This is a genomic window from Streptomyces sp. NPDC086787, assembly GCF_044745865.1.
GTDB lineage: Bacteria > Actinomycetota > Actinomycetes > Streptomycetales > Streptomycetaceae > Streptomyces.
The window spans coordinates 438802-887670 of record NZ_JBIVBC010000001.1 but is presented as its reverse complement, the minus strand read 5'-3'; the positions used below and the strand labels follow the sequence as shown (position 1 = coordinate 887670).

429 protein-coding genes, 4 tRNA genes, 1 other RNA gene, 6 pseudogenes and 2 riboswitches (1 of these 442 only partly in view) are annotated in these 448869 nt (G+C 70.8%); of the genes and pseudogenes, 196 read left to right on the top strand and 244 right to left on the bottom strand.

Annotated elements, in window-relative coordinates:
* The first annotated feature begins 45 nt into the window (after positions 1 to 45).
* The 4 genes from lipB to ACIPK3_RS04115 all read left to right on the top strand — a co-directional run bounded on the left by lipB (position 46) and on the right by ACIPK3_RS04115 (position 3212).
* Positions 46 to 846 (top strand): lipoyl(octanoyl) transferase LipB, encoded by an 801-nt coding sequence (lipB, locus tag ACIPK3_RS04130; RefSeq protein WP_402566449.1) that lies wholly within the window; start codon positions 46 to 48, stop codon positions 844 to 846.
* A gap of 113 nt (positions 847 to 959) precedes the next feature.
* Complete coding sequence (gene lipA, locus ACIPK3_RS04125) at positions 960 to 1949, top strand: lipoyl synthase (RefSeq protein WP_402566448.1); 990 nt, start codon at positions 960 to 962, stop codon at positions 1947 to 1949.
* Positions 1950 to 2236: 287 nt separating this feature from the next.
* Positions 2237 to 2434, top strand: coding sequence for a hypothetical protein (locus ACIPK3_RS04120; protein WP_402566447.1), 198 nt, complete (start codon positions 2237 to 2239; stop codon positions 2432 to 2434).
* Between the two features lie 76 nt (positions 2435 to 2510).
* Complete coding sequence (locus tag ACIPK3_RS04115; protein WP_402566446.1) at positions 2511 to 3212, top strand: DUF4191 domain-containing protein; 702 nt, start codon at positions 2511 to 2513, stop codon at positions 3210 to 3212.
* A gap of 83 nt (positions 3213 to 3295) precedes the next feature.
* Here the strand turns inward: ACIPK3_RS04115 and ACIPK3_RS04110 are convergent, their stop codons facing one another.
* Entirely contained in the window at positions 3296 to 3763 is a 468-nt protein-coding gene (locus ACIPK3_RS04110) for an RDD family protein (protein ID WP_402566445.1), read from the bottom strand.
* A gap of 210 nt (positions 3764 to 3973) precedes the next feature.
* Between ACIPK3_RS04110 and glnA the strand changes: the two genes are divergently transcribed.
* Positions 3974 to 5383, top strand: a complete 1410-nt coding sequence (gene glnA, locus ACIPK3_RS04105) for a type I glutamate--ammonia ligase (RefSeq protein WP_402566444.1) — start codon at positions 3974 to 3976, stop codon at positions 5381 to 5383.
* 92 nt (positions 5384 to 5475) lie between these two features.
* Here glnA and ACIPK3_RS04100 read toward each other — a convergent pair whose 3' ends face one another.
* The 4 genes from ACIPK3_RS04100 to ACIPK3_RS04085 form a co-directional block, all read right to left on the bottom strand.
* Complete coding sequence (locus ACIPK3_RS04100; RefSeq protein ID WP_402566443.1) at positions 5476 to 5841, bottom strand: Imm50 family immunity protein; 366 nt, start codon at positions 5839 to 5841, stop codon at positions 5476 to 5478.
* On the bottom strand, positions 5831 to 6328 hold the full coding sequence (locus ACIPK3_RS04095) for an Imm50 family immunity protein (protein ID WP_402566442.1): 498 nt from the start codon (positions 6326 to 6328) through the stop codon (positions 5831 to 5833). The genes ACIPK3_RS04100 and ACIPK3_RS04095 overlap by 11 nt, the downstream gene beginning before the upstream one ends.
* A 20-nt stretch (positions 6329 to 6348) precedes the next feature.
* A complete protein-coding gene (locus tag ACIPK3_RS04090; protein ID WP_402566441.1) occupies positions 6349 to 7650 on the bottom strand; it encodes a M48 family metalloprotease in 1302 nt (433 codons plus the stop codon).
* A 148-nt stretch (positions 7651 to 7798) separates the two neighbouring features.
* On the bottom strand, positions 7799 to 8080 hold the full coding sequence (locus ACIPK3_RS04085) for a hypothetical protein (protein WP_402566440.1): 282 nt from the start codon (positions 8078 to 8080) through the stop codon (positions 7799 to 7801).
* Positions 8081 to 8400: 320 nt separating this feature from the next.
* Here ACIPK3_RS04085 and ACIPK3_RS04080 point away from each other — a divergent pair, with 320 nt between their 5' ends.
* From ACIPK3_RS04080 to ACIPK3_RS04065, 4 genes are all read left to right on the top strand, one after another.
* Complete coding sequence (locus tag ACIPK3_RS04080; RefSeq protein ID WP_402566439.1) at positions 8401 to 8658, top strand: hypothetical protein; 258 nt, start codon at positions 8401 to 8403, stop codon at positions 8656 to 8658.
* A gap of 40 nt (positions 8659 to 8698) precedes the next feature.
* A complete protein-coding gene (locus ACIPK3_RS04075) occupies positions 8699 to 10021 on the top strand; it encodes a hypothetical protein (protein ID WP_402566438.1) in 1323 nt (440 codons plus the stop codon).
* A 128-nt stretch (positions 10022 to 10149) separates the two neighbouring features.
* The gene (htpX, locus tag ACIPK3_RS04070; RefSeq protein WP_402566437.1) at positions 10150 to 11067 is read left to right on the top strand and encodes a zinc metalloprotease HtpX; all 918 of its coding nucleotides are present in this window, start codon (positions 10150 to 10152) and stop codon (positions 11065 to 11067) included.
* A 4-nt stretch (positions 11068 to 11071) separates the two neighbouring features.
* Complete coding sequence (locus tag ACIPK3_RS04065; protein ID WP_402566436.1) at positions 11072 to 11659, top strand: hypothetical protein; 588 nt, start codon at positions 11072 to 11074, stop codon at positions 11657 to 11659.
* 19 nt (positions 11660 to 11678) lie between these two features.
* Here the strand turns inward: ACIPK3_RS04065 and ACIPK3_RS04060 are convergent, their stop codons facing one another.
* On the bottom strand, positions 11679 to 11957 hold the full coding sequence (locus tag ACIPK3_RS04060; RefSeq protein WP_402566435.1) for a hypothetical protein: 279 nt from the start codon (positions 11955 to 11957) through the stop codon (positions 11679 to 11681).
* A 122-nt stretch (positions 11958 to 12079) separates the two neighbouring features.
* On the opposite strand from ACIPK3_RS04060, the gene ACIPK3_RS04055 reads away from it, so the two are divergent.
* Positions 12080 to 13771 (top strand): alpha/beta fold hydrolase, encoded by a 1692-nt coding sequence (locus ACIPK3_RS04055; RefSeq protein WP_402566434.1) that lies wholly within the window; start codon positions 12080 to 12082, stop codon positions 13769 to 13771.
* A 29-nt stretch (positions 13772 to 13800) separates the two neighbouring features.
* Here ACIPK3_RS04055 and ACIPK3_RS04050 read toward each other — a convergent pair whose 3' ends face one another.
* Positions 13801 to 15141 (bottom strand): DUF2252 domain-containing protein, encoded by a 1341-nt coding sequence (locus ACIPK3_RS04050; protein ID WP_402566433.1) that lies wholly within the window; start codon positions 15139 to 15141, stop codon positions 13801 to 13803.
* Positions 15142 to 15299: 158 nt separating this feature from the next.
* Positions 15300 to 15614: a hypothetical protein gene (locus ACIPK3_RS04045; protein ID WP_402566432.1), complete on the bottom strand. Its 315-nt coding sequence runs from the start codon at positions 15612 to 15614 to the stop codon at positions 15300 to 15302.
* Positions 15615 to 15787: 173 nt separating this feature from the next.
* On the opposite strand from ACIPK3_RS04045, the gene ACIPK3_RS04040 reads away from it, so the two are divergent.
* The 9 genes from ACIPK3_RS04040 to ACIPK3_RS04000 all read left to right on the top strand — a co-directional run bounded on the left by ACIPK3_RS04040 (position 15788) and on the right by ACIPK3_RS04000 (position 25020).
* The gene (locus tag ACIPK3_RS04040; RefSeq protein WP_402566431.1) at positions 15788 to 16159 is read left to right on the top strand and encodes an arsenate reductase family protein; all 372 of its coding nucleotides are present in this window, start codon (positions 15788 to 15790) and stop codon (positions 16157 to 16159) included.
* Positions 16160 to 16277: 118 nt separating this feature from the next.
* Positions 16278 to 17063, top strand: coding sequence for a hypothetical protein (locus ACIPK3_RS04035; RefSeq protein WP_402566430.1), 786 nt, complete (start codon positions 16278 to 16280; stop codon positions 17061 to 17063).
* 270 nt (positions 17064 to 17333) lie between these two features.
* Positions 17334 to 18365 carry a glutamine synthetase gene (gene glnII / locus ACIPK3_RS04030; RefSeq protein ID WP_402566429.1) on the top strand — a complete coding sequence of 344 codons (1032 nt, stop codon included), beginning with the start codon at positions 17334 to 17336 and terminating at the stop codon, positions 18363 to 18365.
* An 89-nt stretch (positions 18366 to 18454) separates the two neighbouring features.
* Complete coding sequence (locus ACIPK3_RS04025) at positions 18455 to 19402, top strand: DUF6891 domain-containing protein (protein ID WP_402566428.1); 948 nt, start codon at positions 18455 to 18457, stop codon at positions 19400 to 19402.
* 262 nt (positions 19403 to 19664) lie between these two features.
* On the top strand, positions 19665 to 20222 hold the full coding sequence (locus ACIPK3_RS04020) for a winged helix-turn-helix domain-containing protein (RefSeq protein WP_402566427.1): 558 nt from the start codon (positions 19665 to 19667) through the stop codon (positions 20220 to 20222).
* A gap of 62 nt (positions 20223 to 20284) precedes the next feature.
* Positions 20285 to 21328, top strand: a complete 1044-nt coding sequence (locus ACIPK3_RS04015; RefSeq protein ID WP_402566426.1) for an SDR family oxidoreductase — start codon at positions 20285 to 20287, stop codon at positions 21326 to 21328.
* Between the two features lie 33 nt (positions 21329 to 21361).
* Positions 21362 to 22633, top strand: coding sequence for a sensor histidine kinase (locus tag ACIPK3_RS04010; RefSeq protein WP_402566424.1), 1272 nt, complete (start codon positions 21362 to 21364; stop codon positions 22631 to 22633).
* Positions 22618 to 23271, top strand: coding sequence for a LuxR C-terminal-related transcriptional regulator (locus tag ACIPK3_RS04005; protein WP_402566422.1), 654 nt, complete (start codon positions 22618 to 22620; stop codon positions 23269 to 23271). The genes ACIPK3_RS04010 and ACIPK3_RS04005 overlap by 16 nt, the downstream gene beginning before the upstream one ends.
* Positions 23272 to 23466: 195 nt before the next feature.
* Positions 23467 to 25020 (top strand): DUF1996 domain-containing protein, encoded by a 1554-nt coding sequence (locus ACIPK3_RS04000; RefSeq protein WP_402566420.1) that lies wholly within the window; start codon positions 23467 to 23469, stop codon positions 25018 to 25020.
* Between the two features lie 87 nt (positions 25021 to 25107).
* On the opposite strand, the gene ACIPK3_RS03995 is transcribed toward ACIPK3_RS04000, so the two are convergent.
* Positions 25108 to 25554 (bottom strand): hypothetical protein, encoded by a 447-nt coding sequence (locus ACIPK3_RS03995; RefSeq protein ID WP_402566418.1) that lies wholly within the window; start codon positions 25552 to 25554, stop codon positions 25108 to 25110.
* Positions 25555 to 25689: 135 nt separating this feature from the next.
* On the opposite strand from ACIPK3_RS03995, the gene ACIPK3_RS03990 reads away from it, so the two are divergent.
* From ACIPK3_RS03990 to ACIPK3_RS03970, 5 genes are all read left to right on the top strand, one after another.
* On the top strand, positions 25690 to 26190 hold the full coding sequence (locus ACIPK3_RS03990; RefSeq protein ID WP_402566416.1) for a tetratricopeptide repeat protein: 501 nt from the start codon (positions 25690 to 25692) through the stop codon (positions 26188 to 26190).
* Between the two features lie 49 nt (positions 26191 to 26239).
* Positions 26240 to 28168: a hypothetical protein gene (locus ACIPK3_RS03985; RefSeq protein ID WP_402566414.1), complete on the top strand. Its 1929-nt coding sequence runs from the start codon at positions 26240 to 26242 to the stop codon at positions 28166 to 28168.
* A 110-nt stretch (positions 28169 to 28278) separates the two neighbouring features.
* Complete coding sequence (locus ACIPK3_RS03980; protein ID WP_402566413.1) at positions 28279 to 29178, top strand: metal-dependent hydrolase; 900 nt, start codon at positions 28279 to 28281, stop codon at positions 29176 to 29178.
* Positions 29178 to 30230: a PDR/VanB family oxidoreductase gene (locus ACIPK3_RS03975; RefSeq protein WP_402566411.1), complete on the top strand. Its 1053-nt coding sequence runs from the start codon at positions 29178 to 29180 to the stop codon at positions 30228 to 30230. The genes ACIPK3_RS03980 and ACIPK3_RS03975 overlap by 1 nt, the downstream gene beginning before the upstream one ends.
* 69 nt (positions 30231 to 30299) lie before the next feature.
* The gene (locus ACIPK3_RS03970) at positions 30300 to 30992 is read left to right on the top strand and encodes a TetR/AcrR family transcriptional regulator (RefSeq protein ID WP_402566409.1); all 693 of its coding nucleotides are present in this window, start codon (positions 30300 to 30302) and stop codon (positions 30990 to 30992) included.
* A 21-nt stretch (positions 30993 to 31013) separates the two neighbouring features.
* On the opposite strand, the gene pulA is transcribed toward ACIPK3_RS03970, so the two are convergent.
* From pulA to ACIPK3_RS03930, 8 genes and pseudogenes are all read right to left on the bottom strand, one after another.
* Positions 31014 to 36407 carry a pullulanase-type alpha-1,6-glucosidase gene (pulA, locus tag ACIPK3_RS03965; RefSeq protein ID WP_402566407.1) on the bottom strand — a complete coding sequence of 1798 codons (5394 nt, stop codon included), beginning with the start codon at positions 36405 to 36407 and terminating at the stop codon, positions 31014 to 31016.
* Positions 36408 to 36547: 140 nt separating this feature from the next.
* A complete protein-coding gene (locus ACIPK3_RS03960) occupies positions 36548 to 37921 on the bottom strand; it encodes an alpha-amylase family protein (protein WP_402566405.1) in 1374 nt (457 codons plus the stop codon).
* Positions 37922 to 38334: 413 nt separating this feature from the next.
* Positions 38335 to 38766 (bottom strand): hypothetical protein, encoded by a 432-nt coding sequence (locus tag ACIPK3_RS03955; protein WP_402566850.1) that lies wholly within the window; start codon positions 38764 to 38766, stop codon positions 38335 to 38337.
* A 9-nt stretch (positions 38767 to 38775) separates the two neighbouring features.
* Positions 38776 to 39128 (bottom strand): annotated as a pseudogene (locus ACIPK3_RS03950) (maleylpyruvate isomerase N-terminal domain-containing protein); the annotation flags it as partial.
* A gap of 162 nt (positions 39129 to 39290) precedes the next feature.
* Positions 39291 to 40961, bottom strand: a complete 1671-nt coding sequence (locus ACIPK3_RS03945) for a glycoside hydrolase family 13 protein (RefSeq protein WP_402566403.1) — start codon at positions 40959 to 40961, stop codon at positions 39291 to 39293.
* 203 nt (positions 40962 to 41164) lie between these two features.
* Complete coding sequence (locus tag ACIPK3_RS03940; RefSeq protein WP_402566401.1) at positions 41165 to 42073, bottom strand: sugar ABC transporter permease; 909 nt, start codon at positions 42071 to 42073, stop codon at positions 41165 to 41167.
* A 13-nt stretch (positions 42074 to 42086) separates the two neighbouring features.
* Positions 42087 to 43091 carry a carbohydrate ABC transporter permease gene (locus ACIPK3_RS03935; RefSeq protein WP_402566399.1) on the bottom strand — a complete coding sequence of 335 codons (1005 nt, stop codon included), beginning with the start codon at positions 43089 to 43091 and terminating at the stop codon, positions 42087 to 42089.
* A gap of 102 nt (positions 43092 to 43193) precedes the next feature.
* The gene (locus tag ACIPK3_RS03930; protein WP_402566397.1) at positions 43194 to 44468 is read right to left on the bottom strand and encodes an extracellular solute-binding protein; all 1275 of its coding nucleotides are present in this window, start codon (positions 44466 to 44468) and stop codon (positions 43194 to 43196) included.
* A 334-nt stretch (positions 44469 to 44802) separates the two neighbouring features.
* Here ACIPK3_RS03930 and ACIPK3_RS03925 point away from each other — a divergent pair, with 334 nt between their 5' ends.
* Both ACIPK3_RS03925 and ACIPK3_RS03920 read left to right on the top strand, forming a co-directional pair.
* Positions 44803 to 45843: a LacI family DNA-binding transcriptional regulator gene (locus ACIPK3_RS03925; RefSeq protein WP_402566395.1), complete on the top strand. Its 1041-nt coding sequence runs from the start codon at positions 44803 to 44805 to the stop codon at positions 45841 to 45843.
* A gap of 37 nt (positions 45844 to 45880) precedes the next feature.
* On the top strand, positions 45881 to 46744 hold the full coding sequence (locus ACIPK3_RS03920; protein ID WP_402566393.1) for a phosphatase PAP2 family protein: 864 nt from the start codon (positions 45881 to 45883) through the stop codon (positions 46742 to 46744).
* A 51-nt stretch (positions 46745 to 46795) separates the two neighbouring features.
* On the opposite strand, the gene ACIPK3_RS03915 is transcribed toward ACIPK3_RS03920, so the two are convergent.
* Complete coding sequence (locus ACIPK3_RS03915; protein ID WP_402566391.1) at positions 46796 to 49801, bottom strand: bifunctional [glutamine synthetase] adenylyltransferase/[glutamine synthetase]-adenylyl-L-tyrosine phosphorylase; 3006 nt, start codon at positions 49799 to 49801, stop codon at positions 46796 to 46798.
* A gap of 283 nt (positions 49802 to 50084) precedes the next feature.
* On the opposite strand from ACIPK3_RS03915, the gene ACIPK3_RS03910 reads away from it, so the two are divergent.
* The 5 genes from ACIPK3_RS03910 (at position 50085) to ACIPK3_RS03890 (ending at position 54543) form a co-directional block, all read left to right on the top strand.
* On the top strand, positions 50085 to 50933 hold the full coding sequence (locus ACIPK3_RS03910; protein ID WP_402566849.1) for an alkaline phosphatase family protein: 849 nt from the start codon (positions 50085 to 50087) through the stop codon (positions 50931 to 50933).
* Between the two features lies 1 nt (position 50934).
* Positions 50935 to 52245: an MFS transporter gene (locus ACIPK3_RS03905; RefSeq protein ID WP_402566389.1), complete on the top strand. Its 1311-nt coding sequence runs from the start codon at positions 50935 to 50937 to the stop codon at positions 52243 to 52245.
* On the top strand, positions 52242 to 53261 hold the full coding sequence (locus ACIPK3_RS03900; RefSeq protein WP_402566387.1) for a TolB family protein: 1020 nt from the start codon (positions 52242 to 52244) through the stop codon (positions 53259 to 53261). Before ACIPK3_RS03905 ends, ACIPK3_RS03900 begins: the two co-directional genes overlap by 4 nt.
* Before the next feature lie 139 nt (positions 53262 to 53400).
* Complete coding sequence (locus ACIPK3_RS03895) at positions 53401 to 54141, top strand: hypothetical protein (RefSeq protein ID WP_402566385.1); 741 nt, start codon at positions 53401 to 53403, stop codon at positions 54139 to 54141.
* Between the two features lie 66 nt (positions 54142 to 54207).
* Positions 54208 to 54543: a beta/gamma crystallin domain-containing protein gene (locus ACIPK3_RS03890; protein ID WP_402566383.1), complete on the top strand. Its 336-nt coding sequence runs from the start codon at positions 54208 to 54210 to the stop codon at positions 54541 to 54543.
* A 70-nt stretch (positions 54544 to 54613) separates the two neighbouring features.
* On the opposite strand, the gene ACIPK3_RS03885 is transcribed toward ACIPK3_RS03890, so the two are convergent.
* On the bottom strand, positions 54614 to 55975 hold the full coding sequence (locus tag ACIPK3_RS03885) for a glutamine synthetase family protein (protein ID WP_402566381.1): 1362 nt from the start codon (positions 55973 to 55975) through the stop codon (positions 54614 to 54616).
* Positions 55976 to 56254: 279 nt separating this feature from the next.
* Here ACIPK3_RS03885 and ACIPK3_RS03880 point away from each other — a divergent pair, with 279 nt between their 5' ends.
* Entirely contained in the window at positions 56255 to 57469 is a 1215-nt protein-coding gene (locus ACIPK3_RS03880; protein ID WP_402566379.1) for a globin domain-containing protein, read from the top strand.
* Here ACIPK3_RS03880 and ACIPK3_RS03875 read toward each other — a convergent pair.
* Positions 57466 to 57900 (bottom strand): RrF2 family transcriptional regulator, encoded by a 435-nt coding sequence (locus ACIPK3_RS03875; RefSeq protein ID WP_402566377.1) that lies wholly within the window; start codon positions 57898 to 57900, stop codon positions 57466 to 57468. The two genes, ACIPK3_RS03880 and ACIPK3_RS03875, sit on opposite strands and share 4 nt — an antisense overlap.
* Before the next feature lie 160 nt (positions 57901 to 58060).
* Here ACIPK3_RS03875 and ACIPK3_RS03870 point away from each other — a divergent pair, with 160 nt between their 5' ends.
* From ACIPK3_RS03870 to ACIPK3_RS03855, 4 genes and pseudogenes are all read left to right on the top strand, one after another.
* Positions 58061 to 58747, top strand: coding sequence for a DUF3105 domain-containing protein (locus tag ACIPK3_RS03870; protein WP_402566375.1), 687 nt, complete (start codon positions 58061 to 58063; stop codon positions 58745 to 58747).
* Positions 58748 to 58764: 17 nt separating this feature from the next.
* Positions 58765 to 59370, top strand: coding sequence for a DUF305 domain-containing protein (locus tag ACIPK3_RS03865; protein ID WP_402566848.1), 606 nt, complete (start codon positions 58765 to 58767; stop codon positions 59368 to 59370).
* A 210-nt stretch (positions 59371 to 59580) separates the two neighbouring features.
* Positions 59581 to 61524, top strand: a complete 1944-nt coding sequence (locus ACIPK3_RS03860; protein WP_402566373.1) for a protease pro-enzyme activation domain-containing protein — start codon at positions 59581 to 59583, stop codon at positions 61522 to 61524.
* 46 nt (positions 61525 to 61570) lie between these two features.
* Positions 61571 to 61924: pseudogene (locus ACIPK3_RS03855) on the top strand (HAD family hydrolase); the annotation flags it as partial.
* A gap of 191 nt (positions 61925 to 62115) precedes the next feature.
* Here ACIPK3_RS03855 and ACIPK3_RS03850 read toward each other — a convergent pair.
* From ACIPK3_RS03850 to panB, 3 genes are all read right to left on the bottom strand, one after another.
* Positions 62116 to 62940 carry an ABC transporter permease gene (locus tag ACIPK3_RS03850; protein ID WP_402566371.1) on the bottom strand — a complete coding sequence of 275 codons (825 nt, stop codon included), beginning with the start codon at positions 62938 to 62940 and terminating at the stop codon, positions 62116 to 62118.
* Complete coding sequence (locus ACIPK3_RS03845; protein WP_402566369.1) at positions 62937 to 63962, bottom strand: ATP-binding cassette domain-containing protein; 1026 nt, start codon at positions 63960 to 63962, stop codon at positions 62937 to 62939. The genes ACIPK3_RS03850 and ACIPK3_RS03845 overlap by 4 nt, the downstream gene beginning before the upstream one ends.
* 143 nt (positions 63963 to 64105) lie before the next feature.
* Positions 64106 to 64972, bottom strand: coding sequence for a 3-methyl-2-oxobutanoate hydroxymethyltransferase (gene panB / locus ACIPK3_RS03840; RefSeq protein WP_402566367.1), 867 nt, complete (start codon positions 64970 to 64972; stop codon positions 64106 to 64108).
* 234 nt (positions 64973 to 65206) lie between these two features.
* Here panB and ACIPK3_RS03835 point away from each other — a divergent pair, with 234 nt between their 5' ends.
* From ACIPK3_RS03835 to ACIPK3_RS03820, 4 genes are all read left to right on the top strand, one after another.
* On the top strand, positions 65207 to 66805 hold the full coding sequence (locus ACIPK3_RS03835) for an MFS transporter (protein ID WP_402566365.1): 1599 nt from the start codon (positions 65207 to 65209) through the stop codon (positions 66803 to 66805).
* A 91-nt stretch (positions 66806 to 66896) separates the two neighbouring features.
* Positions 66897 to 67520, top strand: coding sequence for a TetR/AcrR family transcriptional regulator (locus tag ACIPK3_RS03830; RefSeq protein ID WP_402566363.1), 624 nt, complete (start codon positions 66897 to 66899; stop codon positions 67518 to 67520).
* Between the two features lie 196 nt (positions 67521 to 67716).
* Positions 67717 to 68781 (top strand): endonuclease/exonuclease/phosphatase family protein, encoded by a 1065-nt coding sequence (locus ACIPK3_RS03825; RefSeq protein ID WP_402566360.1) that lies wholly within the window; start codon positions 67717 to 67719, stop codon positions 68779 to 68781.
* 142 nt (positions 68782 to 68923) lie between these two features.
* Positions 68924 to 70147: an MFS transporter gene (locus tag ACIPK3_RS03820; protein ID WP_402566358.1), complete on the top strand. Its 1224-nt coding sequence runs from the start codon at positions 68924 to 68926 to the stop codon at positions 70145 to 70147.
* 34 nt (positions 70148 to 70181) lie between these two features.
* On the opposite strand, the gene ACIPK3_RS03815 is transcribed toward ACIPK3_RS03820, so the two are convergent.
* On the bottom strand, positions 70182 to 73478 hold the full coding sequence (locus tag ACIPK3_RS03815; protein WP_402566356.1) for a BTAD domain-containing putative transcriptional regulator: 3297 nt from the start codon (positions 73476 to 73478) through the stop codon (positions 70182 to 70184).
* A gap of 191 nt (positions 73479 to 73669) precedes the next feature.
* On the opposite strand from ACIPK3_RS03815, the gene ACIPK3_RS03810 reads away from it, so the two are divergent.
* Positions 73670 to 74473, top strand: coding sequence for a site-2 protease family protein (locus tag ACIPK3_RS03810; RefSeq protein ID WP_402566354.1), 804 nt, complete (start codon positions 73670 to 73672; stop codon positions 74471 to 74473).
* Here the strand turns inward: ACIPK3_RS03810 and ACIPK3_RS03805 are convergent.
* The gene (locus ACIPK3_RS03805; RefSeq protein WP_402566352.1) at positions 74463 to 74648 is read right to left on the bottom strand and encodes a hypothetical protein; all 186 of its coding nucleotides are present in this window, start codon (positions 74646 to 74648) and stop codon (positions 74463 to 74465) included. The genes ACIPK3_RS03810 and ACIPK3_RS03805 overlap by 11 nt on opposite strands.
* Before the next feature lie 138 nt (positions 74649 to 74786).
* Positions 74787 to 75500 carry an NADPH-dependent F420 reductase gene (gene npdG / locus ACIPK3_RS03800; protein WP_402566351.1) on the bottom strand — a complete coding sequence of 238 codons (714 nt, stop codon included), beginning with the start codon at positions 75498 to 75500 and terminating at the stop codon, positions 74787 to 74789.
* A 117-nt stretch (positions 75501 to 75617) separates the two neighbouring features.
* Here npdG and ACIPK3_RS03795 point away from each other — a divergent pair, with 117 nt between their 5' ends.
* Complete coding sequence (locus tag ACIPK3_RS03795) at positions 75618 to 76214, top strand: hypothetical protein (protein WP_402566349.1); 597 nt, start codon at positions 75618 to 75620, stop codon at positions 76212 to 76214.
* A 64-nt stretch (positions 76215 to 76278) separates the two neighbouring features.
* Positions 76279 to 77619, top strand: coding sequence for an MFS transporter (locus ACIPK3_RS03790; protein ID WP_402566347.1), 1341 nt, complete (start codon positions 76279 to 76281; stop codon positions 77617 to 77619).
* 31 nt (positions 77620 to 77650) lie between these two features.
* On the opposite strand, the gene ACIPK3_RS03785 is transcribed toward ACIPK3_RS03790, so the two are convergent.
* On the bottom strand, positions 77651 to 77884 hold the full coding sequence (locus ACIPK3_RS03785; RefSeq protein ID WP_402566345.1) for a hypothetical protein: 234 nt from the start codon (positions 77882 to 77884) through the stop codon (positions 77651 to 77653).
* Positions 77885 to 77942: 58 nt separating this feature from the next.
* Between ACIPK3_RS03785 and map the strand changes: the two genes are divergently transcribed.
* Entirely contained in the window at positions 77943 to 78800 is an 858-nt protein-coding gene (map, locus tag ACIPK3_RS03780; RefSeq protein ID WP_402566343.1) for a type I methionyl aminopeptidase, read from the top strand.
* A 150-nt stretch (positions 78801 to 78950) separates the two neighbouring features.
* Positions 78951 to 79598, top strand: a complete 648-nt coding sequence (locus ACIPK3_RS03775) for a heme oxygenase (biliverdin-producing) (RefSeq protein ID WP_402566847.1) — start codon at positions 78951 to 78953, stop codon at positions 79596 to 79598.
* Between the two features lie 6 nt (positions 79599 to 79604).
* Here the strand turns inward: ACIPK3_RS03775 and ACIPK3_RS03770 are convergent, their stop codons facing one another.
* Together ACIPK3_RS03770 and ACIPK3_RS03765 are read right to left on the bottom strand one after the other, a co-directional pair.
* Entirely contained in the window at positions 79605 to 80249 is a 645-nt protein-coding gene (locus tag ACIPK3_RS03770; protein WP_402566341.1) for a PhzF family phenazine biosynthesis protein, read from the bottom strand.
* A gap of 58 nt (positions 80250 to 80307) precedes the next feature.
* The gene (locus ACIPK3_RS03765) at positions 80308 to 81036 is read right to left on the bottom strand and encodes an HtaA domain-containing protein (protein ID WP_402566340.1); all 729 of its coding nucleotides are present in this window, start codon (positions 81034 to 81036) and stop codon (positions 80308 to 80310) included.
* 69 nt (positions 81037 to 81105) lie between these two features.
* Here ACIPK3_RS03765 and ACIPK3_RS03760 point away from each other — a divergent pair.
* The 5 genes and pseudogenes from ACIPK3_RS03760 to ACIPK3_RS03740 form a co-directional block, all read left to right on the top strand.
* Positions 81106 to 81576: pseudogene (locus ACIPK3_RS03760) on the top strand (ATP-binding cassette domain-containing protein); the annotation flags it as partial.
* A gap of 173 nt (positions 81577 to 81749) precedes the next feature.
* Complete coding sequence (efeO, locus tag ACIPK3_RS03755; protein WP_402566338.1) at positions 81750 to 82886, top strand: iron uptake system protein EfeO; 1137 nt, start codon at positions 81750 to 81752, stop codon at positions 82884 to 82886.
* A 50-nt stretch (positions 82887 to 82936) separates the two neighbouring features.
* Positions 82937 to 84199: an iron uptake transporter deferrochelatase/peroxidase subunit gene (gene efeB, locus ACIPK3_RS03750; protein ID WP_402566336.1), complete on the top strand. Its 1263-nt coding sequence runs from the start codon at positions 82937 to 82939 to the stop codon at positions 84197 to 84199.
* Positions 84200 to 84202: 3 nt separating this feature from the next.
* A complete protein-coding gene (gene efeU, locus ACIPK3_RS03745) occupies positions 84203 to 85060 on the top strand; it encodes an iron uptake transporter permease EfeU (RefSeq protein ID WP_402566334.1) in 858 nt (285 codons plus the stop codon).
* Positions 85061 to 85155: 95 nt separating this feature from the next.
* On the top strand, positions 85156 to 86187 hold the full coding sequence (locus ACIPK3_RS03740; RefSeq protein ID WP_402566332.1) for a hypothetical protein: 1032 nt from the start codon (positions 85156 to 85158) through the stop codon (positions 86185 to 86187).
* 56 nt (positions 86188 to 86243) lie between these two features.
* Here ACIPK3_RS03740 and ACIPK3_RS03735 read toward each other — a convergent pair whose 3' ends face one another.
* The 4 genes from ACIPK3_RS03735 to ACIPK3_RS03720 form a co-directional block, all read right to left on the bottom strand.
* Positions 86244 to 86984 carry a bifunctional DNA primase/polymerase gene (locus ACIPK3_RS03735; protein ID WP_402566331.1) on the bottom strand — a complete coding sequence of 247 codons (741 nt, stop codon included), beginning with the start codon at positions 86982 to 86984 and terminating at the stop codon, positions 86244 to 86246.
* A gap of 109 nt (positions 86985 to 87093) precedes the next feature.
* Complete coding sequence (locus tag ACIPK3_RS03730) at positions 87094 to 88098, bottom strand: small ribosomal subunit Rsm22 family protein (RefSeq protein ID WP_402566329.1); 1005 nt, start codon at positions 88096 to 88098, stop codon at positions 87094 to 87096.
* 42 nt (positions 88099 to 88140) lie between these two features.
* Positions 88141 to 89271 carry a serine hydrolase domain-containing protein gene (locus ACIPK3_RS03725; protein ID WP_402566846.1) on the bottom strand — a complete coding sequence of 377 codons (1131 nt, stop codon included), beginning with the start codon at positions 89269 to 89271 and terminating at the stop codon, positions 88141 to 88143.
* Positions 89268 to 90617, bottom strand: coding sequence for a multidrug effflux MFS transporter (locus ACIPK3_RS03720; RefSeq protein WP_402566327.1), 1350 nt, complete (start codon positions 90615 to 90617; stop codon positions 89268 to 89270). Before ACIPK3_RS03720 ends, ACIPK3_RS03725 begins: the two co-directional genes overlap by 4 nt.
* A 101-nt stretch (positions 90618 to 90718) precedes the next feature.
* Between ACIPK3_RS03720 and ACIPK3_RS03715 the strand changes: the two genes are divergently transcribed.
* Positions 90719 to 91477, top strand: a complete 759-nt coding sequence (locus ACIPK3_RS03715) for an SDR family oxidoreductase (RefSeq protein ID WP_402566325.1) — start codon at positions 90719 to 90721, stop codon at positions 91475 to 91477.
* A 297-nt stretch (positions 91478 to 91774) separates the two neighbouring features.
* Here ACIPK3_RS03715 and ACIPK3_RS03710 read toward each other — a convergent pair whose 3' ends face one another.
* Positions 91775 to 92101, bottom strand: a complete 327-nt coding sequence (locus tag ACIPK3_RS03710; protein ID WP_402566324.1) for a nuclear transport factor 2 family protein — start codon at positions 92099 to 92101, stop codon at positions 91775 to 91777.
* Between the two features lie 137 nt (positions 92102 to 92238).
* On the opposite strand from ACIPK3_RS03710, the gene ACIPK3_RS03705 reads away from it, so the two are divergent.
* Positions 92239 to 92796 (top strand): DoxX family membrane protein, encoded by a 558-nt coding sequence (locus tag ACIPK3_RS03705; protein WP_402566322.1) that lies wholly within the window; start codon positions 92239 to 92241, stop codon positions 92794 to 92796.
* Between the two features lie 58 nt (positions 92797 to 92854).
* Here the strand turns inward: ACIPK3_RS03705 and ACIPK3_RS03700 are convergent, their stop codons facing one another.
* On the bottom strand, positions 92855 to 93442 hold the full coding sequence (locus ACIPK3_RS03700; RefSeq protein WP_402566320.1) for a TetR/AcrR family transcriptional regulator: 588 nt from the start codon (positions 93440 to 93442) through the stop codon (positions 92855 to 92857).
* 228 nt (positions 93443 to 93670) lie between these two features.
* Between ACIPK3_RS03700 and ACIPK3_RS03695 the strand changes: the two are divergent.
* Positions 93671 to 93715 (top strand): annotated as a pseudogene (locus ACIPK3_RS03695) (hypothetical protein); the annotation flags it as partial.
* A gap of 60 nt (positions 93716 to 93775) precedes the next feature.
* Here the strand turns inward: ACIPK3_RS03695 and rnpB are convergent.
* From rnpB to ACIPK3_RS03680, 3 genes and pseudogenes are all read right to left on the bottom strand, one after another.
* An RNA gene (gene rnpB / locus ACIPK3_RS03690) (RNase P RNA component class A) lies at positions 93776 to 94180 on the bottom strand.
* Between the two features lie 115 nt (positions 94181 to 94295).
* A pseudogene (locus ACIPK3_RS03685) lies at positions 94296 to 95012 on the bottom strand (DMT family transporter); the annotation flags it as partial.
* A gap of 85 nt (positions 95013 to 95097) precedes the next feature.
* Positions 95098 to 95916, bottom strand: a complete 819-nt coding sequence (locus ACIPK3_RS03680; RefSeq protein WP_402566319.1) for a helix-turn-helix domain-containing protein — start codon at positions 95914 to 95916, stop codon at positions 95098 to 95100.
* 105 nt (positions 95917 to 96021) lie between these two features.
* Between ACIPK3_RS03680 and yaaA the strand changes: the two genes are divergently transcribed.
* On the top strand, positions 96022 to 96804 hold the full coding sequence (gene yaaA, locus ACIPK3_RS03675; RefSeq protein WP_402566318.1) for a peroxide stress protein YaaA: 783 nt from the start codon (positions 96022 to 96024) through the stop codon (positions 96802 to 96804).
* Between the two features lie 12 nt (positions 96805 to 96816).
* Here yaaA and ACIPK3_RS03670 read toward each other — a convergent pair whose 3' ends face one another.
* The 3 genes from ACIPK3_RS03670 to ACIPK3_RS03660 are packed head-to-tail and all read right to left on the bottom strand — an operon-like array spanning position 96817 to position 99794.
* Positions 96817 to 98175, bottom strand: coding sequence for a bifunctional RNase H/acid phosphatase (locus tag ACIPK3_RS03670; RefSeq protein WP_402566316.1), 1359 nt, complete (start codon positions 98173 to 98175; stop codon positions 96817 to 96819).
* 21 nt (positions 98176 to 98196) lie between these two features.
* Positions 98197 to 98940, bottom strand: coding sequence for a zinc ribbon domain-containing protein (locus ACIPK3_RS03665; protein WP_402566845.1), 744 nt, complete (start codon positions 98938 to 98940; stop codon positions 98197 to 98199).
* The gene (locus ACIPK3_RS03660; RefSeq protein WP_402566314.1) at positions 98937 to 99794 is read right to left on the bottom strand and encodes a Nif3-like dinuclear metal center hexameric protein; all 858 of its coding nucleotides are present in this window, start codon (positions 99792 to 99794) and stop codon (positions 98937 to 98939) included. The genes ACIPK3_RS03665 and ACIPK3_RS03660 overlap by 4 nt, the downstream gene beginning before the upstream one ends.
* Before the next feature lie 188 nt (positions 99795 to 99982).
* On the opposite strand from ACIPK3_RS03660, the gene ACIPK3_RS03655 reads away from it, so the two are divergent.
* On the top strand, positions 99983 to 101146 hold the full coding sequence (locus tag ACIPK3_RS03655; RefSeq protein WP_402566312.1) for a hypothetical protein: 1164 nt from the start codon (positions 99983 to 99985) through the stop codon (positions 101144 to 101146).
* A gap of 97 nt (positions 101147 to 101243) precedes the next feature.
* A complete protein-coding gene (locus ACIPK3_RS03650) occupies positions 101244 to 101396 on the top strand; it encodes a hypothetical protein (protein WP_402566310.1) in 153 nt (50 codons plus the stop codon).
* 49 nt (positions 101397 to 101445) lie between these two features.
* Here ACIPK3_RS03650 and ACIPK3_RS03645 read toward each other — a convergent pair whose 3' ends face one another.
* Genes ACIPK3_RS03645 through ACIPK3_RS03635 form a run of 3 tightly spaced genes read right to left on the bottom strand, consistent with a single transcriptional unit; the run spans position 101446 to position 104385 of the window.
* Positions 101446 to 102396, bottom strand: coding sequence for a 3-oxoacyl-ACP reductase (locus tag ACIPK3_RS03645; RefSeq protein WP_402566308.1), 951 nt, complete (start codon positions 102394 to 102396; stop codon positions 101446 to 101448).
* 9 nt (positions 102397 to 102405) lie between these two features.
* Complete coding sequence (locus ACIPK3_RS03640) at positions 102406 to 103482, bottom strand: Zn-dependent alcohol dehydrogenase (protein ID WP_402566306.1); 1077 nt, start codon at positions 103480 to 103482, stop codon at positions 102406 to 102408.
* Positions 103483 to 103527: 45 nt separating this feature from the next.
* Entirely contained in the window at positions 103528 to 104385 is an 858-nt protein-coding gene (locus ACIPK3_RS03635) for a MaoC/PaaZ C-terminal domain-containing protein (protein WP_402566304.1), read from the bottom strand.
* 323 nt (positions 104386 to 104708) lie between these two features.
* On the opposite strand from ACIPK3_RS03635, the gene ACIPK3_RS03630 reads away from it, so the two are divergent.
* From ACIPK3_RS03630 to ACIPK3_RS03600, 7 genes are all read left to right on the top strand, one after another.
* Entirely contained in the window at positions 104709 to 106016 is a 1308-nt protein-coding gene (locus ACIPK3_RS03630; protein ID WP_402566302.1) for a sensor histidine kinase, read from the top strand.
* 70 nt (positions 106017 to 106086) lie between these two features.
* Positions 106087 to 106680: a response regulator gene (locus ACIPK3_RS03625; protein ID WP_402566844.1), complete on the top strand. Its 594-nt coding sequence runs from the start codon at positions 106087 to 106089 to the stop codon at positions 106678 to 106680.
* Between the two features lie 148 nt (positions 106681 to 106828).
* Complete coding sequence (locus tag ACIPK3_RS03620) at positions 106829 to 108574, top strand: MFS transporter (RefSeq protein WP_402566300.1); 1746 nt, start codon at positions 106829 to 106831, stop codon at positions 108572 to 108574.
* A 127-nt stretch (positions 108575 to 108701) separates the two neighbouring features.
* Complete coding sequence (locus ACIPK3_RS03615) at positions 108702 to 109352, top strand: class I SAM-dependent methyltransferase (protein WP_402566299.1); 651 nt, start codon at positions 108702 to 108704, stop codon at positions 109350 to 109352.
* Between the two features lie 84 nt (positions 109353 to 109436).
* Positions 109437 to 110411, top strand: coding sequence for an N-acetylmuramoyl-L-alanine amidase (locus ACIPK3_RS03610; RefSeq protein ID WP_402566297.1), 975 nt, complete (start codon positions 109437 to 109439; stop codon positions 110409 to 110411).
* A 317-nt stretch (positions 110412 to 110728) separates the two neighbouring features.
* Positions 110729 to 111553 carry a hypothetical protein gene (locus ACIPK3_RS03605; RefSeq protein ID WP_402566296.1) on the top strand — a complete coding sequence of 275 codons (825 nt, stop codon included), beginning with the start codon at positions 110729 to 110731 and terminating at the stop codon, positions 111551 to 111553.
* A gap of 103 nt (positions 111554 to 111656) precedes the next feature.
* Complete coding sequence (locus ACIPK3_RS03600) at positions 111657 to 112673, top strand: LLM class F420-dependent oxidoreductase (RefSeq protein ID WP_402566294.1); 1017 nt, start codon at positions 111657 to 111659, stop codon at positions 112671 to 112673.
* 18 nt (positions 112674 to 112691) lie between these two features.
* On the opposite strand, the gene ACIPK3_RS03595 is transcribed toward ACIPK3_RS03600, so the two are convergent.
* Positions 112692 to 113270, bottom strand: coding sequence for a hypothetical protein (locus ACIPK3_RS03595; RefSeq protein ID WP_402566293.1), 579 nt, complete (start codon positions 113268 to 113270; stop codon positions 112692 to 112694).
* A gap of 150 nt (positions 113271 to 113420) precedes the next feature.
* Between ACIPK3_RS03595 and ACIPK3_RS03590 the strand changes: the two genes are divergently transcribed.
* A complete protein-coding gene (locus tag ACIPK3_RS03590) occupies positions 113421 to 113714 on the top strand; it encodes a hypothetical protein (protein WP_402566292.1) in 294 nt (97 codons plus the stop codon).
* A 41-nt stretch (positions 113715 to 113755) separates the two neighbouring features.
* Here the strand turns inward: ACIPK3_RS03590 and ACIPK3_RS03585 are convergent, their stop codons facing one another.
* The 3 genes from ACIPK3_RS03585 to ACIPK3_RS03575 are packed head-to-tail and all read right to left on the bottom strand — an operon-like array spanning position 113756 to position 116993.
* On the bottom strand, positions 113756 to 114826 hold the full coding sequence (locus tag ACIPK3_RS03585) for a prenyltransferase (protein ID WP_402566291.1): 1071 nt from the start codon (positions 114824 to 114826) through the stop codon (positions 113756 to 113758).
* Positions 114823 to 115584 carry a class I SAM-dependent methyltransferase gene (locus ACIPK3_RS03580; protein ID WP_402566289.1) on the bottom strand — a complete coding sequence of 254 codons (762 nt, stop codon included), beginning with the start codon at positions 115582 to 115584 and terminating at the stop codon, positions 114823 to 114825. The genes ACIPK3_RS03585 and ACIPK3_RS03580 overlap by 4 nt, the downstream gene beginning before the upstream one ends.
* Positions 115578 to 116993: a glycosyltransferase family 4 protein gene (locus ACIPK3_RS03575; RefSeq protein WP_402566288.1), complete on the bottom strand. Its 1416-nt coding sequence runs from the start codon at positions 116991 to 116993 to the stop codon at positions 115578 to 115580. The genes ACIPK3_RS03580 and ACIPK3_RS03575 overlap by 7 nt, the downstream gene beginning before the upstream one ends.
* Before the next feature lie 212 nt (positions 116994 to 117205).
* Between ACIPK3_RS03575 and ACIPK3_RS03570 the strand changes: the two genes are divergently transcribed.
* Together ACIPK3_RS03570 and ACIPK3_RS03565 are read left to right on the top strand one after the other, a co-directional pair.
* On the top strand, positions 117206 to 117832 hold the full coding sequence (locus tag ACIPK3_RS03570) for a TetR family transcriptional regulator (protein WP_402566286.1): 627 nt from the start codon (positions 117206 to 117208) through the stop codon (positions 117830 to 117832).
* Positions 117825 to 118160: a DUF6193 family natural product biosynthesis protein gene (locus ACIPK3_RS03565; protein ID WP_402566284.1), complete on the top strand. Its 336-nt coding sequence runs from the start codon at positions 117825 to 117827 to the stop codon at positions 118158 to 118160. Before ACIPK3_RS03570 ends, ACIPK3_RS03565 begins: the two co-directional genes overlap by 8 nt.
* 36 nt (positions 118161 to 118196) lie before the next feature.
* Positions 118197 to 118297, bottom strand: a riboswitch (TPP riboswitch).
* A gap of 138 nt (positions 118298 to 118435) precedes the next feature.
* Here ACIPK3_RS03565 and ACIPK3_RS03560 read toward each other — a convergent pair.
* Positions 118436 to 118669: a ferredoxin gene (locus ACIPK3_RS03560; RefSeq protein ID WP_402566283.1), complete on the bottom strand. Its 234-nt coding sequence runs from the start codon at positions 118667 to 118669 to the stop codon at positions 118436 to 118438.
* Between the two features lie 3 nt (positions 118670 to 118672).
* Positions 118673 to 120130 (bottom strand): aldehyde dehydrogenase, encoded by a 1458-nt coding sequence (locus tag ACIPK3_RS03555; RefSeq protein ID WP_402566281.1) that lies wholly within the window; start codon positions 120128 to 120130, stop codon positions 118673 to 118675.
* 113 nt (positions 120131 to 120243) lie between these two features.
* Between ACIPK3_RS03555 and ACIPK3_RS03550 the strand changes: the two genes are divergently transcribed.
* From ACIPK3_RS03550 to ACIPK3_RS03520, 7 genes are all read left to right on the top strand, one after another.
* Positions 120244 to 121266, top strand: coding sequence for an MBL fold metallo-hydrolase (locus tag ACIPK3_RS03550; protein ID WP_402566279.1), 1023 nt, complete (start codon positions 120244 to 120246; stop codon positions 121264 to 121266).
* A 62-nt stretch (positions 121267 to 121328) separates the two neighbouring features.
* Positions 121329 to 121459: riboswitch (cobalamin riboswitch) on the top strand.
* A gap of 116 nt (positions 121460 to 121575) precedes the next feature.
* Positions 121576 to 122796 (top strand): prenyltransferase/squalene oxidase repeat-containing protein, encoded by a 1221-nt coding sequence (locus ACIPK3_RS03545; protein WP_402566277.1) that lies wholly within the window; start codon positions 121576 to 121578, stop codon positions 122794 to 122796.
* A complete protein-coding gene (locus ACIPK3_RS03540; protein ID WP_402566275.1) occupies positions 122793 to 123428 on the top strand; it encodes an SCO2322 family protein in 636 nt (211 codons plus the stop codon). Before ACIPK3_RS03545 ends, ACIPK3_RS03540 begins: the two co-directional genes overlap by 4 nt.
* Positions 123421 to 124485: a CbiQ family ECF transporter T component gene (locus ACIPK3_RS03535; RefSeq protein WP_402566273.1), complete on the top strand. Its 1065-nt coding sequence runs from the start codon at positions 123421 to 123423 to the stop codon at positions 124483 to 124485. Before ACIPK3_RS03540 ends, ACIPK3_RS03535 begins: the two co-directional genes overlap by 8 nt.
* 13 nt (positions 124486 to 124498) lie before the next feature.
* Complete coding sequence (locus tag ACIPK3_RS03530; RefSeq protein WP_402566271.1) at positions 124499 to 126175, top strand: ABC transporter ATP-binding protein; 1677 nt, start codon at positions 124499 to 124501, stop codon at positions 126173 to 126175.
* Positions 126172 to 127032, top strand: coding sequence for an ECF transporter S component (locus ACIPK3_RS03525; protein ID WP_402566270.1), 861 nt, complete (start codon positions 126172 to 126174; stop codon positions 127030 to 127032). Before ACIPK3_RS03530 ends, ACIPK3_RS03525 begins: the two co-directional genes overlap by 4 nt.
* Before the next feature lie 279 nt (positions 127033 to 127311).
* Entirely contained in the window at positions 127312 to 127737 is a 426-nt protein-coding gene (locus tag ACIPK3_RS03520) for a transglycosylase SLT domain-containing protein (protein ID WP_402566268.1), read from the top strand.
* 84 nt (positions 127738 to 127821) lie between these two features.
* Here ACIPK3_RS03520 and ACIPK3_RS03515 read toward each other — a convergent pair whose 3' ends face one another.
* Complete coding sequence (locus ACIPK3_RS03515; RefSeq protein WP_402566267.1) at positions 127822 to 129156, bottom strand: hypothetical protein; 1335 nt, start codon at positions 129154 to 129156, stop codon at positions 127822 to 127824.
* Positions 129157 to 129356: 200 nt separating this feature from the next.
* Between ACIPK3_RS03515 and ACIPK3_RS03510 the strand changes: the two genes are divergently transcribed.
* Positions 129357 to 130031, top strand: a complete 675-nt coding sequence (locus ACIPK3_RS03510) for a YoaK family protein (RefSeq protein WP_402566265.1) — start codon at positions 129357 to 129359, stop codon at positions 130029 to 130031.
* Between the two features lie 90 nt (positions 130032 to 130121).
* Here ACIPK3_RS03510 and ACIPK3_RS03505 read toward each other — a convergent pair whose 3' ends face one another.
* Positions 130122 to 131390, bottom strand: coding sequence for a cytochrome P450 (locus ACIPK3_RS03505; RefSeq protein WP_402566263.1), 1269 nt, complete (start codon positions 131388 to 131390; stop codon positions 130122 to 130124).
* A 239-nt stretch (positions 131391 to 131629) separates the two neighbouring features.
* Between ACIPK3_RS03505 and ACIPK3_RS03500 the strand changes: the two genes are divergently transcribed.
* The 4 genes from ACIPK3_RS03500 (at position 131630) to proP (ending at position 139535) form a co-directional block, all read left to right on the top strand.
* On the top strand, positions 131630 to 132799 hold the full coding sequence (locus ACIPK3_RS03500; RefSeq protein WP_402566261.1) for a steroid 3-ketoacyl-CoA thiolase: 1170 nt from the start codon (positions 131630 to 131632) through the stop codon (positions 132797 to 132799).
* 92 nt (positions 132800 to 132891) lie between these two features.
* The gene (locus tag ACIPK3_RS03495) at positions 132892 to 133731 is read left to right on the top strand and encodes a hypothetical protein (RefSeq protein ID WP_402566259.1); all 840 of its coding nucleotides are present in this window, start codon (positions 132892 to 132894) and stop codon (positions 133729 to 133731) included.
* Positions 133728 to 137945, top strand: a complete 4218-nt coding sequence (locus ACIPK3_RS03490) for a caspase family protein (RefSeq protein WP_402566258.1) — start codon at positions 133728 to 133730, stop codon at positions 137943 to 137945. Before ACIPK3_RS03495 ends, ACIPK3_RS03490 begins: the two co-directional genes overlap by 4 nt.
* Positions 137946 to 138155: 210 nt before the next feature.
* Positions 138156 to 139535, top strand: a complete 1380-nt coding sequence (gene proP / locus ACIPK3_RS03485; RefSeq protein ID WP_402566256.1) for a glycine betaine/L-proline transporter ProP — start codon at positions 138156 to 138158, stop codon at positions 139533 to 139535.
* Positions 139536 to 139550: 15 nt separating this feature from the next.
* On the opposite strand, the gene ACIPK3_RS03480 is transcribed toward proP, so the two are convergent.
* Positions 139551 to 141329: a hypothetical protein gene (locus tag ACIPK3_RS03480; RefSeq protein WP_402566254.1), complete on the bottom strand. Its 1779-nt coding sequence runs from the start codon at positions 141327 to 141329 to the stop codon at positions 139551 to 139553.
* Positions 141330 to 141785: 456 nt separating this feature from the next.
* Between ACIPK3_RS03480 and ACIPK3_RS03475 the strand changes: the two genes are divergently transcribed.
* Entirely contained in the window at positions 141786 to 142460 is a 675-nt protein-coding gene (locus ACIPK3_RS03475; protein WP_402566252.1) for an O-methyltransferase, read from the top strand.
* A gap of 29 nt (positions 142461 to 142489) precedes the next feature.
* On the opposite strand, the gene ACIPK3_RS03470 is transcribed toward ACIPK3_RS03475, so the two are convergent.
* From ACIPK3_RS03470 to ACIPK3_RS03455, 4 genes are all read right to left on the bottom strand, one after another.
* The gene (locus ACIPK3_RS03470; RefSeq protein ID WP_402566251.1) at positions 142490 to 142882 is read right to left on the bottom strand and encodes a hypothetical protein; all 393 of its coding nucleotides are present in this window, start codon (positions 142880 to 142882) and stop codon (positions 142490 to 142492) included.
* A 191-nt stretch (positions 142883 to 143073) separates the two neighbouring features.
* Entirely contained in the window at positions 143074 to 143580 is a 507-nt protein-coding gene (locus tag ACIPK3_RS03465) for a hypothetical protein (RefSeq protein ID WP_402566249.1), read from the bottom strand.
* A 188-nt stretch (positions 143581 to 143768) separates the two neighbouring features.
* Complete coding sequence (locus ACIPK3_RS03460; RefSeq protein ID WP_402566247.1) at positions 143769 to 144095, bottom strand: hypothetical protein; 327 nt, start codon at positions 144093 to 144095, stop codon at positions 143769 to 143771.
* A 5-nt stretch (positions 144096 to 144100) separates the two neighbouring features.
* Positions 144101 to 144754, bottom strand: coding sequence for a hypothetical protein (locus ACIPK3_RS03455; protein ID WP_402566245.1), 654 nt, complete (start codon positions 144752 to 144754; stop codon positions 144101 to 144103).
* Between the two features lie 145 nt (positions 144755 to 144899).
* Between ACIPK3_RS03455 and ACIPK3_RS03450 the strand changes: the two genes are divergently transcribed.
* Positions 144900 to 145418, top strand: coding sequence for a GNAT family N-acetyltransferase (locus tag ACIPK3_RS03450; RefSeq protein ID WP_402566243.1), 519 nt, complete (start codon positions 144900 to 144902; stop codon positions 145416 to 145418).
* A gap of 5 nt (positions 145419 to 145423) precedes the next feature.
* Here the strand turns inward: ACIPK3_RS03450 and ACIPK3_RS03445 are convergent, their stop codons facing one another.
* Positions 145424 to 147463 carry an MDR family MFS transporter gene (locus tag ACIPK3_RS03445; protein WP_402566241.1) on the bottom strand — a complete coding sequence of 680 codons (2040 nt, stop codon included), beginning with the start codon at positions 147461 to 147463 and terminating at the stop codon, positions 145424 to 145426.
* A gap of 164 nt (positions 147464 to 147627) precedes the next feature.
* Between ACIPK3_RS03445 and ACIPK3_RS03440 the strand changes: the two genes are divergently transcribed.
* Entirely contained in the window at positions 147628 to 148617 is a 990-nt protein-coding gene (locus ACIPK3_RS03440) for a peptidoglycan-binding protein (protein ID WP_402566239.1), read from the top strand.
* Positions 148618 to 148645: 28 nt separating this feature from the next.
* On the opposite strand, the gene ACIPK3_RS03435 is transcribed toward ACIPK3_RS03440, so the two are convergent.
* Positions 148646 to 149323, bottom strand: a complete 678-nt coding sequence (locus ACIPK3_RS03435; RefSeq protein WP_402566237.1) for an HAD-IA family hydrolase — start codon at positions 149321 to 149323, stop codon at positions 148646 to 148648.
* A gap of 164 nt (positions 149324 to 149487) precedes the next feature.
* Positions 149488 to 150069 (bottom strand): TMEM165/GDT1 family protein, encoded by a 582-nt coding sequence (locus tag ACIPK3_RS03430; RefSeq protein WP_402566235.1) that lies wholly within the window; start codon positions 150067 to 150069, stop codon positions 149488 to 149490.
* 387 nt (positions 150070 to 150456) lie between these two features.
* On the opposite strand from ACIPK3_RS03430, the gene ACIPK3_RS03425 reads away from it, so the two are divergent.
* The 3 genes from ACIPK3_RS03425 (at position 150457) to ACIPK3_RS03415 (ending at position 153953) form a co-directional block, all read left to right on the top strand.
* A complete protein-coding gene (locus ACIPK3_RS03425; RefSeq protein WP_402566233.1) occupies positions 150457 to 151101 on the top strand; it encodes an HNH endonuclease family protein in 645 nt (214 codons plus the stop codon).
* 224 nt (positions 151102 to 151325) lie between these two features.
* Positions 151326 to 153242 (top strand): FAD/NAD(P)-binding protein, encoded by a 1917-nt coding sequence (locus ACIPK3_RS03420; protein ID WP_402566231.1) that lies wholly within the window; start codon positions 151326 to 151328, stop codon positions 153240 to 153242.
* Between the two features lie 120 nt (positions 153243 to 153362).
* Complete coding sequence (locus ACIPK3_RS03415; RefSeq protein ID WP_402566843.1) at positions 153363 to 153953, top strand: DedA family protein; 591 nt, start codon at positions 153363 to 153365, stop codon at positions 153951 to 153953.
* 15 nt (positions 153954 to 153968) lie between these two features.
* Here ACIPK3_RS03415 and ACIPK3_RS03410 read toward each other — a convergent pair.
* Positions 153969 to 154067, bottom strand: a pseudogene (locus tag ACIPK3_RS03410) (IS481 family transposase); the annotation flags it as partial.
* 180 nt (positions 154068 to 154247) lie between these two features.
* Positions 154248 to 154499, bottom strand: coding sequence for a DUF2277 domain-containing protein (locus tag ACIPK3_RS03405; protein WP_402566229.1), 252 nt, complete (start codon positions 154497 to 154499; stop codon positions 154248 to 154250).
* Positions 154500 to 154594: 95 nt separating this feature from the next.
* On the opposite strand from ACIPK3_RS03405, the gene ACIPK3_RS03400 reads away from it, so the two are divergent.
* Positions 154595 to 155515, top strand: a complete 921-nt coding sequence (locus tag ACIPK3_RS03400) for a ketopantoate reductase family protein (protein ID WP_402566227.1) — start codon at positions 154595 to 154597, stop codon at positions 155513 to 155515.
* 60 nt (positions 155516 to 155575) lie between these two features.
* On the opposite strand, the gene ACIPK3_RS03395 is transcribed toward ACIPK3_RS03400, so the two are convergent.
* A tRNA-Val gene (locus ACIPK3_RS03395) sits at positions 155576 to 155647 on the bottom strand.
* A gap of 170 nt (positions 155648 to 155817) precedes the next feature.
* On the opposite strand from ACIPK3_RS03395, the gene ACIPK3_RS03390 reads away from it, so the two are divergent.
* Together ACIPK3_RS03390 and ACIPK3_RS03385 are read left to right on the top strand one after the other, a co-directional pair.
* Positions 155818 to 157065 carry a hypothetical protein gene (locus ACIPK3_RS03390; protein ID WP_402566225.1) on the top strand — a complete coding sequence of 416 codons (1248 nt, stop codon included), beginning with the start codon at positions 155818 to 155820 and terminating at the stop codon, positions 157063 to 157065.
* 125 nt (positions 157066 to 157190) lie between these two features.
* Complete coding sequence (locus ACIPK3_RS03385) at positions 157191 to 157745, top strand: DUF4383 domain-containing protein (RefSeq protein WP_402566224.1); 555 nt, start codon at positions 157191 to 157193, stop codon at positions 157743 to 157745.
* On the opposite strand, the gene ACIPK3_RS03380 is transcribed toward ACIPK3_RS03385, so the two are convergent.
* From ACIPK3_RS03380 to ACIPK3_RS03370, 3 genes are all read right to left on the bottom strand, one after another.
* Positions 157733 to 158869, bottom strand: coding sequence for an amidase domain-containing protein (locus ACIPK3_RS03380; RefSeq protein WP_402566842.1), 1137 nt, complete (start codon positions 158867 to 158869; stop codon positions 157733 to 157735). The two genes, ACIPK3_RS03385 and ACIPK3_RS03380, sit on opposite strands and share 13 nt — an antisense overlap.
* Before the next feature lie 167 nt (positions 158870 to 159036).
* Complete coding sequence (locus ACIPK3_RS03375; protein ID WP_402566222.1) at positions 159037 to 160323, bottom strand: hypothetical protein; 1287 nt, start codon at positions 160321 to 160323, stop codon at positions 159037 to 159039.
* Between the two features lie 48 nt (positions 160324 to 160371).
* A complete protein-coding gene (locus ACIPK3_RS03370; RefSeq protein WP_402566841.1) occupies positions 160372 to 162489 on the bottom strand; it encodes a transglycosylase domain-containing protein in 2118 nt (705 codons plus the stop codon).
* A gap of 357 nt (positions 162490 to 162846) precedes the next feature.
* Here ACIPK3_RS03370 and ACIPK3_RS03365 point away from each other — a divergent pair, with 357 nt between their 5' ends.
* On the top strand, positions 162847 to 163065 hold the full coding sequence (locus tag ACIPK3_RS03365) for a zinc ribbon domain-containing protein (RefSeq protein WP_402566220.1): 219 nt from the start codon (positions 162847 to 162849) through the stop codon (positions 163063 to 163065).
* Between the two features lie 10 nt (positions 163066 to 163075).
* Here the strand turns inward: ACIPK3_RS03365 and ACIPK3_RS03360 are convergent, their stop codons facing one another.
* The 3 genes from ACIPK3_RS03360 to ACIPK3_RS03350 are packed head-to-tail and all read right to left on the bottom strand — an operon-like array spanning position 163076 to position 167533.
* Positions 163076 to 163891, bottom strand: a complete 816-nt coding sequence (locus tag ACIPK3_RS03360) for an HAD family hydrolase (protein ID WP_402566218.1) — start codon at positions 163889 to 163891, stop codon at positions 163076 to 163078.
* Positions 163891 to 166335, bottom strand: a complete 2445-nt coding sequence (locus ACIPK3_RS03355; protein WP_402566216.1) for a phosphoribosyltransferase — start codon at positions 166333 to 166335, stop codon at positions 163891 to 163893. The genes ACIPK3_RS03360 and ACIPK3_RS03355 overlap by 1 nt, the downstream gene beginning before the upstream one ends.
* A 28-nt stretch (positions 166336 to 166363) precedes the next feature.
* On the bottom strand, positions 166364 to 167533 hold the full coding sequence (locus ACIPK3_RS03350) for an HpcH/HpaI aldolase/citrate lyase family protein (protein ID WP_402566214.1): 1170 nt from the start codon (positions 167531 to 167533) through the stop codon (positions 166364 to 166366).
* A gap of 184 nt (positions 167534 to 167717) precedes the next feature.
* Between ACIPK3_RS03350 and ACIPK3_RS03345 the strand changes: the two genes are divergently transcribed.
* Complete coding sequence (locus ACIPK3_RS03345; RefSeq protein WP_402566212.1) at positions 167718 to 168590, top strand: TerD family protein; 873 nt, start codon at positions 167718 to 167720, stop codon at positions 168588 to 168590.
* A gap of 22 nt (positions 168591 to 168612) precedes the next feature.
* On the opposite strand, the gene ACIPK3_RS03340 is transcribed toward ACIPK3_RS03345, so the two are convergent.
* From ACIPK3_RS03340 to ACIPK3_RS03315, 6 genes are all read right to left on the bottom strand, one after another.
* A complete protein-coding gene (locus ACIPK3_RS03340; RefSeq protein ID WP_402566210.1) occupies positions 168613 to 169350 on the bottom strand; it encodes a Tellurium resistance in 738 nt (245 codons plus the stop codon).
* A gap of 71 nt (positions 169351 to 169421) precedes the next feature.
* Positions 169422 to 170567, bottom strand: a complete 1146-nt coding sequence (locus ACIPK3_RS03335; RefSeq protein WP_402566209.1) for a DUF475 domain-containing protein — start codon at positions 170565 to 170567, stop codon at positions 169422 to 169424.
* A gap of 139 nt (positions 170568 to 170706) precedes the next feature.
* Positions 170707 to 171282, bottom strand: a complete 576-nt coding sequence (locus ACIPK3_RS03330) for a TerD family protein (RefSeq protein ID WP_402566207.1) — start codon at positions 171280 to 171282, stop codon at positions 170707 to 170709.
* 105 nt (positions 171283 to 171387) lie between these two features.
* Positions 171388 to 171963 (bottom strand): TerD family protein, encoded by a 576-nt coding sequence (locus ACIPK3_RS03325; protein WP_402566205.1) that lies wholly within the window; start codon positions 171961 to 171963, stop codon positions 171388 to 171390.
* 128 nt (positions 171964 to 172091) lie between these two features.
* Entirely contained in the window at positions 172092 to 172550 is a 459-nt protein-coding gene (locus tag ACIPK3_RS03320) for a peroxiredoxin (protein WP_402566203.1), read from the bottom strand.
* Positions 172551 to 172723: 173 nt separating this feature from the next.
* Positions 172724 to 173161 (bottom strand): DUF3052 domain-containing protein, encoded by a 438-nt coding sequence (locus ACIPK3_RS03315; protein WP_402566201.1) that lies wholly within the window; start codon positions 173159 to 173161, stop codon positions 172724 to 172726.
* A 428-nt stretch (positions 173162 to 173589) separates the two neighbouring features.
* Here ACIPK3_RS03315 and aceE point away from each other — a divergent pair, with 428 nt between their 5' ends.
* Entirely contained in the window at positions 173590 to 176337 is a 2748-nt protein-coding gene (gene aceE / locus ACIPK3_RS03310; RefSeq protein ID WP_402566199.1) for a pyruvate dehydrogenase (acetyl-transferring), homodimeric type, read from the top strand.
* A 9-nt stretch (positions 176338 to 176346) separates the two neighbouring features.
* Positions 176347 to 177162 carry a potassium channel family protein gene (locus ACIPK3_RS03305; RefSeq protein WP_402566197.1) on the top strand — a complete coding sequence of 272 codons (816 nt, stop codon included), beginning with the start codon at positions 176347 to 176349 and terminating at the stop codon, positions 177160 to 177162.
* Here the strand turns inward: ACIPK3_RS03305 and ACIPK3_RS03300 are convergent.
* Positions 177159 to 178754, bottom strand: coding sequence for an MFS transporter (locus ACIPK3_RS03300; protein WP_402566195.1), 1596 nt, complete (start codon positions 178752 to 178754; stop codon positions 177159 to 177161). The two genes, ACIPK3_RS03305 and ACIPK3_RS03300, sit on opposite strands and share 4 nt — an antisense overlap.
* Before the next feature lie 65 nt (positions 178755 to 178819).
* Here ACIPK3_RS03300 and ACIPK3_RS03295 point away from each other — a divergent pair, with 65 nt between their 5' ends.
* The 3 genes from ACIPK3_RS03295 (at position 178820) to ACIPK3_RS03285 (ending at position 181702) form a co-directional block, all read left to right on the top strand.
* Positions 178820 to 179446 (top strand): TetR family transcriptional regulator, encoded by a 627-nt coding sequence (locus ACIPK3_RS03295; protein WP_402566193.1) that lies wholly within the window; start codon positions 178820 to 178822, stop codon positions 179444 to 179446.
* 116 nt (positions 179447 to 179562) lie between these two features.
* Positions 179563 to 180777: an alpha/beta hydrolase gene (locus ACIPK3_RS03290; protein WP_402566192.1), complete on the top strand. Its 1215-nt coding sequence runs from the start codon at positions 179563 to 179565 to the stop codon at positions 180775 to 180777.
* A 67-nt stretch (positions 180778 to 180844) separates the two neighbouring features.
* Positions 180845 to 181702 carry a DUF4429 domain-containing protein gene (locus ACIPK3_RS03285; RefSeq protein ID WP_402566191.1) on the top strand — a complete coding sequence of 286 codons (858 nt, stop codon included), beginning with the start codon at positions 180845 to 180847 and terminating at the stop codon, positions 181700 to 181702.
* 18 nt (positions 181703 to 181720) lie between these two features.
* On the opposite strand, the gene ACIPK3_RS03280 is transcribed toward ACIPK3_RS03285, so the two are convergent.
* Positions 181721 to 182113, bottom strand: a complete 393-nt coding sequence (locus ACIPK3_RS03280; RefSeq protein WP_402566189.1) for a MerR family transcriptional regulator — start codon at positions 182111 to 182113, stop codon at positions 181721 to 181723.
* A 95-nt stretch (positions 182114 to 182208) separates the two neighbouring features.
* Between ACIPK3_RS03280 and ACIPK3_RS03275 the strand changes: the two genes are divergently transcribed.
* Both ACIPK3_RS03275 and ACIPK3_RS03270 read left to right on the top strand, forming a co-directional pair.
* Positions 182209 to 182679, top strand: a complete 471-nt coding sequence (locus tag ACIPK3_RS03275) for a GNAT family N-acetyltransferase (RefSeq protein ID WP_402566187.1) — start codon at positions 182209 to 182211, stop codon at positions 182677 to 182679.
* Positions 182680 to 182698: 19 nt separating this feature from the next.
* Positions 182699 to 183529, top strand: coding sequence for a serine hydrolase domain-containing protein (locus ACIPK3_RS03270; RefSeq protein ID WP_402566185.1), 831 nt, complete (start codon positions 182699 to 182701; stop codon positions 183527 to 183529).
* Positions 183530 to 183899: 370 nt separating this feature from the next.
* Here ACIPK3_RS03270 and ACIPK3_RS03265 read toward each other — a convergent pair whose 3' ends face one another.
* A complete protein-coding gene (locus ACIPK3_RS03265; protein WP_402566183.1) occupies positions 183900 to 184565 on the bottom strand; it encodes a pirin family protein in 666 nt (221 codons plus the stop codon).
* A 93-nt stretch (positions 184566 to 184658) separates the two neighbouring features.
* On the opposite strand from ACIPK3_RS03265, the gene ACIPK3_RS03260 reads away from it, so the two are divergent.
* From ACIPK3_RS03260 to fabF, 5 genes are all read left to right on the top strand, one after another.
* Positions 184659 to 185864 (top strand): PucR family transcriptional regulator, encoded by a 1206-nt coding sequence (locus tag ACIPK3_RS03260; RefSeq protein WP_402566181.1) that lies wholly within the window; start codon positions 184659 to 184661, stop codon positions 185862 to 185864.
* A gap of 89 nt (positions 185865 to 185953) precedes the next feature.
* Positions 185954 to 186865: an ACP S-malonyltransferase gene (locus ACIPK3_RS03255; RefSeq protein ID WP_402566180.1), complete on the top strand. Its 912-nt coding sequence runs from the start codon at positions 185954 to 185956 to the stop codon at positions 186863 to 186865.
* Between the two features lie 32 nt (positions 186866 to 186897).
* Complete coding sequence (locus ACIPK3_RS03250) at positions 186898 to 187929, top strand: ketoacyl-ACP synthase III (protein WP_402566178.1); 1032 nt, start codon at positions 186898 to 186900, stop codon at positions 187927 to 187929.
* A 112-nt stretch (positions 187930 to 188041) separates the two neighbouring features.
* On the top strand, positions 188042 to 188290 hold the full coding sequence (locus ACIPK3_RS03245) for an acyl carrier protein (RefSeq protein ID WP_015660680.1): 249 nt from the start codon (positions 188042 to 188044) through the stop codon (positions 188288 to 188290).
* Between the two features lie 84 nt (positions 188291 to 188374).
* Positions 188375 to 189637 (top strand): beta-ketoacyl-ACP synthase II, encoded by a 1263-nt coding sequence (gene fabF / locus ACIPK3_RS03240; RefSeq protein ID WP_402566176.1) that lies wholly within the window; start codon positions 188375 to 188377, stop codon positions 189635 to 189637.
* 63 nt (positions 189638 to 189700) lie between these two features.
* On the opposite strand, the gene ACIPK3_RS03235 is transcribed toward fabF, so the two are convergent.
* Positions 189701 to 190195, bottom strand: a complete 495-nt coding sequence (locus tag ACIPK3_RS03235; RefSeq protein WP_402566174.1) for a DUF3145 domain-containing protein — start codon at positions 190193 to 190195, stop codon at positions 189701 to 189703.
* A gap of 262 nt (positions 190196 to 190457) precedes the next feature.
* On the opposite strand from ACIPK3_RS03235, the gene ACIPK3_RS03230 reads away from it, so the two are divergent.
* Positions 190458 to 191345: an SGNH/GDSL hydrolase family protein gene (locus tag ACIPK3_RS03230; RefSeq protein ID WP_402566172.1), complete on the top strand. Its 888-nt coding sequence runs from the start codon at positions 190458 to 190460 to the stop codon at positions 191343 to 191345.
* A gap of 14 nt (positions 191346 to 191359) precedes the next feature.
* The gene (locus tag ACIPK3_RS03225; protein ID WP_402566170.1) at positions 191360 to 192334 is read left to right on the top strand and encodes an aldose epimerase family protein; all 975 of its coding nucleotides are present in this window, start codon (positions 191360 to 191362) and stop codon (positions 192332 to 192334) included.
* A gap of 21 nt (positions 192335 to 192355) precedes the next feature.
* Here the strand turns inward: ACIPK3_RS03225 and ACIPK3_RS03220 are convergent, their stop codons facing one another.
* Entirely contained in the window at positions 192356 to 193159 is an 804-nt protein-coding gene (locus ACIPK3_RS03220; protein WP_402566168.1) for an EI24 domain-containing protein, read from the bottom strand.
* Positions 193160 to 193189: 30 nt separating this feature from the next.
* Positions 193190 to 193627: a MarR family winged helix-turn-helix transcriptional regulator gene (locus tag ACIPK3_RS03215; protein WP_402566166.1), complete on the bottom strand. Its 438-nt coding sequence runs from the start codon at positions 193625 to 193627 to the stop codon at positions 193190 to 193192.
* A 91-nt stretch (positions 193628 to 193718) separates the two neighbouring features.
* Between ACIPK3_RS03215 and ACIPK3_RS03210 the strand changes: the two genes are divergently transcribed.
* Positions 193719 to 194717 (top strand): NADP-dependent oxidoreductase, encoded by a 999-nt coding sequence (locus tag ACIPK3_RS03210; protein WP_402566164.1) that lies wholly within the window; start codon positions 193719 to 193721, stop codon positions 194715 to 194717.
* 30 nt (positions 194718 to 194747) lie between these two features.
* Here the strand turns inward: ACIPK3_RS03210 and ACIPK3_RS03205 are convergent, their stop codons facing one another.
* Positions 194748 to 195362, bottom strand: a complete 615-nt coding sequence (locus tag ACIPK3_RS03205) for a hypothetical protein (RefSeq protein ID WP_402566162.1) — start codon at positions 195360 to 195362, stop codon at positions 194748 to 194750.
* Positions 195363 to 195647: 285 nt separating this feature from the next.
* Here ACIPK3_RS03205 and ACIPK3_RS03200 point away from each other — a divergent pair, with 285 nt between their 5' ends.
* On the top strand, positions 195648 to 197399 hold the full coding sequence (locus ACIPK3_RS03200) for a pyridoxal phosphate-dependent aminotransferase (RefSeq protein WP_402566160.1): 1752 nt from the start codon (positions 195648 to 195650) through the stop codon (positions 197397 to 197399).
* A 124-nt stretch (positions 197400 to 197523) separates the two neighbouring features.
* Here the strand turns inward: ACIPK3_RS03200 and ACIPK3_RS03195 are convergent, their stop codons facing one another.
* The 4 genes from ACIPK3_RS03195 to ACIPK3_RS03180 form a co-directional block, all read right to left on the bottom strand.
* Positions 197524 to 198177, bottom strand: coding sequence for a DUF4360 domain-containing protein (locus ACIPK3_RS03195; RefSeq protein ID WP_402566158.1), 654 nt, complete (start codon positions 198175 to 198177; stop codon positions 197524 to 197526).
* A gap of 218 nt (positions 198178 to 198395) precedes the next feature.
* On the bottom strand, positions 198396 to 199319 hold the full coding sequence (locus ACIPK3_RS03190; RefSeq protein ID WP_402566840.1) for a zinc-binding dehydrogenase: 924 nt from the start codon (positions 199317 to 199319) through the stop codon (positions 198396 to 198398).
* Between the two features lie 229 nt (positions 199320 to 199548).
* Positions 199549 to 199779, bottom strand: a complete 231-nt coding sequence (locus ACIPK3_RS03185) for an acyl-CoA carboxylase epsilon subunit (protein ID WP_402566156.1) — start codon at positions 199777 to 199779, stop codon at positions 199549 to 199551.
* Positions 199776 to 201320: an acyl-CoA carboxylase subunit beta gene (locus ACIPK3_RS03180; protein WP_402566154.1), complete on the bottom strand. Its 1545-nt coding sequence runs from the start codon at positions 201318 to 201320 to the stop codon at positions 199776 to 199778. Before ACIPK3_RS03180 ends, ACIPK3_RS03185 begins: the two co-directional genes overlap by 4 nt.
* Positions 201321 to 201612: 292 nt before the next feature.
* On the opposite strand from ACIPK3_RS03180, the gene ACIPK3_RS03175 reads away from it, so the two are divergent.
* The 12 genes from ACIPK3_RS03175 to ACIPK3_RS03120 all read left to right on the top strand — a co-directional run bounded on the left by ACIPK3_RS03175 (position 201613) and on the right by ACIPK3_RS03120 (position 214185).
* Positions 201613 to 202266, top strand: coding sequence for a LuxR C-terminal-related transcriptional regulator (locus ACIPK3_RS03175; RefSeq protein ID WP_402566152.1), 654 nt, complete (start codon positions 201613 to 201615; stop codon positions 202264 to 202266).
* Between the two features lie 185 nt (positions 202267 to 202451).
* The gene (dmpI, locus tag ACIPK3_RS03170; protein WP_030941186.1) at positions 202452 to 202634 is read left to right on the top strand and encodes a 4-oxalocrotonate tautomerase DmpI; all 183 of its coding nucleotides are present in this window, start codon (positions 202452 to 202454) and stop codon (positions 202632 to 202634) included.
* 95 nt (positions 202635 to 202729) lie between these two features.
* A complete protein-coding gene (locus tag ACIPK3_RS03165; RefSeq protein WP_402566150.1) occupies positions 202730 to 203782 on the top strand; it encodes a phosphotransferase family protein in 1053 nt (350 codons plus the stop codon).
* A 45-nt stretch (positions 203783 to 203827) separates the two neighbouring features.
* Positions 203828 to 205042 (top strand): acyl-CoA dehydrogenase family protein, encoded by a 1215-nt coding sequence (locus ACIPK3_RS03160; RefSeq protein ID WP_402566148.1) that lies wholly within the window; start codon positions 203828 to 203830, stop codon positions 205040 to 205042.
* Positions 205043 to 205231: 189 nt separating this feature from the next.
* The gene (locus ACIPK3_RS03155) at positions 205232 to 206554 is read left to right on the top strand and encodes a beta-ketoacyl-[acyl-carrier-protein] synthase family protein (RefSeq protein ID WP_402566146.1); all 1323 of its coding nucleotides are present in this window, start codon (positions 205232 to 205234) and stop codon (positions 206552 to 206554) included.
* Positions 206551 to 208443, top strand: a complete 1893-nt coding sequence (locus tag ACIPK3_RS03150) for a CoA-transferase (protein ID WP_402566144.1) — start codon at positions 206551 to 206553, stop codon at positions 208441 to 208443. Before ACIPK3_RS03155 ends, ACIPK3_RS03150 begins: the two co-directional genes overlap by 4 nt.
* Positions 208444 to 208485: 42 nt before the next feature.
* On the top strand, positions 208486 to 209463 hold the full coding sequence (locus ACIPK3_RS03145; protein WP_402566142.1) for a ketoacyl-ACP synthase III: 978 nt from the start codon (positions 208486 to 208488) through the stop codon (positions 209461 to 209463).
* Positions 209464 to 209510: 47 nt separating this feature from the next.
* A complete protein-coding gene (locus ACIPK3_RS03140) occupies positions 209511 to 210182 on the top strand; it encodes an HAD-IA family hydrolase (RefSeq protein ID WP_402566140.1) in 672 nt (223 codons plus the stop codon).
* 41 nt (positions 210183 to 210223) lie between these two features.
* Entirely contained in the window at positions 210224 to 211246 is a 1023-nt protein-coding gene (locus ACIPK3_RS03135) for an AfsA-related hotdog domain-containing protein (protein ID WP_402566139.1), read from the top strand.
* Positions 211236 to 212267 carry a 3-oxoacyl-[acyl-carrier-protein] synthase III C-terminal domain-containing protein gene (locus ACIPK3_RS03130; RefSeq protein WP_402566137.1) on the top strand — a complete coding sequence of 344 codons (1032 nt, stop codon included), beginning with the start codon at positions 211236 to 211238 and terminating at the stop codon, positions 212265 to 212267. Before ACIPK3_RS03135 ends, ACIPK3_RS03130 begins: the two co-directional genes overlap by 11 nt.
* Positions 212264 to 213070, top strand: a complete 807-nt coding sequence (locus ACIPK3_RS03125; RefSeq protein WP_402566135.1) for an SDR family NAD(P)-dependent oxidoreductase — start codon at positions 212264 to 212266, stop codon at positions 213068 to 213070. Before ACIPK3_RS03130 ends, ACIPK3_RS03125 begins: the two co-directional genes overlap by 4 nt.
* 314 nt (positions 213071 to 213384) lie before the next feature.
* The gene (locus ACIPK3_RS03120) at positions 213385 to 214185 is read left to right on the top strand and encodes an SDR family oxidoreductase (RefSeq protein WP_402566133.1); all 801 of its coding nucleotides are present in this window, start codon (positions 213385 to 213387) and stop codon (positions 214183 to 214185) included.
* Between the two features lie 94 nt (positions 214186 to 214279).
* Here ACIPK3_RS03120 and ACIPK3_RS03115 read toward each other — a convergent pair whose 3' ends face one another.
* Both ACIPK3_RS03115 and ACIPK3_RS03110 read right to left on the bottom strand, forming a co-directional pair.
* Positions 214280 to 214741, bottom strand: a complete 462-nt coding sequence (locus ACIPK3_RS03115; protein ID WP_402566131.1) for a nuclear transport factor 2 family protein — start codon at positions 214739 to 214741, stop codon at positions 214280 to 214282.
* A gap of 115 nt (positions 214742 to 214856) precedes the next feature.
* Positions 214857 to 216431, bottom strand: coding sequence for an MFS transporter (locus ACIPK3_RS03110; RefSeq protein ID WP_402566129.1), 1575 nt, complete (start codon positions 216429 to 216431; stop codon positions 214857 to 214859).
* 268 nt (positions 216432 to 216699) lie between these two features.
* Between ACIPK3_RS03110 and ACIPK3_RS03105 the strand changes: the two genes are divergently transcribed.
* On the top strand, positions 216700 to 218271 hold the full coding sequence (locus ACIPK3_RS03105; RefSeq protein ID WP_402566127.1) for an FAD-dependent monooxygenase: 1572 nt from the start codon (positions 216700 to 216702) through the stop codon (positions 218269 to 218271).
* Positions 218272 to 218424: 153 nt separating this feature from the next.
* Here ACIPK3_RS03105 and ACIPK3_RS03100 read toward each other — a convergent pair whose 3' ends face one another.
* From ACIPK3_RS03100 to ACIPK3_RS03080, 5 genes are all read right to left on the bottom strand, one after another.
* The gene (locus tag ACIPK3_RS03100) at positions 218425 to 219099 is read right to left on the bottom strand and encodes a response regulator (RefSeq protein ID WP_402566126.1); all 675 of its coding nucleotides are present in this window, start codon (positions 219097 to 219099) and stop codon (positions 218425 to 218427) included.
* A complete protein-coding gene (locus ACIPK3_RS03095; protein ID WP_402566124.1) occupies positions 219092 to 219748 on the bottom strand; it encodes a sensor histidine kinase in 657 nt (218 codons plus the stop codon). Before ACIPK3_RS03095 ends, ACIPK3_RS03100 begins: the two co-directional genes overlap by 8 nt.
* Positions 219749 to 219890: 142 nt before the next feature.
* Positions 219891 to 220484 carry a TetR family transcriptional regulator gene (locus ACIPK3_RS03090; RefSeq protein WP_402566123.1) on the bottom strand — a complete coding sequence of 198 codons (594 nt, stop codon included), beginning with the start codon at positions 220482 to 220484 and terminating at the stop codon, positions 219891 to 219893.
* 193 nt (positions 220485 to 220677) lie between these two features.
* Positions 220678 to 221631: an NAD-dependent epimerase/dehydratase family protein gene (locus ACIPK3_RS03085; protein ID WP_402566122.1), complete on the bottom strand. Its 954-nt coding sequence runs from the start codon at positions 221629 to 221631 to the stop codon at positions 220678 to 220680.
* The gene (locus ACIPK3_RS03080) at positions 221628 to 222254 is read right to left on the bottom strand and encodes a ScbR family autoregulator-binding transcription factor (RefSeq protein ID WP_402566120.1); all 627 of its coding nucleotides are present in this window, start codon (positions 222252 to 222254) and stop codon (positions 221628 to 221630) included. Before ACIPK3_RS03080 ends, ACIPK3_RS03085 begins: the two co-directional genes overlap by 4 nt.
* A gap of 268 nt (positions 222255 to 222522) precedes the next feature.
* On the opposite strand from ACIPK3_RS03080, the gene ACIPK3_RS03075 reads away from it, so the two are divergent.
* The 10 genes from ACIPK3_RS03075 (at position 222523) to ACIPK3_RS03030 (ending at position 237203) form a co-directional block, all read left to right on the top strand.
* On the top strand, positions 222523 to 223458 hold the full coding sequence (locus ACIPK3_RS03075; RefSeq protein ID WP_402566118.1) for a ScbA/BarX family gamma-butyrolactone biosynthesis protein: 936 nt from the start codon (positions 222523 to 222525) through the stop codon (positions 223456 to 223458).
* A gap of 209 nt (positions 223459 to 223667) precedes the next feature.
* Entirely contained in the window at positions 223668 to 226508 is a 2841-nt protein-coding gene (locus ACIPK3_RS03070; RefSeq protein WP_402566117.1) for an AMP-binding protein, read from the top strand.
* A complete protein-coding gene (locus tag ACIPK3_RS03065) occupies positions 226502 to 227449 on the top strand; it encodes an NAD-dependent epimerase/dehydratase family protein (protein ID WP_402566115.1) in 948 nt (315 codons plus the stop codon). Before ACIPK3_RS03070 ends, ACIPK3_RS03065 begins: the two co-directional genes overlap by 7 nt.
* Positions 227439 to 228479, top strand: coding sequence for a methyltransferase (locus ACIPK3_RS03060; protein ID WP_402566113.1), 1041 nt, complete (start codon positions 227439 to 227441; stop codon positions 228477 to 228479). Before ACIPK3_RS03065 ends, ACIPK3_RS03060 begins: the two co-directional genes overlap by 11 nt.
* Positions 228476 to 229954, top strand: coding sequence for an FAD-dependent oxidoreductase (locus ACIPK3_RS03055; RefSeq protein WP_402566111.1), 1479 nt, complete (start codon positions 228476 to 228478; stop codon positions 229952 to 229954). The genes ACIPK3_RS03060 and ACIPK3_RS03055 overlap by 4 nt, the downstream gene beginning before the upstream one ends.
* Positions 229955 to 230231: 277 nt before the next feature.
* Positions 230232 to 233204 (top strand): beta-galactosidase, encoded by a 2973-nt coding sequence (locus tag ACIPK3_RS03050; protein WP_402566109.1) that lies wholly within the window; start codon positions 230232 to 230234, stop codon positions 233202 to 233204.
* A gap of 141 nt (positions 233205 to 233345) precedes the next feature.
* Entirely contained in the window at positions 233346 to 233936 is a 591-nt protein-coding gene (locus ACIPK3_RS03045) for a toxin-antitoxin system, toxin component family protein (protein WP_402566839.1), read from the top strand.
* A gap of 32 nt (positions 233937 to 233968) precedes the next feature.
* Complete coding sequence (locus ACIPK3_RS03040; RefSeq protein ID WP_402566838.1) at positions 233969 to 235174, top strand: MAB_1171c family putative transporter; 1206 nt, start codon at positions 233969 to 233971, stop codon at positions 235172 to 235174.
* Positions 235171 to 236592 carry an FAD-dependent oxidoreductase gene (locus tag ACIPK3_RS03035; RefSeq protein ID WP_402566107.1) on the top strand — a complete coding sequence of 474 codons (1422 nt, stop codon included), beginning with the start codon at positions 235171 to 235173 and terminating at the stop codon, positions 236590 to 236592. Before ACIPK3_RS03040 ends, ACIPK3_RS03035 begins: the two co-directional genes overlap by 4 nt.
* 11 nt (positions 236593 to 236603) lie before the next feature.
* Positions 236604 to 237203 (top strand): hypothetical protein, encoded by a 600-nt coding sequence (locus ACIPK3_RS03030; protein WP_402566105.1) that lies wholly within the window; start codon positions 236604 to 236606, stop codon positions 237201 to 237203.
* On the opposite strand, the gene ACIPK3_RS03025 is transcribed toward ACIPK3_RS03030, so the two are convergent.
* Positions 237190 to 238065, bottom strand: a complete 876-nt coding sequence (locus tag ACIPK3_RS03025; protein ID WP_402566837.1) for a RimK family alpha-L-glutamate ligase — start codon at positions 238063 to 238065, stop codon at positions 237190 to 237192. The genes ACIPK3_RS03030 and ACIPK3_RS03025 overlap by 14 nt on opposite strands.
* Before the next feature lie 125 nt (positions 238066 to 238190).
* Between ACIPK3_RS03025 and ACIPK3_RS03020 the strand changes: the two genes are divergently transcribed.
* The 3 genes from ACIPK3_RS03020 to ACIPK3_RS03010 all read left to right on the top strand — a co-directional run bounded on the left by ACIPK3_RS03020 (position 238191) and on the right by ACIPK3_RS03010 (position 242149).
* Complete coding sequence (locus tag ACIPK3_RS03020; protein WP_402566103.1) at positions 238191 to 239642, top strand: acyl-CoA synthetase; 1452 nt, start codon at positions 238191 to 238193, stop codon at positions 239640 to 239642.
* Complete coding sequence (locus ACIPK3_RS03015; protein WP_402566101.1) at positions 239635 to 240984, top strand: carboxyl transferase domain-containing protein; 1350 nt, start codon at positions 239635 to 239637, stop codon at positions 240982 to 240984. Before ACIPK3_RS03020 ends, ACIPK3_RS03015 begins: the two co-directional genes overlap by 8 nt.
* Positions 240985 to 241111: 127 nt before the next feature.
* Positions 241112 to 242149, top strand: a complete 1038-nt coding sequence (locus tag ACIPK3_RS03010; protein WP_402566099.1) for a rod shape-determining protein — start codon at positions 241112 to 241114, stop codon at positions 242147 to 242149.
* Between the two features lie 564 nt (positions 242150 to 242713).
* Here ACIPK3_RS03010 and ACIPK3_RS03005 read toward each other — a convergent pair.
* Positions 242714 to 243520, bottom strand: a complete 807-nt coding sequence (locus ACIPK3_RS03005) for a hypothetical protein (protein WP_402566097.1) — start codon at positions 243518 to 243520, stop codon at positions 242714 to 242716.
* Between the two features lie 771 nt (positions 243521 to 244291).
* Between ACIPK3_RS03005 and ACIPK3_RS03000 the strand changes: the two genes are divergently transcribed.
* Entirely contained in the window at positions 244292 to 245722 is a 1431-nt protein-coding gene (locus tag ACIPK3_RS03000) for a hypothetical protein (RefSeq protein WP_402566095.1), read from the top strand.
* Between the two features lie 115 nt (positions 245723 to 245837).
* On the opposite strand, the gene ACIPK3_RS02995 is transcribed toward ACIPK3_RS03000, so the two are convergent.
* Entirely contained in the window at positions 245838 to 246680 is an 843-nt protein-coding gene (locus tag ACIPK3_RS02995; RefSeq protein ID WP_402566093.1) for a DUF1206 domain-containing protein, read from the bottom strand.
* Between the two features lie 137 nt (positions 246681 to 246817).
* Here ACIPK3_RS02995 and ACIPK3_RS02990 point away from each other — a divergent pair, with 137 nt between their 5' ends.
* The 5 genes from ACIPK3_RS02990 (at position 246818) to ACIPK3_RS02970 (ending at position 250073) form a co-directional block, all read left to right on the top strand.
* Complete coding sequence (locus ACIPK3_RS02990) at positions 246818 to 247543, top strand: response regulator transcription factor (protein WP_402566091.1); 726 nt, start codon at positions 246818 to 246820, stop codon at positions 247541 to 247543.
* Positions 247540 to 249027 (top strand): sensor histidine kinase, encoded by a 1488-nt coding sequence (locus ACIPK3_RS02985; protein WP_402566089.1) that lies wholly within the window; start codon positions 247540 to 247542, stop codon positions 249025 to 249027. The genes ACIPK3_RS02990 and ACIPK3_RS02985 overlap by 4 nt, the downstream gene beginning before the upstream one ends.
* A gap of 50 nt (positions 249028 to 249077) precedes the next feature.
* On the top strand, positions 249078 to 249311 hold the full coding sequence (locus ACIPK3_RS02980; RefSeq protein ID WP_402566087.1) for a hypothetical protein: 234 nt from the start codon (positions 249078 to 249080) through the stop codon (positions 249309 to 249311).
* 88 nt (positions 249312 to 249399) lie between these two features.
* Positions 249400 to 249849, top strand: a complete 450-nt coding sequence (locus tag ACIPK3_RS02975) for a hypothetical protein (RefSeq protein WP_402566085.1) — start codon at positions 249400 to 249402, stop codon at positions 249847 to 249849.
* Positions 249846 to 250073, top strand: coding sequence for a hypothetical protein (locus ACIPK3_RS02970; protein ID WP_402566083.1), 228 nt, complete (start codon positions 249846 to 249848; stop codon positions 250071 to 250073). The genes ACIPK3_RS02975 and ACIPK3_RS02970 overlap by 4 nt, the downstream gene beginning before the upstream one ends.
* A 591-nt stretch (positions 250074 to 250664) precedes the next feature.
* Here the strand turns inward: ACIPK3_RS02970 and ACIPK3_RS02965 are convergent.
* The 48 genes from ACIPK3_RS02965 to ACIPK3_RS02730 all read right to left on the bottom strand — a co-directional run bounded on the left by ACIPK3_RS02965 (position 250665) and on the right by ACIPK3_RS02730 (position 291838).
* The gene (locus ACIPK3_RS02965; RefSeq protein WP_402566082.1) at positions 250665 to 251477 is read right to left on the bottom strand and encodes a hypothetical protein; all 813 of its coding nucleotides are present in this window, start codon (positions 251475 to 251477) and stop codon (positions 250665 to 250667) included.
* 71 nt (positions 251478 to 251548) lie between these two features.
* Complete coding sequence (locus ACIPK3_RS02960) at positions 251549 to 251737, bottom strand: DUF4314 domain-containing protein (RefSeq protein WP_402566080.1); 189 nt, start codon at positions 251735 to 251737, stop codon at positions 251549 to 251551.
* An 87-nt stretch (positions 251738 to 251824) separates the two neighbouring features.
* On the bottom strand, positions 251825 to 252880 hold the full coding sequence (locus ACIPK3_RS02955; protein ID WP_402566078.1) for an N-6 DNA methylase: 1056 nt from the start codon (positions 252878 to 252880) through the stop codon (positions 251825 to 251827).
* 80 nt (positions 252881 to 252960) lie between these two features.
* Entirely contained in the window at positions 252961 to 253560 is a 600-nt protein-coding gene (locus ACIPK3_RS02950) for a hypothetical protein (RefSeq protein WP_402566076.1), read from the bottom strand.
* Positions 253561 to 253579: 19 nt separating this feature from the next.
* Entirely contained in the window at positions 253580 to 253849 is a 270-nt protein-coding gene (locus tag ACIPK3_RS02945) for a hypothetical protein (protein WP_402566074.1), read from the bottom strand.
* Between the two features lie 35 nt (positions 253850 to 253884).
* On the bottom strand, positions 253885 to 254232 hold the full coding sequence (locus tag ACIPK3_RS02940; protein WP_402566072.1) for a hypothetical protein: 348 nt from the start codon (positions 254230 to 254232) through the stop codon (positions 253885 to 253887).
* Positions 254233 to 254329: 97 nt separating this feature from the next.
* The gene (locus ACIPK3_RS02935; protein ID WP_402566071.1) at positions 254330 to 254482 is read right to left on the bottom strand and encodes a hypothetical protein; all 153 of its coding nucleotides are present in this window, start codon (positions 254480 to 254482) and stop codon (positions 254330 to 254332) included.
* Positions 254479 to 254727, bottom strand: coding sequence for a hypothetical protein (locus ACIPK3_RS02930; protein WP_402566069.1), 249 nt, complete (start codon positions 254725 to 254727; stop codon positions 254479 to 254481). The genes ACIPK3_RS02935 and ACIPK3_RS02930 overlap by 4 nt, the downstream gene beginning before the upstream one ends.
* A gap of 316 nt (positions 254728 to 255043) precedes the next feature.
* On the bottom strand, positions 255044 to 255730 hold the full coding sequence (locus ACIPK3_RS02925; protein WP_402566067.1) for a hypothetical protein: 687 nt from the start codon (positions 255728 to 255730) through the stop codon (positions 255044 to 255046).
* Positions 255727 to 255951: a hypothetical protein gene (locus tag ACIPK3_RS02920; RefSeq protein ID WP_402566066.1), complete on the bottom strand. Its 225-nt coding sequence runs from the start codon at positions 255949 to 255951 to the stop codon at positions 255727 to 255729. The genes ACIPK3_RS02925 and ACIPK3_RS02920 overlap by 4 nt, the downstream gene beginning before the upstream one ends.
* A gap of 361 nt (positions 255952 to 256312) precedes the next feature.
* Positions 256313 to 257110 (bottom strand): hypothetical protein, encoded by a 798-nt coding sequence (locus tag ACIPK3_RS02915; protein ID WP_402566064.1) that lies wholly within the window; start codon positions 257108 to 257110, stop codon positions 256313 to 256315.
* A 57-nt stretch (positions 257111 to 257167) separates the two neighbouring features.
* Positions 257168 to 257500, bottom strand: a complete 333-nt coding sequence (locus tag ACIPK3_RS02910) for an HU family DNA-binding protein (protein ID WP_402566061.1) — start codon at positions 257498 to 257500, stop codon at positions 257168 to 257170.
* A gap of 39 nt (positions 257501 to 257539) precedes the next feature.
* Complete coding sequence (locus ACIPK3_RS02905) at positions 257540 to 257917, bottom strand: hypothetical protein (protein WP_402566059.1); 378 nt, start codon at positions 257915 to 257917, stop codon at positions 257540 to 257542.
* A gap of 21 nt (positions 257918 to 257938) precedes the next feature.
* Entirely contained in the window at positions 257939 to 258397 is a 459-nt protein-coding gene (locus tag ACIPK3_RS02900) for a hypothetical protein (RefSeq protein ID WP_402566057.1), read from the bottom strand.
* A complete protein-coding gene (locus tag ACIPK3_RS02895) occupies positions 258394 to 259890 on the bottom strand; it encodes a DNA cytosine methyltransferase (RefSeq protein ID WP_402566055.1) in 1497 nt (498 codons plus the stop codon). The genes ACIPK3_RS02900 and ACIPK3_RS02895 overlap by 4 nt, the downstream gene beginning before the upstream one ends.
* Positions 259891 to 259960: 70 nt before the next feature.
* Positions 259961 to 260443: a hypothetical protein gene (locus tag ACIPK3_RS02890; protein WP_402566053.1), complete on the bottom strand. Its 483-nt coding sequence runs from the start codon at positions 260441 to 260443 to the stop codon at positions 259961 to 259963.
* Between the two features lie 60 nt (positions 260444 to 260503).
* On the bottom strand, positions 260504 to 260659 hold the full coding sequence (locus ACIPK3_RS02885; protein WP_402566051.1) for a hypothetical protein: 156 nt from the start codon (positions 260657 to 260659) through the stop codon (positions 260504 to 260506).
* Positions 260660 to 260711: 52 nt separating this feature from the next.
* Positions 260712 to 261365, bottom strand: a complete 654-nt coding sequence (locus tag ACIPK3_RS02880) for a hypothetical protein (RefSeq protein WP_402566049.1) — start codon at positions 261363 to 261365, stop codon at positions 260712 to 260714.
* A gap of 79 nt (positions 261366 to 261444) precedes the next feature.
* Positions 261445 to 261873: a hypothetical protein gene (locus ACIPK3_RS02875; RefSeq protein WP_402566047.1), complete on the bottom strand. Its 429-nt coding sequence runs from the start codon at positions 261871 to 261873 to the stop codon at positions 261445 to 261447.
* 102 nt (positions 261874 to 261975) lie between these two features.
* Positions 261976 to 262956, bottom strand: coding sequence for a helix-turn-helix domain-containing protein (locus ACIPK3_RS02870; protein WP_402566045.1), 981 nt, complete (start codon positions 262954 to 262956; stop codon positions 261976 to 261978).
* Positions 262957 to 263044: 88 nt separating this feature from the next.
* Positions 263045 to 264175, bottom strand: a complete 1131-nt coding sequence (locus ACIPK3_RS02865) for a PD-(D/E)XK nuclease family protein (protein WP_402566044.1) — start codon at positions 264173 to 264175, stop codon at positions 263045 to 263047.
* Between the two features lie 31 nt (positions 264176 to 264206).
* Positions 264207 to 265298 carry an AAA family ATPase gene (locus ACIPK3_RS02860; protein ID WP_402566042.1) on the bottom strand — a complete coding sequence of 364 codons (1092 nt, stop codon included), beginning with the start codon at positions 265296 to 265298 and terminating at the stop codon, positions 264207 to 264209.
* A gap of 23 nt (positions 265299 to 265321) precedes the next feature.
* Positions 265322 to 265666 (bottom strand): hypothetical protein, encoded by a 345-nt coding sequence (locus ACIPK3_RS02855; RefSeq protein ID WP_402566040.1) that lies wholly within the window; start codon positions 265664 to 265666, stop codon positions 265322 to 265324.
* Positions 265667 to 265883: 217 nt separating this feature from the next.
* Entirely contained in the window at positions 265884 to 266471 is a 588-nt protein-coding gene (locus ACIPK3_RS02850) for a hypothetical protein (RefSeq protein WP_402566038.1), read from the bottom strand.
* Between the two features lie 180 nt (positions 266472 to 266651).
* On the bottom strand, positions 266652 to 266906 hold the full coding sequence (locus ACIPK3_RS02845) for a hypothetical protein (protein ID WP_402566036.1): 255 nt from the start codon (positions 266904 to 266906) through the stop codon (positions 266652 to 266654).
* 28 nt (positions 266907 to 266934) lie between these two features.
* Positions 266935 to 267783 carry a peptidoglycan-binding protein gene (locus ACIPK3_RS02840; RefSeq protein ID WP_402566034.1) on the bottom strand — a complete coding sequence of 283 codons (849 nt, stop codon included), beginning with the start codon at positions 267781 to 267783 and terminating at the stop codon, positions 266935 to 266937.
* Positions 267784 to 267840: 57 nt separating this feature from the next.
* A complete protein-coding gene (locus ACIPK3_RS02835; protein ID WP_402566032.1) occupies positions 267841 to 268197 on the bottom strand; it encodes a hypothetical protein in 357 nt (118 codons plus the stop codon).
* Positions 268198 to 268285: 88 nt separating this feature from the next.
* The gene (locus ACIPK3_RS02830) at positions 268286 to 271234 is read right to left on the bottom strand and encodes a hypothetical protein (protein ID WP_402566030.1); all 2949 of its coding nucleotides are present in this window, start codon (positions 271232 to 271234) and stop codon (positions 268286 to 268288) included.
* Between the two features lie 2 nt (positions 271235 to 271236).
* Positions 271237 to 272322: a hypothetical protein gene (locus ACIPK3_RS02825; RefSeq protein WP_402566029.1), complete on the bottom strand. Its 1086-nt coding sequence runs from the start codon at positions 272320 to 272322 to the stop codon at positions 271237 to 271239.
* A gap of 2 nt (positions 272323 to 272324) precedes the next feature.
* Positions 272325 to 273254, bottom strand: coding sequence for a hypothetical protein (locus tag ACIPK3_RS02820; RefSeq protein ID WP_402566027.1), 930 nt, complete (start codon positions 273252 to 273254; stop codon positions 272325 to 272327).
* Between the two features lie 13 nt (positions 273255 to 273267).
* On the bottom strand, positions 273268 to 274164 hold the full coding sequence (locus ACIPK3_RS02815) for a phage distal tail protein (protein ID WP_402566025.1): 897 nt from the start codon (positions 274162 to 274164) through the stop codon (positions 273268 to 273270).
* Entirely contained in the window at positions 274164 to 278435 is a 4272-nt protein-coding gene (locus ACIPK3_RS02810) for a phage tail tape measure protein (RefSeq protein ID WP_402566023.1), read from the bottom strand. Before ACIPK3_RS02810 ends, ACIPK3_RS02815 begins: the two co-directional genes overlap by 1 nt.
* Before the next feature lie 3 nt (positions 278436 to 278438).
* Positions 278439 to 278744, bottom strand: a complete 306-nt coding sequence (locus ACIPK3_RS02805) for a hypothetical protein (protein ID WP_402566022.1) — start codon at positions 278742 to 278744, stop codon at positions 278439 to 278441.
* A 26-nt stretch (positions 278745 to 278770) separates the two neighbouring features.
* Positions 278771 to 279382, bottom strand: coding sequence for a hypothetical protein (locus tag ACIPK3_RS02800; protein ID WP_402566020.1), 612 nt, complete (start codon positions 279380 to 279382; stop codon positions 278771 to 278773).
* A 14-nt stretch (positions 279383 to 279396) separates the two neighbouring features.
* A complete protein-coding gene (locus ACIPK3_RS02795) occupies positions 279397 to 279891 on the bottom strand; it encodes a hypothetical protein (protein ID WP_402566018.1) in 495 nt (164 codons plus the stop codon).
* 132 nt (positions 279892 to 280023) lie between these two features.
* Positions 280024 to 280458: a hypothetical protein gene (locus tag ACIPK3_RS02790; protein ID WP_358649633.1), complete on the bottom strand. Its 435-nt coding sequence runs from the start codon at positions 280456 to 280458 to the stop codon at positions 280024 to 280026.
* Positions 280458 to 280889: an HK97 gp10 family phage protein gene (locus tag ACIPK3_RS02785; protein WP_358649634.1), complete on the bottom strand. Its 432-nt coding sequence runs from the start codon at positions 280887 to 280889 to the stop codon at positions 280458 to 280460. The genes ACIPK3_RS02790 and ACIPK3_RS02785 overlap by 1 nt, the downstream gene beginning before the upstream one ends.
* A complete protein-coding gene (locus ACIPK3_RS02780; RefSeq protein ID WP_402566016.1) occupies positions 280889 to 281293 on the bottom strand; it encodes a hypothetical protein in 405 nt (134 codons plus the stop codon). The genes ACIPK3_RS02785 and ACIPK3_RS02780 overlap by 1 nt, the downstream gene beginning before the upstream one ends.
* 40 nt (positions 281294 to 281333) lie before the next feature.
* The gene (locus ACIPK3_RS02775; protein ID WP_402566014.1) at positions 281334 to 281759 is read right to left on the bottom strand and encodes a DUF6093 family protein; all 426 of its coding nucleotides are present in this window, start codon (positions 281757 to 281759) and stop codon (positions 281334 to 281336) included.
* A complete protein-coding gene (locus tag ACIPK3_RS02770; RefSeq protein ID WP_402566012.1) occupies positions 281756 to 282193 on the bottom strand; it encodes a DUF6093 family protein in 438 nt (145 codons plus the stop codon). Before ACIPK3_RS02770 ends, ACIPK3_RS02775 begins: the two co-directional genes overlap by 4 nt.
* Before the next feature lie 163 nt (positions 282194 to 282356).
* Entirely contained in the window at positions 282357 to 282563 is a 207-nt protein-coding gene (locus tag ACIPK3_RS02765; RefSeq protein ID WP_402566010.1) for a cold-shock protein, read from the bottom strand.
* Positions 282564 to 282767: 204 nt separating this feature from the next.
* A complete protein-coding gene (locus tag ACIPK3_RS02760; RefSeq protein WP_402566008.1) occupies positions 282768 to 283868 on the bottom strand; it encodes a hypothetical protein in 1101 nt (366 codons plus the stop codon).
* A 101-nt stretch (positions 283869 to 283969) separates the two neighbouring features.
* Positions 283970 to 286051 carry a methyltransferase, FxLD system gene (gene fxlM / locus ACIPK3_RS02755; RefSeq protein ID WP_402566007.1) on the bottom strand — a complete coding sequence of 694 codons (2082 nt, stop codon included), beginning with the start codon at positions 286049 to 286051 and terminating at the stop codon, positions 283970 to 283972.
* Between the two features lie 24 nt (positions 286052 to 286075).
* Positions 286076 to 287347 carry a lanthionine synthetase C family protein gene (locus ACIPK3_RS02750; protein ID WP_402566005.1) on the bottom strand — a complete coding sequence of 424 codons (1272 nt, stop codon included), beginning with the start codon at positions 287345 to 287347 and terminating at the stop codon, positions 286076 to 286078.
* A complete protein-coding gene (locus tag ACIPK3_RS02745; protein WP_402566003.1) occupies positions 287344 to 290415 on the bottom strand; it encodes a lantibiotic dehydratase in 3072 nt (1023 codons plus the stop codon). Before ACIPK3_RS02745 ends, ACIPK3_RS02750 begins: the two co-directional genes overlap by 4 nt.
* An 84-nt stretch (positions 290416 to 290499) precedes the next feature.
* Positions 290500 to 290676, bottom strand: coding sequence for an FxLD family lanthipeptide (locus ACIPK3_RS02740; RefSeq protein ID WP_402566001.1), 177 nt, complete (start codon positions 290674 to 290676; stop codon positions 290500 to 290502).
* A gap of 183 nt (positions 290677 to 290859) precedes the next feature.
* Complete coding sequence (locus ACIPK3_RS02735) at positions 290860 to 291018, bottom strand: FxLD family lantipeptide (RefSeq protein WP_402566000.1); 159 nt, start codon at positions 291016 to 291018, stop codon at positions 290860 to 290862.
* 130 nt (positions 291019 to 291148) lie between these two features.
* Positions 291149 to 291838 carry a hypothetical protein gene (locus ACIPK3_RS02730; protein ID WP_402565998.1) on the bottom strand — a complete coding sequence of 230 codons (690 nt, stop codon included), beginning with the start codon at positions 291836 to 291838 and terminating at the stop codon, positions 291149 to 291151.
* 1161 nt (positions 291839 to 292999) lie between these two features.
* On the opposite strand from ACIPK3_RS02730, the gene ACIPK3_RS02725 reads away from it, so the two are divergent.
* Positions 293000 to 293866: a helix-turn-helix domain-containing protein gene (locus ACIPK3_RS02725; RefSeq protein ID WP_402565996.1), complete on the top strand. Its 867-nt coding sequence runs from the start codon at positions 293000 to 293002 to the stop codon at positions 293864 to 293866.
* Entirely contained in the window at positions 293863 to 294099 is a 237-nt protein-coding gene (locus ACIPK3_RS02720; RefSeq protein WP_402565994.1) for a DUF397 domain-containing protein, read from the top strand. The genes ACIPK3_RS02725 and ACIPK3_RS02720 overlap by 4 nt, the downstream gene beginning before the upstream one ends.
* Positions 294100 to 294225: 126 nt before the next feature.
* Here the strand turns inward: ACIPK3_RS02720 and ACIPK3_RS02715 are convergent, their stop codons facing one another.
* From ACIPK3_RS02715 to ACIPK3_RS02670, 10 genes are all read right to left on the bottom strand, one after another.
* Positions 294226 to 295044, bottom strand: coding sequence for a hypothetical protein (locus ACIPK3_RS02715; RefSeq protein WP_402565992.1), 819 nt, complete (start codon positions 295042 to 295044; stop codon positions 294226 to 294228).
* Between the two features lie 7 nt (positions 295045 to 295051).
* Positions 295052 to 295378, bottom strand: coding sequence for a hypothetical protein (locus tag ACIPK3_RS02710; RefSeq protein ID WP_402565990.1), 327 nt, complete (start codon positions 295376 to 295378; stop codon positions 295052 to 295054).
* A gap of 74 nt (positions 295379 to 295452) precedes the next feature.
* Positions 295453 to 295749, bottom strand: coding sequence for a hypothetical protein (locus ACIPK3_RS02705; protein WP_402565988.1), 297 nt, complete (start codon positions 295747 to 295749; stop codon positions 295453 to 295455).
* Positions 295749 to 296804 carry a major capsid protein gene (locus ACIPK3_RS02700; RefSeq protein ID WP_402565986.1) on the bottom strand — a complete coding sequence of 352 codons (1056 nt, stop codon included), beginning with the start codon at positions 296802 to 296804 and terminating at the stop codon, positions 295749 to 295751. The genes ACIPK3_RS02705 and ACIPK3_RS02700 overlap by 1 nt, the downstream gene beginning before the upstream one ends.
* A gap of 13 nt (positions 296805 to 296817) precedes the next feature.
* On the bottom strand, positions 296818 to 297237 hold the full coding sequence (locus ACIPK3_RS02695; RefSeq protein WP_402565984.1) for a head decoration protein: 420 nt from the start codon (positions 297235 to 297237) through the stop codon (positions 296818 to 296820).
* A 148-nt stretch (positions 297238 to 297385) separates the two neighbouring features.
* Entirely contained in the window at positions 297386 to 298072 is a 687-nt protein-coding gene (locus ACIPK3_RS02690) for a hypothetical protein (RefSeq protein ID WP_402565983.1), read from the bottom strand.
* A 76-nt stretch (positions 298073 to 298148) separates the two neighbouring features.
* A complete protein-coding gene (locus ACIPK3_RS02685) occupies positions 298149 to 299990 on the bottom strand; it encodes a hypothetical protein (RefSeq protein ID WP_402565981.1) in 1842 nt (613 codons plus the stop codon).
* A gap of 41 nt (positions 299991 to 300031) precedes the next feature.
* Entirely contained in the window at positions 300032 to 300247 is a 216-nt protein-coding gene (locus tag ACIPK3_RS02680; protein WP_402565979.1) for a hypothetical protein, read from the bottom strand.
* A 722-nt stretch (positions 300248 to 300969) separates the two neighbouring features.
* On the bottom strand, positions 300970 to 302508 hold the full coding sequence (locus tag ACIPK3_RS02675; protein ID WP_402565978.1) for a terminase large subunit domain-containing protein: 1539 nt from the start codon (positions 302506 to 302508) through the stop codon (positions 300970 to 300972).
* Positions 302505 to 303041: a hypothetical protein gene (locus ACIPK3_RS02670; RefSeq protein ID WP_402565976.1), complete on the bottom strand. Its 537-nt coding sequence runs from the start codon at positions 303039 to 303041 to the stop codon at positions 302505 to 302507. The genes ACIPK3_RS02675 and ACIPK3_RS02670 overlap by 4 nt, the downstream gene beginning before the upstream one ends.
* Before the next feature lie 384 nt (positions 303042 to 303425).
* On the opposite strand from ACIPK3_RS02670, the gene ACIPK3_RS02665 reads away from it, so the two are divergent.
* Positions 303426 to 303596 (top strand): hypothetical protein, encoded by a 171-nt coding sequence (locus ACIPK3_RS02665; protein ID WP_402565974.1) that lies wholly within the window; start codon positions 303426 to 303428, stop codon positions 303594 to 303596.
* A 38-nt stretch (positions 303597 to 303634) separates the two neighbouring features.
* On the opposite strand, the gene ACIPK3_RS02660 is transcribed toward ACIPK3_RS02665, so the two are convergent.
* The 12 genes from ACIPK3_RS02660 to ACIPK3_RS02605 form a co-directional block, all read right to left on the bottom strand.
* Positions 303635 to 304147 carry a hypothetical protein gene (locus tag ACIPK3_RS02660; RefSeq protein ID WP_402565972.1) on the bottom strand — a complete coding sequence of 171 codons (513 nt, stop codon included), beginning with the start codon at positions 304145 to 304147 and terminating at the stop codon, positions 303635 to 303637.
* Between the two features lie 20 nt (positions 304148 to 304167).
* Positions 304168 to 305613: a ParB N-terminal domain-containing protein gene (locus tag ACIPK3_RS02655; protein WP_402565970.1), complete on the bottom strand. Its 1446-nt coding sequence runs from the start codon at positions 305611 to 305613 to the stop codon at positions 304168 to 304170.
* The gene (locus tag ACIPK3_RS02650) at positions 305610 to 306269 is read right to left on the bottom strand and encodes a ParB/RepB/Spo0J family partition protein (RefSeq protein ID WP_402565969.1); all 660 of its coding nucleotides are present in this window, start codon (positions 306267 to 306269) and stop codon (positions 305610 to 305612) included. The genes ACIPK3_RS02655 and ACIPK3_RS02650 overlap by 4 nt, the downstream gene beginning before the upstream one ends.
* Positions 306270 to 306324: 55 nt before the next feature.
* Complete coding sequence (locus ACIPK3_RS02645; protein WP_402565967.1) at positions 306325 to 306549, bottom strand: hypothetical protein; 225 nt, start codon at positions 306547 to 306549, stop codon at positions 306325 to 306327.
* Positions 306546 to 307241, bottom strand: coding sequence for a poly-gamma-glutamate hydrolase family protein (locus tag ACIPK3_RS02640; RefSeq protein WP_402565965.1), 696 nt, complete (start codon positions 307239 to 307241; stop codon positions 306546 to 306548). The genes ACIPK3_RS02645 and ACIPK3_RS02640 overlap by 4 nt, the downstream gene beginning before the upstream one ends.
* Positions 307242 to 307302: 61 nt before the next feature.
* Positions 307303 to 307428, bottom strand: a complete 126-nt coding sequence (locus ACIPK3_RS02635) for a hypothetical protein (protein WP_402565964.1) — start codon at positions 307426 to 307428, stop codon at positions 307303 to 307305.
* Positions 307425 to 307637 (bottom strand): hypothetical protein, encoded by a 213-nt coding sequence (locus ACIPK3_RS02630; RefSeq protein ID WP_402565963.1) that lies wholly within the window; start codon positions 307635 to 307637, stop codon positions 307425 to 307427. Before ACIPK3_RS02630 ends, ACIPK3_RS02635 begins: the two co-directional genes overlap by 4 nt.
* Before the next feature lie 247 nt (positions 307638 to 307884).
* Positions 307885 to 308802, bottom strand: coding sequence for a hypothetical protein (locus ACIPK3_RS02625; protein WP_402565962.1), 918 nt, complete (start codon positions 308800 to 308802; stop codon positions 307885 to 307887).
* Between the two features lie 15 nt (positions 308803 to 308817).
* Positions 308818 to 309069, bottom strand: coding sequence for a hypothetical protein (locus ACIPK3_RS02620; protein ID WP_402565960.1), 252 nt, complete (start codon positions 309067 to 309069; stop codon positions 308818 to 308820).
* The gene (locus tag ACIPK3_RS02615) at positions 309066 to 309383 is read right to left on the bottom strand and encodes a hypothetical protein (protein WP_402565958.1); all 318 of its coding nucleotides are present in this window, start codon (positions 309381 to 309383) and stop codon (positions 309066 to 309068) included. The genes ACIPK3_RS02620 and ACIPK3_RS02615 overlap by 4 nt, the downstream gene beginning before the upstream one ends.
* A 53-nt stretch (positions 309384 to 309436) precedes the next feature.
* Positions 309437 to 310573: a ParB/RepB/Spo0J family partition protein gene (locus tag ACIPK3_RS02610; RefSeq protein WP_402565956.1), complete on the bottom strand. Its 1137-nt coding sequence runs from the start codon at positions 310571 to 310573 to the stop codon at positions 309437 to 309439.
* Positions 310574 to 310735: 162 nt separating this feature from the next.
* Complete coding sequence (locus ACIPK3_RS02605; protein ID WP_402565955.1) at positions 310736 to 310909, bottom strand: hypothetical protein; 174 nt, start codon at positions 310907 to 310909, stop codon at positions 310736 to 310738.
* A 292-nt stretch (positions 310910 to 311201) separates the two neighbouring features.
* On the opposite strand from ACIPK3_RS02605, the gene ACIPK3_RS02600 reads away from it, so the two are divergent.
* Positions 311202 to 311729, top strand: a complete 528-nt coding sequence (locus tag ACIPK3_RS02600; RefSeq protein WP_402565953.1) for a hypothetical protein — start codon at positions 311202 to 311204, stop codon at positions 311727 to 311729.
* Positions 311730 to 312506 (top strand): hypothetical protein, encoded by a 777-nt coding sequence (locus tag ACIPK3_RS02595; RefSeq protein WP_402565951.1) that lies wholly within the window; start codon positions 311730 to 311732, stop codon positions 312504 to 312506. It begins immediately after the preceding gene.
* On the opposite strand, the gene ACIPK3_RS02590 is transcribed toward ACIPK3_RS02595, so the two are convergent.
* On the bottom strand, positions 312492 to 313457 hold the full coding sequence (locus tag ACIPK3_RS02590) for a recombinase family protein (RefSeq protein WP_402565950.1): 966 nt from the start codon (positions 313455 to 313457) through the stop codon (positions 312492 to 312494). The two genes, ACIPK3_RS02595 and ACIPK3_RS02590, sit on opposite strands and share 15 nt — an antisense overlap.
* A gap of 106 nt (positions 313458 to 313563) precedes the next feature.
* Positions 313564 to 313815: a DNA-binding protein gene (locus ACIPK3_RS02585; RefSeq protein WP_402565948.1), complete on the bottom strand. Its 252-nt coding sequence runs from the start codon at positions 313813 to 313815 to the stop codon at positions 313564 to 313566.
* 137 nt (positions 313816 to 313952) lie between these two features.
* Between ACIPK3_RS02585 and ACIPK3_RS02580 the strand changes: the two genes are divergently transcribed.
* The gene (locus tag ACIPK3_RS02580; protein WP_402565946.1) at positions 313953 to 315536 is read left to right on the top strand and encodes a tyrosine-type recombinase/integrase; all 1584 of its coding nucleotides are present in this window, start codon (positions 313953 to 313955) and stop codon (positions 315534 to 315536) included.
* Between the two features lie 126 nt (positions 315537 to 315662).
* On the opposite strand, the gene ACIPK3_RS02575 is transcribed toward ACIPK3_RS02580, so the two are convergent.
* The 3 genes from ACIPK3_RS02575 to ACIPK3_RS02565 form a co-directional block, all read right to left on the bottom strand.
* Positions 315663 to 315736, bottom strand: a tRNA-Ile gene (locus ACIPK3_RS02575).
* A gap of 167 nt (positions 315737 to 315903) precedes the next feature.
* Positions 315904 to 315976, bottom strand: a tRNA-Asn gene (locus ACIPK3_RS02570).
* A gap of 5 nt (positions 315977 to 315981) precedes the next feature.
* Positions 315982 to 316054 (bottom strand) — tRNA-Asn (locus ACIPK3_RS02565).
* A 150-nt stretch (positions 316055 to 316204) separates the two neighbouring features.
* Here ACIPK3_RS02565 and ACIPK3_RS02560 point away from each other — a divergent pair.
* The 4 genes from ACIPK3_RS02560 (at position 316205) to ACIPK3_RS02545 (ending at position 321826) form a co-directional block, all read left to right on the top strand.
* A complete protein-coding gene (locus ACIPK3_RS02560; protein ID WP_402565945.1) occupies positions 316205 to 316519 on the top strand; it encodes a YtxH domain-containing protein in 315 nt (104 codons plus the stop codon).
* Positions 316520 to 316580: 61 nt separating this feature from the next.
* Positions 316581 to 318032, top strand: coding sequence for an FGGY family carbohydrate kinase (locus tag ACIPK3_RS02555; protein ID WP_402565943.1), 1452 nt, complete (start codon positions 316581 to 316583; stop codon positions 318030 to 318032).
* 132 nt (positions 318033 to 318164) lie between these two features.
* On the top strand, positions 318165 to 319898 hold the full coding sequence (locus ACIPK3_RS02550; protein WP_402565941.1) for an ABC transporter ATP-binding protein: 1734 nt from the start codon (positions 318165 to 318167) through the stop codon (positions 319896 to 319898).
* Complete coding sequence (locus ACIPK3_RS02545) at positions 319898 to 321826, top strand: ABC transporter ATP-binding protein (RefSeq protein ID WP_402565939.1); 1929 nt, start codon at positions 319898 to 319900, stop codon at positions 321824 to 321826. Before ACIPK3_RS02550 ends, ACIPK3_RS02545 begins: the two co-directional genes overlap by 1 nt.
* 39 nt (positions 321827 to 321865) lie before the next feature.
* Here the strand turns inward: ACIPK3_RS02545 and ACIPK3_RS02540 are convergent, their stop codons facing one another.
* The 4 genes from ACIPK3_RS02540 to ACIPK3_RS02525 form a co-directional block, all read right to left on the bottom strand.
* The gene (locus tag ACIPK3_RS02540; RefSeq protein WP_402565937.1) at positions 321866 to 323083 is read right to left on the bottom strand and encodes an RNA polymerase sigma factor; all 1218 of its coding nucleotides are present in this window, start codon (positions 323081 to 323083) and stop codon (positions 321866 to 321868) included.
* 69 nt (positions 323084 to 323152) lie between these two features.
* On the bottom strand, positions 323153 to 325054 hold the full coding sequence (gene dnaG / locus ACIPK3_RS02535) for a DNA primase (protein ID WP_402565935.1): 1902 nt from the start codon (positions 325052 to 325054) through the stop codon (positions 323153 to 323155).
* Positions 325055 to 325092: 38 nt separating this feature from the next.
* Positions 325093 to 326358 carry an NAD(P)/FAD-dependent oxidoreductase gene (locus tag ACIPK3_RS02530; RefSeq protein WP_402565934.1) on the bottom strand — a complete coding sequence of 422 codons (1266 nt, stop codon included), beginning with the start codon at positions 326356 to 326358 and terminating at the stop codon, positions 325093 to 325095.
* A gap of 145 nt (positions 326359 to 326503) precedes the next feature.
* Entirely contained in the window at positions 326504 to 327778 is a 1275-nt protein-coding gene (locus ACIPK3_RS02525; RefSeq protein ID WP_402565932.1) for a deoxyguanosinetriphosphate triphosphohydrolase, read from the bottom strand.
* 220 nt (positions 327779 to 327998) lie between these two features.
* On the opposite strand from ACIPK3_RS02525, the gene ACIPK3_RS02520 reads away from it, so the two are divergent.
* On the top strand, positions 327999 to 328679 hold the full coding sequence (locus ACIPK3_RS02520) for a vancomycin high temperature exclusion protein (RefSeq protein WP_402566836.1): 681 nt from the start codon (positions 327999 to 328001) through the stop codon (positions 328677 to 328679).
* A gap of 108 nt (positions 328680 to 328787) precedes the next feature.
* Here the strand turns inward: ACIPK3_RS02520 and ACIPK3_RS02515 are convergent, their stop codons facing one another.
* Positions 328788 to 329201 carry a gamma-glutamylcyclotransferase family protein gene (locus ACIPK3_RS02515; RefSeq protein WP_402565930.1) on the bottom strand — a complete coding sequence of 138 codons (414 nt, stop codon included), beginning with the start codon at positions 329199 to 329201 and terminating at the stop codon, positions 328788 to 328790.
* A gap of 170 nt (positions 329202 to 329371) precedes the next feature.
* On the opposite strand from ACIPK3_RS02515, the gene ACIPK3_RS02510 reads away from it, so the two are divergent.
* From ACIPK3_RS02510 to ACIPK3_RS02500, 3 genes are all read left to right on the top strand, one after another.
* A complete protein-coding gene (locus ACIPK3_RS02510; RefSeq protein WP_402565928.1) occupies positions 329372 to 331015 on the top strand; it encodes a M4 family metallopeptidase in 1644 nt (547 codons plus the stop codon).
* Positions 331016 to 331458: 443 nt separating this feature from the next.
* Positions 331459 to 331977, top strand: a complete 519-nt coding sequence (locus ACIPK3_RS02505; protein ID WP_402565926.1) for a hypothetical protein — start codon at positions 331459 to 331461, stop codon at positions 331975 to 331977.
* A gap of 129 nt (positions 331978 to 332106) precedes the next feature.
* Positions 332107 to 332727: a class F sortase gene (locus tag ACIPK3_RS02500; protein ID WP_402565924.1), complete on the top strand. Its 621-nt coding sequence runs from the start codon at positions 332107 to 332109 to the stop codon at positions 332725 to 332727.
* 140 nt (positions 332728 to 332867) lie between these two features.
* Here ACIPK3_RS02500 and ACIPK3_RS02495 read toward each other — a convergent pair whose 3' ends face one another.
* The 3 genes from ACIPK3_RS02495 to ACIPK3_RS02485 form a co-directional block, all read right to left on the bottom strand.
* Positions 332868 to 333104 (bottom strand): hypothetical protein, encoded by a 237-nt coding sequence (locus ACIPK3_RS02495; protein WP_402565922.1) that lies wholly within the window; start codon positions 333102 to 333104, stop codon positions 332868 to 332870.
* The gene (locus ACIPK3_RS02490; protein ID WP_402565920.1) at positions 333104 to 336961 is read right to left on the bottom strand and encodes a hypothetical protein; all 3858 of its coding nucleotides are present in this window, start codon (positions 336959 to 336961) and stop codon (positions 333104 to 333106) included. The genes ACIPK3_RS02495 and ACIPK3_RS02490 overlap by 1 nt, the downstream gene beginning before the upstream one ends.
* Positions 336962 to 337062: 101 nt before the next feature.
* A complete protein-coding gene (locus tag ACIPK3_RS02485) occupies positions 337063 to 337965 on the bottom strand; it encodes an FG-GAP repeat domain-containing protein (protein WP_402565918.1) in 903 nt (300 codons plus the stop codon).
* 408 nt (positions 337966 to 338373) lie between these two features.
* Here ACIPK3_RS02485 and ACIPK3_RS02480 point away from each other — a divergent pair, with 408 nt between their 5' ends.
* Positions 338374 to 338895 (top strand): hypothetical protein, encoded by a 522-nt coding sequence (locus tag ACIPK3_RS02480; protein WP_402565916.1) that lies wholly within the window; start codon positions 338374 to 338376, stop codon positions 338893 to 338895.
* 151 nt (positions 338896 to 339046) lie between these two features.
* On the opposite strand, the gene ppdK is transcribed toward ACIPK3_RS02480, so the two are convergent.
* Both ppdK and ACIPK3_RS02470 read right to left on the bottom strand, forming a co-directional pair.
* Complete coding sequence (ppdK, locus tag ACIPK3_RS02475; RefSeq protein ID WP_402565914.1) at positions 339047 to 341794, bottom strand: pyruvate, phosphate dikinase; 2748 nt, start codon at positions 341792 to 341794, stop codon at positions 339047 to 339049.
* A 419-nt stretch (positions 341795 to 342213) separates the two neighbouring features.
* Positions 342214 to 343464 (bottom strand): ROK family protein, encoded by a 1251-nt coding sequence (locus ACIPK3_RS02470; RefSeq protein ID WP_402565912.1) that lies wholly within the window; start codon positions 343462 to 343464, stop codon positions 342214 to 342216.
* A gap of 120 nt (positions 343465 to 343584) precedes the next feature.
* Here ACIPK3_RS02470 and ACIPK3_RS02465 point away from each other — a divergent pair, with 120 nt between their 5' ends.
* From ACIPK3_RS02465 to ACIPK3_RS02455, 3 genes are all read left to right on the top strand, one after another.
* The gene (locus ACIPK3_RS02465) at positions 343585 to 345087 is read left to right on the top strand and encodes an MGH1-like glycoside hydrolase domain-containing protein (RefSeq protein ID WP_402565910.1); all 1503 of its coding nucleotides are present in this window, start codon (positions 343585 to 343587) and stop codon (positions 345085 to 345087) included.
* Entirely contained in the window at positions 345084 to 347024 is a 1941-nt protein-coding gene (locus tag ACIPK3_RS02460; RefSeq protein WP_402565908.1) for a glycogen debranching N-terminal domain-containing protein, read from the top strand. Before ACIPK3_RS02465 ends, ACIPK3_RS02460 begins: the two co-directional genes overlap by 4 nt.
* Before the next feature lie 217 nt (positions 347025 to 347241).
* A complete protein-coding gene (locus tag ACIPK3_RS02455; RefSeq protein WP_402565906.1) occupies positions 347242 to 349194 on the top strand; it encodes a sulfatase-like hydrolase/transferase in 1953 nt (650 codons plus the stop codon).
* A gap of 15 nt (positions 349195 to 349209) precedes the next feature.
* Here the strand turns inward: ACIPK3_RS02455 and dusB are convergent, their stop codons facing one another.
* Positions 349210 to 350352: a tRNA dihydrouridine synthase DusB gene (dusB, locus tag ACIPK3_RS02450; RefSeq protein WP_402565904.1), complete on the bottom strand. Its 1143-nt coding sequence runs from the start codon at positions 350350 to 350352 to the stop codon at positions 349210 to 349212.
* Positions 350353 to 350448: 96 nt separating this feature from the next.
* Here dusB and ACIPK3_RS02445 point away from each other — a divergent pair, with 96 nt between their 5' ends.
* Complete coding sequence (locus ACIPK3_RS02445; protein ID WP_402565903.1) at positions 350449 to 351894, top strand: MFS transporter; 1446 nt, start codon at positions 350449 to 350451, stop codon at positions 351892 to 351894.
* Here the strand turns inward: ACIPK3_RS02445 and ACIPK3_RS02440 are convergent.
* Complete coding sequence (locus ACIPK3_RS02440) at positions 351843 to 352745, bottom strand: helix-turn-helix transcriptional regulator (protein ID WP_402565901.1); 903 nt, start codon at positions 352743 to 352745, stop codon at positions 351843 to 351845. The genes ACIPK3_RS02445 and ACIPK3_RS02440 overlap by 52 nt on opposite strands.
* Positions 352746 to 352846: 101 nt before the next feature.
* Between ACIPK3_RS02440 and ACIPK3_RS02435 the strand changes: the two genes are divergently transcribed.
* The gene (locus tag ACIPK3_RS02435; RefSeq protein ID WP_402565899.1) at positions 352847 to 354295 is read left to right on the top strand and encodes an MFS transporter; all 1449 of its coding nucleotides are present in this window, start codon (positions 352847 to 352849) and stop codon (positions 354293 to 354295) included.
* 225 nt (positions 354296 to 354520) lie between these two features.
* Here ACIPK3_RS02435 and ACIPK3_RS02430 read toward each other — a convergent pair whose 3' ends face one another.
* Positions 354521 to 355903, bottom strand: a complete 1383-nt coding sequence (locus ACIPK3_RS02430; RefSeq protein ID WP_402565897.1) for a glycine--tRNA ligase — start codon at positions 355901 to 355903, stop codon at positions 354521 to 354523.
* Positions 355904 to 356064: 161 nt separating this feature from the next.
* On the opposite strand from ACIPK3_RS02430, the gene ACIPK3_RS02425 reads away from it, so the two are divergent.
* The 4 genes from ACIPK3_RS02425 (at position 356065) to ACIPK3_RS02410 (ending at position 359209) form a co-directional block, all read left to right on the top strand.
* Positions 356065 to 357027: a metal ABC transporter substrate-binding protein gene (locus tag ACIPK3_RS02425; RefSeq protein WP_402565895.1), complete on the top strand. Its 963-nt coding sequence runs from the start codon at positions 356065 to 356067 to the stop codon at positions 357025 to 357027.
* A gap of 29 nt (positions 357028 to 357056) precedes the next feature.
* The gene (locus ACIPK3_RS02420; RefSeq protein ID WP_402566835.1) at positions 357057 to 357824 is read left to right on the top strand and encodes a metal ABC transporter ATP-binding protein; all 768 of its coding nucleotides are present in this window, start codon (positions 357057 to 357059) and stop codon (positions 357822 to 357824) included.
* Complete coding sequence (locus tag ACIPK3_RS02415; RefSeq protein ID WP_402565893.1) at positions 357824 to 358723, top strand: metal ABC transporter permease; 900 nt, start codon at positions 357824 to 357826, stop codon at positions 358721 to 358723. Before ACIPK3_RS02420 ends, ACIPK3_RS02415 begins: the two co-directional genes overlap by 1 nt.
* A gap of 69 nt (positions 358724 to 358792) precedes the next feature.
* On the top strand, positions 358793 to 359209 hold the full coding sequence (locus ACIPK3_RS02410; protein WP_402565891.1) for a Fur family transcriptional regulator: 417 nt from the start codon (positions 358793 to 358795) through the stop codon (positions 359207 to 359209).
* Between the two features lie 57 nt (positions 359210 to 359266).
* Here ACIPK3_RS02410 and ACIPK3_RS02405 read toward each other — a convergent pair whose 3' ends face one another.
* The 3 genes from ACIPK3_RS02405 to recO form a co-directional block, all read right to left on the bottom strand.
* Entirely contained in the window at positions 359267 to 360598 is a 1332-nt protein-coding gene (locus ACIPK3_RS02405; RefSeq protein ID WP_402565889.1) for a histidine-type phosphatase, read from the bottom strand.
* 76 nt (positions 360599 to 360674) lie between these two features.
* Entirely contained in the window at positions 360675 to 361523 is an 849-nt protein-coding gene (locus ACIPK3_RS02400; RefSeq protein ID WP_402565887.1) for an isoprenyl transferase, read from the bottom strand.
* A 43-nt stretch (positions 361524 to 361566) separates the two neighbouring features.
* Positions 361567 to 362313 (bottom strand): DNA repair protein RecO, encoded by a 747-nt coding sequence (gene recO, locus ACIPK3_RS02395; protein WP_402565886.1) that lies wholly within the window; start codon positions 362311 to 362313, stop codon positions 361567 to 361569.
* Between the two features lie 442 nt (positions 362314 to 362755).
* On the opposite strand from recO, the gene ACIPK3_RS02390 reads away from it, so the two are divergent.
* Genes ACIPK3_RS02390 through ACIPK3_RS02370 form a run of 5 tightly spaced genes read left to right on the top strand, consistent with a single transcriptional unit; the run spans position 362756 to position 369314 of the window.
* A complete protein-coding gene (locus tag ACIPK3_RS02390; RefSeq protein ID WP_402565884.1) occupies positions 362756 to 364375 on the top strand; it encodes an ABC transporter substrate-binding protein in 1620 nt (539 codons plus the stop codon).
* 4 nt (positions 364376 to 364379) lie between these two features.
* Entirely contained in the window at positions 364380 to 365339 is a 960-nt protein-coding gene (locus ACIPK3_RS02385; RefSeq protein WP_402565882.1) for an ABC transporter permease, read from the top strand.
* Complete coding sequence (locus ACIPK3_RS02380) at positions 365339 to 367294, top strand: dipeptide/oligopeptide/nickel ABC transporter permease/ATP-binding protein (protein ID WP_402565880.1); 1956 nt, start codon at positions 365339 to 365341, stop codon at positions 367292 to 367294. The genes ACIPK3_RS02385 and ACIPK3_RS02380 overlap by 1 nt, the downstream gene beginning before the upstream one ends.
* Positions 367291 to 368334: an oligopeptide/dipeptide ABC transporter ATP-binding protein gene (locus ACIPK3_RS02375; protein WP_402565878.1), complete on the top strand. Its 1044-nt coding sequence runs from the start codon at positions 367291 to 367293 to the stop codon at positions 368332 to 368334. The genes ACIPK3_RS02380 and ACIPK3_RS02375 overlap by 4 nt, the downstream gene beginning before the upstream one ends.
* On the top strand, positions 368331 to 369314 hold the full coding sequence (locus tag ACIPK3_RS02370) for a dihydrodipicolinate synthase family protein (RefSeq protein ID WP_402565876.1): 984 nt from the start codon (positions 368331 to 368333) through the stop codon (positions 369312 to 369314). The genes ACIPK3_RS02375 and ACIPK3_RS02370 overlap by 4 nt, the downstream gene beginning before the upstream one ends.
* Here ACIPK3_RS02370 and ACIPK3_RS02365 read toward each other — a convergent pair.
* From ACIPK3_RS02365 to leuA, 7 genes are all read right to left on the bottom strand, one after another.
* Positions 369311 to 370507 carry an exo-alpha-sialidase gene (locus ACIPK3_RS02365; protein ID WP_402565874.1) on the bottom strand — a complete coding sequence of 399 codons (1197 nt, stop codon included), beginning with the start codon at positions 370505 to 370507 and terminating at the stop codon, positions 369311 to 369313. The two genes, ACIPK3_RS02370 and ACIPK3_RS02365, sit on opposite strands and share 4 nt — an antisense overlap.
* A 139-nt stretch (positions 370508 to 370646) precedes the next feature.
* Positions 370647 to 371309 (bottom strand): hypothetical protein, encoded by a 663-nt coding sequence (locus tag ACIPK3_RS02360; protein WP_402565873.1) that lies wholly within the window; start codon positions 371307 to 371309, stop codon positions 370647 to 370649.
* The gene (locus ACIPK3_RS02355; protein ID WP_402565872.1) at positions 371299 to 372681 is read right to left on the bottom strand and encodes a hypothetical protein; all 1383 of its coding nucleotides are present in this window, start codon (positions 372679 to 372681) and stop codon (positions 371299 to 371301) included. The genes ACIPK3_RS02360 and ACIPK3_RS02355 overlap by 11 nt, the downstream gene beginning before the upstream one ends.
* Positions 372682 to 372709: 28 nt before the next feature.
* The gene (locus ACIPK3_RS02350) at positions 372710 to 373075 is read right to left on the bottom strand and encodes a hypothetical protein (protein WP_402565870.1); all 366 of its coding nucleotides are present in this window, start codon (positions 373073 to 373075) and stop codon (positions 372710 to 372712) included.
* Between the two features lie 51 nt (positions 373076 to 373126).
* Positions 373127 to 373675, bottom strand: a complete 549-nt coding sequence (locus ACIPK3_RS02345) for an HD domain-containing protein (RefSeq protein ID WP_402565868.1) — start codon at positions 373673 to 373675, stop codon at positions 373127 to 373129.
* A gap of 426 nt (positions 373676 to 374101) precedes the next feature.
* The gene (locus ACIPK3_RS02340; protein ID WP_402565867.1) at positions 374102 to 374797 is read right to left on the bottom strand and encodes a TerB family tellurite resistance protein; all 696 of its coding nucleotides are present in this window, start codon (positions 374795 to 374797) and stop codon (positions 374102 to 374104) included.
* 300 nt (positions 374798 to 375097) lie between these two features.
* Positions 375098 to 376819 (bottom strand): 2-isopropylmalate synthase, encoded by a 1722-nt coding sequence (gene leuA / locus ACIPK3_RS02335; RefSeq protein WP_402565865.1) that lies wholly within the window; start codon positions 376817 to 376819, stop codon positions 375098 to 375100.
* Positions 376820 to 377181: 362 nt separating this feature from the next.
* Here leuA and ACIPK3_RS02330 point away from each other — a divergent pair, with 362 nt between their 5' ends.
* The 6 genes from ACIPK3_RS02330 to ACIPK3_RS02305 all read left to right on the top strand — a co-directional run bounded on the left by ACIPK3_RS02330 (position 377182) and on the right by ACIPK3_RS02305 (position 384643).
* Positions 377182 to 378252, top strand: coding sequence for a M4 family metallopeptidase (locus ACIPK3_RS02330; RefSeq protein ID WP_402565863.1), 1071 nt, complete (start codon positions 377182 to 377184; stop codon positions 378250 to 378252).
* Between the two features lie 20 nt (positions 378253 to 378272).
* Positions 378273 to 378539: a protealysin inhibitor emfourin gene (locus ACIPK3_RS02325; RefSeq protein WP_402565861.1), complete on the top strand. Its 267-nt coding sequence runs from the start codon at positions 378273 to 378275 to the stop codon at positions 378537 to 378539.
* A gap of 65 nt (positions 378540 to 378604) precedes the next feature.
* Positions 378605 to 379939 carry a GH1 family beta-glucosidase gene (locus tag ACIPK3_RS02320; RefSeq protein ID WP_402565859.1) on the top strand — a complete coding sequence of 445 codons (1335 nt, stop codon included), beginning with the start codon at positions 378605 to 378607 and terminating at the stop codon, positions 379937 to 379939.
* Positions 379936 to 381330: an MFS transporter gene (locus ACIPK3_RS02315; protein ID WP_402565858.1), complete on the top strand. Its 1395-nt coding sequence runs from the start codon at positions 379936 to 379938 to the stop codon at positions 381328 to 381330. Before ACIPK3_RS02320 ends, ACIPK3_RS02315 begins: the two co-directional genes overlap by 4 nt.
* Positions 381327 to 381902 carry a hypothetical protein gene (locus ACIPK3_RS02310; RefSeq protein WP_402565856.1) on the top strand — a complete coding sequence of 192 codons (576 nt, stop codon included), beginning with the start codon at positions 381327 to 381329 and terminating at the stop codon, positions 381900 to 381902. The genes ACIPK3_RS02315 and ACIPK3_RS02310 overlap by 4 nt, the downstream gene beginning before the upstream one ends.
* Before the next feature lie 77 nt (positions 381903 to 381979).
* Complete coding sequence (locus ACIPK3_RS02305; RefSeq protein WP_402565854.1) at positions 381980 to 384643, top strand: ATP-binding protein; 2664 nt, start codon at positions 381980 to 381982, stop codon at positions 384641 to 384643.
* Here ACIPK3_RS02305 and ACIPK3_RS02300 read toward each other — a convergent pair.
* Positions 384640 to 385047: a DUF2255 family protein gene (locus ACIPK3_RS02300; protein WP_402565852.1), complete on the bottom strand. Its 408-nt coding sequence runs from the start codon at positions 385045 to 385047 to the stop codon at positions 384640 to 384642. The genes ACIPK3_RS02305 and ACIPK3_RS02300 overlap by 4 nt on opposite strands.
* 106 nt (positions 385048 to 385153) lie before the next feature.
* Between ACIPK3_RS02300 and ACIPK3_RS02295 the strand changes: the two genes are divergently transcribed.
* Positions 385154 to 385411: a hypothetical protein gene (locus ACIPK3_RS02295; RefSeq protein WP_402565850.1), complete on the top strand. Its 258-nt coding sequence runs from the start codon at positions 385154 to 385156 to the stop codon at positions 385409 to 385411.
* Positions 385412 to 385477: 66 nt separating this feature from the next.
* Here ACIPK3_RS02295 and ACIPK3_RS02290 read toward each other — a convergent pair whose 3' ends face one another.
* The 9 genes from ACIPK3_RS02290 to ACIPK3_RS02250 all read right to left on the bottom strand — a co-directional run bounded on the left by ACIPK3_RS02290 (position 385478) and on the right by ACIPK3_RS02250 (position 393212).
* Entirely contained in the window at positions 385478 to 385891 is a 414-nt protein-coding gene (locus ACIPK3_RS02290; protein WP_402565849.1) for a hypothetical protein, read from the bottom strand.
* A gap of 21 nt (positions 385892 to 385912) precedes the next feature.
* Entirely contained in the window at positions 385913 to 386875 is a 963-nt protein-coding gene (gene era, locus ACIPK3_RS02285) for a GTPase Era (RefSeq protein ID WP_402565847.1), read from the bottom strand.
* Positions 386876 to 386981: 106 nt separating this feature from the next.
* Positions 386982 to 388016, bottom strand: coding sequence for a WxL protein peptidoglycan domain-containing protein (locus ACIPK3_RS02280; RefSeq protein WP_402565845.1), 1035 nt, complete (start codon positions 388014 to 388016; stop codon positions 386982 to 386984).
* Between the two features lie 109 nt (positions 388017 to 388125).
* The gene (locus ACIPK3_RS02275; RefSeq protein ID WP_402565843.1) at positions 388126 to 389454 is read right to left on the bottom strand and encodes a beta-xylosidase; all 1329 of its coding nucleotides are present in this window, start codon (positions 389452 to 389454) and stop codon (positions 388126 to 388128) included.
* Positions 389455 to 389596: 142 nt separating this feature from the next.
* Positions 389597 to 389947, bottom strand: a complete 351-nt coding sequence (locus ACIPK3_RS02270; protein WP_402565842.1) for a cytidine deaminase — start codon at positions 389945 to 389947, stop codon at positions 389597 to 389599.
* A gap of 20 nt (positions 389948 to 389967) precedes the next feature.
* Positions 389968 to 390327 carry an MmcQ/YjbR family DNA-binding protein gene (locus tag ACIPK3_RS02265; RefSeq protein ID WP_402565840.1) on the bottom strand — a complete coding sequence of 120 codons (360 nt, stop codon included), beginning with the start codon at positions 390325 to 390327 and terminating at the stop codon, positions 389968 to 389970.
* Positions 390324 to 391616, bottom strand: a complete 1293-nt coding sequence (locus tag ACIPK3_RS02260; protein ID WP_402565838.1) for a hemolysin family protein — start codon at positions 391614 to 391616, stop codon at positions 390324 to 390326. Before ACIPK3_RS02260 ends, ACIPK3_RS02265 begins: the two co-directional genes overlap by 4 nt.
* Positions 391617 to 391625: 9 nt before the next feature.
* Positions 391626 to 392123 (bottom strand): rRNA maturation RNase YbeY, encoded by a 498-nt coding sequence (ybeY, locus tag ACIPK3_RS02255; RefSeq protein WP_402565836.1) that lies wholly within the window; start codon positions 392121 to 392123, stop codon positions 391626 to 391628.
* A 15-nt stretch (positions 392124 to 392138) separates the two neighbouring features.
* Positions 392139 to 393212 (bottom strand): PhoH family protein, encoded by a 1074-nt coding sequence (locus ACIPK3_RS02250; RefSeq protein ID WP_402565835.1) that lies wholly within the window; start codon positions 393210 to 393212, stop codon positions 392139 to 392141.
* A gap of 208 nt (positions 393213 to 393420) precedes the next feature.
* Here ACIPK3_RS02250 and ACIPK3_RS02245 point away from each other — a divergent pair, with 208 nt between their 5' ends.
* The gene (locus ACIPK3_RS02245; RefSeq protein ID WP_402565833.1) at positions 393421 to 394146 is read left to right on the top strand and encodes an FAD binding domain-containing protein; all 726 of its coding nucleotides are present in this window, start codon (positions 393421 to 393423) and stop codon (positions 394144 to 394146) included.
* Positions 394147 to 394191: 45 nt separating this feature from the next.
* Here the strand turns inward: ACIPK3_RS02245 and ACIPK3_RS02240 are convergent, their stop codons facing one another.
* A complete protein-coding gene (locus ACIPK3_RS02240; protein ID WP_402565831.1) occupies positions 394192 to 395334 on the bottom strand; it encodes a carbohydrate kinase family protein in 1143 nt (380 codons plus the stop codon).
* Positions 395335 to 395587: 253 nt separating this feature from the next.
* Between ACIPK3_RS02240 and ACIPK3_RS02235 the strand changes: the two genes are divergently transcribed.
* The gene (locus tag ACIPK3_RS02235) at positions 395588 to 396814 is read left to right on the top strand and encodes an MFS transporter (RefSeq protein ID WP_402565829.1); all 1227 of its coding nucleotides are present in this window, start codon (positions 395588 to 395590) and stop codon (positions 396812 to 396814) included.
* On the opposite strand, the gene ACIPK3_RS02230 is transcribed toward ACIPK3_RS02235, so the two are convergent.
* From ACIPK3_RS02230 to hrcA, 10 genes are all read right to left on the bottom strand, one after another.
* A complete protein-coding gene (locus tag ACIPK3_RS02230) occupies positions 396766 to 397770 on the bottom strand; it encodes an adenosine deaminase (RefSeq protein ID WP_402565828.1) in 1005 nt (334 codons plus the stop codon). The genes ACIPK3_RS02235 and ACIPK3_RS02230 overlap by 49 nt on opposite strands.
* A gap of 20 nt (positions 397771 to 397790) precedes the next feature.
* Positions 397791 to 398696 (bottom strand): ribonuclease Z, encoded by a 906-nt coding sequence (locus ACIPK3_RS02225; RefSeq protein WP_402565826.1) that lies wholly within the window; start codon positions 398694 to 398696, stop codon positions 397791 to 397793.
* 6 nt (positions 398697 to 398702) lie between these two features.
* Complete coding sequence (locus ACIPK3_RS02220) at positions 398703 to 399056, bottom strand: histidine triad nucleotide-binding protein (protein ID WP_402565825.1); 354 nt, start codon at positions 399054 to 399056, stop codon at positions 398703 to 398705.
* Between the two features lie 27 nt (positions 399057 to 399083).
* Entirely contained in the window at positions 399084 to 402293 is a 3210-nt protein-coding gene (locus ACIPK3_RS02215) for a S41 family peptidase (RefSeq protein ID WP_402565824.1), read from the bottom strand.
* Positions 402290 to 402853 (bottom strand): hypothetical protein, encoded by a 564-nt coding sequence (locus ACIPK3_RS02210; RefSeq protein WP_402565823.1) that lies wholly within the window; start codon positions 402851 to 402853, stop codon positions 402290 to 402292. Before ACIPK3_RS02210 ends, ACIPK3_RS02215 begins: the two co-directional genes overlap by 4 nt.
* Positions 402854 to 402963: 110 nt before the next feature.
* Positions 402964 to 403356, bottom strand: a complete 393-nt coding sequence (locus ACIPK3_RS02205; protein WP_402565821.1) for a VOC family protein — start codon at positions 403354 to 403356, stop codon at positions 402964 to 402966.
* A gap of 40 nt (positions 403357 to 403396) precedes the next feature.
* Complete coding sequence (locus ACIPK3_RS02200; RefSeq protein WP_402565819.1) at positions 403397 to 404146, bottom strand: 16S rRNA (uracil(1498)-N(3))-methyltransferase; 750 nt, start codon at positions 404144 to 404146, stop codon at positions 403397 to 403399.
* Positions 404143 to 405225 (bottom strand): nitronate monooxygenase, encoded by a 1083-nt coding sequence (locus ACIPK3_RS02195; protein WP_402565818.1) that lies wholly within the window; start codon positions 405223 to 405225, stop codon positions 404143 to 404145. Before ACIPK3_RS02195 ends, ACIPK3_RS02200 begins: the two co-directional genes overlap by 4 nt.
* A gap of 202 nt (positions 405226 to 405427) precedes the next feature.
* Positions 405428 to 406564, bottom strand: coding sequence for a molecular chaperone DnaJ (gene dnaJ / locus ACIPK3_RS02190; protein ID WP_402565816.1), 1137 nt, complete (start codon positions 406562 to 406564; stop codon positions 405428 to 405430).
* On the bottom strand, positions 406565 to 407581 hold the full coding sequence (gene hrcA, locus ACIPK3_RS02185) for a heat-inducible transcriptional repressor HrcA (protein WP_402565815.1): 1017 nt from the start codon (positions 407579 to 407581) through the stop codon (positions 406565 to 406567).
* A 165-nt stretch (positions 407582 to 407746) separates the two neighbouring features.
* Here hrcA and ACIPK3_RS02180 point away from each other — a divergent pair, with 165 nt between their 5' ends.
* Both ACIPK3_RS02180 and ACIPK3_RS02175 read left to right on the top strand, forming a co-directional pair.
* Entirely contained in the window at positions 407747 to 408469 is a 723-nt protein-coding gene (locus tag ACIPK3_RS02180; protein WP_402565813.1) for an MBL fold metallo-hydrolase, read from the top strand.
* 34 nt (positions 408470 to 408503) lie between these two features.
* Entirely contained in the window at positions 408504 to 409313 is an 810-nt protein-coding gene (locus ACIPK3_RS02175) for a DUF3097 domain-containing protein (protein ID WP_402565811.1), read from the top strand.
* Between the two features lie 7 nt (positions 409314 to 409320).
* Here the strand turns inward: ACIPK3_RS02175 and hemW are convergent, their stop codons facing one another.
* From hemW to lepA, 4 genes are all read right to left on the bottom strand, one after another.
* Positions 409321 to 410553, bottom strand: coding sequence for a radical SAM family heme chaperone HemW (gene hemW, locus ACIPK3_RS02170; RefSeq protein WP_402565809.1), 1233 nt, complete (start codon positions 410551 to 410553; stop codon positions 409321 to 409323).
* 109 nt (positions 410554 to 410662) lie between these two features.
* The gene (locus ACIPK3_RS02165) at positions 410663 to 412606 is read right to left on the bottom strand and encodes a SpoIIE family protein phosphatase (protein ID WP_402565807.1); all 1944 of its coding nucleotides are present in this window, start codon (positions 412604 to 412606) and stop codon (positions 410663 to 410665) included.
* Between the two features lie 249 nt (positions 412607 to 412855).
* Complete coding sequence (locus ACIPK3_RS02160) at positions 412856 to 414730, bottom strand: AMP-dependent synthetase/ligase (protein ID WP_402565805.1); 1875 nt, start codon at positions 414728 to 414730, stop codon at positions 412856 to 412858.
* Positions 414731 to 415004: 274 nt separating this feature from the next.
* A complete protein-coding gene (lepA, locus tag ACIPK3_RS02155) occupies positions 415005 to 416879 on the bottom strand; it encodes a translation elongation factor 4 (RefSeq protein WP_402565803.1) in 1875 nt (624 codons plus the stop codon).
* 238 nt (positions 416880 to 417117) lie between these two features.
* Between lepA and rpsT the strand changes: the two genes are divergently transcribed.
* Positions 417118 to 417384, top strand: coding sequence for a 30S ribosomal protein S20 (gene rpsT / locus ACIPK3_RS02150; RefSeq protein WP_402565801.1), 267 nt, complete (start codon positions 417118 to 417120; stop codon positions 417382 to 417384).
* A 322-nt stretch (positions 417385 to 417706) separates the two neighbouring features.
* On the opposite strand, the gene holA is transcribed toward rpsT, so the two are convergent.
* Genes holA through ACIPK3_RS02130 form a run of 4 tightly spaced genes read right to left on the bottom strand, consistent with a single transcriptional unit; the run spans position 417707 to position 422359 of the window.
* On the bottom strand, positions 417707 to 418693 hold the full coding sequence (holA, locus tag ACIPK3_RS02145) for a DNA polymerase III subunit delta (protein WP_402565799.1): 987 nt from the start codon (positions 418691 to 418693) through the stop codon (positions 417707 to 417709).
* Positions 418694 to 418732: 39 nt separating this feature from the next.
* Complete coding sequence (locus ACIPK3_RS02140) at positions 418733 to 418978, bottom strand: hypothetical protein (protein WP_402565797.1); 246 nt, start codon at positions 418976 to 418978, stop codon at positions 418733 to 418735.
* A 20-nt stretch (positions 418979 to 418998) separates the two neighbouring features.
* On the bottom strand, positions 418999 to 419826 hold the full coding sequence (locus ACIPK3_RS02135) for an arylamine N-acetyltransferase (protein WP_402565795.1): 828 nt from the start codon (positions 419824 to 419826) through the stop codon (positions 418999 to 419001).
* Positions 419827 to 419830: 4 nt separating this feature from the next.
* Complete coding sequence (locus ACIPK3_RS02130; RefSeq protein ID WP_402565793.1) at positions 419831 to 422359, bottom strand: ComEC/Rec2 family competence protein; 2529 nt, start codon at positions 422357 to 422359, stop codon at positions 419831 to 419833.
* A gap of 149 nt (positions 422360 to 422508) precedes the next feature.
* On the opposite strand from ACIPK3_RS02130, the gene ACIPK3_RS02125 reads away from it, so the two are divergent.
* From ACIPK3_RS02125 to ACIPK3_RS02075, 11 genes are all read left to right on the top strand, one after another.
* Positions 422509 to 422898 carry a hypothetical protein gene (locus ACIPK3_RS02125; RefSeq protein WP_402565791.1) on the top strand — a complete coding sequence of 130 codons (390 nt, stop codon included), beginning with the start codon at positions 422509 to 422511 and terminating at the stop codon, positions 422896 to 422898.
* A gap of 18 nt (positions 422899 to 422916) precedes the next feature.
* Positions 422917 to 423672: a hypothetical protein gene (locus tag ACIPK3_RS02120; protein WP_402565790.1), complete on the top strand. Its 756-nt coding sequence runs from the start codon at positions 422917 to 422919 to the stop codon at positions 423670 to 423672.
* Entirely contained in the window at positions 423669 to 424124 is a 456-nt protein-coding gene (locus ACIPK3_RS02115; protein ID WP_402565788.1) for a hypothetical protein, read from the top strand. The genes ACIPK3_RS02120 and ACIPK3_RS02115 overlap by 4 nt, the downstream gene beginning before the upstream one ends.
* Positions 424121 to 424480: a DUF6907 domain-containing protein gene (locus tag ACIPK3_RS02110; protein WP_402565786.1), complete on the top strand. Its 360-nt coding sequence runs from the start codon at positions 424121 to 424123 to the stop codon at positions 424478 to 424480. The genes ACIPK3_RS02115 and ACIPK3_RS02110 overlap by 4 nt, the downstream gene beginning before the upstream one ends.
* Positions 424477 to 424674, top strand: coding sequence for a hypothetical protein (locus ACIPK3_RS02105; protein WP_402565784.1), 198 nt, complete (start codon positions 424477 to 424479; stop codon positions 424672 to 424674). Before ACIPK3_RS02110 ends, ACIPK3_RS02105 begins: the two co-directional genes overlap by 4 nt.
* Positions 424671 to 425966 (top strand): hypothetical protein, encoded by a 1296-nt coding sequence (locus tag ACIPK3_RS02100; protein ID WP_402565782.1) that lies wholly within the window; start codon positions 424671 to 424673, stop codon positions 425964 to 425966. The genes ACIPK3_RS02105 and ACIPK3_RS02100 overlap by 4 nt, the downstream gene beginning before the upstream one ends.
* Positions 425963 to 426271, top strand: coding sequence for a hypothetical protein (locus tag ACIPK3_RS02095; protein WP_402565781.1), 309 nt, complete (start codon positions 425963 to 425965; stop codon positions 426269 to 426271). The genes ACIPK3_RS02100 and ACIPK3_RS02095 overlap by 4 nt, the downstream gene beginning before the upstream one ends.
* 76 nt (positions 426272 to 426347) lie before the next feature.
* Positions 426348 to 426494, top strand: coding sequence for a hypothetical protein (locus tag ACIPK3_RS02090; RefSeq protein ID WP_402565780.1), 147 nt, complete (start codon positions 426348 to 426350; stop codon positions 426492 to 426494).
* 11 nt (positions 426495 to 426505) lie between these two features.
* Complete coding sequence (locus ACIPK3_RS02085; protein ID WP_402565778.1) at positions 426506 to 426685, top strand: hypothetical protein; 180 nt, start codon at positions 426506 to 426508, stop codon at positions 426683 to 426685.
* A gap of 82 nt (positions 426686 to 426767) precedes the next feature.
* Complete coding sequence (locus ACIPK3_RS02080; protein ID WP_402565776.1) at positions 426768 to 428906, top strand: zonular occludens toxin domain-containing protein; 2139 nt, start codon at positions 426768 to 426770, stop codon at positions 428904 to 428906.
* Positions 428907 to 429841: 935 nt separating this feature from the next.
* Positions 429842 to 430000, top strand: a complete 159-nt coding sequence (locus ACIPK3_RS02075; RefSeq protein ID WP_402565775.1) for a hypothetical protein — start codon at positions 429842 to 429844, stop codon at positions 429998 to 430000.
* An 80-nt stretch (positions 430001 to 430080) separates the two neighbouring features.
* Here the strand turns inward: ACIPK3_RS02075 and ACIPK3_RS02070 are convergent, their stop codons facing one another.
* The 3 genes from ACIPK3_RS02070 to ACIPK3_RS02060 form a co-directional block, all read right to left on the bottom strand.
* Positions 430081 to 430620 (bottom strand): hypothetical protein, encoded by a 540-nt coding sequence (locus tag ACIPK3_RS02070; protein WP_402565773.1) that lies wholly within the window; start codon positions 430618 to 430620, stop codon positions 430081 to 430083.
* Positions 430617 to 431759, bottom strand: coding sequence for a helix-turn-helix domain-containing protein (locus ACIPK3_RS02065; RefSeq protein ID WP_402565771.1), 1143 nt, complete (start codon positions 431757 to 431759; stop codon positions 430617 to 430619). The genes ACIPK3_RS02070 and ACIPK3_RS02065 overlap by 4 nt, the downstream gene beginning before the upstream one ends.
* A gap of 197 nt (positions 431760 to 431956) precedes the next feature.
* Entirely contained in the window at positions 431957 to 432160 is a 204-nt protein-coding gene (locus ACIPK3_RS02060) for a hypothetical protein (RefSeq protein ID WP_402565769.1), read from the bottom strand.
* A 355-nt stretch (positions 432161 to 432515) separates the two neighbouring features.
* Here ACIPK3_RS02060 and ACIPK3_RS02055 point away from each other — a divergent pair, with 355 nt between their 5' ends.
* From ACIPK3_RS02055 to ACIPK3_RS02045, 3 genes are all read left to right on the top strand, one after another.
* The gene (locus ACIPK3_RS02055; protein ID WP_402565767.1) at positions 432516 to 432701 is read left to right on the top strand and encodes a hypothetical protein; all 186 of its coding nucleotides are present in this window, start codon (positions 432516 to 432518) and stop codon (positions 432699 to 432701) included.
* Complete coding sequence (locus ACIPK3_RS02050; RefSeq protein WP_402565765.1) at positions 432698 to 432937, top strand: hypothetical protein; 240 nt, start codon at positions 432698 to 432700, stop codon at positions 432935 to 432937. Before ACIPK3_RS02055 ends, ACIPK3_RS02050 begins: the two co-directional genes overlap by 4 nt.
* A 117-nt stretch (positions 432938 to 433054) precedes the next feature.
* Positions 433055 to 433243: a hypothetical protein gene (locus ACIPK3_RS02045; protein ID WP_402565764.1), complete on the top strand. Its 189-nt coding sequence runs from the start codon at positions 433055 to 433057 to the stop codon at positions 433241 to 433243.
* A gap of 72 nt (positions 433244 to 433315) precedes the next feature.
* Here ACIPK3_RS02045 and ACIPK3_RS02040 read toward each other — a convergent pair whose 3' ends face one another.
* Together ACIPK3_RS02040 and ACIPK3_RS02035 are read right to left on the bottom strand one after the other, a co-directional pair.
* Entirely contained in the window at positions 433316 to 433897 is a 582-nt protein-coding gene (locus tag ACIPK3_RS02040) for an HD family hydrolase (RefSeq protein ID WP_402565762.1), read from the bottom strand.
* Between the two features lie 12 nt (positions 433898 to 433909).
* Entirely contained in the window at positions 433910 to 435028 is a 1119-nt protein-coding gene (locus ACIPK3_RS02035) for a helix-turn-helix domain-containing protein (RefSeq protein WP_402565760.1), read from the bottom strand.
* Positions 435029 to 435153: 125 nt separating this feature from the next.
* Here ACIPK3_RS02035 and ACIPK3_RS02030 point away from each other — a divergent pair, with 125 nt between their 5' ends.
* Genes ACIPK3_RS02030 through ACIPK3_RS02020 form a run of 3 tightly spaced genes read left to right on the top strand, consistent with a single transcriptional unit; the run spans position 435154 to position 437017 of the window.
* Complete coding sequence (locus ACIPK3_RS02030; protein ID WP_402565758.1) at positions 435154 to 435501, top strand: DUF6415 family natural product biosynthesis protein; 348 nt, start codon at positions 435154 to 435156, stop codon at positions 435499 to 435501.
* Between the two features lie 47 nt (positions 435502 to 435548).
* Positions 435549 to 436658, top strand: a complete 1110-nt coding sequence (locus ACIPK3_RS02025; RefSeq protein WP_402565757.1) for a hypothetical protein — start codon at positions 435549 to 435551, stop codon at positions 436656 to 436658.
* The gene (locus ACIPK3_RS02020) at positions 436655 to 437017 is read left to right on the top strand and encodes an ASCH domain-containing protein (RefSeq protein ID WP_402565755.1); all 363 of its coding nucleotides are present in this window, start codon (positions 436655 to 436657) and stop codon (positions 437015 to 437017) included. Before ACIPK3_RS02025 ends, ACIPK3_RS02020 begins: the two co-directional genes overlap by 4 nt.
* 296 nt (positions 437018 to 437313) lie before the next feature.
* On the opposite strand, the gene ACIPK3_RS02015 is transcribed toward ACIPK3_RS02020, so the two are convergent.
* The 12 genes from ACIPK3_RS02015 to ACIPK3_RS01960 form a co-directional block, all read right to left on the bottom strand.
* The gene (locus ACIPK3_RS02015; RefSeq protein WP_402565754.1) at positions 437314 to 437817 is read right to left on the bottom strand and encodes a hypothetical protein; all 504 of its coding nucleotides are present in this window, start codon (positions 437815 to 437817) and stop codon (positions 437314 to 437316) included.
* A 145-nt stretch (positions 437818 to 437962) separates the two neighbouring features.
* Positions 437963 to 438586: a hypothetical protein gene (locus ACIPK3_RS02010; RefSeq protein WP_402565752.1), complete on the bottom strand. Its 624-nt coding sequence runs from the start codon at positions 438584 to 438586 to the stop codon at positions 437963 to 437965.
* Between the two features lie 263 nt (positions 438587 to 438849).
* A complete protein-coding gene (locus ACIPK3_RS02005) occupies positions 438850 to 439554 on the bottom strand; it encodes a hypothetical protein (RefSeq protein ID WP_402565750.1) in 705 nt (234 codons plus the stop codon).
* Between the two features lie 112 nt (positions 439555 to 439666).
* Positions 439667 to 439939 carry a WhiB family transcriptional regulator gene (locus tag ACIPK3_RS02000; RefSeq protein WP_402565749.1) on the bottom strand — a complete coding sequence of 91 codons (273 nt, stop codon included), beginning with the start codon at positions 439937 to 439939 and terminating at the stop codon, positions 439667 to 439669.
* Positions 439936 to 440115, bottom strand: coding sequence for a hypothetical protein (locus ACIPK3_RS01995; protein WP_402565747.1), 180 nt, complete (start codon positions 440113 to 440115; stop codon positions 439936 to 439938). The genes ACIPK3_RS02000 and ACIPK3_RS01995 overlap by 4 nt, the downstream gene beginning before the upstream one ends.
* A complete protein-coding gene (locus ACIPK3_RS01990; RefSeq protein ID WP_402565745.1) occupies positions 440115 to 440312 on the bottom strand; it encodes a hypothetical protein in 198 nt (65 codons plus the stop codon). The genes ACIPK3_RS01995 and ACIPK3_RS01990 overlap by 1 nt, the downstream gene beginning before the upstream one ends.
* 107 nt (positions 440313 to 440419) lie before the next feature.
* The gene (locus ACIPK3_RS01985) at positions 440420 to 440647 is read right to left on the bottom strand and encodes a hypothetical protein (RefSeq protein ID WP_402565743.1); all 228 of its coding nucleotides are present in this window, start codon (positions 440645 to 440647) and stop codon (positions 440420 to 440422) included.
* An 11-nt stretch (positions 440648 to 440658) separates the two neighbouring features.
* Entirely contained in the window at positions 440659 to 441009 is a 351-nt protein-coding gene (locus ACIPK3_RS01980; RefSeq protein ID WP_402565741.1) for a hypothetical protein, read from the bottom strand.
* A 9-nt stretch (positions 441010 to 441018) separates the two neighbouring features.
* Positions 441019 to 443073 (bottom strand): AAA family ATPase, encoded by a 2055-nt coding sequence (locus ACIPK3_RS01975; RefSeq protein ID WP_402565740.1) that lies wholly within the window; start codon positions 443071 to 443073, stop codon positions 441019 to 441021.
* Between the two features lie 211 nt (positions 443074 to 443284).
* The gene (locus tag ACIPK3_RS01970) at positions 443285 to 443473 is read right to left on the bottom strand and encodes a hypothetical protein (protein ID WP_402565739.1); all 189 of its coding nucleotides are present in this window, start codon (positions 443471 to 443473) and stop codon (positions 443285 to 443287) included.
* Between the two features lie 140 nt (positions 443474 to 443613).
* Entirely contained in the window at positions 443614 to 443769 is a 156-nt protein-coding gene (locus tag ACIPK3_RS01965) for a hypothetical protein (RefSeq protein ID WP_402565737.1), read from the bottom strand.
* A complete protein-coding gene (locus tag ACIPK3_RS01960) occupies positions 443769 to 443993 on the bottom strand; it encodes a helix-turn-helix transcriptional regulator (RefSeq protein ID WP_402566834.1) in 225 nt (74 codons plus the stop codon). Before ACIPK3_RS01960 ends, ACIPK3_RS01965 begins: the two co-directional genes overlap by 1 nt.
* 94 nt (positions 443994 to 444087) lie before the next feature.
* On the opposite strand from ACIPK3_RS01960, the gene ACIPK3_RS01955 reads away from it, so the two are divergent.
* Entirely contained in the window at positions 444088 to 444684 is a 597-nt protein-coding gene (locus tag ACIPK3_RS01955) for a helix-turn-helix domain-containing protein (RefSeq protein ID WP_402565735.1), read from the top strand.
* A 56-nt stretch (positions 444685 to 444740) separates the two neighbouring features.
* On the opposite strand, the gene ACIPK3_RS01950 is transcribed toward ACIPK3_RS01955, so the two are convergent.
* The 4 genes from ACIPK3_RS01950 to ACIPK3_RS01935 all read right to left on the bottom strand — a co-directional run.
* Positions 444741 to 446273 carry a recombinase family protein gene (locus ACIPK3_RS01950; RefSeq protein ID WP_402565733.1) on the bottom strand — a complete coding sequence of 511 codons (1533 nt, stop codon included), beginning with the start codon at positions 446271 to 446273 and terminating at the stop codon, positions 444741 to 444743.
* A gap of 9 nt (positions 446274 to 446282) precedes the next feature.
* The gene (locus ACIPK3_RS01945) at positions 446283 to 447242 is read right to left on the bottom strand and encodes a helix-hairpin-helix domain-containing protein (RefSeq protein WP_402565731.1); all 960 of its coding nucleotides are present in this window, start codon (positions 447240 to 447242) and stop codon (positions 446283 to 446285) included.
* A gap of 119 nt (positions 447243 to 447361) precedes the next feature.
* Positions 447362 to 448207, bottom strand: a complete 846-nt coding sequence (locus ACIPK3_RS01940; RefSeq protein ID WP_402565729.1) for a DegV family protein — start codon at positions 448205 to 448207, stop codon at positions 447362 to 447364.
* A 72-nt stretch (positions 448208 to 448279) separates the two neighbouring features.
* Positions 448280 to 448869: the 3' portion of a hypothetical protein gene (locus ACIPK3_RS01935; RefSeq protein WP_402565727.1), read on the bottom strand. Its footprint extends 46 nt past the window's final position; 590 of the gene's 636 nt are visible here — the last part of the coding sequence; its start codon lies beyond the right edge, outside the window; it ends in the stop codon at positions 448280 to 448282.

Genomic DNA, 448869 nt, shown 5'->3' with positions numbered 1-448869 from the left:
CGCACCACACGCCTGACAGACCCGTCGCCGAGGGAGGCGCTTGCCGTGAGTGAGTTGCGGTTCGTCCGCATGGGGTTCGGCGCACAGGCCGTCGAGTACCAGGAGGCCTGGGAGGAACAGCGCCGGGTGCACGCGGCACGGTTCGCCGACGAGCTCCCCGACACCGTGCTGCTGCTCGAACACCCCCCGGTCTACACGGCGGGCCGGCGCACCGCGGACAGCGAACGCCCGCTGGACGGCACGCCCGTCGTCGACGTGGACCGCGGCGGCAAGATCACCTGGCACGGCCCGGGACAGCTGGTCGGCTACCCCATCCAGAAGCTGCCGCGCCCGGTGGACGTGGTCGCGCACGTACGGCGCCTGGAGGAGGCCCTGATCCGCACCTGCGCCGAGCTCGGCCTGGAGACCACCCGGATCGAGGGGCGCAGCGGGGTGTGGGTGCTCGGCGACCCCGTCGAGCGGCGGCCGGCCCTCGGCGGGCTCTCCCTGGACTTCGACCCCAGGCTGACCGACGAGGAGTTCGACGCGCGCCTGAACGGCCCGGAGTACGCCCCCTCCAACGCGGGCCAGCGTCGCGAGGACCGCAAGATCGCCGCGATCGGCATCCGCGTCGCCAAGGGCGTCACGATGCACGGCTTCGCCCTCAACGTGAACCCGGACAACGTCTGGTTCGACCGGATCATCCCGTGCGGCATCCGCGACGCGGGCGTCACCTCGCTCGCCAACGAGCTGGGCCGGGACGTCACGGTCGAGGAGGTGCTGCCGGTGGTCGAGCGGCATCTGCGGGAGATCCTGGAGAACGCGGACCTGAGGCCGAGGGTCGTCGAGAAGACCCCGGTCGCGTAGAAGGGGGGCCGGGGGCGGCAGCCCCCGGTAGTGGCCCAGCACCCACCCCGGGCCACGGAATCAACGGGCGTACCCTGGGGAACGCCGAAGAATCAAACGCTAGGGAGCCGGTCGTGTCCGCAGTCGCACCCGACGGACGCAAGATGCTGCGCCTGGAGGTCCGCAACAGCCAGACCCCCATCGAGCGCAAGCCCGAGTGGATCAAGACCCGGGCGAAAATGGGCCCCGAGTACACGAAGATGCAGAACCTGGTGAAGGGCGAGGGCCTGCACACGGTCTGCCAGGAAGCCGGCTGCCCGAACATCTACGAGTGCTGGGAGGACCGCGAGGCGACCTTCCTCATCGGCGGCGACCAGTGCACCCGGCGTTGCGACTTCTGCCAGATCGACACCGGCAAGCCCGAGGCACTGGACCGCGACGAGCCCCGCCGGGTCGGCGAGTCCGTGGTGACCATGGACCTCAACTACGCCACGATCACCGGCGTCGCCCGCGACGACCTGGAGGACGGCGGCGCCTGGCTGTACGCGGAGACGGTCCGCCAGATCCACCAGCAGACCGCGGGCCGCGAGGCGGGCCGCACCAAGGTCGAGCTGCTCGCCCCCGACTTCAACGCGGTCCCCGAGCTGCTGCGGCAGGTCTTCGAGTCCCGCCCCGAGGTCTTCGCGCACAACGTCGAGACGGTCCCCCGGATCTTCAAGCGGATCCGCCCCGGCTTCCGCTACGAGCGCTCCCTGCAGGTCATCACGGCTGCCCGCGACTACGGCCTGGTCACCAAGTCGAACCTGATCCTCGGCATGGGCGAGACCCGCGAGGAGGTCAGCGAGGCGCTCCAGCAGCTGCACGACGCCGGATGCGAACTGATCACCATCACGCAGTACCTGCGCCCGTCCGTGCGCCACCACCCCGTGGAGCGCTGGGTCAAGCCGCACGAGTTCGTGGAGCTGAAGGAGGAGGCCGAGGAGATCGGCTTCTCCGGCGTGATGTCCGGCCCGCTGGTCCGGTCCTCGTACCGCGCCGGGCGCCTCTACCAGATGGCGATGGAACAGCGTGGGTCGGCCGCCCCGCAGCCGGGCGACGCCCTCGCCGCCCCGCAGGCCGTCTGACACGTCGTCATGACCGGCGCGTCCACTGCGCCGTACGGGTGCGGGACAACCGTGTGAACTCCCGCACAAGCAGTTACTCGCCAGTAATGGCCGAGAAGACGCGGCCCTGACGGTCCTCGCAGATGAGGGCGTTCGTCAGGGCCGCGTCAACACTCCACCCCCGCCCCATCAAGGTTTCATTGGCGTTTGACCGGTCGGTCACACCCTGGTAACACCGAACAGTGACTCTGGTATCACGCCCCGTACATCCGTACCCGTACCCGAAACCACCGAGGGGGACCACCGCCATGCAGGCCGCGCCCGTCCGCGCCACTCCCATCCCGTCCTTCACCGACGCGCTCCGCGCCGTCGAGTCCCTGCTCATGAGCGGTGGCCAGCGCACCGCCCGCCGCAACGCCTGGACGTCCGTCCTGGAGGACCGCCGTCGCGCCAAGGACAGGGTCGAGGCGCAGCGCGTGCTGGAGCAGGCCGCCACCCGCCCCTGACGCACTCCTGTCGACCTCTCCCGCCGTCCGGGCACTGCCGTCGTGGGCACTCCTGGGGCCACGTAGACTTCGTGGCATGGCGAGGAAGGAAACCGCGGCGGAGACTGCGAACCCAGGGCGACTGAAGCAGATCGCTCTCACTTACAAGATGACCCGCAAGGCCGACAAAACGATCGGTCTTGTACTCGCGGCTATCGGCATCGGCACCTTCGGTGTTCTCCTCGCGATCGGCTTCTTGATCGGCCACCCCGTTTATCTCGGCATCCTGGGCCTGCTGCTCGCGTTGCTGGCGACGGCGATCGTCTTCGGCCGCCGGGCCGAGCGGGCGGCCTTCGGGCAGATGGAGGGCCAGCCGGGCGCTGCCGCGGCCGTGCTCGACAACATCGGCCGGGGCTGGACGACCACCCCCGCGGTGGCGATGAACCGTAACCAGGACGTGGTGCACCGCGCGGTCGGCAAGGCCGGCATCGTGCTGGTCGCCGAGGGCAACCCGAACCGGGTGAAGACCCTGCTCGCCGCCGAGAAGAAGAAGATGAACCGGATCGTCGCGGACGTACCGGTGCACGATCTGATCGTGGGCACCGGCGAGGACCAGGTCCCGCTGAAGAAGCTGCGCACGACCATGCTGAAGTTCCCGCGCGTGCTGGCCGGCCCCCAGGTGACCGCCACCAACGACCGGCTGCGTGCCATGGGCGATCTGATGAGCAACATGCCCCTCCCGAAGGGCCCCATGCCGAAGGGCATGCGCATGCCGAGGGGCGGCTCGAACGGCCGCTGACTTCCCCTGACGCGAGAGGAGGGGCGCCCGGATCACTCCGGGCGCCCCTCCTCTCGCGTCAGCGAGTACGGTGGCGCCGTCTGCTAGATCCGCACCTCGACCGTCGCCGCCAGCCGGTCGTGCAGGCCGCGGCCGTCGCGGTCCCAGATGAGCGGCGGGAGGGCGAGGAACAGCAGCACCGTGCGCAGGAGTGCGCGCGGCGGGCTGATCCGGCCGGTCTCCAGGGCCACCACACGCAGGCCGAACAGGCGCTTGCCCGGAGTGGAGCCGACCGTGGCGAGGGTGAGGACCATCAGCGTCAGCAGAATGAGCGGCGCCCAGACCTGGGCCGCCCTGTTGTAGCTGTCGGTGACCAGGCCGTATGCGATCATGAGGCACAGTGCCCAGTCCACGGCGAGAGCGCCCAGCCGCCGCCCGGGCCGGGCGATCGAGCCGGGCCCGCTCTCCGGCAGCCCGAGCTGCTCGCCCCGGTATCCGAGATCGGCACCGGCGTCTTCCATGGCGGCGCGCGGCCCGGAGAGCCACGATCCCATTGCTTGCCTGTTGTCCACCCGACCACGGTACTGCCACCGTGCAGGCGGGGGGCGCGCCGGGGTGGCCCAGCGCTACCGTGGTAGAGAAGCCGGTTAACTTCTGCGAAACAATCGGGTCACGCCCGAGAAATCACCCATCCCTAGGGTCGGGCACAGCGTGTGCCACCGCACTGGCCGCACGATCGAACTACCACCCCGGCGCGGACGGTCGGGAGTAGGAGGAGCTGGATGTTCCAGAACGCAGACGACGCCAAGAAGTTCATCGCTGACGAGGACGTCAAGTTCGTCGATGTCCGGTTCTGCGACCTGCCGGGCGTCATGCAGCACTTCACGGTGCCCGTCGAGGCGTTCGACCCGGACGAGGAGCTCGCCTTCGACGGATCCTCGATCCGTGGCTTCCAGGCGATCCACGAGTCCGACATGGCGCTCCGCGCGGACCTGTCGACCGCTCGGGTCGACCCGTTCCGCCGCGACAAGACGCTGAACATCAACTTCTTCATCCACGACCCGATCACGGGCGAGCAGTACTCCCGTGACCCGCGCAACGTGGCCAAGAAGGCCGAGGCCTACCTCGCCTCCACCGGAATCGCGGACACCGCGTACTTCGGTCCCGAGGCCGAGTTCTACGTCTTCGACAGCGTGCGCTTCGCGACCACGGCGAACGAGTCCTTCTACCACATCGACTCCGAGGCCGGCGCCTGGAACACCGGTGCGGTCGAGGACAACCGCGGTTACAAGGTCCGCTACAAGGGCGGCTACTTCCCGGTCCCGCCGGTCGACCACTTCGCCGACCTGCGCGCCGAGATCAGCCTGGAGCTGGACAGGGCCGGCCTCAAGGTCGAGCGCCAGCACCACGAGGTGGGCACCGCCGGCCAGGCCGAGATCAACTACAAGTTCAACACGCTGCTCGCGGCCGCCGACGACCTCCAGCTCTTCAAGTACATCGTGAAGAACGTGGCCTGGCGCAACGGCAAGACCGCGACCTTCATGCCGAAGCCGATCTTCGGCGACAACGGCTCGGGCATGCACGTGCACCAGTCGCTGTGGACCAACGGCGACCCGCTGTTCTACGACGAGGCCGGTTACGCGGGCCTGTCGGACACCGCCCGCTACTACATCGGCGGCATCCTCAAGCACGCCCCGTCGCTGCTGGCCTTCACCAACCCGACGGTGAACTCCTACCACCGTCTGGTGCCGGGCTTCGAGGCGCCGATCAACCTGGTCTACTCGCAGCGCAACCGCTCCGCCGCGATGCGTATCCCGATCACGGGCTCCAACCCGAAGGCCAAGCGCGTCGAGTTCCGCGCGCCCGACTCCTCCGGCAACCCGTACCTGGCCTTCTCGGCCCTGCTCCTCGCGGGCCTCGACGGCATCAAGAACAAGATCGAGCCGGCCGAGCCGATCGACAAGGACCTCTACGAGCTGGCTCCCGAGGAGCACGCGAACGTCGCCCAGGTCCCGACCTCGCTCCCCGCCGTCCTCGACTCCCTGGAGCGCGACCACGAGTTCCTGCTCGCCGGTGACGTCTTCACGTCCGACCTGATCGAGACGTGGATCGACTTCAAGCGCACGAACGAGATCGCGCCGCTGCAGCTGCGTCCGCACCCGCACGAGTTCGAGCTGTACTTCGACGTGTGACAGACGTCTGAGAACCACACGGTGAGGGCCGCTGTCCCGTTCGGGGCAGTGGCCCGATCCATGTCCGCGATCGTGACCGAGCGAATCGGGATTCAGATGCCGTCCGAGGCCAGATACGCGCGTGTTCTCGCCAACCGAGCCGTCGCGGCGCGGAATGCGATTCCCGATTCGGGCGACCCGAGGAGCATTTCGACGAATTCCTCGCGGACCGTCATCTCGATGTTCCGGGCGGCAACGGCATCCCATCCGGTGACCCGGAGCCCTTCCACTCCTTCGAGGACGAGATAGAACTCGAAGGCGTTGAAACCCCGCTCCTGCCATTCCGCAGGGGCGTCCACCGGGAGGTCTCGCGTGTGGAATCCCAGGGTCACCGATTTCCCGCGTTCATCGATGTGCACGTAGAACGGATCGCAGGGGGACTCCAGGAGACGCGACCAGTCGGCGCTCTCAGCGCTCATAGAACGTGCTCTCCTGGGTACCGGGAAGAGAGCTGTGGCGTCGGGCGTCGATCCTGCTCATGAACAGATGGACCCCTTCGTCGGTTCCGTTCTCCTCGATCCTGAACGCGCTCACGTGGCCGACGCGTACGGACTCACTGCAAGTGAAGCCCAGCGACAGTCCGCGGCCTTGGACGGTCACCCGCATACGCCGCTCACTTCCCTGCGGAACGAACACGACGTCGCCCACGACCGGTGGCGTCCAGTCGGTGAGGGAGATTCCTTCCACCGCGAGGAACTGGAATTGGCACTGCACCGTGTCCAGGCCCGCGTCGATCCATTCCCGCGGAGCCGTACCGGGATACGAATGCAGGTCGACCCGCAGGGTCACCGTGGGGCCGCGCCAGTTCAGATTGACCGATCGGATCCGAGCACCGGTCAGGTCCGGGACGTGGCCGTAGAGCGACCGCAGCACCTCCGGATTCACGAGGAATCCCTCAACGGTCATAGTAATAACGCTGTTTCTCTCTAGTGGGCGACGCCGTCGCGAATGATGCGCGCGGCCACCTTGCCGCGGGCGTCGGCGAGTTCGGTGGCGATGCGGCGCTCTCGCCCGGAGTCCGCCACCACCGCAGCAGGCGCAGGTGGGCCGACGAGCAGACACGCGCGCCTGAGATGTGTCGGCGGGTGGGTCTCGTCGACGCTGTGCCCGCGCAGGGCGCTCAGGCGCCGCCGGCGCTCGTGCTCGTGCTCGGGGATGGCCGCCATGTGTCTGCCGAGCCGCTCCCACAGCCCGTCGGGCCCGGCCTCGATCACGGCGGCGGACCGTGGTCCGTTGCGGGCGGACCGTGGTCCGTTGCGGGCGGCGACGTTGATCTCACGGCGGAGGGCGACGACGATCGAGTCCGCGACCAGGAGCCGGTCCATGAGGCCCACGGCCGCCTCGGTCGACGCGGCGCGCGCGGCCCCGCGGTCGGCCGCGTATTCGGCCCGGCGGGTGGCCCGCAGCGTCAGCTGGTTCAGGAGCGCCAGCATGCCTCGGACGAGCAGACGAGGCACGATGTAAAGCAGGTTGACGACCGCTTCGACGTTGGACGCCTGCGAGACGGGGGCCAGGTAGTAGCACCAAATGGTCAGTGAGCGGTACGCGGTGCCCACGACCAGGCCGTAGCGGGTGTCCCCGTTGCTGAAATGAGCGAGTTCGTGACCCAGCAGCGCGACCCTCTGCTGCGGGGTGAGTGTCTCCCACAAGGGAAGCCCCAGGCTGAGCAGTCGGCGCCCACGCAGACCGTAGGCCACGACGCTCGCGTTGACCTCCGCGTCGATCTTGATCAGGTCGACACCCCGGGTACCAACCACCTGGGCGACCTCGTCGACCAGCGCATGGAGCTCCGGGGCGTCATCGCGGCGCAGGACCGGCCCCTCCTCGGGCGCCCGCGGCAGCCGAGGCCGGAGAAACCACGCGATCACCAGGACGACCACGCCGAAGACCATGCCCGGCGATGCCCACGCACGCACCAGCAACCAGACACCCAAGAAGGTCACGGCCACGGTGACGCCGTGCACGACGAGGGCGATCACGAAGGCCAGGAGGGAAGAGACGTCGCGGCGCACGCGCAGACTCTCCCCGTCCCTCGCATCGGCGAGAAGGTACTCGCCGTGCCGATGGGCAAGGGCGCGCCGCACCCTGCCCAGACGGTCCGGCGTCTCCTGAGGGAGTGCCGGGTCCACGTTCCAGTCACAAGCACTGCACCACGTGACGAACCGGCTGTCCGCCGGCATCTCGGCACCGCACTCCGGGCACGGCTCCGTCGTTTCGATAGCGCGCATGGATGCGCTCTCCCCCCATCCCCGCAGCCTCTCCCCAGAGACTGCCTGCTCACGATACGCGAGGAGATGATCGCGGCGGAGGGTCGCCGCCCGCGCAATCCGCGGACGGCGACCCTCACCATTGCTGCGGAGTCCGGTCGGGCTGGACTCAGGCCACGATCACGATGACCGAGGAGCCGGTGTTGAAGCCACCGCCGTAGCCGTAGGGGAAGAAGTTGTTGAAGCCGTTGTTGAAGCCGTAGCCACCGTAGTAGCCGTAGCCGCAGTTGCCCCACCAGCCGCCGTTGAAGCAGCCGCGGCCGCCGCCGGTGCTGATTTGGCTGGGTGCTGCTGCGGTGGCCGTGCCGGCAGTGGCGATGGTGGCACCACTTGCCAGGAGGACACCGATGGCGGATGCCGCCGCGAAACGCTTAGCACGTTGTGCTTTCATGACTTACCTTCCTTCCACCCCTCGTGCGGTTCTCGACTGCACGAAGTCGGATGGCCGCGACCTCAGAGTGAAAAGTCCGGCGCGGTCGTAGGTCATGCCGTGAGCGGGATACGCCAGGTTGGTACGCACCCCGCGCTTCGGCTCTCATCTAGATCTTAGATTGGGTTGGGCGACCCAGCATCCTGAGCCGAATGGCGGCGGATTCTCAGCCGATCGGGGCGGGCGGTGGCCGGTGGCGCCCTTTCCATCCCGCTTCACAGACCTCCTCCCCTCGGGGGATCATCCCCCTGACTCTGTCCGATGAGAGAGGTTGAACGGGGATGACCGAACAGGACGACTGGGAGAGGGAGTTCGACCACAAGTGGGCGAGTTCCGCCGAGCACAAGGAGCCCTCCGCACGGGCTCGGATGCTCGCCGCCCGCTGGCGGGAGAACCCGCCCGACCCGGCGCCGTTCCGCGCCGCCCCGGGGCCGGTGCCTTCGCGCCGGGCCTCGTGGATATCCACGGCCGTGGTCCTGGGCTGCGTGGCCGGGCTGATCGTCCTGCTCGGATATCTCCAGATGCGAGCCCCCTACTGAGTACGGAGAGCCACACGTGACCAAGTACGGAGAGCCACACGTGGAAGAACGAGGCCTCCGGTCCGGAGCTGCCGCGGCGCTGCGGCTCGCGGAGGGGGCGGCCCTCGACGAGGTGATCGGGCGCGGCGGTCCGGCCGACTGGATCGCGCTGGACGAGGGCGTACGGACGCAGGACTGGTCGCACCCGCCCTACGGCGTGCCGCTGTGGGAGAACACGACGGGTGGGCGCGGGCTCCCCACCGTCCTGCGCGGCGAGCCGACGCTCACCGAGCCGCAGCTGGCGCTCGCGCTGTGCCACCGCGACGGCCGGATCCGACATCGGGCGCTGGGCATGGCGGCCGGTCGCCCGGCGCTGCTGCCACTGGTCGTGCTGCGGTGCGCGGACTGGGCGGAGCCGGTGCGGGAGCGGGCGCGCAAGCGGCTGGCGGAGGCGCTGGACGTGGCGGGCGCCGTCCGGCTCACCCCGCTGATGCTGCGCGTCAGCGGCCGCAGGCGGGGCGATTTCGCCCTCGGCCTGGCGGACGGCCTGCTGTCCGGGGCGTCCCGGGAGGAGTTCGCGCCGCTGCTCACCGACCCGGACCGGGTGGTACGCCGCTTCGCCCACCGCCGCGCGATAGAGGAGGGCCGCCTCTCCCCCGCCGAGCTGGCGCGCACGGCCGCCCGGGACGCCGACACGGTCGTGCTGAGCATGTGCGCGCAGGCCGCCGTGACGGAGGGCGACGACCGGGACGGCATGGTCGAAACCCTGCTGTCCGCCCGCTCCGCCCAGGCCCGGTCGGCCGGGGTGACCGTGCTGCGCCGGCTCGGGCGTCCAAAGCGGGCGGAGGACTTCCTGGCCGACTCCGCGGGGCTGGTGCGGGCCTGCGCACGGTATGTCGTACGGCAGCACGGGACCGACCCGCTGCCCTGGTACCGGGACCGGTGCGCCGATCCCGGCGACCCGGCGTTGCGGCCCGGCGCGGTGATCGGGCTCGCGGAGTGCGGGCAGCGCGCGGACGCCGCCCTGCTGTGGCCGCTCGTTGATCATCCGGCGCCGGGGGTACGGGGGCGGGCGGTGGGCGGGCTGCGCCTCCTGGATGTCACGGACGTGCCGCGGATGCGGGCGCTGCTCGACGATCCCGCACCCGGCGTGGTACGCGAGGCGACTCTCGCGCTGCTGCCCTCGGCCGAGCTCCTGGACGAGGAGTGGCTGACGGAACGCCTCGCCGCGGAGCGGCCCCGCTGGGTACGGGTCTCGGCGTACCGGCTGCTCGTCGCGCACGGCGGGGCCGTACAGCTGCGTGCCGCGACGAGGCTGGCGGACGACCCGGACGACCGGCTGCGCCGGCGGGCCCGGGCGACGGCAGGGCGGTGGCAGCGGTAGGACGAGGGTGCTGCGTGGTGCCCGCGGCGGTAAGTGCGGCGGCGGGGCCGCGGGCCGCGTTCGGACGTGTGACGGCGGGTGCACACTGGGAGCAGCGGGGATGCGTCCTGGTTGCGGGGTGATGCGAGATGCAGAGCCGGTTCCGGAGCGATCGACGGCTGAGCGTACGTATGGGAGTCACGCTGTTCCTGCTCGGGCTGCTGTACGTGGGGTTCGTCGCCGCGCTGATCGTGTTGCTGAAGTCCTGGGTGCTGGTCGTGGTGGTCGCGGCCGGGATGCTTGGCGCGCAGTACTGGTTCTCCGACCGGGTCGCGCTGTACGCCATGCACGGCCGGGTCGTGGAGCGCGAGGAGTATCCCGAGCTGCACGGGGTGGTCGACCGGCTGTGCGCCCAGGCGGACATGCCGAAGCCGGTGGTCGCCGTGTCGGGCATGGATCTGCCGAACGCGTTCGCGACGGGCCGCAACCCGGACCACGCGGTCGTCTGTGTGACGTCCGGCCTGCTGCGGCGGCTGGAGCCGGCCGAGCTGGAGGGTGTGCTGGCGCACGAGCTGTCGCACGTGGCGCACAAGGACGTCGCCGTGATCACGGTCGCGTCCTTCCTCGGGGTGCTGGCCGGACTGGTGGTGCGGTTCTCCCTCTACTCGCAGCTCTTCAGGGGCCGCAGGGACCAGAACGCCGTCGCCGTGCTCGGGGTCGTCATGGGGGTCTCGGTGGCCGTGTACGCGATCAGCTTCCTGCTGATCCGGGCCCTGTCCCGGTACCGCGAGCTGGCGGCGGACCGGGCGGCCGCGTACCTCACCGGGCGGCCCTCGGCGCTGGCCTCCGCGCTCACCAAGGTGTCCGGCGACATCGCCCGCATCCCGACCCGGGACCTGCGCACGGCTCAGGCGTTCAACGCCTTCTTCATCACCCCGGCGCTGGGCACCGACCCGGGACTGGCCCGGCTCTTCTCCACCCACCCGAGTCTGGAGCGGCGGCTGGAGCAGCTGGGGCGGATCTCCGCCGAGCTGGGTGAGGCTGCGCTGCCCGGCAAGGCGGGGTGAGCGCATGGGGCTGATGGACATCCTGCTGGGCCGTACCCGGCCCGTGGCCCCGGATCTCGACCAGCTGTTCGCGCTGCCGTCGGCGGCCCTGACCCTCCAGGCCTCGGCCGGGTTCGTGCCGACCGGAAGCGGCGCGGTGTGCTTCGCCACGGTCGAGGGTGCGGCCTTCGAGCAGACGCGCCGGGATGTCGAGGCACTCCTCGACGCGGACACCGAGCGCGCGGACGGCTCCCCGGTGGAACTGGTGCACGACGACTTCGGCTACTCCTGGCTGGTCTCCCGGCGCGCCCCCGGCAGGCTTTCGCAGCTGGTCAACGATCTGCACGCGGTGAACAGCGCGCTGGAGGACGACGGCTTCGGCCCGCAGCTGCTCTGTTCGCTCGTGGGCTTCCGGGACGACTCCGGCCGCGCCCTGGCGCTCGTGTACCTCTACAAGCGGGGTTCCTTCTACCCCTTCGCGCCGCTGCCCGGTGGTGGGCAGCGGCGCGACAGCTCGCTGGAGTTGCAGGTGAAGACGGTCCTCGCGGACGATCTGCGGATCGAGCCGGAGCTGAGCCGCTGGTTCCCGGTGTGGGGAGCCCCCGGGATGTGACCGGGGGCTCCCACCGGGCTCACCGGCTCTTCTCGCGCTCCTGCCGCCGGGTCTCGAAGGGGCGCTCGCGACGGTAGCGGCGCTCCCACTTGGCCTGACGGTCACGGCGGTCGCGGTAGGCCTGGTAGGTGGCGGGCGGGGTGGGCCGGCTCTCACCGGCGGTCGGCGCTCCGCCGAGCCCGTACCGCCCGTATCGCACGTACAGGTAGAGCACGGCTGTGGCGGCGAGCCACCAGGTGTGGTTTCCGAATCCGAGGATCACCAGGACGGCGGTCCCGGACAGGACGATGGTGCCCATGACGGTCCTCCGTTCATGTGAGGGATGCCTGTCGGCGTGCATCCAGCGTAGGGACCCGGTCACTCGGAGTGCATCCGTATTCTCACGTGCGAACTTCCCGCCCCCGTGAGTGAATGACCGTCATGAGTGTTGTCTCCTCCGCCACTTCGCCCCTCGGCCTCTCGTCCTTCCTCCACGAGTACGGGGGTGAGCGCCTAGACGGACTGGACGGACTGGGCGGCGGCGGTCCCGGTCGGGCCGCCGTCGTACTGCTGCACGGGGCGGGCAACGGCAGCAAGGAGCGACTGCGCCCGCTGCTCGAGGAGTTCACCGCGCGCGGCTGTCGCGGGCTGGCCTTCGACTTCTCCGGGCACGGCGAAAGCACCGGCGCACTCGCCGAGTTGAGTCTGCGGCGGCGGTTCGAGCAGGCGGTGGCAGTGATCGACGCACGGGTGCCCGCGACCGAGCCGCTGGTCCTGGTCGGGTTCAGCATGAGCGGCCAGACGGTGGCGGACCTCGCCGCGCACTACGGGGACCGGGTCGCGGCGCTGGGTATGTGCGCGCCCGCGGTGTACGCGCCGGAGGCCTGGGACGTGGCCTTCGGGGAGGGTGACGGGCGGTTCAGCGAGATCATCCGGACGCCGGACGGCTGGCGGCGTTCCCCCGCGCTCGACGTGCTGCGGGCCTACGCGGGCCGCGCGGTGCTCGCCGTACCGGGCACCGACACGGTCGTCCCGCCGGCGGTGACGGCGGCGGTGCAGGACGCGCTGGCCACACGTGCGCGGTTCACGCGCCTTGAATTCGCCGACGCAGAGCACTGGTTGGGGCTGTGGCTGCGGGATCACCCGGAGGACCGGCGGGAGTTCGTGGACGCGCTGCTGACGGGACTCGACGAGGGCGGCTGGGCGGCCACCCGGGCCTGGGTCGCAGGGCAGCTGCCACCGGGCTGTACCGTGACGGATTCCCGTACGCTGTCCGGTGGTTGGAGCTCGCAGATGCGCGGGCTGACCCTGGACGACGGCACCGGCCTGGTGCTGCGCACGTTCGTGAAGCCCTTCTACCACCGTCACGCTCCCGGCCTGCTGGCCCGCGAGGCGTCGGTGCTCGCGCTGCTCGCGGAGTGGGAGGGCATCCCGGCGGCGGCCGCCGTCGCGGTGGACGCCACGGCCGAACACTGCGACTTTCCCTCGCTGTTGATGTCCCGGCTGCCGGGCACGGTCCGGGTCGGCAACAAGGACGACGTGGACGGCGAGAACGGCGAGGATGTGGCCCGGCGGGTGGACCTGCTGGCGGCCCAGCTGGTCCGGATCCACCGCGTCGTGCCCGGCGAGCGCCCGCGGACGTATCAGGCATGGATCTCGCCGGAGGAGGTGCGCACGCCGGGCGGTGATCTCTGGGACCGGGCCGTGGACGTGATCCGGCGCGATCCGCCGCCGTACGACGGTTGCTTCCTGCACCGGGACTACCACCCCGGGAACGTGCTGTTCACCGGCTCGGGCGCCGAGCTGCGGGTCAGCGGGGTGGTCGACTGGGTGGAGACCTCGTGGGGACCCGCCGACCTCGACGTGGCCCACTGTTCGACGGCGCTCGCGCTGCTGCACGGGCCGGAGCACGGTTTCGCCTTCCGGGACCGGTACGAGGCGCACGGCGGCCGGCGGCTCGCCGACGGACCGGACCATCTGTACTGGCGACTGCTGGACGCGCTGGTCTACGCCCCGGACGCGGAGAAGCTCGCCGTGCCCTGGCGCGAGCTGGGTCGCACCGATCTGACGCCCCAGGTCCTGGGCGAGCGGCTGACGGCGTATGTGACCGGGCTGCTGGAGCGCTACGCCTGATCGGTGCCCGCTCGCGGACGAACGCCCCCTCAGACCCCCGGTGCCGCCGGTACCACTCCCGCCGTGATGGCGGCGCCGAGGGCCGTGTGGTCGGCGGCGGACTGCTCGGCGTAGTTCCGTGCGAAGTCGGCGACGGCGTGGTCGAAGACGTCGGCGGCGCCCAGGTAGGCGGCGATGGCGACGCGGTCGCCGGAGCGGGCGTGGGCGCGGGCCAGGGTGGCGCCGCACAGCCCGGCGTACTCGCGGAGCCCGCTCACGGTGATCCCGGCGATGTCGGCGGAGCCCTTCATGTCGCGCAGCTGGCGCCAGTAGAAGGCCCGGCCCTGCGGTCCGGTCGTCCAGCCCAGGAAGATGTCGCCGGAGGCCTGGAGCAGCCGTTGCCCGGCCACCACGCGCTGTCCGGGGTGGATGTACGGCCCGCCCGGCAGGTGTTCCTCCAGTACGGATCTGGTGGCCTGCTTGATCTGGAGGAACAGGGGGTCCGCGTGGTCCCGTCCGGCGAGCAGCACGATGAAGCAGCGGGTGCCGACGCTGCCGACGCCCACGACCTTGCGGGCGGCGTCGACGAAGCGGTACCGGTCGAGGAGGACGCGGCGTTCCTCGGCGAGGGTGGAGCGGTAGTCGCTGAAGATCTTCCGCAGCGAGGCCGTGTCGGGGGCGCCCGCGGGTTCGAGCAGCGGCGGGTCGTGGATGATGCGTGGCTGCCCGTCGACCGTCTCCGTGAGCTTGCCGAGGGCTTGCAGACTGGTACGGCGGCGGGCGCGGGTGAGGGTGGACGCGACACGTCTGCGGCGGCGGGCGGAGCGGGCTATGGACAGCACGCTCTCGGCGTCGGCGTGCTCGTACCAGACGGCGAGTTCACCCAGCCGGGCGAGCCGGTGCATCGATGTGCGGTAGGCGGCGACGGCGGCGAGGGCCGCCGCGCGGACCCGGTCCTCGGGGAACCCGTTCTCCCGGCCGGCCACCATCACGCTGGCCGCGAGCCGTTTCACGTCCCACTCGAAGGGCCCGGGGAACGTCTCGTCGAAGTCGTTGAGGCCGAACACCAGTGACCGCTCCGGGGAGGCGTACACCCCGAAGTTGAGCAGGTGGGCGTCGCCGCACAGCTGCACGGTGAGCCCGGAGTTCGGCTGCGAGGCGAGGTCGGCGGCCATGACCGCGGCCGCGCCGCGCAGGAAGGCGAAGGGCGAGGCCGCCATCCGCCCGTACCGGACCGGCAGCAGCTCGGTCAGCCGGTCGCGTCCCTGCCGCTGGAGCACGCCGACGGGGTCGGGCCGGTCGACCGACGGCACCCACCGGGCGTGGGCGGAGCGCGGGACCCGTTTGCGGGCCGCCTTTCCGAGGCGGCCGCGGTCGGCGAGGCTGGTCACAGGGGTTCGCCTCCCTCCGGGGCCGGCACCTCATGGATCTGATCGAAGTGAAGGCCGGGGGCGGGGCGCGCGCACGCCCGGTAGGCAGAACGGGTGAATCCGCCGGGCGCCCCGAAGGGATCGGGGCGCCCGGCGGCGAGACTCAGCGGCTCAGCCGCTCAGCGCGAGTAGCGCATGAACGCCCGCACCATGTGGCAGGTCGTGTCCGACGGCGGGTGCACGCCGATCTGCTCCGCCGTCCTGCGGATGGTCTCGTTGCGGGCCTGGTCGGGGACGTGGACACCGGAGTCGAGCAGCGCTATGGCGAGGCGCATGGCCTTGAGGCGGCGGTTGTGCGTGACGTACCACTGGCGCGGCCGTCCGGCCGGCAGCGGGCTCTTGATCTCCGGTGCGTAGGGCGAGTCGAACGGGACGGGGCGCTTGACGGTGGACTGGGTGGGCAACGGTTTCGGCTTCACGGCGGCAGCGGGCACAGGCATCCTCCTGTCGCGGTCGGGTGCCGTCCGGAAGCCCCGGCGACACCCTCGAACACTGCTTCTATTCTACTGCCCACCACTGACAAAAGCCCCTGCTCACAAGGCTGTCGGGGGCACTGTGGCCCGAGGGGAAAACGAGTTTCGGAGCGGTGGCGGCTACCGTGGGAGCCATGGAGATCTGGATCAACCCGGCCTGCTCGAAGTGCCGCAGTGCCGTCGGACTGCTCGACGCCGAGGGCGCCTCGTACACCGTCCGCCGCTATCTGGAGGACGTGCCGAGCGCGGACGAGATCAGGGACGTGCTCGACCGGCTCGGGCTCGAACCGTGGGACATCACCCGCACCCAGGAGGCGGCCGCCAAGGAGCTCGCGCTCAAGGAGTGGCCCCGGGACGAGGGGTCGCGCGAGCGGTGGATCGAGGCGCTGGTGAAGCACCCGAAGCTCATCCAGCGACCGATCATCACGGCGGACGACGGCACGGCGCTGGTCGCGCGTACGGACGAGGCGGTACGGGACGCCCTCTCCCGCGCGGACCGAGGCTGAGCGCCCCCCAACGCGGCTGTGACGCAGGTTACTTCGACGTCTCCGGTAACCGTTGAGTAACCGCGCACGGCAACTCGTACTTAGCGGCGTACGCTCCCCTACCTCTCAGGAGGCGCGCATGTCGCGCAGGAGAACTTTCAGCGCCAAGAAGAAGATCGCCTTGCTGGTCAGCGCGGCGGCGGTGGCGGGAGGCGGGGCCTTCGCCATGGCGGCCACGTCGAACGCCTCGCAGACTCCGCAGAACGCGAAACCGCTGTCCGCGTCGAACTCGACCGCGTGTCAGGGATTCGCCACCGCTCTTGGCAACACCCAGCAGTTCATCGCCGACCAGAGGGCGAACCCGGACTCGCAGTCGGCGGCCCGGATCGCGAACCGCGAGGCGGTCGTCAAACAGATCGAGGTCATGCAGAAGGCCGCCGGATGCGTCGTTGGGGAGTCGGCTCAGGACTCCCAGTCGGCGGGCGGCCAGCAGGCCGGGCAACAGGGCGGCAACCAGGGCTGGCAGCAAGGCGGCCAGCAGGGCGGTCAGCAGGCCGGTCAGGGCGGTCAGCAGGCCGGTCAGGGCGGTCAGCAGGCCGGTCAGGGCGGTCAGCAGGCCGGTCAGGGCGGCGGCAAGCAGACGGCGGCACCCCCGCAGGACGCTCCCGCCGGTTCCGGGCAGCAGGTCTGCAAGGGCTCCACCGTCACGCTGTCCGGCGAGGCCGGCGCTCCGGCGGCCTCCAGCGACCAGTTCCCGGCCGGGACCACGCTCAAGGTCACCAACCTGGACAACAACAAGTCCACCACGGTGAAGGTGACCTCGACGTCCGGCAGCTGCGTCCTGCTGAACAACGCGGCCTTCGAAGAGGTCCGGGAACCCGGCAAGTTCCTGATCCGCCGCGCGGTGATCGAGAAGGTGGGGTGACGCCCGGCCGTCCAGGAAGCCGGTGAGGCGGCGGCCCGCGCCGCCTCACCGCGCACCGCCTCCCCCGCGGGGCGCGGAGCGGGTACGCCGCCTTGAACCCGGCGAAACACCGGATCGGGTCCAGGAGGAACAGGCGGCGCACCCGCGCTGTGAGACGCGGCACAGAGGCGTCAGGTAACACGGGGTTCACATTCGAGCAATGATCGGGAAATCGCCTGTTGGCACTCTGCCGGGCAGTAAGACCTGACCACCCCCGGAGGATGTGTCCCCGTGACCTTCAAGGCTGAGTACATCTGGATCGACGGCACCGAGCCGACGGCCAAGCTGCGTTCCAAGACGAAGATCATCACGGGTGCTCCCGCCGGTCTCGACGAGCTGCCGATCTGGGGCTTCGACGGGTCCTCCACCAACCAGGCCGTGGGGCACGCCTCGGACCGTGTGCTCAAGCCGGTCTTCTCCTGCCCGGACCCGATCCGCGGCGGCGACGACATCCTGGTCCTGTGCGAGGTCCTGGACATCGACTTCACCCCGCACTCCTCCAACACCCGTGCCGCGCTGGCCGAGGTCTCGGAGCGGTTCGCCGCGCAGGAGCCGATCTTCGGCATCGAGCAGGAGTACACCTTCTTCGACGGCGCCCGCCCGCTCGGCTTCCCCGAGAACGGCTTCCCGGCGCCCCAGGGCGGCTACTACTGCGGTGTCGGCGCCGACGAGATCTTCGGCCGCGAGATCGTCGAGGCCCACCTGGACAACTGTCTGAAGGCGGGCCTGGGCATCTCCGGCATCAACGCCGAGGTCATGCCCGGCCAGTGGGAGTTCCAGGTCGGCCCGCTCGCCCCGCTGGAGGTCTCCGACCAGCTGTGGGTGGCCCGCTGGCTGCTCTACCGCACCGCCGAGGACTTCGGCATCTCCGCCACCCTCGACCCCAAGCCGGTCAAGGGCGACTGGAACGGCGCCGGCGCGCACACGAACTTCTCCACCAAGGCGATGCGCGAGGGCTACGAGGCGATCATCACCGCGTGCGAGTCCCTCGGTGAGGGCTCCAAGCCGCTCGACCACGTCAAGAACTACGGCGCCGGCATCGACGACCGGCTGACCGGTCTGCACGAGACCGCCCCGTGGAACGAGTACTCCTACGGCGTCTCCGACCGCGGTGCCTCGGTCCGCATCCCCTGGCAGGTCGAGAAGGACGGCAAGGGCTACATCGAGGACCGCCGCCCGAACGCCAACGTCGACCCGTACGTGGTGACCCGACTGCTCGTCGACACCTGCTGCGCCGCGCTGGAGAAGGCCGGCCAGGTCTGATCCCGCACAGTCGCTCCGCGTGGGGGCGCTCACCGTCACGGCGGTGAGCGCCCCCTCGCGTTGTCAGTGGGGGGTGTCATCGTGGGGGCATGGAGATCGACGAGGTCCTGGCCGTCAAGGTCGAGACGGAGAACGGGCAGACCCACACCCGGATTTCGGTGTCCGGCCTGCGGGAGCTGGTGGCCCGGATCGGCGGCGCCGGGGACCGCTTCCTGGTCGTGCAGCGGATACCCGACATCCCGGATGTGTTCGCGCAGGTCTGGCACGAGGACGGCGGGGACGGAGGGAACGGCCGGGACGGCGGGGACTACCGGCTGGAGCACCGGAGCGGCGAGGACGCGTTCTTCGGCGCGGACCTCACGGACCCCGAGCGGGTCGCGGACCTGCTGACCGGCTGGGCGCACCAGTCGGACGGCTGGGACGCGGGTGTGGACTGGGCGCCGGTGGACCTCGGGCCGCGCGAGGAGGTGCCCGAGCTGCCGGACGAGGTGCGCGAGCGCGTCGAGGAGCGTGTACGACTGCGGCTGCGCTGCGGGTACGACACCCGCAAGGTGCTGGCCGAGATCGCCGAGGACTGCCTGGCCGCCGGGGACGCGCGGCCGGTGTCCCGCGCGCAGGCGTGGCGGCTGGTGGACCGGCTGTGGCTGGAGCGGCTGGCCGAGCAGGAGGCCTGGGACGGTGTCACCGACCCCGAGCGCGTCGCGCTCGCCTTCGGGGCGCTGGAGGAGACCGGCATCACGGCCCGCGAGAACTTCACCTGCTGCCGGGGCTGCGGCATGACGGAGGTGGGCGCCGAGCGGGATGACGCGCGCGGCTTCGTCTTCTTCCATCAGCAGGTCACCGAGATCGCCGCGAACGGGCATGGACTGAGCCTCTACTACGGCGGGTTCGACGGCTCGGCCGAGACCACGACGGCCGTCGGCCGCGAGGTCGTCGCCGCCCTCACCGCCGCCGGGCTGTCCGCGATGTGGGACGGCAATCCGGACAAGGCGATCGAACTCCACCCACTGGACTGGCGCAAACGCCTGACGGGGTGAGACGGACTCCTGCCACGGCCGGGTTTCTGCTTCAATGGGCGTATGGCCAGCCACCAGAAGTACACCGCGACGGGTCGCCATGACCTCGAGCCCTTCTGGCCTTCCCGTCAGCACCATGACTTCGACCGGGTGTGTCGCCGCGCGATGAACGCGCGGGCCCTCTAAAGCCGTCCGGCTCCTTGAAGCCGTAGACCCCGGCCTTCGGCCAGCGCGCACGACGTACGTCTCCGACGACCTCCTCGCGCGAAAGAGCTGACCCCTCATGACGATCACCCACTCCCTCCCCACCGCTCCGGCCCCGTCGAGCACCTCCCGGCACCGGCTTCGCGCCGTCGCCCCGGACGAGGTCGTGCAGGTGGCGGACTTCCTGCCGCCGGGGGCCACCTGGCTGCCCGCGCCGCAGCACACCCTGCCCGCGCTGCCCGGTCGGCCGCCGATGGTGGGCTACCTGGTGCTGGTCCCCGCCGACCAGCAGCAGCCGTTCACCCCGTCCCCGCGCGCCGAGGACAGCACGCGGGACACGGCCGAGCCGCTCGTGCGGATCGACGCCACGCGGCGTACCGCCCATGTGGACGGAAGCGAACTCGACCTGACCTACCTGGAGTTCGAGCTGCTCACGCATCTGGTGGCGCATCCGGGCCGGGTGCACACCCGCGACCAGCTGGTCGCCACCGTGTGGGGGTACGGCCATGTGGGCGACGGCCGCACCGTCGACGTCCATATCGCCCGGCTGCGCCGCAAGCTGGGCGCCGAGCACCGCCGCACGATCCAGACGGTGCGGCGTGTCGGCTACAAGTACACGCCCCCGGCCGGGCGATAGCCTTCTCTGCCCTCGGCAGAGAACGGTTCCGTCCCCCGGCCCGGCCGGGCACGATCAAGGGCATGAGACTTCTTGTGCTGGGCGGTACGGAATTCGTGGGGCGGTCCGTGGTGGCGGCGGCGCTCGGGCGCGGCTGGGAGGTGACCGTCTTCCACCGGGGGCGGCACACTCCCCTTCCTGGGGTGCGGGTGCTGCACGGTGACCGCAATGCCCCGGACGGGCTCGCCGAGCTCGCCGGGGACGAGAAGTGGGACGCGGTGGTCGACACCTGGTCGGCGGCGCCCCGCGCCGTGCGGGAGGCGACGCGGCTGCTGCGGGACCGCGCCGCACGGTATGTGTATGTGTCGACCTGCTCGGTGTACGCCTGGCCCCGGCAGGCAGGCTCCGCCGAGGGCGCGCCGCTGGTCGAGGGCGCGTCGGCCGACGCGGAGCAGACCGACTACGCGCGGGACAAGCGGGGCGGTGAGCTGGCCGCCGTGGAGGCCTTCGGCGCGGACCGTTCGCTGCTGGTGCGGGCCGGGCTGATCCTCGGTCCGCACGAGAACGTCGGCAGGCTGCCCTGGTGGCTGACCCGCATGGCCCGAGGCGGCCCCGTCCTGGCACCCGGGCCCCGGGACCTTCCGTTGCAGTACATCGACGCGCGCGACCTCGCGGAGTGGATCCTCGGCGCGGTGGAACAGGGGCTGAGCGGTCCGTACGACCTGGTGGGACCGCAGGGTCACGCGACGATGGGCGAGTTCCTCGACGCCTGCGCCCGGGTGACGGGCGGAACCGCCGAGCTGCTGTGGACCGAGCCGGAAGCCGTCCTGGACGCCGGCATCGAGCCGTGGACGCAGCTGCCGGTGTGGCTGCCGCCGGACACCGAGCTGTTCGACGGCATGTACGCCGGGGACGTCTCGCGGGCGCTGGGGACGGGACTGACGTGCCGTCCGATGGCGGAGACCGTCGCCGACACCTGGCGGTGGCTCCAGGAGATCGGCGGCAGGGCCCCGCAGCGGTCGGACCGGCCGCGCTTGGGACTCGACCCGCAGGTGGAGGCGAAGGTCCTCGCCACCGTGCATGGTGTACCTGACACCACCGTCCGACCGGGGGGTTCGGGCCAGTGACCGGCGCCGGAGAGGTCGGCGAGACTGGGCGCCATGAACACCGACACCGACAACGGCGGCTTCGGCGCGCGCACCCGGGAAGTGGTGCTGGCCGCCGTACGGGGGCTCGTGCTGGCTCTGGTGATGCCGCCCGTGTCCGCGCTCCTGTTCGCGCTGACCCTGCTCTCCGTCTCGCTGGTGCCGCTCGGCGTGGGGCTTGTCACCACCCCCCGGATCCTGGGCGCCGTACGGGAGTTCGCGGACGTGCGGCGGCGCCTCGCGTGCGAGTGGTGCGGGGTGCGGATCCCGTCGGCCCACCTGCCGCAGCCCGAAGAGGCCGGCCTCTGGGCGCGCACCGCCGGGCTGCTGCGCGACCGGCAGGTGTGGCGGGAGGTGCTGTGGCTGCCGGTGGACAGCACGGTGGGCGCCCTCACCGCGCTGCTCCCGGCGATCCTGCTGTTCTACCCCTTCGAGGGGTTCGCGGTGGCGGCGGGACTGTGGCGGGTGCTCGCGGACGGCAGGACGTACTGGTACGGCTTCGTGCCGGTCAACGGGCAGTTGTCCGCGCTGGGCGCGGCCGCCACCGCCGCGGTGCTGCTGGTCGCCGCCTACCGGCTCGCCCCGCGGCTGATCGTCGCGCACTTCCGGCTCACCCGGGCCGTGCTCGGCGCGGGTGAGAGCGAACTCGCCGAGCGGGTGCGCGTGCTGACCGAGACCCGGCGCGACGCCGTCGACACCTCCGCCGCCGAACTGCGCCGCATCGAACGGGATCTGCACGACGGCGCGCAGGCCCGGCTGGTCGCGATGGGCCTGGACCTCGGGACCATCGAGATGCTCCTGGACAAGGACCCGGGCAAGGCGCGGGAACTCCTCGCGCGAGCCCGCCGCAACTCCATGGACGCGCTGGCCGAGCTGCGCGACCTGGTGCGCGGTATCCATCCGCCGGTGCTGGCCGAGCGCGGGCTCGGTGACGCGGTGCGGGCGCTGGCGCTGCGGCTGCCACTGCCCACCGAAGTGACGGTGGAGCTGGCCGGGCGGGCGGACGCGCCGGTCGAGTCGGCGGCGTACTTCGCGGTCAGCGAGGTGCTGACCAACGCGGTCAAGCACTCCGGCGCCGACCGGATCCGGGTCGACGTCCATCACGGCGCGCGGATGTTGCGCGTCACGGTCACCGACAACGGCAGGGGCGGTGCCGCGGTCGGCGCCGGGTCAGGACTCTCCGGCGTCGAGCGGCGACTGGGTACGTTCGACGGTGTCCTGGCCGTCAGCAGCCCCCTGGGCGGCCCCACCCTGGTGACCATGGAGATCCCGTGCGTGTTGTCCTAGCCGAAGACCTCTTCCTGCTGCGCGACGGGCTGGTCCGGCTGCTGGAGGCCTACGGATTCGAGATCGCGGCGGCCGTCGAGTCCGGGCCCGAGCTGGCCCGCGCGCTGGCCGAGTTGAAGCCGGACGTCGCCGTGGTCGACGTACGCCTGCCGCCCACCCACACCGACGAGGGACTCCAGTGTGCCCTCGGGGCGCGGCGGGACCGGCCCGGGCTGCCGGTGCTGGTCCTGTCGCAGCACGTGGAGCAGTTGTACGCGCGCGAGCTGCTGGCCGACGGCAGCGGCGCGGTGGGCTATCTGCTGAAGGACCGGGTGTTCGACGCGGAGCAGTTCGTGGACGCCGTACGGCGGGTGGCGGCGGGCGGTACGGCGATGGATCCGCAGGTGATCCAGCAGCTGCTGTCCCGGCGGTCGGCCGACGACCGGCCGCTCGGCAACCTCACGCCCCGGGAGCGGGAGGTCCTCGAGCTGATGGCGCAGGGCCGGTCGAACGCGGCGATCGCCGCGCAGCTCGTCGTCACAGAACGGGCGATCGCCAAGCACACCTCCAACATCTTCGGCAAACTGGGACTTGAGGTGTCGGACGACGACAATCGGCGCGTACTCGCGGTACTGGCCTACCTGGACCGGGGTCGCTGATCTTCTTCGATTTCTTCACCGTTCTTCCGCAACTGCTGCTGCTCAGAGGGTGTTTGAGGGACAATTCGCCCAGTAAACCTCTGATGAATTCGTGAGGCGGCTGAACACGCCCGGGACCGGCAGCGTATGGATGGAAGCAGCTTCACTCCTGTCGGGCACCTCGATGCTGCCCCGCAAGGAAGTCAGAGGAGTTCCATGGGACGCAACACACGCAAACGCCGTACGCCACTGGCCACCAAGGCCATTGCCGCATCGGCGGCCCTAGCGCTCGGCGGGGGCGGGCTGATCTGGGCGAACTTTTACGCATCCGCGCATGAGTCGAACAACTCGGCCCAGAACCAGACCAAGGCGGCAGCCGCGCAGGTCGTGACGATCTCCTGCCCGGACATCGGCCAGAAACTGACACGCGTGCCGAACGGCGCCCGTTACGGCGTGGCCACCGAACTGGCCGCGCTCGACAAGCAGATCACCGATGCCTACGCCCGGCTCGCCTCCACGCGTCAGGCGCAGTGGAACGACGCGAGCTATGTGCAGAACGCGATCGTCAGCCCGCTGAAGCAGAAGCGGGTCGCGACGATCACCCGGATCAGAATCAACATCCAGCGGGCCGGCGGCAGCTTCAGCAACCAGTGGACCCAGCTGGCCTCCTGCACCACGCAGACCGCCAACCAGACCACCGCCGGCGGCCAGCAGAACGGCACCGGCGGGCAGCAGGGCAACGGCGGCCAGCAGAACGGCACCGGTGGCCAGCAGGGCACTGGCGGTCAGCAGGGCACTGGCGGTCAGCAGGGCAACGGTGGCCAGAACAACGGCACCGGCGGCCAGGCGGGCAACGGTCCGGCCGCGGCCGACTTCGTGGACATCACGAAGGTCGCCCCGAACGTCCAGGGCCAGCCGCGCAAGAGCCAGAACGCCTCGCGGGGCACGTTCACCACACGTTGCGGTGTGAACGCGAACAAGAACCACAACACGGACAACGTGATCGTGGCGCCCGGTGTGGCCAACGGCGCGCACCACCTGCACGACTACACCGGCAACCAGAAGGTCAACGCGTTCTCCAGCAACGACACGTTCCTCCAGGGCGGGACGAGCTGCCAGAACCGCAACGACCTGTCGTCGTACTACTGGCCCGTGGTCCGCGTCCAGGACGGCACGCAGGACTTCGACCAGAACAAGGACGGCGGCGGCAAGGAGGGCAACGTCGGCAAGATCCTGACGCCCGTCCAGGCGCAGATCAAGTACGTCGGCAACCCGCTCGGCAAGGTCACCGCGATGCCGCAGTTCCTGCGCATCATCACCGGTGACGCCAAGACCACGACCAACGGTCTGGCCAACGCCAACGCGCACTGGAGCTGCACCGGCTTCGAGAACAAGGTCCAGCTGACGACGCAGTACCCGATCTGCCCGCGGGGCAGCAACGTGGTGCGCACGTTCGCCTTCCAGAGCTGCTGGGACGGCCAGAACATCGACAGCGCCAACCACCGTACGCACGTGGCCTTCGCCGACCCGGCAAGCGGCGCCTGCGGCAACGGCTTCAAGGCGATCCCGCAGCTGACCATGCGGCTCGTCTACAAGATCAACCCGCCGACCGTCCAGAACGGCGTGGTGAAGAACGCGTACGCGGTCGACGGCTTCCCCGAGCAGTTGCACAAGCCGGCCACCGACCACGACGACTTCATCAGCGTCACGACCGGCAACCTGGCCAACAAGATCGCGAACTGCGTCAACCGCGGTCAGAACTGCGCCTGAGATCGGGTGGGCCGCCTCCGGGTGGCCCACCGAAGAAGGCCGGTGGCGGATTCCTCCCGCCACCGGCCTTCGCCGTGTGCCCGCCCGTCAGCCGCTGTGCGCGCCGTGGGTGTCGTCGTGACCGCCGCCGCCGTGGCCGCTGTGGTCGGCGCCGATCTCCACGTCGCCGCCGAGCGTGCCGCGCAGTGCCTTGACGACCCCGTTGTCACCGACCGCCACCCACTTGCGGCCGACCAGGTAGTAGCCGCCGTAGTCCTTGGCGTCGTTGAGCCAGTCACGCTGGCCGCGGTCGGTGGCGAAGGTGGCGAGGATGAACTTGCCGTCGGTGTTCTTGCAGAGGGCCTGGCGGATCTCGTCCGCGTCCGTCTGCATGTCCGGCTCGCACTTCACCTCGTGCGCCAGGCTCTCCAGGCTGCCGGTCGCCGTCGCGGGCACGGCGTCCGCGGCGCTCTTGCCGTCACCGGAGCCGCAGCCCGTGAGCAGCAGCGCCGCCGCGGCACCCGTCACCGCGAGCATCGCTCTCGTCGACCTCATCTGTTCCTCCGGTCCTGATGGGCGTAAGCATGCCGCACGGGGCCCCGGGCGGGACCCCGCCCATCGATACGGCCGAAAGGCACGGTGCGCTCAAACCGGTCGCCACCACCGGCACACCCGTGCGAACGTGAGCCGGTGCACCAAGACTGGGAAGACCGCGTGACCGCCGCCTGGGCCACCTTCGACGACTACCCCGAGGAGCGGGCCGCCGACTTCCGCGCGGTGATCGACGCCCTCGTGGCCGAGCTGCCCGAGGGCAGCCCGCTGGGCCCCTTCGAACAGGCCTGCGCCTGGGACTCGACCGGGCACTCGGACCGAGCGGCGCCGCTGTACCGGGAGGCGCTGGCGCACGGGCTGTCCGGATACAAGGGCCGCCGGGCGAAGATCCAGCTGTCCAGCTCGCTCAGGAACATCGGGCAGCCGGAGGAGGGCGTCAAGCTGCTCACACCCGAACTGGACGCGCCGTCCGACGAGTTGGACGACGCGGTGCGCGCCTGTCTCGCGCTGTGCCTGTCGAGCCTCGGCCGCGACCGCGAGGGACTCTCCCTCGTCCTCGGCGCCCTCGCCCCTCATCTGCCCCGCTACCAGCGCTCGATGGCCAACTACGCGCGCGCCATGGTCGAACCGGGGGACTGAGCCGCCCGCGGCCGGGTGACCAACCCATCGCTCACTCGTTTCCCAGGGCGTGCAGTCACAGGATGTAGCCAAGCGTCACGCACCCGCCCGCGCCAGGAGGTCGGGGCCGGCCATCGCCGTGGAGCAGGCCGAGGCCGCGCTCGTCGAGCACTACCCGCGACTGGTCCGGCTGGCCTATCTGGTGCTGCCGCCGGCCCTCGGCCGCGGCCGCCGCGTCCTGACCGCGCACGCCCTCACCCAGCGCGCCCTGCCCAGGGGCCGGGGCCGGGCCGCCGTGATCCCGGCGCAGGGGACGGGCCGGGACACCGACCCCGGCTACGCCTTCGTCCGCCTCCACGTGGTGCGTACGGCGCTGGAGGCGGCCCGGCCGCTCAGGCGGCGGCGTCGGCCCAGGCGCGCGCAGCTGCCGCCGCTGCTCCCCCAGGTCTGGGGCCTGCGGCTGTTCCCGCGCTCGGGCGGCGCCGACGAACTCGCCCTGGACCAGCGGCTGGCGTCCCTGTCCGGCCCGGCCCGTGCCGCGTACGTGCTGCGCGGCCTTGAGCGCCTCGCCGACGGTGACGTACGCCAGGTGCTGGCCGCCGCCGGGGTCACGGACCCGCACTCGGCGCTGCGGTCGGCCGACCAGGTCCCCCCGCAGTACGGGCTGCTCCTCTCCCCCGAGTTCGACGCGTGCTCGCTCCAGGCCCGGCCCACCGACCTTCGGCGGCGCAGGCAGCACACGAAGGCGGCGCTGGCCGCGGCGGCCGCGCTCTCGGTGTGCGGCGCGCTGATCGCAGTACCGGCCGGCGGCTGGGGCCCCGACGGCGCGGCCGCTCCCGCATACGTCGGGAACCCGGCCGCCGAGGCCGCCCTGGACCCCGGCAGGCTCACCCGGATCGCGCCCGCCGCCTGGCGGACCGCGGCGCGCGCCGACTTCTCCGTCTGGCCCGCGCGCGGGCCCCTCACCGGTGACACCGCCCTGCTGCGCCGTGCCCTCGCCGTCTGGGCCCGCCCCGGGGCGACGGTCCATGTCTCGGCGACACCGGGCACCCAGACCGGCGGCCCGGCCGGCCCGCCCCAACTGCTGTACGCGGGCCTGGTCGACAACGCCCGGGTGGTGATCCTCTACGACGGCCTGCGCATCGCCCGCTACGCCGAGCCGAAGGACGGCACCCAGGGCGCGGCGCTCGACTTCGCCCGGGTCGACGGGGCGACCGGCGCGAACGCGAGCGCGCTGGTGCTGGGCCGCTCCGACGGCAACGTCCGCTATCTGGCGGCGCCCTGGATCACGAAGGCGGCCGAGCGCGACCTGACCCGGCCGGACGCGGCGGCCACGGACCTCGGGCTGACCGACGGTGTCACCGGCCCCATGGCGCGCTCGGCGGGACCGGACGGCACCTGCACCTCGTGGAACGTGCTCCAGCTGACCGACGCCTCCGGCACCCGGCTCGGCACGGATCTCGGAGAGCTGGTCCCCGCCGGTCTCACCGAGGGCCGGCCGGGCGCGGAGAAGGAGGTGTCGGGAGCGGCCGCGCGGCGCGCCTGGGCCCCGTTCGCCTGCTCGCTGGCGGCGGCGCGCTCCGCCGGGGTGCGCAGTGTGAACGCGTGGGCGTACGCCGAGCAGCCGCTGCCCGACGGCGGCGCGACGGCCTCGTGGGTGTGCACCCGGGCCGAGACCTGGCGGGGCGACGGGTCGGCGGCACTGGCACAGTTCCACACCCCGGGCGGCCGGTACGGCGCGGTCGCGGCCCGGGGCACGGACGGGCCGGCGTGCGGCCCGCGTGATCCGCATGTGCTGGCCGGGGTGTTGTGGAAGTCCGGCGCCGGTGCCTGGTATCTCCTGGCCGCGGGCAGCCGCGACACCGCGTCGGTCAGCGCGTCCGGCGGGGTCACGGCGAGTGCTCGGGGCAGAGTGCTGGCGGTACGCGCCGAGCAGGGCGCACAGGCGAAGCTGTCGGGCACCCTGAAGGACGGGTCGGCGCTGAAGGGTCTGCGCTAGGGCCGACCGGATCGGCTGACAGGCCCGACCGACAGGCCTAGTTGACAGTTTCGTCAACAAGTGGGCGCAGCAGGGTTTCCCTGGGACTTACCCGCCAGTACATTGACGCCATGTCCAACAAGCAGGTCCGGCCGGTGGAGTCCGAGCGAACAGCGCTCAAGGCCCGCGACGTCTCCTTCTCCTGGCAGGGCACGCCGCTGCACTGGGTGCCCGGCGATCCGGTCGCCACGCACACCATGAACGTGCTGCACCTGCTGCTGCCCGCCGGCGAGCGGTGGTTCGTGCACGTGTACAAGCAGGTGCTGCCGCTCATCAAGGACGACCGACTGCGCGAGGACGTCATCGGGTTCATCGGCCAGGAGGCGATCCACTCCCGGGCCCACGACGAGGTGCTGCCGCATCTCAAGGAACTCGGCCTGGACCCGGCGCCGTACACCGCGCAGGTCGACTGGCTCTTCGAGAAGCTGCTCGGCGACCGCACGCTGCCGCCGGGCCGGGCCCGCCGGTGGTGGCTGCTGGAGCGGGTGGCGCTGATCGCGGCCATCGAGCACTACACGGCGTTCCTCGGCGACTGGATCCTGAACGCCGGTGAACTGGACCGGCGCGGGGCCGATCCGACCATGCTGGACCTGATGCGCTGGCACGGTGCCGAGGAGGTCGAGCACCGGTCCGTCGCCTTCGACCTGTTCATGCACGTCGACGGCAGCTACCGGCGCCGGGTGCGCACCTGGGCGACGGCGTTCTCCGCGCTGGTGTTCCTGTGGCAGCGCGGGGCCCGCTTCTTCCTGGCGAACGATCCCCTGTTGACCGAAGGCAAGGCCTCGTTGCGGGACTTCCATCTGTGCGGACGGCGCGGCACCCTTCCCACGGCCGAGGACATGCTGAGGTCCATCCCGCGCTACCTCAGCCGTGCCTACCACCCCTCGCAGGAGGGCTCCACGGAGCAGGCCGCCGCCTATCTGGCGACCTCTCCCGCCGCCGTGGCGGCCGACGAGCGGGGTGTGTCCTGATGCCGAGGCCCACGACCGTCGCGGTGCTCGCGGGCGCCGCGCTGCTGGCCCGGCGGGCGGTGCGGCGCCGTGTCCGGGTCTCGCCGCTGTGGCCACTGCCCGCCCTCGACCCGCCCGTCTCCGGGCGGCCGCGCTCACGCGTGCTGCGGCTGCGGGTCGCCGCGCGCGAGACGGTCGCCGACGGGGTCGTACGACTGCGCCTCGAGGGTGCGGAGTTGCCCGCCTGGACGCCGGGCGCGCACCTCGACGTGGTGCTGCCGTCCGGTCTGGTGCGGCAGTACTCGCTGTGCGGGGATCCCGGGGACACCTCGTCGTACACGGTCGCCGTCCGGCTGGTCGCGGACGGCCGGGGCGGCTCGCGCGAACTGCACGAGCGGGTGGCCGAGGGCGCCGAGCTGGAGGTGCGCGGGCCGCGCAACCGCTTCCCGCTGGTCGAGGCGCCCGCGTATGTGTTCGTCGCCGGGGGGATCGGGATCACGCCAGTCCTGCCGATGCTGCGGTCGCTGCCGGAGGACGCCCGGTGGCGGATGGTGTACGGCGGCCGAACGCGGGCCTCGATGCCGTTCCTGGAGGAGGTGGCGAAGCTCGCCGGTGACCGGCTGACCGTCGTCGCGGAGGACGAGGACGGGCGGCCGGACCTGGCCGGACCGTTCACGGATCTCGCCGAGGGCACGGTGGTCTACTGCTGCGGACCGGAGGGGCTGACGCGGGCGGTCCGGGAGCGGCTTCCCGAGGGCGCCGCGCTGCACGTGGAGCGGTTCGCGCCGCACCCGTCCTCCCCCGTCGGGAACACCGAGTTCGAGGTGGAGCTGCGGCGGAGCGGACGGACGGTGACGGTACCGGCGGACTCCACCGCGCTGGCCGCCATACGGGCCGAGCTGCCCGACACCGCCTACTCCTGCGGGCAGGGTTTCTGCGGGACCTGCAAGCAGCGGGTGGTGGCGGGCGAGGTGGAGCACCGGGACGAGCTGCTCACCGACGCGGAGCGTGCCGACTCGATGCTGATCTGTGTCTCCCGGGCCGGAAGTGGCCGTCTGGTGCTGGACATGTGACATTTTCGCGCGAACACCACAACCGGACCGACCCGTTCGGGGCCGGATCCGATCGGTAAGGTGGGCGGCATGAGTACCGGGGTTCGCCGCAGAATGGGAGTGGAGGAGCGGCGGCAGCAGTTGATCGGCGTCGCCCTCGAACTGTTCAGCCGCCGCTCGCCCGACGAGGTCTCCATCGACGAGATCGCGTCGGCCGCGGGCATCTCGCGGCCGCTGGTCTATCACTATTTCCCCGGCAAACTCAGCCTGTACGAGGCCGCGTTGCAGCGTGCGGCGGAGGATCTGGCGGGCCGGTTCGTGGAGCCGCACGACGGGCCGCTCGGCGGCCGGCTACTGCGCGTGATGCGCCGCTACTTCGACTTCGTGGACGAGCACGGCCCAGGCTTCTCGGCCCTGATGCGCGGCGGCCCGGCCGTCGGTTCCTCCACCGCCAACGCGCTGGTCGACTCCGTACGGCAGGCGGCGTACAAACAGGTGCTGGCGCACCTGGGCGCCTTCGACCCGCCGCCCGCCCGGCTGGAACTGGTCATACGGTCCTGGATCTCGCTCGCCGAGTCGACGGCCCTGATCTGGCTGGACGGCCGGCGCATCCCGCGCGCCGAGCTGGAGGTCCAGCTGGTGCACGACTTCGCCGCGCTCGCGGCGGTCAGCGCGGCCCAGGACAAGGAGATGAGCCTCCTGCTGCGCGGTCTGCTCAAGGACGAACCGGCCGACGGTCCCTTCACGGATCTCGTCGGCCGGCTCATGGCGCTGGCTTCCTGAGCCCTCCCGGCCCCGCTTCCCCTACTTCTGCTTCGCCGCCCGGGTGAACACCGCCACCGTCCGCGCCGGGACGGTGAACGTGCCCGAGCCGACCGCGTAGGCGGCGGTCCTCACCACCGGGTCCGCGCCGCCGGCCTGCACCGGGTGCAGCCGGTACGGCGTCCCGGCGAGGGTGCCGATCCGCTGTGTCTGCTTCTCGGGCGTCGCGTTGAAGACCACGACCAGGTCACCCAGCCGCATGGTGATCACCCCCGGCGTCTCGTCCCTGCCGGACAGCGGGAAGGAGAGCCGGGACTGCACCTGCGCGGTGGTGGCGAGGGAGAACGCCCGTTCCGTGGTGCGGATTCTGAGCAGGTCCCGGTAGGCGGCCGAGGCTCCCTCGATCTGCGGGCACCCCACGCCGACGGTGCTCAGCAGGGGCTTGGCCCAGGACCACTTGGACGCGTTGTCGGCGGCCATGGGCAGACCCCGGCCGAAGCCGTTGCCGTCCGCGCAGTTCCAGTGGATGGCGTTGAACCAGTCGCCGCTGTCGTAGGAGTTGCGATCCAGGGACTTCGAGCGGAGCAGGTCGCTGCCCGCCTGGGACAGGGACGGCCCCTGGGAGAGGCCCGCCGTGGCCATCGCCAGGACCTGCATACGGGCCCGGTCCGCGGCGGAGGTCCCCTTGGGCAGCTTGAAGGCGAGGGCGTCGAACAGCGACTCGTTGTCGTGCGCGTCCACATAGGCGAGGGCCTCGCCGGGCGCGGCCGCGTAACCGGCGGGTGAGCCGTTGTAGTCGACCTGGGCGCCGGTGACCTCCTTGCCGTCGGCACCGGTGAACCGGAATCCGGCGAGGTTGCCGGTCAGGCCGACCTTGATCAGGTCCTGGTAGTGCAGCAGGCGGGCCCTCTGCTCATCCGCGGTGCCGTTCGCCGTGGAGGAGTTGGGGTCGGTGTAGAGGCCGGAGGCGAAGCCCTGGACGCCGGGGTCGGCGTCGAAGGGGCCGCCGCCGCGCACCGCGTCACGGGCGCGGTCGGAGAAGGTGGCGATGCCCGTGCCGGCCATGTTCCGCTGGGTGGCCTGGGTGAACCGGGCGTCGTTCGCCACCTCGCCGAAGTTCCAGCCCTCGCCGTAGAGGATGATCTTCCTGCCGTCGACGCCGTCCTTCTCCGGCGTCAGCGCGTCGAGGGCCTTGCGGACGGCGAGGATGTTGGCCTTCGGGTGGTGGCCCATGAGGTCGAAGCGGAAGCCGTCCACCTTGTACTGCTTGGCCCAGGTGACGATCGAGTCGACCACCAGTTTGCCCATCATGGCGTTCTCGGGTGCGGTGTTGGCGCAGCAGGTGCTGTTGGCGACGCTTCCGTCCGCGAGGAGCCGCTGGTAGTAGCCGGGCACGATCCTGTCGAGGACGCTGGTGTCGGCCTGCCCCGCGGCGGCGGTGTGGTTGTAGACGACGTCCATGACGACCCGGAGGCCGTCCTCGTTGAGCGCCTTGACCATCCTCCGGAACTGCACGGTGCGCGCCGTACCGTCCGGGTCGGTGGCGTAGGAGCCCTCCGGGACCGTGTAGTGGTACGGGTCGTAGCCCCAGTTGTAGGCGTCCTTGGCGGCGGTCTTCGCCACGCACTCCTGCTGCTGGTCGGAGTCGGCCGGGTGGGCGGCCAGGTCGCAGTCGGGGCTCGCCTGGTCGGACCGGCGCTCGGGAATGGTGGCGATGTCGAAGACGGGCAGGAGATGCACGTAGGAGGTGCCGGACCGCGCCAGCGCCCGCAGGTGCTTCGAGCCGTCGCTGCCCTTGTCGGTGAAGGCCAGGTAGGTGCCCCGGTGCTCCGCCGGGACCGTCCGGTCGGCGACGGAGAAGTCCCGGATGTGCAGTTCCTGGATCTGCGCGTCCCGCAGCGGCACGGCCCTGGGCTTGCGCAGGCCCGCCCAGCCGCCGGGCGCCAGCGCCTTGTCGTTCAGGTCGACGACGAGAGCGCGCTCGGAGTTCGCGGTGAGCGCGACCGCGTAGGGGTCGGTGACCTCGTTGGTGACGATCTTGCGAACGCTCGGGGCCCAGACCTTCACGACATACCGGTAGGGCTTGTCCTTCCAGGACTTCGGGCCGGTGACGGACCAGACGCCGGTGGCGGCGTCGCGGTGCATGGCGACTCGGGAGCCGTCCAGGTCCAGGGCGACGCTCTGCGCGGTGGGCGCCCACACGGACAGGGTCGGCCTGCCGTCCCGGAAGACCGGGCCGAGCTTCGCCCCGGTCGCGTCGTACACGTCGTCGAGCACGCCCGCGGTCTGCACTCCGGTCGCGGCGAGCACCGCTCCGTCGGCACCGCGCTGCGAGGCGACGAGCTGGCCGCGCAGCGCCTCGCGCACGCGGTCCCGGTCACGTGGGTCGACGGACCAGGCGGTGTAGTCCTTGAGGTGCGGGAACTTCGCCTTCTGGGCGTCGGTGAGGGTGGTCCCGGTCAGCCGGAGCCAGCGTTCGTCGTCGCTGGTCAGCGCGCCGTCCTTGACGGTGATCGAGCCGTCGCGGGAGTAGAGCAGCTGGGTGGAGGCGGCGCCGTCGACGCCGTTCCAGGCGACCGTGTTCCGGTCGATCCAGACCGCCTTGGAAGTGGCCAGGTCGAGGGCGGCCGCGCTGCCGGCGGGCTGCGGCAGCAGGTACTTCTCCTGGCCGTTCAACAGCCACACCTCATGACCGTAGGTCTTGAGGTCGAGCGACTGGTCGGTGGGCAGATCCTTCTCGTCGCCCTGGTGGACGATGTAACTGAGGCTGGTGGCACCTTCGGTGAGCGGTACCTCGAAGACCGCGCCATAGGCATCAGTCTTCACCGGCTTGAGGGGGTTCGACCAGTCGGCGGTGGGGCTGGCCGCGCCCGTCCAGACGTGCAGTCCCCAGCCGTCGTAGTCCCCGTCGGCGCGGTGGTAGTGGAGGACCGCCCTGGTCCTGTCCTGAGCGGGGTGGTCGGGCCGCTGGGTCACCACGTCGGGCTTGCCCTGCTCGATCCAGACCTCACCCGTCCTGGTGACGTCGATGCTCCGGTCGGCGGAGACGTCCTTGTTGCCGTCCTTGTCGATGACGAGGAAGCCGACGTTCGAGGCGCCGGGCCTGAGCCTGACGTAGGCGAAGGCGCCGTAGGCGTCACGGCCGGTGAAGGGGTGGCTTGCGGGCCAGTTGGTGGACTCGCCGTCGGCGAGGTCGCCCCAGGCGTACAGGCCCCAGTCGGTGTAGTCGCCGCCGGGGCGCTTGTAGTGGACGATCGCGTAGTCCCGGGAGGAGGCCGTGGGGACCTCGGGGGCGGGCGGGGTGCCGGTGGTGCTCGTGGCGGTGGCGCTCGCGGTGCGTCCGGCGGAGTCGATCACGACGGCCTTGTAGCGGAGGGCGGTGCCGGACGGTACGTCCTTGGTGATGGTCTGGGTGACCTTGTAGGGGGCGTGGTCGGCGGAGCCGAGGATCTGCCACTTCCCGTTGCCGGTCTGGGCGGCGAGGACGACGCGGTCGAGCTGTCCGCCGTCGATGCCGGCGGTCAGCTCCACGGTGCCGGTGGCGCCGGCGTCCGGGGGCGTGAGGGTGATGGTCGGCCTGGTGGCAGGCCCGGCGAGGGGGCCGGATGCCTTCAGTACGACGGCGGAGGCGGCCGGGACCGTGATGGTGAGCCTGTTGCCGGCGTCGCTGCGCGCGGTGGCGTCGGTGCCGTAGATGCCTCGGTACGTCATGTTCGGCGAGCCGGTCGCGAAGGTGGCCGACTCGGTGGCCTCGGCGTTGTTGAAGGCGACGACGTACTCGGTGCCGGTCCGGGCGTCCGTGCGGGTGACGGCGTAGACGCCGGGGCCGTCGGCGGCGTACCGCTCGGTCTGGACGCCGTCGGTGAGGGCCGGGTTGGCCTTGCGGAGCTTGGCGAGAGCGGCGATCTCCCGGTAGAGCGGTGCGCCGGTGTCGTAGGCGTCGCTCGCGTGGGTGCGGTCGGTGCCGATCTCGTCGTCGTCCAGGTAGTCGGCGGTCTTGGAGGCGAACATGGTCTGGCGGGCGTCCTTGTCGCCGCCGGAGCCGGTGAAGCCCTGTTCGTCGCCGTAGTAGACGACCGGGTTGCCCCGGCTGAGGAACATCAGCTGGTTGGCCAGCCGGTCCTTCCTCAGCAGTTCGGCGTCGGTGGCCTTCGGGGCGTCCTGCTTCAGGAAGTACCCGATCCGGCCCATGTCGTGGTTGCCGAGGAAGGTGACCTGTTCATAGGCGTTGGCCTTGTCGGTCGAGTACTTGTAGTCGTCGCCGAAGACACCGGCAAGTTTCCGCGCGCTGCCGCCCTGGGAGGCGTACTGGCGGGCCGCGTCCTGGAACGGGAAGTCGAGCGTGGCGTCGAGGCGGCCCCGGGTGACGTAAGGGGACGTGACGGAGGTGTCGGCGGAGTACACCTCACCGAACATGAAGAAGTTCCTACGGCCGTGCGCGGCGGCGTACTTGTCCAGTGCCGTCGCCCACTGCGTCCAGAACTCCATGTTCACGTGCTTGACGGTGTCGATGCGGAAGCCGTCGATGCCGTAGTCCCGGACCCAGCGCTGGTAGATCCTCTCCATGCCGCTGACGACCTCGGGGCGCTCGGTCCACAGGTCGTCCAGGCCGGAGAAGTCGCCGTACGTGGTGGACTCCCCCGAGTAGGTCGAGTCGCCCCGGTTGTGGTACATCGCCGGGTCGTTGAGCCAGGACGGGACCTTGTTCCCACTGGTCACCCTCGGCGTCCGCGGGAAGGAACCGGCGTCCACGGCCGGGAAGCGCCGCTTGCCGTCGGCATGGCCGGCGTCGTCGAAGGGCCGCCCGTCCTTGGTCAGATAGGGGAACGCGCCCTTGGAGAGGTAGCCGTAGGACTTCTCCTCGTAGTCCACGACGTCGGCGGTGTGGTTGGTGATGACGTCGAAGAAGACCTTCATGCCCTTGGCGTGGGCCTTGGAGATGAGGGCTGTCAGGTCCTTGTTGGTCCCGAAGTGCGGGTCGACCTGGGTGAAGTCGGTGATCCAGTAACCGTGGTAACCGGCACTGGCGTTGGCGCCCGTCCCCTGCACCGGCTGATTCTTGAAGATCGGCGCCATCCAGATGGAGGTGGTGCCGAGCCCCTTGATGTAGTCGAGGCGGCTGGTCAGGCCCTTGAGGTCGCCGCCCTGGTAGAAGCCCTTGTCGGTGGGGTCGTAGCCGGTGCTGAGCCGTGAACCGGTCAGCCCTCCCCTGTCGTTCGCCCTGTCCCCGTTGGCGAAACGATCCGGCATGACGAAGTAGAACTGCTCGCGGGTGTCGTCGTGCCGGGCGGGCTCGGCGGCGAGGCGGGCGTCCGACGGTGGCCGGGGCGGAGTCGGGCTCGGGGGTGCGGCTTGCGCGGCCAACGGCTGCACCAGCGCGGCGGCGAGGGCGGCGACGGCCACCGCCGCGATCCGTCGCGGTTGTCTGGGTATCACGGGCGTGAACTCCTAGGGTGTGTCTGCTCTCTTGGGTCGGGCCCCACACCCCCGGCACGGCTGCGTTGCCGGGCGCCGGCGTGACCGTATCGCCGGCGCAAGGTATACAGCAAGAGTCTTGAAACATCCGGCAAGGATTTTCAACAGGCTGATTTGCCCTGATAGATGGCGAGTGCCGTGTTCGCACCGAGGGTGGCGGTGAACTGGCCGCCCGAACCCACGGTCACCGTCGCGTTGTTCTGGACGTCGCAGTAGGTACCGGCCGGAAGGCTGGACTGGAAGGTACGGGTCAGGGACGAGGTCTCGTGGTTGACGACGACGTACCCCTTGCTCCCCCGCCCGAACGCGATGGCGTTGTTGCCGTTGTCCCACCAGTTCGTGATCCCCTGCCCCCGGGTCGCGTTGCGGAAGGCGACCATGCGGAGGATCTCCGGCCAGGCGTGCTGGCACTTCCAGCCGTCCTGCCAGCAGGCGTTGACGGTGCCACCGTTGGGCGGCCCGGCGTCCGCGTCCGACCACTCGTAGCCGGAGTTGATGTCGGGTGCGCCGTAGGGGTGGGCCAGCATGAAGACGTTGGCCAGGGTGTAGGCGGCGCCGCTCTTGTAGTTGAGGGTGGAGCCGTTGCGCTCGGTGTCGTGGTTGTCGACGAAGACACCGGCGACCGAGCTGCTCAGGTAACCCCAGCCCTCGCCGTAGTTCTTCAGGTAGGCGAGGCGCTCGCTGTTGAACACCCGCTTGAGGTCGTAGGCGTAGCGGAACTCCTGGACGTCTCCGTTGCCGGTGTACTCGGCGGGCTGGACGGCCTCGTTCGCGCCGAAAATGACCTCCTGCTTCCAGTAGGCGCCCGGGTTGTTGAGCCGTGACTTGATGTTCGCCAGGTCCTCGGCGGGGATGTGCTTGGCGGCGTCGATCCGGAAGCCGTCGGCCCCGAGGGAGAGCAGGTCGTTCATGTACCCGGAGATCGCCTTGCGGACGTACTCCTCCCCGGTGTCCAGGTCGGCGAGACCGACCAGTTCGCAGTGCTGCACGTTCCAGCGGTCCTGGTAGTTGCCGACCTGGGCCGTGCAGTCGTCGAAGTCGTGGACGGAGTAGAGGCCCGGGTAGTCGTACTTCGTGTACGACGAGCCGCCGGTACCGGTGCCGCCGCCCGCCGCCATGTGGTTGACGACGGTGTCGACCACGACCTTCACTCCGGCCGCATGGCAGGCGTTGACCATGCCCTGAAACGCGGCCCGGTCACCGAGGCGTCCGGCGATCCTGTACGACACCGGCTGGTACGACGTCCACCACTGCGGGCCCTGCATGTGCTCGGCGGGCGGGGAGACCTGCACGTATCCGTACCCGGCGGGGCCGAGGGTGCTCCCGCACTCGCGGGCGACGGAGTCGTACCGCCACTCGAAGAGGACCGCGGTGACGTCCTTGGTGCCGGGTGGGGAAGCCTGCGCATTCGTCGGGCTCATCACCACCAGAGCTGTCGCAAGGGCGAGCGCGCCGGAGAGGGTTCGGAGTGACATGTGGGGGTTCCTTCGCCGTTGAAGGCTGACACTGAAGGGAGTTGATGAAACCTTGCTGAAACCTTTCGGTGGCGAGATGTTAGGGGTTCGCTCGCCGAAAGGGGAGCGGGCGGGGGAAAGTTGATGCGAGAAGCAGGGTGGCCGGGATCGAGCCATGCCGTGGCCGAAGGGGACGTCGGGTTGTCCCAGGAGGAGACGTGTTCACCTCCGTCGACGGCCTGCGCTTCGTCGTCCCCAGGCGTTCGCCGGGTACGGGCGGATTGCCGAGACCCTCCACCTCCTGGCGGTGGCAGGCCCGTGGACGACACCTGTCGGCGGCAGATGCACGAGCAACCCCGAGGCTGCCACGGCGTGGTTGTGGCCGTTGACGGGAGGCATGCCCCGGGGCGTGCGAGGTGGCGCGGCGTCACGTCCTACTCATCCGGGTCCCAGGCGCTGAGCTGCTCGAAGAGACGTCGGTCGCCGTCGAGCTTCAGGGAATGGACCGGGATGCGGTTGTGCAGGATGAGGACCAGCTCGCTGGCGGTGCCCTGAGCGGAGAAGAAGGCGGCGGCCGCGTCCGGGGCCCGGTCGGCGGCGGCGACCGGCATGGTGCCGGGCCCGGGGAGGCGGGCGGTCCGTGCGCCGTCGGCGGAGAGCGAGAGGCGCCAGGAGCGGCCCTCGGATGCGTGGAAGTCGATGGCAGCGGGCCCGTGCGGACAGGCACTTGTCGTTGCGACGCAGGTGGACAGGAACTCGTCGACACCATCGAGCGCGACCTCGTCCGGCAGCGGCTGCGGGGCACCTGTGGTGATCTGGGCGTCGTATGTGTGCACCACCATCTGCTGGAGCTGGTGCCGAGCCACGGCACTCGCGGTCTGCGGCGACTGCGACGTCTCCCACCACGTCCAGCAACCGCGGTCCGGGCCGGCCTTCCGCGATGCGTCCAGCAGTTGCTCCGTGGACTCCGCCAACCAGGCCGGCAGGGCCTAGCGCTCCCCAGGCGCAACCGGGGCGTCCGCTGCGACTTGGCCGGAGCAGGCCCTGCGGCGACGGTGGCGGCCCAGGCACGGCGCCCCTCGCCGATGTGCTCCGCCAGATCGAACAGCGTCCACTCGGGGCAGGTCGGCACCTGCACGTCGAGGCTGGGCGCGGAGGCGATCGCGGCGCGGAAGGCAGTCGCCCGTTCGTCAACCAGTCGCAGCAGAACGGGGAACCCGAGTGACATTGTCACCCTGAACCCCGTTCACTGCGTTCCGACAATCGGACAGCGATTTTCACAGCCGCCATCGCGGCGCTCCCTCGCTCAGGGAACGAAAAGCCCGGCTCACGCAGACGGGGCAAGCACACTGCGAGGCATTGCTCCACCGACGCGGCCGTCAGTGCAGGGCTACGCCGTCGTCCACCACACCGTGCTGTCCGCGGGTACCTTCGCGCCGTCGTCCGACTCCGTCACCTCGTCGCTGGCCAGCAGTACGCGGCCGTACGACGGGATCGGGACCGACTCGCCCGTCGTGTTCGCCACGCACACGAACTCACCGCGGCGGAAGGCGAGGACGCCCTCGGGGGCGCGCAGCCACTCCACCTCTTCGCCCGCGCCCAGGTCGGGCTGGGTGCGGCGGAGGCGGAGGGCGGCGCGGTACAGCTCCAGCGTCGAGTCCCGGTCGCCCTGCTGGGCTTCCACGCTCAGGCCGGCCCAGGCCGCCGGCTGCGGGAGCCAGCTGCCGGCCGGGCCGAAGCCGTACGACGATCCCGTGCGGGTCCACGGGATCGGGACGCGGCAGCCGTCGCGGAAGCCGTCCTGGCCGGCGCCTCGGGAGAACGCCGGGTCCTGGCGGACCTCGTCGGGCAGGTCCACCACGTCCGGCAGGCCCAGTTCCTCGCCCTGGTAGACGTATGCCGAGCCGGGCAGTGCCAGCATGAGCAGGCTGGCGGCGCGGGCGCGGCGCAGGCCGAGTTCACGGTCGCCCGCGGTGCGGATCTGGGTGCCGAGGCCGGGCGGGTTGGCGAACCGGGTGGCGTGCCGGGTGACATCGTGGTTGGAGAGGACCCAGGTGGCGGGGGCGCCGACCGGGCGCATGGCCGACAGCGTGCGGTCGATGACCGTGCGCAGTTCCTCGGCGTCCCATTCGGTGCCCAGGTACTGGAAGTTGAACGCCTGGTGGAGTTCGTCGGGACGGACGTAGTTGGCGGTGCGCTCGACCGTCGGGGTCCAGGCCTCGGCGACGAAGATGCGCTCGCCCGCGTACTCGTCCAGGACCGTGCGCCACTGGCGGTAGACGGCGTGCACGCCGTCCTGGTCGAAGAACGGCATCACATCGTTGCCCAGCAGTTTCAGCTGGTCGTGCGAGCCGAGGTCGGGCAGGCCGTCCGCCTTGACCAGGCCGTGGGCTACGTCGATACGGAAGCCGTCGACGCCCATGTCCAGCCAGAAGCGCAGGATCGAGCGGAACTCGTCGCCGACGGCCGGGTGTTCCCAGTTGAAGTCGGGCTGCTCGGGGGCGAAGAGGTGCAGGTACCACTCGCCGTCCGGTACGCGCGTCCACGCGGGGCCACCGAAGATGGACTCCCAGTCGTTGGGCGGGAGTTCGCCGTTCTCACCCTTGCCGGGGCGGAAGTGGTAGCGGTCCCGGAGGGGGGAGCCGGAGCCTTCGGCGAGGGCCCGCTTGAACCACTCGTGCTGGTCGGAGGAGTGGTTGGGGACCAGGTCCACGATGATGCGCAGGCCCAGCTCGTGGGCGTCGCGGATCAGGGCGTCGGCGTCGAGCAAGGTGCCGAACATGGGGTCCACGGCGCGGTAGTCGGCGACGTCGTAGCCGGCGTCGGCCTGCGGCGAGGCGTAGAAGGGGCTCAGCCACACGGCGTCCACGCCGAGGTCGCGCAGGTACGGGAGTCGGGAGCGTACGCCTTCCAGGTCGCCCATGCCGTCGCCGTTGCCGTCGGCGAAGCTGCGCGGATAGACCTGGTAGATCACCGCGTCCCGCCACCAGTCGCGGCGCTTGGCGACGGTGACGGTGGCGGAGTTCGGTGCCTGGTCGGAGGTGGGGGGCTGCTGGCTCATGGCGTCCTTGGTGCGTAAAGGTGTGCGGGTCAGGGAGTCGTGGGTACGGCGGCGGGGGCGGGGCACCGATGAGTGCCGGCGGCCGCGGTGCCTGCGGGGTCTGGAGATCCCCCTGCTCGAAGAGCCTGGGGGAGGCACCGCGGCCGCCGCCCGCGCGGTCACGTCGCGCGGGAGCCTTTCCCGAAGGGGCCCGCCTCGCGGGCTCAGCCCTTCGTGCCGCCGGCGGTGAGGCCGGTGACCAGGTTCTTCTGGACCAGGTAGAAGAAGATCGCCACGGGTATCGCGATCAGCACCGCGGCCGCGGCCATGAGGTTGCGCTGCGCGTCGTGCTCGCTGATGAAGGTCTGCAGGCCGACGGCGAAGGTGTACTTGTCGTCGCTCAGCATGAACGTCGACGCGAAGGCGACCTCGCCGAACGCGGTGAGGAAGGCGTAGAACGCGGCCACCGCGAGTCCGGGCTTGGCGAGCGGCAGGATCAGCCGCAGGAACGTGCCGAACGGGCTGAGCCCGTCGACCCGGCCGGCCTCGTCGATCTCGAACGGGATCGTGTCGAAGTAGCCCTTCAGCAGCCATGCGCAGTACGGGATGATCGTCGTGCAGTTGATGATGATCAGGCCGAGGTAGCTGTCGATGAGGCCGAGTTCGGACATGATCTGGTACATCGGCACGATCAGAACGGCGATCGGGAACATCTGCGTGAGCAGCAGCAGCCACATGAACTTCTTGTAGCCGGGGAAGCGCATGCGGGAGACCGCGTAGCCGGTGGTGGCGGAGATCAGCACGCCGACGAGGGTGACACCGCCGACGACGACGAGGGTGCTCTTCAGCCAGTCGAAGAACGCGGTGTGCCGGAGGACGAAGGTGTAGTTGTCGAACGACATCTTGTGCCAGATCGCACCGGGGTGGAGATAGTCGTCCTTGTCCGGGCCGAGCGACAGGTACACCAGCCAGGCGATCGGGAAGAACGCGATCAGACTCGCGGCGATCAGGGCCGAATGGGTGAGGGCCGAGGCGACGGGTCCGCGGTCGCCGCGGCGGCTGACCCGGCTCCGGGCGGTCGCGGGGGCCTGCTCGGTGACGGCGGCAGAGGTCTCGACGGTGCTCGTTGTCATGGGGACTCCTGCCTCAGATCGCGAGCTGCTGCTCATTGCGGTTCAGCCAGCGGCGGTAGAACGAGGTGAAGACGATCAGGATCGCCAACAGCAGGATGCCGTAGGCGGCGGACTGGGCGAAGTCACGCGGCTGCTGTCCGAAGCCGAGGTAGTAGGCCCAGGTGACCAGGATCTGCGCGTCGGGGGCGGTGCTGCCGAACAGCAGGAAGATGACGGCGAACTGGTTGAAGGTCCAGATGACGCCGAGGAGTACGACGGTGGAGCTGACGGACCTGAGCCCCGGCAGGGTGACGTACCTGAAGCGCTGCCAGGCGCTCGCGCCGTCCATCTCGGCGGCCTCGTACAGCGAGGCGTCGATGGCCTGGAGTCCGCCGAGCAGCGAGACCATCATGAACGGCACACCGCACCAGGTGTTGACCATGATCGCGGCGGCGCGTTGCCAGAAGGTGTCCTCCAGCCAGTCCGGGGACGGCAGGTGGAGCGCGTCGAGGAACGTGTTGAGGACTCCGCCGTCGGCGAGCATGAAGCGCCAGCCGAAGACGGTGACGAAGGTGGGCACGGCCCAGGGCAGGACCAGGACCATGCGGTAGAAGGTGCGGCCGCGGAGTTTGCCGTTGAGCAGCAGGGCGAGGCCCAGTCCGATGGTGTAGTGCAGGAGGACGCAGGCGACCGTCCACACGATCGTCCAGACGAAGTGCGACCAGAAACGGTCGTACGACGTCGGGCCGAACAGGATGTCCTTGTAGTTGTCGAGCCCGATGAACTTGTAGGTGGCGTCGATGTGGTTGACGCCGATCGTGCGCGCGGTGTTGAGGCTGTTGGCGTCGGTGAGCGTGAGATACAGGCCGTAGACCAGGGGGTACAGCACGAGCACACCGAGCACGACCGCCACCGGGGCGATCATGGCGTAGGCGTACCAGTGTTTCTGGTAGCCGTTCTTGAGGCGCCGGCCCAGCCCTGGGCGGGGCGCGCGGTCACCGCGGCGCTTGCCGGTCGCGCGGTCGATGGCGACTGTCATGGGTTCGACACCTTCGGGAAGATCGGGGGTGGGCCTGGGCGCGGCCGGTGGCCGCCGGATCCCTCCCCCCACTTCCAGGGAGATCCGACGGCCACTCGGGGCCTACTTGCTGAAGTCCGGAACCAGCTTCTGGATGGCCAGTTCGACGTTGCCCAGACCCTTGTCCAGGGACTCCTTGCCACCGGCGATCTTGGGCAGCTCGGTGTCCAGCGGGCCCCACAGCGAGCTGTACTCGGGCAGTGCGGGGCGCGGCTGGGCGGCGGAGAGGACCGCGCCGTAGCCGGCGATGCCCGGGTCGGCCTTGACCTGGTCGGTGTAGGCGTCGTCGCGGGTGGGCAGCGTGGAGTTCTTCATGGCGACGGCCGACTGGGACTTCGCGGAGGTCATGAAGTTGACGAACTTCAGCGCGGCGTCCTGGTGGGCCTTGTCCGAGCCGGCGTAGACCGAGAGGTTGTGGCCGCCGGTCGGGGCGCCCGCCTTGCCGGAGGAGCCGGCCGGGACGGTGGCGATGCCGAGGTTGGACTTGTCGGCGAAGGCCTTGCCCTTGTAGAAGTTCGTGATCTCCCAGGGGCCCTGGACGATCGCGGCGACCTTGCCGTTGACGAACGCGTCCTGGATGTGCGCGTAGGCGTCGGCGGTGGTGTCGGCCTTGTGCAGGCCCTTGCCGTCGAACAGGCCCTGCCAGGTGCCGTAGGCCTTCTTGGCGGCGGCGGAGTTCACGGTGATCTTCTTGGCGGAAGCGTCGACGGTGTCGGTGCCCTCGCCGTAGAGGAAGGACTGCGCGTAGTAGGCCTGGGTGGAGCCCCAGTAGCCGTCGACGCCGGCCTTGTCCTTGACCTTGGCGGCGTCGGACTTCAGCTCGTCCCAGGTCTTGGGGGCCTCGGTGATGCCGGCCTTCTTGAACAGGGCCTTGTTGTAGACGAGCGCGAGGGTGTCGGTGACGATCGGCACGCCGTACGTCTTGCCCTCGTACTGGGCCTGGGTGATCAGGTTGGACTTGAACTTGTCCTTGTCCGCGAGGGCCTCGGTGCCGTCCAGCGGCAGCAGGAAGCCCTTCTTCGCGAAGGCCGGCGTCCAGCCCACCTCGGCGCGGAGCACGTCCGGGGCGCCCGAGGAACCGGCGGCGGTGTCGAACTTGTTCTGCGCCTGGTCGAAGGGGACGTTGACGTACTTGACCTTGATGTTCTTGTTGGCGGCCTCGAAGTCCTTGATCAGGGCCTGGTACGTCGGCGCCTCGTTCGTGGCGTTGGAGGTGTCCCACCAGGTGATGGTGACCGGACCGTCCGCCTTGCCGCTGCCGCTGTCGCTCCCGTTGCACGCCGTCGCCGTGAGGGCGAGGGACGCCACCAGCGCGGAGGCCGCTATGCCACGCCGCATGAGTTCTCCTTGAGGGGTGAAAGCCCGAGTAGTGGAGGGCGGCGTGGGGGAGGCCGCCGGGCGACGTGAACGTAACAGCGATGTAAGCGGCGCGAAAGGTCTTGCAGAAAAAAAGTGCAAGAGAACACGCAGGTTACCTGGCTGTGACCTGCGGGTGTCCTGCCCGCGACCGGGCTACGCGGCTGATCGTCGGCCGCACGGACGTTTGTGCAAGACTCTGCAAGCTCTTGCCATGCGGTGCGGGCAGGGGAATCATCCCCTTGCGAGGGGACGACGAGGAGACGAGGAAGCGCCGATGACGCGGGCACAACTCCGGCATGTACAGTCCGGTGCCGTGACCACACGGCTCGCTGACATCGCGGCGCAGGCGGGGGTGAGCGAAGCGACCGTCAGCCGCGTCCTCAACGGGAAGCCGGGCGTCGCCGCCACCACCCGTCAGTCCGTGCTCGCCGCGCTGGACGTGCTCGGCTACGAGCGTCCGGTACGGCTGCGGCAGCGCAGCGAGGGTCTGGTGGGGCTGATAACGCCGGAGCTGGAGAACCCGATATTCCCCGCGCTCGCCCAGGTCATCGGGCAGTGGCTGACCCGGCAGGGCTACACCCCGGTGCTGGCCACGCAGACCCCCGGCGGGTCGACGGAGGACGAGCTGACCGAGATGCTCGTGGACCGCGGGGTCGCCGGGATCATCTACGTCTCCGGACTGCACGCAGACACCACCGCCGACATGCAGCGCTACGAGCGGCTGCGGGCGCAGGGCGTGCCGTTCGTCCTGGTCGACGGCTTCTCGCCGAAGGTGCAGGCGCCGTTCATCTCGCCCGACGACCGGGCGGCGATGACGCTGGCGGTCACGCATCTCGCCTCGCTCGGCCACACCCGGATCGGTCTCGCGCTCGGCCCGAAGCGCTACGTGCCGGTGCAGCGCAAGATCGAGGGCTTCGTGCGGGTGATGCAGGAGCAGCTGGGCTTCGCCGCCGAGGTGATCGAGGGCGAGCTGATCCAGCACTCGCTGTACTCGCTGGAGGGCGGCCAGGCGGCCGCGACGGCGCTGATCGAGCGGGGCTGCACCGCGGTGGTGTGCGCCAGCGACATGATGGCGCTCGGCGCGATACGGGCGGCGCGGCAGCAGGGTCTCGAAGTGCCGCGGGACGTGTCGGTGGTGGGGTTCGACGACTCCCCGCTGATCGCGTTCACCGATCCGCCGCTCACCACGGTCCGCAAGCCGGTGCCGGCGATGGGGCAGGCCGCGGTGCGGACGCTGCTTGAGGAGATCGGCGGGACGCCCGCTCCGCACAGCGAGTTCGTGTTCATGCCGGAACTGGTGGTACGGGGGTCGACCGCGTCGGCGCCCGGGGAACGGAACTCTGCCCTGGGGTGACCTCCCGGACGGCCCTTTTCTGGCAGACTTGGTGCCTATGAGTGACACCGCCGTGACAGATCCGGAAGGGCCCGAGCAGGTGGCCGCTCCGCGATCCGTCACGGACGCAGGGGTATGGCGTCTGCTGCGCCGGCTGCGCAGTCCGCGACGGCCCCGGCTCCGGTTCGAGATCCTGCTGATCGCGCTGAGTTACTGGACGTACTCCCTGGTCCGCAACGCGGTTCCCGAACAGCGGGGTGCCGCACTGCGCAACGCGGACTGGCTCTGGCGCACCGAGCACCAGCTGGGCATCGCCGTCGAGGACTCGGTCAACCATGCCGTGAACTCGGTGACTTGGCTGATCGTGAGCATGAACTACTACTACGCGACGCTGCACTTCCTGGTGACGCTGGGTGTGCTGGTGTGGCTCTACCGCAGCCACCCCGGGCGCTACGCGGCGACTCGGCTGGTGCTGTTCGCGACGACGGGTGTGGCGTTGCTCGGCTACTACCTGTATCCGCTCGCGCCACCCCGCCTGATGAACGGCGGCGGCTTCGTCGACACGGTGACCATCCATCACACCTGGGGTTCGATGGCCTCGGGCGATCTGAAGCACATGTCCAACCAGTACGCGGCGATGCCGTCCATGCACATCGGCTGGTCGCTGTGGTGCGGTCTGACGATCTTCGCCCTGGCCCAGGTCCCCTGGGGCCGCGTGATCGGCCTGCTCTACCCGGTGACCACCCTCCTGGTCATCGTCGCCACCGCCAACCACTTCTGGCTCGACGCGGTGGGCGGCGTCCTGTGCCTAGCCTTCGGCTTCACCACGGCCGCCCTCTGGTACGGCACCCTGCCGTACGCCCTGCCCCGCGCGGTCGGGACCAGGGACGGGCTCGGCCCGCTCCTGCCCAACGAGGCGTAGCGGGGCACGGCGAGGTGGGCGCTCACGCCCCGTTGGCTCAAGCCCCGTGGCTCACGCCCCGTAGAAGAGTTCCTCCACCACCGCCCGTGCCCTGCGGGTGGTGCGTCGGTAGGCGTCGAGCATGTCACCCGCGTGGCCGGGGTCGTAGCCCAGGTAGCGGCCGACGGCGGCCAGCTCCCGGGGTTCGGAGGGGAAGGTGTCGCCGGCCCGGCCGCGGACGAGCATGACGGCGTTGCGGACGCGGGTGGCCAGGACCCAGGCCTCGTCCAGGGTTTCGGCGTCCTCGGTGGAGAGGAGGTCGGCCGCGCGGGCGGCGGCCAGGGCCTCCCGGGTGCGGGTGGTGCGCAGTCCGGGTTCGGCCCAGCCGTGCTGGAGCTGGAGGAGCTGGACGGTCCACTCGACGTCGGAGAGGCCGCCGGGGCCGAGCTTGGTGTGGAGTTTGGGGTCGGCGCCGCGAGGCATGCGCTCGGACTCCATGCGGGCCTTCAGACGGCGGATCTCGCGTACCGCCTCGTCGCCCAGGCCCTCCGCCGGGTAGCGCAGGGGGTCGGCCAGTTCGATGAAGCGGGCGCCCAGGTCCGCGTCCCCGGCGACGTGCTCGGCGCGCAGCAGGGCCTGCGACTCCCAGATCAGGGACCAGCGGCGGTAGTAGGCCGCGTAGGAGTTCAGGGTGCGGACGAGCGGGCCGGACTTGCCCTCGGGGCGCAGATCCGCGTCGACGAGCAGGGGCGGGTCGGCGCTGGGGATCTGGAGCAGGCGGCGCATCTCGGCGACCACCTTGTTCGCCGCCTGCGACGCCTCCCGTTCGTCCACGCCCTCCTGTGGTTCGTGGACGAAGACGACGTCGGCGTCGGAGCCGTAGCCCAGTTCGCCGCCGCCGAAGCGGCCCATGCCGATGACCGCGAAGCGGGTGGGCAGGGTGTCGCCCCAACCGTCGCGGACCACGGCGCGCAGGGTGCCCGCGAGGGTGGCCGCGGTGAGGTCGGAGACCGCGCGGCCGACGCGGTCGACGAGGGCGCCCTGGTCGGGTTCGGCGGGGTTGGTCTCGGTGCCGTAGGAGTCGACGATGTCGGCGGCTGCGGTGCGGAAGAGTTCGCGGCGGCGGACGCCACGGGCGGCGGCGACGGCGCCCTCGACGGTGTCGGCGCGGCCGACGGCGGCGAGGATCTCCTGCTCCAGGGGGGCGCGTCCGCGCGGGTCCAGCCCGCCTCCGCGTTCGCCGTCGCCGAGCAGGGCGACCGCCTCGGGGGCGCGCATCAGCAGGTCGGGGGCGAGCCGGCCGGCCGACAGGACGCGGGCCAGGTTCTCGGCGGCGGCGCCCTCGTCGCGCAGCAGCCGCAGGTACCAGGGGGTCTTGCCGAGCGCGTCCGACACCTTGCGGAAGTTCAGCAGGCCCGCGTCCGGTTCCGCGGAGTCGGCGAACCAGCCGAGCAGGACGGGCAGCAGGGTGCGCTGGATGGCGGCCTTGCGGGAGACTCCGGAGGCCAGCGCGATCAGGTGGCGCAGCGCGGCCGCGGGGTCGGCGTAGCCGAGGGCGACCATGCGTTCGCGGGCCGCCTCGGGGCTGAGCCTGGCCTCGCCGGGGGCGAGCTGGGCGACGGCGTCGAGCAGCGGCCGGTAGAAGAGCTTCTCGTGCAGGCGCCGTACGACGCCCGCGTGCCGTTTCCACTCCCGGTTCAGGTCGGTCACCGGGTCGGCGCGCAGTCCCAGGGAGCGGCCGAGGCGGCGCAGGTCGGCCTCGTCCTCGGGGACGAGGTGGGTGCGGCGCAGCCGGTGGAGCTGGATGCGGTGCTCCATGGAGCGCAGGAAGCGGTACGCCTCGTCCAGCCGGCCGGCGTCGGTACGGCCGACGTAGCCGCCCGCGGCCAGTGCCTGGAGGGCGTCCAGGGTGGTGCCGCTGCGCAGGGAGGGGTCGCTGCGGCCGTGGACGAGTTGCAGGAGCTGGACGGCGAACTCGACGTCCCGCAGCCCGCCGGGGCCCAGTTTCAGCTCGCGGTCGATCTCGCCCGCGGGGATGTTCTCGATGACGCGGCGGCGCATCTTCTGCACGTCGGCGACGAAGTTCTCCCGCTCGGCGGCCTTCCAGACCAGGGGTTCGAGTGCGGCGACGTAGTCCTCGCCGAGCGCGAGGTCGCCGGCCACCGGGCGGGCCTTGAGGAGTGCCTGGAACTCCCAGGTCTTGGCCCAGCGCTGGTAGTAGGCGAGATGGCTGCTGAGGGTGCGGACGAGGGGCCCGTTGCGGCCCTCGGGACGCAGGTTGGCGTCCACGGGCCAGATGGAGCCCTCGACGGTGGTCTCGGAGCAGATCCGCATCATGTGCGAGGCCAGCCGGGTGGCGGCGCGCAGCGCCTTGGCCTCGTCGTCGCCGGCGGTGCCCTCGGCGGGTTCGCCGACGAAGATGACGTCCACGTCGGAGACGTAGTTGAGCTCGTGGCCGCCGCACTTGCCCATCGCGATCACCGCGAGCCGGCACAGCGCGGCGTCGTCGGGCGCGGCGGCGCGGGCGATGGTGAGGGCGGCGCGCAGGGTGGCGGTGGCCAGGTCGGCGAGTTCGGCGGCGGTCTCGGCGAGGTCGGTCGTGCCGCAGACGTCGCGGGCGGCGATGGACAGCAGGCAGCGGCGGTAGGCGACGCGCAGGGAGACCGGGTCGGTGGCGTCGGCGAGGCCGCGTTCGAACTCCGCCACGCCGGGGTGCAGGTCGCGCGGCTCGTAGGTGACGAGCGCCTCCCAGTCGCGGGGGTGCCGGGCGAGGTGGTCGGCGAGGGCCTCGGAGGAGCCCAGGACGCCGAGCAGGCGGTCGCGCAGGGGTTTGGCGGCGACCAGGGTGTCGAGGAGTTCGCGGTGGGCGGAGGGGCCGGGCTGGGCCTCCAGGAGCCGTACGAGGCCGTGCAGGGCGAGGTCCGGGTCCGCGGTGGCGCCGAACGCCTCCAGGAGCACCGGGTCGGCGCGGAGGCCGGCGAGACCGTCGCTGTCGAGGAGCCGTTCGGCGCCGGAGGGGTCGGTGAAGCCATGTCGCAGCAGCCGCGTGAAGGTACTGCTCCTGCGCCCCGGCGTCATCCGCGGCCCTCCCGTCGGATCAAGATCAAGTCGTGGTGGTCCTGGCCCGAGAGTAACCGGAGAGTAGCGCGGGAGCCCCGGTGCGGGGTGCGACAGCGGTAGTTCATGTGGTCTTCATCCGCCGGGTTGGACGTCGTGAGGTACGGGCATGTTGGCGTGTGCATGCTCTGTCCGCACCGCCAGCCCCGTCCCACCCCCACCGGAGGTTGCTGTGTTCGGCAGTACTGCCCGTACGACAACGCCCCGCGGTGCGACCACGCGCCGCACCCGTACCCGCACCGCCCTGGCGTCCGTGACGGCCCTCGCCGCGGCCGCGATCGGGATGTGGTCCGGACTCGGCGGCGGGTCCGCGCAGGCCGCGGGCGCCGTACCGAGCCCGGACCACGTGATCGTCGTGGTCTTCGAGAACCACGCCTACAGCCAGGTCATCGGCTCCGCCACCGCGCCGTACATCAACTCGCTCAGGACCGGCGGCGCGAGCCTCACCCGGTCGTACGCCCAGACCCACCCGAGCCAGCCCAACTACTTCGCCCTCTTCTCCGGCTCCACCCAGGGCATCACCGACGACAGCTGCTACACGCCCGGCTTCTCCTCGGCCGCCAACCTGGCGTCCGAGCAGATCGCGGCCGGCCGCAGCTGGGCCAGCTACAACGAGACGCTGCCCAGCCAGGGATCCACCACGTGCAGCAGCGGCAAGTACGCGCGCAAGCACAACCCCTGGTTCGGCTTCAGCAACGTGCCGACCTCCACGGCGAAGACGTTCACCCAGTTCCCGACGGACTACTCGACGCTGCCCCAGCTGTCGTTCGTGGTCCCCAACCTGTGCAGCGACATGCACGACTGCTCGGTGTCGACCGGTGACACCTGGCTGAAGAACAACCTGGGCGCATACGCGACCTGGGCCAGTACCCACAACAGCCTGCTGGTCGTCACCTTCGACGAGGACAACCGGCTCAGCGGCAACCGCATCCCGACGGTCCTGTACGGCCAGCCGGTCAAGGCGGGGTCGACCACCTCGACGACGTACAACCACTACGACCTGCTGCGCACCCTGGAGGACACCCAGGGCCTGACCACGCACGCGGGCAACGCGGCCGGCGCCAAGGACATCACCGGCGTCTGGGCGTCCTGACGTGTACGTAGCGGACAGCCGCGCGAGTTCTCCCGACGCGCCGGTGTCCGCGGACGGCGCCGTCCGGCTCCCCGCCGGGCGGCGCCGCGCCGCGGTCGCCCCCACGGTGCTCGCGCTGGGCACGGTCAGTCTGGTCACCGACATCTCCTCGGAGATGGTCACCGCCGTACTCCCGCTGTACCTGGTGGCGGGCCTCGGCCTGTCGCCGCTGGGCTTCGGCGTGCTCGACGGTGTCTACAACGGCTTCTCGGCGCTGGTCCGGCTGGCCGGGGGCCACCTCGCCGACCGGGGCGGCGGCCGCCACAAGTGGGTGGCCGGCATCGGCTACGGCATCTCCGCGCTCTGCAAGCCCCTGCTGCTCCTGGCCCACACGCTGACCCCGATCGGGCTGGTCCTGGCGGCGGACCGCACCGGCAAGGGCCTGCGCACCGCGCCGCGCGACGCGCTGATCTCCCTGTCCAGCACGCCCGGAACACGCGGCCGGGCCTTCGGCGTGCACCGGGCCATGGACACCGCGGGCGCGCTGCTCGGCCCGCTGGCCGCCTTCCTGATCCTGCGGGCGACCGTCGACGGCTACGACGCGGTGTTCACGGTGAGTTTCTGTGTGGCCGTGCTCGGGGTGCTGGTGCTCGTGCTGTTCGTGCCGGGCGGCCGCCGTCCCCCGGCGGCGGACACCGGGCACCCCGTCGCACGTCCCACCGCACCCCCCGCCGCGCGCGCCACATTGGGTGCCGCCCTCGCCCTGCTCCGCCACCGCGATCTGCGCCGCATCACGGTCTGCGCGCTGCTGCTGGGGCTCGCGACGGTGAGCGACTCCTTCGTCTACCTGCTGCTGCAGCACCGCGTCGGCGTCCCCGACCGCTGGTTCGCTCTGCTGCCGCTCGGCACGGCGGCCGCGTTCCTGCTGCTCGCGGTGCCGCTCGGACGGCTCGCGGACCGGGTGGGCCGCTGGCGGGTGTTCCTCGCGGGTCATGCCGCGCTGCTGCTGGCGTACGGCCTGCTGCTCACCTCCTGGCACGCGGCGGCGCTGCCGTACGCCGTACTCGCCCTGCACGGCGGTTTCTACGCGGCGACCGACGGCGTGCTGATGGCGGCGGCGTCCGAGGGGGTGCCCGAGGAGCTGCGGTCGTCCGGTCTGGCCGTCGTACAGACCGGGCAGGCGCTGGCGCGGTTCGCCTGCTCGCTGCTCTTCGGCGCCGCCTGGACGCTGTGGGGCGACCGTACGGCACTCCTGGCATCGGCGGTCGCGCTCGCGCTCTGCGCGGCGTTCGCCCTGGTGATCCGCCCGAAAGGCACGGCATGCACGCCATGACGGTACGTACCCGGATCCTGGTCCTGCTCTCGGCCCTGCTGGTGCTCGCCGGGGCGGCCACGGCGTCGGTGCTGCACGCGTCCGCGCGCGCCGAGCAGCGGAACCGGCCCCGGCCGGGCGGCCCCCGGATCACCTCGGGCCCGGTCACCCTGACCGGTCCCGGCCGCATGGTGTTCCGCAACATGGCCTGGGGCCCGCACCGCGACGAACTGGTGTCGGTCCCGGCGTCGGACCCGGCGGGCCCGCGCACCGCCTCGCACCTGAAGTGCCTGCGCTTCCACGCCGCCGCCGGCACCGGGGTGTGCCTGCGGGCCGTGCACGGTCCGGTCTCGGACACCTACCGCGCGGTGATCCTCGACGCGTCGCTGCGCGAGCGGGCCCGCTACGACGTCCCGGGCATCCCGTCCCGTGCCCGGGTCTCCCCCAGCGGCCACTACGCCGCGTGGACGGCGTTCGTCGGCGGGGACTCCTACGCCGGGACCAGCTTCTCGACCCGTACCGCGATCCTGGACGTCCGTACGGGCCGGCTCACGCCGTCACTGGAGTCGTACCGCGTCGTCAAGGACGGCCGGACCCACCGCGCGGCCGACGTGAACTTCTGGGGGGTGACCTTCGCGGCGGACGACCGCACCTTCTACGCGACGCTGGCGACCGGGGGGCGCACCCATCTGGTCCGCGGCGACCTGCGCGCGCGTACCGTCACCACCCTGCACGAGAACGTCGAGTGCCCCTCGCTGTCCCCCGACGGCACCCGGGTCGTCCACAAGAAGCGGGTCGACGGCCTGCCCAAGGACGCCCCCTGGCGGCTGTACGTCCTCGACCTGCGCACGATGCGCGAGACCCCGCTGGCCGAGCCGAGAAGCGTGGACGACCAGGCGGTGTGGAAGGACGCCCGCACGGTCGTGTACGCCCTGCCCGGGGACTACGGCGCCGATCTGTACGAAGTGCCTGCGGACGGGTCGGGGCGGCCGCGGCGGATCAGCACGGCGGCGGTGTCGCCCGCGTATCCGCGCTGAAGCCGCCATTGCACCGTTTCTTACCGAACCATGACGCCGGGCCCCTGAACCGCCCATGCGGCCTCCTTCGCGTCTAGCTTGATCATCGCCCCCACCGAGATCCACGAGATCCACTGAACTTCCCTGGAAAGGCGGGACGATGACTGTCGAGACGCTTGAGGTCTGCGCATACCCGGACTGCACCAACCCTCCGGCCGCGCCGACCCCCGACGCACCGGCGCCTCGATACTGCGCGCACCCGGAGCACAACGCGCTGGGCGCCTTCCGCAAGTTCCGTGCCAGGCGTCAGCAGCGCAAGGAGGAGAGGCGCCAGGCGGCCGAGGCGAAGAAGGCAGCCGCGACGCCCGCGCAGACCGAGGCGACCGTACCCGCAGAGGCGGCCATGGGAGCCGCACCGGCCGAGTCGGCCATGGCAGCGGTGGCCACGCCGGACTGCGGGGCCGCGGCGCGTGACGGTCTGGTGGCGCTCATGTCGCAGCTGGCCACGGATCTGCCCGTCTACATCGAGGAACTGGCCGTCATCACGGACTCGGCCGCCGCCGAGGCCCGCATCGAGACCGTGACCAAGGCCGCGGCCCAGCGGACCCTGGCCGCCGAGGGCCGCGCCGCGCTGGCGGAGGAGGCCGCGGAGCTGGCCGTCGCCGAGCTGGACGAGGCCACCCACCGGTTCGAGGAGGAGACGGAGAAGGTCCGCGTGGAGGCCGCACAGCAGGTGGCGGACGCCGAGTTCGTCCGCGCGGAGCTCGATCGCTGCCGCGAGCGCGTCGCCATGCTCGAGGAGCGTCTCGACCAGGTGCGCGAGGAGGCGGACACCGCCCGCCGGGAGCGCGGCGAGCTCACCCTCCAGCTGGAGCGCCACGGAGCCGTGTGCACGGCCTAGCCGAACGAAGAAACCCAGAAACCCAGAAACCCGGAATCCCGGAACCCCGGAAACGGAGAGCCCCCCATGAAGAACCCGCTCAAGAAGGTCGCGATGGTCATCGCCGCCACGGCGGCCCTGTCCGCGATCATCCCGGTGACCTCGGCAGCAGCCGTCAGCCGCACGGACTGCGGCAATCGCACGGACTTCGTCAAGATCACCAACTACAACTGGAGCAAGACACTCTGCTTCGCCAACGCGGGCTCGCAGAACGTCCACATCTACCGGGTGAACGAGGTTAAGGCAGGGAACAACCGGGTCCTGGTCACCCTGGGCGGCAGGAACTACACCATCGAAAAGAACCGGTCCATAAAGGACATCGAAGGCCTCGACCAGGAACTCACCTACATCAAGATCTACTGATCCGTTCCGAGTCGCACCGCCACGGCGTGGGCCCAAGGGCCCACGCCGTTCGTCGTGACAGCCCGCGCGCCTACAGCACCGGCAGGTTCTTCCGCAGTTCGAAGGCCGTGACCTCGCTGCGGTACTCCTCCCACTCCTGGCGCTTGTTGCGCAGGAAGAAGTCGAAGACGTGCTCGCCGAGGGTCTCGGCGACGAGGTCGCTGTTCTCCATGAGGTTCAGGGCCTCGCCGAGGTTCTGCGGGAGGGGCTCGATGCCCATCGCGCGGCGCTCGGCGTTGGAGAGGGCCCAGACGTCGTCCTCGGCGCCGGGCGGCAGCTCGTAACCCTCCTCGATGCCCTTGAGGCCGGCGCCCAGCAGGACCGCGTAGGCGAGGTAGGGGTTGGCGCCGGAGTCCAGCGAGCGGACCTCGACGCGTGCGGAGCCGGTCTTGCCGGGCTTGTACATCGGGACGCGGACCAGGGCGGAGCGGTTGTTGTGGCCCCAGCAGATGTACGAGGGCGCCTCGCCGCCGGCGCCCGCGGTGCGCTCGGATCCGCCCCAGATGCGCTTGTAGGAGTTGACCCACTGGTTGGTGACCGCGGAGATCTCGGCGGCGTGCCTGAGCAGGCCCGCGATGAAGGAGCGGCCGACCTTGGAGAGCTGGTACTCCGAGCCGGACTCGTAGAACGCGTTGCGGTCGCCCTCGAAGAGTGAGAGATGGGTGTGCATGCCGGAGCCGGGGTGCTCGGAGAAGGGCTTCGGCATGAAGGTGGCCTGCACGCCCTGCTCCAGCGCGACCTGCTTCATCACCAGGCGGAACGTCATGATGTTGTCCGCGGTGGACAGCGCGTCGGCGTAGCGCAGGTCGATCTCCTGCTGGCCCGGGGCGCCCTCGTGGTGGGAGAACTCGACGGAGATGCCCATCGACTCCAGCATGGTGATGGCCTGGCGGCGGAAGTCCATGCCGATGTTCTGCGGGGTGTGGTCGAAGTAGCCGGAGTTGTCGGCGGGGGTCGGGCGGGTGCCGTCCAGCGGTCGGTCCTTCAGCAGGAAGAACTCGATCTCGGGGTGGGTGTAGAAGGTGAAGCCCAGGTCGGAGGTGCGGGCCAGGGCGCGCTTGAGGACGTAGCGCGGGTCCGCGAAGGACGGTGAGCCGTCCGGCATGAGGATGTCGCAGAACATGCGGGCGGTGCCGGGGGCCTCGGCGCGCCAGGGCAGGATCTGGAAGGTGGACGGGTCCGGCTTGGCGATCATGTCGGACTCGTACACCCGGGCGAAGCCCTCGATGGCGGAGCCGTCGAAACCGATGCCCTCGTCGAAGGCCTGTTCCAGCTCGGCGGGCGCCACGGCCACGGACTTGAGGAAACCGAGTACGTCGGTGAACCACAGGCGTACGAACCGGATGTCGCGCTCTTCCAAGGTCCGGAGCACGAACTCCTGCTGCTTGTCCATCTTCCGATTCCCCATCCTTGCTGTCAGGCCGCCTGCCCGTGCTCACGGGAGGCGGTCGGGCATCTGAGCATCCCACCACAAGACCGTTTCCGGCATGTTGCGGGCCACCGGCCCGGGACCGGCCGGCGGGTGCACCGCTCTGCCGCCCATCTTGCCCGCTCAGGGCCGCGCGCGTAATGGCCGGAGGCGGCCACCGACCCCCACTTAAACTTGCATCTCAGATGCAAGTTTTAATAGCGTGCAGGCAGAGCCCACGCCCAGGAGCCATCAGGAGCCCAGATGCTGACCGAACAGTCCGCTGCCACCGTCCGTGCGACCCTCCCCGCCGTCGGCGCCGCCATCGGCGAGATCACCGCACGCTTCTACGACGGGCTCTTCGCCGCCCACCCCGAACTGCTGCGCGATCTGTTCAACCGGGGCAACCAGGCGGCCGGCACCCAGCGTCAGGCCCTCGCGGGATCCATCGCCGCCTTCGCCACCCACCTCGTGGAGCACCCCGACCGGCGGCCCGACGCGATGCTGGCCCGCATCGCGCACAAGCACGCGTCGCTCGGCATCCGGCCCGAGCAGTACGAGGTGGTCCACCGGCACCTCTTCACCGCGATCGCCGCCGTCCTCGGTGACGCCGTCACACCCGGGGTGGCCGCCGCCTGGACCGAGGTCTACTGGCTGATGGCGAACGCCCTGACCGCCGTCGAGAAGCGGCTGCGCGAGGAGGCCGCCACCGACGCCGGATGGCGGGAGTGGGAGGTCGTCGAGCGGATCCCGGAGACCTCCGACGTCACGACCTTCCGGCTGCGCCCGGCCGACGGCGGCCCGGTGCGCGACTTCCGCGCGGGGCAGTACGTGTCGGTGCGCACGGTGCTGCCCGACGGCGCCAGGCAGATACGGCAGTACAGCCTCTCGGGGGCGCCCGGCGCGAGCGTGCGGCAGATCAGCGTGAAGCGGGTGCCCGGCGGAGCGGACGGTTCGACGCCGCAGGGCGAGGTCTCGAACCACCTGCATGCCTGCGTCGAGGTCGGCGACGTGCTGGAACTGTCGGCGCCGTGCGGCGACCTGGTGCTGGACGACGCCCATGACCGGCCGCTGCTGCTGGCCTCCGCCGGTATCGGTGTGACCCCGATGGTCGCGATGCTGGCGCAGCTCGCGCTGAACGGGCACCGGGCCCCGGTCACCGTCGTGCACGGCGACCGCTCCCCCGCCCACCACGCGCTGCGCGACGACCACGAGATGTACGCGGCCAAACTGCCGGACGCCGCCGTGCACTTCTTCTACGAGCAGTACGAGCACTCCGAGCACGCCGCCCTCCCCGGCGGCCGCCCGGGACGGGTCGACCTCGCGGCCGTACCGGTCCCGCCCGGCACCCGCGCCTACCTGTGCGGCCCGCTGCCCTTCATGCGCGCGGTACGCGCCCAGCTCATCGGCAAGGGTGTGGCACCCGCCGACATCCACTACGAGGTGTTCGGCCCGGACCTCTGGCTCGCGGCGGTCTAGGTGCGGCCGGCGATGCTCAGCAGCAGTGGTCCCGTCGGCCGGGCGGTGATGTCCTCCACCGTCACCGGGTCCAGGGCCGCGAAGAACGCCTCCTGGGCCGTGCGCAGCGCGCCGCGCAGTCGGCAGGCGGAGTTCAGGGGGCAGGGTGAGGCGCCCTCGCAGTCGACGACGTCGCCCTCCCCCTCGAAGGTGCGCACCACCGCGCCCACGGACGCCGTACGCCCCTTCGCGCTGAGCGTGAGGCCGCCGCCCCGGCCGCGCCGGGCGTCGACCAGCCCGAGGTGCTGGAGCTCGGCCACCACCTTCGCGGCGTGCGTGTACGGCACGTCCATGTCCTCGGCGACCTGACGGGTGGTGGGTGTGGACTCGCCGGCGACGGCGAGGCGCATCAGGACGCGGAGGGCGAGGTCGGTGGAGCGAAGCAACCGCATGACAGGAGCGTAGGTAATACGCATCGGGCGTTCAACTTTTCTTTCCGGCGATCTTCGCGGCCCGCACTGTGGCGGAACGGCCCTCCGCCACTACGATCGGTGAGCTCCACCCACCCCGCCCGCCCCGCCCGCACCGGCTTTCCCCGAGAAGGACACCGTCATGGGTTCCGCCAACACCAGCAACACGTCGCGCACCGCGCGCATCGAGGAGATGCGCCGCGCCGAGAAGGCCCGTGAGCGCCGCAACCGGCTGCTCGTGATCGCCGCGAGCGTGGTGGTCGTCGCCGGTCTCGTCGTCGGCGGTGTCGTGCTCGTGAACTCGCAGAAGGACAAGGACAGCTCCCGGGCGAGCGACTCCAAGCCGTCGGGGCAGCCCTCGGTCCAGCCCGCGGGTCACTTCGAGACGGGCAGGGACGGTGTGAAGACCTGGAAGGGCACGCTGGGCCGCACCCACGTGAAGACGGACGTGCGGTACCCGGTCGAGCCCCCGGTGGGCGGCGACCACAACCCGGTCTGGCAGAACTGCAACGGTGACGTCTACACCAAGCCGCTCGACAACGTGAACGCCGTGCACTCCCTGGAGCACGGCGCGGTATGGGTGACGTACAACAGCAAGGCGGCCAAGAAGGACATCGACGCGCTGGCGGCGAAGGTGCGCGCGACGCCGTATACGTTGATGAGCCCGGACGACAAGCAGCAGGACCCCATCATGCTCACAGCATGGGCGCACCAGCGCACCGTGACGGGTGCGGGCGACCCCGCCGTGGCCGCGTTCCTGGAGCAGTTCGTGCAGGGCAAGCAGACGCCCGAGCCGGGCGCGGTCTGCACCGGTGGGCTGTCGCAGTGAGGCAGCACATCGCACTGATCGCGGGCGCCGCGGCGGCGGTGCTCGTCGCGGCCGGGGCGATCACCTACGCGGTCGCCGAGGACGGCGGCTCCGGCACGGCCACCCCGTCCGCCGACTCGGCGGACGCGGGGTTCGCGCGGGACATGGCGGTGCACCATCAGCAGGCCGTCGAGATGTCGTTCATCGTGCGCGACCGCACGAAGGACGAGGAAGTGCGCCGGCTCGCCTACGACATCGCGCAGACGCAGGCCAACCAGCGGGGCATGCTGCTGGGCTGGCTGGACCTGTGGGAGCTGCCGAAGGTGTCGGCGGAGCCGCCGATGACCTGGATGGGCATGGGCGGCATGGCCTCCGGCAAGGACGGCGCGCTGATGCCGGGCATGGCGACCAACACGGAGCTGAAGAAGCTGGGTTCGCTCAACGGGCGGCAGGCCGAGGTCTTCTACCTCCAGTTGATGACAGACCACCACAAAGGTGGCATTCACATGGCCGAGGGCTGTGTCGCCAAGTGCACGGTGGGCGTGGAGAAACGGCTGGCCCAGGGCATGGTCGAGGCGCAGCAGTCGGAGGTCCGGCTGATGTCCGACATGCTCAGGGAGCGTGGCGCCGAGCCGCGCTCGTAACACCGCCGTAAGAAGGAAAGCCGCAATTCGCCCGAGTTGAGCATTCCTTGAGCTTCTCTTGACTTTCGCGTTCCCCTGGCATGAACGGTTCATCGAGAGAGTGGCCCCCATCGTCTGATCCATTCGCGGGCCCCACCGCCGCGAGCCCGGCGTGCGGATCGACGACGTACCGACCACTACATGCATGCGATTCGCATCGCTGGGGGCTCTATGAGATCCAATCGCGCCAACCTGCGCGCCGGTGTGAGCATGGCGGCGACGCTGCCCATGATCGCCGGTGCGCTGGCGCTCGGCATACCCGCGGCGCACGCCGCCGACACCCCGGGCCGCAACGCCCTGGCGGGCACCAAGCCCGCCTGGGCGACGGCCAAGGCGGACAAGGGTGCCACCTCCGACAACGCCCGGGTCTCCGCCCGGGTCTACCTCGCCGGCCGTGACGCGGCCGGCCTCGCCGCCTACGCCAAGGCGGTGTCCGACCCGAACTCGCCGTCGTACGGCAAGTACCTGAGCGCCAAGCAGTCGCAGGCGCGCTTCGGGGCGACCAAGGCGCAGGTCGCCGCGGTCAAGTCGTGGCTGAAGTCCTCCGGCCTGACGGTCACCGAGGTCACGCAGCACTACGTCTCCGTGACCGGTGACGTGGCCGCCGCCGAGAAGGCGTTCGGCACCCAGCTGCACAACTTCACCAAGGGTTCGAAGACCTACCGCGCGCCGTCGAAGACGGCCTCCGCGCCGGACAGCCTGAAGGGTGCGGTCCTGACCGTCACCGGTCTGGACAGCGCGCCGCACAAGGCGAGCCACCACGACACGCTGCCCGGTCCGGACGCGGTGTTCAAGAACTCGGGTCCGTTCTCGTCGTACTACGGCTCGAACGTGGCGACCTCGCTGCCGGGCGCGTACGGCCAGAAGATCCCGTACGCCGTCAAGGGCTACACCGGCAAGCAGCTGCGTGCCGCCTACGGCGCGGGCAAGTACACCGGCAAGGGTGTGCGCGTCGCCATCACGGACGCGTACGCCTCCCCGACGCTCGCCTACGACCTCGGCACCTACGCGAAGAAGCACGGTGACAAGGCCTGGAAGACGAGCCAGCTGCACCAGGTGCTGCCGAACGCGTACACGAAGACCGAGGAGTGCGGGGCGGCCGGCTGGTACGGCGAGGAGACCCTCGACGTCGAGGCCGTGCACGCGGTCGCGCCGGACGCCAACGTGACCTACGTGGGCGCCGGTTCCTGCTACGACGACGATCTGCTCGACTCGCTCAGCAAGGTCGTCGACAACCACCTGGCCGACATCGTCTCCAACTCGTGGGGCGACGTCGAGGCCAACCAGACGCCGGACCTCGCGGCCGCGTACGACCAGGTCTTCCAGTTCGGCGCGGTGCAGGGCATCGGCTTCTACTTCTCCTCCGGTGACAACGGCGACGAGGTCGCCAACACCGGTACGAAGCAGGTCGACACCCCGGCCAACTCGGCGTGGGTGACCGCCGTCGGCGGCACCTCGCTTGCCGTCGGCAAGGGTGACAAGTACCAGTGGGAGACCGGCTGGGGCACCGAGAAGGCGACCCTGTCGGCCGACGGCAAGAGCTGGGACGGCTTCCCCGGCGCCTACACCTCGGGCGCGGGCGGCGGCACCAGCAAGAACGTCGCGCAGCCGTACTACCAGAAGGGCGTCGTGCCGGACGCGCTGGCCAAGGCCAACAACGCCACCGGCAACCGCGTCGTCCCGGACATCGCGGCGATCGCCGACCCGAACACCGGTTTCCTGGTCGGGCAGACCCAGACCTTCCCGGACGGGTCCGAGCGCTACAGCGAGTACCGCATCGGCGGCACCTCGCTGGCCGCGCCGGTGATCGCGGCCGTTCAGGCCCTGGCCCAGGAGGCGCGCGGCGGCAAGGCGATCGGCTTCGCCAACCCGTCGATCTACTCCCGGTACGGCAAGAAGGGCATCTTCCACGACGTCACGGACAACCCCAAGGGCCACGGCCTGGCGGTCGTCCGCACCGACTTCGTGAACGGCTACGACGCCACCGGTGGTCTCGCCGTCTCGGTCCGCAGCCTCGGCAAGGACAGCTCGCTGTCCGCGGTCAAGGGCTACGACGACGTGACCGGCGTGGGCTCGCCCGCACAGGGCTACGTCCAGTCGTACCGCCGCCACTGACGGCAACGCGCCCGCTCCCCGGCTCGATCGGGGGGCGGGCGCGCTCATGTCCGCACACCGGTTCATCGGCCGCTCCGACGCCTCCGTCCGCGGGCGGATCACCACGCGGCCGGGGCCTGTCGTTGGGATCACGCCGCAGACGCGGGGCCCGGCACGTACGGCTGCCGCGCTGTGGGAGAAGCGGTTCGAGGAACTGCACCGTGCGGCGGTGGACTCGAGGCTCGCCCCGGTGGACGGGCTTCCCGAGGCGCCGGCGGCCATCACCCTGCCGGTGGCCCGCGGCGAGCCCGCCCCCGATCTCTTCCTTCATGCCGCCGAGCGGATGGGCGTGGACGCCGCCGCCTGTGTGGTGGTCGAGGACAGCGTCCCCGGCGTCCGGGCGGCCCGGGCCGCCGGCATGCGTGCCTTCGCCTACGCCGGCGGCCCGACCCCGGCCGCACACCTCGAGGCCCCGGCACGGTCGTCTTCGACGACATGCGCGAGCTGCCCAGGCTCCTCGGCGGGGCCCGACCCGCACGCACAGGACGGCGGCCTCCCTCGTGGAGGCCGCCGTCCCAGGTCGTGCCGTGCCGGACGCCGCCGGTCGCGAAATCAGCTCTTGGTGCGGAACTTGTGGATCGCGATCGGCGCCATCAGCGCGGTGAGGCCCGCGGACCAGGCGAGGGTGACCCACAGGCCGTGGGCGACCGGGCCGCCGATCATCAGGCCGCGCGCGGTGTCCGCGAGCGCGGAGAGCGGGTTGTAGTCGGTGAAGTTCTGGAGCCAGCCCGGCATCGAGGCGGTCGGGGCGAAGATCGACGAGCCGAACTGGAGCGGCATCAGCACCAGGAAGCCCATGGCCTGCACGGACTGCGGGCTCTTCATCACCACGCCGAGGGTGAGGAACACCCACATCAGGGCCGTGCCGAACAGCGCGGACAGGCCCACCGAGGCCAGCAGCCCCACCCAGTGGTGGATGTCGAAGCCCACGAGAACCGCGACGATCAGCAGGACGACGGTCGCGAACAGCATGCGCATCAGCTCGACCGCGATCTTGGCGAACAGCACCGAGCCGCGTCCGATCGGCAGGGACCGGAAGCGGTCCATGACACCGGAGTTGAAGTCCGTGTTGAAGCCGGTGCCCACTCCCTGGGCCATGTTCATGCCCATCATGGCCATCAGGCCGGGCACGACGTACTGCACGTACTGGTCCTGACCGCCGCCCAGGGACTGCCCGATGGAGCCGCCGAAGACGTACACGAACAGCAGGGTGAAGATCACCGGGAACAGGATGGCGTCGAACATCGACTCCGGGTCCTGCCGGATCCACAGCAGGTTGCGGCGGATCAGCGCGCCGGTGTGGCGCAGGTGGGCGCGCAGCGAGATCGGCGCGTCCGCCTTGGATACGGCGGCCTGGGTCAAAGTGGCGGCGCTCATACGGCGACCTCCTCGCGGGTCTCGTCGGGTACGGAGTCCTGCGGGACACTGGCACGGTGGCCGGTGAGGGACAGGAACACCTCGTCCAGGCTGGGCAGTTCGGTGGTGATCGAGGAGATGGTGATGCCGCGGGCGGTGACCGCGCCGACCACCGCGGTCAGCTGCTCGTCGCTGAGGATCGGCACCAGCAGGCTGCCCCGCTCGCTGTCCACGGTCGTGGTGGCGAGGCCGGTGATGCCGAGTTCGTCCAGCAGCCCGGCGAGCGGGCGCAGCTCCAGCGGGTCGGCGGGCCTGACCCGCAGCGTGCGGCCGCCGACCCGGGCCTTCAGCTCCTCGATGCCGCCGTTCGCGATGACCTTCCCCCGGTCGACCACGGTGAGCTCGGAGGCGAGCTGCTCGGCCTCCTCCATGTACTGGGTGGTCAGCAGGACGGTGACGCCGTCCCCGACCATGGCCTTGACCTCGTCCCACACCTCGTTGCGGGTACGGGGGTCGAGTCCCGTCGTCGGCTCGTCCAGGAAGAGCACGGTCGGCCGGCCGATCATGGAAGCGGCCAGGTCGAGCCGCCGTCGCATACCGCCGGAGTAGGTGCTCGCGGGCCGCTTGGCGGCCTCCGTCAGCGAGAACCGCTCCAGCAGTTCGTCGGCGCGGGCGCGGGCCTCCTTGCGCGGCAGGTCCAGCAGCCGCCCGATCATGTAGAGGTTCTCCCAGCCCGGGAGCTTCTCGTCCACCGAGGCGTACTGCCCGGTCAGGCCGATCACCCGGCGCAGCTGGCGGGGCTGGCGTACGACGTCGTATCCGGCCACGGTGGCCTGACCGGCGTTGGGGGCCAGCAGGGTGGAGAGAATGCGTACGAGGGTGGTCTTGCCGGCGCCGTTCGGCCCGAGCACACCCATCACGGTGCCCTCGCGCACATCAAGGTCGACACCGTCCAGTGCCCTGGTCTCGCCGTAGTGCTTGACCAGCCCCCGCACGGTCACAGCGCTGTTCGCGCCACTGGGGTTGTCGTCGATTCGCGTCATGCCCCAGACAATGCCAGTCCCCACCGACAGACCGCCTACAGATTTCCTACAGGATTTCGTACAGCGGCGGACTCGCCGACAGACGGGCGACAGCCCCGCCGGAGGGGGACGGTCGGCGGGGCTGTCGGTGGTGCTGGTGGTGGCTAGTGGACGGAGTGCTCCTCCGTCGGGAAGGTCCCGCCGACCACGTCCTCGGCGAACTCCTTCACCGCGTTGCCCATGACCTGACGCAGGTCGGCGTACTGCTTCACGAACTTCGGCATCCGGCCGCCGGTGAGACCGAGCATGTCGGTCCACACCAGGACCTGCGCGTCCGTCTCCGCTCCGGCGCCGATGCCGACGGTCGGGATGTGCAGCGTGCGGGTCACCTCGGCCGCCAGCTCCGCTGGTACCAGTTCGAGGACCACCGCGAAGGCGCCGGCGTCCTGCACGGACTTGGCGTCCCGCAGCAGCTGCTGGGCCGCCTCCTCGCCGCGGCCCTGCACCCGGTAGCCCATGGAGTGCACGGACTGGGGGGTGAGGCCGATGTGCGCCATGACCGGGATGCCTGACTCCACGAGGAGCCGGATCTGCTCGTGGCTGCGCTCGCCGCCCTCCAGCTTCACCGCGCCGACACCGGCCTCCTTGACCAGTCGGGTGGCCGAGCGCAGCGCCTGCACCGGGCCCTCCTGGTAGGAGCCGAAGGGCAGGTCGCCGACGATGAGGGAGCGCTGGGTGCCGCGTACGACGGCGGCCGACAGCATGGTCATCTGGTCGAGGGTGACGGGTACGGTCGACTCGTACCCGAGGTGGCAGTTGCCCGCCGAGTCGCCGACCAGGAGCACGGGGATCCCGGCCTCGTCGAACACGGACGCGGTCATCGCGTCGTAGGCGGTGAGCATGGGCCACTTCTCGCCCCGCTCCTTGGCGAGCGCGATGTCGCGGACGGTGATGCGGCGTGTGCCCTTGCCCCCGTACAGCGCTTTGCTGCCGTCGGAGGTCTTGTTCTGGGCAGCCGAAAGCTGCGTCATTGCAACGGCTCCTTCATGTCATCTCGAAGCGCCCTCACGGCGTCCCCGGATCCCCTCCATGGTGGCACTTCGTGCCAGGGAGGGCCAGGGCAGGTCGTGTGATCCCGCTCGTGGCGCACTCGACCGTCGCCCGCCCGGTCGCCCGCTTCGACCAAGACCACGGTGAGTAAGGTCTGAGTAAAGGAATTCAGATACGAGACGGTTCCGTATTGAAATGGGCCTAGGGTCGTTCGCATGACAACCCCTGCCGACCGTGCCTCTCACGGTTCCCGGATACCGGAGGCGGTGCACCGCCGCCGCTGGGCGATCCTCGGCGTCCTGATGCTGAGCCTGCTCATCGTGGTGCTCGACAACTCGATCCTGAACGTCGCCGTCAAGACCATCGCCACCCCCGCCCCCACCGGCCTCGGAGCCACCCAGAGCGAGATCGAGTGGGCGATCAACGCCTACACCCTCGTCTTCGCCGGACTGCTGTTCACCGCGGGCCTCATCGGCGACCGGCTCGGCCGCAAGAAGGTCCTGCTCGGCGGACTCGTCGTGTTCGGCATCGGCTCCGCCCTCGCCGCCGAGTCCGGCACCCCGGGCGAACTCATCACCTACCGCGCGCTGATGGCCCTCGGTGCCGCCTTCGTGATGCCCGCCACCCTCGCCGTCCTGATGAACGTCTTCGAGCGCGAGGAGCAGCCCAAGGCGATCGGCATCTGGGCCGGCGGCGTCGGGCTCGCCATCGCCATCGGACCGATCACCGGCGGCGCGCTGCTCGACCACTTCTGGTGGGGCTCGGTCTTCTTCGTCAACGTGCCCATCGTGCTTCTCGCGCTGGTACTGATGATCTGGCTGGTGCCCGACTCGCGCGACCCGAAGCCCGGCCGTCTCGACCCCGTCGGTGTCGTGCTGTCCGTCATCGGCCTGGTCCTGCTGGTCTACGGCATCATCAAGGGCGGCGAACTGGCCGACTTCACGAACCCGAAGGTGCTGCTGACCATCTTCGCCGGTGTCGCCGTCCTCGTGGGCTTCGTCATCTTCGAGAAGCGCAGCGACCACCCGTCACTGGACGTGACGTACTTCAAGAACAAGGTCTTCTCGGCCGCGATGAGCGCCATCGCGCTGGTCTTCTTCGCGCTGATGGGCGTCACGTTCTTCGGTGTCTTCTACACCCAGAGCGTGCGCGGCTACTCGCCGCTGGAGTCCGGAGTGCTGATGCTGCCGCTGGCCGCCGCGCAGATGATCTTCGCGCCGCGGGCCCGGCTGCTCGTCGACCGGTTCGGCAACAAGGCCACCACCACGGCCGGTCTGCTGCTGATCGCAGTGACACTGGCCGTCTTCGCCACCTTCGAGGTGGACACCCCGATCTGGCTCCTCGAAGTCAACTTCTTCCTCATGGGAACCGGCATGGCGCACATCATGACGCCGACCTCCGTCGTCATCATGCAGGCCCTGCCGCGCGAGAAGGCCGGCTCCGCGTCCGCGCTGAGCAACACCTTCCGCCAGGTCGGCGGCGCCCTCGGCATCGCCGTACTCGGCTCGGTCCTGGCCACCTCCTACCGCAACGGCATCGAGGGCAAGCTGGGACTGCTGCCGCCCGGCCTCCGGGACACGGCCGGTGAGTCCATCGAGGCCACCCTCGGCATCGCCGAGAAGCTCGGCCCGCGCGGCCAGGCCCTGATCGACCCCGCCAACGACGCGTTCCTGCACGCCATGCACGTCACCGCGCTCTGCGGCACGGGCATCGCGATCGTCGGCGCGATCGTGACGGCGCTCTTCCTGCCGGGCAAGCCGGCGGCACCGCAGGGCGGCAAGCCGGAGCAGGAGCTGGTCGCCGCGGTGGACTGAGCCACGCGCGCAGGGGAGTCCGGAGAGGCGGTACGGGGGGAGGAACCGGCTGCGGGACAATTCCCGCAGCGCGACGAAAGGACACAGTGACGTGAGTCTTGCCGAGAGCCGGCCGCGGGAGTGCGGTCCCGTACGGGGCCGCCCACGCAGCGAGACCGTGGAACGCGCCATCCTGGAGGGGGTGATGCGGCTCCTGGAGGACGGCGTGCCGCTCGCCGAGATCTCCATCGAGCGCGTCGCCCGCACCGCCGGCGTCGGCAAGGCCACCATCTACCGACGCTGGAGCGGCAAGGAGGAGCTCTTCGTCGACGTCATGCGCGCCGCCGAGCCGCCCGACCCCGTGCTCCCCGGCACCTCGATGCGCGACGACCTGGTCGTCCTGCTCGAATCGCTGCGGATGCGCGGCCTGGTCAGCCGCACATCGGCGATCCTGCACAACGCCTACACGCAGATGAAGTGCAACCCCAAGATCTGGGCCGCGTATGAAGCCGAGGTGATAGCGCCCCGGCGGCGGATGGGCCTCGAGGTGCTGCGCCGGGGACAGCGGGACGGCGAGCTGCGCGATGACATCGACCTCGAACTGGCGAACGACATGTTCGTGGGCCCCATGCTGGCCCGCTCGGTCCTGCGCCCGAGCGCGGACCTGCCGGAGGGCCTGGCCGAGCAGATCGTCGACACGGTCCTCGCGGGCCTGCGGCCCCGGGCCCGAATGTGACACGTCGCGGGCGGGAGTGTGCACGTCTCGTCACAGTCCCGCCCGCCGTCTCCACAACCGGAACCCGCTCCACGAGGTTCCTCGTCATCGTCTTCCGTACGGGCCGCAACGCGGCGGCCGGAACGGGACCGTTCATCCCCTAGGGTCGTACCCCGGGGGAGACGACGGTGCACGGCAGGGTTGTGAGGCAGGCGGTATGGCGCAGCAGGCATACATGACGGAGACGGACAGCGACGGCTCGGAACCCGAGCCGCGGGGATCCCGGACCCGGTACCTGTTCGACCGCTTGCGGACCCACCTGTTCCACGGCTGGCGGGGCGATCCGGGCATCTGGCGCCGGGGCATCGTGCTCGGGGTGATCGCGCTGCTCCTCGCCCTGGTGATGCTCACGCACTCGCGCATCCCCAACCGGGTGGGCAATCTCGGCAGCCTCACGGAGACGTTCCTGCCCTGGGTGGGCCTGCTGCTCCCGGTGCTTCTGGTCCTCGGCCTCGTGCGCAAGTCCGCCACCGCGCTGATCGCGCTGCTGCTTCCCGGGGTCGTGTGGCTGAACCTCTTCGGCGGGCTGCTCACCGACAAGACGGGCTCCGGCGGCAACCTGGTGGTCGCGACGCACAACGTCAACGCCGACAACCCGGACCCGGCCGGTACGGCCCGCGACGTGGCCGGGTCCGGCGCGGACGTGCTGGCCCTCGAAGAGCTGAAGACGTCGGCCGTGCCGGTGTACGTGAAGGCGCTGGCGCCGACCTACCGGTACCACTCGGTGCAGGGCACCGTGGGGGTGTGGAGCAAGTACCCGCTGTCCTCGGTCAAGGCCGTCGACATCGGTATGGGCTGGACCCGTGCCATGCGGGCCACGGTGACCGCCCCGGCCGGTCAGGTCGCGGTGTACGTCGCCCATCTGCCTTCGGTGCGGGTGAAGGCCAACGCCGGCTTCACGGCACGTCAGCGCGACCAGAGCGCCGTCGCGCTGGGTGAGGCGATCGCGCACGAGACGCTCCAGCGGGTCGTACTCCTCGGCGACCTCAACGGCACGATGAACGACCGCTCCCTCACCGGCGTCACCGCCCAGCTGCGGTCCACGCAGGGCGCGGCGGGCAACGGCTTCGGGTTCAGCTGGCCGGCGGCGTTCCCGATGGCCCGGATCGACCAGATCATGGTGAAGGGGGTCGAGCCGGAGAGCTCCTGGACCCTGCCGAAGACGGGCAGTGACCATCTCCCGGTGGCCGCTCGGGTGAAGGTGGACGCCTCGGCCCCTTGACGGGGTGACGAGGTGACGGAGTGACGGGATGCACGGGATGTCCGGCTGCTTTGTTCCGCAACTGAACATATGATGGGCGGAGCCCGCGCGGGCACACTGCTGCCCGCTCCCCGCTCCCCTCTCCCGAAAGGCGAGACCCGTCATGCCCCTGGCCCTGCTGGCACTGGCTGTCGGCGCGTTCGGCATCGGAACCACCGAGTTCGTGATGATGGGCCTGCTGCCCGACGTCGCGGACGACCTGAGCGTCTCGATCCCCACCGCCGGGCACCTGGTCTCGGCGTACGCGCTGGGCGTCGTCATCGGCGCCCCGCTGCTCGCGGCCCTCACCGCCCGCATGCCACGGCGCGCGGTCCTGGTCGGCCTGATGGGCCTGTTCGTCGCGGGCAACGCACTGTCCGCCGTCGCCCCCGGCTACGACTCGCTGCTCGCCGCCCGCTTTCTGAGCGGACTGCCGCACGGCGCCTTCTTCGGCGTCGGCGCGGTGGTCGCGACGAGCGTGGTCGCGCCGGAACGCAGGGCACGCTCGGTGTCCCTGATGTTCGCCGGCCTGACCGTCGCCAACATCGCGGGTGTCCCGGTGGCCACGTCGATGGGGCAGCACCTGGGCTGGCGGACGACCTTCCTCGGCGTCGGTGCGATCGGGGTGGCGGCGATCGTGAGCCTGCTCCTGCTGATCCCGCGCGACGGCGGCGGCCCCGCTCCCGTCACGGGGCTGCGCGGTGAGCTGGCCGCGCTGCGGTCGCTGCCGGTGTGGCTGGCGCTCGGCACGACGGTGGCGGGCTTCGGCGCGCTCTTCGCGGCGTACAGCTACATCACGCCGATGCTCACCGGCGCCGCCGGATACACCCACTCCAGCGTGACGCTGCTGCTGGCGCTGTTCGGAGTGGGCGCGACGGCCGGCAACCTCCTCGGCGGCCGTCTGGCCGACCACGCGATGCGGCGCACGCTGTTCGGCGGGCTGGCCTCACTCGCCGCGGTCCTCACCGTATTCCCGCTCCTCATGCGCACCCCGCTCACGGCGGCCCTCGCCGTCCTCCTGCTCGGCACCGCCGCGTTCGTGACGGGTTCGCCCCTCCAGCTGATGGTCATGGAGAAGGCGTCCGCGGCCCCCGCCCTGGCGTCCTCCGCCAACCAGGCCGCGTTCAACCTGGCCAACGCGGGCGGCGCCTGGATCGGCGGCCTGGCCCTGGCGGCCGGATACGGCGTCACGTCGCCGGCGCTCGCCGGGACGGGCCTGGCGGTGCTGGGCCTCGCGGTGGCGGGAACGGCGTACGCGGTGGACCGGCGCCGCTCGGTGCCCGCCCGGGCTCGCGAACGCCTGGTCACCGGTCACGTCCCGCAGCACCCGGAAACGCTGCGCTCCTGACCCCCGTCACGCCACCCTCACCGCACACCACGGCTCACACCAGAGCGGTGGCCTCCGCGAGGGAGAGGCCGCCGCCCTCCGCGCATCCCACGTCGTAGGCCTCGTCGCCGAGCAGGGCCCGGACCCGTGCGGTGGCCCGGGCGCGCATCTCGCGTTCCACGCTGGTCCAGACATGGCCGGCCGGCATCAGGGCGTCCGCGGCGCCGAGGCAGCGGGCCGCGTCCCGGGCGCGGGCGCCCCCGTCGAGGCCGGTGAGAACCATCGCGGCGACGACCAGGTTCGACGGCCCCATGTGCGGGGCGACGGCCTCGGAGACACGACTGAAGGCGTGTCGCAGCCCCTGCCGGATCCTGGCCACGGCACTCTCGTGGCGGCCGTCGAGGGCGTCCAGCCACGCCTCCTGGGCGAGGATGAAACCATCGAAGACGGCGAAGTCGGACAGGCCGAACTCCTCGCGCAGCAACCGCAGTTGCTCACGGCACTCGGCGAGCCGGTCGGTGGTGCCGAGCCGGCCGGCCAGGAAGAGCCGGGCGGCGGGCATCGCCTCGTTGTGCGTGCCCTCGGTCCGCGCGACCACGTCGCGCAGCAACTGCTCGCCGCGTTCCTCCTGACCCGCCTCGATCAGTGCGTTGCCGAGGCGGGCGTCGAGCACCGCCAGCTGGGCGCGGGCACCGAGGCGCGCGGCGTGCTCGATGGCCGCCTCGTAGTCGGCGGCGGCGGCCAGATACGCGCCCCTGCCCTCGTGGGACTCGCCGCGCGCCGAGTACGCCTCGGCGGTGCCCCAGTCGTCGCCGAGGCTCCGGAAGATCTCCAGCGCCTCGTCGGCGTCCCTGACCGCGTCGCCCGCCCAGTCGGTGCGGTTGGCCAGGACGTTGGCACGCAGTTGCAGGGTGACGGCGAGGTCGTACTCGAATCCGGGTGTCTCCCGGCAGGTGCGCACACAGGCGTCCATGATGGCGCTCAGCCGCCGCAGGTCACCGGTCAGTATCACGGCGAAGAACCAGAGCATGCCCGGCGCACGGCAGGTCTGCGGCAGGCCGGGCGCGTAGACCTCGGTGACGTTGCGCAGTTTCGTCTGTGCCTCGGGGGTCTGCCAGGCGTCCAACTCGGTGTCCATCACGGCGAGATGTACGAGGTGGACACCACGCCGGGCCTCGGCGAGGACCTCGCCTGTGTACGGCGGCGGGTTGTCGGTGCAGCGCTCCCAGACCGGTTGTGCGCGGCGCACCGGCTCGTCGAAGGGGTCGGGGCCGAGGCGCATGACCTCCTGGCACCAGTTACGGGACTCGATGCGCAGATCGAGCATCTGCCAGTAGAAGACCAGGGAGTGCGCCAGGCACAGCGCCTCCTGCTCGTCGCCTTCGGCGACGGCGTGGCGCAGGGCGGTGCGCAGGTTCTCGTACTCGACCTGGAACCGGCTGATCGCCCGGCGCTGTTCGGCACCCCGCAGCAACGGGTCGGTGGTCCGGGCGAGTTCGCGGTAGTACGTCAGATGCGCTCGCTCGGCGTCGGTACGCCGACCGGCCTCGTCGAGCCGTTCGCCCGCGTACTCGGCGACGGTCTCCAGGAGCCGGTAGCGCATCCCGCAGGGTGAAGGGGCGGCCACGACAAGGGACTTGTCGACCAGCGAGCCGAGCGCGTCCAGCGCGGCCGACCCGCACACCGCCTCGGCCGCGGCGAGGTCGCAGCCGCCGGCGAAGACAGACAGGCGGCGCAGCACGTCCCGTTCGTCCTCGTCCAGCAGGTCCCAGGACCAGTCGACGACCGCCCGCAGTGTCTGCTGGCGGGGCAGCACGGTGCGGCTGCCGGAGGTGAGGAGCCGGAAGCGGTCGTCAAGCCGGTCGGCGATCTGGCGCGGGGTGAGCATGCGCAGCCGGGCGGCGGCCAGTTCGATGGCGAGCGGCAGTCCGTCGAGGCGAAGGCAGATCTCCGCGCAGGCCTCGGGGTCGTCGTGCACCTGGAATCCGGCCCGGGCCGCCGCGCCCCGGTCGGCGAGCAACCGCAGTGCGAACGGCTCGGGCAGCGGTTCGACGGGGCGCAGCAGTTCGCCCGGTACGCCGAGCGGCTCCCGGCTGGTGGCCAGCACCGTCAGCCGCGGGCAGCGTTGAAGGAGCCGCTCCACCAGGCGGGCGGCGGCCTCGATGACGTGTTCGCAGTTGTCGAGGACGATCAGCATGCTGCGGCGGCCGCAGTGTTCGACCAGCCGGTCCAGCGGGTCGTCGACGCGGTCGGCGACGGCGGCCCGCATGCCCTCGGCGCCGGCGCTGTGCAGCACGGTCTCGCGGGCGCCGATCGCGGTGAGTACTGCTTCGGGTACGGCGGCCGGATCATCCACGGGGGCCAGTTCGGCCAGCCACACCCCGTCCCGTGCCGTGTCCCGCACGGCCTCCGCGGCCTCCTGCGACAGACGTGTCTTCCCGGCTCCGCCGGGGCCGAGGAGGGTGACCAGCCGGGCGGTCGCGAGGTCCTGCCGTATGACCTCGATGTCGCCCTGCCGTCCGACGAAGGAGGTGAGCCGGGCGGGGAGGTTGCCGGGCGGCTCGGGGAGTTCGGCGAGTGCGGGGAGTTCGGGGCGGGCGGCGACGGGCGCCACGGCCCGCTCGTCCGGGCTGAGCAACTCCGTGTGAAGGGCGCGCAGTTCCGGGCCGGGGTCGGAGCCGAGGCGGTCCGCGAGGAGTTGTCGCACGTCCTCGTAGGCGGCGAGTGCCTCCGCCGTGCGTCCCGTGTCGCGCAGGGCGCGCAGCCGCAGGGCCTGGAGGGGCTCGTCCAGTGGGTGGGTGTCGCACAGCGCGGTCAGCTCGGGCAGAGCCTGGTCGGCCGCGCCGAGGGCGAGCGCGGCAGTGTGCCGGGCGCGCAGGGCGTCGAGGCGGCGGATCTCCCAGCGGGCCGCCTCCGCGGTGCGGTCGGGCAGGTCGGCGAGGGCCGGGTCGTGCCACAGGGCGAGGGCGTCGTCGAGGGTGACGGCCGCCTTCGCGGGATCACCGTCGGCCAGGGCGCGCAGGCCCTCGCCGGTGAGCCGGTCGAAGCAGTGCAGGTCGATGTCGTCGGGCGCGGCGGCGAGCCGGTAGCCGCCCTCGGCCGAGCCGACGGCGTCCGGCCCGAGCGCCCGGCGCAGTCGTCCCACCAGTGCCTGGAGGGCGGCGGTCGCGTCGGCTGGCGGGTCACCGTGCCACACCTCGTCGACCAGCAGCCCCACGGACACCGGTCGGCCGGGCCGCAGGGCCAGCACGGTCAGCAGGGCACGCAGCCGCGCTCCGCCCACGGGTACGGCCGTGCCGTCGGGGCGGAGCGCCTGGGTGGTGCCGAGGATGCGGTAGCGCACGGGGTCCATTGTCTCCGGTGGCGTCGGTGTCGTTCACCGGGTTCGGCCGGTGTGGCGTCGGTGTTGTCGGCCGGTTTGCGTCGGGGTCGTCCGGCGTCACCACCCTCCAGGAACCGATCGCCGGCCGCGAGACGTTTTCCCCTCCCGCCGGGTACGGTCGACCCCGCCGCACCCGACATGCCACCAGGAGCCCTTCCGTCATGACTTTCGCAAGCACCCGCCGGCACAGCGACCGGCGGATCAGTCCCGTCTTCATCGGGATACTGGCCGTCACGGCGGTCACGGGCTGGGCGACCTGGAGCGGGTTCGCCGAGCAGCCCGGTGTCGCCGTGTTCCTGTTCGTGACGGCGGCCTGGATCGTCTCCCTGTGTCTGCACGAGTACGCGCACGCGCGCACCGCGCTGCACAGCGGGGACATCTCGGTCGGGTCGAAGGGCTATCTGACGCTGAACCCGCTGAAGTACACGCACGCGCTGCTGAGCGTCGTACTCCCGGTGCTGTTCGTGATCATGGGCGGGATCGGTCTGCCGGGCGGCGCGGTGTTCATCGAGCGGAGCCGGATCCGGGGGCGCTGGCGGCACAGCCTGATCTCGGCGGCGGGCCCGCTGACGAACGTGCTGTTCGCGGTGGTGTGCACGGCCCCGTTCTGGCTGGGCGCGCTGGACGGCGTGCCACGCGACTTCCGGTACGCGCTGGCGTTCCTCGCGCTGCTCCAGGTCACGGCCGCGATCCTGAACTTCCTGCCGGTGCCCGGTCTGGACGGCTACGGCGTGATCGAGCCCTGGCTGTCGTACAACGTGAAGCGCCAGGTGGAGCCGTTCGCGCCGTTCGGTCTGCTCTTCGTGTTCGCGCTGCTGTGGGTGCCCGCCGTCAACGGCGCGTTCTTCGACGTCGTCGACGCGATCCTGCGCGGCCTGGGGATCAACGACGTCGATCAGTACTGCGGTCAGGAGCTGTACCGGTTCTGGCAGGGCGAGAACGAGTTCTGCTCGGTCAGCCCGTGACGGAGCCGCCGTCGGTGCCCCGGCCGCGCTTGAAGTAGTACCAGGCCATGTTGGACGACAGGCCCACGAGCAGCACCCAGACGATTCCCAGCCAGCTGCCCTGGACGAAGGACACGACCGCGGCGGCCACGGCGAGGAGGCAGACGGCGAGGGAGTAGAGGGCCAGGCGGGGCATGTCGGGGGCTCCTGTCCGGGGACATTCGGGGGGACACGTCCGGGACACATCGGGGACGCGTCGGGGGACACTGCTGATGCCGCCCACCAGTGTCCCCCATGGGCCCGGCGGCCCCCGACCGGACTCACACGTCGTGACTCACACGTCGGTGACGCGGAGCCCCGCGTGCGCCTTGTACCGGCGGTTGACCGAGATCAGGTTCGCGACCAGCGACTCCACCTGGTGGGCGTTGCGCAGCCGGCCCGCGAAGACGCCGCGCATGCCGGGGATGCGCCCGGCCAGAGCCTGCACGATCTCCACGTCGGCCCGCTCCTCGCCGAGGACCATGACGTCGGTGTCGATCTGCTCGATCTCCGGGTCCTCGAGCAGTACCGCCGACAGATGGTGGAAGGCGGCGGTCACCCGGGAGTCCGGGAGCAGCGCGGCGGCCTGCTGGGCGGCGCTGCCCTCCTCCGGCTTGAGCGCGTAGGCACCCTGCTTGTCGAAGCCGAGCGGGTTGACGCAGTCCACGACGAGCTTTCCGGCCAGTTCGGCGCGGAGCGACTCCAGGGTCTTGCCGTGGCCGTCCCAGGGGACGGCGACGATCACGATGTCGCTGCGCCGCGCGGTCTCGGCGTTGTCGGCGCCCTCGACACCGTGCCCGAGTTCGTCGGCGGCGGCCCGGGCGCGTTCGGCGGCCCGGGAACCGATGATCACCTTCTGGCCGGCCCTGGCGAGCCGGTGGGCGAGGCCCTTGCCCTGCGGTCCGGTGCCGCCGAGCACGCCGACGACGAGTCCGGAGACGTCGGGCAGGTCCCAGGGGTCCTTGGCGGGGGCCTTCGCGGGCTGCTGTGCGCTGTCGGTAGAAGTCATGCGGTGACTCTACGTCCGGCGCCTCTCCCCCACCGGACCAGGTCGGTTCTCCCCGGGCGGGCGAATTCGGAGTGAACCGCGCGTCAGGAGTGACCGGTTGCGGCAGGATGCGGTCGCATGGACGCCGTACGGGTCGCGCTGCTGCGCGAGGTGCTTGCCGGGACGGAGTGGCTGGGCGCCACGCGACGGTTCGCCGGGGCGCTGCGCGGCTCCGTGGTGGCGCACGGAGGCGGGCTGCTGCTGGTGGGCACCCCGGAGTACGAGCCGTGGCATCTGGCGGCCCATCTGGTGGACGAGGCCGCCTGGTCGGGTACGCCGGAGCTGGCCCCGACGCTGGTCCGGCACACGGCACGCCCGTCGGATCCCGCGCACCTGGCTGTAGGCCCGGGCCGGATCGGGGCGGCGCGGCGGGGGGAGACGCTGCTGGTGGTGGCCCCCGGGGAGGCCGGGCCGCTGCTGGAGCGGGTGCACGAGGCCCGGCGCTCCGGGGTGACGGTGTTCGCCCTGGGGGCCGGTGACGGCGAGCTGGCGTCGATGGCGCACGAGGTGCTGGCCGTGCCCGAGGGGGCGGAACTGGACCTGGACACGGTGCAGCACCTGGTGAGCGCGGCGGCCGGGGAGAACGGGGCCTCGCCGAGGGTCCGGCGCGGCTTCCGGGACCGGCTGTCGCGGCTGGCGGAGACCCTGACGGCACCGCCGCCCGCTCCCTGGTGACCCACCCGGCCCGCAACGAAAAGCGGTTGTCCCGGGCAGGGCATCCCGCTGACCATGGCTCTTCGTGACCGACGACGCCGAAGACCCAGCAGACGCCGCAGACGCCGAGAATCCCCCCACCGGCCTGCGCGCGCTGCTGCCCGACCTCGCGCCCTGGCGGGCCTCCGCCGACTTCCGCAGGATCTGGATGTCGGGGCTCATCAGCAACTTCGGCAGCTTCCTCACCTTCGTGGCGCTGCCGGTGCAGATGAAGGAGCTCACCGGGTCCGCGGCGGCGGTCGGGGCGATCGGGGCGGTGCAACTGGTGCCGCTGATCGTGTTCGGGCTGTACGGCGGCGCGCTCGCCGACGCGCTGGACAAGCGGAAGCTGATCGTGTGGACGGAGGCCGGGGAGGGCCTGCTCAGCGCCGTGCTGCTGGTCAACGCGCTGCTGCCGCGGCCCGCCGTATGGCCGCTGTATGCCGTCGCCGCCCTGTCCTCCGCGCTCGGCGCGGTGCAGCGGCCGGCGCTGGACGCGCTGTGGCCACGGATCGTGGCCCACGACCAGCTGCCCGCCGCCGCGGCGCTCAACTCCTTCCGCTGGACGGTCGGTGGGGTGGCGGGGCCGGCGGTCGCGGGCGTGGTCGTGGCCTACGCCGGGCTCGGCTCGGCGTACGCGGCCGACGTGCTGACCTTCGTCGTCTCGCTCGTCCTGGTCGTCCGTATCGCCGCCTCCCCCGCCTCGCACGCGGCCGCGAAGCCGTCGCTGAGGGCCGTCGCCGAGGGCGCCCGGTACGCCTGGAACCGCAAGGAGCTGCTGGGCACGTACGTGGTCGACATCGCGGCGATGTTCCTCGCGATGCCGCTCGCGGTGCTGCCGTTCCTCGCCGACGAACTGCACGCCGAGTGGTCGCTGGGCCTGATGTACGCGGCGCTGCCGGCCGGCGCCCTGCTGGTGAGCCTGACCAGCGGCTGGGCGTCGCGGGTCCACCGGCACGGGCTGATGGTGGTGGTGTCGGCCGCGGGCTGGGGGCTGGCCGTGGCCGTCGCCGGGGTCTGCGGGAACGTCTGGCTGGTCCTGCTGTTCCTCACCCTCGGGGGCGCGTTCGACATGGTGAGCGGGGTCTTCCGGGCCACGATGTGGAACCAGACGATCCCGGACGAGCTGCGCGGCCGCCTGGCCGGGATCGAGCTCCTGTCGTACTCGGCGGGCCCGCAGCTCGGCCAGGTCCGGGCGGGCGGCTTCGCCGCCTGGGCGGGTGTGCGGGCCTCCGTGTGGTCGGGCGGCCTGGCCTGCGCGGCGGCGATGGGGTTGCTCGCGCTGTGTCTGCCGGGGCTGATGACGTACGACGCGCGGACGAACGAGCACGCGGTACGGCAGCGGGAGCGGCGTGAGGCCGCCGCACCCGCCCGCACTCCGGCCTGACCGGTCCGGTGCCGGGTCGTCCGGCGCCGGGTCAGTCCTCTCCCCGCTCGCCCCCGGCGGGGGCGTCGTGCCAGCGTGGGTCGTTCTCCCACTCCAGGTTGCGCTCGCGGGCCGTCTCCATCGCGTGTTCGGCCTCCGCCCGGGTGGTGTAGGGGCCGAAGCGGTCCTTGCCCGGGCAGTCCGGGCCCTCCTCGACCTTCTTGTGTTCCAGGCAGTAGAACCACTCGCCCGGCTTGCCGACGGTGCTCTTCTTGAACAGGGCCATGGACAGCTCCTCTCGCCACCGACATGTTCCCCCATGCCCGCTGGTTAGACTCGCTGGCATGTCTGGCCAGTCGCTGCTCGTACCAGGGGAGCTCTCTCCCACCCGCTCGGTACCCGGGAACATCCGTCGCCCCGAGTACGTCGGCAAGCCCGCGCCGACCCCGTACACCGGTCCGGAGGTCCAGACCCCGGAGACGGTCGAGGCGATGCGGACCGCCGGGCGCATCGCCGCGCGGGCGATGGCCGAGGCGGCGAAGATCATCGAGCCGGGTGTGACGACCGACCAGCTGGACAAGGTCGCCCACGACTACATGTGCGACCACGGGGCCTACCCGTCCACGCTCGGCTACCGCGGGTACCCCAAGTCCCTGTGCACCAGTGTCAACGAGGTCATCTGCCACGGCATCCCGGACTCGACGGTGCTGCGGGACGGCGACATCGTCAACCTGGACGTGACCGCATACATCGGCGGGGTCCACGGCGACAACAACGCGACCTATCTCGTCGGTGACGTCGACGAGGAGTCGCGGCTGCTGGTGGAGCGGACCCGGGAGTCGCTCGACCGGGCGATCAAGGCGGTCAAGCCGGGCCGGCAGATCAACATCATCGGCCGGGTCATCGAGTCGTACGCCAAGCGGTTCGGATACGGCGTGGTGCGGGACTTCACCGGCCACGGCATCAACTCGTCGTTCCACTCCGGGCTGATCATCCCGCACTACGACAGCCCGCACGCCACGACCGTCATCCAGCCCGGCATGACCTTCACGATCGAGCCGATGCTGACGCTCGGCACGCACGAGTACGACATGTGGGAAGACGGGTGGACCGTCGTGACCAAGGACCGCAGGCGGACCGCGCAGTTCGAGCACACGCTGGTGGTGACGGACACGGGGGCGGAGATCCTGACGCTGCCGTAGTCCCCGCGCACGCGCCGACGGCGGCCCGTCCCTCTCGGGGGGCGGGCCGCCGTCGTGTGCGCGGGGCCGGACACGGGTAGGCTCACTTGCCGACAGCGTGTCGGCAACTCGTTGACTTAGGTAAGGCTTACCTTAGAGGATATGCCTCTCATGGACTCCTTCTCGACACTCATCCGCTCCGCGTCCCATGAGCAGCACGTGGAGGCCGAGACCTCGACGTTCATGAGCGACCTGCTCGGCGGAAGGCTCGGCGTGGACGCGTACGCGCGGTACACGGAGCAGTTGTGGTTCGTGTACGAGGCCCTGGAGAGCGGAGCCGACCGGCTGGCGTCGGACCCGGTGGCCGGTCCGTTCATCCGGCCCGAGCTGTACCGGCTGGCCGCGCTGGAGCGGGACCTGGCCCATCTGCGCGGCCCCGCCTGGGGCGCGGACCTGACCGCCCTCCCGGCCACCCGGGAGTACGCGGAGCGGATACGGGACTGCGCCGACCGCTGGCCCGCCGGGTACATCGCCCACCACTACACCCGCTACCTCGGCGACCTCTCCGGCGGCCAGATCATCCGCGACCGTGCGGAACGGGCCTGGGGGTTCACCAGGAAGGGCGACGGAGTCCGCTTCTACGTCTTCGACGAGATCCTCAACCCCGCCGCCTTCAAGCGGGGTTACCGCGAACTCCTGGACGACGTGGACGCCGACGACCTGGACAAGCAACGGATCATCACCGAGTGCAAGCGGGCGTTCGCCCTGAACACGGCGGTGTTGCGGGAGTTGGGCGAGGAGTTCACGCTGAGCGCGTAGCTGCGCTCAGCGTTCCAGGAACACCCGTCCCCCCACCTCCACCCAGCCCTCCGGCTGGGGTGCGGTCAGGAGTTGGGAGCCGGCGCCCTGGGTGATGTTGAGGGCGCGGTCCAGCCGGTCGGTGAGGAGGAGGGCCGCCGCGCCGGTGGCCTCGTCCTCCGTGATGCCGTCGTCGCGGCCGGGGAAGGCGCGGGCGCGGATCCGGCCGGCGGCCTCGTCCTCCCAGGCCCAGGCGTAGACCCAGTCGCCGGGCGGGGGCACGGGCAGCGCCTCGACCTCGGCGGCGGTCGGGTACTGACGCAGGGTGCGGGGCGGGGCCCATTCCGGGCGGGCCTCGATCCAGCTGAACTCGCCGTCCAGCCGGGCCCCGACGACACCCGCCGGGGTGACCAGCTCGGGCACGTCGAGCAGCCAGGCCACGCCGACGCAGGGGTGGCCGGCGAAGGGCAGCCGCATGGTGGGGGTGTAGATGTCGATCACCCCGCGCTCGGGGTCGTCCACGAAGACGGTCTCACTGAAGCCCAGCTTCGCCGCGAACGCCTGCCGGTCCTCCCGGGCCGGCAGGCGTGAGCCGTCGCGGACGACGCCGAGTTCGTTGCCGTATCCGCCGTTCGCCGCGCAGAACACACGCAGCACGTCGTAGTCGTTCACCCTGGCATTGAAGCACCGTGGCGACGGCCGGGCGGACGCACCGGGGCGTGTCCGCGGTCTACGCCTCCGTACGCCTCCGGCGTGCCACGAGCACCACGCCCGCACCCGCCGCCGCCGTGAGCGCGGCCGCCGTTCCGAGCGCCGCCGCCGGGAACGTGGAGCCCGTCTCGGCCAGGGTGGGACCGCCGGTGCCGCCGCCGGTGGTGGTGGCGGTGAGGCCGCCGGTGCCGCCCGCGGTGTCGCCCGTGGTGCCGGAGGAGGCGGTGCCGGGGTCGTTCGTGCCGTCGTCCCCGTCGGGGAGTTCGGCGTCGTCCGTCACGGCTATGGAGAGGTCCACGGGGTCGAGTTCGGCGCCCGCGCGGTAGAAGTCGCCGAAGGCCTTCGCGCCGGCCGCGGTGAGCGTGGCCGTCACATGGTCCACGGTGATGACGTCGTCCTTGGCGGTGAGGGCGGGCTTCGGCGCCTTCAGGTCGGCCAGGACCACGTCCTGCGACTTCACGCCGAGGCTCGTGACGTCCGCGGTCAGCTTGCCCGAGCCCTTGACGAGCGTCGCGTGGACGTCGGCGAGGGTGAGGTCGAGGCCGTAACTCCCGTTGCTCTCGTGACCCTTGAAGTTCACCGCGCCCTTGAAGGCGGCGGAGAGGGAGCCTGCCCCGGTGTCGCAGCTGCCGGTCGCGCCGGGGAAGGTGAACGCACCGTTGCCCGCGGCCTGGGTGGCCCCGTCCGACGTCGCGATCCTCCCCTTGGCCGCGCCGCCCACGACGTACGCGCGGAACGAGTCCTTCACACCCCGGCCGAGGGTGCCGTCCGCGATCTCCCCTTGGTTCCGGGCGTGCCGCCGGTGCCCGGGGGCGCGATGGGACGGGCGCCGCACGCCGCCTGCGCCGAGGAGGACGACCTGGCCGTGGCGGAGGCGATGGCCACCACCGAGGTGAGCGGGTTCGCCGCACGGCCCTTCGACGCGCTCAGCGGCGGTGAACGCGCCCGGGTCGCGCTCGCCCGGGTTCTCGCGCAGCAGGCCCCGCTGCTTCTGCTGGACGAGCCGACCGCCGCACTCGACCTGAGACACCAGGAGTTGGTGCTGCGGCTGTGCCGGGACCGGGCCCGCGCCGGTGACGCGGTGGTCGTGGTGCTGCACGACCTGACACTGGCGGCCGCCTACGCGCACCGGGTGTCGGGGCTGCGCGAGGGTCGGGTCGCGGCCGACGGGCCGTCGGCCGAGGTCCTCACCGAGCGGCTGCTCTCGGACGTCTACGGCCAGCCGGTGGAGGTGTTCCCGCATCCACGCACGGGGGCGGTCCTGGTGACCCCGCGCAGAGCCTTTTGACCGGTGTTTGACCGTTCCATGGCATCGGATTTCCGCCGTCGAGATCAAGCCGTGGCCGCGGCCGTTCCCGGGCCCCGCAATGGGAGGTGAATCACAGACCTCATGGGTATGGGTGAGGTAAGCCTCATGTAAGTTAGGGCAGCCTCACCACATCGCCCCGCTTGGAGCCCTGCATGCGTGCCGCCCGACTCACTGTCACCGCCGCCGTCGCCACGGCGGCCCTGACCGCCATCTCGGCATGCACGGCGAAGAGCGATGCCAAGGACGGCGACGCGATCCAGGTCACCGCCGCCGACTCGAAGTGCGAGACCTCCGCCAAGTCCGTTCCGGCCGGCCATGTCACGCTCAAGATAGAGAACAAGGGCTCCAGGGCCACCGAGGTCGAGATCCTGTTCCCGGACGACCGGATCGTCTCCGAGAAGGAGAACATCGGCCCCGGCACCAAGTACACGCTGACCGCCGAGGTCAAGGCGGGCTCCTACGAGATCGCGTGCGTGCCCGGCATGAAGGGCCACGGTGTGCGGCAGAAGCTCACCGTCACCGGCGCCAAGGCCGTCAAGCGCGACCCCAGGCTGGACAAGGCCGTCGCCGACTACCGCGAGTACGCCCAGCAGCAGGCCGACGCCACCGTGCCGCTCACCGAGACCTTCGCCAAGGCGATCAGGGCCGGTGACCTGGAGGCCGCCAAGAAGGCGTACTCCCCCTCGCGCCTCGGCTGGGAGCGCACCGAGCCGATCGCCGAGTCCTTCGGTGACATCGACCCCAAGACCGACACCCGCGCCGACGGCCTGGAGCCGGGCCAGAAGTGGACCGGCTGGCACCGGCTGGAGAAGGCCCTGTGGGCCGACAAGAAGATCGGCGACGAGGAGAAGACCCTCGCCGACCAGCTGGTGACCGACCTGAAGGACTGGCAGAAGCGGGTCGGCAAGGCCGAGATCACCCCGACCTCGATGGCCAACGGCGCCAAGGAGTTGCTGGACGAGGTCGCCACCGGCAAGGTCACCGGCGAGGAGGACCGCTACTCGCACACCGACCTGGTCGACTTCAAGGGCAACGTCGAGGGCGCGCAGAAGGCGTACGAGCTGCTCAAGCCGGTCGCCTCGGCCAAGGACGCGGCGCTGGCCCAGCAGCTGGACAAGCAGTTCGGCGCGCTGAACACGCTGCTCGACAAGTACCGCTCGGACAAGAACTCGTACGACTTCACCTCGTACGACAAGGTCACCAAGGACCAGCGCAAGGAGCTGTCGGACGCGGTCAACGCCCTGGCGGAGCCGCTGTCCAAGCTCGCCGCCGCGGTCGTGAAGAAGTAACGGACACCCGGAAGCAGCGGACACCGAAAGCATCGGACACAGGGGACGGTATGACCGAGGCCCAGGGCAGCACTCCTCCCACCCGCCGCTCGCTCATCGGCTGGGGCGGTGCCGGGCTCGCGCTCGGTGCCGCCGCGGCCGGCGGTGCGGTGGCGATGACCCGGGTCGGCAACGACGTGGACCCGGTGTCCGCCGAGGCGGGCGCCGCCGTGGAGTTCCACGGCGCCCACCAGGCGGGCATCGCCACTCCGGTGCAGGACCGGCTGCACTTCGCCGCGTTCGACGTGCAGACCGAGGACCGCGCGGAGTTCGTCCAGGTCCTCAAGGACTGGACGGCGGCCGCGCGCCGGATGACCGCGGGCAAGGCGGTCGGCGAGGGCGCGTACGGCGGCCTCGCCGAGGCGCCGCCGGACGACACGGGTGAGGCGCTGGGTCTCAAGCCGTCGCGGCTGACGCTGACGATCGGCTTCGGGCCTTCCCTGTTCGACAAGTTCGGGCTCGCCGGGCGGCGGCCCGAGGCGCTGGTGGACCTGCCGCAGTTCCCCGGCGACAACCTCGACCGCGTACGCACCGGCGGCGATCTGTGCATCCAGGCCTGCGCCGACGACCCCCAGGTCGCCGTGCACGCGATCCGCAACCTGGCCCGCATCGGCTTCGGCAAGGTCGTCATCCGCTGGTCGCAGCTCGGCTTCGGCAAGACCTCGTCCACCACCCCGGACGCCCAGACCCCGCGCAACCTGATGGGGTTCAAGGACGGCACCCGGAACATCGCCGGGACCGAGACGGACCGGCTGAAGAAGTTCGTGTGGGTCGGCGAGGGCGACGGCGGCAAGAACTCGGCCTGGATGAACGGCGGTTCGTATCTGGTCGCCCGGCGCATCCGGATGCACGTGGAGACCTGGGACCGCACCTCCCTGCAGGAGCAGGAGGACATCTTCGGCCGCGACAAGGGCGAGGGCGCTCCGGTCGGCAAGGCCAAGGAGCGCGACGAGCCGTTCCTGAAGGCGATGAAGCCGGACGCACACGTGCGCCTCGCGCACCCCGACTCCAACCACGGCGTCACCATCCTGCGCCGGGGCTACTCCTTCACCGACGGCACCGACGGGCTCGGCCGGCTCGACGCGGGCCTGTTCTTCCTCGCGTACCAGCGTGACGTGCGCAAGGGGTTCATCCCGATCCAGCGCAGCCTGTCGGCGTCGGACGCGCTCAACGAGTACATCCAGCACGTGGGTTCGGCGGTCTTCGCGGTCCCGCCCGGTGTCCGGGACAAGGACGACTGGTGGGGCCGGACGCTGTTCTCCGGGGAGGCGTGACCCGTGTTCTCCAACTACCTGATCGGTCTGCGGGAGGGCCTGGAAGCCAGCCTCGTCGTCTGCATCCTGATCGCCTACCTGGTCAAGACCGGCCGCAGGGACGCCATCAAGCCGATCTGGGCCGGCATCGCCATCGCGATCACCATCGCGCTGGGCTTCGGGTTCGCCCTCGAATACGGCTCGCAGGAGATGACGTTCGAGGCGCAGGAGGCGCTCGGCGGCTCGCTGTCCGTCGTCGCCGTCGGCCTGGTCACCTGGATGGTGTTCTGGATGCGGCGCACCGCTCGGCATCTGAAGGCCGAACTGCACGGCAAGCTGGACGCGGCCCTCGCCGTGGGCACGTTCGCACTGGTCGCCACCGCGTTCCTGGCCGTCGGCCGGGAGGGCCTGGAGACCGCGCTGTTCGTGTGGGCGTCGGTGCACGCGGCCGGTGACGGCACCCCGCGCCCGCTGATCGGGGTGGCCCTCGGCCTCGCCACGGCCGTGTTCCTGGGCTGGCTGTTCTACCGCGGCGCCCTGAGGATCAACCTCGCCAAGTTCTTCACCTGGACCGGCGGGATGCTGGTCGTCGTCGCCGCGGGCGTCCTCGCCTACGGTGTCCACGACCTTCAGGAGGCCAACTGGATCCCGGGGCTCAGGAACCTCTCCTTCGACATCAGCGACACCATCGCGCCGGACAGCTGGTACGGCACGCTCCTCAAGGGCGTCTTCAACTTCCAGCCCGACCCGACAAAGCTCCAGGTCACGGTGTGGCTGCTGTACCTGGTCCCGACGCTCGCGCTGTTCCTCGCCCCGGCGGGGTTCGTGTCCCGGCTAGGCCGACGGCGGCAGACGCCCGCGGTCGTCGAGGACAAGGTCTGACGGCAACCGCCGTACGCGGGCCGGGGAACCCGGCACCGCGCCGCCGCCCCGCCCCGGTAGGGTCACCTCCGGGAAGGGGAAGGTGAAGGCACCTCATGACCAGGGATCACGGCTCTCGAAGGCTTCGCCGGCGGGACCGGAACGCGCTCGTCGCCGCCGCGCTGACCGTTCTGTCGCTGACGGCGAGCGGATGCGTGGTGGTGCACGGCGAGCGTGAGGTACTGCCCGCCGGCACCCGGGCCGAGGCCGCCAAGGCGCTGGAACGGTTCACCAACGCCTACAACGCGGCGGACAAGGCCTACGACAGCTCGCTGGACGCCGACTTCGTCACCGGCGCCCTCGGCGACATGGACGCGGCCCGGCTGAGGGCGGGGCGGGTGAACCACCCCGGCGGCAACTCCGCGCACGTGCCGCTGAAGCTGTCCGACGTGAAGCTCACCATCCCCAAGAAGGCGGGCTGGCCACGCTGGTTCGTCGCCGACACGGCCACCAACAAGGGCGGCAGCGCCCGCTGGCTGTTCGTGTTCACCCGCGACAGCCTGGCCGAGCCGTTCCAGGTGGCGTACCTCACGCTCGTGGCCCCGGGCGACGTGCCCGGCTTCAAGCTCGACAAGGACGGCTGGGCCGAGGCCGTACCGGCGGACTCGGCCGGGCTGACGATCCGCCCGCGGGATCTGAGCGAGCAGTACGTCACCTACCTGGAGAGCGGCACCGGCGCCTTCGCGAACGGCCCGCACACCAGCGGCTGGCGCGTCACCCGCGCCAAGGGGGCCAGCAGACCGGGTCTGGTAACCCAGTACATCGACCAGCCGCGCACGGGCGGCGCCTACGCGCCGCTGGCGCTGCGCACCGAGGACGGCGGGGCGATGGTGTTCTTCACCACCCACCACTACGCCAGGCAGACCGCCGCCGTGGGCACCGCCGTCCCCACCCAGAACAGGAACGTGCGGGCTTTGACCAAGGGCGAGGTCAAGCAGTCGCTGACGCTGGAGTCCGTGTCGAACGAGGTCGTCCTCGACCCGGCAACGGGGACGGCGGGATCGGCGTCGGGTGACGGGAAGTCGGGCGGCGGCAAGGTGAGGATGCTGGGCCGTGTCCAGGGGCTCACGGCGGCCAAGGGCGAGTAGCGGCCGTGGCCAGTGGCCAGTGGCCAGTGGCCACCGGTCGCCGGTCGCCGGTGGATTCAGTGGCGCATGGGCCAGGCGGCCGTCGAGTGGCCCGACTCCTCCGTGCCCACATGGCGGGCGCAGGCGTCGGTGAGGGTTTCCAGCAGGGTGAGCGGGTCGGGCAGGGCGTGCTCCGGGCCGCGTACCCAGCGCACCCGCCGGTCGTCGTCACCGGGCAGCCGGGCGGGCGGTACGAGCACGTAGGAGCCCCGGCAGTGCCAGCGCAGCCCGGGGTGCTCGTCCATGGTCTCGGGGCGGCAGTCCAGTTCGCAGGGCCACCACTCGTCCTCGTCCTCGGGCGTGCCCCGGGTGAGGGTGAAGAACAGCATGCGGTCGTCGTCGCTCTCGGCGACCGGACCGGTCTCGACACCGGAGGCGAGCAGCCGCTCCAGCGCCTCCCGCCCGGCCGCCAGCGGCACGTCGAGGACGTCGTGGACCATGCCGGTCGCGGTGATGAAGTTGGCCTCGGGCTGGTGACTGGCCCAGCGCTCGATCTGGGCGCGGTCGGTGGTCGACTGCGTCTGCCAGGCGAACGACACCGGGTGCCGGGCGGGGGTGGGACAGCCGACGCGGTCGCAGGAACAGCGGTAGCCGGGCGCGGGGTGCGCGGCGGGCGCGAGGGGCAGACCGGCGGCCGCGGCGGCGAACAGCTGGGCCTCACGATCGCCCTCGCCGGGAGTCTCCTGCGGGCGGCGTCCGCGCAGCCACTGGGAGAGTTTGCCCTGCCGACCGCTCCGACCGCCGAACGTCGCGCTCATCTGTCCCCTCTCGCCGTGGTCCGGACAGCATGCCCTATGGTCCCGCATCGCCGTACTCCGGGGTGCCTTGTCGGGACATGCCGGGCTTCCGGCCCTCGGTCACGCGCGCTCAGGCGTCCGGAGGCCAGGCGTCGCCCCAGTCCGCGTCCCGGGCCGCCCGGTAGAGCTCGCCGTGACGTTTGGTGACCGTGGTGCGGCGCAGTTCTCCGTCGGCCTCGCACAGGTCGAGGAGCACCTGGCCCTTGCGGATCTGTGGGCGCCGGACCACACGGGCGGCGGCCGGAGCCGCCGTGACGGTGTCGGCGGCGTCGGGGCGGATGGCGGCGACGTAGCTGAACTTCTCGTCCTCGTAGGCCAGTGAGCCGCCCTTGACCTGGCGGTGCAGGGAGGAGCGGCTGACCCGGGCGGAGAAGTGGCACCAGTCCTCGCCGGGGACGATCGGGCAGCGGTCGCCGTGCGGGCAGGGGGCGGCGATCCGGAAGCCGGCCTCGGTCAGCCGGTCGCGGGCCTCGATGACACGGGCGTATCCGGCGGGAGTGCCGGCCTCCACGATGACCACGGCCCGTGCGGCAGCGGCGGCGGTGTCGACGAGGCGGGTGCGGTCGGCCGCGGTGAGTTCGTTGAGGACGTAGGAGACCGTGACGAGGTCGGTGCTCCCGATGTCGAGCGCCGCTCCGATCCGGGCGCGCTGCCAGCGGGCGTCCCGCAGTGCCGGGCTGGCGGCGGCGATCTCCCGGCCGAGGGCCAGCGCGGGTTCCGCCCAGTCCAGGACGGTCACCGGCCGGGCTCCCTCCCAGGTGGCGCTGACCGCCCAGGTCGCCGCGCCGGTTCCGCCGCCGACGTCGACATGGCTGCCGGGCGTCCAGCCGGGTACGGCCCGCGCGAACGCCGTCAGCGCCGCCCGTACCGCCTCGAACGTCGCGGGCATCCGGTAGGCGGCGTAGGCGGCCACGTCCGCGCGGTCGCGGAGGATCGGCGCGTCCGTCGGGGTCTGCCCCCGGTAGTTCGCGATCAGCCGTTCCACGGCGCCGGCGGCCTGTTTGGGCGGCAGCCCGTCGAGCAGTCCGGCGAGTACGGCACGGAGGTTTTCGGCAGGGGGGACGGCGTCGTTCACCGTGCGATTCTCTCAGGTGTGCCGGACGGCCCGGGCGGTCGCTCAGACGTCCCGGACCGCGCGGGCGATCCGGGTCGCGGCCCGCGCCCGGGGCCCGCTGTCCCCGGGCCGCCTGCGGGGGTGCACCACGTTGGCCAGCAGGACGAGGAAGGTGTCCGTGGCCGGGTCCAGCACCAGCGAGGTCCCTGTGAAGCCCGTGTGCCCGGCCGCTCCGTGCCCCGACAGCTCCCCCATGAAGTACGGCTGGTCGACGACGAAGCCCAGTCCCGGCGCGGTCAGCAGCAGCTCCGTGAAGTCGGGGCCGAGGATGCGCGCGGGGCCGTACGCGCCGCCCGCCAGCAGCGCCCGGCAGAAGACCGCCAGATCTCGTCCCGTCGAGAACAGCCCCGCGTGGCCCGCGACGCCGCCCAGCGCCCACGCGTTCTCGTCGTGGACCACCCCGCGCAGCATCCCTCGGTCCGCCTTGGCCCACGGCCGCCGCTGGTCCTCGGTGGCCGCCGCGTCCGGGCACGGCCCGAAGCGGGTCGCCGTCATGCCGAGCGGGCGGGTGATCCCCTCGTGGACGAGGACGTCGAGGGGGCGTCCGGTGATCCGCTCCAGCACGGCCTGGAGCAGCAGCATGTTCAGGTCCGAGTAGCGGAACGTGCCCGGTTCACCGGTGGGTGCCTCGGCGCGCAGCAGCGCGAGCCGCGCCGGGCCGTCCGGGCAGTCGTACAGCGGGAGTTCGGGCCGCAGTCCGGAGGTGTGGGTGAGCAGCTGGCGGACGGTGACGCCGTGCGTGGCGGCGGCGCGGAACTCGGGGAGGTAGGCGCCGACCCGGGCGTCGATGCCGAGGGTGCCCCGCTCGATCTGCTGCACCGCGGCGACGGAGGTGAACAGTTTGGTGAGGGAGGCCAGATCGAAGGGGGTGGTCACGGTCATCGGCACCCGGTCGGCGGGCGGGAGTTCGACGCCCCGCCCGGCTTCCGGGTCGTAGGACGCGTACCGGACCGCCCAGCCGGCCGCCTCCTCGACGGCGACGACCGGGCCACGCCCGGCCACCACGACGGCTCCGGCGGTCCAGGGCCGGGCGCCGGTGGTCAGGGCGCGCACCTCGCGGGCCAGGTGGTGGAGTTCCTCGGGGTCGAGCCCGGCCCGTTCGGGTGTGTCGACGCGGATCTTCGGCGTGCTCAGCTTCTGCTCCCCGTGTTGTCGGTCCCGGCGGCCGGGGTGCCAGCGGCCGAGCTGCCGGTGGCCGAGGTCTCGTCGCCGGCCGTGTTCCAGGGCCGGCACAGGACCGCGAAGCAGGCGAGGGCCAGGAGTGCCGCGGACAGCTGGACCACGGCCATCGGAACGGCGGTGTGCTCGCCCGCGATGCCGACCAGCGGGGAGGCGACCGCTCCGACGAGGAAGGAGGTGGTGCCGAGCAGCGCGGAGGCGGAGCCCGCGGCGTGCCGGGTGCGCATCAGGGCGAGGGACTGGGTGTTGGGCAGGGTGAGGCCCATCGCGGACATCAGCACGAAGAGCGCGGCGGCGACCGGGGCGAGACCGACCGGCCCGAAGGCTCCGGTGGACATCAGCAGCAGGGCGGTGGCGGCGAGGACGATCACGGTCAGCCCGGTGGCCAGCACCTTGTCCAGGCGTACCCGGCCGACCAGGAGCTTGCCGTTGATCTGTCCCGCGGTGACCAGACCGACCGAGTTGAGGCCGAACAGCAGGCTGAAGGTCTGCGGGGAGGCGCCGTAGATCTCCTGGATCACGAAAGGTGAGGCGCTGATGTAGGCGAAGAGCGCGGCGAAGGCGAAGCCGCCGGCCAGCATGAAGCCGGTGAAGGGGAGGTCGGTGAGCAGGCCGCGCATCGTGCGCAGGGCCTGGCCGACCCCGCCGTCGTGCCGGTCGGCGGGCGGGAGGGTCTCGGGGAGCCGGAACCAGACGAGCGCGGCGAGCGCGACGCCGATGACGGTGAGGACCACGAAGACGCCGCGCCAGTCCGTGACCCGCAGGATCTGCCCGCCTATCAGCGGCGCCACGATCGGGGCGGCGCCGGATATCAGCATCAGAGTGGAGAAGAAGCGGGCCATCTCCACACCGTCGTAGAGGTCGCGTACGACGGCCCGCGCGATGACGATCCCGGCCGCGCCCGCGAGTCCCTGGGCCAGCCGGAAGGCGACCAGGGTCTCGACGTTGGGGGCCACCGCGCACAGGACGGTGGCGAGGAGGTAGACGGCGAGGCCGGTCAGCAGGGGCCGGCGGCGGCCCCAGCGGTCGCTCATCGGGCCGACCACGAGCTGTCCGAGGGCCATTCCGGCGAGGCAGGCGGTGAGCGTGAGCTGGATGGTCGCGGCGGGGGCGTGCAGCGAGCGGGTGACCTCCGGCAGGGACGGGAGGTACATGTCCATGGCGAGCGGGGGTGTGGCGGTGAGGCCGCCGAGGACGAGGGTGACGAGGAGGCCGGTACGGCGGCCGGAACGGACGGGGCTGCCGGACGCGGGCTGCCGTTCGGTGTCCCTTGTCGGCGATGCGCCCGTGTGCTCGGCCATGTGCCGTCCCTCCCCTGCTGTCGGCGAACCAGCCCCATGGTCTCAGTTCGGGCGCGGTGCCGGGAGCCGCGGCCCCGGTTCCGGCCCCCTACGCTGCGGTCATGACTGACACGGAATCGAGGATCGCCGTGGTGACCGGCGCCGGATCGGGTATCGGCCGCGCGGTCGCCGTGGAGCTGATGCGGGCCGGCTGGTCGGTGGCGCTGGCCGGACGGCGCCAGGGGCCGCTGGAGGCCACGGCGGCGCTGGTCCCGGAGGCCGGCTCGCTCGCCGCAACCGCCGATGTCGCCCGGCCCGACGACGTCACGGCGCTCTTCGCCGCCGTCCGCGACCGGTTCGGGCGGGTCGACCTGCTCTTCAACAACGCGGGCACCTTCGGCCCCGGCGGGGTGCCGGTGGAGGACCTGTCGTACGAGGCGTGGCGGCACGTGGTGGACACCAACCTCAACGGGGCGTTCCTGTGCGCGCAGGCGGCGTACCGGCAGATGAAGGAGCAGGACCCGCGGGGCGGCCGGATCATCAACAACGGTTCCGTCTCCGCCCATACGCCCCGCCCGCACTCGGCCCCCTACACGGCGACGAAGCACGCGCTGACCGGGCTGACCAAGTCGCTGTCCCTGGACGGGCGGCCGTACGGCATCGCCGTCGGGCAGATCGACATCGGCAACGCGGCCACCGCCATGACGGCGCGGATGGAGAAGGGTGCGCTCCAGGCGAACGGGGAGACGGCGGCGGAGCCGGTGATGGACGTGGCCGATGTGGCGCGCACCGTGCGGCACATGGCGGAGCTGCCGCTGGAGGCGAATGTGCAGTTCGCGACGGTCCTGGCGACGGCGATGCCGTACGTGGGCCGGGGCTGAGCGCCGCACCGGCCGCCAACTCCCCAACCTGCACAAGCGGAATTCCAACGTCCGAGGTATTGCGGCCGATAGCGGCCTTATGCTCAACTTCCTCCACAAGAGCTTCACACAAGTGCTTCACACTTGGAGCAGGTGGATTCCGCAGACCATATTGCGCAGACCATTTTGAGGGGGGAGACGGCAGCCGTTCCACCGGGCCGGAGTTGGGGGTGGACCTCGCGCGGGACCGCGGGGTACGCACCGGTGGGTGGAACGGCTGCCGCACAAACCGCCGCTCGACCGCGCCTCGGCCGCCCCTCAGGCCTCCCCGGTCTCGAAGCGGGAGATGCGCCCGTCGTCCCCGACCGTGAAGTCCCACCTGGTGCGCATCTCGCCCCAGGTGTCGTTCCGGTAGCGGGCGACGAGGGTGCGGCCGCCGCGGGACTCCTTGTCGACCTCCAGATGGCCGTGGGTGGTGAAGATCTCGCGGTCGATCCAGTCGGCGAGTTCCCGGTCGGAGCCGTCGTCGGCCATCGTCGCGCCGGGGGCGAGGAGTTGCATGAAGGCCTCGCGGTCGTGGGCGTTGACGGCGTTGACGAAGGCCCGGACGGCCGGATCGCTGAGCTTGGCTGTCTGAATCGTCATGCCAGTCAGACTCACATCGCGCCCTGGGCCCCGCCACCCGAACGGCGCCCGGGGCGGGCCGTGCGAGTGGCGGGGATGCGACGGTGGACTTCGATGCTGTCGCAGTCGACGTCGACACTGCCGCCGGGGAGCCAACCGTGACCTGTTACGACCGACATGACGTGGGCCTGCTGCTGCTCCGGCTGGGGACCGGCGGGGCACTCGCCGCGCACGGCGCGCAGAAGCTCCTCGGCTGGTTCGGCGGGGGCGGGATCGAGGGCACGGGACAGTTCATGGAGTCCGTCGGCTATACCCCCGGCAAGGCGAGCGCGGTCGCGGCGGGGCTCGCCGAGGCGGGCGGCGGCACCCTGCTGATGCTGGGCCTCGCCACGCCCGCCGCCGGTGCCGCGGCGGCCGGCGCCATGACCGGCGCGAGCGCGGTGCTGGCGCCGGGCGGCTTCTTCGCCCAGCAGGGCGGCCTGGAACACCCCGTGAGCCTCGGCGTCGCCGCGACCGCGCTCGCCGTGGCGGGCCCCGGCCGCCTCTCCCTCGACCACGTCCTCGGTGACGCCCTGAACCGCGCCTGGATGGTCCCGGCGGCCCTCTGTGTGACGGGGGCGGTCACGGCGGCGGTGGTGGGGATGCGCGAGGCACGGGTACGGAGGCGGGCGGCGGAGGAGCAGGGGGGACGGCAGGACCCGCTGTTCGAGGAGTAGCGGGATCAGAAGTCAGCAGCCGGCAGCAGCCGGGAAGGCACCGAGCACCGAGGCGCCGTCAGGCCGCGGCCCAGCCGTGCTCCAGCAACCGGAACGCCTCCCGCAGTACGGCGTCGGGATCGTCCTCACCGCCCCGCAACAGGCTCCGCGCCTCCAGCGCGAAGAGCGCCAGCGCCGCGCACCGCACGTCGTCGGCCGGAGCGCCGGTCTCCTCGGCGATGGCACGGGCGAGCGCGCCCTGGTGCCGCATCCACATCCGGTGCCCGTAGTCGCGCAACACGGGTGTGGACTCGACGAGTTCACGAAAGGCCGCGACACGCGGCCCGTCGGGGCCGCCGCCGAACCCCGTCCGCAGGATGCCCTCGCACAGCGCCGCCGGAATCGACTGCCCCGCCGCCCGCTCCCGCACCGCCGCGACCAGCGTCGCCTCGTGCTCGGCCTCCTCGTCGAAGACCAGCGCCTCCTTGCTCGGGAAGTGCTTGAAGAGGGTCGTCGTCGAGACGTCGGCGGCGTCCGCGATCTCCTTGACCCCGACCTTGTCGTACCCCCGCTCGAGAAACATCTCCAACGCCGCGTCGGCCAACGCCTTACGGGTGGCGGCCTTCTTGCGTTCGCGGCGGCCGGGTGGCGGGGGTGGGGTGGTCATGGGGGGATGGTAGCAGCTTGGGTGAGTGAGTCAGAGTATTGAGTGATTTCACCTTTGGGCTCTGTGGGACGACATCGAAAGCTCCCTTGTCGCCTGGCAGACGCCGGAGCGCCGGACATCGAGGCCATTCGACTCCGCGTGACGGCCAACTCCCACCTGTACCGGATCGACCAGAGCCCCTCGCTGGGTTGGGAACACCGGCTCGCCCGAGCCACTACCCTCCCGGGAATGGACGACGAGTCACTGTCCCAGTGGGCCGAGCGCCGTGATGCGAGGATCGGACAGCTTCGCGCCGTACCTCTCGTCCCCTGGCTGGTCCGAAGACCTGAGTGGCAGACGAGCCAAGCTGTACGCCGGGTTCTGTTCCCCGGGCTCCTCGCGGGGCCCGGGGTGACGGCCATCCATCTAGGGTCGGCGTTGCCGCCGGCCTCGTGCGGTCTACCCGCGGACTCGGGCGGGCAGCCCTCGAACGTCCGCGCAGAGCGCCTTCTACGGCGCTCCTTTTGACCTTGCTCCGGGTGGGGTTTACCTAGCTGCCCAGGTCACCCTGGGCACTGGTGGTCTCTTACACCACCGTTTCACCCTTACCGCGGGCCGAAGCCCGCGGCGGTTTGTTTTCTGTGGCACTGTCCCGTGGGTCGCCCCAGGTGGCCGTTAGCCACCACCCTGCCCTGTGGAGCCCGGACGTTCCTCGGGAAGCCCCCTAGGGGGACTCCACGCGGCCGTCCGCTTGGCTCGTCTGCCGTGTCGACCATGTTAGCGGTCGTGCGGGGCGCTTCGGTGCGGCGGCCGTCGCGAGGACCGAGCCCGCCAGGATCAGGGTGAAGGCCACCGCGATGCCGGGGGTCAGGGACTCGTCCAGGAACAGGGCACCGGCGGCCACCGCGATGGCCGGGTTGACGTAGGTGATGACCGTGGCCCGGGTCGGGCCCGCCTCCCTGATCAGTTCCAGGAAGGCGACGAAGGCGAGCGCCGTGCAGATGACGCCGAGGCCGGCGAGCGCGGCCAGGACGTGGGCGGACGGAAGGGCGGACGGCCAGGTGGCGGCCGCCGCGGGGGCGTACACCAGGGCGGCCAGGGCCAGGCAGGGAGCCGTCAGCTGGAGGGTCGGTACGTCCTTGAGGCGGCGTGCGGCTATCAGCGGGGCCGTGGCGTAGCCCAGCACCGTGAGGAACACCTCGCCCAGCGAGCGGGCGTCGCCCCCGGTGAGGTGCGGGATCGTGAGCACCGCCACGCCCGCCAGGCCGAGAGCCAGTCCGGTCGTGCGGCGTGCTCCGAGCCGTTCCGTCTCGCCGAAGAAGCGGGCCATGGCCACGCCGACGATCGGGACGCCCGCGATCAGCAGGCCCGCCGTGGAGCTGGACAGGTGCCGTTCGGCGTCGGTGAGGGTGAACCAGGGGCCGATGATCTCGATGCACGCGAAGGCCAGCATGGGACGCCAGTGAGTACGGAGAGTCGTGCCCAGGCCGCCCTGGCGCAGGGCGAACGGGAGCAGGAGGGCCGCGCCCAGGGCGCAGCGGGTGAACACCACGGTGGCCGGGGACACCGCGTCCACCGCCACCTTGATCATCAGATAGGGAATGCCCCAGACCACTCCCATCAGGGAGAACAGGAACCAGCCGCGTGCAGTCATACGGCGAGTCTCGGCCGTGCCGCTACCGGGTGTCTTGAACGCTGTTGCGGTAGGCCGCCGGGGTCACCCCGAGCACCCGGCGGAACCAGCGGGTGAGGTGTGCCTGGTCCGCGAAGCCGACCAGGGACGCCACCTCGGCGGGGCGCAGGCCGGATTCCAGCAGGGTGCGGGCCCGGGTCACCCGGTACTGCGCCAGCCAGGCATACGGCGGTATCCCCATCGTCGTACGAAAGGCCCTCAGGAGCTGGTAGCGGGACATGCCGAGGTCCGCGGCAAGGGCGGCCAGGGACGGGGGCTCCAGCAACTCGTCGGCCAGACGGTCGCGGACGATCCGGGCTGTCACACCGGCGCCGGGGAGGCTCTCCGGCCGGACGGTCGCCGTGGAGTGGCGGTGCACCAGTGCCGTGAGCAGCCAGGGGAGGCGGGACTCGGCCTCCAACGGGTCGGGGCAGCAGGCCAGTTCGGCGTGCGTGAGCCGGATGGCGGCGGCGAGTTCCGGGTCGTCGAGCAGTCCCTCGCGAAAGTGCGGCGTTCCGCCCCGGGCGCCCTCGGCGAGCAGCGCGGGGTCGGCGTACAGGGCGCGGTAGGCGTAGCCGTCGGTGGTGGCGGGGCCGCCGGTGTGCATCTCGCCGGGGGCCAGTACGACGACGGTGCTCGGCCCGGTGCGGAGGTGGCCGCCGCGGTAGCCGATCAGTTCGGAGCCGCCGATGGAGACACCGATGGTGTACTCGTCATGGGCGTGCGGGGCGTAGACATGGCTGTCGAAGCGGGCCGTCAGCAGGTCGAGCCGCGGTCCGCAGCGGCCCAGCCGCAGTTTCGTCCAGCTTGCCTGTTCCGGCATGTGCGCCCCCCTTGTTGCTCTCGGAGTGTGCAACATCCCCGGTGCCCGTTCCATGCCGCACCGCGTCGTAGGCTGACGCGCAGTCCCGTCGAAGGAGAGTTGCCCGTGCTTGTCCTGCTGCCGCCCTCCGAGGGCAAGGCCGCCTCCGGCCGTGGCGCCCCGCTGAAGCCTGAGTCGCTGTCCCTGCCGGGGCTGCGCGAGGCGCGTGAGGCGGTGCTCGGTGAGCTGGTCGAGCTGTGCTCGGGCGACGAGGACAAGGCGCGCGAGGTGCTCGGGCTGAGCGAGGGGCTGCGCGGGGAGGTCGCGAAGAACGCCGGGCTGCGGACGGCCGGGGCGCGCCCCGCCGGGGAGATCTACACGGGTGTCCTGTACGACGCCCTCGGCCTGGCCACGCTCGATCCGGCCGCCAAGCGGCGTGCCACGCGCTCGCTGCTGGTCTTCTCCGGTCTGTGGGGTGCCGTGCGGGTGACCGACCGGATCCCGTCGTACCGCTGCTCGATGGGGGTGCGGCTGCCGGGACTGGGCGCCCTGGGCACGCACTGGCGGACGCCGATGGCGTCGGTGCTGCCGGAGGCGGCCGGTGACGGGCTCGTCCTCGATCTGCGCTCCGCCGCCTACGCGGCCGCGTGGAAGCCGACGGGCGAGGTGGCCGGGCGGACGGCGACCGTGCGGGTGCTGCACGCGCCGACCCGGAAGGTGGTCAGCCACTTCAACAAGGCGACCAAGGGGCGGATCGTACGGAGCCTGCTGTCGTCCGGTACCGCGCCGAAGGACCCGGCCCGGCTGGTCGAGGCGCTGCGGGATCTCGGGTACGTCGTGGAGGCGGCCGCGCCGTCGCGTGCCGGGCAGGCCTGGGCGCTGGACGTGCTGGTGACCGAGGTCCACTGACCCGGGCGGCGGTCAGCGCAGGTGGGCGGTCTCGTTGAGCAACCGTACGCTCGCATTGCCGTCCGCGTAGTAGGCCACCGCCGACAGCGAGGCCGCCGACAGTTCCATGCGGAACAGGGACTCGGGCGGGGCGCCGAGCGCGAGCCGTACGAGCGTCTTGATCGGGGTGACGTGCGTGACCAGCAGGACGGTGCGGCCCGCGTGGGCGGGCACCAGCCTGTCCCTGGTGGCGGCGATGCGTACGGCGGTCGCGGCGAAGCTCTCGCCGCCGCCGGTGGGCCGGGCGTCCGGGTCGGCGAGCCAGGCGCTCAGGTCGTCCGGGTAGCGGTCACGCACCTCGCCGAAGGTGAGGCCCTCCCAGGCGCCGAAGTCCGTCTCCCGCAGCCCGTCGTCCACCGTCACGTCCAGTCCGAGGCGGGCGGCGACGACGGCGGCGGTCTCCCGGGTCCGGGCCATCGGGGACGCGATGATCCCCTGGATCGTGCCGCGCCGTGCCAGCGCCGCCCCGACCCGCTCGGCCTGCCTCCGGCCGACGTCCGACAGGGCCGGATCGCTGCCCCCGCTGCCCGAGAACCGCTTCTGCGGCGTCAACGGGGTCTCCCCGTGCCGCAGGAGCACGAAGGTGGCGGGCGCGCCGAGGTCCGGAGCCGCGCTCCAGCCGGGGGCGGAGGTGGTGGAGGGCTCTGGGGTGGTGGCGGCGGGCGTGGGAGTGGCGGCGGCTGGTGGCGTGGCAGCAGCAGCAGCCGAGGGTGTGGCAGCAGCGGCAGATGGTGCGGCATCGGCGGCTGGTGGCATGGCGGCAGCAGTAGCCGGTGCTTGAGCCGTCTGCTTGAGCGCCGCGCGGGCACTCGCCGCTCCCGCCTTCGCGTCACCCGGCGGGCCGGCGGGTTCGGGGCCGGTGGGCGCGGGGGTGGCGGGCCGGTCCAGGGCGGCGCGGGAGGCGGACGGCGACCACTGCTCGCCCCGCCGCCCGGCGTCCATCGCCTCGTTGGCCAGGCGGTCGGCGTGCTTGTTCCGCTCGCGCGGGATCCACTCGTACGTCACACGGTCCGCCGGGAACACCCGGGCCGCCTCCGACGCCAGCGGCTTCATGTCGGGGTGCTTGATCCTCCAGCGGCCCGACATCTGCTCGACGACCAGCTTGGAGTCCATGCGCACACGCACCGAGCAGGTGGGGTCGAGTTCCCGCGCCGCCCGCAGACCGGCGAGCAGACCGCGGTACTCGGCCACGTTGTTGGTGGCGACCCCGATGAACTCGGCCGTCTCGGCGAGGGCCTCGCCGGTGACCGGGTCGAGCACCACGGCACCGTAGCCCGCGGGCCCCGGGTTGCCCCGTGACCCGCCGTCGGCCTCGACGATGAACTCCCGCACGCCCTGGGCCCCTTACCGAGCCTAGAGACCCGACTCGGACGTGCGCACGAGGATGCGGCGGCAGTTCTCGCAGCGGACGACGGTGTCCGGCGCGGCCGAGCGGATCTCGCTCAGCTCGGTGATCGCCAGCTCCTGGCGGCAGCCCTGGCAGGTGCGGGCGTACAGCTTGGCCGCGCCGATGCCGCCCTGCTGCTCGCGCAGCTTGTCGTAGAGCTTCAGCAGGTCGGCGGGGATGGACCCGGCGACGACCGCGCGCTCCTTGGTGACCGTGGCCGCCTCGCCGTCGATCTCCTCGAAGGCGGCGTCCCGGCGGGCGGTCGCGTCGTCGATCTTCGCCTGGACGGAGGCCACCCGCTCGGTGAGCTCGCCGACCCGCTCCTGCGCGGACTCGCGGCGCTCCATGACCTCCAGGACGACGTCCTCCAGATCGCCCTGCCGCTTGGCGAGGGAGACGATCTCCCGCTGGAGGTTCTCCAGGTCCTTCGGGGAGGTCACCGCACCCGAGTCGAGGCGCTGCTGGTCGCGGGCGGCGCGCTGGCGCACCTGGTCCACGTCCTGCTCGGCCTTGATCTGCTCGCGGGCGCAGTCGCTCTCCTCGGTCTGCGCGGCCACCAGCAGGTCGCGCAGCTGGGCGAGGTCCTTGGTCAGCGACTCGATCTCGGCGTGCTCGGGCAGCGACCTGCGCCGGTGCGCGAGCTGCTGGAGGCGGACGTCGAGGGCCTGGACGTCGAGGAGTCGGATCTGGTCGGCGGGCGCGGCGTTCAGTTGGGGGCTCCTGTTGAGCTAGTGGTGGGGTTGGACGCCGCGTGGGCGGTCCAGGGGTCGGTGACCGTCCTGGAGACGTGCACGCGCAGGTCCCAGCCGTGACGGTCGGAGATCTCGTCGAGCTGGGCTGCGGCCAGCTCGCACCAGGGCCATTCGGTGGCCCAGTGCGCCGCGTCGAGCAGCGCGAGAGGCGTGTGGGCGACGGCCTCGCCGGCCGGGTGGTGGCGCAGGTCCGCGGTGAGGTACGCGTCGACTCCGGCCGCGCGTACGTCGTCGAAGAGGCTGTCGCCGGAGCCGCCGCAGACGGCGACCGTGCGGACCTCGGCGTCGAGGTCGCCGGCCACCCGGATGCCCTGTGCGGTGGCGGGCAGCCGCTCGGCGGCGCGGGCGGCGAACTCCCGCAGGCTCACCGGGTGGTCCAGCTCGCACACCCGGCCGATGCCGCGGCGTCCGGACGGGTCGGCGGGGTCCGGCACGAGCGGTCGTACGACGCGCAGGTCCAGTGCTCCGGCGAGGGCGTCGGAGACACCCGGGTCGGCCTTGTCGGCGTTGGTGTGGGCGACGTGCAGCGCGATGTCGTTCTTGATCAGCGCGTGCACGACGCGGCCCTTGAAGGTGGAGGCCGCGACGGTCGTCGTACCGCGCAGATAGAGCGGGTGGTGGGCGACGATCAGGTCGGCGCCGAGCTTCACCGCCTCGTCGACGACGTCCTGCACGGGGTCGACGGCGAACAGGACCCGGGCGACGGGCCGGCCGGGGTCGCCCACGACCGTGCCGACCGCGTCCCAGGACTCGGCCCGCTCGGCGGGCCACAGGTTCTCCAGTGCGGCGATGACTTCAGACAGACGGGGCACGGGGAAAGGCTACCTGCCTGTTCGGCGCGGTCGCACCGTCTCCGGCCCCCCGCACCCCGGGCAGCACATCCGCTCGCGTTTCCTCAGGCGAACCGTTTCTCGGCCACCCTTATGTGTGAGTGGCCGCCTGCTCGTCCTCCGCCCGCGCGTACGGATAAGTAGCTTCGTCGTCCGGAGGTGACCGAACGATGACGGCCTGTGCGATCGAACCCTTGGCTGCCGAGACGGCTGCCCGTCAGGACAGCGGTGTGCCGCGGGCGGGCTGTGCCATCACCGCGGACGGCGCCTATGCCGCCCGGCTCGCGCTGAGCGGCGACTGCTGGTTCCCGGAGCGCTGGACGCTGGACGGCCCCGAGCCGTACGCCGTGCCGCTGCCCGGCAATCAGCCGGAGGAGCCCGGTACCGAGGTGCAGCCGATGGGTGACGGGCGGGTCCTCATCCACCGGCTGGTGGGGCGGCGGCATGTGTTCTCGCTGCTGTACCCGACCGGTCCGGCCACCGGGGAGCTGCCGCTGGGCGCGGTGGAGTGCCCGGAGCCGGGCACGACGCTGCGGCTGCTGCCGCCGGCACCGTGCGGCACCCGGGCGTACGCCCTGGAGGTCGGCCCGCGCGGTTCCGCGGTGTGGCTGGTGGCGGGCGGCGCCTTCGGGCCGGAGCACCTCGCGGAGGTCCCGGGGCGCTGCTCGGGCGGGGTCTGGCTGGACCGCGCGGGCCGGATACTGGCCCTGGACCGGGAGACCGGCGGCCGCACCAAGGCGGTCGTGGTGGACCTGGAGCGGGGCGGTGAGGTGACGCCGCTGTTGCAGATCGCGGCCGACAGCGACGACCGGCTGCTGCTCGCCGATCCGGACAGCGGGCTGATCCTGGTCGGCTCGGACGCGCCGTCCCCCGGGCGGGAGCAACTGGGCTGGGGGGTGCTGGGCGGTTCGTCGCCGGTGCGTTTCCCGAGCTGTCTGCGGATGCCGGACTGTGTGGTGACGCCGTTCGCGATCCAGCCGGGGCAGGCGCTGTCGCCGGAGCAGTGCGCGGTGGCGCTGCGCGTGGACGGGCCGTTCGGCGCCCGGGTGGGGGTGTGGCGGCCCGCCGAGCGGCGGGTGCACCGTCTCGCGGCGCCCGAGGGGTGGCTGGCGGGGGCCGGGCTGTGGACCGAGAGCGGGGTGCTGCGGCTGCCGTATGCCACGCGGGAGATCCCGTGCGGGGTGGCCGAGTCACCGGCACCGGCCAGGACGGCGGGCGCGCCCGGGGAGCCGGCGCCATCGGCGCCATCGCCTGCTCAGGCGCCTTCCGCGCCTGCCGTGGCACGTCCTGTGCCTCTCCAGCAAGCACCCCTCGGACGTCTTGTAACGAAGTAGTGGCGGTCCGCGTGGCCGCCTGGATTCGCCCCACCGCGTGCCGGTTACACTCTCCCGGCTGTACGAAAGATGATGTTGACGGGGTGAATTTCTTCCGATGAACGACGCGAGCACGTCCGAGCAGTTGTCCGCCGAACTTCAGGAGTCCGACGGTCACGGCAAGCACCGTGGCCCGGTCTCGGTCCAGGACAGCGAGACGATCCCGCACGGCCGCCACCGCAAGCCGGAACCGGCCGAGACCGCGGCCTGACAGCGGTCTGTCGAGGGGGCCCGCCGTCCGGTGGGCCCCCTTTCGCGTGTCAGCCGCGTTTGAGGCCGAGCACCTCCGCCGCCGCGAACGTCTCCCCCGGCGGCCGGCCCGCGTAGTGCGGGGTGAGCAGCGCGTCCAGTTCGTCGTAGCTGAAGGTGTCCTGCTTGCTGTCGAACTTCGCCTGCACACGGGGCCGTTCGATGACGGCGACCATTCCGCCGTGCACCACGAGCAGCTGTCCGTTGACGCGTGCGGCGGCGGGTGAGGCCAGGTAGCCGACGAGCGGGGCGACATGCTCGGGGGCGAGCGGGTCGAGTCCCTCGCCGGGCCGGGGCAGTCCCGCGAACACGTCCTCGGTCATCCGGGTGCGGGCGCGCGGGCAGATGGCGTTGGCCGTCACTCCGTACTTGCCGAGCGCGAGGGCCGTGGAGGTGGTCAGGCCGACGATCCCGCCCTTCGCGGCGGCGTAGTTGGGCTGGCCCGCGGAGCCGGCCAGGAACGCTTCCGACGAGGTGTTGACGATCCGCCCGTACACCGGTTCCCCGGTCCGCTTGGAGCGCTCGCGCCAGTGTGCGGCAGCGAAGTGGGTGGTGTTGAAGTGGCCTTTGAGATGGACCCGGATCACCGAGTCCCACTCGTCCTCGGTCATGGAGAAGACCATGCGGTCGCGCAGGATGCCCGCGTTGTTGACGAGGATGTCCAGCTTTCCGAACTCGCCGATGGCCGTCTCGACCAGTTCCCGGGCCTGCTCGGAGTCGGCCACGTCCCCGAGGTGCGCGACCGCCCGCCCGCCGGCCGCGCGGATCTCCGCGGCGACCTCCTCGGCGGGTCCGGCGGAGGCCTCGCCCGAGCCGTCCCGGCCGGGCCGCCCGTAGTCGTTGACGACGACGGCCGCGCCGAGCCCGGCCAGTTCCAGTGCCTCGGCCCGGCCCAGTCCCCGGCCGGCGCCGGTGACAATGGCGGACAGCCCGTCGAGCGGTAGTGACGCTGGCAGTGACATGGGGATCCCTCAGATCTCGACGCACGTACGCAGGGCCGTCCCGGTACGCATCTGGTCCAGTGCCTCGTTGATCCCGGCCAGCGGCAGCCGGTGGGTGATCAGGCCCTCCAGGTCGATGCGGCCCGCCCGCCACAGGGCGACGATCCGTTCGTAGGAGCGCAGTACGTCGCCGCCGCCGTACATCGAGGGCAGGATGCGCTTCTCGTCGAAGAACAGCTCGAACATGTTGAGCTGGAGGAAGTCGTCCATGGCGCCCGCGCCGACGACCACAAGGGTGCCACCGCGCCGAGTGTTCTCGTACGCGGTGCGGGCGGTGGCCGACCGGCCGACGACCTCGAAGACGTAGTCGAAGCCCTCCCCGGCGGTGACCTGCTGCTTGGCGTCGGCCAGCGCGTCCGGGGCGACGGCCCGGGTGGCGCCGAACCGCAGGGCGGACTCGCGGCGCGAGGCGACCGGGTCGACGGCGACGATCTCGGCGGCGCCCTTGAGCCGCGCTCCCTGGATCGCGGAGATCCCCACGCCACCGCAGCCGATCACGGCGACCGACGAACCGGCCTCGACGTCGGCGGTGTTGAGGGCGGCGCCGAGTCCGGTGGTCACCCCGCAGCCGATGAGCGCGGCGATGTCGAAGGGCACGTCGTCGGGGATCGGCACGGCGCAGCCCGCGTCCACCACGACCTCCTCGGCGAAGACGCCGGTCCCCGCGAAGCCGAAGACGTCGCCGTCGGGGCGCTTGAAGTTGGGGGTGCCCGCGTTCATGAATCCGGCCAGGCACAGCTCGCTCTGGCCGCGCTTGCAGGCGGAGCAGGCGCCGCAGGCGGGCAGCCAGCACAGAACGACGCGGTCACCGGCCTTGAGGTGGGTGACGTTCTCCCCGACTTCGAGGATCTCGCCCGCGCCCTCGTGTCCGGGGACGAACGGCGCCGGCTGCGGGAGCACCCCGCTCATCGCGGACAGGTCGGAGTGGCACAGCCCCGCCGCGCGCACCCGCACCCGCACCTTGCCGGGGCCGAAGCCCACCGCCTCGACGTCGTCGAGGACCTCCAGCTTGTCCTGGCCGATCTCCCGCAGTACGGCTGCGCGCATGGTGCGGCTCCCCTCACTGTTCTTGATTCGGGTGGTTCAGGTGCTTCAGGAGTGTGCGACGACGGTGTCGGCGAGGACGGGCGCGTCGTCCCGCTCCACCGCGCTCACCGCGACCCGCACCGCCCCTTCCTCCCGCCACATGCGGATCCGCAGGGTCTCCCCCGGGTACACCACCCCGGCGAACCGTGTGGTGCAGGAGCGGACCCGGGTGACGTCGCCGGCCAGCAGCGTGTCGACGACCGACTTGAGCGTCATGCCGTAGGTGCACAGCCCGTGCAGGATGGGCCGGTCGAACCCGGCGAGCTTGGCGAACTCGGGGTCGGCGTGCAGGGGGTTCCAGTCGCCGGAGAGCCGGTAGAGCAGGGCCTGGTCCTCACGGACGGTTCGCTCCACGGTCCGCTCGGGCTCGCCCCGCGGCGGTTCGAGGCGGGGCGAGGGGCCGCGGTCGCCGCCCCAGCCGCCCTCCCCGCGTACGTAGATCTGGGCGTCGTTGGTCCACAGCGGGCCGTCGGCGTCGGCGACGTCGGTGCGCATGACGAGGACGGCCGCCTTGCCCTTGTCGTACACGGCGGCGATCCGGCCGGTGGCCGTGGCGCTGCCCTCGGCGGGGATGGGGCGGTGGAGGGTGAGGGTCTGGCCGCCGTGCAGAACGCGGGCGAGGTCGACCTCGACGCCGGGCATGGACAGGCTGCTGATCACGCCGGGTGACCCGTTGCCCGCGACGGTGGCGAAGCTGGGCAGGACGTGCAGCCTGGACTCCAGGGTGTAGCGGAGTTCGTCGGGGTCGGTGGCGGGGACTCCCGCGCCGAGGCCCAGGTGGTACAGCTGGACGTCCTTGCGGTTCCAGCTGATCTCACCGGAGCGGGGTTCGGCGGCGAGGGCCTTCGCTGCGTCGATGGGCATACGGCTCCTGACACTGGCGGGGGCTGGCCGGGGCTCCAAGACCCCGGCACGGCCGTCCGCACCGTCGGCCGCACCGAGGTCGCCCCGGGGCCGATCTAGAACGCGTTCCAGTCCGGCGCCCCTTGTATAGCCCAGCCCCCCGCACTTGTGAAGGCTCCTGACGTTGTGTCAGATACGGGGGCCGGGACATTTGTACTGCCCGGCCGCGTACATACGCCTCTGCCGGTCCCGGGCGCCTTCCGCGATGCTCGTAGCGGCGTCCTGTTCGTACGCTGTGTGCGCGCACCGTCATGGTGCGGTGATCATCCGATCGGGGGAACCGAGTGACGACATGGTGGCGAGGTGCGCTCTGCCAGTGGCGGGCCTGGCAGGAGGAGCGCGCCCTGTGGCGGGAGGACATGCGGCGGTTCAAGGCGGAGCGGAAGGCGGCCCCGAAGGGCAGCCCGGCGCCCGACCACCCGGGCCCGCCGCCCACCGGGTTCGCCCTGCTGCCCTGGCTGCTGATGGGGATGGGCTCCTTCTCCAACCTGCTCCAGGGCAGGACCCCCAACCCGTGGGTCGGCGGCCTCGGCCTGTTCGCCTTCAACTCGCTGTACATCTACGTGACCTTCCGCGCGTTCCGCAGGGAGGCCCGCGAGGCGGTCTCCACGCGGGTGGCGCTGCTGCTGATGGGTCTGCTCACCACGGGTCTGGCCGTCGGATACGGCGGCAGCTGGCTGATGTTCTTCCCGCTGCTGGGCCTGGCCACCGGCGCCACCCTGCGCGGGCCGTGGCTGGGCCGTACCGGCATCCTGCTGGCCGTCTTCGCCGGTACCGTCGCCGCCTTCCGCGACGGCTCGGACGCGGTGAACATCGCCTACGGCACCTTCCTGTCGAGCATGGTGACCGCCGCCATCCTGGGCCTGAGCGAGGCGGTGCGGGAACTGCGCGCCGCCCGTGAGGAACTGGCCCGCCGCGCGGTGGAGAAGGAGCGCCTGCGCTTCTCCCGCGATCTGCACGACCTGCTCGGCCACACCCTGTCGGTGATCGTGGTGAAGTCGGAGGCGGCCCGGCGGCTGGCTCCGCGCGACATGGACGCCGCTCTGTCCCAGATCGGCGACGTGGAGTCCGTCGGCAGACAGGCGCTGACCGAGATCCGCGAGGCGGTGACCGGCTACCGCGAGGGCAGCCTCGCCACGGAGCTGGCCCGCGCCCGCTCGGCCCTGTCCGCGACGAGCGTCGAGCCGGTGGTCCGCCAGTCCGGCACTCCGCTCGCCCCGCAGACGGAGGCCCTGCTGGGCTGGGTGGTGCGCGAGGCGGTCACCAACGTCGTACGGCACAGCGACGCGAGCCGGTGCGAGATCACCGTCGACAGCGCTCCCGAGCGGGTACGGCTGACAGTGACCGACAACGGCACCGGCGCCGCCGTCACCGAACCCCGGAACGGCATCGGCGGCACCGGCCTCAAGGGCCTGACCGAACGCCTCGCGACAGCGGGCGGCTCCCTGCGGGCGGGCCCCGCACCCCGCGGAGGCTTCACGGTCACCGCCGAACTGCCGAGGGAGCCGGCACCGGCACCGGCACCGGCACCGGCACCGGCACCGGCGGATCCGCCCTCCGCCGCAGCCGCAGCGGCACCCCGCTCGGGATGAACGCCGGGTCCACGGGCGGACCTTCCGGCCCGGGGCGCCCTAGACTCGGGACGTGAAGCACATCCGGGTCATGCTCGCCGAGGACCAGGGCATGATGCGGGGCGCCCTGGCCCTGCTGCTGGGCATGGAGGACGACATCGAGGTGGTCGCCCAGGTCGCCGCGGGGGACGCGATCGTGGACGCGGCGCTGCTGCACCGGCCGGACGTGGCCCTGCTCGACATCGAGCTGCCGGGCATGAGCGGCCTGGACGCGGCGGCCCTGCTGCGGGAGCAGGCACCGGACTGCCGGGTGCTGATTCTGACCACCTTCGGCAGACCCGGCTATCTGCGCCGGGCCATGGAGGCCGGGGCCACCGGATTCCTGGTCAAGGACGGGCCGGTGGCGGAACTGGCCGAGGCGATCCGGCGCGTGCTCACCGGGGAGACCGTGGTGGACCCGGCGCTGGCCGCGGCCGCGCTCAGCGCCGGACCCAGTCCGCTCACCGCCCGCGAGTGCGACGTGCTGAAGGCGTCGGTGGACGGTGCGACCGTGGCCGACATCGCGGGCAGACTCCATCTGTCCGAGTCGACGGTCCGCAACTACCTGTCCTCCGCCATCGGCAAGACGGGCACCCGCAACCGGGCGGAGGCGGTCCGGGAGGCCCGGCAGCAGGGGTGGCTGTGACCCTGCGCAGCGCCCACCTCGTCACCTCCTGAGCATGCATCAGATTCCCATGAATCGGTCAAGGATTTATTAGAGGCCCGAAGCAACGGAATAGTTGCCCGTGCATACGAGGTTTACCCTGCACTTATCGCACCTGGAGGCCTCACGCATGACGCACACGACGACCGACCGGCCCGTCCGCACAGCGAGCGGGGCACTGGTCCCGGTGCTCGCCTTCGCGGGCATCGTGGTCGCGGTGATGCAGACCCTGCTCGTCCCCGTGATCAAGGACCTGCCGCAGTTGCTGGACACCGCGCCCAGCAACGCCACCTGGGTCCTGACCTCGACGCTTCTCTCCGGCGCCGTGGCCACTCCGATCATGGGCCGCCTCGGTGACCTGTTCGGCAAGCGGCGCATGCTGATATTCAGCCTCGCCGTGATGGTGGCGGGCGCCCTGGTCAGCGCCCTCACCAGCGATCTGCTCACGATGATCGTGGGCCGCGCGCTCCAGGGCTTCGCGATGGGTGCGATCCCGCTCGGCATCGGCCTGATGCGCGACATGCTGCCGCCCGAGAAGCTCGGCTCGGCGATGGCCCTGATGAGCTCCTCGATCGGCGTCGGCGGCGGTCTCGCCCTGCCCCTGGCCGCCCTGGTGGCCCAGCACGCCGACTGGCACGCCCTCTTCTACGGCGCCGCCGGCCTCGGCGCGCTCGCCATCGTCCTCACCCTCCTCGTCGTACCGGAGACCCCGATGCGCGCGCAGGGCTCCTTCGACGTGCTGGGCGCCCTCGGCCTGTCCACCGGTCTGGTCCTGCTGCTCCTGCCGATCACCAAGGGCAGCGACTGGGGCTGGTCCTCCGGTACCACTCTCGGGCTGTTCGCCGCGTCGGTCGTCGTCCTCGTCCTGTGGGGCGTCTTCGAGCTGCGCACCAAGGCACCGCTGGTCGACCTGCGCACCACCGCCCGCCGCGAGGTGCTGCTGACCAACCTCGCCTCGATCATGGTCGGTGTCAGCTTCTACGTCGTCTCGCTCGTCCTGCCCCAGCTGCTCCAGCTGCCGAAGGCCACCGGCTACGGCCTCGGCCAGTCGATGGTCGTCGCCGGTCTGCTGGTGGCGCCGCTCGGCCTGACGATGATGTTCACGGCCCCCGTCTACGCCCGCCTCTCGGCCAGGTACGGCCCCAAGGTCACCCTGATCCTCGGCCTGCTGATCATCGCGATCGGCTACGGCACCGGCCTCGGCCTGATGAGCGCCGCCTGGCAGAGCCTGATCATCTCGGTGGTCCTCGGCGCGGGCATCGGTCTCGCCTACTCCTCGCTGCCCGCGCTGATCGTCGGCGCGGTCCCGGCCTCGGAGACGGGCGCGGCCAACGGTCTCAACACCCTGATGCGGTCGATCGGCACCTCCGTCTCCAGTGCCGTCATCGGCATGGTCCTGGCGAACACCGCGAACAACGTGGGCGGGATCGCGGTCCCGACCATGCACGGCTTCCGGGTCTCCTTCCTGATCGCCACGGCCGCGGTCGCGGTGGGCCTGCTGCTCGCCGTGTTCCTGCCGAAGCAGAGCCGCCCCGCCGAGCAGCACACCCAGCTGCGCGCCAGCAGCGAGGAGGAGGCGGGCATCGCGCACGCGGAGGAGGTCCTGCGGGGCTTCCGCGGCCGGGTCCTGGACGCCGGGGGTGCCCCGGTCGCCCGTGCCAAGGTCACTCTGATCGACCGCCGGGGACGCCAGGCGGGCGCCACGCTCTCCGCGGAGGACGGCAGCTACACCCTCGCCGTGCCGACCGAGGGCGCCTACGTCCTGGCCGCGAAGGCCACGGGTCACGGCCCGCACGCCTCCTCGGCGACCCACGCGGGCGACGTGACCGCGATCGAGCTGGACCTCGCCCTGCCGGGCGAGACGGTCACGGCCTGACACGGTCATGGCCTGAGTCGCGGCCGGACCGCACGGCAGCACCGGTACCCCCTGTCGCCCCGGCGGCGGGGGGTACGTCAGCATGGGCGGCGTACGGCATCGAGCGGACCGACCCGAGAGGAACCCCATGCCCGCGGCACCCAAGCCCGAGATCCTGGCCGCCTTCGAGGCGGCGAAGGGATTCATGCCCGTCGACGAGGGGCTGGCGCTGTACGCCGCCGCCGTGGAGGCGGGCCGGCTGGGGCTGCCGCTGCTGGAGGTCGGGACCTACTGCGGGCGCTCCACGATCCTGTTCGCGGACGCGGCACGGCAGACCGGGGTCACCGCGCTCACCCTCGACCACCACCGGGGCAGCGAGGAGCAGCAGCCGGGCTGGGACTACCACGACCCGGAGACGGTCGACCCCGAGATCGGCCTGATGGACACGCTGCCCACCTTCCGGCGCACCCTGCACCGGGCCGGTCTGGAGGAGCACGTGGTGGCGCTGGTCGGCCGCTCGCCGCAGATCGCCGCCTTCTGGAACTCCCCGCTCGGCCTGGTCTTCATCGACGGCGGCCACACCGACGAGCACGCCACCGCCGACTACGAGGGCTGGGCCCCGCAGATCACCGAGGGCGGGCTGCTCGTCATCCACGACGTGTTCCCGGAACCGGCGGACGAGTTCACCGGCCAGGCCCCGTACCGGGTCTACCTCCGCGCGCTGGAGTCCGGCGCGTTCACCGAGGTGTCGGCGCACGGGTCGCTGCGCGTGCTGCGGCGGACCGGGGCGGGCGTCTGACCGGAGGGACGTCCGACCGGGGGCACCACCCGCCCGGAGTACTCGGCGAGGTGGCCCTCCCGGGCTCGGGCTAGGGTGACAGACGTGTCGTACACAGGCCCGGACTTCGATGCCCCGCAGCCCCGCCGCCCCCGGCGTGCGCCGCTGACCGTCGCCCTCGCCGCGCTCGTGCCGGGCGCGCTGCTCGGCTGGGTCGTGTACGAGTCGGTGGGCGGTTCCGGCGACTCGGGCGGCTCGGACCGTGCGGGCGGCGCCGCCGCCTCCCGGTCCGCCGCGTCCGCCGCACCCGTCGCGCCCTCGACCCTGGCGTCGTCGGCCTCCACCGCGGACGACGCCAAGAAGCCCGGCGACAGGCCCAGGGCTTCCGCACCGGCCGCCACCGGTGCGCTGGCGGGCAAGGTGATCCTGGTCGACCCGGGTCACAACCCGGGCAACTTCCAGCACACGTCCGAGATCAACCAGCAGGTCGACATCGGTACGAACCGCAAGGAATGCGACACCACCGGGACGTCCACCAACGACGGGTACACGGAAGCCCAGTTCACGCTGGACGTGTCCCACCGGCTGCGCGAGATCCTGGAGGCGCAGGGCGCCAAGGTGGTGTTCACGCACGACGACGACGGTCCCTCCTGGGGGCCGTGCGTGGACGAGCGGGCCCGGATCGGGAACGAGGCGCACGCGGACGCGGCCATCTCCATCCACGCGGACGGGGTAGCGCAGGGCGAACGCGGCTTCCACGTCATCCTGCCCGCGTCCGTGCACGCGGGCGCCGCCGACACCCGGCCGATCGTCGACGCCTCGCGCGACCTCGGCGAGCACGTCGCGGGCACCTTCGTGCGCGCCACCGGCAGCGCGCCCGCCAACTACGTCGGTGACGGCACCGGTCTCGTCACGCGTGAGGACCTGGGCGGTCTCAACCTGTCGACGGTTCCCAAGGTGTTCATCGAGTGCGGGAACATGCGCGACAGCAAGGACGCGGCGCTGGTGACCAGCGGCACCTGGCGGCAGAAGGCGGCACAGGGCATCGCCGACGGTCTCGCCGGCTTCCTCAACAAGTAGCGGTTCGTCGAGGCGGCTTGGTCCGGCCTGGGCGGTCTCAATCTGTCAACGGTTTCCCGTGATGTCCAGCGCGTGCGGGGGCACGCGCGATAACAAGGACGCGACAGAGGGCGACGCAGGGATCTGTGGGGGGAATCGTGAGTTTCCTGCGCGGGTGGTCATCGGCCCGCGGAACCGGGCGGACACCTTGATCGTACGGACGATAGTCTCATCCGTACGACGAGGGGCCACCCCCGCGCTTCACACCAGGCCCTGAGGGCGACAGAGTGACAGCGACGCCTCTACCGACCGACGAGACTACCTACGAAGGACCTGAAGTGAATATCCGCTCCCTCACTAGAGGCGACGGCGTGGTGATCGGAGCAGCGGTGTTGCTGTTCATCGCGTCGTTCCTCGACAACTACTCGTACGACGGGGCGCCGGACGGCCTCGACCTCCCGAGCCTCTGGTCAAGCGGACCCGTCCTGCTCAGTGTGGTCCTGGCCGGGATCATCGGCGCCGCGCTCGTCGTCGTCGCCCGGACCCTGCCGCAGCCTCGCAAGGTCGCCGGTCTGGAGATCGGCCAGTTCGGCGTCGCCTTCACGGTCTTCGCCGCGTGGAGCGCGCTCGGCAACGTCATCGACCCGGCCGGTGGCGCGAACAACTTCGGTAATTCGAGCAGCGGTCCGAGCGCCGGTACCGGCCTCATCCTCGCCCTCGTCGCCACCCTCGTCCTGGCCGCCGCCGCCATCGCCGGCCCGCTGGTGCCCGCGCTCAGCGCGCCCCTGATGCCGGCGGCCCAGCCCGCCGCGCCGCAGCCCTACGGCGCCCAGCCGCAGGGTGGTTACGGCTACCCCGGCGCCCCGGCGCCGCAGCCGCAGCCGTCCTTCGGCGGTCAGCCGCAGCCGGGCCAGCCGTTCGGGCAGCAGCCTCCGGCTCCGGCCGCGCAGCCGTCGCCCGCCTCGGACTTCGCGCCCTTCTGGTTCGCCGTTCCGGTGACGCGGCCGCTGTTCGGGGAGGACGGTTCGCCCGCGCCGATCGCCGAACTGGCGCCGGGCACCTGGTACCTGGCGGTCGAGCAGCGCGGTGCGCAGCTGATCGCGCAGACCCAGGACGGCCGCCGTGGCGTCCTCCAGGACACCTCGGGGATCCAGCGCGGCTGAGCGTCCCGCGCCGCAGCTTCCGGCCTCTCGCCCTTCCGGGCGGGGGGCCGTTGCCGTACAGTCGCCGCAGTCACGAGATCTGACGCAGCGTCAGGAGGCGGTCATGCGGCTCGGGCTGGCACTCGGCTACTGGGGGCGCGGACCCGCCACGGACCAGGTGGCGCTGGCGCAGGAGGCGGAGCGGCTCGGCTACCACTCCGTGTGGACGGCGGAGTCATGGGGCTCGGACGCGTTCACCCCGCTCACCTGGATCGCCGCCCAGACGTCAACGATCAAGCTGGGTACGGCGGTTGCCCAGATGGCTGCCCGCTCACCGGTCACCACCGCCATGCACGCGCTGACCCTGGACCATCTCTCCGGCGGGCGGGTGATGGTCGGGCTGGGGCTCTCCGGCCCGCAGGTGGTGGAGGGCTGGTACGGCCGTCCGTTCCCCGCCTCTCCGCTCACCGCGACCCGGGAGTACGTCGACGTCGTACGGCAGGTGCTGCGCCGCGAGGGGCCGGTGGAGTCTGCCGGGCGGTTCCACGCCCACCCCTACCGGGGCCCGGACGCGACCGGCCTCGGCAGACCACTGAAGCCGATCACCCACCCGCTGCGCGCCGATCTGCCGGTGCTGCTCGGCGCGGAGGGGCCGAAGAACGTCGCGCAGACGATCCGGATCGCGGACGGCTGGTTGCCGCTGTACTGGTCGCCGTCCCGGCCGGAGGCGTACGGCACGGCGGTCGCCGAGCTGCCCGGGGACGGGAACTTCCTGGTCGCGCCCATGGCCCGGGTGAAGGTCTGCGACGACGTGGCGGAAGGCCTGCTGCCGGTGAAGGCCATGCTCGGCTTCTACATCGGCGGCATGGGCCACGCGACCCGGAACTTCCACGCGGACCTGATGGCACGCATGGGATACGAGGAGGAGGCGCGGCGGATCCAGGAGCTGTTCCTGTCGGGGCGGCGGGAGGAAGCCGTACTGGCCGTGCCGGACGCCTTCGCCGACGAGATCTCCCTGGTGGGCCCGCGCGAACGCATCGCGGAACGGCTGGAGTTGTGGCGCGAGGGTCCGGTGACGGACCTGTTGGCCCTGTCCCCGGACCCCGCGACTTTACGGGTTCTGGCGGAACTGAACGTCTAATGGTCAGGCACTGGTCGTCTAACCCCCGGACAGCTGACCGGCGGACGGCACCTTGTTCTTGACCTCGGCGCCCGCGCTCTTACCGGCGTCCTTGACCTTGTTGATGATGTCGTTGAAGGAGTCGGCCGCCTTGGGGTCGCCCTTGCGCAGCTTGGCGGGCAGGTCCTTGAGGCCCGCGATGGCCGCGTTGAGCGGTGCGAGGGCCTTGGTCAGCACGGGGTCGCCCTTCGCGTTGCGGACCGCGGCCTTCAGCCGGTTGTAGGTGAAGGCGCCGGCCAGCCCTGCCTTGATCAGGGTCCATCTGCGGCCTTTGACGCCCTTCTTGAACTTGCCCGCCTTGTAGGGCTTCACGATCCACTGGTAGGTCGCCCCCGCGGCGAGAGCGGCGTTGGCGACGAAGCGGGCCTTGGCGAACTTCTGCTTCTCCGCGGACGTACTGGGACTGGGAGTGGGCTTCGCGGCGAGGGCGAGGGCCGCCGCCGATGTCTCCCGGCTCGTGTTCTCACTGCTCCCGTAGGCGGTGGCGGCTGTGCCACCGGCGAGCAGGGCGCAGCACATGGTGAGCGCCACGAAGAGGCGCCGTATGTGTACGGGCACTGGGTCCTCCGGGATGTCCTCCCCGAGCAGATGTCTCTTCCGGCAGACTCACCCAGTTGGCCCAGTTACGCCACTTGGGGGAAGCTGGGGAAAGCGGTACGGGATTCACCTTCGCGGTTTCAGCGGGCGACGAGCGGCAACCCGGTGTACATGTCCCCTCGATATCGCAACGGTACGAACCAGGCAGGCACGGTTGTCGCAATCGTCGCCGACGTCATGGCCTTCATTCTGGGCCTGTGGATTCTCATGTACCTGCTGGACGCGAATCGCGCAAACGATCTCGTCCAGTTCGTGCACAGCTCGGCCACCTGGCTTGCGGGATGGTCGCACGACCTGTTCACCTTCGACGAGGCGTGGGCCCGGGTCGTGGCGGGCTACGGCCTGGCCGCCGTGGTCTACCTCTTCGTCGGCCACGCCATCGCCAACCGGATCCAGCGTCACTGATCCGGGCTGCCGTCACTGACCCGGGCTGCCGCCCCGCGCCGCTACGCGCAGCAGTCCGGGTCGAGCCCCGTCGGCAGGCGTTCGCCGCCGAAGACCGCGCAGGTGGCCTCGTCGCCGCCGAGAGCGGCCACCGCCAGGAGCAGGGAACCGGCCGTCCAGCTGGTGAGCTCCAGGGGCCACAGCGCGTCGTCGTCGAAGACGTAGCCGGTCCAGTAGAGGCCGGTGGCGGGGTCCCGCAGATGCTGGATGGACTGGAGGATCTCCAGGGCCCGGTCGGACTCCCCCATCGCCCACAGGGCGAGGGCGAGTTCGCAGGACTCGCCGCCGGTCACCCACGGGTTGGGAACCACGCAGCGCACGCCGAGACCGGGCACCACGAAGCGGTCCCAGTCCGCCTCGATGCGGTCCTTGGCCTCGGCGCCGGTCAGGGCGCCGCCGAGGACCGGGTAGTACCAGTCCATCGAGTAGCGGTCCTTGTCCAGGAACCGCTCGGGGTGCCGGCGTATCGCGTGGCGGAGCGAGCCGAGCGCGAGCTCCCAGTCCGGCTGGGGCTCCTCGCGCTGCTCGGCGATGGCGAGCGCGCAGCGCAGCGCGTGGTGGATGGAGGAGCTGCCGGTCAGCAGCGCGTCGGTGGCCGCGGTGCCGTCGTCGTCGCGCCGCCAGCCGATCTGGCCGCCGGGCCGCTGGAGCGCGAGGACCCATTCGACGGCCGCGTAGACGCACGGCCACATGCGGTCGAGGAAGGTGTCGTCGCCGGTGGCGAGGTAGTGGTGCCAGACGCCGACGGCCACGTAGGCGACGAAGTTGGACTCGCGGGAGCTGTCCGTGACGTCGTCGTGGGCGCCGTCCGCGTAGGCCGCGTACCAGGAGCCGTCCTCGTTCTGGTGCTCGGCCAGCCAGGTGTAGGCCCGTTCGGCGGCCTCGTGCTCGCCGGCGGCGTCCAGCGCCATGGCGGCCTCGGTGTGGTCCCACGGGTCCAGGTGGTGGCCGCGGAACCAGGGGATCGCGCCGTCCTCCCGCTGCACGGCGAGGATGCCGCGCACGGTCTGGGCGGCCTGTTCCACGGTGAGGACCCCGGGCAGGACCAGGTGTTCCGTCCGGGGGGTCGTCACTGGGCGGCCGCCTCGGCCCCGGCGGGCGCCGCGGCGGTGGACGGAAGGTGCGGCTTGGTCGCGTAGGCCACGAAGCTCTTGCCGATGAGCGGGTTCAGCGCCTGCTCGGCGATCCGGGTGGCCAGGGGCTTCTTCATGATGTCCCAGACCAGCAGCTTGTGGTAGGCGCGCACCGGCAGCGCCTTGTCGTTGTCGACGCCGAACGCGCACTTCAGCCACCAGTACGGCGAGTGCAGCGCGTGCGCGTGGTGGGTGCCGTAGGGCTTCAGGCCCGCCTCGCGGATCTTCCCGAGCAGTTCGTCGGCCCGGTAGATGCGGATGTGGCCGCCCTCGACCTCGTGGTAGGCGTCGGACAGCGTCCAGCAGACCTTCTCGGGGCCGTACCGGGGCACGGTGACGGCGATGCGGCCGCCGGGCCTGAGCACGCGGACCATCTCGGCGAGCACGCCCTTGTCGTCGGGGATGTGCTCCATCACCTCGGAGATGATGACGACGTCGAAGGACTCGTCGGGGAAGGGCAGTGCCAGGGCGTCGCCCTCCATGGCGGTCGCGGTGGCACCGGCGGGAGCCTCGCCCGCCTCCTTCATCGCCGCGAACCACTTGGCGACCTCGCGGATCTCCTCGGCGTTCTGGTCGAGGGCCACGACCTGGGCGCCGCGCCGGTAGCACTCGAAGGCGTGCCGGCCCGCCCCGCAGCCGAGGTCCAGGACACGGTCGCCCGGGGCGAGCGGGAACCGGGAGAAGTCGACGGTCAGCACGTGGCCCTGCTTTCGCGGTCGGCGGTGAGTGGTTCTTCGAGTACGGCTGTCTGCGGGGCGGGCGGCCGCGCAGACACGCGTCCCGCGTGCTTGAGGCTCTCCGACCGGTCGATCGCCTCGCGGTAGCGGGACACCGTGCCCTCGGCGGCGCGGGCCCAGGTGAACTTCTCCAGTACGCGGGCGCGGCCCGCCGTGCCGAGCCGGGCCCGCAGTTCCGCGTCGCCCAGGAGTCTGCTCAGCCCGGCGGCCAGTGCGCCCGGGTCGCCGGGCGGTACCGCGAGGCAGGTCTCCCCGTCGCGGCCGGCGACCTCGGGGATGGCGCCGCCGGTGGTGGCGAGCAGCGGCGTGCCGGTGGCCATGGCCTCGGCGGCCGGCAGCGAGAAGCCCTCGTAGAGCGAGGGCACACAGGCGACCTCGGCCGAGCGGACCAGGTCGACCAGTTCGGCGTCCGAGATGCCCTTCACGAACTCGACGGCGCCCTCCAGGCCGTACCGCTCGATGGCCTGGGCGACCGGGCCGTCCTCGGCGCGCCTGCCCACGACGACGAGGTGGGCGTCGGGGTGCTCGGTGCGCACCTTCGCCAGCGCCTCGACGAGGAAGACCAGCCCCTTGAGCGGCACGTCGGCGCTGGAGGTGGTGACGATCCGGCCCGGGACGACGGGGGCCGCCGGATTCGGCGAGAAGAGGTCGGTGTCGGCGCCGATGTGGACCACGTGGATCCGGTCGTCGCGCACTCCGAGGTGGTCCACGATCTCCTGGCGTGAGGTGCCGGAGACGGTGAGGACCGACGGCAGGCGGCGGGCGACGCGCTTCTGCATACGGGTGAAGCCGTACCAACGGCGCACGGAGAAGCGGCGCTTCCATCCCTCGGCGGCGTCCAGCTCCAGTTGCCGGTCGACGGTGATGGGGTGGTGGATGGTGGTGACCAGGGGAGCGCCGACGTCGCCCAGCAGGCCGTAGCCGAGGGTCTGGTTGTCGTGCACGACGTCGAACTCGCCGCTCCGCGCGCGCAGATGGCGGCGGGCGCGCAGCGAGAAGGTGAGCGGCTCGGGGAACCCGCCGGTCCACATGGTCGCGACTTCCAGCGCGTCGATCCAGTCCCGGTACTCGTCCCGCGCGGGGTTGCGGAACGGGTCGGGTGAGCGGTAGAGGTCCAGGCTGGGCAGCTCGGTGAGGCTCAGACGGTGGCCGTACGCCGCGTCGTCGTCGAGCACCGGGTACGGCTGGGAGCCGATGACCTCGACGCGGTGGCCGAGCCGGGCCAGTTCGCGGGAGAGGTGCCGTACGTAGACGCCCTGACCGCCGCAGAACGGGTTCCCTTTGTAGGTCAGGAGCGCGATGTCGAGGGGTCGCTCGCCGTCGGCGGCGAGGTCCGTCCGGGGACCCGCCTCCCTGGCCTCAGCGGACACTCTGGGCCCCCTTCTCCCTGCATTTTCCCGCGAGATTACGCCGGGACGCTAATCTAGAACAAGTTTCAGACTTGATCGTTCAGGAGGCTCTGAATCTACCGGCAGGTAGGGGCGCTGTGAGCGGTGGATCAGGTGATTCACGCCACGACCGGGGACCATCCTGCCGAGCCGTGTGATCACCTGCCCTCACCTACTGTCACGGAGCGGGAGCCATGCCTGCGGAAGTCAGTACCGTTCGACCGGCCGCGCCACCTCTGACCGAGCGGCAGGAGGCCCGTCGCCGCCGGATCCTGCACGCCAGCGCGCAGCTGGCCAGCCGGGGCGGGTTCGACGCGGTGCAGATGCGGGAGGTCGCGGAGTCCTCGCAGGTGGCGCTCGGCACGCTCTACCGCTACTTCCCGTCCAAGGTGCATCTGCTGGTCGCCACCATGCAGGCCCAGTTGGACCACATGCACGGCACCCTGCGCAAGAAGCCCCCGGCGGGTGACACGGCGGCCGAGCGGGTCGCGGAGACCCTGATGCGGGCCTTCCGCGCGCTCCAGCGGGAGCCGCACCTCGCCGACGCGATGGTCCGCGCGCTGACCTTCGCGGACCGCAGCGTCTCGCCGGAGGTGGACCAGGTGTCCCGGCAGACCACGGCGATCATCCTGGACGCGGTGGGTCTGGCGGACCCGACCCCGGAGCAGCTGTCGGCGGTCCGCGTCATCGAGCACACCTGGCACTCGGCACTGATCACCTGGCTCTCCGGCCGCGCCTCGATCGCGCAGGTCAAGATAGACATCGAAACGGTGTGCCGGCTGATCGACCTGACAGGCCAGGAGGGGACCAACCATGGCTGAGGCACCGGACGCCGCGACCGCATGGCAGTGGCTGCTGGAGCGCAGACCGGGCACCCGGGGCTGCTACGGCGACGAGGTGGAGCTGGCGCTCGCCGTGGCCGCCCACGCCCAGCCGCGGCTGCGGGTCCTGTATCCGTTTCCCTCGCACGGGGCGATCGGCTTCCTGCGGGGCATGCCGGGCGACGAACAGAGTCGGGAGATGCCGTACCTGGGCTGCTGGGGCCCACCGTTCGAGGTGCGCGACATGCGGCACGGCACGCTGGGTACGGCCGCCACCCCGGAGGAGGCGGCCGCGCTCGTGGTGGCCCATCTGCCCGCGAACGCGTAGAGGCGTTGGCGCGGACGGGCGCGCAGGGGCACGGAAGAACCTACGAGACGGGTTCCCTTCGCCGGCATTACCCGGATCAGGTCCTGGGGGTCGCCGTCCGGCTCTACTGCCGCCGTCCGGCCTCTCAGCCCGACCGTCGACGTCGGCACCGGCGGATGCTCGCGCGTCACGCCCGCGTCGGCTACTCCGGTCGAACTCCCTCACTCGCCTCGTAGGCCACTTCCAGGATAGACCCGTCACCGGATTTCAGAACCCCCAAAAGGGACTTTTTTTTCTCAGTCCTCCGGCGGGAACACCGGCTCCCCGCTGCCCGCCAGGGTGATGGTGATGGCCTCCACCGGACAGCTCTCCGCCGCCGCCAGCACCCGTTCGTTGGCGTCCGCGTCCGCCTCGGCCGGCCGCGACTGGCGGCCGGTGTCGAGGCGGAAGCCGCCGGGGGCGTGGTGGACGCACTGGGCGGAGCCGATACAGACGGAGCGGTCGACCTCGACGTGCCAGCGGTCTCCCATCGTCTAGCCCTCCCAGCCCGCCGGGAGGTGGATCATCTTGTGCTCCAGGTACTCGCCGTACCCCTCGGGCCCGAACTCCCGCCCCAGCCCCGAGTTCTTGTAGCCGCCGAACGGGCCGAGCATGTCGAGGCTGAAGGTGTTGACCGAGTAGGTACCGGTACGGACCGCGCGCGCGATGTCGACACCGTGCGCCACGTCCGCGGTCCACACGCTGCCGGACAGCCCGTAGTCGGAGTCGTTGGCGATCTTCACGGCCTCGGCCTCGTCGCCGTACGGGAGCAGGCAGATCACCGGGCCGAAGATCTCCTCGCGGGCGATCCGCATGGTGTTGTCGACGTCCCCGAACAGGGTCGGCTCGACGTACCAGCCGCGTTCCAGGCCGGGCGGTCGGCCGCCACCGGTGAGGATCTTGGCGCCCTCCTCCTGGCCGATGCGGATGTAGTCAAGGCTGCGCTGCTGCTGGCGCCGGGCGACCAGCGGACCGACCTGGGTCGCCGGGTCCAGCGGGTCACCGACCTTGAGGGCGCTCGCCGCCTGCGCGAAGGCGTCCGCGAACTCGTCGTAGCGGGAGCGGGGCACCAGGATGCGGGTCTGGGCGACACACGCCTGACCGTTGTTCATCCAGGCCGCCGGGACGATCCCGGACACCGCCGTCGCGAGGTCCGCGTCGGGCAGCACAACCGCCGCCGACTTGCCGCCCAGTTCCAGCGTCACCCGGGTGAGGTTGCGGGAGGCCACCTCCATCACGCGCTTGCCGGCCGCGACCGAGCCGGTGAAGGACACCTTGTCGACGCCGGGGTGCCCGACCAGGTACTCGCTCACCTCACGGTCGGCGGGCAGGATCGACAGCACGCCGTCCGGCAGCCCGGCCTCCTTCGCGATCTCACCGAGCAGGTAGGCGTCCAGCGGCGACTCGGGCGACGGCTTGAGCACCACCGTGCAGCCGGTGAGCAGGGCGGGCGCGAGTTTGGCGGCCGCGACGAACTGCGGGACGTTCCACGGGATGACGGCCGCGACCACGCCGACCGGTTCGCGGCGCACGAGGATCCTCCCGAGGACGCCGTCGCGGGTCTCCTCGTGGGTGAAGTCGCGGGCGACCCTGATCGCCGCGTCCCACACCATCATCGCGCCGAGCGCCTGGGCGAGGACGCTCCAGGAGTACGGCGACCCGTTCTCGGCGGAGATCACCCGGGCGATCTCCTCGTGCCGGGCGGCGATCGCGTCCTTGATGCGGGTGACCACCTCGATCCGCTCGTCGAGGCTCGTCCGCGGCCAGGGCCCCTCGTCGAACGCGCGCCGCGCCACCGCCACGGCCCGGTCCACGTCCTCGCGCGAGGCGTGCGGGACCCTGCCGATGACCTCCTCGGTATGGGGGGAGACGACCTCGATGACGTCCCCGCCGACCGGGTCGGTCAACTCCCCTCCGATGAACAGCTGTCCGTGTTCCACGAGCTCGGTCATGACCGACTGCCTCCTGCGGCACGCGTTTTTCTGACGCTGTTTCATTTCTGACGCTGTATCAGAACTGATATCAGTTCTAGTTTGGGTGGGCAATGGTCCCGGGCGGAGGTCAGATGACGAAGACGTTCGATCACGGCGGCGGGGTGCGTTCCCTGGCCGTGCCCATCCCGGACAACCCGCTCGGCCACACACTGGTGTACGTCGTGGACACCGACCGGGGGCCGGTGCTGGTGGACACCGGCTGGGACGACCCGGCCTCCTGGGACGCCCTCGTGGCCGGGCTGACCTCGTGCGGCACCTCGGTCGCGGAGATCCGGGGCGTGGTCGTCACCCACCACCACCCGGACCACCACGGGCTGTCGGGGCAGGTGCGGGAGGCCTCCGGAGCCTGGGTCGCGATGCACGCGGCCGACATCGCGATCGTGCGGCGCGCACGGCAGAACCGGCCGGAGCGCTGGTTCGCGTACATGGCCGCCAAACTCGACGCGGCCGGCGCACCCGAGGAGCACGTGGCACCGCTGCGCACCGCCCGCCGCACCCTGCCCGGCCTCTCCCCCGCACTGCCGGACCGGGAGATCGTCCCCGGCGAACTCCTCGACCTGCCGGGCCGCCGGCTGCGCGCCATCTGGACCCCGGGGCACACGCCGGGCCACGTCTGTCTGCACCTGGAGGAGGAGCACCCGGCCCAACTGCCCGGCCATGGGCGGCTGTTCTCGGGCGATCACCTGCTCCCGGGGATCACCCCGCACATCGGCCTCTACGAGGACCCGGACGACATGACCGTCACCGACCCGCTCGGCGACTACCTCGACTCCCTGGAGCGCGTCGGCCGTCTCGCTCCCGCCGAGGTGCTCCCCGCCCACCAGCACGCGTTCACCGACGCGGCCGCGCGCGTGCGGGAGCTGCTCGTCCACCACGAGGACCGCCTCGCCGGCCTGCTGGCCCTGCTCGCCGAGCCTCTCACCCCCTGGCAGCTGGCCGAACGCATGGAGTGGAACCGCCCCTGGGAGCAGATCCGCCACGGCTCCCGCAACATCGCGGTCTCGGAGGCCGAGTCCCATCTGCGCCGTCTGGTGAAACAGGGCCGGGCGGAAGCGGTGCCGGGGACCTCGCCGGTGGCCTACGTGGCGGTGTGACGAGCGCCCCGGGCCCGCCCCGCCCGGCGGTGTGCCGAGCACCACTCGGGCCCCGCGCCGACCGGCCGGTACAGTAGCCGGGTCGTCGTCACACCCGTACGGGGGAAAGCCGGTGCGAACCCGGCGCTGACCCGCAACCGTGAACCGTCCCGAGGGACGGCAAGCCGGACCTCCCCGGACGGACAGTTGACCCGGCTCAGGTGTGTCGGGGCTCGCCCGCGCACGACACCGTCGAGGTTTACGGAGTCGAGCCGCCCGGGGTGTCCCCTGTGCTGCGCGGCTCCCCGCAAGGAGAGGCATCCGCCGATCATGAACATCCACCGCAGCGCAGCGGTCCTGGCCGCCGTCGCCGTGATCGGCACGGCCGCGCCCGCCATGGCCGCCCCGTCCGCGTCCCCGTCCCCGTCGGCCGCACTGCCGTCCGGGCTGTACGGCAACGCCGATCCGAAGTTCGACGGCGTCTGGCGCCAGTCCCTCACCCTGCTCGCCCAGCACGCGGTCGGCCTGACGCCGGCCGACAAGGCCGTGGACTGGCTGACCGGGCAGCAGTGCGCCGACGGCTCCTTCGCCGCGTTCCGCGCCGACGCCACCAAGCCCTGTGCCGCCGGTACGGCCACGGCCGACATGACCGCCGTCGCCGTGCAGGCCCTGAAGGCGATCGGCGGTCACGACGCCGAGGCCGGCAAGGCGGTGACCTGGCTCAAGGCTCAGCAGAGCGCGGACGGCGGCTGGGGCTACCCGGGTTCGGGCAGCGACGCGAACACCACCGGGGGCGTCATCGCCGCGCTCACCGCGGTGGGCGAGAACCCCGCCGGGGTCAGCAAGGGCGGCAAGAACCCGTACGACGCGCTGGCCGCGCTGGCCGTGCCCTGCGGCAAGGACGGCGGCGGCGCGCTCGGCCTCCCGCCGATGAAGGGCGCCAAGCTCTCCGCCAACGCGTACGCGACGGCGGCCGGTGTGCTCGGCGCGCTGAACAAGGGGCTCGCGACGACCGCCGGGAAGGCGCGGTCGGGCGACGCCAAGTGCTCCGGCACCGACCTCAAGCCCGAGGACATCGCCCGCAACGGCACCGCCTACCTGACCGCCGAACTGCACCGCACCGGCGGCCACCTGGAGTCCGCGCTCGCCGGCGCCGAGCCCCAGCCCGACCACGGCAGCACCGCCTACACGGTCGTCGCGCTCGCCGCGCAGGGCTACACCGAGCAGGCACGGAAGCCGTACGCCTGGCTGGAGAAGAACTCCGTCAAGTGGGCGCAGCAGAGCGGCCCGGCGGCCTACGCCGAGCTGATCCTCGCCGCGCACGTCGTGGGCGGGAACCCGCGCGACTTCGGCGGCACGGACCTCGTGAAGGCGCTCAACGCGACCGGGCCCGCCCCGCAGGAGATGAAGAAGCCCACCGGGGCCGATACCGAGAAGGCGGACAAGTCCGACTCGGGCTACGGCGTGTGGTGGATCGTCGGCGTCGGCCTGGTCGCGGGCATCGGCGCCGGTTTCCTGCTCAGCGGCCGTAAGAAGCGGCAGCAGCCGTGACCGCTGTCCGCCGTGCCCTGCCGCTGCTCCTGGCCACGCTGATACTCGGCGCGGCCGTGGGCCGGGCCGACGCGGCCGGGTACCGCTACTGGTCCTTCTGGGAGCGCGACGGCCAGGGCTGGACGTACGCCACCCAGGGGCCGTCGACGGCCCGTCCCGCCGACGGGGACGTCCAGGGCTTCCGCTTCGCGGTGAGCGAGGACTCCGCGGACGCGACCCGGCCGCGCGGCACGGCGGACTTCCGTTCCATCTGCGCGGGCACGCCCGCCGCTCCGGGAAGGAAGCGGGTGGCGCTGGTCATCGACTTCGGTACGGCCGCCGACGCGTCCTCCGGGGAGCACCCGCCCGCGCCCCGGACGGCGTGCGCCCGGGTGGCCGGGGACGCGACGACGGCCGAGGCCCTGGCCTCGGTGGCGAAGCCCCTGCGCTATGACACCAACGCCCTGCTGTGCGCCATCTCGGGCTACCCGCAGCGGGGTTGCGGTGAGCAGGTGGCGGCCGGGAAGCCGGCGCCGAAGGCCCCCGGCGGGGGCGACGGCGGCCCGTCGGTGGGCCTGTACGCGGGCGCGGGAGCGGTCGTACTGCTCGGCGGCGCGGCCCTGTGGCAGGCGCGGCGGCGCAGGGATGCGTAGCCGGAGCGGCCTGCACCCCGGCGCCTGGTGGCTGTGGGCCCTGGGGCTCGGCACGGCCGCCACCCGCACCACCAACCCGCTCCTGCTCGGCCTGCTCGTCGCCGCGACCGGCTATGTGGTCGCCACCCACCGCACCGCGGCCCCCTGGTCCCGCTCCTACGCGGCCTTCGTCCGGCTGGCGCTCGCCGTGCTGGCCGTCCGGCTCGTCTTCGCGGTGCTCCTCGGCTCCCCCATCCCCGGCACGCATGTGCTCGTGACGCTCCCCGAGGTGCCGCTCCCGCAATGGGCGCAGGGCATCCGGCTGGGCGGCCCGGTCACCGCGGAGGCCTGTGTCTTCGCGCTGTACGACGGTCTCAAGCTGGCCACGCTGCTCATCTGCGTGGGCGCGGCGAACGCCCTCGCCAACCCGGCCCGCCTCCTCAAGTCGCTGCCCGGCGCCCTGTACGAGATGGGTGTGGCCGTGGTCGTCGCCCTCACCTTCGCCCCGAACCTGGTCGCCGACGTACGGCGGCTGCGGGCCGCCCGCCGGCTGCGCGGCCGTCCGGACCGGGGGGTGCGCGGGCTGCTGCACGTGGGCCTGCCGGTCCTGGAGGGCGCGCTGGAGCGGTCGGTCGCGCTGGCCGCCGCGATGGACGCGCGCGGATACGGCCGCAGCGCCGACGTCCCAGCACCGGTGCGCCGCACCACCGCCGCGCTGACCCTCGGCGGCCTGCTCGGCGTGTGCGCGGGAACGTACGGGCTGCTCACCGCCGAGGGCGGCACCTACGGCCTGCCGGTGCTGCTCGCCGGGGTCGCCGCCGCCCTCGCGGGCCTGCGCCTCGGTGGCCGCCGTACCCTGCGCACCCGCTACCGCCCCGACCCCTGGGATCTGCGCGCCTGGCTGGTCGCGGGGTCCGGCGCCGGGGCCGCCGCGCTGCTCACGCTGGCCTCCGTGTCCGATCCCGACGCGCTGCACCCCGGGGTGGTCCCGCTGGTCGCGCCCGCCCTGCCCGTATTCCCGGCGGCCTCGGTACTCCTCGCGCTGCTGCCCGCCTTCGTCGTCCGCCGGGAGACCTGATGGAGGAGCCGTCGTGATCAGATTCGAGAACGTCTCCGTGACCTACGAGGGTGCGGCCGAACCCGCCGTCCGGAACGTGGACTTCGAGGTACCGGAGGGTGAACTGGCGCTGCTCGTCGGCCCGTCCGGGGTCGGCAAGTCCACCGTGCTCGGCGCGGTCAGCGGACTCGTGCCGCACTTCACCGGCGGCACCCTGCGCGGCCGGGTCACGGTCGCCGGCCGGGACACCCGCACGCACAAGCCGCGCGAACTCGCCGATGTCGTGGGCACGGTGGGCCAGGATCCGCTCGCGCACTTCGTGACGGACACGGTGGAGGACGAACTCGCCTACGGGATGGAGTCGCTGGGGCTCGCCCCGGAGGTCATGCGGCGCCGCGTCGAGGAGACCCTGGATCTGTTGGGTCTCGCCGGTCTGCGGGACCGGCCCATCGCCACGCTCTCCGGCGGGCAGCGGCAGCGTGTCGCGATCGGCTCCGTGCTCACCCCGCACCCGAGTGTGCTGGTGCTGGACGAACCGACGTCGGCGCTGGACCCGGCGGCCGCCGAGGAGGTCCTCGCCGTGCTCCAGCGGCTCGTCCACGACCTGGGTACGACGGTCCTGATGGCCGAGCACCGCCTGGAGCGGGTGATCCAGTACGCCGACCGGGTCGTCCTGCTGCCCGCGCCGGGCGCCGCCCCGCTGCTGGGCGACCCGGCCGAGGTGATGGCCGTGTCACCGGTGTACCCGCCGGTGGTGGACCTCGGCCGGTTGGCGGGCTGGTCCCCGCTGCCACTGACCGTGCGGGACGCGCGCCGCCGCGCCGGGGAGCTGCGGAGGCGGCTCGCCGGGAAGGCGGCCCCGCGGCCCGTGCCGGCTCCGGCGGTCACCGCCCCGCCCGCGCCCCGGATTCCGGCGCAGCGACGGCTGCTGCGCGGGCGCGCCCCGGAAGCGGCCTTGCCCCGGTGCGCCGAGGTGCGCGCGCTGGCCGTCCGGCGCGGCCGGGTCGACGCCCTGCGCGGGGTGGACCTCGCCTTCGCGCCCGGCGAGACGGTGGCGTTGATGGGCCGCAACGGCGCCGGGAAGTCCACGCTGCTCGGCAGTCTGGTCGGGCTCGTCGAGCCGTCCGCCGGGACGGTGCTGGTCGGCGGCGCGGTCCCGCACCGCACCGCGCCCCGGGAGCTGGTGCGGCACGTCGGTCTGGTGCCGCAGGAGCCGCGCGACCTGCTGTACGCGGAGACGGTCGGCGCCGAGTGCGCGGCCGCCGACCGGGACGCGCGGGCCGAGCCCGGCACCTGCCGTGCGCTGGTCTCCGGCCTGCTGCCCGGCATCGGCGACGACGTCCACCCCCGGGACCTCTCCGAGGGGCAGCGGCTCGCGCTGGCCCTGGCCGTCGTACTGACCGCCCGGCCGCCGCTGCTCCTGCTGGACGAGCCGACCCGCGGCCTGGACTACGCGGCCAAGGCCCGGCTGGTGGGCGTGCTGCGCGCACTGGCCGCCGAGGGGCACGCCATCGTACTGGCCACGCACGACGTGGAACTGGCCGCCGAGATCGCACATCGGGTCGTCCTGCTGGCGGAGGGCGAGGTCATCGCGGACGGTCCGACGGCCGACATCGTCGTCTCGTCCCCGTCCTACGCCCCGCAGGTCACCAAGATCCTGGCCCCGCAGCGCTGGCTCACGCCCGCCCAGGTGCGAAAGGCCCTGGCATGAGCCCCCGTACGAATCCTGGTACGACCGCCCCCGCGCGCCCGCAGCCTCAGGCCCGGGCGATCCGGCTGGGGCCCCGGTCCGCGGCCGCCCTGGTGCTGGTCGGCGCGGTCGGGGTGGTCGCCTTCGGGTGGCCGTTCCTGGCTCCGCCCGGCTCGGGCCTGAGCGCCCACGCCCAGGACGCGCCCTGGCTCTTCGCGGGACTGCTGGTGCTGCTGATGGCCGTCGTCGCCGCGACGATCTCCGAGTCGGGGCTCGGGCCCAAGGCGGTGGCCATGCTGGGGGTGCTGGCCGCGACCGGGGCGGCGCTGCGGCCGATCGGCGCGGGCACCGCCGGCATCGAGCCCATGTTCTTCCTGATGGTGCTCAGCGGCCGGGTGCTCGGCCCGGGCTTCGGGTTCACCCTCGGCTCGCTCACCATGTTCGCGTCCGCGCTGCTCACCGGCGGGGTGGGCCCCTGGCTGCCGTTCCAGATGCTCGCCATGGGCTGGTTCACCATGGGCGCCGGGTTGCTCCCGGGCCCCGACCGGCTGCGCGGCCGGGGCGAGCTGCTGCTGCTCGCCCTGTACGGCTTCCTCGCCGCCTTCGCCTACGGCACGCTCATGAACCTCGCGGGCTGGCCCTTCATGGGCGCGCTCGCCTCCGGCATCGCCTTCGACCCGCACGCGGCGGTCCCCGCGAACCTGGCCCGGTTCGTCACGTACTGCCTGGCCACCTCGCTGGGCTGGGACCTGGGCCGGGCGGTCTGCACCGTCGTACTGACCGTGGCGCTCGGCCCGGCCCTGCTGCGCGCGCTGCGCCGGGCCACCCGCCGGGCCGTGTTCGAGACCGCCGTCACATTCGACCCGCCGACGCGGTGAGGCACCCCACATGACGCAGCTCACCTACGATTCCGCATCGTAGGACGAATTATCCGAAATGTCCGACAGCGCACCCCCACTGACCTGCACTTCGAGAGCCACGCCACACGGACGGCATTCCCCCTTCATTCGGCCACAACTAGTAAAAGGGGGCATTGCGGACGGGTTCACGGCCTGCTTCTCTGGTCCGCGTCGCAAGGCACCACAAACCCCCGGGTCACGGCGCCGACGTGGGCCCCGGCCCATGGCGACCCCCTGTCCCCGACGAAGAGGTTCTCCGTGTCCGTCGCCCCCATCTCGTTCCTCAGCCGCATCGCCACCCCGCGGAAGGCCCTCACCGCCGCCGCCCTGGCCGCCGCCACGACCGGCATGGTCCTGACCTCGGCTCCGGCCCAGGCCGCGGACACCACCTCGGCCTCCTCCGCCCAGGCGATCGCGCACAAGATGATCCCGGACGCCGCGCAGTACAACGCGTTCAGCAAGATCGTCGAGCACGAGAGCGGCTGGAACGCCAACGCCACCAACGCCTCCTCCGGCGCCTACGGCCTGGTCCAGGCGCTGCCCGGCACCAAGATGGCGTCCGCCGGCTCCGACTGGAAGACCAACCCGGCCACCCAGATCAAGTGGGGCCTGGACTACATGAAGTCCCGCTACGGCAGCCCCGTCGGCGCCTGGAACTTCTGGCAGTCGCACGGCTGGTACTGAGCCGTTCCGCGCTGCGACCGCTTCACCACGAACCCCCTCGCCGGGCCACCGGCGAGGGGGTTCGCGCTTTATGCGCCGTCCGGGTCAGCCGGAGCAGCCGGTCACCGGCTGGGGGCTGAGGAGGCAGTTGGTGGGGGTGTTCCCGGTGATGGTGGATGCGGTCACCGAGGTGATCGGGGTGTCCGTCCAGATGCCGCCGGGGGCGGGGACGGGGGGTGCGGTGTTGTTGTCGACGTGGGAGCCCGACAGGGACACACTGCCGCCGGTGTTGTAGAGGCCGGCGGCGAAGGCGCCGGTGCCGGAGACCTTGTTGCCGTTGATACGGGTGTTGTTCTGGATGGTCAGGCTCGAGCCCTCCGTGTAGACGCCGCCGCCCTTGGCGTTGGCGCCGGAGGCGAGATTGCCGCTGATGGTGGATCCGTCCAGGATCAGCGATCCGGAGGAGTGATAGACCCCGGCGCCGAACGCACCGGCCCCGATCACCCGGTTGCCGTTGATCTCCGTACCCAGGACCACGACGGCGACCCCGTTCGCCTGGAGACCTCCCGCACCGCTGACCGTACCGGTGGTGTCGATGTTCCCGCTGACCACCGAGTCCTGGAGGGTCAGGAACCCGCCGGCGTAGATTCCGCCCGGGCCGCTGGTGGCGCCGGAGGAGTTGCCGGTCACGCTCGTGCGGGTGATGAACGCGTTGCCGTCCAGGTCCACCCCGCCGGTGGCGCCCGCCGCGCGGTTGTTCCTGATGAACGCGTCGCTGATCGTGAGCAGTCCGGCGCCCACGTCGTTGTTGACCCCGCCTGCCTGGCCGTTGGCGCGGTTGCCTGCAACTGTCGTGCCCGCGAGGTTCACGGTGCCCTCGGCGTCGATGCCCCCGCCGTCGACGGTGGCCCGGTTGTCGGTGACGTTGCCGCCGTTGAGGGTGGACGTGCCCGTGCTGCCGGAGGCGATGAGGACGCCACCGCCGTTCCCGTCGGAGGCGTTGCCCTGGAAGTTCACGCCGGTGGCGGTCAGCGGGCCGCCCCCCGCGTCGACCAGCAGGCCGCCGCCGCCCGAGGCGTCGGCGTGGCCGTTCATGACGGTCAGGGTGTCAGCGGTGAGCGACCCACCGCTGCCGACACGCATGACGCGGAAACTGCTGATCGCCGCCGGGTCGCGGCGGATGGTCGCGTGGTTGCCCTGGATCACCAGCGGCTTGGTGATCGTCGGCAGCTGTCCGAAGCCGTCCGTCAGCGTGTACACGCAATACGGCAGCAGGACCAGCGTGTCACCGCCCGGGAGCAGGTTCGACGCGGTGATCGCGTTCCGCAGCGCCGTCTCCGAGCACGCCACGTTCGTCAACGCGTGCGCCGGAGCCGACGCCACCGCCACCAGCAGCGCCCCTGCCGCCGCCGCTCCAGCCCGCGCCATCCGCCAGCTCATCGCACTCCTCCGCACGACCCGGTCACGACAGCCACCCGGTCCGCGGGCGGCGCAACATACGTAACTCCGACCCCGCACCGGCAAACCAGCCGCGTCGCGAACCGCCCGCCCATCACTCCATCGGTGTACGCGGGCCGTCCGGCCGGGCTCCCGCGTGGTGGACTGGGGAACCCCTGCCCGCCCGGCCGCCCGGAGGAGCCATGCCGCCCGAGCCGGACCCGGATCCGGAGGCGCGCGGAGTGCGCCTCACGGTGGTGCTGCTGGCGCTGACCGTGGTGAGCGGGCTGATCGACGCGGTGAGCTTCCTCTCCCTGCGGCACGTCTTCACGGCCAACATGACCGGCAACGTGGTGGTGCTGGGCTTCGCGGCGGCCGGCGCGGCGGGCTTCTCCGTCCCGCACACGGTGACCTCGCTGTTCTGCTTCCTGGTGGGCGCGACGGCGGGCGGCCGGGTGGCGGCCCGCTTCGGGGGCGGCGGCTCCCGGCGGAACTGGACCCGGCTGACGCTGGCGGTCGAGGCGGCGCTGGTCGGCGCGGCGGCCGTGGTGGCGTTCGTCGCGCCGGGGCACAGCCGCACGACGTACGCGCTCATCGCGCTGACCGCCGTGGCGATGGGTCTGCGCAACGCGACCGTACGCAAGCTGGCGGTGCCCGATCTGACCACCACGGTCCTGACCATGACGCTGACCGGTCTGGTCTCCGAGTCCCCGCGGGGCGGCACCCGCGCCGGACGCCGGACCGCCGCGGTTCTCGCCATGCTGGCGGGCGCCACCGGAGGCGCCTGGCTGGTCCTCCATGGCCACCAGGCCGTCCCCCTGCTGATCGCGGCGCTGGCGTCGGGGGTGCTGGCGGTGGTGGCCTCGGGTCGGGAGTGATCGTGGGGGAGGCAGGAACGGGGCGTTGGGGTCGGGATGCTCCTGCCTCCTCCTGGACGGGCCGACGGCGCCGGGAGCCGCCGGCCCGGGTCAGTCGACGGTCACCCGGAGTTCCTTCACACCGTTGATCCAGGCGGACCGCAGCCTGCGTGGGTCCGCGGTCAGGCGGAGGTCCGGCATGGCCTCGGCGATCGCGTTGAAGATCAGGTCGATCTCCAGGACGGCCAGGGACTTGCCCAGGCAGTAGTGCGGGCCTCCCCCACCGAAGCCGAGGTGCGGGTTGGGGTCACGGGTGATGTCGAAGGTGTCGGGGTCGTCGAACACCTCGGGGTCGTGGTTGGCGGAGGCGTAGAACAGCCCCACCCGGTCGCCCTTGCGGATCAGCCGGCCGCCCAGTTCCGTGTCCTGGGTGGCCGTGCGCTGGAAGGAGTTGACCGGGGTCCCCCAGCGGACGATCTCCTCGGCGGTGGTCGACGGACGCTCCCGCTTGTAGAGCTCCCACTGCTCGGGGTGGGTCAGGAAGGCGTGCATGCCGTGGGTGGTGGCGTTGCGGGTGGTCTCGTTGCCCGCCACCGCCAGCATCAGCACGAAGAACCCGAACTCGTCGGAGCTGAGGTTCCCCTCGCCCTCGGCCGCCACCAGCGTCGAGACGATGTCGTGCGCCGGGCAGCTCTTGCGCTCGGTGGCCATGTTCATCGCGTAGGCGATGATCTCGGCGGCCGACTGGGCGCCGACCTCCTCCGTGATCGCGTACTCGGGATCGTCGTACGAGATCATCCTGTTGGACCAGTCGAAGATCTTGGCCCGGTCGTCCTGCGGGACACCGATCAGCTCGGCGATGGCCTGGAGCGGCAGTTCGCAGGCCACCTCGGTGACGAAGTCGAACGGCCCGGACCGGGCCGCGGCACCGCGGACGATGGCCTCGGCGCGGGCGCGCAGCCGGTCCTCCAGGGCGCGGATGGCGCGCGGGGTGAAACCGCGCTGCACTATCTGGCGCACCCGGGTGTGCTCGGGCGGGTCCATGTTCAGCAGGATCAGACGCTGGGCGTCGATCACATCACGCTGCATGTCCTCCTTGAAGCGGATGATCGCCGTGTTGAGGTAGGAGGAGTACAACTCCGGGTGCGTGGACACATACTTGACGTCCGCGTGCCGGGTCACCGCCCAGTAGCCGTCGTCCGCGAACCCGGCCAGACCGTGCGGCTGGGGAATCCAGCGGACCGGTTCGGCCAGGCGCAGCTCGGCGAACTCCGGGAGGGGTACGCGGTGGTGGAGCAGGTCGGGGTCGGTGAAGTCGAACCCGTCGGGCAGCTCGGGGCAGGACGGCATCGGCGTCTCCCGGTCGTTCTGACGGTCCATCAGAAAGTACGGATGCCGCGAAGGTAGTAACGGGTTCTACAAGTCGCAAGACATCCGGCACGGCCAATTGCGGGCGGAGTTCGTGCAGATCGCGACTCCGGGAGCTGCACGACCCTTGCGGCCGTGGACGCTCAGTCCGCACACTTCGGACAGAACTAGAACGCGTACTAGTTCTGCGTGGCGGGACGGGCCGGGACGCCCCCCGCGCCGCGCGGGTTGACCGAGGAAGGACCTCCCCCATGGCCGCGGAACCCGTGATCGTCGAAGCCGTACGCACCCCCATCGGCAAGCGCGGCGGCGCGCTCGCCAACCTCCATCCCGCCTATCTCCTGGGCGAGACCTACCGTGAACTCCTCGGCCGCACCGGCATTCCCGCCGACTGCGTCGAGCAGATCGTCGGCGGCACGGTGACCCATGCCGGCGAGCAGTCCATGAACCCCGCGCGTACGGCCTGGCTGACCATGGGGCTGCCGTACGAGACCGCCGCGACAACCGTGGACTGCCAGTGCGGCTCCTCCCAACAGGCCTCGCACATGACCGCCAACATGATCGCCGCCGGGGTCATCGACGTCGGCATCAGCTGCGGCGTGGAGGCGATGTCCCGCGTACCGCTCGGGTCGGGCTCCAAGCACGGGCCGGGCAAGCCGTTCCCGGACGAGTGGAACGTCGACCTGCCCAACCAGTTCGAGGCGGCCGAGCGGATCGCCCGGCGCCGGGGGCTGACCCGGGAGAACGTCGACTCGCTCGGGCTCGTCTCGCAGGAGCGGGCGGTCACCGCCTGGTCGGAGGAGCGCTTCAAACGGGAGACGTTCTCGGTCCAGGTGCCCACCACCGAGGAGGAGCAACACGCCGGGCAGGGCATGTGGCGGCTGGTCGACCGCGACGAGGGGCTGCGGGACACCTCCCCGGAGGCGCTGGCGGGGCTGAAGCCGGTCATGCCGACGGCGGTGCACACGGCCGGCAACTCCTCGCAGATCTCGGACGGCGCCGCCGCCATCATGTGGGCGTCGAAGCGGATGGCCCGCGCGCTGAAGCTGCGGCCGAGGGCCCGGATCGTGGCCCAGGCCCTGGTGGGCGCCGACCCGCACTTCCACCTGGACGGCCCGGTCGACGCGACCAAGGCCGTACTGGGTAAGGCGGGCATGTCCCTGAAGGACATCGATCTCGTGGAGATCAACGAGGCCTTCGCATCAGTGGTGTTGAGCTGGACCCAGGTCTTCGGCCAGGACCTGACGAAGGTCAACGTCAACGGCGGCGCGATCGCGCTCGGGCACCCGGTCGGCGCGACCGGAGCCCGGCTCATCACGACGGCCCTGCACGAACTGGAGCGCACGGACAAGGAGTTCGCGCTGATCACCATGTGCGCGGGCGGCGCGCTGGCCACCGGGACGATCATCCAGCGGCTGTAGCCGGTTCCGACGCCGGGCCGGACGTCTCCCGTTAAAGTGAGGGGTCCTGCGAGGACAGTGAGCGTCCTGCGCGGCTCGGGGGGACGGGGCGGATGGGGCGGATTCTCGGTGTGCACGGGGTGGGCAAGCAACGGCTGGGCGCCAACTCGCTGTTGAGGGAGTGGGAGCCTGCCCTCGCCGACGGCCTGGAGCGCGCGGAGGGCCCGAAGCTCACCCCGGGCGACCTGCGGATCGCCTTCTACGGCGACCTGTTCCGTCCCCCGGGCCGGACCCTGGCAGTCGGCGACCCCCTGTACACCGCGGACGACGTGGACGACCTGGAAGCCGCACTGCTGATGGAGTGGTGGGCGGCCTGCGCGTCGGCCGACCCGGCGGTGCCGCCGCCGGGCGCGGACACCCTCGCCCGGTCCCCCGGGTCGGTCCAGACGGCGCTCCGGCTGCTCCAGCGCTCCCGTTTCTTCGCGGGCGTATCCCTGCGCGCCCTGGTCTTCGATCTGAAGCAGGTGCGCCGCTACCTGCTGGACGAGGAGCTGCGGGCGGGGGCCCGCGCCCGGGTGGAGGAGGCGATCGAACCGGACACCCGGGTCGTGGTGGCGCACTCGCTCGGATCGGTGGTGGCTTACGAGGCACTGTGCGCGCGCCCCGGCCACCGGGTACGGGCGCTGGTGACCATCGGGTCCCCGCTGGGCATGCGGATGATCTACGAGCGGCTGCGGCCCGAACCGGGCGGCTGGCCGGGCGCCCCGGACACGCCGCGCTGGACGAACATCGTGGACAAGGGCGACGTGGTGGCCGCCGTAAGGGACCTGTCGCCGCTGTTCGGCACCGGAGTGCGCGGCAGAGCCGTCCACAACGGTTCGCACGCCCATGACGCCACGCTGTATCTCACCGCGCTGGAGACCGGCGAGGCGGTGGCGGAGGGCCTGGCATGAGAGAGACGGAACCGCGCGGACCACGGCGCTTCCTGATCGCCGGCGCCGTCGCCCACTATCCGAAGGCGCCGCCCGAGCTGGAGTGGGACCGCCCGGGGCTGGTCGAGGCCCGCCGCCGGATGGTGGACCTGTTCACCCGCGAGCTCTGCTACGACCATGTCTCCGAACTCGGCCTCAACCCGAACCAGGACCAACTCCTCAAGGAGCTGCGGGACTTCTGCCGTGCCCCGGATCGCCGCCCGGACGACATCGTCGCCGTGTACCTCGCGGCGCACGGCGAGATCCTGGACAACGGCGACTTCGTGCTGCTCACCTCGGACACCGACCCGGACGACCTGTACGACGCGCTCCGGCCCAGCACCCTCGCCCACAAGATCCTCGCGGGTACGAAGGTACGGCGGCTGCTGCTGATGCTGGACACCTGCTTCTCCGGGCAGGGCGCCAACGAACTCCTGCCCGTCATGGCCAGGCTGAAGAACGACTGGCAGGAGGAGGACGCGGGCCTGGCCGTGATCACGTCGGCACAGCCGCGGGAACTGGCGCGCACCGGAGCCTTTCCCGAACTGTTCGCGGAGGCGGTGACCAGCCTGGCGACCGCCGGTTACGCCCCCGGTGCGCTGGCCCTGGACGCGGTGGTCAGCTCCACCCGCACCAACCCCAAACGCCCCGACCACCAGCACATCGGCCTGGAGATCATCGGCCTCACCGGGGAGATCCCGCCCTTCCTGCCCAACGCCAAGCACAGCCCCCGGCTCTCCCACACCGACCTCGCGTTGCAGCAGGCGGCCGAGTGGCGCCGGCAGGACAGCCGCCGGGACGAGGAGTTCCGCACCCGGCTGCTGCGGCGGGCGATGGGACACCGGGACGAGGACCAGGTGGGGTGGTGGTTCTCCGGGCGGCACCGGGCGCTGGAGGACATCACCGCATGGCTCGGCGAACTCCCCGACCAGCGGCCCGTGTCGGTCGTCACGGGTGACCCCGGCTCCGGCAAGACGGCGGTCCTCGGTCTGCTGGCGGCGGTGAGCGATCCCGAGTACCGGCGTACGGTACCGCTGGCGTCACTGGGCCTGACCAGCGGCCAACTGCCCCGCGAGCGGGCGATCCGCACCCCTGTCTACGCCCAGAATCTCACCGACCAGCAGGTGGTACGGGCGGTGGCGGCGGCCCTGCGGCTGCCTCCGGCACAGGCGGTGGCCGACCTGCTGAACCACCTCGGCTCGGCCCCGGACCCGGCCCGTCCGCAGGTGATCCTGATCGACGGACTCGACGAGGCAGTGACCCCGGAGACCCTGTGCGGCCAGGTGCTGCGCCCGCTCATGGAGCTGGCGGGCCGTCATGTCCGCCTGCTGCTGGGCACCCGGCCCCACCTCTTCCCCGCGCTGGGGCTGCGCCGGGAGGACCACATCGACCTGGACGCCCCGATGTACGCCGACCCGTACGCGGTACTGGCGTACACGGTCCGCAACCTGATGGACGCGCACCCCGACTCGCCGTACACGGAGTGCGACAACGACCTGCTCCGCGCGGTCGCCCAGGCCGTCGCCCGGGCGGCGGGCCACTCCTTTCTGGTCGCCCGCATCACGGCAGGCACGCTGGCCGCCTCACCGGTGCTCCCGGACCCCTGGGACACGGCCTGGCGCACCTCCCTCCCCAGCGCGGCGGCGGACGCCATGCACCGGGACCTCCACCAGCGTTTCGGTCCGGAGCACGCCGCACGGATCCTGGACCTGCTGCGCCCGCTGGCCTACGCCGAGGGCCAGGGCCTGCCCTGGGAGGACCTCTGGGCCCGGATCGCCTCCCGGCTCTCCGGCGGCCGCTACACCAACGACGACCTCCACCGGCTGCGGCGCGACGCGGGCGCCTACGTGGTCGAGGCCGTGGAGGACGGACGGTCGGTGTACCGGCTGTACCACGAGGCGATGGCGGAGTACCTGCGCCAGGGCCAGGACGCGAAGGCCGCCCACCGCGCCCTCGCCACGGCCCTGCGGGAGGCGGTGCCGTACCGCGTGGACGGCACCCGCGACTGGGCGCGCGCCCATCCCTACGCCCAGCGTCACCTGGCCACCCACGCGGCTCTCGGCGACCGGTTGGACAGCCTGCTGACCGACCCGGACTACCTCGCCCACGCGGACTGCGACCGGCTGGCCCCGCATCTGCTGACGGCGGGGAGCGAGACGGCTCGGCTGTACGCGGCGATCTACCTCGCGTCCCTCGGCGTCCACCGCAGGCTTCCCGTGCCGGGCCGACGGCAGATCCTCGCGGTGGACGCGGCACGGTTCAACGATCCGGCCGCGTTGCGGGCGTTCAGCGCGGGACTTGGCGAGCGGGACTGGCGACCGATGGCCGCGACCGGGTCCCAGGTGTCGGGGAAGACACGGCACGTCCTCGCCGGCCACACCGGTGCCGTGAACGCCGTGGCGTGCGCCGCTCCGAACGGCCGCCCGGTCGCGGTGACCGGCTCGGAGGACGCGACGGTACGACTTTGGGACCTGGCCACCGGGCAGCAGGTGGGAGAACCACTGACCGGGCACACAGGGCCGGTTCGAACCGCGGCCTGCACCGAGCTCGACGGGCGCCCGATCACCGTGACCGGCTCGGACGACATGACACTGCGGATCTGGGACCTGACCACCGGCCACTCCGTGAGGGAGCCTCTGACCGGTCACCAGGGGCCGGTGAACCGCGTGGTCTGCGCGGAACTGCACGGTCGCGCCGTGGCCGTGTCCGGCTCGGACGACGGCACCATACGGATCTGGGACCTGGCCAAGGGCTGGCAGGTGGGCGCGCCCATGGAGACCGGGTTCCCGGTGTACGACTTGGCGAGCGGGGTCCTCGACGGCCGCCCGGTCGTGGTCGCTTCCACGGGATGGGGGAGGGCCCACATGTGGGACCTTCCGTCCCAGAAGGAACTGGGTCCGATGGAGCCCGGGGAGACGGCCGCGCAGATCGCGCTGTCCTGCGCGAATCTGAACGGCCGCCCGGTCGTCGTGGGGTACAGCCAAGCGGGCTGGCTGCAGATCTGGAGCATGAAGTCACGTCGGATCGCGGCTCTCTGGCAGTGTGTGCCCCTCGCTTGGACACCGACCGTCGGGTGCGCCGAGCTGGGCGGCCGGCCGACCGCGATCGCAGCGTCCGACGACGGCGCGGTGCGGATCTGGGATCTGGCCACCCACCATCAGCTGGGAACCCCGCTGAGCGGTCACGCCTCGGGCGTGACTTCCCTGGCGCACACGGTGCTGTCCGGGCAGCATGTCGCCGTCTCGGGATCGTCCGACGGCACGGCACGGGTCTGGGACCTGTCCCGGACCCGGGATGTCGGCAGACCGCTGAACGGTCACACCGCCGCGGTCCGCACGATGAACGTCGCCGTGGTGAACCGTCGCCCGGTCCTGCTCACCGGCTCGCTCGACGGAACGGTACGGGCGTGGGACCCGGCCACCTGCCTGCCCGTCGGTGAACACCTCAGGGATCAGCAGGCGCACTGCGTGACGGACGAGGGACGTCGCACGGTGACCGCCGGCGCCCGGCGCCCGACCGTTCGCATGTGGGACAGCGCGACCGCCGACGAGGTGGGCTCTCCGGTCCAGCTGCCCCAGGGTCCCGTACTGCGTCTCGCATGCGCCCACTTGGAGGGCCACCCGGTCGCGGCCGCTCTGACAGCCTTCGATGTGTGGCGGTGTGATCTCACCACGGGCGGCGTGGCCGTCAGGCTGCACTCGTTCGACATCGAGTTCGACAACGAGTTTCCCCCCTTCGACTGCGCCGTCGTCGGCGGCCGTCAGGTGGCGGTCCACGGCACACGTACCACCGTGCAGATCGTGGATCTCGCCTCCGGAGGAGTCACGGACCACCGGGTGCACGGATACCGGAGGGGCGCCCTCGCCTGCACCGTGCTGGCCGGGACGCCCGTGGCGGTGATCGCCTGCGACGACGGTGCGGTGCGGGTGCTGGATCTGCGCACCGGCCTGGTGGTCGGACTGGCGATGACCGGCCACCCGCACCACGTGTCCACGCTCGCGTGTGCCGAGTTGGACGGCCGCCCCGTCGTCCTCGCCGGATTCCCTGACGGCACGGTGAACATCTGGGACCTGCGGACCCGCACCATCACGCAGGTACTCCACGTGCCGGGCCCCTGCAACGCCCTGGCCCTGCACGACTCCGCCTTCCTCGCCTGCGGGTCCGGCAACGACATCGTCGTATTCACCCGTCGCTGAACCACCACGACGCGACAAGGATCACACCGCCGTGCCCGAAAACCGGCGGACGAGCGGGCATACGCACCTGCATACACAGCATTTAGCTGCACCATGCATCGACTCGCGTACGCCACGTGACCGGTCAGAAGGCTCCTATGGTCGGGGTCGGCCCGTCCGGTGTCGTGCGGCCCGTGTCCCTGTCCCCGTCGAAAGGTAGGCGAGACCGGTTTGGCCACCGTCGCAGCTGTCACCCCGTCCGTGAAGGCCTCCGGGGCCCGCAAGGCCCCAGAAGAAGTCACCGTCACCGACCCCGCGCTCGTCAGACGCGCCGTACAGGCTGCCGCGCTGGGCAACGCGATGGAGTGGTTCGACTTCGGTGTCTACAGCTACATCGCGGTGACGCTGGGCAAGGTCTTCTTCCCGTCCGGCAACCCGACCGCCCAGCTGCTCTCGACGTTCGGCGCCTTCGCGGCGGCCTTCCTGATCCGCCCCGTGGGCGGCATGGTCTTCGGCCCGCTCGGCGACCGCGTCGGCCGGCAGAAGGTCCTCGCGCTCACCATGATCATGATGGCGGCGGGCACCTTCGCGATCGGTCTGATCCCGTCGTACGCCACGATCGGCGTCGGCGCTCCGCTGCTGCTGCTCGCCGCGCGCCTGGTGCAGGGCTTCTCGACGGGCGGTGAGTACGCGGGCGCGTGCACGTTCATCGCGGAGTACGCGCCGGACAAGAAGCGCGGGTTCCTGGGCAGCTGGCTGGAGTTCGGCACGCTGGCCGGTTACATCGGCGGCGCCGGGCTGGTCACCGCCATGACCGCCCTGCTCTCCACCGACGATCTGCTGTCCTGGGGCTGGCGGATCCCGTTCCTGGTCGCCGGTCCGATGGGGATCATCGGCCTGTATCTGCGGCTGCGTCTGGAGGAGACCCCGGCGTTCGCCGCGGAGGCGAGGAAGGCGGAGTCGAACCGTCCGAAGGTGCCGCTGCGCGAGATGGTGACCGGCCAGTGGAAGCCGCTGCTGCTGTGCATGGGCCTGGTCCTGGTCTACAACGTCACCGACTACATGCTGCTGTCGTACATGCCGAGCTATCTGACCAGTGAGCTGAAGTACGACGAGACGCACGGCCTGCTGGTGGTGCTCGGTGTGATGGCGGCGATGATGATCGTGCAGCCCTTCGCCGGCGCGCTGACCGACCGGATCGGCCGCCGTCCGGTGATCGCGGCCGGCTGCGCGGGCTTCCTGGTCCTGTCCGTCCCGGCGCTGCTGCTGATCCGTCAGGGCAGCCTGCTCGGGGTCGTGCTCGGCATGGGCGCTCTCGGCATGCTGCTGGTCTGCTTCACCTCGTCGATGCCCGCGGCGCTGCCCGCCCTGTTCCCGACCCGGGTGCGCTACGGCTCCCTCTCGATCGGCTTCAACGTCTCGGTCTCGCTGTTCGGCGGTACGACCCCGCTGGTGGTCACCGCCCTCATCGGTGCGACGGGCAACCTGATGATGCCCGCGTACTACATGATGGCGGCGGCCGTGATCGGCGGGGTCGCGGTGTGGCGGATGACCGAGTGTGCGGGCCGCCCGCTGCCGGGGGCGGCCCCGGCGGTCAGCGGCTCCTCCTGATGCGGACCGGCCTGGTCAGCTCTTCTTGATCAGGCCGAGCAGCAGGGCCAGTACGTGCGCCTTGTTGCCGCCCGGTTCGAGCTTGCTCGCCTCGTCGCCGAAGAGGTGGCTCAGGAGCTGCCCCCGGAGTGTGCGGAACTGGGCGTAGTCCGGCTTGGCGAACAGGCCCTGGTTCTCCAGGTCGTGCGGTACGTGGTAGGGGCGGGCGATCACGGGGTGCGAGGACGTCGTCGTGGACGTCGTCGTCGTGGACGAGGAACCCGCCTCCGTGACCGTGCCGCCACCCGTGCCGCCGCCCTGGACGCTCAGTCCCGGGTGACCGACGCCGAACTCGATGGTGTACACGGTCTTCTTGGTGCCGCCCTGCTCGACCCAGGCCTTGTCGGCGCTGAACTCGATGGTGGTGGAGTTCTCCAGCTCGAAGGAGAACTTCTCCCGTTGGGCGGTGATCACGAGCGCGGCGGAGAGACCCGAGTAGTCCGTCACGGAGGACACCGCGTCGTGCAGGGCGCGGCCGAAGGCGTTGTCGGTCGAGTGGTCCTCCAGGAACGGGGCGAGGCCGGCCGGCTTCTCCATCAGCGTCTCCAGCACCTGGACCTGGGCGGCCAGCCGGATCCGCTCGCTCGTGTCGCGTTCGTTGCGCACGGTGCGGCCCTTGAGCGCGAGGAGGCAGGTGCCGGCCGGGTCGCCCTTCACATAGCGGCGGCGCAGCACGATCTGTTGGGACAGGAGCGGGTAGGACGGGGCGATGTCGAAGTACGTGTCCGTGGAGACCTTCGTACCGCCGGCCTTCATCACCCGGATGCCGAATTTCTGCTGAAGCCCCCTGTCCTTCATGAGCTTGCCCAGCAGATCGATGGTTTTGGCCAGCTGTGCCTCACTGACCATGAACTCCGATTCGGCTTCCAGAGTGGTCGCCATTTCTTTTCCGGGTTGCAGGATCTCCTTGAATGAGGCCCAGACCGGACGCCCGTCGCGCAGAATCTCGCTGAGGTTCCAGTCATCCTGGAAACTCTCCTCGGTCCGCTTCCGCTCTTCGTCGGTGAGCGTTTTCAGGAGCAGTGCGCCGGTGTTGTCCTTCTGTTTGACGCCGCCGCTCCAGTGGTTCGGGGAATTGTTGTCGCCCACTTTCTCGTACCAGACGGCCTGGATTCCGATCTGCGGGAACCCGGCGACGAACGCGGACCGGCTCGCCGTACCCTTCAGCTTGGCCGCCTTCGCCAGCTGGGCCCAGGTGTAGCGGACCTCGACGTCCACGCTCGCGGAGTTCACGTCCGGGGTGAGGACGGCGATCGTGTCGATCGGCATGTCGTCGGTCTTCGTGCCGTTGCGGAACGGGCGGGTCAGCTGGAGCTCGATCAGGTCGTGCGGTTCGGCCACGTGGCCGCGGTTGATGTGCACGAGCAGCACGGCCCGCAGTCCGTCGTCGTCCGCCGCCCAGTCGAGGACCTTGAGCTTTCCGTTGCCGGACTCGATGCTGGTGGTGTTCTCCTTGACGGTCACCGTCGGGGTGTCCGTGCCGTAGACGGCCGTCCAGGTCTTCTGCTGCGCCGCACGTAAGCCGCCGGGCGTCTTTCGCTGCGCCCATTCCTCCTTGCGCACCGCCTCGTCGGCGAGGATGACGTGGCTGACCTCTGCGGGCACGATCCGCTGACCCTCGGTCACGACGTCGCGGGACGGCGGTGGTGTCACGTTCGTCACCGGGTTGTCGACGACGACCTGCTTCGCGGATTCCCAGTCGGTTTTCTTGCCGTTCTCGTATTCGACGCGGTACTGGAGGTAGGAGCCTTTCATGCGGGATTCGAGGATTTTGCCTTTCCCCCGGCCCGAGATGTAGACCGGTGTTCCCACCGGAAGGGCGTCGAGACCGACGCTCCCCGATCCCTGATTCGGCGCTGTGGTCATACCGCGCTCCGTCCTTGAAGTAACAGGGAGGTTTCGAGCCCCGCCATCATCGTCCCCCTCCCGATATCAGGTCAACGCGGAACCCATAATTTCTTGAGCCCCACTGGATCCCACCAGTCCCCATCAGTTCCCATCAGTCACCAATGGACCCCACGAGACTCCTCCAGACCCTTCCGGGCCCATCGGGACGCCTCCGGACCCACCATCCCCACGGACCCCCGCCTGGGCCGATCGGCTGACAGCACAGCGGAGTTGCGGAGATTCGCTGACAGGGAACCAGCTCGGGGCTACCTTCGTTAGTATGGCTAGTTAGAAAGACTAAGTACGTACGGAAGGCATTGGTGCATGACCGGGTCGCAGCTCTGGGACGACGTCGACTTCTACTTCTCCAGCCACCTCTCTCCGGACGACGAGGTGCTCCAGGCGGCGTTGCGGGACAGTGAGGCCGCCGGGCTCCCGCACGTCAACGTGACGGCGCCCCAGGGCAAGTTCCTCCAACTGCTCGCCGAGATCCAGGACGCCCGGCACATCCTGGAGATCGGCACGCTCGGCGGCTACAGCACCATCTGGCTGGGCCGCGCCCTCCCGTCCGACGGCCGGCTGATCTCCCTGGAGTACGACCCCAAGCACGCCGAGGTCGCGGTGCGCAACATCGCCCGCGCGGGCCTGGAGAAGGTCGTGGAGGTGCGGGTGGGCGCGGCTCTGGAGTCACTGCCGCAGCTGGCCGACGAGAACCCGGCCCCCTTCGACCTGGTCTTCATCGACGCCGACAAGGTGAACAACCCCGACTACGTGGAGTGGGCGCTCAAGCTCACGCGCACGGGCAGCCTGATCGTGCTCGACAACGTCGTGCGCGGCGGCCAGGTGGTCAACAGCGAGAGCTACGACGACCCGAGCGTGCGGGGCACCCGCGCCGCCATCGAGATGATCGCCGCCCACCCCCGCCTCACGGGTACGGCGCTCCAGACCGTGGGCAGCAAGGGGTACGACGGCTTCGCCCTGGCGCGGGTACTGGCCTAGGTGCGGGGTACTGGTCGTACCCCGGTCGGCTACGCCTCGTGGTAGAAGCCCACGTTCACGCTGCGCGGCCCGGTGCGGTCCTGGATGACGACCTCGCCGGAGCCGCCCCGGGGCAGCGGGACGGTTCCGCCGTAGGCCACGGTCTGGGCGTACTGCCCGACCGCCAGCCGTACTTCGGCGGACGGATCGGGCTGCGAACCGCGCAGCCAGGACACCTGCCAGCCGCCGTCCGGCCCGCACAGGAACTCCAGATGGACGCGGGAGACGAACAGCCAGTCCTGAGGGGTGGCGAGACGGCACACGGCCCCGTCCCTGCCCACCCGCAGCACCTCGCCCGGTTCGCTCGGCGCGTCGGCCATGAGCATGCCGGCCGTGGCGCCCGTGTCCGCCTCGGAGACGGAGGCCATGGTGAGTTCGAGCACGTGTGTTCCCCCTGGAGTTGCGTCTCGGTCCTGCGGTTTCGGAGCGCAGTGGCCGTGGCGGCATGATAATTCCCGCGGCCCCGCCGCGTCCGGCGCAATCGGTTCACGACCGGGCGTGCGACGAGGGCCACGCGCCGACGGACCGCTGACGGACCGCTGTGGCCGTCTCCCGTTCCGGACGGATCCGGCTGTCAGCGGGCCAGGTACACGGTGTAGACGCGACCGCCCGAAACGTTCGGATCGCGTTCCACGTGGATCACCCCGCGGGCTCTGTCGTACGCGCCGGTCCCCCCGGTGACGGCGTCGTAGAAGTCGTCCGGCGAACCGGTCGAGGTCTCCGCGTCCGACCATGTGATCTTCCCCTGGGGAAGGGTGAGGACTCCGTTGCAGACCTGCGTCTCCAAGTCGCCCTGGGCCCCGACGACCGTGCAGATCTTCGACTGGGTGCCGTACGCGACGTGGTCCTTGTAGACGGTGGCCGTGGACACCTGCTGGTTCCCGATGGGCGCGGGGACCGGCGGGGTCTGGGTGGCCGGGGTGAGGGTGTACCTCACCTCGGTCGGCGAGGTGAGGCGGATGACCTCGTGGTCGCGCCCGCCGGTACCGGCGTTCCCGCCCGCGGCCGCCGGGGACACGGTGCACAACGTGAGCAGGCAGACGGCCGTGCCGACGACCCGCATTCCCGGCGACTTCCTCATAACCGTCCCTCGGCCGACTACGCGATGGCGCATCCATCAGTACCGGGGGGCGGGGGATCGGTAACGTCTCCCGCGCGTGGATCACCCTTGTGCCGGTGCGAACGTCGCCCCTCGGACCAGTGGTTGTGCGGCAACGACACCAGGACCCCCGCCCCGAGGCCGGGGCGGGGGTCCGGATGCAACCGGGTTCAGCGGTGCAGCAGCTGGTCCGCCAGTTCGCGGTAGTCCCGCAGGGCGAGCCTCAGTTGCTCGGTGTCGGAACCGTGGGCCTCCTCACCGTCGCCCTGCCAGGTCATGCGCAGCGTGCGCCGGCGTCGGCCCAGTTCGTCGGTGAAGCGGGCGACGATTTCCTCCAGGACGCGGTCCGCCTCCTCGACGGCGGCCCGGGGGCGGTCGACGAACCCGACGACCGCGTTCTGGAGGTGCTGTTCGAGCTTGTCGCACTCGTCGCCCGGGAGGAGCGGGGCTCCTGCCGCGCCTGTGACCGTGCCTTCGACGGGCGTCACGTCGGTCATGTCGCTCAGCTCTCCTTCGGTCGAGCCCGGTGCGAGGTCAGCGGCAGAGGGGATCCGCCGCGGTTGCGCGGTGCGCCGTCCGAGCGCCGGTGCCGGTGGCCGGACTCCGCGCCCGCGGTGACCAGGTCGTCGAAGAACGCGCGCGCCTCGACCATGGCCATCCGCAGGTCCTCGGTGTCGGTGCCGCCGGCGGTGTCGGCGGTGGCGGTGCCGCTGTGCACCCGGCGGTAGCCGTCGAGGTGGGCCGCGTGGTGCACGGAGAGCGCGTCGACCTGTTCCTCGTAACGCCCGCCGTCCGGGAAGCCCCGGGCGCCCGCAAGTTCCATCAGGAGCAGGTCGGCCTCGCTCACGGCCTGCCGCGGTTCCTCCACGAAGTGTTCCTGGGCCGCCGTCCAGCGCGCCTCGAAGCGTTCGCGCTCCGCGGGCTCCAGCGGCCGCTCGCGCAGTCCGCCGTACCGTTCGACCCGCTCGGCGAGTTCTCGTTCGGCGGCCTTGGTGTCCCCGTCGTGCCGGGCCACCGCCCGGTCGTACTCGGGTCCGAAGCGCTGCTTCAGGTTCCGCCCGCCGTGCCCGCCCCGGGCGCGTAGCGTCAGCATGACCGCTGCCGCCACCACGACCGCCGCGATCACGATCAGAGCAATGATCAAGCCTGTGGACATGGTTACCTTCCGCATCCGGCCGGCCCACACTGGCCGGTTCCTCATCCGGGTTGCCCGTAAGCGGGTCGGCAAACGGCCGCGCACGACACGGGCCCACGGATATTCGGTTGCCCGGGGTACGGACCCTCGGCCGACAATGCCGCCCATGCGCTCCACGCCCACCGTGCCCGCCACCCCGCCGGCCATCGCCGCGGAACCCTTCGACTCCCCCGTCGCCGCCGCACTGTGGCGGGCCTACTACACGGAGGTCAGCGACCGCTGGTACCTCCGGTACGAGGGACGCCGGACCGACCCCGACGAGCTGGAGCGGGAGATCGCCGCCCAGAACAGCGCCGAACTCGCGCCGCCGAGCGGGCAGTTGCTGGTAGCGCGACAGGACGGCGAACCCGTCGGGATGGCGGGCGTGCGGCTGCTGGATCCGGCCACCGCAGAGCTGACCCGGGTCTTCGTGCCCGCGGACCGGCGCGGCGCGGGCACCGCGGCCCTGCTCGTGAGCGCCGCCGAGGACGCCGCCCGTGCGCTCGGGGCCACCCGGATCGTCCTCGACACCCGCACCGACCTGGTCGAGGCTCGCGCCCTGTACGCCCGGCTCGGCTATCAGGAGACCGAACCGCACAACGACGCCCTCTACGCGGAGCACTGGTTCAGCAAGCCGTTGCACTGAGGCCGTCAGTTCCGCCGTACCGCCCCGCCCTGCGGCTGCTCGCGCCGCGACCCACACATCTCGTCGGTCAGCAGCTTCACCAGGCGGTCCAGGTCGGTGGGCCGGTCGGGGCCCCACCAGTCGCCGAGCAGTTCGGCCAGCGACTCCTCACGGGCCCGCGCCAGCCGCTCCGCGACCTCCCGCCCCTCGGTCGTCAGGCCGAGGTCGAGACCGGTGCGGACGGCCAGCCGCCGCCCCTCGATCTGACGCTCGGCGTCGAGGATCACGTTCAGTGGGACGGCGTTGCTCTCCGCGAGCACGCCCGGCTCCACCGAGCCGTACTTCCTCATCCGCAACAGCAGCCAGCTCGCCGCGGGCAGCAGGTCGCCGTACCCCGCCCGCACGGCGATGTTCCGGTAGGCCGCGCGCTGTCCCTCGCGGGTGCCGAGCAGGGACAGCGCGCGGCACACCTCGTCGTACGACGAGCGCTCGACCGGGTTGGAGGCAAGCGTCTGGGTGCCGTCGGGCGCGGTGACGGAGCCGCGCAACGGGTCCTCCTTGAGGAAGCACGCGAGTACGACGCCGAGAAGGGCGACCGGAGCGGCGTACAGGAAGACGTCGGTGATCGAGACCGCGAACGCGTGCAGGGCCGGCACCCGCAGCGCGGACGGCAGTTGCCCGATGCCACGCGGGTCCGCCTCCAGCGCGTGGACCGACAGCCCGGCCGGGAGCCGTACGCCCCTGAAGGCGTCGGTGAGTTCCTGGCCGAGGCGGCTGGTGAAGACGGTGCCGAAGAGGGCGACGCCGAACGAGGCGCCGATCGAGCGGAAGAAGGTCGCGCCCGAGGTGGCGACGCCGAGATCCTCGTAGGAGACGGCGTTCTGCACGATGAGGACGAGGACCTGCATGACCAGGCCGAGGCCGAGACCGAAGACGAAGAAGTACGCGCCCATCTCGACGGTAGGGCTGAACTCGTCGAGCCGGTGCAGGAGCAGCAGGCCGATCGTGACCACGGCGGTGCCGAGGACGGGGAACACCTTCCAGCGGCCGGTACGGCTGACGATCTGCCCGGAGGCCGTTGAGGACAGCAGCAGTCCCACCACCATCGGCAGCATGTACACGCCGGACATGGTCGGGGAGATGCGGTGCACGATCTGGAGGAAGGTCGGCAGGTAGGTCATCGCGCCGAACATGGCGAAGCCCACGATGAAGCTGATCACCGCCGAGAGGGTGAAGGTGCGGATCCGGAACAGCTTCAGCGGCAGTACGGGTTCGGGCGCCCGGCGCTCCACGGCCAGGAAGACGAAGGCCAGTACGACGCCGAGCACGGTGAGCCCGATGACCTGTGCCGATCCCCACGCCCAGGTGGTACCGCCGAGCGAGGCGACCAGTACCAGGCACGTGGCGACCGCGGCGATCAGGAAGGTGCCGAGGTAGTCGATGACGTGCCGGGCGGCCTTGCGCGGGATGTCCAGCGCGGTGGCGATCACGACGAGGGCGACGATGCCCACCGGCAGGTTGACGTAGAAGACCCAGCGCCAGCTCAGCTGCTCGGTGAACAGGCCGCCGAGCAGCGGGCCGAGCACGCTGGTCGTTCCGAAGACGGCGCCGAACAGGCCCTGGTAGCGGCCGCGCTCGCGGGGCGGCACGATGTCGCCGACGATCGCCATCGACAGCACGATCAGCCCTCCGCCGCCGAGCCCCTGGAGCGCCCGGAAGCCGATCAGCTGTCCCATGTTCTGGGCCATGCCGCACAGCGCGGAGCCGACCAGGAAGATCACGATCGCGGTCTGGAACAGCTTCTTGCGGCCGTACTGGTCCCCGAGCTTGCCCCACAGCGGGGTCGCGGCCGTCGCCGCCAGCAGATACGCGGTGACCACCCATGACAGGTGCTCCAGACCGCCCAGATCACTGACGATGGTGGGCAGCGCGGTCGACACGATGGTCTGGTCGAGAGCGGCGAGCAGCAGCCCGAGCAGCAGAGCGCCGATCGAGACGAGCACGTTGCCACGGATCTGTTCCGTGCCCTTCGGATCCCGCGCTGTCGGGCGCGTGTCGAGGGTCATACGACCTCCCGGGGCTCTGCCTGGGGCTCGCTCCGTCGTGAGCCGGTCGTGCGTCGGTCGTGAGTCGGTCGTGGGTCTTCCTGAGCCCGTCGTGACTCCATCGTGGTCGGTGTAGCTCGTTATGGCCTGTTGGGCCTTAGAGTGCCGCGGGGAGGGATGGACGCGTGAGGAAACCGGAGAGCCACCAGTGCCCGGAGTGCGGGGCACGGCGAGGGCCGGACGGCACGCCGATGTGCGGGTGCACTCGGCGGGCGTCCGACACGCTGCGCGAGACCCGCGCGGCGGAGGCGGCGGCGGTGGAGGACTTCGATCCGCTGCGAATACGCCCGTATGTGGACGTGGACAGGGCGGGGACCGCGGACCGGGGCGAGGCCGCCGAGGACACGGCGGTGACCATGCCGTTGCGCCGGGTGAGCGGCCCGAGCACCACGGACCTGCGGCTGTTCGACGCCGGGCGGGACGGGGCGGAGGGCGCGGCGGGCGCGGACCGGGCGGGCAGGGCCGCCGGAGCCGGTGGCGCGCCCTGGGGCGAAGAGCCTCGGGTGAGGCGACGGCCGCGCCGCACGCTCCTGCTCGCCGCCTGCGTCGCCGGAGCGGCGGCCACGGTCGTCGCGGCGGCGGGTCTGGCGAGCGGGCTGTTCTCGTACGAAACACCCGCACGGGACACGGCGGCACCCCCGGACACACGCCAGAGCGTGCCGGAGGCGACGGAGGGCGGGGCCTCGCAGCCGGCGCCGTCCGCTCCCGCGAGGTCGCCGAAGCCGTCGTCGACGTCGCCGAAGCCGTCGCACTCGCCCTCGAAGTCGGCTTCCCCCTCCACCAGCCCGTCAGTCGCACCGAGCTCGGCACCACCGTCCCCGACGGCCTCCCCCACCCAGTCCCGCTCGGCGACACCGACCGCCGCCCCGGACTCCCCGAGGCCGGGCTTCGCCCCCGTGCTGCGCCCCGGCGACACCGGCCCGGACGTCACCGAACTCCAGCTCCGGCTCCGCCAGCTGAATCTCTACCGCGGCCCGGCGAACGGTTACTACAGCGGACAGGTGGCCAACGCCGTGAGCACCTACCAGTGGTACCGCGGCATCGACTCCGACAACCCCGGCGAGTACGGCCCGGCCACCCGGGCCGGCCTGGAGTCGGAGACCTGGGAGCCGTGAGCCGCCCGGCCGCCCGGGGCGCCGTCCCTCACCCCAGGTACAGGTGAACCGCGCCGTCCGCGCCGCGCTCGACCCGTACCCGGGTCAGGTCGCTCACGCACGCGTCCGGCCCGTGGGCCGCCGCCCGCGGGCCGATGCCGATGACGCGCATTCCGGCCGCGCGGCCCGCCTCGATGCCCGCGCCGGAGTCCTCGAGGACCACGCAGTCGGCGGAGTCGACGCCGAGCTCGGCGGCGGCCTTCAGAAAGCCCTCGGGGTCGGGCTTGCTGGCGCCGACCGACTCGGCGGTGACCCGCAGATCCGGGAGGGGAAGTCCCGCGGCGGCCATGCGGGCCGTGGAGAGGGCGACGTCGGCGGAGGTCACCAGGGCGTGCGGGACGCCGCGCAGGGCGGCCAGGAACTCCGGCGCACCGGGAACGGGGACCACGCCGTCCATGTCGGCGGTCTCCTGCGCGAGCAGGCGCGTGTTGTCGGCGAGGTTCTGCTCGACCGGCCGGTCCGGCAGGAGCAGTGCCATCGTGGCGTGGCCCTGCCGGCCGTGGACCACCTTCATCGCCTCGTCCCCGTCCAGCCCGTGCTCCGCGGCCCAACGCCGCCAGACGCGCTCGACCACGGCGTCGGAGTTGACGAGGGTGCCGTCCATGTCGAGCAGGAGGGCACGGGTCGTCAGCACGGCGGGTACGGCGGACGGGGCGGTGGCCGTCATCGGCAGCTCCTGGGGTGTCGAGTGTCGGGACGAGTGGTGAAGACAAGGCGGCCCCGCCCGCCCGGTCAGGGTGAAGCGGGCGGGAGCCACTTTGTTCCTCTACGATACAAAACCGGGGAGGGGTTGCGCCACCGGCGGCGAAAACCCTTCACGGAACCTCCGGCTCAGGCCGCCGCGGCTTCCCACAGGCTCCACACCCCGAGCCCCAGCATCAACAGCGCCGCGATCCGCGTGATCAGCTTCAGCGGCACCTTCTTCATCAGCGCCCTGCCGCCGACGATGCCGAGACCGGCCACCGCCCACAGACCGAGCACCGCACCGAGGCCGACGGAGAGCGGGTCGTCGTAGCGGGCGGCGAGGTTGGCGGTCATGATCTGGGTGAGGTCCCCGAACTCGGCGATCAGGATGAGCGTGAAACCCGCCCCCGCGACCTTCCAGAAGGACTGGTCGGCGGGCCTGCGGATCTCCTCCTCACCGTCGTCCTTCTTGAACATCAGCACCGCCGCGCCGCCGAGGAAGAGGACACCCGTCACGGCGTGCACGACCCCCTGGGGCAGCAGGGTCAGCGCGCTGCCCGCCGCCACGGCGAGCACCACGTGCAGCAGGAAGGCGGCGGCCACGCCCGCGAAGACGTACGAGGCCCGGTAGCGGGTGCCGAGGACGAGCCCGGCAAGGGCGGTCTTGTCCGGCAGTTCCGCAAGGAAGACGACGCCGAAGACGAGTGCCGTCACGGTGATGCTGATCAAGGTTCCTCAATCGGTCGGGTGCCGCCCCACCGAGAGTGCTGTACGTCGCTCCATGTCACGAAGACACCTCGGCACGGCAGCACACACGGACCCCGCGCCATGAGGCACGGGTGTGCACTGCTTGCCGAAGGTCTCGCTGGCCGGCCTCGTCACGAGGTACGGCTCCGGGCGCCGGCCCAGGCTGGCTGAGCAGTATGTCGACGATCCGGCGAGGAGCTACTCCCCTTCTGCGTCCCCCATGGTACGCGACGAGAAGTTCGACCGTAAACCTTGTCGTGTCATGCGCACGTCACTAACCTCTAACCGCGCGCACACCTGCCGGCAACCGGGCAACGCGAGTATTCCCACGCTCGCACCCAACACCCCTACCCCCACAAGGGAGTTCACATGCCGAAGTTCTACGCGCGTCGACGACTGAGCATACTCGGGGCCCTCACCGGCCTCCTCTCCTCCGCCGCGCTCCTCAACTCCCCGAGCGCCTCCGCCGCCCTGCCCACCCCGGTCAGCGCCGCCACCGCCCGCGGCTACCTCTCCCACCTCACCGTGGCGACCGAGAACCGCACCGGCTACAAGCGGGACCTGTTCCCGACCTGGATCACCATCAGCGGCAGCTGCAACACCCGCGAGTACATCCTCAAGCGGGACGGCACGAACGTCGTCACCAACTCCTCCTGCACCGCGACCAGCGGCAGTTGGTACTCCCCGTACGACGACGCCACCTGGACCGCCGCCTCCGACGTCGACATCGACCACCTGGTGCCGCTCGCCGAGGCCTGGGACTCCGGCGCGAGCAAGTGGACCACCGCCCAGCGCCAGGGATTCGCCAACGACGTCACCCGGCCCCAGCTGATCGCCGTCACGGACAACGTCAACCAGGCCAAGGGCGACCAGGACCCGGCCACCTGGATGCCGTCGCGCACGGCGTACCGCTGCACGTACGTCCGCGCCTGGGTCCAGGTGAAGTACTACTACAACCTCTCGGTCGACTCCGCCGAGAAGACCGCGCTCACGAACTACCTCGCGAGCTGCTGAGCACCGGGCCCGGGACGGCCGCCCACGTCGTCCCGGGCCCCACGGAACCCCACGGCCAGAGGGACGCCCGGAACAACGGCCGCCCGTGTCAACCGTGTTCGTTTCGTGGGCGTGATGAAGGCCAGAGTGCTCTTGGGGCTTGAGGGGGGCATGATGAGGCCGACCGTCCGCCCGCAGCGGACGGTCTGCTGCCATGCGTCCCTCAACGCCCGGGAGTCACCTCCTTGTCCGCACCGGAATCAGCCACGCTGTCCGTCGCCCTGGTCGGCGCCGGCCCACGCGGCACCAGCGTCCTGGAGCGGCTCGCCGCCTCCGTGCCGGAACTCCTCCCGGCGGGCTTCCGCCTGACGGTGCATGTCATCGACCCGGAGCCGCCCGGGCCGGGCCGGGTCTGGCGCACCGCGCAGTCACCGGAACTCCTGATGAACACGGTGGCCAGCCAGGTGACCCTGTTCACGGACGAGAGCGTGGACTGCTCGGGTCCGATCCGCCCGGGACCGAGCCTGTACGAGTGGGCCCGGGGCGAACTCGGCCCGGACGAGTACCCGACGCGCGCGCGGTACGGCCACTACCTGGAGTGGGTGTTCGCGAAAGCGGTGAGGGAGGCTCCGGACGCCCTGCGTGTACAGGCCCACCGGGCCCGAGCCGTACGGCTCGGCGACGACACCGGCGGACGTCAGACACTCACCCTGGACGACGGCCGGGTGCTGCGCGGGCTGTCCGCCGTGGTGCTCTCGCAGGGCCACCTGCCCGTGGCGGCCGACGGGGCCCGGCTGCGGCTCGCGGCCCACGCCGAGCGCCACGGGCTGTGCCACCTGCCCCCGGCCAACCCGGCCGACCTGGACCTCTCCCCTCTGACGCCCGGCCGGCCGGTGCTGCTGCGCGGCCTGGGCCTCACCTTCTTCGACCACCTGGCCCTGCTGACCACGGGCCGCGGGGGCCGCTTCACCCGCGCCGCGGACGGCACCCTGCGCTACACACCGTCCGGCAACGAGCCGCGCCTGTACGCGGGGTCGCGGCGCGGAGTGCCGTACCAGGCGCGCGGCGACAACGCGAAGGGGCCGTACGGCCGGCACACCCCGGTCGTCCTCACCCCGGAGGTGATCGCGGGCTTCCGCAAGCGCGCGGACAGCGGGGACGCGCCGGACTTCCTGACCGAGATATGGCCGCTGGTGGCGAAGGAGGTGGAGACGGTCTACTACGACACCCTGATCACGGCCGCGCGATCGACGACGGGAGCGACGGCGGGACCGCCTCCCGAGTTCCGGGAGCGCTTCGCCGCCACCGCGCACGGCAGCCCCGAGGAAGCCCGGCTGCTGCGGGAGCACGGCATCGGGGACGGCGACCGCTGGTCCTGGGAGCGGGTGTCCCGGCCGTACGACGGAGAGGTCTTCGCCGGTCCGGACGCCTGGCGGGACTGGCTGCTCGGGCAGCTGCGCGAGGACGTGGCACAGGCCGCCCTGGGCAATGTGGCCGGTCCGCTGAAGGCGGCCCTGGACGTACTGCGCGACCTGCGCAACGAGATACGGCTGGTCGTCGACCACGGCGGGCTGACCGGCGCCTCCCGCCGCGACCACCTGGACGGCTGGTACACCCCGCTCAACGCCTTCCTCTCCATCGGACCGCCCCGCAGACGCGTCGAGGAGCTGACGGCGCTGGTGGCGGCGGGCGTGGTCGAGGTGCTCGGGCCGCGGCTCGAGGTGCGGCCCGCGGCCGGGGCCTGGGTGGCCCGCTCCCCCGACGTTCCGGGCTCCGCCGTGTCCGTCACCGCCCTCGTCGAGGCACGCCTTCCGGAGCCGTCGCTGCGGCGGACCGCCGACCCGCTGCTGGCCGGGCTGCTGGAGACCGGCGGCTGCCGGCCGCACTCGGTGGAGGGCTACGACACCGACGGGCTGGACGTGACGGCGCGGCCGTACCGGCTGATCGACGGCCAAGGGCGCGCGCACGCGCGACGGTTCGCCTTCGGCGTGCCCACCGAGGGCGTGCACTGGGTGACGGCGGCGGGGGCCAGGCCGGGCGTGGACTCGGTCACCCTGTCCGACGCGGACGCGGTGGCGAGAGCGGTGCTGCGGACGGCGCGCGGCGACGTAATTCCCTTCGCTTTCCCCAGGCCGGGACGGCAGACTGTGCCGACCGTATGAGTCCCCGGTGAACGTGTTGTCACACCCCGGGCGTAGGCTGTACGGCTGTAATCAGGGGGATGGGGAGTAATCGTGCTTGACGGCCTGGTGCCGCTGTTCGCGGGACCATGGATCTACGCCATGGTGGCTGTTTCCGTGCTGCTGGACGTGTTCCTGCCGGTGCTGCCCAGCGGGGTGCTGGTGATCGCGGCGGCCACGGCGGCGGCCGCCGGGACGGGCGCGGCGGGGCAGGTGCCGGGGAGCGTGCCGGAGAACGTGCCGGACATCCTGGCTCTGATCGTCTGCGCGACCACCGCCTCGGTCCTCGGCGACCTGGTGGCGTACCGCCTGGCCTGGCGCGGCGGGGAGCGTCTGGACCGTGCCATAGCCCGCTCGCGGCGGCTGACCACCGCCCAGCAGCGGCTCGGCACGGCCCTGGCCCGGGGCGGCGGCGCCCTGGTCGTGCTCGCCCGCTTCGCCCCGGCCGGCCGCTCCGTCGTCTCCTTCTGCGCCGGCGCCGCACACCGCCGCCCGCGCGACTTCGTCCCATGGTCCGCCCTCGCGGGCCTGTCCTGGGCCGCCTACAGCGTCGCCCTCGGCTACTACGGCGCCCAGTGGCTGGGCGCCACCTGGCTGGCGACGGCGGTGTCCTTCGCGGCACTGGCCGGAGCGGGAGCGGCCGCGGCGTATCTGATGCGGCGCCAGCCGGAAGGCGCGGAAGCCGGGTCCTGAGCCGGCCGAGCCGCCCTAGGTGTATTGACCTTCAGCGTTGTTGACGCGGCTGATGGGTGGGTGTCCGTCGAGTGCGGTGTGGCAGCGGTGGTGGTTGTAGGTGCGGAGGAAGTCTCGACGGGGCGGCCGGACAGGACACGTTCGACCAGGATCCGTCTGCCGTGAACGGTCAGGCGGGCATTACGGTGGGACACGAGGACCTCCGTGCGGTGAAGCCTAGACACCTCCACCACACCGGAGGTCTTCGCCATGATCAAGCCCCGTTCGTGTCAACAACGCTCGTGATCAATACACCTAGGGCGTGTCCGCGGTCCGGGCTTCCGTCGTCCTGGCCGTCTGTCCGCGGATCTCCAGTGTGGCGAGGAGTTCGGCGGTGGCCCGGGCGACGGCGTCCACGGCGTGGTCGAACGCCTCGCGGTTGTGGGCGGCGGGGGCCCGGAAGCCGGACACCTTTCTCACGTACTGCAGGGCGGCGGCCCGGATTTCCTCCTCCGTCGCCTGGTCGGGCAGGGCGGGCGGGCGAAGGGTCTTGATGCTCCGGCACATGCCCCCAGTCTCACGCACCCGGGGCCGCTCTGCGAAGATCCGTTTCCAGAGGCGGCCACCGACACGGGGCCGACCCGATGGAGAGGAACAACTTCATGACGACCCACGACATGACGGGGAACGACCGGCTCACCCTGGCCGTGCTGGGCCCCGGTGGCATCGGCGGTCTCCTGGCGGGGCTGCTCACCCGTGCCGGGCACCGCGTGATCTGCCTGGCCGGGGACGACACCGCGCAGGCACTGCGCACCGGTGGAATCCGCGTCCGCAGTGCCGTGTTCGGCGACTTCACGGCCGCCGTGGAGGCGGACACCGCGCTGCGCGAGCCCGTGGACGCCTGCCTGGTCGCGGTCAAGCACACCGCGCTCGACGCGGCCCTCACCCGCGTTCCGTCCGCCGCGCTCGGTGACGGGCTCCTCGTACCGTTCCTGAACGGGGTGGAACACCCCGCGCTGCTGCGCGCCCGCTACCGCGCCGACCTGGTGGCCCCGGCCGTGATCCGGGTGGAGTCGACCCGGCTGGCTCCCGGTCTGATCGAGCACGGCAGCCCTTTCGCGGAGATCGACCTGGCGGGCGATCCGGTGTCCCGGCCGCGTCTTGACGCGCTCGCGGCGGCCCTGAACGCCGCCGGTCCGGTCACCCGGGTCCACGAGGACGAGACGGCCGCCCTGTGGGCGAAGATGTCGTTCCTCGCGCCGTTCGCGCTGCTGACCACCCGCTACGGCCTCCCCGTGGGCGAGATCCGCGCCCGCCACCGCGAGGAACTGGTCGCCCTCGTGACGGAGACCACGGCCGTGGCCACGGCGTGCGGCGCCCCGTCGGACCCGGCTCGGGCCCTCGCCCGCTACGACGCCTTCCCGGCGGCCACGAAGTCGTCCATGCAGCGCGACGCGGAGGCGGGCCGCCCCCTCGAACTGGACGCCATCGGCGAGGCCCTGCTCCGTGCGGCGCACCGCCATGACGTGCCCGTCCCGGTGGCCGCCCGCCTGGTGCGGGAGCTGCGGGCCACCGCCCGCTGAAGCCCCGGTCACGGAGAAGGCCCCGGCCGCTGAGACGCGGCCGGGGCCTTCTTCCCGGAGTGGGCGCGGACGGTTTCGAACCGCCGACATCCTGCTTGTAAGGCAGGCGCTCTACCCCTGAGCTACGCACCCGGGACGAGTGGACAGCCTACATGGCCAGAGACCCTGTCCCGCAAACCCGTATTCCGCAGCGGACGCCGCACCTCGCCGCGGACACCGCGAACCGACCGGCCCGTGTGTTCGTCCACTACGAGTGGGAGAATGTCATCACCCAGGGTGGCCCACTGCACGGGAGAGGGATTTTGGCGGGGACAAGCACTCGGCGCTGGTTCGGCGGGCGCGCGGAGGGCCAGCGGGCCGAGGCGCAGGCCGCCAAGGACGCGGCCGCGGCCGCCTTCTACGAGCTGGACACCGCCCAGCGCGACCTGCGGATCTCCATAGAGACCATCACGGCCGTGGACGACTCCCCCGCCGCCCGCCGCGCGGTCTCGGACTTCGAGGCCCTCGGCCGCCGTATCGACGAGGTCAGCGACCGCTACATCACCACGATCGACGCGTACGACCTCGACCGCGACGACCTGGAGGCGGCGACGGCCACCCGGGCCCGCACCGAGCTGGCCGCGGCCAAGGACGAACTGGTGCGCGTCAAAGGGGAGCTGGACCGTTTCGAAGACGGGCTCGGGCCGCTGCTGGGCAAGGCCGAGACCCAGCTGGCCCGGCTCGCGCCCGCCGTCGAGCGGGCCAGGCAGGCGCTGCTGGCCGCGTCCGGCGCCCTGGACACCGCGCGCGGCTCCGGGCTGCGGGCGGACGACCTCGCCGCCCGGCTGGCGGCCCTGGCCCCGGAGCTGACCAGGCTGAACCAGGGCGCCGGGCAGCACGGCGTGCCGCAGACGCTGGAGCGGGCCGAGCGGGTGCAGCGGGAGGCCGAGGCGGTCCGCGTGGAGGCCGTGCGGCTGCCGGAGAGGGCCGCCGAGACCGACCACCGGCTGGTGTCCCTGCGCACCCGTGCGCAGGCCCTGACCACCCGCACCGGTCAGGTCGACCCGGTGCTGAGCGAGCTGCGCCGCAGGTTCGCTGCCGCCTGCTGGCAGGATCTCCAGCACGTGCCCGAGCAGGCCGCGGAGAACGTGCGGCAGGCGGAGCTGAAGTTGCGGGACGCGCGGACCGCCCGGGACGAGCAGCGGTGGGCGGACGCCACCTCGCTGCTGTCGACCGTGCGGGCGCTGCTGAACACCACCGACGAGGCGGTGTCGGCCGCAGGTGACCGGCTGACCCGGCTGAACGCCGTGCAGAAGGACCCGCAGCAGGAGATCGACCGGACCCGGTTCGCGATCCGGGACGCGCAGCGGCTGGCCATGACCGGCCGTACGACGCCCGAGCCGCGGCATGCCCGGCCGCTGGACGACGCGGTGGGCCGGCTGGACCGGGCCGTCACCGCGCTGGAGGGCCGCCACCCCGACTACTGGCACTTCCTGACCGAGACGGAGGAGGTGCGGCGGTCGGTGGCGCGGGTGGTGTCGCAGATCCGCGAGGAGCGCGGCACGCACTGACCGGCCCGCCGTCCGCCACCGACGCCCGCGCCGCCGTCCGCCGCCGACATTTTGCCGCCGACGCGTGGCGGGCGGATATTGGGACGTACGTGTGAGACCTCCGCTCGCGAGCGAAGGAGGCGGACATGGCCACGCACTCGACTCACGAGACGCATCAGACCCGGCGGCGGACCCGGATCGACGACCATCTTCCCGTGGACCATCGGCTGAACACGGTCTACCGGGTCGGGGCGGGCCTGATGGGCGCGTTCCTGGTCGTCTTCGGCGTCTTCGGCGTGATCCGCCACATCGGCTTCTTCGACACCGGCGGGGCCAGCGTCGTCGGGCTGAACACCAACGGCACGCTCAGTGTGCTGTCCATCTGCATCGGACTGCTGCTGTTCGTGGGGATGGTGGTCGGCGGGAACTTCGCGTCCACGCTCAACATGACGCTGGGCATCCTGTTCCTGCTGAACGGGTTCCTCAACCTGTCCCTACTGGACAGCGACTACAACTTCCTGGCCTTCAAGATCCAGAACGTGCTGTTCAGCTTTGTGGTCGGGCTGCTCCTGATGGTGTTCGGGATGTACGGCAGGGTCGGTTCGACCCTGCCGCGCGACAACCCGTACTGGCGGTCCCGCCACCCCGACTCCGGTGACCCGGAGCCGGCGCGGCGGGACCGGCAGGATCAGGTGCGGTAGGCGTAGAACGCCGCGGTCGGGAACGACGCGACGAGGCTCGCCACCGAGCGGTTGAACGTGTTGGTGGAGTGGTACGACACGTACGGCACGCCCTGCGGGCTGCGGTAGGTGACGATCATGGAGTGGTCCTTGGACCCGTCCTTGTTGAAGTCCATCTGGAGCACGTCACCCAGGTCCATCTGGTAGACGTTCGCCAGGCTGGTGACCCGCTTCGAGGACAGCGCGAACCAGGAGAACTCGTTGACGCCGATGAAGGAGTCCGACTGGATGTCGGCGTTGCCGAACCACTTGTGGAAGTCGTTCGTGTAGCCCGGGACGTGCTTCCAGCCACCGGCCTTCAGGGACTGGCTGACGAAGTTGGTGCAGTCACCGCCCGCGCCCTGCCCGTTGAAGTCCGGGTAGGCCGTGTTGTAGTTCTTCCAGTACTTCGTCGCGTAGGCGACCATGGCGTTGTAGTCGTACGCGCCGCCCGTGAGCTTCTTCGTCTTGGCGGGCGCGGGCCAGGTGGTCGCCGACTTCGCCGCGGACGGCGGGTTGTCGTCGTCGGCGGTGGCGACCTTGACTGCGGCGACCGCGGCCGGCGCGGCCACCTGGTTGACGGCGAGGTAGCCGTCGTCGGTGTCGCGGACCTTGGTCAGCTGCCAGACGCCGTGCCGGTCGGCCTTGAACGTCAGCTCGTGGTGGGCCTGGAAGCCGGTCGTCTTGGGCTCCTTGCCCTTGACGTCGGCGTAGTTCAGCGTGGTGATCTCGGTGACGTCCGCCTTGGCGGTACGGCCGGTCACCCGGGTCGCGTCCAGCGTGACCTTGGTGCTGCCGGCGCTGTACTTCTCACCCAGCGACGCGAGGCGGGACTGGCGGCCGCGCAGCTCGTTCAGCGCGGACTTCTCCGCGCGCGACTGGGTGTCGGACAGCTTGACGTCACCGCGGAAGCCGGCCGTGAGCGAGCCGGCTCGCTTCTGTCCGCCGGACACCAGGGCGTCGGTGCGGTCGGTGAAGACCGCGTCGGCCAGCTTCTGGAACGTCGCCTTGGTGGCGGCGTTCACCGTCGGGTCGTCCACGACAGCCGCGCCGGCGCTCCAGGTGGGCACCAGGGCAACTCCGGCGACGACCGCCGCTGCCGACACCGCGACTATGCCGGTGCGGCGACCCTTACGGCTCAATCTTCTCGATTTCAATGATGTTCCCCTCTACACCGGCACAGCTACCGGAGGAACGCATTTTCGCATGGCTGCCGAGGCGGTTGTGAAGGGGGTTACACAAGTGGTACCGACGAATCCAGTATCCCCGGCGGTCACTTGACGACGGCGGACCAGTCCGGCGACTGCGCCGGGTCCAGGGTGCGCAGGTTCGTCAGGGTCTGCGGCGTCTGCACGTCCATCCAGTCGGCCAGCTCCTTGAAGGACACGCACTTGACGCCCTTCTTGGTGCACACCTGCTTCATGACCTGGTCGACGGCCTTCATGTATATGCCGCCGTTCCACTCCTCGAAGTGGTTGCCTATGAACATCGGTGCGCGGCTGCCGTAGTAGACGCGGTTGAAGCCGTCCATGTAGGTGTTCACGGTCTGCCGCTGCCAGCCGGGGAACTTCGCGGTCTCCTCGGTGTCCTCACCGTGGGACTGGTTGGCCAGGAAGTTGAAGTCCATCGACAGGGACTGGACCCCGCCGTTCGGGAGCGCTTGCAGCGGGAAGTCCCATACGCCCTCTTTCTTCTTCGGCCATATCTGGTAGTCGCCCTGGGAGCTGGCGTCGTAGCGCCAGTTGTAGCCCTTGATGGCCTTCAGCAGGTTCGCCTGGCCCTGCAGGCAGGGCGCGCGGCCGCCGACGACCTCCTTCCTGAAGTCGAAGGGCAGGGCGGGGATGTCCTTGTAGCCGGTGGTGGTCTTCCACTTCCCGACGATCTCGTAGAACTGCTCGAGCTCCTGCTTCCAGTCGTCGACGCTCCAGTACTTGCCGCTGTCCGCGGTGTTGCAGAAGTGGCCGTTGAAGTGGGTGCCGATGTCGTTGCCCTCGTTGTAGGCGAGGCGGAGCTGCTCCAGGGTGTCGCGGATGTGCTCGTCGGTGGGGTAGTCGATGTCGGAGGCGCCGGGCTTGTGCTCCGGGGGGTGGTACACCTCCTTCTTGTCCTTGGGCAGCAGGTAGATGCCGGTGAGGAAGAAGGTCATGTGCGCGTCGTACTGCTTGGCGAGCTCCCGGTAGTGGGAGAAGAGCTTGTCGTCGCCCTGGAGCGCGCCGTCCCAGGAGAAGACCACGAACTGGGGTGGCTTCTCACCGGGTTTGAGCGGTACGGGCTTCAGGGTGCCCTTCTGCGGGCCGGTGTAGGAGGTGGAACCGTCCCCGATGATCCGGGTCTTGCCGTCCCACGGCGGTTCCTCGCGCTTCGCGGAAGCGGAGTCACCCCCCTTGGCCGACCCGGCGGGGGTGGTGCTGTCCTGCCGGTTCAGCACCAGGAACCCGGTCACCAGTGACGCCACGACGAGGAAGGCTGTCAGGGTCATGACTTCCGGGCGGGTGGCGCGGCGCGGCACCCGGCGTGGGCTGTCCAGGCGTCGTCGGCCGGTCGGCTGCTTCCTGATCATGCGCGGCTCATTCTGCGAGGAAGGTGGGAGGTGACGCTGCCACCGGGGTCAACCTAGTCCCATGGCATTCGCCCATATGACGTACGGAGCACCGCCCCTGGTTGTATCAACGAGGCCTTTGAGAGGGAGCGGTTCAAGACTTTTTGTCAGATCCATGCGGTAGAGGACGACCGCGGTGGACACCGACTGGGCGGTTCCCGTGTACCAGGAGGCGGTGTCCTCGACGGTCGTACCGGCCTTGCCGCCCGCCGTTGCGACAGAGCCGGTACGCCCCTCGGTGGTCCCGGGAGCGGTGACGCCGGGGTGGGAGAGGAGAAGGGAGTCGGTGAGCGCCTGGGAGACCTGCTCGGCCACCTTGTGGCTGATCGCGCGGTTGGTGGCGGGGGCGGTCAGCTCGACCGTCGAGCCGTTGCGGGTGAGGCGGCCCACCGAGTACGGCTCGGTGTGCGTGCCCCCGGCGGCGAACGTGGCGTATCCACTGGCCATCCGGATGGCGCTGGGGGTGGAGTTGCCGACGGACAGCGCGGGCACCCGCGGCCCCAGGGTGGAGGGCAGCAGCCCGGCCGCCACGGCGGTGCTGCGCACCTTGTCCAGTCCGGTGTCCATTCCGAGCTGCATGAACGGGGTGTTCACGGACCGGGCGAGCGCCTTGCCCAGGGAGATCCGCCCGTAGGACCTGCCGCCGTCGTTCTGGGCGGCGACCTTCTTGCCGCCGCGGTCCCAGTACGGCCCCTCGGGCGTGACGACCGGGACGCCGTTGTCCCCGTCGTAGAGGGACTCCGGGGTCACCGGCAGCACGGGCCCGGTGCGGGTCTTGCGGACGCCGTGTTCGAGGCCGGCGGCGTAGACGAACGGCAGGAACGCCGAGCCGGCCTTGACGGTGGACGCGTTGGAGTCGTTGTAGCCCTGTTTGCGATGGTCGGGGCCGCCGTAGATGGCGAGTATTCGACCGTCGGTGGCCACCGAGGCGGCGCCGAAGTGGGCGGTCTTCGCACCCTCGGGGTCGACTTTGCGGGCTCGTCCGCGAGCCTTGTCCACGGCGGTGGTGAGCAGGTTCTCCCGCTTGCGGTCGAAGGTCGTGTAGATCTGGTAGCCGCCGAGGTCGAAGTCCTTGTCGGAGATGTGCCCGGCCTTCTTGGCGTACTGCCCGGCCAGCTCCACCAGGTAGTCGCTCTGCTTGCCGGTGTAGTAGGCCGGGGCCGACTTGAGCGGTTCGGGGAAGTTCTTGTACTTGGCCCGCTCAGACGCGGACAGCCTGCCGATGTCGACCATCCGGTCGAGGGTCCAGGACCAGCGCTCCACCGCCCGCGCGTGGTTGGCCTTGCTGAGCGTGGGGTCGTACAGCCCCGCACCCTTGAGCAGGGCGGCGAGCATGGCGCCCTCGCTCGCGTTGAGCTTGCTGACGTCCTTGCCGTAGTAGGCCTGGGCCGCGCGCTGGATGCCGTATGTGCCGCGGCCGAACCAGCTGGTGTTGAGGTAGCCCTCCAGGATGTCGTCCTTGCTCATCCTGTCGTCGAGCTTGAGGGCGATCATCGCTTCGGTGAACTTGCGGCTCAGCGTCCGGTTCTGGTTGAGATAGGCGTTTTTGACGTACTGCTGGGTTATTGTGGAGCCACCCTCGGTGTCTCCCTCGCCGACGGTCCGCCACAACGCCCGGGTGATGCCCTTGACGGAGACGCCGGGGTCCGAGTAGAAGCTCTCGTTCTCGGCCGCGAGCACCGCCCAGCGCACGTCCTCGGGTATGTCCTTGAGCGGCATGTTCTGCCGCTGCACCCAGCCGGTGCGGGCCATCGGCGTGCCGTCCGACCAGTAGTAGACGTTGTCCTGCTGGACGGCGTACGTGTTCAGGTTCTCCGGTATGTCCGTGGCGGCGTAGGCGACGACCAGGAACAGACCGGTCAGCCCTATCGAGGCCGCCCAGGCGCCGAGGACCTGGCGCCAGGAGGGTATCCAGCGGCGCCAGCCGGAGCGGCCCGGGCGCGGGTAGACCGGTTTGAGACGGCGGGCGTAGGGGGCGAGCGGGGCGAGCCGGGAGCCGACGGTGGCACGGACGCGGGCCAGGGCACTCAGCACGCGGGTGCGTACGGAGGGGCGGGCGCTGCGGCGGCGGTCGGCGCGACTGCCGGTGGCGGCGGGTTCCGGCGGCGGGGGCACGCGCAGCTGCATGGTCTGGTCCGCGCGGAGGGCCGCGACGTTGAGATGCAGGGTTTCGTCCGCTGCCGGTGGCTGGGCAGCATCGGACGGCCCGTCGTCCTCCGGGTCCTCGTCCCGCTGCCATCCATCGGTCACGACTGCGTCTCCCTCGCACTCGGTCTTGCTCGCGCGGGTTGAGACACAGCGGGTGGCACTGCGGCGGTCGGCGCGGCCCTGTGAGCCCTCTCGTCCCCCGGTCTAACGGCTCCTCGCGGCCCGCCTAAATTATCAGTGATCTTTTCAGAATCTCCGCACAAGTATCCGACAGGAACGAACACTCATGCAGTTCTCAGGTGCCGTGATAACCGTCACGCCCGCTAGCCTGAGTTCATGCCTCGCTATGAGTACCGCTGCCGGACCTGCGGCGACACCTTCGAACTGAACCGTCCCATGGCACAGTCCGCCGACCCCGCCACGTGTCCCACGGGCCACGACGACACGGTGAAACTGCTCTCGACAGTAGCTGTCGCCGGTACGGCGACCGCACCTGCCCCCTCCCCCGGGTCAGGGGGAGGCGGCGGGTGCTGCGGCGGCGGCTGCTGCGGCTGACCCGGGGGCCTCAGGAGGGCGGCCGGCGGGCCGCCCTCAGGAACTCCCGCAGGATCCGCTCCCCGGCCAGCACGCCGCGCTCCGGCAGTGCGACGACCTCCGGGCCGGTCCAGTCGGCGTCGGCCAGCTCGCCGTGGGCCGGCCGCCAGGCCCGGTCGGCGGCGAGCAGCAGGTCGGCGTCGAGCAGGGAGTCACCGGCGGCCAGCGTGAGATCGGCGCCGGTGCGGCGGGCGACCTCGCGCAGGGCCGCGCTCTTGGTGAGCGGCTTCGGCACGGCGTAGATCTTGCGGCCCTGGAGGGACACCGTCCAGCCCCGGCCCTCCGCCCAGACCGCGAGTTCCTTGACCCACTCCTCGGGCAGCAGCTCGCGCTCGACCACCAGATAGGCGAAGAGGTCCTCGGCCACCCGGTGCTTGCGCAGCCACACCGGGTCGGCGGTCTCGGCCAGCCGGGCGCGCACCTCGTCCAGCGGGGCGCACTCGTCGGCCAGCCGGTCCAGCACCCGGGCGTGCCAGCCGGGGTCCGAGACGCCGTCCACCAGGATGTGGCCGCCGTTGGCGCAGATCGCGTACTGCGGCACCGGGCCGGGCAGGTTGATCCGCTGGTACTGCTTGCGGGTGCGGGTGGTCGTCGGCACGAAGACGGCCTCGTCACCGAGCTCGGCCAGCAGCGCCGCCGCCGTCTCGGTCAGATACGACAGCGGTCTGCTCTCGTGCACCTCCACGCACAGCAGCCGGGGCGCCCGCGCGTCCGGCATGGTCAGTGCCAGGGCCGCGGCGGAGTAGATGAGCGTGCGGTCGAGGTCGCTCGCCACCAGCACCGGCATCAGAGGGTCACCGCCTTGCCGTCGGCGCCGGTCGCGCCACGCGTGTACTTGGGATGGATCAGGCCGACGCAGGTGTACGGCAGTTCCGCCACCTCCTCGACCGGTACGCCCCGCTGCTCGGCCAGCAGGCGCACGTGGGCCAGGTCGGCGCCGGCCCCGGCACGGGCCAGGATCTTCCACGGCACACGGCGCAGCAGGACCCGGGTGGTCTCGCCGACGCCGGGCTTGACCAGGTTCACGTCGTGGATGCCGTACTCCTCGCTGATCCGCTCGACCGCGGCCCAGCCCTCCCAGGTCGGGGTGCGGTCGGCGGCGAGCAGTTCCTTCACGGCCGCGTCGACCGCGTCGGCGGCGGCCGGGAAGTGCGCGCACACCGCGTCCAGGAAGGCCGTCGACACGTCCGCGGGGGCGAGTTCGCGGTAGAACTTGGCGCCGTGGAAGTCGTTCGGGCCGACGAGGTCCGCGCGCAGGACCGTGCGCGATATCAGGCCCGAGACGGTGGAGTTGAGGCAGGCGGACGGGATCAGGAAGTCGTCACGGGTGCCGTAGGTGCGCACGCAGGAGCCGGGGTCGGCGAGTACGGCGATCTCCGGGTCGAACCCGGTGATGCCCTCGGTCGCCTCGAACTCCTCGATCGCCTGGGCGAGTTCGCGGCTGATCGCGCCCTTGCCGGTCCAGCCGTCCACGAAGACGACGTCGCGCGGGTCGTGGTGCGCCGCGAGCCACCGCAGCGCGTTGGCGTCGATGCCGCGGCCGCGCACGATGGAGACGGCGTAGTGCGGCAGGTCCAGGCCGTGGCGGTGGGCGGCCCAGCGGCGCATCAGCACGCCGACCGGGGTGCCCGCGCGGGCCAGGGAGACCAGCACCGGGCGCGGGGACCGCTCGGCGATCACCGTTTCCGTGACCACGCCGACGGCCCTGGCGAGGCGTTCGGCCGACTCGTCGAGGGCCGCGTGGAACAGCGCCTGGTACTGCTCGGTCGGCTGGTACTCCACCGGCAGCGACTCGGCGTAGTGCGCGCCGCCGCTCTGGATCGCCTCCTCGCGCTCCTCGGTCGGCGCCTCCAGCGTCACGTCCGAGAGGTCCTGGAGCAGCCAGCCGACCTCGTCCGGCGGGTAGGAGGAGAAGGCGGGACCGCGCAGCGGCTCGGGCAGCATGGGGGATCTTTCGTCGGAGGGGACGTACGACGGTACGACGGCGAGCAGGACGTGCGGCGCATGCGCGGCGAGCCGGGCCAGCAGGCCGTCGGGGGCGTGCAGCGCGGCCGTGTCGGCGACGGAGTCGACCACCGCCACGACGGCGTCGAAGTCACCGCCAGCGACGTTGTAGGCGTAACGCTCACCGGGCCCGTCGGCGGGGTCGTCGTGGGCGGGGAAGGCGAGGCGGCTGCGTATCGCGTATCCGGGGTCGTCGACGGCGAGGACGGGTGACCGGGTGGTGGTGGAGTAGCGCACCTCGGCGTCGAGCCCGCGCTCCAGCTCGCCGGCCAGCCGCAGCGGCGCGTACATCAGCTCCTCGAATCCGAGGACCAGCACCCGTCGCGCGTCGGTCGGTATCGCCTCGGCGACCCGGGCTGCCATGCCGGGCAGGGCCCGCTCCAGCCGGTCCCGGTGCGCGGGCGTGAAGCCGTGCCGGCCGCCGTCGGGGAGACCGGCGGGCCAGTGCAGCTCCACCCGGGTGATCCGGCCCGCGGCACCCGGCGGAGTGTCCGTGTCCGGAGCGGTCGTCTCATGGCGCGCCACCAGTTCCTGCCCGCGCTCCAGCACCCCCTCCGGGAGGATCGCGGTTCCCGAGGCGGTGGCCACCACGTCCACCCGGGCGCCCGTCTCGGCGGCGAAGGCGTTCAGGCGGCGGGCGTCCCCGGGGGATCGCATGTCCACCAGGGCGACCACGACGTAACGTTTCCGCGGATGGCGTCCGTGCAGGTCGCGGATGGTGTTGAGGATCGTGTTGCCGGTGGAGAACTCGTCGTCCACCAGGACCAGCGGGCCGGTGCCGGCCAGCAGGGCCGGGTCCTCCGGCAGCAGCAGGTGCGAGGTGGCGTGGGAGTGGGACTCCTCGAAGCCGCCCGCCGCCGCGACCCCGGGCACCGGGCGGCGGGTGGAGTGCAGACAGGGTGCCGCGCCCAGGCCGTCGGCCACCGAGTGGCCGAGGCCCGTCGCGGTCTCCGCGTAGCCCAGTACGACCGCCTCCGCGGACTCCTGCTCGCCGAGCAGCTCACGCACCCTGCGGCCCAACGCCACCCCCTGCCCGTGGACCACGGCGGGCGACTGCGGCACGTGCTTGCCCAGCACGTTGGAGACCAGCAGATGGGCCCGCTTCGGGTTGCGGCGCAGCGCGAGCCCGACGAGGTCCGTCAGCGCGTCGTCGCCCGTCAGCCGGACCCCGAGCCGCTCGGCGACCCAGCTGCCGGACCAGACCCCGTCGTTCACTGCGTTGTTCATGCGTTCCTTGGGTTGGGGGAGGCTGAAGTCAGCCGGGGATGCCCGCGGCGAGGAGTTCCACGAAACCGACGTCCTCGTTGGCCACACCGAACACCTCGGCGCGCAGCATGGTCCGCTCGGCCCAGGCGCGGTGCGGCTTCACCTCGTTCATCTTGTTGGTGTACGCGGACCGCAGTACACCCCCGCCGCCGCGTTCCGGCCGCAGGATGTCCTGCGCGTCGCTGAACTCCTCGTGACTGACCACCGACAGCGCGTGCACGGGCAGCACGTGCGAGGGGTGGATGCAGGTCTTGCCGAGCAGCCCGTTGGCCTGGTCCAGGGAGATCTCCCTCAGCAGCCCGTCCATCGCGTGCTCGATCAGTCTCTCGCGCAGCTCCACGGCCTGCCCCTCCAGGAAGGGGCTGGACCGCAGCAGCGGCTTGAACATGCGCTCCGGGACCCTGAAGTACTCCCAGACCGGCCCGGTCACGGTGAACCCGGTGCCGTCCGCCCGCCCCAGCATGTTCACCACGTCGGCGATCACGGAGGCGATGATCTGGACGTCGTACGCCGTCATGTCGGGGGCCCGGCGCAGCCCGTAGGAGGAGCAGAAGTCCGTGACGCCGAGCCGCAGCGCCAGCACCCGGTCGCGGTACTTGTCGACCACGCGGGCGATGCCCTCCAGGGCCTCCACGCGCGTCTCCCGGTACATCAGCTCGGGTGTCTCCAGGACCGGCATCCCGAACAGCCGGCGTCCGCTCGCGGCCTCGGCACCGGCCAGCGCCTCCAGGAAGGGCGTGCCGCGTTCCTCGGTGAACTTCGGGAACACGAACCCGGACAGCAGCCGGACGGCAGGGCCGAGGCGCCGCACCAGGTCGGGGATCTGTTCCGCGGTGCGGACCCGGATGAAGAGCAGGGGCGGCTCCACCGTGCCGGCCTGGGCGTGCAGGCCGGTCAGCTGCTGCACGAGGTTCTCCTCGCCCGCGGCCACGTCCTCGTCCCCGATGGAGTCCTCCAGGCACAGCACCATCGAGACCACGCCCTGTCCGGCCTGCTTGACGACGTCGTCGGCAAGCCGGGGCCGGGTGGCGGGGCTGTACAGGGTGGCGCCCAGGCCGGCGGACAGCAGCCGGGCCGGGGAGTCGGGCGTGATCTCGCACGGCTCCTGGTGGAACAGGCGTTGCCGCACATCGGCGGCGATGTGCCCGAAATGACGCATGAAACTCCCCCGCGGTGCGCGCTGGGCCGGTGGATTCGAAGACGAGTGGCCGGTAATAGTACGTAGGGACTCATGTCCGAGGTTCCCGCCAGGCATGAATTTCAGGTAACGCCGACACGCACACCCGGTCGGCCGGGGTCACCCCGCGTTGTCGTGACCAGGACCAAGAAGGCAGGATGACGGCATGACGCACGCGATGCTGAAGGGGGCGAACGTCCCGCTCGACGCCACGACGGTGCGTGCCGTACTGCGCTGGACCCCCGGGCAGGGGGTCCCGGACGTGGACGCCTCGGCGCTGCTCCTCGGCCCCGGCGGACGGGTGCGCTCCGACGAGGACTTCGTCTTCTACAACCAGCCCCGGCACCCCTCCGGGTCGGTGTGGCGGCTCGGCAAGAAGCGGTCCGCCGAGGGCCTGACCGACACGATCCAGTCGGAGCTCACCGGTGTCGAGGCCGATGTGAGCCGGATTCTGCTGGTCGCTTCGGCGGACGGCGTCACCTTCGAGCATGTGAAGGCGCTGCGGATCCTGCTGTACGACGCGACGGCCGCGGTCGGCGGCGAGCCGCTGGCGTACTTCGACGTCACACCCCAGACGGGCGCGGAGACCGCCCTGATCTGCGGCGAGCTGTACCGGCGCGGTGAGGGCTGGAAGTTCCGGGCCCTGGGCGAGGGCTATTCGAACGGGCTGAAGGGCCTGGCCACCGACTTCGGCATCTCGGTCGACGAGTCCGAGGGCGCCGAGGAGCCCGCCCCGTCGCTGCCGTCGCTGCCGCTGCCCCCGGAGCGGCCGGGGCTGCCCGCGCAGCCGACGTACGGCTATCCGCAGCCGCAGACCATGGGGGCGCCGCCGACCACGGCGGCGGGCCCGCCGCAGCAGGCCTACGGTTATCCGCAGCCCGCGGCCGCGCCCGCGTACGGCTACCCGCAGGCGCCGCCCACGGCCGCCCCGTCCGGCTACGGCTATCCGCCGCCGGTGGCGCCGCCGGTGCCTCCGACGGCCGGGGTGCCGGACCCGGACTTCAGGCTGCCTCCGCAGGGCCCCCAGTTCATCCGCTGACGCGGCGGCCGGTCGGGCCGGCTCACGACTCGGCCTTGGTCTTGTAGCCGCGTCCCCACTGGAGTCCCCACCCGTAGAGCCGGTCGAGTTCGCCCTGGAAGCCGTACACGAAGTTGACCTCGCGGCGGACGACCAGTTCCCCCTTGACGTTCTCGATCAGCACGACGGCGCAGGAGCGGGCCTGGGGGTGGCGTTCGTCCAGGCCGATCTCGATGCGGGGCCCGTTGCTCGGGTAGAGCGTGACGATGGCGTGGGTGCGGTCGAAGGCCGGGGTCTGGTCGTAGATGTAGACGAAGACCAGGAGCCGTTTGATGTTTTCGCGGTGGTCCAGGTTGACGTACATCGTCTCGCCCGACCCGGAGCCGAACCGGTCGTCTCCGCTGAGTTTCACGTACGGCGGCGCGTTGACGTCCCCGAGGTAGCCGCCGAGCGGCTGGACGACGCCCTTGGTGCCGTCCGCCAGCTCGTACAGACAGCCCAGGTCGAGGTCGACGTTGACCATGCTCTGCCCGTGTCCGAGGACCTCCGGCGGTTTGAGCGCCCTGAAGGGGTGCCGGAAGAGGCTGCCGCGCTGGGGGCCGCCGATGTCGGAGGTGCGCATCCGCCAGGTCAGGTTGACCCGCAGATGCCCGGTGGCCGCGTCCTGCTTGGTCAGGGACACCGTCTGGTGCCGCTTGGTGAGCTGGATGGAGTTGGTCGCCGCGCTGCCCGAGTCGAAGTCGGCAGCGCGTCCGCCCAGCAGCCCGTCGAAGAAACCCATCGCCGCCCCCTGTCACACGAAAAGTCGCGGGGCGGCCGCCGTCGGCCGCCCCGCAAGGGGTACTACCCCGATCACACCCCGGACGAGACCTCAGTCCTGTCGTCCGAGCCCGCTTTTCCCTCGGCGTCCGCGAGCGCGCGGTTGCGGCGGACGGAGGACCAGAAGGACCAGGCGATCAGGACGACGCCGACGAGGCCGGTGATGACCTCGTTGATCTGGTACTGGATGGTGACCATGAGGATCACGGCCAGCGCACCGATCGCGTAGTGGGCGCCGTGCTCCAGGAAGACGTAGTCGTCGAGGGTGCCCTGACGGACCAGGTAGACGGTGAGCGAACGGACGTACATCGCGCCGATACCGAGGCCGAGCGCCATCAGGACGATGTCGTTGGTGATGGCGAAGGCGCCGATCACGCCGTCGAAGGAGAAGGAGGCGTCCAGGACCTCCAGGTAGAGGAACATGAAGAACGCGGCCTGACCGGCCAGGACGACGGCCGGGCGCTTCTTGCCGGTGCGCGCGGCCTCTTCCTCCTCCTCGTGCTCCCGTTCCTCCTCTTCCTCCAGCTTGTCCTCGAAGTAGCCGGAGAGACCGCCGACGATCATGTACGTGATCAGACCGGCGATGCCCGCGATCAGCACCGTCTGCGCCTTGTCGACGTGCGCGCCACCGTGCTGGTGGGCGTGGGCGGCGAAGGTGAAGGAGGTGATGAGCAGGACGATCAGGGACAGGCAGACCGACAGCATGTCAACCTTGCCGAGCTTGGCCAGCGGCCGCTCGATCCAGCGCAGCCACTGGATGTCCCGGTCCTCGAAGATGAAGTCGAGGAAGATCATCAGCAGGAACATGCCACCGAAGGCGGCGATCGCCGGGTGGGCGTCGGTCACCAGCTGCTGGTACTGGTCCTTGTTGTTGAGGGCGAGGTCGACGGCCTCGATGGGACCCATCTTGGCGGTGACGGCGACGATCACGACGGGGAAGACCAGCCGCATGCCGAACACCGCGATGAGCACACCGACCGTGAGGAAGATCTTCTGCCAGAAGGCATTCATCTTCTTCAGGATTCCGGCGTTGACCACCGCGTTGTCGAACGACAGCGAGATCTCGAGGATGGAGAGGATCGCCACGATGCCGAGGGCCTCCCACCCCCCGTAGAAGACCGCAGCGACCAGACCGATCGCGGTAACCGCGAACGACCAGCCGAAGGTTTTCAGAAGCACTGGCTACCCAATCGTGTGTGGAGGCGACCTCCCGGACGAAGTCCTAGGGAAGACTTCCCCGCGCCGCATTCGGCTTTACTCGTTGTTGACCCCGAAGTGTAGGGCCTACCTCTAAAGCCGGACCAGGAGGGGCGACCCGCTACGAAACGTTGACGCCGAAGTCGAGGGCGATGCCGCGCAGCCCCGACGCGTAACCCTGGCCCACCGCGCGGAACTTCCACTCGCCGCCGTAGCGGTAGAGCTCGCCGAAGATCATGGCGGTCTCCGTGGAGGCGTCCTCACTGAGGTCGTAGCGCGCGAGTTCCTGGCCGTCGGCCTGGTTGACGACCCGGATGAACGCGTTGGAGACCTGCCCGAAGGTCTGGCCGCGCTCGTCCGCCATGTGGATCGACACCGGGAAGACGATCTTGTCGCAGTTGCCCGGGACCTTCTGCAGGTCGACCAGGACCGACTCGTCGTCGCCCTCGCCCTCACCGGTGAGGTTGTCACCGGTGTGCTCGACGGAGCCCTCCGGGCTCTTGAGCTGGTTGTAGAAGACGAACCACTCGTCGCCGAGGACACGGCCGCCCTGGCAGAGCAGCGCGCTGGCGTCCAGGTCGAAGGGTGCTCCGGTGGTGGAGCGAGCGTCCCAGCCGAGACCGATCAACACGTTCGTGAGGTTCGGCGCGGCCTTGGACAGGGAGACGTTTCCTCCCTTGGCGAGTGTGACGCCCATGTTCCTGGTCCTCCCCTTGGTGGTGCGGTGGTGCCTCTTCGGTTGTCCTGCGCGTCCGGCGCCGCCCGTAAACGGTGCGGCGCCGGACAAGGAGCGGTTCGGGTGTCAGACGTTGACGCCGAAGTCCTGGGCGATGCCGCGCAGGCCCGAGGCGTACCCCTGGCCGATGGCGCGGAACTTCCACTCGGCACCGTGCCGGTACAGCTCGCCGAAGACCATGGCGGTCTCGGTCGAGGCGTCCTCGCTCAGGTCGTACCGAGCGATCTCGGCGCCGCCGGCCTGGTTGACGACGCGGATGAACGCGTTGCGCACCTGGCCGAAGGACTGCTGGCGGTTGTCGGCGTCGTAGATCGAGACCGGGAAGACGATCTTCTCGACGTCCGCCGGGACGCCCGCCAGGTTGACCTTGATCGCCTCGTCGTCGCCCTCGCCCTCACCGGTTGTGTTGTCACCGGTGTGCTCGACGGAGCCGTCCGGGCTCTTGAGGTTGTTGAAGAAGATGAAGTGCTGGTCGCTGGCGACCTTGCCCGTCGAGTTGAGCAGTAGGGCGCTGGCGTCCAGGTCGAAGTCGGTACCGGTCGTGGTACGGACGTCCCAGCCGAGACCGATGAGGACCGCGGTCAGACCCGGGGCCTCCTTGGTCAGGGATACGTTGCCGCCCTTGCTGAGGCTGACTCCCACGAGTCCCTCCATGTCGTGTCCAGGGGCGGGGAGCCCCGTAGTGCTTCGGAGTGGTGCTTCGGATACCGGATCAACGAGTCGATCCTAGTGACGGGTTCCCGCCCCACGCAGGCCCTGACTCCGAAGAGTCAGAGGGTGTCGAGCGCCTTCACGTACTCGTTCAGGTCCCGCGCGTCGGGCAGACCGTTCAGCACGGTCCACCGCACGACGCCGGCCTTGTCGATGATGAAGGTGCCGCGGACGGCACAGCCCTTGTCCTCGTCGAAGACGCCGTAGGCGCGGGAAGTGTTGCCGTGCGGCCAGAAGTCGCTCAGCAGCGGGTACTCCAGCCCCTCCTGCTCGGCGAAGACGCGCAGGGTGTGGATGGAGTCGTTGGAGACGGCGAGCAGCTGGGTGTCGCGGTCGGTGAACTGCGGCAGGTTGTCGCGCAGCTCGCACAACTCGCCGGTGCACACGCCGGTGAAGGCGAAGGGATAGAACAGCAGCACCACGTTGCGCTCACCGCGGAAGTCGGAGAGCCGCACGGTGCGGCCGTGGTTGTCCTTGAGTTCGAAGTCGGGCGCCTCGTCGCCGACCTGGATCGCCATCTCCTGCATCCCTTCGCTGGGCTGTTCGGGTGGCACCACCCTACGCAGCGGACGCCGCCAGGGACGCGGCGGCCGGGCTGGGCTTTCGGGCCCAGCCCGGCGGAACCGGTCGGTCACGGGGGCCGACGGTCACTGCTCGGTTCAGTCCGGCCGGTCGGGTGCGGCCGGTTCGGTCAGCGCTTGGACTTGGCTGCCTTCGGCGTCACCAGACGCGAGCCGCTCCAGTCCTTTCCGACACTGACGCTCTTGGAGGCCGACAGGCCCGCCGTCACGGCGGCTTCCGAGATGTCGCTCGGCTCCACATACCCGTCACGGCCGGTCTTCGGCGTGAGGAGGAGGATCGAGCCGCCCTCCTCGATGTACGTGGTGGCGTCCACCAGCACATCGGTCAGGTCGCCGTCCTCGTCGCGGAACCACAGCACGACGGCGTCGGCCACGTCGTCGTAGTCCTCGTCAACGAGTTCGCTGCCGATGACTTCCTCGATGGACTCGCGGAGCTCCTGGTCGACGTCGTCGTCGTAGCCGATCTCCTGGACCACCTGCTCGGGCTGGAAACCCAGCCTGACGGCAGGGCTAGTCCGCTCCTCCGCGTGGTCCGCGGTCGCGCTCACGGGTTGCCTCCTGATCATGTTTTGGTGATTGTCTCAGCCACGCGCGTGCGCGAAGCATTGGCCGTAGTCCACACGGGCGGGACGGATCGCGCAAGTACCCGGCCGTGCAGACCGCCGAAACGGTGACGATCCCGGCCTTGTCTACACCCAGGGTGACCTACACCAGGGCCTTCTGCCCGATTTAACCGCTTGGGAACCCTCTGGGGATCACCCGTGGGTGCGGAAGTCGAACGTCTTTGCCAATCATGCCCTGGGTCGAGCGTATCGTTGCGTTTTGAGCGCAGCCGCCCGAGTGCGGCTAGAGGGAGACCGTACGGACATCTCGGTTACCCCTCAGTAGAGATGACGTACGCCTTCCCTAGGTACACGATGGGCAACAGACAGCAGACACCATCAGAACAGCGGCCCTCAGACAGGTAAGGAACAGCGTGGCTTCCGGATCCGATCGCAATCCGATCATCATTGGCGGCCTTCCGAGTCAGGTTCCTGACTTCGATCCCGAAGAGACCCAGGAGTGGCTCGACTCCCTCGACGCCGCCGTGGACGAGCGGGGCCGGGAACGTGCCCGTTATCTGATGCTCCGCCTGATCGAGCGTGCCCGCGAGAAGCGCGTGGCCGTGCCCGAGATGCGCAGCACGGACTACGTCAACACGATCCCGACGCGGTACGAGCCGTTCTTCCCCGGCAACGAGGAGATCGAGCGCAAGATCCTGAACGCGACCCGCTGGAACGCGGCCGTGATGGTCTCCCGCGCGCAACGCCCCGGCATCGGCGTCGGCGGCCACATCGCCACCTTCGCCTCCTCCGCCTCCCTCTACGACGTGGGCTTCAACCACTTCTTCCGGGGCAAGGACGAGGGCGACGGCGGCGACCAGGTCTTCTTCCAGGGCCACGCCTCCCCCGGCATCTACGCGCGCGCGTTCATGCTCGACCGGCTGAGCGAGCAGCAGCTCGACGGCTTCCGCCAGGAGAAGTCGGCGTACCCGAACGGCCTCTCCAGCTACCCGCACCCGCGGTCCATGCCGGACTTCTGGGAGTTCCCGACGGTGTCCATGGGCCTCGGCCCGCTGGGCGCGATCTACCAGGCCCGGATGAACCGCTACATGGAGGCGCGTGACATCGCGGACACCTCCAGGTCGCACGTGTGGGCGTTCCTCGGCGACGGCGAGATGGACGAGCCGGAGTCGCTCGGCCAGCTGTCCATCGCCGCGCGCGAGGGCCTGGACAACCTGACCTTCGTGGTCAACTGCAACCTCCAGCGGCTCGACGGGCCGGTGCGCGGCAACGGCAAGATCATCCAGGAGCTGGAGTCGATCTTCCGGGGCGCCGGCTGGAACGTGATCAAGCTGGTGTGGGACCGCAGCTGGGACCCGCTGCTCGCGATGGACCGCGACGGCGTGCTGGTGAACAAGATGAACACCACGCCGGACGGCCAGTTCCAGACGTATGCCACCGAGTCGGGCGCGTACATCCGCGACCACTTCTTCGGCGACGACCACCGGCTGCGCTCGATGGTCCAGAACATGACCGACGACCAGATCCTGCACCTGGGCCGCGGCGGTCACGACCACCGGAAGATCTACGCGGCGTTCTCGGCGGCCAAGGCGCACAAGGGCCAGCCGACGGTGATCCTGGCCAAGACGATCAAGGGCTGGACGCTGGGCCCGAACTTCGAGGGCCGCAACGCCACGCACCAGATGAAGAAGCTGACGGTCGCCGACCTCAAGGGCTTCCGTGACCGTCTGCACCTGCCGATCTCGGACAAGGAGCTGGAGTCCGGCGCGCCGCCGTACTACCACCCGGGCCGGGACTCGGAGGAGATCCAGTACATGCACGACCGGCGCAAGGGGCTCGGCGGGTACGTCCCGACGCGCGTCGTGCGTTCCAAGCCGCTCGCCCTGCCGGACGACAAGGCGTACGCGACCGTGAAGAAGGGAACCGGCCAGCAGTCCATCGCGACCACGATGGCCTTTGTCCGCCTCCTCAAGGACCTCATGCGGGACAAGGAGATCGGCAAGCGTTTCGTGCTGATCGCGCCGGACGAGTACCGCACGTTCGGCATGGACTCCTTCTTCCCGAGCGCGAAGATCTACAACCCGCTCGGCCAGCAGTACGAGGCGGTGGACCGGGATCTGCTGCTCGCCTACAAGGAGTCGCCGACCGGCCAGATGCTGCACGACGGCATCTCGGAGGCCGGCTGCACGGCGTCACTGATCGCGGCCGGCTCGGCCTACGCCACGCACGGCGAGCCGCTGATCCCGGTGTACGTCTTCTACTCGATGTTCGGTTTCCAGCGCACGGGTGACCAGTTCTGGCAGATGGCCGACCAGCTGTCGCGCGGTTTCGTCCTCGGCGCGACCGCGGGCCGTACGACCCTGACCGGCGAGGGCCTCCAGCACGCGGACGGCCACTCCCAGCTGCTCGCCTCGACGAACCCCGGCTGTGTCGCCTACGACCCGGCCTACGCGTACGAGATCGCGCACATCGTGCGGGACGGCCTGCGCCGGATGTACGGCGGCGACGCCGAGCACCCGCACGGCGAGGACGTCTTCTACTACCTCACCGTCTACAACGAGCCCATCCAGCACCCGGCCGAACCGGCCGACGTGGACGTCGAGGGCATCCTCAAGGGCATCCACCGGATCGCCGCGGGCACGGCGGGCTCCGTACCCGCCCAGATCATGGCCTCGGGTGTCTCGGTGCCGTGGGCCGTCGAGGCCCAGCGGATCCTCGCCGAGGACTGGGACGTCCGGGCGGATGTCTGGTCGGCGACCTCCTGGAACGAGCTGCGGCGCGAGGCGGTGCAGTGCGAGGAGCACAACCTGCTCCACCCGGAGGAGGAGCAGCGCACCCCGTACGTCACGCGCAAGCTGGCCGGCTCCGAGGGGCCGTTCGTGGCCGTGTCCGACTGGATGCGGTCGGTCCCGGACCAGATCGCGCGCTGGGTGCCGGGGACGTACCAGTCGCTCGGCGCGGACGGCTTCGGCTTCGCCGACACCCGCGGCGCGGCGCGCCGGTTCTTCCACATCGACGCGCAGTCGATCGTGGTGGCGGTGCTCACCGAGCTGGCCCGCGAGGGCAGGGTCGACCGCTCGGTGCTGAAGCAGGCGATCGACCGGTACCAGCTGCTGGACGTCACGGCGGCCGACCCGGGACCGGCGGGCGGCGACGCGTAGCATGACCGTGTGATCGAACCATCAGCACAGGGCCGTTGGGAGCGCCTCACCCAACGGCCCTTGCTGGCACTGGCGGTGGCCTTCGCCGTCGCCTACGCCGTGCCGATCGTGGACGGTTCCGCGGGGCGATCCCTGACCACCGCCTGCACGGTGGTCGAGTGGACGGTGTGGGCGGCCTTCGCCACCGACTACCTGATGCGCCTGGCGCTCGCCCGGCAGCGCCGTGAATTCGTACGGACGCACTGGCTGGACCTGTGCGCGGTGGTGCTGCCTATGCTCCAGCCGCTCAGACTGCTGCGGCTCGTCTCCACCCTGCTGCTGGTGGGACGCCGGGCGCGGATGGCCTCGCAGATCCGGCTCACGACGTATGTCGCGGGCGCGGTGGTCGGGCTGCTGATGTTCGGTTCGCTCGCCGTGCTCTCGGTGGAGCGGGAGTCGCCGCACGGGAACATCCGCACGCTGGGTGACGCCGTGTGGTGGTCGTTCACCACGATGACGACGGTCGGCTACGGCGACCACGCCCCGACCACCGGCCTCGGCCGGGTGATCGCGGTCGGCCTGATGCTGTCCGGCATCGCCCTGCTGGGTGTGGTGACCGCGAACATCGCCGCGTGGTTCATCGCCCGCTTCGCCGAGGACGACGTGGAGGAACGCCGCCAGACGGAGGCGATCGAGTCCCTGACGGAGGAGGTACGGGCGCTGCGGGCGCAGGTGGCCGCACTGACGCTGCTGGCCGAGGAGACAGCGGGGGAAGCAGCCGGGGAGACAAAGGGGCCCTGGGGGCAGCGCCCCCAGGGCCACGCGCTCAAGATGAGCGACGGCTAGATGTGCCCGACGCCCGCGCCGGACTCCGCGTTGGCGCCGCGGCTGGTGAGCAGGGCGACCAGGACCGCTACCGCCGCCACACCGGCCGCGACCAGCGAGGCGAGGCTCATCCCGGAGATGAACGTGTCGTGCGCGACCGCCGTGATCTTCGCGGCGATCGGCTCCGGCGTGCCCTTGGCCACCGGGGCGACACCCACCTGCACGGCCTCGGAGGCCTGGTCGAGCTGACCGGGCGTGAGCCTGGGGAGCCCGGCGTGGGTCCAGTTGCCGGGCAGGTCGCTGTCGACCTTGGAGGCCATCACGGCACCGAGCACCGCCGTACCGAGGCTGCCGCCGATCTGCATCGCGGCCTGCTGGAGACCGCCGGCCACACCGGAGAGCTCCATGGGAGCGTTGCCGACGATGACCTCGGTGGCGCCGACCATCACGGGCGCGAGGCCGAGGCCGAGCAGGGCGAACCAGAGCGACATGACACCGCTGCCGGTGTCCGTCTCCAGCGTCGACATGCCGTACATGGCCACCGCGGTGGCCACCATGCCGCCGGCGAGCGGGATGCGCGGGCCGAGCTTGGTGATCAGCGCGCCCGCGAGCGGGGAGCCGACGATCATCATGCCGGTCAGCGGGAGCAGATGGAGGCCCGCGTCGATCGGGCTCATGCCGTGCACGTTCTGGAGGTAGAACGTGACGAAGAACAGACCGCCCATGAAGGCGATGGCCATGAGCACCATGAGCACCACGCCCGCGGACAGCGGGACGGAGCGGAACAGGCCCAGCGGGATCAGCGGCTCCTTGACCTTCGTCTCCCAGAACGAGAAGACCGCGAAGAGCAGCGCCGACCCGGCGATGAACGCCCAGGTCCGGCCGTCGCCCCAGCCCCAGGTGGGGGCCTTGATGAGCGCCCAGATCAGGCAGAACATCGCACCGGAGAGCAGGACGATGCCGAGCAGGTCGAAGGAGCGCGGGGCGTTCTGCGCGCGGTGGTCCCGGAGGATCAGCAGGCCGAGGGCCAGGGCGATCAGGCCGACCGGCACGTTGATGAAGAACACCGACTGCCAGTTGACGTGCTCGACCAGGACACCGCCGAGGATCGGACCGCCCGCGGTGGACGCGCCGATGACCATGCCCCAGATGCCGATCGCCATGTTGAGCTTCTCGGCCGGGAAGGTGGCCCGCAGCAGACCGAGCGCGGCGGGCATCAGCAGCGCGCCGAACAGACCCTGGAAGACCCGGAAGGTCACGACCGCGGCGATGCTGTCGGACAGGCCGATGGCCCCGGAGGCCGCGGCGAAGCCGGTCACGCCGATCAGGAAGGTCTGCCGGTGACCGAAACGGTCGCCGAGCTTGCCCGCGGTGATCAGCGAGACGGCGAGGGCCAGGAAGTAGCCGTTGGTGATCCACTGGACCTGCGCGAAGGTGGCGCCGAGGTCCTTCTGGATGGCCGGGTTGGCGATGGCCACGATGGTGCCGTCCAGGGCCACCATCATGACGCCGACGGCGACGGTGATGAGGGTGAACCAAGGATGGCCGCGCAGGCCCGCGGCCGCCGGGGTCGCTTCCGTCCCCGTCGTGTCGATGGTGGTCTGACTAGTCATATGAGGAGGCTAGTGACAGCCACTGACAATTGACAAACGAAATCACAAGTCGGTAACTGACACATATGGAAACACTGCGCGAACGCAAAAAGCAGCGCACCCGGGACGCGCTGCTGCGCGCCGCGCTCGACCTGTTCACCACCCGGGGATACGAGACGACGACGGTCGACGAGATCGCCGCGGCCGCGGACGTGTCACAACGCACCTTCTTCCGCTACTTCGCAGGCAAGGAGGACGCGGTCTTCTTCGTGCCACGGCTCGCCGAGTCGCACTACCTGCGGGCCGTGCGCGAACGGCCGCCCCACGAGGCCCCGCTGGAGGCGCTGCGCCGGGCCGTGCTGGACAGCTGGGACACCATCGGACAGGCCGTCGAGCAGGTGGTTCCGATCGAGCTGCACATGCGCGCCTACCGGATGATCGAGGAGACGCCCGCCCTGTTCGCCGCGCATCTGCGGCGCTCGGCGGAGGTCGAGGAGGAGATCTCGCGGATCATCGCCGAGCGCGAGGGCCTAGATCCGGACACGGACCCGCGGCCCCGGCTGGTGGTGGCCGTCTTCGGCGCGGTGATAAGGGTGACGGAACGCGCCTGGTCCCTGGGAGACGACTTCAGCGTGGCGGCCATCCGTGAGCTCACCGCCGCTCACCTCGACCGGATCGGTCCCGCCCTCGTCGGGAGCTGGCGGACGGACTGACGACGGCCGGCGTCTGACGGCCGACGGGGACTGAGTCCATCGTCACGCCCGCCGAAACGTGATCCCCGCCACTTGGTTACCCCGAGACCGGTCCGTTCTCCTAGTGTGTCCTCCCAGTGACTTCCTTCGACACCTCCCCGCAACTCAACGCCTGGCGCGCGCTGCTCGCTCTGGCCGTGGTGTTCATCATGCTCGCGACCACCGGCTGGACCGCGCTGCGCAGCCACCGGGAGACGCCCGCCCTCCAGGCCTCGCTCGCCAAGTGGGAGCAGGGCCGCGTTCACGGCCACCACCTGCCGGACCCGGAGGCGTCCCCCGCTCGGCTCGCCCGCTTCTACGCCTCGCTGACCCCCGCGGAGAGAGACCGGCTCGCGCACCGCTACTCGCTCGCGGTCGGCAACATGAACGGCGCCCCCGCCGAGCTGCGCTACCGCGCCAACCGCATCGCCCTGAAGCAGGCGAGCAAGGTCGAGAAGAAGCGCATGCACGACAGCCGGCTGAGCCCGGCGGGGCAGCAGCAGGCGGGCCGCCGTATGCACCGCTACACCGCGCTGATGGCCGAGAACCGGCACATCCTCGCCTTCGACCCCGAGGGCTCGGGCCGGGTCGCCGAGGTGTTCGGGGACCTCGACCGGGCCGAGCGGATCTCCGTCGTCGTCCCCGGCGTCGACACCGACCTCCTCACCTTCCAGAAGACGTACCGGAAGTACTCGGCGACGGCCGGCATGGCCGAGGCGCTGTACTCCGCCGAGCACGACGCGAGCCCCTCGACCCGTACGGCGGTGATCGCCTGGGCCGACTACACCGCGCCCAGCGGGCTCGGCGTGGACGCGGCGACGGCGATGCGCGCCGAGGACGGCGCGGTACGGCTGAACGCCCTGCTGCGCGGTCTGCCCGGTGTCGCGCCCGTCTCCATGTTCTGCCACAGCTACGGCTCGGTGGTCTGCGGGGTCGCCGCGCACGAGATGCCCGACCGGGTGGCCGACATAGCCGTGGCGGCCAGCCCCGGCATGCGGGTGTCCCGCGCCGCCAACCTGGACACGAGGGCCCGGGTGTGGGCGATGCGGAACAAGACCGACTGGGTGCAGGACGTGCCGTACCTGGAGCTCGGCGGGATCGGGCACGGCGCGGATCCGGTGTCCGGCAGGTTCGGCGCCCGGGTGCTGTCGGCGCGCGACGCCCGCGGACACAGCGGCTATTTCGAGCCGGGTACCGACAGCCTGCGGAACTTCGCCGACATCGGCGTGGGTGCCTATCGCGAGGTGACCTGTGCGGACGATGACGGCTGCGCCGCCGGTCTGACCGACGTCCCGGCGGAGGAACGCGCGTAGAGGAGCGAGAAAGCGCGGTCTGTTCAGAGAGGGGACGGAAAGGCGCGTGCCGCATACGATGAGCCGCATGGGTGACGTACTGGCCGGATTTCATGCCGCCTGGGAGTTCGAGTCCGACTCTGTGCTCATCCGTTACGAACGAGGGATTCGAACACCAAAACTGTTCCAGGCGCTCGGTGAGCGGCATGTCCCGCTCGCAGCGCTCTCCGGGGTGACCCTGACCCCCGGCAGACGGGGCACCGTGGTGCTGCGCGCCGAGCCGCGCCCCGGCGCCGACCCGCTGATGGAGGCCGCGGCCGGGCAGCTGCCGGAGGGCTCCGACCCCTACCGGCTGGTCCTGCCCGCCGAGCGCGAGGTCCTCGCCGAGTACTACGCCGACGAACTGCGCGCCCGCCTCACCGGGCCCGGGGCCGAGCCGCCGGACGGCTATCTGGTCGCCGCGCCAAAGGCGCCCCGGCACTTCAAGGCGTACGACGCGAAGGTGTCCTTCGACGGGTCCTCGGTGCACTTCCGGTGGTCCTGGACCGGCGCCTCCTCGGCGAAGTGGAAGGCCGGCGACCAGCGGTTCCCGATCGCCGATCTGAGTGGGGTCGAGTGGCGCCGCCCCGAGGCCCTGGAGGGCCATCTGCGGCTGCTGCCCCGGGACGCCTCCGCCGAGCGGCCCGTCCAGCCGGACCAGGACCCGGCGACGGTCGTCTTCGGTCTCGGCTACGGCGCCGTCCACGAGTCGCTGCCCTTCGCGGCGGCCGTCCTCGCGGCGGTACGCGCGAAGGGCACCACGGCGGCCCCCGCCACCGCGCGGCACCACCACGGCCCGGCCGACGTCGCCGAGCGGATCCGGCACCTCGGGGAACTGCACCGGGCCGGCCTGGTGACGGACGAGGAGTTCGCGGCGAAGAAGGCCGACCTCCTCGCGGAGCTGTGACGCTCGCGGAGCTTTGGACTAGGCGCCGTCACCGCTGTACATGCCGATCTTCCAGTCCAGTACGGCGAGTGTGTCCCGGAGTTCGTCGATCCGGGTCAGCACGTCCCGGCGGGTCGACTCCAGCAGCTCGCGCCGCTCGGGGTAGGTGCTGTCGCCCTGGCGCACCAGTTCCGCGTAGCGGACCATGTCGGCCACGGGCATGCCGGTCAGCCGGAGCTTGTTCACGAACTCCAGCCAGTCCAGGTCCTTCCTGCCGTAGCGGCGCTGGCCGGTGTGCGAGCGGTCGATGTGCGGCATCAGGCCGATCCGCTCGTACCAGCGCAGGGTGTGGGCGGTCAGCCCGGTGACGGCGACGACCTCGCTGATGCTGTAGGTGTCATGGCCGTCACGGGAGGTCTGCATCACCGTCATGGTGCCCACGCTATGACCTTCGAGTGTGCTCCAGGCAAGTGGGACCTGTGAAAACCGGCGTGCCGCGGCGGGGCGCCCTGGCTAGCGTGCGGGACATGGATTCCGTACGACGCGCTGTGCCCGAGGACGCCGTGGAAGTGCTGCGGCTGCGCCAGGTGATGATCGACTCCCTTGCCACCGCCGCCCCGTCCACACAGTGGCAGGAGGAGTCCCTGCCCATCCTGCGCGACCGGCTCGCGGATCCGGACGGCGACTTCGCCGCGTTCGTCGTGGACGATCCGGCGCGGCCGGGGTCGCTGGCCGCGCTGGTGGTCGGCACGATCGACTACCGGATCGGGAAGGCCGGGAATCCGCGGGGCGCGGCCGGATACGTCTTCAGCGTCGCCACCGACCCCGGCGCCCGCCGCCGCGGCCACGCGCGCGCGTGCATGGACGCGCTGCTGGACTGGTTCCGGGCGCGCGGCGTCGGCCAGGTGCAGCTCACCGCGTCCGCCGAGGCCCTGCCGCTGTACGAGTCCCTCGGCTTCCGGCCCAAGCCGGACCCCTTGATGGAGCTGAGACTGTGAGCCGCATAGGCTCGACGGCATGTCGCTCCACAGCCTCACGAGCCTCGCGCTGATCGAGAACTGGCCCGTTCCCACCGCCGCGGCGGGCGTCGTACGGGCCGACGGCACCGTCCTCGGGACCCACGGTCCGGCCGGACGGCGCTTCCCGCTGGCCTCGGTGACCAAGCCGCTCGCGGCGTACGCGGCGCTGGTCGCCTGCGAGGAGGGGGCGATCGAGCTGGACGAGCCGGCCGGGCCGCCCGGGTCGACGGTCCGTCATCTGCTCGCCCACACCTCCGGGCTGGCCTTCGACGAGCACCGGACGATGTCCGCGCCCGGTGAGCGGCGGCTGTACTCCAACGCCGGGTTCGAGCAGCTCGGCGACCACATCGCCAAGGCGACGGGCATCCCGTTCGCGGAGTATCTGCGGCAGGCGGTGCTGGAGCCGCTCGGTATGACCTCGACCTCGCTGGACGGCTCGCCCGCTCGGGACGGCGTCTCCACCGTGGACGACCTGCTGCGCTTCGCCGCCGAGGTGCAGGCACCCCGGCTGCTGGACCCGCGGACCGTCGCGGACGCGATGACCGTGCAGTTCCCGGGCACCAAGGGCGTTCTGCCGGGCTACGGGCACCAGAACCCGAACGACTGGGGACTGGGCTTCGAGATCCGGGACGGCAAGGCGCCGCACTGGACGGGCTCCGCCTCCTCGCCCCGGACCTTCGGGCATTTCGGGCAGTCCGGTACGTTCCTCTGGATCGACCCGGACGCCGGGCTGGCCTGCGCCGCGCTGACCGACCGCGCCTTCGGACCGTGGGCGGTCGAGGTGTGGCCGGTCCTCACCGACGCGGTGCTGGCCGAGCCGCGGCGCTGACCGGGGCCTGTCGGGGCGCTGGGGGAGAAGCGCGCAGAAGCTCCGCCGGGGGGCCGCGGCGGCGGTCGAGGTGTTGTCGACGGTCAACGTGCCGGCGTTGTTCAGGCCGGCGCGCCGTGCGTAGTTCCCGGAGCCGGTTCCCAGCCAGGACGGCATTCCGAGGTGCCGCATCGGTTCCTTCTTCTCCGCCGTGGGCTTCCCCCAGCACGGATCAGTAACCGATCCGGCACCACGACTGTCACGCGCCATGGCGCGGCGGGAGCCGAATTCATGCCAGTGGGCTGGGGCCTGTCGTTTGGATCAGGCCGCGGACGCGGGGACCGGCGACAAGCACCGTCGACATCCTGCGACCCGGTCCAAACGACAGACCCTAGGGCCGCCCAGGCGCCATCTCCCACATCAGCAGTTCCGCCGCCGTCTCCCCCACCGCTTCCAGTCCCTCCGCCGCCGTGATCCGCGCCGAGTCCCCCGGTCCCAGTTCCTCACCGGCCAGCCGTACCTCGCCCCGCACCACGTGCGCGTACACGTACGCCGCGTCGGGCACCGCCGTACGCTCCCCCGCCGCCAGCCGCCGCACATGGAGCATCGCGCCCGCGGCGGGTACGGCGTACGGGGTGGCGTCGGCGATGCCGCGGACGATCTCGTAGGCGGGCTCGCCACCGGGGTCCAGCGGGGCCAGCCACATCTGGACGAAGGAGAGCGGGGCGTCCCCGTCGTTGCGCTCGACATGGCGGATGCCGTCGGCCGCGCTGAGCCGCTGCACGTCCCCGGGCCGGACCCGGGTCTCGTGGCCCTTCGAGTCGCGGTGGGTCAGCTCGCCCTCGACCACCCATGTGACGATCTCGGTGTGGCGGTGCGGATGCTCGTCGAAACCGGCGCCGGGTGCGAGCCGCTCCTCGTTGCAGGCGATGACCGCGCCGAAGCGCAGGTTCTCCGGGTCGTAGTGCGGGCCGAAGGAGAAGGCGTGCCGGGATTCGATCCCGGCCGCCGGGTCGCCTCCGGGATGGCGCTCAGCAGCGTGCCGTACGTCGATCACGGCAACACCGTAGACCCAGGCCGGGTCCGCGGGCCGTGTCCGCCCCGTGACCCGGCGACGCACGCCCGCGTCCCGATGAGGCAGTCTTGTCCCGTGCCCGAACCCGAATCCCACGAGCCCGAGTTTCCGCCGCACCCCGTTCACGCGCACGCCGCGACCCTGAAGCGGCTGGAGCAGTCCGCAGGCAGTCTCGCCGCGCAGGCCATCGCGCGCATGGACGAGACCCTGTCGTGGTACCGGGCCATGCCACCGGAGAACCGTTCGTGGATCGGGCTCGTCGCCCAGGCCGGTATCGCCGCCTTCACCGAGTGGTTCCGGCACCCGGACGCCCCGCAGGCCATCTCCACGGACGTGTTCGGGACCGCGCCGCGCGAGCTGACCCGGGCCATCACGCTCCGCCAGACCGTGGAGATGGTGCGGACCACCATCGAGGTCATGGAGAGCGCGATCGAGGAGGTGGCCGCCCCGGGTGACGAGCGTCTGCTGCGCGAGGCGCTGCTCGTCTACGCGCGGGAGATCGCCTTCGCGACCGCGCAGGTGTATGCCCAGGCCGCCGAGGCACGGGGTGCCTGGGACGCGCGCCTGGAGTCGCTGGTGGTCAACGCCGTACTCAGCGGCGAGGCCGACGAGGGCGCCGTGAGCCGGGCCGCCGCGCTCGGCTGGAACTCTCCCGAACATGTGTGCGTGGTGCTGGGCACCGCACCGGAGGGCGACTCCGAGCTGACCGTGGAGGCGATCCGGCGGGCCGCCCGGCACGCCAAGGTCCAGGTGCTCACCGGGGTGCTCGGGGACCGGCTCGTCGTCATCGCGGGCGGCAACGACAATCCGCTCGCCGTCGCCAAGTCGCTGATCGGGCCGTACGCGGCCGGGCCGGTGGTCGCCGGGCCCGTGGTGCCCGACCTGCTGGCCGCCACCCGGTCCGCGCAGGCCGCCGCCGCGGGCCTGAAGGCGTGCACGGCCTGGCAGGACGCGCCCCGGCCGGTGCTGGCGGACGATCTGCTGCCGGAGCGGGCCATGGCGGGCGATCCGGGCGCCCGGGAGCAGTTGGTGGAGGAGATCTACAGACCGCTGGAGGAAGCGGGGTCGGCTCTCCTGGAAACCCTGAGCGTGTATCTGGAGCAGGCGAGCAGCCTGGAGGGTGCGGCGCGGATGCTGTTCGTTCACCCGAATACCGTGCGCTACCGGCTCCGACGTGTGACTGACGTCACCGGCTGGTCGCCATCCGATGTACGATCCGCGTTCACGCTGCGGATCGCGCTGATCCTGGGACGTCTGGCCGATGGAGATCCCCAAACCTAGGATTTTGTCGGGGGCCCACAAAACCCCCTCGTGTTCTTCGTCCTTGTCCCCACGGGCGGTGTAGCCCGTCCCCAAGAGAGAGTGTGAGAGTGCTCGTACTCGTCGCTCCCGGCCAGGGCGCCCAGACGCCCGGCTTCCTGACTCCCTGGCTCGATCTCCCCGGTTCCGCCGACCGCGTCGGCGCCTGGTCGGACGCCATTGGACTCGATCTGGTCCACTACGGCACCCAGGCCGACGCCGACGCCATCCGTGACACCGCCGTCGCCCAGCCGCTGCTGGTCGCCGCGGGGATCCTGTCCGCCGCGGCACTGGGTGACACGGTGCCGGGCGCGGTCGCGGGACACAGCGTCGGCGAGTTCACCGCGGCCGCCTTCGCGGGTGTCCTGGACGACACCGCGGCGCTGAGCCTGGTACGCAGGCGGGGTCTGGCCATGGCAGAGGCCGCGGCGATCACCGAGACCGGCATGTCGGCGCTCCTGGGCGGAGACCCGGAGGTGTCCGTCAAGCACCTGGAGAAGCTGGGCATCACCCCGGCGAACATCAACGGCGCGGGCCAGATCGTCGCCGCGGGCACGCTGGCGCAGCTCGCCGTGCTGAACGAGGACAAGCCCGAGGGTGTCCGCAAGGTCATCCCGCTGAAGGTGGCCGGAGCCTTCCACACCCATCACATGGCCCCCGCGGTCGACACGCTGGCCAAGGCCGCAGCCGAGCTGGCACCGGCCGACCCGAAGGTCACGTACGTCTCCAACAAGGACGGCGAGCCCGTCGCGAGCGGCGCCGAGGTCGTCCAGCGCCTCGTCGGCCAGGTCGCCAACCCGGTCCGCTGGGACCTGTGCATGGAGACGTTCCAGCGGCTCGGCGTGACCGCGCTGATCGAGGTGTGCCCCGGCGGCACGCTGACCGGTCTGGCCAAGCGCGCCCTGCCCGGCGTCAAGACGCTCGCGCTGAAGACCCCCGACGACCTCGACGCGGCCCGCGAGCTCATCGCCGAGCACGCCTGACGCCTGACGCCTCATAAGGAGCCGTACCGATCATGTCGAAGATCAAGCCGAGCAAGGGCGCCCCGTACGCGCGCATCATCGGCGTCGGCGGCTACCGGCCGACCCGGGTGGTGCCCAACGAGGTGATCCTGGAGACGATCGACTCGTCCGACGAGTGGATCCGCTCGCGCTCGGGCATCGAGACCCGGCACTGGGCCGGGCCCGACGAGACGGTCGCCGCGATGGCGATCGAGGCCTCCGGCAAGGCGATCGCCGACGCGGGGATCACCGCCGAGCAGATCGGCGCGGTGGTCGTCTCGACCGTCTCGCACTTCAGCCAGACCCCGGCCGTCGCGACCGAGATCGCGGACAAGCTGGGCACGGACAGGGCGGCCGCGTTCGACATCTCGGCGGGCTGCGCGGGCTTCGGCTACGGACTGACCCTGGCCAAGGGCATCGTCGTCGAGGGGTCGGCGGAGTACGTCCTGGTCATCGGCGTGGAGCGGCTGTCGGACCTGACCGACCTGGAGGACCGTGCGACGGCCTTCCTGTTCGGTGACGGCGCCGGAGCGGTCGTGGTCGGCCCCTCGCAGGAGCCGGCGATCGGCCCGACCGTGTGGGGCTCCGAGGGCGACAAGTCCGAGACCATCAAGCAGACGGTCCCCTGGGACCGTTTCCGGATCGGCGACCTCGCCGAACTGCCGCTGGACCGCGAGGGCAACGTCAAGTTCCCGGCGATCACGCAGGAAGGCCAGGCGGTGTTCCGCTGGGCCGTGTTCGAGATGGCGAAGGTGGCTCAGCAGGCGCTGGACGCCGCCGGGATCTCCTCGGACGATCTGGACGTCTTCATCCCGCACCAGGCCAACGTGCGGATCATCGACTCGATGGTGAAGACCCTCAAGCTGCCGGAGCACGTCACGGTCGCCCGTGACATCCGCACCACCGGCAACACCTCGGCCGCCTCGATCCCGCTCGCGATGGAGCGGCTCCTGGCGACCGGCGAGGCGAAGAGCGGCGACACCGCGCTCGTCATCGGATTCGGGGCGGGGCTCGTCTACGCCGCCACGGTCGTTACCCTCCCCTAGGCACTCCGTGCCGGATCATGCCTCCGGGATGTGTCCGGCACGGGCCGCCACGCCACGATCACACGATCAACCGCCTGCAATATCAAGGCAATATCAAAGAAGGAGCGCCGACATGGCCGCCACTCAGGAAGAGATCGTCGCCGGTCTCGCCGACATCGTGAACGAGATCGCCGGCATCCCGGTTGAGGACGTCCAGCTGGACAAGTCCTTCACCGACGACCTGGACGTCGACTCCCTGTCCATGGTCGAGGTCGTCGTCGCCGCCGAAGAGCGCTTCGACGTCAAGATCCCGGACGAGGACGTCAAGAACCTCAAGACGGTCGGCGACGCGACCGACTACATCCTCAAGCACCAGGCCTGAGCCACCCCTTAGGCAAGGCTGCGAGGCCCCGCCACCCGGCGGTGGCGCCGTATGAATCCCGCATCCGTTGGAGAAAGAATTCCCGTGAGCCCGACCAATCGCACCGTGGTCGTCACCGGTATCGGCGCAACCACACCGCTGGGTGGCGACGCAGCATCGTTCTGGGAGGCGCTGCTCGCCGGCAAGTCCGGCGTGCGTCCCCTGGAGCAGGAATGGGCGGCGGAACTGCCGGTCCGTATCGCCGCGCAGATCGCCGTCGAACCCGGTGAGATCATTCCCCGTCCGCAGGCCCGCAAGCTGGACCGGTCGGCGCAGTTCGCGCTGATCGCCGCTCAGGAGGCCTGGAAGGACGCCGGTTTCACCGCCAAGGCCGGTGAGGACACCTCCGTCAACCCCGACCGGCTGGGCGCGGTCATCGCCTCCGGCATCGGCGGTGTGACGACCCTCCTCGACCAGTACGACGTGCTCAAGGAGAAGGGCGTACGCCGTGTCTCCCCGCACACCGTGCCGATGCTGATGCCCAACTCCCCGGCGGCCAACGTCGGTATCGAGCTGGGTGCACGGGCCGGTGTGCACACCCCGGTCTCGGCCTGCGCCTCCGGCGCCGAGGCCATCGGCTACGCGATCGAGATGATCCGCACCGGCCGCGCCGACATCGTCGTGGCGGGCGGCACCGAGGCGGCCATCCACCCGCTGCCCATCGCCGCGTTCGGCAACATGATGGCGATGTCCAAGAACAACGACGACCCCGAGGGCGCGTCCCGGCCCTACGACTCCGGCCGTGACGGCTTCGTGCTCGGCGAGGGCGCGGGCGTGGTCGTCCTGGAGTCCGAGGAGCACGCGCGGGCCCGTGGCGCGCGGATCTACGTCGAGGCGATCGGCCAGGGCGTGTCGGCCGACAGCCACCACATCACGCAGCCCGAGCCGTCCGGCAACGGCATCGCGCACGCGCTGCAGAACCTGCTCGACAACACCGACCTCAAGCCCGCCGAGATCGTGCACGTCAACGCGCACGCCACCTCGACCCCGCAGGGTGATGTCGCCGAGATCAAGGCGCTGCGCAAGGTGTTCGGCGACGACGTCGACCACATGGCGATCTCCGCGACCAAGTCGATGACCGGTCACCTGCTCGGCGGCGCCGGTGGCATCGAGACCGTCGCGTCCGTCCTCGCGCTGGCCAACCGTGTCGCTCCGCCCACCATCAACCTCGACACCCCCGACCCGGAGGTCAACGCGGACGTGGTCCGCGGGAAGCCGCGGGCCCTGCCCGAGGGCCGGGTCGCCGCGCTGAACAACTCGTTCGGCTTCGGCGGTCACAACGTGGTGCTGGCGTTCCGGACCATCTGACGGACGTTCCTACGAGAGGAGGCCCCCACCTGACGGTGGGGGCCTCCTCTCGTAAGCCCTGCCTCAGACCACCTGGTGCAGCCAGCGCACCGGCGCGCCCTCCCCCGCGTAGCGGAAGGGTTCCAGTTCGTCGTCCCAGGGCTTGCCGAGCAGCTTGGACAGTTCGGCCGCCAGGTCGGTCTCGCCCTGCTGGGAGCGGGCCAGCGCGGCGCGCAGGCGGTCCTCCGGGATGAGGATGTCGCCGTGCATGCCGGTGACGGCGTGGAAGATGCCCAGGTCGGGGGTGCAGCTGTAGCGCTCGCCCTCGGCGGTGGCGCAGGGTTCGGCGGTGACCTCGAATCTGAGCAGGTGCCAGCCGCGCAGCGCGGAGGCGAGTTTGGAGGCCGTACCGGCCTCACCCTGCCAGGAGAACTCCGAGCGCCAGGTGCCGGGCGCGGCAGGCTGACGGATCCAGTCGAGGTTGACGCGGGTGCCCAGCACCCCGGCGACGGCCCATTCGACGTGCGGGCACAGCGCGCGCGGCGCGGAGTGCATGTACAGAACTCCACGTGTCGTCACCGGGACCTCCGGGCAGAGCTGGACATCATTGCGGGCGGCCGGCGGCGGTGGCGCTGACGGCCGCATTGTTGGCGAGGCTACCGTGCGGCGGCGCAAGGAGTGTGACGTACCGTCGCTCCCGGGGCCAGGAAACCCCCACCATTCACCCAGGGGGACGCTTGTACGGGTGTGAGGCGTTCCATGCCGTAGGCCGGGAACCCTCCCGCGCTGTCATGGGTTCTTGGATTACGACTGCATGGGTAACGAGGAGGTGGGCCAGGGGATGCGAGACCGACGCCGGCGCTCATGGGCCGCCCTCGCCGTCGTGTTGACGTCCGTCGTGGGCGTCACGGGCTGCGACGTCATGGGCGGCGACTCGCCCGCACCGGCCGCGAGCCGGGCGCGGGCCACGCACGCCGCGCCGGTGTGGGACCGCAGCCCGTCCTCGGTCGCCGCCGTCGGCGACTCCATCACACGCGGTTTCGACGCGTGCACGGTCCTGTCGGACTGCCCCGAGGTGTCCTGGGCGACCGGCACGAGCACCCGCTTCGACAGCCTCGCGGTACGGCTGCTCGGCCGGACGAGGGCGGCGGAGTACAGCTGGAACTACGCGGAGACCGGCGCCCGGATGGCCGACCTGCCCGCCCAGATGGCCCAGGCGGCGCGCCGCGGCCCCCAGTTGGTGACGGTGCTGGCGGGGGCGAACGACGCCTGCCGGACGAGCGCCCCGGCGATGACGTCGGTGGACGACTTCCGGGAGCAGTTCGAGGAGGCGATGCACACGCTGCGCAAGGCCTCGCCGAAGACACAGGTGTACGTGGCGAGTGTGCCGAACCTCAAGCGGCTGTGGTCGCAGGGCCGGACGAACCAGCTGGGCAAGCAGGTGTGGCGGCTGGCGGGGCTGTGCCCGTCGATGCTGGGCGACGCGGACGACCTGGCGATGTCGGCCACCCTGCGCCGGGACCGGGTGCAGCAGCGGGTGGAGGCCTACAACAAGGTGCTGGCGGAGGTGTGCGCGAAGGACCGCCGGTGCCGCTTCGACGGCGGCGCGGTGTTCGACTTCGAGTTCGGCACGGACCAGCTGAGCCACTGGGACTGGTTCCACCCGAGCACGGACGGTCAGGCGCGGCTCGCCGCGATCGCCTACCGAAAAGTCACCGCCCCCCGATAGCTAGGGTTTCCCGCATGAGCGAACTTTTCGGCACGCTTCCCGACGGCACCCGGGTCGATCGCTGGACCCTGGAGCGCGCCGGGGTGCGGGTGCGGGTGCTGACGTACGGCGGAATCGTGCAGTCCGCCGAGGTCCCGGACCGGGACGGCCGGGCGGCGAACGTGGTGCTGGGGTTCGCCGATCTGGACGGCTATCTGGCGCACCCGGAGCCGTACTTCGGTGCCCTGGTCGGCCGGTACGCGAACCGGATCGCGGGCGCCCGCTTCCCGCTGGACGGTCTGACCCACGCCCTCGTCCCGAACGACGGGCCGCACTCCCTGCACGGCGGGGAGCACGGCTTCGACAAGCGGGTGTGGGAGGCGGAGCGGGTCGAGCACGGGGTGCGGCTCACCCGGGTCAGCCCGCACGGCGAGGAGGGTTTCCCGGGCCGCCTCGACGTCTCGGCGACGTACACGCTGGACGAGTCGGGCGCGCTGCGGATCGCCTACGAGGCGGTGACGGACGCGCCGACCCTGGTGAACCTGACCAGCCACAGCTACTTCAACCTGGCCGGTTCGGGCAACGCGGGCGGCCACGAACTCCGGGTCGGCGCCTCCCGGTACACCCCGGTGGACGAGGAGCTGATCCCGACCGGCGAGCTGGCCGATGTCACGGGCACCCGCTTCGACTTCCGTGAGCCGCGCAAGGTCGGCGGCGGCTACGACCACAACTTCGTGTTCGACAAGGGCGAGACCGAGGCGCCCGGCGATGTCGCCGAGCTGTACGACCCGACGTCCGGGCGACTGCTGACGGTGGCCACCACCGAGCCCGGCCTCCAGCTGTACACGGCGGAGCACCTGGGCGCCCCCTTCGCGCCGGGCGACGGCATCGCCCTGGAGACCCAGCACTACCCGGACTCCCCGAACCACCCCCACTTCCCGAGCAGCCAGCTGCGCCCGGGCCGGGTGTACCGCTCGGAGACGGTCTACGGCTTCGGCGTACGGGACTGACGGAGGCGGCCGGTCACCCGCTCACGCAGTGACGTCCGCGCCGTCGCCCGCCTCGGAGTCCTCGGGCTCCTCGGCGCTGTTCTCCTCCCCCAGCAGGTCCCGGGCCAGCAGTGTGGCGCCCGCGACCGCTCCCGGCATGAGGAAGACCGCCACGAACGGGACCAGGAAGGCCAGGCCGAGCGGGGTGCCGAAGCCCCAGACGAGGGTCTTGCGGGAGCGCAGGAGGGCGAGGCGGGCGCGGAGGTCGACGTCGCGGCGCTGGAGGGCCACCGCGGTGAGCTCCTCGGTGAGGAAGAAGCCGGTGACGACGAAGCCGATCACCGGTACGGCGGTCTGGCCGACGACGGGCAGGAAGCCGGCGGCGAAGAGGAGGACGCCCCAGACGGCGGCGCGGGCCAGGACGCGGAGGCTGTCGCGGGCCGATATCCACAGTTCGCGCCACAGCGGCAGGCCCGACTCGGGTGCGGTGCCGTCGGGGGACACGTCGCGGTCGACCTTCTCGGAGAGGCTCTCGTAGAAGGGCTGGCCGACCAGGAGGGTCACGGCGGTGAAGGTGAGGACGGCCAGAAGGAGGCCGAGGGCGAACAGCACCGCCGTGAGGAAGCCGCGGAACAGGCCCTGCCAGGGGCTCGACCAGTCGTCGGCGAAGGGGGTGGCCCAGGAGACCGCGTCCTCGCCCCAGAGGGCCAGGGCGACGAACGCCGCCGCGTAGAGGACGAGGGTGATCAGGCCGGGCAGCAGGCCGAAGCCGTACTGCTTGCCGTGCCGGGCCACCCACCGCTGGCCTTTGAGGAGATAACCGAACCCCACCCCGAGATCACGCATGGCCAAAACTTTACCGGGGTACCCCGGAGGTCATGCAGCCAGCATCCGGCGCAGCAGGTCCCGCAGGGACAGTCGCTCCTCGTCGGAGAGCCCGGCCAGGGGCGCGTGGGCGAACCGCAGGCCTTCGCGCAGGTCACGGGCGACCCGCAGGCCCTCCTCGGTGGCGGCGGCGAGCTTCACCCGGCGGTCGGCCCGGTCGGGGCGGCGCTCCACCAGGCCGCGGGCCTCCAGACGGTCCACGATCCCGGTCACGTTGGACGGCTCGCACTTGAGCCGGTGCGCGATCTTCCGCATCGGCAGCGGCTCCAACGACAGCAGATTGAGCAGGCGGGCCTGGGCCCCGGTGAGCCGGTACTCGCCGGCCGCCTCCTCGTAGTCCGCGTAGAACCGGGCCACGACGTCGCCGATCAGGTCGACGACCTCCATGGACAGCTCGTCGGACCGGCATGCCTTCTCTGGTGTGGACATGGCTCCGAGGATACCGCGTTACTTGACATCATGAAATATTTAGGTCCATGGTTGTTTCACCTGCTGAAACAAATCTCGGAAAGGCACTGTCATGATCAACCGCGAGTGGCACCTCCTCAGCCGTCCCGTCGGCTGGCCGAAGTCCGAGGACTTCGGCCTGGTCGAGGCGGAGGTCCCGGAGCCGGGCGAGGGACAGGTGCTCGTACGGAACAAGTACCTCTCCGTCGACCCGTACATGCGCGGCCGGATGAGTGCCGCCAAGTCGTACGCCGCCCCCTTCGAGCTGGGCAAGGTCATGCAGGGCGGCGCCGTCGGCGAGGTCGTCGCCTCCAACGCCGAGGGCGTCTCCGTCGGCGACCACCTGCTGCACTTCTTCGGCTGGCGCGAGTACGCCGCCCTGGACCCGCAGCACGCCGTGAAGGTCAGCGCCGACGCCGCACCCCTGTCGACGTACCTCGGCGTCCTCGGCATGCCCGGCCTGACCGCCTACGCCGGTCTGCTGCGCGTCGCCGACTTCAAGGAGGGCGACACGGTCTTCGTCTCCGGCGCCGCCGGTGCCGTCGGCAGCCAGGTCGGCCAGATCGCCAAGCTCAAGGGCGCCGCGCGGGTCATCGGCTCGGCCGGGTCCGACGAGAAGGTGAAGCTGCTCACCGACGAGTACGGCTTCGACGCCGCCTTCAACTACAAGTCCGGCCCGGTCGCCGAGCAGCTGCACGCGGCCGCGCCCGACGGCATCGACGTCTACTTCGACAACGTCGGCGGCGACCACCTGGAGGCGGCCATCGGCTCCCTGAACCAGGGCGGCCGCATCGCGATCTGCGGAATGATCTCCGTCTACAACAACACGGAGCCCGCCCCCGGCCCGCGCAACCTGGCCCGTCTGATCCAGACCCGCGGCCGCATGGAGGGCTTCCTGGTCAGCGACCACAACGACCTCCAGCAGCAGTTCGTGGCCGAGGCCGCCCCGTGGATCGCCTCGGGCCGGCTGAAGTACCAGGAGACCGTGGTGGAGGGCATCGAGAACAACCTGGAGGCGTTCCTCGGGGTCCTGCGCGGCGACAACACCGGGAAGATGATCGTCAAGCTCTAGGAGCAGTACGGCCCCGGACGGCCCGGCCCCTCAGGTGCACCACCACAGGAACCGCTTGCACGTCTGCGACGGCGACGGGTGCGGGGGCGGGCTGGACGGGGCCGGGTGCGTGGCCGGGGCGTGCCCCGTGGGGGCGGCGGCCGTCGTGGCGGCCTGGGCCGGTGTGGCCGCGCCGTGGCCGGTGACGGCCGAGTGCTGCCCCGCCTGCTTCGTCGGCTTCTCGTCGGGGGACGCGGACGGCCCGGCCGTCCCGGAATCCGAGGCCGACGGGGAGGCCGGGGTGTGCGCGGCCGGTGCGCTGGAGGCGTCCACCAGCGGCTCGGCCGTCTCGGTGAGCCTGGCGCCGCCGTCCACCGAATCGTCGCCGGGCGCGGCCGAATTCCGACCGCCCTGGCCGGAGAACGGGGCGTCCACGCCGAGTTCGGCGAGGCTCAGACCACCGGCGGCCAGCACGAAGCTCGACGCGAGCAGTATCGTGCGGCGCCGCCTGCGGCGGTGGGCCGCGGCCTTGCGGTCGCGGCGGCTCCGGCCGTCCTCCCGGCGCCGGTCCGCCCGCCCCCTGGGCGGTTCCTCGGCCCGCTCGCTCCCGGGGTCCGGCGCGCGGCCGCCGTAGGGCGACTCGCTCGCACGCGTGTACGTGCGCACGCGCGGCTGTTCGACCGGTGTGCCGCACCCCGGGCAGGCGAGGGCGCCATTGAGGTGCCGACGGCACGGGTGGCAGTAGTCCATGACGCCGGAAGACTAAGTTCCGCATGGGTCGCGTTCCTAGCCAGGCCTGTGGAGATTCTGTGCGGGGATCGAAAGAGCATCTAGGTTGAACGGCCACTCGCCCGTCTCCGTATAGAGGGGCGGCCCGTGCTCCCCCTCGCGGGCCACCCCTATTCGACGGGCCCGGACGTCCCCGCCGGGCCCGCCCCATACGGAGGTTCCATGGCCGACAACGTCACCTCGCTGTTCCGCAGTACCGCGGCGCACAGCCCGTCGATGGCGGCGCTGACGCGAGAGGGCGTCGACGGGACCGGCCCGGTGGATTTCTGCATACCCTGCAATCCGTACTTCCCCACCCCGGCGATGTTCGACGACATGTCGGCGCGGCTGCGGGACATCATCACGTACTACCCGAGCGGCGCCGACACCATAACGGCCGAGCTGTGCGACCTGCTCCAGCTGCCGCCGCAGTGCGTGGCGATGGGCAACGGCTCCACCGAACTCATCACCTGGATCGACCACTTGCTGGTCCGCGAGTCCCTCGCCGTCCCCGTCCCCACCTTCGGCCGCTGGACCGACCAGCCGATGGAGACCGGCAAGCGGGTCGACATGTTCCCGCTCCAGGAGTCCAGCGGGTTCGCTCTCAACCTCGCGCAGTACTCCGAGTTCATCCGCTCCCGGGGCAGCCGGGTCGCCGTCATCTGCAACCCGAACAACCCCGACGGCGGCTTCCTGCCCAAGCACTCGGTCGTCCAGTTCATGGACGCGATGGCCGACCTCGACCTGGTCGTGATCGACGAGTCGTTCCTGGAGTTCGCCGACGCCGAGGCCGAACCCAGCGTCGTGCAGGAGGCCATGATGCGGCCCAACGTGGTCGTGCTGCGCAGCCTCGGCAAGAACTTCGGCCTGCACGGCATCCGGTTCGGCTATCTGGTCGCCAACCCGGCACTCGCGGGCCGGATCCGCTCCATGCTGCCGAAGTGGAACCTCAACTCGTTCGCCGAGCACGTGGTGTTCATGCTGAAGGAGCACAGCGCCGAGTACGCGCAGAGCCTGACGCAGGTGCGGCGGGACCGGCTGGACATGGCCGGCCAGCTGTCCACGCTGCCCGGTCTGACGGTCTACCCCTCACAGGGGAACTTCCTCTTCGTGCGCCTTCCCGTCGGCGCCGAGGGCACCGTGGTCCGTGACCGGATGCTCGCCGAGCACCGGGTCCTGGTCCGCGAGTGCGGCAACAAGGTCGGTTCGTCCAGCCGCTTCCTGCGGCTCGTGGTGCGCCCTCAGGTCGACGTCCGTCGCCTGGTGTCGGGCCTGGAGCAGGTGCTCTACGGGACCAGGAGGGGAGTCGCCGTACCCGAGCTGGGCGCTGGACCCGGCTACAGCTCGGGTACGGCGGCTGTCGACCGGCTGATGAGTGAGACCAACGGGGCCGGTATGCAGGGGCTTGCCGCGCAGGCCATCGGCGCCGGGCCCGTCCCGGGGCTCCCCCCCGCCCCGGCCGCCGGCACCGGCATGCCGCTCCCCGCCGCCGCCCAGCCGGGCAGCGCCGGGATGCCGATGCCGGCGGCGGCCCAGGCCGTGCCGCAGCAGCCCGTACAGCCCGTACCGCAGCAGCCCGTGCCGCAGCAGTTCGTACCGCAGCAGCCCGTGCCGCAGCCACCGCAGCCGATGGCCGTCCCGGTGCCGGCGGCTGTTCCGCCTCCGGCACCGGCCGCCCCACCGGCACCCGTACCGATGCAGTTCCCCACACCGGTTCCCGCACCGGCACCGGTCCCCACACCGGTGCCCGCGCCGGCCGTCGTCGTCACCGGTCCGACCCCGCCGGGAGTCCCGGCGCGCGGCGGGCTGACCGCGGCCCAGGTGCGCGGCATGACCGCGCCCGTCTCTCCCCAGGGACTCACCCCCGCCCCGGCCACCGGCTGGCCCAACGCCCAGAGCTGGCCGAACGCGGCCGGGATGGGCCAGGCGGGCTAGCGGGTTCCGGAAAATACGCCCCACGGGTCTGTCGTCCGCGCGCGCCCGCACCCCGTGACGGCGGGGTGCGGGCGTGGTGCGGTGCCCGGGGTGCGGCCGGGCCCACGGCGTCAGGGGCCTGGCGTCAGGAGGTCGGGCACACCTTCCACGCGAAGTGGTAGACCGTGCTGATCTCCCCGTCCGTCGAGTCCATCGTCATGAAGCTGACCTTGCTGGGCGAGCTGCTTCCGGCGTTGACCCGGAGTTCGGTGTTGATGTTGAAGTTGCGCAGCACACCGCACGGCGCCCAGACCAGCTGGTCCCAGTCCGTGCTGTCCGTGGCCTGCCAGTCGTCGTTGTAGGGACCGTTGACCGGGTGGTTCCGGAACGCGGTGCTGGGCGAGCCCTGGAAGTAGTACGACGCCCGCTGCATCGCGCTCGCACCGCGCTGGAGGGAGGCGAAGCCGCGGTAGTCGACGCTGGCGACGGCGTAGGTGTAGCCCTGCGGGACGTGCACGATCAGGTTGAGCTGGCAGTTCTTGCGGAAGGCCGTGGGGTCGGAGTTGCCGCCGACCTGGGCCAGGTAGTCGCTGTAGGTCACCGTGAAGGCGGTGTTGTCGGGCGAGACGGCCACGGCGGCCGTCCCCTGCGGACAGCCCGAGCCGTTCACCGTGGCGACGTCGATGACGATCCGGTCCGGGGGCGGGTTGTCGAAGATGGGGGACGAGTCGTGGGTGGCGGGCAGTGCGGTGGTGAGCAGAGCGGCGACCGCACTGCTCAGGAGGAGCCCAGCAGGCATGGTTTCTCCAGACGTGGAGTGGGGGGTGGAACGCCACCGGCCTATGGAGAAACTGTGTGGTGCCTGTGAAGGCCGGGGCGGCGATCGCATCGTAGGAAGCCGCGCGGGAGCCCGGCAGGGCCAACTCCGGCCATTCACAAAGGGGATTTCACACCGCCGCCCGCGGGGCTCCGGCCGGAGCCGCCCGACCGGTACGTCCACCCGTCCCTGACGCGCCGTTATGGCGTCACGGTGAGCACGGCGTTCGCCGTGATCCGCCGGTCGCGCAGGTCCCCGAGAGCGGTCGCGGTGTGCCGCCAGTCCTCCAGGCGGCCGATCTGCGGGTGCAGCCGACCGCTGTCGACGAGCCGGACCAGAGCGGCCAGGTCGGCGCCGAACGGCTCCTCGAAGTGCTCGTAGTGGAAGTGGCGCACGGTGGCCGAGCGGGGTCCCTTGAAGAACGCGAAGAAGCTCAGCTCGGCGGGCTGCCGGGAGGCCTGCCCGAACCAGATCAGCTGGCCGCGCTCACGCAGCAGGGCGAGAGCGCGGGGGGTGGAGGTGTCGCCGACGGACTCCAGTACGACATCGAAGGGTCCGACGGCGTCGTCGAGGTCCTGCACGACGGTGGCGCCGAACTCGGCGAGCAGCTTGCCGCGTTCGGGGGTGGCCGTGACCGCGGTGACCTCGGCGCCCTCGCCGAGGGCGAGTTCGGTGACGTAGTGGCCGACGCCGCCGGACGCCCCGGTGAGCAGGACGCGCCGGCCGGCGACGGAGCCCGCCACCCGCAGCAGCCGCAGCGCGGTGAGCCCGGCCAGCGGCAGCGCGGCCGCGGTCTCGAAGGAGACGTCGTCGGGGAGTTCGGCCAGGGAGTGGGTGGGCACGGCGACGTACTCGGCCCAGCCGTTCGCCGGCGGGTGGCCGACCACGCGGGTGCCGACGGCGGGCCCGGAGCCGTCCGCGGCCGCCCGTACGACCAGACCGGCGACGTCCTTGCCCGGCCGGCCGCCCAGGCGCAGCGGCCCGTGGAGCTGGAAGACCTCGCCGCGGTTGATGGAGAACGCCCGTACCTCGACGAGCGCCTCGTTCGCCGCCTGCCGCGGCACCTCGGCCTCGCCGAGCTCGACCATCTCCTCGGGTCGTCCGGTGGGCAGCAGGGCCTTCATCGGGTGGCCTTCCGCGGGAGCGGCTGCGGGCATGACTGACTCCTGTGTCCTGGTTCGGGGGAATGCTTCGTGACGGGTCGCCGGCTCCTGGTCTCAGCACGCCGGGGCCGGTGCTCAGCACGCTAGGGGCCCTCTTCGGCGTCGCTCAACGCAAATGCTCCGCAAGTGCGTCCACGGTGTTCCGAAAGAGTCACGCCCGCCGGCCGGCGGCCGGGTATGCCCTCCCGGTTCAGGGCAGCGGCGCCGGCGGTCCGGTCCGCCAGGTGCCGGCTGCCGGATGCCGGGTGGGTCTGTTCCACGCCGCTCTGGCCGGGGCCGCGGACGGGCGGCCACGGGCGGCGCGGCGTGCGGCCACGGCGTGCAGCACCGCGAGAACCGCGGCGAGTTCGTCGGCGTCGGCGCTGCCGCGTACCAGCCGCACGGTGGGCGCCGGGGCGGGGGTGGGGTGTTCGGTGCTCATACCGGCTGGTTCCCGTGCTTCCGCTCGGGCAGCTGGGCGTGTTTGGCGCGCAGCATCCGCAGCGACCTGATCAGCACCTCCCGGGTGTGCCGGGGATCGATGACGTCGTCCACGAGGCCGCGCTCGGCCGCGTAGTACGGATGCATGAGTTCCTCCTTGTACTCGGCCACACGCCGCGCCCGGGCGGCTTCCTGGTCGTCGGCCGCGGCGATCTCGCGGCGGAAGACGACGTTCGCCGCGCCCTGCGCGCCCATCACGGCGATCTCGTTGGTGGGCCAGGCGAACGACAGGTCGCAGCCGATGGAGCGGGAGTCCATGACGATGTAGGCGCCGCCGTACGCCTTGCGCAGGATGACCTGGACCCGCGGCACGGTGGCGTTGCAGTAGGCGTAGAGCAGTTTGGCGCCGCGCCGGATGATGCCGTCGTGCTCCTGGTCGGTGCCGGGCAGGAAGCCGGGCACGTCGACCAGGGTCACCAGGGGGATGTTGAAGGAGTCGCAGAACTGTACGAACCTGGCGCCCTTCTCGGAGGCCGCGATGTCCAGGGCGCCGGCGCCCGCCATCGGCTGGTTGGCGACGACGCCGACCACCTGGCCGCCGAGCCGGGCCAGGGCGACGACCAGGTTGGGCGCCCACAGCTCGTGCAGCTCGAACCAGTCGCCGTCGTCGACGACTTCCTCGATGACCCGGCGCATGTCGTACACCTGCTGCGGGTCGGTCGGCACCAGGTCGAGCAGGGCGTCGCAGACGCGGTCCGCCGGATCGTCGGTCGCCGCGTGGGGCGGCAGCTCGCGGTTGTTGGCCGGCAGCATCGACAGCAGATGGCGTACGTCCTGGAGGCACGACTCCTCGTCGTCGTGCAGGAAGGTGGAGACGCCGGAGCGTGCCGCGTGGACGTCGGCGCCACCGAGTTCGTCGTGGCCGACCCGCTCGCCGGTGACGGCGTGCACCACGTCGGGTCCGGTGATGTACATCTGCGCGGTGCCGCGCACCATGAACACGAAGTCGGTGAGGGCCGGCGAGTACGCCGCGCCGCCGGCGCACGGCCCGAGGATCACGCTGATCTGCGGGATCACCCCGGAGCAGCGCACGTTGCGGGTGAAGATGCCGCCGTAGCCGGCGAGTGCGGTCACCCCCTCCTGGATACGGGCGCCCGCCCCGTCGCTGAGCGCGACCAGGGGTGCCCCGGCGGCCTCGGCCAGGTCCATGATCTTGTGGATCTTCTGGGCGTGGGCTTCGCCCAGCGCCCCGCCGAAGATCCTGAAGTCGTGTCCGTAGACGAACACCTGCCTGCCGTCGACGGTTCCCCAGCCGGTGACGACGCCGTCGCCGTGCGGTCTTCTCGCCTCCAGACCGAAGCCGGTGGCGCGGTGTCGGCGCAACCCCTCGACCTCGGTGAACGAGCCCTTGTCCAGGAGGAGCGCGAGGCGTTCGCGGACGGTGAGCTTGCCCCGGGCGTGCTGGCGCTCGGTGGCCGCCGGATCGGGTCCCGTCTGCATCTGGGTTTGAAGGGCGGCAAGTTCGCCCAGGCGTTCGCGCATGGTGAACTCCTTTTCTGCGCACCGGAATCAGCTGTCCGCCCACGCTAGACAGGCACGCCCCCCGCCGGACGGAAACCGTCCCGAAAGGACGGTCCGCGGATTCCTTGGTGACAACCCCGACGCCCCTTAAGGGACTTCCCCCGCGAGAACTCTCGGAGCGTTCCCGGACACTCTGGTGGCATTGCCGGTTCAACTCCCTCCGCGGGAGTTAGGTTCGGTCTCCCGGACCTGTTGCCCACACCTGCCGGAAGGAATCGCACATTCACCGTCCCTCCCTACCTGGAGACAGAACATGAGCGAGGAGAAAACACTCTCGGCCCGTCATATCGCCGTGATCGCCGACCCGTTCCCGATATCCCGGGCCGCGGTCACCTCACTGCTGCGCCACTCCGGCGCGGTCGACGAGGCACAGGAGGCGAGGACCCGGCAGGGCGCCCTCGATCTGGTGGGCCGGCTCGGGGCCGACATCCTGGTCACCGAGGTCGATCTGGCGGGCCGGGGCGAAGGGGTGCAGCTGTGCCGGCAGGTCAAGGGGCTCGCCCGGCCACCGACCGTCCTGATGTTCACCGGCGCCGACGACCCCGCGGTGGTCGCGGCGTGCCTGGCCGCCGGGGCCGACGGGTTCGTCCACCGCACGGCTTCGCCCGAGCGGCTCGTGCGGGCCGTGGAGACCCTCGCGGCGGGGCGGTCCGTCTGGCATCTGCGTCAGCACGCCAGTGCCGCCCCCGAGCCGGGAACGCAGCCGCGCGTGCCCGGAATGACCGCACGCGAGCAGCAGATACTGGGACTGCTCCTGGGCCGGTACTCGAACGACGAGATAGCGGCCGAACTCCATCTGGCCCGGCAGACCGTCAAGAACCATGTCAGCAACGTGCTCGCCAAGCTCGGTGTGGCGAACCGACGCGAATTGCTGGCACGCCGGAGCCCTCTCGCGGCCGCGTTGTGACAAGGACCGTACACAGAGGTGGCGGACGTCCCCGAGGGCCGATGTCTCCTACGAAACACAGCAGTTCGTCCTAGGACTCATTTCCCTTGATGGCGTTCCCGGGACCCGTCTAGCGTTCTGGTCATGCAAAGGCCGTCGACGAAAACGCGGCGAGCCGAAATGAGAATTCCCCTCAGGAGGTTGAAATGCCCATCGTGACCGTTCAGCAGGGTCCGCGTGACGTCGAGCTCAAGCGTGACCTGGTCGCCCGTATCACGGACGCATTCGTCGACGCGTACAAGATTCCGGCGGAGACCGTCCAGGTGTGGATCCAGGAGGTCCCGGCGGACAGCTGGGGCGCCGCGGGCAAGCTCATCGCCGACAGCTGACACCTGCCCTTTCCTTCATCCCCTCCCCCGGCACGGTCCCGGCCGCCCTCGTCGGCGGCCGGGACCGTGCCGTATCGCCGGAAACGGAGAGCACCGTGACGACACCGACCAACGCGACGGAGCCCGGTGCCCTCGACGGCATCGACACCGGACGCCTCGCGCGGTGGCTGGAGAGCCGGCTGCCGGGCGGCGGTCCGCTGGACGGGGTGACCCCCCTGGCCGGCGGGCGGTCGAACCTGACGTACCGGCTCTCCTGGGGCGGCCGCGGCCTGGTGCTGCGCCGGCCGCCGCTGGGGCACGTCCTGGCCACCGCCCACGACATGGCGCGCGAGTACCGGGTGCTGCGCGCGCTCGGTCCGGCCGGTGTGCCCGTGCCGCGGACGTACGCGCTGTGCCAGGACCTGGACGTGCTCGGCGCCCCGTTCTACGTGATGGAGTTCGCCGAGGGCATCACCTATCGCAGCGACGCGGAACTCGCGCCGCTGGGGCCGCACTCGGCGCGGCGCACCACCCAGGCGCTGGTCGACACCCTGGCCCTGCTGCACTCGGTGGCCCCGGAGCGGGCGGGGCTCGCCGACTTCGGCCGCCCCGAGGGCTTCATGGCCCGGCAGGTGCGGCGCTGGCGCCGTCAGTGGGACGCCTCGCGCACCCGGGAGGTCGACGGCGCCGACCGGCTCAACGACCGCCTGGCGGCGACCTGCCCGCGGTCGGGGGCGGTGGCCGTCGTGCACGGCGACTACAAACTGGACAACGTGCTGCTCGACCGGGCGGACCCGGGCCGGGTCACCGCGGTGCTCGACTGGGAGATGTCCACCCTCGGCGACCCGCTGGCCGACCTCGGCATGCTCTGCATGTACTGGGACGGCTTCGCCGGTGTCGACCGCCCGCCGGTCGCCTCCCCCGGCACGCTGCCCGGCTGGCCCGGCCGCGAGGCGCTGGTGGAGCGGTACGCCGCGCACAGCACCCTCGACCTCGAACGGCTCGGCTGGTACACCGCGTTCGCCTTCTACAAACTCGCCGCGATCCTCGAGGGCATCCACTGCCGCACCGTGCAGGGCCTCACCGTCGGCGAGGAGTCCGCGAACCTCGCCGACGCCGTGCCGCTGCTCGTGGCCCGCGGCCACGATGCCCTGCGCACCGCGGGCTGACCCCCGCCGCCCGGAACCCGACCTGTCTGCAACGGAGTTGCCCCGATGGACTTTTCCTACGACGCCCGGACCGAAGAACTCCGGGCGAGGATGCTCGCCTTCCTGGACGAGCATGTGCTGCCCGCCGAGCCCGTCTTCCGGGCCCAGCACGCCGCGGGCCACCCGTGGGGGCGGCCCGCGGTGCTGGAGGACCTCAAGAACGAGGCGCGCCGCCAGGGCCTGTGGAACCTGTTCCTGCCGGACGACCGGTTCGGCGCGGGGCTGACCAACCTGCAGTACGCCCCGCTCGCGGAGATCACCGGGCGCAGCCCCTTCATCGCGCCGGAGGCCGTCAACTGCGCGGCCCCCGACACCGGCAACATGGAGGTCCTCGCCCTGTTCGGCACCCCCGGGCAGCAGGAGCGCTGGCTCAAGCCGCTGCTCGACGGGGCGATCCGCTCGGCCTTCTGCATGACCGAGCCGGACGTCGCCTCCTCGGACGCCGCGAACATCACCACCCGCATCGAACGGGACGGCGACAGCTATGTCGTCAACGGCCGCAAGTGGTGGTCGTCGGGGGCGCTGGCGCCGGAGTGCGAGCTGCTGATCGTGATGGGCAAGACCGACCCGGGCGGGCCCCGCCACCGGCAGCAGTCGATGATCCTGGTGCCGCGCGACACCCCGGGCGTGCGCGTCACGCGCGGCGTGCACGTCTTCGGCTACACCGACGGCCCGCACGGCGGGCACGGCGAGGTCGTCTTCGACGACGTCCGGGTGCCGGCCGAGAACATCGTCGCGGGCGAGGGCGAGGGCTTCGCCATCGCCCAGGCCCGCCTGGGCCCCGGTCGCATCCATCACTGCATGCGACTGATCGGCATGGCCGAACGCGCCTTCGACCTGATGTGCGAGCGGGCCGGCGACCGGGTCGCGTTCGGCCGGCCGCTCGCCGAGCAGGGCGTGATCCGCGAGTGGATCGCCGAGGCGCGCGTCCGCATCGAACAGGCCCGCCTCCTGGTGCTGAAGACCGCCTATCTGATGGACACGATCGGCAACAAGGGCGCCCACACCGAGATCCAGGCCATCAAGATCGCGGTACCGGCGATGGCCGAGTGGGTCATCGACAAGGCCATCCAGACACACGGCGGAGGCGGAGTCTCCCAGGACTTCCCGCTGGCCGAACTGTGGGCCCACGCCCGCACCCTGCGACTGGCCGACGGCCCCGACGAGGTGCACCGTGCCTCACTGGCCCGCCGCGAACTGCGCCGCTACCGGAACGCCTGACGACCGGTCGTCGCCGAGCCGCCCTGCCGCCCTTCCATTCCGGAGGGGCGGCTTTTGTTTTTCCACGGAAATTCCCCTGCGCGGACTTCTCCACGGGAATCCGGACCGGTACCGCGAGTACCGACTTCCGCATGAAAAGGTACCCGGCGGCCCATGGCCGCAGATCCGTTCCCACCTACCGTTTTCTGTATGACGAACAGTGAATTCGAGATACCGGGGCCGGCGAGTTCGGCGTCATTCCTCCTGGCGCCGAACAACGAACGTGTCGTCGTCACGGGAATCGGCGTCGTCCTCCCCGGCACCCTCTCCGTCGACCGGTTCTGGGCGAACATCTCGGGCGGCAGGTCCCAGGTGGGCCGGCTCACCCGGTTCGACGCGAAACAGGCAGGCCTTCCGGTGTACGCGGCGGCCGAGATCGACGGCTTCGACCATCGCCCCTTCCTTCCGGAGCTGACGGACGCGCACGCGGCCAAGTACTCCCGGGAGATCCTCATCACCATGTCGGCCCTGGCCGAGGCCCGCCGGGACGCCGGGCTCGGCCAGGGCGCCCTGGACCCGCGCCGACTGGGGATCGTGATGTCCTCCTCCCGTGGGCCGCTCGGCTGGTGGCGCGACGTACTCACCGGCGCGGACCCGGACGCCTTCGGCGACAAGGGCACGATGTTCCGCGGCCTGCCCGGCTGCCCGGCCTCCCTGTCCGCCGTCTACACCGGCGCCCAGGGCCTGGTCACCACCGTCAGCAACGCCTGCGTCGGCGGCCACCAGGCCATCCAGCTCGCGCTGCGTGAGCTGCGCTCCGGTGCCGCGGACGCCATGCTGGTCGGCGGCCACGAGTTCCCGATCGTGCCCGAGGTCGCCGCCTGCTACCGGGCGATGGGCCAAGGGGTGCTCTCCACCGAGCGCGACGAGCCGAGCCGCGCGGTGCGGCCCTACAGCAACGACCGCGAGGGCTTCGCGCTCGGCGAGGGCTCCGTCGTGCTGTGCCTGGAGCGGGAGTCCGTCGCCCGGCAGCGCGGCGCCCGGATCTACTCCGAGATCCTCTCGGCCGCCTCCCTGAACGAGGCCGCCCATCCCACCACCATGGACCTGACCGGCAAGGTCACCGCCTCGGTCGTCGAGGACGCGCTGGCCGACGCGGGCCGCAGCGCGGACGACGTCGACTACTTCTGCGCGCACGGCACCGCCACCCGCTACAACGACATCGCCGAGTCGCGCGCGCTGCGCGCCCTGTACCCGGAGCGCACCGCCGCCGCGCTGCCGCCGCTGAGCTCCAACAAGCCCATCTACGGCCACACGTTCGGCCTGGCGGGCATCATCAACGTCGCCGCGACCAGCCTGATGATCCACCACCGGACGATCGCGCCCACCATCAACTTCACCACGCCGGACCCCGAGTGCGACCACGACCACGTCTTCGAGGGACCGCGTCCCGCCGAGATCGGCCTCGCGGTGTCCATGTCTTTCGCCTTCGGCAGCCAGACCGCGGTCGTCGCGCTGGGAGCCCCGTCATGAGCCGGCCGCTGATCGCCGCCGACGTCGACGAACTGGTCCGCGCGCTGGTGCGGCCCGGTGACCACGTCCACCTGGCCGGCACGCCGTCCCGCCCCAACGCGCTGACCTACGCGCTGTGCCGGGTCTTCGGCGCCGACGGCCATCTGACGGTGTCCACCACCGCCGTGCACTCCTCGGCCCACGCGCTCGCGCTGTCCGGCGTCGCCGACAGGGTCATCGCCGGCTTCGCCGGGGACACCTATCCCTCGCCCCGCCCCAACCCCCTCTACGCGGACCTCGAGAAGGGTGAGCCGTTCTCCTTCGAGGCCTGGTCGCTGCTGAGTTACGTACAGAGGCTCATCGCGGGCGCCCAGGGAGCGCCGTACGCGGTCACCGGGTCGCTGGCCGGCACGGATCTCGCCGAGGGCAAACCGGACACGCTGCACCGTGTGCCCGACCCCGCCCGCCCGGGCGAGGAGATCACCCTGCTCGCCCCGCTGCGCCCCGACGTGACACTCGTCCACGGTGTGGCCGCCGACGAGGACGGCAACATCGCCCTGGTGCCACCGCTCGGCGAGGGCGCCTGGGCCGCGTACGCCGCCGAGCGCGGTGTCATCGCCTCCGTGGAGAAGATCGTCAGCCGCGAGGAGCTGCGCCGCGTCAACGACCGTGTGGTGATCCCCGGCCAGCGGGTCCTGGGTCTGACCGAGGCTCGGCTGGGAGCCCATCCTCAGGCTCTGCGCACGAACCGGCTGGCCGGCGTCGAGGGTTATCTGGACGACTACGCCTTCCTGGAGGAGATAGTCGCCTCCTGTCACGGAGCGGAGCGCGGCCGGGACTGGTACCGCGCCTGGGTCACCGGCCCGGGTTCCCACGAGGAGTACATACGCCGCCTCGGAGGCCGGCGCCGCGCCGAGCTGCGCGTCCCGGGCCCCGCCTCGGCGGACGACGACTTCGACGCCGAGACCGAGACCTGGGCGCAGATCTTCCGCTGCGAGAGGGAGGCCGTCGCCAGGGCGGGCGCCGTGCCGGCGGTCGCGACACCCACCGCCGCACCCGCCGAGGCCATCGCGTCCGCCGCGTCCGCCGAGTGCGTCGCCTTCACGCCCCCCACCCGCCAGGAACGCCTCATCGTGCTCGGTGCCCGCGCCGTCGCCGAGCAGGTCCGCGCGCACGGTTACGACACCCTGCTCGCCGGGATCGGCGTCTCGCACATGGCGGCCTGGCTCGCGGCCGAACTGCTGCGGGCCGGCGGACAGGACGTCAAGGTCGTCGCCGAGCTGGGCATGTACGGCTTCCGGCCCGAGGGCGGGGACACCTTCCTGTTCAGCCTGCTGCACGCGGGCAGCAGCGAGATGCTGGCCGGCATCCCGGAGATCCTCGGCGGACTGGTCGCGGCCAACCCACGGGCACTGGGCGTCCTGGCCGCCGCCGAGATCGACGAGAGCGGCACGATCAACACCAGCCGCGGCACGGACGGCCGCTGGCTGACCGGCTCGGGCGGCGCCAACGACATCGCGTCCAGCACCGACTGCGTGGTGATCGCCCCGTCGTCCCGTCGCCGCTATGTCACCGAGGTCGGCTACCGCACCAGCCCCGGCCACCGTGTCCGCGAGGTGGTCAGCGACTTCGGCCGCTTCGTCCGCGAGGGCACCGAAGGCGGCTTCCGGCTCGCCACCTGGCTCCCCGCCGACGACGCCGACGGCACCGGGGAAGCCGGGACAGCCACGACAGCCGGGGACACGGCCGCCGCCGACGGTCCGTACGAGCTGGCCCGGCAGGCCGCCCGGGCAGTCGCGACCCGCACCTCCTGGACCTGCGACACCTCCCGAGTCACCGCCGAAAAGCCGGTGACCGCCGAGGAGTTGACCGTCCTGCGCACCCTCGACCCGCAGGGCCGCTTCCGCTGACCCGCTCCCACCCACCCACGCACACACCCAAGGAGACCGATCATGCACGCTCGCACCGAAGGCCGCACCTGGACCGGATCAGGTCTGAAGTTCGCCGGACTGGGCCACTACTTCCCCCGCCACCACCGCAGCCACGAGGGCGAGGTCACCATCGACGGCCGCACCTATCCGCCCGAGGCCTCGGCCGAGCTGGGCGTGCGTGGCCTCCATGTCGCCGACGAGGACGAGACGCTGGAGTTCATGGCGGTCCAGGCCGCGAACTCGGCCCTGGCGAACGCCGGTCGCGAGGCCGGCGACCTCGACCTGGTGGTCCTGGCCAACTGGACCGACCGACAGTGGATACCGGAGATAGCACCGGGGGTGGCCGCCTCGCTCGGCGCCCACGGGGCCCTCGCCTTCGACGTCTGCGGCGCCTGCACCGGTTTCGTGCACGGTGTGCAGACCGCCGCCTCGATGCTCACCGCCCACCCCGGCTGGAAGCGGGCCGTGGTGGTGGCCGCCGACCGGTTCACCCGCCGCGCCCGCCCCGGCACCCGCGGCCAGCTGGTCTTCGGGGACGCGGCCGGCGCGGTCGTCCTGGAGAAGGGCGACCCGAACGACCCGAGCGGCCTCCTCGACTCGGTCCTGGACTGCGACGCCTCGGAGGCCGACACCGTCGCGGCCCGCGCCCCCGAGGGCTTCCTGCGTCCGAAGCCGGAGCTCATCGACCTGGCCGTCCGCTCCAGCCTCAAGGTCGCCGACAACGTCCTCACCCGCAACGGCCTGAAGACCTCGGACATCGACTGGCTGGTGCCGCACCCCGGCAACAACGCCATCCACGCCGGCGTGCGCGACGGCCTCGACCTGGAGCCGGCCAGGTTCCTCACCAACTTCGCCGAGCGCGGCAACACCGGCTGCGCCTCGATCCCGATCGCGCTGTCCGAGTTCGCCGAGAAGGGCGTCGTCGGCAGCGGCGACCTGGTGCTGTCCACCGCGGTCGGCTCGGGCTGGTACTACGGCGGGCTCCTCTACCGCCTGTGACCCGAACCCGTCTTCCGACCACCCGACTACTCGCCCCAAGGACTGTCATGACTCTCACCAACCCCACCCCCGCCCCGTCCCTGGCCGTGTGGACCGACTTCGGCGGTGTGCTCACCCCGCCGGTCGACGTCACCTTCAACGAGTTCGCGGACCGCGTCGGCGTCCCGGTGTGGGCGCTCAAGGAGTCGATGCGCCTGGTCGGGGAGAAGTACGGCACCGACCCGATGGGCGCCATAGACATCCCGCTGATCGACGAGGCCACCTGGTCCGGCGAGCTGGAGGACGTCCTGGGCGGCACCTTCGGGGTCGTCGCCGACCTGCAGCACTTCGGCGACCGCTGGTTCGCCGGGCGCCCCGCCAACCAGGCCTGGGCCGCGCACCTCACGGCCCTCCGGAGCCGGGGCGCGTTCGTCGGACTGCTCTCGAACCTGCCGCCGTCGTGGGACCGTCACCGCCGTTTCATGATCGACGACTCGAACTTCGACGACATCGTCCTCTCCCACGCCGTGGGCAGCCGCAAGCCCGACCCCCAGATCTTCGAACTCGCCGCGAAGCGGGCCGGACTCGAGCCGCACCAGTGCGTGCTCGTGGACGACCTGGAGAAGAACGTGACCGGTGCGATCGCCGCCGGCTGGCAGGCCGTGCACTTCCACGACGCCGACCAGGCCGCCCGCCAGGTCTCCCGCCTCCTCGACGCGGCCGCCCCGGTCGCCCTCTGAGCCCCGCCACCCGCCCCCGACGTACCGCGAAGGAGCCCGACATGTCCACACAGAGCCTGGTCAAGGCCGCCCAGACCGCCGAGGCGGCCGAGGTCCTCTCCACCCAGCGCACGCTGTCCCGCCGGCTCGTGCACCGCTCGGCGATCTCCGAGGTGTTCCTCACCGACTTCCAGTCCGTCGACGAGAACACCTTCCGGGCGGCGGCCCAACTGCCGCCGCGCCACTTCTACTACGGCGACCACACCGCCCATCCGGCGATGCACGACCCGCTCGCGGTGTTCGAGAGCGTGCGGCAGATGCTGCTGTGCGCGATGCACCTGCAGCACGACGCGAGCCACGACACCAAGTCCATCACCGCCACCGCGTCCCTGGAGATCACCGACCCCGAACCGCTCAGAGTCCGCGGCGCGCTGGACCTGCTCCTGCTCGGCACCGTGGAGCTCGCCAAGAAGTACCAGGACACCATCTCCCGCGTGGTGCACCGGGTGAGGGTCGTGGTCGGCGGCCGACAGGTGGGCGTCGTCACCGTCGACACCGCGCAGCGCCCCGACGCCGTGTACGAGAAGCTGCGCATGAGCCACCGCGCCACACCGCCGCCCATGTCCGACACCCTGCCCGCCCGCACCGACGGCGTCGCCCCGCCGCCCCGGCTGGTGGGCCGGGAGCAGGCGGAGAACGTGGTCCTGGAGAACGCCGACGTGGCGGACGGCGCCGTACGCGCGCGACTGCGCGTGCCGACCACGCATCCCAGCATGTTCGAGCACGCCCAGGACCATCTGCCGGGACCGGTGATGATGGAGGCCGCCCGGCAGGCCGCGCTGCTGCTCGCGGCCGACGGCCGGGACCCGTCCCCGGCCGTGTGCCACCCGCAGTACCTGGCCGCCGAGTATCTGCGCTTCGCCGAGCTGGACAGCGACATCACCGTCGTCACGCGGCGCCTGTGCGACCCGGTGGACGGCGGCCGGTGGACCGAGACCGACTTCGTCCAGCAGGACGAGACCGTCGCCCGGATGCGGGTCCGTCTGGCCGAGGCCCATGCCACCGGAGCCGGCGATGCGCTTTGACGTACCGGTCCACCTCAACGCCCCTGTCCACGCGCTGGGCGAGCACGCCCAGCCCGTGTCGGACGCGGTCGCCGGTCTGCTGATCGACGAGAAGAACGCCGAGCGGTACGGCTACACGGCACTGCGCACCAGCACCCTCGCACCGGTCCAGCTGGCCGCGCTCGCCGCTGCCGAATCCCTCGCTGCATCCGGCACCCCACCTCGGCGGATAAGCCAGCTGCTGCACGCGTGGACGTACCACCAGGGCCACGAGTTCTGGTCCCCGGCGCACTATGTCGCCCAGCGCATCGGCGCGGTGGCCGCGGAGCCGGTCGGCATCCAGCAGATGTGCAACGGCGGGCTGGCCGCCGTCGTCCAGGCCGCCTGCCGGCTGCTCGCCGCACCCGCGGCCGGCCCGACCCTGGTGACCACGGCGGACTGCTTCCCGCAGCCCGGCTTCGACCGCTGGGGCGGCGACTACGGCGTCTGCTACGGCGACGGCGCCACCTCGGTCCTGGTCGACCGCGCCCCGCACGGCCGTTCCGTCCGTCTGTTGTCGGCGGCGGCCGTGGCGGCCCCGGTGCTGGAGGGCATGCACCGCGGCGACGCGCCGTTCAGCCCGGCGCCCACCAGCGGTGTCAAGACGCTGCTGCCGAAGCTCGCCAAGAAGGAGTTCCTCACGGCCAACCCGGCCCTGCCGTTCGGCCCGATCGCGCGCGACGCCGTCACCTCCGTGGTGGCACAGGCCCTGCGCGACGCCGGGGTCGACGCCGACGACGGGCGGCTGCGCGCGGCGGCGCTGCCCCGGCTCGCCCGGCACATCATGGCCGAGGCCTACGAGCCGGCGTTTCGCGAGGTGTGCGCCGCGCCCGTCGTCCAACTGGGCACGGACACCGGCCACCTGGGCGCCGGCGACGCCGTCGCCAACCTGTCCGACCTGCTCGACCGGGTCGAGGTACGGCCCGGCGACCTGCTCGTCCTGCTCAGTGCCGGCGCCGGGTTCACCTGGTCCGCCGCGATCGTGGAGGTGACCCACCCGTGACGAATCCGACCCCGCCCGCCGGGGGCCCGACCGCCCCCGTCGAGGACCCGACCGCGGTGTTCCGGGTGGACGGCCGGGTGGCCGTGGTCACCGGCGCCTCCAGCGGCATCGGCGCGCATGTGGCCAGGCTGCTCAGCGCGGCGGGCGCCAAAGTGGCCCTGGTCGCGCGCCGCGAGGGCCCGCTGAGGGAACTCGCCGCACAGCTGCCCGGCTCGCTCGCCGTGCCGGGCGACGTGACCTCGGCCGAGGACCGCGAGCGCCTGGTGCGCACCGTCACCGGGGAACTCGGCCCGATCGACATCCTGGTCAACAACGCGGGGCTGACGGAGACCGTTCCCGCGGAGACGCAGACCGTGGAGAGCTTCAGCTCCATCGTGGCGCTGAACCTCACGGCGGTGTTCGCGCTGAGTCAGGCGGTCGGCAGGGGCATGCTGGAGCACGGCCGGGGCTCGATCGTCAACATCGCCTCCATCTACGGGATGGTGGCCAGTGGCAGCCTTCCGCAGGCCGCGTACACCGCCTCCAAGGGCGGAGTGGTGAACCTGACCCGGGAGCTGGCCGCCGAGTGGAGCGCGCGGGGCGTCCGCGTCAACGCGTTGTGCCCGGGGTGGTTCTGGTCGGAGATGACCGAGTCGATGCTCGGCAGCGACAAGGGGCGGGCCTGGGTGGAGCGCCGCACCCCGATGCGCCGGGCCGGCCGGCTCGGCGAACTCGACGGGGCGCTGCTGCTGCTCGCCTCGGACGCCGGCTCGTACATCACCGGAGCGGCCGTACCCGTGGACGGCGGCTATCTGGCTCTGTGACCGGAGTGCCCCGACGGGTCCCGCCCCATGCCGCTTCGGAGGCATGGGGCACTCCTCCAAGAGGGAATGTCCTGGTCAACGCGTATGTCCGTAGCATCGGCAGGGCGCGGGGAGGGGATTCGTCGAGATCCGGCCCGCCGGTTCCGCCCGGGAACGCAACGCCGCCCGTCCGCCCCCCGTCCGGGAGGCCGCGGACCCCCGGCCTCCCCTCCCCGCGCCCTCAGAACCCCTCAGAACCTCTTGGACGACCGCCGGCCGGTGCCGCGCGGTCGTCATCGGTCTGTCCGCACTCAGGTCACACCCATGTCACACCCATGTCGCACCCCCTGGAGGGCACCATCGTGAGCACATCCGTCTCCCCCGCTCGTTTCCGAGGCCGGGTCGCTCTGGTCACCGGGGCCAGCCGGGGCATCGGTTACGCCGTCGCCGAACGCCTGGTCGCCGAGGGCGCCCGGGTCTGCCTCACGGCCCGCTCGGCCGAGCCACTGGCCGAGGCCGTACAGCGCCTGGGCGGGCCGGGGCACGCCATTGCCGTTGCCGGCAAGGCGGACGACGACGCCCACCGGGCCGAGGCCGTCGAGCGGACGCTGGCGGCCTTCGGGCGGCTGGACGTCCTGGTCAACAACACGGGGATCAACCCGGTGTTCGGCCCGGTCCTCGACCTGGAGGAGTCCGCCTGGCGCAAGGTGTTCGACGTCAATGTGCTGGCGGCACTCGGCTGGCTGCGCCGCACCCGCGAGGCGTGGATGGGCGAGCACGGCGGCAGCGTGGTGAACATGACGGCCGTGGCGGGGCTGAAGCCCGCGACCGGGATCGGCGTCTACGGCGCCAGCAAGGCCGCGCTGATCCACCTCACCGAGCAACTGGGCCAGGAGCTCGGCCCGCACATCCGCGTCAACTCGGTGGCCCCCGCCGTGGTCAAGACCCGCTTCGCGTCGAAGCTCTACGAGGACCGCGAGCAGCGGCTCACCGCGGACTACGCGCTGCGGCGTCTGGGCACCCCGGAGGACATCGCCGCGGCCGTCGCCTACCTGGCCTCGGACGACGCCTCCTGGGTGACCGGTCAGACCCTGGTCGTCGACGGCGGTCTGACCACGGTGGGCGGTGGCATCTGAACCGGTCCGCCGGGCATACGACTTCGGGCCTTCCCCAGCTGGGGAAGGCCCGAAGTCGTATGCGCGGGTCCGGATGCGCTCCGGAGGTACGGGGTCAGACCCCGCGCCGGGAGCCGTCCGGGTTCAGCGGGGACCACCACAGGGCCGAGGTCGAGCAGCCGTCGCCGAGGATGACGCCGCGGCCCTCCACGATGCGGCCGTCCCGCCAGTGCAGGAGGTGCAGCGCCGTCACGTCGAGCAGGTCGTACGGCGAGGTGCTGTCCTCGGGCGCTCCCGCCCGCAGCGCCCGGTTGGTGTTGACGTCGACCGAGTACCCGTCCTCGGCGTTGACCATGATGGTCACGTTCTCGGCGGTGTAGGTCCCTCCGGACAGCTCGCCCACCGTCTTGAGGAACGCGAGGAAGCCGTCCAGCCCCTCGTGCCGGCCGGCGTGTGCGTGGTTGCCGGGTATCTCGAACGTGACGTCCTCGTCCCAGTACTCGAGCATGGTCCGGCGGTCCCCGGACGCCAGGGCCGCGAAGGCCTCACGGACTCGTTCGACGGTCAGCTGGCTCATGATGATCTCCCTCGTTCGTTTCGGTGGTCTTCGACTCGATGCGGCGGGGACAGGCAGTCCGCCGTCCCCGCCCCGGCACCCTGCCGGTGAGTCACTCCGGCGCTCCGCCGGTGAGTCAGGCCGCGACCTTCTCCGGCTCGGCCTGCGGCGCGGACTCGGCCGCGGAGGCCGTCGGACGGGACTTGGCGCCGACGACCGCCACCAGCACCGTCGCGGCGGCGCAGAAGCCGGCCATGATCCACAGCGCGGTGTGCAGACCGCCGGTGTAGGCGGAGGTGGCGACCTGGTGGAAGGCCTCGCGCGCACTCGCCGGCACGGAGGACTCCGGTCCGGACAGCTGGCCCTGGTTCAGTGCGTTCGCCAGCTCGGCCGGCTTGCCGCCGTACCGGCCGTCGAAGGCGTCGAGCTTGCTGCCGAGTTCCACCCGGGTGAAGTTGACGAGCAGTGAGCCGACCACCGCGATACCGATGGCCTCGCCCGCCAGGCGCATGGTGTTGAACATGCCCGCGGCCATTCCGGCCCGCTCCGGCTCCACGCTGGAGACGGCCGCGCCGTCCATCACGCCGAAGGAGACGCCGATCCCGATGCCGATGACGGCGTACGGGCCCAGCGCGGCCCAGTTGCTGATGCCGGGGTGCAGAACCGTCAGCCATGCCGTGCCGATCGCGGTCAGACCGACCGAGGCTGTGACCATGTGGCGGACCGGGATCCAGCGCAGCAGGTATCCGGTGATCAGCGGGAAGAAGACGGTCGGCACGGTGAGCATCAGCATGTCGACGCCGGCCTGCATCGTGGTCTGGTCGTTGACGGCGGTGAGATAGCTGGGCAGGTAGACCAGCAGCGGGGTGAAGGCCAGGACCAGGGCGACCACGCCGACGCACAGCGAGACGAACTGCGGCTGCCGGAACAGGCCCAGGTCGAACATCGGCCGTTCCTGCCGCTTCTCCGCCGCGATGAACAGGGTCAGCAGCACGGCACAGACGACGTACATGGCCACGTTGAAGGCGGAGGTCCAGCCGAGCGCGGAGCCCTCGATCAGGGCGGCGATCAGGGCGGTCAGCGCGCCGCTGAAGGTGATGGTGCCGGCCCAGTCGACACGGCCCGCCTGCGGGTCGCGGGTCTCCGGCAGCCGGGTGGCGAGGACGAGCACCAGCGCTCCCACGATCGCGGGGACCAGGAAGACGGACCGCCAGCCGAAGTGGGTGGACAGGGTGCCGGCGACGAACGGGCCGAAGGCCATGCCCACGCCCACGGTGGTGCCGAAGACAGCGAACGCCTTGGCCCGCGCGGGTCCGTCGAAGACCTGGGCGAGCGTGGCGCTGCCGGACGTCAGCATGGCGGCGGCGCCGACACCGGCGACGATCCGCGAGGCGTCCAGCAGCGCGATGTTGCCGGACAGCGCGGAGACCAGCGAGCACAGCGTGAAGACGACGGTGCCCAGGACGAAGACCTTGCGGCGTCCGAACCGGTCGGCGAAGGCACCGGAGGCGAGCATGAAGCCGGCGAAGGTCAGGTCGTAGCCGTTCACGATCCACTGGTCGGCGGCCAGGCTGCTGTGGAAGTCGGCGGCGACACCGGGTATGGCCACGGACGCGCCGGTCAGCGAGATCGGCAGCAGCAGCGCCGCGAGCACGACGGTGACAAGACTTACGACGGGATTGTGGGACGTATTCGGGGACGGATCCCTCATGGTTCTCTTCCTCCTGAAAAACTGCCGGTGTCCATGGCAATTCAAAGTTAGGGACCGGGAACCGGGTCCGTACATTCCTCTTCCGGTCCGGCGAGTGTTTCCTTGGAGGCACTCTCCATCATTTACCCAGGCAGGGGTGTTACTTTCGTTTCCGGGCGGCGGCACGTTCGGGCAATACGCGCGCCTTGTCCGGCACCGAAGAACTAGCGTCCGGAATTGCCCGTGCCCATCGGCCGGTGCGAGTATCCGAAATGCTGGGAGAGCGCACATGTCCAAGGTCAACCCCGTGCTGGTGGTCGGCGCCGGGCCGATCGGCCTGGTGATCGCCTGTGAACTACTCGGTCAGGGCGTCCCCGTCCGGATAGTCGACGCCGAACGCGACCACTCCGCCCATTCCCGGGCCACCACCATCTGGCCACGCCCGCTCGAACTCCTGCGCAGGATCGGCGTCGCCGACCGCCTGGTCGACAGCGGGCACCGCATCCAGGGCGTCGCGTACTACTCGGACCGCCGTCATCTCGCGACGGCCTGGCTGAACCGCCTGGACAACACCCCCTATCCGTTCGCCGTCGGCCTGCCCCAGGACCGCACCGAGGAACTCCTGGAGCACCGTTTGTCGGAACTCGGCGGCAAGGTGGAGCGCGGGGTGAGGCTGCGGACGCTGGACGCCACCGGGCCGCGCGCCAGGGCGTGCCTCGCTCTGCCCGACGGCATGACCGAGGAGGTCGAGGCGGACTGGGTCGTCGGCGCGGACGGCGCGCACAGCACGGTGCGCAAGGAGCTGGGCCTCACGTTCGAGGGCTCCAAACTGCCCATCAACTTCGCCATCACCGACGCCGAACTGGCCGGGGAGATACCGGCGGACCTGGTGAGCTACTGCTACACGGCCCAGGGCGGCCTCGGGCTCGCCCCGGTCTCCGCCGGCGTCCACCGCATCGCCGTCGCGGTGCCGCCCGAAATGGCCGGCACCACGCCCAGCCGCGCGTTCTTCCAGCAGGTGGTGGCCGACCGCGCCCCCGGCGGCGTCGAGGTGGGTGAGCTGCGCTTCAGTACGGTCTTCCAGGTCCATGTCCGCAGCGCGCCGAGCTTCCGCCGCGGCCGGGCCTTTCTCGCGGGCGACGCCGCCCACCTCATGAGCCCGGCGGGCGGGCAGGGCATGAACACCGGCCTGCTGGACGCCGCGAACCTGGGCTGGAAGCTGGCGGGCGTCCTGCGCGGCACCCTCGACGAGGCGATTCTCGACAGCTACGACGCCGAGCGCCGCCCGGCGGTGCACACGGTGACCCGGTCCACCTCCCTGCAGACCCGCTGGGGAGCCCTGACCAAACCCGCCCAACTCGCGCTCCGCGACACCGCCGTACGGACCGCGGGCCGCACCGGCGTACTGCAGCGGACCCTGGCGCCGGCCATCGGCCAGCTCACCTCGGGCTACCGGGGCCCGACCACGCGGAAGGCCTCCCTCGGGGGCCCGAAGGCGGCCCCCGGAGACCGGCTTCCGCTCCTGCTCGGCGAGGAACCCGTCCTGTCCGGCGCCCCCTGGACCCGGATCACCGGCCGCTCGTACGCCGTACTGCTGCACGCCGGCCGCGCCGTGCCCGCCGGCTGGCGCGCGACCTGCACGGCGATCCACGAGGCCGTCGGCGACAGTGCCGAGGTGGCCGAGGCGCCCAGCCGCCCGGAGGGGCCGCTTGCCGCGGCGCTCGGCCGCCACCCGGTCGCGGCGGTCGTCCGCCCCGACGGCCATCTCTACGCGGCCCTGACCGACTTCCGTGCCGCCACGGTCCTCGCCGCCCTCGACCGGGCCCGCCGGCAGCCGCTGCCCACCGCCGAACTCGGCTGACCCGACCGCGGGCCGACCGCCCCGAGGGACCGCCGGCCCGACAGCCGGCGGTCCCTTCATGCCGTACCACTCATGCCGTACCACCGAACGGCGATTCGCCAACGGCCCTTGCCGGGCAACCGGCAAGGGCCGAGCGGACGGTGCGTCAGAATCTCATCCGGCCATCGGCAGGGAGTGCTTGCCGGGCGGGCGGATGAGCTGGAGCGCGACCGCCTTGTTCACCGCGTCGAGCCGGGAGACCGCGTCGAGCTTGTCGAAGATCTTCCGCAGATGACGCTTGACGGTGCCCTCGGTGATGCCGAGCCGGGCACCTATCTGCCGGTTGCTCAGGGCCTGGGCAACCAGGGCGAGCACCTCCGTCTCGCGCTCGGAGATCAGGCCGGCCCGCTGGGCGGCCCCCTGCGCGGGAGCGGCGAACGGCGGCATCGACACCGTGACCACGGTGCGCCCGCTGCCGGGCCGCTCCCGGATTGCCGCGAGCAGGGACTGACGGCTGGCGCTCTTGTGCAGATACCCCCGCACTCCGAGGTCGAGCAGCTCGCGCACGAGCGCCGGGTGGTCGTCCGCGCTCAGGACGATGATGCGCAGCCCCGGCCGACGCTCCAGGAGCCGGCGCACGGTGGCTCCCGGGTCCTCGTTGTACGGCATCTGTACGTCGAGCAGCGCGACGTCGGGTCGCAGCTCCGCCGTGGCCCGCACGGCCGCACGGGCGTCGCCGACATCAGCGACCACCTCGATGTCGGGCTCGCCCTGCAGGAGTTCGACCATCGCCTCGCGCAGGAGGGTGTGGTCGTCGGCGATCAGCGTGCGGGTCGGAGTGTCAGGCATGGCGGGTGTTCCTCTCCTTGACCGGGACCCAGAGTGTGATCCGGGTGCCTCGCCGGGGCGCGCTGGTGATCGTGGTGACACCACCGGCCGCCTGAATCCGCTCCCGCATGCCGAGCAGTCCGTTGGTCGAACGGCGTTGGCCGACGGTGGCGGGGTCGAAGCCGTCCCCGTCGTCGGCGACCGAGGCATGCAGTTCTTCGGCGTCCCACGTGATGTGGACGGCGACCTGCCGGGCGCGCGCGTGGGCCACGGCGTTGCGCATCGCCTCGCGGACCGCGAGGAACACGGCTTCCGCCACGGCGGCGGGCAGCAGGCCGTCCATGCCCTCGACCCGCAGGTCCAGCCGCGGCTCGCTGATCTCCATCGCCCGTACGAAGCCGCGCAGCGCGTCCTCGATCGAGAAGGAGGCGACCGTCGGCGGCGAGTCCCGTAGCGCCGAGGTCACCTGCCGGGTCGCGCACAGCGCGTCCACGACGGCGGCCCGTACCTGCTGCAGACGGGCGGCCGCGTCCGGGTCGGCCCCCGCCGCCGTGGTCTCCAGCATGTCCAGACGGCGCAAGGCCAGCGCCAGTCCGCTGCCGATCCGGTCGTGCACCTCGCGCGCGAGTGCCCTGCGGACATCCCGCTGTGCCGTCTCTGTATCTCTCACCCGGTCCTCACTCTCCCCCGTACGGTTCCTGGCCGAGTAGGCCCTACGACAAGAAGAATACAGAAAGCTCTCTTTTTTTCTACTCAGTTGAAGTCCGATCGAGTACACAGATGGCAAAGAAAGAGGGAGCGGTCTCCCCGCTTCAGGCGTGCGCCGCGGCGATGCCGTCGCACACGAAGGGCCACAGGCGCGCCATGGCGCCCGCCGCACCCCAGAAACGCTCCTGCCCCGGGGCGGTGCGCGGGTGCACCTCGGCCGCGGTGAGCAGGTACATCACCAGTGCCGCCACCGCGGGAGGCCGGACGTCGCGCCGCAACTCCCCGGCCGCCTCGGCCTCGTCGAGCAGCCGGCACAGCGTCGACATCCAGGAGGAGTGCCACGCCGGGACGATGTCCGGCCGCTCCCGGGCCAGCAGCGAGGCGGCCCGCACCACGACGTCCTCGTCCAGCAGCCGAGCGAGCGCCTGCAGCAGCCCCCCGACGGCCCGCAGCGGGGACGCCTGCCCGGCGACGGCGCCCGCGACCCACTCGCCGGCCAGGGCCGCGGCGTACTCGACCACGGCCTCCGCCAGTTCGCTCTTGCTGGCGAAGTGGAAGGTCAGCGCCCCCATGGAGACCCGGGCGGACTTGCTGATCGCGACCAGGGTGGCCCCGTTGTAGCCCTTGTCGTCCACGACGTCGGCCGCGGCCCTGATGAGAGCTTCGCGCGTACGCGCCGCCCTGGCCTGCATTGCCATGCATCCTCCAAAGATCCGAGGCCGACCGACCGCCCCGCGGTCGACGCCGGCCGAGCCGCGGACGCAAATGAAAGAGATCGCTCTATATTATTCCGACAGAGAGGTCCGCTACGCAAGCAGGCGGATCGCGCCACGTGACGTCAGGTGGACCCTGGGGTCCGCCGATCGGATCAGGCCACAGACCCAGGGCGTGTCAGACGCCGCAAAAGTCCCGGTACCAGGAGGCCGCCGCGGCCAGGCGCGCCAGTGGGCCCGGGCCGGGGTCCACGGCGAGCAGTTCCCAGACCAGGTCGCCGCGGTAGTAGTGGTCCCTGCCGAGCAGCTCCAACTGCCGTTGTCCCCAGCGGCCTTGCGTACTCGCGAGCAGCGCGACGCACCGCGCCCAGTCGGCGTCGCCGCGCGCGGGCTCGGCGAGACCGTGTCCGGCCAGGGCCCTCCTGAGCCGGCCGCTGGTCACCGGGACGGGATGCACCGCGTGATGCACACCCCGCACCGCGGTACCGGCGGTGACGGCGGCCACGGCGAGCCGCGCCAGGTCGTCCACGTCCACGAGGGAGAGCAACGCCTCGCCGCCGTCCCACTCGGGCGGGACACGCCGGGTGAGTTCGGCGAAGGCCGGACCGACCCAGCGGTCCCCCTCGCCGAGCACCAGGTTGGGCCGCAGCACGAGCGCGCCGGCCGCCAGGGCCGGCCCTTCGGCGGCGAGGCGGCTGCGGCTGGCCTCGGACACCGGATCCGCGTCGACCTCGTCGACGTCGATGCCACGGTGCGGGCCGGCGCCGTAGACGGCGGCCGTGGAGAAGTGGACGATCCGGTCGACCCCGGCCTCCCGGGCGGCCGCCATGACGGCGGCGGTGCCCTCCAGGTTCACCGACCAGCACTGCCGGGCATCGCCTCCGACGTACGAGACGGCGTGCACGACGGCGTCGACCCCCTCGAGGGCACGCTCGAGCGATGCCGCGTCGGTGATGTCCGCCCGGACCCGCTCCACCACGCCGTCGTCCGGCCCTCCGGCACTCTCGCCGCGGACCAGCGCACGCACCCGCGGCGGCCCTCCGCCGGGAGCCGTGCCCTCGGCCAGCCGTCGCAGCACCGCGGAGCCGATGAAGCCCGTGGAGCCGGTGACCGCGACGGTCCACGGCCTCACTTCGCCGTCCCCGGTCCCCGCGTCTCGAACTCGAGCGTGGCGATCACCTCGGGTGTGGCGATCGCGGGCAGGAAGTACCGCCACAGTTCCGCGATCCGCTCCAGCAGGTCCTCGTGGCCGGTGCTGATCCGGGACAGCAACTGGGTTCCGCTGTAGGCACCCACCAGCACGCGGGCGAACCCGGCGGGGTCCACGCCCTCGCGCAGTTCGCCGAGCGCGTCGGCGACGATGAGCTCCTCCTTGAACCGGGTGATCCACAGTTGGTAGGCGGTGTCGTCCTGGATGCCGAACGCGCCCTGCTCGACGGCCAGCCGCACACCGGCGCGCAGCAGGACGTTGCCGCGCAGCTCCCGGGCCAGTTCGAGGGTGAGGTCGACCAGGTGCTGGAGTCCGCTCCGGCCGACCAGCTCCGGCAGGTCGGCGGCCTGTTCGGCCATGACCGCCTTGGCCACGCCCTCCTTGGAGCCGAAGTGGAAGTACAGGGCTCCCATCGTGGACCCGGCCCGCTTGATGATCTTCGTGGTACTCGTGCCGGCGAACCCGGCGAGGTCGAACTCCTCCGCGGCCGCCTTGATGAGAGCCGCCCTTGTCCGCACGGCACGCTCCTGTTGATGCTGCGCCACTGGACCTCCATACCAAATAAACAGAGCACTCTCTTGGTTAATATTTCCAAGGTTACGCACGAGCCCACCGGGTGTCCAGCGCGCCGATCAGCCACCACACCCCCATGGGAGACCGTCACATATGCGGAAGGTACCCCCTCACATCACTTGATCGACCCATGGGCGACCCTTTACCTGTCCTTGAGTCCAAAAAAACAGAGCCCTCTTTATGTTTAGGGAGCTGTGGTCGCCAGCTGCAGCGCTCACATACGACTCAGGGGGAATCCGTATGACCAGCACCATCCAGCATGTCCAATCCACCGTCCCGACCTGGGCGCCGGTGACCCAGGAACAGGTGCACAAGCTCACCACCTCGGAAGTACTGCTGACGGAGTGGTGCCAGAACGGGACCGACGTCTTCACCGTCCACGCCGACTGGCCGCAGGAACACGGCTTCTACGGGCCGCGGCACGGCCTGCACGACCCCATGCTGCTGGCCGAGTCGATCCGCCAGTGCATACCGCTGCTCAGCCACGCCGCCTACGACGCCCCGATGGGGCACCGCCAGTCATGGAGTCACTTCAGCTTCGCGCTGACCCCCGCCGCACTGGCCACCACCGCCGGTGCGACCTCGGTCGAACTCCGCGTCACCTGCCAGGACGTCGTCCGGCGCATGGGCCGTCTGGCCTCCATGCTGATGAAGGTCGACGTGGTACGCGACGGGGTCCAGGTCGGCACCGCCCAGACCCGGTTCACCAACCACGCCCCCGCGGTCTACCGGCGGCTGCGGGGCGCCTACGCCGACCTCGACGACGCGATCGCCCGGGCGCTGCCGCTCCCCCCACCGGCCGCGCCCGCCCAGGTCGCCCGTGGAGACTTCGCCGACGTCGTCCTCTCACCGACCGACTCGCCCCGGCGTCACCAGATGCGCGTCGACCTCAACCACCCCGTGCTCTTCGACCACCCGGTCGACCACGCCCCCGGCATGCTGCTCCTCGAGGCGGCGCGCCAGGCCAGCCACACGGCGGTGCAGCAGCCGGCCGCGACACTCGCCATGGACGTGGTCTTCGCCCGTTACGCGGAACTCGACGCACCCTGCTGGATCCACACCGACCCTTTCCCGACGGACCAGCCCGGTCAGCACCGGGTCCTGATCACCGCCGTACAGAACGACGTCTCCGTCTTCTCCAGCATCATCACGCTCCTGGGCCTCCCCCGTAACTGAGCCTTCCCGGCCTCAGCGGGACCGGGCCTGTCCCACCCCGCCGCACGCCCCGAGGACCACACCGGTCCCCCGGGCGTGCGGCGTCCCGTCTCCCCGCCCCGAGGTCTCCCAGGTTTCCCAGGCCTCCCAGGTCTCCTAGGTCTCCGCCCCATGTCTCCTCGGAGGCAACGGCCCACGGTGCGCGCCGACCGCTGGCTACGTTCGGCGGCATGACGACAAGCCAGGTAATACCTGCCGGTCACGACGTCGTGTGCACGGACGAGACCGCGGCGGGCGCGGAGGGCTTCGGGCTGGGCGGGTTGCTGCTGCGGGCGGCGGACCGGTTCCCGGCGCACGGTCTGCGCTACTGCTCGGAAGAGCGGCCCCCCGACCACACCCTGAGCACCTACCCTCAGCTCCTCGAGAAGTCGCTCCGGCTGCTCGGCTCCCTGCGGGAAGCGGGCGTCCGCCCGGGCCGGGTCGTGGCGCTGCTGCTGGAGCGGCCCGAGGACTTCCTGCCGGCCTTCTGGGCCTGCCTCCTCGGCGGCCTCACCGTCTGCCCGCTGGTCCCGACCCGCAACGACCCACAGCGCTGGGCGGCGCAGCTGAGCCACGTCGACGCCCTGCTCGACGGTCCGCTCGTCGTCACCGACAGCCGTACCCGCGAGGAACTCCCCACCGTCCAGGGCCTGTCGGTGACCACGGTCGAGGACCTGGCCCCGGCCGCGGCCGGCACGGACGCCCGCACCGTCGCGGTGACCGCCGTCGCCCCGGACGACGTGGCCCTGCTGGTGCTCACCTCCGGCTCGACCGGCGCGGCCAAGGCGGTCCGGCTCACCCACGGAAACCTGCTGGCCTCCATGGCGGCGAAGGCCGGGACCCAGTCGCTCACCGCACGGGACGTGACCCTCAACTGGATCTCGTACGACCATGTCGCCGCCCTGCTGGAGACCCACCTGCTGCCGCTGTCCGTGGGGGCCGTGCAGCTGCACACCTCCCCGGAGTCGGTGCTGGCCGACCCCCTGCGCTTCCTGGAGCTGGTCGACGCCCACCGGGTGACGATGACGTTCACCCCCAACTTCCTGCTGGGCCTGATCAACAAGGCGGTCGACGAACTGCCCTCGCCGCCGTCCTGGGACCTGTCCTGCCTGCGGCACATCGTCTCCGGCGGCGAGGCGAACCCGGTCGCCACGGGTGTCGGCTTCCTCGACCGGCTGGTCCCGTACGGACTGCGCCGAGGAGCCCTGTGGCCCGCGTTCGGCATGACCGAGACCTGCGCCGGCAGCATCTACAACCGGGAGTTCCCGGACGCCGACCGCGGCGCCGAGTTCGCCTCGGTCGGGCGGCCGGTGAGCGGGCTGCGGATCCGGATCGCGCGGGAGGGCGGCGACCTGCCCCTCGCCGCGGGCGAGGTCGGCGAGGTACAGCTCACCGGGCCGATGGTCACAGGCGGGTACTGGAACAACGAGGAGGCCACCCGGGCCGCCTTCTCGGCGGACGGCTGGTTCCGCACCGGCGACCTCGGCCGGCTCGACGCAGGACGGCTCACCCTCGTGGGCCGGAGCAAGGACAGCATCATCGTCAACGGCGTCAATTACTACAGCCACGACCTCGAGTCGGTGCTCCAGGACCTCGACGGCATCGAGGAGTCCTTCGTCGCCGCGTTCCCGACCCGCCCCCGGAGCAGCGACACCGAGCAGCTCGCCGTCGCCTTCGCGGTCACCCCCGACGTGGCCGGCGACGACGCGGCGCTGCACCGCCTGATCATCGCCGTCAGGAACAGCGTCGTCCTGCACTGGGGATTCCGTCCGTCGCTGCTGCTGCCGCTCCCCAAGGACGCCTTCCCGAAGACGAGCCTGGGCAAGGTCCCGCGTCCGCTCATGCGACGCCGTCTGGAGTCGGGCGAGTACGCGCGATTCCAGGAGGAGATCGAGGAGTTGGTGACCCGCCAACTCGGCGGCCACACCGCTCCCACCGGGCCGGTCGAGGAGACCCTCGCCGAGCTGTACGGCGAGCTCTTCTCGGTGGACCCGGCCGCGATCAGCGCCACCGCCGGTTTCTTCGACCTCGGCGGCACGTCGCTGGACATCCTGCGCCTCAGGAGCCTCGTCGCCCAGCGCTACCCCGGCACGGATCTGCCGGTGCTCGCGATCCTCACCTCACCCAGCGTCCGCGAGCTGGCCGCGCGCGTCGAGGCGGGCCCCGGCGGTGCGCCCGCCCCGTACGACCCGATCGTCCCCCTGCAGACCAGCGGGGACAAGACACCGCTGTTCTGCGTCCACCCCGGGGTCGGCGAGGTGCTCGTGTTCGTGAACCTGGCCAAGTACTTCGTCCACGAGCGGCCCTTCTACGCCCTCAGGGCGCGCGGGTTCGGCCCGGGCGAGAAGCCGTTCGAGAGCTTCGCGGAGATGGCACGCACCTACACGGACGCGATCCGCGCCAGACAGCCGCACGGCCCCTACGCGATCGCCGGCTACTCCTTCGGCGCGGCGGTGGCCTTCGAGGTGGCCAAGCTGTTGGAGGCGGAGGGCGAGCGCGTGGACTTCCTCGGCAGCTTCAACCTGCCCCCGCACATCAAATACCGCATGGACGAACTGGACTTCGTCGAGACCGCGGTCAACCTGGCGATGTTCCTGGACCTGATCCCCAAGTCGCGGGCGAAGACCCTGCCCGCCGAACTGAGGCCGCTGAGCAGGCAGGAGCAGCTCGGGCGTCTGATCGATCTCGCTCCCCCGCAGCGGCTCGCCGAACTCGACCTGGATCTGGATCGGTTCACCGCATGGGCGGATCTCGCCGACGGCCTGACCGGCCTCGGCCGGACCTACCGGCCGTCCGGCGAGGTCGCCGGGATGAGCGTCTTCTACGCCGTCCCGCTGCGCGGCAGCAAGCAGGACTGGCTGGAGAACGAGCTGAAGCGCTGGGCGGACTTCACCCGCGAGGCGCCCCGGTACCTCGACGTGCCCGGTGAGCACTACACCCTCATGGGGCCCAAGCACGTGGCCGTCTTCCAGTCGGTGCTGCGGGCCGAGCTCGACCGGGCGCTCGGGGAAGGCGGGGCATCCTCGTGCTAGCCGGTAAGAAGATCCTGATCACCGGGGCGACCGGGCTGGTGGCGCGCACCGTGGCCGAGCGGCTCGCGGAGCACAACGAGGTGTGGTGCCTGGGCCGGTTCGCGGATCCGGAACCCGAACGCCGTTTCCGGGGCCGGGGGATACGCACCTGGCGCTGGGACATGACCCGGGACGGACTCGACGGGGTCCCCGACGACTTCACCCATGTCCTGCACGCGGCGGTCGAGCGCGGCACCGGGGACTTCGAGGCGGTGGTGGCGGTGAACTCGGTCGCCACCGGCCGCCTGATGACCCACTGTCGTGGCGCCGAGGCCTTCCTCTACGTCTCCACCAGCGCGGTCTACGCGCCCCAGGCACCCGGCCACCGGTACACCGAGTCCGATCCGCTGGGGACCGAGTCGGCGTTCCTGCCGACGTACCCGGTCGGCAAGCTGGCCACCGAGGGCGCCGTGCGGGCGCTCGCCGTCACGCTGGGTCTGCCCACCACCATCGCGCGGCTCAACGTCGCATACGGGCCGCACGGGCACGGCGGCCTCCCGGTCATCCTCCACCGGCAGATGCTCGCCGGTGAACCGATCGCCGTACCCCGCGCGGGCGGGCACCACTGCTCCCCGATCCACACCGACGACATCGCACGGCACGTGCCACGGCTGTGGGCCGCGGCCCGGACCCCGGCGACCGTCGTGAACTGGGGAGGGGACGAGGTCGTCGGCGTGCGCGAACTCATGACCTACGTCTCTCGAATCACCGGTGTTCCCGTCGAGTTCAGGCAGAGCGACGTCACCCGCGCCGTCGTCGCGTTCGACGCCGGCCGCCGCAGGAACATCGCCGGGGCGTGCGAGACGTCCTGGCGTGACGGGGTCCGGCAGGTCCTGGACGCCCACTTCCCGGGCACGGCCGCGGCCTGCCCCGACAGAGAGGTTCTGCACCGTGACCACTGAGACGTCCACCGAACGGCAGGTCCTGGGACTGCTGGAGCGCGCGCTGAGCGCGAGCTGTGCGGCGTCGCTGCGCGCCGCCGTGAAGCTCGGCCTCGCCGACGCCCTCGGCGGCGCCCCGGCGACGGCGGACCACCTCGCCACGGTGGTCGGCGCCGATCCGGACGCGCTGCGGCGCCTGCTGCGCTCGCTCACCTGCCACGAGGTCTTCACCGAGGACTCCGAGGGCCGGTTCGGCCACACGGAGGTCTCGCGACTGCTGCGCGCGGACGCCCCGGACCCGCTCGACCAGCTGGTGCTGTGGATGACCGAACCGTGGACCTGGGAGTTGTGGGGCCGTCTCGACGAGTCGGTGCGCACCGGGAAGGACGTGTTCGTCGATCTGCACGGCCGGGAGTTCTTCGACCACGTGCACGCCGCCTGGCCGGAGTCGGCGGCGGTGTTCGACCGCGCCATGACCCAGGCGAGCAGGCAGTCCGCCGCGGCCGTGGCGCGCGCCCTGCCGCTGTCCGGTGCCCGGACCGTCGCCGACATCGGCGGCGGACAGGGCTTCCTGCTGGCCTCCCTGTTGGAGCACCGTCCGGGCCTGCGGGGGATCCTGTTCGACCGGCCCGACGTGGTCGCGGGCGCCGACGCCCGGCTGCGCGACGGCGGGGAACTCGCCGACCGGGTGCGGCTGCTGGCCGGCGACTGCCGTGTGGAGGTCCCGGCCGGCGTCGACGCGTACGTCTTCAAGAACATCCTGGGGATGAACGACGAGAACGCGGCCGTCGTGCTGGGCAACGTCGTGCGGACGGCCCGCCCCGGAGCCAGGGTGATCATCGTGGAGAACCTCGTCGACGACGGGCCGGGGCAGCGGTTCAGTACCGCCATGGATCTGCGGATGCTCCTCACCGTCGGCGGGCGCAAGCACACCCGGAGCGGACTGCTCGGGCTCGTGGAGCGGTCGGGCCTCGTCGTGCGGGACGTACGGCCGGTCGACTCCTACCAGCACATGATCGAGGCCACGACGCCGGCGGGTGGGTCCGCATGACGGAGGACGCCGACGTACTGGTGGTGGGAGCCGGGCCCACCGGCCTGCTGCTGGCCGGGGACCTGGCCGCCGCGGGGGTGCGGGTCACCCTGCTGGAGCGGCGCGAGCACGCCGACGCGGGCACGACCCGCGCCTTCGCGGTGCACGCCCGCACCCTGGAGGTGCTGGACGCGCGCGGACTCGCCGACGAACTGGTCGCGCTGGGCAGAACGGCGCCCGTGGTGGGGGTTTTCGGCAGGCTCGAACTGCGTCTGCACCGGCTGCGCACCCGTTTCCCGTTCGTGCTGATCACCCCGCAGTACCACGTCGAGAGGCTGCTGGAGCGGCGCGCGCTCGCCGCCGGAGCGCGGATCGTGCGGGGTACCGAGGTCGTGGCACTGCGGCAACACGCCGACGGCGTCGAGGTGGAGACCACCGGCGGAGGCACCTTCGGCGCCCGGTACGTGGTCGGGTGCGACGGGGTGCGCAGCGCGGTACGGCGGCTGTGCGGGATCGATTTCCCCGGCCGGTCGGTGGTGCGTTCGGTGATGCTGGCCGACGTCCGGCTGAAGGACGTGCCGCCCGACGCGGTGACCACCAACTCCAACGCGCACGGCTTCGCCTCCCTGGTGCCCTTCGGTGACGGCTGGTACCGGGCGATCGGCCGGATCGCCGGGGACGACCGGCCCGACGACGCGCCGGTGTCGGCCGAGGAGCTGGCCGGGCTGCTGCACCGGGTGCTCGGTTCCGACCACGGTATGCACGACCCACGCTGGATCTCGCGCTTCCACAGCGACGAGCGGCAGGCCGTGCGCTACCGCGAGGGCCGGGTACTGCTGGCGGGCGACGCGGCGCACGTCCACTCGCCCGCCGGCGGCATGGGGATGAACACGGGGCTTCAGGACGCCGTCAACCTGGGGTGGAAGCTGGCCGCGGTGGTCCGGGGCCGGGCCGGGCCGTCGTTGCTCGACTCCTACGAGCGGGAGCGGCACCCCGTGGGGAAGCAGGCGCTGCGGGTCTCCGGGGCGATCACCCGGGGTGTGCTGAACGCCCCGCGCAACGGCCCCGCGGGCAGGCTGCGGGACCTCGTCCTGCCGTTGGCCTCCCGGGCGAACTCGCTCACCGCTGTGGGGGAGCGTCTGCTCTCCGGTATCGGCATCTCCTACCCGGCGCCGTGGGGCAGCCACCGGCTCACCGGCCGCCGCGCGCCCGACCTGCGGCTCGCGGACGGGCAGCGGCTGTACGAGGTGCTGCGCGGCGGCGATTTCGTGCTGGTCACCCGGGGCCGCCCGGTGCCGGAGACACCGTGGCTCCGACTCGCCGCGCCCGCGGGACCGTTGCGCACCACCCTGCTGATCCGCCCGGACGCCCATATCGCCTGGGCCGCCGACGCCCCGGACACCGCCCGGCTGCGCGCGGCACTGCGGCGCTGGCCGGTGGGAACACCGGCCGCCGCTCCCGTCCCCGGTGCCCGGACGCCTCACGGGTCCGCTTGACGGGTCCCCGGGCCCTGGCCGTGGTCGGCCGGGGTCCGGGACCGATCATCACACTCCTCGTCGAGTCGCACGGCCCGCTCCCGCGGATCGGCGCACGTACCTAACCAGCGAATACCGCCACCAAACCCGGCATTGCGCTCAATAGCGGAGGCCACACGTGCGGGATGCGCCGTACCGCCTAATCCGCCCGCGCCGGGATCCGCATACGCTCCCCGTCGGCCGTACCTCCATGACAATGGCCGGATCCGCGCCCCGTAAGATCGCCCGGGAGGATCCCTTGGCGCTCAGCAGACGTTCTTTCAGTGCCCTCGCCGGCTCGGCCGCGCTCGGCCTCGCCCTCGGTGGCAGCGGCGGACCGGGAGCGCCCTCGGCGTTCGCGGCACGCGGTGTGCCGACCGGGCCCGCGCCCGGCCCGCCCCGTGCCGACGGGCAGCCGCACACCATCGGGTACGACCGGCACTCCCTCCTGGTGGACGGCAGACGGCTGGTCCTGTGGTCCGGCGAGATGCACCCCTTCCGGCTGCCCAGCCCCTCCCTGTGGCGGGACGTGCTCCAGAAGATGCGGGGGCACGGCTACAACGCGGTCAGCGTCTACGTGTCGTGGAACTACCACTCCCCGGCCCCCGGGCAGTACGACTTCACGGGCGTCCGCGACCTGGACCTGTTCCTGCGCACGGCCGCCGAGACCGGGCTGTACGTGATCCTCCGCCCCGGGCCCTACATCAACGCCGAGGTGGACGCGGGCGGCTTCCCCGGCTGGCTCACCGCCACCCATGGCACCGCGCGGACCGCCGACTCCACCTATCTGTCGTACACCGACGAGTGGCTCACCGCGGTGAACCAGATCGTGCGGCGGCACCAGTTCACCGACGGCGGCGGCACGGTGCTGCTCTACCAGATCGAGAACGAGTACGACGCCCGGACCGACGGCGCGGACGGGCGCGCGTACATGTCCCACCTGTACCGGAAGGTGCGCGAGGACGGGATCGCCGTACCCCTCTTCCACAACGACAAGGGCAGGAACGGCTACTGGATCCCGGGTTCCTTCGACACCGGTGAGAAGTCGGCGAGTTGGCTGTACGGCTTCGACGGGTATCCGTCGCCCGCCAAGACGCCGCCCGACTGGGGGCACTTCGGGGTCGGCGGGCTCAAGGGCGGCGCCACGGCCAGCCCGAACACGCCCGGTTTCGTACCCGAGTTCGGGGGCGGCTGGTTCGATCCGTGGGGCGGGGCCGAGTTCGACGGCAAGGGGTACGCCGAGTCACGGCGGACCCGGGACGCGGCCTACGAGCGGCGGTTCTATCTGACCAACCTCGCCAACGGCATCACCCTGCACAACGTCTACATGACCTTCGGCGGCACCTCCTGGGGCTGGCTGCCCGCACCGCAGGTCTACACGTCGTACGACTACGGCGCGGCCGTCGACGAGGCCCGCCAGGTCACCGGGAAGATCACCCCGATGCACCAGATCGGGCACCTGCTCCAGCGCGTGCCCGACTTCGCCAGGCTGGACCGGGCGACGGACGTCAGCGCCGACGGGCTCAAGGTGTACCACCTGACCAACCCGGACACCGGCGCGCACGTGTACGTCGCCCGCAACGACGGCTCCGAGGGGGTCACCGCCGCCCTGCCGACCGAGGCGGGCAAGGTCGACGTGACCGTGCCGGCCAGGGACGCCAAGCTGGTCGCCACCAATCTCTCCCTCGGGAAGCGGAAACTCAGGTACACCACCGTGCAGCCCATGATGGTGCTGAGCGTCGGCAGGCAGGACATCGCCGTGTTCACCGGGCCGCACGGCGAGATGGCGCATGTCGTCGTGGAATGCCCGAGCGAGCCCCGCACCACTCGGCTGGACGACGAGGCCGCCTGGTCGTACGACGACCGCGGCGCGCTGCACGTGACCACGCCGCTCGGCGAGAACGGCCTGGCCCGGGTGCTGGTCGAGGGCGGCGGGATCGACACCCCGCTGCTGCTGGTGTTCGCCGACGACGCGGCGTCGGCGCGGCTGTGGCCGTACGACACCCCGTCCGGGACCGTGCTCGTGAACGGCCCGGCGCTGCTGCGGCACGCCGAGGTGGGCGGGTCCACGGTGCGGCTCACCGGCGACACCGTCAAGAAGACCGGGCTGGAGGTGTGGGGGCCGCGCGGGATCGAGCGGGTGGAGTGGAACGGCGCCCCGGTGCCCACCCGGCTCACCGGGTCCCACAGCCTGGTGGCCAAGGACCCCCTGCCGGGCGTGCCCGAGGTGCGGCTGCCCGAGCTGGGCGGCTGGCGTCGGCGTGCGGAGAACCCGGAGGCCGATCCGGGCTTCGACGACTCCGGGTGGCGGGCCGCCGACCGGACCACGTCGTACAGCACCACGGCGGTGCCGGACGGGCAGCCGGTGCTGTTCGCCGACGACTACGGCTTCCATTACGGAGACGTCTGGTACCGGGGCACGTTCACGGACTCCTCCGGTGTCGAGGCCGTCTCGCTCGCGTACAGCACGGGCACGCAGGGCATGCTGATGGCGTGGCTGGACGGCGAACCGCTCGGCACGCACCGGATGCCGGTGCCGGACAAGAGCACGGTGCGCAAGGGAAGTTGGACGGCGACGGCCGGGTTCGCGGTGCGGGAGGCACTGCGCGGGCCCGGCCGGCATGTGCTGTCCGTGCTGGTGCGGCGCATGCAGCACGACATGGACGGCAAGGCGCTGGACACGCACAAGGCGGCACGCGGGCTGACGGAGGTCGGCTTCGAGGGCGCGGCGCCGAAGGTGAGCTGGCGGCTCCAGGGCGAGGCGGCCGCCGATCCCGTGCGCGGGCCGCTCAACAACGGCGGGCTGTACGGGGAGCGGGAGGGCTGGCACCTGCCCGGGTTCACGCAGGACGGCTCCTGGAAGCAGGCCGCGTTCCCGCGCGCGGACCGGGGGCAGGGGGTGACCTGGTACCGGACCGAGTTCAAGCTGTCCGTGCCGGACGGCATCGACGCCTCCGTGGGGCTGGTCCTGGAGGACGACCCGGCACGCGACTACCGCGTCCAACTGTTCCTGAACGGCTGGAACATGGGCCAGTACATCAACGACGTGGGCCCCCAGCACACCTTCGTCCTGCCGGGCGGCATCCTGCGCACCCGGGACACCAACACCCTGGCCCTGGCCGTCCTGTCCGACGGCACCACGGAGTCGGGGCCGGGGCAGGTGCGGCTCAAGCTGCTGGGCAGCGCGGCGGGGGGTGTGCCGGTGGAGGTGGTGGCCTCCCCCGGCCGCTGACCGCCGGGTCCGTCTCGCGTCAGGCGATCCGATGGCAAGGACCCCTAAGTGGTCATTTCCGGTCACCGGATCGCATGACGCGGGCACTTCCGGACGCGTAACCTCGGACGGGCCGCCGGGCGGCGGTGAGAAGAGGTGACGATGGACATCGCGGGCGCGCGGCGGCGGGCCGCCCGGGCGGGTGCGGGGTGGCGGCGCGGCCGGCCGGGGACGGGTCGGCGCGGACTCGCCGCCGAGCTCGCCCGCGCGGTGCGCACCCGACCCCAACCCCCTTCCGACGTGGGCGAGTTGTGCCGGGCACTGTGTGACGTGATGGGTGAGCGGCGGGCCGGGCGGCCGGTCGAGCTGCGGTTCGAGCGGTTTCCGGACGAGATCGAAGTGACCGGCCTGTGGGTGGAGTTCCAGGACTTCGACCTGGTCATCGTCGAGGAACGTGCCGAATCGTTGCAGCAACTGGTGATTCTGGGACACGAGTTGTGGCACATCCACGCGGGGCACCGGCATCACCACGGCGTCGGCGCCGCCCATGTCCACGCGCTCGCCGGGCGGGACGACATCGCCCTGACCGTCGCCGCCCGCAACGGCTCCCGCGAGGCCGACGAGGCCGCCGCCGACGACTTCGGGCACCGGCTCGCCGCCGCCTTCCGGCCGCTGCTGTCCGGGCAGGGGCCCGCCGCCCGGCTCGGCCCGGTGCAGCGGTCGATGGGATACCGGGGAGGTGCGGGGCGGTGACGACGACGTTCGCCGGCCATGACCTGTCCCGTATGTTCAGCGGCCTGTCCATATCATTCTGGCTGCCGACGGTGGTGCTCACCGTCGCCCTGGCCATCAAACTGCCCGGCATCATCAAGACCTGGCGCGATCCGCTGCTGCGGGCCGTCGGCGGGCTGCTGCTGTTCGCCTGCGCGGTGTTCGTGTTCGCGGCACCGAACACCATCGCCTGGGTCAACCGGACCACCGGCGTGCCGAACATCTCGGCACCCTGGGTGTACTCCCTGCTCACCGCGCTGTGCGCGTCCTGGCTGCTGCTGATCATCGCCTGGCGCAACGGCATCTCCGACCGCTCGAGCGTGACCCGCCGGGCGATCCGCTGGGTGGTCTCCGTCTACGCCGCCGTGGTGATCGCCCTGTGGGCGCTGTTCGCGGCCGCCGACGTACCGGTGGAACGGCTGCGGGACCTGGACACCTACTACGCCAACACCCCGTTCATGCGCGAGGAGATCGTCCTCTACCTGCTCGCGCACGCGGTGGCCTGTTCCATCACCGCCCGGCTGATCTGGAACTGGATCCGCACCGACGGCCTGGACGCCTGGCTGCGCTGGGGGCTGCGGTTCCTGGGCATGGGCTACGCGACGAACCTGCTGTTCGACGCGTCCAAGTTCACCGCCGTGATCGCCCGCTGGACCGGGCACGACATGGACTGGCTGAGCACCTACCTCGCCGCGTCGGCCGCCTGTGTCTCCGCCACGCTGGTCGCGGTGGGCTTCATCATCCCGCACGCGGGCCAGTACCTGTCCGAACGCTGGTACGTCCGGGTCAGTCACTGGCGGCTGCGGCCGCTGTACCTGCTGATGCGGACCGTCACCGGCAACCGTGAGCCGTTCGCGCTGCGCTCCACCGGGGAACTGCGGCTGATCCGCCGTGAGACGTTCATCCGGGACGCGCTCCTCCAGCTCTCCCGGCACCTCGACCAGGGCCTGCGCGCGCGGTCGTACGACGCCGCCCTCGCGCTGGGCTTCCGGCCCGGCCGGGCGGAGGCCCTGGCGGCGGCGGTGACCATCCTGGACGCCGTGGAGACCCGTAAGCAGGCCGAGTCGCCCGACATCGACCCGGCCGCCGACTCGTCCGGCCCGGACACCACCCATCTGCTCCAGCGGATCCAGGAGGTGTCCCGGGTGCTGCGCCATCCCGACGACATCGAGGCGGTACGTGCACGAGCGGCCGTCCCGGCAGAGAGTGCCCGCGCATGAATGAAAGCTCGACCCCCGCAGCCAGAACCGCCGTCGTGCTGGGGGGCTCCCATACCGGGATGCTCGCGGCGCGGGCCCTGACGGGTTTCGCCGACCGTGTCGTGGTCGTGGACCGCGACATCCTGCCCGACGGCGCCGAGCCCCGGCGCGGGCTGCCCCAGGCCCGGCACGCCCACCTGCTGTGGTCGGGCGGCGTCCGGGCGATGGAGGAGCTGCTGCCGGGCGTCACCGAGACGTTGCGCGCCGCGGGCGCCCACCGGCTGCCGGTCACCACGGACATGGTCGCGCTGTCCTCGCAGGGCTGGTTCCGCCGCTGGCCGGAGTCCCACCACGTGGTCCTGGCCGGGCGTGACCTGCTCGACGCGACGATCCGCCGGCAGGTTCTCGCCGACGAGCGGATCGAACTGCTCACCGGGACCGAGGCGGTGGGGCTCACGGGGACGGCCTCGGCGATCACCGGAGTACGCGTGCGGTCGGTCGAAGACCGCACGTCACAGGGGCAGGAACGTATCCTCAGTGCGGCCCTGGTGGTGGACGCCACCGGGCGCGGCTCCGGAGCCTCCCGCTGGCTCGCCGCGCTCGGGCTGCCCGCGCCGGAAGTGCGTGAGGTGGACTCCGGGCTGGTCTACGCCAGCCGGCTCTACCTGCGCCCGGAGGAGGCCCGGGACGACTTCCCGATCGTCAACGTGCAGGCCGACCCGCACGCCGGGAGCCCCGGCCGGGCGGGCCTGATCCTGCCCGTGGAGAACGGCCGCTGGATCGCCACCCTGTCCGGCACCCGCGGCGGCGAACCGAGCGCGGACGCCGACGACTTCCTCCGCTTCGCCCGCGAGGGTCTCCCGCACCCGGTGATCGGCGACCTGCTCGCCAACGCCGAGCCCCTCTCCGCCGTCTCACTCACCCGGTCCACCTGCAACCGGCGTCACTACTACGAGCGGATGCCGGTGTGGCCGGAGAACTTCACGGTCGTCGGGGACGCGCTCGCCGCCTTCAACCCGATCTACGGGCAGGGTCTGGCGGCCGCCGCGCAAAGCGTGCGGCTGCTGCGGAACGTGATTCGCCGTCAGGGCTGGGGCACGCCGGGGCTGTCCCGCCGTATCCAGAAGGCGGTCGCCCGCCCGGTGCGCGGCGCCTGGGACATGGCCATCGGCCAGGACGTGTTCTACCCGGGCGCCACCGAGAACGGCCCCACCCTCAGGGACCGGCTGGTCGCCGCCTACGTCGACCGCCTCATGCGCACGGCCACCGGCAACGGCCGGGTCGCCCGCCGGGTCACGGACGTCACCTCCCTGGAGCGCGGCTCGGCGGTGCTGCTCGCCCCGGACGTACTGCTGGCGGCGGCGGTGGGCCCGCTGCGGCCGCCGCTCGACGGGCCGCCGCTGACGGCGCAGGAGCGGAAGGCGGGCGGGCTGTCCTGACCCGGGTCACCATGGATGCCATGCCTCCTCCCTCCCGGCCGCTCCCCTTCCGTCCGCTCGACTTCCAGCTGGTGCTGCTGCGCCGCATGGCCGACCACAATCCGGATCTGGTCGAGGACGCCCGCCGTCGGCTGGACGTCCCGGTGGCGGACATGCGGGAGGCCAACAAGCGCTGGCAGGCGATGCTCCACTCCCGGCACGCCCGCTCGGCGGCGACCCGCTACCGCTCGGTCCTCGGTCCGCCGGAGTCCGAGACCAAACGGGTGATCGGCGACCTGGAGTGCGTGGCGTGGCAGTGGCCGCTGCCGCTCTGGCCGGAGCTGCGCTTCGAGGCGCTGGTCTCCCCCGACGGCGCCGTCTGGAACGAGTGGCTGGTCCGCGCCCCCGGCGCCCCCGCACCACGGCTGCGCACGGTCGAGGACCTCACCCCCTGGTCGTGCACGGTGGACGAGGCGGCCCGCGCCTTCGCCCCCGCCCGGCCCCTGGAGGGCACCGCCCCGACCCGCTGGGGCCTGGCCTTCCAGGCACCCGACGCGTCCGGCGTACGACGTGACGTGGCAGCCGAGTTCACCTGGGGGCTGTTGCAGCGTACGGCGGTCAGCGAGCCGTAGCGGCGGCGAGGATCGCGTCGGCCACCGCGTCCACCGACCGGGGGTGCAGGAAGAGGAACAGGTTGGGCTCGATCAGCTCCAGCTCCATCAGCCGGGGCAGACCGTCGTCTCCATCGGCCAGGTCCACGCGCGCGTACAGCAGCTCGGGCGCGTCCGGTACGGCGGCCAGGGCGCGCTCCGCGACGGAGAGTTCGGCCGGGGTCGGGGTCCACGGCTCCAGGCCGGGGTGCGCCACCTTGTCCGCGTCGTAGGCGGTGCCGGGCGTGAGGACGGCCCGCTTGCGGCTGGCGTGCAGCAGCCGCCCGGCGAGGAACTGGAGGGCGCGCTCCCCGTTGACGTCGATGCCGCCGAGGTACGGCTGCACCATCGCGGTGAGGCCCAACTCGTGCAGCCGCGCGAGGTGCCGCAGCGCCGTGTCCCGCTCGGCGGGCGTGTAGCGCGCGGCGAGGCGGGCGCCCGCGCCGGACGCGGGCTTGACGACGAAGTCGCGGTCGTCGGGCAGGGCGGGGGTGTCCCCCGGGGCCGCGTACAGGGTGGGTACGACGGGCACACCGGCCGCCGCGAGATCGCCGAGGTAGCGTTTGTCGGCGTTCCAGCGCACCACGGCGGCCGGATTGGCGATCCGGGTCAGCTTCCCGACCCGTTCCGTCCACGCCGTGAACTCGGCCGCGCGCTCGCTGTAGTCCCAGGTCGAGCGGATGACGACCAGGTCGAACCCGGCCCAGTCGATGCCCGGGCCGTCCCAGCGCACGGCCTCGGCCGCGGCCCCGGCCGCCGTCAGCGCGGCCACGAGGACCGGCAGGTCACGGTCGTGGTGCGGCTCGTCGCCGGGGTCGTAGGTGGCGAGGGCGATGCGGGGTATGCGCGAGAGGTGTGGCATGCGTCGCAGGCTAACGGACACGGTTGCCGGGGAGCCCTGGTGTAGGAAGGTTCTGTCGTGCCCTGCCGTCCCCCGCAGCCGTCGTCTACAGCCAAGGAGTGCTCCGCGTGTCCTCCCTATTTCCGGCCCTGGCGGATGGTCCGGGCGAGCGTGTCGCCCTGCGGTTCGGCGAGCGGTCGCTGACGTACGCGCGGCTGGGCGCCGCCGCCGGGGCGGTGGCCGCCCGGGTGCGGGACGCCGGCCGGGTCGCCGTATGGGCCACCCCGGAACTGGAGACGGCCGTCGCCGTGACAGGCGCCCTGCTCGCCGGGACGGCCGCCGTGCCGCTCAACCCGAAGTCGGGCGAGAGCGAACTCACGCACATCCTCACCGACAGCGCACCCACCCTGGTGCTGGCCGCCCCGGGCGCCGAACTCCCGCCCCCGCTGGGCGGATTGACGCGCGTCGACGTCGACGCGTCCGGCGCCGGGGCCGCCGTACCGGAGGACCTCGCGTCCGGGGAGGACCCCGCGCTGGTCGTCTACACCTCCGGCACCACCGGGCCGCCCAAGGGCGCGGTCATCCCCCGCCGGGCGCTCGCCGCCACCCTGGACGCGCTGGCCGACGCCTGGCAGTGGACCGGCGACGACGTCCTGGTGCACGGGCTGCCGCTGTTCCATGTGCACGGACTGGTGCTGGGCGTGCTCGGCCCGCTGCGGCGCGGCGGATCCGTGCGCCACCTCGGGCGTTTCACCACCGAGGGCGTGACCCGGGAGCTGACCGGCGGCGCGACCATGATGTTCGGGGTGCCGACGATGTACCACCGCGTCGCCGAGGCACTGCCCGGCGACCCGGAGCTCGCCAAGGCGCTCGGGCTGGCCCGGCTGCTGGTCTCCGGGTCGGCCGCGCTGCCCGTGCACGACCACGAGCGAATCACGGCGGCGACCGGTCAGCGGGTGATCGAGCGGTACGGCATGACGGAGACGCTGATGAACACCAGCGTGCGCGCCGACGGCGAGCGGCGCGCCGGGACGGTCGGCGTGCCGCTGCCGGGCGTGGAACTGCGGCTGGTCGAGGAGGACGGGACGGTTCTCCCGGCACCCGACGGGGAGAGCGTCGGCGAGATCCAGGTGCGTGGCGCGAACCTGTTCACCGAGTACCTCAACCGGCCCGACGCCACCGCCGCCGCCTTCACCGACGACGGCTGGTTCCGCACCGGGGACATGGCGGTGCGGGAGCCGGACGGGTACGTGCGCATCGTGGGACGCAAGGCCACCGACCTGATCAAGAGCGGGGGTTACAAGATCGGGGCCGGGGAGATCGAGAACGCGCTCCTGGAGCATCCGGGGGTGCGGGAGGCGGCCGTCACCGGCGAGCCGGACCCGGACCTGGGCGAGCGGGTCGTGGCGTGGATCGTGCCGACGAACCCTCAGTCACCGCCGACGCACGAGGAGTTGGCCGACCATGTGGCCCGGCGGCTGGCTCCGCACAAGCGCCCGCGCGTCGTCCGCCATCTGAACGTCCTTCCCCGCAACGACATGGGGAAGATCATGAAGCGGGCGCTGGTGGCCGATGCCTGAGCGGCTGAGCGCACGCCAGATCCTCGCCCGGGTCTGCGACACCGGCACCTTCAGCGAACTCCCCTACCCGGCAGGCGAGTCGGCGCCGGACGGCCCGATCTCCTGGGAGGGCTACGGCGCTTCACGCGCCCGCGCCGCCAGACGCACCGGAGAGCGGGAGTCGGTCATCTGCGGCACCGCGGCCGTCGAGGGTACCCGGGCCGTGCTGATCGCCTTCGAGTTCGGCTTCCTCGGCGGCTCCCTGGGCCGGCTGACCGGCGACCGGCTGGAGGCGGCGTACACCCATGCCCGCGCGCACCGGCTGCCGGTGGTCCCGCTGATCGCCACCGGCGGCAGCCGGATGCAGGAGGGCATGCTCGCGCTGATCCAGCTCCAGCGGGTGGCACGGCAGTCCGCGCTGACCCGCGAGGCGGGCCTGCCGCAGATCGCGGTCCTGCGCGACCCGACGACCGGCGGCGGCTGGGCCACCCTCGGCGCTGGAGCCGACGTCACCCTGGCGCTGCCCGGCGCTCAGGTCGGCTTCGCCGGTTCCCGGGTCCGCCCGGCGGACTCCGACCCGGCCGCCTACACGGCGGAGGCGCAGGTGGCCTCCGGCGCGGCGGACGCCGTGGTCAGGCCGGAAGAGCTGAGCGGGACGCTGGGTCACTGGCTGCGGCTGCTGACCAGCCCGGCGGCCGAGGCACCGCCGCCGGGCGCCCTCGGCGCCGCCGCGCTGCCCGCCACCGGCTGGGAGGCCGTCCGCCGTGCCCGCTCCCCGCACCGCCCGCGGGCCGAGACCTACCTGGACGCCTACTTCACCGGCCGACGCGCCCTGACGGGCGACCGCTGCGGGGGCGCGGACCCGGACGGCATGCTGTGCGGCTTCGGCGAGCGTGACGGCCGTACCATCGCGTACGCCGCCCAGACCGGCATCCCGACCCGGCCCGCCGGCTACCGCACCGCCGCCCGGCTGATCCGGCTCGCGGACCGGCTCGACATCCCGGTGCTGACCCTGGTGGACACGCCCGGCGCGGCCAACGACGCCGAGGCGGAGCGGCAGGGTGCGGGCTCGGCGATCGCCGACCTGTTCGGCACCCTGGCCGACGCCCGGATCCCGGTCACCACCCTCGTCATCGGCGAGGGCGGCTCGGGCGGGGCGCTGGCGCTCGCCGCTCCCGGCAACACCTGGGCCACCCCGGACAGCTACTTCTCGGTGATAGCCCCGGAGCTGGCCGCCGCGATCCTGAAGCGGCCGCCCGAGGAGACCGAGGCCACGGCGGACTGGCTCCGCATCCGCCCGCAGGACCTGGTGGAGCTGGGGGTGATCCAGGGCATCGTGGAGGGCACGACGCCGACCGGCTGAGGCCGCCGCCTCCCCCGCCCGGCCCCCTCCAGAAGGCGCGCCGCTCCCTCTCCCCCGCAGGATTACCAGGGAGAGGCCCGCCACACCCGGCGGCACCCGCACGGCCCGCGCACCGGGAGGATCCGCCGTGACCGTCAACCTGGAGCAGTTGCGCCGCTGCCACTTCGCCGTTGACCTGGGGGCCGCCCGTACCAGGGTGTATGTGAAGGGTGCCGGGCTCGTGGTGGACCAGCCGTCCGTCGCCGCCGTGAACACCCGCACCGGTGCGCTCATCGCGGTCGGCGAGTTCGCCGAGCGGATGACGGGGCGTACGCCCAACTACATCCGGGTGGTGCGGCCGGTGTCCGGCGGCACGGTCGTGGACATCGACATGGCCCAGCGCATGCTGCGTCATCTGCTCGGCGACAAGATGCGCCGCAATCTGCGCCGCAAGGCCCGGCTGCGGGCGGCCGCGTGCACCCCGCACGACGCCGATCCGCTGGCCCAGCGGGCGACCACGGAGACCCTGGTCGGTCTGGGCGCCCGGCGGGTCGAGCTGGTGGACACCCTGATCGCCGCGGCCGTGGGCTGCGGGCTGCCGGTGGAACGCCCCGAGGGCACGATGATCATAGTGTGCGGTGCCGCGGCCACCCAGGTCGCCGTCCTCTCGCTCGGCTCGGTCGTCTCGGCGGAGCGGATCCCGGTGGGCGGTGAGGCGGTGGACCGCGCGATCGTGCAGCACCTGCGGCACGAGCACGAACTGATGCTGCCCAGCCAGTCGGTACGACCCCTGCAACTCGCCCTGCACGGCAACGGCCTCAACGCGCAGGGTCCGACGGTCACCGAGATCCACGGCCGGGACGTGGCCACGGGACTCGCCCGGTCGGTGCGGGTCGACACGGCGGCCGTGCGGGACGCCATCCAGACCCCGCTCACGGCCGTCCTGGACGGCATCGGCAAGGTGCTGCGGGCCTGCCCGCCGGACCTGGTGGCCGACCTCGCCGACGTCGGGATGGTGATGGTGGGCGGTTCGGCCCTGCTCCCCGGCTTCGACCAGATGCTCAGGCAGGCCACCGGCATGCCGGTGCAGATCGCCGAGCGCCCCGACGTGTGCGCCGTGCAGGGCATCGGCGCCATGCTGGAGGGCCGGATCGAGCCGCTGACGCTGGACCCGCTGGCCGCCTGACGCGGCTTCGGCACGTCCCGGTACCTCTCAGTACGGCAGGATGCGTCCCGAGGGTGTCCTGCGGTCGATCTCCTGCCCGCGGGGCGCGGCGGGCCGGCGGCTGACACGAACACGGATCCGACGGTCCATGGCTCCTCCTCGGCGGACTTGGGAGATCTTGTACGGTCCGATGCCCCGTACGCGACAGGTCCAAGCCTCTCCCGGGGAGTTGAGGGCATATCAGTTTGGACGGCCGTCGCCCGAGGCCGGGAACCGACGCCCCACCAGGCCCTGAATGTCGCAGATGCGGCATCATGGCCTGCCCGAAGGCGACACAGGGAGAGAGCGCACCCGGACCCATGATCGAACCAGGATTCGATATCAAGGACATGGCGCATGTCCAGCACGGCATATCCCCGGTGATGCACGCCGTCGCGGGCGTCTCGTCGCCGGAACACCACTGCGTCGGCGCCTCCCTCCGCCGTGACCGCTGGTGGCGCCAGGCCCGGCGACATGTGCCGCACCGCTGCTCGTCACCGGGTCGATAGCGCAGCAGCGACATCGCGCGGTTCGTCAGGGAGCTGATCAGGATCTGGGAGTCGTCGTCGACCGACACCGCGAGCCGCTCCTCCTCCACGTGGTAGGTGCCGAGGCTCTGCGGGCACTCCCATGCCACCCTGCCGAACTCCTGGAGCCCGTACTGGTCGTAGTGGGGGCTTCCGAAGACCTGGGTGATCGTCTCTCGGGTACCCGGGTCGAAGCTGTCGCCGTGGGTGAAGACCGCCGACAGCTTGGGAAGGCGCAGCGTCCCCTCCTGCTGCCGCAACGCGGCCAGCAGCACCTCGAGCGGCTGCCCCACGGGATGTCGGGCTTGAAGTCCGCGCACAGGCGCTCCAGATGGCGGGTGTCCCGCGAGGAGATCGCCGACACGTTGATGCGGAGCAGCAGGGCGCTGCCCAGGTAGTGCACCGTCGCGAAGGCCACCGGCGCGTGGGCGGGGTCGGCGGTGGCACGGATGATGCGAAGGCCCGGACTCAGTCCGTAGGCAGCGAGAAAGCGCAGGTTGGTGGCCGCCGACTCGGTGAGCCAGGAGTCGTCGTGGGTGATCCACACCGGGTCGCCGGTGGTGCCCGAGGTGTGTACCCGCAACTCGTCCCAGGCGTCGACCAGCCCGGTCGTGACCGACTCGGGCGCGTGGCGCAGCGTCTCCTTCTCCAGGACCGGCAGCCCGGCCAGGACGGACTCGGCCCGCTCCGGGAGGATCTGCATGGCCGTCAGGTGCGGGGCGAAGCAGGGGGTGCGGGCGGCGCGGTGCAGAGCATCGGCAAGCCGTTCGCGCCGGATCCCGTCCAGCGCCTCCCGGGCAGGTACACCGTCTGGAAGAGCCGCCACCCTTCACCTACCGCCGCCGCGGTGCGCAAGCTGGCGTTGTGCCACCAGTGGTGACCAGTCATCGTCTCTCCGTCATTCTCGACACCGGCCACGGAGGGAGGAGGTTCGTCGAACAGCACTGCTCTGAAAGGCAGTCGGGCGGGCCAGGTGCGGGCCTCCAAGCGAAGGCCCACACCTGCCGCGTCAAGGGCCGACTCAGGCGGCCTCCTTCAGGGTGATGGTCATCGAATTCACCTCCTCCGGCTCATCGGGGGCGCTTGCCCCCCCGACACGCAGAAGCTTCGCCCAGGCCGATCCGCGATCGATCTACGCGCGTTCCGCAGGCGATACATGCCTGGGGCCGAGGATCACGGGGTCCGTCGGCGACGAGCGGGAGGCCGATCCCGCCCAAAGATCGCGGAGCAGCGGAGTGCAGGTGGCCGGTCGACCGACCTTCCCGGTCCGGCGTCGGCATGCATGGTCTGCGGCGACCGGCCCGAGGCTCCGCCCCCGTCTTCGCACGGGCGACAGTCGGCGCAACTGGCGGGCTGCACGGGGCCCGGTCGTCGTCCACTCCGTCGCGGCTCCCGCAGAGCAGCCGGGCGATCAGTCCCGTTCGGCGTCAGCAGCCGGCTTCCGGCGCGTGTGATCTCTTCAGGTGAAACCGGGCGGCCGGGGCGTGGGATGTGGGCGATGAGGTTACGTCTGCTGAGGTGTGCGGCCCATGAGGTCCAGGACCGGCCCCGGACGGAGCCGTCGGCGGGTCGTCGCCCAGACGCGAGGAGCAACCCCATGCCGTTTCGGAGAAAGCCGAAGTCCACGTTGAGAGTGCTGGCGGCGGTATCCGCGGGCGCGGCGTTGTCCATGGCCATCGCCGTACCCGCCCATGCCGTCCCCATCATCATCAACGTCCCCTGTACCGGGGCGGGCGGGGGAACGGCCGGCCTCAACACCGCCGTCACCACCCTCAACGGCAACGCCGGAGGGGGCACCATCATCCTGGCCAGCTACTGCGTCTACCAGTACGCGGCCGACAGCGGCGACGGGCAGAACGCCGTACCCCCGATCACCAACACCATCACCATCACCGGCAACCACGCCACGCTCCAACGCACCGGCGCCGCCTCCTACCGGCTGCTGGCCGTGACGTCCGGCGGTGCCCTCATCGCCGACACGTTCACCGTGATGAACGGCTCGACCGCCTCGGACGGAGGCGGCATCCTCGTCGACACCGGCGGCACCCTCACCGGCACCGGCCTGGCAATGCAGGGCAACACCGCCATCAACGGCGGCGGGCTCGCCGTCGCCGCGGGCGGCACCGCCGACCTCACCGGCGGCCTCATCAACGACAACCGCGCCACCGCGCGCGGCGGGGGCATCCAGACCCGGGGCACCACCACCCTCCACGCCGCCGTCGTGTCCGGCAACCGGTCCGCCAGTTCCGGGGGCGGCATCGACATCACCGCGCCCGGCAGCCTCACCACCGACCTCACCGGAAGCCGCACAGTCATCCGGAACAACACCTCCCCCCAGGGTGGCGGGGTGAAGACCACCAGCGGTACCGGAGCGTGGTCGCTGACCCTGCAGAACGCCAACGTCTTCGACAACACCGCCAACAACGGAGAGGGCGGAGGCATTGCCATGCGCGGGCCGGCCGGAATCGCTCTCATCAAGGACTCCACCATCGCCGGCAACAAGGCCTCGGATCCCACGGGGCAGGCCTTCGGCGGCGGCGTGTCGGTGGACTTCGACAGCACCAGTACCTCGAACACGGCGACCCTGGACAACACGCTGGTCACGAGCAACATGACGCTGGGGGTGGGGAGCCTTGGCGGTGGTATCGGCCACTTCGACGGGGTCCTGAGGCTCCAGAACGGCACCGTCGTCAGCAAGAACCTCGTTTCCGGCCAGTACGGTGTGGGCGGCGGCATCGCCACGAGCACCGGCTCCGCCGGCGAGTCGCTGACGGTCGACGGCTCCTCGATCACCGACAACAAGGTCACCGGCACCGGCTCCGCGGCCGCCGGACTGTACGCCTCGGGATCACCGACGGTGGCCCTCAACAACGCCACCATCACCGGCAACACCGCTCCGCCCGCCCCCGCCCCGGGCGGTGTCTACAGCGACACCAACATCACCCCCACCGGCACCACCACCATCACCGGCAACACCCCCACCAACTGCCTGTACAGCCCCGCCACCATCACCGGCTGCCTGAACTGAACCCGGCCCGGCGGCAGAAGCAGCCGCAAGAGCCGGGCCTGTGGTGAGCCCTCGGCGCCGACGCGCACCATCCGCGTCGGCGCCGAGGCGTGCCGCAAGCCTTCCACGTCCTCCGTCAGACCCTGCGCCAGCGCGCGTTCGCCCAGGAGAAGACGCCGAAGGCCGCGAGGCCGACCGCCACGAGAACCAGCAGCCAGGGGCCGACGGGGGTGTCGGCGAACGAGCGCAGCGTGTCGTCCATGCCCTTGGCCTTGCCGGGTTCGTGCCGCACGGCCGCGGTGACGGCGAACGCACCGGCCGCGGCGAAGACCGCTCCTCGCGCGGTTCCGCCGAGGATGCCGACGAAGTCGACGACCTTGCGCGTCTTCGCGGACATCTCCGACATTTTCATGTGCTTGTGGAACTTGCGCATGATCGCCCTCACCGCGATCCACACGCCGGCACCGGCCACCACAAGACCGGCGACGGCGACGATCCACTGCCCGCCGGGCCACTCCAGCGCCTTCGCGGTGACGTCTCGGGACTTCTTGTCCGAACTTCCGCTCCCGCTGCCGCTGTCACCGGCGGCGAAGGACAGCACGGAGTAGGAGACGAATCCGTAGAAGACGCACCGGCCGGCGGCCATCGCCCTCTTGCTCGCCTTCTGCCCGTCCGCCCCGGCCTGCCCGAACACGGCCTCGGACAGCCGCCACAGCGCCATTCCGGCCAGTGCCACACCGAGAATCCAGAGCAGCACCACGCCGAAGGGCTTGGCAGCGACTTCCCCCAGGGCGCCGCCCCGGTCCGCCTGCTGTCCGCCACCGTCGGCGAACGCGATGCGCAGGGAAATCACGCCGATCAACAGATAGATGACGCCGCGGGCGACGAAACCCGCGCGCGCCGCCGACGTGACGGCCGGGCTCCGCGCCGCGCGTCGAGCCTGACCGATACCTTGTGTCGTTGCCGAGCCGGTAGCCATTGCTCCCGCTTACCCCCGCATCGCCGTCCAACTCACCGTCCGACCTCCGGAAGCACGCTCCGCTCGCCTCTCCAGCAGGGTGTTTGAGGCAATGGCGCATCATGGCGGTGGTCGATGAGCGGCACGTGGAGGCGGGAATGGGTGCTGAGCCCAGTAGTGGCCGGGTTCTGCTGGTGGACGACGATGCCGCGATCCGGCGTTCGCTGGCGCGCGGGCTGCGCTTGAAGGGTTTCGCCGTCGAGGTGGCGGAGGGCGGCCGCAGCGCCCTGGCGAAGACGGCGGCGCAGACGCCCGACGTGATGGTGCTCGACATCTCGATGCCGGATCTCGACGGCATAGCCGTGTGCCGCAGGCTCCGGACGGACGGCAACGACATACCCGTGCTCATGCTGTCCGCCCTGGACGAGGTCCCGGACCGGGTGGCGGGCCTTCAGGCCGGCGCGGACGACTATCTCGTCAAACCCTTCGCCCTTGATGAGCTGGTGTTGCGTCTGCAGGCGCTGCTGCGTCGACGGCCGCCCGCCGGCACCGACGCGGACGTCGTCCGGGTCGGCGGCTTGGTGCTGGATGTCGCCGCGCGCACCGTCAGCCTCCATGGCGGGCCGGTGGAGCTGACCCGCCGGGAGTTCGAGCTGCTGGAAGTGCTCGCCCGCAACACCGGCCTCGTCCTCACCCGCGACCAGCTGCTGGAGCGGGTGTGGGGACACGACTTCGAGGTCCGCACCGACGCGGTGGACACGTTCGTGAGCTATCTGCGCCGCAAGCTGGAGGCGGGCGGGCAGCCCAGGGTCATCCACACGGTGCGCGGTGTCGGCTTCGTCCTGCGCGACGGGGACGGCGGCAGGCGGGAGGGCCGGCTGTGAGGCTGTCCACCAGGGTGGCGATCACGGTGGGGGCGGTGGTGCCGCTGCTGGTGGCGGTGTCGGGCTGGGTACTGGTGGATCTGGTGGCCCGGGATCTGCATGCGCAGGCCGACCAGCGGCTGAAGGAGCGCGCCCACAGTGTCGCCGTGGCGGCCCGGGGTCTGCTCCGCGCCAGTTCCCGGGACCGGCCCCGGGCCGAACAGGCGCATCAGCGCCAGCTGTTCACGTCCGCGCTGGACGTCGGCATCCGCCTGCAAGGTCCCGAAACCAGCGTCCAGGACGGCCCGCAGCCCGATGCCTCGGTTCGTCTGCCGTCGGCGACCGGGAAACCGGTGAGCGTCACTTCGCGCGGGCAGACCTGGCGAGTTCTCGCGCAGCACGTCACCGGCGCCAGACCCAGCGTGCAGGGGACGCTGTGGCTGTTCTCCCCGGATTCCGCCAGCCAGGCCCAGATACAGCTCGTGCGGAGACGGGTGGTCACCGTGGCTCTGCTGGCCGCGCCGGTCTCCGCAGGCCTGGCGTGGGCGCTGGCTGCCCGGGCGGCCCGGCCGCTGCGGCGGTTGCAGCAGCGCACCAGTGGCCTCGACCCCCACACCAGTACCGCACGCCTGGAGCACACCCCGACGCGGATCACCGAGGTCGACGACCTCGCACGCAGCGTGCAGACCTTCCTGACCCGCTACGACGAGCAGGCCACCCGAGCCGCCGAAGCACTCGCGACGGCACGCTCGTTCTCCGCCGCCGCCTCCCACGAGCTGCGGACCCCGTTGACGAGCATGCAGACCAATCTCGACATCCTCGACGCCTTCCAGGACATCGACCCCCGGGACCGTGCGGAGACGGTGGAGGACCTGCGGCGCGGCCATGCCCGGCTGCTGGGGCTGCTGGTGATGCTGAGGACACTGGCGCAGGGAGACCTGGTCGAGGCGGACGCCTTCACCTCCGTCGACCTGGCCGATCTCGCGGAGGCGTCCGTGTCGGAGCTGCGACGCACCCACCCCGACGCCGAGGTGGGACTGGTGAGCGCCGCGGCGCTCACGGTGCACGGATGGCAGCCCGGACTGGGTTCCCTGCTCGACAACCTCCTCTCCAACGCGCTGGCGCACGGCAGGTCCGCCGACGGCCGCACCGTCATCACGGTGACCCTGCGGGCAGCCGGCGACATCGGCGCCCCGACGGCGGTGCTCACCGTGGACGACCAGGGCCCCGGTGTGCCGCCACAGCAACGGGATTCGGTCTTCGAACGTTTCCACCGGCGCTCGGAGAGTCCCGGCTCCGGTCTGGGGCTCACCCTGGTCGCCCAGCAGGCGGACCTGCACCACGCGCACGTGCGCGTGCTGGACGGCCCCGGCGGCCGGGGGGCCCGCTTCGAGATCACCTTCCCCCTCGCCCGCCCGAACCACGGCAACAGGACGGTCCAGCACCGCAACTGGCTGTCGGACACGTCCCGGCGCCGACAGGATTCCCACAAGGAACGTCCCTAATTTCCTCCTTGCGCGGACGGGCGGCGCGCCCACGCCAGGAGGAGGACGCCATGCTCGACACCGGCACCGCAGACCCGCACGACACCGGAGAGCGCACGCACGGCCTCTCCCCCGGGCTACGCCGTGTTCGCACCCGGAGGGCCGACGCACTGATCACCGCCCTCGCCGCGGCCGGCCTCGCGGTGTCGGCTCTCCTGGGCGGCGCCCTGGCCACGGCGGACGGCACAGGTGTGCGCGTCGACGAATGCGTGACGAGTGCCGCGGACGCGCCGGGCGGCTGCTGATCGAGCCACAAAGAAACCACAAAAACGGCTCCTACCTTCGCCCTCGTATCTGTGCAGCACCCGGAGCAGCACTCGGATTGGAGAGATCATGCAGTGTCGTAAGGCGCCCATGACCGCGGCCTTCGCAAGCCTCGTCCTGGCCGGAGTGGTGGCGGCGACCGCCCCCTCGTACGCCGCGGACACCACGGCGGCGGCCTCCGCGGCCTCCACGACCGCGCACGCAAAGGGCACGAAGGGACCCAAGGGCGACGGCGCGGGAGCACTGTGCAAGAAGGTGCCGAAGCTGGAGGAGCGGATCGACAAGCGGATCAAGCGGATGGAGGGCCCCGTCGGCAAGCGCGGCTCCATCAAGTTCCTGGAGCAGCGCATCGCCAACGCCAGGTCGGAGAACCACACGGCCATCGCCGAGTTCCTCGGCGACCGCCTCACCACCCGCAAGACGCTCCTGCCACTGCTGAAGCAGAAGCAGACCGACCTCAAGGATGTCGCCACCTGGTGCGGCGCGAACAACAACGGCAAGCCGGCCGGAACGTCATGACGCGCCGCCGCCTCGCACTCCTGCTGACCGCGGCCGTCACAGCGCCCCTGCTCGCGACAACGGCCTGCTCCCACTCGCCGGGCTCGGACGACACGGCACCGGCCGCCGGCAGCTCGGCCACTCCGGGGGACCAACTCCCCCGGATGGCAAAGAAGGTCGAGGACGCCCAGAAGGCCATGGCCTCGGCGGACGCCAACGGGGACGCCGACAACTCCGGAAACTGACCGGTGCGATACGGCACCTGTGTCCACTGAACGGATGAACGGGGGCCGCCACCCTGGAGTGGCGACCCCCGTTCTCACGTATCCACAGGTAAAAACGATCCTGCGGGACCGCTCTGTGGTGGGGCAGGTGGGACTCGAACCCACGGCCGGCGGATTATGAGTCCTTTGGGAATCTTGTCAGCCCTTGCTGATCAACGCTCAATCTAGCCGTTTCGGCTGGTCAGAGGGGGTGCCACTTGTCGGCACCCCCTCACCTTTGCCCATCTGTTCCTGTCTTTGTGTCCCGACTGCGTCCTGCCACCGTCCTGTCCGGACCGTGCCCCGTGGGTCAGTGAGCCTGTCGTGCCAGCTCAAGGAGGGGACTCGAACCCTCCACCGACGGATTCCCCTTCCAGCGCGCAGAGGCTCTGCCCCTGAATCCGGGGCAGAGCCTCTGTGGCCGTTCTCGCAGGCCAGACGTCTACAGGCAGCCTATCCGGCCTCGCTCCGCCATTCCAGGGTCAGCGGAGGGATCGAAGTGGGCGCGGGGCGGCCCCGCGTCGGTGCGCGTGGGGGCGCGGCGTAGCCGCGCCCCTGGTTGGGGTGTTCGGGTCAGGTGGTGCTGGCCTTGGGGCGGCGTTTGGTGGGGCGTTTGCGGGGGCGGCGCGTTGCGGCCGGTTCGCTGATCTCGCCGGCGCCTTCTTCGGCGGGGGTGGCTTCGGGGGCCGTATCGGGTTGTTGGTGGTCGGACTCGGATGAGGGCTTCCCGGTGGGGGCGGTGCTGTCCGGGCCGTCGTCGCTCGCGGCGCTCTGAGTCTGGGGTTCCGGCTCGGCTGGCGGGTTGGCTTCGGCCTCTGGGTCGAGGTCGGGCTGCATATCGGGCTCGTCTTGGTTCTCTGGTTCGAGGTCTTCGTCGTGGGGGCGGGTGTGGGCCTCGGGGCCGCAGTCGCGTAGGGACGTGCCTGGGGTGGCGGTTGGGTCGTCGTTCAGTGCGTCCATTGCCTTTTCGAAGAGTTCGACCCAGGGGCGGTGGCCGACGTAGTGGGGCTTGTATTCGAAGGCGGGGAGGAGGTGATCCCGGAGGGTGCGCAGGATGATGACGGCGGGGTCTTCGTCTTCTGCGGTGATGAGGCTGGCCGCCTTGTTGTATCGGTGGCCTTCGGGAAGGCGTGCGGCCATGCGGGTGTCGTGTGCCGTGTGCTCGGCGGGGGTGGCGCCGTCAGGGAGGGAGGGGGCTGCATTGCCGGTGATCCACAGTTGGACACTCTTTCCGCCGAAGGTGGGGCGGAAGCTGATGGCTCGTCCGTCGCAGATCAGGTGGGCCGAGTCGTCGGCAGGGGCTTCGGGGTCGATGGTCCAGTCTCCTCCGAGGCTCTGGGCGAGGGTGGCCGCCGTTTCTCGGACTGCGGCGTCGGTGATGAGCATGGGCGTGCGTCTCCAAGAGGTCTGCTGGTGAGAGGTCGGGCCTGCCCCGGCGTGGAGCAGGCCCGACGGGGTCATGCGGGGCGCACTTCGTCGCCGTCGTCCAGGAGTAGCGAGAGCGTGGAGCCGCTGCCCCAGTCGACGGCGAGCTGGGCGAGGTTGGCGTCGTATCGCCGAACGGTCCCCTCGTCCCCTTCGGTGAGGTCGGTGTGCGGGTCGGTGGTGTGGATGAGGGCGACGCGGTCGCCGCGTTTGTAGGTCATCGGAGCCCCTTTCGTTGCTTCTATTCTATATGCATTCAGGGCAGGGTCAAGATCGCATACAGGAGATCGGAGGAGCGTTCGCCCTGGTCAGGCGGCTACCTTCCGGACCAGGGCCTCGACTTTTTGGATTGCCGCGAGGATGGCGGCCTGCGCATGCAGGTCGTCGCGATGTTCGATGACGGCACGCGCCTGCTCGGCGGCCGTCGCGTAAGCGTTGCCGTCGTGCAGGGTGTCGGCGCAGGCGATCAGAACGTGCGGGCCGAGGTCCCAGATGATCGCGTTGACGGCTGCTCCGGCCGCCGCGAGTTCATCAATGTCGGTCAGTGCCCATCCGAACTCGTGGGGATCGATGTCTTTCTCCCGCATGATCTGGACGGCCGCGCGGTACATCTGACCGGTTCCCCCGGTCGGCTCATCGAACTTCATCCCCGGCTTGAGGTGCGTGTCATCGATCACCATCCGGGCCATCAGTTCGGCGACTTCCGGCGGCGTGTGAACCTCCGCGAGAGCGTCGTGGGCGCCCTCCGAACGCATGACGGCCAGCACCGCCCCCATCACGTCGGAGGTCGAACGGTAGTAGGCGTCGTCGCTGCTGGTCAGGTGGAGCAGTCCGCGGGTGAGAGCGGCCTCGACCACTGCCCTGACAGCGCGGGCCCGCGTCGGTTTGGGCTTCTCGTCCTCCATCCACTTGTGCAGCGGCGTGGCGCGGTCGATCAGGTCCGGCCGCATGATCCACCAGCGGGCCCAGCACTCGCGGAACGCCGTGAGGAGCTGAGTGTCGTCGAGGCTGAGCCACCAGTCGGCGGCGAGGTAGGCGTCCGGGCCGCGCAGAGGCCACAGGGCGAGTGTGGCCACCACCCCCATCGGAATCTCGATGGCCGTCCCGCCCTGGGCGTTGTGCCAGGCACGGCTGACGGCTTCGGCTATGTCGAAGGCCGTCCGGTGCGGATTGCTCAGCGAGGGGCGGTAATGCCCCAGCTTGGGCTTGACCGTAGCCAGCTTGGGGCGGGCCGACGCCGAGACGGTGACAGGCGCAGGTGCCGGCGGGAGGTCGGCAAGGTAACTGCGGGTCACGGCGGGGATGGGCGAGGGCGGCGGCTCGTCGGGTACGTCGGCGTCACCGAACAGGTCGAGCTGACTCATGCTGTTCTCCTGGGTCAAGGGGTGTCGGGCGCTCGTCGGCGCGGCGGCCCGCGTGCTGCGCGGGCCGCCGGAAAGCAGGGTCAGCGCGCTCCGCGCTGCATGCGGCGGGCCGCGGCGGCGGCTTCCCTGGCGCGGCTCGCTGCGGAGACGGCGGCGTGCCGGAGGAATTCGGTCAGATCCTCGGTGGTGACCTGGGCGAGGATGTCGGCCAGGCTCAGGTGACGCTGCTCTGGCGCACGGTACGGGTAGCCCTGCGCGAGGGTGAGCACGATGCCGGGGATGAACTGATCGGTCTGCTCGTCACTGAGGCCGAGCCGCTGTCCGACGTGATGGACAGCGTCGAGGTCACCGAGAAGGGCCGTAGGCGGTACGGCCTGGTGGGCGCATTCGGCGGCGGCAATCTCCCGCTGGACGTATGCCTCCCAGCTCAGCCGGGAGTCGACCTCCCGGCCGTCGGCCATGAGGGCGCTGGCGGTGAGGGTGGCTTTGAAGCGAGGCGTTCGCGCGGCGGTCAGCAGGTATTCGTCGGGGGTGAATCCTGCGCGGGCGACGGCGGGGTTATGGGCCTGCGCGCGGAAGTGTTCGAGCGTTGCGAGCAGGGCGCTCTCGGCGGCGTCGGGGCTCACGCCCAGGCGGGCCACCAGACTGGCGCACAGGATGTCCGCGTAGAAGGTGTGCATCTCATTCTCTCCAAAGGGGCTATCGGGCGCGGGCTTTGCGGGTGAGGTAGGCGTTTGCGGCGGCCAGGCGCGCGGGGGTGGCGACCAGTTCCTCGGCCCAGACCCTTCCGGCGATGTCGCCCGCGGTCTCCACGTTGGGCGCGGTGACGATGTAGGCGCGCTGTCCGGATCTGGTGAGTCTCTTGCGCCGCGCGTCGGGGTTGGCGGGGACGGGCTCGACGGCGACGATGTCCATCTGGGCCGGGTTGGGTTCGTGGAAGATGACCCACCAGGTGGGCGCTGTGCTCATCTCGTAGTCCTCTTTCGGTAGTTGCGCGGAAGTGGTTAGTCCTGGGCCTGCGGCGGCCCGTAGTGGATGAGCAGTTCGGCGATCTCACGGCCGATGTGGTCCATGAGGGTGCGGATCTGCGTCCGGTCGCCTCCGAGGTACAGGGCCAGGTCGAGGACTTGTGGGGCGGCGGTGTAGTCGAGGAGCTGGCGGTACTGCTGCTGCGTGAGCGGCGCGAGTTCATCCGGCCGTAGCGCCCAGGCTGCGGTCGCGGCGCTGTCGATGAGGTTGGCGGCGGCGCACAGCGCCGCGTCGTCGGGCTCGCGGGTGGTGATCACCAGGAACATGGCACCGAAGTGGTGTTCCGGTGTGTTGATGACGGGCGGGGTAGGGCGGGCGGGCATGGAGTCTCCAGTTCGAGGGCACACCACCCCGATGCTTCTTTTCTATAGGCATTCGGGGCATGGTGCGCCGGTGGGCACGACGGGAAGTAGGTCGGTTCTAGAGGATGGCGGCTTGGCAACCGAGGGCGTGGGACTGGGCACCGTCGACGTGGAAGCCGATACAGCGCAGTTCGGACCGACGCGAGTCGATGATGATCTCGTCTACGTGGCCGTCCGGCTGGACGAGCAGGGCGCGGGTCGTGGCGATCACTGGAGGGGTCCAATCGTGCGCGGGGCGAGTCCCCGGGGGTTGGAGGGCAGGGGAATGGCGATGTCGCGGGGGTCCGGGAGCGGGTGGACATAGAAGTAGCCGGGCGGATGGGTGCGGAGGTTGGCCAGCCGGGCGAGGAGGGAGACGTCGCCGGTGAGGGCCCTCCATGCGTCCCCCGGCTCCTTGAGCAGGTCGAACTGGAGGAGCAGTCGGCCGTCGTCGCCGTGCAGGCGCCACAGGGGCATGCTCGGTGGGGCCGTCTGCTGTGGCGACGATCGTCTTGATGCGCGGCTCGATCCCGGCTGCGGTGACGGACAGGCGTCGCAGCACCGCGCGCGCGAGGTCGCGGGTAGCCAGGCAGACCTGGCGGTCCGCGACGCGACAGGGGTCGACCGGTGTCACGCGTGTCCTCCTTGGCGTAGGTCCGCCCGGTGGCCGGGTTGCATGTCACCGGCCGCCGGGCGGAGTTGGGTGGGGTTCCCCCCTTTATCTTGGTTCTATTCTATATGCATTGGGAGGGTTTGCAAGATTTCTGGCGGATTTTCTTGCCCTGGAGTCGAGCTATTTCCGCAGGTCAGCAACCATTGCGGGGGCGTCCAGTTCCCTGATGTGCAGGACGAGGCGGGACCCGCTGACCACGTGCCCGATCCTCATGTCCGGCCCCGCGACGCGCGTGTGGTCGTCGTCGTCCAAGACGCCCTGGTCCACGAGTCCGTCCACACACGCCTTGAAGCTCGGGTACCAGTTGGCCGGGTCGCGCCGTCGCCGGTCCTCGGGATGCAGCACGCCCACGACGTGTGCCCTCGCCAGGTGGGGGACTTCTCGCGAGGCAGCCCAGGCCGCGCGGCGCAGAACCCTGGTGATCTCCGCACGGCGATGATGGTGGAGCCGCTGGTTGGCGTTGAGAAGCAGCAGCCGCGGGGGCAGCGCCACGCGGAAGCGGCGTCCCGGCATGCCGTCGAACCAGTCCGTCGTCTCGACGGCGGCCTCACGGTGCTGGGTCGGTGCCAGCGGCCGGGGCGCTGCGGCCGTGTCGTCGGGCGCGTACCCGCTCTTGCGCTTGGTCCCGGTTCCGGTGACCGGGCTGGCGTGCAGGCTTGATACGAGGATGAGGCGCTGGCGAAGCCCGGTGGCAGCGTCGGCGACCAGGGCACGCATGTCGCCCTGCTCGTACTGGACGACGCGGATGCGAGCGGTGTCCTGTGGGTGGCAGGCCGCGAAGACGCGGCCCGTTCGTATGTGGGTCACGGGCGGTTCCGGTTCATCAGGGAGTGGGCAACCCTGGCTATGACGGCCGCGGGCCAGAAGGCGATGACGACCGCGAGGTACAGCGCCAAGGCGACCGGCATCGCGCGCGCGGCGAGTCGGAGCAGGGGTTCTTCGGCGAGCATCACGATGGCGACGACGGTGCAGACGATGATCCCGACGAGCCATCCGAGCAGGATGAGCCCGCAAAGCAGTCCGATCATGACCCGCTGCCAAGGTCGGGGTTCACGGGAACGATCATCAGTACGCCAGCTCGGGCGAGACGAAGCGCCAGGGAGGCCGCCCGTCCTCTCGGGTGAGCTGCGAACCCTGCGCAGATCGCGGGGGTTTCCGTGCCGAGTGTCTGGTGGCAGACGATGTGCCCGTTGTCGGCGACAGCCTGCTTGACCATGCCCGCGACCCGTCCAGCCTCCAGGTTCATGAGGTTGCCCGGCCGGAAGATGCACGTCGAGCAGCGGTGGCCGCACGCCCGGACGCTCCAAGTCGCGGGGTCGGCGACGTCATCGCGTAGCCCGTCCGCTGAGTACGTGGCAGCACCGTTCACTGGTCGATCCTCGCCGTGCATCAGCGCACCTCCGCGTTCGTGTCGTCGCGGTCGGCGGCGGATGGGTCCTGTCCGTCGGGCAGCATGGGCGCCGCTTCGTGGGTGCGCCGTAGCTCGATCAGCGGAAGGGGGCGGGCGACGCCCTTGCGCCGCTGCCGGAGGATGGTGACGGGGCCCAACAGCCGGCGCAGGTCCTCCTCCTGCGCCTCGGCGTACGCGTAGCGGTCGGGCATGACCTCCAGGAGGTGTTTCCACTGGCGCATCCCAGCCCTGACGCACGTCCCACCGCAGTTGTTGTGGGAGAAGCCCAGTTCGTACAGGCGCGGTGGGATGACACCCAACGCGCGTGCCTCCCGCAGCATCTCTGCCTTGGTCAGCGGTCGCTCCCACTTCGAGCACAGGGGGAAGCGGGTCCGCCAGGGCTTCCACGCGCGCGCGATGGCGGGTATGCGGGCGCGGTCGCGCGCCGCGGGCTCGATGCCGATGTAGACCAGCGTGTGGGCGGGGTCCGCGTGCTCTTCCATCCATGTGCGGCATGGGATTTGCTTCAACACTCTTGTGCAGGGCGCGAGTCGGTCATTGCCGAGGAACCGCTTGTCGCGGAAGACCTGCCAAGGTGTGCGGCCGTCAGCCACCTTGGTCAACGGCACTCCCAACAGTCGGCTGGTGTCGGCCGCGAACCTCCAAAGGTCGTGGTCTTCAATGCCCGTGTCGGCGATGAGGAGGGTGAGGTCGGTGGTTCCGTGCTTCTCCGCGACGCGGACGGCTGCTGCGAAGCTGCCGATGCCGCCGCTGAACTGCACGACGTGAGCGGTCACTGTTCGCTCCGGTGTCGGGCCGCCCCGGGTTGTGCCGGGGCGGCAACGGCGGGCAGATCAGGTGCGGGAAGTCTTGGGGGCCTTCTTGATGGCGCTGCCCGTCTCGGGGAGCTTCTTGGTGCCGTCGACCAGGCCCTTGAACGAGGCACCGGGGCGGAAGCGAACGGCGCGGGTCGCCTTCACCTGCATGCGCAGTCCGGTCTGTGGGTTGCGTGCGAGTCGTGCCGGACGCTCGACGGGTTCGATCGAGCCGAAGCCGGTCACGTTGACTCTCTTTCCCTCGGTGACCGCGCGGACGATGGAGTCGAAGACTGCCTCGACTGCCTCTGCGGCATCGGCGCGGGAGCCGATCTTGGCGGCGACGTCCTCGATGAGGAGCTGCTTGTTCATGTCTGTCCTTGGGTGAGTTGGGATGGAACGTGGCCGAGGTCAGGCGACGGGTTCACTGAGCGCGAGCGCCCAGTGGTTGACGGCTCGGGGTGCGGCCTGGGGCACGTAGGCGATCGCCTCGACGGGGATGTCCGCGTAGCTGCCGAAGGTGCGGCGGCACAGGCTGCCCTGGGCGGTGGTGGACGGATTGGTGTGCGAGTCTGGGTCGTCGCTGCCGATCAGGTGTGCCCACCGCTCGTACGCGCCCGCGGGCGGCTGGTGCATGTGCAGCCGGACGCCCATGCCGTACTCCACGCCGTCGTGGAAGATGGCGGCGAATTCGATGCCGGGCGCGGGCAGGTCGGGGTTGAGCTGTGCGATGAGCGCCACGGCCGCGACGGGGCCCAGCAGTTCGCGCATCGATCGGTTGTGGGGCATGAGCCCTGCTCCTTCGGGGGATCAGGCGACGTCCGGGAGTTCGAGCTGCTGAGCGTCGAACTCGGACTCGTCGTCGAGTGGGTTGGGGCCGGGGCGGTAGAAGGGTTCGCACTTGGGGCACTGCTGCTCGACGGCGCGACGGTGGGCGCGAGATCCGGCGGGAGTCCCGCAGGACTTGCGGATGACCGCCTTCGGCAGCTCCGACGGGTCGGCGTCGGGCAGGGCGGCGACGATCACGCCGTTGAGCCAGATCCGGCCGCCGCAGACGCCGTCGAAGTCGTTCTTGGCGGGCAGAACCTGCCGGATGCAGGCGGCCCGGTAGGGGCAGCCGCCGCAGACGTAGAGGACGGGTTCGCAGATGGCGACCAGGTCCTTGCCCGTCTTCCACCGGTTGTCGGCTACCGCGAAGTCGGGGTCGCCCCAGCAGGGCGCGTGATCGGTGACCTGGGTGCCGGGCAGGACACTGCGTGATCCGGTCACAGGACGGGCTCCAATCGCTGGCCTATCCACCGCGCGACGTTGACCGAGACCGCGTTGCCCGCCTGCATGGTCTGCTCGGCCTGGTTGCCGTAGACGACGTACTTCGAGGGGAACCGCTGCCCTTCGAGCTGTTCGCGGGGCTTGAGCATCCGGAAAAAGCAGTCGTTGATGTCCGGGGCGGAGCGGACCAGGGCAGCCGAGTCGCGGGTGGAGAGGGTGTGGACGGGTTCGGCGGCCGTCTTCACCGCGGCCTTGCGGTACGGCACGACGAGGGTGTTCCTGGCGCGCTCGGGGACGCGGCCGGCGTGGGTGACCAGGCCGTGGTGGTTGCCCTGCGCGGTGACTCCGCTCAACGGATTGGACGCGGGGCTGGCGGTTGAGTGGTTGCGGAATTCGACGATGAAGGGGTCCACCGTCAGCAGTGCCTCGCTCTCGCGGGTGGTGCGGGTGCGAAGGGGGACGTCGACGGGGACGGCGTCGGTGTTCCACGAGCCGCCGGTCGGCACGAGGAGGGCGTCCCCCTGCTTGGCGGTTCGGGTCGGCAGCGGCCGGTCCTCGACGGCGTACGCCCGGTCGCCGCCCTCCTTGCCGTGGGTGAGCGTGATGGAGCTGGGCCGATAGGGGAACTTGAGGAGGCCCGCGCGGATGCGGTCCATCGTGGTGTCCACGAGGGGCTTCTTGCGGTCGCCGATGCGCGTGCCGAGGTCGTCCCAGTTGATGATGTCGCTGGCTGGGCGGACGTAGGGCTCGACCATCGCGTGACGGCAACGGGAGTTGGGGCAGCGGTAGATGTAGTCGCGCCGGTACTTCCCGATCCGTACGCCCGCGACGTTCCACGACTGGATGGCGTGCACGTCCTCGCCGCAGTCCACGCAGGGTGCGAGGGGCCTCGGCTCCAGGTCCGGCTTTCGCATGGTGTTGAGGGTGAAAACCACGTACATGCGGTCGCGCCACTGCGGGGCGCGCAGGTTGACGTCGTCGCCGACGTGCGCGCTGCTCACGCACACGATCTGGTACTGGTAGCCGAGCAGTTCCATGGCTTCGAGCCACTTCGGGAACAAGATCCAGTCGAGACCGAATTCCACGACGTTCTCCACGACGATGGCCTTGAACCGTTTGGCCTCGGCCGCTCGGACGACGCACCAGCCGGTGACCCGGGTCCGCTCGAAGGCGTCCTTGGTCAGGGCCTCCCAGTCCTCCCCCTCCTCAATGAGGTCGAGCAGGTCCATCTGGTGGGTCTCGCGCCGCCGCCCGCCTGCGGGGCTGATCTCGGTGCAGATGACCGACGCCCACAGGACATCGGCGTTGGGCAGGTAGCGCATGGGGAAGCCTGAGATGTCGATGCAGGCGTGGTCCGCGTTGCGGTGGTTGGCGGCGTGTGTGTCGATGGCAAGCTGCCAGTGGTTGATCCCGAGGATCAGTTCGTACCCGGCTTCCACGAGTCCGGTGCTGCTTCCTCCTGCGCCGCACAGCAGGTCGATGACTTTGGCCATGGTGGTGTTCGTTCTCCAAGAGGTCAGCGTCGCCCGACCCCGCAGGCGCGGGGCCGGGCGACGGTCGGGATCAGTAGGTGCGCAGGCCGCCGCGCTTCTGGGCGCGGCGCAGGAATGTTGTCCACGAGCGCCATGTCGGATCGCCCATGGGCATTTCGGCTACGTCCGCGTGGGGGTGGGCCGCGTAGGCAGCCAGCGCGGCGCTGATCTCGGCGACGGTGACGAGGAATCCGCCGTTGACCTGGAGCTTGTAGGACGGGATGCCGGTCGGCTTCGACTCGCCGTAGTCCAGGGCAGCCTGGTATGCGGCGCGGAACTCGGCGATGCGGTTGGCGGTCGCCTGGTCGGGCGGAGTACCGGGCTGGAAGTCGTCGGTGGCCAATCCGTACGCCGACAGGGGCGGGACGGAGGGAACGGGCAGCTCGGTGAGCATCCCGAAGTTGGCCATCGCGTCGAGCGTCCGGGGCATGGCCGTCCACGCGAAACGGAAGTAGTTCTCGTCCCCTTCGGCCAGCTTGCCGTCAGTGGCCTGGATGTAGATGTCGTATCCCAAGGTGGTGGTTCTCCAAGAGGTCTTCGGCTGTCCGGCCCGGTGCGGCGGGCCGGACAGCGTTCAGCGGTGGGCGGCGTGCTTGTGGTGCTGCTCGCCGCAGGTGGTGCACTTCGGGAGCCGGTTGCGTGCCTCCCAGCGCAGCTCGCCCACGACGAGCACGGTGAGGCCGGCGGCGACGCCGAGGGCGAGCGCGAGCAGCGCCAAGATGACGGTCATCGCCTCGCCTGTCCGTCGCGGGCCGGGCAGGGCTGCATCGCGGTGCCGGGCATCAGGCGCTCACCAAGCCGACGTGGGCGAGGTAGAGGGTGACGATCTCGCCGTTCAGCTCCCAGATGGTCAACGGCCAGTCAGTTCCGCCCTGTTCGTGGATGCACCGCCAGCCGCGTTCCGCCAGGAGGTGGGTGGCGTAGCCGTACTCCTTGACGGCCGCGTGCCGGTCATCGAAGGGGCCCTCTACGAGCTTGCTGATGCGCCTGTGGTCCTTCGTGACGCCGTCGAGCTGGACGGACATCAGGTCGATCAGTTTGGGCGCGAGGCGCCGTTCAGCGACGAAGGAACTGATCGCCTGGATCAGGGGGACGACGTTGTTGCCGTGCTGCGAGTGCTCGCCGTCGACGGTGGAGTTGTAGACCATCTCATCGACGGTCGGGTTGTCCTCGTGGGCTCGCCTGACGTGCCAGCCCTCGACCTGCGAGGGGTCGATGGGCAGTTCCTCGACCGAGGAGATCCACAGGTGCGATCCGTCGGTGAGCTGCACGGTGATACCGAACATGCCGCCGCAGATCTCGATGTCGGCGACGAGCGGGATGCTCCGCAGAGCGGTGATGACCGGCTCGTAGGCGTTCCACAGCTTGCGCCACAGCGGGTCGTCGGTGTTGCCGTGCACGGGCATCGGGGCCATCTGCGCGAGGTGGTTGCTCACGGATTTCTCTCCAAGAGGTCTTATGCCGCCCAACAGTACAGAGTTGGGATCTATTTCGAAACCGATTGAAATGCCTTGATCAGCACACGGGGGGCCTGCGGCGCTCCTCGCGCGCGCCGCGAGCGACAGCGGTCAGGACCGTCAGCTCGTCGGCACGCCGCTGGGCCGCGTCGGCGATGCGCCGCGCCTCGAAGGCGAGGCTGCGCGCCTGCATGAGGGCGTGGTGGTTGTCGCGAGGGTCGAGGTGGATTTCCGCTCCGCCGGTCTCGTCGAGCAGTTCGGTGACGATGTCGTCCCGCACGTGCTCCGCGTGACCGAGACCGTCGAGATCCCGTTCCAGTTCGGCCTGGTCCTTGAGGTCGGCGATCTGGATCAGCATGTCACCGACCCCCTCGGGGTCTTCGCGGTAGAGGTCCGCGAGGGTGCGGATCTGCTCATGGGCGGCGGCGCTGCCGTCGAGCACGATCGCGCCCTTGTGTGCGCGGCGGAGGGTGGGCAGGTAGCTCATGTCATCCTTCCGGTTCGGAGGGGCTTCCCCCCTCTTTCTGGTTCTATTCTATATGCAATTCTCGGCATGTCCATATTCCTGGGGGAATATTCTTTTGGCCGCCTAAGTTCTTTGCTGCCTGCGGACCTTGGAGTCCCGCACGGCTTCGCGCGCTGCGCGCCGAGCCGTCTCCATCGACTCCGGCCGTTCTGCGACCTGCTGTCGGCGGCTGGCCGCGTCCTCGTGCCACTCATCCCAGAAGCGCCCGTGCTCACGGTGCTCATCTGCCTTGGCCTGCGCCCGCTCCCGTTCACGCCCTGCACGCGGATTGGTCCCGCACCCGCGACAAGACGCAGCAGGGCGGCCACTGTGGCGTGCACAGCCGCCTTGCGGGCTTGCGCGGTCCGGTGCCTGGTCGTCTTCCTCGGCGGCCACGGACTCCCCTACGGCGTCAGCCGTGGGGGTAGGGGGGAAAGGAAGGACAGAGGAAGAACCAGGAAAGGAAGGGGTTTCACCACTGGAACCCACTGGGTTCCCCGCGTGAAACTCATCGGGTTCCACCGGTGGAACCCGGCTCTCTGCCTCCTCCGGGTTCCCCTCGTGGAACCCTGCTCCCTCCCCTGGGTTCCCCTCGTGGAACCCTGCCTCCACCTGCGGCTTTCCAGTCTTCTGCTGCCGCTCGGCCTCACGGGCTTCGACGTCTTGGTAGGTCATCGCGGGCTTGGCCGGAGCCGAACGCACCACACCGGAGCGGGCCTTGCGCGGGTTCTTGGGAGCAGCCTTGCGGGCTTCGGCAGCCGCCTTGAGGTCCGGTGTGGTCGGCGTGGGGGGCACGCCGAGCGGGAAGACGCGGTAGACGGCAGATCGGCCCGCTTTGCCGGTCTCAACGCGCTCCACGAGCCCCTTGGCTATCAGCTCCGTGACGATGGTGATGGCGCGCTTGTCGGTCACGCCGACCCAGGCCGCGAGGCGCGTGAGGCCGGGTCTCGCGAGGCGCGTCTCGTCGTCCGCGCTGTCGGCGATCTTCATGAGGGCGAGCTTCTGGCTCTGGCTGAGCACGTCGGGCGGCAGATACGCCGCAGCGATCATCAGTTGGATGGACACGGTTCCCCTTGGGTGGTGCAGGCATGGCGGCAGGACGGTGCGCCCCGCCCGACGTTCACGGGCGGGGCTGAGAAAGTCGGGGGCGGGGTCAGGCCGGCCCGACGTTGATGACCGGCGCTGTCTTCTTCCCGGTCTTCCGCCGTGGGACGGGTAGACCGGCGGCCTTGAGGTTCTTGACCATGCGGTCCGCGTCCGGCTTCATCGGGACCGGGATGCCAGCGATCTCGTGGAGGTCGACCATCGCTTCCACGTCGTCCTTCTCCTCGTCGTTCCCACCGCGCCAGGAGAGCTTGTTCGGGCCGTAGGTCCCGGCTGGGGACTGGTCCAGCTTCTTGCGGGCGAACGTCTTGATGCGGTTGCCCTCGCTGGCGAGTTCGTGTCCCTTCACGTAGTCGACGAGCGCCTGCTCCCGGTCGGCGTCGTTGTGGATGAGCGCCGTCTGCTCCGGGACACCCGGCGCCGTCCCCGGCCAGCACAGGGAGCGGAAGGGGCAGTAGTCGCAGATGGCGTCCAGGCCGGGCCCGTTGAAGTCGCGCGGCATCGCTTCGGGGTCGGCGGTCTCGCGCACGCGCTCCACCCACCACTGGGCCTCTGCGGCCCGCTGGGGATCGAAGTCGATCTCCTGGATGTGCTCCGCGCCGCTGTCGCGGTTGATGAAGCGGAAGCGGATGCGCCCGATGTTGAGCGGGCCCAGGCGGGACAGGTACCGCTGGCCCGGCACGTCTTCGAAGCCGACCTCGTGCAGCGCGCCCGCGTAGAGGTGGACCTGCCGAAGCTCGGCGGCCGTCGCGCCGTAGCGAAGGACACGGTCCCACATATAGGTCGACTTCGTCTTCACGTCCTCCACGGTGAGCACGTCTGCGGGTATCACAGGTCGGTGCCGCGCAGGCAGACGGGCGGCCGTCGCCGAGTCGAGCTGGACGACATCGACGTGGCCCCTGATCAGGTCGTCCTGCACACTGCGCTCCACCAGCCAGCGGTACTCGGTGCGCGCCGACTCCAGCAGGCCGTAGTGGATGAACGTGCCGAGGATCGCCGCGCGCTTGTCGGCGTGATCGGTCGGCGTGACGCCGTGCAGGATGTAGGCGGCGCGACGGCCGCACACGGTATCGGACGCCCCGAGCTGGGTCTGAAGGGATCGCGGGCGGCGGGCGTCGACATCATGGGCTGCGTCCCAGATGGACGGCGCGACGCCGTCGAGGATGGTTGCTACGGACATGGGAGTTCTCCAAGAGGTGCGTGCAGGCCGGTCACTGCTCGGCGTCCGCGTCCTGCTCGGCGGCCTTCCGCTTGGCGGCGGCTCGGAGCTTGTCGGCGTCGGTCAGTGGGCCCTCGCCCATCTCCGAGCGCGGGTTGTCCAGCTCGGCCGCCCTCTGCTCGGCGGCGGCCCGCACGGTGGCGATCTCGTCCCGGCTGAGGCGGTTGGTCGGGTCGGGGACGGAGCGCCACAGCGCACCGAGAGCTTCCTTGTCCTTCAGCTCGGCGATGCGGGTCAGCCACGGCTGCACCAGGTCACCGGCGAGCGCGGGCATCACGCGCGGCTGGGATTCGATGGAGCAGCCGAGCCCGTTGAAGACCAGGTCCTCGATGCTGAAGTCCCGCAGCGTCAGGGGCTTCCTCTGCTCCACGCGCATGCGCAGGGACCGCACCTTGACGATCTGGGGGTCGGCGTCACGCTTCATCCGCACCCAGCAGGTCGAGTCGAAGCCAAGGTCCTTCTGGGCCGAGACCTTCCACTCTGTCTGGTTCTGGATGGGCTGGCCGTTGTCGTCCGTGGCACTGACCTGCTTGCCGCGGGCCAGGACGATGGCAATACCAGGGAGGGTGCGCAGCAGGTAGACGATCCTGTTCCACCGCTCCAGCGCGTCGTTCCACAGGTTCCGGCCGATGTCGTAGGCGGCATCGGGATCCGCCTGGAGCAGCTTGCGGTTCTTCTGCGTCCTGCGGCCCCGCTCGTACGTCCAGTTGGTCAGCATCCGCCACAGGGCCGAGCCCGAGTCGATGGTCAGGACGACCGGCGGCTCCCCGGCCGCTGCGGCACGCCGAGCTTCGGCATGCACGGCCTCAACCTGCTCAAGGATGTCCCTGTAGGTGCCGTCGTGCTCGATGATCAGGTAGTTCGCGCCCTCGATCGCCGCGTACTCATCGGCCGATCCCTCATCGAGGTCGATCCAGTACATCTGGCCGATGCGCTCAGAGGCGGAGAACTGGGCGGCCGAGTAGGTCTTGCCGGCGCCCTCCTCCCCCTCGATGAGGATCAGCGGCCATGGCACGATCCCGGTCGGCTTGCGGGTCTTGAGCTTGATGGCGGGCGGCTTGGCGGCGCCCGCTGGTGCGTTCACGATCTGGCTCCAAGAGGTCGTGGTCAGTCCGCGCGCAGGGCTCGGACTTCGAATAGCGGGGACCACTCCGGGTGTTCGGCCAGCAGGAGGCGGACGTACCGGGAGCGGTAGTCGTTGTTCAGCGCGAACTCGTCGCCTCGGGTGGCCGCGCCGTACTGGTAGCGCAGGAGCTCGAAGAGCATCCCGATGCCAATGCGGCCGAACCCCTTCTCCGCGCAGTCGGCGGTCATCCGGGCCAGCGACCTGAGAACCCAGGGGTTGAGTGCGTGGAACGCCTCGAACCGCTGCTGGATGGTCAGGCCCCCGACGTCGGCAGGGTGGCGAACGGGCTGGATGGTGCCGAACAACGATGGCTGCTCGATCAGCAAGGCTCTCCCCCTCGGAGATGGTACAAACACTATGGAGTGTTGGAATCTATCTCTGGGCAGAACGAATGTCGATCGACAACCCTCACAACCGCCCTTCGGCGGGCCCCTGGAGAACGGCACGACACCCCCAATGAAATAGAAGCGCACCCGACTGGGTACGCTTCTATTCTATATGCAATATGGGGTGAGATCAAGAACAACTGGCTTTAGTGGCAGGCTAGTTGGCGGGCTTCTGTGCGGCCTTGCCTCGCGGCACGATCCTCGCGCCTGGGCCGTCGTACGTGCCGCCGCGCAGCGCGGTCAGAACCGCATCATCGACCGCCCACTCCACACCGCGGGCCCCCGCCTGGAGCGCGGGCACGTCTTCCATTACGGACTCCAGGAGCCAGATCGGCGACCCGGAGAGGGTGTAGTCGGCGGGACGGAAGCGGCCGGTACCGACCGCCTTCCGCAGCAGAGCACCAGAAGGAAGGTTGAACAGGTTCACCACTTCGGCCTGGCCCACCAGCGGCGGGAGCTGGCCGACCTCACGGACCCAGTGGCCCGGGTCCTGTTCCTTGACCAGCCGATCGAGCACGGCCTCGTTGAGGTGCTTCGCACGGGGGGTGGTCTGGCCGAAGCCCTTCACGAAGTGGAGTAGCCAGTAGGGCGAGCCGCTGATGATCTTGGCGTATCGGTAGTCGAGCGTGTGGTCCCGACTGATCCACTGACTGACCTGGAGCCGCTTCACGTCGTACAGCGCGGCGAACTCGGCTCCGCCGGCCAGGTACGGCTTCCGTACCGCTGGCCTCTGATCCCCTGCCACTCCATCGCCTTCCGCTCGCAGTGCGTATGCATATAGATTGTAACCAGTGTGCGAGCGGAGTCCGCACCCTCCGGGAACCCAGGTAGTGTGGGGGCTTCCAAGAGGTCGAAGGCCCCCGTCGCGAGACGGGGGCCTTCTTCCTTGCTTACTCGAGCGCCTTACGGCGTCCCGCCGATCTACTCAGGTCCTCGGCAGCGGGAGCTGCGGACCCTCATACTTCGGAGGCCGCGCGTAGCCGAGCAGCCAGCCGAAGCGTGGCGAGACGTGTTCCTCGGCGACACGGAAGGCCCCGTAGTAAGCGAAGATCACGGCGGGGGTGAGGACGCCGGACACGGCGGTCGCGTCCAGGTCAAGGCCGTGACGGAGGGCCACCGAGACGAGCCAGCCGACCGCGGCTGGCACTCCGGTGCGCAGAAGGGATGCGTACAGATTCATGCGTTCTACTCCTTGATGGGATCGAGGGTCAGCCGAAGAGGCGGGACCAGGTCTGGGGGCCGGGGAGGCCGTCGGCGTCAGCCCCGCTCCACTTCTGCGCGAGCTGGAAGTCACGGACGTTCAGGCGGTCGGCCTCACCCCAGTCACGGGACGGACCCACGCGGTAGTGCTTGCCGAAGCCGCGTCGAACGAGCTGCTGGCCCAGGAGCAAGATCGAGGCGTTCGACTTGCCGGGGCCGAAGGCGCTACGGCCGGGGAACGGGGGCGGCCCCGGCTTGGGCGCCGGGCTCGTGCCAGTGGGCCACCTCGGCATCGGGCCTGGGTCGGTGTGCTGGTTCTCGGGCACCTGACCGTGGCCGTAATGCCCGCCCTCCGTCTCCCAGATGTGCTCGTTGCGCTTCGCGCTCCAGGTAGGCGTGCCCATCGGCCAGACGTCAGGCACTCCCCAACTCCGGGCCCAGGCAAGGATCTTGTCCAGGCCCTTGGCCGGGGTGTCACGGACGGTCGCGTAGGACTTGCCGTTCACCCGGCAGTAGGGGAAGAACAACGTCTCCACCTGGATACACACACGGCCCGTACGGTTGGTGCGGGTCCCGCCGGCCGCGTCGACGACCGACTTCGACCGGCTGTTCGCCGGGTAGAACTGGGCGACCCTTCCCGTGAACGGATCCCACAGGAGGTGCGGTGCCGCGCTGCTGCCGCTGCCGGTGAAGTACCGGACGAGCTGATCGAAGGGGACGAGGTCGGCAGGCTTGGCCGCCGTGCCGTTCTTGTCCCAGGTGATGTGCCAGATCACGCGCGGGTCGTACTGGGTGTCGGTCGGTGCCGTGTCGCTGAGCGGGTGCCGCTCGGCTCCGGGCAGCCAGAGATCGGGCATGAGGCGCGTCCTGCTTCTCCCCCGCGCCATGAGCGATCTTGAGTGACGTTGTCGTTTCTATGGGCTGCCGCGCGCAGCGAGCAGCAGTTGCAGCACGGTCAGGAGCACCGGCGCGATGAACGCAGAGACGATCAGACGGCGGTTGGTGTTCGCCTGCTCGCGGTCCTGGTCCCGCTCGGTCTTGACGGTCTCCAACTCGCGTTCGAGCGAGTCGACACGCAGAGCGAAGCTGCGCTGGTCGGCGCGGTACACGTCCACGGTGACCACCTCGCTGAGGCGGTTCGCCAGAGCAGCGATGTCGCTGCGCAGATCGTCTCGAAGCTGTGCGAGATCGTCACGCTGGTCCTCGCGCAACTGGACAACAGCGCGGTGCAGTTCCCACAGCGTGGGTTCCGCGCCCGGCGGGATGCTCACCGCGTACTCCTTCGGCGATCGGTGGCCCCGCGCCACGCCTTGATCATACGGCCGCGCGGGGTGCCGCCAAATCCGATAGCCGCACTCTCTACTTCGTGTAGGTCACGCGTAGCTGAGGCGGGTAGCTTTGCCCGACGCCCTGAGCGCGCCCGTAGTAGTTCAGGTCGGAGTTGTTCGGGTCCAGCGCGATGCCGCGCCAGCTCGTGCTGTCAAATACAGCGGTAATATCGACCCACTTGCCGACGTTCTTCCCCCAACTGATCGTCTGTGACTCGCTGTCGGAACTGAACGTCGACGGGCGCGATGTGAACTTGTGAGCCTTGATTACTGCCTTACCTCCGCCGTTGTAGTACCAATGATCAAAGTAGAGGTAAACCTCGGCCTTTTGAATAGCGGCACCTGACAGATCAGTTCCGAGCGAGGCGGGGAATCCAATGAGGCTCGCCTGCATTCCATTGGTGGAGCTGAAGTAGCCCTGGAGACACTGGGATCCGTAAAACGAGTTGTAGCTGCCACGATTGGCGTAGCTGCCGGACCAAGAGGCCGCGTACGTCTTGGTGTAGGTCTTCTTGGGCGGGGTGGTTGTGCCGCCGCCGACGTTGTATACGCCGGTTTCCGGTACGTATGGACCCACGTCCTCGACGTACATCAGGCCCGGGTAGTTGGTGCCTCCCAACAGTCGCACGGTCTGACCCGCCGGGCCACTCTGACAGCGGAAAGTAGTCAGCAGCCGGTGCAGCCCCCCGCCCAACACGGAGCCGGGCCGGATGATCTCCATTCGAATGCGCTGGTATCCGGCCGAAGGCATGGGGTAGATCGCGGACTGGATCTGCAAGGAAGAGATCGACGGGGTCTTTGCACCGCCGTCCCGAAGGGCGACGACAAGTTCACCCCCAGCCACAGAGGGGTCCGCGTAGCAGTCCAAGACGACGCGGTACATGCGGCTGGTGTCGGCATCGAAGGACAGCTCTACGAATCCGTAGTCGGTACTCCCAGCCGAGACGGCGCTTGCCTGATAGTCGACAGCTATCAGCCCACGGGCGAATCGCGCCAAGTAGTTCTCGAATGGATCGCCACCGATGGTGAGCTTGCCTGCCACGGCCAGGTCAGCAACGCCTGTGTTGCCGTCTTGGTCGATAGTGGCAACTGCGATGCCGTCATTCGTCAGCGACACGTAGTTCGGCGTGCCGGTGGTCAGCGATACCGCCTCGCCCCCGGACTCGTCATACAGGCGCAGTCCCTCTGGGGAGAGTTCGGCGCGGGCACCGGTTCCCGGCGTGGAAAGCACCGCCCGGCATTCAAGGTTGTCGAAGTACGCGCTGCCGGTGGCGGTCGTGACGTCGGTGCCGTCGACCCCGATCCGCATGTTGGCCTGGGTGGAGTTGGCTGGGACTGTAATGACCTTGGAGATGCGCTGCCACGTGCCGTCGGTAACTGGAGCAGAGACGATGATTCCATCCGAGCCGACGCGCGTACCGGCCTCGTCGTAGAAGCCAAGGAACAACTTCACGCTGGCCCCAGTGAAGTCCGCGGTCGTCTTGTAGTCGGCGGCAATCCAGTAGCGATCTCCCGTCAGCACTGGCGACGCGGCGTGCTGCACCCACCGGTACGCCCCGGCAGCAGAGGCGATGCGCAACCGCTTGGCGGAGTTGTTGCCCCCGTCTTCCACAGCGAAGGCACTAGGGTCCTGGCCCACCAGACCGGCCGCGACAACGCCAGTTTCATAGGAGGGATCTCCGACCAGGTTGCCGTTGGTGCCGATGGCCAGCCGCGACGCCGAGAGCGAGCCCGCGGCGATGTTTCGGGCGGTCAGCGTGTTGGTGGCGATCTCGTCGCCAGTCAGAGACAGCGCCTTGACCTCGCGGGCAGTGAGGGACTTCGCGACGACCTTCTCGCCAGTAACGGACTGGGCGGCCAGCTCCAGGGTGCCAATGGACTCGGCCAAGACCATGCCTGCGCCGATGACGCTCCGAATCTCGGCGTTGTCGAAGTCGGCTGTGCCCGCAGTGGCCTGGAAGCCCTGTAGCCAGACTGTGGCGGTCACGGTGCCGGAGGGTGCCTGCACCTGCGCAGTCACGCGGGTCCAAGCCGTGCCGGGAGTGGGCTTCGCAATGGCGGTGCCGTAGCCGAGAACCCCGCCGTCAGCGTTCTGCCAGCGCAGGTAGAGACGGACCGAGTCCCCCGCCCAGTCGGCGGAGGCACGGGAGTCGAAGGCGAGGAAGAAGCGGTTGCCCGGAGAGACGGGCAGCTCGGTGATGAGGAGACTGGGAGAAGTCGGCGTGGAGCTGGTGCCGTTGACCCGCAGAGCCTTCGAAGAGCCATTGCCGTCGACAAGCGCCCACTGGGTGTTTGCGGCGACGAGCTGGGCGGTGAAAGCTCCGTCGAACGAGGGGTCGGGCAGCAGGTTGCCAGTACCGATGCCGAGCTCATTGTGGCCGACCGCACCAACTTGAAGCTTGGCACGGGACACAGCCCCTTCGGCAAGCGCAGTCTCCCCGACGATGCCGTCCAGGACCTCCTGAGCGACAACAGGCCCCGGAGTAACCGGTCCGCTCTGGACTGACGGGAGTGACGCGACACCCGAAGAGCTGCGCGTGAGCAGGCGGACGTACAGCGGCTGCTCGGCTGGGATGGTCAGCGTGCCGCCTCGCGGGGATTCGAGTGTGCCGCGCAGGGTGGCAGTTCCAGGAGTGAAGTTGTCCAGGCCGGCTGCGTGGACCTCGACGCGGGCAAAGTCCAGCGGGCATGCGGCGGCGTCGGTGAAGTTCCCCTCCCAGGCGGCGGCCACGGCACCCGGGATCGCGGTGACGGTGGGTTGGCTCGGGGTCGGAGGCGTAGGGCCGTTGACGACGTTGACTCCGGTAGTGCCATCGGGCTGCTGGCCTATGACCGCGCGCAGGGATCCGTCGTCGTCGAAGACGCTGATCGCGCCGTCCTCGATGGAGGAGTACGCGAGCTGGGCCGTGCGGCTGGTGCTGTCGAGGCGTCGCTCGACGGCAGCCAAGCGAGCGGCGAGACTGGCGATCTGATTTGTCATGCTCAGGCTCCGTAGGTGTAGCGGTCCGCTCGCGCCAGTTGGACGGTGACCTGCTCCGGTTCGTCGTCGGTCGGCGGCTTAAGGGTCCAGCCGGTGATGCGAGACCAGCCGTCGTACTGCGTCCACTCGTCGTTCAGGCGTACGCGAACGTCGTCGCCGATCTGGAAGGCTCCGATACGGGCCGCCGGATGGTCGCGGAGCACCACCTCGGTGACCTCGCCGATGACCGACCGGTTCACGCGCTCGGTGCGGGTGCGGGCGGCGAGCCGGTCGTTGGCTTTCTCGTTGGGAACTTCGAGGACCTGCTCAAGGCGCAGGCGGCCGTTCCGGGCTGCGTCCACGACACGGCGCCGGGAACGGCCTTCACCCGCTCCGAGACCGATGACGACCTGGGCGTAGCTGTCGGCGTCGTACTCCACGGGAACAGTGGAGGTGACGTTGATGCCCGAGGTGAAGCTGATGTCCTGCCGCCGCGTGCCCAGGCGGGGCCACCCGATCCGGATGCGCTGCATCGGGGCATCACCAGACCAGGCGACGGTCTCGGTCCACTCAGGCCCGCCGGCCACGGCCACCATGTCGTCCACGACCTTGCTGAGCGTGGGTGCTTCCCACCAAGGGGTGGAGTAGGGCTCTGCGGGTGTGCCGACCTTGGCAGCGGAAGTCGTGCTGTCGACCGCGACGCGTATGTTTCCGTCCGGCTGGGACTGGCAGTACGCCCAGGCATCGCGGATCACGCGGCACGGGTCGGCGTTCACCCACGGCCCGCGTCCGTCCAGGTTGCCGTGGAGATCGGTGCGCTTGGTGAGGTACGAGCTGAATCCGCTGGCCTCGATCCGCAGCTTCTGGCCCTCTGGCTCCGCGCGCCAGATGATGCCGCCCCACAGCAGGGTGCGGTCGCGTTCGGCGAAGATCAGGGTCGTGCCCGGGTCGACCTGTGCAGGGGCGAGGTTGGCCAGCCTCGGCTCGATGACGCCGGTGAAGTTGCCCGGCCCGCACAGCTCCGGGCCGAACTCGACGCCGGTCAGTGGAAGGTCCCAGGCCAGGGTGTCGCCGGTGAGGGCATGCGTGGTCAGGTAGCGGTACGACATCGTCAGATGACGCCCTCATTGAACTCCACGTCACAGACGATGGAGGTGGAGCCGTCCACGCCAAGGTTGCCGGTCTCGCTCTTGGACATGTAGGTCTGCACGTACAGCGTCTGGTTGGTACCGCGCATGGCCGCCGTGACGCCGATGTTGTCGGCCAGGACGATGGTGGACCGACGGATGTTCTTGCCCTGGTCGTCGTCGATCACTGTGTTCTGGCCCTGCACGGTGCCGATGACGTGCTGCATCGACGCGAAGACGTCGGCGCTGTCCATGCGGAGCCCGGCGAAAGTCGTGACGACCTTGAGGCTCACTGCCCAGTCGGGCACCGGGACGGTCCAACGTGCGGCTGCTGGCCACACGTGCCACTTGTTGTCCTGGTAGGTGAGGGTGGACAAGCTGCCAGGGAAGGACGTGTACAAGCGCCGTTCCCGTCGCGGGTTGGCGATGCTCCGCAGGTCCTTGATCATCGCGTCTGTGATGGTGGCTGTGTTCGCCGGGATGTCGAGACGAGCCAGCGGGATGGCCGTCATTCCTGCCGGTACCGCCGTAGCGGTCGCCGACACGTTGGGGATCACCTGGAAGTAGCCGATGTCGTCCTTGGCCGGATCACGGTTGCCTTCGTACTCAGGGTCCTCGATGCGCTGTACGAGGAGGTCGGATCGGCCAGAGGCTCCAGTGGGAGCGACGGGCACGATGGTGTCGCCGATGTTGTATTGCGTATACGCGCCCTGGCCCCACGAGGCGCCGCGTATGACGGAGGAACCGTCCCCGACGCGTACGCCGGCCCCCGGTGTTGAGAGCTGGCGCACCTTGAGGTCGTTGGCCTCGGTCACGCCCTGGGAGCCGCGGGCGAGGTCTCTGACCATCATCCTGAACGCGCGGGCGGGATGGGTGCCGCCGTGGGTGAGCATGGGCGGCTGGACGAGCGTCACAGCAGGGTTCTCCTTACAGAGCTGTCCACGCCGACCGCCACGAGACGGTCAGACGGGTGGTGTTGGTGTAGTCGGTGGCCGTCCAGCGGATCTCGCTGCGACCGGGCGGGATCTGGAAGAGGTCCAGACGCGAGGCTCCAGAGAGGGCGTTGGCGGCGTTGCCGCTGCCGTTGCGCAGCACCCAGCGAGTGCCGGGGCGGGTCTCGATGTCGATTCGCTCGCCCACGCCGAGGGTGATGTCGAGATCGAGGGTGCGTCCGGACTCGACGTGCAGGATTCGAGGATTCGAGACAGGGCCGGTGATACGGACCGAAGGCCATGCGCTGGCCTTACCGTCGTTGGCCACCCAACCCGGCCTGGTCTCCGGCTTCGCGATGCCTGTGGTAATCGGTGCCTGGACCGGTGCCGTGAAGCCCTCGTTGTTCTGAGAGACGTCCAAGGGCAGGGTGACGCTGGAGATCTCGTCGTCGTGGAAGCGCGGATCGAGCGCGCTGAACTCCAGGTCCAGCGGTATCCACCCGTGGATAGCGTCAGCAGTGGAGACCGCCTCGGCTCGCCGGATACGCCCGAACAGGACCCTCGTGGGCCGACCAGGCCACCGGATTCGCAGCATCGCGAGCGCGCCCGCGGTACGGCGGATCTTCGCGTCCGATGCCACGGCCTCGATCTCGGCCAGCTTGTCCAGCGCCGCGCCGGGGTCTCCTGGCGTACGAATGCCTGCCTCAATGCGGATGACCCGGGGGGCGTACAGGTCGACGCCCGGGAAAGCGCCGTCGTCGGCAGGGTTCAGGACGTCCTGAGTTCGCAGCTCGGCTGGCCCGAGACCTTCTACGTTGGAGATCGGAACGCTGGTCTTGTGGCCGATCAGCACGCCTCCGAAGTCGATCTGCCATTCGCTGAGGGTGAGCATCAGATCCGCCCTCCGCGCTGGGCGTTCCGCAGGCGGCGCATGATCTCCCCGGACAGCTCCTGCGGCGAGCTGTCGCGGCCGTGCACGGTGATCGGCATGTTCTCCACGAGGGCCTTCGGCTGCTGCTGGACGACGGTGACCTTGATGGCGGTCGGCGGCCGGGCGTCGACCAGGGGCATGGCGGGCGGGGCGGCACCGCTGGACAGGCGCATCCCGAAGCGGGTGGCGACGTCGTTCAGGACGGCCAAGGCGCTGCTGCGCTTCGCAGCGCCGAGCGGGATGAACGCTTCGCCCCCCGTGCTCGGCTCGGCGAACTTGATCAGTCCGCCCGAAGTCGCGTACAGCCCAGGCGTCAGCACGCCGCCGTTGGCGTACGACAGGCCCTTGTTCGCGCGGCTCAGGTCGGAGAAGAACTTGGCGCCTTTCGATCCCAGGGCGCTCTTGAGACGGGAGAAGCCCAGGTTCGCGATCTCGATGATGTGGTCCTCATCGAGCCCGGTGGCGTCGGCTACCGCGTGCAGGCCGGTCGTCTTGCTCTTGACCGCACTAATGATCGCGACCAGGTCCGGCAGGTCGTCGCTGGGGACGGTCTTGTCGGCGCTGCGGGCGGCATCGTTGGCCGCCTTCGCCTTCTTCTTGTCCTTCACCGCCTGCGCGGCGAGGTCGGCGGCGTCCTGGTCCCCCTGCTCGGCCAGGCGCTTGGCCAGATCGCCGAAGCCGCCGGCCGCGAGCTTCGCCAAGTTCTGCTCGAAGCCGGTCTGGTCCTTCACCGCCTGGCGGAGCTGCCCGGTGTACTCGCTGAGGCTCGCCTTGGACACGGCGGCCAGGTCTCGCAGGTCCTTCGCCATCGACCGCACATAGCGCGAGCTGCCGGTCGCCATCTTGCGGGTGAGCGACACCCCTTCCTCGCCCATCTCCGCCAGGGCGTCAGCCACGTCCTGGCCGGCACGGCGAGCCACGGTGTCGAGGTCTCGACGCCACCGCTTGGCGGTGGCCACGGACGAGTGCAGCTTCTTGGCGAACAGGGCCAGGCTGAAGTTCCCCTTCTTGTCCTGCGAGTCGCTGGCGATACCGGACAGCGAGTAGAGCGTCTGCGGCCGGTAGGTGAACCCCGACAGGCCGCCGTCGGCGTGATAGCTGACCTCCCCACCGAAGCGACGGGCCACCTCGTCCAAGATCCGCTTGGACCGGGCGCGCTTGGCTCCGGCGAGCGGGATGTACGCCTCACCCTGGGTCTCCGGCTCGGCCCACACTCGCCACGCACCGGCCGGTGCGATCTGCGCCGTGTGCTCCTCACGGCGGGAGCGCACACCGCCGTCGGCGTAGAAGTCGAGCAGTCCGCCGTTCGCCTGCTTCTTCGGTGCCTGAATCGCATCGGGAACGCCGTTGCCGTCCGTGTCCCACGAGGTGGGTGTCACCTTGGCGATGAACGGGATGGTCACCGCGGCGGGCTTGTTCACCGTCACGGTGATCGTCTTCGTTCCGGGGATACGCCCCACGGACGCGCCGATGGCGTCGAGCTGGGTCTGCACCGCCGCCATGTCACCGGATAGGAGAGCGGTGGTCAGGGCCGATGCCGCTGCCGTGCCCTTCTGCTGGGCCACGGCGACGATGAGGCTGAGCATTCCGGACCACTCGGAGTTCGACTGGACCCCAGCAGCCTTGAATGCGCCGACGACTCCGGTCAGGTCGGGCGCCTTGATCGGGAGGTCGGCTCCGTACAGGGCGTTGAGCTGTGAGCGGATTTCCCCGATGTCCCCCTTGAGGAAGGACTGCGCGAGTGAAGTCGACGCCTCCTTGCCGAACTTGGCCGATACATCCGCCAGGAGTCCCATGCCCTGTTCGAGCTGCGCGGCTGCGGCCTTGGGCAGCTTCTTCGCGGCCGTCTCCATGTCGGCGACGGTCATGTCCCGCATGACCCGGGCGAGCTTGCTGGGGTCGTTGGTGGCTGCTGCGTCCGCCCAGGCTTCGGCGACCTTCTTGCCGTACTTGGCAGAGATCGCGGGCAACTGCTCCAGACCGGCGCGGAATGCGGGGGTCGAGCGGGCGGACGACTCCTGGATGATCGATTCCAGTTCGTCGGCGACCTTGCCCTTGCCCCTCTTGAGCTGCTTGACCAGCTCGTCGAGGATCGGTGCGGAGTCAGGGCCGAGGTCAGAGAAGTGGTCCGCCAGGTCGAGGCGACCTGCGGCGGCCAGCTCGCCCAGGTTCTTCTGGAACTCGCGCTGCGCCTTGAGCTGCTTGCGCAGCTCCGCGACGTAGTCCGAAAGGGATGCCTTCGATGCGTCGGCCGACCGGCCTGCTTTCCGGTTGGCCTCGGCCACCTTGTCCTGCGCGGCCTTCCACGCCTTCGCCGGGTCAACGATCGAGCCGAGAGACTTGGCCATCGCCTCCATCTGATCGGTGAACTGCGGCGACCCGTTCTTGTCCGTCGGCAGGGACTGTGTGAGATCCCACGCGCCGAGCATCTCGCGCCGGTTGTTCTTGATCTTGTTGTTGACGATCGCCATGTTCGCGGCAAGCTGGCTCTCCTGCTTGACCGCGTTGCTCCAGATCTTGTGCTGCTTGTCCAGGACCTTCTTGGCGGCGTCCCACTCCGGCTCTGGCGCGTACGAGCCGATCTTCCAGGTCGACGCCTTCTGCAAGTTCAGCTCGTCCTTGAGCTTCTTGAGCTTCGCGCCGCCTGACGTGATCGCGTCGATGGCGGTCGCCACGTCGATCCCGGCGTCCTTCAGTTTCTTGACGTCGTCGCTGTTGGTGAGCTGTTCCGTCAGGGTCCGCAGCCCAGCGCCTTGCTCGCCCTCTTCCCTCTCATTGCGCAGGGCCTGGACCAGTTCCTCGGTCGCGGCCTTCGCCTGCTGCTTGCTGGCCGAGTAGGCGGCGTATACCCCGATGCCGATCGTCATCAGTGCCGTCAGCCCGGCCACCGCGATGCCCGCACCGCTGAGCACTGCGGGAAGGGCGGAGCCCCCTGCTCGTGCCGCCGCGAGTTCAGTCCGGAACACAGTGAGCTGAGCGCCGAACCTCAAGAAGGCAGCCTTAGCCAGCAGCGCGGCAGCCGAGAGCGCCAGCACAACGCCCATGACCGACTTCACTGGGCCCGGTAGGTCGTTGATGGCCCCGGCCAGGATGTTCAGAGACTCCCCGACCCCTTGGAGGGCGGGCAGCAGAACGCGCGCCATGTCGATGCCGAGGGCCTGGGCTTGGTTCTGAAACAGACTCCACTGGCCCGCAGTGGTGTCCATCTGGATCGCGTACGCCTTCTGCGTCGCGCCCGCGCGCTCGATCTCCTGGCTGATGCCCTGGTAGGTCGCGGCGTAGTTCTCACCGTCGGCGGCCGAGAGCGCCAGAGCGGCACGGACCGCTCGGATGTCGCGCAGCAGGGGAACCAACTGGTCCGCGCTGCCGCCGGTGGCGTTGCGGACTTTCTGCATGACGACGTACAGGCCGTCCTGCTGGAGGGCAGCGGCAGCTGATTCGTACCCGAAGCCCTTGATCATGTTCGACAGCTCTTGGGTGGGCTTCATCATGCGCGTCAGCAGCATGTTGAGCGCCGTGACGCCCTCGGCGGCGGGGATACCCGAGAGGGTGACCGCGGCGAGCGCGGAGCTGATGTCCTCGAATTTCACGCCAGCCGCGGCGGCCATCGGAACGACGTCGCCGAGCTGCTGTGCCAGCTCGTCGAACGACACGACGCCGTAGTTGACGGTCTGGAACATGACGTCCATGACGTCGCTGGCCTGCGAGGCGTCCATCCCGTACGCCTTGAGGACGCCGAGCAGGGCGCGGGCAGACGTCTCGGTCGTCGTGAGGCCGGCGGCGGCACCACGGGCAGCCACCCGCAGGATCGTCATCGCGTCGGCACCATCGAAGCCGGTCGAGACGACCTGGTACAGACCCTCGGCGAGCTGGTCGGCGGACTGCGGGAGCTGAGTGCTCAGCTCCACGATCTGGTCTGTGAAGTGGCTGATGTTGGTGCTGTTGATCTCCTTCGAGATCGTCATGACGTTCGCCATGTGCTTCTCAAGCTCGATGGCGCTGCGCACGCCCATGACGAACGCGCCGCCGAGGGCGACGCCCATCACGGTGAACCCGGTGGCCATGGCTCGGCGGGTCCGGTCCGATCGCGCCGCGAGCGCGTTGAGGTCACCGTCGAGGCGGCGCACCTGTCCACCGAACGCGGTGACTTGGCCCGCCGCAGTGCGCAGACCTCCCACCAGACCGGTGACGCCAGCCTGGACCTGGACGTAGAGGGTGTAGGCCCCAGCCACTGGCTAAGCCTTCTTCCTGGGCCGAAGCCCGACCTTCACCCCACGCCCCTCCGGACCCTCCGGGACCTGTTCCTGCTCCATGGCGACCAGCTCGCAGCCGACGCACCGGTGTGTCTCCGTGACGTACGCGAAGCGGTCGCCACCCGCCTGCTCGTCCCACTCCTCTGGCCTGGTCCCACACGACTCGCACACCGTCCGCGAGAAGCCGAGGTAGGCGATGGCCTTCGCACGGTCGAGCGCCGACCACCGGCCGTCCCCCGCGCCGGTGAACTGGCTGTGCGGGATGCCGTATGTGGCGCAGACCTCCATCTCCGCACGGAAGCCTGGGTCGGAGGTCAGCCTTTTCCCAGGTCCGCCCTCAGCGTCTGGTTGACCAGCAACGCACAGGTGAACAGAGCCTTGGCCTCGGAGTCCGGCCACGCGTCGAGGAGTTCTTGCGCCTCCTGCTCGCTCATCCCGGGAACCTCGGCCCCGGCCTCGTCCCGCTCGATGTGGCACGCGGCGATGAGAGCGGCCGGATAGGTCTCGACGTTGTACTCCATGCCCTGATCGGCCTGTGCCTCCGTCGGCGGATGATCGCGCAGGAGCTGTTCCCAGGCAGGGCGCGGAAGTGCCCGGAAGGTCAGGACGACCGTCGCGTCGTCCAGGGCTTCTTCGGCGGCGTCGAGTCGCAGTTGAGCGGCGACGACTTCCGGTTGGCCGACCGTCCAGCCCTCGCGGTCTGCCTCAGAGACGCCCTGCTCGATGGACTGCGCGCGGGCGGTCGTACGTGCTTTGGCCAGTTCCAGGGCAGCATCGGTGGCGTTCTTCTTCGCCTCGTCGTCGTCGCACAGGCGCAGGCTGCGTTCGGGGAGCTTGCGTGCCTTGAGCCTCGCCATCTTCGCGGACCAATGGGCGTCGCGGGCGACTGCTGCGGCCGGGGGTTCGGATATCACGGTGGTGGTCATGCGGCAGCCCCGGCTCAGACGGTCTTCGCCGGCACGGCGGCGTCGAGGGTGGGCTCGTCGGTGATGCCGAAGGTCACCTTGAACTTCGCCGGTTCCGAGGCGGTGCTGTACGACGGGCTGCGGCTGCCGACGCGGATCGGGAAGGTATCGAGCGACTTGGACAGGGGTACGTCGCCCTTCCGCAGGATGGCGATGAAACCGATGACTCCCTTGGAGAGCAGGGTCTCGATCTCGTCGCTGATCTTGTCCTCGTAGAAGGTCAGCGAACTGTTGTCCGCCTTGTCCTCGCCGGGGATCGTGGTGGCGAACGTCGACCCCATGTCCGGGGTGTCGATCGGGGTGTTCTCCAGCGACCAGCCCTCGACGTCGGAGATGGAATCCGACAGGTTGGTGGCGTTGGTGGGGCCGAGTTCGGCGCGGGTGGGAATGTTGTCGTCGGAGGCGATCTTCTGCAGGAAGTAGAAGAGGGTGGTGCCTCGGCGCATGAAACGCTGCTGCGTGGTTGCCACGCGACTCTCACTCTCCGGGGACGCTGACGGCCCCGGAATACGGCAGGCCCGTCCCCAACAGATCAAGCTGGGAGTCGGCCCGTACCGAGTGGCCGGGCGTCCGCGATGGGCCTCCGCGGTGAGGTGCGGCGGTCAGCCGACGAGGGTGGTGACCTCGATCGCGAACCGCTGAACGTAACTGTATACGCCGCTGGCCACAGTCACGCCTTCTTCTTTGTCCAGCTCACGGGCCATGACCACGTAGCCAGCGGCAGTGATCGGGTAGGTGTAGCCAAGTGCGGTCCGGGCGAGCATGCCCGCGCGGACCTTGTCGGCCATCCACTCGGCCTGTTCCGCTGTCGTGGCAACTGACGTCACCTGGTAGACGATTCGCGCGTCCGCGCTGGCATCTCCGAAGGGTGGTCCGTCACTGGTTGAACCAACCGGGTACAGCACGCTGTAGGGGGTCGCCGCGCCGGTGGGCAGGCTGCTGGACGTGGGTGCCGTCCCGTAACCGCAGGACCGTCCTGTGGAGCTGGCGAGCATCGCTTGGACGGCGAGGCTGAGCACTCGCCCGGAGACGGCCATCAGTCGCCCACCGCCGCTCCGACCGCGGCCAGGAAGGCGGGGCGCACTTGCTCGACGGCCGGTCCCACGTGCGGGAACGGCGGCTGGTTGTAGATCCGCCCGAGGCTGTCGGCCCCGACGAAGCCGTACTCCAAGCGCCTGCCCTGAGGCTTGTTGGTGCCGACGATCGCCTCGACGTTCAAGCCGTTGGTGCTGACCTCGTGGGTCCAGGAGCGGCGGTAGTCACCCGTCGGCGCGTTCGGCCCCGGTCGGCCGCTGGCGTTGGCTTTGATGGCGGTCTCCAGCAGCATGGCGTAGTGCTGTACGACCCCGGCCACCGCGGGGAGGGCGGCTGCCGCGCGGGCATTCAGCAGTGCGGCGATCTGGGGCGCGTTGCTGTATGCCCCGGCTGACGGATGCGCGTTGGGATGGGGGTTCCGCGGGGAGGCCATCAGCCCGTCTCCTGGTCCTGGTCGAAGTCCCCACGCGCCCACTGCTGGAGCTGCGCCAGTATGGCCTTGGTGAAAGCGTGCGGTCCGCTGTCCATGTCCGGCCGCGCGAGCGCCGCCTTCTCCAGCAACCCGGCATCGATGGCCGAGAGGAAGGTGGCGGCTGCCGGTCCCGGCTCGTGCGGAACACCGATGGCAACCCGAGCGTGACCGTCGAAGTCCGGGCTCGAACGGCCCTGCGCGAACTGGAGCACCAAGTCAGCTGCGTGTCCTGCCTGTTGGTGAATCGTGTAGCCCGAGATGACGCGCGAGTAGTCGGTTCCGTCTATCCGTATCGAAGCCCTGCTGCCGTCCGCCGTGACCTTGACCTGCTGGATCTCGGCGGGCGGCGTGTCCGTGATCTCCATGCATCGAGCGTAGGACGATTCGCGGACACCCCGATTCGCCTCAGGACGGCGGCGTGATCTCGTCCAGCCGCGTCACCCGCACCAGCTCTACGGTCGACGCCTCGGCCGGGTCGAGGACCTGCCAGACACGGCCGCCGGTCGCCGCGCTCCCGGAGTGCGCGACGGCCACCTCCACCCGGTCGTACCGCGCTGGTACCGGCGCGTTGAGCGGTGTCAGCAGCCGGTACCAGGAAACGGTGTCGTCAAGCCACTGCTTGCCGACGATCCCTTCGGCGGTCACCTGCCCATGGCCGGACAGCATGGCGCCGGGTCCTTCGTAGACCAGGTCGGCCGGTACCTCTCCGAGGAGGCCGGTGGCGGGGTCGAGCGCCGGCGTCCCTGTGGGCCGTGTGACTCGAACGGTGTCGAGCAGGAGCTTGGCCTCCAGCTCCCGCCGCACCTCCTCTGGGTTGATGGCGGTGGTCACGTCACGGCCCCCGTCTTCTGCGTGTTCTGGTCCACCCATGTGGTGCGGACGATGCTGAGGGTGGAGGTCTCCCCGATGTCGATCACCCGCCACGTCCGGCCGATGGCCGACTCGTCGTCCGCCTGCACGACGGTCACGGTGTCTTCGCGGGAGGCGACCGGCGCTGACAGAGGGGTCAGCAGTCGGTACCGGGAAGGGGTGTCGTCCACGTACGCCTGTCCGGCGAGGTGAAGCACGACGGACGGGCCACCAGTGGGAAAGATCGCCCCCGGCCCCTCGTAGATCGTGATGGGAGGGCCGGGCTCGTACTGTCCCGTGTCCGGGTTGAAGACCGGCTCGCCAGGCCGGTAGATGCGGATCTTGTTGGTAAGGATCTTCTTCTCGACGATCGCGCTGACGGCCCCCAGAGTCAGCCCTTCGGTAGGCGCGCTCATGCGTTCGAGCGTAGCCGTGCTCGCGGACAGCCCGGATCCCGTGACGCCGATTGTCCTCTGACAGGTGAACTTGACCAATTACCAGGTCAATCTGATCGGTCAGACCAGGCAAGCATGCGCGCCCGCCACTCGCCCGTGGCCAGGAGCCGGGCGCGCGGCCCAGCTAACCGATCGTGACGACCCGGTTCGCCTCCGGCCCCCTGGGCCCCTCGATGACGCCGTACTCGACCCTGGCCCCCTCAGCCAGCTCCTTGAAACCGGCGGTCTGGATCGAGGTGTAGTGCACGAACAGGTCCGGGCCCCCGTCGTCCTGCGTGATGAAGCCGTAGCCCTTGTCCGCGTTGAACCGCTTCACAGTGCCTGTCGCCATGCCGTCGCCCCTCGAAGGTTGCCGTACGGGGTGTCCCGTCCTCGCCGCAGCCAACCAGATACCCCAGCGCAACGACGGCATTTCCTCCTAGTCCAAGATCAAGTGGCGAAAACCCACCCACCATCAAGATCGCTTGTCAATCGGTCAAGATCATCTGCCGGAGGACACCGATGCCCCGGATCGGGTGCCGTCAGCTTGTCGAACTCACGCCGCAGCCGCTGACGATCGGGTGATCACTGCTTCGCTGCGGTCCAGAGCCGTCGACAGTTCGCTCGACAGGTCATCGGGAAGGAGTTCCGCTCCCAGTCCACAGACCCGGATCAGGTCGCGGCACGCACGGGCTTCGTTTTCGGTGGCGAGTGCGGCGAACAGCGCGTGCGAGATCAGGTCGCGGGCGGCGTAACCGTTGCGTGATGCCGTGGTGCGCCCCATCAAGTCCTTGACGAGCGAACGGGCTCCGGGATGCTGCGGCCCCACCGCGTCAAGGACCGCGAGGCCAAGCCGGGTGTCGAAGACGGTCAGTCCCGGCTCCGCCTCGCGGTCAAGGAAGGTGTTCACCAGCTCGGCCGCTCCGCTGTCGTCTCCCTGCGGGAGGTCGCGGCGGGCCAGAACAGCCAAGCACGCGGTGACAGCCTGCTCCCACGGATCGCCGGGGGCTGTGTCGGCGAGCAGCGCCGTCGCGCGGTCCCTGTCTCCCCCGGTGAGCGCCGCCACTACGGCGACTTGTCGCCCGTCGAGCATTCGGGTGCCCACGCCCCGGTGCTGCTCGATATGAGCCAGAGCTTCGCGCCAGCGGCCCGTGGTCGTGAGGGTGCGGGTGCCGTCGGCGAGCACCACGCGCCAGAGCCACGCGTGGACTTCTCGACGGTCCTCGGCGGTCGCGGTCAGCGCGGCTGGCACCGTGATGCCCTCGAAGACGGCGGTACTCCCGGTACCGACGGCTTCGTACAGGTCCAGAAGCCGGTGGCGCCCGTCATCGGGCTGGCCGGCGCGGATCTGCAAACGGGCCAGGTTGACCAGCGGTTCCAGCCCGCGAATGGCGCTCATCGCGGTGAGCGGGCAGGCGCGAAGGTACGCGTCGGCGTGCCGGTGGCACATCGACCGGGCCAGCTCGGGAAGGCCCAGGTCGGAAGCGAGCAGCGCGGCCTGGTTGAAGACAGTGGAGGCCAGCCCCTGTCCATCCTCCTCAACCGCCCTGTCGGCGAGTTCCGTCAGCGCCCGCACGCGCGCGGGCAGCGGCGGGCAAGCAGGCCGGAACCGGGCCACGAGCGGGAATCGCGTTGCTATCGGGCCGAGCGGGTCCATGTGTCCCCCTGTGGCGACGGGTACGAGATGCAGCGGGCGAGGGGGTGGCGGTGCCCGCCGATCGCGCGCCGGGCACCGCCACCATCAGGTTCCAGCGGTCATCACCGCCAGTCGACGACGATGCGGTTCAGTGGGGTGTCGAGTGTGAAGACACCGGAGCTCTGCTCGATCGCCGGAGCGTTCAGGTCCTGGATCTCGAACCTGGCCTCGCGGTCCCGGAACTCGCGGTCCCAGGTGCGGATCGCGTCGGCGACCTGCGCGGTCAGCTCCTCGCTGCCGGGGCCATGGCCGATGACGCCGAACTCCCAGAGCTTGCCGCCCTCCGGGGCCTTGCGGTCCGACAGACGCCGGGCGAGGTAGGTCAGGGCGCCCTTGTCCACGGCCGCGGTGGATGACGGGTACGGATCGTCCGTGAGGACCGTTCCCTTGGCGTCCTTCGGGAACAGCATCCGGATCAGCCCGCCGGGGACGGAGCAGGAGACGAACAGCTCCATCCACTCCGGGGACTCCATGGCCCGGACCATCATCCCGGTCCACTCCTCGGTGCGCGGCTGTTCCAGCACGCCAGCCAGGGCCTCGGCCTCGATGGGCTGCCCTGCGGGAGCCTGGAGGCGTACGGTGCCGTCGCTGCTGAGCGGAATGACGCGACGGTCGTCATCGGCGATGCCACGTCGCAGCGGCATGAAGGTGTTCATCTTGCTGCTGACGCTGCTCCAGCGGCCGTCGCGCTTCTCGTAGGCGATGGAGCGGGACACGCTGCCCTTGAGGCGCTGCGGAACGACGATCCGCCCGCCAGGGGCGAGTTGCTGCATCCAGGCGTGCGGGACGCCGTGCGCGCCGACGGTGGCGATGATCCGGTCGTACGGTGCTCCCTCGGCATGCCCGACCGCCCCGTCACGGGTCAGCGCCTTGACGTTGGTGAAGCCAGCTGCGGCCAGGTGCGCGCGGGCTCCATCGACCAGGTCGTCATCGACGTCGATGGTCGTGACGTGGCCGGTCTCGCCGACAATGTGGGCGAGCAGGGCGGCGTTGTAGCCGGTGCCAGCGCCGAGTTCGAGGATGCGTTCGCCGGGCTGGGCCTCCAGTTGGTCCAGCATCAGGGCCACGACCTCGGGCTGTGAGGCGCAGGAGATCGACATGCCGTCAGCGTCGTACTTGATGTTCACCGGGCTGTTGGCGTAGGCGTCTTCGAGTGTGGCATCGGGCACGAACACGTGGCGAGGCACGGTGCGCAGTGCGGTCTCGATCTCGGGTGTGCGGGCGTATCCGGATTCGCGGATCTTGTCGACCAGGGCGTTGCGGAGCCGTGCTGCGTCGGCCTCGGAGGTGGTGATCGTGTCGCTATTCACTGCCCTGACGCTAGTGGTTTCGGGCGTGCCTTCACTGGACGACGCGTGGTTGTCACTCGATCCCATGACTGCCTCTCGTGCGATGTTGAACAGGTTGCTCTGGTCATCCGGTAGGAGACCAGCGCGGTTGGCGTGGAAGATCACGTGGTGAGCGATGACAGCGCGCAGGCCGCGTGAGAGCCCGCCCCCCGTAGCGAGGTAGGCCAGCGTCGTACCGGCTCGCTCGAAGGCGGACACCCACTCGGCGTGCCCGTCCAGCGGGCCGCTCTGGCGGCACAGACTGTGGGCGTCAACTGTCATGAGCGTGTGCATCGCCGGTATCAAGGCTGCGGCTCGCTCCGGGGTGATGGATTCGGTGCCCTGCCTCAGCGCGGCGGCCTTCGCCCAGGCGTCGCCCTGCTCGAACCAGTCCAGGTTGGCGGCACGCATCATGGCGCTGATCAACAGGGCAGCGGTCTCTTTACGACCCAGGCGCCCCGGGCCGGGTTGGTAGGCCAGCAGGTGCCGGCTGTCTTGGTGGAATAGGTCGTGGGCGGCATCCATCGACAGGGTGCCGCCGAAGGCCGTGGACTCCGGCTCGTAGATACCGGGCAGCCAGGACACCGCCGTTGATTCGTCGACGAGTTCGCTCAGGACTGACTCGATCAGAGGGGACGATTGAGGGGCGCGGTACCGCAGCGGCCAGGGCTGTTTGTTCATGAACCACCAGCCGTGGAGCTGTCCGGCTTGCTCGGCCGCGAGCAGGGCGGGGCCGAGGCGTTCGGTGATGGCGCGCTTGCCGCTCTCGCGGTCGGTGAAGGTCACGTTGTGCTGGTGCCAGCGGTCCATGTCCATGGGACGGTCCTTCGATCAGTGGGGTCAGGCGAGCAGCAGGCAGGAGTCCCAGGTGGATATGGGCGGGGTGGCGGTGGTTGGGGCGAGAAGCGCCAGGGCGATACCGGCGGCACCGTCGAGGAAACCGGGCCCTACCTCGTCGTCATGTACCAGTGCCGTGGCCACGGTGACGGGGTCGGCGTCCGGCGGGCATACCGCGGTCAGGAGTGCCGGGATGGCCGCTCGGAGCTGCGCGGCTGTCGAAGGGTGGGCATCGGCTGCCGTGCGGCCGCCGATATGGGCGAGGCCGGCGAACCCGTGGCACAGGCCGCTGTCCGTGGTCGCCTTGAGCTGCGCGGAGTCCGTGAGGGCGGCCACGAGCGCGTTCTCAGCTTCAACTTGGCGGCGGGTGTCGCCGATTGCGAGTGCCGCGAGCTGCTGCGCGCGTGCGAGTCCGGACGTGCCGTAGCACCAAGAGGGGCGGCGTGGTGCCGACGGGGTGAGACGCCCAGCGCGGAGTTCGGCGCGCGTGATCCAGTACGGCCAAGCCGCACGCGGGTCAGGCTCTTCCTGCCAGCGGTCCAGCCACGCCAGGATCGTTTGGATGGCTTCGTGGTGGCCGCCGACGGTGGTCCCGCGCCGGGCGGCGAGGGCCAGGAGGGCGAGGACGCCGCTGATGCCGTGGGCCATGCCGTGATTGGCGTGACCGCCCGGGAAGCGGTCGTCCGGTCGGCCGGATGGTCCGCTGGGGGTCCACCATCCCGGCAGGATGTCGCCGCAGTGGGTCACCGGTTCGGTGAGGCGTACGCAGTAGTCGAGGATGGCGATCAAGTCGGACCCGGTGGGGTCGTGGTGCAGGAAGTAGGCTCCGTAGCCCGTCAGCCCCCGGATCGTGTCGAACTCGGCGTGCTCCGGCAGGTGCCCCGAGTCGATGCGGCGGTGCGCGGCCTCCAATCGACGCTTGTTGTCGGCGCGCAGCTGCTGATCCAGGGTGGCCCGCGCCCGCTGGTAGGCGTCAGGCAGGTGATCGGCGACGCAGGTCACGGCGTGCGCGAGGGCGGGTGCGCCGTAGAACGGGTGGCTGTCGGGGCCGCTGGTGAACGGCTGCCGAGCGGCGGCGGCGAGCCAGTCGTGGGCGCGCTGCCACGGCCCCAGGCCAGCGGCTGCCCGCTCGATGTGAAGCAGGGCAACGCCAGTCGGCCCGTACGCGAGGTGCTGACGGTGCAGAGACGCATTCGGTCCCATCGGCGCGGTGGCGGGGTCGGCCAGGATGTCAGCGATGGCGTCCACCGTTTTGAGCACGAGGGGGTGTCTCACCGTGCCCTCCGTGACATCCAGGCCAGAGCAGCGGCGCGAGTGAGATAGAGGCAGGTCGCTTCCTCGGGGAAGTCGACCGCGACGTGCCGCACGAAGTGCACGTGCAGGAGTGACAAGAGGACATCGTCCAGGCGGATGCCCTGGGTGTCCGGACCGGGAAGGTGCGGCCGGTAGGCGGCGAGCGCCGCGTTCCGGTCGGACCACGCCTCCACGATGGCGTGGCCGCCCGGCGCACCGCGCAGGGCTGCCCAGTCGCCGGACGGGTCAGCCAGCCGAACCGTCTCGGTAAACTGCGGACGCGGCACCGGGGCGGGAGCGGTAGCCGGAATGTGTTCGGTCAGCCAGCGCATCGCGTCGTCGGTACTGCCGAGGAATGCAGCAGCGATGGCGATGGTGTGTGCGGCTACCAGTGCACGCTGCTGTGGCCGTTGGGACTGGGTGAGCTGGGCGACAACGGCGCGTGAGTCGGCGCGGAACACCTCCTCGGCCGCCGTCCAGGCATCTCCCGAGCCCCAACGGCCCATCTCACGGTAGGAGGTGGGGAAACGCATGTCCGACAAGATTCCGGCGGTGCGCAGTTCATCTGCCCAGGCACCGATGGTGCGCGCCGTCTCGGCGAAAGCACCGGGATCGGGCAGGGCGATGCGCACCCTCAGGTGCTGATCCGGGTCACGGAAGCGGATGAACCACCACGGAGGGCCGCCCAGCCGGTCCAGCAGGAGCGGGAGGTGTTGAGCAAGTAAGGCGTCCTGGCGACGCAGGTCGCCGTACAGGGTGACCAGCAGCAGGGACGAGACTCCCGGGGTTTGAATCTGGTCCGGGGAGAAGGTCCGGGCCGGAACGGGGGTCGGCAGGAGGGGCCACGCCGGCGGTCGCGTCGCCTTGAGAGGCATGACGATCTCATGCGCTCGGCCTTCGGACCAGCCATACGCGTCGGCGGTGGGGGCTTCGACGAGGACGGCCAGACGGACGCGGTTCAAATGCTGGCGCAGCAGGGTGCGGTGTCCGGCGTGGTCAAGGTCGAGGTGCAGACGCCGGTCCTGCTCGGCCAGCGCGACCCGATGTGGCATTCGCCGCCGGGTCTGCCATTCCTCAAGGGCAGTGTCCCACTGGCCCTGGGGATGGTCGCGGCCAGGTAACTCGGCTGCCTCCAGCCGCCATTGTGCGGGGGCGAGCACCGTCCGGCCGTATCGGAGCCGAGGCAGGAAGGGCATCGCGGTGGCGGCACCCCAGTTGAACAGGGTGACCTGCGCGCACTGGGCGCGGGACAGCTCGGTGAGCAACCGGACAAGCGGCGGGGTGTGTGTGACGAGGTTCAGCGCGTGCATCCCCACGGCCTCGACGCGGTGCCCCCGCTCGGGTGCCGCCAGATACATACGGCGACCGTCGCACGCCACCGCCAGATCATCGGGCGTGAGCACATCGCCGCTTGTGGCGCGGTGCTCCTGGACGCTGATCACTGTGGGCAGCACCTTCGGAGCACGCGCTACGTGGGCGCTCGTGGACAGCAGAGGCGGGAACGACACCTGCGCGGCGATGGTGCTGGTGTCCGCGGTCGGCAGGTCCGCCAGTTCCGCTGACAGCCCGTCGCGTTCCTCGGGTGCCAGCACGTCAAGGAAGCGGCCGATGGTGACCCCGACGCCACGGGACACGCTCGCAATCTCCAGCTGGAAACGTCCGCAGTGCAAGTCCTCCACACTGGCCGCGTACACCCGGACGCCTACCTCCAGGTGCGGCGGGACCCTTGGCTGGTCCGGCCCCAGATCCATCGCGGCGATCAGATCGTCGGTGAGCACCACCTCCTCGCGTCCGTCCAGGGCAGCAGCCTGGGCCAGCCGCACCAAGACGTCGTCCCGCACGGAGAGACGGGAGCGGTCCTCAGTGCTCTGAGTGCCCGGATACCCGTCGGGAAAGCCGGTGCCACTGTCAGCGACGACGTCGCCCAGCGGCACCATCGTGCCGATCCCGTAACGCTCGTAGAACCGCTGCTGGTACCGCTTCCACGCCGCAGTCCCGTACGGGTGGGCGCTCACCTGGGTCAAGACGCTGGCGGCACGTTCAATCTCTTGCGCAACCGCGTCGGGCAACTCGGCCTGGACATCCAGACGAAGATCCAGAGCGAGGGGGTGCCGCTTCAGCCCTGGGACCAGAGCCCGCATCCGCGCGGCGGCACGGGCCCGGCCGCTGCGGGATCCACAACTGCCGAGGTCAACGTGCACATTACGCAGATCGCGGACCGTATCGGCGACCGGTGTCACACTGTCGGCGCTCACCGCGTCGAGCTGACCCAACAGATAGAGAAGAACGTCCGTCTCCGTACTCGGTGCACGCAGGGTCGTGATCAGTACCTCGTGCTGAACCAGCTCTCGGATGAGCCGTTGAACCCTCCCGGAGCCTGCTCCGGGGAACTCGGCAGCAAGCTTGTCCGCGAGAACATTCACGAGGATCGGCTGCCGAGCTGCGTCCAGAACCGTCTGCACCGGCCCGGTCAGAGCCACGGATGCCTCGACCGCATTCCGACGGTCGCCCTCAGGAGCGGACTTGTAGGGCACGATGAGCCGACCACCGCGTATCACCGAGGTGTTGTTGACGACTACCCGGAGGCGTTCCAGTAACTCGGGGCATGACTCGAGCCGTTCGACCACGGCAGTCAGCCACTCCGCGCTCGCCCGGCCGACAACCGTGTGGTCCGAGCCCCATGTCGTGCTCGGCCTGGGCCCGATGGTCGCCACGGCCACGCCGGCGAAGAGACCGAACGGAGTCGCCCGGCGCTCGGCCCGTAGCACGTAGCGTGCGACGGAGGCCACGGCACGCCGCACATCACGTGCGGCCGGAGTGTTGGACGAGCACAGGGTGCGCACCTGCGAGGCGAGAGCAGGGCTGGCGTGCTCCAGAGCCTCGGCAACGTCCGCCTCGGACCACACCGCGCGCAGCCACGCAAGCTGGGCAACCGCGCCACGACGGGACGAGTCATCAAGGTCAGGACAAGGGGATACGGGCAGTTCCGGCCGGGCGACAGCACGGAGGAGAGCGAGTTTCCCGGCGCGGTACACGGTGCTCGAAGTCATCGCAACATCCTTGGTCCAGAGGCGACCGGTGCCGTCGCGCGGTGAGTCGCGACGGCACCGGCCCGGGATGACGTCCGCCTCAGGTCAGGCGACGTTGGTGGTGCAGGCGCCGCAGGTCGAGCCACAGCCGTCGTCCGTGAGACTGATCAGACCGGCGGTGTCGCCGACCTCGACCAGGGCGACGTCCAGGTCGAAGCCGTCCGATGTCGTGCCCGAGCCCTGAGGCTTTGCCTGCGTGGTGTGTGTGATCTGCGGACTCATACGAACTCCCGTGTCTCGGAGGGAAATGCTGGTGGTGGTACTGCCGGACACCATGTGCGGAGCGCAATGGTCAACGCGCGGCAGAGGTGCTTCCCGGCGGCCGACCTGAGGTGCCATGCCCTTCACGCAGAACGTGTAGGGCCTCCTGCCTCAGGTCGGAGTCTGATGCCGCCCGGGGTGAAGTCAGGCGACGTTGGTGGTGCAGGAACCGGTTCCGCAGGTGGCTCCGCATCCGCCGTTGGAGCTGTCCAGGATGGTGACCAGCTCCCCGGCCTCAATCAGAACCAGGTCGAGGTCGAACGGGTCCACCACGGCGGGCGGGGGCGATTGCTTGTACGTCACAGCGAGTCCTCCTGATCGGTGTAGCCGGTCGATTCGGGGTATTGCTGTGCTGCCGTCTCCGTGCGGCGGACGGTAGCCCGTGGGACCGTCTGCCGGTCAGGTTTCGGCCACCTCATTCCGCTGCCTGATCTCATCTGCCCGCGACTGCGCATTCCTCTTTCAAGGAGACGACGGTGCAGTCAACGAGACACATGATGAACTGGGCGGCGAGCAGCCAGGGCAGCAGCGGACTGTCGAGCGACAGGTTCTCTGCCGGTTTCGACAGGATCGGAATGCGAGGCGCAGGGTCGGTGAGATCCCTGGTGTAGAGCCGCCCTCGGTATCCATACGGCTGGGGGTCGCGTACCCGAACCGCGGTGACTCCCTTCTCCTCCAACTCCGGGCACTCCGCGATGGCTCGGATGGCGCAGGGCGCGCAGACCGGGGGGTGGACCGTCAACTCCTCCTCTGGCCACCCTTCAGGACACTTCTCTGGCACGTTGTCCAGCAGCCAAAAGACGCCCACGTCGCTGCGATCTGCGGTGCCACCGCAGACGTGGCAGAGGAGCTTTGCCATCGCCCTGCGCTGGCGCCCAAAGTGCACCTCGCCGTACAAAGCTCTGCCACGCCTGTCCGGCGCCGCCCATCCTCGCCCGCGATGGAGTAGGACGCCGTGCCGCCCGCGATCAACCGACAGCTCGTCCAGGTAAGCGATGCCACTGCGGTCGGGCTGAAGGACCAGGGGCGTCTTCAAGAACTGCTCGCCCGTCCACGCGGCCATCCACGGAGCGGCGGGCTTGCGACGGGGCACCACGGTAGTGGTGTCGGTCTTGGCATGCACGGAGGGCGTCCTCTCATTGCTGGAGGGGCAACGACGGGTGGAGTGGCCGGCCGCCGCCCTCCACGGCTTTGGAGCGGCGGCCGGTGGCCCTGCACCTCACGCCACGGGGGGACGCGGCGTGGCCCCAGGCGGCAGGGCCGCTCCCTCCGCCGGATGGCCCAGAGCCAGACCGTGGATGGAGACACAGCGAGGCCCGGGACGCGGAGGGAGCCGATTGGATGGCCCTCCCTGCGTAGGGCGTGGTGTGCTGCGCAGGGAGGGCCGGTCTAGGGGTGATACGTCGCGGCGTACTGGTCAGCGAGCCAGACGAGGACCACGAGGCAGAAGGTGACCAGGGCCGCGAACTGCCCAAGGCCGAAGCCGGTGCGATCAATTGCTTTGCGCTGGTTTCGGCGGAGCGTCCTGAACGGATGCCTGACCGCGAAGCGCAGACGCGGCAGGCGGCATCTCCTGTGCTCGCCTCTCATCACCGACACCCCCGCCGCGAGCCCAGGGACACGCGGAGGCCGGACGAGATGAGGCTGCGTAATCCGATGACCGTCATCGCGCGCCATCCTGTGTGAGGCCGCGGTAGAGGCAAAGCAAGGTGTGCGGCTCGTGCGGCACGTGGAAGAGGTCCGGCGGGCGGTCGGTCAGTTCATGCGCCGCGTCCAGTCTCGTACGCGCCTGCTGCGGCGATCGGACCGGGAGCGGGGCCAGGGTCGCGGTGGCCTCACCCGAGATGATCCGCGGCGGTAAGTCGCGGTGGCCTTCAAACATGGCGTCCTCCAGCGTTGGGAAAGCGTCTCGGTCAGGGCCCCACCTGGAGTCGCTGCACGCGAGGCGTCCCTCCGCCTGGAGAAGGAACGCGCCCTGTGGGGGCCTTGTTAAGCGGGCCGTGGTGCCTGCGGCCATCGACATGCTGAGTCCTCGCAGACCTAGAGCACATGGAGCACGCTTCGTGTCCGGCCGCGAACCATCTGGCCACACACGCAGTGCGGCCCTACAGCCGTGGTGACACGGTGCAACGAACGATCATGACCTGATGTTCAGTCACATCACCGCCGGGCTCTTAGCTTGCTCCTTTTGGCGGTCATGGCGCAACACTGTGGCGAGGATTCGCAAAAAGATGGAACACCTGTTCCATCGTCAAGCAAGTCCTAGACCTGCGAGACTGCGTCCATGACGCAGAAGCGAGCGACGCCGACGGTGATGAGACGCAGGGTTGGCGCGCAACTGCGTCGGTATCGTGAGCCGTTGATGAAGTCGGGCGACGCCGCGAAGCTGATGGGCTGGGACACCACACGGCTCAGCAGGATCGAGCGAGGGCTGTACCGGATTTCCGCCGAAGAGGTGCGCACGCTGTGCGACCACTACGGAGTGGATGACCGCGAGGCCATCACAGAGATCTCCAAGGCTGCCGAGGAACCGCCAGGCGGAGGCTGGTGGGCGCCGTACGCGGGCCGCGTCAGCGACGCCTACTTGGACTTCATCGAGCTGGAGGCCGGTGCGGATGCCATCCGCATCCACCATCCGATCGTGATCCCTGGCCCCCTCCAATCGCCAGGCTACGCACGTGAAATCCTCACACGAGCGGCTACCAACCTGTCGAAGGAACGCGCAGAGATGCTGGTCCGGATTCGCCTCGCACGGCAGGACATCCTGAGCCGAGACGACGGTCCTGTGCAGCTGCATGCATTGGTGCCCGAACCTGCACTTCACGCCCGCTTCGACTCCGGACCGAGGGTGATGCGCGACCAAGTGCGTGCGCTCATCGACGCGTCAGAGATGTCCAACGTCCGACTTCAGGTGGTCCCCCTGACGACGCATCCAGCGTACGCAACCAAGGGACCAATGACGTTGCTGTCGTTCCGACACCCTTGGGTGCCGGTGGGCAGTGTGGACAACTCCATGGGCGGAACGCACACCGAAGACCCGGAACAACTGAACTGGCTGGACGCCGAGTTCGAACTTCTCTCCTCTTGCGCCCTGCCCGAGGACAAGTCGCAGGATCTGCTCAATGAGTATCTGGAAGGACTGTACAAGTGAAGGAAATTCGTAGCCTGACGGCGCCGCAGCTCAACGGGGCCGACTGGCGCAAGTCTTCCTACAGCGGAAGCGGCGAAGGGCAGTGCGTAGAGGTTGCAGCCAACCTCATCGCGTCGCACGGCGGAATTGCAGTCCGCGACTCGAAGAACCCCGGTGGTGCGGTGCTGTTGCTGGAACAGAACGCCTTCGTGAACTTCATCGATGAGGTTCGCGAGGGACGGTTCAACGCCTGACGGTTGCACCCACAGGCGGCCCGGTTCCCCCCACGGCATATGCGGGGGGAACCGGGCCGTCTTTTGTAGCTGTACCCATTGGGTAGATGCAGCGTACTCGGCCCCAATGACTCGCTGACTACCGGCCTATCCAGGCTCTTGCATGTCCGGGCGCGGGCCGAAGGCACGGCGGCACCTCGGGTGGCTGATCGGCCAGCTCGCTGCATCCTCAACCGATCGAAGCGTGCGGACTGCCTTATCCGGGTCCTGGTGAGAGGTCCAACCGCAATCCGTCCCGTCGAATACCTCAACCACGGCGACGCCGGCCTGGCGAGTCCGGTTGAGCGTGCCAGCGTTGAATGCAACCGCGCTCTTGGCGAGAGTTGCGGCTTCGGCCCACGCCCGCACGGGTACCCGGGCTCCGTCGCGGTAGATGACATAGCTCAGCTCGTGATCGGCGGCCAGCCGGTCAGCGAGGTTCTTCGCGGCCTGCTTAGCCGTCATATTGCCCGCAGCCAGCAAGGGGACTTCTCGGCGTGCTGCCTCTCGTGCGGCGCGGTAGAACTGGCCAGCCATGCGCTCGGCTTCCTCAGAACGGCGCAGGAAGTCGGCGTAGGAATCTGCCGCAAGCGACTGAAGAGCGTCCCGGTGGAAAGTGGTCCACGTGAACGTCACGCCCAGGTCTTCGGCTGCCGTGCGCCCGCCTTCTTCGTACAGATGAGGAAGCTGCCGCTGTACGAACTGCCGGGCCTCCTGGTCCACACGCTGACCAAAACCCGCGATGGCCTGTTTGAACTCCTCCAACGTCGCCAAGATATACGGCGCTCGCGGGTTGTCCGCGAACCTAGCGATCACCTCGCGCTGCTTTCCTGCCAGTCGCTCCCAGGCTTCCTCGAGTATGGCCGCGACCCTGCGCGCGATCTCGTCGGGGTCTCCCGGTACCAGCGGCGGCCACTCGTACGGCACGGCGGCTCTACCTCGTGCGCCGAGTCGACAGAAGGGGCGCAGAGACGAGGTCGGCGCTCGCCTCCCCGTCCGCCGGGTCATCCGGTGCGACGAGTTCAGCGAGGCCCGCGATCTGGCGCTCCAGGCCGGCGAGGTTGTTGCTCTGGTCGATGGTGACCACGCCGTCGACTGTCATCCGCAGCGGCTCGGTGAGCAGCTTGGCTCGCCGCTCGGCGAGGACTTCGGCGGCGACAGCGCGCGCCCTGCGGAGCCGCGCGTAGCGGTCCGCCAGGTCTTGTTCGTCCGTCGCGGTGCCGAGCTGCGCGCGCAGCCAGGCGAGGAGAAACGGGTCCATCAGTGCTCCTGGATAGCCGCGCGCCCGTCCCCGGCCCCGGTGAGGGGCGGGGGACGGGCGGGGTGGTCGGGTGCTTACGCATCCGGGTCGGCGGTCTTCCTTCGCCGCCGCGGCGTCGGCTGAGCGGGCTCGGCCTCCGGTGCGGCTTCGGCCTCTGGCTGGGGCGGCGGCCCGGTGAAGCCGAACGGCTGGGCCCCGTCGTCCGGCTCGGTCTCCTCCGGGTCGGGCGACGGCTCGTCGTACTCCCACGCGTCCGGATTGGTGATCTCGGCGGCCAGGTCGTCGTCAGGCTCGTCGCCCGGCGCAAGCACGATCCACTCGCGTGATGTGGGGTGCTGGACGTGCACGGCGGCTGCAAGGCGGCGGCCCATCAGATCACCTTCGCCACGATGTGAGCGTCCGGCGTGTGCAGCACCGGCATGCCGACCGCAGCGCCCTTGCTCCAGATCTGCACGGGGTCGTCCTGTGCACCACGGGTGATGATGATGCCCGGACGGTCCTCCTTGGTGATCTCCGGGTTCGAGCCGCGCGACAGAGCCAGGCCCTCGGCGGTCACGCCGAATATGGTCTGCCCCCACTTCGAGCGGTCCGGCGGCAGCATGATCCACCGGTCCTCCGGGATCACCTTCGTCTGGACGCCGTCGACACGAACCTGCCCCTTGTAGAAAGTGATCGGGGGAAGGCCGTAGTTATCGCGCACGACGTTGATCTGCTGCGGGGTGAGCGTGGCGGTCGGCGTGTTCGAGGGATTGACGGACCCGTAGTAGGCCGCCCTGTAGGCGTTGTTGGCCGCCAGGAACGAGAACGCCTTGCGGCTGGTGACCACCAGCTCCGGGAAGGGAGCACCCCGGTCATCGAGGTACTGAATCCAGCCTAGCTCGTCCTTGATCGGGTCGGAGGTGGGGTCCGACCAGAGCTTCGGGACGGTCGGCAGATTGCCCGCCGGAACGCCCCAGTCGACCTCGGTGGTCAGCCCGTTCTCCGCAACGAGCGAGAACTTGCCGTCGAGCAGGACGTCACCCCAGGCCAGCTCGACTCGGGAGCGGATCGCCTCGACGTGCCGCTCGGTGTCGTCGTACAGAAGCTCGATCAGCCTGTCCTCGTCCGCGCCTCGGGACGCCTCCAGCAGGATCTGCTCCTGCTCACCCACGAGGAGCTTCTGACCCAGCGGCGGCAGCATGCCCTCGCGGGTCGTCTGCCACGCCTCGCGGGAGGCGAACGGCACGCTGGCGTCGAAGGCACGGTACTTCGCGACGTTGACGTACCGGCCGTTGTCCTTGACCCGCCACTTCACCTCGTCCTGCTCAAAGGTCGGGATGATCCCACCGTCCTTGGTGAACAGGTGGTCAGCGGGCGAGGGGATCGCTCGCGCGAAGGTGGTGAGGTCGCGGGCGGCGACGTTCTTGATCAGGTCCTGAATGGTCATCGTCGGCCGCCTCTCACACGTACCGGATCTGCGGGCCAGTCACCGACGGGGTGACCTTGGTGGGGTCGATGCCGCCGGGGACCTTCGCGGCGGCGACGACGCCGTGCCACAGCAGGGCGGCAGGCACCTTCGTGGCGGTCGGCGCGAACAGCGCCTCGGCGAAGACGTGGCCAGCGAGGTTCTGGCGGCCATCGGTCGCCGTCGGGTCGAACGCCCCGTACAGGCCGCTCGCGGTGATCTTGCCGACGGGTACGCCGGACAGGACCCGGCTGTAGGGCTGGGCGGTGTCGGTCGACGCTGCCGTGTGCGTGCCGCCGGTCAGCTTCGACAGGTCGAGCGTGATGGTCTCGGTGGAGTCGGTGCCGTGCAGCGACGCGAGCCAGGCCCGGTCGGCGGTGTACGACGTCGACGTGGTGATGGGCTGGAGTGTCACAGCCGTCCTCCCGTGGACGTGAAGCGAAGTGGATTCGCGCGCTCGCCGGTGGCGGCGCCGTCCACGGGAGGTGTGAAGGGCGTGGTCCCCATATCCGGCTGTCCCGCCGGTGGGGTCATGGTGTGCGCCATGACGTCGCTGGGCCTGTTCAGCCGGTGACGAATCCTCGGCGGCGGGCCATCTCCAGTCCGGCCGCGCCGGGCTTGGGCGGCACACCGCCGCGCGAGGGTGGTCCGCCGGCGGGGGAACCTCCGGGGGCGGGCGGTGTGGCGGCGCTGGTCTGGCCGAACAGCTCGGGCCGTCGTTCCTTCAGCTGCTCGGCAGCGGCGGCGACGGCTTCCTCGTCGGCGTCAGGCTGGTCATCGAGGGCCCGGTCGATGAGGAGGATGGCGTCACTGAGGTCATCTCCAGTTGCGCCGATTCCGGCGAGGGCGGCGCGTCGGATGGCGGCGCGCTCCCTGGCAGTGGCCTGCGCCTCGCGTGCCTCGGCGGCCTTCAGCTTCTCCTCGGCGGCCTGCTCCCTGCGTTCGACCTCCGTCAGCGCGGCCTGCTCGGCGTCGCGCTTGGTGGTGATGAACTCGGTCAGCGCCTCGGAGTTGTCGAAGCCGAGATCGCCGAGCAGCTTTTTGACGGCCGCGCGACCGCCCTGTGTCTTCTCGCGGGCCAGCAGCCGGGACAGGTCTTCCTGCGTGACCGAGCCGCTGGCACCGCCGCCGTCGCCTTCGGGCTTGTTGGAGTCGTCCTCGGGCGAGGCGCCGAGGATCGGGTAGATCGGCCGCCCGTCACGGCGGTGCCCGACTGGTTCGAGCGGGTTGGGGAGCGAGGGGCGCGTCATGCGTGAACCATCCACAGGTCTCCAGCGCCCCCGCGCCGTTGATCAGTGTAGTTCGGTTCCCCACAGTGGCAGTTCGTCACGGTCGCTGCCCACCGTCCTGATCCTCCGGGATCAGCGGGACTTGGACGTCATCCGGTGTGGCTTCAGGCAGACCGAGGTATTTGCGCACTGCGGCGTTGTCGCCGGTGGCGTCCGCGAGACGGGCAGCAGCCTCGAAGGCTCTGGCCTGGATGCGCTCGATCTCGGCCTGCGCGTCATCAATCGGGTATCCGGCCTCGATCAGCATCCGGACACCGGTCTCCACCGACAGCACTCCGGCACCGACGGCCTTGACCACCTCATCGAGAACGGCCGCACGGTCGGTCGGCGTGTGCGGCCCCCACTTCAGGCGTGCGGGCAGCGACTCCCCCGCGGGCCACCCCTCGGCCTGACCGGCTTGGTGGAGACGTTGCACCATGCGCAGCAGGACGGCGTACTTATGGGTCCGCGCCAGGCGCATCGCGGCGACGAGCGAGTCCAGCGGCCCGAGTGCGAGTTGCAGCGCGTAGCCGGACGGCAGGGCGGTCGGGTCGAGGGTGCCCAGTCCGGCGGCGGTGAGGCGGCTGTTGGCGGCGATCCGGTCGAGGATGTGGTCGACGCGGGCGCGCAGCTCGGCGAGTTGTGCTGAGGTGTCGAGGACGTCCATGCGCCCGTTGTCGTTGAGCTGCCACACCGTCCCGGCACGGACCTTGACCGGGAGGGGCTGGCCGGTGGCACGGTCGATGGGCAGCCGCGCTCCGGCAAGACCGATGATCGGTGAGCCGGTGGTGGCGGAGGCTCCGGAGCTGTCGGTGTCGGTGGCGGACAGCTCGTCCAGGGCCTGTAGGACTGTGGCCACCGTCGGCTTGCCCCAGTGTTCGCCGCTGGCCGGGATGGAGTTGGTGACGTGGACGAGGGGGATGAAGTCCACCATCAGGTCGAGCCGGTCAAGGACTTCACCGTCCGACCGTGTCCGGTAGGTGGCCTTGTGCATGGGCAGGTCATAGAGGAAGTCGGCGTACTTGAGGTCGTCCAGCTCCCATTCGGCGTCGGTGAGGTAGCACGTCCACGGGGTCCGTCGACCTGGAGCCCACGGGTAGGTGCGGGTGATCACGCCGGTCTCCGGGTTTAGCGAGTCGCCCGTGTTCAGAACTGGTTCGCCGTCGTCGGCGTAGACGTACTCGCGTACGGCGTCGCCGTTCTTCGCCGCACCGCGCCGGGTGGCAGGGACGATCGGCCCCAGTTCGTACGTGATCCGGCGAAGCCGCGCTTTCAGGCCGCGCCGCTTGTCCTCGGGCAGCTCCCAGGCCAGATGCACGCGCATAGGGAACTCGGCGCCGTCCTGCTCGCCGTCCTCCGGCCACTCGGGGAAGTACAGTCCCGGATCCCAGGTGCGCATCAGGACGCGACCTTTCGCCGGCTCCCAGGCCAGGCTGTAGACCGCGTCGCCCAGCAAGATCGCGGTCCGCTCCGCCTGCTGGATGCGCAGGGGCAGCAGCTCCTTCTCAGCCCACGCCCTCAGCTTGTCCTGAACGGCCAGCGCCATGGCTGCTTCGTCCGTCGGCTCGGCGTCGGCGTGCTCCGCGCCTGCGACCGTGATGGTCTGCTCGGAGCCGAGGAGGTAGCCCAGTGCGGTGTCGATCAACTTCGAGGCGTCGCCCAGTTCCCGCCGCTCGGTTCCGCCTTCGTCGTCCCCGGTGATCGCGGCAACCTGGCCAGCCTGGTTGGAGTCATACGCCGCGAGCAGACGATAGGCGGCCAGACGGCGCAGGTCCTCGTCAGGAACCCAGGACGAGGTCAGCTCCGCCCAAGTGTTCCGGCCCGGCCGACGCGGGTCCGCCATGATCGGCTTGTAGTCCAGCCAGCTCCAGACGTCGGTGATCAGCTCGCGCAGGCCCACAGTGCCCCTCCAGGCAGTCGGCCCCGCGCCGCAAGATCAGGTTACGGCGTCGCCGTGCTCCCGCTGGCCTCTGCCACTGCCTCGTCGTATCCGGGCAGTCCCGGTGCCGGGAACGAGGAGCACGCGGAGAGAAAGCCGCCTCGGTCGCCCGCGCTCTGCTGGCGCTCGCCGAGCTGGTCCCACCGGTCCGCACACTCCTTCTCACTGGGACTGGAGTAGGCGGGTGGGGTGCCCTCAGCGATCTTCTGCCGTTGCATGGCCAGACCTTCACTGCGCCCGAGCCGGTACGTCTCGCGTACTCGGTCGAGGTGGGCGGCGCGCTGGTCCGCTTGGGTCGGCTTCTCAGTTCCGGACGAACAGCCTGTGAGGCACGCGGCAACCATCAGAGCCCCGCACACGCCGATCCTGGCACTCCCCCGGGTCCTCATGATCGGGAGGCTACCAAGGCAGGGTCATCCACAGAAGTCTGCTCAGTAGTAACAGAGTTGGGGAAACACGCCTCGCGGTAGGGAACCAGTGCATAGGGTCGCAATGCCACGGCTGTCGGTTGCCCATCCCGCTCGCCCGCTCACACGTCCGGTGCGATCGGGCACCTCACGGTGAAGGGAGAGTGAGATGGGAGATCACGCTAAGCCGAGGCGACAGCGGCTCACTGGCCGCCGAGTCTGGTTACTCGTCCAGGTCTTGATTTGGTTGAGCAGCCACTTCGGCGACCAGTAGCCCGATGGGTACCGGCCGTTCAGGACGGCAATCTTTGGCGGCCGGTACCCGCACCTTCGATCACAGTGCACACCGAAATGAGAGTGCGCAACGCTCCCGAGCATAGCCACGTGGGAGCCCCGCAGGAGCACGAATGACGCTTAAACCTTGACGCGAGTCTCGCCATGCGGCAAGTCATCTGCGTCGCTACGGCGAGACAGCTCGTTGATCGGGGCAGTTTCCTCATGGGGCCGTTTCCGGCACCTTCGCTCGATGCGGCTCAGCGGCGACCGTCGAAGCGGTCGTCGTCGATGTCCGTTGGCAGTGTGGCGAGTTGATCCGGATCCGCTAGTTCTGTCAGTCCATGCACGGCTGCGTCCATACGGTCCGGGGAGTCCATTCCTTCGACCCAGGTGACCATCTGATCTTCCAGTTCGGTGTACTCGCCGACGTGGTGGACGAGCTGCTGTTCGTAGAGCTGGGCCACCGGTGCCGCGCGCAGGCGCTTGCCGACCTTGGCGGTGACTTCCAGGATCATGGGCATGAGCAGGCCCTTGGTGACGCCCTCGCGGCGTAGTTGCTCCCATGCCTGGGTGACGATCTGCCGCGCCATGTCCCCGCCGTAGTTCTTCTCCACCACGATGGCGTCTGCCTTGAGTTCGAGTGCGAGTCGGCAGGCGGCAAGACCCCAGTCGTTGGCGCCCATGGAGCCGGAGCGGTCGGCGAGGACGTAGAGCTGCCGGTCGAAGTCACGGCCGACGCCGATGACGCCGGTCTCGTCGCCGACGGTGGACTCTCCGCCGGCGGGGTCGACCGCTACGACGATCCGCGCCATGTCGATTCCGGAGAACTGGACGGCGTTGATCCTGGCGGTGTCGATCCACTCGCGCTTCCAGACGCCTCCCTCCGGCGGACGCGGCTTCTGCATGTAGAGGGCGCCCCAGACGCGTTCGCCGACGCGCCTACGGGTTTTGGCGTGGTGAGCAGCGTCGAATCGCTGGGGCCACAGCGGCTCACCGGCTTCCCGGCCGAGCGGGTCATCGGGGCTGTCGGCGAGGGCCGGGAGGTCGATGACGCGCCATGCGTCGCGCTCGGTGGCGAGGATGCGTCCAGCGAGATCATCTTCGTGCCAGCGGGTCTGGATGAGGCAGATGGCTCCGGTGGGTTCAAGTCGGGTCTGGATTACGGAGGTCCACCAGTCCCAGGCTCGCTTGCGCATGGTCGGCGAGTCCGCGTCCGCCATGTCCTTGACCGGGTCGTCCACGATGGCGATGTGGGCGCCGCGTCCAGTGAGGCCGCCTCCGATGCCCGCAGCGAGGAGCCCGCCTTCGCCGCCGACGATGTCGAAGCGGTTGGCGGCCTTGCTGCCGGGCGCGAGCTGTATGCCGAGGTCGTCGCCCCAGGTGTATATGGCGTCCCTGATCCACCGGCCGTGGTCGTCGGCCAGGTCAGCGGAGTAGCTGGCGATCATCATGCGGTGGCCGGGGTTGCGCCGCAGGTACCAGAGCGGTGCCCAGCGCGAGGCGCGTCGACTCTTGCCGTGCCGCGGGGGCATGGTGAGCATGACCCGGTCACACCGGCCCTCGGCCATGTCGATGAACGCGCGGTCGATCAGGTCCAGGTGCGGTGCCTGCATCTCACGCCCGCCGGTGAGCACGGCGGCGAGGGCCCCGGGCGAGCGGTCCATGGCCAACTGCCGTTCGGCGCACGCCAGCTCGGCCCGCAACGATGGGGAGGCGGACCGGGCGATGGCACGGCGTTGGGCGGGCGGGAGTGTCTTGTAGTGGGCGATGACGCTCTCGTTGCCCCGGGGCCTCATTCGACGTCCGGGTCGGTCAGGGCGATCAGCGCGTCGAGTTCGTCGGCGGTGACGTTCTCGATCTGCACCGGCTCACCGTCGGGGCCGGACAGCTCCGTTCGGACGGGCATGTCGAGGCCGAGCAGTCGGGCGCGCCGTTCCATGATCCGCAGGGTTCGGTCGATGGCCGCGAGGTCCTGGTCTCGGACCGCCTTCTTGTACGCCACGAAGAACAGCCGGTCGAGCCGGTCGGCCTCCAGGGCCCGCAGCTCGTCAACGTCGTCGTTCAGCTCGGCACGGCGGTCGGCGAGTGCAGTGCGGACGTCACGGCAAGCGGCGTGGATCAGGGCCTCGTCGGTGGGCGGGTCCTGATCCTTGCGGTACCGCTCGATGCCGTAGCCCTGGGGGTAGGCGATGCCGTCGGAGTTGGCAGTCGGGTCGGCCGCGAGTTTGCGGGCGATCGTGAGCCAGTCCACGCCGGCGAGTCGTAGGTCGATGGCGTCCGAGCGGCGGCGCGCGATGGCCGCACGCGCGGCTTTGTCGGGGCGTCCCACGGCGGGGGTCCTCCACAGCTCGGGTGCGCCCCCGCGCCCGGCTTCATGATCGCACTTTCAGTGGTTCTCGAGGTTCGTCACGAATCGACGTCGTGACGGGCGGAGTTGGCTATGCTGTGCGGCACCTGGGGACAGAGTCCCCAACCATTGCCCTCCGGAGATCTGGTCCCGGCGTACCAGATGAGCTAGGGGTGTCCCCTGCCGTTCTCCTATCGAGTGGATGCTGAAAAGGGAGCGCCCGTCTCGACTCGCGTTAGCAGCGCACCGACTGAGTTCTGAACGTCGGCAGGACCTCAGCCGACCTCACGTATTCGCGTGGTGGTCGAGCTGGGGTCTGCCTGTTGGCCGCCTCGGACGACCGCCCTTCGCAGAAGGACTGAACCGGTGGATTCCGCCAACCTCTGGATTCTCGCCGCCGCGGGCACGGTGACGACCATCCTGTTCGTGCTCAAGGGCCTCCTTGACCAGCTCCCTGATCTCGCGAAGTCGTGGAAGCAGGCCAAGCGCGCCTTCCGCGGTGACGAGCCGTCGGGGAACGACTCCGACGAGGCGTAACGCGGTACGGGCCGCCGGTGTACCGGCGGCCCGTTGCATCACATCAGAGCCATCTGTTCGCCCTCGTCCGGCCGCTTCGGCGGGACGTATTCGGGAGGAGCGTCCGGTGCGTTCCGCTGAGTGCGCAGCCACCAGGCGAACTGATAGTTGCGGCAGGTGCGGTAACGGACTGAATTGCGGCGTGGTTCGTCGGCGGGGATGTTGTGCTCGCCCCACCCGGTGATCGGGCGAGCGTTATCAAGGTGTACGTACAGCCCCGCCACGCTGGCTGGGCCGTCCCACTGTTCTCCCGGGGCGCCCTCGAATGCCAGGTGGGCGTTCTGGCTCCAGTTCCAAGGGTTGGGCAGAGCGCACAGGTACCAGGCAAGCGGCGGGTTCTCCTGCGGGAGTTCGAGGGTTTGGTGCCGTTGGCGGACGTCGACTCGGGGACGATCGGGCTGGCCGAAACTGCGCAGGCAGTGCTGGTCGAGGGCGACGTGCCGCACGCCAGCCAGCCACATGATGTGGTATCGACTTCTTGATTCGATCCGGATCTTTATTCGCTGCGACATGCGCTCCCCAATTGCTTTTCCTAATTGGCGAGAGATTCATTTCTCTCTATTACCAATTTTATCAAATTTCCCACCAATTCGAGATGCCTGTCATGACGGAAGCCGTTCGGATACGGCATGTTGAATTCCTCTTCGAAAGCCTTCTCGTATTCCTCTTTAGGGAGTGCGATAGGGCGGCGGCACGTCGCCTTGAGGTTGGACCCGCTGAGGTCGGTGACTTTCACGTCCTCGAAGTAGCGTCGGAGCATGGGCTCCAGCGTCTCCGGCGTGTGAAAACGGAGCTTCTGCCACTTCCCCTTGACGAAGTTCATCTCCACGTTGTCGTCGTCGAGGAAGCTCATCTTGGTGGTCGCGGTCTGCGAGGTGACTCGCTTGGCCTGCTCGTCACGCAGTTCGCGGGCGAGGCTCCGCGTCCCGAGGCACACGACTCCGTCGGCCGCGCACAGGGCGTTGACGGTGGTCATCACCCAGTGCTGGTAGTCGAGGGAGGTGGTGGCGTTGATGACGGAGTCCAGGACTACGACGTCGTACAGGCCGTTGGTCTGAATGTCCTTGGCGATGTCGCGGATCATGCCGACGACGGCCCGGATGTCGACGGCGTACGAGCCGTCCCGGCACCGGTATGGCTCGTAGTCGTGGATGTTGAAGCCCTTGGCGCGCAGGTGCTTGGCGTAGTCGCCATACCCGGCACCGAAATCAACGACGCGTTGGCCGGGCTTGAGCCAGGGTGTGACGAGCTGGTCCCAGGTCTCGGAACCGTACGCCAACTTCCCGGCCTTGGCCTTGGAGGAGAACTTGCGCAGCCGCTTGGGCTGGACGATGTGCTGGTTCCAGACCGGGGCCTTGTCCTCGATGGCGCTCCAGTCGTAGACGCCGTACTCCCCGGTGAGGTCGGCGTGGAGCTGAGCGGCGTCGGCCGAGGACACGGTCCAGGCGAGGATGTCGAAGCGCGAGAACGAGGCGACGACTGCGTACTCGGCGTTGAGGACGATGCGCCCCTGGTCATCGATGACGACGCTGCCCCACGGGCCGTGGCCGGCGGTCATGTGGCCGATGGCGTTGATGAAGGAGAGGTTCTTGCGCTCGGCCACGCGGATGGACTGCCACGGAATCCAGGACCACGAGCCGATCTCCCCGGGCTCGGCATAGACGACACTGGCCTCGGTCTCCACTCGGTTGTGCAGCAAGTTGAACTGGATCTCGTCCTGGAGACGGACCTTCGTTCCGAGCATGACCGCGGGGGTGTGGGTCAGTCCGATGGCCTTGAGACCCTTGGTCCTCTGGTGGCCTGCGACCAGCGTGCCGTCCGCGTTGAGGATCACCGGCTTGACGACGCCGTGGCGGCGCAGCGAAGCCTGGAGCCGGACGAAGGCCGTCTCGCTGAGGCGGCGCGGGTTGTAGTCGGCGGGGCGCAGTTGATCGAGCGGGTACGACTCGTGGAAGGTCGTGGTGGGTGCCTTGCTCATGCCGCGTCGCCCTCCTGGTGGGCTTCCTGGAGGACGTGCCAGCCGAAGCCGAGATCGCTGTTGGTGTCGTCGACGAACTTCGTGTAGATGGCGTTGAGGGCTTCGACCTCTTCGGAGGTGATCCGCACGCGCTTGGACTCCCACTGGAGGTAGCCCCACTGGAGGTAGTCGACGGTGGCGGCGGCGCCGGTGCCCGCTCCGTCGGAGGTCAGCTCCAGCGTCTCGGGGAGCGAGGTGTCGTCCAGGAGCCGGTCGACGCTCTCGCGGTCGTATCCGGTTCCGGCGAGATCCGGGATCTCGGAGAGGACTTCGGCCAGCAGAGCGGTGTCGTACCCGGCGAGGTCGTTGGTCCGGTTGTCCACGATGACGATGCGAGCTGCTGCGTCGTCATCGACGTCGATCCAGGTGGCCGCGATGTGTTCCCAGCCGAGCTGCTGGGCGGCTGCGACGGTGTGGTTGCCCGCCAAGATCTCGTTGGGCCGCCCGGTGTGGGTGCCCTTGTTGACCACGACGGGCCGGTACTGGCCGTTGACCGTCAGCGATTCGGCGATGGCCGGGAGGTCGCCGGTACGGGGGTTGCGGTGGTACGGGGCCAGGTCGCCGATCGGCACGGCGAGCGGCTGGAGCTGTTCGGGGATGTTGGCGAGCGCGGTCACGGGCGTCCCTTGTGTAGGCCGTTCCCCGCGCCCTACGCACGCCAACACTAGACGATCAGCAGGCGGGTCGGCTCGGTCCAACCAGCTGGCTGGCATCCTCGGGAGCCTGGTCCGTCGTCGGCGGAATGCCGCTGACGGTTGGATGGTTGGCCCTCTCGTCCCTGCTCCGGTAATAGGCGAGTTCGGCGCGGATGGCGTCGAGCTGGTTGTCGGTGATGGTGCTGGCGGTGAGCAGTCCGACGTCGATCCGCTCACCGGTGTACTGGCGCGACGTGGTCATACGCCCGACGCTACCGAGTCGACCGATCCGCGCTCCGGTCGGGGAACGACGAGGGACTGCCCCTTGCCTTCGGCGACCAGGGTCTTCGTGATGGCGCTGGTCACGGCCGTGACGTAAGAGGTGAAGACTCCCGTTACGTTCTGGCGGTTGGAGCGCGAGAGGTCGTTGTTAAGGAAGAACGCCTGCCGCTGGGCGGTGCTGATCTCCAGTTGCACGCCCATGCCGCGTACGCCGCGGTTGCAGATGTTCGTGGCGTCGTTGCCGTTGATCTCCTCGTTGGCGACCTGCACGGCGAACCCTGCCTGCGCCAGGGACTGACCGATGCGGTCGCGCAGGGTGTAGTCGAGGCCGCCGAGGTTCGTCATGGGGGTCGCGCCGGCGGCTCCGTGCCAGGAGATGACGTGGGTGGCGCCCTGGGCCAGCGCCAGCGCCTGGGGGTCATCGAAGCTGGTCGACGTGATGTGCAGGTCGCCGTTGTTGGCCTGCTTGATTCCGTCGAGGGTGTAGAAGTCGTGCACGTCGCCTGCGGCTGCGCTGGCGAGTTCGCTCGTGCCCTGCTCAATCCCGCCACCGTGGATGGCCAGGTGGAGGAGCGTGGAGATCGGGGAGGAGCGCCAGGAGCGTTGGTAGTCGATGCCTTCCATCTGGGCGCTGGCGAGTGCGGCGAAGGAGTTGTACAGGCCGGTGGTCATGGTGGGGTCCTTGAGGTCGGCGTGAGTGTCGGGGCGCTGGCTACGGCCATCGCCCCGACGTCTATCGGTTGTTGCAGCGGCAGATGCCCGGCGGCAGGCACCAGGCGTCGCACGCGTTGCACCACTCCGCGCCCGGCACGGGCGGCTCGCCGTGCCCGGCCTTGTTGGGTGTGTGGTCCTCGGTCATGCCGCTGTTCTCCTGGGTCGTCGTCTGGTTGCGATGGCTTCTTCGAGTTCCGCGCTGCGCCGCGCCCCGTTTCGATCGAGGGCTGTGCGAATCTTTCGCCCCGGATCCCGTTCGTCGGCGGCTTTCTCCGGTGGGCCGTCCCGCTCGGCGAGGAGACGCAGGTACAGCTCGCGGTCTTCCGGGTTGCCTTTGAAGTCGTCTGCGCTCATGTCGCTCCGGAGTGCACAGGACCCGCCCCCGGCGTGGGCGGGGGCGGGTCCGGTCGTGTTCGTGGCTGTGGCCCCGGCGGCCTCGCTTCGGTGCGGAGCCGGTGCCTGGCGGGTAGGGCGCGGGGGATTGGCCACCCGCCAGGCACCGAAGGGGATGCCGCATGCCACGGCATGTTGGAGGGCCGGTTCCTCGGCTGTGGCCGTTCCCTCCAACGAAATAGACCGTATCACTCTTGAGTGTTGGGATCTATCTACTGGCCGAGTGGTCCCTGCCGTCGTGCGGCGTTCCGTACTCGAACCCGTCAAGGGGCCCCGTCTCGTGGGCAGTCGGCCCGTCGGTGAAGAACAGGTCCTGCTGAACGGCGCGGGGCCGAGCCGTGAAGTCCTCCGGCCTGAGCGAGATCTGCCGCATGCCGCGAGGCGGGGCCACGTCGCGGACCGGTATGACCGTGATCACCGTGGCTACCCCTACCGCCGGAAACGCATCGGGGGGCAGCTCCCACATGGTTCCGCGCGCCTCCCAGATCCGCGCGAGGAAGTCCTTGGTCCTGTGGTCGCTCCGATAGGTGAGGCTGCCGTACATGATCGCGACGAGGAGGCCGCCGGGCTGGACGAAGCGCAGCGCCCGTTCTACGTGCCGGATGTCCTGGCGTCCGGCGAACGGCGGGTTCATGACGACCCGCTGGTATCGGCGCTCCACGGGCACGGCGAAGAAGTCGGCGGTCGTGACCTGGCGGGCGTAACCGCCGGTGCGGATGTGCTCGGCGCGAGCTGCGTCGAGTTCCACACAGTCCACGATGGCCCCGCGGGCGGCGACCGCTTCGGCGATCGCGCCGCGCCCTGCGGACGGCTCCAGCACCTCGCACCCCGGTTCGAGTTCGGCGAGGTCCAGTAGGCGTTCGACGGTGGGCTTGGGCGTCGGGAAGTACCCGCGGTCCACGTCGGTGATTACCTCGCCGGTGGAGAGCAGCCCGGCGATGGCGTCGGCGGCGTCGATGGTGAAGATGTGGGCCTTCTTGTAGCGGTGCCAGACGCCGCCGACCGCGTGCAGCGCGAGGTTCACCCGCTCGTACAGCTTGCGGTCGAGCTGACCGTTCAAGCGGAGCGCCGGTCCGTCGACGGTGGCTGCGCGTATGACGTCAAGAACGTCGGGATCTATCTTCATGGTGGAACTCCCGGATCAGGCGTATTCGGTGCAGTTGACGGCGAGCGGGTGACCCTTGTGGTCGGAGCAGACGGCGTCGCCGGTGGCGGGGTCGGTGCCGCCGTCGCACAGCTCGCAGACCCAGTAGCCACAGACGACGCAGATCGCGGAGGCGACCTGGTTGTTGGCGGCGTCCAGGTCGGCGTCGCAGAGGCGGCACAACGCGGGTGGCAGCGTGCCGTCGTCGGGCCACGCCTTGAGCCCGTTGATACGTTCGGGCCGCTTCACGCGTCCGGCCCCTTGACGGCCAGGAGGGCCGCTTCGAGTTCGACAAGCCGGGCTGCGACCATGATGGGGAAGCGGACGTAGACCGAACTGCCGCCCTGACTGGCGAGTATGCCCGCCGCGCGGAACGTCGCGTTGCTGGCCTCGACCAGGGCCTCGGGGTCGTTGTCGCGACGGGCCGTGACGAGATGCTGGGCGGCCTCGCGGACACTCTGCGCCGCGTCGGAGTCGTACTCGTCCAGGGCGTTGGCCGTGGCCGGCACTCCCTCGAAGAGGTTGCGGTTGATGTTCCGCATGGCGTGGATGTCGTTCATCATTGGGGGCTCCCCGGAAGGGGGGCGGCCCGCTGGGGGCCGCCCCGATGGATGATTCAGGCCGCGATGGCGACGGGCTCGACCTCGGGCTCCTCGGAGCTCGGCGCCGCCTGGTGCTCCGCCTCGTCCGTGGCCTCGACCTGCGGAGCTGCGACCGGCTCGGCGTTCGTCCCCCCGTCCGCCTCCGAGCTGTCGTCGGTGACGGACTCCAGCTGGGCCAGCGCCGCGTCGGCCTCCGCGACCAGGTCGGGGGCGGTCGCGGAGGGGTTGACCATGATCTCGCTGGCGTCGGCGTGGGCCTTGGCCTGGCGGAGGTTGAAGCGCGCCCTCTGGACGAAGCCAGCGACCCGGTCCATCTGCTCCAGCCGCTTGCCCACCTGTCCCTCCAGTGCGCGGGCGAGCTCCATCGGGTCGGCCTTGCCGATGCTGTCCAGCAGCTCGCACATGCGCTCGATCTCGTCCAGGTCGCTCTTGGCCTTGGCCTGCGCGCGAGTGCGCTGCGCCTTCTCCTCGGGCGTCATCTCCTCGACGTCGACCATGGAGTCCTGCTGGGCCGCCTTCTCCTGCTTACGCATGGCGTAGGCGATGTGGACGAGCTGGTTGTCGCTCTTGTCGCCCTTCTTCCAGTCCTCGAAGACGGCCTTCTGGTTCCCCGGCGAGAGCGCGGCGATCTGCACGGCGGCCTGGGTGCCGATGTGTCCGAGGTCGACGGCGGTCTGGATCTCCGGACGCAGATTGAGCAGAGCGAGCCGCTGGTTCACGTACTGGGTGCTCTTGGTGAACCTCTTCGCGACCCTCGTTACGGCTTCGGGCGTGACCTCTCCCTCCATCGCGTCGAGGACCTTCTTGAAGCCGCGCGCCTCCTCCAGCGGCAGCATGTCCGCCCGGGTCAGGTTTTCGACCATGGCCTTCTCGAAGGACTCCATGTCGCTGATTTCTTCGCCGTCGGCCAGAAGGATCTTCGTCTCGATGGTGACGTTGCCCGCCATGGCGTTCGCGCGGAAGCGGCGCTCTCCCATGACGAGCTCGTAGCCGCCCTCAGCAACCTTGCGGACGACGACGGGCTGGAGGAGGCCGTGCTCCTTGATCGAGTCGCGCAGCTCCTTGAGTTCTTCCTCGTTGAAGGTCTCGCGCGGCTGGTTCGGGTTGCGGCGGATCTGGCGCATCTTCAGGGTCTGGTACTTGTGCGGCATTTCGGTCTCCAAGAGGTCGATGGGGGCTTCTCCCTTCCCCCTTCCTTCTGGTTCTATTCTATATGCATTCAGCGGAGGGGTCCATGATTTTCGGAGAAGATTTCGCAGGTGGAACGCGTGAGCGCGGACCCCCGTCCAGGGATCCGTGCTCACGCGATCTCGCTATTCGGCCTGCCGCGATCCTTGCTGCCACTCGTCTTCGAAACCGGCCCTCTTCGGTTCGACAAGCGCCAGGGCGCCCAGTACATCCAGCGCCGCCGCCTCATCCAACGCGGCGCACTCCCTACCACCCGACTCTGCCAATCGGGCCAGCACCCGCGCCATCTCGATCCCCACCCGTCCCGTTCCTCCCGTCGTACAGCAGCCCGCACCCGCAACAGGTGACGAACCACTTAGATCCCCCCACAGCAAGTGTTGCGGCACATATCGAAGGGGAAAGGTACGCAGGCTTCGACCACCCCGTGAGCCTCATATGCCTTGTACCGGTATGTACTTGCTGCCCGAACTGATCTTCTTCGCACCCTGTCCTAATGTCAACCAACATAGACATTAGGCTGTCCCGGGTGTCTCCATGACGGTCCTGGTCGCACTCCCGCACCCCCTTGCACCCGAGAGGAGCACCCAACGGATGCCATCCGGCCCCGCCATTCCCCTCGCCATCAAGCTGGCCCTGCTACTGCGCCGCAAGACCGCGACGGAAGGGCAAGTCTCCAGCGTTCGCGTGCTGGCCGACGGGACGGCTCAGGAGCCCGACGGAAAGCCCGCAATGACCTACCAGGTCATGAACGACCTGCTCAACGGGGTCAAGAGCAACCCGCGTGTCTCGCAGTTGCAGGGACTTGCACGCACATTTCAGTGCCCGGCGGCGTTTCTGCTGCCCGGCTACACCGGTTTGACCTCTCTGTCGGTCTACGAGGAGCACCAGGACGCCCGCGAGGCGCTTCGGCTGATCCACGACTTGGGCGCGACCGGAGCCGCTGAACTCCTTGAAGCCGCTCGCGCGATTCGGCTGCGACATGGGCGTTCCGATCTCACCGTTCCAGAGATTCCCGAGCCCATGCCGGAGGTGTCGGCGTCTCCCCGGCCAGGCCGGCGACGGCGGCTGAGTTTAAGCGAGGCGGCAGAACGGGCGGTGTCGGATCTGGAAGGGACGTAAATGAACGGCCTCATCTTCGGCCTGTGCGCGCTGTTCGGCGTGGCAGGCACTGCGCACGCGCTCAGGGAGGTCTGGCGTCAGCGCCGCCGGACGGAGTACCGCATCGCCCGCATCGCCCGCATCGTGGCCGCGAGTGCGAGCACGGTCGGGGCGTCCTTCGCCATACCCGCGGTCGCAGGCATGATCGAGTCCGCGATCGGTATGGACAACGTCGCCAAGCTCGCAGCTCACGTCTGCTTCGTGGTCGCGTGCGGAAGCATTCAACTGATGCTGGTCGACTGGTCATACACTTCCGAGGCGTTGACGGCGAGCCTGTACGCCCGTATCGCGCTTGGCCTTTGTGTCCTCGCTGCAATGATCACCCTGTTCGTCGCGAGCACGGATGAGAGCATCGAATTCACGATGCAATACGCCGCCGTGCCAGACGTCGCCGCCTACTACCTGGCCTACCTGGCCTACGTGGCGATCACCTGCTGCGAGATCACGTACCTCTGCTCCGGCATGGCTGTATCCGCGCAGAGGAGCGGACACGTGTTGTCGGCGCGCGGTCTCGGCATGTCAGCCGCATCAGCCATCCTCGGCATAGCGTTCACAGCCAGCAAGGGCTCCTACTTGGTGACCCGCTACCTTGGTCGCCCCTGGTCACTGCGGGCCGAGGAGATCGTCTCGCCAATGCTGGGAGGTCTCGCCCTCATCACCTTCACAACGGGCCTAATCCTGGCGATGGCTGGTAGGCGCGTGCCGCCCGAGAAGGTCTCTGCCTCAGCCCTTGCCTGACAGACCAGGCAGCTTGCGCCAGTGCAAGACGACCCTGCCGGGCTCGATGGTGCGCACTCCTCGGGCTCGCGCCGGGAACACCTCGACCTTTTCCAAGAGCAGACGCACGATGGCCTTGCGCGACGTAGACGGGGCCGAGTTCCACCACTTCACCAGATTCTTGGCGTCTCCCAGCTCGAAGGCCGCCATCTGCTCGGCGTACCGGAGGCGCGAGCCGATCTCCTTCAGGTTGGCCGTGATCTCACGATCGGCGACCACCCACGCATCGCTGCTGATCTGCCGTTGCCCGTACAAGGTGGCCGCTTCGCCCTTGCGGCTCTCCAGCTCCGAGATCTCCGCTCTCATCTTCTCGGCCTTGGCAGCGACGGCAGCCTGAGCCTTCAGGATCTGGGCCCGAATACCGGGCTTGAGGAGTTCGGCCACGACATACTCGCCGACGTAGTTCTCCAGCAGTTCGGCATCGATGCGGACCTCACCACAACCACCGCGTCCGTCCTTGTCCTTCGGACGGCAACGAAGACCGGGCGTGCCAGCGTTTGTGCGTGCTCCCTGAAGCGGCCAGGTGCACTTGCCGCACGTGCTGGCACCGTCCACCAAGAGGTAGTCGTAGGGCGGGGACGCGTCGGACGTCTTGCGGCTACTCTCTCGTGCCTGGAGCGCGCTGAACTCTTCGGGAGTGATGGCGCCCGGATGGCCAGCTTCGACGAGTTTGCCTTCATCGTCGTACCGCAGTCCGGCAATCGCGGGGTTCCTGAAGAGGCGTCCGACTGACGCGTCCTTCCACTCCCCTCCGAGAGTTCCCCGGTAGCCCTCGCCGTTGGCCCACACGGCGATGTCCGCATTCGACTGATTACCCACGATCGCCCGGCTGACCATCTGGCGAAGCGGGCCCACTTCGTCATCACATAGCCGACGACGCGACGCGTCGTCGAAACCGTAGAGCCGTGGCATGCGGTCGTCCGTCCTTCGCTGGTACGCCTCCTCGCCGCCCGATCCTAGGTCACAGCCCTATGACCAGTGCTGTGACCTAGGCAAATCGATACACAAAGCGACGTGATCACTGCATGGGCGGTGTCACTTCGAGCACCCGCCACAGCGCAGCAGTAGGGACCTTCACCGTGCTGCCCATCGAGAGCGTCTGCACGGGAAAAGATCCCTCCTTGATCAACTTGTAAGCCTTGTGCACTCCGATTCCCAGTGCTCGCGCGGCCGTCGTGACGTTCACCGTCGGCGGCAACGCAAGCAGTTCGTCCAGGGTCATGGTGCCGGCCCCGGCGTCCGTAGCTGCAGAAGCGTTCTTCGTGATCATTCCCGTTGTCGCGTTCTCCCCCGCGCCAACGTCTCATAAGGATACGCCAACACTGGAGTGTTGGGGCAAGATGAAGCATCGGTTCGACAAGGACCGGCACAGACACTCCACAACCGAAGGCCACGAAGGGGACATTCGTGTTCAACCCCAGCTACTACCGGCAGTGCGCCTGCCGGGAGCCCGTGATCGGAGACGACGGCACTCCGGTCCTCAACGACGACGGCACCCAGAAGCGACGGAAGATCGGCGCCGCCTGCCCCAAACTCGCGAAGACCGGCCACGGCACCTGGTACTTCTACTTCGAACTCGAAGCAGGCGAAGGCAACACGCGACGGCGCTGCCGCCAGGGGGGCTTTCGGACCAAGGACGACGCCAAGGACAAGGCATCCGAGGTCTACCGCGAGGTGATGAAGGGCACCGACGTGCTCAGCAACGCCACCGTCGGAGAGGACCTGGAAGCCTGGCTGAAGAGGAAGAAGAGCCTGGCGCGAACTACTGCTCATGGGTACGAGGAGCACATCAGGAACTACCTACTTCCCCACCTCGGGCACATCAAAAGACGCGACCTCAAGCTGCGGCACGTCGAGGCGATGTACGACGCGCTCGAACGTGAGAACGCCGAACGCCTGCTCCACCATGCTCGGATAGTCGAGCTGGAGGAAGCCCGCGACGCCGCCCGCACAGTTTGGATTCGCGCAGCCGGGATGGGGGAGGAGCGCCGTAAGACACGTCGCGCCTACTTGGACGCCAACGCAGCACTCCGTGAGGGCCGCAAGGGTAAGCGAAAGATCACCAGCGCCGCCACGATGCATCGCATCAACGCCACCCTCCGCTCCTTCCTGGGAAGCGGGATCAAGCGCGGCGACTACACCACCAACTGGGCCGCCATGGTCGAACTGCCGCCCATCAAGCGAGCCAAGGCCCTCGTCTGGACGCCGGAACGAGTCGAAGTCTGGAAGCTCACTGGCGAGAAGCCCAGCCCAGTCATGGTCTGGACTCCGGAGCAGACCGGGTCATTTTTGGACTTCATCGCCGACGACCGGCTGTGCGCTATGTGGCACGGGTTCATCTTTCGGGGCCCGCGTCGCGGCGAGATGTGCGCACTGCCCTGGTCCGAGGTCAACTTCGCCGGCTCATGGTTTCGCATCTCCGCGCAGACCGTGGAGATCGCCTACCGGACGTACAACGAGGCCCCGAAGCAGGACAGCGTCCGCACCGTCACGCTCGACGTCCAGACGCTCCAACTGTGGGCCGCATGGCGTGAGAGGCAGAAGCAGGAGCGTGAACAGTGGTCCGGTGAGAAGGCATGGGTGGAGAGCAACCGGGTCTGGACTCACGAGAACGGCGAGGAGCTTCACCCCGACTGGATCAGCCGACGGTTCAACCGGCTGGTCGAGCTGTCCGGGCTCCCTCCGATCCGCCTGCACGACACCCGGCACCTGTCGGCAACGCTGGCGCTGCTCGGCAAGGCGGACATCAAGGTCGTCCAGGAGCGCCTGGGACACAGCTCCCGCCAGATCACCTCGGACACGTACACGAGCGTCCTGCCGCAACTTCTGACCGCCGAGGCGGAGTCCACGAGTTCGGTGGTACCCAGGTCGAAGAAGCCCCGTCCGCAGAAGGAGAAGCCACGGAAGGCGCAGGTAGGGGATGACGCTACCGAGACCGGCGTGAATGACGGGGGCAATGAGCCGGACGAGGGACTTCGGCACGCCGCGTGAGCCGCGTCCCGACTTTGTCCCGACACCTGTGGTGTCATGATCGGGATGGGCCGCCAAGAGCCTTTGGCCAACGCCCCGACCAGACATAGTGCCTGGTCGGGACGTTTCTGCGCTGCCACTGTGCGGTGGGGCGGGTGGGACTCGAACCCACGACCGACGGATTATGAGTCCGCTGCTCTAACCGGCTGAGCTACTGCCCCATAGCGGCGTGTCGCGTACATGTGTGCGCGCCGTCTGCCGCAGCATAGCCGCTCATACGATCTCCTGCCTCGGCTGGGCGGCCCCACATGACCTTGAGGACTCCGCCTCGGGCGCTTCGGTTCCCTCGGACATGAAAAAGGACCCCTGAGGGGTCCTCGTTCAAGCGCTCCCCCGACTGGACTCGAACCAGTAACCTGCCGGTTAACAGCCGGCTGCTCTGCCAATTGAGCTACGGAGGACCGAGCTCCCCCGACTGGACTCGAACCAGTAACCTGCCGGTTAACAGCCGGCTGCTCTGCCAATTGAGCTACGGAGGAATGCCTCGTTGCATCGAACGCACCTACCTGGGTATCCGCCAGGGGGCGCGCGCTCGCTGCGACACATACATTAGCGCAAGCAGGGGGGTGCTCCGCCAATCGGTACTTCCCCACGCCGACGCCGCACCAGCAGACCTACACGAGGGATGGGTGACCGCCATGCGCTACCGGCTCACGTTCGTCATCGGACTGGCCCTGGGATACGTGCTCGGCACGCGGGCCGGGCGCGAGCGCTACGAGCAGCTGAAGAAGTCCGCCCGGCAGGTCGCGCAGAACCCGGCGGTGCGCAACACCGCCGAGACCGCGGCCCAGCAGAGCCGGGTCCTCGCGGGCAAGGCCGCCCACGTGGTCGGCGAGAAGATCGGCGAGCACATGCCGGACTCGCTGACCCAGCGGGTCCACGCCCTGCGGGACCGTCACCCGAACGGCGAGGTGAGCGACGACTGGGGCGTCAGCAACACGTGAGAGCACCCGGGCCCCCGGTTCACGGCTGTAGCAGGCGTCGGGATACGGCAGAATTTTCCTCATGGGGATAGTCGCCGGGTTGGACAGCTCGCCCGATTTCACTCGCATCGTCGTCTGTGACACGGAGAGCGGAGCCGTGCTCCGGCAGGGCTACGCACCACACCCGGTGGAGGGCTCCGACTCCGGCCGGCCCGCCGACGTCGATCCACAGGCCTGGCTGCTGTCCCTCGGTGAGGCCGCCGGCGGCGGCCTCCTCGAAGGTGTGCAGGCGATCGGCGTGTCCGCGCAGCAGAACGCGATCGTGCCGCTGGACGCGCAGGGCAACACCGTGCGGCCCGCCATGGTCGGCGGGGACAAGCGGGCGCAGGTCGCGGCCGCCGACCTGATCGACGCGCTCGGCGGGCGCGAGGCCTGGGCACAGGCGGTGGGCAGTGTGCCGCAGACGGCGCAGCCGGTGGCCAAGCTGCGCTGGCTCGCCAAGAACGAGCCCGAGAACGCCCAGCGGACGGCCATTCTGCTCCAGGCGCACGACTGGCTCGTCTGGCAACTGCTCGGACGGCCGGTGCGGCGGACCACCGACCGCGGCGGGGCCTCCGGGACCGGGTACTGGTCGGCCGCCACCGGCGCCTACCGGCCCGATCTGCTCGAGCTGGCACTCGGTCACCAGGCGATGCTGCCGGAGGTGATCGGGCCCGCCGAGGCAGCGGGTACGACGCCGGAGGGGCTGTTGATCTCCGCGGGTACCGGAGAGACCATGGCGGCCGCGTTCGGGCTGGGTCTCGCGCTCGGCGATGTGGTGGTCTCGCTCGGCGCCTCCGGGTCCGTTATGGCCGTGCACCCCGAGGCGCTCGCCGACCAGACCGGGATGATCACCTCCTTGGCCGATGCCACGGGTCTGCATCTGCCGGTCGTCACCACCCTGAACGCCGTACGGACCCTGCGCGGTACCGCCGAACTCCTCGGCCTGCCGGACCTGGAGGGCCTGTCCGACCTGGCGATGAAGTCCACGCCGGGGTCCCACGGGCTGGTCATGCTGCCGTATCTGGAGGGCGAGCGGACGCCGAACCTGCCGCACACGGCCGGCACCCTGGCCGGGCTCCGGCGCGAGTCCATGCGGCCCGAGCACCTCGCGCGGGCCGCTTTCGAGGGCATGCTCTGCGGGCTCGCGGACGCGCTGGACGTGCTGCGCGGGCGCGGGGTCGAGGTGCGGCGGGTCTTCCTGCTGGGCCCGGCCGCCGAGCTGCCTGCCGTGCAGGCGGCGGCGCCCATGCTCTTCGGCGCCCAGGTCGTCGTACCGCAGCCCGCCGACTACGCCGCGATAGGCGCCGCCCGTCAGGCGGCCTGGGCTCTCGGGGTGTCGCAGGGCACGCTGGACCCGCGCACTCCGCCGGCCTGGCGGGGCGCCGTGGCGCAGATCCTGGACCCGGGTGACGAGCTGGCGGTGGGGCAGGCGGTGCGCCAGCAGTTCGTGGCGGTGCGCGAGCAGACTCACCCCGGAGCATTCCGGCCATAAGGGGACACAGGGTGCCGTAAGGGGTGTTCGCGGGAGTCGTTTAATCGGTTGAGGTAACACCAGGGGGGTGCCCGACGATAGGGGCCAGGGGCAACCACCGTGCCCCCCACCGCCGACTCCGAGAGACGTAGCGTGCTCATACGACTTCTGCGGACCTATCTCAGGCCCTACAGGAAACCCATCACACTGCTGGTACTGCTCCAGTTCCTCCAGACCTGCGCCACCCTCTACCTGCCCACACTGAACGCGGACATCATCGACAACGGCGTCGTGAAGGGTGACACCGGTTACATCCTGTCCTTCGGCGCCCTGATGATCGGCATCTCGCTGGTACAGGTCGTGTGCAACATCGGCGCCGTGTACTACGGCGCGAAGACCGCGTCGGCGCTCGGCCGGGACGTGCGCGCCGCCGTCTTCGGACGGGTGCAGTCCTTCTCCGCGCGCGAGGTCACCCACTTCGGCGCACCCTCGCTCATCACCCGTACGACCAACGACGTGCAGCAGGTCCAGATGCTGGCCCTGATGACGTTCACGCTGATGGTGTCGGCGCCCATCATGTGCGTGGGCGGAATCGTGCTGGCCCTCGGTCTGGACGTGCCGCTGTCCGGGGTGCTGGTCGCGGTCGTCCCGGTACTGGGCATCTCCGTGACGCTGATCGTGCGCCGGCTGCGCCCGCTGTTCCGCTCCATGCAGACCCGTCTGGACACGGTGAACCGGGTGCTGCGCGAGCAGATCACCGGCAACCGGGTGATCCGGGCCTTCGTCCGGGACGAGTACGAGCAGCAGCGGTTCGGCAGGGCGAACGGTGACCTCACCGACATGCAGCTGGCCACCGGCCGGATGCTGGCGCTGATGTTCCCGATCGTGATGACGGTGGTGAACCTGTCCTCGATCGCGGTCGTGTGGTTCGGTGCCCACCGCATCGACAGCGGCCAGATGGCGATCGGCGATCTGACGGCGTTCCTCGCCTATCTGATGCAGATCGTGATGTCCGTGATGATGGCCACCTTCATGTTCATGATGGTGCCGCGCGCCGAGGTGTGCGCCGAGCGCATCCAGGAGGTGCTCACCACCGACTCCAGCGTGGTGCCGCCGCTCGCGCCGGTCACCGAGCTGCGCCGGCACGGCCATCTGGAGATCCGCGAGGCGGGCTTCCGCTATCCGGGAGCCGAGGAGCCGGTGCTGCAGTCCGTCGGCCTGGTGGCGCGGCCGGGTGAGACGACCGCCGTGATCGGCTCGACCGGCAGCGGCAAGTCCACCCTGCTCGGCCTCGTCGCCCGGCTGTTCGACGCCACCGAGGGCGAGGTGCTGGTCGACGGCGTGGACGTCGCCGGGCTCGACCCGGTGCTGCTCGCGAAGACCGTCGGGCTCGTCCCGCAGAAGCCGTACCTGTTCGCGGGCACCGTGGCCACCAACCTGCGCTACGGCCGCCCCGACGCCACCGACGAGGAGCTGTGGCACGCGCTGGAGGTCGCGCAGGCCAAGGAGTTCGTGCAGCAGCTGGAGGGCGGTCTGAACGCACCGATCGCCCAGGGCGGCACCAACGTGTCCGGCGGACAGCGTCAGCGGCTGGCCATCGCCCGCACGCTGGTGCAGGGCCCGGAGATCTATCTGTTCGACGACTCGTTCTCCGCGCTCGACTACGCCACCGACGCCGCCCTGCGCGCCGCGCTCGGCCAGGAGACGGCGGAGGCGACCGTGGTGATCGTCGCCCAGCGGGTGGCGACCATCCGGGACGCCGACCGGATCGTGGTCCTGGACGAGGGGCGGGTGGTCGGCACCGGCCGGCACCACGAACTCATGGCAGGCAACGAGACGTATCGGGAGATCGTGCTCTCCCAGCTGACGGAAGCGGAGGCCGCCTGATGGCAGGGCCCATGGGACGCATGATGGCCGGGGGCGGCCCCGACCAGCGCTCGATGGACTTCAAGGGGTCGGGCAAACGGCTCGTCGCCCAGTTCAAGCCCGAGCGGCTGACCATCTACGGCTTGCTGCTGTGCGTGGTCGTGAGCGTGGGGCTGAGCGTGATCGGGCCGAAGATCCTCGGCCAGGCCACCGACCTGGTCTTCGCCGGGATCGTCGGCAGACAGATGCCGGAGGGCGCCACCAAGGAGCAGGTGCTCGACTCCATGCGCGCGCGGGGCGAGGGCACCGTCGCGGACATGCTGAAGAGCACCGACTTCACCCCCGGCGAGGGCATCGACTTCAACGCCGTCGGGCATGTCCTGCTGTTCGCGCTGGGCACCTTCCTGGTCGCCGGTCTGCTGATGGCGGTGGCGACACGCCTGGTGAACCGGGCCGTGAACCGCACGATGTACCGGATGCGCGAGGACGTGCAGACGAAGCTGTCCCGGCTGCCGCTGTCGTACTTCGACAAGAGCCGGCGCGGCGAGGTGCTCTCGCGGGCCACCAACGACATCGACAACATCGGGCAGACGCTCCAGCAGTCGATGGGGCAGCTCATCAACTCGCTGCTCACCATCATCGGTGTGCTGGTGATGATGTTCTGGGTGTCGTGGCTGCTGGCGCTGGTCGCCCTGGTCACCGTGCCGCTGTCGTTCGTCGTCGCGACCCGCGTCGGCAAGCGGTCGCAGCCACACTTCGTGCAGCAGTGGCGTACGACGGGCAAGCTGAACGCGCACGTCGAGGAGATGTACACCGGGCACACCCTGGTGAAGGTGTTCGGCCGCCAGGACGAGTCGGCGAAGCAGTTCGCCGAGCAGAACGAGGCGCTGTACGAGGCCGGGTTCCGGGCGCAGTTCAACAGCGGTGTGATGCAGCCGCTGATGATGTTCGTGTCCAACCTGAACTACGTGCTGGTGGCGGTGGTCGGCGGGCTGCGTGTCGCCTCCGGCGCGCTGTCGATCGGCGACGTGCAGGCCTTCATCCAGTACTCGCGGCAGTTCTCGATGCCGCTGACCCAGGTCGCCTCGATGGCGAACCTGGTGCAGTCCGGTGTCGCCTCGGCCGAGCGGGTCTTCGAACTCCTCGACGCGGAGGAGCAGTCGGCGGACCCGATGCCAGGCGAGCGGCCCGCGGAACTGCGCGGGCGGGTGGCGCTCGAGCACGTGTCGTTCCGGTACGACCCCGAGAAGCCACTGATCGAGGACCTCTCGCTGAAGGTCGAACCGGGCCACACGGTCGCGATCGTCGGCCCGACGGGCGCGGGCAAGACCACGCTGGTCAACCTGCTGATGCGGTTCTACGACGTCTCGGGCGGACGGATCACCCTGGACGGCGTGGACGTCGCGAGGATGTCCCGGGACGAACTGCGGTCCGGGATCGGCATGGTGCTCCAGGACACCTGGCTGTTCGGCGGCACCATCGCGGAGAACATCGCGTACGGCGCCTCGCGCGAGGTGACCCGGGGCGAGATCGAGGAGGCGGCTCGGGCGGCTCACGCCGACCGGTTCGTCCGTACCCTGCCCGACGGTTACGACACCGTGATCGACGACGAGGGCACGGGGGTCAGCGCCGGTGAGAAGCAGCTCATCACCATCGCGCGGGCGTTCCTGTCCGACCCGGTGATCCTGGTGCTGGACGAGGCCACGAGTTCGGTCGACACCCGCACCGAGGTGCTGATCCAGAAGGCGATGGCCAAACTCGCCCACGGGCGGACCTCGTTCGTGATCGCGCACCGGCTGTCCACGATCCGGGACGCCGACACCATCCTGGTGATGGAGAACGGGTCGATCGTGGAACAGGGCGCGCACAGCGAGCTGCTGGCGGCGGACGGCGCGTACGCGCGGTTGTACAAGGCGCAGTTCGCGCAGGCGGTGGCCGAGGTCGACTGAGGTCCCGGGGGCCGCTGACCGGACGGTCGGCGGCCCCTTTCAGTCGAGGTAGCCGCGCAGCTGGTCCGCGAAGGCGTGGTCGCGGAGTTTGTTGAGGGTCTTGGACTCGATCTGCCGGATGCGCTCACGGGTGACGCCGAAGATCCGGCCGATCTCCTCCAGGGTGCGGGGGCGGCCGTCGTCCAGGCCGTAGCGCAGTTGTACGACCTTGCGCTCCCGCTCGCCGAGCGTGGAGAGCACCGCCTCCAGGTGCTCGCGCAGCAGCAGGAAGGCGGCCGACTCGACGGGGCTGGCCGCGTCTCCGTCCTCGATGAGATCGCCGAGGGCGACGTCGTCCTCCTCGCCCACGGGCGCGTGCAGCGACACCGGTTCCTGGGCGAGCCGCAGCACCTCGCTGACCCGCTCGGGCGTCAGGTCGAGGTGGGTGGCGACCTCGTCCGGGGTCGGCTCGTACCCGCGTTCCTGGAGCATGCGGCGCTGGACGCGTACGACGCGGTTGATCAGCTCGACCACGTGCACCGGTACCCGGATCGTGCGGGCCTGGTCGGCGAGGGCGCGGGACATGGCCTGCCGGATCCACCAGGTGGCGTACGTGGAGAACTTGTAGCCGCGGGCGTAGTCGAACTTCTCGACGGCCCGGATCAGCCCGAGGTTGCCCTCCTGGACCAGGTCCAGCATGGTCAGTCCGCGGCCGACGTACCGCTTGGCGACGGAGACCACGAGGCGGAGGTTGGCCTCGATCAGCCGCCGCTTGGCCATGCGGCCCATGACGACCAGCTTGTCGAGGTCCATGGCGAGCTGGCTGTCCGGGTCGGAGGTGCTGCCGAGCTTCTCCTCGGCGAACAGCCCGGCCTCGACCCGGCGGGCGAGTTCGACCTCCTCGGCCGCGGTGAGCAGCGGGATACGGCCTATCTCGCGCAGGTACTGCCGGAACAGGTCCGAGGAGGGGCCGCCGGTCTCGGCGCGGGCCGCGGGCGCCACGACGGGCTCGGGCTCCGTCTCGTCGGGCTCGGCCGGCACATCCGCGGAAGGGCCCCCGGGGTCCTCCGGCTCCGCCTCGGGATGCCGTGCGGCGCGGCTCTGCGGGGGCACGGCCGTGATGACGTCCGGCTCGTCGTCCGCGCCGGCGGCAGACTCGTCCGTCGTACTGGTGTCGGTATGGGTGAGCGTCCGGGTCTGCACGGGGGCGACCTCCAGGATGATCGCTGCGAAGGCGTGCGGCAGCGGTACCGCAACCCAGTGTGGGGGAAGACACACGGCCGCCACGAGGGTCGTGCGGTGACTTTTTGCGTCCGTTCCGTGACCGGGCGGTTACTCAGGCCGCTCTCAGAGCGCCGCCGCGCCCCGCACGCGCAGCGCCTGGCCGTACTGCTGCAGCGTCCACAACTCGTTCTGCACCGACGCCAGATGGGCGGGGTCGCCGCCGGTGGCGAGGCGGGTGAGGGTGCTCTGGACGTCGTGGATGCGGCGGTCCACGGCCCGGCGGCGGACCTGGACGAGCTGTTCGCCCGCGTAGCTCTCGTCGACCGTCCTGCGCATGATCGCCTCGACCGCCAGTTCCGTGACCATCGCGCGGACGGTGTCGTCGGGCGCCGCGTCGCGCACACGGATCAGGTACTCCGGCGGGTCCTGGACGCCGTGTTCGGCGCCGCCCGCTTCCATGATCGCCTGGCGCACCGCCGCATAGGGCGGGGCGGTGAACTCGTCGATGCCGTACGCGTCGAAGGCCGGGGAGACCAGCTCGGGTCTCTGCAGGGCGAGTTTGAGCAGTTCGCGTTCCGTCGCGTACACCGGGTTGCGGAGGGTCAGGGACGGGCCGGCGGCGGTGGACCGGGGAGCCGGGTCGAACTGCGGCGTACGGGACCGGGAGCGCGGCGCGCGCGAGTCCCCCTGTCCCCCGCCCCGGCGGACCAGGTATCCCACCCGGTCGACGACGAACTCCTGGTCCACGATGCCGACGAGTCCCGCGAGCTGGACCGCGACTTCACGCCGGACGCTGCGGTCCTTGATCTTCGCCACGACCGGCGCGGCCTCGTCCAGGGCGGCCGCCCGGCCGGCCGGGGCGTCGAGGTCGTACCGACCGACGATCTGGCGCAGGGCGAACTCGAAGAGCGGGGTGTGGGGTTCGGCCAGCTCGGTGACGGCCTCGTCGCCCTTGGCCAGGCGGAGTTCGCAGGGATCCATGCCGTCGGGGGCGATCGCGATGTAGGTCTCGGCGGCGAACTTCTGGTCGTCCTCGAAGGCGCGCAGCGCCGCCTTCTGGCCGGCCGCGTCACCGTCGAAGGTGAAGATCACCCGGGCGCTGCCGTTGTCCATCAGGAGGCGGCGGAGGATCTTGATGTGCTCGCTGCCGAAGGCCGTGCCGCAGGTCGCGATGGCCGTGGTGACTCCGGCGAGGTGGCAGGCCATGACGTCGGTGTAGCCCTCCACGACGACCGCGCGGCTGGCCTTCGCGATGTCCTTCTTGGCCAGGTCGATGCCGTAGAGGACCTGGGACTTCCGGTAGATCGCGGTATCGGGCGTGTTGAGGTACTTGGGGCCGTTGTCCGCCTCGTACAGCTTGCGGGCGCCGAAGCCGACGACCTCTCCGCCGATGTCGCGGATCGGCCACATCAGGCGGCCGCGGAAGCGGTCGATGGGGCCGCGGCGGCCCTCCTGGGAGAGGCCGGAGAGGATCAGTTCCTTGTCGGTGAAGCCCTTGCCGCGCAGATGGCGGGTGAGGTGGTCCCAGCCCTGGGGGCTGTAGCCGACGCCGAAGTGGACGGCGGCGGCCTGGTCGAATCCGCGCTCGGCGAGGAAGACGCGCCCGGTCTCCGCCTCGGGGCCGGTGGCGAGCTGCTCGGCATACCACTGCGCGGCGGCCTTGTGGGCCTCGACCAGGCGGATGCGCTCGCCGCGCTGGTGGGCGGGGTTGTATCCGCCCTCCTCGTAGCGCAGCGTGATGCCCGCCTGGGCGGCGAGGCGCTCGACCGCCTCGGAGAAGGTGAGGTGGTCGACCTTCATGACGAAGGTGAGGGTGTCGCCGCCCTCCTGGCAGCCGAAGCAGTGGAAGAGTCCCTTGCTGGGGCTGACCTGGAAGGACGGCGACTTCTCGTCATGGAACGGGCACAGGCCCTTGAGGTTGCCGCCGCCCGCGTTGCGCAGCTGGAGGTACTCGGACACCACGGCGTCGATCGGGACCGCGTCCCGTACCGCCTTCACGTCCTCGTCGTTGATCCGTCCAGCCACGGATGAATTCTACGGGGGCGGACCGACACTCCAGGCTCTCAGGAGGCGAGGCTCTCCAGAGGGACCCGCGCATCGGCCAGCGCCTCCGTGTCGACGCGGGCTCGGGAGCGGATCAGCTGCTGGATCGGCTCTGTGACGTCCCACACGTTCACGTTCATACCGGCCAGGACCCTGCCCTCCTTCACCCAGAACGCGATGAACTCGCGCTTGCCCGCGTCGCCCCGGACGACCACCTGGTCGTAGGAGCCCGGGGGTGCCCAGCCGCTGTACTCCATGCCGAGGTCGTACTGGTCGGTGAAGAAGTAGGGCACCCGGTCGTAGACGGCGTCCTTGCCGAGCATGGCGCGGGCGGCGGCCGGGCCGCCGTTCAAAGCGTTGGCCCAGTGCTCGACCCTGAGGCGGGTCCCGAACAGGGTGTGCGGGAAGGAGGCCACATCGCCGGCGGCGTGGATGTGCGGGTCGGAGGTGCGCAGCCGCTCGTCGACGGCGATGCCGCCGCCGTGCGCCCGGTCGGCGATCTCCAGGCCCGCCGCCTCCGCGAGGCCGGTGCGGGGTGCCGCGCCGATGGCCGCGAGGACCGCGTGCGCCGGGTGCTCCTCGCCGTCGTCGGTGCGGACCGCGAGGACCATGCCGTCCTGGCCGACGATCTCGGTGAGCTTGACGCCGAAGCGGAAACGGACGCCGTGCTCGCGGTGCAGCTCGCCGAAGACGCCGCCCAGTTCGGGGCCGAGGACGCCGTGCAGCGGGGTGGGCAGCGGCTCGATGACGGTGACCTCCGCGCCGTATCCGCGCGCGGCCGCCGCGACCTCCAGGCCGATCCAGCCGGCGCCCGCGACCACCAGATGGCCGTTGTCCCGGCCGAGGGCGGTCAGGACGCCTTTGAGCCGCTCGGCGTGGGCGAGGCGGCGCAGGTGGTGGACGCCGACCAGATCGGTGCCCGGGACGTCGAGACGGCGGGGTTCGGCGCCGGTGGCGAGGAGCAGTTTGTCGTAGCGGACGACGGTGCCGTCGTCGCCGAAGCGTACGGTCCGCGCGGTGCGGTCGATCGCGTCGACCGTCTGGCCGAGGTGCAGCTCGACGTCGTTCTGCGCATACCAGGAGGGCTTGTGGACGAAGACGCTGTCGCGGTCCTCCTTGCCGAGCAGGAGGCCCTTGGACAGCGGCGGTCGTTCGTACGGGTGTTCGCGTTCGTCGCAGATCAGTATCACCCGGCCGGTGAAGCCCTCCGCGCGCAGCGTCTCGGCCGCCTTGGCGCCGGCCAGACCCCCTCCGACGATGATGAACGTCTGATCTGCGTCGACCACTTGATGCCTCCTCGTAAGGGTGCCGCCACATGCGAGCCTCCCGCACGTGGCCTGTCGCGGGAAGAGGGAGTGCCGTTCCGGCCATTGATCCGGCCACGGAGGGTCACCTCCCCGTCACGCGTACCGCGCCAGTCTCACGTGTACGTCACACGCGCCCCGTGAGGCGCGCGTGGAGTGAGCGGGCGGACGCGTCGGTCAGCGATGCGATCTGGTCGACGATCACGCGTTTGCGGCCGTGATCGTCGGGTGCCGCGTCGAACAGGGCGCGGAACTGCGGATCCAGCCCGTCGGGCGCGCGGGCGGTCAGCGCCTCGGCGAGTTCCGCGACGACCACCCGCTGGTCGGCGCGGATCCGTTCCTGCTCGGCGCGCTGCATCACATATCGGTCGGCGACCGCCTTGAGGACCGCGCACTCCATACGGGTGGCGCGCGGTACGACGAGTTCGGCGCCGTAGCGGGTGAGGCGGCCGCCGCCGTACGCGGCGCGGGTGGCGGCCTCGGCGGCCAGGCAGAAGTGGCCGATGAGCTGGCTGGTGGCGTCCTTGAGACGGGCCTGGGCGGCGGCCGTGCCGTCGTATCCGTGCGGCCACCACTCCTGGTCCTGGAGCCGGTCGAGGGCCTCGGCGAGCTCGGCCGGGTCGGTGTCCGCCGGGACATACCGGCCGACGGCGACCGCGAAGACCTCCTGCCGCTCGGGCTCCGCGTGCAGGCAGTTGGGGTCGATGTGACCGGCGTGCAGGCCGTCCTCCACGTCGTGCACCGAGTACGCCACGTCGTCGGACCAGTCCATGACCTGGGCCTCGAAGCAGGTGCGGGTGCCCGGGGCCTCCTTGCGGACCCAGTCGAAGACGGGCCGGTCGTCCTCGTACACGCCGAACTTGTGGGACGCCGGGTCCGTGGGGTGGGCCGCGCGCGGCCAGGGGTACTTGGTGGCGGCGTCCAGGGCGGCGCGGGTGAGATTGAGGCCGACCGAACCCTCGGCGGTGAAGCGCTTGGGTTCGATACGAGTGAGGAGCCTCAGCGACTGGGCGTTGCCCTCGAAGCCGCCGCAGTCCTCGGCGAACTCGTTGAGCGCCTGTTCGCCGTTGTGCCCGAAGGGCGGATGGCCGAGGTCGTGGGAGAGACAGGCGGCCTCCACCAGATCGGGGTCGCAGCCGAGCGCGGCGCCCAGCTCCCGGCCCACCTGGGCGCACTCCAGGGAGTGGGTGAGGCGGGTGCGGGGGCTGGCGTCCCAGACCTGACTCCGCGTGCCCGGCGTCACCACCTGGGTCTTGCCCGCCAGTCTGCGGAGCGCGGAGCTGTGCAGGATCCGGGCGCGGTCGCGCTGGAAGGCGGTACGGCCAGGGCGTTTGTCCGGTTCGGGAGCCCAGCGCTCCGCTGCGGTGAGGTCGTAGCCGGCGGGGGATGTGGTGCCTTCCATGCCTCGACAGTAAGCGTCGGCAGTGACAAACGGGGGTCGTTGTGCGTTTCGGGCCACCTGACCGGCCATCCGCCTGGGCCATCTGCCCGGGTGGGGCGCACGGCGAACCGGATCATCGTGGACCGCGTCCTCCTCCGGGGGAGGCAGCGGGGAGCCGAGGGGTTCAGGGGATCAAGGTGGGGACCAGGGGGACCGAAGTGACCAGGGGGACCGAGTGAAGATCCGTCGACCGCGCCTGCCGCGCCTGCCCCGCACGCGTGCCGGGCGCCGGCGGCTGGTGCAGGCCGTGATGGCCGGATGCGTGCTGGCGCTGCTCCCGGCCACCTGGCTGTACGTGTCCACCGCCGACCGGCTGCACACCACGGCGGACGTGCCGCGCACCGAGGTCGCCGTCGTCTTCGGGGCCGGTCTGTGGGACGGCGAGCCGTCGCCGTACCTCGCCCACCGGCTCGACGCGGCGGCGAAGCTGTACCGCGCGGGGCGGATCAAGGTCGTACTGGTCACCGGCGACAACAGCCGCGAGGACTACGACGAGCCGGACGCGATGCGCGCCTACCTCACCAGGCACGGCGTCCCGGACGCCCGCATCGTCAGCGACTACGCGGGCTTCGACACCTGGGACTCCTGCGTCCGCGCGAAGCGGATCTTCGGCGTCGACCGGGCGGTCCTCATCAGCCAGGGGTTCCACATCCGGCGGGCGGTCGCGCTGTGCGAGGCGGCGGGCATCGACTCGTACGGCGTCGGCGTCGAGGCCAAGCACGACATCACCTGGTACTACGGCGGCACCCGCGAGGTCCTCGCGGCGGGAAAGGCAGCGCTGGACGCGGTGTTCCGACCGGACCCACGTTTCCTGGGCCCCAGGGAGCCGGGGATCGAGCGGGCGTTGGGTGGGAGCCGGTAGCGGGCGGGCGGCGGACCGGCCGTTGCCCTGCGGACGGTGGCGGCCGGCCGGTGACGGGCGGGTCGGGACGCGGGAGGCGGGCCGCGGCGGCCGTGGTCGCGCGCCTGTTCAGCGAGGTCGGTTCAGCCAGTCGCCGCTGGTGATCCGGGTGCCCCGGGTGCGGAGCCGTGTGCTCACGCGGGGGGCGGCCAGGTAGACCCAGGCGCGGACGGTGGAGCCGTCGGTGGTCAGCACGTCCCGGTGCACGCGTTCGTACAGGCTGTGCGGGTCGCCGGGCGCGTACTCCTCGAGTCGGTCCAGTTCGGCCAGGAGCCGGGGGTGGGCCCCGGGGAGTGCGGCGACCAGGTCGCCGTGGACGACTCCCCCGGGTTCCTCGACGGCGTACGGATAGCCGGGGCCGTCGTACAGCACGGCGTTCCGGAGGCTGCCGGGGGTCTCGGAACCGGTGCGGCCGCGCAGGAACAGGGCGTGGTTGGGCTCGCCGGGGCGAAGGGTGCCGTAGACGAAGAACGGGAGGGTCACAGAAACGATTCTGCACCCCCGCTCCACCGTCACACACCTCCCGAGGAAAGCCCGATGTCTCCACGGAGGCGCTATGGACATGACATGTCATGGCCCTTTAAATCTGACTGGACATCAGCGCCACCCACCCCACCCCCCACGCCCCCAAAGGCGCCTCCCCAAGGAGACCGATGAGTCGGACACGGCACATCCGAGGATCCCGTCTCGCCACGGCCGGCATCGCCGCCACCACCGCGACCCTGCTCGCCGCGGCGCTCTCCCCCGCCGCCCACGCCGACGCAAGACCGTCCCGCGCCACCGCGATCGAGAACGCGGCCTCGGTGCTCGCGGAGCACGCCGCGAGCCTCGGGCTCACGTCCGCGGAGCACACCACCGTGCGGGACGTACTCGTCGACAAGGACGGCACCCAGCACGTCCGCTACGACCGCACCTACCACCAACTCCCCGTTCTCGGTGGTGACTTCGTGGTCCACCTGACACCCAGCGGCGCGTACCGCAGCGCCGACCGGGCCACCAGGAGCCTGATATCCCTCGCCTCGGTCACCCCGAAGGTGACGGCTCCCAAGGCCGCGGACCTCGCGGTGAACGCGCTGCGCGCCGCGAATCTCGGCGACCGTCTCAAGAGCCTGCACGCCAAGCCGGAACTGGTCGTCGACGCCCTGCACGGCACCCCGAGGCTGGCCTGGCGCACCAACGCGATCGGCCAGGACTCCCTCGGCAACCCGGTGGCCCGTACGGTCCTCACCGACGCCCGCACCGGCGCCCAGATCGACGCCTGGGACAGCATCGAGACCGCGACGGGCGACGGCAAGTCGCTGTACGGCGGCACCGTCGCGCTGGAGACCACCCAGTCCGGGTCGTCGTACCAGCTCAAGGACCCGACCCGCGGCAACACCTACACCGGTGACGCTGCCAACAAGGTCGACATCTGCATCTTCGGCTGGTGCCTCCAGCGCGCCCCCTCGACGGTGTTCACGGACACCGACAACCACTGGGGCACGGGCACGACCGCCGACCGCGCCTCGGCGGCGGTGGACGCGCAGTACGGCACCAACGAGACCTGGGACTACTACAAGAACGTCCACGGCCGCAACGGCATCGCGGGCGACGGCAAGGGCTCGTACAACCGCGTCCACTACGGCAACAACTACAACAACGCCTTCTGGGACGACAGCTGCTTCTGCATGACCTACGGCGACGGTGACGGCAACGTCTTCGGGCCGCTGGTCGCGCTGGACGTCGCCGGGCACGAGATGTCCCACGGCGTCACGTCGAAGACGGCCAAACTGACCTACTCGGGCGAGTCCGGCGGGCTCAACGAGGCCACCTCCGACATCCTCGGCACGATGGTCGAGTGGTACGCCGCCAACCCCTCCGACGCCGGTGACTACCTCATCGGTGAGGAGATCGTCCGTCCCGGCTTCGGCAAGGCCGCCCTGCGCTTCATGGACAAGCCGTCCAGGGACGGCAGTTCGGCGGACTACTGGAGCTCCTCCGTCGGCAACCTCGACGTGCACTACTCCTCCGGTGTCGCCAACCACTTCGCGTACCTCCTCGCGGAGGGCAGCGGCCCGAAGACCATCAACGGCGTCAGCTACGACTCGCCGACGTCCAACGGGTCGACGATCACCGGCATCGGCCGGGACAAGGTCGGCAAGATCTGGTACCGGGCGCTCACGGTCTACATGACGTCCTCGACCAAGTACGCCGGTGCGCGCACGGCCACGCTGAACGCGGCCAAGGACCTGTACGGCGCGGGCAGCACGGAGTACAACGCGGTGGCCGCGGCCTGGAGCGCGGTCAACGTGAACTGACCCTCCGCCGGAAGCCCGGAAACCGGGTGACCGGGGACTGAAGGCCGAAGACCGGAGACCGAGAACCGGAGGCCGGTGCCCGCGGGGGCACCGGCCTCCGTCGCGCGCGATCAGTGGCCGCCCGCTCCCGTCGCCGTACGGGCGGCAGCCGCCTCGCCGGGGCAGCCACGGCGCCGGGGCCGGTCACCCGTTCACACGTGCCGCCGACGCCGTTCGTGTGCCGTTTCGCGCACTACTCGGCCGTGTGCCCATGACCTGCCGGAACACCCGGCCGGCAACCCGTACGGACGCCGTCGGCGCCACCCGTTCAGCCCGCTTCCTGACGCTCTCTCAGGAAGCGGGCGGCGCCGAGTGCCACTTACCTCGGAAGGGCAGGGACGCGACCGACTCGGCGGCACATGGGGGTGCCGCGGGCCGTGACCCCGTGGACGTGAGGGAGCACGATGCGACGCACCGCCCGCATGCTGACCGGTACCGCGCTCGCCGCCGTGGCGGCGGGGCTGGCCGCCGCACCCGCCTCGGCGGCCGGCAGCAGTCTGGAGGTGTACCCGTCCGCCGCGCTGCCGGGCGGTCAGGTCACGGTGAACACGAAGGAATGCGGTGACCGGGGGTCGGCGGCGGGTGACGCCAGCGCGGTGGGCGCCGGCCCGTTCACGCTGGCGCCCAGCACGCACGAGGGCGACGCGATCGGTCAGTTCCGAGTGCCGCCGAGCGCGCAGCCGGGGACGTACGAGATCGTCGCGAAGTGCGCCACGGGCGGCCGACAGGTGACGGGCGACCTCGTGGTGACGCTGAGCACGGCGCACGAGCAGGTGCAGCCGCGCGGCAGTGTGAAGACGGGGGTCGGCGGCGCTCTGGGCCCCGACCCCGTACAGACCGCGGCGGGTGTGGCGGCTCTTGCCGTCGCCGCCGCGGGCGGTACCTGGCTCCTGCATCGCCGGGCGAGAGGCGACGGGATCTGACGGACACCCTCCGCTGTCCGTCAGCCGGTACCGCAAGCCCCGCCTCCTCCGGGTCCGACGCCCCTCGCGACCCGGAGGGGGCAGGGGGCCATGTTCCGGGAGCGTCCGGGAGCCGGGAGAGGGGTTGGCATGCGAAGCATCGGCGACACCGCGATAGCCGCCGTCACCGTCGTAGCCCTGGGCTCCGGGGTGTTCCTGCTGGGCGGCGGGACGGGAACGCACGCGCCGCCCCAGCCCGCGGCCGCGGAGGGCCGCGCGGACCCGGCCGGGGATCGGCTCGCGGCGGCCGCGCTGCCGCCCTCACCGCCGACCCGTATCCACATCCCCTCCATCCGGGTGGACGCCCCGCTGACGGGCCTCGGCCTGACGAAGTCCGGCAGCCTGGACGTGCCGCCCGCCGCCGAGAAGAACCTCGCCGGCTGGTACGAGGCCGGCACCACCCCCGGGGAGACCGGCACCGCGATCGTGGCCGGTCATGTCGACAACACCCAGGGACCCGCGGTCTTCTACGACCTCGGCGCCCTCAAGCGCGGCGCCACCGTCGAGGTGGACCGGCGCGACGGCGGCGTGGCGGTGTTCACGGTCGACGCCATCGAGGTCTACCAGGCCCGCAACTTCCCCGACGAGAAGGTCTACGCCCCCGCGAAGCGCCCCGAGCTACGGGTGATCACCTGCGGCGGCGGCTATTCCAAGTCCACGGGTTACCAGGGGAACGTGGTCGTGTTCGCCCATCTGACGGGAAGCCGCTGAGCATCGGTTCCGATGCCCGGCTCGCTCCGGGGACAGCGTCACCGAAGCGCTGGAAGAGTGAATCAACGCCACCACGCGAAGGGCCGGTGCGCACCCCCGTACGAGGGGTGCGCACCGGCCCATCGGGCGCGTCCCGGGCGTCAGACGACGTCGATCTCCCGGCCGCTCGAATCCCAGACACGTGCCGTGGCGATGACCTCCTGGTGGAGGACGATCCTTCCCGGCCCGTACTCCACGCCCATCGTCAGTTCGCCGTCGGCCGCGAGCGGGAAGTCCACGTCGATGTGGTCACCCGGTGCGAGCTCGTGTTCCTCGCCCCAGGGCTCGAACACCACGGTCGTGGCCGCGTCGGGCCCGGCCTGCACACGGAACTTCATCAGCCGCCCCAGTTCTCGAGTATGTACTGCATGAGCTTCCAGCGCTGGTTGGCGCTGGGATTGGCGGGCTTGACCTCGTCGACCCTCTTGTACGCCGCGTAGATCTTCTGGATCTCCGCCCGGGTGATGCCAAGTCTCTTCAACTTGGCGATGTGGTCCGCCGTCCTCAGCGCGAGGCTGCCGTCCTGCATACCCCACACGATCTTGCCGAAAGCGTTCAGTGTGTACCCGTGCGCCTCGGCGATCGTCCGGACCGCGGCCATCTGCTCGGCGACGATCTGCGAGACCTTGACGCCGCCCGCGACGCCCTCGGCGGCCTTGTCGGCGATGCCCTCGGCCTTGAGCGCCGCGGTGAGCGCGTCCAGCGACTCGTTGGCCGCGACCGCCGCTCTCATGGCCTGCACGGTCTTGCCGATGGTCCCGAGGACCAGCGGAGCCGTCTCCACCACCGCCCACGCGCAGTCGCTGAGATTCGGCGACTGTATGCAGCCTGTGATGTGGCTGAGCATTCCGCTGATGACGCCCTTGAGGATGTCCTCGGTCAGCTTCACGCCGTCCACGTGCACCTTTTCGGTGTGCGTGATGTCGATCGGCGCCTGCGTCAGGTATTCGACGTCGAGGTCACCGACGCAGTCGCCCACCGCGGTGTCCGGCACCAGGCAGATGGCCACGAAGTAGAGCGCCGTGCCGGTGACGTGATGGTTGATGGTGTACTCGCAACCGATCTCGCTGCCGGTGTGCGTTCCCTGGCAGATGCCGTCCGAGCTGATCTCGTCCTTCAGGTTGTACGGCACCCGGAGCACCGACTGCGCTCCCGCGGACCCGTCGGCACTCAGCCGCGCCGACTGCTCCTGGTCGTCCTTGTCCAACTCGACCCGTGTGGCGGCGTCCTGGGCGTCCTTGGCCGCCTGCTGTGCGTTGGCGGCCGCGGCCTCCGCGGCGGTGGCGTCGGCTTCGGCGTGGTCGGCGACGCCGCGTGCGGTGGCCGCGTCCCGTTCCGCGGCCGTGGCGGCCCCGCGTGCACTGGCCGCGTCCTGTTCCGCGGCGTCGGCCGAGTGGCGGGCTTCGGTGGCGTAGCCCGACGCGGTGCTGGAGGCGTCGGCCGCCGCCGCGGCGTCGTCGATGGCCTGCTGGTTGTAGGCGACGGTGTGGTTCTCGGCCGTGACCGCGGCCTTCGCCGCCGCCGAGGCTTCGGCGGCCGAGGCCCGGGCCTTGTTCAGTGAGACCGTGGCCTTGGCGGCGGATGCCGCGGCGTCGGCCGCGGCGGTCGCCGCCGCCTTGGCGTCGGCCTTGGCTGCGGCCGCCAGGGCAGCCGCCTCGGCGGAGGCCTTGGCGGCCTGGTCGGCCTTGGCCTGGCCCACGGCCGCCTGCTGCTCAGAAGCGGTCTTGGCGGCCTGTCCGGTCAGGACGGCCAGGCCCGCGGAGGCGTCCGTCTCGGCATAGGGGGAACCGAGCTCGATGGCGTCGTTGGCCGGTCTGACGACCTGCGCCGCCGCGTCGCGGGCCGCGAGGGCGGCCTGTGCGGTGGCGTACGCGAAGCCGGCGGTCTGAACGGCCGAGGCCGCGGCGGCGTTGGCCTCGACCCGGGAGACGGCGGCGTTGGCCTTGGCCTCGGTGGCCTTGGCGTGGGCGGTGTCGGAAAGTGCCTTGGCGGCGCGGGCGTTCTGGTCGGCCGCCTCCGAGGAGGCGATGGCATCGGCCGCCGCGGCGTGCGCCTTCTTCACGGCCGCGCCGGTGATCGCCACATCCGCCTGGGCCTTGTCGGACGCCGCCTTGGATCGTGCGGCGGCCGCTTCGGCCCTGGTCGCGGCTTCGTCGGCGGCCTCTGCGGCCGCGGTGGCGTCGTTCGCCGCGGCCCGGGCGTTGGCAGCGGCCGTCGTCGCGTCGTCGGCGTCCGCGCGCGCCTGGGTCGCCGCGGCCCGCGACTGGGCAGCGGCAGCGGTTCCGTCGTCCGCGGCCGCCTGCGCCTCCAGGGCAGCGGCCCGGACGTTCAGCGCGTCACGGTCGCGTTCGGCGCCGAGGGCCTTGGCGCGTGCGGTGGTGGCCCTGTGCTCGGCGGCGACCGCGTCGTCCTTCTTGCTCGCGGCGGTGGCGCCCGCGGTCTGCGCGGCGCTGAGTGCTGTGGCGGCGGCCTGCCGCTGGGTCTGGGCGGTCGCCTCGGCGGTGGCCGCCTTGGCGCGCTCGGTGGCGGCGATGTCGCGCTGCGTCTTGGCCTTGTCCCGCTCGGACTCCGCCGTGGCACGCTGTGCCTTGGCGTCGGCCGCCGCTGCCTTGGCGGTCTGCTCGGCGGCTTCGGCCTTGGCCTGGGCGGCCTTGGCCTTGGCCGCGTTCTCCGCCGCCTTGGTGGCCTGTACGGCGGCGCCGTCGGCGGCGGCCTTGGCCTGGTCCGCGGCTTCCTGGGCGGCGGCCCGGCGGAACTCGGCCTGTGAGGCGTGAGCCTGGGTCTGGGCCAGCGCCATCAGCGTCTTGCTGTCCGAGGCGGAGGCGCGGGTCGCGTTGGACGCGGTCTCGGTGGCCTTGCTGACCGCCTGGGTGGCGGCGGCGGACGCCTTGGTGACCTGCGCGGCCTGCTGGCCGTAGAGCAGGCCCCGTCCGCGCGGCTGCCCGGCAGCGTCGGCGATGGCGTAGGCGGCCTGCTGGGCGGCGTCGGCCTTGGTGGCCTGAGCCTTGGCGTCCTGCGCCGCACGTGTCGCGACGAACAGCCGACCCAGCGCCATGGCCTGGGCCTTGACGATGTCCGACTTGACCTTCGCGAAATCCGCGGCACTCGGGTAGCTCAGGCCCGCGCTCTGCGGGGTCTGCTTGAGCCAGTACGCCTGCCAGTCCGCCAGCCGGGACGCGATGGTCGACTGGCCCAAGGACTCACCGAGCGCCTGTGCGGCGACCTGGAGATCGCCCGCAGCGGCGGCCTCGGCACCCAGGATGGTGTCGCGCTGTGTCTTCTGCCCGTCGACCTCGGCCTGCCACTCGATGGAGGCCGTCACCACTTCGGCACCGAGCACCTGGTGCGGGTCCGCGGGGTTCCGTGTACTGCACGAGGCGAAGCGGGACTTCAGCCCTTCGACGTCGATCCGGAACTCCATGCCGGAGGGGTCCGGCGCGGTGGTCGGGAAACCGCCGTTCTGCAGGAAGATGCGCGCGTCGTCGGCGTACATCGGGTGCATGGACGTCAGGCCCTCGAAGGCGCGCAGATCCTCGTAGTCCTCGTGCCTGTCCGCGGAGTACCGGGCCGCCGCGATGGCGTTGACCTTGTCCACCGACTCCTTGCTGGCCAGCGGCGTCTGGTCCTGGTTGAACAGGTCGTACTCGGACTGCCAGTACTGGTCGGAGATCCACCCTGAGAGACCGGTGGTGCTGAAGGGGTTGTCCTTCTGCTCCACCCACTGGAATCCGGTCTGCGTGTATCCGGACGGTGGGTTGACGTCGAGGGACTTCTCCCATTCATGGTGCCGGTTGTACAGCTCGTCCATCTTGGCCGAGGCGTAGTCGCGGTCGGTCTCGAAGGCGACGGCCAGCGGCGGCCTGGGGTCCTTGAAGTACTCGCGGTCCGCCGCGGTGAGCAGTTGCGCGTCCGTACCGCTCAGGCCGGTCCTGGCGACGGACTTGAGCGCCTGGCCGCCCTTGCGCTGCATCGTGGTCATCAGGCACTGCGCGGCGCGCAGTTTGGCGGCGGCGTCCAGGTCGAAGCCGCCGGGGGCGTCGTCGGTGGCCGACACCGGCGCGGTGCGCGGGAGCGCCGGGGCACCGGAGCCCGCCATCAGCACGGCGGTCGCGGTCGCGACGGCGGTCGCCGCGGCCAGTCGCGTCCATCTGGTGCGGCGTCGGGAAGGCGGGCGAGGTGGGGCGTTGGTGTTCATGGGAAGGCTTCAGCCGATCTGCGGAGGTCGGATGGGATTCGGGCGCGCGTCGTCCGCGCGGGGCCCGGCGGTTCCCGGGGCGCGGCGTGCGGCCGGCGGTGTCAGAACAGGGCGTTGAATCCGGCCCAGCCCGAGGTGCCGATCTGCACCCGGGCGGCGAAGGGCGCCGACGTGGAGCCGGTGCCCTTGAACAGCCACAGCGCGCCCGCGGCGTCCGTGGCGATCAGATCGGCTTTGCCGTCACCGCTGTTGTCTCCGGTCGACACCAGCGACTTGTACGCGTTCCAGCCGGTGCCGACGGTGATGCGCGTGCCGAGGCTCGCGTCCGCCGCCGTGCTGCCCGTGCCGGGGTAGATGTACAGCGTTCCGGTGGGAGTGCGGGCCAGCAGGTCGGCCTTGCCGTCACCGGTGTAGTCGCCGTAGCCGGCCAGCGCGTCCATGCCGTTCCAGCCTCCGCTGCCGGCCCGTACCCGGGGCGCGAACGTGCCGTCCGCCTTGCTCTGGTACAGCCACAGCGCGCCCGTCGTGTCCCGGCCGAGCAGGTCCGGCTGCGTCGTCCCGCCCAGATCGCCGGGCGTCATCAGCAGGTTGTAGGTGTCCCAGCCGGTTCCGAGCAGTTTCGTCTCGGTGCCGCGCTCCGCGGTGTAGTACAGCGCGTTGTTCATCCGGATGTAGAGGTCCTGCGCCCCGCCGCTGCCCGATATGGGTATCCGGACCAGGGCCGTCGCCGCGGAGTATCCGGTGCCCAGGTCCACCGCGGACTCAAGGCCGCCGGTGCCCTTCGGCTCGTACGCGCGCAGATGCCCGTCCGTGGTGCGGGCGAACAGCGGCAGCATCGGGGTGTTCGCCGCAGCGGTCTGCACACCCGGGCTCCCCGGTGCCGCGCCCCGCGCCGAGGACGACGTGACCGACCGGCCGGAGCCGGAGTCCCCGGACGGCACGAACCCGACCGCGAGCACGAGGAGAGCGGCAGCCGCCGACCAGCCGGCCGTCCGCAGCACCACCCTGCGCGTTGATCGCCTGACAAGGAATTTCATACGGAGTAAAACCCCCACCCGTCGCATGAGAAGCGCGCATGCGAGGGCATGCCGAAGCGTCGAGCGATCCCCCGCGGATGCACACGCCCGTACCAGAGGCCGGGCCCGGCGACTATAGGTCGGGGGTGGTGATGCCGTGAAGTACTTTTGTGGCCCCTGGGAAGCATGTGGCTTGGATGTGGCTTGGACTCTCCGGCGGCGTCAGCCCTCACCGGCACTCGCCTGTGGCGTTGACCTGCGCCAACAGTCAGCGAGCCCCACCAACAGCCCACGTAGTATGCACAGTTGCCGCCAAATCAAACGGGAGAGGACAACACGGGAAGACGTATACGCGCCGCTGCCATCACAGCCGCAGCGATGGTGGCGTTGATTCCGGTGAGCACCGGCCCAGCGTCCGCGGCACCGGCCGGCACGCACGCCTCCGCCGCTCGCCAGATCGGGACGATGAAGGAGTGGGCCGGCGGCATCCCCAAGTCCGTGCACCGAGGCGGCACCATCCACCTCACCATGTCCTACACGCAGAACTCCCGGGACACGCTGCTTCCGCTCAGCTTCGGGCTGTCCCTTTGGAACTTCTCCGCCCCCGGCGAGAAGCAACTGCGGGGTGTCTCGGCCACGTGGTGGAACCCCGGACACCGCCGCTGGGAGAAAGCCAGTCACCAGGAGTCGAACGGCTTCTTCGGCTTCGACATCCCCGATGACTCCACGGTGAGGCTCGCCCCCGGCAAGGTCGGCCACGTCTACGTGCGAGTCACCTTCGGCAAAACCGCCTACACCGGCAAGTGGCACTTCGAGCCGATGGTCAGCGCCTACCAACTGGTCACCCCTAAGGGGAAGTCCGACAACAACTTCCTGAGCGACAGCAGGCGCCAATACGCCACCACGCTGCGCCGGTAGAGCATCTGCTGTCGGCGCCTCGCAGTGCAAAGGCACGCCTTGAACAGGACGAAGGGGCGGCACCCCCGCACAGGGTGCCGCCCCTTCTTCGTGGTCCGGAGCCGCTGCCGGTCGGTTCTGAGGGTCGGGGACCGGCGGCGGCTCCGGGGTCTCAGCGGTGGTCGCTGCCCGCCGACTGGGTGGCCGCGCGGCCGGCTTCGAGGCGGGCGACCGGGATGCGGAACGGGGAGCAGGAGACGTAGTCCAGGCCCACCTCGTGGAAGAAGTGGACCGACTCCGGGTCGCCGCCGTGCTCGCCGCAGACGCCGAGCTTGAGGTCGGGGCGGGTCTCGCGGCCGGCCTTGGCCGCCAGCTTCACCAGGGAGCCGACGCCGTCCCTGTCGATCGTCTCGAAGGGGCTGACGCCGAAGATGCCCTTCTCCAGGTAGGCCGTGAAGAACGAGGCCTCCACGTCGTCCCGGCTGAAGCCCCAGACCGTCTGCGTCAGGTCGTTCGTGCCGAAGGAGAAGAACTCCGCGGCCTCGGCGATCTGACCGGCGGTCAGCGCGGCGCGCGGCAGTTCGATCATCGTGCCGATCGCCAGCTTCAGGCGGACGCCCGTGGCTGCCTCGACCTCCGCGATGACCTGGTCGGCCTCCTCGCGGACGATCTCCAGCTCCTGGACGGTGCCGACGAGCGGGATCATGATCTCGGCGCGCGGGTCGCCCTTGGCGTTCTTGCGCTCGGCGGCGGCCTCGGCGATGGCTCGTACCTGCATGGTGAACAGGCCGGGGATCACCAGACCGAGGCGTACGCCGCGCAGGCCCAGCATCGGGTTCTGCTCGTGCAGGCGGTGTACCGCCTGGAGCAGCCGCAGCTCGTTCTCGTGCGGCTCCTGGCGGGACTCCGCGAGGGCCACGCGGACCGAGAGTTCGGTGATGTCGGGGAGGAACTCGTGCAGCGGCGGGTCGAGGAGGCGGATGGTGACGGGCAGGCCGTCCATCGCCTCGAACAGCTCCACGAAGTCCTTCTTCTGGAGCGGCAGCAGCTCGGTCAGGGCGGACTCGCGCTCCTGCTCGGTGTCCGCCAGGATCAGCTTCTCGACCATCTCGCGGCGCTCACCGAGGAACATGTGCTCGGTGCGGCACAGGCCGATGCCCTGCGCGCCGAAGCGGCGGGCGCGCAGTGCGTCCTCGGCGTTGTCCGCGTTGGCGCGCACGCGCAGCCGGCGCTTGCGGTCGGCGAAGGCCATCATGCGGTGGACCGCCTCGACCAGTTCGTCGGCGTCGTCGGCGCCGGGGTGCATCCGGCCCTCGAAGTACTCGACCACCGGGGACGGGACGACCGGGACCTCGCCGAGGTACACCTTGCCGGACGAGCCGTCGATGGAGATGACGTCGCCCTCTTCCACGACGTGACCGCCCGGCACCGTCATCCGGCGGCGCTTGGTGTCGACTTCGAGCTCCTCCGCGCCGCAGACACAGGTCTTGCCCATGCCGCGGGCGACGACGGCCGCGTGGGAGGTCTTGCCGCCGCGTGAGGTCAGGATGCCCTCGGCGGCGATCATGCCGTCCAGGTCGTCGGGGTTGGTCTCCCGGCGGACCAGGATGACCTTCTCGCCGGAGCGGGACCACTTGACGGCGGTGTACGAGTCGAAGACCGCCTTGCCGACCGCGGCGCCCGGCGAGGCCGCGATGCCCCGGCCGACCTGCTCGGTCCTGGCGCTCTCGTCGAAGCGGGGGAACATCAGCTGCGCGAGCTGGGCGCCGGTGACGCGCTGGAGCGCCTCGGTCTCGTCGATCAGGCCCTGGTCCACGAGCTGGGTGGCGATACGGAAGGCGGCACCGGCGGTGCGCTTGCCGACGCGGGTCTGGAGCATCCAGAGGTGGCCGCGCTCGATGGTGAACTCGATGTCGCAGAGATCCTTGTAGTGGTTCTCCAGCGTCGCCATGATCTGCATGAGCTGGTCGTACGACTTCTTGTCGATCGACTCCAGATCCGCGAGCGGGACCGTGTTGCGGATGCCGGCGACGACGTCCTCGCCCTGCGCGTTCTGGAGGTAGTCGCCGTAGACGCCCTGGTGGCCGGAGGCGGGGTCGCGGGTGAAGGCGACGCCGGTGCCGGAGTCGGGGCCCAGGTTGCCGAAGACCATCGAGCAGACGTTGACGGCCGTGCCGAGGTCGTGCGGGATGCGCTCCTGACGGCGGTACAGCTTGGCGCGGTCGCCGTTCCAGGAGTCGAAGACCGCCTTGATGGCGAGGTCCATCTGCTCGCGCGGGTCCTGCGGGAAGTCCCGGCCGGCCTCGGTCTTGACGATCTTCTTGAACTTGGTGACGAGCTTCTTGAGGTCGGCCGCCTCCAGGTCCGTGTCGACGGTGACCTTCTTGGCCGCCTTGGCCGCCTCGAGGGCCTCCTCGAAGAGCTCGCCGTCGACACCGAGGACGGTCTTGCCGAACATCTGGATGAGGCGGCGGTACGAGTCCCAGGCGAAGCGGTCGTCGCCGGCCTGCTTGGCCAGGCCCTGCACCGACTTGTCGGAGAGGCCGATGTTCAGGACGGTGTCCATCATGCCGGGCATGGAGAACTTCGCGCCCGAGCGGACCGAGACGAGCAGGGGGTCGTCGGTCTGGCCGAGCTTCTTGCCCATGCGCTGCTCCAGCGCGTCGAGGTGCGCACTCACCTCGTCACGCAGTGCCGCGGGCTCCGTGCCGCTGTCGAGGTAGACCTTGCAGGCCTCGGTGGTGATCGTGAACCCGGGGGGGACGGGAAGGCCCAGGTTGGTCATCTCGGCGAGGTTGGCGCCCTTGCCGCCAAGGAGGTCCTTGAGGTCCTTGTTGCCCTCGGTGAAGTCGTAGACCAACTTCACGCCCTCAACGCTGCCGGTCTGCTCGGCTACCTGGGGTTCTTTGTTTTCCGACACGGGACTCGACTCCTTGAGGCCGCGGTGGCTGCCCTGACGGCCAGGAACATACCCAGATCGAAGGCTCATGGGTACGTCCACTTGTGGGTCATGCGCCCGTAACCAGCCGTCCGCCACCGGATCGAAAGTCAAAGCTTGGCAAGCACTGCGCGGACTTTGCGTTCACTTCTTGAAGGCGAACATTCCCGTAGGCACCTTATTCCGCTCACATGAGCGCACCTACGCCACATTTGAGTTCGATCGATGAACGATCAAACGGTGGCACTGAGTGCCACTCCTTGATGTCGTGCAGTCGCTCATGAATCGCTCATCTGAGCGCAGCCCTTATCAAGGGTGGCGAGAATCACGCTGCCACAGCCGGGCGAATTTCACCATGCGGACCCGCGCGGGAGCTGCGTGAGACACGCGCGGCCCCCTCGTCACACCCCCAGCGCCCGCAGCCGTTCCTCCACCCGCCCGGGTGCGTAGAGGTGCTCCACGACCAGCGCGCCCGCGCCGACCAGCCCGGCCCGCTCGCCGAGCCGTGAGGTGACGACGTTCAGATGAGCGGTGGAGCGCGGCAGCGCCCGCTGGTAGAGCAGCTCCCGCACTCCGGTGAGGAAGGGGGTTCCGGCCAGATCCCCGGCGATCATCAGGACGCCCGGGTTGAGCAGGGTCACGACCGTCGCGAGGACGTCCCCGACCCGGCGCCCCGCCTCGCGGGCCAGCGCGGCTGCCTCCGGGTGCCCGGACGCCAGCAGGTTCCGCACATCCGCGCCCGAGGCCGCCGGGACCCCGGACTCCGCCAGCCGCCGGGCCACGGCACCACCGCTGGCCACGGCGGCGAGACAGCCGTGGGAGCCGCACCGGCACAGCGCCTCCGTGCCGACGCGGATGTGCCCGATGTCCCCGGCGCCGCCGTCGATGCCCCGGTACACCGAGCCGTCGACCACGACCCCGGCGCCGATGCCGGTCGACACCTTGACCAGCACGAAGGAAGGGCAGTCGGGGTGGGCGGTGCGCTGTTCGCCGTACGCCATGAGGTTGGCGTCGTTGTCGACCAGGACCGGCACCGGGGCGGCCCCGGTGTGTTCGGTGAGGGCGTGGGAGAGGCGGCCGCGTATGTCGTAGCCGTCCCAGCCGGGCATGATCGGCGGCTGTACGACCCGGCCGGTCTCGCTGTCGACGGGTCCCGGCACCGCGAGCCCGATCCCGCACGCCTCGTCGGCCCGGCGTCCCGCCTTGTCCAGCAGCTCGGCGAACCAGACCCCGAGCTCGCCCAGTACGGCCTCGGGGCCGTCCTCGATGACGAGTGGGCCGGAGTGCTCGGCGAGGATCTCGCCGGTGAGCGACAGTACGGCGGCGCGGGCGTGCCGGGTGTCGAGGTCGGCGGCGAGGACGGCCGCGTGTGTGTCGTCGAACTCCAGGGTGAGGGAGGGGCGTCCGCCGAGTGGTGAGCCGACCGGACCGCCGGGCCCCTCGCGCAGCCAGCCCGCCCGGAACAGCCGGTCGAGCCGCTGGCCGACGGTGGCCCGGGACAGCCCGGTCGCCTCCTGGAGCGCGCCGCGCGTCACCGCACGCCCAGTGCGCACCAGTTCGAGCAGCTCACCGGCCCCGGCCGGTCCACCGCCCGCCCTGCCTGCCCTTACGGTCGTACCCGTCCTGCCGGTCGTCGCGGAACGTCCCGTCATGCGCGCCCCCTTGTGCTCCACAAGCCTGCATTACATAGTGGGTTTTGCGTGTTAAATAGACGTAACCCTACGGCACTTGGAGCCCAACCAGGCCGGCCGGACGTCTTCGGGGAGCCCCGAGTGAACCGCACTGTCCAGCTCACCGCCCACCCCTCCGCCCACCCCACCGAGTACGCCACCGCGCCCTCCGTCGGGCACTCCACCGAGCGTGCCGTCGAGAGCGAGACGCGCGTCCGGGCCGCGCGGGTGCTGGCGGACAACTGGACCGGCACCTCCACGGTGCCCTCGCGCGGTCTGTATCCGCACCAGTGGTCCTGGGACTCCGCGTTCATCGCGATCGGCCTGCGGCACCTGTCGCCGCTGCGGGCCCAGACGGAGCTGGAGACGCTGCTGGCCGCCCAGTGGGCCGACGGGCGCGTGCCGCACATCGTCTTCAACCCCTCCGTACCGCTCGACGCCTACTTCCCGAGCCCCGACTTCTGGCGCTCCTCGACCGCCGGGCGGGCCGCGGGCGCCCCGCGCACCGTACAGACCTCCGGCATCGTGCAGCCACCGGTGCACGCGCTGGCCGCCTGGCTGGTGCACCGTGCCGATCCGGGGCTCTCCCGGGCCCGCGGATTCCTGGACCGCGCCCATCCACGGCTGGCCGCCTGGCACCGCTATCTGCTGCACCTCCGGGACCTCGGCGGCGGCGGACTGGTGTCCGTCGTGCACCCCTGGGAACAGGGCATGGACAACAGTCCCTGCTGGGACGCCCCGCTGTCCCGCGTCACGCCCGCGCCGGCCCGCTCCTTCCGTCGCGCCGACCTCGGTCACGGGTCCCCCGCGGACCGGCCGACCGACCTGGACTACGGGCGCTACGTGCGGCTGGCCGCGGACTACCGGGACGGCGGGTACGCCGACGGGGGAGGCCGGTTCGCCGTGGAGGATCCCTCCTTCAACGCCCTGCTCATCGCCTCCGAGTACGCGCTCGCCCGGATCGCGCGCGAACTCGGCGCCTCCGGCACGGCACGCCGGACGCGCGCGGACCGGCTGACGGAGGCGCTGGTGGAACGGCTGTGGGACCCGGCGGAGGAGATGTTCTTCTGCCGGGACGTGCACGATGTGCAGGATGTGCGCGGCGGTTCGGGGCGGCTGATCCCCGAGCGTGGCGTCTCCGGTCTGGTCCCGCTGTTGCTGCCGGGCCTGCCGCCGGAGATCGCCGCCGCGCTCGTCCGCACCGCGTACGGCCCGCACTTCGGGCTCGGCGCCGGCACCCGTCTGGCCCCCAGTTACGACCTCCTCGGCGCGGCTTTCGACCCGCACCGCTACTGGCGGGGCCCGGCCTGGTTCAACACGAACTGGCTGCTGGAGCGCGGGCTGCGGACGCACGGCGAGCGTGAGCGGGCGGACGCGCTGCGGGCGGCGATCGTGGCGACGGCCGGGGCGAGCGGGTTCGCGGAGTACGTCGACCCGTACACCGGCGAGGCGTGCGGTGCGACCGGCTTCGGCTGGACGGCCGCCCTCGCGCTCGACCTGCTCAGGGACGCGTCTCCAGCCGGGTCCGCGGTCGGGCCCGCGACCGTGTCCCCGGCGGGCACCAAGGCGTTCGACAGGACGAACCAGGGAGGGGGCCGGCAATGACGGACCGGCATCATCTGCTCGTGCACGGCACGACGTTCGCCGCCGTGGGGGACCGCGGCGACATCACGGGGGTACGGGGCAGCAGTTCCCCGGACGGGCTGTTCGTGCGCGACGCCCGGCACCTCAGCCGTTGGCAGCTCACGGTCGACGGCGCGGTACCCGACGCGCTCACGCCGGTGGCGGACGGGGACGCGGCGCGCTGTGTGCTCGTGCCGCGCGTCAGCCGCCAGGAACCACCCGCGCACACGCTCTTCCGTGAACAGGCCGTCGGCGACGGGACGTTCGTCGAGTCGCTGCGGGTCACCAGCAACAGCCCGGTGCCGACCACGGTCAGTCTCGCGATCACCGCCGACGCCGACTTCACCGACCAGTTCGAGCTGCGCTCGGACCACCGCACCTATGCCAAGACCGGGGCCGTGCGCTCCCGCCAGGTCCTGGACGACGGGCTGGAGTTCAGTTACCGGCGTGGTGAGTGGCGCTCCCGTACCACCATCACGTCCGAGCCCGCCCCGGGCTACATCGAGGAGACCGGCACCGGCGCCCGCCGTCTCGTGTGGACCCTGGACCTCGAACCGCACGGCACCGCCGAGCTGTTGCTCCGGGTCATGGCGCGGCCGCACGGCGAGCGGCGCGTCCTGCCCGTGCCCCACTCCCCCGCCGGTCTGCACGAGCAACTCATGGTGCTGGAAGGCGAGTTCATGGAGGGGGTGGCCTTCCCGACCGGCTGGCCCGAGCTGGCGGCGGCCTGCGCCCGGGGCCTCGCGGACCTCGCCGCCCTCCAGGTACCGGCGACCGGACCCGACGGCGAGGAACTGCGCGTACCGGCCGCCGGCGCCCCCTGGTTCCTGACGCTGCTGGGCCGGGACGCCCTCCTCACCTCGCTGTTCGCCCTCCCGTACCGCCCCCGGCCGGCCGCCGCCACGCTCCTGGCGCTCGCCGCCACCCAGGCGACGGTCGACGGCGGCCCGGACCCGGTGGCCCAGCCGGGCAAGATCGTGCACGAGGTACGGCACGGGGAACTGGCGCACTTCGGGCAGGTGCCGTACGGCCGCTACTACGGCTCGGTCGACGCGACCCCGCTGTTCCTGGTGCTGCTCGGCACGTACACCGAACAGACCGGGGACACCGCGCTCGCCCGTCGGCTCGAACCGCACGCCCGGGCGGCGGTCGGCTGGATGCTTGACCACGGCGGGCTGACCTCGCGCGGTTATCTGGTCTACCGCGCCGACGAGGGCGGCCTCGCCAACCAGAACTGGAAGGACTCCCCCGGCGCCATCTGCTCGGCCGACGGCACCCGCGCGAGCGGCCCGGTGACGGCGGCGGGGGCCCAGGGGTACGCGTACGACGCGCTGCGCCGCACGGCGTGGCTCGCGCGCGGTGTGTGGGCGGACGGCACATACGCCGACCTGCTCGAACAGGCGGCCGCCGATCTGCGCGACCGCTTCCAGCGGGACTTCTGGATGCGGGAGCGCTCCTTCCCGGCGCTCGCGCTGGACGGCGCGGGGCGCCAGGTGGACGCGCTGGCCTCCGACGCGGGACACCTGCTGTGGTCCGGACTGCTGGACAAGGAGTACGGCGCGATGGTCGGCCGGCGTCTGCTGGAACCGGACTTCTTCTCCGGCTGGGGTGTGCGTACGCTCGCGTCCGGCCAGGGTGCGTACCATCCGCTGTCGTACCACCGGGGTTCGGTGTGGCCGCACGACAACGCGCTGATCGCCCTGGGCCTGGCCCGCTACGGCCTGCACGACGAGGCCCGGACGGTCGCCCACGCCCTGGTCGACGCGGCCACCGCGACCGGGCACCGGCTCCCCGAGGTCCTCGCGGGCTACGACCGCGGCACCCACGCGGAGCCGGTACCGTACCCGCACGCCTGCGCACGGGAGTCCCGCTCGGCTGCGGCACCTCTGGCACTGCTCACGGCGGTCGGCGGCGTTTGACGAGCCGTTTGCCGGGTGTTTGCCCGAGGCGCTGAACAGGCACCATGACCGAGCCGTACGGAAGGGCGGCGGGACCGCACCTCCCCAGTGCGCCCGCCCCCCCTACGTTCAGGTCGCGCACGGAAGGACCGCCGGTTTGCCTCAGCACACGAGCACGCGCCAGTCAGGTAGTACGGGCGTGGAACCGAGCGATTCGACCGGGGACAGCGAGAGGTCCGTGAGCGCGGCCCCGGCCTCCGGCACCGAAACCCCGGACACCGCAGACGCCACGGGCCGGGCCGAAGAGCCCGCCGCCGGGACCACGGCCCCCGGCACGGACCCGGACGACTCGGAGTCCGCCGACCGGACCGAAGAGGCCGCCGCAGCGAGCACCGCCGATGTCGTCGACGACGCCGCCGACGCCGAACCGGACGCGGCCCCCAACGACACCCCCGCCGACGCCGACGCCGCTCCCACCCCCGAGCCCGCCCCGGAAAAGCGCTCCCGCCGCACCCCCCGGCGGATCTGGCGTGCGTGGCGGAGTCGGTACCCCCTGGCCGCTCAGGTGGTCTCCGTCGTCGTGACCGTGCTGGCCGCGGTTCTCGTGCAGGTATGTCTTCTGATGCCGAACACGCTCGACAACCTGCGGCTCGTGGAGTTCATGCGGCTGCCGGCCGAGGCGGTGATGGGGGCGGTGGTGCTGCTGGCGCTGCCGCGCAGGCCCCGGCTGGTGGTGTCGGCGGTGGCCGGTGCGGTGCTGGGCGCGGTCGCCGTGCTGAACATGCTCGACATGGGTTTCAACGAATACCTGGGCCGGGACTTCAACGTCGTCCTGGACTGGTCGCTGTTCGCCGACGCCCGCGGCTATCTGCGGGACACCTTGGGCGGCACGGCCGAACTGGGGCTCACGGTGGGCGTCGTGGTCCTCGTCCTCCTCCTGATCGCGGCCGTGGCCCTGTCGACCGTACGGATCGGCAACCTGCTGGCGAGGCACCGCGCGAGCGCGTCGCGGGGGACGCTGGTGGTGGGCACCGTGTGGATCACCTGCACCGCGCTCGGGCTGACCGTCGGCGGATTCCCGGCGGCCTCGAAGCACACCGCGGACGTGCTGAAGAACCAGGCGAGGTCGGTGCGGGACACGCTCCGCGACGAGGCGGAGTTCCAGAAGATCGCCAAGGTGGACCGGTTCGGGAACACCCCGCCCGGCCAGCTCGTCCCCGACCTGCGCGGCAAGGACATGGTCTTCACGTTCATCGAGAGTTACGGGCGCAGCGCGATCGAGGACCCGATCGAGGCGCCCGGCGTGGACAAGACGCTCGACGAGCGGACGGCGGCGCTGGCGAAGGCCGGGTTCCACGCGAAGAGCGGCTGGCTGACCTCGGCGACCTACGGCGGCAGCAGCTGGCTCGGCCACTCCACCACCCTGACGGGGCTGTGGATCAGCAACCAGCAGCGCTACCGGACCGTGATGGCCAGCGACCACCTCAGTCTCACGAAGGTCTTCAAGAAGACCGGCGCCTACGACACGGTCGGTGTCATGCCCGGTATCCAGAAGGGCTGGCCCGAGCAGAAGTACTACGGGCTCGACAAGGTCTACAACGCCTTCCAGCTGGGCTACCAGGGCCCGAAGTTCAGCTGGTCCACCATGCCCGACCAGTACGCCCTCGAACAGTTCCAGCAGCGGGTGCACGGCAAGCGGCGCGCCGACGGCAAGCAGTTGATGTCGGAGATCATCCTGACCTCCAGCCACCAGCCGTGGGCGCCGATCCCGCGGATGGTCGACTGGGACCGGCTGGGCGACGGCTCGGTCTTCAAGGACATCCAGGCGGCGGGCAACAAGGCGTCCGACGTCATCGCGGACACCACGAAGTCCCGCCAGGAGTACGGCAAGTCGATCCAGTACTCGGTGACGGCGCTCACCCAGTGGCTGGAGCGCTACGGCGATGACAACACGGTGCTGGTGTTCCTCGGCGACCACCAGCCCATCGCCCGGGTCAGCGGCACCCACGCCAGCCGCGACGTGCCGATCTCGATCGTCGCCAAGGACCCGAAGGTGCTCGACAAGATCGCCGGGTGGAACTGGACGGACGGGCTGCGGCCGGCGCACAACGCGCCCGTGTGGAAGATGAGCTCGTTCCGCGACCGCTTCCTGACCGCGTACGGCTCCACCCCGCACCCGAAGAAGGGCTGACGCCCCGGGGGCGGTTCAGCCCCCGGAGGTGTCCAGTTCCGCGTCCTCGCTGATCCCCGCGCAGTCGTACGGGTCCTTCAGCCAGCCGTCCGGCAGCACCACCCGGTTGTTGCCGGACGTACGGCCGCGGGGCCCGTCGGCGCCGGACGGCCAGGGCTGGTCCAGGTCCAGTTCGTCCAGACCGGCCCGCAGTTCCTCCAGCGAGGACGTGATCGCGAGCCGCTTGCGCATCTCGGAGCCCACCGAGAAGCCCTTGAGGTACCAGGCGACGTGCTTGCGGAAGTCGATGACCCCGCGCGACTCGTCGCCGATCCACTCCCCGAGCAGGGTGGCGTGCCGGACCATGACGTCGGCCACCTCGCGCAGGGAGGGACGCGCGATGTCCTGCTCGCGGCCCTCGAAGGCGGCGACCAGGTCCGCGAACAGCCACGGGCGCCCGAGGCAGCCGCGCCCGACCACGACTCCGTCGCAGCCGGTCTCCCGCACCATCCGCAGCGCGTCCTCGGCCGACCAGATGTCGCCGTTGCCGAGGACCGGGATCTCCGGCACGCGCTCCTTGAGCCGGGCGATGGCGTCCCAGTCGGCGGTGCCGCCGTAGTGCTGGGCGGCGGTGCGGCCGTGCAGGGCGATGGACGTGACGCCCTCCTCGACCGCGATGCGCCCGGCGTCGAGGTAGGTGATGTGGTCGTCGTCGATGCCCTTGCGCATCTTCATCGTCACCGGGAGGTCCCCGGCGCCACTGACGGCCTCGCGCAGGATGGCCCGCAGCAGGTTGCGCTTGTACGGCAGCGCGGAGCCGCCGCCCTTGCGGGTCACCTTGGGGACCGGGCAGCCGAAGTTCAGGTCGATGTGGTCGGCGAGGTCCTCCTCCGCGATCATGCGGACGGCCTTGCCGACGGTGGCCGGGTCGACGCCGTACAGCTGGATCGAGCGCGGCTTCTCGGTCGCGTCGAAGTGGATCAGCTGCATGGTCTTCTCGTTGCGCTCGACCAGCGCCCGGGTCGTGATCATCTCGCTCACGAACAGGCCCTTGCCGCCACTGAACTCCCTGCACAGGGTGCGGAAGGGCGCGTTGGTGATACCAGCCATGGGGGCCAGCACGACGGGCGGCTGGACGGTGTGCGGGCCGATCTGGAGCGGGGACGCGGGCTTGGGCATTCCCCCATTGTCACGCACGGGACTGGGTGCGTCAGCCATTGGTTAGGCATGCCATTAGTTAGACACACTATTGAAATCGAGCGTAGTCTGGATCGCATGCCAGAGCTGAGCCCCCGACGACGCCGACTGGTCCTCGCGATCTGCTGCATGAGCCTGCTGATCGTGAGCCTCGACGTCACCGCCCTCAACGTCGCCCTGCCGTCGATGCAACGCGAACTCGACGCGAGCACGTCCGGCCTCCAGTGGACGATCGACGCCTACACCCTGGTACTGGCCTCGCTGCTGATGCTCGCAGGCTCGACCGCCGACCGGATCGGCCGCAAGCGGGTGTTCCTGGCGGGCCTGGTGGTCTTCGCCGCCGGGTCGCTGCTCTGCTCCCTCGCGCCGAACCTCGACGCGCTGATCGCCTTCCGCATGATCCAGGCGGTCGGCGGTTCGATGCTCAACCCCGTCGCCATGTCGATCATCACCAACACCTTCACCGACCCGCGCGAGCGCGCCCGCGCCATCGGCGTGTGGGGCGCGGTCGTCGGCATATCCATGGCGGCCGGCCCGCTGGTCGGCGGCCTCCTGGTGGATTCGGTCGGCTGGCGCGCGATCTTCTGGGTCAACCTGCCGGTGGGGCTGACCGCCCTGCTGCTGACCCTGCGCTTCGTCCCCGAGTCCCGCGCGCCCCGGGCCCGCCGCCCCGACCCGGTCGGCCAGCTGCTGGTGATCGCGCTGTTCGCGTCGCTCACCTACGCCATCATCGAGGCGCCGGACGCGGGCCCCGGGACGGTCGCCCCGTTCGCGGCGCTGGCCCTGTTCGCCCTCGTCGGACTGCTGGTCTACGAACCCCGGCGCGCCGAACCCCTCATCGACCTGCGCTTCTTCCGCTCGGCTCCGTTCAGCGGGGCCACGGTGATCGCCATCAGCGCGTTCGCCGCGCTGGGCGGCTTCCTGTTCCTGTCCACGCTGTACCTCCAGAACGTGCGCGGACTCGACGCACTGCACGCCGGGCTGTGGATGCTGCCCATGGCGGTGCCGATGTTCCTGTGCGCGCCACTGTCCGGGCGGCTGGTCGGCAGCCGGGGTCCGCGGCTGCCGCTGGCGATCGCCGGATGCGCGATGACCGTCAGCGCGGTGCTGTTCGCCGCCTTCGGGGCGGAGCGGTCGGACCCCACGCTCTTCGCCGGGTACGTCCTGTTCGGCATCGGCTTCGGCTTCGTGAACGCGCCGATCACCAACACCGCGGTCTCCGGGATGCCCCGGGCGCAGGCCGGGGTGGCCGCGGCGGTCGCCTCCACCAGCAGGCAGCTGGGCCAGACCCTGGGCGTCGCGGTGATCGGCGCCGTACTGGCCGCCGGGGTGGGCTCGTCGCCGTACCGGCACGCGTTCGTGACCGCGTCCCGCCCCGGCTGGTGGATCCTCGCGGCATGCGGCGTCGCGGTGCTGGCCCTCGGGCTGTTCACCAACGGCCGGTGGGCGCGCCGCACCGCCGAGCGCACCGCTCAGCGGCTGGAGTCCCCGGAGGTCAGGGAGGCGGCGGGGGCCGCCGTCTGAGCGTCCTCGGCGAGGATGAGCGCGTGCAGCCGCTCCAGGCGGCGCCGCGTCTCGTCGTCCGTCGGCACGTACGACACCATGCGCGCTCCGGACTCGGGGTTCAGCCACAGGTCCGTGTGGTCCACGGTGAGCAGGCCGACGGCGCGGTTGCGGAACTGCTTGGTCTTGCCGCGGGTGCGGAGGACCTCGTACCGCTCCCAGTTCTCGCGGAACTCCGCCGACTCCGTCATCAGCCGTTTGACCAGCATCTTCCAGGCGGGTTCGGTGAGGTGGCCGGCCATGGAGGCGCGCAGCTTGGCCGCCATGATCCGCATGGTGTCGTCCAGGTGCACGATGGACGACCGCCAGTCGGGGTTGGTGTAGACGAGGAGCATGCAGTTGCGGTCCTCGGCCGGCACGGCGTCGAGGTCGTTGAACAGACGGCCGTAGGTGCGGTTGTAGGCAAGGATGTCGTACCGGCTGTTCTGGACGCAGGCCGGTACCGGTTCGAGCGCGTGCAGCAGCTGGCGCACGGCCGGGCTGACGACGCCGGAGCAGCTCGCGGCGGGCGTCGGGTCGGTGGAGCCGGCCAGCTCGAACAGGTGGGCGCGTTCGCTGGCGTCGAGCTGGAGGCTGCGGGCCAGCGCGTCAAGGACCTGCACGGAGACCGTGATGTCCCGGGCCTGTTCCAGCCAGGTGTACCAGGTGACACCGACCGCGGCGAGCTGCGCGACCTCCTCCCGGCGCAGTCCGGGAGTACGGCGGCGCGCGCCACGCGGCAGCCCCACCTGTTCCGGCGCGATCCGCTCACGGCGGCTGCGCAGGAAGGCCGCCAGCTGGTGCCGTCGGGTGTCGTGCGCCATGGTTGTCATTCCTCCAGCATGCCGTCACGCGGATCCTGTTGCCAGGTAGTGCCACTACCAGGATAAGAAGACTCTGGTACCCGTCTGAGTGGCGGCGCAGGCTCTGTTCCATGACCGATACCGTCACCACCACGACCACGAGTCCGACCGTGCGGTCCCCGTCCGCCGCGCTCGCCGGACCCGCACTGAGCGGACCGGGACTGTTCACCGTCCTGCTGGCCGCGGCCCTCCCCCTCGTCGACTTCTTCATCGTCAACGTCGCCCTGCCCACCATCGGCCGGGACCTCTCCGCGAGCGAGGCCGTCCTCGAACTGGTCGTCGCCGGATACGGCGTCGCGTACGCCGTGCTGCTCGTCCTCGGCGGACGGCTCGGCGACCTGTTCGGGCGGCGTCGGCTCTTCATCGGCGGCATGATCGCCTTCGGCCTGACGTCGCTGGCCTGCGGACTGGCACCGGACGCCTGGACCCTGGTGGCGGCGCGGGTCGCGCAGGGCGCGGCGTCCGCCGCGATGCTGCCGCAGGTGCTCGCCACCATCCAGGCGACCACCACGGGCGCGCGCCGCGCGAAGGCGATGAGCCTCTACGGCGCGACCGCCGGCCTGTCCATGGTGGCGGGCCAGATCCTCGGCGGCGTCCTGGTCGCCGCGGACATCGGCGGCACCGGCTGGCGCTCGGTGTTCCTCGTCAACGTGCCGGTCGTCGTCCTCGGCCTGGTCCTCGCCGCCCGGTTCGTCCCGGAGACCCGCTCCCAGCGCCCCGAGCCGGTCGACGGCCCCGGCACGGTGCTGCTCGCCCTGTCCCTCCTCGCGCTGCTCGTCCCGCTCACCGAGGGCCGGACGGCGGGCTGGCCGCTGTGGACCTGGCTGTCGCTGGCCGCGTTCCCGGGCCTGGCGGCCGCGTTCTACGCCGTGGAGCGCCGGGCGGACCGCGCCGGCCGCACCCCGCTGGTCCCGCCGAGCCTGCTCGCCCTCACGTCACTGCGCCGGGGCCTGGTGCTCATGGTGCCGTTCTCGATGGGCTTCAGCGGCTTCATGTTCGTGATCGCGGTGGCCCTCCAGCAGGGGGCACGGCTCGGCCCGGTGGCCGCGGGCCTGGCGCTGGCCCCGATGGCGACGGCCTTCTTCCTCGTCTCCCTCGCCGGCCCGCGGCTGGTCGCCCGCTTCGGCTCACGCGTGGTCACCGCCGGTTCGCTGCTCCAGGGGGTGGGCGTGGCGCTGATCGTGCTGACCGTCTGGCGCGACTGGTCCGGCCTGGACGTCGTCTCCCTGCTCCCCGGGACGGCGGTCGCCGGTGCCGGTCAGGCACTCCAGCTTCCCGTGGTCCTGCGGCTCGTCATGTCCGAGGTCCCGGCGGCCCGGGCCGGGGTGGGCAGCGGCGTGATGGTCACCACCCAGCAGTCGGCGCTGGCCCTGGGAGTGGCGACGCTGGGCACCCTGTTCCTGTCACTGATCCCGCACTACGGCATCCAGCGCGCACTGCTGGTGGCACTCTTCTGCCAACTGGCCACGGTGGCCGCCACCAGCCTCCTGAGCCTGCGCCTGCCGCGCAGGGTCGGCTGACGCCGGGATTCGTGACGGCCTGTCGGCTGCGCCCCGGGGCCATCCTTACGACGGCTCCGAAGCCCGGGGCAGCCCAACCCTACGATTTTGCAAGGAAGTTGGGTAAAAGGACCTAAGGGCATGGATTCCGGATTCCAGAGCCCCGGCAGACAAAAGGCCGGTCCCGGCGGGGCAACCCGTCGGGACCGGCCTTCCGCGCTCGGTGCGCCTACGCCGTCAACGTGACTACGCGCCGACCAGACGCGAGGCCAGGTAGCCCTCGATCTGGTCCAGCGACACGCGCTCCTGCTTCATCGAGTCGCGCTCGCGGACGGTCACCGCGTTGTCGTCCAGGGTGTCGAAGTCGACCGTGACGCAGTACGGCGTGCCGATCTCGTCCTGGCGGCGGTAGCGGCGGCCGATGGCGCCCGCGTCGTCGAACTCGATGTTCCAGTTCTGGCGCAGCGCCTGGGCGAGGCCCTTGGCCTTCGGGGAGAGCTCGGGGTTGCGGGAGAGCGGGAGCACCGCGACCTTCACCGGGGCCAGGCGGTGGTCCAGGCGCAGCACCGTGCGCTTCTCCAGCTTGCCCTTGGCGTTGGGGGCCTCGTCCTCGATGTAGGCGTCGAGGAGGAAGGCGAGCATGGCGCGGCCGACACCGGCGGCGGGCTCGATGACGTAGGGGGTCCAGCGCTCGCCGGCCTCCTGGTCGAGGTAGGACAGGTTCTGGCCGGAGGCCTTCGCGTGGGCCGACAGGTCGTAGTCGGTGCGGTTGGCGACACCCTCCAGCTCGCCCCACTCGTTGCCGCCGAAGTTGAAGCGGTACTCGATGTCGGCGGTGCGCTTGGAGTAGTGGGAGAGCTTCTCCTTCGGGTGCTCGAACCAGCGCATGTTCTCCTCACGCAGGCCCAGGCCGGTGTACCAGTTCCAGCGCTGCTCCATCCAGTACTCCTGCCACTGCTCGTCCTCGCCCGGCTTGACGAAGAACTCCATCTCCATCTGCTCGAACTCGCGGGTGCGGAAGATGAAGTTGCCGGGCGTGATCTCGTTGCGGAAGGACTTGCCCATCTGCGCGATGCCGAACGGCGGCTTGCGTCGCGAGGTGGTCTGCACCTGGGCGAAGTTGGTGAAGATGCCCTGGGCGGTCTCCGGACGCAGGTAGGCGACGGAGCCGGAGTCCTGGGTCGGACCGAGGTGGGTGGAGAGGAGGCCGGAGAACTGCTTGGGCTCGGTGAACTGGCCCTTGTTGCCGCAGTTGGGGCAGTTCACGTCGGCGAGGCCGTGCTCGGGCAGGCGGTTGTGCTTGGCCTCGTACGCCTCCTCCAGGTGGTCGGCGCGGTACCGCTTGTGGCAGGAGGTGCACTCGGTCAGCGGGTCCGTGAACGTGGCGACATGGCCGGAGGCGACCCAGACCTCGGAGGCCAGGATCACGGACGAGTCGATACCGACCACGTCCTCGCGCGACGTCACCATGTAACGCCACCACTGGCGCTTGAGGTTCTCCTTGAGCTCGACACCCAGCGGTCCGTAGTCCCAGGCGGCCTTCTGACCGCCGTAGATCTCACTGCACGGGAATACGAAGCCACGGCGCTTGCTCAGGCTGACGATGGTGTCGATCTTGTCGGCGGCCACGGTGCTCTCTTCATTACGACGACGGGCGAGGAAGCGAGATGCTTCAGAGCTAATGCTTCAGGTTACCGGCGGGGCATCCCCGACCTCCAAATCGGTATCGCCCCAGGAGCTCTCAGCAGGCTTGTTGACAACCGTTTCCATCTTTGTTGAAAATGACTGTCATGAACGTACGGCGACGCCTCATACCCGCGGCCGCGGTGACCGCGGTCACCACCCTCGGGCTCGGCACCCTCACCGCCTGCGCGACGGACCGCGCCGAGGCACAGACGAGCAAGTTCGACGTCGTCACGTCCTTCTATCCCATGGCCTTCCTCGCCGAGCGGATCGGCGGCAGCCACGTCCACGTCACCAGCCTGACCTCCCCCGGGCAGGAACCGCACGACCTGGAGCTCAGCACCAAGCAGATGGTCCAGCTCCAGCAGTCCGACGCCGTCCTCTATCTCAAGCACCTCCAGCCCGCCGTCGACGACGCGGTGGCCCAGTCCGATCTGAAGACGAAGATCGACGCGGCCTCCCTGACCACGCTGAAGGAGCACGGCGCCGAGGTCGGCGGCCACGCGGCCGCGCACGAGGGCGACGGGCACGAGCACTCCGAGGAGTCCGGCAAGGACCCGCACTTCTGGCTCGACCCCGTGAAGTACGCCGAGGTCGCCAAGGGCGTGGGCGCCGCCTTCGCGAAGGCGGACCCGGAGCACGCCGCCGACTACCGGAAGAACACCACCGCCCTGGTGCGGCGGCTCGGCGGTCTCGACACCCGGTTCCGGCAGGGCCTCGCGGACACCCGCGGCAAGGTCTTCATCACCACGCACGCCGCCTTCGGCTACCTCGCCGAGCGCTACGGCCTCACCGAGGAGGCCGTCAGCGGACTCGACCCCGAGTCCGAGCCCACCGCCGGACGGGTCCGGGACCTGGAGAAAATGGCCCGCGCCGACGGCGTCACCACCGTCTTCTACGAGACCCTCGTCAGCGACCGCACCGCGAAGACCATCGCCGAGGACGCCGACCTGAGGACGGACGTCCTCGACCCGATCGAGGGCATCACGGACAGGTCCCGCGGCAAGGACTACTTCGCCGTCCAGGAGGCCAACCTGAAAGCCCTGCGCACAGCCCTGGGAGCGAAGTGACCAACCGCACGGAGGAACACGAGAACGCCATGGGTGAGCCCGTCATAGCGATGCGCGGTGTGACCGCCGAACTCGGGTCGCGCCCCGTCCTGCGCGGCATCGACCTGACCGTGCGCCGCGGCGAGGTCGTCGCCCTGCTCGGCGCCAACGGCTCGGGCAAGTCGACGGCCATCCGCGGCATCATCGGACAGGTACCGGTCAGCAGCGGCACCATCGAGCTGTTCGGCACCCCCCGCCGTACCTTCCGCGACTGGGCGCGCGTGGGCTACGTACCGCAGCGCACCACGGCCGCGGGCGGCGTCCCCGCCACGGTCACCGAGATCGTCTCCTCGGGGCGCCTGTCCCGCACCCGCTTCGGGCTCTTCCGCAGGACCGACCACGAGGCGGTACGGCGGGCCCTGGAGTCGGTCGGCATGGCCGACCGGGCCGGTGACTCGGTGAACGCGCTCTCCGGCGGCCAGCACCAGCGGGTGCTCATCGCCCGCGCCCTGGTCGCCGAGCCCGAGCTGCTGATCATGGACGAGCCGATGGCCGGCGTCGACCTGGCAAGCCAGGAGATCCTCGCGCACACCCTCGCCGACCAGGTCGCGAAGGGCACGACCGTCCTGCTGGTGCTGCACGAACTGGGCCCGCTGGAGCCGCTGATCGACCGGGCCGTCGTACTGCGCGACGGCTGCGTCCAGCACGACGGCCCGCCGCCGCGCGCCGTCGGCCAGCACGCCCTGCCGGGCCACGACCACGTACACCCGCACGCGCCCGAGGGCGCCGAGCCGATCCGCACGGGACTGCTGAGCTGATGGACTTCCTGAACTACGCCTTCATGCAGCGGGCCCTGCTCGCCGCCGTACTGGTCGGCATCACCGCCCCCGCCGTCGGTATCTACCTGGTCCAGCGCCGCCAGGCCCTGATGGGCGACGGCATCGGCCATGTGGCGATGACCGGCGTCGGCCTCGGCTTCCTGCTGTCCACCTCCCCCGTCTGGATGGCGACGGCGGTCTCCGTGCTCGGCGCGGTGCTGATGGAACTGATCCGCTGGTACGGCCGCACCCGCGGCGACATCGCCCTCGCCATGCTCTTCTACGGCGGCATGGCCGGCGGCGTGATGCTCATCAACGTCGCGGGCGGCTCCAACGCGAACCTCACCTCGTACCTCTTCGGCTCGCTCGCCACGGTGTCCCAGTCCGACGTCACCGCGATCTGCGTGCTCGCCGCCTTCGTCCTGCTCGTCACCATCGGTCTGCGCCGACAGCTGTTCGCGGTCAGCCAGGACGAGGAGTTCGCCCGGGTCACCGGCCTGCCGGTGCGCGCCCTCAACCTGCTGACGGCGGTCACCGCGGCGGTCACGGTGACCGTCGCGATGCGCGTGGTCGGGCTGCTGCTGGTGTCCGCGCTGATGGTCGTGCCGGTGGCGGCCGCACAGCAACTCACCCGCAGCTTCACGGCGACGTTCGCGATCGCCGTCGCCATCGGGGTGACCGTCACCATCGGCGGCACGGTCACGTCGTACTACCAGTACGTGCCGCCCGGCGCGACCATCGTGCTGCTGACCATCGGCGCGTTCCTCGTGATGACCGCGCTGGCCGCTCCGCTGGGCCGCCGCCGCGCCCGTGCGGCCGCGGCCTCGCGGCCCGCCGGGGACCCCGTGGAGTGCTCGATTCCGGCCACCCGGGAGGCGGCCGACGAGGTCGGCGTCTGACCGCGCGCGTCCCGGGCTGGCACAATGGCCCGGCAGACGCAGACGCGAGCCGGAAACAGGAGGCAACCGGTGACGACCGCTGGACCGCCCGTGAAGGGCCGTGCGACCCGCCAGCGGGCTGCCGTGGCGGCGGCCCTGGGCGAGGTCGACGAGTTCCGCAGCGCGCAGGAGCTCCACGACATGCTCAAGCACAAGGGCGACTCGGTCGGGTTGACGACGGTCTACCGGACCCTTCAGTCACTCGCCGACGCGGGTGAGGTCGACGTCCTGCGCACCTCCGACGGCGAGTCCGTCTACCGTCGCTGCTCCAGCGGCGAACACCACCACCACCTCGTCTGCCGTGGCTGCGGCAAGGCCGTCGAGGTGGAGGGGCCCGCGGTGGAACAGTGGGCGGAGACCATCGCGGCCGAGCACGGTTACGTCAACGTGGCGCACACGGTGGAGATCTTCGGCACCTGCGCGGAGTGCGCCGCCGGTTGCGCGTGAGTCGTGCGGGTTGCCTGACGCGGCCGGGACCGGGGGCTGCCGCCCCCGGTCAGGCGTTCAGCCGCGGCCGAAGCAGCGTTCCAGTTCGTTCACGTCGTAGAACCTGCTGCCCTTGGTGATCGGGTGGCAGTCCTGCTTGAAGGCCGTCTCCCGCTCGTTGTAGAGCATGCGCACCAGGTAGCGGTTGCCCTTGCTGAAGACGTCCCACTGGATGTTCGCGCCCAGGGGGGCCACCGACGCACCCCGCCAGGGGTTGGAGACGTAGGTGTAGGGGCGGCCGGGGGCGGCCGGCTCGGTGCTGCCCGGCAGGCCCATCAGGGCCGCCAGCGGGATGATCTCCTCGGCGTGCGTGAAGCGCAGTTCGGCGCCCAGGTCGCTGGTACCGGCCCGCTTGGCCTCGATCTGCTTGAAGAAGTCGTCCAGCAGGACACCGGCCATCTTGTACGTGATGTCGCTGTCCGCGAAGCCCGGGCCCTTCTCGTAGAAGTCCTCGGTGTCGCCGAGGTAGCCGAACCAGGCAGCGTCCCGCCGCGAGATGAAACGGTCCATGGCCCAGCCCCTGCCACCGGGGCTCTCCTCGCTCATCGCCGGGGCGATCGCGTACAGGTTGTAGACGGCCTGGGCCGCGGCGACCCGGTCCTCCTCGGAGATCCCGGCCACGAAGTCGCTCTTGAAGATCTCCCGCAGGACGCTTCGGGCCGCCCGGTGGGTCCGCGGCTGGTCCGTGATCGACTTGAGGGTCGTCGCCAGCCGCTGGTCGTTCTCCACGTAGTCACGGTAGGCCGCGCCACCCGCCGACTTGTGGAAGTACAGCAGGTCCTTGTCGGTGCGGGCCGGGCCGATGAGCGGCTTCAGCGCCGGGTCGGCCTCGGCGAGGGCGCCGGTGAACTCGTTGCCGCTGTCGACGGCACGACCCTGTCCCGAGCTGACCACGTCGATCTTCTCGCCCCGGTCGGCGATCCGCGCGAAGAGTCCGGGCAGCCGCCGCTGCGCGCGAACGGCGGTGTCCCGCATCTCCCGCTCGCCGCGACCGCTGAGGTTGCCGTACCCGACCTTGGCCATGGCGTCCATCAGCGCACGGACGGTCGGACCGAACTCCTTGCCCCGGCGGGTGAGTCCGCCCTCGGTCTCGGCCTTGCCCCACAGGGCGAGGATCAGGTCGCCGTCCTCGCTGTCGGTGGCGGAGCGGGAGCCGTGCCGGGAGACGTTCTCCGTGAAGACGGGGGCGAATCCGGCCGGGGGCCGCTGGTAGGTGCGCGGGTTCTGCTCAGGCGTGTACGTCGCCTTGGTGCCGTAGGCGTCGCGGTGCGCGGGCTGGTGCGCGGCCTCGGCGGGCGAGGCCGCGACCAGCAGGGAGCACAGGGCGAGGGCGGGGGTGAGGCGTCTCATGAGCCGATCGTCGATCACTCGCGTGAACCTCCGGTGGCTGTGAGGTGGCTGGCTGCCCCTCGGCCCGCTCCCCCGTCTACTCGCCCGTCTCCTCCGCGGTGCGTCCCTCCATGGCGGCGAGTTCCTCGTTGGGGATCGCGCCGCCGAACCTCCTGTCGCGGGAGGCGAATTCGAGGCAGGCCCGCCACAGGTCGCGCCGGTCGAAGTCGGGCCACAGGACGTCCTGGAAGACCATCTCGGCGTACGCGCTCTGCCACAGCAGGTAGTTGGAGGTGCGCTGCTCGCCGCTGGGCCGCAGGAACAGGTCCACGTCCGGCATGTCCGGGTAGTACAGGTACTTCTGGATGGTCTTCTCGGAGACCTTCGACGGGTCGAGCCGGCCCGCCTTCACGTCCTCCGCCATCGCCTTGGCCGCGTCGGCGAGTTCGGCGCGACCGCCGTAGTTCATGCAGAAGTAGAGGGTCAGCAGGTCGTTGCCCTTGGTCTGCTCCTGGGCGACCTGGAGCTCCTTGGCGACCGACTTCCACAGCCGGGGCATCCGGCCCACCCAGCGCACCCGGATGCCGAGCTCGTCGAGCTGGTCGCGGGTCTTGCGGATGAAGTCCCGGTTGAAGTTCATCAGGAAGCGCACCTCGTCGGGCGAGCGCTTCCAGTTCTCGGTGGAGAAGGCGTACAGGGAGATGTTCCGGACGCCGATCTCGATCGAGCCCTGGAGCACGTCGAGCACGCGCTCCGCGCCGACCTTGTGGCCCTCGGTGCGGGGCAGCCCGCGCTCCTTGGCCCAGCGGCCGTTGCCGTCCATGACGATCGCCACATGCTCCGGGACGAGCTCACCGGGGAGCTTCGGCGGGCGGGCGCCGGACGGGTGCGGCTCCGGCGTCCTGTGCTCGCGGCGCTGGCGCCCCAGAATCCCGCGTACCACCATGTGCCTCTCGTCTCCCTTGTCCCTCTGCTTGCTTTTCCACTGGTTACTTTTCCACGTACCTGAGCGAGCGCAGTCCGCGCTCCAGGTGCCAGTGCAGGTAGGCGGACACCAGCCCGCTCCCCTCCCGGACATACCGCGGCTCGCACGCGTCCGCCGTCTCCCAGTCTCCCGTAAGCAGCGCGCCGAGCAGGAGGAGGGTCTCCGGCGAGGGTACGACGCTGCCGGGCACCCGGCAGTCGACGCAGACGCTGCCGCCGGAGGCGACCGAGAAGAACCGGTTCGGTCCGGGCATTCCGCACTTCGCGCAGTCGCCGAAGCTGGGGGCGTAGCCGTTGACCGCGAGGGAGCGCAGCAGGAAGGCGTCGAGCACCAGGTGCGGGGCGTGCTCGCCGCGGGCCAGGGTGCGCAGCGCGCCGACCAGCAGCAGATACTGCTGCACGGCGGGCTCGCCCTCGTGGTCGGTGAACCGCTCGGCGGTCTCCAGCATGGCGGTACCGGCCGTGTACCGCGCGTAGTCGGTGACGATGCCGCCGCCGTACGGCGCGATGGTCTCGCTCTGGGTGCACAGCGGCAGCCCGCGGCCGATCAGCTCGCCACCCCGGGCGAAGAACTGCACGTCGACATGGGAGAAGGGTTCGAGCCGGGCACCGAACTTGGACTTCGTGCGCCGCACCCCGCGCGCCACGGCCCGTACCCGGCCGTGACCGCGTGTGAGCAGCGTGATGATGCGGTCCGCCTCTCCCAGCTTCTGGGTGCGCAGCACGATGCCGTCGTCCCGGAAGAGGCTCACCGCGGACCCCCGCACCCGGTGGAGCGCGGGCAGCCGTGGTCGCGGAACGAAGTCATGCCCCCATTCTGCCCTCGCGCGGCCGGTGCCGGACAGCCGCGTCGCCCGCCCGCACCAACTCCCGCCATTTCCCTCTCCCTTGACCACTCCCCCCGGCGCCCAGGGTCTGTCGTTCGGATCAGGCCGCAGACGCGGGGTCCGGCACGCACGGCCGCCGCGTTGTCGTCGGTCGCCGACGCGCCGCGTCGACTCCCTCCTCCGCCTTGCAGCCGCACGCACCGGACCCCGCTCACCCCCGCCGACAACGCACCCTCGGAATCCTGCGACCCGATCCGAACGACAGACCCTGCGCCATTCGTGTGGGCCGCCTTGACCGCTCGCCCCCGCGGGCGCTCCCATGGTCACGCCGACCGAACGGACATAGACCTTCATATCTGGAGGAACCGTGCACGACGACGTGCCCCGCGAGGTGCCGGAGCCGTATCGCCGGTCGCTCCTGAAGCGCACGGCGGCGGCCCTCCTCCCGCTGTCGCCGTTCTCGACGGCCGCCTGTTCCGCCGGGCCGGAGTCCACGAACGCCGTCGGCGGGAAGGACCGCACGCTGACCGCGGTGATCGGGTACGGCAACGACGGCAGCTGGGATCCGACGCAGACGGCGTCCGCGTTCGCCATGGCCGGGAACAACCATGTCTACGAAGGACTGCTCGACACCGACCCGGTCACCCGCGAGCCGTACGCGGCCCTCGCCACCCGGCTGCCCGCCGACCCCCGCGCGACCACCTGGCGGTTCACACTGCGGCCGGGCGCGGTGTTCCACGACGGCAGGCCGGTGACCGCCGACGACGTGGTCTTCGCCTTCGACCGGATCCTCGACCCGGGCACGCAGACCCTGGCCAAGGGGTTCTTCGCGGACTGGCTGACGGAGGTCCGTAAGGTCGACGCGCGCAGCGTCGAGCTGGTGCTCGGGTTCCCGTTCCCGGACGGCCTCCCCCGGCTCACCCTGGCCAAGATCATGCCAAGGCACGTGTTCTCCCGGCCGGGGGCCTGGGACGACGCGGTCAGGGGCAGGGCCGTCGGCTCGGGGCCGTACCGGCAGGTCGCGCACCACCCGAAGTCCAACACCGTCTTCGAGGCGTTCGACGGCTACAACGGGGCGCGCCGGCCCGCCTTCCGGCGGATGAACTGGCTGACCATCGTGGACGCCGCACCCCGCGTGGCGCGGATCTCCGGGGCCCGTGCGGGCGCGCAGCTCGCCGACAACGTCCCGTACGCCAACATCGCGCGGCTGCGCGAGGGCGGGATGTCGGTGGTGGGCGCGGCGGGCATGAACAACCTGTTCCTGATGTTCAACACCGGGCACAGGCCGTTCGACGACGTACGGGTGCGGCAGGCGCTGCACCACGCCATCGACACCCGGACGATGGTCGAGGTCGCGCTCAAGGGGCACGGCAGACCCGCCACGTCCTTCCTCGACGAGGGCAACCCCTCCTACCGGCGGGCGAGGACCGTGTACGGCCACGATCCCGGCAGGGCGCGGGCGCTGCTGAAGGCGGCCGGGGTGAGGGACCTGAAGGTCGACCTCCTCGCGGTGAACGTCAGCTGGGTCACGGACTGCCTGCCCACCATCAAGTCGTCCTGGGACGCGATCGGGGTCGAGACCACCCTGTCCCCGCAGGAGACCACGGCCGTGTTCACCAAGCTGGACCAGAAACGGGATTACCAGGTCGTCGCCGCTGCCTCCAACCCCAACCAGTTCGGCGTCGACGCCGACCTGATCCTGCGCTACAACTACGGCCCCCGGAACCTCTGGACGGGCTACGCCCGCTGGACCGGGCACCCGGTCGCGAAGCGGCTCTTCACGGACATGGACCGGGCCACCCGGGAGCCCGACCCCGAGCGGAAGAGGGCGCTGGTCCAGGACTGCCTGGACGTCGTCGCCGAACAGGCCGTGCTCTACCCGGTCGTGCACAACGAGCTGATGACCGCCTGGAACCCGCGGAGGCTCACCGGGATGCGGGCGCAGCCCTATCCGGGCGTCAACCTGCTCCAGGCGAAGTGGGTCTGACGGCATGACGGTTTTCGTACGGATCCTGCTCCGCCGGATCGCCCTGCTGGTGCCGCTGATGCTGGGCATCGTGCTGTTCGTGTTCCTGGTGATGCGGTTCTCCGACGTCGATCCGGCGTCCGCGTTCTTCCAGGGCGCCAACCCGACCCCCCGGCAGCTGCACGACTTCCGGGAGCGCGGCGGCCTGCTCGACCCGCTCCCGGTGCGCTACGTGCACTTCGTCGGCGACCTGCTCCACGGGAACCTGGGGACCAGCACCCTGACCCGGGCACCGGTCGCCGACCAGATCGTCACCGCCCTGCCGCTCACCCTCCAGCTCACCTTCCTGGGGCTCGGCATCGCGGTGCTGCTGGCGCTGCTCGGCGGGGTGACGGCGGCGGTCCACCGGGACCGGCTGCCCGACCGCATCGTCCGGGTCGTGTCGCTGACCGGGGTGGCCGCGCCGGGATTCTGGCTGGCGCTGCTGATGATCCAGTACCTGGCGGTGGAGCGGGGCTGGTTCCCGGCCGGCGGCTATGTCAACCCGGGCGACTCGGTCACCGGCTGGCTGCGCACGATGGCCCTGCCCGCGCTCGCACTGTCCCTGCCGGTGGCCGCGCAGCTCACCCGGATCGTGCGCACGTCCGTGGTGGAGGAGCTGGACAAGGATTATGTGCGCACCGCGATCGGCGGCGGGCTGCCGCCCCGGGTGGTGGTGGGGCGCAACGTGCTGCGCAACGCCCTCGTCAACCCGCTGACCGTGCTCGGCCTGCGCGTCGGCCATCTGCTGGGCGGTGCCGTCGTCATCGAGACCGTCTTCTCGCTGCCGGGCATGGGGAAACTGATGATCGACGCCGTGCAGAACGGTGACCCGGCGGTCGTCCAGGGTGTCGTACTGACCACGGCGGCCGGTTTCGTCGTCGTCAACCTGGTCGTCGACCTGCTCTGTCTCCTGGTCAACCCGCGGCTGAGGGAGGCGACCTGATGTCCAGGCTGCCCCTGTCGTCCAAGGCCGCCGTGGGCGTGCTGGCCGTCGTCGTGCTGTTCGCCCTGCTCGCGCCGGTGCTCGCCCCCGACGACCCGCTCGACCAGCAGCCGCCCGCGGACGGCACCGGGCATCCGTCCGCCGCCCACTGGCTGGGGCAGGACAGTCTCGGCCGGGACATCCTCAGCAGGCTGATGTACGGCGCCCGCTGGTCCCTCGCCATCGGCCTGGGCGCGACGGCGCTGGCGCTGCTGGCCGGCGCGGTCCTCGGGGCGGTGGCGGCCACCTCCCGCAAGGGCCTGGACGAGACGCTGATGCGCTGTCTGGACGTGGTGATGGCGTTCCCCGGCATCGCGCTGGCCGCCGTGCTCGTCGCCGTCTTCGGCGGCGGCATCACCGTACTGATCTGCGCGATCGCGTTCCTGTTCACCCCGCCGATGGCACGGGTCGTACGGGCGAACGTCCTCGACCAGTACGGCGAGGACTACGTCACCGCGGAACGGGTGATCGGCGCGCGCACACCGCACATCGTGTTCCGGCACGTCGCCGTCAACTGCGCGGCGCCGGTGCTGGTGTTCTGCACCGTGCAGGTCGCCGAGGCGATCGTCTTCGAGGCGTCGCTGTCCTTCATCGGCGCGGGAGTGCGGCCGCCGGACCCGTCCTGGGGCAGTGTCATCGCCGACGGCAAGAACATGGTGCTCACCGGCGGCTGGTGGGCGACCGCGTTCCCCGGGCTGCTGATGCTCGTCACCGTCCTGTCGCTGAACGTCCTGTCCGAGGGTGCCTCGGACGCGTGGGCGGCGCCCGCAGGCCGGGAGACGGCCCTACGTTCCGGCGAGGACGGCCGGGAGCCGCTCCACGAGCCGCAGACACACGGGCCGCAGGCGCACGGCGGCGAAGTGCCGCCGCTGCCGCCCGGTCTGGCCGAAGCGGCCGCCCGGCTGCGCGCGCGGGTCCGGCCGCCGGACGGCACGGGCGGCACGGGCGGTCCGCCGGTGCTCGCGGTGGAGGAGCTCGCGGTCGGCTTCGGCCGTCGGAACGGCGGCGTGGACATCGTCGCCGGGGTCGGCTTCGAGGTGCGGGCCGGGGAGGTCCTTGGCCTGGTCGGCGAGTCCGGCTGCGGCAAGTCGCTGACCGCGCTCGCCGTCATGGGACTCCAGCCCCGGGACGCCCGGGTCGGCGGGCGGATCCGGTTCGGCGGCCGGGACCTGCTCGCCGTACCGGAGCGGACCCGGCGCGCGCTCCTCGGCCACGAGATGGCGATGGTCCACCAGGACGCGCTGTCCGCCCTGAACCCGGCGATGACCGTCCGCGCCCAGCTGGGGCAGCTCGTCCGGCGCGGCGGCCGCCGCACCCCGGCGGAGCTGCTCACCCTGGTCGGCCTCGACCCCGGCCGCACCCTGCGCAGTTGTCCGCACGAGCTGTCCGGCGGGCAGCGGCAGCGCGTGCTCATCGCCATGGCCCTGTCCCGCGACCCCCGACTGATCATCGCCGACGAGCCGACGACCGCACTGGACGTGACCGTGCAGGCGCAGGTCATGCGGCTGCTGCTGAGGCTGCGGGAGGAGCTGGGCTTCGCACTGGTCCTGGTCTCGCACGACCTGGCGCTGGTCGCCGACGTCACCGACCGGGTGGCGGTGATGTACGGCGGGCGGATCGTGGAGACGGGGGTGACCGCCGACCTGCTGGCGGCCCCGGCCCACCCCTACACACGCGGGCTGCTCGGCAGCGTCCTCTCCCTCGAAACGGCGGCCGAACGGCTGACCCGGATCCCGGGCACCGTCCCGGCCCCGTCCGGCTTCCCACCGGGCTGCCGCTTCGCGAACCGCTGCGGCTCGGCGACCGAGGCATGCCGCGCGACCGTCCCGGCCCTGACCGGAACGCCCACCCACACGGTCGCCTGCCATCACCCGGCGGTGGATCCGACGACACCGCGGAGCGAGGCCGTCACGTGAACGCACCCACGGCCGCGGCCACAGCCGCGCTCGCACCCGCACTCGCTGAACTGGCGAACGTCCATGTCGTCCACAAGGCGCGCGGCGGCGGCCTGTTCGGCCGGGAGCGGGTGTACGCGCTCACCGGCGCCGGTCTCGTCGTGCGGGCCGGGGAGACGGTGGGGGTGGTGGGCGAGTCCGGGTGCGGGAAGTCGACGCTGGCGAAGGTGCTGGTGGGGGTGGAGCGGCCGACGGCCGGAACGGTCTCGTTCCGGGGGCGTGACCTGTGGGCCATGTCTGCCGGGGAACGCCGGGCCGCCGTCGGGACGGGGGTCGGGATGGTCTTCCAGGATCCGTCGACGGCGCTGAACCGGCGGCTGCCCGTTCATCGCATCCTGCGCGATCCGCTGGACGTCCACGGGCGCGGGACACGGCCCTGGCGGGACGAACGGGTCGGGGAGCTGCTGTCGCTCGTCGGACTGCCCCGCGCGCTGGGCGACGCCCTGCCCGGACAGCTCTCGGGCGGGCAGCGGCAGCGGGTCGCGATCGCCCGCGCGCTGGCCCTGGAGCCGCAGCTGGTGGTGGCCGACGAGCCGACGAGCGCGCTCGACGTGTCGGTGCGGGCGCAGATCCTGAACCTCCTCCACGATCTGCGGGAACGCCTGGGACTCGCCCTGGTCCTCGTCTCGCACGACATCCGGACCGTACGGCGGATGAGCGACCGGGTGATCACCATGTACCTGGGCCGGATCGTCGAGGAGACCCCGGCCGACCGGGTCACCGACCGGGCGCGGCACCCGTACACCCGCGCCCTGTTCTCGGCCGTGCCCGGCCTGCTCGACCGGGTCGACCCGATCCCGCTGACCGGCCCGGTGCCGTCGGCGACCCGGCCGCCGAGCGGTTGTCCGTTCCGCACCCGCTGCTGGCGGGCCGACGAGGTGTGCGCGGCGGTGATGCCCGGCTTCTCGGCCGCGTCGCACCCGGCACATCGCTACCGCTGTCACCATCCTGTGGAGGAGGACCAGTCGACCCGCGACCTCGTTCCCAGGGAGCCCCGATGACCTTCCCCGCGCCGTTGACCGGTGTCGTACCGCCCGTCTGCACTCCCCTGACGCCGGACCGCGAGGTGGACGTCCCCTCGCTGCTCAGGCTCGTGGACCATCTGGTCGAGGGCGGAGTGCACGGCCTGTTCCTGCTCGGCTCGACCTCGGAGGCCGCGTTTCTGACGGACGCGCAGCGCGCGCTGGTGGTGGAGGCGGTGGTGGCCCATGTGGGCGGCCAGCTGCCGGTGCTGGCCGGGGCGATCGACATGACCACGTCCCGGGTACTGGACCACGTCCGGGCGGTCACCGCGGCGGGCGCGCGGGCGGTCGTCGTCACCGCCCCCTTCTACACCCGCACCCACCGGGCGGAGATCGCCCGCCACTACCGCCGGATCGCGGACGCCGCGCCCGTCCCGGTCATCGCCTACGACATCCCTGGCGCCGTCCACACCAAGCTGCCCGCCGACCTGGTCCTGGAGCTCGCCGACGACGGCGTGCTCGCGGGCCTGAAGGACTCCAGCGGTGACCTCGCGGGCTTCCGTGAGGTCGTCGCCGGCGCCCGGAGCCTCGCGCGCACCACCGGGTTCGCCGTGCTCACCGGCTCGGAACTGGTCGCCGACGCGGCCCTGGCGCTCGGTGCCGACGGAGTGGTGCCCGGTCTGGCCAACGTGGACCCGCACGGCTATGTACGGCTCTACCGGCTGGCCCGCTCGAACGACCCGGTCGGCGCGCGCGCCGAACAGGACCGGCTGTGCGCCCTGTTCGGCATGGTGAACGCCGGTGACCCGGCCCGGATGGGCGGCAGCTCGTCTGCGCTCGGCGCGTTCAAGGCGGCCCTGTATCTGCGGGGCGTCATCGACTGCCCGGCAACGGCCGAGCCGCAGATCCCGCTGTCCGCGGAGGAGACCGAACGGGTGGGGAAGCATCTGGCGGGCGCGGGGCTGCTCCAGGGCGTGTCTGACACGCCCTGGGGCTGGTCGTCGCCCGGTGGGCACTAGAAGTCGGCGGCCCGCATTCGTCGGAACTCGATCGTGTCGTAGGTGCCGGCCGTTCCCGTCTCGTACAGCAGGCCCACCGTGCCGCCGTCCACCTGAACGAGGTCGGAGTAGGCGGCCTTGTGCTCGGACAGGGTCAGCGCCCTGGTGAAGGTACGTCCGGCGTCGGTGCTGTGCCAGACGGTCATCGAGCGGCGGGCGGTGGGCACGGACGGGCCGGAGAAGAGCAGCGGGGCGCGGCGGCCGGGGAGCTGGAGCAGGGACCCGTGGACCACGGGGACCTGGTCCAGGGTGTGCTGGACGGCGCAGGGTCGGTCGAGGGTCCGGGCGCCGTCGCTGGAGTAGGTGTCGAGGCGGTTGCCGGGGGCGGTGCCGTTCTCGTCGCGGGAGGAGAAGTACAGCCTGCCGTCCGGGAGCTGGGCGGCCGTGCTCTCGTTGGCGTTGGTGACGCCGTCGTAGGAGGCGTCCACCAGGCCGAGCCGCCAGGTGCGGCCGCCGTCGTCGCTGTAGACGGCGTGGGCGCCGTAGTAGCGGGCCTCCCGGCCGGTGTCGGAGGAGCCCGCGGGCGGAACGGCCGAGTGGTTGGCGGGGACGACCAGGCGGCCCCGGTGCGGGCCGCGGGTGAGCGCGACGGCGTGCCCGGGGCCGGTCGCGTACCAGCGCCAGCCCTTCGGTTTGACCTGGGCGGTGACGTCCCGCGGTGGTGTGAAGCCACGGCCGTCGTCGGTGCTGCGCTGGACGAACACGCGACGGCTCTGCGCCGGAGTGACCTCGCCGCGCATGATCCGCGCCTCGGTCACGGCACCGCTGTTGTAGGAGGTGACCAGCACGACCGCGCCGGTGCGCGGGTCGATCACCGGCGCCGGGTTGCCCCGGGTGTTCCCGTGCCCGGCGGCGACCACGCGCGGCGGACCCCAGGTGCAGCCGCCGTCGGTGGAGCGTCTGAGGACGACATCGATGTCACCGGTGTCACCGGCGCCGTGGTGCCTGCCCTCGGCGAAGGCCAGCACGGTGCCCCGTGGGGTGACCACCGTGGCGGGGATGCGGTAGGTGTCGTAGCCGCCCGTGCCGGACACGTACGGCACCGAGGAGACGCAGCCCGGCGCCACCTGGGCCGCTTGAGTCGGCTGGGTGAGGGGCAGCGGGGTCAGCAGGGCGGTGGCGGCGGCGAGGAGGGTGCGGCGGAGGAATGTCATCCCTCTCCCTTGGGGTCCCTTGGGGCGGTGTCCCGTACGACGGGACGGTGGCCGGTGTCGGTCACATGCTCCCCGGCACCCGGGCCGCGACCCCCGAACCGGCGCGGAGTGTCCGTGTGGGGTGTGGCGCGGGTGGTGTTCAGGCGACGTCCGCGTTCTCCCGCTCCAGGACCCGTACCGCGGCCTGCACGCACAGTCCCCTGATGCACACCTCCAGCGGGCTGGCGTCGGGGAACAGCCGCTGGCCGTCCCGGGTGCGCCAGGCCGTGACGAACTCCTCCGGATCGGCCCAGGACAGTGCCGAGTAGCTGGCGGTGCTGACCGGGAACACATCGGGGCCGGAGTGGATCCGGGCGACCAGCGCCACCATGAAGGTGGGCTCGACGCTGCCGTCCCGCCCGGTCGGGTCCTCCACGTCACCGCGCAGCACACAGTGCACGAAGCACTCACCCGAGACCAGGCCGGACTCCAGGGCGTCCCCCATGCGCAGCTTCTTGGCCAGCACGGTCTCGACCAGCAGCCCTTCGACCGTGGTGGTCGCCCTCGGCAGCCCGAAGGCCCGGCGGTGGCCCCGGCCGCGGCCGTCGGCGCCGAGCAGGCCGGGAAGTCCCGAGAGGCCGGGCAGACCGGCGGAGGCCAGGCACGCCAGTTGCAGGGCGAGTTCGTGCGGGATCCGGATCGTGGGGACACTGACCACCCCCGGATGCCGGTCGTTGAACTCGGGCCTTCTTATGCCCACGAGTACCTGCGGCCGCGGCTCGGCGCGCAGGAAGACGAAGGCGGCCACTGCTTCATGGTCCATCGGGCACCACCGGGACAGGCTCGTTGAAGACATGGCTCTGCAACCACTCGCGGCCGCGCACGAGCAACCTGTTCAGCTCGCCGTCGTACGTGCCCGAGTAGAGGACGGACTCGCCCACCCGTGTCAGGACGCGGGGGTCGCCCCACTGGTTCGCGAGGCCGAGTTCGTCGGGGTCGCGTCGGTAGAGCACCACTTCGAAGACGCAGAAGAAAAGCTGTTCGTCGGTGTTCTCGCGTTCCATCACCTGGAAGCCGCACAGCCGGAACCGGTTCTCGGGGATGTCGAGGCCGGTGGAGTAGAAGAGTTCGCGCTGTCCGGCGTGGATGAACGCCTCTCTCGACAGGGTCAGTCCCGGGCTGCGGAAGTTGGTCTCCAGCCACATGGCGTCGATCGCGGCGGCGGAGTCGCGGTCCAGGAAGGGCACCACGCCCAGTGCCACCGCCACGTCCTCCTCCAGCACCCGCGCGCTCAGCAGCGACAGCTTGCCGAAGTCGTCGTTGGCCGTCATATGGCTGCGCCGTTTCAGCAGGACGACCGGATGCCCGCCGGCCAGTGAGCGCACCACGCAGATAGTCACCGGCAGACAGGTGCGGCGCCGGGCCGTCGCTCCGTAGGGTTCGAGGGCCCGGATCGGCAGCTGCCACAGCCGCTCGTCGGTGGCCGCGGCGCCCGAGGCCAGCAGGTCGTTGCCCACGGTGGCGGCCGCCGGGTCGACCGGGTTGCAGTCGACCTGCCGGGTCAGGAAGTCGCTGGCACCCGCGGCCCACTCCGTGATGCTCGCGGCGATCTGCTGGAACTCCGGGACGCCCTCCTCGTAGGACACGTACTGCTCGACCCCCGTGCCGGTGGGCGGCCCGATGGCGGCCCACACCCGCTGCCGGCCGGTCTCCCGCTGTTTCACCAGGACCGACATCTGGAGGTAGAGCAGGTCCATGGAGAGCAGGTGGAATCCCTTGTCCGCGGTCTCCGGTTCGGGGCGGGTCCACTGCTGCACCGAGTTGCGCAGCGCTGTGACCGCCGACTGCCACTGCTGCACCACCGGTCCGAGGCGGACGTTCCAGCGGTTGGCGAGGATGAGCGTGGGCGCCGGTGTCACATAGCGGAAGAGGTCCCACGGCAGTTCGGTGGGGGTGCCCTGGACGCTGGACGCCACCGCCTGGATCGCGGTGATGAACTCGCGTGAGGCCACTCCGCACACCGTGACCTCGGAGGCCTCGCGCAGCGCCTGGCCGAGTTCGCTCTGGAGTGACGCGGCGGTCATGCTCACCGCCCCCGCGTTCTGCGCGACGCCCGTGCCGGGGCCCGGTGCGGAACCGTGCCGGATCAGCCCTCGGGCCGCCAGTGCCTGGTCGGCTTGTCTCCCTGATGGCATGTGCCACCACCCCCCGGTGAGTCAGATATCAGGTTGTCGAGCGGTACACCCGGGCCACTTCGTGAATCATCACGCTCCATCGGCTCAGGAGTTCGGCCTCCTGCCAATTCGCGCCGACCGCGTATTCCACGAGATCATTGCAGGCCTGTCTGGCCCGGCCGTCCTGAATACGGGCCGCCCGTAGCAGGAGGCTCCGTCTGACTATGCTGCTCGGCTCGGTCAAAGAGCGTACGACATCGACCCCCTGGAAAAGGGTCAGTATTTCGTCGCACTGCACACGCTGGTGCTCGCCGCGGCGTTTCCGTCCGTCGAGCAGACTGCTGATCATGGGCGCGAGCAGTCCCGCCACCAGTCCGAGAATCGCCGTCCCCGTGGGAAGCAGCGCACTCAGCATGTTCCCCCCTTGTCCCCCGGACTTCCCCCGGATGTTCCCTCCGGCCGACCGTCAGGCCGACTTGAGCAGGCCTCTCTCGATTCCCTTGTCGATGGCGTCGTACGCGACTTTGGCCAGTGCCGGAATGGCACCCTCGACGCCCTCCACCCGGTGCCGTACGGCCGCCGCGGCCACCCCGTGGCGGCGCCAGGAGGACTTCTCCCCGGCCAGCAGGTTCATGAAGATCGGCAGCAGGACGTCCAGGGCCATGACGTACTTGCCCTCGGGGGTCTCGGTGAACTCGTACTCGCGCCAGCCCCGCTCCAGCGCCTCGCGCTCCTGTCCGGGCAGCGGGCTCAGCAGGACGCCGATGGCACGCTCCTCGCGCCGGCGGCGGCCCGAGGCGGCGGGGCCGTAGACGAACGTGTCACCGGCGACCACCTCCACCATGTCGTGCACGACGGCGAGACCCACGCAGCGCATCGGGTCGATCGGCTCGGCGGAATAACGGGTGAAGAGCAGGCAGGCCAGGGCGACGTGCCAGGAATGCTCGGCGGTGTTCTCACGGCGCGAGCCATTGGAAACCGGATTCTGCCGCTGGACGTGTTTCAGCTCGTCCATACGGCCGAGGAAATCAAGAAGTTGTGTGAGGTCCGTATCCGGGTCGCCTCTGCCCAGTTCTGCCAGCTCTTCGACGCGTGAGAAACCGGGAAGGGTTCGCACCGCTTCGGCCCATGTCATGATCTACCTCCCCTTGCGTGATCGAGACACCGAGGCTAGCAGGGCGGCATGGCCGAGTTACGCCCTTTTGAAAGCCATGACGCGCCAGGATCAGCGGATTTGATCGATCACGGCGGGACGGCCTCGGAATTCGATCATGTCAGGTTGAACGCGGACGCAATCATTCCCCTTCCCCCCGCGTCTGCCACGTCGGCAGCTCCCCTCGCCCTATACCCGAAACGACCGGCGACAAAGCGGGGACGAATACCGAAAGTGAGTTCCAGGCGAATATGACTGATTCCCACCGCGGGACGTCGTGGACGCCCCTCAGGACGGCGTACGGGCCGCGGCCAGCAGACGGCCGACGTCCTCCGCCCGGATGGTGAGGGCGGTGCCGATGGTGGTCAGGACGTCGCGTTCGGCGGGGGTGTAGGCGCCGTCGGCCAGGGCGATGCGGGCGGCCTGGAGCAGGAGGGACTCGCGGCCCGCCGGGGCGAGGTGGGGGGCCAGCGGGTCGAGGGACTCGTGGAGTTCTATGGCGAGGCTCGGACCGCACGGCTCGTCGAAGAGGCGGCCGGTGTCGGCGGCCAGGGCCTCGACGAGCGCGCGGAGCTGATCCTCCGCGCAGTCCTCGAAGCCCGCGGCGCGTACCGCGCCCGCGGCCGCCTCCAGGGCGGCCCGGGCACAGGTGCCGTCGGCGGCGAGCACGGCCAGGGCGGTGGTGTGCACGGCGTCGCGGAGCATCGCGGAGAAGCGCGAGGTGGTCGGATGGTCGAGAGCGTCGGTGCCGAAGTGGCGGCGGCAGGCCGCGCACTCCACGACCGGGCCGGCCGTCCCGCGCGGCAGCACGGGCACGCCCAGGAGGGTGAAGCGGCGGCGGCCGGTGAGCCGCTGGTAGTTGCGGTCGCCTCCGCAGCCGGAGCAGAAGAACTCGCCGTCCCCGATGGGCGTCCAGGCGACACGGGTACCGGCGATGCGCACAGGCCTGGTGACACGGCCGTCTCGTCCCCGTACTGGCAGCACGTCGCACCTCCTCGCGCCGCGGCAGCGTCGCCGCGTGGCCGTGATGTTAGCCACATTGCGGAGGCGAAGTCAGTACCCCGGACGAGACCTCTCCGTGACCTCGGGGGCGGTGTGGCCGAGAATCACACACCCTTTCGTCCGCCGGAGCGGCCGCGAGCAGGCCTGACGCCGCCCGGGCCCGGCCGCCGCACGCCGGACTCACGTCCGGGAATAACCGTCACCCCGGAACGCACGGAACCCCGGCCGCCGTACAAGTCGTACAAGCGGCCGGGGTCCTGAACACTCGTTCCGGTGAGGAGGTCAGCGGCTCGCACGGTTGACGGCGGACACGACCGCCTTCAGCGACGCGCGCGTGGTGTTCGCGTCGATGCCGATGCCCCACAGCACCTTGTCGCCGATCGCGCACTCGATGTACGAGGCGGCCTGCGCGGAGGCGCCCTCGCTCATCGTGTGCTCCTGGTAGTCGAGCAGGCGTACGTCCACGCCGACGGACTCCAGCGCGTCGAAGAAGGCCGAGATCGGACCGTTGCCGGTACCGGTCAGCACGGTGTCCTCGCCGTCCACCGTGGCCTCCACCGTGAGGGTGTCCACGCCGTCGGTGTCGGTGTTCGACTGGCCGGTGCGGACCTGGATGCGGCCCCACGGGTTGTCCGGGTTCGGCAGGTACTCGTCCTGGAAGACCGCCCAGATGTCCCTCGGGGTGACCTCGCCGCCCTCGGCATCGGTCTTCGCCTGGATGATCTTCGAGAACTCGATCTGCATCCGGCGGGGCAGTTCCAGCTTGTGGTCGTTCTTCAGGACGTACGCGACACCGCCCTTGCCGGACTGCGAGTTGACGCGGATGACCGCCTCGTAGGAGCGGCCGACGTCCTTCGGGTCGATCGGCAGGTACGGGACCGCCCACTCGATGTCGTCGACGGTGACACCCTTGGCCCGCGCCTCGGCCTCCATGGCGTCGAAGCCCTTCTTGATGGCGTCCTGGTGGGAGCCGGAGAAGGACGTGTAGACCAGGTCGCCCACGTACGGGTGGCGCGGGTGGACCTCCATCTGGTTGCAGTACTCCCACGTACGACGGATCTCGTCGATGTCGGAGAAGTCGATCTGCGGGTCGACGCCCTGGGAGAACAGGTTCATGCCCAGGGTGACCAGGTCGACGTTGCCGGTGCGCTCGCCCTGCCCGAACAGGCAGCCCTCGATGCGGTCGGCGCCGGCCATCAGGGCCAGCTCGGCGGCGGCGACGGCCGTACCGCGGTCGTTGTGCGGGTGCACGGACAGGACGACGTGCTCGCGGCGGGACAGGTTGCGGTGCATCCACTCGAAGCGGTCCGCGTGCGTGGAGGGGGTGGAGCGCTCGACCGTGGCGGGCAGGTTCAGGATGATCTCGCGGCCCGGGCCGGGCTGGTAGACGTCCATCACCGCCTCACAGACCTCCAGCGCGAAGTCCAGCTCGGTGTCGGTGAAGATCTCGGGGCTGTACTGGTAGCCGAACTCGGTCTCCGGGCCCAGCAGCTTCTCGGCGTACTCCACGACCAGCCGGGTGCCGTCCACGGCGATCTGCTTGATCTCGTCCTTGGAGCCGCGGAAGACGACCCGGCGGAAGACCGGGGCGGTGGCGTTGTACAGGTGGACGGTCGCCCGCCTGGCGCCCTTCAGCGACTCCACCGTCCGCTCGATCAGGTCCTCGCGGGCCTGGGTCAGCACGGAGATGGTGACGTCGTCCGGGATCGCGCCCTCTTCCTCGATGATCGAGCGCACGAAGTCGAAGTCGGTCTGGCCGGAGGCGGGGAAGCCGACCTCGATCTCCTTGTAGCCCAGCCTGACCAGCTGGTCGAACATCCGGCGCTTGCGCTCGGGCGACATGGGGTCGATCAGTGACTGGTTGCCGTCACGCAGGTCGGTGGAGAGCCAGCGCGGGGCGGCGGTGATCCGCCGGCCCGGCCAGGTGCGGTCCGGGATGTCGACCTGCTCGTAGCGGCCGTACTTGTGGATCGGCATGGAACTGGGCTGCTGGCGGTTCGCCATGATCGCGTGGGCTCCTCTGGAGGTCCGGAAGTCCGGATGTGCTGCACATCCTGAAGGACTGGGACGGCCGACGACGCAACGTCAAGCTCCGCGGGGAGGGGGTCGGCCTTCTGACTACAGGCCCTCGCCGCGGCAGCTAAGAAGAAGCAGCCCGAAACGCATGATGCTCCGCAGCCTAGCCGAGCCGCGCCGGGTGCGCGGGCCTGTATCAGTATGCGGAACCCAGAGAACGAAGTAACCAAAACGGGACAAAGTGTGTGCCATACCACTCCGTCACGAACCAGGGGTCCCTTGTCCCCGTATTTCACCAATCATGGTTGCGGCTAGTGACAGTTTCATGACTCAGTGCAATGGTGCCGGACATGACCACCAACGGGGGCTTCAAGCCCGTTTTCTGCACGATCGTGCCACCACACGTCCTCGACAAGCTCGCCCGGAACGAGGACCCCGCGCTCGCCCGGTACGCCCGCCGCACCCTGGAGCGCGACGCCCTGGAGCGCACCCGCCGCCGGCTGACCACGGTCGTCGGCGCCCCGGCCGTCGCCCCGCCCGCCACCGCCGAGGCCGGAAAGCCGCACCGCACCATCTACGACGCCCGCCACAACACCGACCTGCCCGGCGACAACGTCCGCGAGGAAGGCGCCGACACGAGCGGGGACGCCACCGTCAACCGCGCCTACGACGGACTCGGCGCCACCTTCGACCTCTATCTGAAGGCCTACGGCCGCGACTCCATCGACGGCGCCGGCCTGCCGCTCGACGCCACGGTCCACTACGACCGGGACTACAACAACGCCTTCTGGAACGGCGAGCAGATGGTGTTCGGCGACGGAGACGGGGAGATCTTCCTCGACTTCACCCTCCCGATCGACGTCATCGGCCACGAGCTGACCCACGGCGTCACCCAGTACACCGCCAACCTGGCCTACTTCGGGCAGTCCGGCGCGCTCAACGAGTCGCTCTCCGACGTCTTCGGCTCGCTGATCAAGCAGTACTCACTGGGCCAGACCGCCGACGAGGCCGACTGGCTGATCGGCGCGGGCCTGCTCGCGCCGTCCGTCACCGGCACCGCGCTGCGCTCCATGAAGGCCCCGGGCACGGCGTACGACGACGACGTCCTCGGCAAGGACCCGCAGCCCGCGACGATGGACGACTACGTGCGCACCGGCCGCGACAACGGCGGCGTGCACATCAACTCCGGCATCCCCAACCACGCGTTCTACCTGGCCGCCACGGCCCTCGGCGGCAACGCCTGGGAGCGGGCGGGGCAGGTCTGGTACGACGTGCTGACCGGCGGCAACCTGAAGGAGGACGCGCTGTTCGAGGACTTCGCCACCCTCACCCACAAGGCCGCACGGGCGCGCTACGGCGACGGCGACGAGCTGGAAGCCGTCACCAAGGCCTGGGAGCAGGTCGGGGTGCGCACGCTCTAGTTCCGTACTAGACATGTCCCATGCGCATTCAGGTGAGTCGCACGGGCGGATTCGCGGGCATCGAGCGGCAGGCCGAGGTGGACACCTCGGGCCGGCCCGACGCACCCGAGTGGGAGACCCTGGCCGAGCGGGTACTGGCCGCCGGCCCGGGCTCCCCGCCCAGCGTCGTCCCGGACGGTTTCAGCTACCGGATCACGGTGGACGGGACGACCGTGTACGCGGCGGATCCCCGGCTGACGGACGAGCAGCGCAGTCTGATCACCCGGGTACTGAAGGAAGGGGCATGAGCCAGCAGGAACCCTTCAACTGCCTTTCTGGTCAAGGTCGTTGACTTGAGCCATGGGCACTGCGGATGATCCGCCCCATGGCGACGAACCCGATACCCCAGTTCCCGGCCGGCTTCCTGTGGGGTGTGTCGACCTCCGCCCACCAGATCGAGGGGGCGGCGGACGAGCGCGAACCGTCGGTGTGGGACGCGTTCACCGCGCGGCCGGGACGGGTGAAGGACGGCTCGACGGCCGCGGTGGCCTGCGACCACTACCACCGCTACCGCGAGGACGTGGCGCTCCTGGCGGACCTGGGTGTGGACGCGTACCGCTTCTCGATCTCCTGGCCCCGGGTGAACTCCCCGGGCGGACTCGACTTCTACGACCGCCTGGTGGACGAGCTGTGCGCGGCGGGTGTACGCCCCGCGCCCACGCTCTTCCACTGGGACCTCCCGGTCGCGCTGGACTGGCTGGACCGGGACACGGCGGCCCGGTTCGCCGACCATGTCGCGGTGGTCGCCGCCCGGCTCGGTGACCGCGTCGGCAAGTGGATCACCCTCAACGAGCCCGCCGAACACACCCTGCTGGGGCACGCCCTCGGCCACCACGCCCCGGGCAGGGAACTCCTCTTCGACGCGCTACCGGTGGCCCACCACCAGCTCCTCGCGCACGGACTGGCGGTACGGGCGCTGCGCGCCGCCGGTGCCGGGGACATCGGGATCGCCAACTCCCACGGCCCGACCTGGCCCGCATCGGGCGAACCGGCCGACGTGGAGGCCGCGGACTTCTACGACCTCCTGCTCAACCGCCTCTTCGCCGACCCGGTCATCCTCGGCGAGTACCCGGACGGCATGGCCGAGTTGATGCCGGGGGACGTCCAGTCGGACCTGAAGGTCATCGCCGAACCGGTCGACTGGTACGGCGTCAACTACTACGCCCCCAACAAGGTGGGCGCCCCCCAGGACACCGGTACCGAGTTCGGCGGCGTCCCCATCCCCGCCGAACTCCCCTTCTCGCTCCGCGAGATCGAGGGCCGTCCGGTGACCGACTTCGGCTGGCCGGTGGTACCCGAGGCCCTGACCGAACTGCTCACCGCCTTCCACGACCGCTACGGCGACCGGCTCCCGCCGGTCGTCATCACCGAGAACGGCTGCTCCTACGAGGGCCTCGACGACCAGGACCGCATCACCTACCTGGACACCCACATCCGCGCCCTGCACCGGGCGTCGGAGGCGGGCGTGGACGTGCGCGGCTACTTCGTCTGGTCGCTGCTCGACAACTTCGAGTGGGCGGAGGGATACGCGCGCCGGTTCGGCCTCGTCCACGTGGACTACGAGACACAGACACGCACCCCGAAGTCCTCCTACCACTGGTTCCGGGAACTGCTGCGCGCGCAGGGGCAGCGGGCGTCGGGACGATGACGGGCGCCCGTCCGGCTCCGGCGGCGCTCGCGGAACCCCTCCAGCCCGTCGGCCGGGGCTGGACGGCAGCGCTCTCGCTCGCCAACGGGGCCATCTGGGTTGGGTGGTTCGGGCCGTTGCAGATCCTGCTCGCCGGTCAGGCGGAGCGGTTCGCGCCCGGGGTCGGCATGTCGAAGGAGGCGGTGCTGGCCTGGGTCACGGGGGCGGGGGCGGCCGTGTCGCTGGTCGCCAATCCGGTCTTCGGGGCGTTGTCCGACCGCACGACCTCGCGCCGTGGGCGCCGTACTCCGTGGATCGTGGCCGGGGCGGCGGGCGGCGCGTTGTCGCTGGTGCTGCTCGCGGGCGCGGGCGGGCTGTGGACGATGGTGGTGGGCTGGTGCCTGGTGCAGCTGACGCTGAACGCGGCGTTCGCCGCGGTCACGGCGGCGGTACCGGACCGTGTGCCGCGACTTCAGCGGGGCGCGGTGGGCGGCTGGCTCGGGGCGGCGCAGATCCTCGGCGTGGTCGGCGGAACGGGCCTCGCCACGGCGGCGGGCGGGACCGGGGCAGGGTATGCCGCGTGCGCGGTGTCCACGGTGCTGGGCGTGCTGCCGTACGTCGTGTGCCACAAGGACCTGCGGCTCGCGGCGGAGGACCGGCCGACCCGGGACCTGCGGGCCTTCCTCGCGGGCTTCTGGCTGAGCCCGCGCCGCTACCCCGACCTCGGCTGGGCATGGCTGACCCGCTTCCTGATCAACCTGAGCAACTCCCTGGTCCTGCTCTACCTCTTCTACTACCTGCGGGACGGCATCGGATACCCCGACCCCGACAAGGGCGTCCTGATCCTCACGGCGGTGAACGCTCTGGCGCTGCTGTGCACGGTCGTGGCCGGCGGCCGCTGGTCGGACCGGTCGGGCCGGCGCAAACCGTTCGTGATCTGGTCCGGGGCGCTGATGGCGATCGCGACGGCACTGCTGTCGGGCTGGCAGACCTGGCCGGGCGCGGTCGTCGCGTCGGCGGTCCTGGGCATCGGCTTCGGGGTGTTCACCTCGGTCGACTTCGCGCTGATGACGGACGTCCTGCCGACCGCCCTGAACCGGGGCAAGGACCTCGGCGTCATCAACGTGGCCAACGCCCTGCCCCAGGTGGCGGCTCCCGCCCTCGCCGCACCGCTCGTGACGTACCTCGGCGGCTACCGGGTGCTGTACCTGACCGCGGCGGCGATCGGGCTGGCGGGGGCGGGACTGGTGGGGCGGATACGGGGGGTCGACCAGGCCCGGCCCGGGGCTGACCCGGGGGCCGCCCGGATGCGGGCCATCCGGGCGAGGCGCCGGGCACGCACGGCATGGTGCCCGGGGCCGCGACGCCCCGGCGGCGGATGCTGGTACCTCCCCCACAGGAGAACCCCGTGAGCGAGCCCAGCCCCCGAGTCCCCCCGAGGCCGGCATCCGTCGCGGCGGGCGAGGCCGCTCCCGCCCCCGGTGTCATCGGCATCGGGCTCGCCGCGGTGCTGACGTTCGCGCTCGCCCAGGGCTCGTGGCAGTGGTTCGCCACGTTCATCGGGGTGACGCTCCTCGCGGTGATGGTCGCCTTCCAGCGGCGGGCGGAGTGGACGCCGGACATCCGCTCGGCGTACCTGCGCGGACTGATCGCGTACGCCCTGGTCGTCGGCCTGTGCGTGGCGATCGCACTCGCACCCCTGCTGCAACGCCAGGCTTGGCTGTTCCCGATGCCGGGCACCCGCCGCCAGTGCGGGCTGATGGGCAGGTACGAGGCGCTCCAGGTGAGGGCCGCTCTCGGGAACCTGGCCGGAGGTGACGGTGCCGCCCTCGCCTTCGCGCAGCGGGGCGAGTCCCGCAAGGCCGTCGCCGAGTGCCTGGCGGCCACGACGACCCTGTGGCTGCCCCTGTACGGACTGGGGGCGGCGGTGCTGGTGGGGGCGGCCGCGTGGTTCCGCGACCGGGCCCGGGCCCTCGGCTCCTGAGGGCCCGCACGCGCGTGGTCGTGGCCTGCCGGTGCACCTGATTTCCCTGCGGCGCGCGACCACATAGATTGTCGGGCATGCCCGAGACCTACACGGATGCGCTGATCGGCCGTCAGGACGAGATACGGCGGCTCGACTCCCTGCTCCGGGCCGCACGCGAGGGACGGGGCGGCGCCCTGGTCCTGCGCGGTGAACCGGGCATCGGCAAGAGCGCGCTGCTGCGGCATCTGGACGCGGCCGCGACCGGATTCCTCGTCATACGGGCGTCCGGCGCGGAGTTCGAGATGGAGCTGCCGTTCGCCGCGCTGCACCAGTTGCTCGCACCCGTCACCGGCCGGCTGACGGCGTTGCCCGCGCCGCACCGCAAGGCGCTGGAGATCGCCTTCGGCCTCGCCACCGGCACCCCCGATCCGTTCCTGGTCGGCGTCGCGTCGCTGGGCCTCCTGGTGGAGAACCTGGGGGAACGCCCGCTCCTGTGCGTCGTCGACGACGCACAGTGGCTGGACCAGGCGTCGGCCAAGGCGCTCGCCTTCCTGGCCCGCCGCATCTCGGCCGAGTCGATCGCCCTCGTGTTCGCGGCGCGCGAGCCGAGCCGCCTGCCCGAGCTGGAGGAACTGCCCAGCCATTCGCTTCAGGGCCTTGGCGAGGCGGATGCCCGGGCTCTGCTGGCCGCGGCGCTCCGCGCCCCGTTGGACGAACGGGTGCGCGACCGCATCCTGGCCGAGGCGCGTGGCAACCCCCTCGCCCTCGTGGAGCTGCCCAGGACCGCCGGACTCGCCGGGATGGCGGGCGGATTCGCGCAGCCCGAGTCGGTACCCGGCGTGATCGAGCAGAGCTTCCGGTCCCGGCTGGAACTCCTGCCACCGGCGGCCCGGATGCTGGTGACCGTCGCCGCCGCCGACCCGATCGGCGACCCCGGCCTGCTGTGGCGGGCGGCCGAACTCCTGGGCATCGACGCGGCCGCCGCCGCGGAGTCCGTCCCGCTGGTCGAGTTCGGCGCCCGGATCCGGTTCAGTCACCCCCTCGCCCGCTCGGCCGCCTACCGCGCCGCGACACCGGAGGAACGGCGCGGGGCGCACGAGGCGCTGGCCGCCGTGACCGACCCGGTCGCCGACCCCGACCGGCGGGCCTGGCACCGCGCCCAGGCCAGTGCCGGGCCCGACGAGCAGGTCGCCGCCGAGCTCGAGGCCTCCGCCACCCGCGCCCAGGAACGTGGCGGTGTCGCGGCGGCGGCGGCCTTCCTCGAACGCTCGGCCGCGCTCACGGTCAGCCCGGTCCAGCGCGCCGAGCGGGTGCTCGCCGCGGTCCAGGCCAAGCTCTCGGTGGGCGCCTTCGAGGCGGCGGCCGACCTGCTCACCACCGTCCGCACCGACGATCCCGGCCAGGCCGCCAGGGCCGACCTGCTCCGCGGCAGGCTGTCGTTCGTCCGCCGCCGGGGGGACGAGGCGCCCACCGCGTACCTCCTGCGGGCCGCCGCCCGGCTGGCGGCCACCGATCCCGCCTGGGCACGGGAGTGCTATCTGGACGCCATCGAGATGGGCCTGCTGCTCGGCGGCCTCGACCACGTGGTGGAGGCGGTCAGGAGCACCCCGCCCGCAGGTGGTCCGGCAACCGGTTCGGCGGCGGTACTGACCGGCCTGATCAGCCTGGTCGGCGACAAGTATCCGGCGGTGGGCGAGATCCTCGGGCCGGTCGTCGGCGACCCCGACGACGAGGTGTGGGCCAGGCGGCCGTCACTGGGCTTCATGGTGGCCACCGAGCTGTGGAACTACGACGCCATGTACGGCATCGCCACCCGTGCCGTGGCGGCCGGCCGCGAGTCGGGCTCCTTCCACGCGCTGCCCATCGGGCTGGCCATGCAGGCCACCGCGACCGTGCACACGGGCGACTTCGGTGCCGCGATGGAGCTGATCTCCGAGGAGGAGGCGATCGCCGACGCCACCGGCGCGGCACCGCTGGTCTACCCACGTCTCCACCTGGCCGCGCTGCGCGGGCGGCGCAAGGACGCCGTCGAGCTGTTCGCGTCGGTGGATCACCGGATGAGCCTCAGCGTGCAGTGGGCGACGGCCGTGCTCAGCAACGGCCTGGCCGACTATCCGGCGGCGCTCAAGGCGGCGAAGCAGGCGGTCGAGTACGGCGCCGTCGGCACGGCGGGCCTGGCCCTGCCCGAGCTGGTCGAGGCGGCCATGCGGTGCGGCGAGACCGAAGTCGCCGCCGCGGCCCTCGCGTCCTTCCAGGAGCGCACCCGGGCGGGCGGCCAGGCGTGGGGCCTGGGCGTCGAGGCCTGTGCGCGGGCGCTGGTGACCGAGGACGAGTCCGCCTACCAGGAGGCGATCAGCCTTCTCGACGACAGCCCACTGGTCGTCCACCGCGCCCGGGCCCATCTGCTGTACGGGGAGTGGCTGCGCCGCCAGGGCCGACGGCGGGACGCCCGCTCGGCGCTCCGCCTGGCGCACGAGCCGCTGTCCGACCTCGGTGTGGAGGCGTTCGCCGAGCGTGCCGCGGGCGAGTTGCGTGCCACGGGCGAGCAGGCCCGCAGTCGCACGTCGAAGGCGTCCGACCAGCTGACGATGCAGGAGGTGCACATCGCCCGCCTGGTCGCCGAAGGCGCCACCTCCAAGGAGGTGGCGGCGAAACTGTTCCTCAGCCCACGAACGGTCGACGCACACCTGCGCAACATCTTCCGCAAACTGGGCCTCACCTCACGCAGACAACTCCGGGACCTCCCCGACATCCGTTAGGGCCTGTCGTTTGGATCAGGCCGCAGCCGCAGGGTGGTCGCCGCGGCCTCGGGCCCGGTCATCGACTCCGCGGGGCCGGGCCAGTGCAGACCGTACTTGGCCCGGTAGGCGGTGGAGACGCGTCGGACGAGTTCGGGGGCGTTCACCGACAGGAGGGTGACGGGCAGCCGAACTCCGGCCGCTTCCACTTCCACCTCCGTGTCCGCGTGCCGCAGGACCCGGCGGTACCAGGCGCTTCGCTGTCCGAAGGCCGAGCGGACATAGGCCTCGCCGTCGAGCACCACCACCCAGACCGTCCTGGCCGACCACCGGCCGTCCGCGCGCCGTACCCGCAGAACGATCTCCGCGCAATCCATGACCGTGTTCGTGACTGTCTTCGTGACCGTGTCCATGGCTGTCTTCACGGACCAACCTTCGCCGCGCGGGCACTACGTACGCGTCGGTGGTCATCGCCTATATAGGCGGGCTTCACCGACGCGAGGGCGGTGCTCCCGCGACGAAGCTGAGGCCATGACGAACACCGGGACGCACACCGAAACCGCCACCTTCACCGCCCTCCTCGAGAAGGCGCCGCACGACAAGGAGCCGAAGAAGAACAAGGCCGACGCGAAGAAGGGCAAGGGCACGAAGAAGGGCAAGGCCCGCCGGCGTACCGCCAAGGCACTGGCGTACTTCGCCCTGGTCTTCACCGGGCTCACGGTCCTGGCCGAGCCGTGGCTGCTGCTCCCGGTCGCCGCCCTGATCCTCGCGATCTCCCTCTGGGACTGACCTGAACGCCGGTGTGTGCTGGTCGCGGTTCTCGGACAACCACGGGAGACCGCGGCCGGCACGCGGTCAGAGCCTGAACATGGCTCCGCGCCACGTCCATCCCGCGCCGAGCACCGCGTCCCGCAGCGGGCCCTTCATGTCCGCGGACCGGAAACTCCGCTGTCCGTGGCGCCACATCTCGTTCACCTGGCCCCGGTTGTACTCGCGCCGACCTCCCCGCCTGCTCCACATCTCGTCGAGCGAACGCACCTCGCGCCTGGCCGAGTCGAGACGCATCTGCGTCTTGAGGGTCAGTCCCAGCTCGGGTATCTCCCACACCGCCACCAGATCCCCGCCTTCCTTGGCGGTGGCGTTGCGCACGTTCCACGGCACGTCCGGACCGCCGAGCGTGAGGAGCGCGGCCCGGACCTCCGTGGCGGGCAGCGAAGTCGCGCCGTCGGCGGGGTACTTGGTGCCGGTGATTCTGTCGAGAAAGCCCATGCGGGCAGCCTAGAGCGTGTCCTAGAACCCCAGCCGCCGCAGCTGCTTCGGGTCCCGCTGCCAGTCCTTGGCCACCTTCACGTGCAGGTCCAGGAAGACCGGCGTGCCGAGGAGGGCCTCGATGTGCTTGCGGGACTTCATGCCGACCTCCTTCAGGCGCTGGCCCTTGGGGCCGATGATGATCCCCTTCTGGCTGGAGCGCTCGATGTAGAGGTTGGCGTGGATGTCGAGCAGGGGGCGGTCCGCGGGACGGTCCTCGCGCGGGATCATCTCCTCCACCACCACGGCGATGGAGTGCGGCAGCTCGTCGCGGACGCCCTCGAGGGCGGCTTCGCGGATCAGCTCGGCCACCATGACCTGCTCGGGCTCGTCCGTCAGGTCACCCTCGGGGTAGAGAGGGGGGCTCTCCGGCAGGAGCGGGATCAGCAGGTCGGCCAGCAGGCTCACCTGCTTGTCGCCGACCGCCGACACCGGGACGATCTCCGTCCACTCGAAGCCCAGCTCCTTGCCCAGCTGGTCGATGGCGATCAGCTGCTCGGCGAGGGCCTTGGAGTCCACGAGGTCCGTCTTCGTGACGATCGCGACCTTGGGGGTCTTTCGGATGCCCGCGAGTTCCTTCGCGATGAACCGGTCGCCCGGGCCGATCTTCTGGTCGGCGGGCAGGCAGAAGCCGATCACGTCGACCTCGGCCCACGTGGTGCGGACCACGTCGTTGAGCCGCTCGCCGAGGAGCGTGCGCGGCTTGTGCAGTCCGGGGGTGTCCACCAGGATCAGCTGGGCGTCGGGGCGGTGCACGATGCCACGGACGGTGTGCCGGGTCGTCTGTGGCCGGTTCGAGGTGATCGCCACCTTCTGCCCGACCAGAGCGTTCGTGAGGGTGGACTTGCCCGCGTTGGGCCGGCCCACGAAGCAGGCGAAGCCGGCACGGTGGACGGCCTCGGCCGGCTGCTCGGATGACTGGGTGCGAACGCTCATGCCGCCCATTGTCCCTGATCCCCGGGCATGGATCGCCCGTCCGTGGCCGGGCGGGCGATCGTCGGCACCACGCGGACCGGGCGGACCGGGATCGGGAGGCCGGGGACGCCCGCCGTCACCGTCGCGCGGACGGCAGGAAGCGCGGGCGGGAGGGTGTGGCCGCCGGTCGCCTGGAGCGTCGTACGCGTGCGGTGCGGCGGGGGCGGCGCCCCCGGCGGGCCCGGACCAGCAGCGCGGCCGCGACGGCGCCTGCGGCGAGGACCACGGCCAGGACCAGCCACGGCAGCGCGAGGAACGACGTACTGGCCGTTTCATGGGTGCCGGTGGCGGTCGCCGTCAGGGTGATGTCGCCCCGGTCGAACTGCGGGGCACCCCGCCAGGGCTCGGTGAGGCGGACCCGCTGGCCGGGCAGCAGCTCGGAGGGGATCCGGGTCAGGTCGCGGTCGAGGAGCGTACGGCCGAACAGTCCGTGGGCGCGGAGTTCCACCTTCGGGTCGAGGGTGACGTTGCCGCTGTTGTGCAGGGTGTAGGAGATCGTCGCGGTGCTGTCGCCGAGGCCGGGGACGAGCGGCCGGTGATGGGTGACGTGCATGTTCTCGACGGCGATCGCCGGCAGGGTGGGGCCGCTCACCCGCAGGTAGACACGGGCGGCCACGGCCTGCCGCACTCCGAGGGCGAGGGATCCGGAGCCCTGGGCCACGCGCTCGTCGAGGGCCACGATCGCGCCGGGGTGGTCGCCCGGTTCGGCGCCGTCCGGGACGCTCAGGGTGAAGGGCACGGTGACCGTCCTGTGGCCGGGCACGGTGATCCGGGACTGCGCGAGTCTGGCCCAGGTGCCGACGCCCCGCATCCGTTCGCCGAGGGTGCGTACGGCGAAGCCGCCGTCGCGGGCGGTGTTGTAGGCGTCGGCCGCGTACAGGCGGAAGGTGAGCGGCGCGCCGGTCTTGTTGGCGAGGGCGACCTTGTCGGTGATCGTCTGGCCGGGGTCGGCGGAGAGGTAGAAGTAGGGCCGGGCGGCGATCTCGGAGGCGACGGGGTAGACGGACCAGCTGCCGTTGTCGGCGGCGTACGCGGGCACGGGCGCCAGGCCGCAGAGCAGCCCGCCGAACAGGGTGAGGAGGCTCAGGAGGAGGACGTGCGGCTTGCGCATGGGTGCGGACTCCCCACGGCTGGGACGGTTCGGCGGTCGGGCGGGTGCGGCCCGGATGCGGTCGGGCGCCCGGCCACCGAGGGAGGGCGGATCAGGCGGAGCGTGCGGATCAGCTCAGCGTGAGCGTCAGGATGCCCGAGTACGAGCCCGGCGGGGTGAACGCCGGCACGTCCAGGGACAGCCCGGCGTCGACGGTGAACTCACCGCCGGTGGCGGCGGCGTCCGGGGTCGACGCGAGGGTCGCTCCGGTGAGGCCGACCGCGCCGGCCGAACCGGCCTTGCAGGTGCTCGGGCTGCCCGCCTTGGTGGCGCAGGCGGGGCTCCAGCTCAGCTTCCCGGCATCGACCTTGGCGCCGGGTCCGGTGAAGTCGGTGACCTTGCCGGTCAGGGACCAGCCCGCGGGGCCGCCGCGGTAGTCCTTGACGGTCACCGTCTGGAGGGCGCCGGTGGAGGCCCCGCCCTTGCCGAAGTCGACCGCCGAGAGTGCGACGGCGTCCCCGGCCTGGGACATGGAGAGGGTTCCGGCCTTGACGGTGGTGGTCAGCTTCTGGCTGCCGTCGGGAATCGGCGTGTTGTCGTTCACGACGTAGGCGGCAGGGCCCGCCCCGGTGTCGGCGTTCCACGAACCTCCCTCGTACGCCACGATCCCGCTCGTCGTCTTGTCGCTGACGGTGAGCGCGGCGCTGAAGGAACCCTGGGCGTTCGCGGTGGCGGTGGCCTTGTCGGCGGTCTGGGTGGCCCCGGACCGTCCGGCGAGGGTGACGGTCGCCCCCGGCGTGAAGTTGCTGCCGGTGACGGTGACGCTGTCACCGGGGTTGCCGGATGCCGAACTCAGCGAGATGGCACGGGTGTTGGCGGGTGTGCCGGTGGTCGCGGTGACCGTCTCCGAGGTCGGGGCGGGCCCGTTGGTGACCGTGCACGGGGTGTCCAGCTCGAGGATGTAGCTGGTGTGGATGTTGTAGTCGCCGGGCGAGAGGGTGATCGCGCCGGGCTGGGTGACGGTGAACGATCCGGTCATGGAGAAGGACGGGAAGGGCGCCTTGCCCGCGACCGGGTCGTTCTTCTTGGGGCCGGTGACCGTGACGGCACCGGACTGCGCGCCACCGAGGGCGACCTTGCCGGTCGGCGTCATGATGTCGGCCGGCAGGGCGATGTCGGTGGGGTTGCTGGCGGCGGGCGTGACCACCGTGTAGGTCACGTTGACCGTGTCGCCGACCTTGGGACTGGTGTTGTCCACCGCGATCTTCGCGGTGGTGGTGCCGTCGATCGGGGGGAGCCCCGATATGGCCGGCGGAATGCAGTGCGTGGCGAAGTCCACGTTGATGCCCGCGGCAGTGGCCGGACCGGCCAGCGTGCCGCCCGCGGTGACCGCGAGCGCGGTCGCGCCGAGCAGCGATGCCCAGCGCCACCTTGGGGATCTTCGGGGCGTAGAACTCATGGCCCCCTCCTGAGGGTTGCGGGCGCAGCGGCTCGATCTGCGCCGACAGGGGGCCATTGATGTGCAGGCAAGTTGAGAAGTCAATGGAGATGCCGCAGAAAGCTGACGACCCATCAGTTTCGGTGCATCCGGAACAGATCGCTCAGTTCGCCGGGACCGTCAGCCGCACGGTCCCGTCCGGCCCCGCCACCAGCACCGGCGTCCCCGCACCGCCGAGGTCCCGCACCGCCGCGAGATCCTCCGCGGACGCGCCCTCGCCCTCGGTGACCAGCGCCGCCGCCTCCAGGGACGCCGCCCCGGACGCCACCGCCATCGCCACTGCCGTACGCAGCGCGCTGAGCTTCAGGGAGTCCAGGTCCACGGTCGCGGCGACATACGTACGGCCCGTCTCGTCGCGTACCGCCGCCCCCTCGGGCACGCCGTTGCGGGCCCGCGCGGAACGGGCGAGCGTGACGATCTTGCGGTCCTCGGCGCCAAGCGCGTTGTCGGTCATGTCTCGAGCATACGGCCCGGTCAGGGGCGGTCCAGGCGCAGTCGCTCGGCCCGTGGCAGGCCCGCGACGACCAGGTCGTACGAGTCCTCGACGAGCTCCCGGACCATACGGTCGGGGAGTCCGCCGTCGGCGGTGACGGTGTTCCAGTGGCGCTTGTTCATGTGGTAGCCGGGGATGATCAGGCCCTCGTGCTCGGTGCGCAGCCGGACCGCGTCCTCCGGGTCGCACTTGAGGTTGACCGTCAGCGGGTCGGCGTCGAGCCGGCTCAGCGCGAACAGCTTGCCGCACACCTTGAAGACCGAGGTCTCGGGGCCGAACGGGAACTCCTCGACCACCGCGTTGAAGGACAGACAGAAGGCGCGCAGTTGCCCGGGCGTCACTCGGACACCGCCGCGCCCTGCTCCGCGGGTTCCACCAGCACCGTGACGATCTTGTTCCGGCGTCCGGCGGCCGCCTCCGCCGTCAGCCGCAGCCTGCGCTCGTCGGGCAGCTCGACCTCGGCCGAGGCGCCCGCGATGGGCACCCGGCCGAGCGCCTTCGCGAGCAGTCCGCCGACGGTCTCCACGTCCTCGTCGTCGTACTCCTCCAGGCCGTACAGCTCGCCGAGGTCGGTGATGTCGAGGCGGGCGGTGACCCGGTAGCGGTCGTCGCCGAGCTCCTCCACCGGCGGGAGTTCACGGTCGTACTCGTCGGTGATCTCGCCGACGATCTCCTCGAGGATGTCCTCGATGGTGACGATGCCCGCGGTGCCGCCGTACTCGTCGATGACGACGGCGACGTGGTTGCGTTCCTTCTGCATCTCGCGCAGCAGGTCGCCGGCGTTCTTGGTGTCGGGCACGAAGAACGCGGGCCGCATCGCCGTGGACACCAGGTCGTTCTCGGCGTCGCGGCTGATGTGCGTCTTGCGGACCAGGTCCTTCAGGTACACGATCCCGACGATGTCGTCCTCGCTCTCGCCGGTGACCGGGATGCGCGAGAAGCCCGAGCGGAGCGCCAGGGTGAGGGCCTGCCGGATGGTCTTGTAGCGCTCGATGACGACCAGGTCGGTCCGGGGCACCATGACCTCGCGGACCAGGGTGTCGCCGAGCTCGAAGACCGAGTGCACCATGCGGCGCTCCTCGTCCTCGATCAGCGACTCCTTCTCGGCGAGGTCGACCAGCGCGCGCAGCTCGGCCTCGGAGGCGAACGGCCCCCGGCGGAAGCCCTTGCCGGGGGTCAGGGCGTTGCCGATGAGGATGAGCAGCGAGGGGATCGGGCCCATGATCCTGGCCAGCGGCAGCAGCACGTACGCGGCGGCCGTCGCCGTGTTCAGCGGATGCTGGCGGCCGATGGTGCGCGGTGAGACGCCGACGGCGACATACGACACCAGGACCATCACACCGATGGCGACCAGCAGGGCCTGCCAGGTGGCGTCGAACTCCTGGAGGCAGGCGTAGGTCACCAGGGTCGCGGCGGCCATCTCGCAGACGACGCGGACCAGCAGCGCCACGTTGAGGTAGCGCGTCGGGTCGGCGGCGATCTGGGCGAGCTTGGCGCTGCCGCGCCGCCCGGTGCGTACGGCCTCCTCCGCGCGGAAGCTGGAGACGCGGGCGATGCCGGCCTCCGCGCAGGCGGCGAGCCAGGCGACGACGACCAGGGCGATCGCGCCGACGACGAGCTGTGGACTCATCTCGGCCGCTTACGAGACGGTCGGCGCCGGAGACGGGCCGGTCAGGCCACGCTCCGCCCGCCAGCCGTCCACGATGGCAGCCTGGAGCCCGAACATCTCGGCCTTCTCGTCGGGCTCCTCGTGGTCGTAGCCCAGCAGGTGCAGCACGCCGTGGACGGTGAGCAGCTGGAGCTCCTCGTCCATGGAGTGCTCCGTGGGCGCCTCGGTACCCTGCCTGGCGGCGACCTCGGGGCACAGCACGATGTCACCGAGGAGGCCCTGCGGGGTCTCCTCCTCGTCCTTGGCGGGCGGCCGCAGCTCGTCCATCGGGAAGGACATGACATCCGTGGGGCCGGGCAGGTCCATCCACTGGATGTGCAGCTGCTCCATGGCGTCGGCGTCCACGACGATCACCGAGAGCTCGGAGAGCGGGTGGATGCGCATCCGTGCGAGCGCGTAGCGGGCGATGTCGAGGATCGCCTGCTCGTCGACCTCGGTTCCGGACTCGTTGTTGACGTCGATCGACATGGTGGTGCCGTGTCTCTACTTCCCCTTGTGCCCGGACTGCCTGCCCCGGCCGCCCTTGTGGGTGCCGTTCTCGGTGCCGTGCTCGCTGTCGTACTGCTCGTACGCGTCGACGATACGGCCCACCAGCTTGTGCCGTACGACATCCTGCGACGACAGCCGGGAGAAGTGGACGTCGTCCAGGCCCTCCAGGATGTCCTGGACCTGGCGCAGACCGCTCTTCGTGCCGTTCGGCAGGTCGACCTGGGTGACGTCACCGGTGATGACGATCTTCGAGTCGAAGCCGAGGCGGGTGAGGAACATCTTCATCTGCTCGGGGCTGGTGTTCTGGGCCTCGTCCAGAATGATGAAGGCGTCGTTGAGGGTGCGGCCTCGCATGTAGGCCAGCGGCGCGACCTCGATGGTCCCCGCCGCCATGAGCCGCGGGATCGAGTCCGGGTCGAGCATGTCGTGCAGCGCGTCGTACAGCGGGCGCAGGTACGGGTCGATCTTCTCGTAGAGGGTGCCGGGCAGGAAGCCGAGGCGTTCGCCGGCCTCCACCGCGGGGCGGGTCAGGATGATGCGGTTGACCTGCTTGGACTGGAGGGCCTGCACCGCCTTGGCCATGGCCAGGTAGGTCTTGCCGGTGCCGGCGGGGCCGATGCCGAAGACGATCGTGTGCTTGTCGATCGCGTCGACGTACCGCTTCTGGTTGAGCGTCTTGGGGCGGATGGTGCGGCCGCGCGAGGACAGGATGTTCTGCGTCAGCACCTCGGCCGGGGTCTCCGGGCCGTCACTCGTCCCGTTGTCGCTCGCCTTGAGCATGGCGATCGAGCGTTCCACCGCGTCCTCCGTCATCGGCTGCCCGGTGCGGAGCACCAGCATCATCTCGTCGAACAGTCGCTGGACAAGGGCGACTTCACCGGCGTCGCCGACCGCGCTGATCTCGTTGCCCCGGACGTGGATGTCGGCCGCCGGGAAGGCCCTTTCGATCACGCGCAGGAGGGAGTCGCCGGATCCCAGCACGGTGACCATCGGATGCTGGGCAGGGACCGTGAACTGTGCTCTCGCCTGTCCCTGCGCGGGGGTCTGAGCTGTGGGTGTCTGAGTCATGGGCCGGCGCTTAAGGCCTGCGGATCCTCCTCGTGACGGCCGCCTAGCTGAGGGCGGCCTCGCATTTCCAAGGGTACGACGGGGTGCTGACAACGCCGTAGGGCTTTTCGGCGCCCGGTCGTGCCGCGGTGAGCCCTGCATGCGCTCCGGCGCGGGTGGGCAGAATGCGCCGTGCCACCGCCGCCCCCGAGAAAGCAGGTCGGCCGCCATGCTTCTGCGTCTGCCCACGTCCGTGTCCGAAGCGAGCCGGTGCCTGTCCGAGGGGGCGATACCCGTCGGCGGCGCCACCCTCGTGTGGGCCGCCTGGCAGCGGGACGGCTTCCCCGAACAGGCGGTGTCACTGCGTGACGTGCCCGAGGCCCGGGTGATCGGGGCCGAGGAGGTGGGCGCGGCCGTGGTGCTGAACCAGATCGACGAACGCGTGCCCGAGGTGCTGCGCCGCGCGGCGGCCGGGGTCGGCACCGGTGCCGTGCGCCGCGCCGCCACGGTGGGCGGCAACCTGGTCGGCAGCACCCTGCGCTGCCTGCTGCCCGCGGCGCTGGTGCTGGACGCCCGCGCCGTGGTGCTGGACGCGGACGGCACGTACGAGACCGACCTCGCCGAGGTGGTGGCGAAGCGCCCGCTGCTGCTGAGCCTGCGCTGGAGCGCCCCGCTGGCCTGCGCCTACCGCAAGCTGCCCGCCAAGGCGGGTGGCGAGCCCCCGTCGGTCGCGGCGGCCGCCGTGCACGCGGGCGGAGCGGGGGGCGTCAAGCTGCTGCGCGTCGCCGTGCGTGAGGGCTACGAGGTCCTCACCGAGACCGTGCCCTGCGGCGCGGACGCCGCCGGGGTCCTGGACGCCCTGGCCCGCACCCAGCTCGGCACCCTCTCCGCCGAGGTCCGGGAACTGCTCCGGGAACAGGTGGCCGCGGCGCTGGCGTCGGCCGGGGAACGCTGAGCGGTGTCGGACACGCCCCAGGGCGAGCGGCCCGGCTCGCGGGTCTCACGCGGAGCCGCGGAAGCCGATGGTCGGGACCGCTCTGCGGCGGGGCCAGGGCCTGAGCTGTGCCTCCGGGACGAGGTTGTCCAGGAAGGCGTAGCGGCGCAGCGCGGTCGGGTCCTGGCCGGGTACCGACTGGACCTTCCGCCACCACGCGCCGATCTCCGCCCAGCCGGGGGCGGAGAGGGAGCCGCCGAATTCCTGGACGGACAGGGCCGCGGTCAGACCGGCGAAGGCGAGGCGGTCGGCAAGCGGCCAGCCGGCCAGACCGGCGGTGACGAAGCCCGCGACGAAGACGTCTCCGGCGCCGGTCGGGTCGAGGGCCTCGACCGCGATCGCGGGCACCTCGGCACTCTCCCCGGTGCGCCGGTCCACGGCGTAGGCGCCCTCCGCGCCGAGGGTGACGACCGCCAGCGGCACGTGCTCGGTGAGCGCGTGGGCCGCCGCGCGCGGGCAGGTGGCGCGGGTGTAGCGCATGGCCTCCTCGGCGTTCGGCAGGAAGGCCTCGCAGCGGGCCAGGTCGGGCAGGGCGGCGAGGTCCCACGCACCGGTCTCGTCCCAGCCGACGTCCGCGAAGATCAGGGTGCCCTCACCGGCCGCGCGGGCGATCCAGGGGGCGCTCTGCCCCGGGGTGAGGGAGGCGACCGCGGCACGCGCGCGCGGGAGGCGGTCCGGGGCGCCCTGCCGGTCGAAGACGCCCTCGGGCGGAGGTTCGTGACCGTGCGAGACCATCGTGCGCTCGCCCTCGTACGCCATGGAGACCGTGACCGGTGAGTGCCAGCCGGGCACCGTGCGGGACGCGGACAGGTCGATGCCCTCGCCGTGCGCGAGCTCGTCCCAGCAGTACTCGCCGTAGTGGTCGTCGCCGAAGGCGGCCGCGAGGGACGTGCGCAGGCCGAGGCGGGCCAGGGCGGTCGCCATGTTGGCCACGCCGCCGGGGCTCGACCCCATTCCGCGTGCCCAGGACTCGGTGCCGCGCACGGGGGCCGTGTCGAGGCCGGTGAAGACGATGTCCAGGAAGACGGTGCCCGTGAGGTAGACGTCCCAGGGCGGGTCGCCGGGGGCGCGCAGGGCGGCCAGCGGGTCGACCTGCGCGGGCCAGCTGTGCGGGTCTCCGAGGTGTTCCGGTTCCTCTCCGGTGGTCACGGTGGCTCCCTGCCTGGTACGGGTGTGGCCAGTGTGCACCACTTCGCGTTCGGCACGGCGGTGCGGGCGCGCACTTTTACCCGCCCCAACCAAGATCAAACAGAACGTGTTCCAGATCACACCCGGCGCGCTTTCTCCGCACCCGCCCGCTTGATACAACTTCCCTCGCGCGTTCCTGTCCGTCGACGGTCGTCGCTCCCTCCCCCTGAGAGCTCCTCAGAACCGTCCGCTTTCGCATGCCTTGGGAACGCCCGTGTCCGCCCCCCGTACCACTCCCTGGCCCCTCGTCGCCCTTTTCGCGGCCGGCTATCTCGCGCCCTACCTGCTCCCCACGACCGTCGGCCGGCTCGACTCGGGGCTGCCCCTCTCCACCACCGCGGCGGGCGCCATCGGCAGCGCGCTGCTTTTGAGTTCGGCGGCGGCGGGCCTGCTGCTGGTGTCGCGGGCCGACCGGATCGGGGCGCGCGCCCTGGCCCGCGCCGGCCTCGTGCTCTGCGCCGTCGGCTATGGCGGCGCCGCCCTCACCACGGCCGTACCGGCCGTCGTCGTGGGTGCACTCGTCGGCGGATTCGGCTCGGGCACGGTGACCGCGGTCGCCGCCCGCGGCATGGCCGCCCGGCCCGACGCGCACCGCCTCTCGACCCTCGGTCTGCTCACCGTCTCCGCGCTCGCCGGTGCCGTCTATCTGACGGTCCCGCACCTCGGCGCGGGCCACGGGCAGCCGCTGGCCGCGCTCGCGCTCACCGCGTTGGCCGTCTGGCCGTTCACCGGCCGTCTCCCGCTGGGTACGGCGGCCGCCCGCTCCCGGCGCGACCGCGCGCCGCTGCCCAGCCCGCGCTCCGGTCTTCTCCTGTCCGCCGCCGTACTGGGCTGGTCCCTGGTGCAGAACGCCCTGTGGGGGGTCAGCGGCCGTATCGGCCTGGACCAGGCGCACCTCAGCGAGGCCACCGTAGGGGTGGTCTTCGCGGTCGCGCTCGGTGCCGGACTGGCCGGCACCCTGGGCGCCGGGGCGCTCGGCGGACGGCTGGGGACGGCGGCGCCGATCGGCGGCGGCACGGTGCTGATCGCGGTGTGTGTCGCGCTCAGCGCGGCGGCGGGCGACCTGCGGACCTTCGCGGCGGGCGAGATCGCCTGGAACGTGCTGTACCCGATCGTGCTGTCGTACGTCCTCGGCCTCGGCGCCGCCCTGGACCCGCGCGGCCGCTGGGCGGTGTACGTCGGTTCGGCGTCCGCGCTGGGCACGGCGGCGGGCCCGCTGACCGGCAGCGTCCTGTCGGCCTGGGCCGGCTTCCCCACCATGGGCACCGTCCTGGCCGGCGGTCTGCTGCTGATCGCGGCCCCGCTCACGGCCGTCGCCCTGCGCGCCGGCCGGCGGACGCAGCCGGTCGTGGAGATCCTTGTCGAGACCGTGGCCACGCCCGCCCAGAGCGCCTACGGCACCGCCGCGGAGAACTCGTACGCGTCCACCTCCGCCAGGTAGCGGGCCCGGCGTTCCTCGTCGTCCGCCAGGAAGGAGGCGAGGAACGAGTTGCGGGCCAGCTCGCGCATCTGCTCCTTGGTCAGGCCGAGGGCCGCGCGTACGGCGTGGTAGTTGTCCGCGACGTAGCCGCCGAAGTAGGCGGGGTCGTCGGAGTTGACCGTGCACAGCAGGCCCGCCTCCATCATCCTGCGCAGCGGATGCTCCGTCAGGGCGTCCACCGCACGCAGGCGGACGTTGGACAGCGGGCACAGGGTCAGCGGGATGCGGTCCCGTACCAGGCGTTCCACCAGGGCGGGGTCCTCCAGGCAGCGCAGGCCGTGGTCCACGCGCTCGACGCCGAGGACGTCGAGGGCCTCGGTGATGTAGGCGGGCGGACCCTCCTCGCCCGCGTGGGCCACGCGCCGCAGACCGAGCGCGGCGGCCGCCTCGTACACCTCGCGGAACTTGGCCGGCGGGTGGCCGACCTCGGCCGAGTCGAGGCCGACACCGGTGATGCGGTCGAGGTGGGGGCGGGCGGCCTCCAGGGTCTCCAGGGCCGAGTCGGCGGACTCGTCGCGCAGGAAGCACATGATCAGCCGGGTGGAGACGCCGTGGGCGGCCTCGCTGTTGCCGAGCGCCCGCCACAGGCCCTCCACCACCGTGCTCATCGGCACGCCCCTCGCGATGTGCGCCTGCGGGTCGAAGAAGATCTCCGCGTGCCGCACGCCCTGCGCGGCGGCGCGGGTGAGGTAGGCGTCGGCGAGGTCGGCGAAGTCCTGCTCGGTGCGGAGCACGGCCATGAGTTCGTAGTACAGGTTCAGGAAGGACTGGAGGTCCGCGAACTCGTACGCCTTGCGCAGTTCTTCCGTGTCCGCGTACGGGAGCCGGACACCGTTGCGCTCCGCGAGCCGGAAGGCGAGTTCCGGTTCCAGGGTGCCTTCGACGTGGAGGTGCAGTTCTGCTTTGGGGAGGGGCATCAAAGCATCGTAAACGGCACTTAACGGCGCTTCGGGAGCGGCACTCGCAGAAGGTCGTGCGCCACGGTCAGCTCACCCTCGAAACCGGCCGCCCGCGCCTGCCGTTCGAACTCGTCCGGTTCGGTGTAGCGCTGGCTGAAGTGGGTGAGCACGAGGTGCCGCACCCCCGCCTCGCGGGCGACGCGGGCCGCCTGCCCGGCCGTCAGGTGCCCGTGCTCGACCGCTAGTCCCTCGTCCTCGTCCAGGAAGGTGGACTCGATGACCAGCATGTCGCAGCCCTCGGCGAGCGCGTGCACCCCGTCGCACAGCCGGGTGTCCATGACGAACGCGAACCGCTGTCCGCGCCGCACCTCGCTGACGTCCTCGATACGCACACCGCCGAGAACGCCCTCGCGCTGGATCCGTCCGACGTCCGGCCCCTTGATGCCGTGCGAGGCGAGCCGATCGGGCAGCATGCGCAGCCCGTCGGGCTCGACGAGCCGGTAGCCGTAGGACTCGACCGGGTGGGACAGTCTGCGGGCCTCGAGGGTGTACGACGGGGTCACCGCCAGGATCCCGTCGGCGTCCACCGGCGCCTCGGTGACCCCGACCGTCTCCCGGTAGGCGGTCGCGTACCGCAGCCGGTCGAAGAAGTGCTGCCCGGAGCGCGGGTAGTGGGCGGTGACCGGGTGCGGCACCTGGTCGAGGTTGATCCGCTGGATGACCCCGGCGAGGCCCAGCGAGTGGTCCCCGTGGAAGTGGGTGACGCAGATCCGGTTCAGGTCGTGCGCGGCGACCCCGGCCCGCACCATCTGCCGCTGGGTGCCCTCACCGGGATCGAACAGGATGCCCTCGCCGTCCCAGCGCAGCACATAGCCGTTGTGGTTGCGGTGCCGGGTCGGGACCTGGCTGGCGGTGCCGAGGACGACCAGTTCACGTACGGACACGGCGGCCTATCCGGGGGGCCACTGCATGCCGCGGCCGCCCAGGACGTGCGCGTGGGCGTGCCACACGGTCTGGCCCGCGCCGCTACCGGTGTTGAAGACGACGCGGTAGCTCTCCAGCTTCTCCTCGTCGGCAACCGTCTTGGCCTCGCACAGCACGTCCGCGGCGACGGCCGGTTCGGCGGCGGCGAGTTCGGCGGCGTTGCGGTAGTGCACCTTGGGGATCACCAGGACGTGCGTGGGCGCCTGGGGGTTGATGTCCCGGAAGGCTACGGTCGTCTCCGTCTCCCGCACGACGGTCGCCGGGATGTGCCCCGCGACGATCTTGCAGAACAGACAGTCGTCCTGCGGCTCCCCTGCCATGGCTGCTCCTCCACGCCGGTGATCTCCTCACGGCATGGTATCCGGCGGATCCGGCGGAGTGCTGGCCGGCCGCTGCTCCAGCGACTCCAGCGCCAGCGTGATCGCCTCGTCCAGCTGACGGTCCCGGCCGGCCGCCCAGTCCTGGGGCCGCTGGACGACCTCCACGTCCGGGTCCACCCCGTGGTTCTCCACGTCCCAGCCGTAACCCTCCAGCCAGAACGCGTACTTGGGCTGGGTGACGGACGTGCCGTCGACCAGCCGGTAGCGGTGGTCGATACCGATCACACCGCCCCAGGTGCGGGTGCCGACCACCGGCCCGATACCGAGGGCGCGGATCGCCGCGTTGACGATGTCGCCGTCGGATCCGGAGAACTCGTCGGCGACGGCGACCACGGGCCCCCGGGGCGCGTCCCGCGGATAGCTGTACGGCAGCATGCCGCGCGGCAGGACCCAGCCGACGATCCGCCGGGCCAGCTTCTCCACCACGAGCTGCGAGGTGTGGCCGCCCCGGTTCTCCCGGACATCCACGACGAGCCCCTCTCGGGCCACCTCCACCCGCAGGTCGCGGTGGATCTGGGCCCAGCCGGGGGCCTGCATGTCGGGGACGTGGAGATAGCCGAGGCGGCCGCCGGACCGCTGGTGGACATGGGCGCGCCGGCCGGCCACCCAGTCGTGGTAGCGCAGCGGCTCCTCGTCGGCGAGCGGGACCACCACCGCGTGCCGCGGGTCGCCGCCGCCGGACGGCCAGACGGTCAGCTCGACGGGCTGGCCCGCCGTGCCGACCAGCAGCGGGCCCGGCCCGGTCACCGGGTCGACCGGATGGCCGCCGACGGCGACGATCGCGTCCCCGGCGCGCACGGCGACACCGGGCGCGGCGAGCGGGGAGCGGGCGTCCGGGTCGGAGGTCTCGGCGGGCAGGATCCGGTCGATGCGCCAGTTGCCGTCGCGGTGCCGGGAGATGTCGGCGCCGAGCAGGCCCTGGCGGGGGCCGCCGTATCCGCCGCGCGGGGTCACATAGGCGTGCGAGGTGCCGAGTTCGCCCTGCACCTCCCACAGCAGGTCGACCAGGTCGTCATGGGTGGCGATACGGCCGAGCAGCGGGCGGTAGCGGTCGAGGACACCGTCCCAGTCGACCCCGCCGAGGTCGGGCCGCCAGAACTGGTCGCGCATGATGCGCCCGGCCTCGTCGTACATCTGCCGCCACTCGGCAGCCGGGTCGACGGTCTGCCGCACCCGGGCGAGGTCGACGGTGACGCTGGTGTCGCCGTCGTCGTCGTGGGCGGCGCGCCGGTCGCTGGGTACGACCCGGAGGCGGCCGTCGGTCCACAGCAGGACGCGTTTGCCGTCGCCGCTGACCGCGAAGTGGTCGGCGTCGGCGGCGAGGTGCTCGACGCGCCGCTGGGCGAGGTCGTAGCGCTCCAGCTCGGTCCTGGGGTCGGGGTCGTCGGGCGTGGCCCGGGAGGCGCCGAGGACGCCGCGCACCGGGTGGCGCAGCCACAGCACGCCGTCCTTGGCGGCGCGCAGGTTCGAGTAGCGGGCGGCCTCGACCGGGAAGGGGACCACGCGCTCGGCGAGCCCTTCGAGGTCGACGCGGGTGGCCGGGGTGCCCTCGCTGTCGGGGGTCTCGTCCTTGTCGGGGGTCTCGAAGGGGCGGCCGTGCCGCTGCGGGCCGAACGGGGACGGCGTGGTCGCGGCGAGGGTGATCAGGTGCGGGCGGTCGCCGGTCACGAAGGCCAGGTCGAGGACGTGTTCGTCGTAGACCGGGTCGAAGGAGCGGTTGGACAGGAAGACGAGGTACTTGCCGTCGAGGGTGAACGCGGGCGCGTAGTCCCTGAAGCGCAGCGGGGTCGCCTCGGTCACCGACAGGTCGGTGGTGTGGGCGAGCTTGAGCCGGCGCAGCGGACGCGGGCCGGGGTGGGACCAGGCGAGCCAGGCCGAGTCGGGCGAGAAGGCGAGTCCGGTCACGTCGCCGTGTTCACTGCGGTCGGCCTCGCGGACCTCGCCGGTCTCGCGTTCGACGAGCAGCAGCCGTCCGTCGTGCGCGGCGACGGCGGCCCGGCTGCCGTCGGGCGCCATGGCGAGTGCCATGACCCGGCCGAGCTGTCCCGCGGCGAGGCGCCTGGGGACCGCGCCGGGCACCAGCCCGGTGGCCGGGGCGAACTCCAGGGCGTCGGGACCCTCGGCGTCCGTCACCCACACCACCCACTCCTCGCCGTCGGCGCGGAAGGTGCGGGGCAGCCGGGCCCGTACGCCGGGCCGGGCGGCCAGCGCGCGGGCGGGTCCGGCGCGGTGGGCGACCCAGTGGACGGCGCCCCGCACCAGGACGGCGCTGCCGCGGCCGCCGTGGTCGGGCGAGGCGGCCCCGAACCAGCGTGCCGCGTCCAGCTGGAACGGCTGGAGGTCCACGCGCGGCCCGCCGAGCCGGATGTCGAGCGGTCTGGGTTCGGCGCCCTCCAGGTCGTCCAGGAGCCAGAGTTCACCGGCGCACATGTAGACGATCCGGGTGCCGTCGCCCGAGGCGTGCCGGGCGTAGAAGCCGTCGAGGGGTGTGTGCCCGCGCAGTCCGGAGCCGTCGGGGAGGGACGAGTACAGGGCGCCGGTGCCCTCGTGGTCGGACAGGAAGGCGATGCGGTCCCCCGCCCACACCGGGTGCTCGATGTTCCCGGCCAGTTCCTCGTGCAGCCGTACGAACCCGCCCGTGCCCTCGCGGTCGATCCAGAGTTTGCCCGCCGTGCCGCCCCGGTACCGCTTCCACCAGGCGGCCTCGCGGCCCATCGGCGCGGACAGCAGCACGGTGTGCGGGCCGTGGGCGACTTCGCCGACGGGCCCGTACGGCAGCGGGGTCGGGGGTCCGCCGTCGAGCGGGACGGCGTGCGCCCAGGTGCGGCGCATGGAGGGCTGGCCGTGGGTGGTGAGCGCGAGGACGCGTCCGTCGGGGGTCCAGCCGCGTACCCGGGTGCGCCAACTGCCCCAGTGGGTGAGCCGCTTCGCGGGCCCTCCGGCGACCGGGGCGACATGGACCTCCGGGGCGCCGTCGCGGGTGGAGGTCCAGGCGACGGCCGTACCGTCGGGTGAGATGCGCGGCATGGACACCGGCACGTTGTCGGCGCTGACCCGCCAGGCACGGCCGCCGTCGAGGGGCGCGAGCCAGACGTCGTCCTCGGCCGTGAACGCGACCAGTTCGCCGTGCAGATGGGGGAACCGGAGGTAGGACTCCGTGGGTTGCCGCCCGCTCACTTGCCCTCGACCGGCCAGCAGGTGGGGTCGCCCTGGCACCAGACGGTGCGGGTGACGGTCACGGTGGGACCGGGCCGCTGCCCGCCCGGCGGGCGGTAGGTGACGGGAGGTTTGTACGTCGGACCGGGTTTCGCGTCGCAGTTGCCGAGACCCTGCACGTGGAACACCTCCCTGCCGGCGACCTTGGCGACCAGGTCGCCGCGCACGCACGCGCCGCTGACGGCCCTGGTGACCTTGCCGGTGACGGTGATCTTCCGTCCGTCGTCGGTCTGTCCCTGGCAGTCCACGGAGACGATCGTGGTCTCGCTCGGCGAGGGTGTCCTGCCGTAGGTACGGCCCTTGCTGCCGTAGTTGCCCGTGCAGCTCAGCCAGCGCACCTTCACATGCTGCCGCTCCAGCTGGGCCGTGGCCGTGGTGTCCGTCGTGTACGCCACCGTCGCGGAGCTCATGTCACCGGGCTGGCAGGCCACGACCGCGCCCACGGCCATCACCGCGAGCCCGCCCACGGCCACCACCCGCGTCCCGCGCGGCCGACGCCAAATCCGCCTCAATGCCCCCATGGGGGGCAGCCTGCCACCGACGGGGGCGCGACGGAAGGGCGCGTACGGCCAGTCAAATGTTCGCGCTGGTCACCGGGGAGGGGTATGCGGCGGCCGTCCACTCCGGACGGTCACGTGCGCAGCAGCAGCCACTCCTGGAGTTCCACCAGGTTGCCCTCCGGGTCCTTGAGGTGGGCGACACGCATGCGGTCGGTCATGGAGGCCGGGCCGTGGAGCAGGGTGGCGCCGCGCGCGGTGATCTGCGCGCAGTAGCCGTCCAGGTCGTCGACGCGCAGCACGACCAGGGAACGGTGGCCGGTCGCCGTGTCACCCAGTTCGCCCAGCACCTCGGCCATCATCGCCCGGTCCTGGAGGGCGATCCCGGCGGAACCGGAGTGCGGGCTGAACTTCTCGTACGGGCCGTCGGCCGCGCCCGACTGCGGCTTGAGGCCGAGGACTTCGGCGTAGAAGCGGTAGCAGGCGGCGAAGTCGGTGACGAGCAACCGGACCTGGGCGAGTTCCACGGCGTTCCCCCTGTGTGTGTTCCCGGCGTGTGTCCCGGTGTCAGGACCAGCGGCCGGTGAGGCCCAGCAGGAGGGCCGCCGCCGCGGTCCCCGCGGTCGATGTACGCAGCACGGTACGCCCCAGCACATACGCCTTCGCGCCCGCCTCCGCGAAGGCCGCCAACTCCTCTCGGGAGACGCCTCCCTCGGGGCCGACGACGAGCACGATCTGGCCCTCCGCGGGGAGTTCGGCGGTGGCGAGCGGCTCGCTGCCGTGTTCGAAGTCCGAGTGCAGTACGGCGGCGAAGTCGGCCTTGGCGAGAAGCGCGGCGACCTGTTTGGTCGTCGCCGGGTCCGCGACCTCGGGGAAGCGGACCCGGCGGGACTGCTTGCCGGCCTCGCGGGCGGTGGCCCGCCACTTGCCGAGGGCCTTCAGCCCGCGGTCGCCCTTCCACTGGGTGATGCAGCGGGACGCCTGCCACGGCACGATCGCGTCGACGCCGACCTCGGTCATGGTCTCGACGGCGAGTTCGCCCCGGTCCCCCTTGGGGAGGGCCTGGACGACGGTGATGCGGGGCTGTTCCTCGGGCTCCTCGGTGACGCCGGTCATGTGGACGACCAGCCGGTCCTTGCCCTCGGTGCCGATCACGTCGCACGTCGCGTACCGCCCGGCGCCGTCGGTGAGAACGACCTCCTCGCCGGGTTCGAGCCGCTTCACGGAGACGGCGTGCCGTCCCTCGGGACCGTCGAGGACGTACCGTCCGCCGTCGTCCGCGCGGAAGTGCTCGACGACGAAGACCGGGGCGGTCATCGGGTCTCACCGCCGGGAGCCGCGGGCAGCGCGGTCCTCGCCTCGGCGAGTTCCGCCGCCAGCACCTCCACCAGCTGCCCGGCGGGCAGGGCCCTGGCCATGCGGTGCCCCTGGCCCGCCCACATGGCCATGCCCTGGGTGTCACCGGCCTTGGTCGCCGCCTTGCGCAGCGGCGAGGTCAGATGGTGCACCTCGGGGTAGGCGGCGGGTGCGTACCGGCCGTGCTCGCGCAGGAAACGGTTGACCAGGCCGCGGGCCGGACGGCCGGTGAAGGCGCGGGTCAGCTGGGTGCGGGCGAACAGCGGGTTGGTCAGCGCCTGCTTGTGCAGGGCGTGCGCGCCGGACTCGGGGGTGGGGACGAACGCGGTGCCGAGCTGCGCCGCGCTCGCGCCCGCCGCGAGGACTGCGGCGATCTGTCCGCCGCGCATGATGCCGCCGGCCGCGACGACCGGGATGTCCACGGTCTCGCGGATCTGCGCGACGAGGGTGAGCACTCCGAGGCCGGAGCCGTCGTTCTCCGGGAGGTCCCGGTGGGTGCCCTGGTGGCCGCCCGCCTCGACGCCCTGCGCGATCACCGCGTCGGCGCCCGCGCGCCGTACGGCGAGGGCCTCCTCGGGTGTGGTCGCGGTGGCCAGGGTGAGGGTTCCGGCGCGGCGGAGGGACTCCAGCACCTCGCGGGTGGGGACACCGAAGTGGAAGGAGACCACCGGCACCGGGTTGTCCAGCAGTACGGCGAGCTTGGTCTCGTACCCGTCGTCGCGGCCGCTGTCCGGGTCGCCGAGCTCGGTCCCGTACCAGGCGGCCTCGCCGGCCAGCTGGCTCGCGTAGAGGTCCACGGTGCCGGACTCGGCGTACTCCGGCTGCGGCATGAACAGGTTCACGCCGAAGGGGCGGGAGGTGAGGCTCCGCAGCTGTTTGATCTCCTGGTACATGCCGTCGGCGGTCTTGTACCCGGCGGCGAGAAACCCGAGCCCGCCCGCCTCACAGACGGCGGCGGCGAGCTGCGGCACGGAGACGCCGCCCGCCATGGGGGCCTGCACGATCGGCTGGGGAAAGAGATCGGTCAGCGCGGAGGACATGACCGCATGGTGTCACGTCCTCCGAACAAGTCCGAAACCGGCCGTCCCTTGGCACAGGCCAGGGGCAAGCGGGCTGCGCCCGCCGGACTCACCGACCGTTGAAGGCGTCCTTGAGCCGCGAGAACAGCCCTTGCCGGCCCGGCTGACTGTGTCTGCCCGGGGGGCGACCCCCGGACCCCCGCCCACTAGTCAGCCACCCGCGTCACCGACCGTTGAACGCGTCCTTGAGCCGCGAGAACAGCCCTTGCTGGCCCGGCTGGAACTGTCCCTGTGGGCGTTCCTCGCCGCGGAGCTTGGCGAGTTCGCGCAGGACGCGTTCCTGTTCGGGGTCGAGCTTGCTGGGGGTCTGGACCTCGACGTGGACGATGAGGTCGCCCCGGCCGCCGCCGCGCAGGTGCGTGACGCCACGGCCGTGCAGCGGGATGGACTGGCCGGACTGGGTGCCGGGCCGGATGTCGACCTCTTCGAGGCCGTCGAGGGTCTCCAGCGGCACCTTGGTGCCGAGGGCCGCCGCCGTCATCGGGAGCGTGACCGTGCAGTGCAGGTCGTCACCGCGCCGCTGGAACATGGCGTGCGGCAGTTCGTGGATCTCGACGTACAGGTCACCGGCGGGACCACCGCCCGGGCCGACCTCGCCCTCGCCGGCCAGCTGGATGCGCGTGCCGTTGTCGACACCGGCCGGGATCTTCACCGTCAGGGTGCGGCGGGAGCGGACGCGTCCGTCGCCGGCGCACTCCGGGCACGGTGTCGGGACGACCGTGCCGAAGCCCTGGCACTGCGGGCAGGGCCGCGAGGTCATGACCTGGCCGAGGAACGACCGGGTCACCTGGGACACCTCGCCGCGGCCGCGGCACATGTCACAGGTCTGCGCGGAGGTGCCGGGCGCGGCGCCCTCGCCGCTGCAGGTGTTGCAGACGACGGCCGTGTCGACCTGGATGTCCTTGGTCGTACCGAAGGCCGCCTCGTCCAGCTCGACCTCGATCCGGATCATCGCGTCCTGGCCCCGGCGGGTGCGCGAGCGCGGCCCGCGCTGCGACGCCGTGCCGAAGAACGCGTCCATGATGTCGGAGAAGTTGCCGAAGCCACCGGCCCCGAACCCGCCCGCACCGGCGCCGCCGGACTGCGAGAGCGGATCGCCGCCGAGGTCGTAGACCTGCTTCTTCTGCGGGTCCGACAGCACCTCGTAAGCGGCGTTGATCTCCTTGAACCGCTCCTGGGTCTTCGGGTCCGGGTTGACGTCCGGGTGCAGCTCGCGAGCGAGCCGCCGGAAGGCCTTCTTGATCTCTTCCTGCGACGCGTCGCGACGCACGCCGAGAACGGCGTAGTAGTCCGTGGCCACTTACGACTCCGCCAGGATCTGTCCGACGTAACGTGCCACCGCTCGTACCGCTCCCATCGTTCCCGGGTAATCCATGCGGGTCGGTCCGACCACGCCGAGTTTGGCCACTGCCTCGCCGCCGGAACCGTAACCGACCGACACGACGGATGTGGAGTTGAGTCCCTCATGGGCGTTCTCGTGACCGATCCGCACGGTCACACCCGGATCCTTGGCCTCGCCCAGCAGCTTGAGGAGCACGACCTGCTCCTCCAGTGCCTCCAGGACGGGCCGGATCATGAGAGGAAAGTCATGCCCGAAGCGGGTGAGATTGGCGGTGCCGCCAATGATCAGCCGCTCCTCGTTCTCCTCGACCAGCGTCTCCAGCAAGGTGGAGAGCACCGTCGCGACCGTACCCCGGTCCTCGGCCTCGAAGGCCTCCGGGAGGTCCTCCACCAGCTGGGGCACGTCCGTGAACCGGCGGCCGGCCACCCGGCTGTTCAGCCGGGCCCGCAGATCCGCGAGGGACGACTCCCCGAAGGGCGCCGGGCAGTCGACCATACGCTGCTCGACCCGGCCGGTGTCCGTGATCAGCACGAGCATCAGACGCGCGGGCGCGAGGGACAGCAGTTCCACGTGCCGCACGGTCGAGCGGGTGAGGGAGGGGTACTGCACGACGGCGACCTGCCGGGTGAGCTGGGCGAGCAGCCGCACGGTCCGTGCCACCACGTCGTCCAGGTCGACCGCGCCGTCCAGGAAGTGGTGGATGGCCCGCCGTTCGGGCGCGCTCATCGGCTTGACGCCGGCGAGCTTGTCCACGAACAGCCGGTAGCCCTTGTCGGTGGGGATGCGCCCCGCGCTGGTGTGCGGCTGGGCGATGTAGCCCTCGTCCTCCAGGGCGGACATGTCGTTGCGGACGGTCGCCGGGGACACGCCGAGGTTGTGCCGTTCGGTGAGCGCCTTGGAGCCCACCGGCTCCTCGGTGCCGACGTAGTCCTGGACGATGGCGCGCAGTACCTGGAGCCTTCGTTCACTCAACATGCGCGCACACCTCCAGAAATGTCATGCCCGTGATGCCCTCCCTGGCACTCTGCGTATACGAGTGCCAGCGCTCCCCGGCCAGTGTACGGCGGTGGGGTGCGCACCGGGCAAGGCCGGTCCCCTGCCGTCGGTGACCGTGACCACGGTCACCGATAGCGTCGCCGTATGACGGTGACTTGGGAAGAGCTGGGGTGGGAACGGTTGGCCGCCGGGGTCGGGCGGTACCGGCTGCCGGGCTGGGACTGCACCGCGGGGCTGGTTCTCGGGGAGGGCGCGGCACTGGTGGTGGACGCCGGGTCGGGCCTCGCCGAGGGCGCACGGTTGCGCGCGTGGGCGCGGGAGCTCGCCGGGGGCGGTGTGACCCATCTCGCGCTCACCCATCCGCACTTCGACCATGTCTTCGGCGCGGCGGCCTTCGCGGACGCGGAGGTGTACGGCGCGGTGGGCGTCGACGCCGTCTTCACGTACGAGCGGGCGGAACTGCGTCGGGACGCCGTGCGCCACGGGCTCCCCGCACCGGATGCGGACGAGGCGGCCGACGCCCTGGCCGTCCCCCGCCATCTGGTGTCCGGGGAGTGGACGCTGGACCTCGGCGGCGGCCGCCAGGCGCTGCTGGCCAACGTCGGCCCCGGGCACACCGCCCACGACCTGGCGGTGCTGGTACCGGGCGAGCAGGAGGTGGTGTTCTGCGGCGACCTGGTCGAGGAGTCGGGCGATCCCCAGGCCGGCCCCGACGCCGTACCGTCGCGTTGGCCCGCGGCGCTCGACCGGCTGCTCGCCCTGGGCGGCGAGGACGCCCTGTACGTGCCCGGCCACGGAGCGGTGGTCGATGCGGCGTTCGTACGGCGCCAGCGCGACGAACTGGCGGCGCGCTTCGGCGTGTCGTGAGTGCGGACGGGCGGGTTCTCCTATCGTCATCCGAATGCGCCAGTACTCCGCCGACCTGACCCCGCCCTGGAAGAAGCCGAAGCCGGTGCCCGAGGTACCGGCCGACCCGGGGCTCGTGGTGGAGGAGCCCGGCACCGGTTTCTGCGGCGCGGTGATCCGCTGCGAGGCGGGCACGGTGACCCTGGAGGACCGCTTCGGCAAGCACCGGGTCTTCCCGCTGGAGCCGCGGGGCTTTCTGCTGGAGGGTCAGGTGGTGACGCTGGTCAGACCCGCGTCCGGTCCGGCGCACCCCACCCGCACCGCCTCCGGCTCCGTCGCCGTCCCCGGCGCCCGCGCGCGGGTCGCCCGTGCCGGACGCATCTACGTCGAGGGCCGGCACGACGCCGAACTGGTCGAGCGGGTGTGGGGCGACGACCTGCGCATCGAGGGCGTGGTGGTCGAGTACCTGGAGGGCGTGGACGACCTGCCCGCGGTCGTGGCGGAGTTCGCGCCGGGCCCGGACGCACGGCTGGGGGTGCTCGTCGACCACCTCGTCCCGGGGACGAAGGAGTGGCGGATCGCACAGTCGGTCGGCAGCGAGCACGCCCTGGTGGTCGGTCACCCGTACATCGACATCTGGGAGGCGGTGAAACCGGCCTCCCTGGGCATCCCGGGCTGGCCGAGGGTGCCGCACGGCCAGGACTGGAAGACGGGGGTGTGCCGGGCTCTGGGGTGGCCGGAGAACACCGGGGCGGCCTGGCAGGGGATTCTCGGGCGGGTGCGGTCCTACAAGGATCTCGAACCGGAGTTGCTCGGGAGGGTGGAGGAGCTGATCGACTTCGTCACGGGCAGCGGTGGGGCCTGACCCGTGATCAGTCGACCAGGTCCCTGACCACCGCGTCCGCCAGCAGCCGTCCTCGCAGGGTGAGCACCGCCTGTCCCCGCGCGTAGGCGCCCTCGTCCAGCAGGCCCTCGGCCAGCGCCCGGCGGGAAGCCGCGCGGCCCTGGTCGCGGAGGAGTGACAGGGGTACTCCCTCGCGCAGGCGCAGTTCCAGCAGGATCCGTTCCACCCGGCGGTCCTCGTCCGTCAGGACCTCGCGGCCCGCGCCCGGGGTACGGCCCGACGCCAGGGCGGCCGCGTACGCGCCGGGGTGCTTCACGTTCCACCAGCGGACGCCGCCGACGTGGGAGTGCGCCCCGGGGCCCGCACCCCACCAGTCGGCGCCGCGCCAGTACAGCTCGTTGTGCAGACAGCGGCCGGCGTCCGAGGTGGCCCAGTTGGAGACCTCGTACCAGTCGTAGCCCGCCGCCGCCAGGGTCTCCTCGGCGATCAGGTAGCGGTCCGCGTGGACGTCGTCGTCGGTCATCGGGACCTCGCCCCGGCGGATCCGGCGGGCGAGCTGGGTGCCCTCCTCGACGATCAGGGCGTACGCCGAGACATGGTCGGGCCGGGCGCCGAGCGCCGCGTCGAGCGAGGCCCGCCAGTCGTCGTCCGACTCCCCCGGGGTGCCGTAGATCAGATCCAGGTTGACGTGCTCGAAGCCGGCGGCGCGGGCCTCGGCGACGCAGGCCTCGGGGCGGCCGGGGGTGTGCGTGCGGTCGAGGATCTTCAGCACGTGCGGGCGGGCGCTCTGCATGCCGAAGGAGATCCGGTTGAAGCCGCCCTCCCGGAGGGTGGCCAGATACCGCTCGTCCACCGACTCCGGGTTCGCCTCCGTCGTCACCTCCGCGTCGGCCGCGAGGCCGAACTCGTCGCGGATCGCGCCCAGCATCCGTACGAGGTCCTCGGCGGCCAGCAGGGTCGGGGTGCCGCCGCCCACGAACACCGTACGGACCTCGCGCGGGTCGTCCCCCAGCACCTTGCGGGCGAGGCGGACCTCGTCGGTGAGCGTGTCGGCGTAGTTGTCGCGGGAGGCGAGGACACCGCCGCTGCCGCGCAGCTCGGTGGCGGTGTAGGTGTTGAAGTCGCAGTAGCCGCAGCGGGTCGCGCAGTACGGAACGTGCAGGTAGAAGCCGAGGGGGCGGTCGGCGCCCCCGGCGAGCGCGGACGCGGGCAGTGCGCCGTCGGCGGGGACGGGCTCGCCGTCGGGGAGGGCGGAAGGCATGTCCTCCATTGTCCTGTACCGCCGCCGTTGCTCCGCCACCGCGCCGGAGCAGCTCCGCCCGGAGCGGCTCCGGCCGGAGCTGCTCGGCCCGGATCTACTCGGCCTGGATCTACTCGGCCTGGAGCACCAGCAGCGCCAGGTCGTCCTCGGGCGCCCCGCCGCCGAACTCGTGCACCAGCCGTCTGATCCGTTCCGCGATCAGCTCGGCGCTCAGTCCCGCGCAGCCGGACAGGGCCCGCGCGAGCCCGTCGCCGTCGTCGAACTGGCGGGAGCCGGAACGCCGCTCGGTGACCCCGTCGGTGACGCACAGCAGGCTGTCGCCGGACCGCAGCTCGACGGTCTCGCTGGTGTACGTGGCGTCCTCGATCACACCGAGCAGGGTCTGCGGATGCGCGGCCGTGCTGACGTGGCCGTCCGGTCCGAGGATCAGCGGCAGCGGGTGCCCGGCGGAGGCGAGGGTGCAGCGGACGCCGCCGTCGAAGAGGGACAGCTCGCCGTAGAGGAGGGAGAGGAAGCGGGTCTGCGGTCCGTCCCCGGAGGTCACCGAGCGGCCGCCGGCGGCCACCAGCGCGCGGGCCGCCGCGTCCGCGGCCTCGGTGGCGTCGTCCAGAAGGAGCTGGTTGAGGCGGTCGAGGACGTCGGCGACCCGGTAGCCCTCGCGGGCCAGCAGCCGCAGCCAGGGCCGGGCGAGGCCGATCACGACGGCGGCTTCCGGTCCCTTTCCCTGGACGTCCCCGACGGCGAAGCACCAGCGGCCGTCGCCCGCCGGGAACAGGTCGTAGAAGTCGCCGCTCGGGCCGCCCTTCTCGCACGGCTCGTAGACGAGGGCGCTGCGCAGTCCGGGGATCTCGGCGACCGCGCCGGGCAGCAGTCCGCGTTGCAGTACGGCGCTGATGGTGGCCTGGTGGGCGTAGCGGCGGGCCGCGCCGATGGCGAGTGCCACGCGGCGGCTGAAGTCCTCCACGAGTCCGGTGATCGCGTCCGGGATGCCGAGCAGGCCGCAGCGCCCGATCACCAGGGTGCCGAGCGGGCGGCCGCCGACGATCAGCCGGTAGGCGAGGGCCGTACCGTCGGTGCCCTGCGGGCCGAGGGCACCGCGCGGCCAGGGGTACGGCTCGGGACCGGAGCACAGTCCGGCCCGGGGGCGCGGGGGTTCCTTCTCCAGGGCCCGGCGCAGGTCCTCGACGCGGTTCTCGCTGGTGTGCCAGACCCTGGCGAGGCGTGGCCAGGTCGCGCCGCCGACGTCGTGCCAGGCGCCGGTGGCCTCGGCCGCGCCGGAGCGCGGCGATCCCCAGCGCCCGGCCGACTCGTCCTCCAGCCACACCGCGCACCAGTCGGCGAGCCGGGGCACGATCAGCTGGCCGGTGAGCGCGGCGACCAGGCTCTCGTCCAGCTGACCGGCGAGCAGGTCGGAGGCCTCGGCGAGGAAGGAGAGGGCGCCGCGGTCGAGCCAGTCCCGGTCCTGCTCGGCACGCTGCGGTTCCGGTGCCATGGCCTCGGCGACCCGCAGCCCGCCGTCGTCCAGGGCACGCTGTCCGTCGTACGCCTCGGGGCCGGTGGCGGCGGGGCCGCCCCCGGCGGGCAGGCGGGCCCACACGGTCTTGGCACCGGCCCGGTAGGTGACGCCCCAGGATTCGGCGAGGGTGGCCACGAGGCGCAGTCCGCGGCCGTACTCGGGTGTCTCGCTCGGCGGGTCGGCGCCGTTCTCGCGGGGGCCTCGGGAGGGGTGGTGGTCGGTGACCTCGATGACGAGCGCGCCGGTGTCCTCCAAGTGGCAGCTCAGCTCCACCTCGGTGCCGGCGTGCACGACGGCGTTGGTGACGAGTTCGCTGACCGCGGCCACGGCGTCGTCGGCGAGCCGGCCGGGGTCCACGAGTCCGAGGTCCGACCACCTGGTGAGCGCGGCGCGCAGCAGCGCGCGGGCGGAGCCCGGCCCGAGGGGGCTGCCGGGCAGGACGGCGCGCACCTCCTCCGTGCGTTCCCCCGCGCTCCGGTGCGCGGGGACACCGCGGAGACGGGCAACGGTCTCCCGTTGCGTCGGTATGACCCCCATCGGCCAGCTCCCCGGGCAGTCAGGGCGAATACGCCTCGGTCCTGCCGACAGGGTGACAGACTGGCTGTGCTCATAAGCGGCGAGTTACCGAACTCGGCCGCGTGTGTCCGAAGACGGACAGAAACCGGCACAAGACGACGCCGGGGGTGTCCTGGCGGACTCGCCCCGGCGTCGTGTGGCCCAGCGGTGCGGCCCCGTCGTGAGGTCCGTCCCGGGGCCTCTTCTTGGGGCCTCTTCTTACGGCCCGGGTCAGGCCTCGCGGGTTCCTGCGTACATCTCCTCGATCAGGTGCTTGTACTCGCGTTCCACCACCGGGCGCTTGAGCTTGAGGCTCGGGGTGATCTCACCGTGCTCGACGTCCAGGTCCCGGGGCAGGAGCCGGAACTTCTTGATGGTCTGCCAGCGCTGGAGGCCCTGGTTGAGCTCGCGGACGTAGCCGTCGACCATCTCGACCGTGGCGGGAGCGGCGACGACGTCGGCGTACGACTTGCCCGCCAGGCCGTGCTCCTTCGCCCAGTCGAGGATGGCGATCTCGTCCAGGGCGATGAGCGCGGTGCAGAAGTTCCGGTCGGCGCCGTGCACGAGGATGTTGGAGACGTAGGGGCACACCGCCTTGAACTGACCCTCGACCTCGGCGGGCGCGATGTACTTGCCGCCGGAGGTCTTGATCAGGTCCTTCTTGCGGTCGGTGATGCGCAGATAGCCGTCGGGGGACAGTTCGCCGATGTCGCCGGTGTGGAACCAGCCGTCCGGCTCCAGGACCTCGGCGGTCTTCTCGGGCAGCCCGTGGTAGCCCTGCATGATGCCGGGGCCGCGCAACAGGATCTCGCCGTCGTCGGCGATGCGCACCTCGCAGCCGGGCAGCGGCTTGCCGACGGTGCCGGTGCGGTAGGCGTCACCGGGGTTCACGAAGGAGGCGGCGGAGGACTCGGTGAGCCCGTAGCCCTCCAGGATGTGCACTCCGGCACCGGCGAAGAAGTAGCCGATCTCGGGCGAGAGTGCCGCGGAGCCGGAGACGCAGGCGCGCAGCTTGCCGCCGAAGGCCTCGCGCAGCTTCGAGTAGACGAGGGCGTCGGCGACCTTGTGCTTGGCGGCCAGGCCGAAGGGCGCGGACGCGGTGCCGGTGCGGCGGAAGTTGTCCTGGGTGACCTTGGCGTACTCGCGGGCGACTTCCGAGGCCCACTGGAAGATCTTGAACTTGGCGGCGCCGCCCGCGCGCGCCTTGGCGGCGACGCCGTTGTAGACCTTCTCGAAGATGCGCGGCACGGCCGCCATGTACGTCGGCTGGACCACCGGGAGATTGTCGATGATCTTGTCGACCCGGCCGTCGACGGCGGTGACGTGTCCGACCTCGATCTGGCCGGAGGTGAGCACCTTGCCGAAGACGTGGGCGAGCGGCAGCCACAGGTACTGCACGTCCTCGGTGCCGACCAGCCCGGTCGACGCGATCGCCTTCGCCATGTACGACCAGTTGTCCTGCGGCAGCCGCACGCCCTTGGGGCGGCCGGTGGTGCCGGAGGTGTAGATCAGAGTGGCCAGCTGGTCCTTGGTGATCGCCGCGACCCGCTCCTCGATCAGCTTGGGGTGCTTCTCCAGGTAGGCGGCGCCGCGCTGTTCCAGGTCGGCGAGGGTGAGCACCCAGTCGGCGGTCTCGACGCCGGCCGGGTCGATGACGATCACATGGTTCAGCTCGGGCAGTTCCGCGCGCTTCTCCACGGCCTTGGCGAGCTGGGAGGCGTCCTCCGCGATCAGCACACGGCTGTCGGAGTCGGCGAGGATGAACGCCGACTCCTCGGTGTTGGTCTGCGGGTAGATCGTCGTGGTGGCCGCGCCGGCGCACAGGATGCCGAGGTCGGCGAGGATCCACTCGACGCGGGTGGAGGAGGCGAGCGCGACGCGCTGTTCGGGCAGCACGCCGAGTTCGATGAGGCCCGCCGCGATCGCGTAGACCCGCTCGGCCGCCTGCGCCCAGCTCAGGGACTTCCATTCGTCCTGGCCCTGACCGGCGGGCGAGGGGACGGGGTAGCGATAGGCCTCGGCGTCCGGTGTGGCCGCCACGCGGTCCAGGAAGAGGGCCGCCACGGAGGGCGGACGGTTCTCGATCAGGGTCTGTGTGTCGCTCACGACATCCTCCGGGGCCCGCGGCGATGCGGCTGGCTCAAAGTGCGGCTGGGTTAACTCACGGTGCGGTTCGGGACTCTTGTTTAACTCGCGAGTAACTATCGAGCAGGGTTCAGGGTAGAGCCCGACCGGCCTGTTCGTAAGAGGCAGCGGCTTGTGACTTCCTCCGGTCGGTGACCGAATGTATGCGAGAGGGGCCCGCCGTGCTTTCGCACGACGGACCCCCCTTGCGCCCGGTTTGCCCGGGCACTGCGCGACTGCCGCGAGCGGCGGCCGACTACTTCTTGCCCTTGCCCGATCCCGCGCTGTCATCACTGGAGAGAACGGCGATGAAGGCCTCCTGGGGAACCTCCACGGAACCCACCATCTTCATCCGCTTCTTGCCTTCCTTCTGCTTCTCCAGCAGCTTCCGCTTACGGGAGATGTCGCCGCCGTAGCACTTGGCGAGGACGTCCTTGCGGATGGCGCGGATGGTCTCGCGGGCGATGACCCGGGAGCCGATGGCGGCCTGGATGGGCACCTCGAACGCCTGCCGCGGGATGAGCTCGCGCAGCTTGGCGACGAGCCGCACCCCGTACGCGTACGCGGCGTCCTTGTGGGTGATCGCCGAGAAGGCGTCCACCTTGTCGCCGTGCAGCAGGATGTCGACCTTGACCAGGCTCGACGTCTGCTCGCCGGTGGGCTCGTAGTCCAGCGACGCGTAACCACGCGTCTTCGACTTCAGCTGGTCGAAGAAGTCGAAGACGATCTCGGCGAGCGGCAGGGTGTAGCGGATCTCGACCCGGTCCTCGGAGAGGTAGTCCATGCCGAGGAGGGTGCCGCGCCGGGTCTGGCACAGCTCCATGATCGAGCCGATGAACTCGGTCGGCGCCAGGACGGTGGCGCGCACGACCGGCTCGTACACCTCGGCGATCTTGCCCTCGGGGAACTCGCTCGGGTTGGTGACGATGTGCTCGCTGCGGTCCTCCATGATCACGCGGTAGACCACGTTGGGCGCGGTGGCGATCAGGTCGAGCCCGAACTCGCGCTCCAGGCGCTCCCGGATCACGTCGAGGTGGAGCAGACCGAGGAAGCCGACGCGGAAGCCGAAGCCGAGGGCGGCGGACGTCTCCGGCTCGTAGACCAGGGCGGCGTCGTTGAGCTGGAGCTTGTCGAGCGCCTCGCGCAGCTCCGGGTAGTCGGAGCCGTCCAGCGGATACAGGCCCGAGAACACCATCGGCTTCGGGTCCTTGTAGCCGCCGAGCGCCTCGGTGGCGCCCTTGGCCTGGCTGGTGACGGTGTCACCGACCTTGGACTGGCGGACGTCCTTCACACCGGTGATGAGGTAGCCGACCTCGCCGACGCCGAGGCCGTCGGCCGGGAGCATCTCGGGCGAGTTGGTGCCGATCTCCAGCAGTTCGTGCGTGGCGCCGGTGGACATCATCCTGATGCGCTCGCGCTTGTTGAGCTGGCCGTCGATGACACGGACGTACGTCACCACGCCCCGGTACGAGTCGTACACCGAGTCGAAGATCATCGCGCGGGCGGGCGCGTCGGCCACGCCGACCGGGGCCGGGATCTCCTTGACGACCTTGTTGAGCAGCGCGTCGACGCCGATGCCGGTCTTCGCGGAGACCCGCAGCACGTCGTCCGGCTCGCAGCCGACCAGGTTGGCCAGTTCCTCGGCGAACTTCTCGGGCTGCGCGGCCGGCAGGTCGATCTTGTTCAGCACCGGGATGATCGTGAGGTCGTTCTCCATCGCCAGGTAGAGGTTGGCGAGGGTCTGGGCCTCGATGCCCTGGGCCGCGTCGACGAGGAGGACAGTCCCCTCGCAGGCGGCCAGCGACCGCGAGACCTCGTACGTGAAGTCGACGTGACCCGGGGTGTCGATCATGTTGAGGATGTGGGTCGTGCCCTGGTCGGGGCCCTCGGTCGGGGCCCAGGGCAGACGCACGGCCTGGGACTTGATCGTGATGCCGCGCTCGCGCTCGATGTCCATCCGGTCGAGGTACTGAGCACGCATCTGCCGCTGCTCGACCACTCCGGTCAGCTGAAGCATCCGGTCGGCGAGGGTGGACTTGCCGTGGTCGATGTGCGCGATGATGCAGAAGTTGCGGATCAGAGCCGGGGCGGTACGGCTCGGGTCGGGCACATTGTTAGGGGTCGCGGGCACGCAGGGTCCTGATTCTTGAGGTATCCGCAAGGTCAGCGGTCTCGGGTCGGATCGATACGCAGTCTCGTAGTCTCCATGGTCCCATGGGCGCGGACCGGCCACCGGTTTGGGCCGCCCGGGTGGCCACTGGTAACCTGGGTGGCTGTGCCTCTTGCCCTCTCAGCACGAGGCGCGACTTCAAGAAATCATCGGCACGGGACCCATGCGGCCCCGTGCCAGAACCTGAAAAGGCTCATTCGTGGCGAACATCAAGTCCCAGATCAAGCGGATCAAGACCAACGAGAAGGCCCGGCTGCGCAACAAGGCCGTCAAGTCCTCTCTGAAGACCGCGATCCGCAAGGCCCGCGAGGCTGCTGCCGCGGGTGACGTCGAGAAGGCCACCGAGTACCAGCGCGCTGCGGCGCGTCAGCTCGACAAGGCCGTCTCGAAGGGCGTCATCCACAAGAACCAGGCCGCCAACAAGAAGTCGGCGCTGGCTTCCAAGGTCGCCACCCTCCAGGGCTGAGTCACCCTCGACTTGACCGCCGGAAGGACCCAGAGCGGGCCCTCTCTCATCCGCTCCCGACCGGCATCCCGAGCTCATACGCGGCCTGCGTTCGCCACGCGGGTGTGAGCTCACCAGCCTCACCGAGGCCCCGGTGCTTCCTCCCTCCCCAGGGTGGAGCCCCGGGGCCTTCGGCATGCCCGAGGGCGGGCAGGGGGCGGGCAGGGGTGAGGCAGGGGGCGGGCAGGCGGAGTCCGCCTACGGCCCGGAGCGGAGGTGCCGGACATGGTCCGGACATGGCCGTCGCCTCGGCGGCAGCGGCCGGAATGGGTACCGGCTCGGGTCAGCGGCCGCGGGAGCGGGCCGCTCGAGCGATGGTCACGACCGCCTTCTCCAGGGCGTACCCGGGGTCGTCGCCGCCGCCCTTCACACCCGCGTCGGCCTCGGCCACCGCGCGGAGGGCCGCAGCGACGCCGTCGGGGGTCCAGCCGCGCATCTGCTGCCGCACCCGGTCGATCTTCCACGGCGGCATGCCGAGCTCCCGGGCCAGGTCCGCGGGGCGTCCGCCGCGCGCCGACGACAGCTTCCCGATCGCCCGCACGCCCTGCGCCAGCGCGCTGGTGATCAGCACGGGAGCCACACCGGTCGCCAGCGACCAGCGCAGCGCCTCCAGCGCCTCCGCCGTACGTCCCTCGACCGCGCGGTCCGCGACCGTGAAGCTGGACGCCTCGGCCCGGCCCTTGTAATAGCGCCCGACCACCGCCTCGTCGATGGTCCCCTCGACGTCGGCGACGAGCTGCGTCACCGCGGACGCGAGCTCGCGCAGGTCGCTGCCGATGGCGTCGACCAGTGTCTGGCACGCCTCGGGCGTGGCCGACCGGCCGAGCCCGCGGAACTCGCCGCGCACGAACGCGAGGCGGTCCGCCGGCTTGGTCATCTTCGGGCAGGCCACCTCACGGGCGCCCGCCTTGCGCGCCGCGTCCAGCAGACCCTTGCCCTTGGCCCCGCCCGCGTGCAGCAGCACGAGGGTGATCTCCTCCGCGGGCGACCCGAGATACGCCTTGACGTCCTTGACGGTGTCGGCCGACAGGTCCTGCGCATCGCGTACGACCACGACCTTGCGCTCCGCGAAGAGCGAGGGACTGGTCAGCTCGGCGAGCGTGCCGGGCTGCACCCGGTCCGGAGTCAGGTCCCGCACGTCCGTGTCGGCGTCGGCGGCCCTGGCGGCGGCCACCACCTCCCGCACGGCACGGTCGAGCAGGAGGTCCTCCTGGCCCACGGCGAGTGTCACCGGGGCGAGAGGGTCGTCATTCGCAGTGTTCCTGGCCATCGGGAACAGCATCCCACGCGCCTGTGACAACGAGCCGGGCTACGGCTCCTCGCGCCAGCCCTCCCACTCCCCCGCGAACGCGTCCAGTTCCGCGGGGTCCAGCCGTTCCGCCTCGTCCCGCAGGAGCAGCAGCCACTGCGCGTCCTCGGCGTCGTCCTCACCGGCCAGCGCGTCCCGGACCAGTCGCGGCTCCTCCTGGCTGCCGAACCGCTCCCCGAACGCCTCCGCGGCCTGCTCCGCCGCGTCACGGTCGGGCAGCACCAGCACATGTCTCACGTCACTCACGGAAACATTCTCCGGCACCCCTACCGGCGGCTGTGCAGTGCCGTCGGCACCGCGTCGAGCTCGATACCGAACCGCTCCCGGTACACCGCGAGCACCTCTTCGTCCGTGCCCAGTTCACCTACCTCCTTCGTCCCGTCGGGCGCCGTCACCGTCAGCGCGCGCCCGCTGAGCGTGATCCTTCCTCCGTCCTCAGTGATCCGCGAACACACCAGCGACCGCGTGAAGTTCGACTCCGGCGAGGTGCTGTGCCACCACACCCCGGCCCTGAAGTCACCGAGCACCCGGGGCCTGGTCTCCAGCCGGTACTCCGGCCGCCCGTCCCGCAGCACGTCCAGATCCACCGGACCGCCCGCGCCGCCCGCACCGCCCGCACCGTCGGCGTCGGCTTCCGCAATCCGGAACGTCCCGCCGGGATCCTCCTGGTCCCCCCGCTCCCCGAACGCCAACGGAAAGTGGCTGTGCGCCCCGAACCCCACGTCGGCGAGCCACTCGCTTCCCTCCGCCGTCCGCACCCGCAGCGCCAGATGGTCGTACGGAATCCCGAGCCGCCCCCCGTCGCCGTACACCCGCCCCGCGAGCGGCACCACGTCGAAGCCCAGCGCGGCGAGCAACACCCCGAAGGCACCGTTCAGTTCGTAGCAGAAGCCCCCGCGGCGGGCCCCCACCACCTTGTCGACCAGCCGCTTCTCCTCCAGCACGATCTCCTCTCCGAGGTGAATCGACAGATTCTCGAAGGGGACGGTCAGCAGATGCCGCAGATGCAGCTCACGCAGGGCCTCGACGGTGGGCGCCTGCGGGCGCTCGACGCCCAGCCGGGCGAGATAGGCGTCAGCCTGTTCTGAGTTCATACCCTCAGTCTCGCGCCACCCGCACCTCCCCGTCCGCCCCGCCCTGCCCGGCGACCGCGAGCGCACCGTCCCGGTCCGTGCGCAGCACCAGCGCGCCCTGGGCCCGCAGCGCGGCCACCGTGACCGGGGCGGGATGGCCGTACGGGTTGTCCGCGCCGCAGGAGATGAGTGCCACCCGGGGAGCCGCCAGCCGTATCAGGTCCGGGTCCTGGTGGGCCGAGCCGTGATGGGCGACCTTGAGTACGTCCACACCACGCAGGCCGGTTGCCGCAGGCGATCGCAACAGCTCTTGCTGCGCCGGGGGTTCCAGGTCGCCGAGCAGCAGCAGTCGCAGCCCGGCGGAGCGCACCAGCATCGCCACGCTCGCGTCGTTGGGGTCGTCCGGCTCGGGCACGAACGGGCCCGGTGACGGCGGCCACAGCACCTGCCAGGACAGCGGACCGGTGCGCCGCTCCTCCCCGGCGACGGCGTGGGTGAGCGGAATGTGCCGGCGCGCCGCCTCCGCGAGCACGAACCCGGCCTGCTCCGCGGGCTCCTCGAACCCGGTCGTCTCGATCGCCCCCACCGAACGGCCTCGGAGCACCCCGGGCAGCCCCGTGACGTGATCGGCGTGGAAGTGGGTCAGTACGACGAGCGGGATCCGGGTGATGCCGAGCTCCCGCAGACAGCGGTCCACCGATTCCGGATCCGGACCGGCGTCCACGACCACCCCGCTTGCCTCGCCCGCCGCGAGTACCGTCGCGTCCCCCTGCCCCACGTCGCACATCGCGAACCGCCAGCCCGGCGGCGGCCATCCGGTGATCACGCGGGTCAGCGGGGCGGGCCGCACCACCACGAGGAGCAGCAGCGCAGCACAGACCGCGCACCACCACGGGTGCCGCAGCAGGCGCCGCCCGACGGGCACGAGGAGCAGCGTGACCACGGCGAGCAGCAGCGCGCCCGCCCAGTCACCCGGCCAGGGCACTCCTGCGCCCGGCAGCGCGGCCCCGGTCCTGGCGACCCCGGCGATCCATCCGGCGGGCCAACCCGCGCACCGCGCCAGGACCTTCGCCACCGGCATCGCGGGCAGTGCCGTGGCGAGGGCGCCGAAGCCCAGTACGGTGGCCGGCGCGACCGCCGCCTCGGCGAGCAGGTTGCAGGGCACCGCCACCAGGCTCACCCGCGCCGACAGCACGGCCACCACGGGAGCGCACACGGCTTGCGCCGCAGCTGCGGCCGCCAGTGCCTCGGCCACCCGGCCGGGGACCCCGCGCCGCCGCAGCGCCGTACTCCAGCCCGGCGCCAGGAGCAGCAGCGCGCCGGTGGCCAGTACCGAGAGCAGGAAGCCGTAGCTCCGGGCCAGCCACGGGTCGTACAGCACCAGCAGCAGGACGGCCGTGGCCAGTGCCGGGACCAGTGATCTGCGTCGTCCGGTCGCCAGGGCGAGCAGTGCCACGGCCCCGCAGGCCGCGGCCCGCAGCACGCTCGGGTCCGGGCGGCACACCAGCACGAAGCCGGCCGTCAGCGTGGCCGCGAGCAGCGCCGTGGTCCGCAACGGGATGCCCAGCCGCCGGGCGAGACCCCGGCGCTCGGCGCGCTGGGCCAGTCCGAGTGGTCCGATGAGCAGCGCGAGCAGGACGGTGAGGTTGCTGCCGGAGACCGCGAGCGTGTGGGCCAGGTCCGTCTTCTTGAAGGCCTCGTCCAGATCGGGGGTGATCCGTGAGGTGTCCCCGACCACCAGGCCGGGCAGCAGCGCCCGCGCATCCCCGGGCAGTCCTTCGGTCGCGTCGCGCAGCCCGGCCCGTAACCGTCCCGCGAGCCGCTGCGGTCCGGTCGGCTCTCCCACGATCCGTGGCGCCTGCCGGGCCGAGACCCGCAGCACGGCCGCGGTCCGGTCCCCGCCCGCCGTGACGGGCGCGAGCCGGACGCTCACCCGCAGCCGGGTCGTGGGCAGCAGCCCGAGCCAGGCCGCACGCCCCGGCACAGGGGCGGCGGAGGGTGCCGGTACATCGCTGTCGACGACCATCAGCACCGGGGTCCGCGTCGCCACGACCGTCCCGTCGGTCTCCTCGACGCGGCTCACCCGCGCCCGGATCAGCACGACGGACGGTGCCGTGTGATCGCCGGTGACCCTGGGGCGGCTGAGCCAGGGGTCGGAGACGAGTTCGACCTCGGCCGTCGTGGCCGCGTGCTGCCGGGCCAGCGCGGGCACGGGTCCACGGCGCAGGTCCGCTCCGTGCAGACCGGCCGAGGCGGCGGCCGCGGCGACGCACAGGAGCACGGCGGCCGACGCCACGCACGGCCAGGTGCGCCGCCGTCTGCCCGTGGCCAGCAGGAGGGCCGCCGTGATCAGGCAGACGGTCGCGAGGCCTGCCGTCAGGGCCGGTGGTGCGTCGAGCGTCAGTGCCGCTGTGCCCCAGGCCGCGAGGGCGGGCGGCACCAGGCGCAGGTCGATCGGTCCTTCCTGCCGGGGATGGGGGTCGCCCAGCCGTTTACCGGAGGCGGCGTGCACCGGCGACCGGGCGCGGGTGGGTGCCCGGCTGGTGTGGCTCATGGCTGGACCAGACTCCGCAGGTCGGCGAAGCGGCGGTCTCCGATAGTTAGATGGGTATCTAGCAAACCGCAAAGATGCGGCCCCCGACGGTGCTACCAACACCGGCCGAGGGCCTGACGGACCTACCTGACTAGACCAGGAGACCGCTGATGCAGAAGTCTGCCATCCGCCGCGAACGCCGCGCCACGCGCCGCACGCTTCGCGCCGCCCTCCACCGCCGCTCCGCGGCCAACCGCCTCGCCGCCTCGTGCCACCGCCGCCCCCGCTCCCTGGCCACCGTCGCCATCGCCGCCGGCGTCGCCAAGGACACCGTCACCGGCGTCACCAACGGCCTGCGCACCGTCGCGAAGCGCATCGGCCTCGCCCCCGCCGCCACCGCCCGCACCCGCCGCACCGTCGCCGGTGGCCGCGCCCACCGCACCCACGCGGTCAGCCGCTGGACCCTCGCCCAGGTCGCCCGCCTCGTCGCCGCCTACCGGCCGCGCAAGACCGAGTACATCGCCGCCGTCGCCCTGATCACCGCGTTCGCCGCCGCCTGAGCCCGAGGGATGAACACCATGAACCGCACCCAGCCCCACGTCCCCGCCCTCGACGCCACACCGACCGGCCGCGCCCTCCCCTACATCCCCGAACCGCCGCGGGAACACCCCGAGAACACCCCGGCCAGGATCGCCCTTGCGGACGGTGTCACCCCGGCCGACCTCATCGCCGCACTGCCCGACGTCTGCGACCAGGCCATGAAGGCCGCCATGCCCGAGCGGTACACGCCCGAGCTGGCCGCGCAGTTCGCGGCGGCCATGGCGACCTTCCTCCGCCAGGAGCAGGAGACCAGCAAGCCCCTCAGCGCCGCCGAGCGCGGCACCGAGTGGATGAACCGCTGGGGATGCCCCGGGTTCTGCGTCGAGGAGCACGGCAAGCCCGGCGCCATGGAATGCCACTCCACCGCCCCGGTCGAGTCCAGCATCCTGGCCGCCGACCTCGACTGCTCGGGCTACTCCGAGAACGGCGAGGGCCTGCCCTGGATGACCGCGCAGGTCATCGTCCACAACGACAAGCCGGCCGCCTACGGGCGCAGCACGCAGGTGTGGATCGGGTACGGCGTGCACCTGGCCGAGGTCTCCCCGGCGAAGGCGAGGGAGGCGCTGGACGCGATGCGCGGGTTCGTCTCCCAGCTGGAGACCGTCGTCATGCAGGCCGAGCAGAGCGCCACCGCCGACTTCCCGGGGGACCCGGAGGTCGCCCGGCTCGACCGTGAGGCCGAGCAGCGCCGCGTCCACGGCATCACCGGTGACCAGCCGGGTGGTGCCCGGTGACCTTCGTCGACTCCCAACAGGTGCCCGGCCGTGAGCCGGGCACCCCGCCCCAGAGCAGCACCCTGTCCAGCGCGGTCCATGTCGCCCGGCAGATGCTCGACGCCTACGGCGCAACCGACTACACCGACCACGCCGCGGTCGCCCAGGCGCTGGGCGCCATCCGCGAGTCGCTGCGCATCCTGCTCCGTGCCCTCGACGCCGAGCCGCACGTCCTTCCCTCGTTCACCCGGTGCCCCGGCGGATTCGTTACCGCCTCCCCACTGCCCGACGGCACGTTCATGGTCGAGGGCTGGGCGCTGAACCTCGCTCCGTTCGACACCGACGAACCCCGCCACGAGATCGCCTACCACCACATCGCCGCCACCGAGGCCGACGCCGCAGCAGCCATCACAGAGTGCGCCGGCTGGCTCGACCGGCCGCTCAGCACGGTGCGTGCGGAGGTCGACCTGTGAACGCCGAGCCCCGCACAGTCACGCTGCGCACCCTCGACCACGGCAACGTCACGATGCCCGAACCCGCATGGTGCGCCGGACACGCCGACCACCGGCCCGTCGACCGCGCCGACCTCACCCACAGCGGTACCGAAACCCCGCTCACCTTCCACGGCCACACCCTGTGGACGGCACTGCTGAGCCAGTACCCGTTCGCCACCGACCACGCCACCGGCCTGTACGTGGAACAGGGCGGATTCGCCCTCACCCTCGACCCGGTCAGCCTGTACAGCCTCGCGGCCGCCCTCGACACGCACGCCGACCAGCTGCGCGCCCTCGCCGACCAGCTCGCCGCGATCCGCGGGGCCGACCGGTGAGCCGCCCCTCGTACATCCGCCGCCCGACCGAGCACGCCGCGATCGGCGCGGCCTGCCGGTCGGCCCGGCCGACACCGCCCGTTCCCGCTCTCATGGCCGCGCTGATCGAAGCGAACGACCGCCGCGACCGCGAAGGCGTCACCCTCGCCGCGCACCTCGTAGTGCGCGCCTCCGAACCTGGAGTAGGCGAATGAACTCCCTGACCACGTGGGCGCAGACCCACCCGGCACCGGCATCAGCCGCCGCGGTCCTCCTCCTGGCCGCAGCCCTGCTGCTGGCCCGTGCAGGCCGACGGGCCGCGAGCCGCACGCCGGCCGCCGTCCTGGTCGCCGCGCTCGGCGCCATCGCCTGTACCGCGTACTCCGGTGACACCAGCTGGCGGTTCGCTGCGCACCGGCTCGGCATGACCGATGCCGGCGAACGAGCCTCCCTCTTCCTTGCCGCCGAACTTGCCCTGTTCGCCTGCGCCCTCATGGCCCGGCAGAACCTCCGCACGACCGGCACGCCCGGAGCCCCGGGCGTTCTGGTGTGGCTCATCACCGGCGTGCAGGTGATTCCGGCGTACTCGGAGTCCGGGATCATCGGCGGCACCGTTCGCGCCGTCGTCGGCCCGGTGCTCGCCGCGGTGCTGTGGCACCTCGCCATGGGCATCGAGCTGCGGCACCGTACCGCCGCCGACTCGCAGTCCCTGCCCGCCCTCCTCGTCCGCGAACTGCGGGAGCGGCTGCTGTCCCGGCTCGGACTCGCTGTCCGCGACCGCAGCGCCGAGCAGATCACCCGAGACCGGGCGACGGTGAAGGCCGTCGGCTTGGCCGCCAGGCTCGCCGACATGGCACCCAAGGCGCGCGGCCGTGCCCGGGTCGCCCGTCGCCTGTCCGTCGCGGTGGGCAAGGCACAGGCCGGCGCGAGCGTAGAGCAGCGGGCCAAGCTGCTCGACCTGCTCGCCGCCCGGCGTCACGCCGCAGCGCTGGCCACGATCGACCTGGCCTCCCCGTGGGGGCAGCCCGAGGCCGAGCCGGTTGTAGACGTAGCCCCGGAGCCCGAGCCGGTTGCCCGACCGCTGCCCGAGGTGGTCCCGGCCGGTGTCCGCCTACTGCCGGTCGTGGCCCGGCCGGAACCTGCCGAGGTGACCACCGAAGTGGCCAAGCGGCAGTACCGGCTCGACCACTTCGCGGAGCGCTACGTGCCCGTCGAGGCGCCTGTCGAGGTGGTCACCCCGACCTACGACTTTCAGGTGCCCGATTGGACGGTAGGCGCCTACTGGGAGAAGGACCATGACCGCGCGGTGCCCGCTGAGACGGCCCGGCAGGTGGTCACCGAGGTCATCACGCTCACCCCGGCCGAGCTGCGGCGAAAGGCCCGCAGCCTCAATCGGGAGTCGGTCAGGTCGACGTCGCGGCCGGTGACCATCAAGACGCTTCAGGACGAGCTCGGGCTGTCGCGCCGGGAGGCGACCGAGCTGCGCCGCGAGGTGGTCGGGCCGTGAGCGACATCGAGAAGGCCGCCCGCGACGCGGTCGAGGCCGCCGACAACACCGAGCTGGTCAAACAGATCGCCGCACTCCTGGCCGCACAGCAGCTCCTGGGCGGCCAGCAGCCGGCCACCTGCCAGCACCACCAGGCGCCGCCCCAGTTCGACGCGAAGAAGTGGTTGGTCATCGGGGGCGTGGTCGTCTCCGTCGGCCTGGCCGCCGCGCTGTTCGCCGTGGCCATCGCCATCGGAGCGACCTGCGCGACCGCCTGCCTGCTGATCCTGCGCTCGATGTGGCGCGACTTCCAGAAGGGCCGCTGACAGTCCCACCGTCCCCCACGGCCCGCCCGTGGGGGTGCGGCGGGACCGGACAGCCCGGCCCCGGGAAAGGCACCCCATGTCCCACAACGACGACCGCACCTTCGCCGAGATCGCCGCACTCCAGGACGCCGAACGCGAACTCGCCGAGGCCCAGGCGCAGATCGAGGTCGAGGAAGCCCAGGCCAGCTTCGACGCCATGATGCGCAACCGCCGCAGCAACTGACTGGAGGACTGATGGCCGCAACCAAGCACGACCCGCACAACCTGCGCGAGCTCGCCCGGGTGGTCGCCCTCGGAGCCCGTATCCAGCACCGCCAGGCGAAGGGCCAGCCGACAGCCGCCCTGGAACGGGAGGTTGAGCGGATCCGCGAGAAGGCCCAGGCCCGCGAGGACAAGCGCGGCAAGAAGAAGTAGCTCACCCGGGGACGGCGACACCACGACCAAGCAGGCGCCGTCCCCGGGCCCCATCCCTCCCGAAGGAGCGAGGAAGACCAGGATGACCGACACCGCCCCCGAGAAGGTAAACGGGCACGTCAACCCGCAGGTGTCCCTACTGAAGTTCACCCCCGAGACGACCACCCCCGCAGCCGTCGAGCCGGTCACGAAACCATCCGCACCGCGGCGCCGTATCCGTATCGACCATCTGCGTCGTGTCGTCGTCGAGACCCGCACGAACTCGGGCTACCGGCTGGCCATCCGGCACGGCTCTTACCTGGTGGGCGGTACCCGGATCCTGGCCCGGCGGGCGTGGGACGGGCGGACCGCGGCCCGCTACGAACGGATGATGCGCATCGCGGAGGCCGGCGGGAACGAGGAACTGGTCCGCGAGTGGGAGCAGCGGATCAGCTCCTATCGGGCGGCTCGGCAGAAGCGGCGTATGGAGCTGCTGCAGATGGCGCTCAACGCGCCGAAGGCCCTGTTCACGGGAACCGTGGCCAGCGCAGGTCTGCTGCTGATCCTGAGCATTCTGATCGCGTGGGCGCATCACGATGTGCACGACGTGCTCGGGCCCCTCGAAGCAGTCGTCGGGTTCGTCGCCATGCTCGCCTGGATCGTCTCCGTGGTCTGGGATCCGCTGCTGTACGCGCTGCCCTGGCTGGCCCTGGCCGGCGTGTGGGCCGTCGGCCGCAACCAGCGCTCCGCGCCCAACTGGGCACTGCCTGCTGTCGAGGGCGAGCACGGCGGCGCGGTGCCCGACGAGGGCGCCATCCTGCGGGCTCTGGGCGGCCTCGGGATCGCTCCGCTGAACAAGGCCGTCAAGGAAGGGTGGCAGCCGCGTTGGGCGCAGCCCACGACCCGTTCCGGCAACGGCTGGCACACCAAGCTGCAGCTGCCGATCGGGGTCACCGTCGAGATGGTCAACGTGAAGAAGAACGTCCTGGCGCACAACCTGCTCCGTAAGCCGGTCGAGGTGTGGCCGACCGAACCTCCGAAAGAGCCGGGCGTTCTCGACCTGTGGGTGGCTGACCAGGGCTCTCTGTCCGGGAAAGTGCCGCCGTGGCCGCTGCTCACCGAGGGCGTCACCGACTACTTCAAGGGCGTGCCCGTTGCCTTGTCGCAGCGCGGCGAGCCCATCATCGGAAAGCTGATGGCCTGCAACTGGATCGTCGGCGGCATCATGGGCTCCGGCAAGACCAGCATCGTCGTGGCACTCCTGCTCGGCGCCATCCTCGACCCGCTCGTCGAGGCCGAGGTGTACGTGATGGCCACGAACGTGGACTACGACCCGCTCAAGCCCCGCCTGCGCACGCTGGTCAAGGGCGACGACAAAGAGCAGTTGAAGGCCGCACTCGACCGGCTGCGGACGCTGACAGCCGAGGTCACCGAGCGCGGCAAGCTGCTGGAAGAGCTCGGCGGCGACTCGCCGAAGCTGACCCGCGACATGGCGCTGAAGGACCCGCGGATGCGGCCCCGGGTCGTCGTCTTCGACGAGTGCCACGAACTGTTCATGGACAAGGACTACGGCAAAGAGGCCGCTGAGCTGGCCATCCGTGTCATGAAGAAGGCCCGCAAGGTGGGCATCACCCTCATCTGGGTGACCGTCTCCCCGACTGCGGACAGCATCCCTCGGGACGTCACCCGCAACACGTCGCACCGGGTGGCGTTCGCGGTCGGCGATCAGGTCGCCAACGATGGCCTGCTCGGCTCGGGCCGGTACAAGGCCGGCATCCGGGCGACCGAGCTCGTGCCCGGCCAGGACATCGGTACCGCCGTGTCCGTGGGCTTCACATCGAAACCGTTCGAGGTCATCCGCGCCTACTACGTGCAGCGGGACGCCGAGAAGGGCATCGACGAGGTGACGCCGGTCGTCGAGCGGTCGATGGGCGTGTACGACGGAACCGGCCCGGCCGCGGAGCCGACGTTCGAGCCGCCGGATCCGCTGGCCGACGTCGCCGCCGTCATCGGCGACGAGACGCGCATCCTGGTCCAAGAGGTGCTGCACCTGCTCGCCGCGAAGAACCACGACGCCTACGGCAGCTGGGGGCCGGCCGATCTGAAGAAGGCGCTGGAGCCCTTCGGTGCGCAGCAGTACAAGTCCGACGGGCGCATGGTCGTGGCCCGGGACCGCGTCCAGGACGCCATCCTGGAACGTCTCGCCGAGGACACCGACGATCAGGGAGACGACGAGATCTGAGGGAGTTCTCCCTACCTGCCTCCCTAGACCGCCTCCCTGTGCATGACCTGCGGAAATGGCCAGTCAGGGAGGGGAGGGAGGCAACCTCGAAGGGGCGGCCGGAGACCCGGAAACGGACTCTGGCTGCCCCATCTTTGCGTCCCTCCCTCAGCAGCCCGGCCCGACAGACACCTGCACGTGCTTCAGGCGCTTCGCGGGTGTGGCGTCGGCGTTGTAGCCGGGGTTGTCGCTCGCATAGGCCGCCTGGGTACACGTGCCGGCCGTCGTAGGCGATGACTTTGGTAGCCACTGGAACGTTGTTTCGCAGGTCGCCAGATAGTAGTTACCGAGCACCTGAGCGCTGTCGGGGACGCCCGGCATCCTGTACCAGACGATGACGTCACGCGTCGGTGAGCACTGCTTCGACCGTGTCGGCTTCGGCTTGGTCGTGTGGGACGCGCTGGGCGTAGATGCCGCCGCGGGCCGGCTACTCTGCGCCGCTCGCGGAGTCGGCGTGTGTGTCGGCTTCGACTCGGTGTCCGCTCCACCGGAGCTGCAAGCGGCAGTCAACAGGACGGCGACGATGGGCAGGACGGTACGGCGCACAGGCCCCCCTTGTTCTCGGCTGCGCGAACTCCAAAAACAGTGGCAGCTGATCAACGGAGTGCGGGCGCGTGTTGCTGGACTGTGACCCGTCCAAGAGCCACCGCGTCACCCGCGGCCCCGCGGAATCGGAGAAGACCAGACACGAGCAGGATCCGACCGCCAAGCTGTGCGCCATGCCCGCACACACGGACTCCTCCGCGAACAACCACTTAACCTACGCGCCCCGACCCCGCATGTTCCACGCCCCATGGCAACGCTGGGCTTGGGCGGCCTTACCTCTTGCCAGCCTGTCCGTCCTCGCATTCGTGCCGTTCGTCGTCGCATGGCGGCGTCGCGTCGTCCCTGTCTGGGTGGCTGGCCTGTACACCCTAGGGAGCGCGATCTGGTGCGCGCTGGCCGCAGTGAAGCCGGACTACAACGACGCCTACACCTCGGCGCTACGGGGGTTCATCGCCGTGGCGACCGTCCACGTCCTGCTCCTCGACCCGATCAAGAAGTCGGCCAAGTAGGTCGGCGGCCCGTCCCCAGCAGTGGGTGGGCGGAGCCGCTTCCATTATGTCCGGGGCAGGGGCTCTCGCATGCCTCGGAGTCAGCCCTGCGTGAACTCCTGGTACGTCGCGGGTATGCGGACCCCGCGGTTTTCGTCCTCCATCCGTCGGAGGACCTGTTGCGCCTCGTCCCACTCCAGGTCCCCACTGACGTGGAGTTCTGCGAGCAATCGTGTGGTGTCCCAGGTCGTGAGGCTGCTGCGGTTGGCCATACGGGCCGCGTCCCGATCGTCGGTCAGTAGCACCGCCCCCGCGAGCTCATCTCGCGTGCGCATCGCATGGATAGACTCGGCCTCTCCCAGGTGGAGAGTCGGCTCGTTGCGGGTACCGCCGAGGGCGGTACGGAGGCGACCGACGTCCTTCTGGTCCTGCGTCCGGTTGAGCTCGATCGGCTCACCTAGCCAGCTCTCATCGAGCAAAGGCCGCAGTCCCGGAAAGTTGTGGGCCCACTTACACAGTTCGGCGTGTACGGCCTGCGTGCAACGAGGCGTGCGGACCAAAAGGCCCGACTTGAGCAATTCCATATCGCCTGACGCAGCAAAGTTGATCACAGAGCAGGCATCGGTCACCAGGATCGTCACGGAGTGAACACCGGTTCCTTGTCCTCAGCCACCTCGCTCGCTGCTCCGTCCAAAGCCTCATGGAGCAAGTCCGCGTCGCAGCCAAGCACGCGCGCCGGCCACTGAGCGCTGATGTCGCCAGCCATGAATGCCCGCAGAGAACGCTCCACGAGCGCCTCTGGCGGCCGCTGCCTGCTCTGGTGCTTGACCAGCTCGAAGTAGCGATCCTCCCAATCGCCCTCTCGCGCCGCCTCGGCTGCGGACATGCGGGAGAACGAGCTCCGCTCGGCGTTATTGACGAGCCCCAGGTTCTTGAGCCGCCAAGCCAGCGCGTCGGAGGAAACGAGGAACACACCGATCAAGGACGCGAACAATTCCGGGGTCACTGTGTCTTTGACGCGTTCCCGGATCTCCTGCTCTGGCATGAGCAGCGCGGCGGCGAATGAGTTGGCACGCATCTCTGGAATGCGTTGGTGCGTCGACATCACATCCTTGTCGACGACGAGACCATCCGCATCGACGTCACCCGCCAGGTGATGCTCGAGCTCGTGAGCCAGCGTGAAGCGTTGCCGGCTCCAGGCAGCATCCGTATTGATCACGATGATCCGGCAGTCCTCGCTCCGCCAGGAGAGGCCGTCGAAACCGGGGCCGAACGGCTGGGCAGCGACGTGGATACCGAAGGCGTCCTCGATCGCGCCGGGCATGTCGTCGCGGAAGCCGTCCGCGAGGAGGGCACGTGCAGCATCCGCCAGCGCAGGACCGACGGTGATCGCAAGTCCGTTGAGCGTGGGACGCTGCCAGTCTTCGAGCGGCGTAAGGATCGTAGGAATGCCAAGATCGTTCAACGCGGCTTCGGTCTCATCAAGAGTCTCGGCACGCTTCACGGCCACCTCCCACCCCGGTGACTTGTCCGAGTCATCGCGAGCAGCGAGAGCGGCCCTCCGCGGCGTTTTCCCGCTGAGTAGGTAGTCCACGGTCGTGTGGAACTGTTCCGCGATGGCCGCCAGCTCATAGGTGGAGAAGCGGCGATCTCCGCCGAGGGACAGCGACAGCTTCGGCTTCGTGATTCCGATAGCTTCGGCCAGTTGGGTCTGGGTCATCCCCGCGCTCTCCATGAGCGACCGGACGCGGTTCTGTAGGGCTCTCTCCTCGTTCGGCATGGATCCAGAATACCCGGATTTTTCGAAAATCGAAACAGGTTGCAGTCCCTGCGAGCTCACACAAATGATCTACATCAGAGAGAAAACTGCTGCTCAAGCGACGTGTGAGAGACCTGGGACGCACTGACAGCGCGCCGGGGCGTTGCCCATATCGTGACTTGCTGCCTTGGCCTGATTTTCGCGTCGTCGGACCCGATTCACCGCTCCCACGTCCGCGGGCCACCGTCCCGCCACTCAACCCACCCGGCACCGGCCACGTCCTCCGGCTCGACGTCCTCAAGGCCTGCGCGCCGCAGGAACTCGACGATGTCCAGCAACGTGTACGCCATGCCGACGAACTGCTCTCCGACACGGACTCGTCGACCGCCGTCCTCGGCGGGCGGATACACGACCACGGGCATCGCAGGATCCATGCCACCAGCCTCGCCCGGCTGGCTTGGAACCGCCTCCACATACCGCCACACAGGTGGCGGGACGCGAACAAACCGCACTCTCAGGCGGAGCAGAATCTGAGGAGGCGGGGAGGAATGCAGGTATGAGTAGCCCAGAGCACATGTCGACCACTGCGTACCTGCCAACCCGGGCCCGGGCGATCGCGGCAGCGGCTGAAGTCCTTGCGGACGCGGTTGCGGAGCAGGCGTCACGGAGCCCTCGTGAGGCAGCGGAGGCGGCCTACTACCCCGGTCATCCGCTGGGCTCGGTTGAGGCGATCGAGGCGGAAGTTATCCGCCTCCGCTGCCTCAATCGGGCCGCAGCATGACACGCGAGGAACGGCTCGCGATCCTCGGTCCGAAGACCGTCGCCGCCATCCACGCTCGCGTCGCCGAGGCCCCCGAGCCTCCCCTCGACGTGGTCGAAGAGCTGCGCCGCATCTTCTCCCGTCCGGCCGGACGGATTCCTTCGCCCACCGGCCGTGCCTCGTACAAGGAGTTCGCAGCGTGAGCCCCAAGCCAATCGTCCGGAAGCGCTGGCAATACGTCCTCACCCTGGCTTGGCCGAAGGGACGGTACTACGAGATGGCAACGTATGAGGGGACTGTCGCTCCGCTGCCGGGACACTCCCGGCAGCAGCTCTTCAACCACCTCTACGACAGTTCCGTGAAGCGGGCGAACGAAGGGCCTGATGCCTTCGTGGTGTTCTTCTCGCTGGAGCCTGACGAACTCGTGCCCGAGGAGTAGCGGGCCTGCGTACTGTTCGTCGGCCGGCGCGGGCACAGTGTGTGGCGGTGTACCCACGGGGCGGGAACTCGCTGACTTGCTTGCGGATCGCCGTGGCATGACGCAGAGTGCGCCGCCATGGACATCACGCGCGTCGTCTTCGAGGGCGGCACGAAGGACGGTACTACCGATACCTACAAGAACCTCGACACGGACTCGAACCTCCTCTTCGATACCCCGTTCGAGCCTGAGGAGCTGTACGAGCGCACCACGGAGACGACCATCCTGGATGGCGTCGAGCACGTGGTGTTCCGCCTCAAGGTCTGACTGGCGGACCAGCAGGAGCTGCCGAAGCACCCCGCTCTCCTCGGAGGACGGGGCCGCTTCGTGTTCCTGGGGTCAACTGCGCTCGCCCATAGCCGCGTGCAGCCAGTCGAGCGGCGCCTGAGCCAGCAGCTGGTCAGCAAGCAGCTGCCCGGACCTGGTGACGATCCGGGCCCGGCTGTTGTCGACCCACCGCTGAGCCGCCTCGTACCCCTGCCCCTTGTACTCAAGGCCCTGCAACATGCACTCCAGCTTGTCCGCGTCGCGGGCACAGATGGCCTCAGGCGTTTCCTTCGCCTCGTACTCGGCGACGACCGCACGGACCGCGGCACGCAGTACCTCGGGCATTCCTGCCGTCTGGTCCGCCGTCACCGCCACAGGATCGCCAGGGGCCGCGTACTTCTTCCCCAAATGGTTCACGTCGCCCGTGCGCGTTTCTTGCGAGTCGTGCCACACCGCCAGGTGCGCAGCCCGCGCTGCGTCGGCGCCCTCCAGAGTGGCGATGACCGAGGCGATGATGGATGTGCGCCATGCGTGCTCGGCGACGCTCTCGGGGTCACGAACGCCCGCCATCCACCAGCCTGTCCGCCGGGCCGACTTCAACGTGCCCGCCTCCCAAAGAAAGTGGGCTACGTCCGCCAGGTCCTGCTCACCCACTGGTGTCCCCTTTCACGCCTCGGCGAGGCGGATTGCGTACCGGATGCCCTCCAGCTCCCGCCGCGCCTGCGGCGAAAGCTCGGAGTCATCCAACATCACCGGCAGGCGTTCACGCAGGGCCCGCCCAGCGTCCGACCGTGCGCGCAGCAGATTCGGGCGGGCGGCGAGCAGCGCCCACAGCGTGTGGACGTTGAGGTCAAAGAATCCGTGCCGCGGCGTGAGGCCGCGGACCAGGTGGGCCATCAGCCGCTCGCCGTACCAGGAGCCGGGCGCCGCCTCGCCGATGAAGTCGTCCGACAGCTGGGCGTGCTGGGACTCACCGACCCAGTACGCCCAGTAGTTCAGGTTCGCCGCCTCGGCGCGGTCGTTGTCGCCCAGGGTGCGGCCAATGAAGTGGGTCATACGGTCCCGGTCGCCCTGGCGTGCGGCCACTGCGGCGACCGAGCGGGAGTTGAGCCACTTCGTCAGCCAGTCGTCCGGCCGCTCGGTTCGCTGCTGATGGGCCAGCCACTCGGAGGTGTCGGCGGCCTGGTCGAACCCAGCTAGGTAGAGGGCCTGCCGGCGCAGCAGGAAGTCCCGGCCACCTCGGGCCTGCTCGGCCGTCTCCCGCATGCGGGTGAAGAACCGGTGGCGGTCGGTCTTGGGCAGTTCCGGTGCCGTCGGTACCGGGCCGCGGCGTGAACGAGGGGGCGTCGGCAGGTCGCGCACAGGGCTGGGCGGGACACTGTTGAGGGGCCAGGTCAGCACCTCTACGAGGTCGCGCTGCATGACCCACGCGCCGAGCGGGTTGGGCCCTGCGGGTGCTTCCTCTTCCAGCGCGCTGGTCAGCAGCATGTCGGCTTCCATGGCGCGTTCGAGGGCGGCGAGCAGGGCGGGCGACGTGCCCATCTGCATGAGCCGGTGGCGATGCATCAGCATCTGTCCCACCGGCAAGGAGGTCATCGGGCGCCGCCCGGTCTCCCAGCCGGCGACCGTGTCGGGCGCTACCCCGAACAGCTCGGCAAGGCTGTCCTGCGTGTGCCCCAGCTGCTCGCGTATGACCCTGAAGACGTAGCCCGAGATGATGCCCCCACGCGCCCGTGAGGGCGTTCCCTGACCACCGGTCGGGGTTCCGTGCGCCTGCTGCCCCATGGCGTCTCCTCGCCCGCCCACGGCGGGCCGATACCCGTACTCGCAGTCACTACAACCGGCGTTCACCGCTACCTACCGTCATGGGTGATAGCCGGACAACTCAGCGTAGTGGGAGTGATGCAGGCATGGCCGCCGTTGTAGAAGACCCGCCGGACCTGGCCACCATGCGTGCCACTGCGCGCCGACTGCTTGCCGGAGACGCGAAGCCGATCGGCGGGAATGAGCTGGAGGCGCTGCGGCTTGCTCTGCGCGGGCACCTCCAGCTGCTGATCCCTGAGGTGGAGAAGCTGGCGTGCGGGCTGCCGAAGGGCGACATCCCCGCGGCGTGCGCGATGGCTGGCGTCCGCGAAGCCGAGACGCGACTGCGCCTCGGGACCGGCGAGAACAGCCCGGTCCGCATGTCCGTCGCGATGAGGCTGGCCCGGTCCGTCAACGCCCTGTGCGACCACTACACGGCCCTCAGCAAGAGCTGAGCACGCCTCGCCACCGTCGCCCCGCACACCAGCCAGGGAGCACTCCCATGACCGCGTATCCCGTCTCACCGAACACGGTGCTGGCCAACGCGCTCAGCGCCGTCACAGACATCCTCGCGCCCCGACTCCAAGCCGACCGCCCCACCTGCGTCGTCTTCTCCGTCGGCACCCAGATCAACGGAGTGCCCCATCTGGGCACCTCACTCGTTCAGTCGCTCACGTTCGCCGCAGCAGCCCGTGTCCGAGACCGGTTCGGTTTACCGGTCGAGGTGGCGTTCGGCGCCCTCGACAACGCCCCGCACGAACTCGTCACCGACCCCGCATCCGGCCACCGGTATCAGCGCGCCTACGCCCAGGCCCTCGGCGAGGAAACCCTCGCCGAACAGGTAGACACCCTCTACCGGCCCCTGTTCGCCGCGCTGTCCGAACGCCTGTCGATCCCGTACTCCATCGAGATGTACTCCCGCCTCCAGGAGAGCGAACGCTTCCGGCAGACCTGGCTACGCGCCCACCGGCGAATCGACGCCGCACGATGGTGGCTCGACCCCTCACACGGCGTCCCCCACGTCCGCGTCCCTTGCCCCACGCCAGGCTGCGGCTGGGCCGAGAAGCACGCCGAGCGCACACGAATCCTGCTCGACACGGACCACGCCGAGATCTCCGCCGTCTGCCTGCACCACGGGCCCTACCAGGTCATCCTCGGCCCGGCCGGTACCGGCTACCTCGACCTGTCGACCCTGTATCGGAACCTGGTCAAGGAACTCAGCGCCGCCATGGACCGTGACCGGCTGACCGTCATGGTCAAGGGCGGCGACTGGGTCTTCGGCTCGCAGCTCATCGACCAGGCCCTGACCGCTATCGGCCTGACCGGCGCGCAGCTACCCACCCGGCTTTTCTGCCCGCAGGTCGTCACGGACAGCGGCGCCAAGCTGTCGAAGAGCCTCATCCGGGAGGGCAAGGCGCCGTTGCCGGAGGGCACGGCCCCGTGGATGCTCGATACGCGGATGTGGCCGGGCTCGTTGTCCGACTACGCCGACCAGCTGCTCGACATGGCCGATGTCCTCTTCGCTGACCCGCGGCACTTCTACCGCTCCTACTCAGCGGGCGAGTTCGGCCGCCTGATGTCCCAACCGACAAGGAGCGTCACGACCCCATGAGCAACACCACGGCCGCCCGCAGGCACGATCTGAACCTCTACCGCAGGTACTTCGAGCTGGTGGCGGCCGGCAGTAAAACGATCGAGGTCCGGGTGAAGTATCCGCACCTGGCTGACATGGCTGCGGATGACACGATCCGCTTCCGGATCAAGGGCACCGCCGAGGTGTGCGACGTGCGGGTGCTGCGGGTGACGGAGTACGAGGACTTCGAGGCGCTGCTCGACGGCGAAGGGCCAGCGACCGTCAACCCGACGTCGCCCCGCGACGAGCAGCTGAAGAACATCCGCGAGATCTATCCGCCAGAGAAGGAAGCCCTCGGCGTTCTCGCGATCGAGATGGAGCTCGTTCCTGCCTCGTAGGGCTACAGCACACCCGACTGGGGCGTGCACGAACAGCAGCTCCTCGGCTGTGTGAAACCACTCCAGAGCCCCGCTGATCGCCCGCCCGTCTCCAGCACCCCAGGCATCAGGAGGCGGGCGGGCTCAGTCCATGACAAGGCACATACTGAAACCGGCGCGGCCGTAGCCCGCAGCCAACTCGAAGACGCCCGCTCCGATGGAGGGTCGGGAATCTCTGGCAGAGCTGGTCCCGTGAACGCTCGCCTCGGCGAGCCGTTGGGAAGCATGCCGATCGAGACGGGCAGACACACCAGAGATCACTGCGGTAGGGGCAACGCTACCGGTGCGACCTGCCCGTCCCACGTCACGTAGATCGATGTTGGCACCGGCAAACCCAGCGCAGTCAAGATGGCGAATGGATGTCCTTCACCAGGGCCGATCGTCACACCGTCCGGTAGATCTCGGCACTGGCCCGGTTGCCCCGCCTGGACGGTTCTCACGTTCACTGCGGGGCCCGTTCCAACGTTCTGCAGGAGATACCGGACTCCGCCTATCCAGTTCACCCGCAACTCGGGCTTGGGGCGCTTGGCCTCGGCCTCGGCGTCACGTCGCTCCTGTGCCTCCCGCCGCATCTCGGACAGGGTGGCCTCGTCGGCAACTGCCGAACGCTCGGCAGCAGCCGCAGACCGGCCTGCCGCGGCCGCAGACCGTTTCGCTGACTGCGCCGATTCCCTGCTGTGCTTCAGGGCGATGCCGCTGATCACTGCGGCCACCGCGGCCACGCCGAAGGCAGCCCAAGTCGGTACGTCTCCCCAGTTCATGCATAGACGATGCCGGATGCCCCCGGCCGCTGACCAGCCGTCGGCAACAGATCAGACGTCGCACCTCTATGAGCGGGCCATCTGCGAGGGAACAGTGTCAGTGCGGCACCGCCCACGCCGTACTCGCCGGCGAACACGTCCCCGCTCACCGGACAGCCGCCCGCGCCATCAACTCGACCTGAGCCGCCCGATCAGGCAGCCCAACCACCTGCCGCCACCGCGCAACCGGATGCCGCGGATCCCGCGCAGCCACCGCCGACCGCGCCACCGACGCCAGCAACGACGGAGCATCCGCCGGCCTCCACACCTCACCACCCAGGTGCACGACACCGCCCGCCGTACCGCCGTCCTCGCCACCCTCACCAGCCGCCAGACCCCGAGCCTTCAACCCGGCCGCCGTCTCCCGCACCACACCCTCGTACGCAGCCACCGCGGCAAGCAGCCGACCTGCCACCCGCTCCGCCTCCACCAGCGCCGCCACAGCCTCGTCACGCGCCTTCTCCAGCCGCCGCGTGACCGCCTTGCGCTCCTTCTCCGGGAAACTGGCTTCGGCCGTCTCACGCGCCCGCCCAGCCGCCTGCTCTCGGGCGAAGCGAGCCGCCAGCGAGCGATACCAGTCCCTCGCCGCATGCGCGTCAGCGCGAGCTGCACGCAGCTCCGTGACGGCCTGCTCGCTGCCCGCACGTGCGTGATGCGCCTCGGCTCTGTCCAGCTTCAACTCCGCCGCCTCCACGGCGGCCTGCGCCTCAGACAACTCTTGTTGGGTCACCACAATTCGTCTCCCTTGCGGTTGCTGCCGCACCTACTGCGACAAGGTCGAATGGCTGCACCCAGTTTACGCCGTTTGACCTGCCAAAAGCGGTAGAGTAGACACTGGTTGCGGTTGATGGCATGCACCAAAAGGCCCGGCTCCGAGTCTCCCGGGGTCGGGCCTTCGCCGTATCGGATTGTTCGATCTCGACAGTCTGCAATCTGGCCGACCCCTGTGCGGCGCTACAGGGCCGACGAAACTGGTTGCGTCCGCCTGGCCTCTCAGAAGCTAGGCATCCGCAGCCGAGGCGGCTCAGGGAAACTCTTCGCCGGTGGTTCCGGAACCGACCGAGCCAACTCCGGCTGATCTGCCTCCACGCTCTTCCCGAGCCATTCCAGCCGCGGCACCAGGTGGTGATACGGCGACAGCCGCGCCTCAGCCGCCCGACGCAAAACCCACGCCGCCACCGCCCCCGGATCCACCGGCAGATACTCCCGTCCCTTCACCTTGAGCCGGTCAACGCCAAGTACGTTGCGGTCGCCACCGCTGGCACCTCCACCGAAGTCCAACCCCGCCGCAGCAAGCGTCTGCACGTGCCCGGCCAGCGCCTCGTTGTACGAAACGCCGGCGTCCGCCAGCGCCACCAGCGCACCCTGCGCCCTCGTCGCTGCCTCCATCAGCGCCTTCGTCGCGCTCTCCAAGTCGCGGCCCGCGGCGCGAATCTCGGCGGCCGCCGCCTGCTCCAGCTGCGGCCTCGACGCCCAGCGCCGCTCCTCCTCCCGCTGCTGCTCGTACGCCTGCCGAACTTCCCTGGCGTTCGCCCGCTGCTGCGCCGCCACCCGCGCCGCCTCACTGTGCTCCAACGCTGCGACGTCCGAGTACGGCGACGCCTCCAACCTCCGCGCCGCAACCGACCGGGCTTCCTCCGCCTCACCGGCCCGCGCCTCTGCCCGCTCGACCTGTTCCACCGTGATCTGCACCGACATGACCATCACTCCTTGATCGCTTGTCCTGACAACCGGCGGCAGACGCCACCGGACCGCTCGTCACCCATCGCACCTCTGGCCATCGCACCTTCTGGCCAACGCAACGCCCCCCTCATGCAGCGCGCCGCCGAAGCGCCTCCCGCTCCCGCCGCGTCGTCCCACCCCACACACCCCACAACTCCGGCCGCTCAAGCGCATACGCCCCGCAGAGCTCCACGTAGCCACAGCCCGTGCACAGCACCCGCGCCTGGCCTGGCCGCAGTCCGTCCGTGAAGTACGCGTCGGGGTCCTCCCGACATTGCAGCGGCGACAGTGCCTCCGTCACGAACTCCGGGATCCCCAGCGCCACCACCGGCGCGCCGAGCAGATGGTGCTGCTGGCTCACCTGCGCCCCTCGGTCATCCGGAAGTTCAGCAGCAGCACCGCCACGCCGGCCGCAGCGAACCCGGCCGTGGCGCACCAGGTGAACGCTGCCGTGGCCAGCAGCCCGAGGCCGGCCGCGTCCATCAGGTCAGACCGTGCGCTGTCCAGCAGCCGCAACAGCTTCTGTCCGCGGCCCATCAGAAGCTGCCCCGACGCTCGCCCTTGGCGCGCTCGACTGCCTCAGCGAGCCGCTGCCGCGGATCCGCGCCGCCAGTCTGGTCGTCCGGCTCCGCCGCCTCTCGTTGCTGCGCCACCCGAACCAACGCCCACAGCAGCGCGACAGCGACCGCTGCCACGGAGGCGACGATCACCGCCGCCAGTCCGTACCCGTTCACCTGTACCAACTCCTTTCGAACCTGACCCGCACGGCTGTCACCGGACACACGCACCCACACCAACCTCCGGCCCGTTGTACGTATAACGGGCGACGTCTCGACGCCCCTTATTCACGCGTGGCGAAGGGTTCTGCCGCTTCCGCGGGCTGGGCGTCCTGGCGTCGCTGCTCGGCCTCTGCGAGGCGTCGCAGTTTGTTCGCGTGCCGTGCTGCGAGGCCGCGCCGACGGGCGGCGCTGAGTTCGTCACGGCGCCGCTGGGCGGCCTGAACCTTGGCTCGGGCCGCGGCGATGCGCTGCTGTATCTGCTGCTCGACGTGGGACGCAGACTCGGTCACGGGGTCTCCATTCAGGCTGCGGTCTTCGGGGCTTGGGGATTGGCGGCGGTCGGCCAGCCGCCGGGGCGCCTGCCGCTGGGAGGCTTCTTGAGGCGGGCGTCGGGCCGGTTGCGTGCGTCGCGGAACCAGCAGGCGACGAGCGCCGCCTGCTCCCACCCGAGACGGCGATAGAGCGGCTCCACGGCCTTGTGCAGGTCGCTGCCGCCGGGCTGGCCGTACACGAACGACCGGAGTGCCGTGGCGACGTCGAGGGCGCCGAGCCAGGTGAGTTGCTGGGCAAGGTCGCGGGCGAAGTCGGCGTAGCAGTAGGGGCCTTCGCCTCGTACGCGGTCGGCTCGTTCGAGCCAGGGCTTGATGTCCATGGCTGACCCTCAGCATCCGACGTGCCGGTCGTTTCCGCGTGCGGCCCAGTCGGCGTCGAGGCGGGTGTGGCAGATAAAGCACTGTGGCCCCTCTTGCACCACCGGTCCTCTCCCTAGGGAGAGGGGAGAGGACCGCCGGTTTTTGGGTGCCGGTCCTACGCGGTCCGCAACCGGTCCGGGACCGGTCTGATCTGCGGTTTCCTCCGGTCCGGTCCCGCCCTCCAGGACCGCTTGAGTTACTTGTGAGTAGGACCGCTCTCCGGACCGGCTCTTTCGAAGTGCCGCCACCTCGTTCAAGCGGTCGTTTCCAGCCCGGAATCCGAGCCTCTGGCACTCCTCAGCCAGCCGACGACGGCCGTACTCGACGGGCACGCCGGCCTGGTCGAGTTGCTGCACGATCCACTCGACGCTGCCCTCCGGAGCTGGAAGAGGGCCGTCCAGCGGCGCGTCCAGCGACACCAGCACCAGGGACGTCACCGGTCGGCCGTCAGGCTTCGCCTCGCCGTCGAGGGAAATCTTCTTCAACCCGAACTGGAAGTCGCCGTCCTGGTCCTCATCCTTCTGCTTGCCAGACTTGATCGTGAGGACCGTGTTCGGGATCTTGTCGCCCTTTCGGGAGACCATCAGTTCGGACTGGAGCGCACCCTTCACCGCAGAGGCGCCACGCCCGTGCTCGCCGACGTGCCCGGTGTGGTGGACCAGCGTGACACAGGCCCGCGTTGAGGACCGCAGCTGATCCATGCGGTCGACGACACGGCCCATCTCCGTGTTGGAGTTCTCCTCGACGCCGAGCGTGACGCGGGCCTGTGTGTCGATGACGATCAGAGCGGGACCGATGCGGCGCATCGCCTCGATCAGTACCTCCCACTCCGGGCTCGCAGCTTGGACGGGACGGGGTAGGAACCGGACGTTGTCCATGCGCATGCCATGGTGTTGCTCCCAAGCGCGGACGCGTTTGCGGATGCCCTGTTCGCCTTCGGCGACGAGGTAGACGACCGTGCCTTGCCGGACGTACTGGCCGTGCCACTTCACGCCTGTCCCGATGTGCCCGGCTATATCCAGCAGTACGAAGCTCTTGAAGGTGCCGGACGGCCCGATGACCCGAGAAAGAGTGTTGAGAGCAAGTAGGTCACCGACGAGGGGTTCGAGGGGCTTGATCTTGTCGAGGCCGTCGGTGTCGAGGAGGTCGCCGAGCAGCCGGTCGACAGACGCCTCGAAGTACTCCTCGGACGACATGGTCTCGGGGTCGAGCAGAGGCTCCTCTTCGATGCCTTCTGGCCTCTGGTCGTCCTCGTGGTCGAGTGGAACAAGGTCATCGAGGCTGTGTCCGGCGGCGAGGTGGTCGGTGAGGTCAGCCTTCTCCCGGTTCACCAGACCGCGGACGACTTGGACGGATGCCGCCTTTCGTCGCAGGTCGGCGTATGCGGCAGCGGCGTGAGCCCGGCCAGCGTCGTCGTTGTCGGCGACGATGACGACGTGGGCGCCCTTGAGCAAGTCTCCGTACTCCGATCGCCACTTGGGCCGCTGGTCTGCCCTCGCGGCGCCCTCGTAATTGCAGGTGGCGGTCGCCCCGGCGCGCTCGGCGGAGTGCACGTCCTTCTCGCCCTCGACAAGGAAGATGGGCTCACCTCCGGCGATGGCTTTCACGACGGCGGGCAGTCGGTAGAGGACGCGGCGGGGCGGCTTCGGACCGCCGAACACGTCCTTGTACTGGCGCCGGCCTCCGGTGAGCGGCCGGTACACGCGGAAGGTCTTCGGCTCGCCGCGCTCCTTCACGAAAAGCACGCCACCGCGTTCGTCGGTGTACTCGTACGACGCGATCCACGCGGTCTTCCGCGGGCCGGGCTTCTCCTCGCGCAGCTTCGGCCAGCTCAGGTCGATGGCGTCGAGGACGTCATCGGTGTGGCAACCGGCCTGGCAGTAGACCAGAGGCTTGCCGTCCTTCTCGTTGACGGAGAGGGAGGCGTTGCGGTCGTCGTGAGCAGGGCATTGCCAGCCCGAGGTGCCGCTCCTGCGGCTCCCGTGGGCGTTGAGGCCCGCAATGATCTGGTCGTACTCGCTCACGCGGTCTTGTCCTTGCGATCAGAGTCGAAGCGGGCGTGGAACTCCCAGGTCTGCCAGCCGTGTTCGGCAAGTCGTCTGAGTTCGGCGCGGGCTTCAGCCAAGGTGAGTCCGTAGCGGGCCGCGATCCGGCTGGCCCAGCGGTCGTGCGTGGGCGCGGGCCGCCCCCGTTCCGCCGAATGGGCTAGACGGAGGTGGCCGACGCGGCGGGACATCAGACGGCCCTCGACAGACGGGCCGCGCGCAGCTCGGCGCGGACACCGTTTCGGGCCGGAGAGTTCAGGGCGCGCAGCTGAGCCCCGGACTTCCGGGAGCCGTGTCGCATGCGGGCGTTGCGGGGCCGGTATCCGTGGTGCGAGCCGCTGCGCTTCTGCCGCGGGGCCCGGTGTGCGAAGCTGTTCACAGGACGTGGTGCCTTTCTGTGATGCGTAGCCTCGGGTCGCTGGCGAGCGATGAGCCCGGGGCTTCGCTGTTGGACGGGGCCTGCGTTTCAGGCCCGGTCGCTGGTGGTGATGACACCGACGACCGGGCCGCCTCGCGTCGTCAGGCCGCCTCGTCGTCGCTGGCCTGCGGCTGGCGAGGAGCAGCGAGGCCGAGAAGGGCGACGAGTCGGCGCGCTTGCGCCGGGCTCAGGTCGCGGTCCTCGTACAGGTCCGCGAGCGTCTTCGGTCGGGAAGCCGTGGTCGCAGTCGCGGCCATCAGGCGGCGCTCCCGACGGAGCGACCAGTGAGCCACTGCTCGACATCCCTACGGCGGTACCGAATCCGGCCGCCGCGCCCGGGCGAGAGCTTGATGTAGCGGGGGCCAGTACCCTTCCATCGCTTGTCCTTGAGCGTGGAGACGCTGAGCTTTGTGACGCGCGCAGCCTCAATCGGAGTAAGGAGCTCTTCCGGATCGAGAGCAGTCGCTGCGCTTCCAGGCATGACTACCTCCAAGAATCGCAGCGTTTGCTGCGACAATTGGAACAGTACGGGACTGGCGTTGACTATGCAAGGATTCGCATGAGACGCTGCGAAAATGACAGCGAAGACGCCACCCCCTGAGTCTCCGAAACCATCCGGATGGGGACCGGTCAGCCGCTACGTCGCGGCCAACGTGCTCCGTTTCCGCACCGATCGCGGTCTTTCGACGACGCGCCTCGCCGCCGCACTGAAGGAGCTGGGGCACTCGATCCCCGCCACCGGAATCACACGGATTGAGAAGGGCGAACGACGGGTCGACACGGACGACCTGGTCGCGCTCGGGCTCGCGCTCAACGTGAGCCCTGCCGCGCTCCTGCTTCCCCCTACAGAAGACAGCGAGACGCCAGTACAGCTGACGGGGCAGGTTGACCTCCCAGCGCGAAAGGCATGGGCCTGGGTCGACGGGGACGAACCCCACGCACCTACGGACCGAGACCGGTACGGGCAAGTCCTGCGCTTCCGCCTCGACTCTCGCCCGGAATGGGATCGTGACCCGATCCGGAAGATGTACAACGCCGTTCTCAAAGAGACGTCCGACCGGAATGCGCTCGCCAGCCAGTCCGGCACCTTTTCCATGGAGAACGGGCAGCTTGTCCTGCGCTCAGATGATGGCCGAGAAGTACAACGCCTTGGCCCGGCGAAGGAGGGCTGAAGGCCAAAAGAGTATGGGCCCCACACCCATTGGTGTGGGGCCTCTTGACGTACCAGTCAGGCGTCGGGCTTCGGCCAGTCCATCGGCACCAGCCTGGCCGGGTTGAACTTGTTGCCGTAGCTCCGATCGTGCGGCAGCACCTCGTACCCCGGCAGCAGAGACAGCACCACCTCGCGCTTGTCGGCCGGCGTCAACCTGCCCCACCCGGCCGCTACATCCCCGGCCAGCAGGCGCCGCAGCACCATCGGCGCCCTCGACGTCAGTAGCGCGCGGGACTCCTTCACCCGCTTCTCGATGATGCTGCGGGCTTCCTTGTACTCGGCGAATGTGACCTCGCGGCGGGCGTACGCGCCGGCGAGCTCCTTCAGCTGCGCCTCGTCTGCGGCCAGCTCGGCACGCGCCTCGTCCGTCGTGTCGGTGTCCGCGACGGTCCGCAGTTGTTCCAGGACTCGTGGCTTGCCGAGCAGTTCGAGCACCTGGCGTTCGACCTCATCCTCGACGAACGACGCCTTCACTGCGATCTTTCCGCAGCCCCCGCCCTTGCGGTCACACCAGTAGCGCGGGCCGCCGTTGCCGTGGCTGCCGGACAGCAGGTGACCGCACTGCGAGCAGCGCAGCACGCCGTTGAGCCACCGCTGCAGCGTGAGGTCCGTATCCCCCGCACGCATGGCCAGCCGCTCGCAGATCCGCTCCCAGCGCTCCGGCGGGATGATGGCGTCCCATACGGCCTTGCCGACGACCTCGCCCTTGTGGGAGCGCAGGCCTGCGACGGAGGCCTTGGAGACGATGGAGCCCACGCTGCGCCCCGACCAGGCGACGCCCATGACAGTGGGAACCTTCCGGCGCTGCAGGTCTGCGGCGATCGAGTTGAGGGACTCGCCCATCTCCGGATCGATCTTCGCCCGCTGTTCGGGGGCCCAGCCTTCCCAGTCGCCGAGGATGCGGTCGCCGATCTCACGGAGGATCTTCGCCTCGTCCTCGACGATCGCATGACCCTCAGTGCTGTAGCCGTAGCCGCGGAACCCTCCCCCGCCCGGCTTGCCCTCGGACGCCAGCTCCTCATGCTTGCGCCCGACTCGGCGCGCAGTATCGCGGCTGGACTTGTTGGCCACGGCGACCATCACCCGGGCCATCGTGACATCTGCGTCGTTGGCCAGCCTGAGCGAGCCGGTCACGGACTCGACGGGAATGCGGGGCCGACGGGACTCCACCACGTCGATCAGGTCTTCGATGTCGCGCGGGTCGCGGGCCACGCGGTCGAGGTCGTCGGCGATCAGTCCGTCGAACTCGCCCGAGGCGAGCCCTTCGAGAGCCGCGCGGAACCCGGGTCGCACGGTCCGCAGCGCCGTGGCCCCGTCGGGCAGCTTGATCTTTCGGCGCTTAAATGCGGACGTGTCGTCCTCCGGGATCACCTTGGCGATGGTCCAGCCAAGGCGCTTGGCGAGGGCCCGGGCGTCCTCTTCCTGCCTGCCGATGCCCTTGGAGAACTCGGCACGGCGGCGCTCGACATCGCTCATCTGGCCTTCGTCTTCGTCCTCCGGCTTGCGGTAGCTGATCCGCAGGAGGAGTACGGCACGCTCTGGAGTCATGTCCATAGATTAGCATTGACATCTCGGATCGCCGATGCCGTTGATCTGGCGGAGTTCGTTCACCGAGCGGAAGCCACCGTGCTGGGTGCGGTAGTCGACGATGTGCCGGGCCAGCACGGGGCCGACTCCGGGCAGGGTGTCGAGTTGGTCCGCGGTCGCGGTGTTGAGGGACACCGGTGCGGCCGGGGCCGGGGCACCCGCCGCGGCCGACATCGAACCGGCCGGGTCGGTTCCCGTGGCCGGCCGGGGGCCGCCGACGACGACCTGCTCTCCGTCCACGAGGAAGCGGGCGCGGTTGAGGCCCTCGGTGCTGGTGCCCGCGCGCACTCCGCCGGCGGCCCGGAGCGCGTCGGCGACCCGGGAGCCGGCGGGCAGGTGCTGGATGCCGGGCTCACGGACCTTGCCGCTGACGTCCACCACGATCTCCGGCCCGGCGGCCCTGGACGGTCCGCCGCCCTGCCGCGGCTGTGGCTGGTTCTCCTCGCCGTGGGGTGCGTTCGCCCGCACCACCTGTGGCGCGCTCACGGACTGGGTGCGACCGGTCCAGAAGTGCTGTGCGGCGAGCACCGCCGCGAGGACGAGAAGCGCCGAGAGCGCCACCACACCGCGCCTCTCCAGCCCGCACCTGGTCTGCAACCACAGCGGAAGCCGCTCCCGCACCGCGAGCCCGGTCCGCTGCCTCCAGTCCGGCGGGGCGGGCTCGCTCCCGGGCTCGGACGGGCACTGCTCCGGTTCGGTGGCCGGTGGTCCGTTGTCCGACTCACGCCGCCGCACGGCCTGTTCACCGAAGAGCAGTTCCGCGCGACGGCGCAGGTCCTCCGCGGGTTCGGTCCCGGGCCGGGCGCGGTGTCGGCTCGGCGGGCGGCGATGTGCGGTGCGGCCGTCGGAGGCGGGAGCCCGGCCGGGGCCGCTGGTCGCGGACGGGACGCGGGAACGCGAGTGTGCTCGTGGGTGTGCTCGAAGTGCCATGCGACGAGCATCGGGCATTCCGCCGATCCACGATGATCTTGGTTAAATCCCGTGGATCGCCGCCTACTTGTGGACAACTGCGACACCCGGACGAGTGAAGCGCGGCTCGGCGGCGGCTCTCACCTCGCCGACACGACAACCCCCAGCAGCCCCGGCCCCGTGTGCGCCCCGATCACCGCTCCGACCTCGCTCACATGAAGGTCGGCCAGTCTCGGCACCCGGGTGCGCAGCCGGTCGGCGAGGGCCGACGCCCGGTCGGGGGCGGCGAGGTGGTGGACGGCGATGTCGACCTCGGCGCCGCCCGCCCGGTCGGCCACGATCTCCTCGAGACGGGCGATCGCCCTGGAGGCCGTACGCACCTTTTCGAGGAGTTCGATGCGGCCGCCGTCGAGTCGCAGCAGGGGTTTCACCGCGAGCGCGGAGCCGAGCAGGGCCTGGGCGGTGCCGATCCGGCCGCCCCGGCGCAGATAGTCGAGCGTGTCGACATAGAAGTACGCGGAGGTGCCCGCGGCCCGCTTCTCCGCGGCGGTGACGGCCTCGTCCACGGTGCCGTCGGCCTCCGCGGCCTCGGCCGCGGCCAGCGCGCAGAAGCCGAGTGCCATCGCGACCATCCCGGTGTCCACCACCCGCACCGGCACGGGCGCCTGGCGGGCGGCGACGACCGCGGCGTCGTAGGTGCCCGACAGTTCGGCGGAGAGGTGGAGCGACACGATGCCGGTGGCGCCGGCCTCGGCGACCTCGCGGTAGGTCTGGGCGAACACCTGCGGGCTGGGGCGGGACGTGGTCACCGAGCGCCGCTTCTGCAAGGCCTGGGCCAGGGAGCGGGTCGAGATCTCGGTGCCCTCTTCGAGAACCTCGTCGCCCAGGACCACGGTCAGGGGCACCGCGGTGATGCCGTGGCGCTCCATCGTCCGGGGCGGCAGGTAGGCCGTTGAATCGGTGACGATCGCGACATGGCGGGACATGAGCTGGAGGTTACCTGCCGTGGCGCACGGACGGCAGTCCGGGCCTCTCACCTGGGCCGGGACCGGCCGGAATCAAGTGGTGCTCTCCGGGCGGGCCTTCTTCTGCCAGGAGTAGGCGGGGCCACGGCCGGGCGGGGTGATCGCGGGCCGGGGCTCGGCCTCCGGGCCCGTCCAGTGCCGCAGCGCGCCCGCCTCGATGTCGATCTGTGCGCTCAGCGTGTCCAGGTCGTCGTCCACGAAGCGTTGGGCGCGGTCGCGCACGGCCCAGCGCAGGGAGTCCGCGGACTGGGTGATGCGCTCGGTGCGCCGGCGCAGGTCGGGGAGCCGGTCGGTGAGCGTCGCCCGGTCGGGTTCGGACTCCAGTCGCTTGAGATCGTCGTCCAGTTCGTGCCCGTATGCGCTGAGTCGCTGGAAGAGGCCGAGGGACTCCTTGAGCGACTGGTCCTCGGTCGCGCCCGCCTGGAGCGCGTCCTGGGTGGCGCGCATCGAGGTGCGCAGGGTGAGCCGCAGCTGGGCGATCTCGCCCGCCGGGCCGGGCTGGGCGAGGGACTTGGCGCGCAGCGTGTGGTCCTCGACCGTGCGGCGGGCCTGGGTGAGGGTGCGGTCGACGCCCCGCTTGGCGGCGCCGATCGCCTTGACCGCGACATACCCGCCGAGGCCGA

What these genes read in the sequence shown, in the direction of transcription:
- efeO (WP_402566338.1), top strand. Translation starts at nt 81,750, where the DNA reads ATGCGTGCCGCCCGACTCACTGTCACCGCCGCCGTCGCCACGGCGGCC.
- ACIPK3_RS02200 (WP_402565819.1), bottom strand. Translation starts at nt 404,146, where the DNA reads ATGACCGCCCCGGTCTTCGTCGTCGAGCACTTCCGCGCGGACGACGGC.
- ACIPK3_RS02350 (WP_402565870.1), bottom strand. Translation starts at nt 373,075, where the DNA reads ATGCTGAGTGCGCTGCTTCCCACGGGGACGGCGATTCTCGGACTGGTG.
- ACIPK3_RS03710 (WP_402566324.1), bottom strand. Translation starts at nt 92,101, where the DNA reads ATGACGATTCAGACAGCCAAGCTCAGCGATCCGGCCGTCCGGGCCTTC.
- ACIPK3_RS02495 (WP_402565922.1), bottom strand. Translation starts at nt 333,104, where the DNA reads ATGAAGTTCCGTGTGCAGGCCGGGCCCGACGCGGCCACGACCGTGGTG.
- ACIPK3_RS02965 (WP_402566082.1), bottom strand. Translation starts at nt 251,477, where the DNA reads ATGCTCATCACCGACGCCGCAGTCCGAGAAACGGCGGCCACCCTCGCC.
- ACIPK3_RS02470 (WP_402565912.1), bottom strand. Translation starts at nt 343,464, where the DNA reads ATGACGGGACGTTCCGCGACGACCGGCAGGACGGGTACGACCGTAAGG.
- ACIPK3_RS02005 (WP_402565750.1), bottom strand. Translation starts at nt 439,554, where the DNA reads ATGTCGGTGCAGATCACGGTGGAACAGGTCGAGCGGGCAGAGGCGCGG.
- ACIPK3_RS02435 (WP_402565899.1), top strand. Translation starts at nt 352,847, where the DNA reads ATGACCGATACCGTCACCACCACGACCACGAGTCCGACCGTGCGGTCC.
- efeB (WP_402566336.1), top strand. Translation starts at nt 82,937, where the DNA reads ATGACCGAGGCCCAGGGCAGCACTCCTCCCACCCGCCGCTCGCTCATC.
- ACIPK3_RS03560 (WP_402566283.1), bottom strand. Translation starts at nt 118,669, where the DNA reads ATGGGAGACCGCTGGCACGTCGAGGTCGACCGCTCCGTCTGTATCGGC.
- ACIPK3_RS03810 (WP_402566354.1), top strand. Translation starts at nt 73,670, where the DNA reads ATGACTTTCGCAAGCACCCGCCGGCACAGCGACCGGCGGATCAGTCCC.
- ACIPK3_RS03105 (WP_402566127.1), top strand. Translation starts at nt 216,700, where the DNA reads ATGTCCAAGGTCAACCCCGTGCTGGTGGTCGGCGCCGGGCCGATCGGC.
- ACIPK3_RS02400 (WP_402565887.1), bottom strand. Translation starts at nt 361,523, where the DNA reads ATGGTGGTACGCGGGATTCTGGGGCGCCAGCGCCGCGAGCACAGGACG.
- ACIPK3_RS04020 (WP_402566427.1), top strand. Translation starts at nt 19,665, where the DNA reads ATGACGATCACCCACTCCCTCCCCACCGCTCCGGCCCCGTCGAGCACC.
- glnA (WP_402566444.1), top strand. Translation starts at nt 3,974, where the DNA reads ATGTTCCAGAACGCAGACGACGCCAAGAAGTTCATCGCTGACGAGGAC.
- ACIPK3_RS02815 (WP_402566025.1), bottom strand. Translation starts at nt 274,164, where the DNA reads ATGCTCACCCTCAGCGAATGGCAGATCGACTTCGGAGGCGTGCTGATC.
- ACIPK3_RS03130 (WP_402566137.1), top strand. Translation starts at nt 211,236, where the DNA reads ATGCGCTTTGACGTACCGGTCCACCTCAACGCCCCTGTCCACGCGCTG.
- ACIPK3_RS03600 (WP_402566294.1), top strand. Translation starts at nt 111,657, where the DNA reads ATGCGGCTCGGGCTGGCACTCGGCTACTGGGGGCGCGGACCCGCCACG.
- ACIPK3_RS02660 (WP_402565972.1), bottom strand. Translation starts at nt 304,147, where the DNA reads ATGTCGCAGCGAATAAAGATCCGGATCGAATCAAGAAGTCGATACCAC.
- ACIPK3_RS02945 (WP_402566074.1), bottom strand. Translation starts at nt 253,849, where the DNA reads ATGAGCACAGCGCCCACCTGGTGGGTCATCTTCCACGAACCCAACCCG.
- ACIPK3_RS02745 (WP_402566003.1), bottom strand. Translation starts at nt 290,415, where the DNA reads ATGACTTCGAGCACCGTGTACCGCGCCGGGAAACTCGCTCTCCTCCGT.
- ACIPK3_RS02940 (WP_402566072.1), bottom strand. Translation starts at nt 254,232, where the DNA reads ATGCCCGCCCGCCCTACCCCGCCCGTCATCAACACACCGGAACACCAC.
- ACIPK3_RS03355 (WP_402566216.1), bottom strand. Translation starts at nt 166,335, where the DNA reads ATGAACAACGCAGTGAACGACGGGGTCTGGTCCGGCAGCTGGGTCGCC.
- ACIPK3_RS03200 (WP_402566160.1), top strand. Translation starts at nt 195,648, where the DNA reads ATGGCCGACAACGTCACCTCGCTGTTCCGCAGTACCGCGGCGCACAGC.
- ACIPK3_RS03075 (WP_402566118.1), top strand. Translation starts at nt 222,523, where the DNA reads ATGACCAGCACCATCCAGCATGTCCAATCCACCGTCCCGACCTGGGCG.
- ACIPK3_RS04060 (WP_402566435.1), bottom strand. Translation starts at nt 11,957, where the DNA reads ATGGGCACCATCGTCCTGTCCGGGACCGCCGTCCTGGTGATCCTCGGA.
- ACIPK3_RS02955 (WP_402566078.1), bottom strand. Translation starts at nt 252,880, where the DNA reads ATGAGTCAGCTCGACCTGTTCGGTGACGCCGACGTACCCGACGAGCCG.
- ACIPK3_RS02445 (WP_402565903.1), top strand. Translation starts at nt 350,449, where the DNA reads ATGCCAGAGCTGAGCCCCCGACGACGCCGACTGGTCCTCGCGATCTGC.
- ACIPK3_RS02275 (WP_402565843.1), bottom strand. Translation starts at nt 389,454, where the DNA reads ATGAGTTCTACGCCCCGAAGATCCCCAAGGTGGCGCTGGGCATCGCTG.
- ACIPK3_RS03155 (WP_402566146.1), top strand. Translation starts at nt 205,232, where the DNA reads ATGACGAACAGTGAATTCGAGATACCGGGGCCGGCGAGTTCGGCGTCA.
- ACIPK3_RS02760 (WP_402566008.1), bottom strand. Translation starts at nt 283,868, where the DNA reads ATGGACCCGCTCGGCCCGATAGCAACGCGATTCCCGCTCGTGGCCCGG.
- ACIPK3_RS02840 (WP_402566034.1), bottom strand. Translation starts at nt 267,783, where the DNA reads ATGCCCGATCTCTGGCTGCCCGGAGCCGAGCGGCACCCGCTCAGCGAC.
- ACIPK3_RS03785 (WP_402566345.1), bottom strand. Translation starts at nt 77,884, where the DNA reads ATGGCCCTGTTCAAGAAGAGCACCGTCGGCAAGCCGGGCGAGTGGTTC.
- ACIPK3_RS02595 (WP_402565951.1), top strand. Translation starts at nt 311,730, where the DNA reads ATGAACGGCCTCATCTTCGGCCTGTGCGCGCTGTTCGGCGTGGCAGGC.
- ACIPK3_RS02975 (WP_402566085.1), top strand. Translation starts at nt 249,400, where the DNA reads ATGCAGTGTCGTAAGGCGCCCATGACCGCGGCCTTCGCAAGCCTCGTC.
- ACIPK3_RS04065 (WP_402566436.1), top strand. Translation starts at nt 11,072, where the DNA reads ATGGGGCTGATGGACATCCTGCTGGGCCGTACCCGGCCCGTGGCCCCG.
- ACIPK3_RS03180 (WP_402566154.1), bottom strand. Translation starts at nt 201,320, where the DNA reads ATGCGCGAACGCCTGGGCGAACTTGCCGCCCTTCAAACCCAGATGCAG.
- ACIPK3_RS03970 (WP_402566409.1), top strand. Translation starts at nt 30,300, where the DNA reads ATGAGTACCGGGGTTCGCCGCAGAATGGGAGTGGAGGAGCGGCGGCAG.
- ACIPK3_RS02315 (WP_402565858.1), top strand. Translation starts at nt 379,936, where the DNA reads ATGACGGGCGCCCGTCCGGCTCCGGCGGCGCTCGCGGAACCCCTCCAG.
- ACIPK3_RS03190 (WP_402566840.1), bottom strand. Translation starts at nt 199,319, where the DNA reads ATGAAGGCCCTGCTGCCCACCGGACGACCCGAGGAGATGGTCGAGCTC.
- ACIPK3_RS03515 (WP_402566267.1), bottom strand. Translation starts at nt 129,156, where the DNA reads ATGAGCTGGCGGATGGCGCGGGCTGGAGCGGCGGCGGCAGGGGCGCTG.
- ACIPK3_RS02630 (WP_402565963.1), bottom strand. Translation starts at nt 307,637, where the DNA reads ATGAGCGCAGACGACTTCAAAGGCAACCCGGAAGACCGCGAGCTGTAC.
- ACIPK3_RS02910 (WP_402566061.1), bottom strand. Translation starts at nt 257,500, where the DNA reads ATGAACAAGCAGCTCCTCATCGAGGACGTCGCCGCCAAGATCGGCTCC.
- ACIPK3_RS01955 (WP_402565735.1), top strand. Translation starts at nt 444,088, where the DNA reads ATGACAGCGAAGACGCCACCCCCTGAGTCTCCGAAACCATCCGGATGG.
- ACIPK3_RS01960 (WP_402566834.1), bottom strand. Translation starts at nt 443,993, where the DNA reads ATGCCTGGAAGCGCAGCGACTGCTCTCGATCCGGAAGAGCTCCTTACT.
- ACIPK3_RS02120 (WP_402565790.1), top strand. Translation starts at nt 422,917, where the DNA reads ATGAACCGCACCCAGCCCCACGTCCCCGCCCTCGACGCCACACCGACC.
- ACIPK3_RS03875 (WP_402566377.1), bottom strand. Translation starts at nt 57,900, where the DNA reads ATGCGGTTGCTTCGCTCCACCGACCTCGCCCTCCGCGTCCTGATGCGC.
- ACIPK3_RS03565 (WP_402566284.1), top strand. Translation starts at nt 117,825, where the DNA reads ATGGCTGAGGCACCGGACGCCGCGACCGCATGGCAGTGGCTGCTGGAG.
- ACIPK3_RS02980 (WP_402566087.1), top strand. Translation starts at nt 249,078, where the DNA reads ATGCTCGACACCGGCACCGCAGACCCGCACGACACCGGAGAGCGCACG.
- ACIPK3_RS02080 (WP_402565776.1), top strand. Translation starts at nt 426,768, where the DNA reads ATGACCGACACCGCCCCCGAGAAGGTAAACGGGCACGTCAACCCGCAG.
- hemW (WP_402565809.1), bottom strand. Translation starts at nt 410,553, where the DNA reads ATGCCTTCCGCCCTCCCCGACGGCGAGCCCGTCCCCGCCGACGGCGCA.
- ACIPK3_RS02625 (WP_402565962.1), bottom strand. Translation starts at nt 308,802, where the DNA reads ATGAAGATAGATCCCGACGTTCTTGACGTCATACGCGCAGCCACCGTC.
- ACIPK3_RS04025 (WP_402566428.1), top strand. Translation starts at nt 18,455, where the DNA reads ATGGAGATCGACGAGGTCCTGGCCGTCAAGGTCGAGACGGAGAACGGG.
- ACIPK3_RS03030 (WP_402566105.1), top strand. Translation starts at nt 236,604, where the DNA reads ATGGATGCCATGCCTCCTCCCTCCCGGCCGCTCCCCTTCCGTCCGCTC.
- ACIPK3_RS02085 (WP_402565778.1), top strand. Translation starts at nt 426,506, where the DNA reads ATGGCCGCAACCAAGCACGACCCGCACAACCTGCGCGAGCTCGCCCGG.
- ACIPK3_RS03885 (WP_402566381.1), bottom strand. Translation starts at nt 55,975, where the DNA reads ATGGACAAGCAGCAGGAGTTCGTGCTCCGGACCTTGGAAGAGCGCGAC.
- ACIPK3_RS02060 (WP_402565769.1), bottom strand. Translation starts at nt 432,160, where the DNA reads ATGCCCGTGGTCGTGTATCCGCCCGCCGAGGACGGCGGTCGACGAGTC.
- ACIPK3_RS02210 (WP_402565823.1), bottom strand. Translation starts at nt 402,853, where the DNA reads ATGGGGGCATTGAGGCGGATTTGGCGTCGGCCGCGCGGGACGCGGGTG.
- ACIPK3_RS03195 (WP_402566158.1), bottom strand. Translation starts at nt 198,177, where the DNA reads ATGCCTGCTGGGCTCCTCCTGAGCAGTGCGGTCGCCGCTCTGCTCACC.
- ACIPK3_RS02020 (WP_402565755.1), top strand. Translation starts at nt 436,655, where the DNA reads ATGAGCAACACCACGGCCGCCCGCAGGCACGATCTGAACCTCTACCGC.
- ACIPK3_RS03720 (WP_402566327.1), bottom strand. Translation starts at nt 90,617, where the DNA reads ATGGCCGAGCACACGGGCGCATCGCCGACAAGGGACACCGAACGGCAG.
- ACIPK3_RS03360 (WP_402566218.1), bottom strand. Translation starts at nt 163,891, where the DNA reads ATGCCGGTGCTGGTGGCGAGCGACCTCGACCGCACGCTCATCTACTCC.
- ACIPK3_RS03110 (WP_402566129.1), bottom strand. Translation starts at nt 216,431, where the DNA reads ATGAGGGATCCGTCCCCGAATACGTCCCACAATCCCGTCGTAAGTCTT.
- ACIPK3_RS03035 (WP_402566107.1), top strand. Translation starts at nt 235,171, where the DNA reads ATGAATGAAAGCTCGACCCCCGCAGCCAGAACCGCCGTCGTGCTGGGG.
- ACIPK3_RS03365 (WP_402566220.1), top strand. Translation starts at nt 162,847, where the DNA reads ATGCCTCGCTATGAGTACCGCTGCCGGACCTGCGGCGACACCTTCGAA.
- ACIPK3_RS02420 (WP_402566835.1), top strand. Translation starts at nt 357,057, where the DNA reads ATGGGTGAGCCCGTCATAGCGATGCGCGGTGTGACCGCCGAACTCGGG.
- ACIPK3_RS03345 (WP_402566212.1), top strand. Translation starts at nt 167,718, where the DNA reads ATGACGCACGCGATGCTGAAGGGGGCGAACGTCCCGCTCGACGCCACG.
- ACIPK3_RS02770 (WP_402566012.1), bottom strand. Translation starts at nt 282,193, where the DNA reads ATGAGCGCGCCTACCGAAGGGCTGACTCTGGGGGCCGTCAGCGCGATC.
- ACIPK3_RS02280 (WP_402565845.1), bottom strand. Translation starts at nt 388,016, where the DNA reads ATGCGCAAGCCGCACGTCCTCCTCCTGAGCCTCCTCACCCTGTTCGGC.
- ACIPK3_RS03455 (WP_402566245.1), bottom strand. Translation starts at nt 144,754, where the DNA reads ATGTCCACAGGCTTGATCATTGCTCTGATCGTGATCGCGGCGGTCGTG.
- ACIPK3_RS03120 (WP_402566133.1), top strand. Translation starts at nt 213,385, where the DNA reads ATGTCGCACCCCCTGGAGGGCACCATCGTGAGCACATCCGTCTCCCCC.
- ACIPK3_RS02655 (WP_402565970.1), bottom strand. Translation starts at nt 305,613, where the DNA reads ATGAGCAAGGCACCCACCACGACCTTCCACGAGTCGTACCCGCTCGAT.
- ACIPK3_RS02675 (WP_402565978.1), bottom strand. Translation starts at nt 302,508, where the DNA reads ATGAGGCCCCGGGGCAACGAGAGCGTCATCGCCCACTACAAGACACTC.
- ACIPK3_RS02230 (WP_402565828.1), bottom strand. Translation starts at nt 397,770, where the DNA reads ATGCCCCTCCCCAAAGCAGAACTGCACCTCCACGTCGAAGGCACCCTG.
- ACIPK3_RS03555 (WP_402566281.1), bottom strand. Translation starts at nt 120,130, where the DNA reads ATGACCGAGCTCGTGGAACACGGACAGCTGTTCATCGGAGGGGAGTTG.
- ACIPK3_RS02500 (WP_402565924.1), top strand. Translation starts at nt 332,107, where the DNA reads ATGCGAAGCATCGGCGACACCGCGATAGCCGCCGTCACCGTCGTAGCC.
- ACIPK3_RS02610 (WP_402565956.1), bottom strand. Translation starts at nt 310,573, where the DNA reads ATGCCGCACAAGTACCAGACCCTGAAGATGCGCCAGATCCGCCGCAAC.
- ACIPK3_RS03405 (WP_402566229.1), bottom strand. Translation starts at nt 154,499, where the DNA reads ATGTGCCGGAGCATCAAGACCCTTCGCCCGCCCGCCCTGCCCGACCAG.
- ACIPK3_RS02585 (WP_402565948.1), bottom strand. Translation starts at nt 313,815, where the DNA reads ATGATCACGAAGAACGCTTCTGCAGCTACGGACGCCGGGGCCGGCACC.
- ACIPK3_RS02705 (WP_402565988.1), bottom strand. Translation starts at nt 295,749, where the DNA reads ATGGGCCGCCGCCTTGCAGCCGCCGTGCACGTCCAGCACCCCACATCA.
- ACIPK3_RS03045 (WP_402566839.1), top strand. Translation starts at nt 233,346, where the DNA reads ATGGACATCGCGGGCGCGCGGCGGCGGGCCGCCCGGGCGGGTGCGGGG.
- ACIPK3_RS03815 (WP_402566356.1), bottom strand. Translation starts at nt 73,478, where the DNA reads ATGGACCCCGTGCGCTACCGCATCCTCGGCACCACCCAGGCGCTCCGC.
- ACIPK3_RS02600 (WP_402565953.1), top strand. Translation starts at nt 311,202, where the DNA reads ATGCCATCCGGCCCCGCCATTCCCCTCGCCATCAAGCTGGCCCTGCTA.
- ACIPK3_RS03545 (WP_402566277.1), top strand. Translation starts at nt 121,576, where the DNA reads ATGAACATCCACCGCAGCGCAGCGGTCCTGGCCGCCGTCGCCGTGATC.
- ACIPK3_RS03475 (WP_402566252.1), top strand. Translation starts at nt 141,786, where the DNA reads ATGACCGGGTCGCAGCTCTGGGACGACGTCGACTTCTACTTCTCCAGC.
- ACIPK3_RS03935 (WP_402566399.1), bottom strand. Translation starts at nt 43,091, where the DNA reads ATGACAGTCGCCATCGACCGCGCGACCGGCAAGCGCCGCGGTGACCGC.
- ACIPK3_RS01945 (WP_402565731.1), bottom strand. Translation starts at nt 447,242, where the DNA reads ATGGCACTTCGAGCACACCCACGAGCACACTCGCGTTCCCGCGTCCCG.
- ACIPK3_RS03640 (WP_402566306.1), bottom strand. Translation starts at nt 103,482, where the DNA reads ATGCGCGCAGCCGTACTGCGGGAGATCGGCCAGGACAAGCTGGAGGTC.
- ACIPK3_RS03450 (WP_402566243.1), top strand. Translation starts at nt 144,900, where the DNA reads ATGCGCTCCACGCCCACCGTGCCCGCCACCCCGCCGGCCATCGCCGCG.
- ACIPK3_RS03330 (WP_402566207.1), bottom strand. Translation starts at nt 171,282, where the DNA reads ATGGGCGTCACACTCGCCAAGGGAGGAAACGTCTCCCTGTCCAAGGCC.
- ACIPK3_RS02995 (WP_402566093.1), bottom strand. Translation starts at nt 246,680, where the DNA reads ATGGCTACCGGCTCGGCAACGACACAAGGTATCGGTCAGGCTCGACGC.
- ACIPK3_RS02920 (WP_402566066.1), bottom strand. Translation starts at nt 255,951, where the DNA reads ATGATCGGACTGCTTTGCGGGCTCATCCTGCTCGGATGGCTCGTCGGG.
- ACIPK3_RS03645 (WP_402566308.1), bottom strand. Translation starts at nt 102,396, where the DNA reads ATGTCACTGCCAGCGTCACTACCGCTCGACGGGCTGTCCGCCATTGTC.
- ACIPK3_RS03495 (WP_402566259.1), top strand. Translation starts at nt 132,892, where the DNA reads ATGGGGCGGATTCTCGGTGTGCACGGGGTGGGCAAGCAACGGCTGGGC.
- ACIPK3_RS03340 (WP_402566210.1), bottom strand. Translation starts at nt 169,350, where the DNA reads ATGGGTTTCTTCGACGGGCTGCTGGGCGGACGCGCTGCCGACTTCGAC.
- dusB (WP_402565904.1), bottom strand. Translation starts at nt 350,352, where the DNA reads ATGCCCAAGCCCGCGTCCCCGCTCCAGATCGGCCCGCACACCGTCCAG.
- ACIPK3_RS02290 (WP_402565849.1), bottom strand. Translation starts at nt 385,891, where the DNA reads ATGGGCTTTCTCGACAGAATCACCGGCACCAAGTACCCCGCCGACGGC.
- ACIPK3_RS03525 (WP_402566270.1), top strand. Translation starts at nt 126,172, where the DNA reads ATGAGCCCCCGTACGAATCCTGGTACGACCGCCCCCGCGCGCCCGCAG.
- ACIPK3_RS03625 (WP_402566844.1), top strand. Translation starts at nt 106,087, where the DNA reads ATGCTCGCCGAGGACCAGGGCATGATGCGGGGCGCCCTGGCCCTGCTG.
- ACIPK3_RS04035 (WP_402566430.1), top strand. Translation starts at nt 16,278, where the DNA reads ATGTCGCGCAGGAGAACTTTCAGCGCCAAGAAGAAGATCGCCTTGCTG.
- ACIPK3_RS02885 (WP_402566051.1), bottom strand. Translation starts at nt 260,659, where the DNA reads ATGACCGTCATCTTGGCGCTGCTCGCGCTCGCCCTCGGCGTCGCCGCC.
- ACIPK3_RS03940 (WP_402566401.1), bottom strand. Translation starts at nt 42,073, where the DNA reads ATGACAACGAGCACCGTCGAGACCTCTGCCGCCGTCACCGAGCAGGCC.
- ACIPK3_RS03400 (WP_402566227.1), top strand. Translation starts at nt 154,595, where the DNA reads ATGACGACCCACGACATGACGGGGAACGACCGGCTCACCCTGGCCGTG.
- ACIPK3_RS02415 (WP_402565893.1), top strand. Translation starts at nt 357,824, where the DNA reads ATGGACTTCCTGAACTACGCCTTCATGCAGCGGGCCCTGCTCGCCGCC.
- ACIPK3_RS03220 (WP_402566168.1), bottom strand. Translation starts at nt 193,159, where the DNA reads ATGCGTGATCTCGGGGTGGGGTTCGGTTATCTCCTCAAAGGCCAGCGG.
- ACIPK3_RS02555 (WP_402565943.1), top strand. Translation starts at nt 316,581, where the DNA reads ATGGGGATAGTCGCCGGGTTGGACAGCTCGCCCGATTTCACTCGCATC.
- ACIPK3_RS02065 (WP_402565771.1), bottom strand. Translation starts at nt 431,759, where the DNA reads ATGCCGAACGAGGAGAGAGCCCTACAGAACCGCGTCCGGTCGCTCATG.
- ACIPK3_RS03275 (WP_402566187.1), top strand. Translation starts at nt 182,209, where the DNA reads ATGGATTCCGTACGACGCGCTGTGCCCGAGGACGCCGTGGAAGTGCTG.
- ACIPK3_RS03845 (WP_402566369.1), bottom strand. Translation starts at nt 63,962, where the DNA reads ATGACGCGAATCGACGACAACCCCAGTGGCGCGAACAGCGCTGTGACC.
- ACIPK3_RS01950 (WP_402565733.1), bottom strand. Translation starts at nt 446,273, where the DNA reads ATGACTCCAGAGCGTGCCGTACTCCTCCTGCGGATCAGCTACCGCAAG.
- ACIPK3_RS03635 (WP_402566304.1), bottom strand. Translation starts at nt 104,385, where the DNA reads ATGCCCATCGACGCAGCGAAGGCCCTCGCCGCCGAACCCCGCTCCGGT.
- ACIPK3_RS03465 (WP_402566249.1), bottom strand. Translation starts at nt 143,580, where the DNA reads ATGAGGAAGTCGCCGGGAATGCGGGTCGTCGGCACGGCCGTCTGCCTG.
- ACIPK3_RS03370 (WP_402566841.1), bottom strand. Translation starts at nt 162,489, where the DNA reads ATGCAGCTGCGCGTGCCCCCGCCGCCGGAACCCGCCGCCACCGGCAGT.
- ACIPK3_RS02135 (WP_402565795.1), bottom strand. Translation starts at nt 419,826, where the DNA reads ATGAACTCAGAACAGGCTGACGCCTATCTCGCCCGGCTGGGCGTCGAG.
- ACIPK3_RS02525 (WP_402565932.1), bottom strand. Translation starts at nt 327,778, where the DNA reads ATGGAAGGCACCACATCCCCCGCCGGCTACGACCTCACCGCAGCGGAG.
- ACIPK3_RS02690 (WP_402565983.1), bottom strand. Translation starts at nt 298,072, where the DNA reads ATGACGCGCCCCTCGCTCCCCAACCCGCTCGAACCAGTCGGGCACCGC.
- ACIPK3_RS03835 (WP_402566365.1), top strand. Translation starts at nt 65,207, where the DNA reads ATGACAACCCCTGCCGACCGTGCCTCTCACGGTTCCCGGATACCGGAG.
- ACIPK3_RS03915 (WP_402566391.1), bottom strand. Translation starts at nt 49,801, where the DNA reads ATGACGCCGGGGCGCAGGAGCAGTACCTTCACGCGGCTGCTGCGACAT.
- ACIPK3_RS02785 (WP_358649634.1), bottom strand. Translation starts at nt 280,889, where the DNA reads ATGGCCTCCCCGCGGAACCCCCATCCCAACGCGCATCCGTCAGCCGGG.
- ACIPK3_RS02725 (WP_402565996.1), top strand. Translation starts at nt 293,000, where the DNA reads ATGACGCAGAAGCGAGCGACGCCGACGGTGATGAGACGCAGGGTTGGC.
- ACIPK3_RS03945 (WP_402566403.1), bottom strand. Translation starts at nt 40,961, where the DNA reads ATGAGCCAGCAGCCCCCCACCTCCGACCAGGCACCGAACTCCGCCACC.
- ACIPK3_RS02360 (WP_402565873.1), bottom strand. Translation starts at nt 371,309, where the DNA reads ATGGACCATGAAGCAGTGGCCGCCTTCGTCTTCCTGCGCGCCGAGCCG.
- ACIPK3_RS04010 (WP_402566424.1), top strand. Translation starts at nt 21,362, where the DNA reads ATGAACACCGACACCGACAACGGCGGCTTCGGCGCGCGCACCCGGGAA.
- ACIPK3_RS02740 (WP_402566001.1), bottom strand. Translation starts at nt 290,676, where the DNA reads ATGAGTCCGCAGATCACACACACCACGCAGGCAAAGCCTCAGGGCTCG.
- ACIPK3_RS02260 (WP_402565838.1), bottom strand. Translation starts at nt 391,616, where the DNA reads ATGAGTCCACAGCTCGTCGTCGGCGCGATCGCCCTGGTCGTCGTCGCC.
- ACIPK3_RS03375 (WP_402566222.1), bottom strand. Translation starts at nt 160,323, where the DNA reads ATGATCAGGAAGCAGCCGACCGGCCGACGACGCCTGGACAGCCCACGC.
- ACIPK3_RS04000 (WP_402566420.1), top strand. Translation starts at nt 23,467, where the DNA reads ATGGGACGCAACACACGCAAACGCCGTACGCCACTGGCCACCAAGGCC.
- ACIPK3_RS03550 (WP_402566279.1), top strand. Translation starts at nt 120,244, where the DNA reads ATGACGAAGACGTTCGATCACGGCGGCGGGGTGCGTTCCCTGGCCGTG.
- ACIPK3_RS03960 (WP_402566405.1), bottom strand. Translation starts at nt 37,921, where the DNA reads ATGTCACTCCGAACCCTCTCCGGCGCGCTCGCCCTTGCGACAGCTCTG.
- ACIPK3_RS02035 (WP_402565760.1), bottom strand. Translation starts at nt 435,028, where the DNA reads ATGGGGCAGCAGGCGCACGGAACCCCGACCGGTGGTCAGGGAACGCCC.
- ACIPK3_RS03820 (WP_402566358.1), top strand. Translation starts at nt 68,924, where the DNA reads ATGCCCCTGGCCCTGCTGGCACTGGCTGTCGGCGCGTTCGGCATCGGA.
- era (WP_402565847.1), bottom strand. Translation starts at nt 386,875, where the DNA reads ATGGGCGGCATGAGCGTTCGCACCCAGTCATCCGAGCAGCCGGCCGAG.
- ACIPK3_RS01995 (WP_402565747.1), bottom strand. Translation starts at nt 440,115, where the DNA reads ATGGGCCGCGGACAGAAGCTGTTGCGGCTGCTGGACAGCGCACGGTCT.
- ACIPK3_RS03250 (WP_402566178.1), top strand. Translation starts at nt 186,898, where the DNA reads ATGTCGAAGATCAAGCCGAGCAAGGGCGCCCCGTACGCGCGCATCATC.
- ACIPK3_RS03210 (WP_402566164.1), top strand. Translation starts at nt 193,719, where the DNA reads ATGATCAACCGCGAGTGGCACCTCCTCAGCCGTCCCGTCGGCTGGCCG.
- ACIPK3_RS02015 (WP_402565754.1), bottom strand. Translation starts at nt 437,817, where the DNA reads ATGAACTGGGGAGACGTACCGACTTGGGCTGCCTTCGGCGTGGCCGCG.
- ACIPK3_RS03145 (WP_402566142.1), top strand. Translation starts at nt 208,486, where the DNA reads ATGCACGCTCGCACCGAAGGCCGCACCTGGACCGGATCAGGTCTGAAG.
- ACIPK3_RS03590 (WP_402566292.1), top strand. Translation starts at nt 113,421, where the DNA reads ATGTCCCCTCGATATCGCAACGGTACGAACCAGGCAGGCACGGTTGTC.
- ACIPK3_RS02960 (WP_402566080.1), bottom strand. Translation starts at nt 251,737, where the DNA reads ATGACCTACAAACGCGGCGACCGCGTCGCCCTCATCCACACCACCGAC.
- ACIPK3_RS03900 (WP_402566387.1), top strand. Translation starts at nt 52,242, where the DNA reads ATGACGGTACGTACCCGGATCCTGGTCCTGCTCTCGGCCCTGCTGGTG.
- ACIPK3_RS02305 (WP_402565854.1), top strand. Translation starts at nt 381,980, where the DNA reads ATGCCCGAGACCTACACGGATGCGCTGATCGGCCGTCAGGACGAGATA.
- ACIPK3_RS02615 (WP_402565958.1), bottom strand. Translation starts at nt 309,383, where the DNA reads ATGATGAACGACATCCACGCCATGCGGAACATCAACCGCAACCTCTTC.
- ACIPK3_RS02970 (WP_402566083.1), top strand. Translation starts at nt 249,846, where the DNA reads ATGACGCGCCGCCGCCTCGCACTCCTGCTGACCGCGGCCGTCACAGCG.
- ACIPK3_RS03920 (WP_402566393.1), top strand. Translation starts at nt 45,881, where the DNA reads ATGAGTGACACCGCCGTGACAGATCCGGAAGGGCCCGAGCAGGTGGCC.
- ACIPK3_RS02505 (WP_402565926.1), top strand. Translation starts at nt 331,459, where the DNA reads ATGCGACGCACCGCCCGCATGCTGACCGGTACCGCGCTCGCCGCCGTG.
- ACIPK3_RS03510 (WP_402566265.1), top strand. Translation starts at nt 129,357, where the DNA reads ATGCCGCCCGAGCCGGACCCGGATCCGGAGGCGCGCGGAGTGCGCCTC.
- ACIPK3_RS04120 (WP_402566447.1), top strand. Translation starts at nt 2,237, where the DNA reads ATGCAGGCCGCGCCCGTCCGCGCCACTCCCATCCCGTCCTTCACCGAC.
- ACIPK3_RS04040 (WP_402566431.1), top strand. Translation starts at nt 15,788, where the DNA reads ATGGAGATCTGGATCAACCCGGCCTGCTCGAAGTGCCGCAGTGCCGTC.
- ACIPK3_RS04055 (WP_402566434.1), top strand. Translation starts at nt 12,080, where the DNA reads ATGAGTGTTGTCTCCTCCGCCACTTCGCCCCTCGGCCTCTCGTCCTTC.
- ACIPK3_RS03185 (WP_402566156.1), bottom strand. Translation starts at nt 199,779, where the DNA reads ATGAGCACCGAACACCCCACCCCCGCCCCGGCGCCCACCGTGCGGCTG.
- ACIPK3_RS02825 (WP_402566029.1), bottom strand. Translation starts at nt 272,322, where the DNA reads ATGTCGTACCGCTACCTGACCACGCATGCCCTCACCGGCGACACCCTG.
- ACIPK3_RS02440 (WP_402565901.1), bottom strand. Translation starts at nt 352,745, where the DNA reads ATGACAACCATGGCGCACGACACCCGACGGCACCAGCTGGCGGCCTTC.
- ACIPK3_RS03385 (WP_402566224.1), top strand. Translation starts at nt 157,191, where the DNA reads ATGGCCACGCACTCGACTCACGAGACGCATCAGACCCGGCGGCGGACC.
- ACIPK3_RS03995 (WP_402566418.1), bottom strand. Translation starts at nt 25,554, where the DNA reads ATGAGGTCGACGAGAGCGATGCTCGCGGTGACGGGTGCCGCGGCGGCG.
- ACIPK3_RS03160 (WP_402566148.1), top strand. Translation starts at nt 203,828, where the DNA reads ATGGACTTTTCCTACGACGCCCGGACCGAAGAACTCCGGGCGAGGATG.
- ACIPK3_RS03425 (WP_402566233.1), top strand. Translation starts at nt 150,457, where the DNA reads ATGCCGAAGTTCTACGCGCGTCGACGACTGAGCATACTCGGGGCCCTC.
- ACIPK3_RS04015 (WP_402566426.1), top strand. Translation starts at nt 20,285, where the DNA reads ATGAGACTTCTTGTGCTGGGCGGTACGGAATTCGTGGGGCGGTCCGTG.
- ACIPK3_RS03975 (WP_402566411.1), top strand. Translation starts at nt 29,178, where the DNA reads ATGCCGAGGCCCACGACCGTCGCGGTGCTCGCGGGCGCCGCGCTGCTG.
- ACIPK3_RS03715 (WP_402566325.1), top strand. Translation starts at nt 90,719, where the DNA reads ATGACTGACACGGAATCGAGGATCGCCGTGGTGACCGGCGCCGGATCG.
- holA (WP_402565799.1), bottom strand. Translation starts at nt 418,693, where the DNA reads ATGGCCAGGAACACTGCGAATGACGACCCTCTCGCCCCGGTGACACTC.
- ACIPK3_RS03825 (WP_402566360.1), top strand. Translation starts at nt 67,717, where the DNA reads ATGGCGCAGCAGGCATACATGACGGAGACGGACAGCGACGGCTCGGAA.
- ACIPK3_RS03870 (WP_402566375.1), top strand. Translation starts at nt 58,061, where the DNA reads ATGGGTTCCGCCAACACCAGCAACACGTCGCGCACCGCGCGCATCGAG.
- ACIPK3_RS03500 (WP_402566261.1), top strand. Translation starts at nt 131,630, where the DNA reads ATGGCCGCGGAACCCGTGATCGTCGAAGCCGTACGCACCCCCATCGGC.
- ACIPK3_RS03350 (WP_402566214.1), bottom strand. Translation starts at nt 167,533, where the DNA reads ATGCGTCATTTCGGGCACATCGCCGCCGATGTGCGGCAACGCCTGTTC.
- ACIPK3_RS02055 (WP_402565767.1), top strand. Translation starts at nt 432,516, where the DNA reads ATGACACGCGAGGAACGGCTCGCGATCCTCGGTCCGAAGACCGTCGCC.
- ACIPK3_RS02710 (WP_402565990.1), bottom strand. Translation starts at nt 295,378, where the DNA reads ATGGACCCGTTTCTCCTCGCCTGGCTGCGCGCGCAGCTCGGCACCGCG.
- ACIPK3_RS03015 (WP_402566101.1), top strand. Translation starts at nt 239,635, where the DNA reads ATGCCTGAGCGGCTGAGCGCACGCCAGATCCTCGCCCGGGTCTGCGAC.
- ACIPK3_RS02385 (WP_402565882.1), top strand. Translation starts at nt 364,380, where the DNA reads ATGACGGTTTTCGTACGGATCCTGCTCCGCCGGATCGCCCTGCTGGTG.
- ACIPK3_RS03980 (WP_402566413.1), top strand. Translation starts at nt 28,279, where the DNA reads ATGTCCAACAAGCAGGTCCGGCCGGTGGAGTCCGAGCGAACAGCGCTC.
- ACIPK3_RS02845 (WP_402566036.1), bottom strand. Translation starts at nt 266,906, where the DNA reads ATGAATCTGTACGCATCCCTTCTGCGCACCGGAGTGCCAGCCGCGGTC.
- ACIPK3_RS03215 (WP_402566166.1), bottom strand. Translation starts at nt 193,627, where the DNA reads ATGTCCACACCAGAGAAGGCATGCCGGTCCGACGAGCTGTCCATGGAG.
- ACIPK3_RS01965 (WP_402565737.1), bottom strand. Translation starts at nt 443,769, where the DNA reads ATGGCCGCGACTGCGACCACGGCTTCCCGACCGAAGACGCTCGCGGAC.
- ACIPK3_RS02425 (WP_402565895.1), top strand. Translation starts at nt 356,065, where the DNA reads ATGAACGTACGGCGACGCCTCATACCCGCGGCCGCGGTGACCGCGGTC.
- ACIPK3_RS02510 (WP_402565928.1), top strand. Translation starts at nt 329,372, where the DNA reads ATGAGTCGGACACGGCACATCCGAGGATCCCGTCTCGCCACGGCCGGC.
- ACIPK3_RS02195 (WP_402565818.1), bottom strand. Translation starts at nt 405,225, where the DNA reads ATGTCCTCCGCGCTGACCGATCTCTTTCCCCAGCCGATCGTGCAGGCC.
- ACIPK3_RS02320 (WP_402565859.1), top strand. Translation starts at nt 378,605, where the DNA reads ATGATCCGCCCCATGGCGACGAACCCGATACCCCAGTTCCCGGCCGGC.
- ACIPK3_RS04115 (WP_402566446.1), top strand. Translation starts at nt 2,511, where the DNA reads ATGGCGAGGAAGGAAACCGCGGCGGAGACTGCGAACCCAGGGCGACTG.
- ACIPK3_RS03140 (WP_402566140.1), top strand. Translation starts at nt 209,511, where the DNA reads ATGACTCTCACCAACCCCACCCCCGCCCCGTCCCTGGCCGTGTGGACC.
- hrcA (WP_402565815.1), bottom strand. Translation starts at nt 407,581, where the DNA reads ATGTTGAGTGAACGAAGGCTCCAGGTACTGCGCGCCATCGTCCAGGAC.
- ACIPK3_RS02220 (WP_402565825.1), bottom strand. Translation starts at nt 399,056, where the DNA reads ATGGCAGGGGAGCCGCAGGACGACTGTCTGTTCTGCAAGATCGTCGCG.
- ACIPK3_RS03735 (WP_402566331.1), bottom strand. Translation starts at nt 86,984, where the DNA reads ATGAGCGCGACGTTCGGCGGTCGGAGCGGTCGGCAGGGCAAACTCTCC.
- leuA (WP_402565865.1), bottom strand. Translation starts at nt 376,819, where the DNA reads ATGGCGAACCGCCAGCAGCCCAGTTCCATGCCGATCCACAAGTACGGC.
- ACIPK3_RS02090 (WP_402565780.1), top strand. Translation starts at nt 426,348, where the DNA reads ATGTCCCACAACGACGACCGCACCTTCGCCGAGATCGCCGCACTCCAG.
- ACIPK3_RS03650 (WP_402566310.1), top strand. Translation starts at nt 101,244, where the DNA reads ATGAACGACGCGAGCACGTCCGAGCAGTTGTCCGCCGAACTTCAGGAG.
- ACIPK3_RS02270 (WP_402565842.1), bottom strand. Translation starts at nt 389,947, where the DNA reads ATGACCGACAACGCGCTTGGCGCCGAGGACCGCAAGATCGTCACGCTC.
- ACIPK3_RS02180 (WP_402565813.1), top strand. Translation starts at nt 407,747, where the DNA reads ATGACGGTGACTTGGGAAGAGCTGGGGTGGGAACGGTTGGCCGCCGGG.
- ACIPK3_RS03740 (WP_402566332.1), top strand. Translation starts at nt 85,156, where the DNA reads ATGACCAGGGATCACGGCTCTCGAAGGCTTCGCCGGCGGGACCGGAAC.
- ACIPK3_RS04100 (WP_402566443.1), bottom strand. Translation starts at nt 5,841, where the DNA reads ATGAGCGCTGAGAGCGCCGACTGGTCGCGTCTCCTGGAGTCCCCCTGC.
- ACIPK3_RS03615 (WP_402566299.1), top strand. Translation starts at nt 108,702, where the DNA reads ATGCCCGCGGCACCCAAGCCCGAGATCCTGGCCGCCTTCGAGGCGGCG.
- ACIPK3_RS02100 (WP_402565782.1), top strand. Translation starts at nt 424,671, where the DNA reads ATGAACTCCCTGACCACGTGGGCGCAGACCCACCCGGCACCGGCATCA.
- ACIPK3_RS03860 (WP_402566373.1), top strand. Translation starts at nt 59,581, where the DNA reads ATGAGATCCAATCGCGCCAACCTGCGCGCCGGTGTGAGCATGGCGGCG.
- ACIPK3_RS03175 (WP_402566152.1), top strand. Translation starts at nt 201,613, where the DNA reads ATGAGCGAGGAGAAAACACTCTCGGCCCGTCATATCGCCGTGATCGCC.
- ACIPK3_RS02680 (WP_402565979.1), bottom strand. Translation starts at nt 300,247, where the DNA reads ATGCAACGGCAGAAGATCGCTGAGGGCACCCCACCCGCCTACTCCAGT.
- ACIPK3_RS04090 (WP_402566441.1), bottom strand. Translation starts at nt 7,650, where the DNA reads ATGCGCGCTATCGAAACGACGGAGCCGTGCCCGGAGTGCGGTGCCGAG.
- ACIPK3_RS03230 (WP_402566172.1), top strand. Translation starts at nt 190,458, where the DNA reads ATGCGAGACCGACGCCGGCGCTCATGGGCCGCCCTCGCCGTCGTGTTG.
- panB (WP_402566367.1), bottom strand. Translation starts at nt 64,972, where the DNA reads ATGACGCAGCTTTCGGCTGCCCAGAACAAGACCTCCGACGGCAGCAAA.
- ACIPK3_RS02640 (WP_402565965.1), bottom strand. Translation starts at nt 307,241, where the DNA reads ATGACCACCGGCCTGTACAACTCCTTCGCCGCACTCGCCAGCGCCCAG.
- ACIPK3_RS02905 (WP_402566059.1), bottom strand. Translation starts at nt 257,917, where the DNA reads ATGCCCCACAACCGATCGATGCGCGAACTGCTGGGCCCCGTCGCGGCC.
- ACIPK3_RS01980 (WP_402565741.1), bottom strand. Translation starts at nt 441,009, where the DNA reads ATGGACATCAAGCCCTGGCTCGAACGAGCCGACCGCGTACGAGGCGAA.
- ACIPK3_RS02405 (WP_402565889.1), bottom strand. Translation starts at nt 360,598, where the DNA reads ATGAGACGCCTCACCCCCGCCCTCGCCCTGTGCTCCCTGCTGGTCGCG.
- ACIPK3_RS02245 (WP_402565833.1), top strand. Translation starts at nt 393,421, where the DNA reads ATGCTTCTGCGTCTGCCCACGTCCGTGTCCGAAGCGAGCCGGTGCCTG.
- ACIPK3_RS02635 (WP_402565964.1), bottom strand. Translation starts at nt 307,428, where the DNA reads ATGACCGAGGACCACACACCCAACAAGGCCGGGCACGGCGAGCCGCCC.
- ACIPK3_RS04085 (WP_402566440.1), bottom strand. Translation starts at nt 8,080, where the DNA reads ATGAAAGCACAACGTGCTAAGCGTTTCGCGGCGGCATCCGCCATCGGT.
- ACIPK3_RS03100 (WP_402566126.1), bottom strand. Translation starts at nt 219,099, where the DNA reads ATGCCTGACACTCCGACCCGCACGCTGATCGCCGACGACCACACCCTC.
- ACIPK3_RS04080 (WP_402566439.1), top strand. Translation starts at nt 8,401, where the DNA reads ATGACCGAACAGGACGACTGGGAGAGGGAGTTCGACCACAAGTGGGCG.
- ACIPK3_RS02130 (WP_402565793.1), bottom strand. Translation starts at nt 422,359, where the DNA reads ATGAGCCACACCAGCCGGGCACCCACCCGCGCCCGGTCGCCGGTGCAC.
- ACIPK3_RS02165 (WP_402565807.1), bottom strand. Translation starts at nt 412,606, where the DNA reads ATGGGGGTCATACCGACGCAACGGGAGACCGTTGCCCGTCTCCGCGGT.
- ACIPK3_RS02805 (WP_402566022.1), bottom strand. Translation starts at nt 278,744, where the DNA reads ATGGAGGTCTGCGCCACATACGGCATCCCGCACAGCCAGTTCACCGGC.
- ACIPK3_RS03135 (WP_402566139.1), top strand. Translation starts at nt 210,224, where the DNA reads ATGTCCACACAGAGCCTGGTCAAGGCCGCCCAGACCGCCGAGGCGGCC.
- ACIPK3_RS03930 (WP_402566397.1), bottom strand. Translation starts at nt 44,468, where the DNA reads ATGCGGCGTGGCATAGCGGCCTCCGCGCTGGTGGCGTCCCTCGCCCTC.
- ACIPK3_RS03295 (WP_402566193.1), top strand. Translation starts at nt 178,820, where the DNA reads ATGGAAACACTGCGCGAACGCAAAAAGCAGCGCACCCGGGACGCGCTG.
- ACIPK3_RS02365 (WP_402565874.1), bottom strand. Translation starts at nt 370,507, where the DNA reads ATGACATTCCTCCGCCGCACCCTCCTCGCCGCCGCCACCGCCCTGCTG.
- ACIPK3_RS03890 (WP_402566383.1), top strand. Translation starts at nt 54,208, where the DNA reads ATGAAGAACCCGCTCAAGAAGGTCGCGATGGTCATCGCCGCCACGGCG.
- ACIPK3_RS03040 (WP_402566838.1), top strand. Translation starts at nt 233,969, where the DNA reads ATGTTCAGCGGCCTGTCCATATCATTCTGGCTGCCGACGGTGGTGCTC.
- ACIPK3_RS03570 (WP_402566286.1), top strand. Translation starts at nt 117,206, where the DNA reads ATGCCTGCGGAAGTCAGTACCGTTCGACCGGCCGCGCCACCTCTGACC.
- ACIPK3_RS03655 (WP_402566312.1), top strand. Translation starts at nt 99,983, where the DNA reads ATGACGGCCTGTGCGATCGAACCCTTGGCTGCCGAGACGGCTGCCCGT.
- ACIPK3_RS03435 (WP_402566237.1), bottom strand. Translation starts at nt 149,323, where the DNA reads ATGACGGCCACCGCCCCGTCCGCCGTACCCGCCGTGCTGACGACCCGT.
- ACIPK3_RS02645 (WP_402565967.1), bottom strand. Translation starts at nt 306,549, where the DNA reads ATGACCACGTCGCGCCAGTACACCGGTGAGCGGATCGACGTCGGACTG.
- ACIPK3_RS03115 (WP_402566131.1), bottom strand. Translation starts at nt 214,741, where the DNA reads ATGAGCCAGCTGACCGTCGAACGAGTCCGTGAGGCCTTCGCGGCCCTG.
- ACIPK3_RS03880 (WP_402566379.1), top strand. Translation starts at nt 56,255, where the DNA reads ATGCTGACCGAACAGTCCGCTGCCACCGTCCGTGCGACCCTCCCCGCC.
- ACIPK3_RS02330 (WP_402565863.1), top strand. Translation starts at nt 377,182, where the DNA reads ATGACCACCAACGGGGGCTTCAAGCCCGTTTTCTGCACGATCGTGCCA.
- ACIPK3_RS03490 (WP_402566258.1), top strand. Translation starts at nt 133,728, where the DNA reads ATGAGAGAGACGGAACCGCGCGGACCACGGCGCTTCCTGATCGCCGGC.
- ACIPK3_RS02325 (WP_402565861.1), top strand. Translation starts at nt 378,273, where the DNA reads ATGCGCATTCAGGTGAGTCGCACGGGCGGATTCGCGGGCATCGAGCGG.
- ACIPK3_RS03320 (WP_402566203.1), bottom strand. Translation starts at nt 172,550, where the DNA reads ATGGCGATCCAGGTCGGCGACGAGGCGCCCGACTTCGAACTCAAGGAC.
- ACIPK3_RS03055 (WP_402566111.1), top strand. Translation starts at nt 228,476, where the DNA reads ATGACGGAGGACGCCGACGTACTGGTGGTGGGAGCCGGGCCCACCGGC.
- ACIPK3_RS02490 (WP_402565920.1), bottom strand. Translation starts at nt 336,961, where the DNA reads ATGAACACCAACGCCCCACCTCGCCCGCCTTCCCGACGCCGCACCAGA.
- ACIPK3_RS04095 (WP_402566442.1), bottom strand. Translation starts at nt 6,328, where the DNA reads ATGACCGTTGAGGGATTCCTCGTGAATCCGGAGGTGCTGCGGTCGCTC.
- ACIPK3_RS03795 (WP_402566349.1), top strand. Translation starts at nt 75,618, where the DNA reads ATGGACGCCGTACGGGTCGCGCTGCTGCGCGAGGTGCTTGCCGGGACG.
- ACIPK3_RS02800 (WP_402566020.1), bottom strand. Translation starts at nt 279,382, where the DNA reads ATGACCACCACCGTGATATCCGAACCCCCGGCCGCAGCAGTCGCCCGC.
- ACIPK3_RS02895 (WP_402566055.1), bottom strand. Translation starts at nt 259,890, where the DNA reads ATGGCCAAAGTCATCGACCTGCTGTGCGGCGCAGGAGGAAGCAGCACC.
- ACIPK3_RS02355 (WP_402565872.1), bottom strand. Translation starts at nt 372,681, where the DNA reads ATGCCATCAGGGAGACAAGCCGACCAGGCACTGGCGGCCCGAGGGCTG.
- ACIPK3_RS02045 (WP_402565764.1), top strand. Translation starts at nt 433,055, where the DNA reads ATGGACATCACGCGCGTCGTCTTCGAGGGCGGCACGAAGGACGGTACT.
- ACIPK3_RS03805 (WP_402566352.1), bottom strand. Translation starts at nt 74,648, where the DNA reads ATGCCCCGCCTGGCCCTCTACTCCCTCGCCGTCTGCCTCCTCGCCGTG.
- ACIPK3_RS03620 (WP_402566300.1), top strand. Translation starts at nt 106,829, where the DNA reads ATGACGCACACGACGACCGACCGGCCCGTCCGCACAGCGAGCGGGGCA.
- ACIPK3_RS03505 (WP_402566263.1), bottom strand. Translation starts at nt 131,390, where the DNA reads ATGGACCGTCAGAACGACCGGGAGACGCCGATGCCGTCCTGCCCCGAG.
- ACIPK3_RS03445 (WP_402566241.1), bottom strand. Translation starts at nt 147,463, where the DNA reads ATGACCCTCGACACGCGCCCGACAGCGCGGGATCCGAAGGGCACGGAA.
- ACIPK3_RS02830 (WP_402566030.1), bottom strand. Translation starts at nt 271,234, where the DNA reads ATGACAAATCAGATCGCCAGTCTCGCCGCTCGCTTGGCTGCCGTCGAG.
- fxlM (WP_402566007.1), bottom strand. Translation starts at nt 286,051, where the DNA reads ATGGACATGGACCGCTGGCACCAGCACAACGTGACCTTCACCGACCGC.
- ACIPK3_RS02250 (WP_402565835.1), bottom strand. Translation starts at nt 393,212, where the DNA reads ATGACTCAGACACCCACAGCTCAGACCCCCGCGCAGGGACAGGCGAGA.
- ACIPK3_RS02295 (WP_402565850.1), top strand. Translation starts at nt 385,154, where the DNA reads ATGACGAACACCGGGACGCACACCGAAACCGCCACCTTCACCGCCCTC.
- ACIPK3_RS03775 (WP_402566847.1), top strand. Translation starts at nt 78,951, where the DNA reads ATGGACTCCTTCTCGACACTCATCCGCTCCGCGTCCCATGAGCAGCAC.
- ACIPK3_RS03070 (WP_402566117.1), top strand. Translation starts at nt 223,668, where the DNA reads ATGACGACAAGCCAGGTAATACCTGCCGGTCACGACGTCGTGTGCACG.
- ACIPK3_RS02370 (WP_402565876.1), top strand. Translation starts at nt 368,331, where the DNA reads ATGACCTTCCCCGCGCCGTTGACCGGTGTCGTACCGCCCGTCTGCACT.
- ACIPK3_RS02790 (WP_358649633.1), bottom strand. Translation starts at nt 280,458, where the DNA reads ATGGCCGTCTCCGGGCGAGTGCTCAGCCTCGCCGTCCAAGCGATGCTC.
- ACIPK3_RS03895 (WP_402566385.1), top strand. Translation starts at nt 53,401, where the DNA reads ATGACTGTCGAGACGCTTGAGGTCTGCGCATACCCGGACTGCACCAAC.
- ACIPK3_RS02175 (WP_402565811.1), top strand. Translation starts at nt 408,504, where the DNA reads ATGCGCCAGTACTCCGCCGACCTGACCCCGCCCTGGAAGAAGCCGAAG.
- ACIPK3_RS03850 (WP_402566371.1), bottom strand. Translation starts at nt 62,940, where the DNA reads ATGAGCGCCGCCACTTTGACCCAGGCCGCCGTATCCAAGGCGGACGCG.
- ACIPK3_RS02930 (WP_402566069.1), bottom strand. Translation starts at nt 254,727, where the DNA reads ATGCCCCTGTGGCGCCTGCACGGCGACGACGGCCGACTGCTCCTCCAG.
- ybeY (WP_402565836.1), bottom strand. Translation starts at nt 392,123, where the DNA reads ATGTCGATCGACGTCAACAACGAGTCCGGAACCGAGGTCGACGAGCAG.
- ACIPK3_RS03000 (WP_402566095.1), top strand. Translation starts at nt 244,292, where the DNA reads ATGCCGTTTCGGAGAAAGCCGAAGTCCACGTTGAGAGTGCTGGCGGCG.
- ACIPK3_RS02875 (WP_402566047.1), bottom strand. Translation starts at nt 261,873, where the DNA reads ATGAGCTACCTGCCCACCCTCCGCCGCGCACACAAGGGCGCGATCGTG.
- ACIPK3_RS02765 (WP_402566010.1), bottom strand. Translation starts at nt 282,563, where the DNA reads ATGGCGACAGGCACTGTGAAGCGGTTCAACGCGGACAAGGGCTACGGC.
- ACIPK3_RS02590 (WP_402565950.1), bottom strand. Translation starts at nt 313,457, where the DNA reads ATGCCACGGCTCTACGGTTTCGACGACGCGTCGCGTCGTCGGCTATGT.
- ACIPK3_RS02345 (WP_402565868.1), bottom strand. Translation starts at nt 373,675, where the DNA reads ATGGACGAGCTGAAACACGTCCAGCGGCAGAATCCGGTTTCCAATGGC.
- ACIPK3_RS03285 (WP_402566191.1), top strand. Translation starts at nt 180,845, where the DNA reads ATGGGTGACGTACTGGCCGGATTTCATGCCGCCTGGGAGTTCGAGTCC.
- ACIPK3_RS03415 (WP_402566843.1), top strand. Translation starts at nt 153,363, where the DNA reads ATGGTGGCTGTTTCCGTGCTGCTGGACGTGTTCCTGCCGGTGCTGCCC.
- ACIPK3_RS02380 (WP_402565880.1), top strand. Translation starts at nt 365,339, where the DNA reads ATGTCCAGGCTGCCCCTGTCGTCCAAGGCCGCCGTGGGCGTGCTGGCC.
- ACIPK3_RS02460 (WP_402565908.1), top strand. Translation starts at nt 345,084, where the DNA reads ATGACGGACCGGCATCATCTGCTCGTGCACGGCACGACGTTCGCCGCC.
- ACIPK3_RS03280 (WP_402566189.1), bottom strand. Translation starts at nt 182,113, where the DNA reads ATGACGGTGATGCAGACCTCCCGTGACGGCCATGACACCTACAGCATC.
- ACIPK3_RS02030 (WP_402565758.1), top strand. Translation starts at nt 435,154, where the DNA reads ATGGCCGCCGTTGTAGAAGACCCGCCGGACCTGGCCACCATGCGTGCC.
- ACIPK3_RS03460 (WP_402566247.1), bottom strand. Translation starts at nt 144,095, where the DNA reads ATGACCGACGTGACGCCCGTCGAAGGCACGGTCACAGGCGCGGCAGGA.
- ACIPK3_RS03245 (WP_015660680.1), top strand. Translation starts at nt 188,042, where the DNA reads ATGGCCGCCACTCAGGAAGAGATCGTCGCCGGTCTCGCCGACATCGTG.
- ACIPK3_RS03480 (WP_402566254.1), bottom strand. Translation starts at nt 141,329, where the DNA reads ATGAAAGGCTCCTACCTCCAGTACCGCGTCGAATACGAGAACGGCAAG.
- ACIPK3_RS02700 (WP_402565986.1), bottom strand. Translation starts at nt 296,804, where the DNA reads ATGACCATTCAGGACCTGATCAAGAACGTCGCCGCCCGCGACCTCACC.
- ACIPK3_RS03090 (WP_402566123.1), bottom strand. Translation starts at nt 220,484, where the DNA reads ATGGCAATGCAGGCCAGGGCGGCGCGTACGCGCGAAGCTCTCATCAGG.
- map (WP_402566343.1), top strand. Translation starts at nt 77,943, where the DNA reads ATGTCTGGCCAGTCGCTGCTCGTACCAGGGGAGCTCTCTCCCACCCGC.
- ACIPK3_RS02865 (WP_402566044.1), bottom strand. Translation starts at nt 264,175, where the DNA reads ATGTCCGTAGCAACCATCCTCGACGGCGTCGCGCCGTCCATCTGGGAC.
- ACIPK3_RS01940 (WP_402565729.1), bottom strand. Translation starts at nt 448,207, where the DNA reads ATGTCCCGCCATGTCGCGATCGTCACCGATTCAACGGCCTACCTGCCG.
- ACIPK3_RS03150 (WP_402566144.1), top strand. Translation starts at nt 206,551, where the DNA reads ATGAGCCGGCCGCTGATCGCCGCCGACGTCGACGAACTGGTCCGCGCG.
- ACIPK3_RS03300 (WP_402566195.1), bottom strand. Translation starts at nt 178,754, where the DNA reads ATGACTAGTCAGACCACCATCGACACGACGGGGACGGAAGCGACCCCG.
- ACIPK3_RS03680 (WP_402566319.1), bottom strand. Translation starts at nt 95,916, where the DNA reads ATGCCGGAACAGGCAAGCTGGACGAAACTGCGGCTGGGCCGCTGCGGA.
- ACIPK3_RS03225 (WP_402566170.1), top strand. Translation starts at nt 191,360, where the DNA reads ATGAGCGAACTTTTCGGCACGCTTCCCGACGGCACCCGGGTCGATCGC.
- ACIPK3_RS03700 (WP_402566320.1), bottom strand. Translation starts at nt 93,442, where the DNA reads ATGACCACCCCACCCCCGCCACCCGGCCGCCGCGAACGCAAGAAGGCC.
- ACIPK3_RS02950 (WP_402566076.1), bottom strand. Translation starts at nt 253,560, where the DNA reads ATGCACACCTTCTACGCGGACATCCTGTGCGCCAGTCTGGTGGCCCGC.
- ACIPK3_RS03270 (WP_402566185.1), top strand. Translation starts at nt 182,699, where the DNA reads ATGTCGCTCCACAGCCTCACGAGCCTCGCGCTGATCGAGAACTGGCCC.
- npdG (WP_402566351.1), bottom strand. Translation starts at nt 75,500, where the DNA reads ATGACTTCTACCGACAGCGCACAGCAGCCCGCGAAGGCCCCCGCCAAG.
- htpX (WP_402566437.1), top strand. Translation starts at nt 10,150, where the DNA reads ATGCAGAGCCGGTTCCGGAGCGATCGACGGCTGAGCGTACGTATGGGA.
- dmpI (WP_030941186.1), top strand. Translation starts at nt 202,452, where the DNA reads ATGCCCATCGTGACCGTTCAGCAGGGTCCGCGTGACGTCGAGCTCAAG.
- ACIPK3_RS03535 (WP_402566273.1), top strand. Translation starts at nt 123,421, where the DNA reads ATGCGTAGCCGGAGCGGCCTGCACCCCGGCGCCTGGTGGCTGTGGGCC.
- ACIPK3_RS02125 (WP_402565791.1), top strand. Translation starts at nt 422,509, where the DNA reads ATGCAGAAGTCTGCCATCCGCCGCGAACGCCGCGCCACGCGCCGCACG.
- ACIPK3_RS02990 (WP_402566091.1), top strand. Translation starts at nt 246,818, where the DNA reads ATGGGTGCTGAGCCCAGTAGTGGCCGGGTTCTGCTGGTGGACGACGAT.
- ACIPK3_RS02780 (WP_402566016.1), bottom strand. Translation starts at nt 281,293, where the DNA reads ATGGAGATCACGGACACGCCGCCCGCCGAGATCCAGCAGGTCAAGGTC.
- ACIPK3_RS02025 (WP_402565757.1), top strand. Translation starts at nt 435,549, where the DNA reads ATGACCGCGTATCCCGTCTCACCGAACACGGTGCTGGCCAACGCGCTC.
- ACIPK3_RS02545 (WP_402565939.1), top strand. Translation starts at nt 319,898, where the DNA reads ATGGCAGGGCCCATGGGACGCATGATGGCCGGGGGCGGCCCCGACCAG.